444 protein-coding genes, 4 tRNA genes, 2 rRNA genes, 1 other RNA gene, 15 pseudogenes and 1 other annotated feature (2 of these 467 cut by a window edge) are annotated in these 461,373 nt (G+C 44.0%); of the genes and pseudogenes, 355 read left to right on the plus strand and 111 right to left on the minus strand.

The window, feature by feature from the left end; genetic code table 11:
• The 6 genes from MHI21_RS07970 to MHI21_RS07995 form a co-directional block, all read left to right on the plus strand.
• A 23S ribosomal RNA gene (locus MHI21_RS07970) occupies positions 1 to 1,476 on the plus strand; it begins 1,450 nt to the left of the window's first position.
• 145 nt (positions 1,477 to 1,621) lie between these two features.
• A 5S ribosomal RNA gene (gene rrf / locus MHI21_RS07975) occupies positions 1,622 to 1,738 on the plus strand.
• 2,287 nt (positions 1,739 to 4,025) lie between these two features.
• Positions 4,026 to 4,343, plus strand: a complete 318-nt coding sequence (gene trxA, locus MHI21_RS07980) for a thioredoxin (protein ID WP_342419774.1) — start codon at positions 4,026 to 4,028, stop codon at positions 4,341 to 4,343.
• A 244-nt stretch (positions 4,344 to 4,587) separates the two neighbouring features.
• Positions 4,588 to 5,253 (plus strand): metalloregulator ArsR/SmtB family transcription factor, encoded by a 666-nt coding sequence (locus tag MHI21_RS07985; protein WP_342419775.1) that lies wholly within the window; start codon positions 4,588 to 4,590, stop codon positions 5,251 to 5,253.
• 588 nt (positions 5,254 to 5,841) lie between these two features.
• A complete protein-coding gene (locus MHI21_RS07990; protein ID WP_044647494.1) occupies positions 5,842 to 6,171 on the plus strand; it encodes a thioredoxin family protein in 330 nt (109 codons plus the stop codon).
• Positions 6,172 to 6,612: 441 nt separating this feature from the next.
• Positions 6,613 to 7,572 (plus strand): zinc-binding dehydrogenase, encoded by a 960-nt coding sequence (locus tag MHI21_RS07995; RefSeq protein ID WP_134904484.1) that lies wholly within the window; start codon positions 6,613 to 6,615, stop codon positions 7,570 to 7,572.
• 130 nt (positions 7,573 to 7,702) lie between these two features.
• Here MHI21_RS07995 and MHI21_RS08000 read toward each other — a convergent pair whose 3' ends face one another.
• On the minus strand, positions 7,703 to 8,671 hold the full coding sequence (locus tag MHI21_RS08000; RefSeq protein ID WP_342419776.1) for a LacI family DNA-binding transcriptional regulator: 969 nt from the start codon (positions 8,669 to 8,671) through the stop codon (positions 7,703 to 7,705).
• Positions 8,672 to 8,820: 149 nt separating this feature from the next.
• Positions 8,821 to 9,489: a metalloregulator ArsR/SmtB family transcription factor gene (locus MHI21_RS08005; RefSeq protein ID WP_023988726.1), complete on the minus strand. Its 669-nt coding sequence runs from the start codon at positions 9,487 to 9,489 to the stop codon at positions 8,821 to 8,823.
• Positions 9,490 to 10,052: 563 nt separating this feature from the next.
• Between MHI21_RS08005 and trxB the strand changes: the two genes are divergently transcribed.
• The 8 genes from trxB (at position 10,053) to MHI21_RS08045 (ending at position 16,527) form a co-directional block, all read left to right on the plus strand.
• Positions 10,053 to 10,982 carry a thioredoxin-disulfide reductase gene (trxB, locus tag MHI21_RS08010; RefSeq protein ID WP_023988727.1) on the plus strand — a complete coding sequence of 310 codons (930 nt, stop codon included), beginning with the start codon at positions 10,053 to 10,055 and terminating at the stop codon, positions 10,980 to 10,982.
• Positions 10,983 to 11,080: 98 nt separating this feature from the next.
• Complete coding sequence (locus tag MHI21_RS08015) at positions 11,081 to 11,569, plus strand: OsmC family protein (RefSeq protein ID WP_076265023.1); 489 nt, start codon at positions 11,081 to 11,083, stop codon at positions 11,567 to 11,569.
• Positions 11,570 to 11,597: 28 nt separating this feature from the next.
• The gene (locus MHI21_RS08020; protein WP_023988729.1) at positions 11,598 to 11,939 is read left to right on the plus strand and encodes a thioredoxin family protein; all 342 of its coding nucleotides are present in this window, start codon (positions 11,598 to 11,600) and stop codon (positions 11,937 to 11,939) included.
• A gap of 71 nt (positions 11,940 to 12,010) precedes the next feature.
• Complete coding sequence (locus MHI21_RS08025; RefSeq protein WP_342419777.1) at positions 12,011 to 12,754, plus strand: NADPH-dependent oxidoreductase; 744 nt, start codon at positions 12,011 to 12,013, stop codon at positions 12,752 to 12,754.
• 297 nt (positions 12,755 to 13,051) lie between these two features.
• Positions 13,052 to 14,113, plus strand: a complete 1,062-nt coding sequence (locus tag MHI21_RS08030; protein ID WP_342419778.1) for an NADH:flavin oxidoreductase — start codon at positions 13,052 to 13,054, stop codon at positions 14,111 to 14,113.
• Positions 14,114 to 14,536: 423 nt separating this feature from the next.
• A complete protein-coding gene (locus tag MHI21_RS08035) occupies positions 14,537 to 15,193 on the plus strand; it encodes a carboxymuconolactone decarboxylase family protein (protein ID WP_254349315.1) in 657 nt (218 codons plus the stop codon).
• A 24-nt stretch (positions 15,194 to 15,217) separates the two neighbouring features.
• Entirely contained in the window at positions 15,218 to 15,949 is a 732-nt protein-coding gene (locus MHI21_RS08040; RefSeq protein WP_342419779.1) for a DsbA family oxidoreductase, read from the plus strand.
• Between the two features lie 62 nt (positions 15,950 to 16,011).
• The gene (locus tag MHI21_RS08045) at positions 16,012 to 16,527 is read left to right on the plus strand and encodes an OsmC family protein (protein ID WP_342419780.1); all 516 of its coding nucleotides are present in this window, start codon (positions 16,012 to 16,014) and stop codon (positions 16,525 to 16,527) included.
• A gap of 168 nt (positions 16,528 to 16,695) precedes the next feature.
• On the opposite strand, the pseudogene MHI21_RS08050 reads toward MHI21_RS08045, so the two are convergent.
• A pseudogene (locus MHI21_RS08050) lies at positions 16,696 to 17,743 on the minus strand (GerAB/ArcD/ProY family transporter).
• A gap of 1,101 nt (positions 17,744 to 18,844) precedes the next feature.
• Between MHI21_RS08050 and MHI21_RS08055 the strand changes: the two are divergent.
• The 6 genes from MHI21_RS08055 to MHI21_RS08080 all read left to right on the plus strand — a co-directional run bounded on the left by MHI21_RS08055 (position 18,845) and on the right by MHI21_RS08080 (position 26,611).
• Entirely contained in the window at positions 18,845 to 19,285 is a 441-nt protein-coding gene (locus tag MHI21_RS08055; protein ID WP_342419781.1) for an OsmC family protein, read from the plus strand.
• Positions 19,286 to 19,344: 59 nt separating this feature from the next.
• Positions 19,345 to 21,030 (plus strand): dihydrolipoyl dehydrogenase, encoded by a 1,686-nt coding sequence (gene lpdA, locus MHI21_RS08060; RefSeq protein WP_342419782.1) that lies wholly within the window; start codon positions 19,345 to 19,347, stop codon positions 21,028 to 21,030.
• Positions 21,031 to 21,069: 39 nt separating this feature from the next.
• Positions 21,070 to 21,567, plus strand: coding sequence for a MarR family transcriptional regulator (locus MHI21_RS08065; protein ID WP_342419783.1), 498 nt, complete (start codon positions 21,070 to 21,072; stop codon positions 21,565 to 21,567).
• 629 nt (positions 21,568 to 22,196) lie between these two features.
• Positions 22,197 to 23,273, plus strand: a complete 1,077-nt coding sequence (locus tag MHI21_RS08070) for a dsDNA nuclease domain-containing protein (protein WP_342419784.1) — start codon at positions 22,197 to 22,199, stop codon at positions 23,271 to 23,273.
• Complete coding sequence (locus MHI21_RS08075; RefSeq protein ID WP_342419785.1) at positions 23,254 to 24,933, plus strand: hypothetical protein; 1,680 nt, start codon at positions 23,254 to 23,256, stop codon at positions 24,931 to 24,933. Before MHI21_RS08070 ends, MHI21_RS08075 begins: the two co-directional genes overlap by 20 nt.
• Positions 24,934 to 25,642: 709 nt before the next feature.
• Positions 25,643 to 26,611 (plus strand): LacI family DNA-binding transcriptional regulator, encoded by a 969-nt coding sequence (locus MHI21_RS08080; RefSeq protein WP_341161890.1) that lies wholly within the window; start codon positions 25,643 to 25,645, stop codon positions 26,609 to 26,611.
• A 216-nt stretch (positions 26,612 to 26,827) separates the two neighbouring features.
• On the opposite strand, the gene rpoN is transcribed toward MHI21_RS08080, so the two are convergent.
• Positions 26,828 to 28,210: an RNA polymerase factor sigma-54 gene (gene rpoN, locus MHI21_RS08085; RefSeq protein WP_342419786.1), complete on the minus strand. Its 1,383-nt coding sequence runs from the start codon at positions 28,208 to 28,210 to the stop codon at positions 26,828 to 26,830.
• Between the two features lie 274 nt (positions 28,211 to 28,484).
• Between rpoN and MHI21_RS08090 the strand changes: the two genes are divergently transcribed.
• The 13 genes and pseudogenes from MHI21_RS08090 to MHI21_RS08150 all read left to right on the plus strand — a co-directional run bounded on the left by MHI21_RS08090 (position 28,485) and on the right by MHI21_RS08150 (position 43,213).
• A complete protein-coding gene (locus MHI21_RS08090) occupies positions 28,485 to 29,306 on the plus strand; it encodes a Cof-type HAD-IIB family hydrolase (protein WP_342419787.1) in 822 nt (273 codons plus the stop codon).
• A gap of 49 nt (positions 29,307 to 29,355) precedes the next feature.
• Positions 29,356 to 32,136, plus strand: coding sequence for a sigma 54-interacting transcriptional regulator (locus tag MHI21_RS08095; protein ID WP_341161887.1), 2,781 nt, complete (start codon positions 29,356 to 29,358; stop codon positions 32,134 to 32,136).
• Between the two features lie 200 nt (positions 32,137 to 32,336).
• Positions 32,337 to 32,756 carry a mannose/fructose/sorbose PTS transporter subunit IIA gene (locus MHI21_RS08100; protein WP_013309476.1) on the plus strand — a complete coding sequence of 140 codons (420 nt, stop codon included), beginning with the start codon at positions 32,337 to 32,339 and terminating at the stop codon, positions 32,754 to 32,756.
• Position 32,757: 1 nt separating this feature from the next.
• The gene (locus MHI21_RS08105) at positions 32,758 to 33,240 is read left to right on the plus strand and encodes a mannose/fructose/sorbose PTS transporter subunit IIB (RefSeq protein ID WP_160790381.1); all 483 of its coding nucleotides are present in this window, start codon (positions 32,758 to 32,760) and stop codon (positions 33,238 to 33,240) included.
• A gap of 39 nt (positions 33,241 to 33,279) precedes the next feature.
• On the plus strand, positions 33,280 to 34,050 hold the full coding sequence (locus MHI21_RS08110; RefSeq protein WP_023988666.1) for a PTS mannose/fructose/sorbose transporter subunit IIC: 771 nt from the start codon (positions 33,280 to 33,282) through the stop codon (positions 34,048 to 34,050).
• A gap of 28 nt (positions 34,051 to 34,078) precedes the next feature.
• Positions 34,079 to 34,903: a PTS mannose transporter subunit IID gene (gene manZ, locus MHI21_RS08115; RefSeq protein ID WP_209942266.1), complete on the plus strand. Its 825-nt coding sequence runs from the start codon at positions 34,079 to 34,081 to the stop codon at positions 34,901 to 34,903.
• A gap of 272 nt (positions 34,904 to 35,175) precedes the next feature.
• Positions 35,176 to 35,704 (plus strand): annotated as a pseudogene (locus MHI21_RS08120) (PTS sugar transporter subunit IIC); the annotation flags it as partial.
• Positions 35,705 to 35,830: 126 nt separating this feature from the next.
• Positions 35,831 to 35,956: pseudogene (locus MHI21_RS08125) on the plus strand (PTS system mannose/fructose/sorbose family transporter subunit IID); the annotation flags it as partial.
• Positions 35,957 to 36,081: 125 nt separating this feature from the next.
• Positions 36,082 to 37,128: pseudogene (locus MHI21_RS08130) on the plus strand (glycoside hydrolase family 32 protein); the annotation flags it as partial.
• A 762-nt stretch (positions 37,129 to 37,890) separates the two neighbouring features.
• Positions 37,891 to 40,986, plus strand: coding sequence for a GH32 C-terminal domain-containing protein (locus MHI21_RS08135; protein WP_342420192.1), 3,096 nt, complete (start codon positions 37,891 to 37,893; stop codon positions 40,984 to 40,986).
• 342 nt (positions 40,987 to 41,328) lie between these two features.
• A complete protein-coding gene (locus tag MHI21_RS08140) occupies positions 41,329 to 41,925 on the plus strand; it encodes a DeoR/GlpR family DNA-binding transcription regulator (RefSeq protein ID WP_235307908.1) in 597 nt (198 codons plus the stop codon).
• A gap of 27 nt (positions 41,926 to 41,952) precedes the next feature.
• Positions 41,953 to 42,756, plus strand: coding sequence for a Cof-type HAD-IIB family hydrolase (locus MHI21_RS08145; RefSeq protein ID WP_165176075.1), 804 nt, complete (start codon positions 41,953 to 41,955; stop codon positions 42,754 to 42,756).
• Between the two features lie 181 nt (positions 42,757 to 42,937).
• The gene (locus MHI21_RS08150; RefSeq protein WP_342419788.1) at positions 42,938 to 43,213 is read left to right on the plus strand and encodes a hypothetical protein; all 276 of its coding nucleotides are present in this window, start codon (positions 42,938 to 42,940) and stop codon (positions 43,211 to 43,213) included.
• A 433-nt stretch (positions 43,214 to 43,646) separates the two neighbouring features.
• Here MHI21_RS08150 and MHI21_RS08155 read toward each other — a convergent pair whose 3' ends face one another.
• Together MHI21_RS08155 and MHI21_RS08160 are read right to left on the minus strand one after the other, a co-directional pair.
• A complete protein-coding gene (locus MHI21_RS08155; RefSeq protein ID WP_342419789.1) occupies positions 43,647 to 44,621 on the minus strand; it encodes a carbohydrate kinase in 975 nt (324 codons plus the stop codon).
• Between the two features lie 22 nt (positions 44,622 to 44,643).
• Complete coding sequence (locus MHI21_RS08160; RefSeq protein WP_272640283.1) at positions 44,644 to 45,678, minus strand: LacI family DNA-binding transcriptional regulator; 1,035 nt, start codon at positions 45,676 to 45,678, stop codon at positions 44,644 to 44,646.
• Positions 45,679 to 46,184: 506 nt separating this feature from the next.
• On the opposite strand from MHI21_RS08160, the gene MHI21_RS08165 reads away from it, so the two are divergent.
• The 6 genes from MHI21_RS08165 to MHI21_RS08190 all read left to right on the plus strand — a co-directional run bounded on the left by MHI21_RS08165 (position 46,185) and on the right by MHI21_RS08190 (position 52,680).
• On the plus strand, positions 46,185 to 47,069 hold the full coding sequence (locus tag MHI21_RS08165; protein ID WP_230584986.1) for an ABC transporter permease subunit: 885 nt from the start codon (positions 46,185 to 46,187) through the stop codon (positions 47,067 to 47,069).
• 14 nt (positions 47,070 to 47,083) lie between these two features.
• Positions 47,084 to 47,965 carry a carbohydrate ABC transporter permease gene (locus MHI21_RS08170; protein WP_013309484.1) on the plus strand — a complete coding sequence of 294 codons (882 nt, stop codon included), beginning with the start codon at positions 47,084 to 47,086 and terminating at the stop codon, positions 47,963 to 47,965.
• 18 nt (positions 47,966 to 47,983) lie between these two features.
• Positions 47,984 to 49,603 carry an ABC transporter substrate-binding protein gene (locus MHI21_RS08175; protein ID WP_342419790.1) on the plus strand — a complete coding sequence of 540 codons (1,620 nt, stop codon included), beginning with the start codon at positions 47,984 to 47,986 and terminating at the stop codon, positions 49,601 to 49,603.
• A 98-nt stretch (positions 49,604 to 49,701) separates the two neighbouring features.
• Positions 49,702 to 51,273: a glycoside hydrolase family 32 protein gene (locus MHI21_RS08180; protein WP_341161883.1), complete on the plus strand. Its 1,572-nt coding sequence runs from the start codon at positions 49,702 to 49,704 to the stop codon at positions 51,271 to 51,273.
• 242 nt (positions 51,274 to 51,515) lie between these two features.
• Positions 51,516 to 52,064, plus strand: a complete 549-nt coding sequence (locus tag MHI21_RS08185; RefSeq protein WP_039269838.1) for a helix-turn-helix domain-containing protein — start codon at positions 51,516 to 51,518, stop codon at positions 52,062 to 52,064.
• 100 nt (positions 52,065 to 52,164) lie between these two features.
• Positions 52,165 to 52,680, plus strand: a complete 516-nt coding sequence (locus tag MHI21_RS08190) for an acyl-CoA thioesterase (protein WP_165176065.1) — start codon at positions 52,165 to 52,167, stop codon at positions 52,678 to 52,680.
• Positions 52,681 to 52,789: 109 nt separating this feature from the next.
• On the opposite strand, the gene MHI21_RS08195 is transcribed toward MHI21_RS08190, so the two are convergent.
• Positions 52,790 to 54,256: an RICIN domain-containing protein gene (locus MHI21_RS08195; protein ID WP_165176063.1), complete on the minus strand. Its 1,467-nt coding sequence runs from the start codon at positions 54,254 to 54,256 to the stop codon at positions 52,790 to 52,792.
• A 227-nt stretch (positions 54,257 to 54,483) separates the two neighbouring features.
• Here MHI21_RS08195 and MHI21_RS08200 point away from each other — a divergent pair, with 227 nt between their 5' ends.
• On the plus strand, positions 54,484 to 55,176 hold the full coding sequence (locus MHI21_RS08200) for a 4'-phosphopantetheinyl transferase superfamily protein (protein WP_342419791.1): 693 nt from the start codon (positions 54,484 to 54,486) through the stop codon (positions 55,174 to 55,176).
• 50 nt (positions 55,177 to 55,226) lie between these two features.
• Positions 55,227 to 56,816, plus strand: coding sequence for an amidohydrolase (locus MHI21_RS08205; RefSeq protein ID WP_342419792.1), 1,590 nt, complete (start codon positions 55,227 to 55,229; stop codon positions 56,814 to 56,816).
• Positions 56,817 to 56,884: 68 nt separating this feature from the next.
• On the opposite strand, the gene MHI21_RS08210 is transcribed toward MHI21_RS08205, so the two are convergent.
• From MHI21_RS08210 to MHI21_RS08220, 3 genes are all read right to left on the minus strand, one after another.
• Complete coding sequence (locus MHI21_RS08210; protein WP_342419793.1) at positions 56,885 to 58,510, minus strand: S-layer homology domain-containing protein; 1,626 nt, start codon at positions 58,508 to 58,510, stop codon at positions 56,885 to 56,887.
• Between the two features lie 157 nt (positions 58,511 to 58,667).
• A complete protein-coding gene (locus tag MHI21_RS08215; RefSeq protein WP_069291558.1) occupies positions 58,668 to 59,519 on the minus strand; it encodes a DegV family protein in 852 nt (283 codons plus the stop codon).
• A gap of 32 nt (positions 59,520 to 59,551) precedes the next feature.
• Positions 59,552 to 60,025 carry a hypothetical protein gene (locus MHI21_RS08220; protein WP_069291559.1) on the minus strand — a complete coding sequence of 158 codons (474 nt, stop codon included), beginning with the start codon at positions 60,023 to 60,025 and terminating at the stop codon, positions 59,552 to 59,554.
• Positions 60,026 to 60,244: 219 nt separating this feature from the next.
• Here MHI21_RS08220 and MHI21_RS08225 point away from each other — a divergent pair, with 219 nt between their 5' ends.
• Complete coding sequence (locus MHI21_RS08225) at positions 60,245 to 60,628, plus strand: DUF423 domain-containing protein (protein WP_025723972.1); 384 nt, start codon at positions 60,245 to 60,247, stop codon at positions 60,626 to 60,628.
• A 108-nt stretch (positions 60,629 to 60,736) separates the two neighbouring features.
• Here MHI21_RS08225 and MHI21_RS08230 read toward each other — a convergent pair whose 3' ends face one another.
• The 3 genes and pseudogenes from MHI21_RS08230 to infC all read right to left on the minus strand — a co-directional run bounded on the left by MHI21_RS08230 (position 60,737) and on the right by infC (position 62,677).
• Complete coding sequence (locus MHI21_RS08230; RefSeq protein WP_342419794.1) at positions 60,737 to 61,285, minus strand: hypothetical protein; 549 nt, start codon at positions 61,283 to 61,285, stop codon at positions 60,737 to 60,739.
• A gap of 366 nt (positions 61,286 to 61,651) precedes the next feature.
• Positions 61,652 to 62,101: pseudogene (locus tag MHI21_RS08235) on the minus strand (kanamycin nucleotidyltransferase C-terminal domain-containing protein); the annotation flags it as partial.
• A 60-nt stretch (positions 62,102 to 62,161) separates the two neighbouring features.
• Positions 62,162 to 62,677 (minus strand): translation initiation factor IF-3, encoded by a 516-nt coding sequence (gene infC / locus MHI21_RS08240; protein WP_342419795.1) that lies wholly within the window; start codon positions 62,675 to 62,677, stop codon positions 62,162 to 62,164.
• 168 nt (positions 62,678 to 62,845) lie between these two features.
• Between infC and MHI21_RS08245 the strand changes: the two genes are divergently transcribed.
• From MHI21_RS08245 to MHI21_RS08335, 19 genes and pseudogenes are all read left to right on the plus strand, one after another.
• Entirely contained in the window at positions 62,846 to 63,841 is a 996-nt protein-coding gene (locus MHI21_RS08245) for an iron-siderophore ABC transporter substrate-binding protein (RefSeq protein ID WP_342419796.1), read from the plus strand.
• Positions 63,838 to 65,886, plus strand: a complete 2,049-nt coding sequence (locus MHI21_RS08250; protein ID WP_342419797.1) for an iron ABC transporter permease — start codon at positions 63,838 to 63,840, stop codon at positions 65,884 to 65,886. Before MHI21_RS08245 ends, MHI21_RS08250 begins: the two co-directional genes overlap by 4 nt.
• Before the next feature lie 130 nt (positions 65,887 to 66,016).
• Positions 66,017 to 66,328 (plus strand): helix-turn-helix transcriptional regulator, encoded by a 312-nt coding sequence (locus tag MHI21_RS08255; RefSeq protein ID WP_061831898.1) that lies wholly within the window; start codon positions 66,017 to 66,019, stop codon positions 66,326 to 66,328.
• A 76-nt stretch (positions 66,329 to 66,404) separates the two neighbouring features.
• The gene (locus tag MHI21_RS08260) at positions 66,405 to 67,580 is read left to right on the plus strand and encodes an MFS transporter (RefSeq protein WP_342419798.1); all 1,176 of its coding nucleotides are present in this window, start codon (positions 66,405 to 66,407) and stop codon (positions 67,578 to 67,580) included.
• Positions 67,581 to 67,817: 237 nt separating this feature from the next.
• On the plus strand, positions 67,818 to 68,342 hold the full coding sequence (locus MHI21_RS08265) for a hypothetical protein (RefSeq protein ID WP_342419799.1): 525 nt from the start codon (positions 67,818 to 67,820) through the stop codon (positions 68,340 to 68,342).
• Positions 68,343 to 68,437: 95 nt separating this feature from the next.
• The gene (locus tag MHI21_RS08270) at positions 68,438 to 69,112 is read left to right on the plus strand and encodes a VOC family protein (protein WP_342419800.1); all 675 of its coding nucleotides are present in this window, start codon (positions 68,438 to 68,440) and stop codon (positions 69,110 to 69,112) included.
• A gap of 159 nt (positions 69,113 to 69,271) precedes the next feature.
• The gene (locus MHI21_RS08275; protein ID WP_342419801.1) at positions 69,272 to 69,727 is read left to right on the plus strand and encodes a GNAT family N-acetyltransferase; all 456 of its coding nucleotides are present in this window, start codon (positions 69,272 to 69,274) and stop codon (positions 69,725 to 69,727) included.
• Positions 69,728 to 69,949: 222 nt separating this feature from the next.
• On the plus strand, positions 69,950 to 71,275 hold the full coding sequence (locus tag MHI21_RS08280; RefSeq protein WP_342420193.1) for a helix-turn-helix transcriptional regulator: 1,326 nt from the start codon (positions 69,950 to 69,952) through the stop codon (positions 71,273 to 71,275).
• A 430-nt stretch (positions 71,276 to 71,705) separates the two neighbouring features.
• A complete protein-coding gene (locus MHI21_RS08285; protein ID WP_342419802.1) occupies positions 71,706 to 73,079 on the plus strand; it encodes a helix-turn-helix transcriptional regulator in 1,374 nt (457 codons plus the stop codon).
• A gap of 366 nt (positions 73,080 to 73,445) precedes the next feature.
• Complete coding sequence (locus MHI21_RS08290; protein WP_342419803.1) at positions 73,446 to 73,991, plus strand: hypothetical protein; 546 nt, start codon at positions 73,446 to 73,448, stop codon at positions 73,989 to 73,991.
• Positions 73,992 to 74,167: 176 nt separating this feature from the next.
• Positions 74,168 to 74,368 (plus strand): hypothetical protein, encoded by a 201-nt coding sequence (locus MHI21_RS08295; protein ID WP_028542918.1) that lies wholly within the window; start codon positions 74,168 to 74,170, stop codon positions 74,366 to 74,368.
• A 33-nt stretch (positions 74,369 to 74,401) separates the two neighbouring features.
• Positions 74,402 to 75,004: an RNA 2'-phosphotransferase gene (locus MHI21_RS08300; RefSeq protein ID WP_342420194.1), complete on the plus strand. Its 603-nt coding sequence runs from the start codon at positions 74,402 to 74,404 to the stop codon at positions 75,002 to 75,004.
• Between the two features lie 126 nt (positions 75,005 to 75,130).
• Complete coding sequence (locus MHI21_RS08305; protein WP_342419804.1) at positions 75,131 to 76,474, plus strand: WXG100 family type VII secretion target; 1,344 nt, start codon at positions 75,131 to 75,133, stop codon at positions 76,472 to 76,474.
• The gene (locus MHI21_RS08310; RefSeq protein ID WP_250267935.1) at positions 76,474 to 76,962 is read left to right on the plus strand and encodes a hypothetical protein; all 489 of its coding nucleotides are present in this window, start codon (positions 76,474 to 76,476) and stop codon (positions 76,960 to 76,962) included. Before MHI21_RS08305 ends, MHI21_RS08310 begins: the two co-directional genes overlap by 1 nt.
• A 714-nt stretch (positions 76,963 to 77,676) precedes the next feature.
• Positions 77,677 to 78,456, plus strand: coding sequence for a hypothetical protein (locus tag MHI21_RS08315; RefSeq protein ID WP_342419805.1), 780 nt, complete (start codon positions 77,677 to 77,679; stop codon positions 78,454 to 78,456).
• Between the two features lie 100 nt (positions 78,457 to 78,556).
• Complete coding sequence (locus MHI21_RS08320) at positions 78,557 to 78,748, plus strand: hypothetical protein (protein WP_155729773.1); 192 nt, start codon at positions 78,557 to 78,559, stop codon at positions 78,746 to 78,748.
• Between the two features lie 631 nt (positions 78,749 to 79,379).
• A pseudogene (locus tag MHI21_RS08325) lies at positions 79,380 to 79,927 on the plus strand (RNA 2'-phosphotransferase).
• A 193-nt stretch (positions 79,928 to 80,120) separates the two neighbouring features.
• Positions 80,121 to 80,240 (plus strand): annotated as a pseudogene (locus tag MHI21_RS08330) (DUF1805 domain-containing protein); the annotation flags it as partial.
• Between the two features lie 708 nt (positions 80,241 to 80,948).
• Positions 80,949 to 81,263, plus strand: coding sequence for a hypothetical protein (locus tag MHI21_RS08335; RefSeq protein ID WP_080561176.1), 315 nt, complete (start codon positions 80,949 to 80,951; stop codon positions 81,261 to 81,263).
• 438 nt (positions 81,264 to 81,701) lie between these two features.
• Here MHI21_RS08335 and MHI21_RS08340 read toward each other — a convergent pair.
• Positions 81,702 to 82,509 (minus strand): annotated as a pseudogene (locus MHI21_RS08340) (methyltransferase domain-containing protein).
• A gap of 225 nt (positions 82,510 to 82,734) precedes the next feature.
• On the opposite strand from MHI21_RS08340, the gene MHI21_RS08345 reads away from it, so the two are divergent.
• The 6 genes from MHI21_RS08345 to MHI21_RS08370 all read left to right on the plus strand — a co-directional run bounded on the left by MHI21_RS08345 (position 82,735) and on the right by MHI21_RS08370 (position 87,767).
• Positions 82,735 to 83,382 carry a hypothetical protein gene (locus MHI21_RS08345; RefSeq protein ID WP_342419806.1) on the plus strand — a complete coding sequence of 216 codons (648 nt, stop codon included), beginning with the start codon at positions 82,735 to 82,737 and terminating at the stop codon, positions 83,380 to 83,382.
• Positions 83,383 to 83,964: 582 nt separating this feature from the next.
• A complete protein-coding gene (locus MHI21_RS08350) occupies positions 83,965 to 84,648 on the plus strand; it encodes a zinc ribbon domain-containing protein (protein ID WP_342419807.1) in 684 nt (227 codons plus the stop codon).
• A gap of 245 nt (positions 84,649 to 84,893) precedes the next feature.
• Positions 84,894 to 85,508 carry a copper amine oxidase N-terminal domain-containing protein gene (locus MHI21_RS08355; protein ID WP_254349184.1) on the plus strand — a complete coding sequence of 205 codons (615 nt, stop codon included), beginning with the start codon at positions 84,894 to 84,896 and terminating at the stop codon, positions 85,506 to 85,508.
• A gap of 185 nt (positions 85,509 to 85,693) precedes the next feature.
• Complete coding sequence (locus MHI21_RS08360) at positions 85,694 to 86,212, plus strand: hypothetical protein (protein ID WP_342419808.1); 519 nt, start codon at positions 85,694 to 85,696, stop codon at positions 86,210 to 86,212.
• A 22-nt stretch (positions 86,213 to 86,234) separates the two neighbouring features.
• Entirely contained in the window at positions 86,235 to 86,711 is a 477-nt protein-coding gene (locus MHI21_RS08365; protein WP_342419809.1) for a hypothetical protein, read from the plus strand.
• A 78-nt stretch (positions 86,712 to 86,789) separates the two neighbouring features.
• Positions 86,790 to 87,767: a PIN domain-containing protein gene (locus MHI21_RS08370; protein WP_342419810.1), complete on the plus strand. Its 978-nt coding sequence runs from the start codon at positions 86,790 to 86,792 to the stop codon at positions 87,765 to 87,767.
• Between the two features lie 656 nt (positions 87,768 to 88,423).
• On the opposite strand, the gene MHI21_RS08375 is transcribed toward MHI21_RS08370, so the two are convergent.
• Positions 88,424 to 88,903, minus strand: a complete 480-nt coding sequence (locus MHI21_RS08375; protein WP_342419811.1) for a hypothetical protein — start codon at positions 88,901 to 88,903, stop codon at positions 88,424 to 88,426.
• A gap of 281 nt (positions 88,904 to 89,184) precedes the next feature.
• Here MHI21_RS08375 and MHI21_RS08380 point away from each other — a divergent pair, with 281 nt between their 5' ends.
• Both MHI21_RS08380 and MHI21_RS08385 read left to right on the plus strand, forming a co-directional pair.
• Positions 89,185 to 89,787: a recombinase family protein gene (locus MHI21_RS08380; protein ID WP_342419812.1), complete on the plus strand. Its 603-nt coding sequence runs from the start codon at positions 89,185 to 89,187 to the stop codon at positions 89,785 to 89,787.
• 291 nt (positions 89,788 to 90,078) lie between these two features.
• A complete protein-coding gene (locus MHI21_RS08385) occupies positions 90,079 to 90,981 on the plus strand; it encodes a hypothetical protein (protein ID WP_342419813.1) in 903 nt (300 codons plus the stop codon).
• A gap of 98 nt (positions 90,982 to 91,079) precedes the next feature.
• On the opposite strand, the gene MHI21_RS08390 is transcribed toward MHI21_RS08385, so the two are convergent.
• On the minus strand, positions 91,080 to 91,457 hold the full coding sequence (locus tag MHI21_RS08390; RefSeq protein WP_342419814.1) for a hypothetical protein: 378 nt from the start codon (positions 91,455 to 91,457) through the stop codon (positions 91,080 to 91,082).
• A gap of 510 nt (positions 91,458 to 91,967) precedes the next feature.
• On the opposite strand from MHI21_RS08390, the pseudogene MHI21_RS08395 reads away from it, so the two are divergent.
• From MHI21_RS08395 to MHI21_RS08435, 9 genes and pseudogenes are all read left to right on the plus strand, one after another.
• Positions 91,968 to 93,379 (plus strand): annotated as a pseudogene (locus MHI21_RS08395) (transcriptional regulator).
• Positions 93,380 to 94,526: 1,147 nt separating this feature from the next.
• Positions 94,527 to 95,870: a WXG100 family type VII secretion target gene (locus MHI21_RS08400; protein WP_238791160.1), complete on the plus strand. Its 1,344-nt coding sequence runs from the start codon at positions 94,527 to 94,529 to the stop codon at positions 95,868 to 95,870.
• A gap of 3 nt (positions 95,871 to 95,873) precedes the next feature.
• Positions 95,874 to 96,281 carry a hypothetical protein gene (locus MHI21_RS08405; protein WP_039272832.1) on the plus strand — a complete coding sequence of 136 codons (408 nt, stop codon included), beginning with the start codon at positions 95,874 to 95,876 and terminating at the stop codon, positions 96,279 to 96,281.
• Between the two features lie 234 nt (positions 96,282 to 96,515).
• A complete protein-coding gene (locus MHI21_RS08410; protein WP_071558872.1) occupies positions 96,516 to 96,719 on the plus strand; it encodes a hypothetical protein in 204 nt (67 codons plus the stop codon).
• Between the two features lie 358 nt (positions 96,720 to 97,077).
• Positions 97,078 to 97,524: a hypothetical protein gene (locus MHI21_RS08415; protein ID WP_039272836.1), complete on the plus strand. Its 447-nt coding sequence runs from the start codon at positions 97,078 to 97,080 to the stop codon at positions 97,522 to 97,524.
• Positions 97,525 to 97,627: 103 nt separating this feature from the next.
• Positions 97,628 to 98,620 (plus strand): ABC transporter permease, encoded by a 993-nt coding sequence (locus MHI21_RS08420; RefSeq protein ID WP_342419815.1) that lies wholly within the window; start codon positions 97,628 to 97,630, stop codon positions 98,618 to 98,620.
• 6 nt (positions 98,621 to 98,626) lie between these two features.
• Positions 98,627 to 99,844, plus strand: a complete 1,218-nt coding sequence (locus MHI21_RS08425) for an ABC transporter permease (RefSeq protein WP_342419816.1) — start codon at positions 98,627 to 98,629, stop codon at positions 99,842 to 99,844.
• On the plus strand, positions 99,844 to 100,503 hold the full coding sequence (locus MHI21_RS08430) for an ABC transporter ATP-binding protein (RefSeq protein ID WP_342419817.1): 660 nt from the start codon (positions 99,844 to 99,846) through the stop codon (positions 100,501 to 100,503). The genes MHI21_RS08425 and MHI21_RS08430 overlap by 1 nt, the downstream gene beginning before the upstream one ends.
• 282 nt (positions 100,504 to 100,785) lie before the next feature.
• Positions 100,786 to 101,070 (plus strand): contact-dependent growth inhibition system immunity protein, encoded by a 285-nt coding sequence (locus MHI21_RS08435; protein ID WP_071558868.1) that lies wholly within the window; start codon positions 100,786 to 100,788, stop codon positions 101,068 to 101,070.
• A gap of 157 nt (positions 101,071 to 101,227) precedes the next feature.
• Here the strand turns inward: MHI21_RS08435 and MHI21_RS08440 are convergent, their stop codons facing one another.
• Both MHI21_RS08440 and MHI21_RS08445 read right to left on the minus strand, forming a co-directional pair.
• Positions 101,228 to 101,494, minus strand: coding sequence for a hypothetical protein (locus tag MHI21_RS08440; RefSeq protein WP_274485040.1), 267 nt, complete (start codon positions 101,492 to 101,494; stop codon positions 101,228 to 101,230).
• Between the two features lie 133 nt (positions 101,495 to 101,627).
• Positions 101,628 to 101,981, minus strand: a complete 354-nt coding sequence (locus tag MHI21_RS08445) for a hypothetical protein (protein ID WP_165145249.1) — start codon at positions 101,979 to 101,981, stop codon at positions 101,628 to 101,630.
• Positions 101,982 to 102,116: 135 nt separating this feature from the next.
• Between MHI21_RS08445 and MHI21_RS08450 the strand changes: the two genes are divergently transcribed.
• The 5 genes and pseudogenes from MHI21_RS08450 to MHI21_RS08470 all read left to right on the plus strand — a co-directional run.
• The gene (locus MHI21_RS08450; RefSeq protein WP_165181704.1) at positions 102,117 to 102,848 is read left to right on the plus strand and encodes a hypothetical protein; all 732 of its coding nucleotides are present in this window, start codon (positions 102,117 to 102,119) and stop codon (positions 102,846 to 102,848) included.
• Between the two features lie 899 nt (positions 102,849 to 103,747).
• Positions 103,748 to 106,093 carry a hypothetical protein gene (locus tag MHI21_RS08455; protein WP_342419818.1) on the plus strand — a complete coding sequence of 782 codons (2,346 nt, stop codon included), beginning with the start codon at positions 103,748 to 103,750 and terminating at the stop codon, positions 106,091 to 106,093.
• Between the two features lie 821 nt (positions 106,094 to 106,914).
• Complete coding sequence (locus tag MHI21_RS08460) at positions 106,915 to 107,100, plus strand: helix-turn-helix domain-containing protein (RefSeq protein WP_263561034.1); 186 nt, start codon at positions 106,915 to 106,917, stop codon at positions 107,098 to 107,100.
• 99 nt (positions 107,101 to 107,199) lie between these two features.
• Entirely contained in the window at positions 107,200 to 108,327 is a 1,128-nt protein-coding gene (locus MHI21_RS08465; RefSeq protein ID WP_165084684.1) for a site-specific integrase, read from the plus strand.
• Positions 108,328 to 108,402: 75 nt separating this feature from the next.
• Positions 108,403 to 108,603 (plus strand): annotated as a pseudogene (locus MHI21_RS08470) (YunC family protein); the annotation flags it as partial.
• 151 nt (positions 108,604 to 108,754) lie between these two features.
• On the opposite strand, the gene mtnA reads toward MHI21_RS08470, so the two are convergent.
• The gene (gene mtnA, locus MHI21_RS08475; protein ID WP_342419819.1) at positions 108,755 to 109,864 is read right to left on the minus strand and encodes an S-methyl-5-thioribose-1-phosphate isomerase; all 1,110 of its coding nucleotides are present in this window, start codon (positions 109,862 to 109,864) and stop codon (positions 108,755 to 108,757) included.
• Positions 109,865 to 109,869: 5 nt separating this feature from the next.
• On the minus strand, positions 109,870 to 111,093 hold the full coding sequence (mtnK, locus tag MHI21_RS08480) for an S-methyl-5-thioribose kinase (protein ID WP_342419820.1): 1,224 nt from the start codon (positions 111,091 to 111,093) through the stop codon (positions 109,870 to 109,872).
• A 314-nt stretch (positions 111,094 to 111,407) separates the two neighbouring features.
• On the opposite strand from mtnK, the gene MHI21_RS08485 reads away from it, so the two are divergent.
• The 7 genes from MHI21_RS08485 (at position 111,408) to MHI21_RS08515 (ending at position 118,135) form a co-directional block, all read left to right on the plus strand.
• On the plus strand, positions 111,408 to 111,878 hold the full coding sequence (locus MHI21_RS08485) for a Dps family protein (protein ID WP_069291579.1): 471 nt from the start codon (positions 111,408 to 111,410) through the stop codon (positions 111,876 to 111,878).
• 446 nt (positions 111,879 to 112,324) lie between these two features.
• Positions 112,325 to 113,107 carry a Fe-S cluster assembly ATPase SufC gene (sufC, locus tag MHI21_RS08490; protein WP_013309552.1) on the plus strand — a complete coding sequence of 261 codons (783 nt, stop codon included), beginning with the start codon at positions 112,325 to 112,327 and terminating at the stop codon, positions 113,105 to 113,107.
• 23 nt (positions 113,108 to 113,130) lie between these two features.
• Positions 113,131 to 114,435: a Fe-S cluster assembly protein SufD gene (gene sufD, locus MHI21_RS08495; RefSeq protein WP_165176025.1), complete on the plus strand. Its 1,305-nt coding sequence runs from the start codon at positions 113,131 to 113,133 to the stop codon at positions 114,433 to 114,435.
• A complete protein-coding gene (locus tag MHI21_RS08500; protein ID WP_322157978.1) occupies positions 114,432 to 115,655 on the plus strand; it encodes a cysteine desulfurase in 1,224 nt (407 codons plus the stop codon). Before sufD ends, MHI21_RS08500 begins: the two co-directional genes overlap by 4 nt.
• Positions 115,645 to 116,067 (plus strand): Fe-S cluster assembly sulfur transfer protein SufU, encoded by a 423-nt coding sequence (gene sufU, locus MHI21_RS08505; RefSeq protein WP_235307950.1) that lies wholly within the window; start codon positions 115,645 to 115,647, stop codon positions 116,065 to 116,067. The genes MHI21_RS08500 and sufU overlap by 11 nt, the downstream gene beginning before the upstream one ends.
• Positions 116,068 to 116,097: 30 nt before the next feature.
• Positions 116,098 to 117,495, plus strand: coding sequence for a Fe-S cluster assembly protein SufB (gene sufB, locus MHI21_RS08510; protein ID WP_013309556.1), 1,398 nt, complete (start codon positions 116,098 to 116,100; stop codon positions 117,493 to 117,495).
• Between the two features lie 277 nt (positions 117,496 to 117,772).
• A complete protein-coding gene (locus MHI21_RS08515) occupies positions 117,773 to 118,135 on the plus strand; it encodes a YmaF family protein (protein ID WP_134903410.1) in 363 nt (120 codons plus the stop codon).
• Positions 118,136 to 118,460: 325 nt separating this feature from the next.
• On the opposite strand, the gene MHI21_RS08520 is transcribed toward MHI21_RS08515, so the two are convergent.
• Entirely contained in the window at positions 118,461 to 119,300 is an 840-nt protein-coding gene (locus tag MHI21_RS08520; RefSeq protein WP_341161863.1) for a manganese catalase family protein, read from the minus strand.
• A gap of 164 nt (positions 119,301 to 119,464) precedes the next feature.
• On the opposite strand from MHI21_RS08520, the pseudogene MHI21_RS08525 reads away from it, so the two are divergent.
• Positions 119,465 to 120,282: pseudogene (locus MHI21_RS08525) on the plus strand (manganese catalase family protein).
• Between the two features lie 172 nt (positions 120,283 to 120,454).
• Here MHI21_RS08525 and MHI21_RS08530 read toward each other — a convergent pair.
• Positions 120,455 to 121,519 carry an HD-GYP domain-containing protein gene (locus MHI21_RS08530; protein WP_254325998.1) on the minus strand — a complete coding sequence of 355 codons (1,065 nt, stop codon included), beginning with the start codon at positions 121,517 to 121,519 and terminating at the stop codon, positions 120,455 to 120,457.
• Between the two features lie 319 nt (positions 121,520 to 121,838).
• Here MHI21_RS08530 and MHI21_RS08535 point away from each other — a divergent pair, with 319 nt between their 5' ends.
• The 7 genes from MHI21_RS08535 (at position 121,839) to MHI21_RS08565 (ending at position 128,519) form a co-directional block, all read left to right on the plus strand.
• Positions 121,839 to 123,293 (plus strand): bifunctional UDP-sugar hydrolase/5'-nucleotidase, encoded by a 1,455-nt coding sequence (locus MHI21_RS08535; RefSeq protein WP_342419821.1) that lies wholly within the window; start codon positions 121,839 to 121,841, stop codon positions 123,291 to 123,293.
• Positions 123,247 to 124,407: an HD-GYP domain-containing protein gene (locus MHI21_RS08540; protein WP_165176013.1), complete on the plus strand. Its 1,161-nt coding sequence runs from the start codon at positions 123,247 to 123,249 to the stop codon at positions 124,405 to 124,407. The genes MHI21_RS08535 and MHI21_RS08540 overlap by 47 nt, the downstream gene beginning before the upstream one ends.
• A gap of 97 nt (positions 124,408 to 124,504) precedes the next feature.
• A complete protein-coding gene (gene yfkAB / locus MHI21_RS08545; protein WP_023987890.1) occupies positions 124,505 to 125,635 on the plus strand; it encodes a radical SAM/CxCxxxxC motif protein YfkAB in 1,131 nt (376 codons plus the stop codon).
• A gap of 16 nt (positions 125,636 to 125,651) precedes the next feature.
• Positions 125,652 to 127,001, plus strand: a complete 1,350-nt coding sequence (locus MHI21_RS08550; RefSeq protein ID WP_023987891.1) for a hemolysin family protein — start codon at positions 125,652 to 125,654, stop codon at positions 126,999 to 127,001.
• A gap of 239 nt (positions 127,002 to 127,240) precedes the next feature.
• Positions 127,241 to 127,465, plus strand: a complete 225-nt coding sequence (locus tag MHI21_RS08555) for a spore coat associated protein CotJA (protein WP_165176009.1) — start codon at positions 127,241 to 127,243, stop codon at positions 127,463 to 127,465.
• Between the two features lies 1 nt (position 127,466).
• Entirely contained in the window at positions 127,467 to 127,916 is a 450-nt protein-coding gene (locus MHI21_RS08560; protein ID WP_342419822.1) for a spore coat protein CotJB, read from the plus strand.
• A 33-nt stretch (positions 127,917 to 127,949) separates the two neighbouring features.
• The gene (locus MHI21_RS08565) at positions 127,950 to 128,519 is read left to right on the plus strand and encodes a manganese catalase family protein (protein WP_061831696.1); all 570 of its coding nucleotides are present in this window, start codon (positions 127,950 to 127,952) and stop codon (positions 128,517 to 128,519) included.
• Between the two features lie 270 nt (positions 128,520 to 128,789).
• Here MHI21_RS08565 and MHI21_RS08570 read toward each other — a convergent pair whose 3' ends face one another.
• Positions 128,790 to 129,863, minus strand: coding sequence for a glycosyltransferase (locus MHI21_RS08570; RefSeq protein WP_235307956.1), 1,074 nt, complete (start codon positions 129,861 to 129,863; stop codon positions 128,790 to 128,792).
• Positions 129,864 to 130,288: 425 nt separating this feature from the next.
• Between MHI21_RS08570 and MHI21_RS08575 the strand changes: the two genes are divergently transcribed.
• The 3 genes from MHI21_RS08575 to MHI21_RS08585 all read left to right on the plus strand — a co-directional run bounded on the left by MHI21_RS08575 (position 130,289) and on the right by MHI21_RS08585 (position 134,570).
• Complete coding sequence (locus MHI21_RS08575) at positions 130,289 to 133,096, plus strand: bifunctional glycosyltransferase/class I SAM-dependent methyltransferase (RefSeq protein ID WP_342419823.1); 2,808 nt, start codon at positions 130,289 to 130,291, stop codon at positions 133,094 to 133,096.
• A gap of 25 nt (positions 133,097 to 133,121) precedes the next feature.
• The gene (locus MHI21_RS08580) at positions 133,122 to 133,784 is read left to right on the plus strand and encodes a class I SAM-dependent methyltransferase (RefSeq protein WP_341161859.1); all 663 of its coding nucleotides are present in this window, start codon (positions 133,122 to 133,124) and stop codon (positions 133,782 to 133,784) included.
• Between the two features lie 84 nt (positions 133,785 to 133,868).
• Complete coding sequence (locus MHI21_RS08585; protein ID WP_081112510.1) at positions 133,869 to 134,570, plus strand: HAD hydrolase-like protein; 702 nt, start codon at positions 133,869 to 133,871, stop codon at positions 134,568 to 134,570.
• A 102-nt stretch (positions 134,571 to 134,672) separates the two neighbouring features.
• Here MHI21_RS08585 and MHI21_RS08590 read toward each other — a convergent pair whose 3' ends face one another.
• The 6 genes from MHI21_RS08590 to MHI21_RS08615 are packed head-to-tail and all read right to left on the minus strand — an operon-like array spanning position 134,673 to position 141,434.
• Entirely contained in the window at positions 134,673 to 135,863 is a 1,191-nt protein-coding gene (locus MHI21_RS08590; protein WP_341161858.1) for a YheC/YheD family protein, read from the minus strand.
• Positions 135,845 to 136,360 (minus strand): GNAT family N-acetyltransferase, encoded by a 516-nt coding sequence (locus tag MHI21_RS08595; protein WP_061831701.1) that lies wholly within the window; start codon positions 136,358 to 136,360, stop codon positions 135,845 to 135,847. The genes MHI21_RS08590 and MHI21_RS08595 overlap by 19 nt, the downstream gene beginning before the upstream one ends.
• Before the next feature lie 16 nt (positions 136,361 to 136,376).
• A complete protein-coding gene (locus tag MHI21_RS08600; protein ID WP_165175997.1) occupies positions 136,377 to 137,486 on the minus strand; it encodes a YheC/YheD family protein in 1,110 nt (369 codons plus the stop codon).
• Positions 137,483 to 138,853, minus strand: a complete 1,371-nt coding sequence (locus MHI21_RS08605; protein ID WP_250244345.1) for a YheC/YheD family protein — start codon at positions 138,851 to 138,853, stop codon at positions 137,483 to 137,485. The genes MHI21_RS08600 and MHI21_RS08605 overlap by 4 nt, the downstream gene beginning before the upstream one ends.
• 12 nt (positions 138,854 to 138,865) lie before the next feature.
• Complete coding sequence (locus MHI21_RS08610) at positions 138,866 to 140,020, minus strand: YheC/YheD family protein (protein WP_342419824.1); 1,155 nt, start codon at positions 140,018 to 140,020, stop codon at positions 138,866 to 138,868.
• Positions 140,021 to 140,063: 43 nt separating this feature from the next.
• A complete protein-coding gene (locus MHI21_RS08615; RefSeq protein WP_341161856.1) occupies positions 140,064 to 141,434 on the minus strand; it encodes a YheC/YheD family protein in 1,371 nt (456 codons plus the stop codon).
• A gap of 162 nt (positions 141,435 to 141,596) precedes the next feature.
• On the opposite strand from MHI21_RS08615, the gene MHI21_RS08620 reads away from it, so the two are divergent.
• The 3 genes from MHI21_RS08620 to MHI21_RS08630 all read left to right on the plus strand — a co-directional run bounded on the left by MHI21_RS08620 (position 141,597) and on the right by MHI21_RS08630 (position 143,833).
• Positions 141,597 to 141,941, plus strand: a complete 345-nt coding sequence (locus MHI21_RS08620; protein ID WP_025685398.1) for a YlbF family regulator — start codon at positions 141,597 to 141,599, stop codon at positions 141,939 to 141,941.
• 72 nt (positions 141,942 to 142,013) lie between these two features.
• Positions 142,014 to 142,295, plus strand: coding sequence for a hypothetical protein (locus MHI21_RS08625; RefSeq protein ID WP_069291592.1), 282 nt, complete (start codon positions 142,014 to 142,016; stop codon positions 142,293 to 142,295).
• Between the two features lie 203 nt (positions 142,296 to 142,498).
• The gene (locus tag MHI21_RS08630) at positions 142,499 to 143,833 is read left to right on the plus strand and encodes a DRTGG domain-containing protein (protein WP_061831707.1); all 1,335 of its coding nucleotides are present in this window, start codon (positions 142,499 to 142,501) and stop codon (positions 143,831 to 143,833) included.
• A 44-nt stretch (positions 143,834 to 143,877) separates the two neighbouring features.
• Here the strand turns inward: MHI21_RS08630 and MHI21_RS08635 are convergent, their stop codons facing one another.
• Positions 143,878 to 144,375, minus strand: a complete 498-nt coding sequence (locus MHI21_RS08635) for a hypothetical protein (protein ID WP_061831708.1) — start codon at positions 144,373 to 144,375, stop codon at positions 143,878 to 143,880.
• Positions 144,376 to 144,387: 12 nt separating this feature from the next.
• Positions 144,388 to 144,717, minus strand: coding sequence for a YtrH family sporulation protein (locus MHI21_RS08640; protein WP_013309582.1), 330 nt, complete (start codon positions 144,715 to 144,717; stop codon positions 144,388 to 144,390).
• Between the two features lie 137 nt (positions 144,718 to 144,854).
• On the opposite strand from MHI21_RS08640, the gene MHI21_RS08645 reads away from it, so the two are divergent.
• The 6 genes from MHI21_RS08645 to pyk all read left to right on the plus strand — a co-directional run bounded on the left by MHI21_RS08645 (position 144,855) and on the right by pyk (position 153,149).
• Positions 144,855 to 148,529 carry a DNA polymerase III subunit alpha gene (locus MHI21_RS08645; RefSeq protein ID WP_342419825.1) on the plus strand — a complete coding sequence of 1,225 codons (3,675 nt, stop codon included), beginning with the start codon at positions 144,855 to 144,857 and terminating at the stop codon, positions 148,527 to 148,529.
• 166 nt (positions 148,530 to 148,695) lie between these two features.
• Positions 148,696 to 149,193: a phosphatidylglycerophosphatase A gene (locus MHI21_RS08650; protein ID WP_023987905.1), complete on the plus strand. Its 498-nt coding sequence runs from the start codon at positions 148,696 to 148,698 to the stop codon at positions 149,191 to 149,193.
• A gap of 153 nt (positions 149,194 to 149,346) precedes the next feature.
• Positions 149,347 to 149,535 carry a hypothetical protein gene (locus MHI21_RS08655; protein WP_013309585.1) on the plus strand — a complete coding sequence of 63 codons (189 nt, stop codon included), beginning with the start codon at positions 149,347 to 149,349 and terminating at the stop codon, positions 149,533 to 149,535.
• 180 nt (positions 149,536 to 149,715) lie between these two features.
• Positions 149,716 to 150,609 (plus strand): acetyl-CoA carboxylase, carboxyltransferase subunit beta, encoded by an 894-nt coding sequence (accD, locus tag MHI21_RS08660; protein ID WP_013309586.1) that lies wholly within the window; start codon positions 149,716 to 149,718, stop codon positions 150,607 to 150,609.
• Positions 150,610 to 151,593, plus strand: a complete 984-nt coding sequence (locus MHI21_RS08665; RefSeq protein ID WP_061828687.1) for an acetyl-CoA carboxylase carboxyltransferase subunit alpha — start codon at positions 150,610 to 150,612, stop codon at positions 151,591 to 151,593. It abuts the gene before it with no gap.
• 125 nt (positions 151,594 to 151,718) lie between these two features.
• Positions 151,719 to 153,149, plus strand: coding sequence for a pyruvate kinase (gene pyk / locus MHI21_RS08670; RefSeq protein ID WP_023987907.1), 1,431 nt, complete (start codon positions 151,719 to 151,721; stop codon positions 153,147 to 153,149).
• Between the two features lie 96 nt (positions 153,150 to 153,245).
• Here the strand turns inward: pyk and MHI21_RS08675 are convergent, their stop codons facing one another.
• A complete protein-coding gene (locus MHI21_RS08675; protein WP_342419826.1) occupies positions 153,246 to 154,142 on the minus strand; it encodes a LysR family transcriptional regulator in 897 nt (298 codons plus the stop codon).
• A gap of 207 nt (positions 154,143 to 154,349) precedes the next feature.
• Here MHI21_RS08675 and MHI21_RS08680 point away from each other — a divergent pair, with 207 nt between their 5' ends.
• From MHI21_RS08680 to MHI21_RS08710, 7 genes are all read left to right on the plus strand, one after another.
• Complete coding sequence (locus MHI21_RS08680; RefSeq protein ID WP_069291597.1) at positions 154,350 to 155,273, plus strand: phosphate ABC transporter substrate-binding protein; 924 nt, start codon at positions 154,350 to 154,352, stop codon at positions 155,271 to 155,273.
• Between the two features lie 106 nt (positions 155,274 to 155,379).
• Positions 155,380 to 156,312, plus strand: coding sequence for a phosphate ABC transporter permease subunit PstC (gene pstC, locus MHI21_RS08685; protein WP_013370343.1), 933 nt, complete (start codon positions 155,380 to 155,382; stop codon positions 156,310 to 156,312).
• Positions 156,312 to 157,208, plus strand: a complete 897-nt coding sequence (pstA, locus tag MHI21_RS08690; protein WP_023987910.1) for a phosphate ABC transporter permease PstA — start codon at positions 156,312 to 156,314, stop codon at positions 157,206 to 157,208. Before pstC ends, pstA begins: the two co-directional genes overlap by 1 nt.
• Before the next feature lie 17 nt (positions 157,209 to 157,225).
• Complete coding sequence (gene pstB / locus MHI21_RS08695; protein ID WP_023987911.1) at positions 157,226 to 158,068, plus strand: phosphate ABC transporter ATP-binding protein PstB; 843 nt, start codon at positions 157,226 to 157,228, stop codon at positions 158,066 to 158,068.
• 288 nt (positions 158,069 to 158,356) lie between these two features.
• Positions 158,357 to 159,646 carry a pectate lyase gene (gene pelA / locus MHI21_RS08700; protein WP_342419827.1) on the plus strand — a complete coding sequence of 430 codons (1,290 nt, stop codon included), beginning with the start codon at positions 158,357 to 158,359 and terminating at the stop codon, positions 159,644 to 159,646.
• Positions 159,647 to 159,780: 134 nt separating this feature from the next.
• Positions 159,781 to 160,299 carry a thioesterase family protein gene (locus MHI21_RS08705; protein WP_103048099.1) on the plus strand — a complete coding sequence of 173 codons (519 nt, stop codon included), beginning with the start codon at positions 159,781 to 159,783 and terminating at the stop codon, positions 160,297 to 160,299.
• On the plus strand, positions 160,296 to 160,694 hold the full coding sequence (locus tag MHI21_RS08710; RefSeq protein WP_013309596.1) for an FxsA family protein: 399 nt from the start codon (positions 160,296 to 160,298) through the stop codon (positions 160,692 to 160,694). Before MHI21_RS08705 ends, MHI21_RS08710 begins: the two co-directional genes overlap by 4 nt.
• A 29-nt stretch (positions 160,695 to 160,723) precedes the next feature.
• Here MHI21_RS08710 and ytvI read toward each other — a convergent pair whose 3' ends face one another.
• From ytvI to MHI21_RS08725, 3 genes are all read right to left on the minus strand, one after another.
• A complete protein-coding gene (gene ytvI / locus MHI21_RS08715; RefSeq protein WP_342419828.1) occupies positions 160,724 to 161,842 on the minus strand; it encodes a sporulation integral membrane protein YtvI in 1,119 nt (372 codons plus the stop codon).
• A 225-nt stretch (positions 161,843 to 162,067) separates the two neighbouring features.
• Complete coding sequence (locus MHI21_RS08720; protein WP_342419829.1) at positions 162,068 to 163,252, minus strand: site-specific integrase; 1,185 nt, start codon at positions 163,250 to 163,252, stop codon at positions 162,068 to 162,070.
• 11 nt (positions 163,253 to 163,263) lie between these two features.
• Positions 163,264 to 163,617 (minus strand): helix-turn-helix transcriptional regulator, encoded by a 354-nt coding sequence (locus tag MHI21_RS08725; RefSeq protein WP_342419830.1) that lies wholly within the window; start codon positions 163,615 to 163,617, stop codon positions 163,264 to 163,266.
• Between the two features lie 153 nt (positions 163,618 to 163,770).
• On the opposite strand from MHI21_RS08725, the gene MHI21_RS08730 reads away from it, so the two are divergent.
• The 54 genes from MHI21_RS08730 (at position 163,771) to MHI21_RS08995 (ending at position 197,481) form a co-directional block, all read left to right on the plus strand.
• Entirely contained in the window at positions 163,771 to 164,010 is a 240-nt protein-coding gene (locus MHI21_RS08730; RefSeq protein WP_342419831.1) for a helix-turn-helix transcriptional regulator, read from the plus strand.
• 18 nt (positions 164,011 to 164,028) lie between these two features.
• Positions 164,029 to 164,232, plus strand: coding sequence for a helix-turn-helix domain-containing protein (locus MHI21_RS08735; RefSeq protein ID WP_342419832.1), 204 nt, complete (start codon positions 164,029 to 164,031; stop codon positions 164,230 to 164,232).
• Positions 164,229 to 164,984 carry a Rha family transcriptional regulator gene (locus MHI21_RS08740; protein ID WP_342419833.1) on the plus strand — a complete coding sequence of 252 codons (756 nt, stop codon included), beginning with the start codon at positions 164,229 to 164,231 and terminating at the stop codon, positions 164,982 to 164,984. The genes MHI21_RS08735 and MHI21_RS08740 overlap by 4 nt, the downstream gene beginning before the upstream one ends.
• Positions 164,985 to 165,001: 17 nt before the next feature.
• Entirely contained in the window at positions 165,002 to 165,157 is a 156-nt protein-coding gene (locus MHI21_RS08745; protein WP_342419834.1) for a hypothetical protein, read from the plus strand.
• Between the two features lie 15 nt (positions 165,158 to 165,172).
• A complete protein-coding gene (locus MHI21_RS08750; RefSeq protein ID WP_053324967.1) occupies positions 165,173 to 165,514 on the plus strand; it encodes a hypothetical protein in 342 nt (113 codons plus the stop codon).
• 98 nt (positions 165,515 to 165,612) lie between these two features.
• Positions 165,613 to 166,032 carry a hypothetical protein gene (locus tag MHI21_RS08755; protein WP_053324968.1) on the plus strand — a complete coding sequence of 140 codons (420 nt, stop codon included), beginning with the start codon at positions 165,613 to 165,615 and terminating at the stop codon, positions 166,030 to 166,032.
• Entirely contained in the window at positions 166,029 to 166,442 is a 414-nt protein-coding gene (locus MHI21_RS08760; RefSeq protein ID WP_053324969.1) for a hypothetical protein, read from the plus strand. The genes MHI21_RS08755 and MHI21_RS08760 overlap by 4 nt, the downstream gene beginning before the upstream one ends.
• Before the next feature lie 33 nt (positions 166,443 to 166,475).
• Positions 166,476 to 167,468, plus strand: coding sequence for a hypothetical protein (locus tag MHI21_RS08765; protein ID WP_342419835.1), 993 nt, complete (start codon positions 166,476 to 166,478; stop codon positions 167,466 to 167,468).
• 132 nt (positions 167,469 to 167,600) lie between these two features.
• Positions 167,601 to 167,846, plus strand: a complete 246-nt coding sequence (locus MHI21_RS08770) for a hypothetical protein (RefSeq protein ID WP_103047673.1) — start codon at positions 167,601 to 167,603, stop codon at positions 167,844 to 167,846.
• Positions 167,843 to 168,364 (plus strand): Holliday junction resolvase RecU, encoded by a 522-nt coding sequence (locus MHI21_RS08775; protein ID WP_342419836.1) that lies wholly within the window; start codon positions 167,843 to 167,845, stop codon positions 168,362 to 168,364. Before MHI21_RS08770 ends, MHI21_RS08775 begins: the two co-directional genes overlap by 4 nt.
• 86 nt (positions 168,365 to 168,450) lie before the next feature.
• Positions 168,451 to 168,858, plus strand: a complete 408-nt coding sequence (locus tag MHI21_RS08780) for a replication terminator protein (protein ID WP_342419837.1) — start codon at positions 168,451 to 168,453, stop codon at positions 168,856 to 168,858.
• A 30-nt stretch (positions 168,859 to 168,888) separates the two neighbouring features.
• Positions 168,889 to 169,596 (plus strand): hypothetical protein, encoded by a 708-nt coding sequence (locus tag MHI21_RS08785; protein WP_342419838.1) that lies wholly within the window; start codon positions 168,889 to 168,891, stop codon positions 169,594 to 169,596.
• A gap of 51 nt (positions 169,597 to 169,647) precedes the next feature.
• On the plus strand, positions 169,648 to 169,932 hold the full coding sequence (locus MHI21_RS08790; protein WP_342419839.1) for a hypothetical protein: 285 nt from the start codon (positions 169,648 to 169,650) through the stop codon (positions 169,930 to 169,932).
• The gene (locus MHI21_RS08795) at positions 169,929 to 170,150 is read left to right on the plus strand and encodes a hypothetical protein (protein ID WP_023990539.1); all 222 of its coding nucleotides are present in this window, start codon (positions 169,929 to 169,931) and stop codon (positions 170,148 to 170,150) included. The genes MHI21_RS08790 and MHI21_RS08795 overlap by 4 nt, the downstream gene beginning before the upstream one ends.
• A 54-nt stretch (positions 170,151 to 170,204) precedes the next feature.
• Positions 170,205 to 172,085: a DNA cytosine methyltransferase gene (locus tag MHI21_RS08800; RefSeq protein WP_342419840.1), complete on the plus strand. Its 1,881-nt coding sequence runs from the start codon at positions 170,205 to 170,207 to the stop codon at positions 172,083 to 172,085.
• A gap of 58 nt (positions 172,086 to 172,143) precedes the next feature.
• Positions 172,144 to 172,344, plus strand: coding sequence for a hypothetical protein (locus MHI21_RS08805; protein ID WP_342419841.1), 201 nt, complete (start codon positions 172,144 to 172,146; stop codon positions 172,342 to 172,344).
• Between the two features lie 44 nt (positions 172,345 to 172,388).
• Entirely contained in the window at positions 172,389 to 172,607 is a 219-nt protein-coding gene (locus tag MHI21_RS08810; RefSeq protein WP_342419842.1) for a hypothetical protein, read from the plus strand.
• Between the two features lie 6 nt (positions 172,608 to 172,613).
• Positions 172,614 to 172,961, plus strand: a complete 348-nt coding sequence (locus MHI21_RS08815; protein ID WP_341162995.1) for an ASCH domain-containing protein — start codon at positions 172,614 to 172,616, stop codon at positions 172,959 to 172,961.
• Positions 172,954 to 173,400 carry a hypothetical protein gene (locus MHI21_RS08820; protein WP_342419843.1) on the plus strand — a complete coding sequence of 149 codons (447 nt, stop codon included), beginning with the start codon at positions 172,954 to 172,956 and terminating at the stop codon, positions 173,398 to 173,400. The genes MHI21_RS08815 and MHI21_RS08820 overlap by 8 nt, the downstream gene beginning before the upstream one ends.
• 29 nt (positions 173,401 to 173,429) lie before the next feature.
• Entirely contained in the window at positions 173,430 to 173,819 is a 390-nt protein-coding gene (locus tag MHI21_RS08825; RefSeq protein WP_342419844.1) for a hypothetical protein, read from the plus strand.
• Between the two features lie 84 nt (positions 173,820 to 173,903).
• The gene (locus MHI21_RS08830) at positions 173,904 to 174,038 is read left to right on the plus strand and encodes a hypothetical protein (RefSeq protein ID WP_340981416.1); all 135 of its coding nucleotides are present in this window, start codon (positions 173,904 to 173,906) and stop codon (positions 174,036 to 174,038) included.
• 16 nt (positions 174,039 to 174,054) lie between these two features.
• Positions 174,055 to 174,333 (plus strand): hypothetical protein, encoded by a 279-nt coding sequence (locus MHI21_RS08835; RefSeq protein ID WP_342419845.1) that lies wholly within the window; start codon positions 174,055 to 174,057, stop codon positions 174,331 to 174,333.
• 95 nt (positions 174,334 to 174,428) lie between these two features.
• Entirely contained in the window at positions 174,429 to 174,905 is a 477-nt protein-coding gene (locus MHI21_RS08840; protein ID WP_342419846.1) for an ArpU family phage packaging/lysis transcriptional regulator, read from the plus strand.
• A gap of 152 nt (positions 174,906 to 175,057) precedes the next feature.
• Positions 175,058 to 175,315 carry a hypothetical protein gene (locus MHI21_RS08845; RefSeq protein ID WP_342419847.1) on the plus strand — a complete coding sequence of 86 codons (258 nt, stop codon included), beginning with the start codon at positions 175,058 to 175,060 and terminating at the stop codon, positions 175,313 to 175,315.
• Between the two features lie 238 nt (positions 175,316 to 175,553).
• Positions 175,554 to 175,823: a hypothetical protein gene (locus MHI21_RS08850; protein WP_342419848.1), complete on the plus strand. Its 270-nt coding sequence runs from the start codon at positions 175,554 to 175,556 to the stop codon at positions 175,821 to 175,823.
• Between the two features lies 1 nt (position 175,824).
• Positions 175,825 to 176,187: an HNH endonuclease gene (locus MHI21_RS08855; RefSeq protein ID WP_342419849.1), complete on the plus strand. Its 363-nt coding sequence runs from the start codon at positions 175,825 to 175,827 to the stop codon at positions 176,185 to 176,187.
• Between the two features lie 120 nt (positions 176,188 to 176,307).
• Positions 176,308 to 176,574 carry a hypothetical protein gene (locus MHI21_RS08860; RefSeq protein WP_342419850.1) on the plus strand — a complete coding sequence of 89 codons (267 nt, stop codon included), beginning with the start codon at positions 176,308 to 176,310 and terminating at the stop codon, positions 176,572 to 176,574.
• Between the two features lie 117 nt (positions 176,575 to 176,691).
• Positions 176,692 to 177,180, plus strand: a complete 489-nt coding sequence (locus MHI21_RS08865) for a phage terminase small subunit P27 family (protein ID WP_342419851.1) — start codon at positions 176,692 to 176,694, stop codon at positions 177,178 to 177,180.
• The gene (locus tag MHI21_RS08870; protein WP_342419852.1) at positions 177,177 to 178,886 is read left to right on the plus strand and encodes a terminase TerL endonuclease subunit; all 1,710 of its coding nucleotides are present in this window, start codon (positions 177,177 to 177,179) and stop codon (positions 178,884 to 178,886) included. The genes MHI21_RS08865 and MHI21_RS08870 overlap by 4 nt, the downstream gene beginning before the upstream one ends.
• A 15-nt stretch (positions 178,887 to 178,901) precedes the next feature.
• Entirely contained in the window at positions 178,902 to 180,236 is a 1,335-nt protein-coding gene (locus tag MHI21_RS08875) for a phage portal protein (protein WP_342419853.1), read from the plus strand.
• A complete protein-coding gene (locus tag MHI21_RS08880; RefSeq protein WP_342419854.1) occupies positions 180,154 to 180,774 on the plus strand; it encodes an HK97 family phage prohead protease in 621 nt (206 codons plus the stop codon). Before MHI21_RS08875 ends, MHI21_RS08880 begins: the two co-directional genes overlap by 83 nt.
• A gap of 42 nt (positions 180,775 to 180,816) precedes the next feature.
• Positions 180,817 to 182,025 carry a phage major capsid protein gene (locus MHI21_RS08885; protein ID WP_342419855.1) on the plus strand — a complete coding sequence of 403 codons (1,209 nt, stop codon included), beginning with the start codon at positions 180,817 to 180,819 and terminating at the stop codon, positions 182,023 to 182,025.
• A gap of 38 nt (positions 182,026 to 182,063) precedes the next feature.
• Positions 182,064 to 182,402, plus strand: coding sequence for a hypothetical protein (locus MHI21_RS08890; protein WP_342419856.1), 339 nt, complete (start codon positions 182,064 to 182,066; stop codon positions 182,400 to 182,402).
• Positions 182,402 to 182,956, plus strand: a complete 555-nt coding sequence (locus MHI21_RS08895; RefSeq protein WP_342419857.1) for a phage head-tail connector protein — start codon at positions 182,402 to 182,404, stop codon at positions 182,954 to 182,956. The genes MHI21_RS08890 and MHI21_RS08895 overlap by 1 nt, the downstream gene beginning before the upstream one ends.
• Positions 182,956 to 183,426 carry a hypothetical protein gene (locus MHI21_RS08900; RefSeq protein WP_342419858.1) on the plus strand — a complete coding sequence of 157 codons (471 nt, stop codon included), beginning with the start codon at positions 182,956 to 182,958 and terminating at the stop codon, positions 183,424 to 183,426. The genes MHI21_RS08895 and MHI21_RS08900 overlap by 1 nt, the downstream gene beginning before the upstream one ends.
• A 10-nt stretch (positions 183,427 to 183,436) precedes the next feature.
• Complete coding sequence (locus MHI21_RS08905; RefSeq protein ID WP_342419859.1) at positions 183,437 to 183,811, plus strand: hypothetical protein; 375 nt, start codon at positions 183,437 to 183,439, stop codon at positions 183,809 to 183,811.
• Positions 183,771 to 184,247, plus strand: coding sequence for a hypothetical protein (locus MHI21_RS08910; protein ID WP_342419860.1), 477 nt, complete (start codon positions 183,771 to 183,773; stop codon positions 184,245 to 184,247). The genes MHI21_RS08905 and MHI21_RS08910 overlap by 41 nt, the downstream gene beginning before the upstream one ends.
• 5 nt (positions 184,248 to 184,252) lie before the next feature.
• A complete protein-coding gene (locus tag MHI21_RS08915; RefSeq protein ID WP_053324997.1) occupies positions 184,253 to 185,254 on the plus strand; it encodes a DUF3383 family protein in 1,002 nt (333 codons plus the stop codon).
• Positions 185,255 to 185,267: 13 nt separating this feature from the next.
• Positions 185,268 to 185,666: a phage protein gene (locus MHI21_RS08920; RefSeq protein ID WP_235307670.1), complete on the plus strand. Its 399-nt coding sequence runs from the start codon at positions 185,268 to 185,270 to the stop codon at positions 185,664 to 185,666.
• A 32-nt stretch (positions 185,667 to 185,698) separates the two neighbouring features.
• The gene (locus MHI21_RS08925; RefSeq protein ID WP_103047698.1) at positions 185,699 to 186,004 is read left to right on the plus strand and encodes a hypothetical protein; all 306 of its coding nucleotides are present in this window, start codon (positions 185,699 to 185,701) and stop codon (positions 186,002 to 186,004) included.
• A gap of 190 nt (positions 186,005 to 186,194) precedes the next feature.
• The gene (locus tag MHI21_RS08930) at positions 186,195 to 186,953 is read left to right on the plus strand and encodes a phage tail tape measure protein (protein ID WP_342419861.1); all 759 of its coding nucleotides are present in this window, start codon (positions 186,195 to 186,197) and stop codon (positions 186,951 to 186,953) included.
• 138 nt (positions 186,954 to 187,091) lie between these two features.
• A complete protein-coding gene (locus tag MHI21_RS08935; RefSeq protein WP_342419862.1) occupies positions 187,092 to 188,876 on the plus strand; it encodes a hypothetical protein in 1,785 nt (594 codons plus the stop codon).
• Positions 188,876 to 189,415: a phage baseplate protein gene (locus MHI21_RS08940; protein ID WP_342419863.1), complete on the plus strand. Its 540-nt coding sequence runs from the start codon at positions 188,876 to 188,878 to the stop codon at positions 189,413 to 189,415. The genes MHI21_RS08935 and MHI21_RS08940 overlap by 1 nt, the downstream gene beginning before the upstream one ends.
• Before the next feature lie 15 nt (positions 189,416 to 189,430).
• Entirely contained in the window at positions 189,431 to 189,763 is a 333-nt protein-coding gene (locus MHI21_RS08945; RefSeq protein WP_053325002.1) for a hypothetical protein, read from the plus strand.
• The gene (locus MHI21_RS08950) at positions 189,756 to 190,544 is read left to right on the plus strand and encodes a hypothetical protein (protein ID WP_053325003.1); all 789 of its coding nucleotides are present in this window, start codon (positions 189,756 to 189,758) and stop codon (positions 190,542 to 190,544) included. Before MHI21_RS08945 ends, MHI21_RS08950 begins: the two co-directional genes overlap by 8 nt.
• Positions 190,541 to 190,939 (plus strand): Gp138 family membrane-puncturing spike protein, encoded by a 399-nt coding sequence (locus MHI21_RS08955; RefSeq protein ID WP_053325004.1) that lies wholly within the window; start codon positions 190,541 to 190,543, stop codon positions 190,937 to 190,939. Before MHI21_RS08950 ends, MHI21_RS08955 begins: the two co-directional genes overlap by 4 nt.
• Before the next feature lie 15 nt (positions 190,940 to 190,954).
• Positions 190,955 to 191,323, plus strand: coding sequence for a DUF2634 domain-containing protein (locus MHI21_RS08960; protein WP_053325005.1), 369 nt, complete (start codon positions 190,955 to 190,957; stop codon positions 191,321 to 191,323).
• Positions 191,313 to 192,500 (plus strand): baseplate J/gp47 family protein, encoded by a 1,188-nt coding sequence (locus MHI21_RS08965; protein WP_053325006.1) that lies wholly within the window; start codon positions 191,313 to 191,315, stop codon positions 192,498 to 192,500. Before MHI21_RS08960 ends, MHI21_RS08965 begins: the two co-directional genes overlap by 11 nt.
• Positions 192,484 to 193,125 carry a hypothetical protein gene (locus tag MHI21_RS08970; RefSeq protein WP_053325007.1) on the plus strand — a complete coding sequence of 214 codons (642 nt, stop codon included), beginning with the start codon at positions 192,484 to 192,486 and terminating at the stop codon, positions 193,123 to 193,125. Before MHI21_RS08965 ends, MHI21_RS08970 begins: the two co-directional genes overlap by 17 nt.
• A 15-nt stretch (positions 193,126 to 193,140) precedes the next feature.
• Positions 193,141 to 195,696, plus strand: coding sequence for a hypothetical protein (locus tag MHI21_RS08975; protein ID WP_342419864.1), 2,556 nt, complete (start codon positions 193,141 to 193,143; stop codon positions 195,694 to 195,696).
• A gap of 10 nt (positions 195,697 to 195,706) precedes the next feature.
• A complete protein-coding gene (locus MHI21_RS08980; protein WP_342419865.1) occupies positions 195,707 to 196,210 on the plus strand; it encodes a hypothetical protein in 504 nt (167 codons plus the stop codon).
• Positions 196,207 to 196,347 carry a hypothetical protein gene (locus MHI21_RS08985; protein ID WP_342419866.1) on the plus strand — a complete coding sequence of 47 codons (141 nt, stop codon included), beginning with the start codon at positions 196,207 to 196,209 and terminating at the stop codon, positions 196,345 to 196,347. Before MHI21_RS08980 ends, MHI21_RS08985 begins: the two co-directional genes overlap by 4 nt.
• Before the next feature lie 94 nt (positions 196,348 to 196,441).
• Complete coding sequence (locus MHI21_RS08990) at positions 196,442 to 196,861, plus strand: phage holin family protein (protein ID WP_342419867.1); 420 nt, start codon at positions 196,442 to 196,444, stop codon at positions 196,859 to 196,861.
• Complete coding sequence (locus MHI21_RS08995; RefSeq protein ID WP_342419868.1) at positions 196,861 to 197,481, plus strand: glycoside hydrolase family protein; 621 nt, start codon at positions 196,861 to 196,863, stop codon at positions 197,479 to 197,481. The genes MHI21_RS08990 and MHI21_RS08995 overlap by 1 nt, the downstream gene beginning before the upstream one ends.
• Positions 197,482 to 197,522: 41 nt before the next feature.
• Here MHI21_RS08995 and MHI21_RS09000 read toward each other — a convergent pair whose 3' ends face one another.
• The 3 genes from MHI21_RS09000 to MHI21_RS09010 all read right to left on the minus strand — a co-directional run bounded on the left by MHI21_RS09000 (position 197,523) and on the right by MHI21_RS09010 (position 198,900).
• Positions 197,523 to 197,888, minus strand: coding sequence for a type II toxin-antitoxin system HicB family antitoxin (locus MHI21_RS09000; RefSeq protein WP_342419869.1), 366 nt, complete (start codon positions 197,886 to 197,888; stop codon positions 197,523 to 197,525).
• Positions 197,889 to 197,933: 45 nt separating this feature from the next.
• Positions 197,934 to 198,158 carry a type II toxin-antitoxin system HicA family toxin gene (locus MHI21_RS09005; RefSeq protein WP_342419870.1) on the minus strand — a complete coding sequence of 75 codons (225 nt, stop codon included), beginning with the start codon at positions 198,156 to 198,158 and terminating at the stop codon, positions 197,934 to 197,936.
• A 106-nt stretch (positions 198,159 to 198,264) separates the two neighbouring features.
• Positions 198,265 to 198,900, minus strand: a complete 636-nt coding sequence (locus MHI21_RS09010) for a hypothetical protein (RefSeq protein WP_342419871.1) — start codon at positions 198,898 to 198,900, stop codon at positions 198,265 to 198,267.
• Between the two features lie 167 nt (positions 198,901 to 199,067).
• On the opposite strand from MHI21_RS09010, the gene MHI21_RS09015 reads away from it, so the two are divergent.
• The 20 genes from MHI21_RS09015 (at position 199,068) to MHI21_RS09110 (ending at position 219,191) form a co-directional block, all read left to right on the plus strand.
• Positions 199,068 to 199,403, plus strand: coding sequence for a YolD-like family protein (locus MHI21_RS09015; protein WP_342419872.1), 336 nt, complete (start codon positions 199,068 to 199,070; stop codon positions 199,401 to 199,403).
• Positions 199,404 to 199,468: 65 nt separating this feature from the next.
• Complete coding sequence (locus tag MHI21_RS09020; protein ID WP_342419873.1) at positions 199,469 to 200,182, plus strand: hypothetical protein; 714 nt, start codon at positions 199,469 to 199,471, stop codon at positions 200,180 to 200,182.
• On the plus strand, positions 200,133 to 200,657 hold the full coding sequence (locus MHI21_RS09025) for an accessory gene regulator B family protein (RefSeq protein ID WP_342419874.1): 525 nt from the start codon (positions 200,133 to 200,135) through the stop codon (positions 200,655 to 200,657). Before MHI21_RS09020 ends, MHI21_RS09025 begins: the two co-directional genes overlap by 50 nt.
• Positions 200,658 to 200,781: 124 nt before the next feature.
• Positions 200,782 to 201,504, plus strand: a complete 723-nt coding sequence (locus tag MHI21_RS09030) for a LytTR family transcriptional regulator DNA-binding domain-containing protein (RefSeq protein ID WP_342419875.1) — start codon at positions 200,782 to 200,784, stop codon at positions 201,502 to 201,504.
• A gap of 342 nt (positions 201,505 to 201,846) precedes the next feature.
• Positions 201,847 to 202,050 (plus strand): helix-turn-helix transcriptional regulator, encoded by a 204-nt coding sequence (locus MHI21_RS09035; RefSeq protein ID WP_342419876.1) that lies wholly within the window; start codon positions 201,847 to 201,849, stop codon positions 202,048 to 202,050.
• A gap of 364 nt (positions 202,051 to 202,414) precedes the next feature.
• Positions 202,415 to 203,527 carry a citrate synthase gene (gene citZ, locus MHI21_RS09040; protein ID WP_028542893.1) on the plus strand — a complete coding sequence of 371 codons (1,113 nt, stop codon included), beginning with the start codon at positions 202,415 to 202,417 and terminating at the stop codon, positions 203,525 to 203,527.
• Between the two features lie 151 nt (positions 203,528 to 203,678).
• Positions 203,679 to 204,974 (plus strand): NADP-dependent isocitrate dehydrogenase, encoded by a 1,296-nt coding sequence (gene icd, locus MHI21_RS09045; protein ID WP_023987916.1) that lies wholly within the window; start codon positions 203,679 to 203,681, stop codon positions 204,972 to 204,974.
• A 16-nt stretch (positions 204,975 to 204,990) separates the two neighbouring features.
• The gene (gene mdh / locus MHI21_RS09050; protein ID WP_342419877.1) at positions 204,991 to 205,932 is read left to right on the plus strand and encodes a malate dehydrogenase; all 942 of its coding nucleotides are present in this window, start codon (positions 204,991 to 204,993) and stop codon (positions 205,930 to 205,932) included.
• 302 nt (positions 205,933 to 206,234) lie between these two features.
• Positions 206,235 to 206,651 carry a hypothetical protein gene (locus tag MHI21_RS09055; RefSeq protein WP_023987918.1) on the plus strand — a complete coding sequence of 139 codons (417 nt, stop codon included), beginning with the start codon at positions 206,235 to 206,237 and terminating at the stop codon, positions 206,649 to 206,651.
• Between the two features lie 215 nt (positions 206,652 to 206,866).
• Complete coding sequence (locus tag MHI21_RS09060; RefSeq protein ID WP_013309602.1) at positions 206,867 to 207,736, plus strand: SDR family oxidoreductase; 870 nt, start codon at positions 206,867 to 206,869, stop codon at positions 207,734 to 207,736.
• Positions 207,737 to 207,855: 119 nt separating this feature from the next.
• Positions 207,856 to 209,658: an ATP-binding protein gene (locus MHI21_RS09065; protein ID WP_342419878.1), complete on the plus strand. Its 1,803-nt coding sequence runs from the start codon at positions 207,856 to 207,858 to the stop codon at positions 209,656 to 209,658.
• Positions 209,659 to 209,786: 128 nt separating this feature from the next.
• Positions 209,787 to 210,518, plus strand: a complete 732-nt coding sequence (locus tag MHI21_RS09070; RefSeq protein ID WP_013309604.1) for a response regulator transcription factor — start codon at positions 209,787 to 209,789, stop codon at positions 210,516 to 210,518.
• A 159-nt stretch (positions 210,519 to 210,677) separates the two neighbouring features.
• On the plus strand, positions 210,678 to 211,802 hold the full coding sequence (locus MHI21_RS09075) for a methyl-accepting chemotaxis protein (RefSeq protein ID WP_342419879.1): 1,125 nt from the start codon (positions 210,678 to 210,680) through the stop codon (positions 211,800 to 211,802).
• 127 nt (positions 211,803 to 211,929) lie between these two features.
• Complete coding sequence (gene pstB / locus MHI21_RS09080; protein ID WP_013309606.1) at positions 211,930 to 212,688, plus strand: phosphate ABC transporter ATP-binding protein PstB; 759 nt, start codon at positions 211,930 to 211,932, stop codon at positions 212,686 to 212,688.
• Positions 212,689 to 212,726: 38 nt separating this feature from the next.
• Entirely contained in the window at positions 212,727 to 213,386 is a 660-nt protein-coding gene (gene phoU, locus MHI21_RS09085; protein WP_025721993.1) for a phosphate signaling complex protein PhoU, read from the plus strand.
• A 177-nt stretch (positions 213,387 to 213,563) separates the two neighbouring features.
• A complete protein-coding gene (gene polA / locus MHI21_RS09090; RefSeq protein ID WP_328802250.1) occupies positions 213,564 to 216,218 on the plus strand; it encodes a DNA polymerase I in 2,655 nt (884 codons plus the stop codon).
• A gap of 71 nt (positions 216,219 to 216,289) precedes the next feature.
• Entirely contained in the window at positions 216,290 to 217,120 is an 831-nt protein-coding gene (gene mutM / locus MHI21_RS09095) for a DNA-formamidopyrimidine glycosylase (protein ID WP_341161845.1), read from the plus strand.
• A 111-nt stretch (positions 217,121 to 217,231) separates the two neighbouring features.
• Positions 217,232 to 218,023 (plus strand): MntP/YtaF family protein, encoded by a 792-nt coding sequence (locus MHI21_RS09100; RefSeq protein ID WP_341161844.1) that lies wholly within the window; start codon positions 217,232 to 217,234, stop codon positions 218,021 to 218,023.
• Between the two features lie 11 nt (positions 218,024 to 218,034).
• Positions 218,035 to 218,631, plus strand: a complete 597-nt coding sequence (gene coaE / locus MHI21_RS09105) for a dephospho-CoA kinase (protein WP_061828670.1) — start codon at positions 218,035 to 218,037, stop codon at positions 218,629 to 218,631.
• Complete coding sequence (locus tag MHI21_RS09110) at positions 218,628 to 219,191, plus strand: lytic transglycosylase domain-containing protein (protein WP_023987928.1); 564 nt, start codon at positions 218,628 to 218,630, stop codon at positions 219,189 to 219,191. Before coaE ends, MHI21_RS09110 begins: the two co-directional genes overlap by 4 nt.
• Before the next feature lie 118 nt (positions 219,192 to 219,309).
• Here the strand turns inward: MHI21_RS09110 and MHI21_RS09115 are convergent, their stop codons facing one another.
• Entirely contained in the window at positions 219,310 to 219,534 is a 225-nt protein-coding gene (locus MHI21_RS09115; RefSeq protein ID WP_013309613.1) for an alpha/beta-type small acid-soluble spore protein, read from the minus strand.
• Positions 219,535 to 219,639: 105 nt separating this feature from the next.
• Here MHI21_RS09115 and nrdR point away from each other — a divergent pair, with 105 nt between their 5' ends.
• The 3 genes from nrdR (at position 219,640) to MHI21_RS09130 (ending at position 220,397) form a co-directional block, all read left to right on the plus strand.
• Entirely contained in the window at positions 219,640 to 220,107 is a 468-nt protein-coding gene (gene nrdR / locus MHI21_RS09120) for a transcriptional regulator NrdR (protein ID WP_013309614.1), read from the plus strand.
• Positions 220,108 to 220,236: 129 nt separating this feature from the next.
• A tRNA-Ala gene (locus MHI21_RS09125) sits at positions 220,237 to 220,312 on the plus strand.
• A gap of 12 nt (positions 220,313 to 220,324) precedes the next feature.
• Positions 220,325 to 220,397 (plus strand) — tRNA-Lys (locus MHI21_RS09130).
• 129 nt (positions 220,398 to 220,526) lie between these two features.
• Here the strand turns inward: MHI21_RS09130 and MHI21_RS09135 are convergent.
• Genes MHI21_RS09135 through MHI21_RS09145 form a run of 3 tightly spaced genes read right to left on the minus strand, consistent with a single transcriptional unit; the run spans position 220,527 to position 222,951 of the window.
• Positions 220,527 to 221,531 carry a CocE/NonD family hydrolase gene (locus MHI21_RS09135; RefSeq protein WP_342419880.1) on the minus strand — a complete coding sequence of 335 codons (1,005 nt, stop codon included), beginning with the start codon at positions 221,529 to 221,531 and terminating at the stop codon, positions 220,527 to 220,529.
• Complete coding sequence (locus MHI21_RS09140; protein ID WP_341161841.1) at positions 221,528 to 222,178, minus strand: N-acetyltransferase; 651 nt, start codon at positions 222,176 to 222,178, stop codon at positions 221,528 to 221,530. Before MHI21_RS09140 ends, MHI21_RS09135 begins: the two co-directional genes overlap by 4 nt.
• A 17-nt stretch (positions 222,179 to 222,195) precedes the next feature.
• Positions 222,196 to 222,951, minus strand: a complete 756-nt coding sequence (locus MHI21_RS09145) for a MerR family transcriptional regulator (protein WP_342419881.1) — start codon at positions 222,949 to 222,951, stop codon at positions 222,196 to 222,198.
• A gap of 228 nt (positions 222,952 to 223,179) precedes the next feature.
• Between MHI21_RS09145 and MHI21_RS09150 the strand changes: the two genes are divergently transcribed.
• The 4 genes from MHI21_RS09150 (at position 223,180) to MHI21_RS09165 (ending at position 227,864) form a co-directional block, all read left to right on the plus strand.
• The gene (locus MHI21_RS09150) at positions 223,180 to 224,058 is read left to right on the plus strand and encodes a radical SAM/SPASM domain-containing protein (protein WP_061828666.1); all 879 of its coding nucleotides are present in this window, start codon (positions 223,180 to 223,182) and stop codon (positions 224,056 to 224,058) included.
• A 325-nt stretch (positions 224,059 to 224,383) separates the two neighbouring features.
• Positions 224,384 to 224,818, plus strand: coding sequence for a helix-turn-helix domain-containing protein (locus tag MHI21_RS09155; protein ID WP_341161838.1), 435 nt, complete (start codon positions 224,384 to 224,386; stop codon positions 224,816 to 224,818).
• A complete protein-coding gene (locus MHI21_RS09160; RefSeq protein ID WP_342419882.1) occupies positions 224,797 to 225,822 on the plus strand; it encodes an ABC transporter substrate-binding protein in 1,026 nt (341 codons plus the stop codon). Before MHI21_RS09155 ends, MHI21_RS09160 begins: the two co-directional genes overlap by 22 nt.
• Before the next feature lie 347 nt (positions 225,823 to 226,169).
• Positions 226,170 to 227,864 (plus strand): methyl-accepting chemotaxis protein, encoded by a 1,695-nt coding sequence (locus MHI21_RS09165; protein WP_342419883.1) that lies wholly within the window; start codon positions 226,170 to 226,172, stop codon positions 227,862 to 227,864.
• On the opposite strand, the gene MHI21_RS09170 is transcribed toward MHI21_RS09165, so the two are convergent.
• Complete coding sequence (locus MHI21_RS09170) at positions 227,854 to 228,363, minus strand: DUF4183 domain-containing protein (RefSeq protein ID WP_341161835.1); 510 nt, start codon at positions 228,361 to 228,363, stop codon at positions 227,854 to 227,856. The two genes, MHI21_RS09165 and MHI21_RS09170, sit on opposite strands and share 11 nt — an antisense overlap.
• 289 nt (positions 228,364 to 228,652) lie before the next feature.
• Between MHI21_RS09170 and MHI21_RS09175 the strand changes: the two genes are divergently transcribed.
• A complete protein-coding gene (locus MHI21_RS09175) occupies positions 228,653 to 229,735 on the plus strand; it encodes an ankyrin repeat domain-containing protein (protein ID WP_341161834.1) in 1,083 nt (360 codons plus the stop codon).
• Between the two features lie 89 nt (positions 229,736 to 229,824).
• On the opposite strand, the gene MHI21_RS09180 is transcribed toward MHI21_RS09175, so the two are convergent.
• Positions 229,825 to 230,712: a LysR family transcriptional regulator gene (locus tag MHI21_RS09180; RefSeq protein WP_341161833.1), complete on the minus strand. Its 888-nt coding sequence runs from the start codon at positions 230,710 to 230,712 to the stop codon at positions 229,825 to 229,827.
• 126 nt (positions 230,713 to 230,838) lie between these two features.
• Here MHI21_RS09180 and MHI21_RS09185 point away from each other — a divergent pair, with 126 nt between their 5' ends.
• The 4 genes from MHI21_RS09185 to MHI21_RS09200 all read left to right on the plus strand — a co-directional run bounded on the left by MHI21_RS09185 (position 230,839) and on the right by MHI21_RS09200 (position 235,520).
• Complete coding sequence (locus MHI21_RS09185; RefSeq protein WP_328802266.1) at positions 230,839 to 231,510, plus strand: O-methyltransferase; 672 nt, start codon at positions 230,839 to 230,841, stop codon at positions 231,508 to 231,510.
• A 353-nt stretch (positions 231,511 to 231,863) separates the two neighbouring features.
• Positions 231,864 to 232,610, plus strand: a complete 747-nt coding sequence (locus MHI21_RS09190; protein WP_023987941.1) for a DeoR/GlpR family DNA-binding transcription regulator — start codon at positions 231,864 to 231,866, stop codon at positions 232,608 to 232,610.
• A gap of 2 nt (positions 232,611 to 232,612) precedes the next feature.
• Positions 232,613 to 233,524: a 1-phosphofructokinase gene (gene pfkB, locus MHI21_RS09195; RefSeq protein ID WP_254349388.1), complete on the plus strand. Its 912-nt coding sequence runs from the start codon at positions 232,613 to 232,615 to the stop codon at positions 233,522 to 233,524.
• A gap of 67 nt (positions 233,525 to 233,591) precedes the next feature.
• Complete coding sequence (locus MHI21_RS09200; protein WP_165175946.1) at positions 233,592 to 235,520, plus strand: fructose-specific PTS transporter subunit EIIC; 1,929 nt, start codon at positions 233,592 to 233,594, stop codon at positions 235,518 to 235,520.
• Between the two features lie 166 nt (positions 235,521 to 235,686).
• On the opposite strand, the gene MHI21_RS09205 is transcribed toward MHI21_RS09200, so the two are convergent.
• Positions 235,687 to 236,562 carry a LysR family transcriptional regulator gene (locus tag MHI21_RS09205; protein ID WP_341161832.1) on the minus strand — a complete coding sequence of 292 codons (876 nt, stop codon included), beginning with the start codon at positions 236,560 to 236,562 and terminating at the stop codon, positions 235,687 to 235,689.
• Between the two features lie 111 nt (positions 236,563 to 236,673).
• On the opposite strand from MHI21_RS09205, the gene MHI21_RS09210 reads away from it, so the two are divergent.
• The 7 genes from MHI21_RS09210 (at position 236,674) to MHI21_RS09240 (ending at position 244,385) form a co-directional block, all read left to right on the plus strand.
• On the plus strand, positions 236,674 to 237,060 hold the full coding sequence (locus MHI21_RS09210; protein ID WP_341161831.1) for a tautomerase family protein: 387 nt from the start codon (positions 236,674 to 236,676) through the stop codon (positions 237,058 to 237,060).
• Entirely contained in the window at positions 237,057 to 237,392 is a 336-nt protein-coding gene (locus MHI21_RS09215) for a carboxymuconolactone decarboxylase family protein (RefSeq protein WP_209941581.1), read from the plus strand. The genes MHI21_RS09210 and MHI21_RS09215 overlap by 4 nt, the downstream gene beginning before the upstream one ends.
• Positions 237,393 to 237,636: 244 nt before the next feature.
• Positions 237,637 to 238,494 (plus strand): PRD domain-containing protein, encoded by an 858-nt coding sequence (locus tag MHI21_RS09220; RefSeq protein ID WP_341161830.1) that lies wholly within the window; start codon positions 237,637 to 237,639, stop codon positions 238,492 to 238,494.
• A 183-nt stretch (positions 238,495 to 238,677) separates the two neighbouring features.
• Positions 238,678 to 240,555, plus strand: a complete 1,878-nt coding sequence (locus MHI21_RS09225) for a beta-glucoside-specific PTS transporter subunit IIABC (RefSeq protein ID WP_342419884.1) — start codon at positions 238,678 to 238,680, stop codon at positions 240,553 to 240,555.
• Positions 240,556 to 240,630: 75 nt separating this feature from the next.
• Positions 240,631 to 242,040, plus strand: coding sequence for a glycoside hydrolase family 1 protein (locus tag MHI21_RS09230; RefSeq protein WP_165175934.1), 1,410 nt, complete (start codon positions 240,631 to 240,633; stop codon positions 242,038 to 242,040).
• A 179-nt stretch (positions 242,041 to 242,219) separates the two neighbouring features.
• Positions 242,220 to 243,122, plus strand: coding sequence for a LysR family transcriptional regulator (locus tag MHI21_RS09235; protein WP_023987954.1), 903 nt, complete (start codon positions 242,220 to 242,222; stop codon positions 243,120 to 243,122).
• Between the two features lie 123 nt (positions 243,123 to 243,245).
• On the plus strand, positions 243,246 to 244,385 hold the full coding sequence (locus MHI21_RS09240) for a 5-methyltetrahydropteroyltriglutamate--homocysteine S-methyltransferase (protein ID WP_341161828.1): 1,140 nt from the start codon (positions 243,246 to 243,248) through the stop codon (positions 244,383 to 244,385).
• Between the two features lie 992 nt (positions 244,386 to 245,377).
• Here the strand turns inward: MHI21_RS09240 and MHI21_RS09245 are convergent.
• Entirely contained in the window at positions 245,378 to 245,716 is a 339-nt protein-coding gene (locus MHI21_RS09245) for a helix-turn-helix transcriptional regulator (protein ID WP_029516656.1), read from the minus strand.
• 391 nt (positions 245,717 to 246,107) lie between these two features.
• On the opposite strand from MHI21_RS09245, the gene MHI21_RS09250 reads away from it, so the two are divergent.
• From MHI21_RS09250 to MHI21_RS09260, 3 genes are all read left to right on the plus strand, one after another.
• Positions 246,108 to 246,335 carry a hypothetical protein gene (locus MHI21_RS09250; protein WP_238807658.1) on the plus strand — a complete coding sequence of 76 codons (228 nt, stop codon included), beginning with the start codon at positions 246,108 to 246,110 and terminating at the stop codon, positions 246,333 to 246,335.
• A 100-nt stretch (positions 246,336 to 246,435) separates the two neighbouring features.
• Positions 246,436 to 246,534 carry a hypothetical protein gene (locus MHI21_RS09255; RefSeq protein WP_014599622.1) on the plus strand — a complete coding sequence of 33 codons (99 nt, stop codon included), beginning with the start codon at positions 246,436 to 246,438 and terminating at the stop codon, positions 246,532 to 246,534.
• Positions 246,535 to 246,754: 220 nt separating this feature from the next.
• Positions 246,755 to 247,204, plus strand: coding sequence for a DUF6386 family protein (locus tag MHI21_RS09260; protein ID WP_322172086.1), 450 nt, complete (start codon positions 246,755 to 246,757; stop codon positions 247,202 to 247,204).
• Between the two features lie 130 nt (positions 247,205 to 247,334).
• Here MHI21_RS09260 and MHI21_RS09265 read toward each other — a convergent pair whose 3' ends face one another.
• A complete protein-coding gene (locus MHI21_RS09265; protein WP_342419885.1) occupies positions 247,335 to 248,468 on the minus strand; it encodes a phosphodiester glycosidase family protein in 1,134 nt (377 codons plus the stop codon).
• A gap of 132 nt (positions 248,469 to 248,600) precedes the next feature.
• On the opposite strand from MHI21_RS09265, the gene MHI21_RS09270 reads away from it, so the two are divergent.
• The 7 genes from MHI21_RS09270 to nspC all read left to right on the plus strand — a co-directional run bounded on the left by MHI21_RS09270 (position 248,601) and on the right by nspC (position 256,359).
• On the plus strand, positions 248,601 to 249,074 hold the full coding sequence (locus MHI21_RS09270) for a hypothetical protein (protein WP_165175922.1): 474 nt from the start codon (positions 248,601 to 248,603) through the stop codon (positions 249,072 to 249,074).
• A 51-nt stretch (positions 249,075 to 249,125) separates the two neighbouring features.
• Entirely contained in the window at positions 249,126 to 250,439 is a 1,314-nt protein-coding gene (locus tag MHI21_RS09275) for a hypothetical protein (RefSeq protein ID WP_341161824.1), read from the plus strand.
• A gap of 155 nt (positions 250,440 to 250,594) precedes the next feature.
• On the plus strand, positions 250,595 to 251,218 hold the full coding sequence (locus tag MHI21_RS09280; RefSeq protein ID WP_341161823.1) for an SMI1/KNR4 family protein: 624 nt from the start codon (positions 250,595 to 250,597) through the stop codon (positions 251,216 to 251,218).
• Between the two features lie 180 nt (positions 251,219 to 251,398).
• On the plus strand, positions 251,399 to 253,279 hold the full coding sequence (htpG, locus tag MHI21_RS09285; protein ID WP_328802282.1) for a molecular chaperone HtpG: 1,881 nt from the start codon (positions 251,399 to 251,401) through the stop codon (positions 253,277 to 253,279).
• Between the two features lie 156 nt (positions 253,280 to 253,435).
• On the plus strand, positions 253,436 to 253,696 hold the full coding sequence (locus MHI21_RS09290; protein WP_342419886.1) for a bacteriocin immunity protein: 261 nt from the start codon (positions 253,436 to 253,438) through the stop codon (positions 253,694 to 253,696).
• 315 nt (positions 253,697 to 254,011) lie between these two features.
• Complete coding sequence (locus MHI21_RS09295; RefSeq protein WP_013309649.1) at positions 254,012 to 255,211, plus strand: saccharopine dehydrogenase family protein; 1,200 nt, start codon at positions 254,012 to 254,014, stop codon at positions 255,209 to 255,211.
• 8 nt (positions 255,212 to 255,219) lie between these two features.
• Complete coding sequence (gene nspC, locus MHI21_RS09300; RefSeq protein ID WP_069079886.1) at positions 255,220 to 256,359, plus strand: carboxynorspermidine decarboxylase; 1,140 nt, start codon at positions 255,220 to 255,222, stop codon at positions 256,357 to 256,359.
• A 142-nt stretch (positions 256,360 to 256,501) separates the two neighbouring features.
• On the opposite strand, the gene MHI21_RS09305 is transcribed toward nspC, so the two are convergent.
• Together MHI21_RS09305 and MHI21_RS09310 are read right to left on the minus strand one after the other, a co-directional pair.
• A complete protein-coding gene (locus MHI21_RS09305; RefSeq protein WP_342419887.1) occupies positions 256,502 to 257,002 on the minus strand; it encodes a hypothetical protein in 501 nt (166 codons plus the stop codon).
• Positions 257,003 to 257,278: 276 nt separating this feature from the next.
• On the minus strand, positions 257,279 to 257,797 hold the full coding sequence (locus tag MHI21_RS09310) for a hypothetical protein (protein ID WP_342419888.1): 519 nt from the start codon (positions 257,795 to 257,797) through the stop codon (positions 257,279 to 257,281).
• A 301-nt stretch (positions 257,798 to 258,098) separates the two neighbouring features.
• Here MHI21_RS09310 and MHI21_RS09315 point away from each other — a divergent pair, with 301 nt between their 5' ends.
• The gene (locus MHI21_RS09315) at positions 258,099 to 258,614 is read left to right on the plus strand and encodes a hypothetical protein (RefSeq protein WP_342420195.1); all 516 of its coding nucleotides are present in this window, start codon (positions 258,099 to 258,101) and stop codon (positions 258,612 to 258,614) included.
• A 70-nt stretch (positions 258,615 to 258,684) separates the two neighbouring features.
• Entirely contained in the window at positions 258,685 to 259,206 is a 522-nt protein-coding gene (locus MHI21_RS09320) for a GNAT family N-acetyltransferase (RefSeq protein WP_342419889.1), read from the plus strand.
• Positions 259,207 to 259,299: 93 nt separating this feature from the next.
• Here MHI21_RS09320 and MHI21_RS09325 read toward each other — a convergent pair whose 3' ends face one another.
• On the minus strand, positions 259,300 to 259,740 hold the full coding sequence (locus MHI21_RS09325; RefSeq protein WP_165175904.1) for an N-acetyltransferase: 441 nt from the start codon (positions 259,738 to 259,740) through the stop codon (positions 259,300 to 259,302).
• Positions 259,741 to 260,117: 377 nt separating this feature from the next.
• Here MHI21_RS09325 and MHI21_RS09330 point away from each other — a divergent pair.
• Positions 260,118 to 260,202: transfer RNA gene (locus tag MHI21_RS09330), tRNA-Leu, on the plus strand.
• Between the two features lie 93 nt (positions 260,203 to 260,295).
• Here MHI21_RS09330 and MHI21_RS09335 read toward each other — a convergent pair.
• Positions 260,296 to 260,826, minus strand: a complete 531-nt coding sequence (locus tag MHI21_RS09335; RefSeq protein ID WP_342420196.1) for an NAD(P)H-dependent oxidoreductase — start codon at positions 260,824 to 260,826, stop codon at positions 260,296 to 260,298.
• 196 nt (positions 260,827 to 261,022) lie between these two features.
• On the opposite strand from MHI21_RS09335, the gene MHI21_RS09340 reads away from it, so the two are divergent.
• Together MHI21_RS09340 and fabV are read left to right on the plus strand one after the other, a co-directional pair.
• Complete coding sequence (locus tag MHI21_RS09340) at positions 261,023 to 261,391, plus strand: helix-turn-helix domain-containing protein (RefSeq protein ID WP_342419890.1); 369 nt, start codon at positions 261,023 to 261,025, stop codon at positions 261,389 to 261,391.
• A gap of 156 nt (positions 261,392 to 261,547) precedes the next feature.
• Positions 261,548 to 262,711 (plus strand): enoyl-ACP reductase FabV, encoded by a 1,164-nt coding sequence (gene fabV / locus MHI21_RS09345; protein ID WP_342419891.1) that lies wholly within the window; start codon positions 261,548 to 261,550, stop codon positions 262,709 to 262,711.
• Between the two features lie 130 nt (positions 262,712 to 262,841).
• On the opposite strand, the gene MHI21_RS09350 is transcribed toward fabV, so the two are convergent.
• Positions 262,842 to 263,045 (minus strand): hypothetical protein, encoded by a 204-nt coding sequence (locus tag MHI21_RS09350; RefSeq protein ID WP_023987976.1) that lies wholly within the window; start codon positions 263,043 to 263,045, stop codon positions 262,842 to 262,844.
• Between the two features lie 168 nt (positions 263,046 to 263,213).
• Here MHI21_RS09350 and MHI21_RS09355 point away from each other — a divergent pair, with 168 nt between their 5' ends.
• The 4 genes and pseudogenes from MHI21_RS09355 (at position 263,214) to MHI21_RS09370 (ending at position 268,010) form a co-directional block, all read left to right on the plus strand.
• A complete protein-coding gene (locus MHI21_RS09355) occupies positions 263,214 to 264,365 on the plus strand; it encodes a sn-glycerol-1-phosphate dehydrogenase (protein WP_165175899.1) in 1,152 nt (383 codons plus the stop codon).
• 198 nt (positions 264,366 to 264,563) lie between these two features.
• Complete coding sequence (locus MHI21_RS09360) at positions 264,564 to 265,670, plus strand: GntR family transcriptional regulator (RefSeq protein WP_342419892.1); 1,107 nt, start codon at positions 264,564 to 264,566, stop codon at positions 265,668 to 265,670.
• Between the two features lie 349 nt (positions 265,671 to 266,019).
• Positions 266,020 to 266,200 (plus strand): annotated as a pseudogene (locus MHI21_RS09365) (class II aldolase/adducin family protein); the annotation flags it as partial.
• A gap of 112 nt (positions 266,201 to 266,312) precedes the next feature.
• Positions 266,313 to 268,010 (plus strand): annotated as a pseudogene (locus MHI21_RS09370) (ribulokinase).
• A gap of 207 nt (positions 268,011 to 268,217) precedes the next feature.
• Here the strand turns inward: MHI21_RS09370 and MHI21_RS09375 are convergent.
• Positions 268,218 to 268,802, minus strand: coding sequence for a helix-turn-helix transcriptional regulator (locus MHI21_RS09375; protein WP_013370447.1), 585 nt, complete (start codon positions 268,800 to 268,802; stop codon positions 268,218 to 268,220).
• A 503-nt stretch (positions 268,803 to 269,305) separates the two neighbouring features.
• Here MHI21_RS09375 and MHI21_RS09380 point away from each other — a divergent pair.
• From MHI21_RS09380 to MHI21_RS09450, 15 genes are all read left to right on the plus strand, one after another.
• Positions 269,306 to 269,899 carry a hypothetical protein gene (locus MHI21_RS09380; RefSeq protein WP_342419893.1) on the plus strand — a complete coding sequence of 198 codons (594 nt, stop codon included), beginning with the start codon at positions 269,306 to 269,308 and terminating at the stop codon, positions 269,897 to 269,899.
• A 981-nt stretch (positions 269,900 to 270,880) separates the two neighbouring features.
• A complete protein-coding gene (locus tag MHI21_RS09385) occupies positions 270,881 to 271,153 on the plus strand; it encodes a hypothetical protein (protein WP_028542847.1) in 273 nt (90 codons plus the stop codon).
• 325 nt (positions 271,154 to 271,478) lie between these two features.
• On the plus strand, positions 271,479 to 271,997 hold the full coding sequence (locus MHI21_RS09390; protein ID WP_342420197.1) for a hypothetical protein: 519 nt from the start codon (positions 271,479 to 271,481) through the stop codon (positions 271,995 to 271,997).
• 511 nt (positions 271,998 to 272,508) lie between these two features.
• Positions 272,509 to 273,645 (plus strand): polysaccharide deacetylase family protein, encoded by a 1,137-nt coding sequence (locus MHI21_RS09395; protein WP_342419894.1) that lies wholly within the window; start codon positions 272,509 to 272,511, stop codon positions 273,643 to 273,645.
• 207 nt (positions 273,646 to 273,852) lie between these two features.
• Positions 273,853 to 274,278 (plus strand): phage holin family protein, encoded by a 426-nt coding sequence (locus tag MHI21_RS09400; protein WP_341161812.1) that lies wholly within the window; start codon positions 273,853 to 273,855, stop codon positions 274,276 to 274,278.
• Positions 274,279 to 274,359: 81 nt separating this feature from the next.
• Positions 274,360 to 274,647: a Dabb family protein gene (locus tag MHI21_RS09405; RefSeq protein WP_013309679.1), complete on the plus strand. Its 288-nt coding sequence runs from the start codon at positions 274,360 to 274,362 to the stop codon at positions 274,645 to 274,647.
• Positions 274,648 to 274,671: 24 nt separating this feature from the next.
• On the plus strand, positions 274,672 to 275,112 hold the full coding sequence (locus tag MHI21_RS09410; protein ID WP_342419895.1) for a HepT-like ribonuclease domain-containing protein: 441 nt from the start codon (positions 274,672 to 274,674) through the stop codon (positions 275,110 to 275,112).
• An 8-nt stretch (positions 275,113 to 275,120) separates the two neighbouring features.
• A complete protein-coding gene (locus tag MHI21_RS09415) occupies positions 275,121 to 275,768 on the plus strand; it encodes a metalloregulator ArsR/SmtB family transcription factor (protein ID WP_023987987.1) in 648 nt (215 codons plus the stop codon).
• Positions 275,769 to 275,864: 96 nt separating this feature from the next.
• Positions 275,865 to 276,188, plus strand: coding sequence for a YtxH domain-containing protein (locus tag MHI21_RS09420; RefSeq protein WP_061828623.1), 324 nt, complete (start codon positions 275,865 to 275,867; stop codon positions 276,186 to 276,188).
• Positions 276,189 to 276,397: 209 nt separating this feature from the next.
• Positions 276,398 to 277,207, plus strand: coding sequence for a glutamate racemase (racE, locus tag MHI21_RS09425; RefSeq protein ID WP_023987989.1), 810 nt, complete (start codon positions 276,398 to 276,400; stop codon positions 277,205 to 277,207).
• Between the two features lie 120 nt (positions 277,208 to 277,327).
• Positions 277,328 to 278,548 (plus strand): M14 family zinc carboxypeptidase, encoded by a 1,221-nt coding sequence (locus MHI21_RS09430; protein ID WP_342419896.1) that lies wholly within the window; start codon positions 277,328 to 277,330, stop codon positions 278,546 to 278,548.
• A 136-nt stretch (positions 278,549 to 278,684) separates the two neighbouring features.
• The gene (locus MHI21_RS09435) at positions 278,685 to 278,951 is read left to right on the plus strand and encodes a hypothetical protein (protein ID WP_023987991.1); all 267 of its coding nucleotides are present in this window, start codon (positions 278,685 to 278,687) and stop codon (positions 278,949 to 278,951) included.
• A 261-nt stretch (positions 278,952 to 279,212) separates the two neighbouring features.
• Positions 279,213 to 279,515 (plus strand): heme biosynthesis protein HemY, encoded by a 303-nt coding sequence (locus tag MHI21_RS09440; protein WP_013309686.1) that lies wholly within the window; start codon positions 279,213 to 279,215, stop codon positions 279,513 to 279,515.
• 23 nt (positions 279,516 to 279,538) lie between these two features.
• Positions 279,539 to 279,760, plus strand: a complete 222-nt coding sequence (locus MHI21_RS09445; protein ID WP_007429791.1) for a DUF1450 domain-containing protein — start codon at positions 279,539 to 279,541, stop codon at positions 279,758 to 279,760.
• Between the two features lie 94 nt (positions 279,761 to 279,854).
• A complete protein-coding gene (locus tag MHI21_RS09450; protein WP_061828621.1) occupies positions 279,855 to 280,124 on the plus strand; it encodes a hypothetical protein in 270 nt (89 codons plus the stop codon).
• 200 nt (positions 280,125 to 280,324) lie between these two features.
• Here the strand turns inward: MHI21_RS09450 and MHI21_RS09455 are convergent, their stop codons facing one another.
• Entirely contained in the window at positions 280,325 to 282,307 is a 1,983-nt protein-coding gene (locus tag MHI21_RS09455; RefSeq protein WP_342419897.1) for an LTA synthase family protein, read from the minus strand.
• 187 nt (positions 282,308 to 282,494) lie between these two features.
• A complete protein-coding gene (locus MHI21_RS09460) occupies positions 282,495 to 283,655 on the minus strand; it encodes a class I SAM-dependent RNA methyltransferase (protein WP_023987994.1) in 1,161 nt (386 codons plus the stop codon).
• Positions 283,656 to 283,812: 157 nt separating this feature from the next.
• Here MHI21_RS09460 and MHI21_RS09465 point away from each other — a divergent pair, with 157 nt between their 5' ends.
• Positions 283,813 to 284,457: an O-methyltransferase gene (locus MHI21_RS09465; RefSeq protein WP_342419898.1), complete on the plus strand. Its 645-nt coding sequence runs from the start codon at positions 283,813 to 283,815 to the stop codon at positions 284,455 to 284,457.
• 109 nt (positions 284,458 to 284,566) lie between these two features.
• Here the strand turns inward: MHI21_RS09465 and MHI21_RS09470 are convergent, their stop codons facing one another.
• On the minus strand, positions 284,567 to 285,787 hold the full coding sequence (locus MHI21_RS09470; protein WP_025722314.1) for an MFS transporter: 1,221 nt from the start codon (positions 285,785 to 285,787) through the stop codon (positions 284,567 to 284,569).
• Positions 285,788 to 286,020: 233 nt separating this feature from the next.
• Between MHI21_RS09470 and hemE the strand changes: the two genes are divergently transcribed.
• The 10 genes from hemE to MHI21_RS09520 all read left to right on the plus strand — a co-directional run bounded on the left by hemE (position 286,021) and on the right by MHI21_RS09520 (position 297,522).
• Positions 286,021 to 287,067, plus strand: a complete 1,047-nt coding sequence (gene hemE, locus MHI21_RS09475; RefSeq protein WP_061828618.1) for a uroporphyrinogen decarboxylase — start codon at positions 286,021 to 286,023, stop codon at positions 287,065 to 287,067.
• 31 nt (positions 287,068 to 287,098) lie between these two features.
• Complete coding sequence (gene hemH / locus MHI21_RS09480; RefSeq protein WP_025722312.1) at positions 287,099 to 288,040, plus strand: ferrochelatase; 942 nt, start codon at positions 287,099 to 287,101, stop codon at positions 288,038 to 288,040.
• Between the two features lie 7 nt (positions 288,041 to 288,047).
• Entirely contained in the window at positions 288,048 to 289,493 is a 1,446-nt protein-coding gene (hemY, locus tag MHI21_RS09485) for a protoporphyrinogen oxidase (RefSeq protein WP_341161806.1), read from the plus strand.
• A 136-nt stretch (positions 289,494 to 289,629) separates the two neighbouring features.
• The gene (locus MHI21_RS09490; RefSeq protein ID WP_342419899.1) at positions 289,630 to 291,108 is read left to right on the plus strand and encodes a CapA family protein; all 1,479 of its coding nucleotides are present in this window, start codon (positions 289,630 to 289,632) and stop codon (positions 291,106 to 291,108) included.
• Between the two features lie 83 nt (positions 291,109 to 291,191).
• Entirely contained in the window at positions 291,192 to 291,962 is a 771-nt protein-coding gene (locus MHI21_RS09495; RefSeq protein ID WP_342419900.1) for a glycerophosphodiester phosphodiesterase family protein, read from the plus strand.
• 39 nt (positions 291,963 to 292,001) lie between these two features.
• A complete protein-coding gene (locus MHI21_RS09500) occupies positions 292,002 to 292,625 on the plus strand; it encodes a fumarylacetoacetate hydrolase family protein (protein ID WP_342420198.1) in 624 nt (207 codons plus the stop codon).
• A gap of 213 nt (positions 292,626 to 292,838) precedes the next feature.
• Positions 292,839 to 293,645, plus strand: coding sequence for a DUF92 domain-containing protein (locus MHI21_RS09505; RefSeq protein ID WP_342419901.1), 807 nt, complete (start codon positions 292,839 to 292,841; stop codon positions 293,643 to 293,645).
• An 82-nt stretch (positions 293,646 to 293,727) separates the two neighbouring features.
• Complete coding sequence (locus MHI21_RS09510; protein ID WP_342419902.1) at positions 293,728 to 294,306, plus strand: TetR/AcrR family transcriptional regulator; 579 nt, start codon at positions 293,728 to 293,730, stop codon at positions 294,304 to 294,306.
• A 123-nt stretch (positions 294,307 to 294,429) separates the two neighbouring features.
• Complete coding sequence (locus tag MHI21_RS09515; protein WP_342419903.1) at positions 294,430 to 296,379, plus strand: ABC-F family ATP-binding cassette domain-containing protein; 1,950 nt, start codon at positions 294,430 to 294,432, stop codon at positions 296,377 to 296,379.
• A gap of 153 nt (positions 296,380 to 296,532) precedes the next feature.
• On the plus strand, positions 296,533 to 297,522 hold the full coding sequence (locus MHI21_RS09520) for an aldo/keto reductase family protein (protein WP_342419904.1): 990 nt from the start codon (positions 296,533 to 296,535) through the stop codon (positions 297,520 to 297,522).
• Positions 297,523 to 297,541: 19 nt separating this feature from the next.
• On the opposite strand, the gene MHI21_RS09525 is transcribed toward MHI21_RS09520, so the two are convergent.
• From MHI21_RS09525 to MHI21_RS09550, 6 genes are all read right to left on the minus strand, one after another.
• Positions 297,542 to 298,441, minus strand: coding sequence for a LysR substrate-binding domain-containing protein (locus MHI21_RS09525; RefSeq protein WP_342419905.1), 900 nt, complete (start codon positions 298,439 to 298,441; stop codon positions 297,542 to 297,544).
• A 73-nt stretch (positions 298,442 to 298,514) separates the two neighbouring features.
• Positions 298,515 to 299,552, minus strand: a complete 1,038-nt coding sequence (locus MHI21_RS09530; protein WP_342419906.1) for a M42 family metallopeptidase — start codon at positions 299,550 to 299,552, stop codon at positions 298,515 to 298,517.
• Between the two features lie 13 nt (positions 299,553 to 299,565).
• Positions 299,566 to 299,988, minus strand: coding sequence for a lipopolysaccharide assembly protein LapA domain-containing protein (locus MHI21_RS09535; RefSeq protein WP_069291631.1), 423 nt, complete (start codon positions 299,986 to 299,988; stop codon positions 299,566 to 299,568).
• Between the two features lie 56 nt (positions 299,989 to 300,044).
• Positions 300,045 to 301,841, minus strand: coding sequence for an oligoendopeptidase F (pepF, locus tag MHI21_RS09540; RefSeq protein WP_068940260.1), 1,797 nt, complete (start codon positions 301,839 to 301,841; stop codon positions 300,045 to 300,047).
• Between the two features lie 199 nt (positions 301,842 to 302,040).
• Complete coding sequence (locus MHI21_RS09545) at positions 302,041 to 302,229, minus strand: hypothetical protein (RefSeq protein ID WP_025715827.1); 189 nt, start codon at positions 302,227 to 302,229, stop codon at positions 302,041 to 302,043.
• Between the two features lie 7 nt (positions 302,230 to 302,236).
• The gene (locus MHI21_RS09550; RefSeq protein ID WP_013309704.1) at positions 302,237 to 302,470 is read right to left on the minus strand and encodes a hypothetical protein; all 234 of its coding nucleotides are present in this window, start codon (positions 302,468 to 302,470) and stop codon (positions 302,237 to 302,239) included.
• Between the two features lie 173 nt (positions 302,471 to 302,643).
• On the opposite strand from MHI21_RS09550, the gene MHI21_RS09555 reads away from it, so the two are divergent.
• From MHI21_RS09555 to MHI21_RS09575, 5 genes are all read left to right on the plus strand, one after another.
• The gene (locus tag MHI21_RS09555) at positions 302,644 to 302,841 is read left to right on the plus strand and encodes a cold shock domain-containing protein (protein WP_341161796.1); all 198 of its coding nucleotides are present in this window, start codon (positions 302,644 to 302,646) and stop codon (positions 302,839 to 302,841) included.
• 208 nt (positions 302,842 to 303,049) lie between these two features.
• Positions 303,050 to 304,465: an MATE family efflux transporter gene (locus tag MHI21_RS09560; protein WP_341161795.1), complete on the plus strand. Its 1,416-nt coding sequence runs from the start codon at positions 303,050 to 303,052 to the stop codon at positions 304,463 to 304,465.
• A 237-nt stretch (positions 304,466 to 304,702) separates the two neighbouring features.
• The gene (locus MHI21_RS09565; RefSeq protein WP_061828604.1) at positions 304,703 to 305,782 is read left to right on the plus strand and encodes a tetraprenyl-beta-curcumene synthase family protein; all 1,080 of its coding nucleotides are present in this window, start codon (positions 304,703 to 304,705) and stop codon (positions 305,780 to 305,782) included.
• A 23-nt stretch (positions 305,783 to 305,805) separates the two neighbouring features.
• The gene (pfkA, locus tag MHI21_RS09570) at positions 305,806 to 306,777 is read left to right on the plus strand and encodes a 6-phosphofructokinase (protein ID WP_061828603.1); all 972 of its coding nucleotides are present in this window, start codon (positions 305,806 to 305,808) and stop codon (positions 306,775 to 306,777) included.
• A gap of 117 nt (positions 306,778 to 306,894) precedes the next feature.
• Positions 306,895 to 307,104, plus strand: a complete 210-nt coding sequence (locus tag MHI21_RS09575) for a DUF3906 family protein (RefSeq protein ID WP_341161794.1) — start codon at positions 306,895 to 306,897, stop codon at positions 307,102 to 307,104.
• Here the strand turns inward: MHI21_RS09575 and MHI21_RS09580 are convergent.
• The 4 genes from MHI21_RS09580 to MHI21_RS09595 all read right to left on the minus strand — a co-directional run bounded on the left by MHI21_RS09580 (position 307,101) and on the right by MHI21_RS09595 (position 311,245).
• Positions 307,101 to 308,471, minus strand: coding sequence for an MATE family efflux transporter (locus tag MHI21_RS09580; RefSeq protein WP_341161793.1), 1,371 nt, complete (start codon positions 308,469 to 308,471; stop codon positions 307,101 to 307,103). The two genes, MHI21_RS09575 and MHI21_RS09580, sit on opposite strands and share 4 nt — an antisense overlap.
• Before the next feature lie 196 nt (positions 308,472 to 308,667).
• Positions 308,668 to 309,846 carry a putative glycoside hydrolase gene (locus tag MHI21_RS09585; protein WP_342419907.1) on the minus strand — a complete coding sequence of 393 codons (1,179 nt, stop codon included), beginning with the start codon at positions 309,844 to 309,846 and terminating at the stop codon, positions 308,668 to 308,670.
• Positions 309,847 to 310,062: 216 nt separating this feature from the next.
• Positions 310,063 to 310,251: a hypothetical protein gene (locus MHI21_RS09590; RefSeq protein ID WP_080683009.1), complete on the minus strand. Its 189-nt coding sequence runs from the start codon at positions 310,249 to 310,251 to the stop codon at positions 310,063 to 310,065.
• Positions 310,252 to 310,423: 172 nt separating this feature from the next.
• Complete coding sequence (locus tag MHI21_RS09595) at positions 310,424 to 311,245, minus strand: YitT family protein (protein ID WP_165175841.1); 822 nt, start codon at positions 311,243 to 311,245, stop codon at positions 310,424 to 310,426.
• Between the two features lie 325 nt (positions 311,246 to 311,570).
• Here MHI21_RS09595 and MHI21_RS09600 point away from each other — a divergent pair, with 325 nt between their 5' ends.
• The 4 genes from MHI21_RS09600 (at position 311,571) to MHI21_RS09615 (ending at position 315,001) form a co-directional block, all read left to right on the plus strand.
• Entirely contained in the window at positions 311,571 to 313,160 is a 1,590-nt protein-coding gene (locus tag MHI21_RS09600; RefSeq protein WP_342419908.1) for a DEAD/DEAH box helicase, read from the plus strand.
• A 223-nt stretch (positions 313,161 to 313,383) separates the two neighbouring features.
• A complete protein-coding gene (locus MHI21_RS09605) occupies positions 313,384 to 314,145 on the plus strand; it encodes a DUF624 domain-containing protein (RefSeq protein ID WP_342419909.1) in 762 nt (253 codons plus the stop codon).
• A gap of 58 nt (positions 314,146 to 314,203) precedes the next feature.
• Positions 314,204 to 314,398: non-coding RNA, 6S RNA (ssrS, locus tag MHI21_RS09610), on the plus strand.
• Positions 314,399 to 314,608: 210 nt separating this feature from the next.
• Positions 314,609 to 315,001: a DUF1499 domain-containing protein gene (locus MHI21_RS09615; protein ID WP_013309718.1), complete on the plus strand. Its 393-nt coding sequence runs from the start codon at positions 314,609 to 314,611 to the stop codon at positions 314,999 to 315,001.
• 92 nt (positions 315,002 to 315,093) lie between these two features.
• On the opposite strand, the gene tpx is transcribed toward MHI21_RS09615, so the two are convergent.
• Positions 315,094 to 315,612, minus strand: a complete 519-nt coding sequence (gene tpx / locus MHI21_RS09620) for a thiol peroxidase (protein ID WP_023988020.1) — start codon at positions 315,610 to 315,612, stop codon at positions 315,094 to 315,096.
• A 119-nt stretch (positions 315,613 to 315,731) separates the two neighbouring features.
• On the opposite strand from tpx, the gene MHI21_RS09625 reads away from it, so the two are divergent.
• Entirely contained in the window at positions 315,732 to 316,355 is a 624-nt protein-coding gene (locus MHI21_RS09625) for a rhomboid family intramembrane serine protease (RefSeq protein WP_061828599.1), read from the plus strand.
• A gap of 98 nt (positions 316,356 to 316,453) precedes the next feature.
• A complete protein-coding gene (locus MHI21_RS09630; RefSeq protein ID WP_039270004.1) occupies positions 316,454 to 317,392 on the plus strand; it encodes a LysR family transcriptional regulator in 939 nt (312 codons plus the stop codon).
• A 90-nt stretch (positions 317,393 to 317,482) separates the two neighbouring features.
• On the opposite strand, the gene MHI21_RS09635 is transcribed toward MHI21_RS09630, so the two are convergent.
• Together MHI21_RS09635 and MHI21_RS09640 are read right to left on the minus strand one after the other, a co-directional pair.
• Positions 317,483 to 318,154, minus strand: coding sequence for a zinc metallopeptidase (locus MHI21_RS09635; RefSeq protein WP_023988023.1), 672 nt, complete (start codon positions 318,152 to 318,154; stop codon positions 317,483 to 317,485).
• Positions 318,155 to 318,193: 39 nt separating this feature from the next.
• Positions 318,194 to 318,625, minus strand: coding sequence for a MerR family transcriptional regulator (locus MHI21_RS09640; protein ID WP_023988024.1), 432 nt, complete (start codon positions 318,623 to 318,625; stop codon positions 318,194 to 318,196).
• 294 nt (positions 318,626 to 318,919) lie between these two features.
• Here MHI21_RS09640 and MHI21_RS09645 point away from each other — a divergent pair, with 294 nt between their 5' ends.
• The 4 genes from MHI21_RS09645 to MHI21_RS09660 all read left to right on the plus strand — a co-directional run bounded on the left by MHI21_RS09645 (position 318,920) and on the right by MHI21_RS09660 (position 323,035).
• Positions 318,920 to 320,323, plus strand: coding sequence for an ammonium transporter (locus MHI21_RS09645; protein WP_039270006.1), 1,404 nt, complete (start codon positions 318,920 to 318,922; stop codon positions 320,321 to 320,323).
• A gap of 48 nt (positions 320,324 to 320,371) precedes the next feature.
• The gene (locus MHI21_RS09650; RefSeq protein ID WP_342419910.1) at positions 320,372 to 321,454 is read left to right on the plus strand and encodes a DUF294 nucleotidyltransferase-like domain-containing protein; all 1,083 of its coding nucleotides are present in this window, start codon (positions 320,372 to 320,374) and stop codon (positions 321,452 to 321,454) included.
• Complete coding sequence (locus MHI21_RS09655) at positions 321,451 to 322,188, plus strand: exonuclease domain-containing protein (protein WP_341161790.1); 738 nt, start codon at positions 321,451 to 321,453, stop codon at positions 322,186 to 322,188. Before MHI21_RS09650 ends, MHI21_RS09655 begins: the two co-directional genes overlap by 4 nt.
• Before the next feature lie 160 nt (positions 322,189 to 322,348).
• The gene (locus MHI21_RS09660; RefSeq protein WP_342419911.1) at positions 322,349 to 323,035 is read left to right on the plus strand and encodes a TlpA disulfide reductase family protein; all 687 of its coding nucleotides are present in this window, start codon (positions 322,349 to 322,351) and stop codon (positions 323,033 to 323,035) included.
• Here the strand turns inward: MHI21_RS09660 and cimA are convergent.
• Positions 323,032 to 324,648 (minus strand): citramalate synthase, encoded by a 1,617-nt coding sequence (gene cimA, locus MHI21_RS09665; protein ID WP_342419912.1) that lies wholly within the window; start codon positions 324,646 to 324,648, stop codon positions 323,032 to 323,034. The genes MHI21_RS09660 and cimA overlap by 4 nt on opposite strands.
• 293 nt (positions 324,649 to 324,941) lie before the next feature.
• Between cimA and MHI21_RS09670 the strand changes: the two genes are divergently transcribed.
• From MHI21_RS09670 to MHI21_RS09680, 3 genes are all read left to right on the plus strand, one after another.
• The gene (locus MHI21_RS09670) at positions 324,942 to 326,222 is read left to right on the plus strand and encodes a DNA polymerase IV (protein WP_209947956.1); all 1,281 of its coding nucleotides are present in this window, start codon (positions 324,942 to 324,944) and stop codon (positions 326,220 to 326,222) included.
• A 161-nt stretch (positions 326,223 to 326,383) separates the two neighbouring features.
• Positions 326,384 to 326,626, plus strand: coding sequence for a ferredoxin (locus MHI21_RS09675; RefSeq protein WP_013309730.1), 243 nt, complete (start codon positions 326,384 to 326,386; stop codon positions 326,624 to 326,626).
• Between the two features lie 266 nt (positions 326,627 to 326,892).
• Positions 326,893 to 328,317, plus strand: coding sequence for a L,D-transpeptidase (locus MHI21_RS09680; RefSeq protein WP_342419913.1), 1,425 nt, complete (start codon positions 326,893 to 326,895; stop codon positions 328,315 to 328,317).
• Positions 328,318 to 328,344: 27 nt separating this feature from the next.
• Here MHI21_RS09680 and MHI21_RS09685 read toward each other — a convergent pair whose 3' ends face one another.
• Positions 328,345 to 328,491: a hypothetical protein gene (locus tag MHI21_RS09685; RefSeq protein WP_023988033.1), complete on the minus strand. Its 147-nt coding sequence runs from the start codon at positions 328,489 to 328,491 to the stop codon at positions 328,345 to 328,347.
• 218 nt (positions 328,492 to 328,709) lie between these two features.
• Here MHI21_RS09685 and MHI21_RS09690 point away from each other — a divergent pair, with 218 nt between their 5' ends.
• Genes MHI21_RS09690 through MHI21_RS09700 form a run of 3 tightly spaced genes read left to right on the plus strand, consistent with a single transcriptional unit; the run spans position 328,710 to position 331,221 of the window.
• Positions 328,710 to 329,804, plus strand: coding sequence for a quinone-dependent dihydroorotate dehydrogenase (locus MHI21_RS09690; RefSeq protein ID WP_342419914.1), 1,095 nt, complete (start codon positions 328,710 to 328,712; stop codon positions 329,802 to 329,804).
• Between the two features lie 34 nt (positions 329,805 to 329,838).
• Positions 329,839 to 330,651 (plus strand): GTP pyrophosphokinase family protein, encoded by an 813-nt coding sequence (locus MHI21_RS09695; RefSeq protein ID WP_023988035.1) that lies wholly within the window; start codon positions 329,839 to 329,841, stop codon positions 330,649 to 330,651.
• Positions 330,652 to 331,221 carry a DUF309 domain-containing protein gene (locus MHI21_RS09700; RefSeq protein ID WP_342419915.1) on the plus strand — a complete coding sequence of 190 codons (570 nt, stop codon included), beginning with the start codon at positions 330,652 to 330,654 and terminating at the stop codon, positions 331,219 to 331,221.
• A gap of 84 nt (positions 331,222 to 331,305) precedes the next feature.
• Here the strand turns inward: MHI21_RS09700 and MHI21_RS09705 are convergent, their stop codons facing one another.
• A complete protein-coding gene (locus MHI21_RS09705; RefSeq protein ID WP_013309735.1) occupies positions 331,306 to 331,833 on the minus strand; it encodes a thioredoxin family protein in 528 nt (175 codons plus the stop codon).
• A gap of 163 nt (positions 331,834 to 331,996) precedes the next feature.
• On the opposite strand from MHI21_RS09705, the gene MHI21_RS09710 reads away from it, so the two are divergent.
• Both MHI21_RS09710 and MHI21_RS09715 read left to right on the plus strand, forming a co-directional pair.
• Positions 331,997 to 333,661, plus strand: coding sequence for an RsmB/NOP family class I SAM-dependent RNA methyltransferase (locus tag MHI21_RS09710; RefSeq protein WP_341161785.1), 1,665 nt, complete (start codon positions 331,997 to 331,999; stop codon positions 333,659 to 333,661).
• Positions 333,658 to 334,440, plus strand: coding sequence for a pseudouridine synthase (locus MHI21_RS09715; RefSeq protein ID WP_209947963.1), 783 nt, complete (start codon positions 333,658 to 333,660; stop codon positions 334,438 to 334,440). Before MHI21_RS09710 ends, MHI21_RS09715 begins: the two co-directional genes overlap by 4 nt.
• Before the next feature lie 125 nt (positions 334,441 to 334,565).
• Here MHI21_RS09715 and MHI21_RS09720 read toward each other — a convergent pair whose 3' ends face one another.
• The gene (locus MHI21_RS09720; RefSeq protein WP_209947965.1) at positions 334,566 to 335,747 is read right to left on the minus strand and encodes a GGDEF domain-containing protein; all 1,182 of its coding nucleotides are present in this window, start codon (positions 335,745 to 335,747) and stop codon (positions 334,566 to 334,568) included.
• 206 nt (positions 335,748 to 335,953) lie between these two features.
• On the opposite strand from MHI21_RS09720, the gene MHI21_RS09725 reads away from it, so the two are divergent.
• Entirely contained in the window at positions 335,954 to 337,078 is a 1,125-nt protein-coding gene (locus MHI21_RS09725) for a glycosyltransferase family 4 protein (RefSeq protein ID WP_209947967.1), read from the plus strand.
• Here MHI21_RS09725 and MHI21_RS09730 read toward each other — a convergent pair.
• Positions 337,075 to 338,181 (minus strand): membrane protein, encoded by a 1,107-nt coding sequence (locus MHI21_RS09730; protein ID WP_028542811.1) that lies wholly within the window; start codon positions 338,179 to 338,181, stop codon positions 337,075 to 337,077. The two genes, MHI21_RS09725 and MHI21_RS09730, sit on opposite strands and share 4 nt — an antisense overlap.
• Before the next feature lie 140 nt (positions 338,182 to 338,321).
• Here MHI21_RS09730 and MHI21_RS09735 point away from each other — a divergent pair, with 140 nt between their 5' ends.
• The 5 genes from MHI21_RS09735 to MHI21_RS09755 all read left to right on the plus strand — a co-directional run bounded on the left by MHI21_RS09735 (position 338,322) and on the right by MHI21_RS09755 (position 340,840).
• Complete coding sequence (locus MHI21_RS09735) at positions 338,322 to 338,927, plus strand: DedA family protein (protein ID WP_235308041.1); 606 nt, start codon at positions 338,322 to 338,324, stop codon at positions 338,925 to 338,927.
• Between the two features lie 84 nt (positions 338,928 to 339,011).
• A complete protein-coding gene (locus MHI21_RS09740; RefSeq protein ID WP_013309742.1) occupies positions 339,012 to 339,584 on the plus strand; it encodes a xanthine phosphoribosyltransferase in 573 nt (190 codons plus the stop codon).
• 101 nt (positions 339,585 to 339,685) lie between these two features.
• Positions 339,686 to 340,030 (plus strand): hypothetical protein, encoded by a 345-nt coding sequence (locus MHI21_RS09745; protein WP_007429850.1) that lies wholly within the window; start codon positions 339,686 to 339,688, stop codon positions 340,028 to 340,030.
• Positions 340,031 to 340,170: 140 nt separating this feature from the next.
• A complete protein-coding gene (locus tag MHI21_RS09750) occupies positions 340,171 to 340,392 on the plus strand; it encodes a hypothetical protein (protein WP_061828588.1) in 222 nt (73 codons plus the stop codon).
• Between the two features lie 118 nt (positions 340,393 to 340,510).
• On the plus strand, positions 340,511 to 340,840 hold the full coding sequence (locus MHI21_RS09755; protein ID WP_013309744.1) for a carboxymuconolactone decarboxylase family protein: 330 nt from the start codon (positions 340,511 to 340,513) through the stop codon (positions 340,838 to 340,840).
• Positions 340,841 to 340,980: 140 nt separating this feature from the next.
• Here the strand turns inward: MHI21_RS09755 and MHI21_RS09760 are convergent, their stop codons facing one another.
• Entirely contained in the window at positions 340,981 to 341,517 is a 537-nt protein-coding gene (locus MHI21_RS09760) for a hypothetical protein (protein WP_342419916.1), read from the minus strand.
• Positions 341,518 to 341,739: 222 nt separating this feature from the next.
• On the opposite strand from MHI21_RS09760, the gene MHI21_RS09765 reads away from it, so the two are divergent.
• The 3 genes from MHI21_RS09765 (at position 341,740) to MHI21_RS09775 (ending at position 343,575) form a co-directional block, all read left to right on the plus strand.
• A tRNA-Leu gene (locus MHI21_RS09765) sits at positions 341,740 to 341,824 on the plus strand.
• Between the two features lie 177 nt (positions 341,825 to 342,001).
• Entirely contained in the window at positions 342,002 to 342,514 is a 513-nt protein-coding gene (gene msrA / locus MHI21_RS09770; RefSeq protein WP_342419917.1) for a peptide-methionine (S)-S-oxide reductase MsrA, read from the plus strand.
• A 125-nt stretch (positions 342,515 to 342,639) separates the two neighbouring features.
• Positions 342,640 to 343,575 (plus strand): divergent polysaccharide deacetylase family protein, encoded by a 936-nt coding sequence (locus tag MHI21_RS09775; protein WP_341161781.1) that lies wholly within the window; start codon positions 342,640 to 342,642, stop codon positions 343,573 to 343,575.
• On the opposite strand, the gene MHI21_RS09780 is transcribed toward MHI21_RS09775, so the two are convergent.
• A complete protein-coding gene (locus MHI21_RS09780; protein WP_342419918.1) occupies positions 343,550 to 344,311 on the minus strand; it encodes an N-acetylmuramoyl-L-alanine amidase in 762 nt (253 codons plus the stop codon). The genes MHI21_RS09775 and MHI21_RS09780 overlap by 26 nt on opposite strands.
• Positions 344,312 to 344,600: 289 nt before the next feature.
• On the opposite strand from MHI21_RS09780, the gene MHI21_RS09785 reads away from it, so the two are divergent.
• A complete protein-coding gene (locus tag MHI21_RS09785) occupies positions 344,601 to 344,792 on the plus strand; it encodes a YqzE family protein (RefSeq protein WP_029516735.1) in 192 nt (63 codons plus the stop codon).
• A gap of 96 nt (positions 344,793 to 344,888) precedes the next feature.
• On the opposite strand, the gene MHI21_RS09790 is transcribed toward MHI21_RS09785, so the two are convergent.
• The 4 genes from MHI21_RS09790 to MHI21_RS09805 all read right to left on the minus strand — a co-directional run bounded on the left by MHI21_RS09790 (position 344,889) and on the right by MHI21_RS09805 (position 349,945).
• On the minus strand, positions 344,889 to 345,944 hold the full coding sequence (locus MHI21_RS09790; RefSeq protein ID WP_342419919.1) for a hypothetical protein: 1,056 nt from the start codon (positions 345,942 to 345,944) through the stop codon (positions 344,889 to 344,891).
• Between the two features lie 258 nt (positions 345,945 to 346,202).
• Positions 346,203 to 347,153 carry a YqhG family protein gene (locus MHI21_RS09795; RefSeq protein WP_328802330.1) on the minus strand — a complete coding sequence of 317 codons (951 nt, stop codon included), beginning with the start codon at positions 347,151 to 347,153 and terminating at the stop codon, positions 346,203 to 346,205.
• Position 347,154: 1 nt separating this feature from the next.
• A complete protein-coding gene (locus tag MHI21_RS09800) occupies positions 347,155 to 348,969 on the minus strand; it encodes an SNF2-related protein (protein WP_342419920.1) in 1,815 nt (604 codons plus the stop codon).
• Between the two features lie 136 nt (positions 348,970 to 349,105).
• Complete coding sequence (locus MHI21_RS09805) at positions 349,106 to 349,945, minus strand: helix-turn-helix transcriptional regulator (protein ID WP_103047982.1); 840 nt, start codon at positions 349,943 to 349,945, stop codon at positions 349,106 to 349,108.
• Positions 349,946 to 350,108: 163 nt separating this feature from the next.
• Here MHI21_RS09805 and fabF point away from each other — a divergent pair, with 163 nt between their 5' ends.
• From fabF to MHI21_RS09825, 4 genes are all read left to right on the plus strand, one after another.
• On the plus strand, positions 350,109 to 351,347 hold the full coding sequence (gene fabF / locus MHI21_RS09810) for a beta-ketoacyl-ACP synthase II (RefSeq protein ID WP_341161777.1): 1,239 nt from the start codon (positions 350,109 to 350,111) through the stop codon (positions 351,345 to 351,347).
• A 141-nt stretch (positions 351,348 to 351,488) separates the two neighbouring features.
• On the plus strand, positions 351,489 to 351,995 hold the full coding sequence (locus tag MHI21_RS09815; protein WP_342419921.1) for a GNAT family N-acetyltransferase: 507 nt from the start codon (positions 351,489 to 351,491) through the stop codon (positions 351,993 to 351,995).
• 20 nt (positions 351,996 to 352,015) lie between these two features.
• Complete coding sequence (locus MHI21_RS09820) at positions 352,016 to 352,969, plus strand: YafY family protein (RefSeq protein ID WP_061828692.1); 954 nt, start codon at positions 352,016 to 352,018, stop codon at positions 352,967 to 352,969.
• Between the two features lie 106 nt (positions 352,970 to 353,075).
• Complete coding sequence (locus MHI21_RS09825; RefSeq protein ID WP_342419922.1) at positions 353,076 to 353,816, plus strand: zinc ribbon domain-containing protein; 741 nt, start codon at positions 353,076 to 353,078, stop codon at positions 353,814 to 353,816.
• Positions 353,817 to 353,900: 84 nt separating this feature from the next.
• Here MHI21_RS09825 and MHI21_RS09830 read toward each other — a convergent pair whose 3' ends face one another.
• Positions 353,901 to 355,136, minus strand: coding sequence for an MFS transporter (locus MHI21_RS09830; protein WP_342419923.1), 1,236 nt, complete (start codon positions 355,134 to 355,136; stop codon positions 353,901 to 353,903).
• Between the two features lie 195 nt (positions 355,137 to 355,331).
• Here MHI21_RS09830 and MHI21_RS09835 point away from each other — a divergent pair, with 195 nt between their 5' ends.
• From MHI21_RS09835 to MHI21_RS09850, 4 genes are all read left to right on the plus strand, one after another.
• Positions 355,332 to 355,913: a TetR/AcrR family transcriptional regulator gene (locus MHI21_RS09835; protein WP_069291646.1), complete on the plus strand. Its 582-nt coding sequence runs from the start codon at positions 355,332 to 355,334 to the stop codon at positions 355,911 to 355,913.
• An 80-nt stretch (positions 355,914 to 355,993) separates the two neighbouring features.
• Entirely contained in the window at positions 355,994 to 356,725 is a 732-nt protein-coding gene (locus tag MHI21_RS09840; protein WP_342419924.1) for an SDR family oxidoreductase, read from the plus strand.
• 53 nt (positions 356,726 to 356,778) lie between these two features.
• The gene (locus MHI21_RS09845) at positions 356,779 to 357,108 is read left to right on the plus strand and encodes a macro domain-containing protein (RefSeq protein WP_342419925.1); all 330 of its coding nucleotides are present in this window, start codon (positions 356,779 to 356,781) and stop codon (positions 357,106 to 357,108) included.
• Positions 357,109 to 357,144: 36 nt separating this feature from the next.
• Positions 357,145 to 357,705, plus strand: a complete 561-nt coding sequence (locus tag MHI21_RS09850) for a GrpB family protein (RefSeq protein ID WP_254325893.1) — start codon at positions 357,145 to 357,147, stop codon at positions 357,703 to 357,705.
• 176 nt (positions 357,706 to 357,881) lie between these two features.
• Here MHI21_RS09850 and MHI21_RS09855 read toward each other — a convergent pair whose 3' ends face one another.
• The gene (locus MHI21_RS09855) at positions 357,882 to 359,066 is read right to left on the minus strand and encodes an aminotransferase class I/II-fold pyridoxal phosphate-dependent enzyme (RefSeq protein WP_061828572.1); all 1,185 of its coding nucleotides are present in this window, start codon (positions 359,064 to 359,066) and stop codon (positions 357,882 to 357,884) included.
• A 42-nt stretch (positions 359,067 to 359,108) separates the two neighbouring features.
• Positions 359,109 to 359,347, minus strand: a binding site (T-box leader).
• Between the two features lie 189 nt (positions 359,348 to 359,536).
• Between MHI21_RS09855 and MHI21_RS09860 the strand changes: the two genes are divergently transcribed.
• Both MHI21_RS09860 and MHI21_RS09865 read left to right on the plus strand, forming a co-directional pair.
• The gene (locus tag MHI21_RS09860) at positions 359,537 to 360,145 is read left to right on the plus strand and encodes a DUF1349 domain-containing protein (protein ID WP_342419926.1); all 609 of its coding nucleotides are present in this window, start codon (positions 359,537 to 359,539) and stop codon (positions 360,143 to 360,145) included.
• A 93-nt stretch (positions 360,146 to 360,238) separates the two neighbouring features.
• Positions 360,239 to 360,949 carry a DUF1361 domain-containing protein gene (locus MHI21_RS09865; RefSeq protein WP_069291650.1) on the plus strand — a complete coding sequence of 237 codons (711 nt, stop codon included), beginning with the start codon at positions 360,239 to 360,241 and terminating at the stop codon, positions 360,947 to 360,949.
• A gap of 56 nt (positions 360,950 to 361,005) precedes the next feature.
• Here the strand turns inward: MHI21_RS09865 and MHI21_RS09870 are convergent, their stop codons facing one another.
• On the minus strand, positions 361,006 to 361,935 hold the full coding sequence (locus tag MHI21_RS09870; RefSeq protein ID WP_061828569.1) for an ArsR family transcriptional regulator: 930 nt from the start codon (positions 361,933 to 361,935) through the stop codon (positions 361,006 to 361,008).
• A 508-nt stretch (positions 361,936 to 362,443) separates the two neighbouring features.
• On the opposite strand from MHI21_RS09870, the gene MHI21_RS09875 reads away from it, so the two are divergent.
• The 11 genes from MHI21_RS09875 (at position 362,444) to MHI21_RS09925 (ending at position 374,522) form a co-directional block, all read left to right on the plus strand.
• Positions 362,444 to 363,787 (plus strand): sugar ABC transporter substrate-binding protein, encoded by a 1,344-nt coding sequence (locus MHI21_RS09875; protein ID WP_250244585.1) that lies wholly within the window; start codon positions 362,444 to 362,446, stop codon positions 363,785 to 363,787.
• A gap of 93 nt (positions 363,788 to 363,880) precedes the next feature.
• Positions 363,881 to 364,771 (plus strand): sugar ABC transporter permease, encoded by an 891-nt coding sequence (locus MHI21_RS09880; RefSeq protein WP_013309768.1) that lies wholly within the window; start codon positions 363,881 to 363,883, stop codon positions 364,769 to 364,771.
• 27 nt (positions 364,772 to 364,798) lie between these two features.
• Entirely contained in the window at positions 364,799 to 365,641 is an 843-nt protein-coding gene (locus MHI21_RS09885; RefSeq protein ID WP_025723511.1) for a carbohydrate ABC transporter permease, read from the plus strand.
• Positions 365,642 to 365,721: 80 nt separating this feature from the next.
• Positions 365,722 to 367,107 carry an arabinan endo-1,5-alpha-L-arabinosidase gene (locus MHI21_RS09890; RefSeq protein WP_342420199.1) on the plus strand — a complete coding sequence of 462 codons (1,386 nt, stop codon included), beginning with the start codon at positions 365,722 to 365,724 and terminating at the stop codon, positions 367,105 to 367,107.
• A gap of 40 nt (positions 367,108 to 367,147) precedes the next feature.
• The gene (locus MHI21_RS09895) at positions 367,148 to 368,119 is read left to right on the plus strand and encodes a family 43 glycosylhydrolase (RefSeq protein ID WP_341161771.1); all 972 of its coding nucleotides are present in this window, start codon (positions 367,148 to 367,150) and stop codon (positions 368,117 to 368,119) included.
• A gap of 357 nt (positions 368,120 to 368,476) precedes the next feature.
• The gene (locus MHI21_RS09900; RefSeq protein WP_342419927.1) at positions 368,477 to 370,585 is read left to right on the plus strand and encodes a class I SAM-dependent methyltransferase; all 2,109 of its coding nucleotides are present in this window, start codon (positions 368,477 to 368,479) and stop codon (positions 370,583 to 370,585) included.
• Positions 370,586 to 370,674: 89 nt separating this feature from the next.
• Entirely contained in the window at positions 370,675 to 371,214 is a 540-nt protein-coding gene (locus MHI21_RS09905) for a GrpB family protein (RefSeq protein ID WP_342419928.1), read from the plus strand.
• 22 nt (positions 371,215 to 371,236) lie between these two features.
• Positions 371,237 to 371,884 carry a hypothetical protein gene (locus MHI21_RS09910; RefSeq protein ID WP_341161768.1) on the plus strand — a complete coding sequence of 216 codons (648 nt, stop codon included), beginning with the start codon at positions 371,237 to 371,239 and terminating at the stop codon, positions 371,882 to 371,884.
• A 97-nt stretch (positions 371,885 to 371,981) separates the two neighbouring features.
• Complete coding sequence (locus tag MHI21_RS09915; RefSeq protein WP_235308060.1) at positions 371,982 to 372,407, plus strand: VOC family protein; 426 nt, start codon at positions 371,982 to 371,984, stop codon at positions 372,405 to 372,407.
• A gap of 232 nt (positions 372,408 to 372,639) precedes the next feature.
• Positions 372,640 to 373,113, plus strand: a complete 474-nt coding sequence (locus MHI21_RS09920; RefSeq protein WP_322159274.1) for a MarR family transcriptional regulator — start codon at positions 372,640 to 372,642, stop codon at positions 373,111 to 373,113.
• A gap of 155 nt (positions 373,114 to 373,268) precedes the next feature.
• The gene (locus MHI21_RS09925) at positions 373,269 to 374,522 is read left to right on the plus strand and encodes an MFS transporter (RefSeq protein WP_342419929.1); all 1,254 of its coding nucleotides are present in this window, start codon (positions 373,269 to 373,271) and stop codon (positions 374,520 to 374,522) included.
• A gap of 193 nt (positions 374,523 to 374,715) precedes the next feature.
• Here the strand turns inward: MHI21_RS09925 and nrdF are convergent, their stop codons facing one another.
• From nrdF to nrdI, 3 genes are all read right to left on the minus strand, one after another.
• Entirely contained in the window at positions 374,716 to 375,681 is a 966-nt protein-coding gene (gene nrdF, locus MHI21_RS09930) for a class 1b ribonucleoside-diphosphate reductase subunit beta (RefSeq protein ID WP_013370558.1), read from the minus strand.
• Positions 375,682 to 375,897: 216 nt separating this feature from the next.
• Positions 375,898 to 377,982 carry a class 1b ribonucleoside-diphosphate reductase subunit alpha gene (gene nrdE / locus MHI21_RS09935; RefSeq protein ID WP_341161765.1) on the minus strand — a complete coding sequence of 695 codons (2,085 nt, stop codon included), beginning with the start codon at positions 377,980 to 377,982 and terminating at the stop codon, positions 375,898 to 375,900.
• The gene (gene nrdI / locus MHI21_RS09940; protein WP_016819181.1) at positions 377,969 to 378,328 is read right to left on the minus strand and encodes a class Ib ribonucleoside-diphosphate reductase assembly flavoprotein NrdI; all 360 of its coding nucleotides are present in this window, start codon (positions 378,326 to 378,328) and stop codon (positions 377,969 to 377,971) included. The genes nrdE and nrdI overlap by 14 nt, the downstream gene beginning before the upstream one ends.
• 405 nt (positions 378,329 to 378,733) lie before the next feature.
• Here nrdI and MHI21_RS09945 point away from each other — a divergent pair, with 405 nt between their 5' ends.
• From MHI21_RS09945 to MHI21_RS09955, 3 genes are read left to right on the plus strand one after another with little or no spacing between them, the layout of a single operon-like run.
• Positions 378,734 to 379,096 carry a DUF2500 domain-containing protein gene (locus MHI21_RS09945; RefSeq protein ID WP_342419930.1) on the plus strand — a complete coding sequence of 121 codons (363 nt, stop codon included), beginning with the start codon at positions 378,734 to 378,736 and terminating at the stop codon, positions 379,094 to 379,096.
• Positions 379,097 to 379,156: 60 nt separating this feature from the next.
• Positions 379,157 to 379,717, plus strand: a complete 561-nt coding sequence (locus tag MHI21_RS09950) for a GNAT family protein (protein ID WP_342419931.1) — start codon at positions 379,157 to 379,159, stop codon at positions 379,715 to 379,717.
• A gap of 2 nt (positions 379,718 to 379,719) precedes the next feature.
• Positions 379,720 to 380,943 carry an MFS transporter gene (locus MHI21_RS09955; RefSeq protein ID WP_342419932.1) on the plus strand — a complete coding sequence of 408 codons (1,224 nt, stop codon included), beginning with the start codon at positions 379,720 to 379,722 and terminating at the stop codon, positions 380,941 to 380,943.
• Between the two features lie 76 nt (positions 380,944 to 381,019).
• Here the strand turns inward: MHI21_RS09955 and MHI21_RS09960 are convergent, their stop codons facing one another.
• Positions 381,020 to 382,711, minus strand: a complete 1,692-nt coding sequence (locus tag MHI21_RS09960; RefSeq protein ID WP_160789687.1) for an ABC transporter substrate-binding protein — start codon at positions 382,709 to 382,711, stop codon at positions 381,020 to 381,022.
• A gap of 280 nt (positions 382,712 to 382,991) precedes the next feature.
• Here MHI21_RS09960 and MHI21_RS09965 point away from each other — a divergent pair, with 280 nt between their 5' ends.
• The 6 genes and pseudogenes from MHI21_RS09965 (at position 382,992) to MHI21_RS09990 (ending at position 389,296) form a co-directional block, all read left to right on the plus strand.
• Positions 382,992 to 384,059: a LacI family DNA-binding transcriptional regulator gene (locus tag MHI21_RS09965; protein ID WP_342419933.1), complete on the plus strand. Its 1,068-nt coding sequence runs from the start codon at positions 382,992 to 382,994 to the stop codon at positions 384,057 to 384,059.
• Between the two features lie 205 nt (positions 384,060 to 384,264).
• Positions 384,265 to 386,817, plus strand: a complete 2,553-nt coding sequence (locus MHI21_RS09970) for a glycoside hydrolase family 2 protein (RefSeq protein WP_342419934.1) — start codon at positions 384,265 to 384,267, stop codon at positions 386,815 to 386,817.
• A 143-nt stretch (positions 386,818 to 386,960) separates the two neighbouring features.
• Positions 386,961 to 387,317, plus strand: a pseudogene (locus MHI21_RS09975) (sugar phosphate isomerase/epimerase); the annotation flags it as partial.
• Positions 387,318 to 387,631: 314 nt separating this feature from the next.
• Positions 387,632 to 388,372, plus strand: a complete 741-nt coding sequence (locus MHI21_RS09980; RefSeq protein ID WP_342419935.1) for a DUF1361 domain-containing protein — start codon at positions 387,632 to 387,634, stop codon at positions 388,370 to 388,372.
• Positions 388,373 to 388,435: 63 nt separating this feature from the next.
• Positions 388,436 to 388,639, plus strand: coding sequence for a YwbE family protein (locus MHI21_RS09985; protein ID WP_039270088.1), 204 nt, complete (start codon positions 388,436 to 388,438; stop codon positions 388,637 to 388,639).
• Between the two features lie 24 nt (positions 388,640 to 388,663).
• Positions 388,664 to 389,296 (plus strand): DUF2238 domain-containing protein, encoded by a 633-nt coding sequence (locus MHI21_RS09990; protein ID WP_039270090.1) that lies wholly within the window; start codon positions 388,664 to 388,666, stop codon positions 389,294 to 389,296.
• Positions 389,297 to 389,353: 57 nt separating this feature from the next.
• Here MHI21_RS09990 and MHI21_RS09995 read toward each other — a convergent pair whose 3' ends face one another.
• Both MHI21_RS09995 and MHI21_RS10000 read right to left on the minus strand, forming a co-directional pair.
• The gene (locus MHI21_RS09995; protein ID WP_341161758.1) at positions 389,354 to 390,523 is read right to left on the minus strand and encodes a glycosyltransferase family 1 protein; all 1,170 of its coding nucleotides are present in this window, start codon (positions 390,521 to 390,523) and stop codon (positions 389,354 to 389,356) included.
• A 92-nt stretch (positions 390,524 to 390,615) separates the two neighbouring features.
• Positions 390,616 to 391,920: an MFS transporter gene (locus tag MHI21_RS10000; protein WP_160790375.1), complete on the minus strand. Its 1,305-nt coding sequence runs from the start codon at positions 391,918 to 391,920 to the stop codon at positions 390,616 to 390,618.
• A gap of 205 nt (positions 391,921 to 392,125) precedes the next feature.
• Here MHI21_RS10000 and MHI21_RS10005 point away from each other — a divergent pair, with 205 nt between their 5' ends.
• The 5 genes from MHI21_RS10005 (at position 392,126) to MHI21_RS10025 (ending at position 399,017) form a co-directional block, all read left to right on the plus strand.
• Positions 392,126 to 393,157, plus strand: coding sequence for an aromatic acid exporter family protein (locus tag MHI21_RS10005; RefSeq protein ID WP_175405266.1), 1,032 nt, complete (start codon positions 392,126 to 392,128; stop codon positions 393,155 to 393,157).
• 355 nt (positions 393,158 to 393,512) lie between these two features.
• Entirely contained in the window at positions 393,513 to 395,891 is a 2,379-nt protein-coding gene (helD, locus tag MHI21_RS10010; RefSeq protein WP_342419936.1) for an RNA polymerase recycling motor HelD, read from the plus strand.
• A 153-nt stretch (positions 395,892 to 396,044) separates the two neighbouring features.
• The gene (locus MHI21_RS10015) at positions 396,045 to 397,886 is read left to right on the plus strand and encodes an adenine deaminase C-terminal domain-containing protein (protein ID WP_342419937.1); all 1,842 of its coding nucleotides are present in this window, start codon (positions 396,045 to 396,047) and stop codon (positions 397,884 to 397,886) included.
• A 125-nt stretch (positions 397,887 to 398,011) separates the two neighbouring features.
• A complete protein-coding gene (locus tag MHI21_RS10020) occupies positions 398,012 to 398,593 on the plus strand; it encodes a Crp/Fnr family transcriptional regulator (protein WP_342419938.1) in 582 nt (193 codons plus the stop codon).
• An 82-nt stretch (positions 398,594 to 398,675) separates the two neighbouring features.
• Entirely contained in the window at positions 398,676 to 399,017 is a 342-nt protein-coding gene (locus MHI21_RS10025) for a darcynin family protein (RefSeq protein WP_342419939.1), read from the plus strand.
• A gap of 138 nt (positions 399,018 to 399,155) precedes the next feature.
• Here MHI21_RS10025 and MHI21_RS10030 read toward each other — a convergent pair whose 3' ends face one another.
• A complete protein-coding gene (locus MHI21_RS10030) occupies positions 399,156 to 400,004 on the minus strand; it encodes a copper amine oxidase N-terminal domain-containing protein (RefSeq protein ID WP_342419940.1) in 849 nt (282 codons plus the stop codon).
• A 245-nt stretch (positions 400,005 to 400,249) separates the two neighbouring features.
• Here MHI21_RS10030 and MHI21_RS10035 point away from each other — a divergent pair, with 245 nt between their 5' ends.
• On the plus strand, positions 400,250 to 401,524 hold the full coding sequence (locus MHI21_RS10035) for an ABC transporter substrate-binding protein (protein WP_342419941.1): 1,275 nt from the start codon (positions 400,250 to 400,252) through the stop codon (positions 401,522 to 401,524).
• Positions 401,525 to 401,557: 33 nt separating this feature from the next.
• Positions 401,558 to 403,261: a methyl-accepting chemotaxis protein gene (locus MHI21_RS10040; RefSeq protein WP_342419942.1), complete on the plus strand. Its 1,704-nt coding sequence runs from the start codon at positions 401,558 to 401,560 to the stop codon at positions 403,259 to 403,261.
• Positions 403,262 to 403,356: 95 nt separating this feature from the next.
• Here the strand turns inward: MHI21_RS10040 and MHI21_RS10045 are convergent, their stop codons facing one another.
• Entirely contained in the window at positions 403,357 to 404,631 is a 1,275-nt protein-coding gene (locus MHI21_RS10045; protein WP_342419943.1) for an oligosaccharide MFS transporter, read from the minus strand.
• A 482-nt stretch (positions 404,632 to 405,113) separates the two neighbouring features.
• On the opposite strand from MHI21_RS10045, the gene brnQ reads away from it, so the two are divergent.
• A complete protein-coding gene (gene brnQ, locus MHI21_RS10050; protein ID WP_342419944.1) occupies positions 405,114 to 406,472 on the plus strand; it encodes a branched-chain amino acid transport system II carrier protein in 1,359 nt (452 codons plus the stop codon).
• A gap of 15 nt (positions 406,473 to 406,487) precedes the next feature.
• Here the strand turns inward: brnQ and MHI21_RS10055 are convergent, their stop codons facing one another.
• On the minus strand, positions 406,488 to 407,408 hold the full coding sequence (locus MHI21_RS10055) for an AraC family transcriptional regulator (protein WP_341161750.1): 921 nt from the start codon (positions 407,406 to 407,408) through the stop codon (positions 406,488 to 406,490).
• Positions 407,409 to 407,589: 181 nt separating this feature from the next.
• Here MHI21_RS10055 and yicI point away from each other — a divergent pair, with 181 nt between their 5' ends.
• Positions 407,590 to 409,914 (plus strand): alpha-xylosidase, encoded by a 2,325-nt coding sequence (yicI, locus tag MHI21_RS10060; protein WP_342419945.1) that lies wholly within the window; start codon positions 407,590 to 407,592, stop codon positions 409,912 to 409,914.
• Between the two features lie 143 nt (positions 409,915 to 410,057).
• Here yicI and MHI21_RS10065 read toward each other — a convergent pair whose 3' ends face one another.
• Complete coding sequence (locus MHI21_RS10065) at positions 410,058 to 411,011, minus strand: serine hydrolase (protein ID WP_342419946.1); 954 nt, start codon at positions 411,009 to 411,011, stop codon at positions 410,058 to 410,060.
• A gap of 270 nt (positions 411,012 to 411,281) precedes the next feature.
• Here MHI21_RS10065 and MHI21_RS10070 point away from each other — a divergent pair, with 270 nt between their 5' ends.
• Together MHI21_RS10070 and MHI21_RS10075 are read left to right on the plus strand one after the other, a co-directional pair.
• Entirely contained in the window at positions 411,282 to 413,000 is a 1,719-nt protein-coding gene (locus tag MHI21_RS10070) for a HAMP domain-containing methyl-accepting chemotaxis protein (protein WP_342419947.1), read from the plus strand.
• Between the two features lie 90 nt (positions 413,001 to 413,090).
• Positions 413,091 to 414,401: an MFS transporter gene (locus tag MHI21_RS10075; protein WP_342419948.1), complete on the plus strand. Its 1,311-nt coding sequence runs from the start codon at positions 413,091 to 413,093 to the stop codon at positions 414,399 to 414,401.
• Between the two features lie 80 nt (positions 414,402 to 414,481).
• On the opposite strand, the gene MHI21_RS10080 is transcribed toward MHI21_RS10075, so the two are convergent.
• From MHI21_RS10080 to fsa, 3 genes are all read right to left on the minus strand, one after another.
• Complete coding sequence (locus MHI21_RS10080; protein WP_341161747.1) at positions 414,482 to 415,681, minus strand: MFS transporter; 1,200 nt, start codon at positions 415,679 to 415,681, stop codon at positions 414,482 to 414,484.
• A gap of 1 nt (position 415,682) precedes the next feature.
• Positions 415,683 to 416,138 carry a MarR family transcriptional regulator gene (locus tag MHI21_RS10085; protein ID WP_342419949.1) on the minus strand — a complete coding sequence of 152 codons (456 nt, stop codon included), beginning with the start codon at positions 416,136 to 416,138 and terminating at the stop codon, positions 415,683 to 415,685.
• A gap of 202 nt (positions 416,139 to 416,340) precedes the next feature.
• Positions 416,341 to 416,988 (minus strand): fructose-6-phosphate aldolase, encoded by a 648-nt coding sequence (gene fsa, locus MHI21_RS10090; protein ID WP_013309811.1) that lies wholly within the window; start codon positions 416,986 to 416,988, stop codon positions 416,341 to 416,343.
• Between the two features lie 185 nt (positions 416,989 to 417,173).
• Here fsa and MHI21_RS10095 point away from each other — a divergent pair, with 185 nt between their 5' ends.
• Positions 417,174 to 417,884 (plus strand): CBS domain-containing protein, encoded by a 711-nt coding sequence (locus MHI21_RS10095; protein ID WP_165175733.1) that lies wholly within the window; start codon positions 417,174 to 417,176, stop codon positions 417,882 to 417,884.
• A 23-nt stretch (positions 417,885 to 417,907) separates the two neighbouring features.
• On the plus strand, positions 417,908 to 418,528 hold the full coding sequence (locus tag MHI21_RS10100) for a TraX family protein (protein WP_341161745.1): 621 nt from the start codon (positions 417,908 to 417,910) through the stop codon (positions 418,526 to 418,528).
• Between the two features lie 91 nt (positions 418,529 to 418,619).
• Here MHI21_RS10100 and MHI21_RS10105 read toward each other — a convergent pair whose 3' ends face one another.
• The 3 genes from MHI21_RS10105 to MHI21_RS10115 all read right to left on the minus strand — a co-directional run bounded on the left by MHI21_RS10105 (position 418,620) and on the right by MHI21_RS10115 (position 425,342).
• Positions 418,620 to 419,618 (minus strand): polysaccharide deacetylase family protein, encoded by a 999-nt coding sequence (locus tag MHI21_RS10105; protein ID WP_103047942.1) that lies wholly within the window; start codon positions 419,616 to 419,618, stop codon positions 418,620 to 418,622.
• A 119-nt stretch (positions 419,619 to 419,737) separates the two neighbouring features.
• Entirely contained in the window at positions 419,738 to 423,433 is a 3,696-nt protein-coding gene (locus MHI21_RS10110) for a non-ribosomal peptide synthetase (RefSeq protein WP_165175729.1), read from the minus strand.
• Between the two features lie 139 nt (positions 423,434 to 423,572).
• Positions 423,573 to 425,342 (minus strand): methyl-accepting chemotaxis protein, encoded by a 1,770-nt coding sequence (locus MHI21_RS10115; protein WP_061831317.1) that lies wholly within the window; start codon positions 425,340 to 425,342, stop codon positions 423,573 to 423,575.
• Between the two features lie 467 nt (positions 425,343 to 425,809).
• On the opposite strand from MHI21_RS10115, the gene MHI21_RS10120 reads away from it, so the two are divergent.
• The 10 genes from MHI21_RS10120 (at position 425,810) to MHI21_RS10165 (ending at position 434,199) form a co-directional block, all read left to right on the plus strand.
• Positions 425,810 to 426,280, plus strand: coding sequence for a GNAT family N-acetyltransferase (locus tag MHI21_RS10120; protein ID WP_165175727.1), 471 nt, complete (start codon positions 425,810 to 425,812; stop codon positions 426,278 to 426,280).
• A gap of 60 nt (positions 426,281 to 426,340) precedes the next feature.
• A complete protein-coding gene (rpiA, locus tag MHI21_RS10125; RefSeq protein ID WP_165175725.1) occupies positions 426,341 to 427,009 on the plus strand; it encodes a ribose-5-phosphate isomerase RpiA in 669 nt (222 codons plus the stop codon).
• Positions 427,009 to 427,458: a VanZ family protein gene (locus MHI21_RS10130; protein ID WP_254325861.1), complete on the plus strand. Its 450-nt coding sequence runs from the start codon at positions 427,009 to 427,011 to the stop codon at positions 427,456 to 427,458. The genes rpiA and MHI21_RS10130 overlap by 1 nt, the downstream gene beginning before the upstream one ends.
• Positions 427,459 to 427,657: 199 nt before the next feature.
• Positions 427,658 to 428,119, plus strand: a complete 462-nt coding sequence (locus tag MHI21_RS10135; protein WP_013309820.1) for a MarR family transcriptional regulator — start codon at positions 427,658 to 427,660, stop codon at positions 428,117 to 428,119.
• A gap of 193 nt (positions 428,120 to 428,312) precedes the next feature.
• A complete protein-coding gene (locus MHI21_RS10140; RefSeq protein ID WP_341161743.1) occupies positions 428,313 to 429,377 on the plus strand; it encodes a cobalamin-dependent protein in 1,065 nt (354 codons plus the stop codon).
• A 49-nt stretch (positions 429,378 to 429,426) separates the two neighbouring features.
• Complete coding sequence (locus MHI21_RS10145; RefSeq protein WP_341161742.1) at positions 429,427 to 431,142, plus strand: ATP-binding protein; 1,716 nt, start codon at positions 429,427 to 429,429, stop codon at positions 431,140 to 431,142.
• A gap of 54 nt (positions 431,143 to 431,196) precedes the next feature.
• The gene (locus MHI21_RS10150; RefSeq protein WP_342419950.1) at positions 431,197 to 432,450 is read left to right on the plus strand and encodes an MFS transporter; all 1,254 of its coding nucleotides are present in this window, start codon (positions 431,197 to 431,199) and stop codon (positions 432,448 to 432,450) included.
• A 19-nt stretch (positions 432,451 to 432,469) separates the two neighbouring features.
• Complete coding sequence (locus MHI21_RS10155; protein ID WP_342419951.1) at positions 432,470 to 433,024, plus strand: nucleotidyltransferase family protein; 555 nt, start codon at positions 432,470 to 432,472, stop codon at positions 433,022 to 433,024.
• A 42-nt stretch (positions 433,025 to 433,066) separates the two neighbouring features.
• A complete protein-coding gene (locus tag MHI21_RS10160; RefSeq protein WP_023988130.1) occupies positions 433,067 to 433,489 on the plus strand; it encodes a GNAT family N-acetyltransferase in 423 nt (140 codons plus the stop codon).
• Between the two features lie 71 nt (positions 433,490 to 433,560).
• Complete coding sequence (locus tag MHI21_RS10165) at positions 433,561 to 434,199, plus strand: GDSL-type esterase/lipase family protein (RefSeq protein WP_342419952.1); 639 nt, start codon at positions 433,561 to 433,563, stop codon at positions 434,197 to 434,199.
• A gap of 104 nt (positions 434,200 to 434,303) precedes the next feature.
• On the opposite strand, the gene MHI21_RS10170 is transcribed toward MHI21_RS10165, so the two are convergent.
• From MHI21_RS10170 to MHI21_RS10200, 7 genes are all read right to left on the minus strand, one after another.
• On the minus strand, positions 434,304 to 435,185 hold the full coding sequence (locus tag MHI21_RS10170; protein WP_023988132.1) for a TetR/AcrR family transcriptional regulator: 882 nt from the start codon (positions 435,183 to 435,185) through the stop codon (positions 434,304 to 434,306).
• Positions 435,182 to 438,262: an efflux RND transporter permease subunit gene (locus MHI21_RS10175; RefSeq protein ID WP_342419953.1), complete on the minus strand. Its 3,081-nt coding sequence runs from the start codon at positions 438,260 to 438,262 to the stop codon at positions 435,182 to 435,184. The genes MHI21_RS10170 and MHI21_RS10175 overlap by 4 nt, the downstream gene beginning before the upstream one ends.
• On the minus strand, positions 438,259 to 439,662 hold the full coding sequence (locus MHI21_RS10180) for an efflux RND transporter periplasmic adaptor subunit (RefSeq protein ID WP_237449000.1): 1,404 nt from the start codon (positions 439,660 to 439,662) through the stop codon (positions 438,259 to 438,261). The genes MHI21_RS10175 and MHI21_RS10180 overlap by 4 nt, the downstream gene beginning before the upstream one ends.
• A 235-nt stretch (positions 439,663 to 439,897) precedes the next feature.
• A complete protein-coding gene (locus MHI21_RS10185) occupies positions 439,898 to 440,575 on the minus strand; it encodes a tetratricopeptide repeat protein (RefSeq protein ID WP_160789433.1) in 678 nt (225 codons plus the stop codon).
• A 171-nt stretch (positions 440,576 to 440,746) separates the two neighbouring features.
• The gene (locus MHI21_RS10190) at positions 440,747 to 441,118 is read right to left on the minus strand and encodes an iron chaperone (protein ID WP_165175703.1); all 372 of its coding nucleotides are present in this window, start codon (positions 441,116 to 441,118) and stop codon (positions 440,747 to 440,749) included.
• 203 nt (positions 441,119 to 441,321) lie between these two features.
• The gene (locus MHI21_RS10195; protein WP_341161735.1) at positions 441,322 to 441,852 is read right to left on the minus strand and encodes a GNAT family protein; all 531 of its coding nucleotides are present in this window, start codon (positions 441,850 to 441,852) and stop codon (positions 441,322 to 441,324) included.
• A gap of 234 nt (positions 441,853 to 442,086) precedes the next feature.
• Complete coding sequence (locus tag MHI21_RS10200; RefSeq protein WP_342419954.1) at positions 442,087 to 443,121, minus strand: stalk domain-containing protein; 1,035 nt, start codon at positions 443,119 to 443,121, stop codon at positions 442,087 to 442,089.
• Positions 443,122 to 443,374: 253 nt separating this feature from the next.
• On the opposite strand from MHI21_RS10200, the pseudogene MHI21_RS10205 reads away from it, so the two are divergent.
• A pseudogene (locus MHI21_RS10205) lies at positions 443,375 to 444,525 on the plus strand (iron-containing alcohol dehydrogenase).
• Between the two features lie 95 nt (positions 444,526 to 444,620).
• On the opposite strand, the gene MHI21_RS10210 reads toward MHI21_RS10205, so the two are convergent.
• The gene (locus MHI21_RS10210; RefSeq protein WP_250268070.1) at positions 444,621 to 445,217 is read right to left on the minus strand and encodes a TetR family transcriptional regulator; all 597 of its coding nucleotides are present in this window, start codon (positions 445,215 to 445,217) and stop codon (positions 444,621 to 444,623) included.
• Positions 445,218 to 445,464: 247 nt separating this feature from the next.
• Here MHI21_RS10210 and MHI21_RS10215 point away from each other — a divergent pair, with 247 nt between their 5' ends.
• The 5 genes from MHI21_RS10215 to MHI21_RS10235 all read left to right on the plus strand — a co-directional run bounded on the left by MHI21_RS10215 (position 445,465) and on the right by MHI21_RS10235 (position 449,726).
• Entirely contained in the window at positions 445,465 to 446,586 is a 1,122-nt protein-coding gene (locus MHI21_RS10215) for an NADH:flavin oxidoreductase (RefSeq protein WP_341161732.1), read from the plus strand.
• 346 nt (positions 446,587 to 446,932) lie between these two features.
• Positions 446,933 to 447,355: a MarR family transcriptional regulator gene (locus MHI21_RS10220; RefSeq protein WP_341161731.1), complete on the plus strand. Its 423-nt coding sequence runs from the start codon at positions 446,933 to 446,935 to the stop codon at positions 447,353 to 447,355.
• A 72-nt stretch (positions 447,356 to 447,427) separates the two neighbouring features.
• The gene (locus tag MHI21_RS10225) at positions 447,428 to 448,009 is read left to right on the plus strand and encodes an NAD(P)H-dependent oxidoreductase (RefSeq protein WP_341161730.1); all 582 of its coding nucleotides are present in this window, start codon (positions 447,428 to 447,430) and stop codon (positions 448,007 to 448,009) included.
• Positions 448,010 to 448,436: 427 nt separating this feature from the next.
• On the plus strand, positions 448,437 to 448,874 hold the full coding sequence (locus tag MHI21_RS10230) for a MarR family transcriptional regulator (RefSeq protein ID WP_165175690.1): 438 nt from the start codon (positions 448,437 to 448,439) through the stop codon (positions 448,872 to 448,874).
• A 21-nt stretch (positions 448,875 to 448,895) separates the two neighbouring features.
• Positions 448,896 to 449,726: a DegV family protein gene (locus tag MHI21_RS10235; RefSeq protein ID WP_025718529.1), complete on the plus strand. Its 831-nt coding sequence runs from the start codon at positions 448,896 to 448,898 to the stop codon at positions 449,724 to 449,726.
• A 73-nt stretch (positions 449,727 to 449,799) separates the two neighbouring features.
• Here the strand turns inward: MHI21_RS10235 and MHI21_RS10240 are convergent, their stop codons facing one another.
• From MHI21_RS10240 to MHI21_RS10250, 3 genes are all read right to left on the minus strand, one after another.
• Positions 449,800 to 450,435, minus strand: coding sequence for a hypothetical protein (locus MHI21_RS10240; RefSeq protein ID WP_061831340.1), 636 nt, complete (start codon positions 450,433 to 450,435; stop codon positions 449,800 to 449,802).
• A 210-nt stretch (positions 450,436 to 450,645) separates the two neighbouring features.
• Entirely contained in the window at positions 450,646 to 451,872 is a 1,227-nt protein-coding gene (locus MHI21_RS10245) for an MFS transporter (RefSeq protein ID WP_342419955.1), read from the minus strand.
• A 69-nt stretch (positions 451,873 to 451,941) separates the two neighbouring features.
• Positions 451,942 to 453,969 carry a beta-galactosidase gene (locus MHI21_RS10250; RefSeq protein ID WP_342419956.1) on the minus strand — a complete coding sequence of 676 codons (2,028 nt, stop codon included), beginning with the start codon at positions 453,967 to 453,969 and terminating at the stop codon, positions 451,942 to 451,944.
• 138 nt (positions 453,970 to 454,107) lie between these two features.
• On the opposite strand from MHI21_RS10250, the gene MHI21_RS10255 reads away from it, so the two are divergent.
• The 8 genes from MHI21_RS10255 (at position 454,108) to coaD (ending at position 461,157) form a co-directional block, all read left to right on the plus strand.
• On the plus strand, positions 454,108 to 454,944 hold the full coding sequence (locus MHI21_RS10255) for a helix-turn-helix transcriptional regulator (RefSeq protein WP_342419957.1): 837 nt from the start codon (positions 454,108 to 454,110) through the stop codon (positions 454,942 to 454,944).
• Between the two features lie 193 nt (positions 454,945 to 455,137).
• Entirely contained in the window at positions 455,138 to 456,955 is a 1,818-nt protein-coding gene (locus MHI21_RS10260; RefSeq protein WP_023988151.1) for an APC family permease, read from the plus strand.
• 179 nt (positions 456,956 to 457,134) lie between these two features.
• The gene (locus MHI21_RS10265) at positions 457,135 to 458,253 is read left to right on the plus strand and encodes an acyltransferase (protein ID WP_342419958.1); all 1,119 of its coding nucleotides are present in this window, start codon (positions 457,135 to 457,137) and stop codon (positions 458,251 to 458,253) included.
• 171 nt (positions 458,254 to 458,424) lie between these two features.
• Positions 458,425 to 459,057 (plus strand): hypothetical protein, encoded by a 633-nt coding sequence (locus MHI21_RS10270; RefSeq protein WP_061831346.1) that lies wholly within the window; start codon positions 458,425 to 458,427, stop codon positions 459,055 to 459,057.
• On the plus strand, positions 459,050 to 459,565 hold the full coding sequence (locus MHI21_RS10275) for an accessory gene regulator B family protein (RefSeq protein ID WP_165176697.1): 516 nt from the start codon (positions 459,050 to 459,052) through the stop codon (positions 459,563 to 459,565). Before MHI21_RS10270 ends, MHI21_RS10275 begins: the two co-directional genes overlap by 8 nt.
• Positions 459,566 to 459,570: 5 nt before the next feature.
• A complete protein-coding gene (locus tag MHI21_RS10280) occupies positions 459,571 to 459,693 on the plus strand; it encodes a cyclic lactone autoinducer peptide (RefSeq protein WP_023988155.1) in 123 nt (40 codons plus the stop codon).
• 308 nt (positions 459,694 to 460,001) lie between these two features.
• Positions 460,002 to 460,643 (plus strand): 16S rRNA (guanine(966)-N(2))-methyltransferase RsmD, encoded by a 642-nt coding sequence (rsmD, locus tag MHI21_RS10285; RefSeq protein ID WP_028542741.1) that lies wholly within the window; start codon positions 460,002 to 460,004, stop codon positions 460,641 to 460,643.
• Complete coding sequence (gene coaD / locus MHI21_RS10290; RefSeq protein WP_250261723.1) at positions 460,636 to 461,157, plus strand: pantetheine-phosphate adenylyltransferase; 522 nt, start codon at positions 460,636 to 460,638, stop codon at positions 461,155 to 461,157. The genes rsmD and coaD overlap by 8 nt, the downstream gene beginning before the upstream one ends.
• On the opposite strand, the gene MHI21_RS10295 is transcribed toward coaD, so the two are convergent.
• A protein-coding gene (locus MHI21_RS10295) for a nucleoside recognition protein (protein ID WP_342419959.1) crosses the window boundary here: on the minus strand, positions 461,120 to 461,373 show its 3' portion. 1,030 nt of this gene lie beyond the right edge of the window; only the last 254 of its 1,284 coding nucleotides appear in the window; its start codon lies beyond the right edge, outside the window; the stop codon is at positions 461,120 to 461,122. The genes coaD and MHI21_RS10295 overlap by 38 nt on opposite strands.

Below are 461,373 nucleotides of genomic sequence, written 5' to 3' on the forward strand. Positions count from 1 at the left end.
CGTAATCCGTTATGAGCAATGGGGTGACGCAGTAGGGTAGTGACGCGGACTGATGGATGTCCGTCTAAGCAGTGAGGCTGATGTGTAGGCAAATCCGCACATCGTTAAGGCTGGGCTGTGATGGGGAGCGAAAATTGTAGTAGCGAAGGTCATGATCTCAGACTGCCAAGAAAAGCCTCTAGCCAGGAGAAGGTGCCCGTACCGCAAACCGACACAGGTAGGCGAGAAGAGAATTCTAAGGCGCGCGGAAGAACTCTCGTTAAGGAACTCGGCAAAATGACCCCGTAACTTCGGGAGAAGGGGTGCCTCGGTAGGGTGAATAGCCCGAGGGGGCCGCAGTGAAAAGGCCCAAGCGACTGTTTAGCAAAAACACAGGTCTGTGCGAAGCCGCAAGGCGAAGTATACGGGCTGACGCCTGCCCGGTGCTGGAAGGTTAAGGGGAGTGGTAAGCCTTCGGGCGAAGCTATGAACCGAAGCCCCAGTAAACGGCGGCCGTAACTATAACGGTCCTAAGGTAGCGAAATTCCTTGTCAGGTAAATTCTGACCCGCACGAATGGCGTAACGACTTGGGCGCTGTCTCAACGAGAGATCCGGTGAAATTTTAATACCTGTGAAGATGCAGGTTACCCGCGACAAGACGGAAAGACCCCATGGAGCTTTACTGCAGCTTGATATTGAATTTGGGTACGATCTGTACAGGATAGGTGGGAGCCGTAGAATCTTGAGCGCCAGCTTGAGAGGAGGCATCCTTGGGATACCACCCTGATCGTATCTAGGTTCTAACTTGGTACCGTGATCCGGTGCGAGGACAGTGTCAGGTGGGCAGTTTGACTGGGGCGGTCGCCTCCTAAAGAGTAACGGAGGCGCCCCAAGGTTCCCTCAGAATGGTTGGAAATCATTCGAAGAGTGCAAAGGCAGAAGGGAGCTTGACTGCGAGACCTACAAGTCGAGCAGGGACGAAAGTCGGGCTTAGTGATCCGGTGGTACCGCATGGAAGGGCCATCGCTCAACGGATAAAAGCTACCCTGGGGATAACAGGCTTATCTCCCCCAAGAGTCCACATCGACGGGGAGGTTTGGCACCTCGATGTCGGCTCATCGCATCCTGGGGCTGAAGTAGGTCCCAAGGGTTGGGCTGTTCGCCCATTAAAGCGGTACGCGAGCTGGGTTCAGAACGTCGTGAGACAGTTCGGTCCCTATCTGTCGTGGGCGTAGGAAATTTGAGAGGAGCTGTCCTTAGTACGAGAGGACCGGGATGGACGTACCGCTGGTGTACCAGTTGTTCCGCCAGGAGCACCGCTGGGTAGCTATGTACGGAAGGGATAAGCGCTGAAAGCATCTAAGCGTGAAGCCCCCCTCAAGATGAGATTTCCCAGTATGTAAGACCCCTTGAAGACGACGAGGTAGATAGGTTGGGGGTGGAAGTGCAGTAATGCATGGAGCTGACCAATACTAATCGGTCGAGGGCTTATCCTAAGAATAAAACGCAATGAGTTTCGGATCTAGTTTTCAGGGTGTAAGTTTTGTATTGTATAAGCTCAAGTAGCTTATATGAAACAAGCGAACACACAGCATTTGGCGATGCTGATTCCTGTTAAAGAATTTACAATGTAAATTCATGTTTGGTGGCGATAGCGGAGGGGTTCCACACGTACCCATCCCGAACACGACCGTTAAGCCCTCCAGCGCCGATGGTACTTGGACCGCAGGGTCCTGGGAGAGTAGGACGTTGCCAAGCGCAATAAAAGAGCACAGCCTTACTGGCAGTGCTCTTTTTGTCTTTTTCGGAACCGAGTCGATATTAGAAAATGAAATTTAAGTTTAGTACTTTCTAAATATACAGTTATCTTAGCACCACTACTTCTGTATAGCATCCCAATGTCAATTAACTTCTAAGAGCCAACTGTTTATGTTTCGTTAGGAGAAATCGTTGGAGCAGGTGGTTCGAATTGGGGACTCTGGATTCTGATCAGAAGTGATAAAAAGATCGTTAGAGCGTTCCTCTTTGGAATTTTCATTTATTTGCAATAAAATCATAGATTACACTTCCAAGAAATACAGATATTAATGTTACCACCAACGTTAACGTTAGTATTATGTTTACCGCTATTGGAGTGGCTTACCTGCCAAATAGGATAGCTTCTTGTAACTTGGCCAATCCTAATTCTGTCACTGTAATAATCCTAGTTCTTGAATCAATTGTACTTTGTACGACGTCAACGAAACTGCTTTTTTTAAGATGTTCACATTCCGAGTAACCGTAGTTTGATTAAGAAGCATGTCTTCTCCTAATTCACTTATTGTAATGTCTTTTATTATTGAGGATGTTAACTGGCATAGAATATTGTGTGATTTTTAAGCAAGTACAAGACAGTAACTTATCATATACTGAATAACCACCCTTGTCGTTTTTCTAAGATTTGAACAAAAGCATGATTGCAGTAAAAGATATAGACGAGACAAATGGCCACTTAATTAAAGCATTTGATATTTTATAGTCGCAGCTGATAATGACGTTGTTTATTTCATTGTCCCTTTTAGAAAGCATTACTTTGTTTCTTTGTTTTGATAAAATCTCAATTTGTTGTATAGAAACAGTGGGTTTATCCTAGCTCATGTTTTAATTTTCTCAAAATTCATGATATAAAAACAGCCTATTTTAGGCTGTTTTTGTCTCAATTGAAGTTATAACTCACAAGACTATTTATATCATCTAAATGAGACAGGCAATATCCCCGAAAACCCAGTGAAATCGGGAATTAAGGCTAAGTAAACACAAAATTATCTGTTAATGATTAATCTAAGTGTTCTTAGTTTATGGTGAAAAGGATAGCCTATTTTTTATAACAAGAAGTGAGACAAACATTATTTGAAGGAAAAATCACCTTTGCTCGGCTAAAATTTTGTTATAACATTTTTAGCTACAGGACAATCAAATATCTAACCTAAATAGTCCCGTTAAAAAAGGGCTTTTTTACTTTATGTATAGCAGGTGAAATGACCGTTTCAAGAAAAAGGTTGCACTCATTCAAATCTCATCATTGCTATTTGGAGAATGCATCTTTGGTACTTAGGCTTTAATTTACCCGAGGTATTTAGATAATTAGCAGACCTGTTTATACATTGTAATTTTTAAGTTGGGACGAAACGATCTCATCAGTTTTTTTATTTTGTTGATTAATTTCTAAGAAATAATAGATTGAAATCATATGTCTATTTCCTTGTCTAAATGGGAATACTGATTCTAAAATAGAACGGAGGAGATTAAGATTAATTATAAAGATATATATAATTTACATATTCAGCTTCTTGATGTATATGAGAGGAATCAAACGTATCGCCATCCTTATCAAAAGGATATTAATTTTTATAAACGACAGCTTAACTTTTTTTGTGAAAATATCGTACAAAAGATTTTCGTTTTAAACCAACTAATAAAGATTTATGAGAAGAATAGAGAGCCTCAAATTAATTGGTGCTCAGAGACTTATTATTCAAAACAACATGGAGATATTAAAAAAACAAATTGAGAGATGAAAAGACCAGCGAGTGGTTTCAGTTCATCGTAATTGAAACATAGATCTGCATTAAATAAACAGACAAGCCAAAGCTAAAATATTCGAGAAAAGCAAAACACAGATGAGTTCCAAGTTTGGGATTCGACTCTGTGATTTTTCTCTTATTTCACGAGCAAAATAATGTTTGAATGAGAAGAAGGATTTTATTTAATCTTGGCAGTTATATGGAGTGGATTACTTGAGTTTAAAGGCGCACTCCCTAGTTAATCAAAATCTTAAATAAGTTGAATCTTTAGCCGGTGATCTAATTCAAAAGATCTTCGGTTTTTTTGTTTAAAAGCAAATTAGACGTAGTTCAAACGGGGCAAATAATACAAGAAAAATACTGGTGCCGTATAAATGAACTTAACTTCATAGATATTAAAAAGTTGACTTAATTCGATTTCAAAAGTATAATTCAATTAATCGATTGAATAATTGATAAATTAATTAAGGGGGATTCTATTTATGGGAGCAGTATCTTTAACAAAACAGAATTTTGATTCTAACATTAACAGCGGAGTGACACTAGTCGATTTTTGGGCACCATGGTGTCCACCTTGTCAAGTGCAACTTCCGATCGTAAATGAGCTAGCTGATGATCTGGCTGAACAAGCAACAGTAGCCAAAGTCAACGTTGATGAAGAAATCGAATTGGCTCAACAATTTGGAGTTAGAAGTATTCCTACGCTACTCTTATTTAAAGATGGTAAATTGGCTGAGACAATGGTGGGGATTGAGCAAAAGCAGGCTCTTAGAGAAAAAATTCTAGGATTGCTTAATTAACAGAGTATTCAACAAATCCATTTTTGTAATAATCATTGAAATACATGTGAAGAGAACGACGGATTTGGATTTTTCTGAACCGTCGTTTTTTTCAATTTATTAAGTGAATTCTTAAAGCTAGAACCAAAATGAACGGAAAGTAAATGTTGGATTGCTATTTTATATTTGGACATACTAGTGAGTAATTCGCATGCAGGAAGGCATACCCGAAAATCTAAGGTATTGCAACAAAGAGGAGGTTCCAATGGAAAGTAGATGTCCTGAATCGGATATTAAAGAACGTTTATATCAGCAATTTGCTCGAATTGGGAAATGTTTATCCAGTGACAAAAGACTTGAGATTATGGATCTCTTATCAAACGGACCAAAATCTGTTGAAAGTTTGGCTACACAAACTGGTATGAGTGTTGCGAATGTATCCCGTCACTTACAAATTTTGCTGGAAGCAAAATTGGTTAGATTTCAAAAAAAAGGTACTTTCGTTATATATAATATTAGTGATTTATCTGTAACTCATTTTTTGTCCTCTTTATGGAATTTGTGTGAGGACAGACTCTCTGACATAAAACAGATTAAAGATGAGTTGAAAAGGCAATATGTAGGTGTTCAAAGTATCACAAAAAGAGAACTATTGGCAAAAATGAAGCAGGATAACATGGTTCTCATAGATCTCCGACCAGTTGAGGAGTATAAAACATCTCATATCCCAGGTGCTATATCTGTACCTTTAGAGCAGTTGGAAGAATACCTAAAAACATTAAATAAAGCTGATGTAGAACTTGCTGCATACTGTCGGGGCCCTTATTGTTCTCTTGCATCTCAAGCTGTTGATTTTATTCAAAAACAGGGCTTCACAGCGTATCGAATAGAAGAAGGAGCCCGAGAGTGGAATGCTTACGATGGAGAATGAGGAATGAAATTTAAATAAAAGATGCAAGTGAAAAATATAGTGCTTTTAACATTTAAAGTTGGATTTAGAGAGTTGATAAAACTGAAATTTAATCATTAAATTCAACTGTTCTATTGATTTTAATGATTCGACTTAATATGACAGAACGGAATAGATATAGGATAATTTACTGGCTAACTCAACATTTTCGCTTCCTTGCGGTGTAAGATGTTATCTTTATAATCAAACAAAATCAGGTGCCTGTTTATATTAAATGGATTGACATTAAGAGATAGTTCCGATTTTGAAAAATAGCATTTCAGGAATTCACAATGTCTTCCTAGGGCGATTGCCGTTTGTTTGGGGAAAAGATTTGTCTCCAAAAGATAGCGTAATTATATTGACCGATTAATATTTTAAAGGAAAAAAAAGCGGCACGTATTTTACCAAAACAGGGATTTCATGATTTGTATTTATTAGTTATTAGTAGATCCAGTTTCTCAATTAATTGAATGGAGTCAGAAAAGTAAATTAGAACAAAACTGCATTGAATAATATTGGATCTGGAGCCATTCAGTTCCGAATAACATACAGTAAGGCGGGAGATTAATGATAAATGTCCAAGAAATAACTTCAGTGAATGAAATAGATACGTTTATCCAAAATAACCGATTAAGTATGCTATATGTATCTCAAGAGGATTGTAATGTATGTCATGCAATTTATCCCAAACTAAAAGAATTACTCAACAATTATCCAGAAATAAAACTTGCGCATATAGATGCTAGTCAGGTAGAGGCGGTTGCAGGCAAATTATTGATTTTTACAGTTCCCACGATCATCTTATTTTTTGATCAAAAGGAATATCTTCGTGAAGGACGGTTTGTTCAGTTTGAACAATTAGAAGCACGATTAGAACAGTTGTACAATGCGGTATAAATTCTAAGGTAATATCAACATGAAAATAAAACTATTTAATACGATGGAGAAAAGAATGAAGAACCCCGTGATTATTATTGGTGCTGGCTTAAGTGACCTGCGAGCACTGCTATATCCGAAGATCGTATTCCACTTCAAAATTTTCCGCATTACGGACCTATACCTGCATCTGGGGAATGGAAAAATAAATTGCCTTTGCTGGAACAGAAGCAAGTGCAGAATTTGGTGACATCTTGAAGGTGCACTTCAGTCAGCTGAACTAGTAGTCTCAAAAATCATCAATCAGATAACAAAAATACAAAACTTACAAGAAGTTGCAACGAATCTATTCATTCGTAATGAAAATAATCAATTCGAATATACAATTAATTAATTGAATATTTGACCTGTTTAAACTATACTAATGGAGTACCACTATTTTAAAACTAAGGAGGTTTATTCATGAAGAAAATGAAAGCCATGCAAATTCCAGCTGCAGGAGAAAAAATGCAGTTAGTTGAGGTACCGGTTCCGCAGCCGGCAGAAGGGCAAGTATTGCTCCGCGTTGAAGCTTGCGGCGTATGTAATGGAGATTCAATGGCCATGGGCGGTGCGGCGTCAGCATATCCCCGCATTCCTGGACATGAAGTGATAGGAATCGTTGATGAGCTTGGATCAGGCTCGTCAAAATGGAAAATTGGAGAACGTGTCGGCATTGGATGGCATGGGGGACATAGCCATGTGACCGGATTAACAATGGACGGTGGATATGCTGAATACATGGTTGCTTATGAGGATAGTTTGTCCAGTATTCCAAATGAAATTTCGGCAATGGAAGCTGCTCCACTAATGTGTGCTGGAGAAACGACCTTTAGTGCCATCAAAAATAGTAAAGCTCGCCCTGGTGATCTAGTAGCGATTCAGGGGATTGGTGGACTGGGACATCTTGCCGTTCAGTTTGCAAGCAAAGCCGGATATCGCACCGTGGCTATTTCACGAGGAAATGATAAAGAAGCTCTCGTACGTGAACTTGGAGCCCATCACTACATTGATTCGGCCAAAGAAGATCCGGCTGAGGCATTACAAGCATTAGGCGGTGCTAAAGTCATCCTGGCAACTGCACCTAACGCGAAGGCCGTTTCCTCTCTGATCAACGGGTTGGGTCAAGACAGCGAGCTCATCATTGTGGCAACTTCCACTGATCCACTAGAATTGTCAGCGATGGACTTTTTGAAAGGATCTAACACGGTCAAAGGTACGTTAACAGGCGGAGCGGAAGAAATCCAAGCGACGATCAATTTCAGTGTGCTGACGGATATTCGCCCCATGATTGAGTCATATCCATTAGATCGTGCTAGCGAAGCATACGATAAAATGATGTCAGCATCGACTCGATTCCGTGCTGTCCTGAATATTTCTTAGTGATGATATAATTACATGGGTGGGTAGCCTACGACTCACGGGTTAATAGAACCACTTGTTCAATTTGGACAAGTGTTTTTTTAATGTACTGTAGGATTTACCATATGCCAGTAATACTAAAGATACTGCGTTATGTCGAACTTCGCTCAACTAACTTGTATGTTAAAGTGTTTAGCCTGTTTTTGGTGTTATTCAACTTATTTTGCAAAATAAGAAATGCATTCTCAGCTTGCTGGTCGATAGGATAGTCAATCGTTGTCAAATCGAGCAAGTGAGCCACCTCTGTATTATCGAAGCCCATAATCCCCAAATCTCCCGGAATGGAAAATCCCAATCGACGCAGGGATGTCATAAGACCAGCTGCCACTTCATCATTGGCACAAAAAATAGCATCAGGTCGGTCTTCCTGCGATACCCACCATTTAGCAAGCTCCTCCCCATCACGAACTAAAGTTTTATCTTCGAAATGAGGAAATGGATACGCCATGAGATTGTGTTTCTTAACGAATTCTGTATGGGCACGAATGCGTTCCTTTGTATTCAGTCCTTTGGACATCGGATATATGCTAAGTATTTTTCGGTAACCTTTGGAATGAAGATATTCAAGACCTGTCGAATAGGCATGAAATTGATCCATAAAGACAGAAGGAAGATTCTCGTTTTGAAGACGTTGCCATATAACAATGGGGCCATACCGGGCATAGGATTCAATGACATCCCATTCATTGGACCGTATCAAACACACGATAGCATCTAATTGCTTCCGTTTTAGCATTTCCAGGGCAATAAGCTCCTTTTCAGGTTCTCCATTCGTGATAAAAAGAGTGACGATAAATCCGTTTTTCTCAGCAAAAAGAGTGAATGCACGAACAAAATTAATAATAATAGGACTAAAGGAGACCGTCATTATTCCAATCTGACGAGTTTTACCTTTTTTTAGAGAGATCGCATTAGCATTGGGGACATAATCAAGCTCCTCGATAATTTCTAAAACTTTTTGTCTGGTTAAATCACTTACGTAGCCGTGTTTATTAATTACTCGTGATACAGTTGCTGTGGATACTCCCGCTAAGCGAGCAATTTCTTGAATATTCGCCACTTCTAACCACCTCTTAAGAGAAATCATATCATGTTTCCTAAGTTTGTCTTAACTAAAAAGGACTTCAGAGCCTAATAATATTGGCCTTGAAGTCTTTTAGTTAAGAATTGGAGAAATTAATTGTTATTCGTCTGTTCTTAGAAGTCAGCTTAATGTAACTGAAAATGTTCTTGCCACTCATTCAAGCCCTCTTCCATGCGAAAAGCCGTAAAGCCTTCAGATTGTAATTTCTGCGTCGCCAGAGCTGAGTAGACACACAGTGGACCTCTACAATATGCGATGATTTCTGTGTTTTTCGGTATCTCTCTTATTAGTGCATCTAATTCTTCCATCGGCACTGAAATTGCTCCCGCAATATGATCCATGTCATACTCTTCTTTAGGACGTAAATCCACCAAAATTATTGAATCATTATTAATCTTCTCCCTAACCTCATCCATCGTAAGCGTTTGAACGTCATCAAGATTGTTTAGGAAATCGTCTTTCATTCTACTAATGTCAGGAAGTTGTTTTTCACTGATTCGCCATAAAGAGGAAAGAAATTCGATGATTTCTGGATCAGCCAAAGAATAGATCACATATACTCCTTTTTTTGTGAATTTAACCAGTTTTGCATCGAGCAGAACTTGAAGGTGGCGAGATACATTCGCAATATTCATGTCTGTGCAGGTAGCTATTTTTTCTACGGTTCTAGAACCATTGGATAGCACATTTAAGATCTCAAGACGCTTATCACTGGATAAACATTTTCCGATTCTAGCCAATTGTTTATAGAGATCTTCCTTAAAGATTTTCGCAGAGTTCAGCATATCTTCCATTATTCTCAACCTCTATTCTTGTCGTATTATAAAACGGGAATCCCCAATTCCAATCATGCATAGGAGAAGCCTTAGAATACACCTTAAACTATAATCCATAACTGAAGAATCATAATGAGGAAATTATATACTCAAAAATTGACTTTACTCATGAAATCGGCTCTTGTTCATTCAATTGAATATTAAAATTTTAACATGAACAACCCGAGTGGAGTCAAGTCAAAAGGATATAACTTGATAAAATTTATAAGAATACCCTATTTAGAAAGTTAAAAAGAAAGCCTTAAATTCTGGTTTACTCCAACATACAACGCATATGAAACATAAACTCTCACAAAAAAGTTGACACTGCCATTGCGCTCTGTCAGCTTTTTTCATTATGCAAAGATTAGTCAAACATCCGCCCCTAAATACATTTCTACAATGTGTGTCTCATTCGTAGTCATTTTCTATCCTTGTATTGACGAGCAGATTTCCTAATGCTATAATTCAATTAATCAATTGAATATTAAAAAATATGGTTATAAACAACTGTAAAAAATATCGAATTTGGAGGGATGAATATGTATAAATCTGTAATTGTCGGAACTGGTCCAGCAGGACTGACCGCAGCGATCTACCTGGCTCGTGCTAATATGAATCCGCTCGTCATTGAAGGACTTGAACCAGGAGGACAGCTTACAACAACAACTGAAATTGAGAATTATCCTGGATTTCCAGAAGGCATCATGGGCCCGGAATTAATGGATAATATGCGTAAACAAGCGGAACGCTTCGGGGCTACATTTCTTAATGGTTGGGTAAAGACGGTAGATTTGGAAAAACGGCCGTTTAAACTGGAAGTGGAGGGCAAAGGTGAAATCATTACTGAGACTCTGATCATTTCAACCGGTGCCAGTGCGAAATATTTAGGAATACCAGGCGAAACAGAAAATGTAGGCCGGGGAGTTAGTACTTGTGCCACTTGTGATGGTTTTTTCTTTCGAAATAAGGAACTCATTGTAGTGGGTGGAGGCGATACTGCATTGGAAGAAGCAAACTTTCTAACACGATTCGCTTCCAAAGTTACTGTGGTGCATCGTCGAGAAGAACTGAGAGCCTCAAAAATTATGCAAGATCGCGCTCGTTCAAACCCAAAAATTGAGTGGGCTTTAAGCAGGACCCCACTTGAAGTTGTTGCGGAAGAGCGTGGAGTGACAGGATTGAAAGTCCGGAACCATATCTCAGGCGAAGAGGAAATCCTACATGCACATGGTGTATTTGTAGCCATCGGCCATCATCCGAATACGGACTTTTTAAATGGTCAAATTGAAACGGATAAGAACGGCTACATCGTTACAGTACCCGGCACATCGATGACAAATATTTCAGGTGTGTTTGCTTGTGGAGATGTACAGGATACTCGCTATCGTCAAGCTATTACTGCAGCAGGGACTGGAGCCATGGCGGCCATGGACAGTGAAAAGTTTATCGATTCTTTGGAAAATAATTAAAACGTCGTTAACCGAATAGAACGTTTTGAAGTTTCTCGGAGTCTAAGGATTTTAGTGACAAGTACAAGTAATGAAAATATGGAAAGGAGCATATTAAAATGCCGGATCAAAAAGTGAATATGAATACGGTTTGGTTCAAAGACGCGAAAGGTTTTGGTCGAATGAAAGGCGACAATTTACAAACACAAATTGCTATCCCTGTTCTTAAAGGGGGAAGTGGGGAAGGTGCTAATCCACAACAACTCCTGATGTCCTCTGCTATTGCTTGTTATTCTCTGACACTAGCGTACATGCTCGATCACAAGAAAGTACCCGTTGCCGGGTTCTTTATGGACACAGAAGGGAACATAGCTAGAGGGAACCAACTGAGCATTACACATCGTCCGCATGTTGTTTTATCCTCGGGTGCATCGAAAGAAGATATCACTGTGGTCGAAGCATTATTCCTACAAGCAGAAGAAAAATGCCACATTGGTCAGCTGCTTGTCAAAGCAGGTGTGCCGGTAGGTACCGAAGGTAAGGTATCGATTGATGCTGGAGATGATCTGACAAGTAACTATATTGAACAACATCAATTGGAATGGTAAACCATCCATTAAAAAAGGAGAAATTAAAATGAAAAAAGTTACCTCTAAATCAGAATTTGATACAGCTATTCGTTCCCCCAAAATTACAGTTGCTGTTTTTAAAGCAGACTGGTGCCCAGACTGCAAATTTATTGATCCATTCATGCCTGAAGTTGAAGAAAAATTTGCGAATGATCTGGATCTCATTGAGGTGGATGTAGATCATGTAGGTACTGTGAGTGAAGAACAAAATATTATGGGTATTCCAAGCTTTGTAGCCTATGTCGAAGGTAAAGAGCTTACTCGTTATGTCAACAAGCTTCGTAAATCACGCGAAGAGATAGAACATTTTCTGCAAAGTGCTGTTGAGGTATATAACAAACGTTCATAAGGATTTTCGCGCTATTGCGTATCTATATAGAAACTAATTACATTGGATGAACCAAAGAAAGGTAAGAAACAATGAATAAGAATGAACTATACGAAATCTTAATGAATCACCGATCTATCCGTAGTTACACGGATCAGCCAGTCAGCGAGCAAGAACTGACACTAATCATGAATTCTGTGCAAGCAGCTCCATCCTCTATTAATGGGCAGCAAGTGTCTGTCATAAGTATTGAGGATCGACAAACCAAAGAAAAAATCGCTGAGCTGACTGGGAACCAGCCGTGGGTAGCACAAGCTCCAGTGTTCCTATTATTTTGTGCTGATTTTTTTAGAGCGAAACTTGCGGCAGAATTGAACGGAGAACACTTGGTTATTACCGAAAGTATGGAGTCCATCTTAGTAGGAGCGACTGATGTTGGACTGGCAATGGGCAACGCAATTGCTGTAGCTGAATCATTAGAACTAGGTATTGTGCCGATTGGAGGAGTGAGAAACCAGCCGATTGAATTAATTGAATTACTTGAGATTCCTGAATATGTATTTCCTGTAAGTGGACTAGTTATTGGACATCCGGCTGATCTCTCTGCGAAGAAGCCACGTTTACCTCAAAAAGCAATCTGGCATAAAGAACGCTACGACACCAACTTAGAAGGCCTCATTAAAGAATATGATCAAACGATCTCTAACTACATGGATAAACGTACAAATGGAAAAGAAACAAGAGGTTGGAGTCAAGAAATATCCTCCTTCTATAACCACATTTATTATTCTGAAGTGAGAAGAATGTTGGAGCAGCAAGGATTTGATTTCAAGTAATTTCATTGATGGAAGAGTGTTTTCCCAAATTACATGAAAATCAATGTCTTAGGTAAAACAAGCCCTAAGCCGAAGATGGAGCCAATTTGGATATTTGCTTTAATGGAGGAAAGCTGCCCTATTTAACAGGCTTCTGTGGTGGTGCAGCCATAACTTGGTTCTCAGTTCATTTTATAAACGTTAGAATGAGAGTCTTTTTATATGCATTGTTAGGGATTAGATAAGTTGATTTAATTGTTGCTAATATACGAACGTCTACGTTATAAAATGACAATAATAAAACTTGGAGGTTTTTTTGTGAATAATTTTCAATCTGTTGAAGCTCTTTTTAAACCATTCGAAATGGGAAATCTCAAACTATCTAATCGTATTATAATGGCACCTATGACTCGAAATTTTTCTCCAAATGGAGTGCCAGGGGGGGATGTCGCTGCGTATTATCGTCGTAGAGCTGAAAATGGTGTTGGACTTATTCTGACAGAGGGTACATTTATCAACCATCCTGATGTTGCATCCGAGGTGCCAGCATGGCAGGAGGACGTACCACACTTATACGGAGAAGAGGCGCTAAATGGATGGTCAGAAGTAGTTAATGGTGTCCACGAAGTCGGTGGAAAAATTTTCTCGCAAATATGGCACATGGGTGCACGTGGTAACGTCAATGATTACTCTAAACAAGAAATTTCGGAATTAGTTGAAGCCTTCGTGCAGGCAGCAGTCAATGCTAAAAAAGTTGGGTTTGATGGCATCGAGATTATGGCGGCACATGGATTTTTAATTGATCAATTCTTTTGGGAAAAAACAAACTCGCGTAACGATGAATACGGTGGCGACATGGTCAATCGTACGCGCTTTGCTAGTGAGGTTATCGCAGCTTGCCGAGTTGCTGTTGGACCAGAATTTCCAATTGTGTTGCGAATCTCACAGTGGAAATATGATGCGTATACAGCAAAATTAGTAGAAACTCCAGAACAACTAGAACACTTCTTAACACCATTAGTTGATGCAGGCGTTGACATCTTTCATGCTTCTATTCGTCGTTTTTGGGAACCGGCTTTTGAAGGATCTGACTTGAATCTTTCAGGATGGATAAAAAAACTGACAGGGAAACCAACAATTACAGTTGGATCTGTCGGTCTTGACGCTGATTTTTTGGATTTCTTTGATAACGGAGAAAATGCGAATGGAAAAACAACCCAAATAGAGGGGCTAATCGAGAGATTAGAACGTGGAGAATTCGATTTGATCGCAGTCGGGCGCGCATTATTGGCTGACCCTGACTGGGTAAACAAAATCCGCGATGGACGAACAGAGGAATTACTTCCGTTTACGCGTGAGGCACTAAACACATTATATTAAACGGAGTTTGAAAAATAACGAAGAACCTATATCGATTTGAAATGCACCCACTAGAATACATTAGATAAACCCTGGGTTTAACCAATGTATTCTAAGGGTTCATTTTTTTTATGGGCTATTTTCATCCCTATTTTAGAAGGCTGAATTTATATAAATGATTCATAAATATCTGGTTATTCATGGTTTCCAAGGTGTTCCACTCTTCACATAAAAAGTACTTGACTTAAATGCCTACACATTCTATAATTCAATTAATCAATTGAATAATGTTTTCTTGTTACGACTAAAAGGAAGCATTTAAAGAGAGAAACTTTTTGATTCAATCGTAGGATCTATGAAAAACGTAAGTAAGGAAAAAATTCTGAGCGTGATGAATTAAAGCTCAGAGTACACTAAAATTTCTAATGAATAGAGGGGTTTTCTATGAGTCATCAAGACAGTTTATTTAAAAAATCGAATTTTAAACGTATTGGAGAATTTAACTCGGTTTCTCCAGAGATTTTCAAGGCGTTTGTAGCCTTTGAAAAGTTAGCATTGGCTGAAGGGAAACTTACAGCAAAATACAAGGAACTAATTGCAATTGCTATAGCCCACACCACGGGATGCCCTTATTGTATTGAGGTTCATGTAAAACAAGCTAAGAAACATGGTGTATCAAAAGAGGAAATGGCAGAAGCTATAATGGTTGCCACCGCGCTCAAAGCCGGTTCGGCGATGGCTCATGGCGTTAATGCTTTAAATGCGTATGATGGTACCGATGACGACGAGTTATACCGTGCATCTTATATTAATAGACTACGGGAGTTTACCCAATTAAGTGATTCGTTCAAATCCTTTGCTTCTTTTGATCAGCAAGCGTTGAAAGCCAGCATACTCAGTACCAAGGAAAAAGAATTGATTGCGGTTGCGGTTGCCCATACCACTGGGTGTCCATATTGCATTGATATTCATACCAAAGCAGCCAAAAAAGCCGGAGCAACCAAAGAAGAACTGGCTGAGTCGATTATGGTAGCTACTGCTTTAAAAGCTGGTTCCGCTCTTGCTCATGGAGTAAATGCACTGGTTGCATTTGACGAATAACTAAAACTGAGAAGGGGTAGAAACATGAAAATTGAAATCTGGTCTGACATTGCATGTCCATTCTGCTATATTGGTAAACAAAATCTGGAGCGAGCCTTAGATGGATTACCGCATAAAGATGAAATAATTATTGAATACAAAAGCTTTGAGCTTGATCCGGGAGCTTCTTCGTATGATGGAACAAGTTTTGTGGAAAAATTAACCCCTAAATTTGGAGGAAGAGAACAAGCAAAAGAATTTCTTAGCCACTTAACTCAACAAGCCAAGAACGTGGGATTATCCTTTCAATTAGATAGTCTTAAACCCACCAATACACTGGATGCTCATCGTTTATTAAAATGGGCAAAAACGAATGGCAAAGAAACAACGTTGAATGAAAAATTACTTATTGCACATTTCACTGAATCAAGGGATGTAGGAGATTATGATACACTGGCCGATATTGCAGAAGCAGTTGGATTAAACAGAAAAGAAGCCCTCGGAGTATTAAAAAATAAGGATCTTCTTTATAAAGATCAAGTACGAAAAGATCAAGATGAAGCTCGTAGAGTTGGGATTAGCGGGGTACCGTTCTTTATATTCAACCAAAAATATGCAGTTTCAGGGGCACAGCCGACAGAATCTTTTTCTCAAGTGTTGGAGAAAGTTTGGGAAGAAGAGCATCCGGCAGCTAAGTTTGAAATTCTTTCTGATGAAACCTCTAGTGAAGGACTATGTACTGATGAAGGGTGTGCGATCCCGCCTAAAAAGTCATAAAGGACAAGCGAGGATTCAATTAAATTGGTCTATGAAAAATATAAAATAGAGGAGTCCAAAATATGAGTAAAATGAACGGTGTAGATGGGAATATGCTCGGAAGCTTGGCAGAAAAATATAAGGAAAATCCTGAAGATGCGATTACAAGTTTTGCTTCTACAGTAAAATGGAAAGATGGGTTTTACTCGGAGGCCGAGGTTGGGGACTATAAGCCGGTACCCATTGATGAACCAGAGTGGCTATCCGGAACTGGAAAAGGGCCTAATCCCGTTGAGCTTTTGTTAAGTGCACTTGGCGCTTGTGTAGGTGTTGGATTCATTGCAACAGCTAGTGGTATGGGGATTAAAGTAAATTCATTGGACGTTGATGTTACTGGAGAAATAGATCTGAACGTTTTCTTTGGCTTAAAAGAGGGGAATTCTGGCTTTGATGAAATAAATGTTCGTTTCAATGTGGACAGTGACGCCGATGAAGCGCAGGTTGAAAAGTTGATTGCAAAAGCCATTGAAATATCACCTGTGAGAAACACCATTGAAAGAAATGTTAAAGTGACTTCGATGTATACACTTCACAGTTAATACCATGAATACTTGATTGTTTTGCTAGAAAAGTAGACATTATGCGAGGAACACATAGCATAATGTCTACTTTTTTTTATAATATTAGGATCAGGGTGCTTTCGTTTTCCCTTGTGGTTAAGGACATGTGTGCTCCCTTTTGCCAAAAGCCCTACATACGTTCAGTAGTTAGTATTTCTTGAAGTAAATGATTCCCATGTATTCGACCGCACCGCTAAGGCTAAACACGTCCATCATACGAACAGGAGTCATTGTGGAGATAAAGATAATCGGAATTAAGCCAAAAATCGCATAACGATATTTAAGACCGAATACCTGTGAGATCCCTAAGGATGCATTGAAGAAAAAACTGCAAAAATTACAAAACATTTGCATCATCCAGATCACCAGCAGCGGAAACTCCAGACGTTCAAAAAGAAATCCGGGGATTTCAAAAGTGCGTATTAAATTAATGGTGGGCCAAGTACTTGTCACAGTGGAGTCCATCGATAACCCGCCGATCACCATAACTACGGTCAAAAAGTACAAAACCCAAGGGATACTGATCCCCACTACCATGGCCTTAAATGCTTTTTCAGGGTGCTGCAGAAAAGCGGCTAGTGTCATGACGACTTCGCATCCAGCGAAAACAAGAACAGTCGATTTTAGTCCCTTGATGACAGGTAAAATCCCGTCACTCAATACAGGACGAAGATGATCAATTTCAAAAATTCTTAGGCTAAATACAAAACAGAGCAGCAGAAAGATGAGACTGATCGGAAGTACAATTTGGTATAACCGTGCGATGGGATTAATACCTCCAAAAACTAAATAACTCCCTACCTAAATAAATGGAATCACAATCGCCCAGATCGGAGTGCCTTCCAGCAGATAAAACATCGTCACTTCAGCAAAAAAACCGAATCTCAAGGCCAGCGATGATTAAAAAATATATAATCAATAATACACTTAAAAATCCTCCCAGGATGATGCCCACGATTTTTCTGGAGTATTGATACACGGTGTCTCCGGGAAACTGTTGACTTAATTTCACCATGAGCCAAACGACTAATATGACAATACATCCACCGATGAGGACAGAAAGCCATCCATCAGGAGTCTGTACCTTTTCAGTTACATTTCTCGGCAGTGTCAAAATACCTGCCCCCAATACGGTATTGGTCAGGAATACAGCGGCCTGCTTAGTTGTGATCTTATCATCAGAGCGTGTAAACACCATAGCTCCTCCTTCGTCTTGGCATCATGATCTTTGCTTGCTTTGCTGCGTTTTCATCATAACAGGTCTTCTTTTCATCAGAGATATAGGAGCCTAGAAATACAAAAATTCCAGTTACTTTACTTTCCTGTTGTTCCTGTTAGGGTTGCTGACCTTTAAACATCAAAAATCTGCAATACCTGCTTGTTCATAATCTCTCTATCCTGCATACCTTCTATGAAGACTAACACGGACCGTGCATCTCTTCACCACAAACTCACGAAAATGCACATCACTATTTTCACCTATAGCCTCACGAATTGCCTTTAAGTCGGAATCATAATTCCCTGTAATCTAAAGGGATAATCAACGCGAAAGCGGCCTGAAATAATGTAACCCACCTCGGAATATAAGGAATTATTTTAGACCACATGATGATCACCTCTAAACGTTTCAATTCATTTCCCAATAAGAACCAAGTTGTTCATAAAGTATTCCTAATAAAGGTTGAATTTACACATGAGTCGGAAAAATCCGTTCAATAAATAGAGCGTGTGATTTCATGAACTACATTATTTCCAAATCAAATTATTGTAGCAGATATCAGACAAGACACTTCTATTCTTGTTTTATAACTATCTTGCACTGAGAATGGGGTATGCATTTTATATTTATGAAGTTTCATTGAGGGCTAAGGCTCTCCTTTTTTATTACGATATGCCAAGCCAAGCATACTTTTCGTTTCGCTGTTGAAAGTCTGATCGGAGCAAAAGAGGTTCCGAAGCGCTTCTCTGGTTGTGGAAGTGAGTCGGGTAGACGAAGTAGTGACCAGCCTCTAGATTTTCCCGAATCATTGTCTAGGATGAAAAGAATTAGGAAGGTGAAAAATCAGAGAAGACTTTTTTGCAGCATGCAGTTCGATGATCGGAGTCTACACATTATTGAAATTATCATCCTTTCGTGGAAACGATCGAAAATCGATTGAAGTGTATCTCCTGCTTTCCACAAGCTATGTTTATTTCAACAAATTACTTAGCTAACTATTGACTTTGGGTAAAAAGATTGTTATTCTTTTCACAAGCTTAAGTTACTTTTTTCACAAAAAAAAGGGAGGCCATATCTATGTTAACTACGTTCAAAGCTACTGCCACAAAATTTCCAGAAGGGTTGCAGGTTGAGGCTCAATCCAGAGGTTTTAAAATCTTGATGGATGAACCCCAAGATTTAGGTGGAACAGATAAAGGAATGAATCCGGTCGAAGCGCTTCTGTGTGCGCTGGGAGCATGTCAGTCCATCGTTGCTGCTGCTTTTGCGGATGCGTATAACTTTTCGTATGAAGAGTTGTATGTTGAGCTTGAAGGGGATTTGGACCCGGATGGGTTCATGGGGCTGGCAGATGTAAGAAGTGGGTTCCAAGAAATTCGTTTTGTAATGCACTTCAAAACGACCGAAAGTCAAGAAAAAGCAGAAGCTTTTGCGGCATTCATTGAGAAGACCTGCCCGGTTGGAGACTGCTTAGCGAACGGGGTTAAACTGGTGCAATCCGGTGTAGTCAGACACTAAACTATTCGCTAAAAGCGGCGCGGCTTAGCCTTTTTTAGTAGTGAAGGAGCTTGAACATCATGGAAATTAAAATGTCAATGATTGCTGGGGGAAAAAAGGGGAAAGCAGGAACAATCAATGTGCAGCTAGGGGAGAAGGTTTCTTTTGGAGACTTACTCGTCGAGGTTGAAACGGGAAAAGGCAATCGAGAAATTACAGCGACCGCAGAGGGTACCATCAGCCATATTTTCTTTGAAGAAGGTGGAGAAATTTCTTCTAACCAAGTTTTGTTCACGTTGGAAACCGCTGTAGAAGACACGGTTGTATTATCTGAGCCGCAGGCTGCTACAATGGAACAGCCAGTCATGGCTAAGAAAGTTGAACTATTGATTATTGGGGCAGGACCAGGTGGGTATGTGTCCGCGATTTATGCAGCCAAAAAGGGGATTAAGGTTACATTAGTTGAAAAGGAAGAATTAGGCGGTACCTGTTTAAATGTAGGTTGTATTCCAACCAAATCACTGGTTAAATCTGCTGAAGTTTGTCACCATGTCAAACAGTCGTCTTTGTTTGGCATTCACACGGGAACGGACCTTCAAGTCGATATGAAGCAGATTATTCGTCGTAAAGATGAAATCAAGGGAAAATTAATTTCCGGGATTGACTACTTGATGGAAAAGAATGATATTGAAGTTATCCACGGGCAAGCTTCTTTCTTATCCGCACATGAAGTGAGTGTAAAAGGACAGAACCAGTACCATATTTCAGCGAACGACATCATCGTAGCGACAGGCTCCAAAATTGCCAAGGTGAATATCCCTGGCATCGATCTTCCTTTTGTGATGAACAGCACTGATGCGCTTGCATGCACCGAACTGCCGAAGAGCATCACGATCATCGGCGGGGGTGTCATTGGTATGGAGTTTGCTTTTATCTATCGTTATTTGGGCGCTGAAGTGCATGTAGTTGAATTTATGAGCCGACTGTTGACGATGATCGACAGTGATATTTCCGAAGAAATCAAACATTCTGCGGAGCAAGCAGGGATTCATATCCATACGGACTCGAAGGTAGCCAAAATCCAGCGTGCTGACGATGGACAAGCGATCGTAAATTATGAGGATTCCCAAGGTGAGCACCTCCTCGTTAGTGAAAAAGTGTTGGTGGCCGTTGGACGTGAGCCTAACTTGGAGGGTTTGGAGGTTGAACGAGCCGGAATTCAGCTTAATGAACGTGGGCGAGGCATTGCCGTGAACGAACACATGCGTACAAACGTCGAACATATCTATGCGATAGGCGATGTTACGAATATTATGCAGCTTGCACATGTCGCCTCGCATCAAGGCATTACAGCCATCGATGGGATAGTAGGCGAATCGGGAGGCATGCACTATACGGCAATCCCGAACGTGATTTTCACTTCACCAGAGATAGCCAGTGTAGGTCTATTAGAGGATGAATGTAAACAGCAGGGGATGGATTACAGCGTGAGTAAGGTTTCCTTTGCCAGCAATGGTAAGGCGTTAACAATGAATGAACCGGAAGGTTTTATTAAATTGATAAAGGATAATCGCTCACAAAGAATAGTTGGAGGGTCGATTATTGGTCCCGATGCGTCTTCTCTGATCAGTAGCTTAACGCTTGCAATTGCCAATGAGCTGACGGAGCAACAAATCACGCACACCGTGTTTGCTCACCCGACTACGGGAGAAGTGATTCATGAAGCTGCATTCGGCTTTAGCATTGGGGCGCTCCATCAAGCGTGAAACATGCTGATGTAGCCATACCATTTCACAAAAAGTGAAATGTTTGCTATCATACTAAGAATAGAGGATAAATACACGGGGATAAACTGTTGGGATTGGTTGGTGTGTCTATTGTTTAATATAGAGGATTGCCTTGCTTTTGTTACAAACCGTAGTGGGAAAGTCTTTGCAGAAGCGTTGGAGAAAGAATTTCGACCCTACCACATCACCAGGAGTCAATGGATCGCTATGTATTACATCTATATTCATGAATCCATTACCCAGCGGGAACTAGCAGAAAAAATGTCGATTAAAGAACCGAGCGTAGTCCGTTTGCTTCAAAAACTGGAATTCGATGGGTTTTTATATCGCTCCGCTACTAATGCAGATAAACGAGTCAAGCAGTTAGAACTGTCCGATAAGGGCGTAAAGGTATGTCTTGATTTAATGCCAATTGCCGAGAAGTTCAAAAATGATACAATCGCAGGTATCTCCAAGGACGATCTTGAGACATTCAAACATGTGTTGAGTATTATGGTTGAAAATACAATAAAATAGCGAAAATGATCTGACTTCGTTTTTGTAATAATAAAGTTAAAACAAATCCTTACATGTCGAAGGAAAAGAAAATGGTCGCTTAAAAAGTCGCTATATTGGTATTATTCTTTCAAGTTAGAGAACGTAAAAAAAGACATCTGTTAAGACGATCTGAAACGTGGGACTGATCCTATAGCATAAGACAAATTAAAACACCTTCAAGAAAATGCTCCCATGTCGTAAGATGTGGTGGACAACTTTGGAGGTGTTTTTGCGTTGGCAACAGGAGTGAGCTATCCCTTGAAAGTAAGGATGAAAGCCATCGAAGTGAGACTGGCAGGTACACCGGTATGAGAGCTCATGAAGAAGCTCTGCATCCGAAATAAAACGCAATTAAAAACTTAGATTGTTCATTTCGCGGAACATCAGTTACCCAAGTACTAAATTGAGGAATTTTTTCATGATTTACTTCAAGGGCAACATAATAATGAGAAGAACAATCTTATAATAACTAGATTAATATTAAATTGATGAAATATTAGGAATGATTGTAGAATGATAAATTTATTATTTATTCCAAATATAATTGTTATTTGAAAATTTGTTGGTATAGTAGTGGTAGAAGTGATTTCCAAGTAGGAGGAATTTAATTGTCTATTATAGAAAGCTATATGAATTCGCCTTATGATTTATCTGGTTCAATGTCTAAAAATAGATTTAGAAATGAAATACTCTGGGGCCTAAAAAGGATATTAGAGTTATATAAACTCGATAAAAAATTTACAGTAGTTTTTGATTATAAATGCGATGTTGAAGTCCATTTAGAGGATGGCTTTGAGTTCTACCAATTAAAGACTCAAAATGATAATGGGTCATATACTGTAAGGAAACTTATAGGCAAAAACAAAAATGGAGATTCTGTGTTAGGCAAATTATATATCCTAAAATTCAATGAAAAAGGTGAAGAGCAAGATGAGATAAAGGTGGCTGTAGTTTCTAATGCTCCACTATCAGCTGGAAAAAAAGTACATACCGATAGTGAAGCTCTTGCATTAGGTAGTATCGATAGTGATGTTTTAAATGATATTAGAATAAATTTGACAAAGGAGTTGACAGCCTCCGAAGAAGTTAAACTTTTGAATACATACTTCATTAGAACTAGTATAGATTTGATTAATCCAGAGAAAACATTGATTGGTGAGTTAGCACTTTTTTTCGAAGAAACTTTTGGTACTGAACCTAAGAAGATCAATTCACTATACAGAGTTCTATCTTCTGAAATATTTAATAAAGCTTGTTATGAGTTGACACTTGAAACGTATGAGGAAATATTAAGTAAAAAAGGCATTGAAAAATCAGAACTTTCAAATGTTTTGAATCAGTATGTTGACAAAACAGATATGGCTTTAACCAAAGCTACAGTTTATATAGAAGAAAATTACAAAGATAACTTTAAAAGTAGATTTAAAATGAAAAGAGCGCTCAATAGTGTACTTATTAATTTAACAAGAGATAAGATTTTGAGGGGGATAGAGCTTGAAATCGTAAAATTCTTGACAATTAATTTGGACAATTTATCTGATAATGATTTGGAATTAATTGATAAAATCGGTGTCTCTTTAGAATATCTTAAACCAATTGAAACTAGCGACGAAGAATTTAGAGTTCTCATTTTATTAACTTTGAAACGGTATGAGGAGGGCGTTTATGAAAGATCTAACTATTAATAGTCTATTCATATTCGAATACAAAAACAAACTTGCCAAAAGAGTTGATTTTAAACGTGGCATTAATGTTGTTACCTCCAGTAAAGAGAATGGTAATGATGTGGGGAAGTCGGTTTTACTTAAAAGTATTTATCATACTTTAGGAGCGGATAGTTTTTTTGATGGCATGTGGAAAGAAAACGATAAATCTTTTCTAGTCAAAATTACTGTAGTTAATTATGAATATTATATTTATAGAAAAGCAAATATGTTCAAAATTTTTGACGGTAATTTAGTGAATTTATATAATACTATAAATAGAATAGAATTAGCGGAATTTTTAGGGGAATTATATGGCTTTGTTATTAAGCTACCCAATAGAAAAGAGGAAGAGTTAGAAATAACGCCTCCCGTATTCAGTTATATACTAAACTATGTGGATCAAGACCATATGAATGGGACTAAGTTTTCATCATTCAAAGGTTTAGCTCAATATCCGGATTTTAAGGAAAATATAATTTATAACCATTTAGGGATTTTTAATGATGAATATTTTACTGTTGTAAAAGAAAATGAACGATTGAAGAAGGAAGCTAAGTTACTAAAAGATGAAAAACTGGTAATTGAAAATATGCTAATTAGAGTAAAAATATATTTAGAAGGAATGGATGCTCCAACTGATCTAAAAGCTCTAACCATAGAATTGAATAGAAAGAAAAGTGAATATAACAATATTGTTTCAAAATTAAAAAAAGTGAAAAATAGTCTTGTTAAGATAAGAAACGAACAACTTGATATACAAATAAGTATGGAGGAACTTCTAGATAAAAGTAGTGAAGATCAAAAATTATTTAAAAAAATTCATAATAATGAATGTCCCGTTTGTAATCAGGAAATTAGCAGTACAGAATTGAAAATTACCACCAGTAGTCGTTTGGAAGATTTTTATATAATGAGAGATGAACTGGAATCATTAATGCTTGAAGTAAATAGAAAATTAAGTATTAAAGAAAATGAATACAGAGATCTTTTAAATGTTCTCAAGCATTATGAAAATCAATTAAATATTAATGATTCCGAAGTTTCTGATTCGATAAAGCATATGGGGTACATTGAAACACAAGACAACTTAATTTTAGAATTAGGAGGAATTGAGGATAAAATTAATTGGAATGAATTTGAATTAAATGAAAATAATAAAAAACTTAAACGTTATAATGACAAGAAGAAAAAGGCTAATTTATTATATGAGCAATATATGACTGAGTCTAAACAGAAATACGGACTAGAAGAAATCAACGAGGAAAAATTAAAGAATATTCGGTTGAATTATGAGGCCCGTGGGAGTAATAAAGCAATCTCAACAATAATATGGTATTTAAACTTATTGAAAATAAAAAGTGAACTCAATGAAAATGTTTTGAGATTTCCCCTCATTCTTGATAGTCCTAACAATGTTGAGTCTGACGACAGCAAAGAAGAGGCTTTATTTGAATTTATATTTAATAATAGACCTGAAAATTCGCAATTGATACTATCAACATTAGGATTTAACCAAGGAAATTATACGGATTTCGTAGTAGACAATGTAATTGAACTTTCAAATGAGAAATATTGTTTACTAAATCATAAAGATTACTTTGATAACGAGCAAATCATAAGGGAAATTCATGACCTATAAAAAAAGTGTCAAATTGTTTTTTCAATTTGACACTTTTTTATATTGGATAGGATAATGAGTCGTGTATCCTAAATTGCAAAAGATCTGTAAAGACTTATGTGTAGGTTCATTTTCGAATGGAACTCCTCCGAATAATATTATTTATTTTTAGTGTAGTGATTGCCAACTAGTTTTGGGCATGGAGATGGCGAATTGAGATAAGCATTTCCCCTCAATTTTAGACGTGTAAGTTTCGAATTAAGGCGCAACAGATAAATGACATTTTACAATACATTCTATATAAGAAGTGACAAATGATAATACAGAAAGTGTCATTTTCATAGTACAGAAAGTGGCGTTTATAGGCTGTATTAATGACAAAACTAATTACAGCCGACAGGGAGAATGTTTATTTTATTGCTTTTTAGAACTTGACCCTATGATCTCTATAGTAAAAAGAAACTTGCAGTCTATTATGCACTACAAGCATCCACGATCTGATTTATGAAGAATTATTCAAACTACCGATGTTATTATGGAAGGACATTTCAGTACAAGGATCGTGCAGTAGAGGACAAGGACGTATACCTAATGGAATCCGCGCTGGTGCTTCAGCCCGGTAAGGAAGATAAAGAGCTTCAGCGAAAAAAGAGCATCAACAAAATTGAAACGTTTCCATCTTAGTGTTATTATAATTTTCATAAAGAGAGATAGGGGGAGGGAGATGCCGATGCCAAGTATTAAAGATGTAGCTAGCTTAGCTGGCGTAGCTGTAGGAACTGTATCCCGAGTTATTAACAACTCGGGCTCTGTAAAACCAGATACACGCAGAAAAGTGGAGGAAGCTATACAAGAACTGAATTATTTTCCTAATGAAGTCGCTCGAAATTTCAAGATGAGGAAATCCAAGATGGTAGCCTTGCTGCTTCCAAGTATCTGGCATCCTTTTTTTTCTGAACTGGCTTATTACATTGAGGATGAGTTGGATCGGGAAGGCTTTAAGCTCATGTTGTGTAATAGCGGCGGCAAGCCCGAAAAAGAACTGTATTATCTGGATATGCTACGGCAAAACAAAGTGGCTGGTATTGTCGGCATTACTTACAATGATATAGAAAATAGCGTAAGCAACGACATTCCGATTGTAAGTATTGATAGGCACTTCAACAAAAAAATTACTTGTGTGACCTCCGATAATTATGAGGGAGGGCGTCTGGCTTTGAGGGAGCTTGTTAAAGTGGGAGCCCAGAAGCCGGCTTTTATGGGAAGTGTCACTTCCGTTTTCAGTGAAACCATGAATCGGAGAAAAGGTTTCATTCATGAGGCGCAAACATTGGGAGTCGATTATGTAATCTACGAGAAGCCCGACCCTATAGTGGACGACGATGCCTATTTTAACGAGTTCCTAAATGAGCATCGCGATGTGGACGGCATTTTTGCTATTACCGATATGTTAGCCGCCAACTATATAGAAAGAGCACGCAGGGAGGGCATTCGCGTTCCAGAGGATGTAAAGGTTATCGGCTACGACGGGATTCAGGACCATCCTTATTTTCATCCGATATTGTCTACAATCAGGCAGCCAGTGGAGGAGATGGCACGTATGACAATCAGACTGCTTTATAAGAAAATCGAAGGTGAAACTTTAGATCAGCAAGTGTATCATCTCCCCGTTGTCTTCAAGCAAGGCGAAACTACATGATTTTATTGTAAAAATATTAGCTCATTCGGTCGATTCATAGTATGGATCTACTAACTGATGTTTTTCTCACAGCAAATTGGAAGCGTTTCAAAAGTGAAAACATCCTAGTTCAAGTAAGGGGGTGGAATGGTGAATTCAAGAACTAGCGAGTCGGATCAAGATCAAGCCAAATCGAAAAATATGGAACCGGATCAAACGCGACTATTCCTTAAACATTTAAACTTCAAACTTTTTTCTTTTGGCAGAAGAAAGATATCTCAGTTCTTCCCGATATTTCGCCACAGTTCTGCGTGATAGATGCAAACCTTCCTTTCCCAGCAGGGTAGTAATAGCCTGATCCGATAACGGTTTTTGCTTGTCCTCATCATCTATCAAATTTTTGATACGCTTTTTTGCACTCTCCGATGAAGCAGCATCTCCGTCCGCTGACGTCAAGGAGGAAGTAAAGAAGAATTTGAGCTCGAACAATCCACGAGGCGTCTGTATAAATTTATTACTGACCGCCCTGCTGACCGTGGATTCGTGTAAGCCCGTCTTATCGGCAATCTCCTTTTGGGTAATTGGTTTGAGGAAATACACGCCATGCTCAAAAAAATCCTGCTGCTTTTCCACAATGGCCTTGGCAACCCGTAGAAGGGTCAGCCGACGTTGTTTCAGGCTATTGATCAGCCATTTTGCCGTATTCATCTTCTCATGGATAAAACGTTTGGTTTCACTATTCGGTAGATCCTGCATCATTTGCCGGTAAAAAGGGTTGATTTCAACCCGCGGCGCACTAATGTCATTTATCAGGACAAGATATTCCCCGTTGGCTTTTTCGACCGTGATATCTGCTATGATGTATTGCTGCTCTTTATGAGCAAATGCTGCGCCCGGGCATGGATTTAGCTTGCGAATTCGATCGGCCATCTGTATAACCTCTTGCCTATCGATTTCAAGAGCATCCGCAATTTTTTGTATCCGATTGTTCGCCAGATCGGCCAGATGGTTGCTTACCATTCTGACTATGCATTCATCATCCATGCCAGCAAGCTGGAGCTGGAGAAGAAGACATTCTTCCAAGCTGTAAGAGGCGATCCCCGGTGGATCAAAACTCTGTATCACCAAGAGCATATCCTCAATTTCGGCTATGGGAACGTCCAATAGTGAGGCGACCGTTGGAACATCAAGTTCTAAATATCCCATTTCGTTCAAATTGCCAATGAGGTACCGTGCCACCATACGCTGTGAATTTGTAAGCCCACATACCAGTCCAAGCTGCCTGTTCAGATGTTCAAACAGGGTATCATTCGGATTGGGGACAAAATCCAGAAATGTAACGGGGTTTGCTCGCTGGACCGACGGATATTTTTCTCCGCCACGATAATGTTCAAGCAGATCTCCTTGATCTTTCTGTGAAAACCGCTCTGTTTCTTCTTTGATACTGCCTATGGACATATTAAACTCCGGCAAATCAATGACTGGATTATTGTTCGCCTGTTCATGCAGAAAGGATATTAAATCAGCCGAAGAATATTGCAAGATCGTGATTGCTTGTCGCAATTCGGGCGTCATAACCAGCTTGAATCCTTGTTCCTGTTGTAATCCATATCGTATCATTGACTTATTCAAACTCCTTTTCCATGCATTTCCGGTACAAATTCACAGTCAGTCATTTATGAAAGATCTACTTCTCTAAGCCTATGCAATTCTCCTGCCTAGATATTAACGTTACCGAGTAATTTTATCTGATAGAAACGATTCATAAACAAGCCAAAGCTTGTCGTAATAAGTAACAGTTATTATGTGTGTTGTATTTTTGGTTATATACGCTATCTTTCTTGTATACTCATTCATTGAATAACAAAATACACTGGAGCTGGAGGAATCATTTATGGAAACTTATAAAATTGTCTGCATCGATATTGACGGGACGCTGCTTAACTCGGCGCATCAAATCACGGAAGCAACCAAAGAAACCATTCTCCAGGTTATAAATGATAAGCAGATTCCAGTGGTTCTTGTCTCTGCGCGAATGCCAAAAGCAATTATTCCATTGCAGAATCATCTTGGTATTTCTGAGCCTCTCATATGCTACAGTGGGGCACTTGTTATAGATAAACACGGGAACAAGCTGAACACCCGTTATATAGATAAGAAAATGACACAGCGTTTGCTTGACAGCCTGGCTGCCTATGATCTTCACGTAAGCCTGTATAAGGATGATGAGTGGTATATTGAGCAATTGGATGCATGGGCGCTTCAAGAACGTGACATCACCAATATCGAGCCTCGCATTTATAGTTTTTCTAAGCTTACCAATGGTTGGAGGGAAGAGACTGATGGAACCAGTAAAATTTTGTGCATGGGTGATCCCGAAGAGATCAAACGCGTCCTTCAAGTATTGCGACCCGTATACGGCGAAGAAGTAAATCTCTACTTATCCAAGCCTACTTATCTGAAAATCATGTCAAAAAAGGCTTCCAAAACGGCAGCCATTCAAATTCTGCTAAAAGAGTACCAACTGAAACAAAGCGATTGTCTGGCTATGGGTGACAACTACAATGATATCGACATGTTGGCCTTTGCGGGACTTGGCATTGCCATGGAAAATGCTCCCCTTGAGGTCAAAGCTGCTGCCAACACCGTTACTCTCTCGAATGACGAGGATGGAGTAGCTCATGCGCTGAAAAACCATATTCTGTTCCCTAAATAAGCAGGTTGAAATCAATTTCCAATGACTGATTCAGGCTGGAGGAATACAGGTGAAAAGAATAGATAAGATTTTAGAGTATATTGCCGAAAGCACCAAGAAAATTTCCAAAGAGGCTTTATTTGCGGGGGAAGGGATTACGGCTGCGGAAATTGCTGATGATCAAAAGATGTTGAGAAACAATGTGAGCAAAGAGTTGAATAATCTGCTACGTGACGATCTAATCCTTAAAATCAAAGGAAGACCGGTCAGATTTCTGCATAAGCAGATTATCGAGGACACCTTTCGGGTTCGGCTGAAAGAGAAACAAATTGAGGTCAAAAGCATCAAAGAGGTATTGCTGCCTGACGAACAGGTCGATCCGTTCCATGCCTTGATCGGTTTCAGGGGCAGCATGCGTAACCAGGTTGAGCAGGGGAAGGCAGCGATTCTGTATCCTCCTAGAGGTCTGCATACCCTGATAGTCGGGCAGACGGGTGTTGGAAAAACTATGTTTGCCAGGTTGATGTACCATTATGGCAAGTATATGAAGCGGTTTTCAGAGGATGCGCCATTTATCGTTTTTAACTGCGCTGATTATTTCAATAATCCCCACTTGCTACTTTCCCACATCTTTGGTCACGTTAAAGGGGCGTTTACAGGCGCTGATCATGAAAAAGCAGGGCTGGTGGAGAAAGCTGACGGAGGCATCCTGTTTTTGGATGAGATTCACCGTTTACCCCCGGAAGGCCAGGAAATGATTTTCTATTTCATGGATACTCATACCTATAACAAATTGGGCGAAACGGATCGAAAAAGAGACGCGAGTGTGTTATTGATTGGAGCTACGACGGAGGATCCCGGATCATCCATGCTGAAAACCTTCATTAGGCGCATACCCATCACAATCAATATCCCTTCCCTTCAGGAACGTGCTATTGAGGAGCAATTGCTGATTTTGAAGCATTTGTTTGCTAACGAGGCCAATAGGGTAAACAAGCCGATCAGGATTGAACCAGAGGTAGTAAGAGCACTGATCGGCAGCGTCACCTACGGCAATATCGGCCAGTTAAAGTCGAACATCCAGCTGGTATGCGCTAAAGGGTTTTTAAACAGCATACATGAAAACAAAGAAGAAATAGGACTTGATTTTAAAAACCTGCCGGGAAATATCCGAGATGGTTTGTTTAATATTGATAAAACGCAATATAAGATGAAGGAAATCGGATGTATTTCCTCGTGCCTATACATTACTCCAGAAGGAAGAAAAGCTTTGGATGAAGAGGTTGTTTCCGAGCTGCCGTTTAACCTTTACAAACTAATTGAAGACAAGATTGGCATGCTGAAGGAAGAAGGGCTCGACGACGCCTACATCCACAGATTTATTGCTACGGATGTCAATATCCATATTAAAAGCTTTTATAACCGTTTTTATAAAACCAAGGGGAGCAGGGAACGAATTCTGAAAATTGTGGACAAAGACATCCTTGAATTCTCCGAGCAGATTAAGGAAATGGCCAAAAAGGTACTAAACCGAATTTACAGCGAGAGATTCGTGTATGCTTTCAGTCTTCATTTAAGCGCCTTTTTCAAGCGCACCAGAGAGAAAAAATACGGTCATGCACGAATCTATGAACCGATGAATGAACATGATGAAGAGTACAGACTGGCCCAGACTATCAAAAGTTTGATCGAGTCTAAGTTTGGTGTACATGTACCGGAGGCCGAAATAACTTATATGGCGATTCTTCTGAAATCTGTTGAGGAAGAACGACAGGGTAGTGTGGGAATTATAGTGGCAGCACACGGTACCAGTACAGCGAGCAGCATCGTCGGCGTCGTAGACAGCTTGCTGGGCAGTTCTAATCTTTGTGCTGTTGATATGCCCCTCGATGTCAGTCCTAGGGAAATTTTGGAGCTTATTATCGATAAAGTAAAGAGCATTGACCGTGGTAGAGGCGTGTTGCTGCTGGTTGATATGGGCTCTTTGCTCAATCTTGAAGAAACTATTATGGAACGTGTTGGAATCAATGTAAAGACTATTGATATGGTTTCAACTCCGCTCACGCTGGAGGCTGTCCGAAAGGCCAGTGTTTTTGACATGGGGATAGAGGAGATATACCAATCGCTAAAGGATTTCAGGGGATATAACAATAGCAGCGCCGCAGTGAAAGTAGTTCATAAGGCAATTGTGACGGTTTGCTCCTCCGGCAAAGGTGCAGCGGTCAAATTGAAAGAGTTTGTAGAGAAAGTTGTCTGCGATTTGACGGATGAGGAGATACTGGTTGTCCCGGCAAACGTAAGAGAGTTGGATAAAGTGGTCCAGGATATGCGGTCTAAGCGAACAATTCTTGCCGTGATTGGAGTAAAACGGCCAAGCGAGCCGGAAATCCCGTTTATTCCCTTGGAAAAGCTGATTGAAGCGAGCGGTGAGCAGACATTGAGAGAGCTACTGCTGAATAACAAGCAGATCCCTGCTGTGGATCAAAGTGTAGTCGTCAGGGAGTTATGCGAGGAAAGTCTGAAAGAATTTATGACGTATTTGAATCCCCACAAAATTCTGGGAATGGTGATGAGATTTGTGCAAGAGCTGGAACTTGGATTAGAAGTCAAATTTGATTATGCAACAAAAGTCCAAATTTCTACTCACACAGCTTATGCGCTGGAACGTATGGTTATTCGCGATGGACTTGTTTATCAGGGGGAAGTGAAACAGCTCGACCAGCACATATTCGAGGTGGTAAACCGTTCATGCAGCATATTTGTTTCTGGTATGAATCTTATACTTTCTGAAGACGAAAAATATTATATTTGCGAAATGTTGAGCGAAGTATATAACTTTATTCCACAGTAATGGTCAAAGAGTATAAAACGCTTTCATATGTGTATGAAAGCAGTGGAGATTGATAAATAATGATCTGTTCAGACTGGAAAAAAACCTCCGACGCAACGGGGGTTTTTTTGTTGTTTACAAAATTTCCTCTGATCTATACAGAAGTTTGGCACAGAACTTGCATCATAGATATGTGGAGAGAAACAAAGGGGGTGAGACAGATGATCGGTGTAATTGTTGGGACACACGGGAAATTTTCTGAAGAAATACTGAGGTCAACAGAAATGGTTTTCGGCCAATTGGATAATGTGGCAGGTGTTACGTTTGAACCAGGTGAAAGTGTCAGCGGACTTGTAGAGAAATATAAGGCTGCGTTGGCATCGCTGGATTGGACGGACGGTGTTATCTTCCTTGTTGATCTATTCGGCGGCAGTCCTTATAATGCTGCCAGCCGAATTGCAGTTAACCATGAAAAAATGGATATTGTGACAGGAGTAAACCTGCCAATGATCGTTGACCTTCTTGCAAACAGAGGAATTGAACAAGTGGAGAATTTGGTAAATTTAGCGATCCATGCAGGGCACGATTCCATGATGTCTTTTCGTGCCATTCGAAACAGTCAATTAGAGGAGGAATTATAGAATGGAAATTGCATTAGTTCGTATTGATGACCGTCTGATTCACGGTCAGGTGGCGACCGTTTGGGTGAAAGAAGCGAAGTGCAATAAGATTATCGCCGTTAGCGATGAAGTCGCAGCGGATACATTACGCAAAACCTTATTGCTTCAGGTGTCGCCGCCTGGAATTAAGGCGTATGTCGTAACGATTAACAAAGCGATAGAGGCTTATAATAACCCCAAATACAGTGATTTTAAAACATTGTTTCTCTTTACCAACCCTACGGATGTACTGCGGGTTGTGGAAGGGGGAGTACCCATCCGCTCGGTGAATGTTGGAGGAATGTGTTTTAAGGAAGGAAAGACACAGATTACTGGGGCGGTATCCGTAAACCAACAGGATGTAGATGCATTTCGTAAGCTGCATGAAAAAGGCATTGAGCTGGAAATCAGAAAAGTAGCCAGTGATCCGAAAATCAACTTGATTACCAAACTGCAGGATATGTGATCGTAAATACCAGGCGGCAACTAGAGAGGAGTTATAGAAATGACTGTTTTTCAAATTGTGATGGTAACACTGGTAGCGGCCATATGTGGCATGGGTAGCGTCCTAGATGAAGGGCAAACCCATCGTCCTCTGATTGCGTGTACGTTGATTGGCCTTGTCCTTGGCGATCTCAAAACTGGCATTATACTTGGCGGTACTCTGGAATTAATGGCTTTGGGATGGATGAATGTAGGAGCATCCATGGCACCAGACGCTGCTCTAGCCAGCGTGGTTTCAACCATTTTGGTCATCGTCGGCCATCAATCGATCGGCGCCGGAATTGCCGTTGCGATTCCAATTGCAGCCGCCGGACAAGTGCTTACCATTTTTGTCAGGACGATTACTGTCTTCTTCCAGCATTTAGCTGATAAGTATGCGGAATCTGCAAATTTCAAAGGAATTGAGCTATGTCACTTTATTGCCTTACTTTTGCAAGGTCTGCGCGTTGCTTTGCCCGCTGTTTTGGTGGCAGTTGCCGCAGAAACGGGCCTGGTGACTGCTATGCTTAACGCAATTCCGGAGGTTATCACCAGAGGACTACAAATTGCGGGCGGCTTTATCGTAGTCGTAGGGTATGCGATGGTCATTAATATGATGGCAGCCAAATACCTGATGCCATTCTTCTTTCTGGGCTTTGTCATTGCAGCTTTTACCAGCATTAATCTGGTTGGTTTTGGGGTCATTGGCGCGGTTCTGGCTCTGCTTTACATCCAGTTGAGCCCAAAATACAACCAGCGTAATGAGAAGATGGAAGAAATTGAAGAGTTATAGTAACTACCTGAAGGGAGAGGAGAGCACTATGAAAGAAAAGAAGCTGACTAAAAGTGATTTAAATAAGATGTTTGTCCGTTCATGCTTCCTGTTAGGCTCGTTCAATTTTGAGCGAATGCAGTCGATCGGTTTCTGTGTCACCTTGATCCCTGCGATTAAGCGGCTGTACAGCAAGAAAGAAGATCAAAAAGAGGCATTGAAAAGACATCTGGAATTTTTCAACACTCAACCGTTTATCTCGGCGCCTATTATGGGTGTAACGGCTGCGATGGAAGAGCAGAAAGCGAGCGGCCAGCCGATTGACAATGCCACCATAAGTGGAGTCAAAGTCGGTTTAATGGGACCTCTTGCGGGAGTGGGTGACCCCATTTACTGGGGGACTTTACGCCCGGTTCTGGCTGCACTCGGAGCCTCAATCGCCTTATCCGGCAGCCTTGTCGGACCGATTCTTTTCTTCCTTCTCTTTAACACTGCACGCTTGGCAACGAAATGGTACGGTCTGAAATACGGTTATCACAAAGGTACGGAGATTGTTTCCGATATGTCGGGAAACCGGTTGCAAAAACTCACGGAGTCAGCCTCCATACTGGGGCTTTTCGTTATGGGTGCACTTGTTTCCAAATGGACTACCCTGAATGTGCCGCTGGTGGTATCAAGATATGTGGGAACGGATGGGAAAGAGGTTATTACGACCGTTCAGATGATTTTGGATCAATTGATGCCCGGACTTTTACCACTATTATTGACATTTTTATGTATGAGGCTACTGAAAAAGAAAGTGAACGCAATCGCTCTGATTTTTGCTTTATTCGCAGTAGGCATTATTGGGTACGCATTTGGTGTTTTGGCTTAAAACGTGCCGGTCAGGGAGTCATCCTTGGCCGGACTTCGTCGGATTTTTGTGACCAAAACAGCGTAAATATAAACGCTTTGTCAAGAACATTACTTGGAGTTCAAAATATTAAAAGAGGATGTGAAAGATGGTGAAGAGGAAGTTAAGTATGCTGCTTATTTGCAGTGGGCTATACCATCTAATGAGACAGACAATATCCCCGAAAACACAGTGAAATCAGGAATAAAGGCTAAGTGAATACAAAATTATCAGTTCATAATTAATCTACGTGTGGTACGCTGGAATTGATGGCTTTAGGTTGGATGAATGTGGGGGCGTCAATGGCTCTGGATGCTGCTTTGGCAAGTGTTAACGATTTTTGTAAGAACGATTACCGTATTCTTTCAACATTAGGCGGATAAATATGCCGAGTCAGCAAATTTTAAAGGCATTGAATTATGTCACTTTATAGCTCTCCTTCTTCAGGGGTTACGCGTTGCTCTTCCTGCCGTATTGGTAGCAATTGCGGCAGAAACTGGCTTGGTTACAGAACTGCTTAATGCAATTCCTGAAGTCGTTACAAGAGGGCTGCAAATTGCAGGCGGATTCATCGTCGTTGTAGGGTATACGATGGTGATAAACATGATGTCGGCCAAATATCTTATGCCCTTCTTCTTCCGGGGATTTGTCATTGCCGCTTTCACGAACATCAATCTAGTTGGTTTTGGGATCGTAGGAACTGTGCTGGCTCTGCTATACATCCAGCTCAGTTCGAAATACAATCTGCGGAACGATAAAACGGCGGAAATTGAAGAGCTATAAGAAAATATTTTATGAAAGAAGGAGAGTACATATGGAAGAAAAGAAGATGACCAAAAACGACTTAAACAAAATATTTGTACGTTCTTGGTTCCTTAATTCCGACGATTAAGCGGCTGTACAGTAAGGTTACTACCGTTCTTACTGACCTTCCTTTGCATGAGACTGCTTAAAAAGAAAGTGAACGCCATGGCTCTCATTTTTGCGCTATTCGCAATTGGTATTATTGGATACGCTCTCGGTGTCTTGGCTTGAATAATTCTTAAAACTATTTGGTCAAGGAGTTATCCATCACCGGGGATAGGCTTTCATTATGAGGCGTTTTGAACTGATTTATAAAATTAGTTATAAAGGGAGTGAACAAGATGAGGAGTAGAAATATGAATCGGATTTGTTCTTTAGCACTTAGTATCATCTTATTATTATCTTTAACTTCATTCACGAAAGCGTTTGCATCAGATCCAGGATATTATCAGGAAACGTACCGCAATCAATTTCATTTTTCTCCCGAGGCCAACTGGTTGAACGATCCCAATGGAATGGTTTATTACAAGGGTGAATATCATTTATTTTACCAAAATTATCCATATGGAACGACATGGGGACCGATGCATTGGGGGCATGCAGTGAGTAGAGACCTTGTTCATTGGGAACATCTACCTGTTGCACTTTCTCCTGATATCCACGGACAGATTTTTTCCGGAAGCACTGTAATCGACTGGGGAAATACAGCCGGCTTTGGAAAGGAAGCAATGGTAGCCATCTTTACCCATGCAGGTGATAAGGGTCAGGTTCAAAGCATTGCTTACAGCTTGGATAAAGGGAGAACATGGAAAAAGTATGAAGGGAATCCGGTAATGCCTGAACCTCCCGCCGCCGATTGGCGCGATCCCAAAGTATTTTGGCATGAACAATCCAATCAGTGGGTGATGTCGTTAGTTGCTAACAATAAGGTGATGTTCTATACTTCTCCCAATTTAAAAAATTGGACTTATGCCAGTGAATTTGGTCCAGATGGTGGAATACAGGCCAATAGTCTGGATTCCACTTCTTACGCGATTTCCTCACAAGAAGGTGGATCATTCAACTATGAGGGCGACATTACCCTTAATGCAAAAAATGGCCGGGAAGGATCAGGAGGACTGGTTTTTCGTTCTGATAAGCGTGCGGCCAACGGCTATGTAGTCAATCTAGATGCCAAAAATGATCGCGTAACTTTAACCAAAAATAGGAATGGAGAAAGCATTGAACTTGGGGCCAGTTCTTTGCGCTTGGATACTTCATCTACCTATCATTTACAAATTGTAACGGATAGACATCACATTCAGGTTTTTGTAAACAACCAATCGGTTATCGAACAAACGGATGATGAATTTGTATACGGCTACTATGGGTTAACCGCATGGAATTCAACAGCCTCTTTTCGAAATGTGAAATTCAATAATACATCAAACTTTGTGACCAATTTGTCAAAATGGACTGCTGTAAGCGGTTCCTGGGAAGACACCGTGAAAGGAATGACCGGGACTTCCGCGGTGAATTCATATGTAATGAGCGGGCAAGCCGGGGAAAACTTTCGATATCAGGCGAACATTGAATTATCGGATGGCGGAGATGAAATCGGCTCACTTGTTTTTCGGGCAGATGCCGAGGTGAGAAATGGATATATGGCGAGCCTCGACGCTCACAACGATAAAATAAAATTGATGAAGCTTGAGGACGGGAAGCAATCAGTCCTAGCCGAGGCCACTGTATCTCTCGCTACGTATACGAATTACCCTTTAGAGGTGAGGACCTATGGAGAGAATATAAAAGTATATTTAGATGGTAAACTTACTCAGGATGTAAATGATTCTACCTTTTCCTCCGGCGTTTTCGGCTTGCATTTGGCGAATTCCTCTGTGCTCTTCCAGAATGTTCAGTTGGGCAAAAATATCATCACAGAGGAGAATGAAATACTTAACCATGATTTTGAAACAGGGGATCTGACTGGGTGGACCAGTGTACAAGGGGAAGCATTTACTAATGACCATGTAACAGATCGAAAGGATTGGTGGGGTGGAACTTTCGACCAGCAAGGCAAGTATCATCTATGGGGGTTTTCTGATAGTCACAAGGGGGATGATGCTACTGGAGAACTGCATTCATCCTATTTCAAACTGGGTGGCTCTGGAGAGATTAACCTGATGATGGGCGGAGGCAAAGACGTCAGCAACCGTTATTTATCGTTAGTCAGAGCTTCTGACGATCAGGAGTTGCTTCGTCAAGCAAATACGAAATCCGAAAAGGAAACGTATAGCAGATACGTATGGGATGCTTCCAATTATATTGGTGAAGTGCTATATATCAAAGCTGTAGACAATGCAACGGGAAGTTGGGGGCATATCAACCTGGATGATATCAATGTTTATAATGACAGACCAATTCCGGAAGACGTTGACCAGGTTGCACAAGAGCCGGAAAAAGGCAATTTGCCACAAAGTGGCCTCATAACGGATTGGTCTGCCGTCTCAGGTTCGTGGATACCTTCTACAAACGGAAGTATAGGCGGCGTATGGGAATGTCCTGCATTAATTGAATTGCCTATTGATGGCGACCCTTCAAAAAAGAAATGGGTTTTGCAGGTAAGTATAAATCCGGGAGGACCTGCAGGCGGATCCGGAATGCAATATTTTGTAGGAAGCTTTGATGGGAAAACCTTCACCAATGAGAATTCTTCCGACCAAATATTATGGTCCGATTATGGAGCTGATTATTATGCCGCTGTGGAGTGGAGCGGAATTGAAGGGGAGAAGGGCGAGAAATACTGGCTTGGCTGGATGAGTAACTGGACTTATGCTCAAGATACACCTACTTCAACATGGAGAAGTTCCATGTCACTGCCGCGAATGATGGAACTGACCCAGACAGGGGAAGGATTACGGTTAAAACAAACACCAATTTCTCTGGCCGGCATTCGTGCTGAAACAAAGGGAAGTTCATATATAAATGAAAAGATTAAGGGAGAAAGCGACCTCCTATCCAACTTTTCTGACGATACATTTGAAATGATTGCAGAGTTTGATCTTCCCAACACCGAAGCAACTGAGTTTGGTTTTAAGGTTCGTAAAGGAACTGAGGAATATACAACGGTCGGGTATGATGTCTACAATGAAAAGCTGTTCGTTGACCGTACGAATTCCGGGAATTATGATTTCGGACCTGATATCACAAATAAACATGAGGGCCCGCTGAAGGCTTTAAACGGTACGGTGAAAATGCATATTTTTGTTGACCGGTCGGCGCTGGAGGTGTTCGGGAATAATGGAGAAACAGTGATAACTGACCAAATATTCCCTCATCCTTCGAGTAAAGGAATGCAAATCTACAGTAAGGGCGGGGATGTGGAATTAAAGTCTTTGAAAATATTTCCGTTAAAAAGTGTCTGGAAAGCGCCCCCATCTAGTGTCTCCGTACTGTCAGATTGGACGACGATCAGCGGCAAATGGGCGGATACTATCAATGGAAAACAGGGGCAGGGCGTAGGGGATGCGTTTATTCTGGCAAGTAATTTCGGTGAGAACTTTATATATGAAGCGGACATTAAAGTGCCGGATACAGATTCGCATCCCGATGATCCTGAAAAAGATAACATAGAAAACCCCATCGGCGCAGGTGCCTTGGTCTTTCGTTCAGACCCTACGGCAAAAAATGCGTATGCAATTAATCTGGATGTAAGGAATAATGTAGTTAAGTTGATGAAATTTGTTAAAGGGACCGGTAGTGATCTTGCCATCTACAATAATGACGCGAAGCTGAAACTACGGACAAATCAGGATTATCACCTCAAAATTGTAGCTGTCGGGGATACCATAAAGGCTTATTTGGACGGACAACTGGTGATTGATACCAAAGACCAAAGTTACACACGAGGATACTTTGGGTTAAATGTAAGGGATACAACAGCATTCTTTAATAGTGTTCGAATATCAAGTTACAATTCCGGCCATTCCGGTGACAATTCTCAGAACAACAAGGGCAGCGACAGCCAGGCGGTAAAGCTGCCAGTCAAGGCATCTATTCCGGCTTCCGCCACTTCAGGAATATTGGAGTATGCTCCGGGTATTACACAAAAGGCTGATGGCAGGAAAGAAGCCGCAGTGGTCGTGGATGATCTTACTTTGCTTAAAGCTTTGCCGGTAAGAAAAGGTTCTGCACTAACTTTGCATGTGAAAGCTGCTGGGGCTGACGTGGTTATCGTTGAGCTGACCAGCATGACCAATAAGCTTTGGAGCGAGCATCGAACTCTGGATCTTCAGTTAATTACAGAACTGGGGACGTACACCCTTCCAGCCAGCAGGGTGAATAGAAATACCTCACCTTCCAATAGCGTGCCAGGGCTGCGAATTACGTTATCCAAGGCAACAATGCAGCAAAATGCGGCTATTCAAGAAGCGGCTGTAAAAGCGGGCGCAACCGTGGAAACGACTCCTATAGACTTCAAGGCTGAAGCAGTAACAGGCAGTACAACAACCGCTCTTGATTTCGGTGATACCTATGTGAGCCGGACACTTCCGCTTTCATCAGCGATGGACCCAAATCGTTCCACCGCAGTTTGCTACGACGAAGCCAGAAGGAAACTTATCTTTGTACCGAGCATTTTTCGGGCTGGGGATGATGGAGCCTCCGTTGAAATAAAGCATAATTCCAATGGTGTATATACCGTTGTCAACAGCAGCCCAACCTTCGGTGATTTACCAGCTGGGTACTGGGGCAAAGCCGACATAGAGCTGCTTGCCGCAAAAGGAATTGTTGTCGGTTCGATAAAAGGAATATTTGAGCCATCCAGGCCTGTTACCCGCGCCGAATTTGCCGCTATGCTTGTTCATGCACTTGGGCTTAAAGAACGGGCGACTCCAGCCTTTAGGGATGTAGTCAAGGGTTCATGGTACAGCGGATATCTCAGCGAAGCCTATTCAGCTGGGCTGGTCAAAGGTTATGAAGACGGTGCTTTTCGTCCTGAATCGGGAATTAGCCGCCAGGAGATGGCTCTACTTGTCCATCAAGCATTACAATATACCGGGTATGTCTCAGTCAACAGCAAAAACGGGCAATCGCTAGATGGATATGCCGACCGCTCGTCTATCGCGGTTTGGGCGCAAAATGCAGTAGCCGCTGTTACAGCTCAGGGCATCGCACAAGGTATGGACACTGGACACTATGAGCCACATGCAACAACTACCCGCGCCGAGGCGGCAGTTATGATAAAACGTTTGCTTCAAAAGATTGAATTTATCAATAAATAGGCAAAATGAATAAAGTCCCCGGACTCTTAATGCAATATGCATGCGGACCGGGGACTTGCTATGTGAAATACACAATATAAGCAATTTGCTTATCTTTATAAAAATACTTAAAAACACTTAACAAAAAGCGTCTAATCGCTTATAGTGAATATAGGGATAGGGGGGCTTTATATTTACCAAGAGGAACGACTTTTAAAAATTTTGGAGTATCTCCAAAGCCGTAACCAATTATCAAATTCGGAAATTTGTAATTTATTGAACATCTCGAGAGATACGGCAAGAAGGGATATTATTAAGCTTGTTCACGAAGGGGGGGTTATCAGAACCCATGGAGGTATTGCCTTGCCCTTATTAAAAGAAGAAATAAGAGCCTACAAGGAACGTGTAACTTCAGCAACAAAGCAAAAGATGCTCATTGCAAAAGCAGCTTCCGCGCACATCGCTGACGGAGATGTTTGTTTCATGGATGTATCGACTACCATTCAACTGCTCTGTGGGCAATTGGACAAGAATCTCACGGTTTATACACACTCGTTGGATAATGCAGAAGCTTTATCAGCAAAAAGTGAAATTAACATAAACTTGCTCGGGGGCAAATTTAATCATGAAAACCGTTTTTTTTATGACCACTACACGGCTATGCAGTTGAACGATGTTTTTTTTGACAAAGCTTTTTTAGGAGCTGCCGCCATCATGGAAGACGGAGTGTATTTTGCAAACCGTGATGATGCTTTAGTTAAAAAGCTGGTATCGGGACGTGCCAGAGAAGTATTTTTACTTGCTGATTACAAAAAATTTAATTTAACAAGCCCGTTTAAAGGCCTGAATTTTTCCGAAATTGATATTCTAATTACAAATCAGGATGCACCGGAGCACTCATTGCTGATGTTGCAGGATAGCGGAGTAGAAATTATCAAGGCGCTTGAGGAAGAATCGTGATAAATAATCGCAAGGGAGCCATCGGCCATGATACAAGCAATCTTTAGCGATATTGACGGGACGTTGTTAAATTCAAAACATCAAATTACGTCCGACACCAAAAATACAATCCAAAAAGTTGTGGGAAGAAATATCCCTTTTGTACTTGTTTCAGCGAGAATGCCAAGCGGCATTTTTCCTCTTCAGCAAGAGCTCAATATTCACGCTCCCGTCATTTGTTATAGCGGTGCTTTAATATTGGGCGGCAACAGGGAAATCCTTCATAGCATCTGTTTATCGAAAAAGAGCATTAAACGAATATACGATATTGTAATGGATCATTATCCTTCTATCAGTTTTAACTTGTATGGACATGACCAGTGGATCGTTGGCAACATTCAAAATCCTTGGGTAATTCAGGAAGCGGAAATTATTAATGGCTCCCCCATACAGAGGTTACTCCCCTCATATATAGAAGAAGATCATGATATTCACAAAATTTTATGCATGGGAGATCCCGAAGACATTGAGCGGCTTGTACAACAAATCAATAAAGAAGTTACTGGTATCAGTGTTTATAAATCCAAGGGAACTTATCTGGAAATTATGGATGAGATGGTGTCCAAATCGTATGCCATTCAGGAGCTCGAGGGGATATTTAATATTACTTATCGTGAATCGATGGCCATTGGAGACAACTATAATGACATGGATATGATTTTGTACGCAGGCCTTGGGATTGCAATGGGAAATGCGCCGGAGGAAGTTAAGAAAATTGCCGACAGGGTTACATCGAGCAATGATGAAGACGGTTTGAAAATAGGCTTGGAGGAATACATTTTGTCCGTTTGAAATGATCCAGTGACATTGGATATCCAAACACCAAAAGACGGTAGGCATTGGAAATAGAAGAGAGGGGGTAACTAGTTACTTATTTCGAATAGCAGGAGGCAACCTGACAACAGAGTATTGTTTCTTGGATTTGATGCCCCAAAATCAAGCAGATATATGTCTATTAGGAAACTTATTAGGCATGAGTGAGGATGAAAACCTTTTTCATACTTATTATTCTGCTGTAGAATCAGTTATAGAAAAAGCTAGCGTTCAGATCCTAGCGTCTTATTTAACTTCAGATACAAAATGGGGCTTGTTTAATGGATTTTGTTTTAGACCTATGATGCCTATCGCAGCTAAAATGCTATTTTCCAAAGAAGTGCTAAAAGAGGATGCACGCCTCATCCAACAACTAAAAGTATCGAAGGATGATATCAGGATACTAAAACTCTATAATATGATGGCAGTAACTTAACAATGTTTTGTTTTAATTAGGTTAATTAGGCAAGAGCTTTCTCGTTCTGTCCACTGTCATTGTTTACAATGCCTGAATAGTTGGTCGAATTATCATTTTACTCATAGATGTATCATCAGGATCATTTATTGCATTAGCAATAGCATTGCAATCCGATCAGGATAAATGCTAAGTCTGCAATATGAATTATAATGGTTTATGAGAATATCTGAGTTAATTAAAGATGAAAAGTTTTTGGCAATCGAAAAAAATTCTGGCCTGCCTTATATAAAAGAAAACGACTACGTAGGATAAGTACTCGTTTTCTTTTGATTAAACTCCCTCGATATGTTTTAGTTTCTCACTTCATCTTCCAAAGAGTGACTAAAAAGGTATCCAGCGACCTTAGAGATCGTCGGACACCTTTTGCTGTTCTTACGCTTCATTCCTTGATTCAACCTTGCGCTACGAAACGATTAACTTCTTCCAACGACGGCAAGGCTGCAATCGCTCCAACTTTAGTGCACACGATGGCGCCGACTTGATTGGCAAGTGTCACAAATTCCTGCTGCTGCTTCGCGTTGGAGGTAAATGCCTTAGGCTGACTCAGCTGGCTGATTTGATACAGCATTGCTCCGACGAAGGCATCTCCGGCACCAGTAGAGTCGATCGATTTGACAGCGATACTGCCGATTAACGAACGGGAGGCACCACTTGAGATGAGGGTTCCTTCTTTCCCTAAGGTAACTGCCACCGTCTTGGCTCCCAACCCATGCAAAAGATCCAATGAAGCATCGCGGTCAGCCAGCCCTGTAATGATGTTTAATTCCTCTTCGCTTACTTTTACCAAATCCGCATTGTGTATTCCTCTTCTGGACAGTGTGATAAATTCCTCCTGCCTGTCTTTCCAGAGGTCCCCCCGGTAATTGGGATCAAAGGAGGTGAATTGCCCGTTGGCCTTCGCTCCATCCAATAAAGACAAATACGCTTCTCGGAAAGGATCGGCGAGCAAGGCCGTTGCCGAGCCAAAATGCAGAATGGCTGCCTGCCGGGTCCATTCTCTATCAATGTCCTGCAGAGACAGTTGACGGTCAGCTCCGCGGTTGAACACGAAATCCCGTTCGCCGTTAGAGGCAAGGGAAACAAAGGCCAGTGTAGTCGGCGTTGACGGATCAAATAGGAGCATGGACGTATCCACATGCTGCTCATCCAACGTTTGCTTCAGGTACATGCCAAAGGGATCAGCCCCGACTTTCCCCAAGAATGACGCTTTTCCTCCGAGCTTGGCTACGGCTGCGCTTACATTTGCCGGAGCGCCGCCGGCCTGCTTGGAGAAATGCTGACCCTTGGCAAGATTAACATCAATATCCGTGCAGAAAAAATCAATGAGCAACTCGCCCACACAAAGAACTGTTCTGTCATTTTTCACTTTGATTCACCTCTTGGTAGATTTAGTTTAGAACAGGGGTCGAGTCTCGGTATACGATATCCGTTGCAACATGAGTCACTCGGTATGGCATGGTATTGTCTTTGATTCTGGACAATAACATTTCGGCTGAAATAATACCCATCTGACTACTATAAATATGCACGGTTGTAAGATGAGGCTCGACAACCCGGGATTCCGAAGCATCATCGAACCCGCAAACAGCAACATCTTCCGGGACTTTAATCCCTTTGTTTTTCAAAGATTTGATCACGCTGATGGCAATGAAATCATTGGCGCAAATAAAGACGGAGGGACACTCCCTCAGGGCATCCAACTGCTGTTCCATCCAGTTCTCCTCTATAAAGAAGTTGCGGTCAGGCGCTACAATGCTAAGGGCAGGATCTACGGCGATTCCTGCTTCTGCTAATGCCTTATTAAATCCGGTCCAGCGTTCATTGAAGCTTTTGCAATGATTGTAATCGCCTACAAAACCGAAGCTTTCATAGCCATGATCGATCAATTTCCGGGTAACACAGTATGTGCTGTGTTCATTTTCCATTAATACTAGATCCGCCTTCAATTCTGGATACATCATATCCGCAGCGCAATCAATAAAAATGGTTGGGATGCAAAGATCTGTGATCAGCTTGCTGTATTCCTTGCTGAACATTTCGATGCAGAAGATGCCAGCCACATTCGAAGGTTCAAAATTGCCGGGTAGGGTCATTGAATTGATATCATTCTCACGAACAAAATAAATAGATAAAGTATAGCCCTGTTTGCTGATTTCCTTCTCCAGTCCGCTGATCAACAAAGATCCAAAGTGTGAGCTATTAGGAAGATTACAGGTCAAAAGTGCGATATTGCCTTGTTTTTCAGAAGCTGTTTCCATATAAGAAAATTGTTTGTATTTAAGCTCCATTGCTTTTTTGACCACCTTGTCCCTAGTAACGGCGGGAATACTCTCCACTCCATTAAGCGCCTTGGAGGCAGTGTTTCTGGAAATCCCCAAGGCATCAGCGATATCTTGTATCGTAACCTTTGACTTTCTCGTCATATTGTTCACCTTATTCTCCGAATTAAGATTCTTCATATTTCTAAATATATAGTATTTTCATGTTTTTAACAATGTATTTATTCAAATGAACAATAAAAGTTTACGTTTGTTTATTTATATTGTGTATTTTTGATGGATTTTTGCTAAAAACATTATAATTATCTTGAAATAAGCTTTTTGAATGAATTTTTCACCCGAAATATATTGACTAATTAAATGTACATCTGCTAAATTGTAAGAGTAAAATATGTTCAAATGTAAATTGTAAGCCCATTCATTTTGGGAATGTGTAAAATTCTCGTTCTGTTGGAGGTGTGGATATTACAAGCAAGTATTTGAAAAACATCTTGGTTAATTATGTCAGAGGGATGACATAACATGGCTTATATTTTGTGTCGTATAACAAGCCGTGAACAGTAGGAGGGAAAAAATTGGCAAATTCGATCGTTCAAAAAAGGGGACTAAAGGCTTCAGAAACAAAAAAAAGAAACCATTGGTTAAGCTATATGCTTCGAAATTATATATTGTATTTGTTTTTGCTTCCGTCCATAATTCTTACCGTCATTTTCAAGTATGTTCCCATGTACGGCTCGATCATTGCGTTTAAAAATTTCAGCCCAAGAAAAGGCATCCTCGGCAGCGAATGGGTTGGATTTGAACATTTTCAGCGTTTTCTTTCATCACCAAATTTTTATGACATTTTAATGAATACGCTTAAATTAAGCGCTTACGGTCTTATTCTCGGCTTCCCAGTACCAATCATTCTGGCCTTAATGCTAAATCTGGTCAGAGGAGCGAAGTTCAAGAAGAATATTCAGCTTATTGTATACGCACCTAACTTCATCTCGGTTGTTGTTGTTGCCGGTATGCTGTTTGTTTTTCTATCGCCAGCTGGAATAGTGAACGCTTTGGTAACAACCTTCACCGGCAAGCCGATTGCTTTTATGACTGATCCTGCCTATTTCCGAACGGTATATATTTTGTCCGGTATATGGCAAACAGCGGGCTGGTCCTCTATCATTTATGTGGCCACCTTAGCCAATGTGGACCCGCAGTTGCATGACGCTGCAACAATTGATGGCGCTTCATTGATGAAGAGAATCTTCCACATTGATCTGCCAGCTCTTAAACCCGTCATGGCCGTCCTGTTCATTCTCGCTGCAGGAGGTATTATGTCGATCGGCTATGAAAAGGCTTACCTAATGCAGACGGCTCTGAACACACCTACCTCGGAAATCATCGCGACTTACGTATACAAGGTGGGGTTGCAATCCGGCGATTATGCTTATTCTACGGCAATCGGGTTGTTCAATTCCGTAATTAATGTATTCCTGTTGATTTTCGTAAATACCGTCGTCAAGAAGCTGAACGAAGGAGAAGGGCTGTATTAAAGAAGGAGGTATTTATGGATATTCATTACACCGGGAAGGACCGGATTCTGCTCATCATCAATTATATTCTACTTGGTTTGTTTGTTCTCGCTATTCTGTTACCGCTGGTTTATGTGGTGCTTTCGTCCTTTTTAACTCCAAATACCCTGATTACCAAAGGGTTTGCCATTACATCATCAGACTGGACACTCACGGGATATGCCAAAATCCTAAGCAACAGTGCCATGATCCGCGGTTTTTTTAATGCTATTTTTTATTCAGCAGCCTTTGCGTTCGCAACCGTATTATTTTCCGTCTTCGCGGCTTATCCGCTTGCGATTGAAGAGTTGGTAGGGAAACGGTCCATTATGATCTTTTTCCTGATAACGATGTTTTTCGGTGGCGGTCTGATTCCTACTTATCTGGTGATTAAGGATTTAGGCATGTTGAATACGGTCTGGGCCATTATTCTGCCCGGCTCGATCAGCGTATTCAATATTATTCTGGCAAAGACTTATTTCCAGGGACTTCCGAAAGAACTGTTCCAGGCGGCGAGTATAGACGGAGCTTCCGAGCTCAGTATTTTCTTTAAAATCGTCCTGCCGCTTTCCAAGCCTATTATTTTTGTTCTAGCTTTATACGCTTTTGTCGGACAGTGGAATTCTTATTTCGACGCCATGATTTATCTGGATGATCCGAAGCTGTTTCCGCTTCAACTAGTACTGCGCTCCATTTTGATACAGAATCAGGTTCAGCCCGGCATGATTGCCGATGCGATGGCACAAGCGGAGCTTAAGAAATTGTCTGAAATGATTAAGTACTCTGCCATTGTCATATCAAGTTTGCCTTTGATTGTCATGTATCCATTCTTCCAGAAGTATTTCGAAAAGGGTGTCATGGTAGGTTCGATCAAATAACAAATCGGGGGAATAGAGATGAAAAAAACATTACTAACCTTGTCTGTGTTGGCACTTTCTACTTCACTGCTTGCCGGATGTGGCGGTTCAGGCAATAATTCTGCGGCATCCGAAGATTACAAGCTGGAAAATGTTACTCTGCCGCTTAAAGAGAAAGTTACTTTGCATTTTATGACTCAAAGCTCGCCGCTGGCACCTTCCGATCCAAATGAAAAGTTGATTTATAAAAGACTGGAAGAAAAAACAGGGGTGCATATCGATTTTACCAACTTCACCTCCGATTCCTTCATTGAAAAAAGAAACCTTGCTGTTGCCAGTGGAGATCTTCCAGATGCCATACTGGATGCCGGATATTCCGATTACGATTTGTTGAATCTCGGAAAGGATGGAACTATTATCCCTTTGGAGGATTTGATTCAAAAATATATGCCGAATCTGCAGAAGGTATTGAAGGAAGCACCTGAGTACAGATCCATGATAACCGCACAGGACGGGCACATTTATGCCTTTCCTTGGATTGAAGAACTGGGTTCTGAGAAGGAGAGCATTCATTCTGTAAACGACATGCCATGGATCAATGTGGAGTGGCTGAAAAAGCTGGGACTTAAAATGCCAAAAACCACCGAGGATTTAAAAAAAGTTCTGCTCGCATTTAAAAATGGCGACCCTAACGGAAATGGCCAAGCGGATGAAATCCCGCTGTCCTTTATGCTCAATAACGGCAATGAGGACCTGAATTTTCTGTTCGGATCATTCGGTCTTGGGGACAACGGCGATCATACGGTAGTGACCAATGAGGGGAAAGTGGTCTTCACTGCCGATCAGGATGGTTATAAAGAGGGGATTAAATATCTTAATGAGCTGTATAAGCTGAACTTGATCGACGAAGAGTCATTCGAGCAGGATTACAATACGTATCTGGCCAAAGGCCAGAATGAAAAATATGGTCTCTACTTTCAATGGGATAAGGCGAACATCTCAGGAGATAACGATAAATATGAATTGATGAATCCGCTCGCCGGGCCAAGCGGTGAAGTCAATGTGACCCGCACGAACAATCTCGGCTTTGACCGGGGGAGAATGGTGATCACCAGTGACAACAAAAATCTTGAGCTTACGGCAAAATGGATTGACCAACTGTATGATCCTATCCAGTCCGTACAGGACAACTGGGGCACCTACGGCGACAAAACTCAGCAGAACATTTTTGAATACGATGAAGCGAGTCATATGCTGAAGCATCTTCCGCTTAAGGGAACGGCCCCTGTCGAGCTGCGACAAAAAACGAATATCGGCGGTCCATTGGCAATTCTTGACGAGTATTACGGAAAAGTAACGACCAAGCCCGATGATGCAGTGGGACGGCTTAAGCTCATAAAGGAAAGACTCGTTCCTTATATGAAGGCTGACCATAATTTCCCGAAAGTCTTCTTCTCGCTGGAGGATCAGAAGCAGATCTCCACATTGGAAACCGATTTGTTTGCTTACGTTAACCGCAAGCGGGCGGAATGGATCAAGACGGGTAAAGTGGAAGAAGAATGGGCCGAATATAAAGCCGAGCTGTCCAGACTGGGGCTAGATAAATGGCTGGAAATCAAACAAAAAGGCTATGATAGATATCTTAAAGATCAAGGCTGAGACATTTAAATGGTAGTATCTCAAATTCATTTGCAAACGAGCAAGCTCAAATTATTATGTTAAATACCTTATCAACAATCAAGAGGAGAGCGGATACTATGAAAGAATTAAACCTAACGGACGACTATAGCGGCAGAAAGAGAAAAAGTAACTATAGTGAGACGTACAGGCCTCAATTTCATTATTCACCGGAGAAAAATTGGATGAACGATCCCAACGGCATGGTTTACTTTGAAGGAGAGTACCACCTGTTCTACCAGCATACCCCCCATGATACGCAACCTGATTTTGGCAACATGCATTGGGGGCATGCGGTAAGCAAGGATCTAGTGCATTGGACTGAGCTTCCACCGGCAATTCCACCTGGGGAGGACGGAGCGATCTTCTCGGGGAGTGCGGTGGTGGATAAGAACAATACCAGCGGATTTTTTGACGAGGAAGGATCAGGATTGGTTGCCATTTATACGAATGAGGGCAACAAGGCTCAGCCTGGAAAGCCGCAGGTGCAAAGCATTGCTTACAGCAAGGATAAGGGTCGAACCTGGACAAAATATGAAGGTAACCCGGTTTTATTTCCAACGGACACGCTAGACTTTCGTGATCCGAAGGTGATTTGGCATGATGAATCATCAATGTGGATCATGGTTCTTGCCGTAAGGGACCGTGTAGAATTTTACACATCTCCAAACCTGAAAGAATGGTCTTTTGCAAGCGAATTCGGTTCCGACATTCCGCATATCCACCGAGGGATATTTGAATGTCCTGATATATTTCGAATCCAAGTGGATGAGGATTCTAATACCACGAAGTGGATTCTGATGCTAAGCGTCGGGGATAGAAATGGTGTGAATCCAGACGATCCGGAACCACCGGCAGGCGGTTCTGGCATGATGTATTTCGTAGGCAGCTTTGACGGTAAGTCGTTCACGCCAGATGAAGCGTTGGAATCTATCGATACTATCAAATGGGTAGACTATGGATCAGACTTTTACGCGGCCGTGTCCTGGAATGGCATTTCGAACGAAGACGGACGGAAAATTTGGATCGGCTGGATGAATAATTGGCGTTATGCTACCACGCTTCCTTCAAAGGAATGGCGTGGCAAGACATCAATTCCCCGGGAGCTACAGCTAAGGACTTACCCGGAAGGACTTCGCCTAATTCAAACACCCATAAATGAATTAAGTCAGCTAAGAAAACCGATTTTGTCTCTGCAAGATTTGACGATTAAGCCAGGTATGAACGTGTTGTCTGATATTTCCGCAGCCAAGGCAGAAATTATTGCAGAATTTGAAATCGGTACTGCCGTGGAATTCGGGTTTAAAGTACGGAAGTCCGCCAATCAAGAGACGATCATCGGATATAATATCTCGAATGAGGAATTGTTCGTCGATCGGACGAAGTCGAGCGCCACTGATTTTCATTCCGATTTCACAGCAATACACAAGGCCACTATGAAGCCAGAGCATGAGAGGATACAGTTGAGCATTTATCTGGATTGGTCAAGTGTCGAAGTCTTCGGAAATCATGGAAAAGCAATCATTTCAGACATGATTTTCCCGGACTTCGAAAGTAAGGGTCTAGAACTCTACGCCATTGGTGGAGAACTAAGGGTCGTGTCGCTTCAGATCAATGATCTGGTAAGCATTTGGGGAAATGAGAATGTTTAGACGTTAACTATTGATATCATTCAAATTTTAATTATCTCACGAAGGAACTCATTGAGTAGCGAGTGTCAAATTGATTTTTCAATTTGACACTTTTTTATATTGGATAAGATAATGAGTTTGTGTAAGCTAGATAGCAATAAGTCTGTTAAGACTTAGTTGTAGATTCATGTTCGAATGAACCTCTCTCGATTAAATTGTGTATTCTTCTTATATAGACTTTTGGATACAAGGAGGCAACATCCGTGGATTCAATGCAGCATATTATTGGCTCTAATTTGGCCCAAATCAGGAAGACTAGAGGATTAAGTTTGGATAAGGTGGCTGAACTGACAGGGGTCAGCAAAGGGATGCTGGCTCAGATTGAGAAGGGGAAATCCAATCCTACGGTAACAACCCTTTGGAAAATTGCGAACGGTTTGCATGTATCCTTCTCCACCTTTCTCAAAGAAGACCCGCCGCAAATCACGAAGATTCGGAGGGAAGACCTGCATCCGGTTATTGATGAAGACGGTAACTATTTTGTCTACCCTGTATTCCCGTATCACGCTGAAAAGAAGTTTGAGGTGTTCACGGTAAGCCTGAAGCCAGGCTTTACACACCAGGCAGAGAAGCATCTGGGAGAGGAAACGATTCTCATGATCCGTGGGGAAATGTACTTTGAAATGCAGGGGCAACAGCTCAAGCTGAGTGCAGGGGATGCCGTGCAATTTCAAGTATCTGACATACATACCTACCGCAATGATTCGGAAGAGGATGCCGATTTTTATGTATTGATTTATTATGCGGATTAGTGGGATGATTAGCATAGTCTAAAACAGGCTTCCACATCAGGATTTTGCAAAATCCTGAGATATAAAAAGAGAGCAACGAGGAAAAGAGAGGAAAGAACCCATGGAAAGCAAGTACATCCGAGAAACCTACTGCTTCAAGACGTCCCGAGTATTTCCCAACGATATCAACAATCATAACACGCTCTTCGGCGGCCGATTGATGTCGTATATCGACGATATCGCATCTATTGCAGCTGCTAAGCTGTGTCGTACGAACACAGTTACAGCCTCTACGGATTCGGTGGATTTTTTGCTACCTATCCATCCGAGTGATTCTGTCACGCTGGAAGCGTTCGTAACTTGGACAGGCCGTAGCTCGATGGAGGTGTTCGTAAAGGTAATTCGTGAAGGACTGATGACTGGCGACCGAAAAATCGCAGCCACCGCCTTCCTGACCTTTGTGGCATTGGACGAGAACAACCGTAAAGTGACCGTGCCGCAGGTGATTCCAGAAACAGAAGAGCAGTTACAATTGCACCAGACGGCTCCATCACGCGCAGCCATACGGCGTCAGCGGAGGGAAGAAAGCAAGCAGCTGGCTAATTTTCTGACAACAGATTATCCGTGGGAACTGTAACGTACTAGAGATTATCAATTTCATCGTTTTACGTAAAAGGAGCCGTCTTTTCCGTTAGCAGTCGACCATGATCTGCTTGGAATACGGCTCCTTTTGAAAATAATTTGAGCTATTCTACTTTAACTACACGGAAATGCTGATTTGTCCCACCGTTATCGCCCCATTGAATGGCTTTAGCTCCATCGGCGGTGGCGCCTTCAGAAATATCGATCAGTTTGCCGGTTGCCCGATTTTTCAGCTTGTAATAACCACCGGTTACGGATACTAATTGCCAATGCTGACTGGACCAGCCTCCGTCGCTCCACTGCTCAATAACTGTACCGTCTGCTGTCGTACCGCTTTCAACACCAATTAGCTTTCCGCTGTTGCGGTTCATAATTTTATAATATCCGCTGCCTGCATCCTTGAGCTGCCATTGCTGGTTTGCTGCCTCGGAATTTGCACGCTGCTCCAGATCTGCGCCGTCCGTCGTTGCATTGCCAATAATGCTTAGTGGCTTATTGCTCTTGCGATTCACTAGCTGATAATAGTCATCCGGATCAATGGCAATTGGCGTCGTTATCCCCTCGACCACACCACTGGCGGTGTCAATATTAATGCTGTCGAACCAATCCATGGCTAATGAAGTCGCTGTTGGAAAACGCAGTGGCAACCATACATATTGAGAATCCTGCACAGGACCGCTCCACGCACCCGCCCAACGGTCGCCCAAATACAGGTATGAAGTTGTCTGGGCACCTTCAACAGGGATCACGTAAGCCGACTGTGAACCATATGTCGTACCATCCCCGAAGTTTATCGTATTACTCCAGGTTCCTTCAATGCTGGATGCAGTAGCATACTTGGCCTGATTGGGATTCCAGCCCGTTGCCCCGGATGTAATCAGGAAGTAGACGTCTCCTTTTTTGAACATCGCCGGAGCTTCACGATATTGTCCAGGCCAAAGTGTAGTCACCAGCGATTCAACTTGCAGAAAATCCGGTGTCAGACGATAAATGTTCAGATCTGCGTTTACCCGGGTAGCCGAAATGAGGTAAGCTGTACCGTTATCGTTGTATACGGTCATATCGCGCGAATCGTAATCCAGAGGACGGAAGCTGCCCTGATACGTGTAATCGCCGTCCACCGTATCGGAAGAGGCGACAGCCACTCGGGCCTCGTTGTAATTAACCCCATTCTCCTTGTGCATCCATAATACGTATTTACGTGTTTTTTCATTATAAATCACTTTCGGACGTTCAATATTCGAAACATTCAGCTCTACGGCGGAGCTACTGGTCAGTACGTTTTTACGAAACTCCCAGTTTTTTAAATCAGAGGAACGGTAGGCGGATACCGCCTTGAACGTGCCGTTGGGATTACGATTTTCACCAAACCAATAATAGTAACCGTCTACTTTAATCATACCACCCCCATGGGCATGGACCACGTTTCCATCTGTATCTTTAAACTGAATGCCATTCACAACATTCGCTGAAGCGGCTGAAGCGATCTTAGGTGAAAACATCTGAAAAATGCTCAACGTCAGCAAAATAGAGAGCATAATACACAGCAAGCGGGCAAAATCATATTTCATTGTTTCGTCCTCCTCTGTATGTGCTATTTTAAAGCGCTTTCATTAATGGACTCTATGAAGTAGTTTTAATAGAGCTACTTATCCCAATTGTATCCATATTGAATTGAAAGTGCTAGAGTAGTATATTGACCATGTACACGGCACACGTCATCCATATCTAACAGACTTCCATCGAACGGTGAGTGTTACAAACTGGCTGATATTCATTAGGTATACAGGAGGCAACCATGAAAATATACGCGATTGATACGAGCAAGCCGGAGGCTGAGGAGCATTACGAATCACTGGTAAATCAGGTTTCGCTGGAAAAGCAGCACAAGTTAGATCGTTTTTTACATCGGGAAGATACTTTGAGGGGCTTATATGCCGATGTGCTGCTAAGATGGTTGGCCTGCCGGCAATTGAAGGTATCTAATGCCAGTCTTCAATTTACATACAATGCATTCGGTAAGCCTTCCTTGATCAATGCACCCACATTCCATTTTAATGTTTCTCACTCGGGAAAATGGGTGGTATGCGCTATTGATGATCACCCGCTTGGAATCGACATTGAACAGCTCCGTCCTATTGATTTTGAGGTAGGTAGAGTGTGCTTTTCAGACACAGAGTATAATGCGTTAATGCGTCAGGACGCAGACAGCCGCTTATCGTATTTTTACGATCTATGGACGCTTAAGGAAAGCTTTGTCAAGGCCGAGGGGCAGGGACTAACCCTACCGTTGAAGTCTTTTTCATTTGAGCTAAAGGCACAACCATTCATAGGCTTCACGACAGAGGGCTTTACCACCGAGTATTGTCATTTTAAGCAGTATGAGCTGGATCAGGATTATAAAATGGCTGTCTGTGCAGCTCATGACCAATTTGCCCAGCAGGTGCAGCAGATAGATATAAATACACTACACTTGGAAGTGGCAACATAGGCGTAATATGAAGTGGATTGCGTATAGTTGAAAAAAGGAGATGAGTGGCGTTGACATTCGTTTTGTTCAAGCACGGCCGGTTGTATGGGGAGTGGGCTTCCAAAGGAGACTCCATCGTTGTACAGCATGGACGGATACAGGCTATCGGGTATGCTCGGGAGCTTGAATTACAGTTGTCCGGTAAGGAATATGAAACTGTGGATTGGGAAGACGCCTATGTACTGCCAGGCTTAACCGATTCACATATGCATTTGTCTATGCATGGTATGAAGCTGGCTATGCTGGATTTAACATCAGCTACCTCCAAGGAAGAGATGCTGGCTATGCTGCGCAAACGGGTCGCTGTAACACCGCCGGGAGAATGGATTTTAGGACTCAACTGGAATGAAAATGCGTTTATTCCTGTTGAAATACCGGATATAGCCGAGCTGGATGCCATTACAGATCAGCATCCGGTATATCTCACTCGTACGTGCTTTCATACGTTCTTGGCCAATTCAGAGGCATTTCGACGTGCGGGTATTAACGAGGACACCCCTGATCCGGCTTCGGGAGCCTATGGGCGAGATGCAGATGGACGGTTGAACGGATTGATTTATGAGGAAGCATCCTTTGCCTTTACTAGCGTGCAGCCAGAGCCGGATTACTCGGTTAAGAAGGATACGATTCGGCGGGCTTGTATGGATGCGCTAAGGCTTGGTTTGACTGCTGCGCACACAGAGGATTTACGTTTTTTGGGCAGCGTGGAGACGATGCAGCGAATTTACAGGGAGCTGAGGGAAGAAGGTCTTCCTTTTCGCACACACCAGCTCATCTATCATCCATTTTTGGAAGAAGTGAAAGTGCAAGGGCTGCGTGCAGGTACCGGAAATGAGTGGTTTAAAATCGGTGCGATAAAAATGTTTGCCGATGGCGCTATTGGTGGAAGAACGGCTTTATTATCCGAACCTTATAGTGATGCTCCACATACCTGTGGAATGGCGATCCAACCGCAGCCGGAGCTGAATCAGATGGTGGCTGCTGTCAGAGCCGCAGGCTATCCCGTGGCTGTGCATGCCATAGGAGATGGGGCGACGCACATGATTTTGACAGCGATGGAGGCCCATGCGCTCACGGAGGAAAGCGGTTTGCCAGACCGTCTGATCCACGGACAGGTGCTTAGGGGTGATTTGGTCAAGAGAATGGCGAAGCTGCCGCTGATCGCGGACATCCAGCCCCGTTTTGTCGCAAGTGACTTCCCTTGGGTACTGGATCGGGTGGGGAAAGAACGGACTGAATATTTATATGCCTGGAAAAAGCTACTGGAAGCAGGCATTCCATGTGCTGGAGGTAGTGACGCGCCGATTGAGCCGTTAAACCCTTTTCTTGGTATTCATGCGGCCGTGACTCGCGCCAAGCCGGAAGAAATGCATGAGGGCTATCTTCCCGCTGAAAAGCTGGATGTACATGAAGCCATTCGTTTGTTTACCACGGGAAGCGCAGTAGCAGCCGGCGAGGCTGATGAAAGAGGGACGATAGCTGAAGGGAAGGCCGCTGACTTTACAGTCATTGACCGTGATGTATCGGAAAGTCCGCAAGCTTTACTTGATGTTAAGGTACGAATGACAATTGTAAACGGGAAAGTTGCATATCGGTCATAGGCTGGGGATAAGTATTATGCCAAAAGCCTTCAACTTCACTTTTCATGTGAGGTTGAAGGCTTTGTATTTTATAAACCACGCTGTATAAATCGGTCTGCGTTTTTTACACTGGACCACAGATCAGAGCTTGCTCCACCCGGATACCAGTAGGCGAAGCCAGCAAACCCAGCATCCTGCCCCAAGCGATACTTACGAGTGAAGGATCGTCCTTCCTCAAGCCACAGCTTATGAAGCTGTGTGTCTTTGTAAGACACGGTATACTGCTGAATATCCTCATTCCAAATAGGTTTGGAGACGGAACGGGATACGAGCTGGTTTTGCTGATCTAGTGATATATCAGAGGAAGCGATTGAATGTCCGCTAGCGTTAAGCGTCCAGTTCCGTGTAAATAATGGCAACGCCAAGATCGCTTTCTCCGGATCGGTGGTTTGTACAAAACGCCGCACGCTTTCACGGAGCCATGGCAGCGAGGACACAGAGCCGGGGATCGAGCTACCTCCCCAATGCTCGTCATATCCCATCAGGATCAGATAGTCTGCCGCAGCGCCAAGCTGTTTATAATCAAACGCGGCAGTCCAGTCCGTTCCGTAATCAGGGGATACACAAATCGCCAGTACCGTATTCTGACTCTTCAACTTAGCTTTTAATTGTTGGACGAACAATGTTAAATTGGCGCGATCCTGACCATCTACATTTTCAAAATCAATGACAAGCCCGTTCAAACCGTATACAGATACGGCATTAGCAAGCTGAGTTATGGTTGTATTTCGTAGAACCTCACTGGACAGAATTTGGTGTGTCAGTGCCAAATTGGAACGGTTGCCTACCATCGCCCAGATATTTTTATGATGCTGTTTGGACCAGGCAAGAAGCGACGAATTGGTATAATCGCTGATAATACCTGTTTCATTTAGAAAAAACCAACGTGGTGACAGGGTGTTGATGTTGGATTGAAGCACCGTATTTTCAAACTGCTGAACGGTTTGATCATATTGCCAGCCTATTCGGATGGAAGAAGCGGTGGAAGCAGTTTGGTTAGCATGCTTTGTTGAATACGCTAGCAGTCGCTCCAACAATACTGCTGTTTCTTCACGGGTCAGAGAGGATGCAGGATGAAAATAGTTACTTTCACCTTTCATAAAGCCGTAACTATTTACGGTGGTTACCGCATCAAGAGCCCAATCTGCAATTTCGTCAGTATCTGTGAAGGAGGAAGTAGCATCTCCTGATCGACCCGAAGAGCGGATGAGACGTGCGATCATCAAGGCCGCTTCTTGACGGGTTATAGGACTATTAGGTTGAAATGTCGCAGACGTTCCCCCCTGAACGATATTGAGTTGAGAAGCTGCTTCAATCCATCCATAGTACCACGTCTTTTTGGCAACATCTCGGTAGGAGGTAACGGCCGCTTGTACAGGCTCCAGACCGAGTGTACGGTCCAGTGCGGTAACCCATTCGGCTCTGGTAACAGCCTTTTTAGGAGAGAAGTAACCAGGTTGTGTACCGTTCAAAATTCCTTTAGCGTGCAGGGAAATAATAGACTGATAGGCATAGCTGTGTGCAATATCTTGGAACGTAGCACCGGATGCTGCTGCTGGAGCAGCTAAGTATGAAGTGAATGTTGTGAATATTGTGATGGCTGCAGTTGCTGAAAGGGTGAGCCTGGTTAACCAACGTGATCGTTTGGAACTCATACCAAATAACCTTCTTTTTTATGATAGATTGTAGACTCATATATCGTTACTCGACGAATAATACTATCAAAAAGAGGAAGGTTATTCATTGCTAAATTGCTGGAAAAACACCAAAAAACCCGCCACCTACGCGGCAACGGGTTTGATATTGGATAGACTATGCTTTTTTGGCATACATAATACCGATGGTCTGTGGACCACAATGACTGGAAATGACACAGCCTGCTGTCGTTAGCAGTACCTCTTGTGCGTTCGTTTCTTCTTTCAAACGAGCTTGCAGCATCAGCGCATCTTCCTCGGCCAAAGCGTGCACGACAATAATGATATCGTTATCCATCTGATCTCGTTGATTCAGTGCATTTTGCAGCATCTGATCCAAAGCTTTTTCACGTTTGCCGCGGACTTTGTAGGCAGGCGTCATTTTTCCGTCAATCACTTTGATCACCGGACGAATTTTGAGCAGACTGCCGATCAGGTTTTGCATGCCTGAACATCTTCCGCCTTTATACAGGTATTCAAGTGTATCAATGACAAATTCCGTGTCTATTAGCGGCCTGGTTTTCGTCAACATGTCTACAATCTGCTCTATCGTATTGCCGTTGGTTGCCGCACGAGCAGCTTTCATCACAAGCAGGCCAAAGCCGCACGATAAATTCAAGGAATCAAAAACCGTAACGCGGCCTTCCGGAAATTCAGAGGCAGCGAGTAGCGCATTCTGGTACGTCGATGATAGCTCGGAAGACAGACTGATATATAAAATGTCGTCCCCTTGTTCTATGTAGGGCGCAAAGGCTTGAATAAAATCCGACGGAGAAGGTGCGGCGGTACGCGGTAAATGTCCCTCGCGGCTTACACGTTGAAATAATTGTTCCGGGTGAATGTTCACCCCATCCTGCAATGCCTCATCACCAAATACTGTATACAATGGCACAATGCTAATCTCGTACTGTTGACGCCAGTGAGCAGGAACATCACTGGTACTGTCGGCAAAAATTTTAATTTTGTTCATACATTGAATCCTCTCTGTGTGATACAGAAAAATTATAAAGATTGCACGGAGGAAGGATAGATATCCGCTGTGCTATTCGGAACGGAAAGACCGATGGCCAGAAGAGCAATAAAGCCCACAATAATAAGTGCATTAATGATTAAGCCTGTAATAGCAAAGGTTTTCTTACGGTTTTTTAACGCAATTCCAATGATACCGACCACAAGTCCGCTACAATTCAGCAACAGGCTACCTAAAAAAATAAAAGGAAGCAATACCGTTCCGGTTTGCTGTAGAGCGACTTCCGGGTTCAACGTTTGGTATTGGCTGAAATGAGCCAGCAGATTAATGACCATAATAGCCAGAATAATATATCCGATCAGGCTGACAAGCGACATAATAAAAGAAGCAATTCCGGGACCGGAATGTTTGAGCTTGACCGGAGGCTGAAACACAGGAGCTTCTGAAAAAACAGGGTGCTCCTCAGACGCAGCAGGTTTTTGCAAATTAGGATCTTGGTAACTCATTTTTTCCACTCCTTGAACATAGTCCGAACAGGTACTAATTTTCCACAAAATAAACAAAAAAGCAAGCCATCCTACACATTACCCTTCAAAAGGCAGGGTCTAATCATCCGATTCTGTATGCGGTCTGTTCACACACGCTGGCTGGTAAACTTCATACGGTTTCGATAAAATAAGAAGAACATTCGGCTAAAAGGACGAGATGAAAAGGAGTACACAAACATGCAACGAAAATGGATATTTGTGGGATCTATAATGATGATGTTGGCGGTAGCCATTGGAGCGTTCGGGGCACATATTGTGAAAGCCCGGATCGACGCGGATGCTTTGGCCGTGTATGAAACAGGTGTGAAATATCATATGATTCACGCTGTCGGTTTGCTGATCATTGCGTTGGCTGCCGGACAGTGGGGTCCTTCCAACCGTTTAAGATGGGCAGCACGTCTGTTATTGACGGGTATCATTTTGTTTTCTGGCAGCTTGTATGTGCTAAGTTTGACCGGAATCCGTGTGCTGGGGGCTATTACCCCTCTAGGAGGCGTGTGTTTTATTGCAGGATGGATATTGCTGGCATGGGCTGCCATGGGTCTGAAGAAAGAGGATTAGAGTTCTTTTCGGATAAAGCAAAAAAAAGAGAATGGACAAGAAAGACGTCATGCTTTTCCTGCCCGTTCTCTTTTTTCATGCTTCGTTTTTTTTGTGAAGTATTTACATTTACGATGTGATTTCATCGATCTCATTCATTTTAAAGGAATACACTTGCTTCTCATCTACATGATACACACTCAGCAGGCTATTATCATGATCCAGGTTGAGGATGCGGCAAGGAATGCTGCGCTGTCCGCCATAGCGGTTCACAATTAACCGTACAAGCGTATTATCATGTATATAGCGTTTGATCCATTCATACGTACTAAGGTCTTGTTGAATTGCAGGCTTTGGCTGTACGTGGGATTGTTTGATCTCTTGAACGACTGGTGGCTTGTTCGTAATTGCGGCTGATTTCTTTTTAGAGAATTTTTCCGCGAGCGTAGCGGCTGCATTAGATGGGTTATTCACGGCCGACTGTTTTTTTAGGTACAGTGCAGCTTCAATTAAATTGCCAAGTTCGATACCGGATTGAATCCGGCTATCCGCAATTTGTTCATTTTGGCTCAAGAGATTAAGCAGGAACTGAAGGGCCTCTACGTTCGAACGACCTTTAACTAATACATCTACATTAAATAAATAACTGGTTTCGTCTTGATTTGATTCCTTTTGCATACATCCTCCAGCCCAAGCCATGGGTAATTAGTCTTTTATAGTACCTATCAATATATCATTAAAACGTAATCTATCATAGTGCCTAAGGCCCTGTTGTTGGATATTAACAAAAATAAAATCTATATAAAGCCCTATGCGTAAAATTTTCTCAGATAAGCAAGCCAGAGCTACATATACAGAGAATAAAGGAGGGAGGGGGTGAAATCAAGTAATTTAAATTTTAAATATATTACAATGGGAAAATATAACGAAGCAGTATCATACATCCAGAAGAAAAGTAAAATCCCCCTTATTGAAAGGGGGATTGGCATATCAAAAACATGATATATTATAGTAAGCGCAATTAAAGCAATTTTATTTTCGATTAAACTCATACATTTCACCTACAAGCACTTCGTTGATGGCATGCCTGAAATCTTCCTTTGTTGGGGATTCGGCCGCTTCCTTTAATATAGAAAAAAAGTTTTTAGGATCATACAGACGAAGTGGGGAAAAGAAGGGTCCATGTGTCAACGGCCAATCGCCCTCAACAGTAGAGGCAATTTTAAGAAGAATGTCTGAACTACAGACGTTCACCTCAGCTTTTCAGGGCCCTGCCGACCATTCATGGCTAAATTCTACGGGGCCGTTTGGTTCACTCAGTACGCAAAACATTTCAATGTCCGAAAAAGGGCCGTCAGTACCTTTGACAACAGATCCATAGATCCCTATAGCCAGAATTTTGTCTCTGTATACTTCATGTAACCTCGCAGCTATTTCGTGGCAAGTCTGAAGTCTCTCACTTCGAGAAATGTTGACAGGTCCATTCATGTCCATTAGTGATCTCCCTCTGCTTCCTACGGTCTTAGTGATTTGTCCAATTTACTGATTCGCCATTCAGCGAGGGTTTAATTTCACTTGTGAGCCCTTGCCGCCCGTCTGGATTCCAGTATCCTTGACTCCAGCTTCCTTCAAATCGACTAGTAGCCGCTCTAGTACCGCTTTGGCGACAGGTGCTTCTTTTGCACCAGACGCTTTAACGACCAACTGCACCGGTTTGCCGGAACGCAGATGTTTGTCTGCCTGACGCAGCTTCGTGTCGTAATCATGCTCCTCAATATGAGCAGTGAAGCGAAGCTCCTTGACCTTTTCTTTGCCGCTGTTTCTTGCGGCTCGACCGACATTCGTTTTGCTTGCTGCGGCTTCTTTTTGCGCCAGCGCTTTTCCTTTGCCCTTTGCGACCAAGCTACAGGGCGGTGGACTGCTCATGAGTGAGGTGCAGACCAGGTCCACCCCTTGGGATCGGGCCATAGCCAAGGCTTCTGACTTGGAGACAACGCCGAGCTTCTCTCCCGCGAGTCCAGTGAGTACCACTTCGTCAGCTTTAATTTGCTCGTTGATTAATACTGCCACGTAAATGTAGCCTCCCTTAAACAATGATAAAGCTATCATATACGGAACCTGTTTGCGATTCAATTTTAGATTTATCCGTATTGACAAAAGTCACTAAGCCCTATACTCTTTTACTGATAATGATTATCATTTTCCGATGCAATATACATACAGGGGTGATTGAGAGAAATGAGAAAGATGTTGAATAGCCTATTATTATTTGTAGTTTTTACTATTGTATTGGCGGGCTGCGGTGCGGCTGGGGATAGCTCGAAGACGGAAGGTACTGCTGGGTCTGAGCAGACATCCACAACGGCTGGTCCGGTTACGGTTAAGGACGACCACGGGGAAGTCAAGCTGGACAAGCCAGCGGAACGTGTGGTTGTACTCGAATGGACGTTTACCGAGGACCTCATTGCACTTGGCGTACAGCCTGTCGGCAATGCGGACAATGAAAACTACAAGCTGTGGGTAACACCGGAGGCAAAGCTGGCTGATACCGTAACTGATATCGGCACACGGGGCGAACCGAATCTAGAAGCGATTGCGGCGCTCAAGCCGGATCTTATTATCTCTAACGCCGATAACAATGCAGCGATCTATGCACAGCTTAAGGGGATTGCACCAACGATAGAATTCGATCCTTACAAGGGGAACGGCTATGATTACGACCGTATGGTCGAAATTTTCAAGCAAGTGGCTGTAGCTACCGGTAAAACGGAACAGGCTGATAAGGTCCTAAGCGAACTTGACCAGCACTATGTAGATGCAAAGGCTACATTGGAGAAGGCGGGCAAAGCAGACTTTCACTATGCGCTGACACAGGCCTTTACAGCTCAAAATGCTGCCAGTCTACGAATGTTCAAAGAAAATTCGGTTGTAGTGGGAACGCTTGCGAAAATCGGCATGGTGAACGACTGGAAGTCGGACAAGACCGAGAAATACGGATTTAGTACCGTTGGCATTGAAGCTCTTCCAGCTGTACAGGACAGTAATTTTATCTATATTACACAAAAGACGGACGATGTATTTGGAGCCGCGATGAAGAACAACTCGGTATGGAACGGACTAAACTTTGTCAAAGAAAAACGGACCTACCCACTGGATGGTACAACATGGACGTTCGGCGGCCCAATCTCATCCAAAGTACTGGTTGATCAAGTAGTCGGAGCTCTGACGAAATGACCCGAACAGGCACAACGGGTTTATCGAAGACTTGGCGTGTAGGAAGCATCTTTGGGGGCGGATTGATCGTCCTCATCGTGCTTTTTTTTGTAAGCTTGTGTTATGGAGAGGCTTCAATCCCGCTGCATACAGTAATTGAGGCGTTGACCCAGCGTCAAGATACTCTTGAACATAATATGGTGTGGGATCTCCGAATGCCGCGTACGGTCATCGGAATCCTGGCTGGTGGTGCGCTGGCCATCGCTGGTGCTCTGCTCCAGGCCATCACCAAAAATCCGCTGGCGGCTTCTGATACACTAGGAATTAACGCTGGTGCCTACTTTGTGGTCGTCCTTGGCGCGGTGATGTTTCCCGGATTGCTGCACCAGGCGCCGTTTCTATTTGCCGCTGTCGGCGGCCTGCTTGCAGCGGTACTCGCTTACTTCATGGGCGGGGGACGAGCTGGAAGTCCAATTCGGTTGGCGCTTGCTGGCTTGATTGTATCCATGGTTCTCGGTTCGTTTACCGGAGCTTTGCATATCTTTTATTCATTTGAAACGCAGGGACTGTTTCTCTGGGGTTCTGGCTCGCTTGTGCAAAACGACTGGAGCGGGACGACTTACGCCTGGCCCTGGGTCGTAGGACTCTCGGTCATTGCTGTTCTGCTGTCAAGGCAGTTTGATGTTCTGGATCTGGATGAGTCCACATCCACGTCACTCGGACAAAAGGTTAGCTTGACCCGGGCGGTGGGAATTGTATTGGCTGTCCTGCTGTCGACCATTACAGTCAGCGTCATTGGACCTATTGGTTTTGTGGGTTTGGTAGCTCCGCATTTGGTGCGCTTAAGCGGTCTAAAAATGCATCGCTGGGTGCTGCCTGGTTCCTTCCTGTGGGGGGCATTACTGTTGACCGGCGCTGACGTGCTGGCGAAAATGGTCCACCAATCAAGCATGGATCTGCCGACCGGAGCAATGATGGCCTTGATCGGTGCTCCTTGGTTAATTTGGCTGATTCTGTGGAAAATGAAGCTGCCTTCTGGTATTAGCGGGCAGTCTTCAATGAACATAGGTGTGCGCTCTCGGAAATTACCATATGGCAGGCTTGTCATGTTGCTTGGGGGCGGTGCCGTGCTGTTGACTGTATTCAGCCTGATGTTTGGAGGAATGCGAATTCCGGTCGGCGATTTGTTGTCCGGCCTGTTCGGCGGTGAGAGCGCAAATTCGGCCTTACTGCAGTTTAGAATTCCGCGCACGCTGGTGGCAGCCGGGGCTGGTATCGCGCTTGCGGTCAGCGGTGTCTTGATCCAACTAGCCGTTCGTAATCCCTTGGCGGATGCCTCGATCATCGGAGTTTCTTCAGGGGCTGGTTTCGGCGCGCTAGCAGTAATTATCGTTTGGCCTGGGCTACCTATTTATGTGCTGCCCATCGCGGCGATTGCCGGAGCGACTGTTTCGGCGGCAGTGATCTTCTTTTTATCATGGAACAAGCACCTAAACCCGTCTGTGGTCATCCTACTTGGGATTGCCGTATCAGCGATCGGAGCAGCTGGCATTCAGATACTGATTATCCAAGGTTCGCTTTGGGGCAGCACAGGCTATATTTGGCTGACGGGTAGTACCTACGCTCGAAACTGGGGGCAGGTGATGACGATTCTGGCCTTTCTGCTCGTGTTGTTGCCAATAGCCTGGTGGCTAGCTCGCCGCTTCGATCTTTTGGTATTTGACGATAGCAGCGCGATGGGACTGGGACTTCCGGTGCGCCGCACCCGGCTGCTGGCCATGGCAGTGGGTGTGCTGCTGGCGGGCGGAGCGGTGGCCTGTGTAGGTACAGTTGGCTTCATCGGGCTGATTGCTCCGCATATCGTGCGTACGTTGATTGGGCACCATGTACGCCGCTCCATTGTTCTGTCGAGCATCTTGGGAGCAGTAATGCTGGTGCTGGCTGATACGATTGGCCGGACAGTGCTTGCGCCGACCGAAATTCCTTCCGGATTGCTGATCGCACTGATTGGTGCACCGTATTTCCTGTACTTGATGTATCGCTCCAATAAGAGTAAGTCAGTGTAGTTGAATATGTACACAAACAGGCTGTTTCCCAGCGGATTTTCTGTGGGGAAGCAGCCTTTATTATTAATTCTTCTACGTAGTCATTGGGCTTTATATTTACAAATCTAATAAAATAGATATAATGTTTTATATGGAACCGTCATTGATTTATAAAGCATTGTCAAATGAAACTCGTCGTCTAATTATGCTGTGGTTAAAAAAACCAGAAGAGTTTTTTGATGAACAGGCTTATCTAAAGCAAGGACTTAATTTTCAAATTGGTGTATGTGTGGGAGATATTCAGGCTAAATCGGGACTTGCGCAGTCTGTGATTTCAAGTTATTTATTAACGATGCAAAAATCCGGTTTGTTAGAGTCTGAGCGTATTGGGAAGTGGACGTACTATCGTCGGAATGAAAAAACAATCCGGGAATTTGCCGAGTACGTTCAAAAGGAACTATAAACTGAAAGGAGGTTTTTTTTCACATAACATATCTACAAATCTATATATATAATTAAATTGGAGGCTTATACTTAAAATGAAAAAGGTTAACCCGTTACTTATTATCATTCTGGCTTTAGGCGTATTCGGCATTATTACAACGGAAATGGGGATTATAGGTGTTCTCCCTCAAGTAACCCAAAAATTCCATGTATCAGCTGCCCAGGCTGGTTGGCTCGTCAGTATTTTTTCTTTAGTTGTTGCCATTTCAGGTCCGTTCTTGACCTTACTCGTTTCCGGCATGAATCGTAAAGTCATTCTATTAACCGCTGTATTCAGTTTTGTCATTTCTAATATTGTCTATGCCTATACCACTCATTTTGAGGTCATGCTCATTTTTCGTGTTCTTCCTGCTATTTTTCATCCTGTCTTTTTTTCGGTCGCTCTCGTGACTGCATCGCATCTTGTCCCCCCTGAAAAGAGTAGTAAAGCCGTCACCAAGGTTTTCGCTGGAATTACAGTAGGATTTGCGTTTGGCGTGCCTTTGACTTCCTATCTTGCTGAAAAGATATCGTTAGAAGCTGCTTTCTTGTTTGGAGCTGTCGTAAGCATGATTGCATTTGTGGGAATACTCGTATGGCTTCCTCCCCTGCCCGTTCAGGAAAAGATGTCTTATGGCAAACAGCTTGGTATATTACGTAAACCTCAATTGTGGTTCAACATTGTGACTGTTATTTTTATCTTTGCAGCTATGTTTTCGGTGTATAGCTACTTTGCCGAATATCTTGGAGAAGTAACTCTTATGAACGGGTCATGGATCAGTATGATGTTGATGGTCTTTGGAATCGTCATGATTTTTGGAAACTTTTTATTTGGAGGATTATTACATAAAAATCTGACAAAGACCGTTATCATGTTCCCATTGTTATATATGGTCATTTACGTATTCACTTATGCTCTGGGAGCTTCTTTCCTACCGATGGTTGTGGTTGTACTCATTTGGGGGGCCGTGCATTCCGGGGGGCTTATTATTAGTCAAACATGGTTAACCACTGAAGCGAAAGAAGCTCCAGAGTTTGGTAACAGTCTGTTTGTCTCATTTTCTAATCTAGGTATTACGATGGGAGCTGCTATAGGCGGCTGGTTTATCTCTCACTTGGGAATACACCAGCTCATCTGGAGCGGAATGATGTTTGCACTGCTAGCGTTTTTATCTATGATTATAAAAATAAAATTGTTCAATTCGAATGCAGCGGAAGTCAACGTGCGTTAAAATATGGAGAGATATTAAAAGAGTACTCTAGAAGATGATGACCATAAAATGATGCATGGGGTGATGTTGATTGAATTTCGTATGGACTTCGATCTTAATGACATTCGTAATCGTTATCGGGATCTTGGCGTTGCTCATCTGGGGAGTGATATCCTTAATTAAGCGTTTTCGCTAATCGCAATGAAGGGGTAGGCATCTCTATGTGTTGAATTTATATTATCTAACTGGGAGGAATAGATGAATATTCGAATGTATCACGATCTGGAGGCTCAATTGGAAGAGGAAATTTGGGCTCTTGGTGAGGAAGCAGCTCATATACTCCCATTAGATAGCAACTTGGCCGAGGAAAAAGCACAGAAGGCTTGGGATCTAATACCCGAGCCTAAGCATACATGGGGCATCACAGGGGTAACCTTGCATCAATACGTTCAAATTCTCAATTATAACGGACATACTCAGCGATCAGTAGAGCTTTTAAATGAGGAGATTTTAGATTTGGAAGGTGCAGGGTACCGGATTATACATGCTGAACCTTATATCCAGATGGCGGAAACACTTCTTCATCAGAGCAAGCCTGTATTAGCTCATGAATATCTCCAGAAGGCATACTCGATTGGGAGTGCAAGAGCATTTCGGGACCAGCCCAAGCTTTATCAAGAAATGGCGAAAAGTAAATCTCTGGATGAACAGGATATACTACTTCAATTTGCGGCGTTAGATGTGAATGCCAAACTTCTAAACGATTTAAAGGATAATCAATAACCAATGTAATGGTCCTATACAGTCCTAGACAAAATGCCGATTTGGATACGTACAGACAATGGGCTTATCAATTGTTTATGAGGAGGACGATTGCATTGAAATTAAAAGAAGTGCTCTTAGGCACACACAGTTTCGAAGCGATGAAAGCTTTTTACGGCTCTCTCCTGGATTTGCAGGTTGTAGAGGAGGGGGCTTCGCGGTTGTCGTTTCAAGTAGGGGAATCGGTTCTTGCTTTTCAGGAATCCTCCCACATGAAAAATGAGTTTTACCATATTGCTGTTACGATTCCAACGAATAAATTCATAGAAGCAAAACAGTGGATAATCGACCGTGGGATTTCATTGATTTCAAGACCCCAAGAAGATGAGTTTTTTTTCGAAAACTGGAATGCAACAGCGCTTTACTTCTATGATCCGGATCATAACCTTGTCGAGTTCATCGCTCACCATACACTCAACAACGCAGTCACTGAAGCTTTCGGGCCCAACTCTATACTTCGTATAAGCGAGATTGGTCTTCCGGTCGATGATGTTCCAGAGGTATCTAGAATAATTACCGAAACGTTCCAACTTAATTCATGGGGAGGGGCTGGACAGAAATTCGCGCCGCTAGGGGATGTAGAAGGATCATTTATAGTCATAGACAAGCAACGGCCTTGGTTTCCTGATGATAGGCTTCCGACCGTGTTCAGCATCAGTGTCTTGTTTGAAGGTCCATACTCTGCCAGTCTTTCACTGCATAATGGTCTGTATAAGTTGAGATCAAACTGAGTTAGGGCTTCGTAATATATATAAGCTGAACTTAAAAGTTTTATATAGTCCTGCTGCGCAGACGGATAGTGCATCCCATCTCCACCACCCCCGGATTTCTGGAATAAAGCTTACGATAAGGGGAAATCCGGGGATCATAATACATACAGGAGAGAATATATGAAAATTAGACTACTTCATTCAAATGAAAAATATCCAATAGAGCTCTTGTTACTAGCTGATCCATCGCACCAACTTGTTGAGGAATATTTAAAAAGAGGGGAGTGTTATGTAGCAGAGATTGACCATCATATTGTTGGGGTCTATGTTCTTTTACCTACAAGACCTGAAACAGTTGAGTTAGTGAATATAGCAGTATCAGAAGGTATGCATGGTAAAGGAATAGGCAGACAATTAGTAACACATGCAATTGAAACAGCCAGGGCACAAGGTTATAAAACGATGGAAATGGGCACAGGAAACTCTAGCATTGGGCAGTTAGCTCTCTACCAAAAATGTGGGTTCAGAATTGTTGGTGTAGATCTAGATTTCTTTGTCAGACATAACTATCTAGAAGAAATTTATGAGAATGGCATACAGTGTAGAGATATGATTCGTATGTCTCAGGATTTATAGAGCTTAATTTCTTTGCAAACCCTTCAAAGGTATCTTAAGTAAGGTTCTGAAAGGTATATGATATTGTGCCAAAAGATGGTACAATAAATTGCGGAAAGGCTATACAATCATTGGATTGCAATAGTCCTTTTTTAATAAGTTGATATCCTACTAAGTTCCTGATAAGGGGTGGTTACTTTGTACAACACAACAACCACGATACTCACAGAGATAACAAAATATATGAAAGATAATGATTTAATACTAAGTGATTTAGCTAGAGAAGCCGAAATGAATCCGGGCACCATGAGCAGTATTATTAATGGGAACCGCACTCTTTCAGTGGATCAGCTAGACCGAATTACAAAAGCGATGGGGCATCCCGTCGGCTATTACTACGAACGGTATGTGGCTGAGTATTTAACAGAGGCTAATCCGAATTGGCGTCGAATGAGTCCTTTTATACATAATTGTGCGAAATTAAACAAGCTGGACTGCATTCATGATGTGGTCAATCTTTTGATGGATAAGTTGGGCTATTCAGAATCCTTATTTGAGCTTGCTGAAGAGCTGTTTAAAGAAGAATGTTATGAAGCGGCAACTATTCTGTACGAGAATGTAGCTATGAGTGAGAAAAAACAGTATTCGGAACGTTTAGCAATTTGCCAATATCGACTGTTCCAAACGAGGCAAGGAGATAATCAAGAAAAAAATTATGATGCGGTTGTTCAATTTGAGGCTTACGTGGAACGTTTGGATGAAGCGGACCAGTTAGATGCGTTAAGAGATTTAGTAAATACTTGTCGTTCATTGCGAAAGTGGGATAAGGCAAGTAACTTTGCTACGGCTTTGGGCAATAAAGCTGAAATACAATATAAAATTGACCAGCAGCATACAAAGAGTGAGCAAACAAAGAAGCCTTTTTATCCTCCATTTGTTTATTGGGCATTTTCGCATTTAATTCGTGCTGAAATTTGTGATGCTAATAAAGATTATGAGACAGCGCTTCAGCATATTCAAAAGTATGCCGATTTAAGCTGGGTAGAAGAAAAAGATGATACAACTTTAAAATGGAAAAATCAATTTAAAGAATGGGCCGACGCCAATACTTATGTGAATAGGCTTATGTCTGGCGATGTAAGCGTACTCTCTGATTATGTTGCTTATTTTTCTTCGAAGGAAGATGAAATACTTCCCGCAATAGATAACATAATCGAGGCGGCTAATCGATACAATATAAATGTAGATCATATACTTGCATTGTTTGAAGTAGAAATTCAATCTTTTTTGAATGAACAAAATCGAGTAGGCGTATATACTCAACAAATTATTTTAGAACGTTTTACTCATTTCTCCAATGAATTAGCAAAATACTATTTGAATAAAGGGATATATCCAGAAGGGTTTCGTTTTTTGTTGAGTTGTTTGGAAAAATCTACAGCTATTAATAATAAATCATATATAATCAAATGTGTAAGACTCTATGAGTCCTATCAAGAGTATGCATCACCTGAAACAAAGACAGCTTATAGAAATTTGATTAAAGAGGTGGAGGAAGATGAAGCATAAAATTGTTCTAACCATATTGGTGACTAGCTTTCTATTAATGACGATAGTGGTTGCTCCTTTCCAATATCAAGAGTTTGGGTCTAGATACGAACCAACAGGGCACCACGGGGGAATCTAAGAATAAAAAGTCTCCAGTATAAGGCACAGTAGAACCTAAAAAATTACTATTATTAAGTGGTTAGATGGAATGATCCGTCTAGCCTTTTTATTGCGTGTTTTGCTGTATATAAGCAATATGAGGAAATCTTCTTTTGAGAAATATATGTAAAAAGTGCAAAAATGTTATGTGTGCTGTTGTAAACAACTGAAGGGTATATGACTTTGTTCCAAAAGACAATGATGGACTAAAGTAATTCTTACTAACTGTTTCTCATTACATGGTTTAATTATGTATCATATGCCGAGTCTACGTTGAAAGGGTGGTTTATCTATGGAGATCACACCTACGATTAGAGCAGAAGTTCAAACCTATCTGATAAGAAAAAGCTTAACCATGACCGAGTTTGGTCACATTATTGATTTGAATGTAGGAACAGTTAGTGGCATTGTGACGGGCAACCGACCTATTTCTGTTCACCAGCTAGATCGTATCACTATGGGTATGAATTTGCCACCGGATTATTTTTATGAACGTTATATTGATGAATGTATTGAAGAAGAACCGCTCAACTGGCGAAGAATCAGCCCTTTTTTGTACCGATGCGTGGTGTTAGGACGACTTGATTGCTTGCGAAGAGTTGTAGGTATGTTGCTAGATAATCCTGTTTATCTTCCTTCACTTTTTGAAGTAGCCGAGGATTCTTTTAAAAAGGGTAATACTGGAGCAGCGGCGTTCCTTTATGAAAACGTGTCAGAAGGGGAAAAGTATCAGTATTCAGAACGATTGGCGGTTTGCCAGTATCGATTGTTTACGATTCGTATTGGAGACGATCAAGAGAAAAACTATGATGCAGCCATTCAATTTGAGCCTTACGTTGATCGATTAGATGAGGTAGATCAGTTAGATGCCTTAAAAGACTTGGCGAATACATACCGCTCGTTACGAAAATGGGATAAAGTAGAACTATTCGCTAAAGCAATGGGAGACAAGGCAAAAATTCAATACAAACTGCAACAACAGCGGCATCATGTACACAAAGACAATTCGAAGAAACCTAATTTTCCTTTGTTTGCGTATTGGGCATTCTCGCATTTACTTCGTTCACAAGCATGTGGTGAGAGGAAAGACTATGAAAAGGGACTTCAACACATTAAAAAATACGCTGATTTAAGTTGGGTTACTGATACAGATGAAGAAGCTTTGAAATGGAGAAAAAAGTACGAAGACTGGGCAGTAGTAAACACGTATGTTAATAAGCTTCTTTCTGGCGATAAGAGCGTTCTTTCTGATTATGTAGCTTATATTTCTTCAAGAAAAGATGAGATTCTTCCCGCACTTGATATTATGATTGAGGCAGCTAACCGATACCATTTTGATGTAGATAATATTTTAAAGCAATTCGAAGAAGAAATCATCTCCTTTCTGGAGCAGAAAAAAGTTGAAGGATTGTATACTCAACGATTCACAACGGAGCGATACACTCATTTCGCAAGGGAATTGGCGATCTATCTTTTGCGCAAGGGGAGGTTTTCAGAAGGCTTTACATTTTTGTGTAGCTGTTTGGAAAAGTCTGCTGAAGCTAATAATAGAATACAAGCAATCAGATGTATGAGGTTGTTTACACATTTTAAAGAACATGCATCTGCTCACACGAAGGAAGTCTACGGAAATCTAATTAAAGTGGTTAATGAAGATGAAGAGTAGGTTGATTCCACCCTCCTAGTATCCAGTTTTATGTCAGTAGCATTAGTAATTATGATCCAACTGGACAATATAGAGGAATGTTGGAATAAAATAGTCTCAAGTTTAAGATCACAATAGACCTAGAAAATTAACTATGATCAAGAGGTTAGATGGAATTATCCGTCTAGCCTTTTTTAAATGGCCTGTTTTGCTATGCATTAATAAGCTTCCACAAGTGACTTAGCTTAGACTTTTATCTGTCAAATGCTTATTCGATCATTGAAAGAATATACAATGTAGAAAGTAGTATTTTAATAACAAGGCATATTGCCTATTCCCTTCATTTCCCTTATGATAATTGCACTACTACCAAAGAAGGAGATACATATGAAGAAAGCTATTCTACTATTATTAATGTTTGTTATTTTAATTCCATCACAAGTATTGGCAGCAACATCTACAAAAGCAATGTCAACAAGTGAAATCGAAAAAATATACTTTGAGAATTACAAAGATCGTGTGAAGGAAATTAAAATTGCACAAAAAAAACTTAATGCTGTTCTGGGGGCAGAAGTTCGTGAGCTAACTCAGAGATTAAACCAAGCATCTGCGCGCTATAAAAACGAAGTGAAAAATAAATCTAGTAAAGTGGTAATAGCTCAAGCCAAGGCTGATTGTGATAAATTAAAGAAGCAGCTCGGCGTGGCTAAGGTGGAACTAAATAAAACAGTTAAAAATTATAAAAAAGAAAGCGAACAAGCATTAAAGGATATTGCAAATCAGAAAGCAGAGCTTATAAAATTCATTAAGAATCACACAGCAGGAAAAGATAAACTTACAGAGTCTCAATTTAGCAAGCAAGTTAATGGAGGTATTATGTCGATTGACGGCTCATTTACTGGCATTTTAAAAATGTTGACGGAAGCTGAATAATGGTGAGTAAAGGCAGCAGGTATCACCTGTTGTCTTTTTAATTTAGGCTTAGAATGGAAGTCCTTGTTGGAGACTTTGGATTGCTGTGAAATGGGGACAAGAGGATATATGGATATGGATGAAATAAATTTGTTCATTTTTATATAATGAAGTACGATTAGCGAGGAGAAAAATGTATGAATCGTAAGTTTTTTATCATGGCTTTGATAAGAGGTATTTTCGGGTATTTCCCTTGTGGGCTGGGAGTTGCAGTATTATTGGAGGCTTATAGCAGATATAGTCTAAGAGGTTTTTTAATTGGAGCTACATTTTTCCTTATCGGGGGATTAGTGCTTTACTTCACAAGACGCTATGAATCATCAGATTGGTTACTTTAGATAAAGCAAATATTACATTAGAAGGAGTATATGATGTTATCACCAAAACAAGAAGAGAGCCTTAGTAAATTTATGAGTAAAATTCTTAGGCATACACCAGAACAGTTTGGAATTAAGTTGGATCATGAAGGTTATTGCCACGTGCAAGACTTAATTTCAGCCATTAAATCAGAGAATAGATGGTCGGATATAGGAGAAGCAGGAATTGATCAAGTCGTAACTAATTGTCCAAAGAAGCGATACCACATGGTAAATGGATACATACGAGCGAACTACGGGCACAGTACAGGAAGATTAGATTACAAAGAATCCATTCCACCAACTGCTCTTTATCACGGAACAAATAGCAAAGTAGTTGATAAAATTATTACCGAGGGCATTAAACCAATGGGGAGAAAGTATGTTCATCTATCTGAGACACTTGAATTTGCAACATTGGCAGGTAAGAGACGTGGTGAATTAGTCATTCTTGAAGTCGATACAGTAAAATCGCTGGCTAATAATGTAAAGTTCTATATCGCTAATAATGGTGTTTGGCTTGCCGATTTTGTGCCCCCACAATATTTGGAAAAAAATTTAATACTGATATTTTCGTTTATATTAAAAAGAGGCATTTATACAATACTTTTGACATAGTAAATCCGTTTATATCAGTCCATTTGTCACATAATATAAAAGGAAATTTCAGGTAACAGGTGGATATCCCTAAACATCTCCTTCTGATAAGATTATTTCCATCTAAATTAAAATGGACGTGATCAATTGGGGAGAATATTGGTTCCACCTGATAAGCTAATGGAAGTGGCTGACCAGTTCTTGCATGGTAAACACGAAATGGAACGTATGTTGAATTTACTGAATGGAAGAATTGATTTTGTCCAACAAGGTTGGTCTGGTGCTACCCGAGAGAGGTTTTTCCAAGATTTTCAGGTCTCTAGACAATCCATGGGCGTGACGCTTGAACGACTTTCTACGGTTGCACAAGAACTCATTTTTATTTCAAAAAACTTCACACAGGTAGATGGAGAAAAAGTCGTACTGGATGTGCCGGGGAATGGTGTGCCTGTTAAAACGGCATCAAGCGGTGAAGGTTGGTTACATAAAATTTTTGAACAGATCGGAAAAGCGGAGATCACCAAGGCTGAAGCCCAGATGGAAGCTAGCAAGCTTCAAGGAGAAATTCTGTGGGATACTGCTCAGGGAGCAAAAGGAGCTATTCAGGAAGATTTAACCTTGGGAATGCTGCCCGACAAAGACCGTGACTATGATCATCCTATGGCTGCTAAAGTAGGTGAAATTCTCGGTCACGTAGCTACGACATTGCAGGGAGCTGGTGAGGTAATCGTTGGAACAGGTGGAGAAGGATTATCAGTTGCTGTTTCATCTACTGGAGTTGGTAGTATAATCGGAATACCTGGATTGATTGGCTCAGCAGCTTTAGCGGCACATGGAGGTACAACCGCAGTTAAAGGCGCAAGCGGAATAGGGAAGAGCTCAGCGGAATTGTGGCAGATGGCGAAAGGAGAAGGTGGAGGTTCATCTAATTCTACTCCATCTTCGGGAGCTAAGGCAGAAAAGGCTCCACATGTAATCGAGGGAACTCACAATAATAATATAGGGAGTATAATTAAGGAAGGAAATAAGACGAAATATACAAACCCTGCTGGCAATGAATTGACATGGGTTGATCAACATCCCAAAAATATTAACCGGGATATTGAGAACTTTATGAATAGCTCAGATGTAGGAAAGGCAACTGAAGCAAAAGTAGCTGGCTTTTTAAAAGAAGAACGGGAAGTCACTGGTTTTGGACAAAAAATTTTAAAGAAAGATGGTCAATTTGCAGGTGATTTAGATGTAGTTACAAAAAATGAATTAATTGAGGTTAAGGCTTCAATCAAAGCAGTTAAAGAAGGACAACTTGAGAAAATGACAATTGCGACTGATAAGCTTTATTTTAATCCAGAACAGAAGAAAGTTATACTTTATATCGATAAGCCTTTGGGCAATCTATCTCAAAGTAATATAGAAAAATTAGATAATATCAAGAAGCTAGGAGTAACTGTTGTAAATTCCTTAGAGGAATTAAGAAAGGTGGTTAAGTGATGGGAAGTTCGGCTTTTATTTTAATAGAACGAGAAAAATATACACCTGAGAAATTACTGGGAGATGCAATCGTAGCTGCCTTTCATGCAGATGCTGGATTATATTTTGACAATGATAAAAAATATAAGAACGAACAGTTTTTTTCAACAACTCTAAATATATCTTATAACCCACTGGGTGCTGAAAATAACCAGCAGTTTATATTCTATATTGACGGAATTGATAATTACGAAATTAATTATGAGCATGATGAAGATATTAGTGGATTAGATTCAAGCTTATCCTTGTATCAAGTAGGATGTATTGAAGATGTTTATGGTGTTGAAGAGCTGATTTTTCGATTTATATATGAATATCTCAAGCTAAATCCTACTGACTATTTTTGGATTCCTGATTACGATTGGGTCTACAGTTGGGAAGATATGCAGAAGTTCAGATCTCTGCCCTATGATCCAAACTGGTGCTATAAAAATCCTAAATCAATATAATTCACAACGATTAATGAATATCTATAAGCTTGCTCCTTTAACAGTAAAATGGGAGCAAGCTTTTTTCATAGTAATTTATCTGATAAAGAAGATAATTTGCATGCACCTAAGAATTAAGAGGCGGGTTTAAACAGGAGAGTCTTCAATCAGGCTACTAACTTAGCGATATGGGTAAAGTATACGGAAGGTGCGTGAATGTTATGAAGTATGATACATTCTTAAAATTATGGGAAGAACAAAATAGTCTAATGAGACTATTGTTCTGTGAAAATAAAGTGTTAGACTGAAAAACAAAGCATTAGACCGTGAAAAATAAAGTTGTAGAATGGCAGCCGGCATTAGCCAACGGGCAGGATAACGCAACCATTAGATGGACTTATGGTTCTCATATGATACAATTTATCCCAGAAGTATCTTCGCGGGTTCATGAAAAGCAGCGATGATGAACTAATAGGAGACCAACACAAAAAAGTGGTAGTTTTATGGATATGCAATAGTTTACTATAGGGTCTTATTCCTCGGTTCGTCTAACCGATTGTAACGGAGACTTCATGAAGTGCCTGGAGAGATGGAAATAAAAGTGTTGCCTGACAATGGACATAGCGGGACTGGAAGAGCGGAAGTGACAAAGCCCATAAGCGTAGGTCACAGCTCATAATACGAACGGAGAACTATTGCTTAACCAAGAAATTACTGGAAAGTGCGGAGGATAATTTGGATCGCAATTCGCTGGAATCGAGTGGAGATTCACTTCGCAGACAACTGGTGGCACTACGCGCCGAATGGAACTTGGTACTAAAAGGAGGGGCAGGACATATGCAAGAAGAACAGGAAATATTCGCGGGCGACGGATATAACAGGTCGTACGCAATGGCTACGGGTATGCCGATTTTGAATCTTAGGGGTAGCATACCGCGTGAAAGTAACGGCCAACTACCGTTTCCGTGGGTGACAACGGGCATCAGGATTGATAAAGAACAGATGTTGGAAACCGTTATGAAGCAAAAGACACTCGAGTATTTGTTTAATATGCAATTCAGTAAGGAGGAAATGACCGACCGCAATTTGGTTGTAGGCTGTTATGAATACAGGAATCCAAATGACAAGGAACAAATAATGCTATATGCGCTGGTTTCGTTGAAGGAATTTCTCGCGAGATACGGCGATGAACGGACATTGGAGATTCTGATGCGAGTTGGCTGCACATACGAGAAGATTATGGAGGAATGTGATGAAGCCATTAAAGAACACTTTGCAGTGTTGCGCCGGTCACTTCATTTAAAGAATTTGAGGGACAAATATGATGTCGTTTACGAGTGGAGTGAAGAGGAAGGGGTAAAGACGTACATAAACAGATACACCAAATCGAGTTATAAGAAGATTAAAGCTAAATCATTCGAAGAGTTGACCAAACTCTATGATGAGCAACGGAAGAAGGATGCGAAGAAGACGTTCGCGACTCTGGAACCGTTAGAAGCATTTATGCAAGCATAAGAAAACCGCCCCTTTACGGGGCGGTTATTCAACATTTCCTCGAACGAAGATTCGAGGAATATCCAGCGATAGAGAGGATTCTCGACAGTCGCATCAGAAAGTGCTGACCCGTACGCCAGATATGGTCGAATGGGGACTGATGGAAGACGTTGATCCAGCCGATTATTTCGGCAAAACCATAGAGGTAGAACGATTTAAGGCGATTGGAAGCCTAGCGATTCAGGGAGAATTTATCGCCTCGGTGTGTTTCTTACTGACGGCAATCCGATCGGCAGCACCGAAACGGTTGTAGATATCAACGGGGATGGCATGTTCTCGCTCCCCAGTGGCAAGCCGCTGCAGAGTATAAGTGGCAAGTCCTTCGAGGCGTGGCAGCGCGACTGGCTGGATCGGTACGGCGGATGACAAGAACCTCATCTTGTATCAAATAAACTTTATCAAAACAGCCAGTCTTATCGCATGAAATAATTTTGCACCACTTGTTACGCTAACAGAGAACGTTAGTTCAATAAACCAGCGGCAGTCTAGGACTTTATTTTCAGGTCCTTGACTGCCGCTAGTTTTATATTTGGGTCAGTCTAAAACTTATTATTCCAAGTCTGACGATTTAGCAATTCAGAATCAGCTTAGGACCAACAAATCCAGTCTAAATCTTTATTTTCATCGGACAACTATTAGAGAGGAGGGATTTAAGAATCAGAAATTTTTTATCATGGATTTGATAAGAGGTATTTTCGGTTATTTTCATTGTGGGCTGGGACTTGCAAAAATATTGGAGGCTTATAACAGATACAGTCTAAGAGGTTTTTTTAATTGGAGCTACATCTTTCCTTATCGAGGTTTGGGGCTTTACTTCACAAGGCGCTATGAATCATCGGATAGGTTATTATAGATAGACAAATATTTTATTAAAGGAGTATACAATATTAACACCAAAACAAGAAGAGAGCCTCAGTAAGTTTATGAGTAAGATTCTGAGATATACACCAGAACAGTTTGGTTTGAGCTAGACCATGAGGGTTATTGTTACATTCAAGACCTGATTCAAGGGATAAGATCAGAGAATAGATGGGCCGATGTTAGTGAGTTGGGTATCAAGCAAGTAGTAAACTATTGTTCAAAGCAAAGATATGAGATTGTTAATGGGTACATAAGAGCTAATTATGGTCACAGTACAGACAGGTTAGATTATAAGGTGGCTACTCCACCAACCATTCTCTATCATGGTACAAACACAAAGGTAATCCATAATATTTTCAATGAAGGAATTAAGCCAATGGGTAGAAAGTATGTACATCTGTCGGAATCCCTTGAGTTTGCAATTTTAGCAGGCAAAAGACGTGGGGAACTAGTGATCCTCGAAGTAGACACAGAAAAGGCATTAGCCAATCAAGTAAAGTTTTATAAAGCCAATCATGGTGTTTGGCTTGCCGACCTTATATCCCCACAGTACTTAAAGAAGCTTGAATAAAGTGTAAACCTAGAACATTAACGATGATAAAGGGACTAGATGGAATGATTCGTCTAGTCTTTTTGATATAGCATGTTTTGCTATACATAAATAATCCTCCTATATTTTGAACGTATCCACGAGCGTCCACACTTACCCGCAAATGCCGCATAAAATATTCCGGGTAAACAAAGAGGAGGTGCATGTAATAACCATGATACACATGGAACCCGTACAAGTGGGTGAGCATACATTTATCGGAGTCGAGGTCAAACTGCCTAAAACAACGCTACTGACTATCTCCAACTCCCGTGGTTACATCATGTGTGGTGCGTCTAAGATGCGGCTATTTTAGGGGATACAAAATTTTCTTTATTTAAGCCTTGAAGTCAAGCAGGACAAGCTTTCATAGCTTTTTTCAATTTACTGATCTGTACTGATACATTCTATTAAAATCTTATAAATGACTGAATTTTGTGACCGCATTTGTGACCTTTTGAAGGGGAGCAAGCATGTGACTGTGCATTTTACTCCTGTGAGGTCTGCTAAAATGGTTGTTTGAGTTGAGCCATAAAAAAATCTATTAAAAAGAAGATATTTGTATATGGACAAAATGATCGTACGATATAGCATCCTTTGGAACAGTGGTTTTGGAAAATTTATTCTAAAGAAAAAAACTGCAACTATGAATTATGAATTGATCTCAAAAGATTATAAATATCAGCAGGATAGCATAGTAAACAAGATAAGCTCAAAGAAAGCGTTAAGCCAACACAGATTAAAGTTACGGGGATTTTGAGACTTCCCTGTTTATAATGTGAATAACAGCCTTAAAACGAATGTGAGAGCTTACAAAGGACAATATATGTTTAATTCATTACAAGTTCATGTGAAGTATCAATTTTACACACGATATAATTTAAATTTAATATGTTGTTCATATTATATTCACTATCGTTACATTTATTTCAAACTATTGTTTACTTATGGTAATTTTTTCTCTATGATAGATCTGTATCCCAAATAAGAGAGGATGATTGAGATGAAAAAGAAACTTTTAGTTGGCTTGTTGACTGTTGTTGCGTGTTTCACTCTTGGATCAACATCTTTTGCTGCAAGCACTGAAACAGCAAACCCCAACAATGTATCAACGGCAAGTGTTGTAACTCCTTCTGCGACAAAATATATCACTTGGCAAATTGTTTTACCAAAATCTCAGTTCCCTACCCTTGGAGATATTCCAACAACTACTAGTTATAACGTAGATCCATATCGTGGAACATTAACGCTGAGTTCAGTCGATGGACAAACTGGTTACACTTGGACAGTCACTTATGCTGGATGGGTTACTTATTAATATTTAAAAATGTATAAGACCTCCTTGAGTATTTTTATATATTTGAGGAGGTTTTAACCTCGCATATTTGTTGAAGTTGCATTTTATTAAAATCTTTATTTTGTCTTGATTCTTTCTTCTTCAAATAAAAGTGAATTATCTTTATTATCTCTAGTACTCCATATAAAACACCAATTTTACCATCCAGTTGCCCCATATTGACGGTGACTGGATTGATGTCGTGCGATTTGAGCAGTTTGGAAATCATACGACATCGCACGGTTCAAAGCCAACTCAACAAAACTATACCTCGGTAAACAAATCACCCATAAGAAAATGAAGTATACAAATACCTCAAGCACTTTTCAACAAATTACATACGGACAAGGAAAGAACCGCAGACTAACCATTATTGGAAATAGCCCTACGGTTCTTATATCTCAGTCATTGAATAAAGGGTTATGGTTTTCTTGCTTTGATGACAAATGTTACAGGAAGCATCTTTGCCTTTTTTGCAAAATCGCTGTTCCGTGATTGTATAATTTCGTCATCAGACTCTTCAATCATTTGCTCAATTACAAACCCCGCTTTTGATAACGCATTCACATAAGTTGATAGTTTACGATCCGATAATGTTAGCTCATTTTCATCAAGAGATACCGAATACCAAGATTCATCGAAATAACTCTTTTTAAAAGCAAGCATATTATTTTCTGCAACAACACATTTGTGTATAGGGTGAGACCAACTGAAAATAAATACGCCATCTTTTTTTAGGTAAGAAGCGATCCTGCAAAAAGTACCATCGAGGTCAGTGGTCCACCCTATGGCGTAGACCGAATATACAAAGTCAAAATAATCCTCAGGTATTCCGCATTTTTCCTCCATGGGAGAACAAACTAAATTTGCTGAAAGACCAGACGCTGTCAAAAGTTGCCTTGTCTTTTCGATTTGGTTTTCTGATATATCCATACCCCACAGTTCAGATGCTTTTCGTTCCCCCATATATTGCAAAGATTGACCACTTCCACAGCCTATCTCCAGCATTTTTTTTCCCCGAGACATCGCCAAAGAGTTGGCATTTTTCTTCTGAGACAAATGCTCCATATAAAGGTAGTGAGATTGCCAGCAAAACATCATTTCCTTTTGTATCCCAAAATAAGCTGTTTGTCTTATGAATAACATTCTTATCCATGTCGATCGAGGTGGCGACACCAATTTCTCCAGCACCAATAACGTTTGTTCTATAAACAGAATTTTTGTTCATGCAGACATCCTTTCAACCTATCTTTTTGATCCTAATAAAAAGGTAAGTATGGAGAACGTACGTTCCTTTTTTGTGATAGTACCATACATTTCCATATATTTCAATGCGTTAGTGTAATCTCCGTTCGGCTTTGTTCATTCTAGTAATCATGAGATAAATAAAAATTCCAAATTCTTTGGCACTTTCATCACCATTTTACCAATATCTCAAGGAGGAAGATACCTAATGACGAAAAAAGCAAACAAGCAATCCATCATCGACATTATACGAATGAAGCCAGTTTGGGATTCAAAAGAAGTTGCTGGAAAAGATTTGGACTATTACCACGTAACCGATGCTCTAAATCGAAAATGGCAGACTATTGGCCTTTACGTGTCAGACGCTATCCAAGTGTTTGAGTATGGTAATGACGACACATGGACTCGCATTATTGAGCCAGCACCGTACAATCCTGACCTGTCCACCCATGGTCTAATCAACATGCTCAATATTTCCCCTGAAGCTTGGCGTATTCGCAATGACATGCACATCATATTGAACACAGTTGAACGCCGCAATGAGTATGTAAATCGTATCGTCAACGTTAATCGTGAAAGTAGATTTCTTTTACTACACCAAATGAAAGATGAATATTTACAGCACGATCAACTTACAGATGAACACTTTATGTATTTGTACGCTGTGAACCCTGTGGAAGCCTTGTCCATATATTTCTTGCAGCCTATTGATATTATCGCTTATTGGGAATGGGAAGCTGCTGGAGGCACATGTGAGCAGGCTATACAAAACAAACGTGAGGAACCTTTATTACCGTTTATTCAGGCTATCGAACGTGCTGAGGATGAAGCGAGAGGGATTGTTTCAGGCTTCTAATGTGTCACATGACACAACTATATACCGAATGGAGAAATACATATATGACAATCGCACTGAACAACCAAGAGGTAGTTAATTTGACCGCTACGGAAATTCCGTATCACACTGACCTGACAATTGAAAAAGCTCTGTTACTTTCTCGATATCTCACCTAAAGCAACTATCATCATCGACTCAATGAAGTTTATGCTCAATACGGTCGAGCAACTCAACGAATTTCTTGAACGTAAAACATCTAATATGAGTGAACTGTCCCTTCTCACTTAATGAGGAAAGAACGTATTGATTCGCAAGGAGACACCGATAAAGCAACATTTACTTATGACTATTATCGAGACAAGCAAGCAGCGTTGGAGAAATTGTTCCAAGAGCCTATGCAGCCTTTCAAACTCAAACGTTTCAAAACGGATGATCCTGAACTTATTTATGACACATATGTATCATGGGGTAAATATTCAACATCGCTAGAGGTTGCTTTGTTTATTTAGTCCCACTTCTCATCTCTCTCATAATACTATAGACCCATTACCCAAGACATGGTAAACTATTGGTATTATTTGAGAGGTGGGACTGTTTTAAATGAACTCGTGTATTAATTGCAATAATCCACTAGAAGATGAAAGTTTATTTTGCAACAAATGCGGAGCTAAACAAAAAGATGATCGGCAGTTTAACGATAATCATGTTGATTCAGTCGATAATTCAGTTATTAAAAATAAACGGAAATTATCTAAAAAAATTCTATTTATCACTGCGGCTATCTGTGTATTGTTTATTGTGTCAGTTGTTATCTATTTAAATACTCCTGAACAAAAGGCTAGAGCAACAGTGGACAATTACTTAAATGCCATACAACATGGTGAGTCTGTAAGTAAATTTAAAAATGAATATTTTACTGATTATGTAAATGTGTTGGATTTCAAATATATTAACACTAGAGAACATTTAAGTTATGACGGTAAGCAAACTCTCACCCTTGATGAAGATTGGTACAACAAATATGAGAAACAAAAATTTTCTAGCTTTATGGGTTTTTTGATAGTTAAGGAAGCTGAATATAGAGAAAATACAGATTACACTATTCTAGAGAGTAATAGTGAAAAATTAGTTGTCAGAGACAATAAAGTTGGACATTCATTTTCCTTCTTATACGATATGCAAGTAACAAACACCTCAGGTACTCCTATCTATAAAAGGGTTGTATTTGATGTCGACAACTTCTCTGGTAAATATAAAATCTCTGATATCATAGAAAAGTACTAGTACGATACACTATAATTACTCTTGCGATCTTATATTAACTGATGCGGGTAGTTGCTTTTCCGTTTGTTTATACTATTTATAGAAAATGAAATCGATTTCGAAAATATTAAGATGGATGAATAAGTAAAAGCGCCTGTAATGGGCGTTTTTTTGGATTTATTTAAATATGAAACAAAATTCTTCCTTATTATTGGTACATTGTGCTAATATACTAGGTATATAATACCAAAAGGGGTTGTGGAAGAGTGAAAAATAAAGTATTAGCTAGTTCATTCGCCTTAGTATTGATTCTTTCCAGCGCTACAGCATATGCTCATCCGGGTAGAACTGATTCGAATGGTGGGCATTATTGTCGTACTAACTGTGCTAAGTGGGGGCTTCAAGACGGGGAATATCATTATCATAATGGCGGAGGATCTTCTTCAAGTAGTTCCTCATCTTCGAGTTCGAGTAAATCGACTCCTAAAAAGAGCACTGCAAAGCCTAAAGCAGCGAAGCCAGCTTATAAAGAATCTGGATTAAGAGTTTACGTGAACGGAAATAAATTAAGCTTTAGTAGCGAGCCATTGATTTATCAGAATACAAACTTGGTTCCTCTTCGTGAGATTGCTGAAGGCTTGGGTGCTACCCTGAACTATGATAATACTAGTGGTACAATTGGCGTAACTAAAGGAAATAGCAAAATGACACTTACCATTGGAAGCAAAATAGTGTTTTACAATGGATCATCTGAAACGGTGAGCGCAGCACCTAAAGTAATAAAGGGAGTTACATATGTTCCTGCTCAGGTATTTGCTAGGGGATTAGGTGCAGGAATTGAATTAGACAGCATTAATAACTCTCTGAAAATAACATATTAGAGCCATGTAAATGAGCTAGAGAATCTATTTTAATTCCTCTATATACACCAAAAAAAGTATCACAGGTTTAGAAAGTTACATAAAATCTGTGATACTTTTTTTGCTCGTGTGTTTATAACTGTGTTGTAAGTAAAACCATGATTTTATTAGAATGCATAAGAAAGAAATCTAGTGGAGGATTAAGCGTGGAAATTATAACTAAATATTTGCCTTTAGTCGGAACTGGATCTGTAGTCGCATTAGCCATATTAATTTTCAAAGCTATTGCGTTAATTAACTCAACTCCTCTTGAAAAGCTATTGTACAAGAGTAATAAGAAATATATGGTAACACCACTGTCAATTGCTCTAACGGCTGCTTCTACTGCTGCATTAATTGTCATCATGGGTTTTTTTACAGGTGATATCAAAACTATAAAAGACTTCAAGGGAATAATATTAGGAGCTTCAATTCTTAGCTTTTTATTATGCTTAATTATTTATGTGACTTTATATTTTGTAGCAAAGAGGATAGGAAGAGTATACTATTTTACAGATAATATAAACGGCACAGATATTGAGCTTTACTTATTAAAAACTACTGATGAGGGTTATATTTTATTGTCTGATAAACCAGACATTTATTCTAGGGATGGATTTAAGATATTAAAGAAACAAGAAGACATACTCAATAAGAAGATTTATTCAAAGACAATCAATTCATAGTATTGGAGATGTTGATCTAAAAATGAATCTAAACCAGTATTATACTATGACCTACACACTAAACAGTGGAATCAAAGGAAGCGTAAACCTATCCAGCAAACAAATACAGGATTGGATAGAATCTTATCGTGTAGGCAGTAAATATGTAACCACAGTTGGTAAAGAGTACTTCGGATTGAATCCTGAGCTTGTAGCAGACTTTAAAGTACATAATGAGTTCAGTGAGCAAAGGGAATATGTAGCAGCAATACAGCAACCAGCGGTTGCGAGTAAGGCTAAAGACCAATTAGCAGACGCATACAATCAGCATAAGGTTTTGATTCAGGTAGAGTGTAAATGTGGAGCTTCATATGTAGAGGAATCAGCGTACAAGAGGAACAAATGGGGCTGTAAAGAGTGTGGTGATATTGTTTTCCTGGATAGTAAAAAGGGTATGGTGGAAACAGTAAAGGGTAAGGCTTGGTATATGACTAATAGGTATTTTGTTGAGAGAGGCTGAGGATTTAACACTGCATTAGACTCAGTGGTGTCAGGGAGGATTATATACAAACCTAAATCATTAAGAGGGGACTATTTAATGAAATTATGCATAGATACTAATTATTTTTTGGATTTTTATCGTCAAGGAAAGGAAAGCTTGAAGATTTTAAATGATATAGAAGGGATTTTAGAGAATATTGTTTTTCCAGAACAAGTTTATAAAGAGTTTCAACGTAACGTAACTAAGGTTCAACAAGATGAAATTAAAAAATTTAAGTCAAGCATTACTTCGTATTCCCCATCACGACAAATTCGGGAGCTTAAAGAGTACAAAGAATATGAGAGAATCAAAAAGGATTTTGAGGCTAAAACGAAAGAAATTATCAATGTTCTTAAAGAAATTTCGGAAGATCGAAGTAAGGATGAAATATACAATTATATCCAAGAAATTTATAACAACAAAGAAGTTGTTCAACTGAAAAATAACTTGACTTTAATTGAAAAAGGGCGAAATAGACAACTACTTGGGAATCCACCGGGAACAAGTGATGTGACTATAGGAGATGAGGTGATTTGGGAAGCGTTATTAGAAAACGTTAAAGATGATTTAATTATTATTACAAATGATAGGTCATTTAAAGATAACAAAATTTATTTGCAGGACGAATTTAAGGAAGAAACAGGGCATCAATTGTTTATCTTAGAAAAGTTATCAGATGCGATTAAGAAATTAGGTGAAATTCCTTCTGATGCACTTATAAAATATGAAAGTGAAACATTATTAGACCCTTATATGGATGAAATAAGTAAACTGCCTGAATTTAAAGACTTCTCTAATGCTGTTTATGCTGCTGGATCAGGAATAGCCATGTATATCGAAGGAATTGAACGAATAAAAGGTGTGGAATTTATAAGATTGTATGTTGGAGAGAGTAACGAAGAGTATAATGTACGTTGGAATACCTTCTTTCATAGTAAACAAGGTAACAAAATACTAGTTTATGATGTCATAGATAATAAAGCTATTTCACTCTCAGAATGGAGAGAAAAATATAAAAATAAACCGTTCATATAATCAATATCGTGGAGAGTTTATCACGCAGGGACACACTGTCCCATCGACTGGTGAGAAGAAAACTGTGGAAGAGATGACTGTTAAAGAAATAAGATTTGAGTTTCTTCTATTATATATAATTGTAATCTTCTGTCTTTGGGACATCTTGTCCTAGAGATGGCATACATATATGAATTGAGCAAGCATATTAGAGTGAAATATGAAAAAACATGAAAATATGTCATCCACTCCGCGATTCTTGTTACGATTGACGATTCGTTTTTGCTGTCTTGAAAAGTATAGAGAAATAAAAGGTTTTTTACAAAATTAAGATTTTCACAATTTTATTTGTAAAAACTTAAATATCCCTTGATGCATCAAGCTTTTTTACACATTATTCCTCGATACCTACGATTGAAACCACGATGTAAAGCAATTCTTCATAAATCCCTTTGTTTATCTACATTTTAGCTATTTTTACGATACGGTAACGATGTAAATATATTATGGTACAATTTTGAACCATAACGGCTCAAAAAGCTATATGGAATAAGTGTTTTATGCACATATGGTCTAATTTACGATTGAGCTTCGATACATGTTACGAAATGGAATTCAGAACGTCAGAATGTAGAAAAAAAGAGGCTGTCTCACAAAGGAGACGAACCTCTTGTACCTTAGTATTGTCTAGCACTTATGTTAAGGTCATAGAGAGAGCCATCATTGTTGTATATATATACTTCATAGTTACCTGATAAGCCAGTACCAACTAATTGTTCGAAATTTCTAGTTTTTTGTCCACCAGCAGGAATAGTTGTTTCTCCGAAGTCCTGACCATTGACTTTTACACTAAGATAAACTGTTGACGAACCATTATTTTTAACGTAAATATTCAATTTTTTACCGTTCTGAGGAGAAAGTGTGAAGGAATCTCTGAAAGCTCCTTTTCCTGTATGATGAACAGCAGGTATGGTTACAACATCCATAGGTGTAATTACACGGGTATCCTTAACTTCGTTTTCAACGACTTTACCTTGATCTTGAGTTGCAGATACTGATTGCTCCGCATTTGCTATGTAACCGTTATCTGCAAAAGATGCAGCTGACAAAGATAACATTAATGCGGCAGACAATGATACTGTTAAGATTTTCTTCATAAGATTAATTCCTCCTAAAATATTTTTTGCAAATACTAAGTCAAATACAAAACATTTAGTATTTGAAATGATTATAGAATAAAATCTATATTTTGTAAATATTTTTTCCTATAAAATCCTTTTTTATAAAGGGGTCAACACTATGTCATAAAGTATGCTTTTAGACATATTAAAAAGATACCTGTTTAAGTGTGTCAAAAAGTGGTATAATGAATTTAGTCGCATGACATGAATTGTATATACTTTTTGACACAACATTGGAATAAGGGAGGGTACATGTATTGAAACTAGCTTATGGTAGAGTATCTGCTAAGGATCAAAATCCAGAGCGACAACTAGTAAAGTTTCGAGAATTGAAAATTGATGAAAGATATATTTTTGTGGACAAGTTAAGTGGGAAGAATTTTAACCGACCTCGCTATCAGGCAATGCGGTTAATGATTCGTGAGGGTGATTTAATTTACATAGATGCACTGGACAGACTAGGTCGAGATTATGATGGTATTATAGATGAATGGAAATACATTACGCGGGAAGTTGGAGCAGACATTATATGTCTGGATAATGAAACTTTATTTGATAGTCGCAAATTCAAAACAATGGGTGATTTAGGAAAACTTTTAGAGGATCAATTCTTAAGTATGCTTGCATACGTAGCTGCACAGGAAAGGTTAAAAAATAAGCAAAGACAGAGTGAAGGGATAGAGGTAGCCAAAGCAGCAGGGGTGAAATTTGGCCGTCCTAAGCAGGAGATCACAGCTGAATTTGCTCGTGTATATGACAAATGGAAATCTGGAGCAATCAAGGCAGTGGAGGCAATGAAAGAACTAGGTATGAAAAACAGAACGTTTTATCGTAGAGTTAAAGAATATGAGCAACAGTAACAACAATTAGGATAAGATATTGTTCATGTGTATGAAGCCTAGTTGATTATGTCTAGGTTTCTTTGTCATGTTCATTCTGCTCAATATTCGGAGGTCAAATATTACATAATGGGGGGTGTTTTACATCCAGAACACACCTGGAATTTACAAACAATTGCCTAGCACATCCACTTCCACACTGAAGTTATTTTTTTGACTCTATATGATTGTGTAATACAATTTTGTAACTAGGTTTTTTTCGTTTTATATGTAATATTTATACTATTACAATTATAAAATGGAGGTAGTCTAATGATAGCACCTTTTAACTTTGAGCTCATATTGGATTTTCATGCTGATTGGATTAAGTTTATAAAACTCCAGTTAGAACAATTACCAACTCTTCAGAAGGAAGATTACATAGATATTCCTGAAAAAAAACTGGCTTATTATTATTTCAACTGGCTTAATCGTGCAATTCGTCCGAAGCCAAGAAAGGTACACATTTCAAAAGAGCTAAATTGCCCAGCTTCTCTAAGGGGAGGTATGGATTTAATTATTGGAAAGATTGAAAAAGGGGAAGAACTTATTCCTCATCTTAGTAGAAAAATAAAGGATATTAATTATAGTGATCAGTTACTTAATGATTGGGGAGTACACCATCTTCATCTTGGTACTTTAATTGAAAAAGATGGTTTTGTTCAAAGAAATCCTAGAGTTTCTCAATTATATAATTTTCTTCTTTACGCACGTTTTGATGAAGAAAATGCTTATCTAATCGATGTGATGGATCACAAATCTTTTAGTAATCAGAAGTTAGTACAGATAATGCATTATAATTGGCCTGAAACCATAAAACATTTTAAAGTTGATGAAGCTTTTACACTTGATGATCCCATTTCAGACGAATTTGTTAAAGAGCTTCGAAATATGGGGGGAACATACTTTTTTGAAGCCGAAAAAGGTTCAGTGTATGGACCAATTGGTGGGGGGTATTCAGTAGGTGGAACAAGTGTAAGAGCACTTACAGATGGTGATTATTACCATAACAAAGTAATGCATCTTGAGAAGCATGTTAAGGAGAATATGGGGTTTTTTCTCGGAGCAATTAGAGAAAAGATTGGGAGAGATCCAAAACAGATTCATTTCAAGCTCTTTATTGAGAACGACAATTTTTATATATATGAAGCATACTCAGAAATTTTATTTAAATAGATTAAAGTATAGCGAAAAAGAGATTTAACAAATTGGAGAGTCGATAAATATTTAGTTTATAAAAAGAGCAACCGTTGAGGTTGCTCACAGATATTAAGCTAATTGATTTTCATTACACGTTTGAAATTCAGTATATTTAGCAAGTTTCGGTTTCTGTAGCGAAGACTTCTAGATGGCTCGTAAGCAAAAGCGAGAATTGAATTCTTTATTTTTTCCTTGATTTTAGGATGTGTAAAAAGTTCTTCTAATCGCCTTTGTAAATTGTCAGAGGTTCCTACATAATCCACATCAATCTTTTTATCTTGATCCATTGAGAAGAAAACGAGGTTTCCTGGAAACTCGCCAATTTTGGAAGTATCGAAACTTAAAGATATTGATTTGATAGTTAAAGCGACATAATCGATTGTTTCGTAATCAGTCTTTGTTAAAGGTAACTTCTCGATGGCAAAATTATAACGATAATATTTTTGTGTCATTAGTTCCACCTCAGTATTTTTATAAATATTATAGTTCATAAATTTAGATTGGACGACGTTCAAATTTAAGACCAATCGTTATTTTAATGGATTATGAAACAAAGGAAACTGCAATGAAAAATATTTCGATTTATGTAATTGAAAAGGTGTGTATTCAATTTTACAGAAGGTTGTTGGTCTGCTTCACACATCAATTCTAAGCCGACTATACCGATAGATTACAATAAAATATAAACACAGCTACACAATCTGGTAACTTTGTATTGGATGAGTTGTATTATGATTTTTCCAATAAACTATACATCAATATGAGGACGATACTTTTAATCATAAAGTCATCGCAAACTATCCCAAAAGGTATCTTAAGCACATATATGAAAGGTATATGATTTTATTCCAAAAGATGGTACAATCAAGATCGATAAAACATTTTACTACTTGTTTCACAACTACATAATAATTTTAACTATGCATCGTATTGTGAGTTCACGCTGAAAGGGTGGTTTATCAATGAACATTACACCCACGATTAGAGCAGAATTGGAACAATTTCTACAACAAGAAGGCTTAACATTATCGCAATTTGGACAAATCGCAGGGATGAATAGGGGAATGGTAAGTGCTATTGTGACGGGTAATAAATCTATGTCTGTTAATCAGCTTGACCTAATTACCGAGGCTATGGGTTTACCAGAAGGCTACTTTTACGACCTATTTATAGAAAACTTCATCATCGACCATCCCCCGAATATGAGGCGAATCGAACCATTTTTATATCGTTGTGCGGAATTGGACAAGCTGGATGCGATCCGTCGAGTGGTGGGAGCTATCATGGACAATCTACTCTATTCGCCCAAACTATTTGAGATTGCAGAAACGTTATTGGCACAGGGACGAAATGCGGCTGCATTGCTGCTCTATGAGGGTGTAGCAGAAGCGGAGAAGTACCAACATTCTGACGTTTAGCCATCTGTCAATATCGCATATTCACGATTCAGATTGGTGATGATCAAAGCCAAAATCTCAGTGCAGCTACGATATTTGAAGTCTTTGTTGAGCGACTAGACGAAATAGACCAGCTTGATGCATTGAAGGATTTGGCTAACGTGTATCGTTCATTGCGTAAATGGGATAAGGTTGATGAAATGGCGAGTAAAATGAGAGATAAAGCGGAAATCCAATATTCCATTAAACATCAACAAAATAACCACAGGGAACAAGAAAAGAAAACAAGAAGTCCATTGTTTGGATACATTGCTTATGCTGACCTGTTGCGTGCCAGTGTCTGTGAAGCCCAAGGTGATTATCAACAAGCTCTAGAATATACACACGCCTACGCTAATTTAGATTGGGTCAAAGAGACGGACGAAGAAACCCGACATTGGATTAGCTTGTTCAAAAGTTGGGCAGAAGGTAATACTTACGTATATAAGCTTTTATCTGGAGATGTAAGTGTGCTAAACGATTATGTTCAATACATTATTGCATCAAGTGATAAAGTCAATAATGAAATGGTAACCAAGTTACTGAATGTAATGTATGCTGCTAACCGATATCAGTTAGATGTGAGACACATACTTAAACGTTTTGAAATGGAGATTGATTCCTTCTCTAAACAGCCTCTATCCAGTGATATGTATACTCAGCAGGTGATACCAGAGCAATGTGCACGATTCAGTTATGAATTGGCTTATTATTATTTACATCAAGGCATGTATAGTGATGGTTTTAAATATTTGATGTATTCTTTGGAAAGTTATCATACATTAAATAATGAGACTTATTATTTAAACTGTGTAGGAATGTTTGAGCATTTCCGCACCCATGCAATTCCCGAAACAAAGGGGAATTATTCAAAATTCATTGAAAAGGTGTGGTTAGATAATGTTGAAAAAAATGGCTCTTCTGATTATCGCAGCTAGCTTTTTGTTTATTGTCACTGTGCCTGTTTCAAATAGTCATCAGGTTATTCAACTTAATGATACTATTGGGGGATTTTAAACGTAATTAAAAACGGATTGAAAAGGAGTTAAAATAAGCACTCCTTAAATGGTTCAACGGAAAACAAGACAAAGCACTAAATAATATAACATTTAAGTGAAGGTTAGATGGGAGTTGTCCTGTCTAGCCTTTTTAGTATGTATGATTGAAACCTATTTATGTTTTTCTCAAAATAGTCTACAAAAATAAAGCCCTCCTTTACAAGGAAGGCTCTTGTCATTTAGAAAGCTGTGATACAGCATTCACAACAATTCAATTGTATAGAATAGAGTGCATAGTCAAGGTCTTACGTTACTGATAAATTGATAATATCCCACAATAGCAAAAAAAACATAAAATAAAACAATCGCTAAGACAGAAAAGCCAGCTATCTTCCAAGCCTTCTTCTTATTCATGTTACCTCCTTGATTATTGAATTATTGGGAAGGCACATGCAGATTATTGACCGCCCACAGGTTAAAAAGGAAAAAGACGATAAAAATTGCTAACACAACTCCAATTATGATGAAAATAGTTTTCTTTTTCATTGGTTTAAGTTGATTACCCAGCCATCAAGTTGAGCCTTGCTATTACCATAGGTAAAAGGCAATTTACCAGTAAGAATAAATACTGTTTTTTTCAACTTCAATAAAAACACATCCTTTTCCATATTTTTTAATCACCATCTAACCGTAACATAAAAAAGGAACTATTTGTATGTTTTTATAAATAAAATTGGTTGCCATGATAAGAGGCAAACCAAAATAATTTTGGTCACCAAAAAACACAAACCAATATTGCTCAAGATTTAAACATAACAACTCAGCAACTTTGAAACTATAAAAAACTCCTAACGTTTATCCCTGAGTTGCAGGATATGGTTGAGGGACGAAGTTTAGGGCTAAAAAAACTACGTTGATCCATGTAACTTATAACAAGGGATTATAATACTTTTTACATAGTAACCTGTTTATTTCAGTCCATTGGTCACATAATATAAAAAGGAAATAACAGGATAATAGGTGGATACCCCTAAACATCTCCTTCTGATAAAATGATTTCCATCTAAATTAAAATGGACGTGATCAAATGGGGAGAATATTGGTTCCACCTGACAAGCTGATGGAAGTGGCTGACCAGTTCTTGCATGGTAAACACGAAATGGAACGTATGTTGAATTTACTGAATGGAAGAATTGATTTTGTCCAACAAGGTTGGTCTGGTGCTACCCGAGAGAGGTTTTTCCAAGATTTTCAGGTCTCTAGACAATCCATGGGCGTGACGCTTGAACGACTTTCTACGGTTGCACAAGAACTCATTTTTATTTCAAAAAACTTCACACAGGTAGATGGAGAAAAAGTCGTACTGGATGTGCCGGGGAATGGTGTGCTTGTTAAAACGGCATCAAGCGGTGAAGATTGGTTACATAAAATCTTTGAACAGATTGGACAAGCTGAGATCACCAAGTCTGAAGCTCAATTGGAAGCCAGCAAACTTGAAAGAGAAATCCTTTGGGATACTACACAGGGAGCAAAAGGAGCTATTCAGGGAAATTTGACATTGGGGATATGGCCTGATAAAGAACGAGATTATGATCATCCAATGGCAGCTAAAGTAGGAGAACTCCTCGGGAATGTAGCTACAACATTGCAGGGAGCTGGTGAGGTAGTAGCTGGATTAGGTGGAGAAGGATTGTCAGTTGCTATATCATCTACAGGTGTAGGGAGTATCATTGGGGTACCCGGATTAATTGGATCGGCAGCTTTGGCGGCGCATGGAGCTACAACTGCGGTTAAGAGTGCAAAAGGAGTAGGAGAAAGCTCAGCAGAATTGTGGCAGATGGGGAAAGGAGAGGGTGGCGGCTCAGCTAAATCTACTCCTTCTTCGGGAGCTAAGGCTGAAAGTGCCACTCCTACTGAAAGTAAGGGGAGAAATCAGGAAGAACTAAAGCAAAGATTGTCGCATGAACGTGAATTGAAAGCAGACAAGAAACCCGAAAATCGTATGGAAACATTAACTCAAGCAGAAAAGAAAATTGCTGAACATAAAATGCAGATGGAAAAACTAATCGACAGTGATGGGAACTTTAATCTTAGTAATGGACTAATAGAAAATGGAAAAATAAGCGAACACCAACTACAATCTTGGGTTCCATCAGGAGCAAGTAATACTTTTAGACCTGATCCTGGTATTATTGAGAGTGGTTATAAGTATAATTTTAATTATAATGGGACAAAGGTTGAAATAAAATGGCATTCACCACAGCTTAACCTGAGCAGCAAGCTTTCTCCATCTGAGCTTGCTACAAGCAATTCCTATAACGGATGGAGCGCACAAATTAAAATAGGAAGAAAGTATTTGGGTACTGACGGGAATTTGTATAGAAATAATCAGCAAAATATTACCCATATACCAGTTGATCTTGGGAGGTAAACAATGAATTTGAATGAAATTAAACAGTTGCCTGATATTATGTCAAAAGAACAGTTAGAGTCCTATATTATTCAATATTTAGACTCCATTGAAAATTTAGAGAAGATGAATGTTTTTGAAACGTTGGAATGTTTTTCGGAATTTGCCGACAGGAAGACTTATACTTACGAATTGCTAAGTGATTCGTTGAGAAAAAGATTAGACAGCTTTGTCCAGAAATTATGGGATGATACATCTTCAGAGTTAGTAGATATATATTCTTCAGTTGTTGTCAATCTGAACTTAAAAAGTAGCTATAACTTGATGAAAGAATCTTTAAACAAAGATTTGGATGAAGATGTAAGGGAAATCATCGAGGAAACTGTAAATGAAATTGGTGAAGATATAGAGGTTCCATTTAAAATGAACTAATATATGAGTTCAGAGCTAGATATACATGGCCTCAGACGACGTTAATTTGCCTCCAAGCTTGCTCCTTAAATATAGGGAGTGAGCTTTTTTATAATTGTCCAATCTCAATATAGGGGGATGGTATTTGCATACACCTTGATTCAAAACAAGTGCGTCAACTTTAACTTGTCTTGCTCCAATATCAATCTGAATTTGGTTAGTAATTATATCAAGGAAGAATGAAGAGGAATATTTATGAGAAAAATAACATACTTTTTATTGTCTTTTTCTTTGTTTTTTGTTTTTGGAGCAAGCATACAAGCAGCAGGTGTTAGTAATTCAATAGCTAAAAAAGCAGACCACACGTACAACTCAAACCTTAAAAACACTGCTTTAACAATCTCATATAAGCAAATGGGTCTAATTGCGAACCCTACAGGTTACCGCAGAGGATTTTAATCATTCCTAAAACGAGTCAATGGGAAGCAAGGAAGATCAATAAATCATAAAAAATTTTTGTGAAGGTTAGATGGGATTGTCAGTCTAGCCTTTTTTGTATTGCTGAAAACTTGCTAAGTCATTGCTGAGTTGGAGAGGAGATAACTTATGAGATAGGGGAAATCAGCATTCACGAAAAGATACAAAGTCAAATAATTTGACTTTGGCAAAACACAGGAGGATATTGCTAATGAATCACTACCTTTTCAAAAGAACCACACACATGGATTGACAATCCTACTTTACAAGAAAATGGACTAGAAGTATAATGTTTCATGGGTATCAAGGTGAATTTAGTAGAAAGGGAGTTTATTTATTCATGAAGAAAAAAATTATGGGCCTTGCATTGAGTTCGTGTCTTTTATTAGCGAGTGTTCCCGCATATGCTGCCGACAGTGCGGCAGAACCTAACCAAGCAGTTGATCCGAACTTGGTAATCTCAACCAAGGAAGAGTTGCATATCCCTAGTAACGTAACTGTTAATTCAATTACTCCATTAGACAATGCTTCTATAACATACGATCACAATCACGGAATTGATTGGGATGGAAACAACAGACAGGTTTGGGGAAACACTCAGGCCCAGCAAGGGAAGACAAAGCTAGACAGTTATACGAGAGCACGTTTTGAACAATTGACTGGATCAGTGTATGGAGATTCTGGACGAGTATGGAGCGCCAACCAAGGAAGATCCTATGCTCGTTCTGATTGGGAAAACTATAACGCACTCAGATCCGGTGTAGCCAAAACATACTACGGTATCTAATTTTTCAACGATTTATTTCTGATATGAATCTCTGTTTTTAGTAATTCTATAATAAAAAATTCACCAAACAATTCACCTTGTTACCTACCTTGGAGGATACATTATGAACAATATTCGTATAACTCGTGTCAAAGTTTTAGATGTGCTTTTATTCATCGCTATTACCCTGTTCAGTTTCTCTTGCTTATTTACATTGTTTTATAATGAAAACGTAAATCTCGTAAAAAAACTAAGCAATAACTTTTATGATGATAATGCCTTGTTTTTCAAAACATCAAAAACTGAACTTGACTTTACTTCTTTATATGAGGCATTACCAAATGATACTGTATTATTCGGAAGGTTTTACGGGCAAGGAGAGGATATTCGAGGTGTTATATATAAGGGAGACTATGTTCCACCCAATTTAATAAGTGGAAGGTTCTTTTCTGAATCTGATTTCATATCTAATTCGCATGTTGCAGTTATTGGTAATGATGTTCCTATAAATAAAACCATAAATGGAAAAAAATATGTTGAATATAATCATATGGATTACGAGGTCATAGGGATTATTGGTTACAATATACCTACTAGAATAGATCGGACAATTTTACTGAACTTGAGTGCCGATAATATCACTTCCAGTGTTGAATATATTGTTAGCAGTTCAACCATACAAAATGGTTTAAATTTTATTGGCAACGAAAAAATGTTTGGGCAAGTTTCTGTATACGATAAGGAAAATGTTAATATTTTGCATCTAATTGATAGAGGTAATAATCAATTAATTACATCCATAATTTTTATTTTCGTACTCTTTGTAAATAGCTTATCGGTAATGATCTTTTGGAACGAAAAAAAGAATACTGAAATGAAGATCAAATGGAGCAACGGGTACACTAAAAAGAAAATATTAATAGATGTGTGGAAAGATTTTTTTCCAATACTATTGTTGAGCTTAATATCGGCTCTTGGCTCTTCTTGGTTTTTCGGAAAATATATGCATGATGTCGAGCTAAGCCTTCAACCGGCTATGTTAGGGGCGACGATCCTGCTTTTATTGTTTTCATTTTTAGTGATCGGTATTTCCTATAGAAAGATGAAACAAAGGTGATCTGTGATGCTCAATTTGCTTATTGATTCATTAAAACAACATAAACGAAAAACCATACTTTCCATCTTACAATGTACTGCTTCGTACATTTTGGTTATTTTGACATTAAGCTTGGCTACACATACACATGAACTTGCATCAAATGTTCAAAATGCTACATCCTCTTTATACAAGGTAAATGACAATTTTTTCAATGATGAGGAAAAGAACTTTCTTGCTCAATCGGATAACCTCAAGGTCTTAAATGAGCTGTACGAGTGGGAAAAAACGAATCCAAGTTTTAAGTACATTATTGCAAGCAGACAAAATCTTTTTCTAGATGTGCAAGGCTTGCCTGCAAAGTTTCAATATGGATATGAAGCTGGACACGAAACCCCAGACGCATATGAAAGTATTCAAGTGAATCAACAGTTTATTGACCATTTTGCTATCCAGACTTCTGAAGGTAGATTATTTCAAGCTGGAGATTATAACGTGAAAAATGACGTTATTCCTATAATTTTGGGTCATGAATATAAAGATTATTTTAAGTTGAAACAAATCATACACGTGGGATATATGGGAGTAAATTTAAAGTGTAAAGTAATTGGCTTTTTGGGGCAGCATAGCTTTTATAATAATGGATACGCTTTGAAATACTTGGATAGACTTGTTGTATTCCCATCGTTGGAAGTAGACAATATTCATGCACAAGATAGAAGTTTTATGTTAAAACTATTTCTGGATAAAACAAGTGGCTACATCCAATCTTCTCTTTCGGCACAAAAAATCCAAGAGATGTTCACGCAAAAAAGTTTGCAACTTGATATCGAGCCATATGTTGTAGAAGGAGTCTCAAATTTTTATCTTACGATGTGGGGGCTAGAAGGAGAGCAATTACAAAAAGTTCTATTTATTTTTTCATTTGTCATTACTTTTGTTGCGCTATTCAGCATTTCAACAAATCTCATAGCTAAAATCACTCTACGTAAATACACATATGGAATCATGATTGCAAACGGTACAAGAAGAGCAGTAATAAATCTTTCAATTCTTTTTGAGATATTTTTTATCAATTTGGTATCATTATGTATTGCAGCTTTGTTTTCATTTATGATTTCTCAAAATATAAATATTCCTATTCTACTTATTTTCAGCTTCACACTTTCACTACTATCTTTTATTCCTCCATGGATTTCTGTGAATAGATTAAAGTTGTCGAAAACAATACGAGGTGGGAACTAATGAGTGTAATTGCATTAAAGAATATAAATAAATCTTACGGTTCAAGAATGATACTTTCCGACGCCTCTTTCAATGTAGATCATGGAGATTTAGTAGGAATCATAGGCAGAAGCGGGTCAGGTAAAACTACCTTGTTAAATATTTTAGGGTTTATAGATATTGCAGATAGCGGGGAGTATTTTTTTGATAGTCAACTAATTAAGCCCAAAGATGAGAAACGAATGACTGTGTTAAGAAGAGATGAAATCGGATTTATTGTACAAGATTATGGTTTAATTAAAGAAAGAAGTGTTTTTTATAATATTGCCTTGCCTTTATTGAGTCAGAACACACCTAAAAAGGAAATTAAGCACCGTGTTGACTCTATTGCGGAGCAACTTAAAATTTCTGACTTAATTAATGAATACCCCCATGAAATTTCTGGAGGCGAAGCTCAAAGAGTCGCAATAGCAAGGGCGCTTATCAGAAAACCGAAAATAATTTTGGCAGATGAGCCAACAGGTGCTTTAGACGAGTCAGCAGAATCAGACATATTGGAAATACTTCATGCTCTTAATAGATCGGGTGTCACAATTGCAATGGTAACTCATAATCAAGTAGTTGCAAATATATGCAAGAAATTATATTCAATAGTAGATGGAAAAATTGTTCCTGTGTAGCGAAAATACTACAAATGCTTTAGTGTAAAGTTACAACCCAAATAGTATGCCACATCCCTGTTAATTGGATGTGGTATTTTTATGTCAATTTGCTGCTGATTCTCATGTTTTCATCAAAACGGCGAGGTGTAGACGTAAAGAAGGGAGGAAACTCATCTTCAAAGCATGTAACAAATGACTTATCAAAGTCCCAATTGTATTTAGTAAAAGACTCCTCTATGCCTATCGGTTATAGAATTATTACGGGTTATCCTGTATTTAAATAAAAGAGGAGAGTAATATATGAAACAAGAAGTGAGTTATGAAAATTTGAAGTATTTTATAGAGAGTTACTTTAATTGGAGTATGGATTTCGCTGATTTAGAGAACTTAATTGAGGAGTTCAAAAGTAGGGAGTTACCTGCTTATGTTGAAGGTCTGACTCAGGAGATCGAAGAAATAAATGAACTAAAGACTTGGGATAGTGTACAAGAATTTGTTTATTTATATGGACAAAGAAATTTGAACATTAAAAAGATTGAGCGCATGATTGAGTTGTTACTGACAAAATTACACGGAGATAAATAAAAATTATCTTGTAGAGCGATAGAATAAATACGACAAAAAGGTCTAATTACGAACTAACAGGTCACCACGGAGGAATTTAAAGCACCATCATGAGTGTTCCTCAAAGCAAAAGGACTCCAGCCATGTATTATGTTGGCAGAGTCCTTTTGTGTTCATCTTACAGTTTATTCTCATTTACTAGTTTTAAAATAGGGATTAGGAACTCTTGGGTGTAAAAGAAACCGCCCTTTGAAGGAGCAGTCACTCGACTGTGGTCAAATACTTTAAAATCGTCAATGTTTGTTATCTCATGTGTTTCACTGTCATATACTAATTCAACTAAATCTTTATAGTCTTGGTTTGATCTAGGGAAGCACAGTACATCGTGAATTGTATCATGGGAATCCAAGACATAAACATGAGTGTCAGTAACTCTATAATTCATAATATCTCTCCTTATAAAGGTATAAAGATATAATAGTACAACTTATACTTCTTTTTGTAGAGTCTGTTTTAGAAGATCAGACGTTCCGTATTTTAAGTATACTTTTGTAACCCCGAAGCAAACGTTGATGGCATTATTTTTTTTGCGTGATGAAATCCAACCATTTATTTAAGTTATCTTTTTGAAATACTATATGTCCATCTAGATCAGCGTAAGGAATAAATTGATAAGTGTCATAAACCGATAGTTTCTTTTTTTGTTCTGTGTCTCTTTTTATAATATTGTCTAGTTGTGTCACGGGAATCTTTAGATATGCTGCTGCTTCTTCTTTGTTTAAAACGCTATCGCTTAAAGAAGATTGCGATATCTGAGGGGTAAGAATTTTTTCGTTGGAACTAAAATGTGCATTAATATAGCTTCCAATTATAAAAGAACCACCAAGTATTATTGAGGATATTACTATTTTGAAATCTTTATCTTTATTCATTTGCACCACTCCTTGGTAATGATATTTATACTATAGCATTTTTTTCTAAATTTATGCTACAAAAAGAAGGAAATAGAATTTTTATGCAGAATAAATACATTGTATTACAAAAATTAGAAAAAAGGATGATGATTTTTGAAGAAACTTACCGCAGTAATTTTATCCCTATCAACTGCTCTAGCTGTCTTTGCTCCAGTGTCTTTTGCTGAAGAAAATTCAGACAATGCCATTCAAAACACAACCGCTGAAATTACAGAGTCCAGTATTCAAGATGTTCCATCATCTGCAATTACCAGATTTGAACAACAAGGGAATCCGAACGCGCGTGTTGAATTTGTTGATCCAAAGCTCGTTGAGAAAAATTCTGTGATAACACCTCAAGCTGGGGATCACCGCGTTTATGTGAAGTCAGAGTATGCACTTGGTAGTAACAAAATTACTGGATATTCTGTTGGGCCAATTCAAAAACAAACACTTATTGTTAGTGTAGCCAAAGGACGAACTGCAACACGTAGTTCTAGCCTTACAGTAAGTGGAACAGTTTCAATTACAGCAACGGTTGATGCAAATATTGCATATATAGTTAAGGAAAGTCTGACAGGAAATGTAAGTGGTACAGTGTCTAAAACTTACAATACTACAGATGTATACTCTGGCCCTCCTGAAAGCTCACCGTACAAAACAAGAAACTATTACGCAGCTATCAACTACGATCAGTATAATACAACTGTTGTTCGATATGATTATTATGATTATTATCTTGGTAATGTTTACCAAGGAAGACAAGCGGAAAATGCTGGGTACACTTATGTTAATGGAACAAAAAAACCTATTAACATTGAGTATCCAATAGATGTAAATTACTAATCTGAATTGTAATGTACTATCTCATATAATGTAGGAAAAAGTATTTTCAGGTTAGAAAGATTAATGAGATGGCAATATGAAAGTTCACTCCAGGAAAATGGGGTGAACTTTTTTATAGTAATTTAATCTGAATAAAGGGGAATAGTATTTGCATTCACCTTGCTCCAATATTCCACGCGAGAAAATTGTTGTATTTGGTGGTCGACAGAGCGCCCGACCTTTGGACGGTGGTCTATAAAGGATGTCGCCAATACTATTGGAGAGACCCAAAGTATCATCTAAAAGATGTTGCTGAAAGCATTGGAGAAAATGAATAGAGTGGGTTCAATTAGAGCCAATTAATAGCGACTCAAATTTTTTCTTTATTATATACATTTCTGATATTCACATGCCGATGCACACGCACAACTTCAGATTGTAAAAAAATTGGATTATTTCAATCTTCTGTTGACAGATATATTCCCATGATATACTATGGATATATCAACCAAAGCGTGACAGGCTTCAGTTGGAATCACAAAGAAAAGGAGAAACAAAGTGGGGCGAAGGTGAAACGGAATCAAAGAGAATGAAAGTTAAGTAGTTGACAATACATATTGCTTTACCACGGTTACAATTAAAAAGTAGATTTTAAAATACAGCAAGTAGATAGAATGCCTACTAGATTGGATAGATGGAATTAAAATAGTTTTAATATTGGTAAACTTAATATTGTTTTTATTTGTTCTATCTGAAATGGCTCGTTAAGTTTATTTGTTGTGCGATCTTTGAAAATTTTATTATAAAGAAATAGGATAGCTCTATAATAAAAGTGGAGTGACTCATGATTTTGCTTTCTTTATTTATCTTTAGTCAAAGATATTTTTTAGTATAAAAATTGAAGGGAGAAGTATATAGTTTTGGCTTATGAACAGACACGAGATTTTATCCAAGTTACAGCTAACAACGGAAAAACAAATTTTTCATACATATTTGAAGGTAATGAAGAAGAACGCTTGCTTAAAAGTAAGGTTTATAAAAGTAAAATGAAATACTACAGCAAAGAAGCAAACGAAGAATTTGAGGAATGGAATAAAAACGGTTACGGTATTTACTTTTTGCCTAATGGTGGCGGTTACAAAAATGATAACATAACTGAATTTCGTGCTTGTTTTATCGATATGGATATCAAAGATGAGATTGAGTATGCATTTGTTGCTGCTGGGACTGGAAGCCCTAATGAATTACAGGAGAAGGTAAAATCCAAATTTTATTCGCTTAATAAAACCGAGAAACTCAACTATAAGCAGATATTCAGGTGTCGTGTTTCTGAATTAAAACAACGTGGGATTCCTCCAAGCGCAATTGTGGAAACGAAAAATGGGTTTCATGTATATTATTTGCTCAATAAAGATACACAGAGACACCAATTTGAAACACTAGAAGGGCTTTTAATTTACATATATAACGGGGATATGGCTGTAAAGAATACAGCTCGATTGCTGAGAGTACCTGACACTTTACATCTTAAAGATTCAAATGATCCATTTACAATAAAGCTTGAGGAATGGAATAGAAGTGTCAGGTATGATGCAGAAGATTTGATTATTCGTCTTAGGAAAGTTGTTGAGAAGGTACATGTTCAAACAGACACTTTGTTATGTGTTAATTCACGTAAAGCACCCACATATAATACTAAGCTCCTATCAAAAAAGAAAGGTCTTCCATCCAGAGTAGGGATAGATTATTCTTCAATGAATATCGGTAACATCCCTATAATCAGCAAAGGGTTTGAAGGAATTCCAGAACTAAAGAAAAGGCTAGGATTAGATAACCAAGATGATCTGTGCTATATAGACCGGGATGATATCAGGCAATTCTTGAAGAAGCAAAATTTAAAGCACCTACTTGGGATAGATTCTGATAGGTTGTATTGTATTTTTCACAATAGCAGCAATCCAACCAGCGGAAACATATACTCCTATGACGATAAGTGGTTTTATAAATGCCACAGTTCTCGATGTGGAGTCCATTATAATATTGTTCAGATTATAGAGAGAATAACAAGGCTTCCTATACATAAAGCATTCGACTATTTAAAAGAATTGTACAATATTGCCGAGGTTAAAACAGAATGGCAATTAGATCAAGAGAGACTTATTGAATTTAACATTGAGTTTCTGGAACGATTCAAGTACGACATAGATTTACAAGAGAACTATCCATACCTAACGAAGTTTCTGAAAACTAAAGGTACATTGGGGCTGCTGATCCAGATCCATGAGATAGCAAGGAGAAAACTTCCCCAACTTTCTAAAATGAGGAATATGGATTCAAGTAACGCTATTGTGTTCGCACCAATGAGGAAGGTCATAGAGGAGTTATTAAGCGAGAATTCAGATTTACACAGCATTAATAAGGCCAATACCAAAGTAGTAATCATGATATTTATGTATCTGCTCAATTGTGTTGGGGTTGACCAATTACCCGATGAAATGCAAAGAAGAATTGAACAGTATCAAAAGGAATCTCGTAAGAATAGTAATCTCCATTATAATAATATAGCGAGATATTATGAGATAGTTAGCATGGATACTGAACGGCTTATACTAGCTGAAGAGATGAGCCAACTCTTTTATCAGAATCATTTAACAATTTCAAACTTTAATCGTGAACAATTGATCAGCCTGTGTGGAGTAGAAGAGGGAAATCGTGTTTTCCCTGACCGATCAGAAGAGGAGATACCCGGTCTAAATCAATCCATTTCACAGGAAATTAAGCGAATTGTAAATGAGTTAATTCAGGTCAAGGGATGGACATATGACAATGAGATTATTGAGCATATAGATATCTCAGATTTCAATATGAAGCAACGATACAAAGACAGCTTCAAGTACATACCTAAAAAGAAGTCGGATGAATTAGATTCATTAGCTGTACTAGATAATGATGTTGGATTTCAGAAGTGGCGTTATGGGTTTCTAGCTAAAAAACTATCTGTGAATGTACCAGCAATTATTTCTAATCAGGAGTATCGTAGGGCAAGAGTAAATAAGCTGTTGAGAAAGCAGTTTGACATTCCTATACATATAAAAGGTTTCGTTTATCATCAAGAAATATCAGAACAAGGTAAACAATTAGAAGACAAAGCTTCACATATCCTACGATTAAAGCAACATGATTTAAGTCTATCTAATGCTCAGATAGCTTCATTAGTTGGATGTTCGAGACAATATGTATCTAATGTTCTTAAATGCAGAGATTAAACTTTATATTGATAATCTGATTATAGAAGTGTCAACTAAATTGCTGTTCCTAAGCACCTCATATCATTAGACTAAAGAGTAGTAACATTATGAGGTGCTTTAATAGGCACATTTAGTTGACAGGTAGATAACAGAATAAGCAAAGTATTAGTCAAAAATAAATAGATGTTTGACTTGTCTTTAGTGATCTTTTTTTTCTGATTAGTCTATAAGAAATCAAGATGCTTCGTTTTGGGATGGGTATTTGTATAGGGAAGAACAACACCTGTTTATTCATAGATGAATCTATAGGGTTATAGAGCGTTAAAATTAATTTGGGGACTCATCTTTACGTTTCCCATGCAAGCAGCATAGACTTACCATAGAGGCGGTTTGTAGATTAGATGAAATGAAGTAGCTGACTTCTTTTACCCGTTTTATATTCTTTAATGAGGTGGTTGCTATGGAAGGTAAAAAATTTGTTCTTATACTCTTACTTTTTTGCTTGTTCGGTATTATAGGACTAATCGCTTTAATGTATGGATTCCTCTGGCTAGTATTCAACGGCTAGTTTATAAAATTGGCATTTTACAATCAGTTGTTGTATTAAGAAGTGAGCATATACATACAAGTTGCTTCACACAGATGAAAACGTTGGTTTAAGGGCAATATGATTTAGATTAGTCCGAAGGGAAGGGCAATAAATTTAGAAGCTAAGAAGACAAGCTAGACTTTATACATAGGAAGTTGAGAAATAGCGCGGCAAGATTTATGAAGCAGTTAAACAAGGAATGGAATAGGACAAATTAAAACATACATAGGAGTATTTTGAGGTGAGCGTGATGGCTAAAACGATGGAAAGCGGAAGAGTTATGATTGGTGTGACGGATATTATGCGTAAGATGGGAATCGGACGAGATAAGGCATATGAGTTAATTAAATCCAAGCAGTTTTACACCATAAAATTAGGAACCAGATATCTGGTGCATGAAGATGTGTTTGAAGACTGGATGAAAGGTCGGTTATAGCTGATTACAAGTAGGTTATAGGGAGGCTTTCATGTGGTATGATTACTTTTAGTCACATGCTTGACCTCCTTTCTTATTGTCACAAGAAGGGAGTTTTAAATGGCAGAACCTTTTGTTAATGAGAAGACAAAAAAATGGGATTTTGTTTTTGGTTATTACGATGAAACGGGGAAGAGGCGGCAAATCCGCAGAAAAGGCTTTAAGACAAAACGTGAAGCAAATGATAAGATGATTGAGCTTCAGAATGATGTGAAGAATAAAGAATATATCAGGAAAGATAACACTACACTCAATGAGTTTATGGTTTACTGGCTGGATAACATCCGGGTTCATGAATGTGGAGAAACAACGCTTTACAATAACAAGTTGTATTTCAAAAATCATATTAAGCCTAAATTCGGAAAAATAAAGTTGCAAAATTTTGATTTAATGAAATGTCAAAATTTCGTGAATGAGTTGCACAAGAAGAATTTTGCGAGGAATACGATAGATCGCATTACAACGATGGTCAAAAAAGTATTTGATAAGGCGATTGAATATGGCTTCATCAAAGAAAATCCCATGCGAAAAGTGACACTTCCCAAGCGAATAAAAAAAGAAATGTCTATTTGGACGCTGGAACAAGTGAATCATTTTCTCCAATGTACCAAAGAAGATCGTTATCATTGTGTTTATGGACTCGCTTTATTAGCAGGAATGCGGCAAGGGGAGATTTTAGGATTAAGATGGAAGGATATTGATTTTGAATCAAAGACAATTATCATTAAACAAACGCTTGCTCATTATGGAACTCGGATCAAATCTGGAGCTAAAACTACCGCCGGGGAACGTAAAATATCTATACCTAATCAACTGATTGCGATTCTTGAAGAACAGCGTAGACTACATGAAGTTTACAAAGTAAAGTGGAAAAGAGAGTTTGGAGACACTTTTATCGATATGGATATTGTTATATTCAACTTAAAAAATGGTAAAACAGTGTTCCCTGCTAATTTGTCCAAGGCTTATAAAAGAGATGTTTTAAGTGCCAAGCTTCCGCATATCCGTTTCCATGATATGAGGCATACCCATGCGACGATGCTGTTGGAAAAGAAAATGAATGTCAAAGTGATTTCAGAGAGATTAGGTCACAGTAAGATATCTGTCACGCTGGATACGTACAGTCATGTACTTCCTAGTATGCAACAAGAGGTAGCCGATGAGCTTGAGCAGATGATCATGTTGTGATTTTTGTGACCTTTTTGTGACCTCAAATGGGTTGTTGCCTAAAAACTGTTGATATAAAAGGCTTTTTTGATGGTTCATATCATGTGTGGTGCACTGGATGTTGGACTGCTCAATGAGCGGCTGGCGGATCGGAAAATTCTTGCCGCACGAGCTGTGGGGGTAAAAACGCTGAAAGAATTGTTGGAAGCGCCGATGGAATCGGTGACGACAGAAGCGGAGCAACTGGGGATTAAGCCAGGTATGCCAGGATACGAAGCATTATTGAAACTGGTGTAATGAAGCCTATGTGCACATGTTGTATAAAAGTAGAGGAACAAGAAACGAAAAAAACCGGACTTTTTGGCTCCGGTTTTTTTCTATAAAAAGTTCTATTCTATCGAGTAGAATCATTTGACTTATATACGAACTATATAACCTGCAAGAGCAATTATTCGGCAAACAAATGGGTCAGGCTCTCGCTAAAGGGTGCTTGTACAATTCCTTTTTCGGTAATGATGGCGGTAATGTACTCATGAGGTGTAACATCGAAAGCTGGGTTGTAGACTTTGATGCCCTGCGGGGCGGTCCTTTTACCAAAGCTTTCGGTAACTTCCTCCGCAGAACGCTCCTCGATCGGAATATCTGCGCCTGTTGCGGTCTGCAAATCAATGGTAGATAGTGGAGAAGCTACATAAAAAGGAATGCCATGCGCCTTCGCTAGCACAGCTAGACTGTATGTGCCGATTTTGTTGGCGACATCTCCATTAGCGGCGACTCTATCTGTGCCGACAATGACGGCCTGTACCCATCCTTTGGACATCACCATGCCCGCCATATTGTCGCAGAGCAGGGTGACATCAATGCCTGCCTGCTGAAGCTCGAAAGCGGTCAGCCGCGCACCTTGCAGCACAGGGCGGGTTTCGTCGGCAAATACTTTGAGGTGGATGCCGTTCTCCTGCGCAAGGTACATCGGCGCGAGCGCTGTTCCGTATTTGGCTGTCGCCAATCCGCCTGCATTGCAGTGAGTGAGTACGCCCATCCCGTCCTCGAACAGAGGTAAAGCATGGATGCCGATCTGGCGACATACTTCTTCATCCTCTGCCTGAATGGCTATGGCTTCACGCTCCAGCCCGGCATTCCAGTCTTCGACCTGGCCTCCGCCAGCTTCAACGATGAGTTCCCCGGCCCGCTTCTTCATGCGGTCCAGAGCCCAGAACAGGTTCACTGCAGTCGGCCGTGAAGTAGCCAAATGTCCGCACACGGCGTCTACATGCTGCAGCCACTCAGCAGCGTCGGTGCCGTCGTAGGCGGTAGCTCCTAGCACAACGCCGTAGGCCGCAGCCATCCCGATAGCGGGCGCACCGCGTACCTTCATGGCATGGATGCCGTCCCACACTTCCTCGGCCGTGAATAAATCCAGCATGACAATCGTTTCGGGCAGCAGACGTTGATCCAACATGGACAAATGGTTGCCTTTCCACACCAGCGAAGATAGAGCCTGACTGGACACTGCAGCTTTCCCAGAGGTTACGGGTGCCGAATCTTTCTTTTCACTCATATTCATTAAGCTCCTTTAGTTTGGGCAGCTGTTGCTGTCCGAACAATGTCTCCCAGTTCCCGAATCGAATGAAGCTTGCGATTGCGAAGAACCAAGGATTTACCGATAGATAACGCCAGACGTTCCGCAGCTTCCTTGATAGCAGGATCGGCAATGGTGTCGATATCTGCCACATGCGACAGGCTGATGATACGGCGAATCACTTTGCACCCTGCAAAACCAATCGTATCTTGCAGTACTTTCTGGAGATACAAGTCCTGATATCCAGCTGTACGTGCCATATGGTCGGTGACATGCTCGTCCCACAGTTTACGGAACCTAAGCTCAAACTGCTCCCATACCTGAATGGCGGTCTCCAGAACCCAGTCACGTCTTTTCTTTAGAGCTTTCTCGCCAGAGGTCCATCCGGGTTGTGCTGCGTAGTTCAACAGCAGATTGGCGATCACCGCTCCGATATCAAAGCCCATAGGGCCGTAGTAGGCAAATTCAGGGTCAATGACTTTAGTCGATTCGGTCGTTACGAAAATGCTGCCAGTATGAAGGTCACCGTGCAGAAGCGCTTCGGTTCGTGTCAAAAACTTTTCTCGCAGCAAAGCCACTTCCAAGTGAAGCACTTGATCTGTACGTAGTGCCTCTGCTTCGTCTTCGATGTAGGCACCATAGTTGTTATTATCTGAGAACCGATACGGTTCATCCAGAATCAGATCTTCAGTTATTTTGCAGAGATCTGGGTTGATAAAGCGTTTAACCAAATCTTTTTTATCCTGCTGATTCATGCCCAAATCTGAGGTGAAGAAGAGCGTGCGTGCCAGAAACTCCCCAATATGATTAGCGAAATATGGATAGGTGTTTCCTTCTATTAGTCCCTTGCGCATGATGGTGTGTGATCTAAGATCCTCCATCACGGTCAACGCAAGCTCATCGTCATACGCCAGTACCGCAGGAACCAATTCGGGGCAAATGTGGTGTTCCTGCTGAAGTGCCTCACGTTCAATACGGGCACGATCCAGTGAAAGCGGCCAGGATTCACCCACAATTTTTACATAGGGAAGTGCCTGCTTGGCAATGATACTCTTGTTAGATTCAGAATCTGTAATATGAAAAACCAGATTTAAGTTACCATCACCGATTTCTCGGCATTCCAGACGGGCTTCCTGACTAAAAAATCCGGGGATGTTCTTCACGAATTCGATTGCTTCTTCAGTCGTTAAAGGATGATATTGGGACAACGAAGTCACCTCCATAAAATGTGCGCATGTAAATAGTTTGAAAAATATCACAATATTAAACCAAGTATTTTGATAGGATAGAGAAAGTATAACGAAAAACATTGAAGTTTTGTACATTTTTTTTATGGGGATTGAAAGAGGATGAAAGGAGTACTCTTCTTTTTGTTTCGACTCCGTATAGTAAGGGTAAATATGAAACAGACGTCCGGCAGGTGATATTAGGATGCCCGCTGGCGTCTTACCGTCAGCAATGACGGTGATGGATACGTAAACGTTCCTGAAAATCAATTTGATGAAAAAGGAAGGGATTTATGATGGCTAAAACAACAAGTAACTCGAAAAATACGCAAACCAAATCGGTGGAGGAACTTTTAAACCGTCAAGTTGCTAACCTCAATGTGTTATATGTAAAAATTCATAACTATCACTGGTATGTGAAAGGCTCCAGTTTTTACACACTCCATGTTAAATTTGAAGAGTTATACAATGAAGTGACATTGAAAATGGATGAGATCGCCGAGCGTTTGCTCGCGTTGAAAGGTTCTCCTTCCGCAACGTTGAAGGAATACCTGGAGCTGTCGTCGATTCAGGAAGCAAACGGCAACGAAGATGCTCCCAAGATGGTACAAACCTTGATCGAGGATTTTGCAACTGTATGCGAGGAGTTTCAGGAAGGTATCGAACTGGCGGAAAGTAATTCCGACCAGCCAACTGCAGATTTGCTGATTGGTTATAAAGCGGATCTGGAGAAACATATGTGGATGCTTCGCTCTTATTTGGGCTAATTGGCCGAATTTCGCTCCATCACTCAATGCCTAGTTCGGTGAATTTAATTCCACTGTCATGGTGATGGGGTTACGCTCTGAAATAAACTCTCTACATGTAAAACGCTACTGACGTCATGCTGTCAGTAGCGTTTTTATGGCTAAAAAGAGATCATTCACCTCATGTTTTTAGTACAAATTTATAATAATATGGCCATTCGTAGGATATATTTTGCCATTTGTGTGCCTGGTAGGATGAACATTTTATGAAGAAAGTTGGATAACGTGTGTCTGTTGGTTGCACCCTCCAAGATATTTATTATAAAATAACTTGAGAATCATTGAGAATCAGTTTAGAATGATTATAAATAAATTTTTAAATATTACTTGAAATCAGGGGGCTCCCCTGTTTAAATATACTTTCTGATTTCGACACCACACTACATTTTTTGGAGGGTATTGCGAATATGGCTACAAACTTTAAGATTGAAGGTCTCAAGGCGACCATTGAAGGCAAGGAAATTTTGAAAGGTATTAACCTCGAAATGAAGGGCGGAGAAATCCATGCCATCATGGGTCCTAACGGTACAGGTAAAAGTACACTCGCGTCTGCTTTGATGGGTCATCCTAAATATGAAGTCACAGATGGCAAAGTAACTTTGGATGGAGAAGACGTGCTGGATATGGAAGTGGATGAGCGTGCACGTGCAGGATTGTTCTTGGCGATGCAGTATCCGAGTGAAATTGCAGGGGTAACGAACTCCGACTTTTTGCGTAGTGCGATCAACGCACGCCGTGAAGAAGGACAAGAAATCTCCCTGATTAAGTTTATCCGTCAAATGGAAAGCAAAATGAAAGAGCTCGAAATGAATCCTGAGTTTGCACACCGTTACCTGAACGAAGGCTTCTCTGGTGGTGAGAAAAAACGGAATGAAATTTTGCAAATGATGATGATTGATCCGAAAATTGTCATTCTTGATGAAATCGACTCCGGTCTGGATATCGATGCTTTGAGAATCGTGGCTAGCGGTGTCAACGCTATGCGTTCCGAGGAGCGTGGCTTCCTTATCATTACTCACTATCAACGTCTGTTAAACTACGTTAAACCAGATTATGTACATGTGATGATGCAAGGACGTATCGTTAAATCCGGTGGTCCTGAGCTTGCTGAGCGTCTGGAAGCAGACGGTTACGACTGGATCAAGGAAGAGCTTGGTATCGTTGATGAAACTGTAGGACAAGAGGCGTAAGCCGGAAGCGAGGAGGAAAACTAATGACTACACAAACAATCCTTCCGGTAGATTCCGAGCAACTGCGTGTTCTGTCCGAACGTAACGGCGAACCATCTTGGCTGGCCGAAGACAGACAAAAAGCACTTGAGCTTGCAGGCAAACTGGAGCTTCCGGTATTTGAAAAAACAAAAATCGAACGTTGGAAATTAAACGATTACGGTCAACATAAACAGAGCGAGGTCATTGCATCGATAGGGCAGGTTCCTGCAGCCATTGCTGATCTGGTCAAAGAGCAACAGGAGGGCGGTCTGATTATTCAGCGCAACTCCGGCGCGGTATATGTGAAGCTGAGCGAGGAATTGGCGGCGCAAGGCGTCATTTTCACGGATTTACAAACAGCGGTTAAAGAGCATGCTGATTTGGTTAAAGCTCATCTGAACACAGTTATTAAGGCTGAAGAAAATTCATTGTCTGCATTGCATGCAGCACTCTGGAACGGTGGAGTATTTGCTTATGTGCCTAAAAATGTAGAGTTGAACGTTCCGCTTCAAGCTGTATTCCTGACGGACGATGCGACTGCAACATTTGCACCGCATGTGCTGCTCATTGTTGAAAGCCACAGTTCCGTGACTTACGTAGACAACTATGTATCTGCGGATTTGGCGGCACCTGTTCTTCATAACGGTGCGGTAGAAGTTGTTGCAAATGCAGGAGCTAAAGTACGTTATGCGACAGTTCATCAGTTTGGGGAGCAAGTAACGGATATTTCGATTCGTCGTGCCACGTTGGGAAATGACGCAGCTATCGAATGGATTGTGGGCGAAATGAACAACGGTAATACAGCAAGCAATACCATGTCCGTGCTCAAAGGCAATGGCTCCAATTCGGATGCCAAGATCATTGCTGTAGGTTCTGGCTCACAAAAGCTGAACTATACGACACAAGCACAGCATTTTGGTAAAAATTCCGCCAGTCAGATGATTACGCGCGCAGTAATGCGTGAAGAAGCCTCTTCCATCATTAACGGAATTACAAAAATTGAAAAAGGTGCTACCAAAGCAGACGGTCAGCAAACAGAACGTGTTCTGATGCTCAGCCCGAAAGCGCGTGGTGACGCTAACCCGATCCTGCTGATTGATGAAGATGATGTAACGGCAGGTCACGCAGCATCGGTTGGTCAGGTAAACCGTGAACAAGTGTATTACTTGATGTCCCGCGGGATTAGCCGTGCAGAAGCTGAACGTCTGATTATTTATGGCTTCTTGGCACCTGTCGTATCTGAAATTCCGCTTGAAGGACTTCAACATCAGCTGCAAAGCCTTGTTGAAAGGAAGTTAGGCCAATGAATACTGCATTGATCCGTGAACAGTTCCCGATTTTACATCAGGAGATTAACGGTCATCCGCTGGTTTATTTGGATAATGCGGCCACTTCGCAAAAACCGCTGGCGGTCATCGAGGCGATCAAGCACTACTACGAATATGATAATTCAAATGTTCACCGTGGTGTGCATACCTTGGGTAGCCGCGCAACGGATGCTTATGAAGGTGCGCGGGAGAAGGTAGCCCGCTTTCTGAATGCAAAGCGCAGTCAGGAAATTATTTTTACAAGAGGAACAACAACGGCGCTGAATCTGGTCGCTTCTTCCTATGGCAGGGCTAATTGCCAGGCAGGTGATGAAATTGTCATCACACAAATGGAGCATCACAGTAACCTGATTCCGTGGCAACAGGTAGCCAAAGCCACAGGCGCGACTTTGAAATATATTCCACTTCAAGAGGATGGTAGCGTTGATCTTGCTGATGTGGAAAATACCATTACAGAGAACACTAAAATTGTAGCGATTGCGCATGTCTCCAATGTGCTTGGTGTTGTGAACCCTGTCAAAGAGATTGCAGCTATTGCGCATCGCAAAGGCGCAGTCATCGTTATAGACGGTGCACAAAGCACACCACATATGAAAGTAGACGTGCAAGACATCGACGCTGACTTTTATGCCTTTTCGGGTCACAAAATGTGTGCTCCTACTGGGATCGGAGCACTGTACGGCAAGAAGGCGCTGTTGGAAAACATGGAGCCGATTGAGTTCGGCGGTGAAATGATCGACGATGTGGGATTGTATGAATCCACATGGAAGGAGCTGCCTTGGAAATTCGAAGGTGGAACCCCGATTATTGCCGGAGCGGTTGGCTTGGGAGCTGCCATTGATTTTCTGGAAAGCATCGGACTGGATGCCATTGCGCAGCATGAAAGCCGTCTGGTAGACTATGCTCTCAAACGTCTCCGTGAAGTGGAGGGGTTGACGATATACGGACCGGCTGAACGTCATGTCGGGCTCGTAACATTCAACCTGGATGATGTGCATCCGCATGATGTAGCTACTGTACTGGATAGCAAAGGGGTGGCTGTACGTGCAGGCCATCATTGCTGCCAGCCATTGATGCGCTGGTTGAAAGCCAGTGCGACTGCACGTGCCAGCTTTTACCTCTATAACACGGAAGAGGAAGTCGACGCTTTGGTCAGCGCCTTAATCCAAACAAAGGAGTATTTTGGCGATGCAACTTGATGACTTGTACCGACGCGTGATTATGGATCATTATAAAAATCCGCGCAATCGTGGACGTTTTGAGGAAGATGCCGTTACGGTGGATTTGAATAATCCTACGTGTGGTGACCGGATTTCTCTTCAACTCAAAACGAAAGACGGCGTGGTCGAAGATGCCCGTTTTACTGGCGAAGGCTGCTCGATTAGTATGTCCTCAGCTTCGATGATGACAGAAGCGGTCAAAGGAAAAACGATTGATCAGGCACTGGATATGGCGAGCCGCTTCTCTTCTTTAATGAAGGGAGAAGCCGTCGAATTCGATGATTATGAAGAATTGGAAGCTTTGTCAGGCGTTAATAAGTTCCCGGCCCGCATCAAATGTGCAACACTGGCTTGGAACGCGCTGCGCAAAGGGATTGATGAAGATAAATAATTTAAATAGAACAGAGGAGGTTTGAGAAACATGGCCAAGAAAGCACCGGAAATGGAAGAGTATAAATATGGCTTTCGTGACGAGCACAAGTCCATTTTCCAAACAGGTAAGGGTCTCACTCCGGAAATTGTAAAGGAAATCTCCAAAATTAAGGATGAGCCAGAATGGATGCTGGAGTTCCGTCTGAAAGCACTGAAACAGTTTGAAAAAATGCCAATGCCAAACTGGGGCGGAGATATGGATGAACTGGATTTCAACGATATCCAGTACTATGTAAGACCTTCCGAGAAACAAGGGAAGACATGGGAAGAAGTTCCGACGGAAATTAAAGAAACCTTTGATAAATTGGGTATTCCTGAGGCGGAGCAAAAGTTTTTGGCTGGTGTATCCGCACAGTATGAATCGGAAGTTGTCTACCACAGTATGCAAAAGGAACTGGAAGATCAGGGCGTTATTTTCATGGATACCGATACGGCGTTGCGTGAGCATCCTGAGATTCTGAAAGAGTATTTTGCAACAGTTGTACCTCCTGCGGACAATAAGTTTGCAGCACTGAATAGTGCGGTATGGTCAGGCGGAAGCTTCATCTATGTACCAAAAGGTGTGAAATGTGAAGTTCCATTGCAGGCTTACTTCCGTATCAACTCGGAAAACATGGGTCAATTCGAGCGTACGCTCATTATTGCTGACGAAGACAGCTTTGTTCATTATGTAGAAGGCTGTACGGCTCCAATTTACAGCACGAACTCGCTGCATAGTGCGGTGGTGGAAATTATTTGTAAGAAGAACGCACGTGTTCGTTATACAACGATCCAGAACTGGGCACCAAACATCTATAACCTGGTAACCAAACGTGCGGTTGCTGAAGAGAATGCAACGATGGAATGGGTCGATGGTAACATCGGTTCCAAGTTGACGATGAAGTATCCAGCCGTTGTATTGAAAGGCCGTGGAGCGAAAGGTATGGTCTTGTCCATCGCTGTTGCAGGCAAAGGCCAGCATCAGGATGCAGGTGCGAAAATGATTCACTTGGCACCAGACACCACCTCCACAATTGTATCCAAGTCGATCAGTAAGCACGGCGGTAAAGTAACGTATCGCGGATTAGCTTCATTCGGTCGTCAGGCTCAAGGTGCAAAATCAAATATCAAGTGTGATACGTTGATTTTGGATAATCAATCAACTTCAGATACTATTCCTTATAATGAAATTATGAATGACGACATCACGCTTGAGCACGAAGCAACAGTTTCCAAGGTATCGGAAGATCAGCTGTTCTATCTGATGAGCCGTGGTTTGACTGAAGCAGAGGCAACGCAAATGATCGTTATGGGCTTTATTGAGCCGTTCACCAAAGAACTGCCGATGGAATATGCGGTAGAGATGAATCGTTTGATCAAGTTTGAAATGGAAGGTTCCATCGGTTAAAACGCAGTAATCCTTGGCGTGACAAGGTACTTGAGGTAATTAAAGCTGTTAGATCGGAGTCGTGCCGATTTATGCTGACTCGGATTTTCTCTAGTATAGAAGGCGAACTTTTTAAGTTCGTCTTCTTTTATTTTTTCTGTGATGCCTAAGTCCATAAGCCTTCTTTCTACTACATAAAAAAATTATGCTCAGGACTGCGGATAGTTGCCTAGCACTTATGTATGTTTGCTTAATAGGATGTTATGAGTGACATAAACATAAGGAGGCATACCAACAGATGCAGAAGAATAAAACTGGAGTGGAGAAGAAAACCCTCTCTTCTAAACAGACACAGAGGCATGTACATGAATTTGAAGGTAGTACCAAACTGGCTGAAGAAGGCGCAGACCGACATAACCACCGCTTTGCAGGTGTTACTGGGCAAGCGATTCGAGTTGGAAGAAGTCATGTCCATGAAATCGATCTTACAAAAACTGATTTCGTGAACCACTTTCATAATCTGAAAAAAATTAGAACAGGACCAGCTATTCCAGTCGGAAATGGAAAACACGTACATTTTGTTACGGGCCAAACTACATTAAATGATGGTCATGTACACCAGTTTAATTTTGCAACATTAATTCAGGCACCTCTTATTTAATGAACGGTGGTTTGACCGAAGCTGAGGTAACACAAATGATTGTTATAGACAGCTGCTCATAAAGAATGAGAGCATCGTCTTCGATTTTTCGGTGATGTGTAAATTACTCGAAATAAATCAAAAAGCTCTGCTAACCATAAATGGTCGGCAGGGCTTTTTAGTCTTACATTGATTCTGTACTTCTTGATTAATGACCGGCTATGATTTTATGCCTTATGATAAGCCGCCTTATTCGAATTTTAAGTATATATTTTTTGTTTCATTTTTATGGTCAGTGTCACCAATTAGCAATCTTTAATATTGGGACAGCTCGTCTGTTACTTGTTTATTTATCTGAAGTTTTATGGTCTAAGTCATGATGTAATTCGGTTGCTGGTATTTTGGCACTATAGATTTGTCCTTTAGCAACAGGCTTAGAGATGTATACATAGCTCCCGCTTCCATCCGGCGCACTTCCTGTTGCCCACAAACCTTCACTAGATTCTTCGCCTTCAGACAAATTCCAAAACTCATAAGCTTCAGGCTGAGACTCTTGCTCTGCTTCAGGAGGAAAAGAAGCCGGGACCACAACACCGTTTTTTTCTTCCAATTCTTGGATTGCCGCCATCCATTGATACTGGTGATAGCGGTCACGTGCTAGCATTTTCCGTAGTGTAGCTCTGACGCTTTCATCTTGTGTCATATGATATAGCCTTGCTACCTGCAATCGACCCTGACTCTCTGCGTGCAAATTGGACCGCATATCCGCTAAAAGGTTGCCACTTGCGACGATATAAGAGCCGTTCCATGGAACTCCATTTGAATTACTAGGTAATCCGCCAAGACCGCTGACCAGCAAGTGCTGCGGGTTAATTCCCCCCATAATGGCAGCTGTAACAGGGTCTTTTGCAGCTTGTTCTTGATCTTCTGGTTTAGCTCCATCAAGTAGTTGACTAATTAAAGCACACAGCATCTCTACATGCCCTACTTCTTCAGTTCCAATGTCCATTAGCATATCTTTATATTTTTCCTCACCGCGACAGTTAAACCCTTGAAACAAATATTGCATCATCACGGTCATTTCTCCAAATTGCCCCCCCAAAACTTCTTGTACCTGCCGGGCAAAAAGAGCATCAGGACGCTCAACTTTCACTTCAAACTGCAACTCTTTTTGATGTCTAAACATAACTACTCCTCCTATAGTTAAAGCAGCTTAGTGAATTCTAACTGTATTTAACCTTTTCAAGATGTAATAAAACGAGGATCAGCATAACAACAATCTGATGGGAGTCTTTACATTTAACTATCTGTTTGTTTGGTTTGTATAAAAATTATTAAAGAGGGAAGCATATGTTTGATAAGCCCGACCCTGCTGCTGCTAAAGTGATTCAAGAAGTATTAGGTGGTCGATTCGGAGAAATGCGTACCATGATGCAGTTTTTCTTTCAAAGTAATAAATTTCGTGGTAATGCTGTGCAGTATAGGGATTTGATACGGGGAGTTTTTCTAGAGGAGCTTAGTCATGTTGAACTGGTCCAACATACTATAAATCAACTTCTGACTGGCTCAGGCGCAGACCGAGCCGGCGATGCTGGAATTGATCATGCTCCTTTAGATGAGGCGATAAAACACGCAAATCCTCATCATTTTATTATGGGAGCTCAAAGTTCCTTACCTGTTGATGCAAGTGGAAATCCTTAGCTAGGTAGTTATGTTTATTCCCACGGCAATCTAATTAGTGATTTGCTTGATAATCTCGTACTCGCATCTACAGTGGTTCTGCAAAAATCCCGAATTTACGAAATGAGCTCGAACAAAACATTCCGGGAAACGTTGGCTTTTTTGATTGTGCGGGATAATGCTCATCAAAATGCGTTTGCTAAAGCTTTAGAGACACTTGGAGTTGATTGGGGAAAATTGTTCCCGGTTCCAAACTACGTATTAACAAGTATCCAGAATGCCGGAAGTATGTTGAATTGGGCTTTCACAATGCACAGTTTAATTTTCGATTGGATTCTACCCGTATTGGAGAAATATTCAATGGGCAAACTCCAAGCAGAAACGGTGGGGATTTGAGTGTAATGGATCCTCCAGAAGGTTTTCCTCTTCCGTATATGCCTGAATTGCCTAATGAACATAGCTCAGGTCTGCATGATCTTAACACTTAGGTTTAAACAAATAAGTAAGGATAGTAACTAGGTTAATGTCCGTAACATAAAAAGAGGCTGTCCTTCGTAAAGAACCTACGAATCAAGGACAGTCTCTTTTTATTCGCGTAGCCTGTGCTTCGGCAAAACATTTCGTTCTACCGAAGTAACGCCGGGAGGCAGTAGTAGCGGATCAGGATTCCAAATAAATTTCATCAATGGATACATGGCGTTCTCTAGACAAATCTACATATTCATCATCGTTAATTCTCACTAAGGGTCTGAAGTAATCAGCAGGATTGTTGAGAATAATCGTTCCTGTCTGACCTGTAGTCAGCAGAACCTGCTTATTAATGAAATTAGGAAGCATGTGTCTGATGAACACTTGGGTAGCTTCTGGGTTTAGATGTCCAAAACTCATGCTGTGCAGCTCACGTAATACGGTGAGCAACTCCTGCTTCGTCTGGTACACACGATTGGAAATCATCGCGCTATACACGTCGGCAATAGCTGTTATGCTGGCAAAAGGATGAATATCTTCCTTGAACAGTCCATGGGGATATCCACTTCCATCTTCACGCTCGTGATGCTGCAAGGCGACAATTGCAGAAATCTCATCGCTGGTTGAATTGCGAATAATATCATAGCCATATAGCGAATGTTTTTTCATCTCATGGAATTCTTCGGGTGTCAGTTTATCCGGTTTGTTCAAAATTTCATCCGGTATCATGGACTTGCCTATATCATGTAAATATCCAGCTTTACCGGCGGCATATGCTTCTTCTTCCGTATATCCAAGCCATGTGGCAATGTAATATGACAGTACGCCTACTTGGAGAGAATGATTATAGGTATAGTGATCTCCCCGTTCCATAATTAATAGCAGAGATACGACATCTTTTTGACGAGCCAGCTCTGAAACGAGAGGGCCGAACAGCTCATCCACTCGATATTCATCAAATTTTCCAGTTGAGGAGGCTTCGAGAAACATGCTTTCAAAGCCACTGATCGTCTGCTCCATGAGAGGAACGGCACGTTTGAGGGACTCGGGGGAAGCTGGGACATCGGGGGCAAAGTCAACCGGAATGCTCGCTGAACCGGCATCAATGTCGATATAATCGACACCGTGCATAATGAGTTTGGAAATATCGTCATGCTGTAGCTCGGTGCCCTGAATCATGACAGGTACACCGTGCCCATTGTATGTATCGGATTTGAGGCGATCTCCCGGCTTGGCATCGGTAACGTGTACTCTCATGCGCTAACCTCCTTATTGTCGTAAATTTGTCGAAAATACGAAACAAACTTAATATATCAAGAATTAAATGGGATGACAACGACTAATTTACTATTATTCCAAGCTGTAAAATAGGTCTCAGGAACCCGTTTCCTATCTGATACCTACAGTAGATAACGTCAATACTTTTCACTATGTTTATGATATGAGATTGCCCAGAGACTACAGCGAAGCTTAAGGACTATGTCCACTCACATGTACCATATTGCTAAATATCATGATATGCTTAAACATTAGAAGCTCCAAAGTCGATATATATAAAGTATAGAGGAGGGCGGTTATGGAGATGACGACTCGGCAAACGTTGACCATTTTGCATACCAATGATATCCATAGTCATTTTGGCAGTATGCCTTCGATAGCCGCGATGATCGATGAACGAAGAGCCGCATCACGGGATGCGCTGCTTGTGCTCGACATAGGAGACCACATGGACCGGATGGCCCCCGAAACGGAAGGAACGCTCGGTGGGGCAAATGTGGATGTGATTAATCTAACAGGATACGATGCAATTACAATCGGTAACAATGAGGGACTGACTTTTACCTCGGATATGATTGAACAGGCATATGCGGGGATTCATTGTCCGGTCGTATGCGGCAATCTGACAGAGCGTGCCACGGGGATGAGCCCTTCATGGATGAAGGAATCCCTTATCGTAGACAAAGCAGGAATCAAGGTCGGTTTACTTGGTGTGACGGCTCCTTTTGTAGAATTTTATCAATTGCTGGGTTGGGATGTGCTCAATCCGTTTGATGTGCTGGGGAAGCAGATCGCGGCACTGAGAGAGCAGGTTGATGTTTTGGTTGTGATGTCGCACCTGGGTCTACCTTCCGATAAAAAATTAGCGTCGCAGTTTCCTGAAATTGACGTTATCCTTGGAGGTCACACCCATCATGTGCTGGAAGAACCGCTTTGGATCGGAAAAACAGCTTTATGTGGGGCGGGTAAGTTCGGAACGCTGCTGGGTGAAGTGACACTAAGTCGTAACGATAGCCTCGAACCGTTTCGAGTCACGTCAGGCGGCGTAGTTCCTGTGGATCAGACACTACTGGACGAAAAAGTGGCATCGGCCATTGTGATGCATCGCAGACAAGCAGAGCGCGCCATGGAGAACACCGTTGCGGTGACGGATCGGAAACTGGAGATCGCATATGATCAGGAATCCCCTTTCGGGAATATGCTGGCACAAGCGGTGTCCCATTTTACAGGAACAGAAATTGCCCTCGTCAATGCGGGACAACTGCTCGGCCCATTACCTCAAGGGGATATCAGCAAAGGAATACTACATTCCTTATGCCCTTCGCCGATTAATGCCTGTGTTATGAAGTTGCGGGGAAGAGATATTCGGTTGGCGCTGGAGCAGTCCTTGCTGCCTGAATTTACAGACAAGCCCATGACGGGTTTTGGCTTCAGAGGCAAAGTGCTTGGCACGATGTGTGTGGAAGGCTTGGCCATTCAGTATGACCCTGGCCGTGCTCCTTATGAAAAAGTGACGGACATTCGTGTAGCGGGTCAACCTTTGGAAGAGCATGAGGAATACACAGTGGGCACGTTGGATATGTTCACTTTCAAAGCAGGTTATGAGGTGCTTGCGAACGGAACAGATCTCCGATTTATGCTTCCAGAATTTTTACGGGATATGATTGAAATGGAGTTGAAGCGTCCGGGCGCGATGGAAGAATGTTTTGCAGCTAGGTGGCTTCAGGTATCAAAACAATCGGGAGAGGATTAAGCTGCGACTGGTACCTGTTACATTATTGAGAGCCGGCATGAAGCTTGGCAAAAAAATTTACAATGAAAACGGAATGGTGCTGCTCTCGGAAGGTGTTGAGCTTACTTCGCGATTGATTGAACGTCTAGGCCAAGTCGGTATTGGATATGTATACATTGAGGATGCTGTGACTGAAGATATCGTCATTCCTGAGATGATCCATGAACAGACAAGGGCCGCGGCGCTACAGGAAATCAAAAAGCAGTTTCAAGGGTTGTCATCCTACTCCGTAGATCATAAGCACAAATATTTTGGCAAGTCATTTTATAAGGTGATGGAATCCATTCTGGACGATATTGGAGGCCGTCAGGACGCCGTCATTATGTTGATGGATATCGGGGCCGCGGATCAGGATTTGTATCATCATTCTTTGAACGTATGTTTGTATTCACTAGTACTTGGAATTTCCAATGGCTACGATAATAACCAGCTCATGGAGCTGGGGATAGGTTCACTACTGCACGATATCGGTAAAATGAAAATTTCACCTCAAGTACTCTATAAGCCAGGTAAATTGACGGATGAGGAATATGAGCATATGAAAACACACACGGTGATCGGCTACAAGCTGCTCAAAGACGAACCTGGTATTCCCTTATTGTCGGCTCATTGTGCATTACAGCACCATGAGCGTATCGACGGCAGTGGATACCCACACGGTTGGAAAAAGGACCAGATCCACGAATATGCGAAATGGATCGGTCTGGCCGACTCGTACGACGCAATGACAGCAAGTCGGATATACAAACAGGCTTTGTTGCCCTATGAAGCGATGGAAGTGCTGTACGCGGGGGCAGGAACGTTATATGAGCAGCGAATGCTGGAAGCCTTTCGTGACTGTGTAGCTATTTACCCCCTGGGACTCTCTGTGATGCTCAACACGGGGGAAGAGGGGGTCGTAGTGCGTATACATCCCAAAATCCCGCAAAGACCCGTCATTCGCATTGTAAGGGACCGGGATGGGCAGGAAGTGAAGGCACCTTATGATGTGGATTTGTCCGTATCCCTCTCGGTTATGATTACAAACACATTGGGTGCTACTGTCGCCCCTTTCGGAGGAGTACACGTAGATTAGCAGATGATGTGGAAGAAAGTATGCAGACACTTTACACATCATGATATGATAATTATACGTCTTTTGAGGTTAATAACAGAAATAAGGTGAAAACATAATGACAGTTCTACAAAATAACACGCTACCCCAAATATCGCCAACCTATGATCCGTGGGACCCGATTGTCTCACTGCGTACACATGGTCGTCATTTGCTTACGAGTGTGGAGATGACCGTAACGCATCTATGTAATATGCGCTGTGAGCATTGCGCTGTTGGCGATATGCTGGTTATGAAGGAGGCCCCTTTCCTTCCGCTAGACCTAATGCTGAAGCGCTTGGATGAAGTCGAGCATCTGGAGACGATCAGTATTACAGGCGGGGAACCTGCCTTACTCGATAAAACAGTGGATGAAGTGATCGTTCCACTGTTGAAATATGCCAAGGAGCGCGGTATTCGCTCGCAAATCAACTCCAATCTGACGTTAGATATTCGCAGATATGAGAAGATGCTTCCTTATCTGGATGTGATGCATATTTCATTTAACTATTTGAATGCGGACGATTTTTATGAAGTGGGTTTTGCAAATACCGGCCGACCGACTCCACGTGCGGGTGCTGTTCGCCTGTATGAAAAAATGATGGAAAATGCCCGCAGATTGAGTGAAATGGGGATGTTCATTTCAGCTGAATCCATGATTAACTATCGGACACACACGAAGCTGGAGGGCATTCATCAATTAATCAACGAAATGGGATGCCGACGGCATGAGGTTCATCCAATGTACGCGTCGAATTTTGCCTCTGCTTTGCCTGTGCTTTCACTCGACGACATGCGGAACTCTATCCATAAGCTGCTGGATGTACGTAATCAGGACATGTGGATGTTGTTTGGCACATTACCGTTCTTTGCTTGTTCGGATCGGGAAGAAGACCGCAAACTGCTTCGACGCTTGCGTCAGGAACCGAATATTACGGTGCGTAATGATCCGGACGGAAGAAACCGTGTGAATGTGAATATGTTCACGGGTAGCGTGTATGTGACAGATTTTGCAGACATACCGGCTTTCGGAAATATTCAGGAAGATAGTCTGGACGATATTTTTGGTGAATGGCTGAATGAGCATCCGCTGAATCAGACTGTAAACTGTCATTGTGATGCCGCTGCCTGTTGTGGACCAAATCTGCTCGTGGCGGATATGTATTACAAAGGAATAGACTTTAAATCAAGAAAAGCATTACAACTATAGAAATGGGGAGTTCGTATTGGATGGTCATACCGAGTTTCATTGGGGATTGCTAGCTGTGAATCTCCTCTTGGTACTGCTGCTTGTCTTTCTAAATGGTGTATTTGTGGCCGCAGAATTTTCGCTGGTCAAAATGCGCCAATCCCGATTGACGCAGCTCCAAAGCGAGGGTCATCGCCTGGCAGGCTATGCGCTGAAGGTGAACCAAAAGTTGGATGCTTATCTGTCCGCCACCCAATTGGGCATTACGCTGGCTTCATTGGGCTTGGGTTGGATTGGAGAGCCAGCAATATCCGGCTACCTGATAGAGCCACTCATGCACAAACTCGGTGTAACTGACGGTACACTGATTACAACGGTATCTGTTATCGTCGGATTTTGTGTAATTACCTTTTTGCATATCGTATTAGGGGAACTGGCGCCAAAGTCCTTAGCGATTCAGAAGACCGAAGGTGTGGCGTTGTTTTTATCGGCGCCATTGCTGCTTTTTTATAAGGTCTTTCTGCCTGTGATCTGGGTATTGAATGCTGCGGCAAACTTACTGTTGCGTGCATTCGGCATTCAGCCGGCGAGTGAAGCCGAGGCGGCTCATTCGGAGGAAGAGATTCGTATATTGATGAATCAGAGCGCCAAAAGCGGTGTGATTGATAAGGACGAAATTAAGCTGATGGATAATATTTTTGATTTTTCCGACTTGCTTGCCCGAGAAATCATGCTGCCGCGTACAGATATGGATTGTTTGTACACGAATTTGTCGTTTAAGGAAAATCTCAAGATCATCAGCGAGACCAAGCATTCCCGTTACCCGGTAGCGGTTGAGGATAAAGACCAGATTATCGGTTTTGTCCATATTACGGATCTTCTGCTAGCTGAGCAGGGAGAGCAACTGGATCTGGCTTCGGTGGTACGTCCTATTTTGAATGTGCCTGAGTCCATGGAAGTGAGTCACGTGCTACGCCTTATGCAGAAAAAACATTCCCAAATGACTCTCGTGGTAGATGAGTACGGCGGAACGGCCGGGCTGCTGACAGCGGAGGAAATTTTGGAGGAAATCGTCGGGGATCTCTATGATGAATTTGAGGATGAACGCCCGAGTGTTGAAATGAAGGAGAACTTCATCTCTGTGGACGGTCGTATGCTCATTGAGGATGTCAATGATTTGACTGGAGTGAACATTGAAGACGACGAGGTGGATTCCATCGGGGGATGGCTGTTCAAGGAATTGGAGGGCATTCCGGTGAAAGGGAAGAAAATTGAGTTTTATAACCTTACCTTTGAGGTGGAGGAAGCAACAAGGCTTCGCATAATGAGAGTGAAGATTCACCGCAAGCCTGAGCCTGTGATTGAAGATGAGCTTTCTACCGATTGATTCCTAATCCACAGATATAGGTAAGATCAGTTCAGGTATGTAAGTTATTATAGAGTGCTGAAGAAAGAGCTTTTAGATCCACATACCGTGGTTTTAAAGGCTCTTTTTTGATTAGAAATAGTTCTATGGTTATTTTCTTGAACAATTATTTTTATCTGTGATTTTTTGTTCGAGACTTGGGCGATGCGGCATATGTTGAATAGTAAAACAGATGGATCAATCAAAGGAGGTCCCGGCCCGTGAAATTTCCACAGCAAGGTGAGTATGTCCCGTTTGTCGGCCCGTTCGATCCGTGTCCGCCCGTTCTGTGTAAGACTTATGTGCTTCCGCCAAACTTGTTTATACAATTTCAGCCCCCTGGTCTACCACAATTCAGTCCAGATGAGGCGCTGACGAAGGGAACGCTATGGCCTTTGCTTTACAGCCCTTATGAGCCTAGGAGAAACCAGGGGGGAGGCGAATAGAATGGAGAATCCAAATCAGGGTAAGTCCCCATTCCAGTTCCAGCAGCAAAATCAGCATGAGAGCGGACAGCAACAGCCGAATCCATATCAAAGCCCTTATTCAAATCCGTATCCATACCAGAACCAGTATCAGAACCAAACTCAGGGCTATAGTCAAGCCGGAAACCCGGCCCAAGGTTGCACGCCCCAAACCAAGCCAGTTGATGCCCAGTTTTATGCGTTGCTGGAGAAGCTCCAAGCGGTGGATTTTGTGTTGGTGGAGCTGAATTTGTATCTGGATACGCACCCAGATGATTTACAGGCTATCGAACAGTTCAATAAGCTGACGCAGGAAAGAACGGCGATTGCTAACGAGTATCAGATGCTATATGGGCCTTTACAAAATTTTGGCCGTGCCTATTCCAAGTATCCTTGGGAGTGGAGTCAATCCCCTTGGCCGTGGCAGGTCTAGGTAGGTATAACCTTTTATAAAGGAGGAACATGAATGTGGGTATATGAGAAAAAACTGCAATATCCCGTACGTGTCAGCAAATGTGATCCTCATATGGCCAAACTGCTTATGGAGCAGTATGGTGGAGCGGATGGCGAACTGGCAGCGGCATTGCGCTATCTGAATCAGCGCTATACGATTCCCGATAAGGTAATTGGCGTACTGAACGACATAGGCACGGAGGAATTTGCGCACCTTGAAATGATTGCGACTATGATTTATAAGCTGACCAAGGACGCGAGTGTGGAGCAAATGAAGGCAGCTGGGCTAGGGGAATATTACGCGGCGCACGATCATGCGCTATATTATCAAAACGCAGGCGGGGTTCCTTTTACAGCGGCCTATATTCAAGCCAAAGGCGACCCGATTGCCGATCTATATGAGGACATAGCGGCAGAGGAAAAGGCTCGAGCTACATATCAGTGGCTGATTGATCTGACAGACGATGTGGATTTGCAGGATAGTCTGAAGTTTTTGCGTGAACGTGAAGTGATTCATTCGCTGCGTTTTCGTGAATCAGTGGAAATTTTGAAGGGGGAAAGAGACCGGAAGAAGGTGTTCTGAGAAAGTTTTATACCATCAACGGTTTAAATTGTTAGCTTGTTCTATATATTATTACAAATAGGAAAGGCCATCTGCAAGCCTCAAGTGCAGGTGGCCCTTTTTTATTTTTTTACATTCACCTATCCCCTAATATTAATTACTTGGAACGATGGATTTTTTGGCCGTCTGGACTAGAAACTGTGCTTTAATACAAAGCAGAGGATAGCCTTCCTCAATATTTAAATAAGCAGCCCATCAAAGGAGAAAATTCCATAACCACCGATAGAAAACTTATTTTTGTTCTAGCTGTGCAAAATACTGCTCGTTGTATAAGACGCTTGGATGAGTAGGATGGTGCAACTGAGCTATGCGATGATGCGATTTTGCCTTTTCAATGTCGCCGATTCGGTCGTAACACAGGCATAATTGCAAGTGTGGAAACCAGGTATAGTACGACGAATTGGTTAAGGCCATTACATCTTGTGGGGGCTCTATCAGCGTCGCCTGACGAAACCAGTAAATGGCTTGAGTATACTGCTCATCTTCAATGAACAAATTGCCAAAGGCACAGCAGAACTGGGCGCGTGGTACATCGAGGTTGAGTGTGCGAAGCAGTGCCATACGCTGTTCCTGTTTTTGACCCTGGTGAGCGTAGCAATCTGCCAGCTTAAAGCAAGCAGCAATCCGATCCTCAATCCATCCTTGATCGAGCCCCAGATAGTGTTCGTACTGCTGAATGGCTTCTAGTATGCGTCCGTTATCATATAGTTCATTAGCGAAGTAGTAGTGATCTCGCTCAGAAAATGCAGTGCCTTTCTCCCGGTGCTGGAGATAAATATGTAAATTACGGTCAGTGTAGGCACGTGTCTTTTTATGAGTCACTGCCATATTGCTGTGAAAGGTGCTGCCAGTCACATTCAGGAATTCGTGCACAAAGCCGATCCATCTGAATCTACGATCACGCCGTACCATTCGGTTTCTTTTGAGCTTATGCAACGGCTGCCCCTGTTCATCTACAGATAGTACATAATCCATCGTAATGCTGTCATAGGAGACGGTGGCTTGTTTTTTCCAGTCTAGAAATGCCAGTCGATCTTGCTCCTCTAGGATGTCATCAGCATCCAGCCAAAATTGATATTCCTGTGTTGCCTGATCAAACGCATAATTGCGGGCTGCGGAGAAATCATCGCACCATTCAAAATTGTATACCCGAGCATTGAACGATGCAGCGACCTCTTGGGTACTGTCTGTGGAACCAGTATCAACGATAATGATTTCATCTACTAGGTCATGGACTGATTTCAGACAGGTATGAAGGGCTTCTTCTTCATTTTTGACAATCATACATAAGCTGACAGTTACCATGCTCTTTGTCCCCCCAAAAACTTGGTATAATCTCCATTTTATTAGGATAGCTTGCTCATTATGTAGTAATTCCTATGGATCGTTTAGAGGATGTGTGATGATCATAAATTCAATCTTGCTCTAATAAATTAGAAAATCAAAGTCTGATATGAAGAGGAGGAGATTGTGCAAAATTCGATATTATCAAGTGCGACCGGGAAATAAATTTGATGGCTAAATGTAGTTAGAAAACCGGTAACAGAAAAAAAGGCAGAACTGGATGGTAAGATTGTATTTTTGTATTGATGTCGTTTTCATTGATATTTCCAGGTGTAAGTCCATTCATACTACGCTCACTCCCATATCGCTTGGTCGCAATTATGGTATGTCTTAGGACATGGAGGAGAACGGTTTATGAGGCTTCTACCTGATGGAGGCGTTGGATCATGCGTATACTAATTGGTAGCCCGGTGCACCAGAAACCGGAAATATTGTCTTTGTTTCTTCAAGCTTTGGAGCGACTGGAGGCACCTGACGTGCTGCCGGATTATTTATTTGTCGATGATAATGACAATCCGACTTCAAGCCAATGGCTTGCCGATTTTTCCAATCGGCTGCCGGGCAGGGTTTTACCCTTGTTGACAGGCTCACAGCAAGTAGAGAACCGAAGTGATGAGCACACTCATTATTGGCCGCCTGCCCTCGTCTGGAAAGTGGCTGGCTTTAAAAATCGTCTTATTGATTATGCACTTCAACATAATTATGACGCGCTGTTTTTGGTCGATTCTGACCTGATTCTCCATTCCCGTACCTTATGTAAGCTGGTGGAGGCGGAGAAGGACATTGTATCTGAGATTTTCTGGACACGCTGGCAGCCGGAGGGACCTCTATTGCCTCAGGTGTGGGTTAGTGATGAATATAATTTGTTCCATCGTGAAGAAGGCGAAGTGTTGTCGGCAGAGGAGAGAGCACAACGCGAGTTGCATTTCATACACCAATTGCATGTTCCTGGTTTGTACGAGGTGGGTGGTCTAGGCGCTTGCACCCTAATCCGCAGACGTGCACTGGAAGCAGGGATTCACTTTGGTAAAATCAAAAACGTTTCCTATTGGGGAGAAGATCGACATTTTTGTATTCGAGCAGCTGCATATGGATTTCCACTTTTTGTGGATACACATTATCCGGCGATGCATCTGTACCGGGAAGCGGACCGAATGAAGGCAGAGCAGCTATTATTCGCCCTAAAGTATTTTACAACGAGTGCTGTTCATACGGACCATTCAGAACATTTAGCATATCTGGATCACTCCGATACTCCTACTAACTCTCCTGCCTTCAATCGTTCTGCATCATCAAGCCCCTCTAAGTTCCCTGAACCTCCTGTTATACCGTATGATCTCCGTGAGTCAGCTGTCTTTGCCAAGTACACTGCAGATTCTTTTGTTGTACCACAAACATTCTCTGGTCCACGACAAAGTGAACTTCATACGCCGCCTGTCACCAAACCCAAATTGACACTGACTATGACGGTATACAATGAGGCAGATCGCAAGCTCATTGACGTGCTGCGGAGTCATCGGGAATATATTGATGAAGCGGTCATTATTGATGATGGCAGTCAGGATGATAGCGGAGAGTTGTGCCGTGAGATCCTAAAGGGAATCCCACTGCGTTTAATACGCAATGAAACAGCTTCTTTTACCAATGAATTAGAGCTGCGTAAGCAGCAGTGGAGAGAGACGTTGGCTTCCTCTCCCGAATGGATATTAAATATGGACGCTGACGAAATGTTCGAATCCCGTTTTGCTCAAGGGGTACATTCGTTGTTAGCGGGAACGAAAGCCGATACGATTTGTTTCAGGTTGTTTGATATGTGGTCTTCCACGCATTACCGCGATGATGATTATTGGCAGGCTCATCGGTATTACCGTCCTTTTTTGATTCGATATAAGGAAGGGTTCTCTTATAAATGGAAGGAGCAGTCCTTGCACTGTGGGAGATTTCCCGAAAATGTGCTTGACCTTCCCAGTGAAATCAGCAACTACCGCATCCAGCATTGGGGATGGTATACACCTGCTATTCGCATGGTCAAATTTCAGCGGTACCAGTTGCTTGATCCAAGCGCTCGTTATGGCTGGAAAGAGCAATATGAATCTATTTTGGACCCGAACCCCCGACTCACGCTTTGGGTGGATCAGGACAACATAAATGTAGAAAAAGAAACTGCACTAGAATATGAAGCTGCCCACCAGGTGAACGACATGGATGTTGCCGAGATTTCGAGTGTCCAGGTTATTGATAATTCCGATCTGCAAATAAAAAGTGAAACCAAGGACTTACTTTATAGTAAATGCAAACTGTGTGGCTCATCTGACACGGCAGTATTTCATAGCTATGAACGCTTTACCTTGATGGGATGCGGTTCCTGCGGATTGGTTTTTCGTAATGATGTGGATCATATACGCCCAGAAGATATGATTGCAGAGATTTATAATACCAAATGGGTTGCTATGCGGGATAGTGCAGCAGCGTCAACTTATGGAGATCATGCCCTTTTTGGACTCATGCTGCTGGATATGTTCAGTACCGGTAAAGGAAAATTGCTTGAGATTGGATCAGGTACCGGAGAATTTATCCATGCTGCCCTTCAAGCCGGCTGGGATGCAGTGGGCATTGAACCTTCCATAGACTCGCGTGCTTACGCCAAATACAAATATGACGTGGATTTATTGCCGGGTTACTGGGGCGATGAAGCCGAAGAAGATACTCAAACCCAAGAAGCACATGAAATACAGGAATTGAATGAAGTAGAAGAAGCCGAAGAAGATACTGATTTACCACTGGATCACAAATACGAGGCCGTAGCATGCTGGCATGTGCTGGAGCATATTGCGGACCCAGTTGCATTTTTGACAGATTTACGCGAACAGCTTCAACCTGACGGGACGATCTATATTACGGTGCCCAACAAAAATTCGTTCACCAATGAGGCTTATGGCGTTTACTCGCCTTTATTTACGGAGGAAGATCATTTGTATCATTATTCTGAGCATACGCTTGCGCTCTTACTGGCAAAGTCCGGCTTGCGCCCGGTGGCTTTGTTCACCCGCCAGCTTCCCTCTGGTTTAGATGCCTTGCTGCAAGCCCATCCTTTGTACGGTGAGCTTACCCTTACGGAGCAAATGGGATTGTTGGCCAAACTTCAAGGCGAGAAACGGGGTCATGAACTGTGCTGTGTCGCAAGGGTAATTTAGTCATCCCCAAAAGGAGGCAGTATCCATGAACATGTCTGATCCGTATCTGTCTCGCTTTTTTGTATATTCTGACCCCAACTCCTCCAACATGATTTACAGACTCCCCCAAAGCTGGTGGAGTCGCCCCTATGAGTATGAGTGGTGTCTCCAATTTATGTCTGGGCAAGATACAGTACTGGACGCAGCATGTGGAATCCCTCATCCATTCAAATTTGAGTTGGCCCGCCGTTGCGCTCAGGTCTATGCCTGCGATCTGGATATACGGATCGTTTCCGTGGATGCCATTTTGGCCGAGGTGCGGCGGGATATCGGAGAGGAGGCTGCCGAGCGCATTCAGGAGATTTTACCAGTTCGTCTCCACTCCGCACATGCCAATCTGACGGCTCTCCCCTATGAGGATGCCAGTTTTGACAAAATTGTATGTATCTCGGTACTGGAGCATTTAACGCCTGATGAATCTTTGGCAGCCTTACGTGAATTTCACCGGACTTTACGGGATGATGGAATGCTTCTGCTGACGTTTGATTATCCTACAGTGGACTTATCAGCGATGGAGCAATGGATAGAGCAAGCGGGATTTTCGTATTGGAATGGTGTGGATCTCAAGCTTCCACGGAGTGCTTTACACACGGATATGTGGGGCGGTCTGCATTGTTTTAGGACTGTTTTAAAAAAATATAAGAGTTAGCGGTATGCGCAATGAGGTTTACACGGACCTCTCTTATTGCTTATCATGAGAGGGGTTAGAGTTGTAAACCTACATAGGAAAGGAATGACTGATAACTACATGAACAATGCACCTGTGTTGAAGAAACCTGAGGCTATGGTATTTGATATGGACGGTACACTTTTTCAGACGGAGACGCTATTGCTTCCTGCGTACCACAAGCTGTTTGATACGCTGCGCGCTGAAGGGCTTTATGAAGGAGAGACTCCTCCCGAGGAGCTTATTTTGAATAGTTTGGGTATGTTGCTGGATGAAATCTGGAGAAGAGTGATGCCGGAAGCCAGCGAAGCGGCCCACAGAAGAGCGGACGAGCTGCTGCTTCAGCTGGAGCTGGAGGGATTGAAGAGCGGAAGTCATGCCCTGTATCCACATGTAAAAGAAACACTCCAGTCCCTTCATGAGCAAGGTGTCCGATTGTTCGTAGCCAGTAACGGCCTGGAGGATTATGTAAAGGGGATCGCTGCTGCGTATGAAATGGTTCCCATTTTTGAAGGACTGTACAGCGCTGGGGAGTACAGCACGCTTTCCAAAGTGAATTTGCTGGAAATTCTGTTGAGCAAGCACGATATTTCGAATGTATGGATGGTAGGAGATCGCTCCTCAGATGTGGAAGCAGGCAAAAAGAACGGACAGACGGTGATCGGTTGTGCTTATGCTGGATTTGGCGTGAACGATGAGTTGAAGGGGTCTGATGCGATTATTACGGACTTTACGCAACTGCTTACACTTTATAAAAACGCCGAGTAACTGTGAAACACAGGTTAATGGTTATAAATAGGCTTGACGTACCATATAAATAAAACATGCTAGCACTGTCGGACAGACGAAAAAGAAAGGAAGGCAGCCACTTTACGCGGAGCCTTCCTTTGTCTTATTCTCAGTCTTACTCTCTGCTTTATCTTCTGTTTTATCTTCTGCTTTGTAGTCCGTCTGAGGCTTTGGATTAATTTGTGTGTGGTAGACCCACAAGGCATATTCCATGGGCTTGGCGATGGAACGGCGATAGGTATCTTTTTCTCCAATACGTGAAAATACCTCGCGGGCTGGTTTCGGGTTGACTTCCAGCACGTATATATGACCGTCCTTATTAATTGCCAAATCGAGCGCAAGCTCGCACAATGCCCCGTAGCTTTCTTCCAGATACGCAGCGATGTCCAGTCCGAGTTTTTCCCCCTGCTTGATGATTTTCTCTCTATGGCCCTCATCACGAATCCATTGCGTCAGCAATTGGTTCATCGGTACCGCCTTGCCTCCACCATGCAGGTTGGAAGTGACACTCCGATGTGCCCCGATTCGCCCGGCGCATCCGGTTAGCTCCCATACTCCTTGGCTATTTTTCTGTACCAGCATACGGTAATCATGGACCCTGCCATTTGGCAACTGCACAGGAATGCCTTCCTGAACAATGTAGTTATCCATGTTCCAGCTGCTCAGACGCGGCTCCAGACGGTCTAGACGTACCCGCTGCTGGGGAATAATATGGCGTTTGCGATTGCGGCCTTCAATCAGATACAGGCCCCCTTGCTTGTTAACAGGTTCAATACGTAAAATGCCGCGTCCTCCCGTACCGTTAATCGGCTTGAGGTACACTAGTGAATTCTGTTTGAGCATCCGTTTTACACTATGAAATCCATTGAACAGCTCTGTTGCAGGCAAATGGGGGCGAAAGGCAGACCTTCTCGCAAGCTGCTGATGAATGACCCACTTGTTACTCAGCGGTCGGTTTAAATATACAAGGTCTGTATACTGCAATCGAAACTGCTTCAACTGACGATATCGCTCACTGCGCTGTACCCGGCAACGGTCGAAAATCATATCTGGGAACTCTCGCCACTTTCGGCTCCATTTTCCGCTGTGTGGATCATAGATTTGGGCAAGGAGCAGCCTTCGATCCTTATGGACATCTGCAGGAGTGAATACATACATATCCAGTCCCAGTCTTTTCCCTTCTGCAATCATGCGCTCATATATGTCGCGTTCCTCCAATTGCTTCTTGTTGTTCAAATACAAGGTCATGATGCCTAGGACAGGTTTTGGCACAGCATTCCACCTTCCTCTGCCGTCTGCTTATCTTGGGATAACTCCCCGTGAAATATCAGCGTGGGTTTCCCGGTCGGTCCAGTCGTCATTTCATGCGCAACCAGTCCAGCGCGGAAACAGGTTTTGAGACTGGCCATATTGTCGGCGGCTACGCTGCACGTCAGACGGCGCAGCTGTTTGAGCTGGGCGGACAGCAGTCTAGCGCCCAGTCTGCGGCCCCGGTAAAGCGGACGAACAATTACGATGCAAGCATCCTTCCCGTAATTTAGAGCGAGGGAAAATCCTGCAATCCGCAGCCCCTTCTCCGTGCGCACATATGCGCACAGGAGGGAGGAACCAGGGGTGTTCAATTGCTCGGGCGTCAAAACAGCCAGCTGCCGCAGAGCATTACGAGTAATGCGCATGCCCCCTGAGCTGCGGGCCAAAAACAGTAACTGTCGTCGTCTCAGCAGCCAGCTCCGGGCAGGCAAATGTTGAACATCGCTAATTTGCGGCATGATTCCACTTCCTTGATCATGATTTCATTCGTCCGGCCAAAAAGGAGCTGTACTGGAATATGCGTCTAAGCGACTTTTGGCGGATTTCCGGCTCGTCAAATTTCATCGGTTTGGCATTGGCCTCAAAAAACCAGAGGGTTCCGAGCGTATCCACGCCCAAATCCATGGACATTTCGCCATGAGAAAGACCGGATGCGCGTTCAATTTGACGTGCAATCTGTATGGCCGTACTTTTAACTTTGTTCAGTAGATCCGTGCTGTCCTCAGGCCCAAACAGTGAGGACAGTAGCTTGAACGGGTCCTCTACACTCCCGCCACGCGGGACATGTGTGGTAATGCTCCCTTTACCCGCCAGTCTGGCACCGACCCCGGTTATACTCCAGGAGCCACGGATATTTTTTTGTACCAGGATACGCAGGTCGAAGGGTTTTTTCTGATAGGTTGCCAGATCGATACCCTGTTGAATGATATAAGGCGAGTTGCCCGCTTCCCGGCGGATACGTCCCCACAGCCGGGATAGCGATACAGATCTGTAGGTTACACTTTTTTTGTCATGCTGAATGGTCAGTCTGTAAGCCATTAGATGTTCTGGGCGGAATTTAAGAATCATAATCCCTTTTCCGGCCTTACCGTTTTCCGGTTTGAGATACAGGTATGGATACGCAGACAGCATTTTTCCTAAGGAAGACAGGTTGCTTAACCGTTTGGTTGCCGGAACAAGCTGACGAGTGGTTTCCGAGGTACGCAACCACTTGAACAGTTCCCATTTGTTAAAAAAGCCTGGATTGTACAGTTCAATGCCTGAAGCATGTGAAATTTCATCCAACTTTGTGCGAACAGAGGTTTTAAGTTCATAATTACGATTGGGGATGCGATTATAAATGACCTGTGGAGGTGGAAAATTCTGTTCCTCCCACGTCTGTAAGCTCTTGTTGAAAACGTAGCCCTTAACCGTTTCGTCTGCCAGTTTCAGGTCTCTTACGGTAACAATGTACACCTGATAGCCCATCCGTGTTCCCGTTTCAAGAATATCCCTGAAATTGCGCTGATTGCCCTTGAAGAATTGTTCTTCGTCGTGCACTGTCAATACAGCAACGACTGGCTTATGCTCCGCCCGGGTATTCATAGTTCCTCTTTTCTGCGGAATTTACTGAGGTAAAGACAGTGGTCCAAAATATGCTCCACGGATGCTTTACCCTCCGCACGCAACGATGGATGCTGAAAAATGGATCGGCCTGGCTTGGAGTTGGCTTCAAACATCCATACCTTTTCATCCTGATCAATACCCAGATCAAAGCCGATTTCACCCAGTAGATGCTGGTGATGGTGTTCAATGGCTTCTGCGAGCGTAACTGCTACGTTTTTGGCACGTTGAAGCACTTCACCCGCCCGGTCTCCGAATACCCGGTTCAACGCCTGTTCAGGTGTCATAAGGGAGCCGCCGTTTTTGATGTGGGTCGTGACACTGCCACGTCCGGCTTTTTTGGCTCCAATGCCGACGACGACCCACTGGTTATTTCCATTTTTATGCATGTGAAACCGGAAATCAATCGGGCAATTGTCAATCTCGATCAGCTGGATACCCTGTTGAATGACGTAACCCTTTAACATCTGTCCCTGATTGGAGTGAAGCATCCTGAGCATGGAGTTAAAAGAGGTGAATTTTAGCAATACATTGCTATTTTTCTTACGGTACCTCACAAAATAGCCTTGCTTGGGAACATGGGACAGACGGTAGATTCCTTTACCGAGGCTGCCTCCACTTGGCTTGTAATAAGCAAATTGATGTCGCTCCAACATACCTCGGATACGTTCAGAGCTGGGATTCATATATGATTCAGGGACATAGCGGTTAACATCTGGGTTATTCTCCAGCAGATTATAAATATCGGACTTATTGAAAAAGCTCCAGTTAAAAAAGGGAATTCGTCTGCGGGAAAAGCGTTCGCGTAGTTGATTGATCGCTGGGGAAAAATCAGAGCGTCGGCTCGGCAAACGATTATAAATTACGTCCGGCAGAGGTACAAGTTTACGTGTGAATTCCCCGCTGGAAGACAGAAAATAGCCGTTAATCGTATCATTTTGCCAGTTAATATCCCGAGGGGTGAAGGCGAAAATATAAGATTTTTTGCTGCCTTCCTTCAGCAGTTGCTTAATAAAGCCTGTGCGTGATCCGAAAGGGCGGGTGGTGGAGTTGGTACCGTCAGACAGCACGCCAATCAACGGTCCTAGCTGTATATCCCCATCCAGATTTCGCAAATAGATGGACCCGCTTTTGGGAACACGGATTGCATTACGTAAGCCCGAGGTCAAGTATAGATGGCGTCCCGCCTTCTGAATTGGTTTTACTGTAGCGGGAATCTGATCCTTACCGAGCCGCAGACGAACGGACTTGGCTCCGGATAATTTAAGGCTTTTCAACAAGGAAGTGGATATATACGCCACCTTGTCGGGCTGCTGTGAGAAATGCACATTGCAATGCGTTAAACTCATCTGTTTATCCTCCTATACCGTATGTTCAAGGGAGGCGCCCGCGCCCTTTGGCCCTGTCGCTTTGGAATGGGTCATTAAATATCGAGCATATTCGAGCGGGCGGTTGACCGACTGGAAAGCGCACTCTGGCTGACGGATCTGAAAAAAGGAGGCCCGGCCAGGTCGGGAATTAACCTCCAATAGCCAGATGTTCCCGCTCCGGTCAATACCGTAATCAATTCCCAACTCGCCAAGGCGGCCATAACGTTCCTCCAGCGCCCTGGTAATGGTCAAGGACAGCGCCATCATCTGCCCGATGATGAGACGCGTGGTGTCCGCGCCAAATTGTTCACGAAGGTAAGGCTCAGCTGGATGGGCTTCGCCCCCACCGTGAAGATTAGAAGTCAGAGTTCCTTGTCTGCCTTCTCTTACGGCAAAGCCCGTCAGGCGCCAATAGCCGTTGCCATCCTTTTGCATGAGTGCGCGAACATCAAAGGGATGATTGCTTTGGCTTGTTAATTTCAAATAAGGCTGCACGATATAAGCGCGTTTGTGTGCAATTCCGTGGATCCATGACAATCCTGCATCCAATTTGGAAAACAAGCGCCGGAACGGGCGGTTACTGGAGTCTCTACCCTGTACAAGTAGTCCTTGGCCTCCTTCTGCCAGCCGGAGATACAGTGTGCTCTTGCCATGTGTTCCGGTCTGTGGCTTCATAAACAGCTCCGAATGGCGTCGTAGCCATTCCACAAGCTGGATCGTGTCCCGGTATGGCGCCGTAGGCGGCACAATGGGACGCACTTTATCTACCGCATGCAAAGCGCGATACACCTGCCATTTGCCAGGTAAGTTACGCGACCAATAGATGAGCTTGCGCGATTTTTGCTCCGCCATATCTTCCAGTGTGCGCCTGACATTCTGGCTCTCGTGAACATGGAGACAGCGGTTATACACAATGTCCGGCAACGGAAAGCGGCCGGATGTCCATACTCCGTTAAGGTAAACATAACCTCGTATGGAGTGATCTTCAGGTGATACTCCTTCGGCGGTAAACGCCATTACGCTAAGACTAGAGCGCCTGCCCAACAAACTTAGCCTGCGGCAAAAATCGGCTTCGGTAATAGGGGGAGTAGCGGCCTGATTCCGGCTAACAAGCACGCCCAGCGTGCCTGGCACAACAAGAGACACTGACAACAGCTCCTTTGGCAGCCAGACTCTGGAAGAGATGAATTCATTTGAAGCCGGCTGAATAACGGCAGTATTCAATCATTTTTTTTACGGACGGGCGAGTTTTCTGATCATTTAACGGCGTGTTGTCATTCTTCGATGGCTTCGAATTGACCTCCAGCAACCAGATGCGCCCCGTGCTGTCTATTGCCAGATCTATACCGAATTCTGCGAAATGGGCGGGAATCGCTTTTTCCACTCCGCTTGCGATATCCAGTGCTGCTGTTTTGAGAGAGGTATGCCCATTCGATTTAACGGTTGCGGGCAGCGTGGTTTTGGCAAGTGCTTCCTTGACTGTACTCAGCGTGCCGCCTCTTGCCAGATTGGACACAAAGTGGCTGCCTCCGGCGATCCGGGCGACAATGGATGTTACGGTCCAGGTTCCGGACGAATTTTTCTGTACAAGCGCACGAAAGTCGACCGGACGCTTACCGTGATCAATCAAGGTAAGTCCCTGTTGGAGTTGAAAGCGTGTTGTTTTCATTTTTCCCGCTAAGCTTTTGTACAGCTTATCGACGTTGGCATACATTTGCTTGCGGGGCGTGCCCGCTGTTGTGGATAGCACCGAAAAGGTACCATCCGTTTGTTTGTTAATGCGCATTATGCCTTTACCTAGGCTTCCGCGCACTGGCTTGAGAAAAACAGCGGGATACTGGTTGCACATTTTTTTGAAAACAGCAAAGGTTTGCAGCAAGTGGGACTCGGGTAAATACTTGCGCAGGGAAGAATTGGATTTAAGCGCATCAAATACTTCATTCTTATCCAGAAACTTTTCGTTAAAAATGGTCGTGCCGTACTGCGATTTTACTTCTTTCATGAAATGCTGTACGCTAGTTCTGTTCTCGAGTTTACGGGAGGTAAGACGATTATTGACGACATCGCCGGCAGGCATGACCGTCTTTTTCCAGCCTCCGTCATACACCCATCCCTGAACTCGCCCGGGCTGACTTCCGATATGCTCCGGGGTGAAAAAATACACATATGCTCCTTGTCTGCGGCATTCCCCGACTAGTTCACGGCAGAACAGGGTGATCGACCCGAAAGGCTTGTCGGGCTGTTCGGGATAGTCCCGACTGACCAGCACGCTAATAAGTGGGCCCACTCGAAGTGTCCGGCGACCTCGGCTGTAGGTTACTCGCAGATTACAATTGGCATGAAGCCCCATTTTTCGGGCTAGCACGCTTCCCACACGTAGGCCGCTGTAGCGGGGCACCGATATGACGGTAACCTCTTGGCGGAACGAACCGAAGGCGAGCTGAACGGGGTGGCCAGCGGATATTTTCCATTTGCGAAGCAGGGACTCGCCGACCATGAGTACGTCATCCTGCAAGATGCCCGATCCGATGATTTGAATCGTTGTTTTTTTGATGGACATCGTGGATCTCCTTCCGGGCAGCAACTTGATGTCTTGAAAGTAACGGGAAACGTGAATGGGCTGTAATAGCACTGATTCATCATATGAGGACATATATCCCTTGGTGATTGACGGACAATGTGAAATGTTGACACTAAACTTGTATTGGAGGAATAAACAATCATGAACATCTATGACAAAGCCCATGATTTAGCGAAAGCATTGAAGGAAAGCAAAGAGGTAGAGGAAATTACGTCAGCGATGAAGCTGATCGAAACCGATCCAGAAGCCAAGAAAATGCTCGACGATTTCCGTGAACGCCAAATGGAAGTACAGCAACGCATGATGAGCGGCGATATGCCAGCACAGGAAGAGATGGAAAAGATGGAGAAGCTGTTTGAGGTACTTAGCTTGAACCTCAACATCCGTCGCCTGTTCGACGCTGAACGTCGCCTGAGCGTGATTATTGAGGACGTTAACAAAATTATTGCAGACAGCCTTCAACATTTATACGGTTCATCTCTGTAAGTTTGTCTCATATTCCTTCCTGTCCTCTCATAGACTAGATACATAGAGTCACAGGGAGAGGAAGGGATACGATTGGGTTCTTTCAAAAAATGGAAACACGGTTTGTACACACTCATTGCATTGGCTATGGTTTTGGTCGCGTTACCACGCATCTCGCTTGCAGGCGGTTTGAACTGGGTCAACGGCTTTGGAATGGTATGGGTACTTTTTGCGTTGCTAGTCATCGGAGCAAATATGCATTTTTTGCTGGGTGTGGATGAGGAAAAGCGCAAAACGCTGGAGCGTGTGCGGCGGGCCAAAATGCAGCAGTGGCAGATGAAATGGGATAAAAAAGCTGACAAAGGCAGCATGTAGTGAGTTTTTTCAGCTTGTCCTGGGCTTGCCTCCCAGATGGCAAATCAATCATAGTAAGAAGCGATTCCTTGTAAAAGAGGGGATCGCTTTTTTTACTATTTGCGAAGCGGAGAACTCAAAATGAACAAGGGTCTAAAATATAGGGATATTGTGCTATAATAGATACAGAATGATACAGATTGAACGTTGGGGGTGTAACAGAGTTGGACGGGCTAGATGAAACAGTTACGAAGCATGAGCAGCTATTGCGACATATCGAGCAGTTGAAAATAGGCTCCAAAATTTCTGTGCGCAGGTTGGCTAAAGAAATGAGTGTCAGCGAAGGAACGGCCTATCGGGCCGTGAAGGAAGCCGAGAACCTGGGAATTGTCATTACCAAGGAACGGATCGGAACAGTACGAGTGGAGAAGCGACCGCGTGGCTTGTCCGAGCAGCTGACCTTTGCAGATGTCGTAAATATTGTAGAGGGACATGTGCTGGGCGGAAGTGAGGGGTTGGAGAAGCCCTTGCACAAGTATGTGATCGGAGCGATGCGCGAGGAAGCTATGGCCCGTTATATTGACGCAGGTAGTTTGCTAATCGTAGGTAACCGTGAGGATGCGCATTCACTTGCATTGGAGCAGGGGGCAGGTGTGCTGATTACAGGGGGCTTCGGTACGAGCCGAGAGGTTAAGCAGCTCGCAGATCAGATTAGTCTGCCGATCATTTCCTCACGCCATGATACTTTTACAGTGGCATCTATGATTAATAGAGCCATATTTGACCGCTTGATCAAAAAGAAAATTATGCTGATTGAAGACATTGCGGCAGGCAAACCGAAAACGTTGACCTTGAAAATCAACAGCACGCTTACCGAGTTTGAAGAACTTTCGGTGACGACCGGACATCATCATTTTGCAATAGTGGATGAATGGAATCGTTTAATTGGTATCGTCAGCCGCAAAGATGTGGAGGGGCTTCTACCTGAGCATACGATGGATAAATGTCTGATCCGCAATCCGATAACGGTCACCTACCAGACCTCGCTGGCTTCCGCTGCGCAAATGATGGCGTGGGAAGGTGTAGATTATTTGCCGGTCGTGGACCGTAACCGCAAGCTGCTTGGGTCCGTTACACGGCGTGAGGTGCTGGAGGCGCTGCGTAACGCCCAAAAGCAGCCACAACTTGGCGAGACGTTCGACCAGTTGATCTGGAACGGGTTTGCTGAAGAGCGTAATGAGGACGGATCGTTATTTTTTCGCGGTTTTATTATTCCGCAGATGGCGACCAATTTAGGTACGATCTCGGAAGGCGTACTGGTCAACGTGATGACACAAGCGGGCTACCGGGCAGCTAGAGACATGACCGGCAAGGATTATGTGCTGGACAATTTGACGACTTATTTTATTAGACCCGTACAGATAGAGGATGCTGTCGTTCTTCGTCCGTTGCTGCTCGAGCTGAGTCGCCGCACCTGCAAGCTAGAAATTGCAATTTCACGGGAAAACCATTTGGTATGCAAAGCAGTGATGACACTTCAATCCATTGAACATGGTTAGTCTACCTATGGATCAGAGCAGGGTGTGAAGTCGAATAGACCGACTTAGTGGCTTTCAGGCAGTCTTTCTTTTGCTTCCAGCCAAATTTGCAGCACCCCTTCCATTACAAGCATCGTTTTGACCTGGATCGTATACTCCTTGTCACGAACGGTGTATTTTTTTTGGTGCAGCAACATACGTACCAGCTTGCTGTCAGAGTCAATCTCGAACATATCTCTGCCGCGCAGCACCTCCAGATCACGACTGACACGGCGAAGAAGTTCCTTCAGGTTGATAGAATCAATTTTTTCGGCCGAAGCTTCCTCCGCGATCAGCTTGATTTCTTTGACAACCGTCTGGCGCTTGCTGTATTTGCGCAATGTTTTGTTGTCTTCCTCGGCTTGCTGGAGCTGGAATTGAAGATCCTGGTTGTTCGTCCACAGCTGATTGAAGCTGGCATGCCAGATGGCATTGTAGATCATTCCTCCCGTTATCATACCGAGTACAAAGACAGAGGATAATTGCATAAAAGGGCGCAGGCGCTCAAAAGGGGGGACTCTCATAGTCGTTTCACCTCACGGTCGTCCGTTGCCGCATACCCACTTGACCAGCTCTGCACCCATATGAGCGCCTAAAAAGGCGAAAATCAAATACAATATCTGCTTAATGGCAGGTGACAAATTACCATCCAACATATTGCTTTCAATGACCCGGATCGGGTCCATCGTTCCCCCCACAGCGGCGGCAAGCGCCCATATTTTAATTCTTCCGGCAACCTCCAGCATCGTCTGGGTTGGCGGCTGAAGCGATACGACAGCTCCCATTCCGCCGAGCATGGCTCCCCCGAGCACGATGCCGAAGGCAATGAAGAAGTCGAGAATCGCTTTGGATATAAAAGTGCTCATGCTCTTTTCCTCCTTAGGTATACGAATCAGGACCGCGCTTGTCCGCCGAGGTCTGTACTTTTATTCTATGGGCGCTACTAACGCGGATATGATAAAATAGTTTGAAGAAAATCAAGCGGTGAAAGGAAGAGAAGCGCATGAGTTCATTTGTGCATTTGCATGTTCATAGCGAGTACAGCCTGCTGGACGGCGCGGCTCGTACCGCGGAGTTGGTCAAACAGGCATCAGCTTACGGAATGAAGGCGCTGGCCCTTACAGACCACGGGGTTATGTATGGTGCCATTCCTTTTTATAGAGCGTGTGTAGAGAACGGCATTAAGCCGATTATCGGGTGTGAGGCCTATATGACGGCAGGATCGCGTAAGGAGCGTGGCAGCCGGAAGGATCAGCCCATATATCATTTGATTTTGCTCGCCAAAAATAAAACAGGCTATCAAAATCTGATGAAGTTGTGCTCCATCGGCCATTTGGAGGGCTTTCACTACAAGCCGCGCATCGACATGGAGGCTTTGGCTGCCCATCATGAAGGCATCATATGCCTGAGCGCTTGTTTGGGCGGTGAAGTGCCGCAGCATTTACTGCATGGTCGGGAAGCCGAAGCACGACGAGCAGCGGAACGGTATCGTAACATTTTTGGCGATGATTTTTATCTGGAACTCCAGGACCATGGTCTTTCGGAGCAAAAACGTGTAAATCCTCTCTTGATCGCACTGGCGAAGGAACTGAATATTCCACTGGTGGCGACGAATGACGTGCATTACTTGACTGAGCCAGATGCGGACGTGCAAGACGTTCTGATCTGTATCGGGACAGGGAAGACAGTTGACGATGAGGAACGCTTGCGTATACCAACACGTCAGTTGTATCTGAAAAGTCAGGAGGATATGGCTCGTTTATTCCCGCATGTGGCAGAAGCCATCGCCAACACGGTGCGTATTGCTGAAAAATGCGAACTAGAGCTGGAATTCGGTCAATCCATTTTGCCTGAATATCGCCCGCTGCCGGAAGGAATGACCTCTTCGTCCTATTTACGCAATCTGTGCGTGCAAGGGCTGGAGCGTCGCTATGGAAGCGATCCCGGATGGGAGCAACCGGAGGAACGGGAAAGGCTGAACCAACGGCTAAACTATGAGTTGAATACCATTGACAGTATGGGTTTCAGCGATTATTTCCTGATTGTATGGGATTTTATTGCCTTTGCACATAAGCATAAGATTGCAACGGGACCGGGGCGGGGTTCCTCAGCAGGCAGTTTGGTTGCCTATGTGCTTAACATCACGAATGTCGATCCGATGAAATACAACCTGCTCTTTGAACGGTTTCTGAATCCAGAACGAATTAGTATGCCGGATATAGATATTGATTTTAGTGATGAACGGCGTGACGAGGTTATCGACTATGTAGTACAGAAATACGGAAATGAGCATGTAGCGCAAATTATTACCTTTGGAACGCTGGCGGCAAGAGCCGCTGTCCGTGACGTCGGCCGTGTATTGAACGTGCCGTATGGCGAGGTGGACAAGGCAGCCAAGCTGATTCCGGCGCAGCTAGGCATTAATATCCGTCATGCGCTGGAAATCACCCCGGAGCTGAAAACGCTATATGAAACGAAGCCCAAGACACGTGAACTGCTGGATATGGCGATCAAGGTTGAAGGAATGCCTCGTCATGCTTCGACACATGCAGCAGGTGTTGTCATTTCGCGGACTCCATTGACCGATGCAGTTCCGCTTCAAGAGGGGAGCGAAGGGGTACCTTTGACGCAGTACTCGATGGAAAATCTAGAGCGCATTGGTTTGCTTAAAATGGATTTCCTTGGGCTGCGTACGCTCTCCATTATTGAACGGTGCATACACTGGATTGCGGAAGAGCATGGAGAAACGCCTGATTTTAATCGTATTCCCGATAACGATCCGCATACCTATGACTTGCTGGGCAAAGGAGATACAGGAGGCGTATTCCAGCTGGAGTCGGCCGGTGTACGCCGGGTACTCAAGGATTTGAAGCCGAGTGTATTCGAGGATATCATTTCTGTCCTGGCTTTGTATCGTCCGGGCCCGATGGGCTTTATTCCTAACTTTATACAGGCCAAGCATGGTCAGATTGAGATTTCTTATCCGCATCCTGACCTGGAACCGATCTTAAAGGATACGTACGGTATTATTGTGTATCAGGAGCAAATCATGCAGATTGCTTCACGCATGGCGGGCTTTTCCCTGGGAGAAGCCGATCTGTTGCGCCGGGCTGTGTCCAAGAAAAAGCGCGAAGTGTTGGATCTGGAGCGCGGGCATTTTGTCGAAGGCAGTATCAAGCAGGGATACACGGAGGAGGAGGCCGGAAGGGTTTACGATATGATTGTCCGTTTTGCTGACTACGGCTTCCCGCGTGCCCATGCAGCTGCTTATGGTGTGCTAGCATTTCAAACGGCTTATCTAAAGGCCCATTATCCGGTACAATTTATGGCTTCAATGCTGACAGCGGTGATGGGAAGTCATCGGAAAGTGGCTGAATATGTCGTCGAATGCCGTCGTATGGATATCGCAGTGTTGCCGCCTGATGTGAATGAGAGCGGGGTGTTGTTTACTCCGTTACAGCAGGGAGGCATCCGCTTCGGCCTAGCAGCGATTAAAAATGTCGGCACACAGGCGATGGAGAGTATTCTCGCTGTTCGCAAGGAACGGCCTTTCGACAGCCTGCTCGATTTTTGTCGACGTGTCGATTTGCGGGTATGTAATAAGAGAGTAATTGAATCGCTTATTCAGGCAGGAGCCTTTGATTCATTGACGGGTCATCGGGCACAATTGCTTGCCATGCTGGATGAAACGGTGGATGCAGCCGTCAAGTGGCGCAAGGAACGAGATGACTTGCAAATTGATATGTTTGGTTTTGTGGAAATGCCCAATTGGGATATCGAATATCCCAATGTACCCAAATTCAGTGCCAGCCAACAGTTAGAGCTGGAACGTGAACTACTGGGACTGTATTTATCCGGGCACCCGTTGGATGATTTTGAGTCGCTGTTGGAAAGCAGCGAGGCGGATCGTTTGATGGAGCTGGGCGATGTGCCAGATGAAACGGTTGTTGTGACTGCAGGTATGGTAGTGTCACTCAAAACGATTACGACCAAGCAGGGTAAGGCTATGGCCTTTATTGAGCTGGAGGATCAGATTGAGCGCTGTGAGGTTGTACTGTTTCCTGAGGTATGGAAGCGAAGCCAGCAGTGGATTGAAAAGGGAGCTTTGCTTACGCTTCGAGCCAAGATGCAGCAGCAGGACGAGCACTTCAAGCTCCTTGCGGATGAGACCGCCCCGCTGGCGGAAGACTCGCTGGCACGGCTCCTCCAGCGCCGACGTGCCAGTACGCGCTCGTCCGCCGCTGGAACATCCGTGCCAGCTGCTGGCTCTGCTGCTGGCGGCCCGGGCGGGAGAGCGTCGCGCGTGTCGCCCCCGCCTTCGCCAGCCACTGCATCTGCTTCGCCTCAACCGAAGGCGGCTCGTCCCGTGCTGGCTGCTTCACCGCACGGAGCCGAAGCGGCTCGCGGTGAGCAGGTGCCGCTCCCGCGCAGCTCGGAGTCGACCGCCCGTCAGCGGGTGTTTGTCAAAATCACCCGCCAGGCTGAGGAGGACGCAAGCTTGCTGGTCAGTCTCAAGGCACTGCTACAGGAGCATCCCGGTGCTATGCCTACCGTACTTTTTTATGAGAGCAACCAGCGTCTGCTGGCCTTGAGCGATGCTTACAGCATTAAGCCCTCTCCTCAGCTTTTTGATCAAATGGAGTCGATGTTGGGTGAAGGTACGGTGAAAGTCAAATGATAGGCACACAGCAAACCGCCCTTATTGTAACGGTTTAATGAACATTTTCCTTCCTTCCCGCATACACTTGGAAAACTGGCGGAACAGGAGATTCAACACGTACCCTGCACCATAAGGTCCCGTACGGTGAAAGAATAGACTGCACGGTGAAAGCGGGAGGGAAATTATGTCCTATGAATATGCAGAAACTTTGTTAAATCGCAGAGGCATTCGTATCGAGTCCATTGCGGACATTGTTTTTCAGCTTCAGCTAAAATATTATCCTCATTTGACGATGGAAGAATGTATAGACAGTGTCAAAGCGGTTTTACAAAAGCGTGAGGTTCAATATACGTTGCTCACAGGTATTGCGCTCGATGAGCTGGCCGAAAAAAAACTTCTCCCCCAGCCATTGCAAGCCATTATGGAGGCTGACGAACCGCTGTACGGAGTGGACGAGACACTGGCTCTTGGAATTACGAGTGTGTACGGCATGATCGGCTTAACCAGTTTTGGTTATCTGGATAAGGAAAAGACGGGGATTATTGAACAACTGAACCAAAAAGGCAGTGGTATTCATGTGTTTTTAGACGATCTTGTCGCCGGACTAGCTGCCGCTGCTTCTTCGCGCATTGCACATCGGAGCCTCCATGCCAAGCATTATCCTGCATCATTGGACGCTTAATTGACCTGTGTAGACAGAGTTGATGATTTTCTAGGCCCTCCGACGGAACTTGAATGATCAGGAGGGCTTTTGTTGCGGGAAAAAAGTAAGGTATGTTATCATGAGTCTATTATATGGGCTCAAAACTTGAGGCTTAGGGGGTAGAAACAAGGCATGTGGACGGTGATTTATATTGCACCGACGGCCAGACTGGCTGACATGATTAAGCTCAAACTGTCTGAAGAAGGTTTTATGGTGCAGGCCCGGGCCATCAGCGCGTCCAAGCAACAGTTTGAGATACTTGTGCCTTCGGGTGAAGTCGAAGAAATTCAGGAAGTGCTTAATTCGATTTTGCGCCCTTGAGTCCGGAACGGCGGAAGTGATACAGCAGCATGAGTGGAACAAAGGATGCACGATCGGCGGTAAAGTTTTAGTAACAGGCGTTGACGTGTGTATGAACATAATGCTTAAAGGTGCCGCATAGACGGCAGAGGACCTTGTATCGGTTACGGCTGACAAATAAACGGCTGGAGAGGTGTAGTTGTGTTTAAAGATTTATTCCAAAAGAAGCGTAAATACGCGACCATCCCTTCGGAACGGGCGCTGAGCGGCGATCAAGCGGACATGCCGGATCGTCCCAAACGGGAAATTCCCGAAGGTCTTATGACCAAATGTGGCAAGTGTGGAAGTATTCAATACAGCAAAGAACTAGAGAAAAATTTGAAAGTGTGTCCGGTGTGCGGATACCATATGCGTTTGAATGCAATGGATCGCATTCGCATGGTGCTCGACGAAGACACGTTTACGGAATATGATGCCGATATGATTTCGGTTGACCCGCTGGACTTTCCGGGATATGCGAGCAAGCTGGAGCAACAGACCTTGAAATCTGGCTTGCGAGAGGCTGTCGTTACGGGCGACGGCCTTATTTATGGACATCCTGTTGTCGTTGCTGTGATGAGCTTTGACTTTTTTACTGGCAGTATGGGTTCGGTCGTAGGAGAGAAAATTACCCGCGCCATTGAGCAAGCAATAGACAAGCGTCTGCCGCTAATTATTTTCTCAACTTCCGGCGGGGCACGTATGCAGGAAAGTATTTTAAGCTTGATGCAGATGGCCAAAACAAGTGCTGCTCTTGCTCGTCTGGATGAGCAGGGCTTGCTGTATATTTCTGTTATCACCGACCCGACTACAGGTGGAGTGTCCGCCAGCTTTGCTACGCTTGGAGATATTAATATCGCGGAGCCAGGAGCTGTATTCGGCTTTGCAGGGCGTATTGTAATTGAACAGACAATCAGACAGAAGTTGCCGGATGATTTTCAAACATCCGAATTTAATTTGCAGCATGGACAATTGGATATGGTTGTACACCGCAAGGAACTGCGTGATACCCTCGGGCAACTGCTTGATCTGCACAGTGTGAAAGGGGTGGAATAGATGGCTGGTGAATTGCCTTATGAAAAGCCCCTGGTCGAGATGCGACAGAAGATCGAAGAACTCAAGCAATTCGGACAGGATAAGCAAATTGATTTTACAGATGAAATCAACCGTCTCGAGGAACGTTATCTCGAGATGGAAGAAGAAATATATTCGAACATTACAGCACCACAAAAAATGCATTTGGCCCGTCATCATCAAAGACCAACGTCTCTTGATCTGATTGAGCAGGTGTTTACAGACTTTATTGAATTGCACGGCGACCGCTTGTTTGGAGACGATCTGGCGGTTGTGGGCGGAATTGCCAAGCTAAATGGTATTCCGGTGACCGTCATTGGTCAACAGCGTGGTAAGGATACGAAAGATAACATTGCACGTTTCTTTGGTAGTGCTCATCCGGAAGGATTTCGTAAAGGCTTGCGTCTTATGCAGCAGGCTGATAAATTCAAACGCCCTGTTATTACATTTATTGATACGAAGGGCGCTTATCCGGGTAATACAGCAGAGGAGAGAGGTCAATCGGAAGCGATTGCCCGCAACTTGCGGGAGATGGCAAAGCTTTCGGTGCCTGTTATTTGTGTGGTCATCGGCGAGGGTGGAAGCGGCGGTGCGCTTGCGTTTGCAGTCGGTAACCGTGTGCTGATGCTGGAACATGCCATTTATTCGGCCATTTCTCCAAACGGTGCAGCTTCGATTCTATGGAAAGATGCTTCCAAGGCCGATCAGGCAGCTGAAGCCATGAAGATTACGGCTAATGACCTCCTGCGCATGGAAATTATCGAGGATATTGTGCCGGAGCCGAAAGGGGGCGCGCATCGTAACTATGAAGTGACTGCTGCCGCAATCAAGGAGCTATTGGAACGTCATTTGGCAGACCTTACGAATATGAGCTGCGATGAATTGAGGGAAGATCGGTATCAAAAATTCCGAAAAATAGGTCAATACACCTTCTTGAAGCCTTCGGAATCTGAGCCTATGTTGTAATACGTTGTAAACGGGTAACAATAAATATGACGAACTTCCTATACAAATAGGAAAAAGTGTAGTAGATTTAATTGTTGGAAAAAGATATAAAGAGTAGCACCTTTGAAAACGGAGGAAAAACCCAAATGCGCAAAACTAAGATTGTATGTACCATCGGTCCTTCCAGTGAGTCATTGGAAAATGTGAAGAAACTGATTTTGGCTGGTATGAACGTAGCCCGCCTGAATTTCTCTCACGGTGATTTCGAGGAGCATGGCAACCGGATTAAAAACATCCGTCAAGCTTGTAAGGAGCTTAACAAAAACGTTGCTATTTTGCTCGATACGAAGGGGCCGGAAATCCGGACAGGAAAGCTCGAAGTTGAACCTATTGAGCTTGTTCAGGACGAGTTCATTACGCTGACAACGGAAGAAATTCTCGGTACGCAAGATCGTATTTCCATTACGTACAAAGATCTTCCCTCGGACGTGGAGCCCGGCTCCACCATTCTGATCGACGATGGTCTGATCGGACTCACCGTTATTGAAGTATCAGGCACTGAAATCAAATGCCGCATTGTTAATGGCGGAACGATCAAAAGCAAGAAGGGCGTTAACGTTCCAGGCGTTGCTATTTCTTTGCCTGGTATTACCGAAAAAGATGCTAATGATATCATTTTCGGTATTGAGCAGGACATTGATTTCATCGCGGCTTCTTTTGTTCGTAAAGCAAGTGACGTTCTGGAAATCCGTGAATTGCTGGCGAAACACAACGCAAGTCATATCCAAATCATTTCCAAAATAGAAAATCAGCAAGGTGTTGACAACCTGGATGAAATTTTGGAAGCTTCGGATGGCCTGATGGTTGCTCGTGGTGACCTCGGTGTGGAAATTCCTGCTGAAGAAGTGCCTCTGGCGCAAAAATTGATGATTAACAAATGTAATGTAGCTGGCAAGCCTGTTATTACGGCAACTCAAATGCTGGATTCCATGCAACGTAACCCGCGTCCGACTCGTGCAGAAGCAAGTGACGTGGCGAATGCTATTTTTGACGGAACAGACGCAATTATGCTGTCCGGCGAAACAGCTGCGGGTAAATATCCGGTAGAATCCGTATTGACGATGTCACGTATTGCAGAAAAAGCTGAGTCCTCTCTGAACTACCGTGATTTGTTCAAGAAACAAAGAACGGCTCAAGAAATTAGTATTACAGAAGCAATCAGTCAATCTGTTTCTATTTCTGCACTTGACCTGCATGCCAAAGCGATCCTGACGTCCACACAAAGCGGAACAACGGCGCGTATGATTTCTAAATACCGTCCTGAAGCTCCGATTGTTGCTGTGACAACACAGGAAAGAACAGTTCGCCGTTTGGCTCTGATCTGGGGCGTACATGCAGTACAAGGCAGACCAGTCGTTGACACAACAGATAGTCTGTTTGACAACGCACTGGAAGGTGGTCGCAAATCTGGCCTCGTTAAAGAGGGCGATTTGGTTGTAATTACTGCGGGCGTACCTCTTGGTGATTCCGGTTCTACGAACCTGATCAAAATTAGCTGCGTTCCAGCACAAGCGTAATTAAAGTCTCCATGACATAATACCGAGGCTGTATCGTTACAACAAGCAAAAGAGCATTCAAGTCAATAAGACTTGGATGCTCTTTTTTTATGTTCTCTAGCTTTTCATTTCCAGTCCTTCTCGTCGTATGAAATCAAGAAATGCCTGTTGCATCAAGTTCATGTGTGTATCTTGTTGATACACGATGTTTATTTGATAATGGCTCCTTTGGTTATCAGCCTCGGGATAAGGGAGCCATTCCACCGAGGGAGCAGCATTTTCATTATTATCCACTCCGCTCGCAGGAAAGAAGGCAAGCGCTTCTCCGCCGCTTACGACTTGCTTTACCGCTTCCCAAGAGTTGATTTCCAGATGAGGCTTAACTAGCGAAGAATACTGATCTACAACTGATGAACCGCTATATTTTACCCATGTGTGCTTGTCCAGCACATCGGGTCCATCGACCTCCTCTAATTTGAATGCAGGTGCAAGTGTAGATGCAGAACGGATAACTCCTACTTGATCAGAAGCCACTGGCTCTGCCACCGTATACTCTGGAAGAGAATCTCTATCGTCGAGAAAAGCAAAATCAATTTCCCCCTGTTTCAGTAGCTGCTTAATTGCATCCGGGGATTGAATATCCAACTGAATACGACAATCTGGATACCGCTCAGCAAACTTAGCCATCAAAGTGGGGAGGAGATACGTACCTGATATCGACTCTGCACTCAGATGTAATTGACCCTGTGACTCTTCTGTCAGTTCATCTACAGCTTGTCTAGCTTCTTGTTCCAGAGAGATGATCTGCTTTGCGTAAGGTAATAATTTTTTTCCAGCTTCCGTTAGCATAATCCTGCCTTGTTGAAGAGAGAATAGGGAAACACCCATTTCCTTTTCCAAGCTTTTCATATGAAAGCTGACGGTAGGTTGTTTGACTTGCAAAGCTTCGGCCACATCCGTCGCCTTATGGAATTTGTCGATCAGCATCAAAATACGCAATTTTAGAATATTCATGGAATCCAACAGCTCTCCTTATATGTCATTCATATGTGAATTTCAAACTATAGATTAATTATATACCGAAAAATAATTTATCTATCAATATTTTATATTTGTTTTACAAAACCACGTCGTTCGTCTAACATTCCAGGCCTACAATGTAAAAGTGTTGATGGTCATAAATAAAAAACCGTCACTTAACTAAGGGGAGGACAATAAAAAATGTTGAAAAAATGGCCGTTCATTCTGATGACTCTCACCATGGTATTTGCACTTGCAGCTTGCGGATCAGGTAACAATGCTGCACCACAAGGAGAAGCTGCTACAGGAACAGACAATAAAGCAGCTGCTGAACTGACAGGGAACATTCTGGCTGTTGGCTCCACTGCACTTCAACCATTGGTAGAGCAAGCGGGACAAAAATTTATGGCTGTCGATAAATATAAAGGCATTGCAGTTCAAGTACAGGGCGGCGGTAGCGGTACTGGCTTGACTCAGGTTTCCGGCGGACAAGCGGATATCGGTAACTCCGACGTGTTTGCAAAAGAAAAACTGGAGAGCGGCGCAGATGAGCTGGTCGATCACCAAGTAGCTGTTGTAGCCATGTCAGCGGTAGCGAATCCTAAAGTAGGCGTTACAGACCTGAAAAAAGATCAATTGGTACAAATCTTTACAGGTAAAATCACGAACTGGAAAGAAATTGGCGGTGCGGATCAAAAAATTGTTATCGTGAACCGTCCAAGCAGCTCCGGTACTCGTGCAACATTTGAAAAATACGCATTGGGACAAAAAACGGAAGATCTGCCGGGCTCCATTCAAGAAGATTCCTCCGGTACTGTGAAAAAGCTGATTGCTGAAACACCGGGTGCGATTGGTTATCTGGCTCTGTCCTACATCGACAACACAGTAACTGCTTTGAAATACGATGGCGTTGAAGCTAACGTTGAAAATGTAGAACAAGGTAAATATCCAGTGTGGGCTTACGAGCATATGTACACTAAAGGTGAGCCAAAAGAGCATGTGAAAGCATTCCTGGACTACATTCTGTCAGATGAAATCCAAAAAACGGATGTCGTAGACTTGGGATACATTCCAGTAGCAGGTATGCAAGTGAAACGTGATGCTGACGGTAATATCACGAAATAAGGAGAGTTACATCTCCTGTTCGATGAACGCAGCTAACGCGAGTATATTCACGAAGAAGAGGCGGACTAGCGTCCGGCCTCTATTCTTCGGTTAAAGGAGTTACAGTATGGAACCAATTGAAGGGAAGGCATACATGGAACAGAATAAACGATCCCGAGTTATGAAAGAAAGACATTACTGGGAGGAATGGACCGGCCGCATATATACGTCGGTTTGTGTCGTTTTTTTAGTTGCAGTCATTGTCTCCATCGTATATTTTGTTGCCTCCAAAGGTGTAGCTACATTTGCGGTGAATGGAGTCAGTCTGCGAGAGTTTTTCTTTGGAACCAAATGGAGCCCGGATGGCGAACCTAAGTCCTTCGGCGCGCTTCCGTTTATTACGGGTTCTTTTGCAGTAACCATACTGGCGGCTTTAATTGCCAGTCCGCTCAGCTTATGTGCGGCTTTATTTATGACGGAAATCGTGCCGAAATCGGGTAAACGTATCCTTCAACCTGCGATTGAATTATTATCCGGTATTCCGTCTGTTGTATATGGCTTTGTCGGCTTGACCGTGATCGTCCCGCTACTTCGGAACGTGTTTGGAGGACAAGGCATCGGCATTCTGGCAGGCTGCCTAGTGTTGTCAGTCATGATTTTGCCGACGATTACGAGTATTATGGCGGATGCGTTGTCTTCCTTGCCGGGGGGGCTGCGTGAATCCTCTTATGCTTTGGGTGCTACCCGCTGGCAGACAATTGCCCGTGTTATTATTCCAACGCTGTTGCCTGCTCTTTTAACAGGAATTATCCTCGGTATGGCTCGTGCCTTCGGAGAAGCGTTGGCTGTACAGATGGTAATCGGGAATGCTCCGCATATACCGCATTCCTTGCTGGAATCCGCTTCGACGTTGACCAGCGTCATTACACTAAGCATGGGGAATACAGCGATGGGCTCCGTTCATAACAATGCTCTCTGGAGCATGGCGCTTGTTCTTCTGCTCATGACATTCATTTTCGTGCTGCTGGTAAGGCTGCTTGAAAGGAGAAACCGGGTTTGATGAAAGCTAAAACGACCGACAAGATCGCTACATTTGTAATCTGTTTCTTCGCCTTGTTTATTGTTGCACTTTTGGTTGGATTACTGGGCTTCATTTTGGCCCGCGGAGTCAGTCATATTTCTTTTGACTTTTTAACCAGTGCTCCCCAAACATTACGTGCAGGCGGTGGTATTGGCCCACAACTATTTAATTCCGTATTTTTGTTAATCCTAACTTTGATTATCACCATTCCGATTGGCTGGGGCGCAGGTATTTACATGGCGCAATATGCAAAGCCGGGGAAAATTACGGACTTTATACGACTTGTCGTCGAAGTATTGTCCTCCTTCCCGTCTATCGTCATCGGATTGTTTGGACTACTACTTATCGTAAATACGTTTGATTTTGGCTTTTCCCTCTTATCAGGAGCCTTGGCTTTGGCCGTATTTAACCTGCCGCTGATGGTTCGCACAACTGAGCAGGCTTTCCGAGCTGTGCCGAAGGAGCAAAAGGAAGCTGGACTTGCGCTTGGATTGTCCAAGTGGAAAATCATCACTTCCATTTTGTTGCCAGCTGCGCTGCCAAGCTTGATTACGGGTACCATTTTGGCCGCAGGCCGTATTTTCGGGGAAGCCGCCGCATTGCTGTTTACGGCAGGGATGAGTACGCCGCCGCTTGATTTTACCGATTGGAATCCATTGCATGCTAGATCGCCTATTAACCCGATGCGACCTGCTGAGACATTGGCTGTTCATATTTGGAAGGTCAACAGTGAGGGGATTGCTCCCGACTCCAAAGATATTGCTGCAGGCGCTTCTGCCGTACTGGTGCTGCTTGTGCTTGCATTCAACTTGAGTGCAAGATGGTTCGGAAGAGTTGTATACCGCCGTCTGACAGCTGCCAAACGTATGGATTAGAAAGGGGATGGAGAACAATGGAACATGTGATTACGCGAACGGCAAAAACCGCCGCACCAGCAACATCCGTTCAGTCTACGCGTTCGGAACAGCTTGCGGGGCAACCGCCGCATCCGTTCAGTACTGAGGATTTGAGTATTTATTATGGCAGCTTTGAGGCTGTTAAAAAAGTGAATCTGGCCTTTCCCGAACAGACAGTGACTGCGCTGATCGGGCCTTCCGGCTGCGGTAAATCGACCTTTTTGCGCTCCCTTAATCGGATGAATGATGAGATTGCGTCTTCCTCTACAACGGGGCACATCTGGATGGATGGACAGGATTTGACGGCACCGGAAACGGACGTGATCAAGCTGCGTCAGCAAATTGGCATGGTGTGGCAACGTCCCAACCCTTTTTACAAATCCATTTACAATAATATCGCCTTCGGTCCTAAATACCGTGGGGTGCGCAAAAAGAAACAGCTTGATGAAATCGTCGAAAGCAGCCTGCGTAAAGCAGCATTATGGGATGAGGTCAAGGATCGCCTTCACGACTCCGCTCTGGCGCTGTCTGGCGGGCAACAGCAGCGGCTTTGCATTGCACGTGCACTATCCGTTCAGCCGAAAATTCTATTGCTTGACGAGCCAGCTTCCGCGCTGGACCCTGTGTCTACAGGCAAGGTAGAAGAGCTCATCACCGAATTAAAAAAAGAACTGCGCATCGTTATTGTGACGCACAATATGCAGCAGGCTGCGCGAATTTCCGATTATACTGCTTATTTTTATATTGGAAGTCTGGTTGAACATGGGAAAACGAACGATATTTTCACGAATCCTGAAAATGAGCTTACTCAGGAGTACATCATGGGTCGATTTGGTTAAGCGATGTTGCTCATCGACCTACTATATATTAGCTGCACGTAAAATCCTCTTACTAATCCAGCATTAGTAAGAGGATTTTTATTGTGTTCAACGTTTTGTAACTTTTTTAATCTATTAGTAAATTAAAATATATTGATCGTTTGGGTATATTTTCATATAATACAACTAACTATTTATCATGCATAAATAGTGGTTTAGTTCCCCTCGCTATCAAAAAGAATCTTCAGCAAGAGTAAATAGGGTTAAACTGAACACAATTACCCAAATCAAAATAAGGGAGAGGTTCAAATGAAAAAGAAGATGTGTCCAACCGTAAAGATGATAGCGCTTTCAAGTTTGGCGATTACAGTAACGTCAGGACTCCTAAGTCCCTCATGGGCTGCGGCACAGGAGATGGTGCCGACTACATATGATTCAGGACGTGAATCGGCGACTGCTTCTTATGAACTTACCACAGATTCAGCTGTGGGACGGGACGTTTATGGTGGTGATGTAAATTCAGGTGTTTTGGATCGTGAGCAATTATTTGGGCTGTCGGCTGTGGCGAAGCCAACCGCTGTTGTGAATACAGACAGCCTCCTGAACAAAATGCGCGACTTTAGCAAGTTTTCTACGGGGAATATATCCAAGGATACGACGCTTGCCTTAAATATTGTATCCTGGCAATTGCCGCATGGCGGATTCTTCAAAGCTATGGAAAAGAATTATAAATCCAAATGGGATGGCAAAGCTGCACGCTCCACATGGAAAAGCAAGGATGGTGTTGAACTCGGAACGTTTGATAACGAGGCCACGACAACCGAGATTCGTTTTTTAGCGGATGTATACAAAAAAACCAAAAATAAAGATATTAAGAACAGTGTACAAAAAGCAGTCGACTTCGTACTAACCTCTCAATATTCCTCAGGTGGCTGGCCTCAGGTATACCCTAAACGTGGTAATTATTCCGATGCTGTAACTTATAATGATGATGCAATGGTCAGAGTTATGGTTTTGGCTGACGATATTGTGAACAAGAAGCAGCCGTTTGATAGCGATATTCTGGATAACTCTTACCGCTCCAGACTTCAGCAAGCGCTAAACAAAGGTATCCAGTACACAATTAAATCTCAAATTGTAAATAATGGTACACCAACAATCTGGGGTGCACAGCACGATCCAGCTACTTATGCATCTGTTGAAGCCCGGGCATTTGAGTTACCTTCCAAAACAACTACGGAATCAGTAGGCATTACTGCTTTTCTCATGTCCCAGCCGCAAACCGCTGAAGTGAAAAAAGCGGCTCAGAGTGCTTTGAAATGGTTTGACGCGAACCGAATCGACGGTATCAAATACAATCGTCAAGGTCCGGAGTTTTTCCAAAAGGACGCATCGAGCGTAATGTGGTATCGGTTCTATAATGTGGAAGACAATAAATATTTCTTTTCAGACCGCGATGGCAAAAAGTATACCGACATCATGAAAATTAGTGAGGAAAGACGACTTGGTTACGCCTGGGCGGGAAGCCAGGCTAAGAGCTTGCTCAAGCTGGCTTCGGATAGCGGATATTATAAACTGTCCAAGCCGTTGCCACAATAATAAAGGCATTATTATATATGATTGGAGAGGGCGGACCGTTCGGTCTGCCCTCTTTTTGTTCCCGGGCTGTAAATATGGTTTAATGGAGAGAGGGCAAAATAGAGATAAAGATGCACAAAGATAGGAGAGCTTGTATGACTCAAGAGGAGAAACAAACGGAATTACGCTGGTATGGCGCACCGCTACGCGTCCGTTATCAGGAAAGCGACCAGATGGGGGTCGTATATCATGCGAATTATTTGAACTGGTTTGAGATCGGGCGCACCGAAATGATCCGACAGGCGGGTTTTAACTATCGGAGTATGGAGGAACGAGGAGTCTTGCTGCCAGTTATTGAAATCAATGCGAAATATGCGAGTCCTGCTCGATATGATGATTTAATTACCATTTATACCGCAATTACGGACTTCTCCAGATTACGTCTAAACTATATCTATGAGGTTCGACGGGTAACGGAAGATGAGCATCAAAGGTATCTGGGAAAGGTATGGACCCAGGCAGACACGCTGCCGGGAGAGCTGCTTGTCACAGGGATGACACGTCACGTATGGTTGAACACCGAATGGAAGCCTGTTCGACTAGATCAGGCGCTACCTGAGCTGTACACTGCATTAAGGTTTGCTTTTACAGGCGGGGAGGGGCAGAAGTCATGATGATGCGTAAACGTCTATGGCTGTTGCTGCTGCTCATTCCTTTGGCGGAGCTGTACGGGTTTATATGGGTAAGTCATTGGATTGGAGCGGGCAAAACGATTTTACTCATCATTCTGACGACCCTAATCGGGGCTGCCATGATGCAATTTGAAGGTCGTAAGGTGATTGCCGATGCGAAAAACGAAATGAACCGGGGACAAATGCCCGGCCGTAAAATGCTGGATGGATTATGTGTCTTTTTCGGTGGGAGCTTGCTGCTTATCCCCGGATTTTTAACAGATATTATTGGTTTTACGTTGGTATTCCCTTTAACACGAGCGTTGTACCGACGCTTTTTATTGAAGTGGCTGGAGAAAAAAATGAAAAACGGCAGTATTACGTTTCGGCGGTTTTGACGTGAGCTGCCGTTTTTCCTATCCATGATCTAGCGGACTCTTCCAGCGAGAATATAGTTGCGCAAGTCCTGAATGACATTCGCACGATTCAGTGCATCAACGACAATGAGTGATACAGGTCCGATAATTAATCCTAAAACGCCAAATAGCTTGAGCCCGATGAACATACCGATGAGGGTGGGAAGCGGGTTCAAGCCCACGCTGCTGGCCAGCACCTTAGGCTCCACGATCTGTCGTCCAATCAACAGGATGATATAAAGGATCGACAATCCTACCCCTAGTGCCAAATTACCAGACATATACGCATACAGTATCCACGGAATCATCACAATGCCAACCCCCAAATAAGGTAGCAAGTCCACTAGCCCGATCATCAAACCGATGGTAAAGGCGGATTCCACACGCAATATGAACAGCCCAACAATGACCGTTAATGCCGTAATGGAGATGATAATAAACTGTGCACGCAAATAGCCGTACAGTGCTTTACGCAGATCGTGCCATATATCCGACAATGGTTTGCGAATCGTATCAGGAACCGTATTTGAGAGCATCCGACTATGTCGGTCCCAGTCCTTACTAATAAAAAAGGCTGCTAATACAATAACCATTAGAACTGCTCCCATATTAGGCAGAGAGGTTAGCAAGTTCAAAACTCCATTAAAAAATTGAGCGACTAGCGTAGTGACAGCCGAACTGACAGTTTGAGTTGTCTTATCAATATTACTGTTAATGGTATGTTGGTAATCCGGATTATCCCGGATAAAATGGTTAATTTCAATTATTACATTTTGAATCAAATCGCTTTGTGTCCAATCGATAAACAGACTTTTAAAACGCTCAATATGTCCGTCGAAAGTCATGGCCAACTTAATAACTTCTCGGACCATGCGGGTGATTGCCGCAGACAGGATAATTGCAATTCCACCTAAATATACAAATAATGAGACCGTGACAGCCGTCCAACGTGGCATACGGACTTTGTTACGCAGAAAACCAACCAGTGGATTCATGGCATAAGCCACAAGCCAGGCGAATAGGAAAGGATAGATGAGAGGGAAAAGCGCATATATGCCCAGTAACAGAGCTACAATCACGATTGCCACCCATAGAGCACGAAATATGCGATTCAGGATTAATCGGCTCAAGCTCTCACGGCTCCTTTCTTTTGCGATAGTTTTTCATAAAATAAATGCTCTACTATACATATGCGGGAAAGGGGGGAGACAAGACCTGTGTAAAAAAGTGCAAATGAATCAATAATTTTTGTAAGGGGTTTCAAAAAATTCTTTATGGAAGCGATAAATAAAAAACACCATCGAACGTTGATATAAAAGGGGTTTTGGTTTTTTCTTCCCACAAAAACCCCACGGTCAAATTATTCCGTCCATTAAACTGTCGAGTTTTTCAACTGCTGCTCGACGTCTTTGCTTGGTTACATGTAAATAAACAGCCTTAGTTGTGTGATCGCTACTGTGCCCTAAAAGTTTTTGGATAGCCTCTAATTCCACACCTGCCTCTGCCATTAATGATGTATACGTGTGTCTGAGAGAGTGGGGGGTTAGTGGGTAGTTTATTCCAGCTGCTTTAAGCGCTGCGGACATGTAATTGTTAGCCTCGTATAAGCGCAACGGATAACCCATAAAACGGCCTTCGGTAAAAAATATAAAATCTGATTCATCATTGAACCATCTTCTATATTCCATTCTAAATTTATTTTTCCAAGCGATTTGTTCTTTTATAATTGATATAACTCGTGAGCTTACGTCTATTTTTCGAATGGACGATTTGTTTTTCGGAGTATTCAGCTTATAATCTTTCAAAGAACCTGGAACGTATAGTGTTTTTGTGATTGATATTTTTTTGTTCACTTCGTCTACATCTTTTATTTTCAAAGCACATAATTCACCTATTCGCATACCAGTGTATGCAAGCACAAATAGTAACCTAAACGCTTGAGGACTTTCGAGTTCTTTGGACTTTTGAAGTAGGATAGCCAGTTCTTCCTTCTCTAAATACTTAGGGATATCATCTTTAACTTCTAATTCTTCAACAGTTTCAGAGAAAGAAGGAAGTATTGCATATTGAGTTATATCTTTCTTGATAAGCTCTAATTCCAAAGCTTTTTGGAAAATCATTCTCATTACTGCATGGAAATTCGTAATAGTACTCTTTGATTTATTTTCAATATTTTTTAAAGTGAGTAATTCTTTTTCGTATCTTGCAGTAGTTAGCTCTTGTAATTTCAAACCTCCAAACTTTTCCTTTATTTTTTTTACAACACTTTTTCGAAGATCCACTGTTATTCCTTTGACGTTAGTCGCTTTATAAAACTCAATCCATTGATCTGCAAATTTACCTATTAGTATTTTTTTGTTTTCAATATAAGTTCCGTTAATTATTTCTGCTTCAATTATTTTGCCAGCTTCTGAAGCTTCTTTAGCGCTGGCGAATCCGGGTGTTTCTTTTTGGATTCTGTTACCATTTGCATCTTTTATACTGTAGCGATAATGAAATTTTCCTTTTCTCTCACGTACATTCTGATATTTTTTGGCCATAGTTCCCCACCCTAGTCTTTTTTGATAGAACGTTCCATGAGTAGATTGAACATTTTGACTTCTTCATCTGGAAGTGAAAGTATCAATTCAATTGCTTTACGCTTATCCTCGCTCAATTCCTCGGTGTCAATGTTTAGTTTGTTTTCGATTTCTTTGTATGTATTCTCAAATAGGAGGTCGTCGATAGTTACGTCTAATATCTGTGCGATGTGATCTACTTTACCCATCCTCGGTTCATTACGCCCGCTTTCCCAGTAACCAACAGTTACGCCTGATACTCCAATGCGTGCGCCAAGTTCTTCTTTGGATAATCCTTTGTTTTCCCTATACTTTTTTAGATTTTCCGCAAAATTTAGTTTGTTCACAATAACTCTCCTCATAATTAATTTGACTTAATAGTACCACTAATAAAACACTATTTCCACATTTTTTCTAACTTATACTTAAAAAAAACGGTTTTTCCGTTGACATTTAACTTTAAGTTAGATATAGTGAAAACACGCAAGGGGGGTGAGCATATGCCATACCGTCGCAGAACACTAAGGGAGTGGAGAGCTTATAGAAAGCTATCTAAAACTGCTGTAGCTGAAAAATTAGACATCCATACAAGTACTTATACGCGTATGGAAGAACGTCCTGAGACTATAACAATGTTGGAGTCAATGGAACTAGCTAAGGTGTTTGGATGTGTCGTTGGGGAAATCATTTTTTTTGAAGAAAATCCTAACATTATGTTAGATGTATCGATTGGTTCCTAACAAAAGGAGGGGAAAAGAATGGAACATCTGCCTTCAATTCTTACTGTAGAAGATGTCATGGAGTATTTTAGAGTAAGCAGACCAACAGTGGCTAGAGCAATTAAGGCACGGAAACTTAAAAGCTATAAGTTAGGTGGTCAAAGACGAATAAAGTTGGAGTGGCTAAAAGAATACGAAGATTCACTTATAGCCTCTTCTGCTGAGGGAGGTGAAACAGTATGACTCAATTAGTATTTATCGAAAACGGACGAGCCGTAACTGACAGCTTGATAGTAGCTGAAGAATTTTATAAAGAACATCGCAACGTTCTTGCTGATATTGAAAACCAATTAAAAAAGTTGGATGAAGCTGGTTTGGAGGAATGGGGGGTGCTGAACTTTCAGCAGACCCAATATCAACATCCTCAGAATAAACAATGGTACCCAAAGTTCGATATGACAGAAGATGCTTTTGCTATTGTGGCAATGTCATATACGACTCCAGAAGCCATGAAGATGAAGGTTAAGTTTCTGGAAGAATTTAAGCGTATGCGCCAGCAGCTACAGACCGCAGTCGTAGACACCTCCCAACTAAGTCCTATTCTCCAGCTTCTTATTCAACAGGAGCAGCAACAGAAGGCAATCATTGAACGTCAGGATGCGACAGACAAACGTGTTTCTGTAATTCAGGAAACAATTTTGCAGCGTGACGACGATTGGAGAGACAAGCTAAACGGGATGCTTAATGGAGCTGCTAGACGGTCAGGCGGAGTATTTCGGGATTTGCGGACGCGTAGTTATGAAATGCTGGAGAGTCGAGCTAAATGCGACCTTAACCGCCGACTTCGTAACCTCCATGATAGGTTGCGCGAGTCAGGTGCAACCAAGACCAAGATATCTGAAACGAACCGTCTTGATGTGATCGAGGCAGACCCGAAGTTAAAAGAGATTTACACCACAATTATTAAGGAATTGTCCATTGGGACACTTTCCTAAAAGGAGTGTGAATGTGAATGTTCTTCGTACAACAACGGTTAAACGAACTTGAAAATATGTACGATACATTGGCAAATAATCCAAGTTGGGTGCATCCCGAAGTATCGCAAGCATCTTTTGGATGGATGCTTAAAGAGATTTTAGACTTACGCGCCGTGCTAGGTATCGTCTGAGGGAGGGTGTACACATTGGAAACACGCTTAATACCAGTTTTGGACGCTTCCGGCTTGCGAAGCTATCTGGAAGTACCAGGAAGCACATATTTCGAGGCCGCATACAACGTAAACAGTCTGCTTAGTGGGGCAGTTACGTTAGACATGGATTTGCTTGAATTGACTGAACAGGAGATTGATGTACTGCATAAGCAAAACGAGTGCAAGCTCATTCGGGAACAGCTACATGATGTAAGTTATAAAAAACTTGATGCTCTCGCCAACAATCGCAATCCTCGTAAATTTTTGAAGGAACAAAACGAACTTAGTTTCCGGCTGTTTCGACTGGAGAGAGAAATAAAAAAAGCCTGTCCATAATGGACAGACCCATAATCGTGCTACCAACACGATTGCTTTAGAAAACAATTACCGGAATTATAACACACATTTAAATTTTTGGAAACAGGAGTCCCTTCATGGACCATAAGGAGCTTGAAAAAATTAAGGAGATTAAGTTGTACATCCGAGAGATTCAGAAATACCGGGATACAGCAGAAGGCATCCCTACGGATTCACCGGGCGCGTTAATTCAGAAGGTGGAACTGCTTACCAAGGCACATACCCTCATGGGTCGCGTAGCGGCGTATATGGACGGACGGTACCGCCAGACCTATAGCCATCGAAAGCGGGTGTACGCGGAAACTCTCCGTGATACAACCAAGAGAAACAAGCAGAATGCCGCAGAATTGGCGGTACTGAATATTCGTGATCAGGAGGCAAAAGACCAGGAACGTATGGTCCTCTGGAGAAACGAATTTAGGTCTATTGCAGAGCAGTTGTATGAATTGCGTCTACGGCTTCGGGTGGACATGCACATAGGAGGCGGTCAGGAATGATTTACGGGTACAATCCTGCCCCTAAGCCTGCGCATAAGCGAGGCAGAAAGAAGCGGGGGAACCACACGGCTATAACTGCCGCTGTGCGAGACGAAGTGGATCGTCGGGCGTCCGAGCATACCGGATATGTGATATGTGAGCGCTGCGGAGTTTCCCGCCCCGCGTTGTGGTTTGAGAAAGCGCATTTGGTGAATGCCAGCCAGTACGGTAGCGGGTCGGAGCCTTGGAACATTGCTAACCTGTGCGGCCCCCGTTCTGAGACAGGAACCTGTCACCAGTGGTCAGACGATACAGCAGCAGGCCGGGAATGGAAGCTTCATAAGAGGGACGAACTTATTGAGTATTATTTCCGTGGACATGGGAAAGACGTCTGGAAGACGTCCACCGGATATCCTACGGACGTCCAATAAATAACCGCGCTGTCGGGAGGGAGGTCGCCAAAATTGGCATGGATAGAGAGCCATCAGGGCACAGACAGACACCCCAAAACCCGCAAATTGTGCCGTAAGCTGGGAATCTCAACCCCGGCAGCGGTCGGACACTTGCACATGTTTTGGTGGTGGGCAATGGACTTTGCCCAGGATGGTGACATAAGCAGATATGGTCCCGATGATATTGCAGATGCAATAGAGTGGGAAGGCGATTCAGAGCAACTTTACAGTGCTTTGGTCGAGGCAGGTTTTATTGATGAAACCGAGACGGGGCACGAGATACACGACTGGTATGCTTATGCTGGTCGGCTGATAGAAACACGGAAAAAAGATGCAGACAGGAAGCGGAGGGACCGCGAAAAGAGGAAGGCTGCTGCTGACTTATCCGCAGGATGTCCGCCGGACATACCCCGGACGGATGAAGGACAGCGGTCGGAGTCCACCCGTGACCTTAACCCTAACCCTAACCATAACCAATATAAAGATAAAGATTATTGTCCCGAACCGCCTCCGGCTGGTCAGGACGATCCGCCTCCTTCGGGAAAGGGGAAGAAGCCTGATAAATACGGTCCAGACAACACGTATTACAAAATGGCTGTGTACTTTAAAGACCGGGTAGATGAAATGGCGAAGGGTGAGGGGTTGGAACACCTTACTGCTAGAACCAACATTCAAAAATGGGCAGACGACTTCCGGAAGCTGGTCGAATTGGACAAGCACCATGATAAGGAACTTATTGCTAGGGTAATGGATTGGGTCGTCAAGGATGATTTTTGGTGTAGGAATGTATTGAGTGCTGAGGCATTCAGAAATCAGTTCGGCAAGCTGGTCCTAGCTATGCGTAAACCAAACCGCCAGTCCCGTCCTGCTGGAAGGAACGATAAGCAATCTATAGATATCGTTAAACCGCAGGAAGATGTAGAAGGCGTTTCACAGGCCGAGTTGGACGAGCTCATGCGGCTTGCTGAACGTATGCAAGCAGGCAAAGGAGGCCACCAGAATTGACACCAACTGCATATATGGAAAAGCAATCGAATGAGCTCCTTCATACAATTGCAAAGGGTGAGCTCCTTGATTATGACATTCGGATTCATGCGGAATTGGAGCTATTAAGACGGGTCGGAGGTGAAAGAGCTCATGGGCAGAACGAGGCCAGAAAATAATTTGTATGTGGCTTGTGAAGAAATGGATTTCATATGGCCTATGGATGATCTTGCGGAGTTTCGCGATATGTGGCGCAAAGGATGCGGAATAGAGGAAATTCGTGAGCACTTTGGGCGTCAGAGCTGGCAAGAAGTAATTATTATTGCATTGGATCAGGTGCGTTGTGGATATATCAAGCCGCGTCCTGACGTGCTGACAGTGAAGGGAGTAAAGGCATGAGCATATACGGGAACAAGGGAATGGGTTTTGAAAACCTGATTGAGTTTTCCAATGAACGGTACGAGCATCTTAATGTGGCGGTGATTAATAAACGTCCTACACCAGTCAAGGTAACGAAGACCAGCGGACACAGGGTTAAGGACGGATATTTTGAAAAATCCTCCACTGTGGATTATGACGGGGCGTACAGAGGTCGGGCAGTGGCGTTTGAAGCAAAGTCTATTAAAACCTTGTCACGCTTCCCGCTGGGCATGCTGGAGCAACATCAATATGATTACTTGGAAAAGCAACACCGAATAGGTAAGGGGATAAGTTTCCTGCTTATAGAATTTACCGCTTTTCGAGAAACGTACTTGCTGCCTTTTCAGTCGTTGGCGTTTTTCTGGAGGGAATACAATGGGTCAGGACCAAAGTCGATAAGCAAAGACGACTTAAATATTTACGGTTACCTGGTCCCTACTGGACGCGTGCCAGTCGATTACCTTAAAGCAGTAGACAAAGTATGGTTTGTTGATTAGGCCCCGGTATGGACAGAGGCCGCAGCCCTCCACAGCCGTTAAACCAAACATATGTACTTATTTATTAATAATTTGGAGGTATTTACATGATTAATCGTGTTGAATTAAGCAAGCTGGTACAGGGTGGTTTACAAGAAAAATTTAATAAAGAGTGGGATCGTGTCATGAAAAATATTGATGATCCTAATACATCCGCAACGGCTGCACGCAGCATCACAATAACGGTGAATCTTAAACCGGACGCAAAACGGAAAACCATTAATTCCACTGTTGCCACCAAGTCAACCATAGCGCCAGATAACCCATTGGATACCACCTTTATCATGGGTACTGACAACGCTGGGAATGTGGTAGCAAAGGAATTGATTTTTGGCGAAGAAGATCAGGCGTTTTTTGATAATGAAGGCACTGTTCGTACTGGTACCGGGGAAGAGGTTGACAAGGTTACCGGGGAAATCAAGCCCGATTCTGGCAATGTAGTCAACTTTAAATAATAAACCAAATAAAAATTAGGAGGAATTTACATGTTAAAAGAATTTGCACAGTACATCGTCGGTCTGGGGAACAAAGAAATTAAAGAAGTTGGTGGACAAATGTTTTCTACTGGTCCATTAAACACGATTGAAGAACCAACAACTACGACGCTGAAAGTTAACACTCTTTCCGCAATGGTCACGTATCTGAAAGAAAACTATGACAAGGTAGACCCCGTGTTGGTCCATGTACTTAGTGAAACTGACGTGCGAGTTATCAGCACCTTCAACCGAGACAAACGCCGCAACGTGTTGGTAAATGCATCCGCTGTGCTTCCAGATATTAATTTTGAACGCTTCATGGATGTAGAGAACTTCAACATCCAATTGCAAGCCTGCTTTGTAAAAAACGATGACCGGGACGCTGTATTGAAGCTAGTAGGAAACGTCAAGGAAGAAACAGGAAATACTTACGCAGATGATGGGGTAACGCAACAGGTAACAGCCAAAAGCGGGGTCGCCAGTCTTGAAAAGGTAACGGTTCCTAATCCCGTTAAATTGAAACCGTACAGAACGTTTATTGATATCCCACAACCAGAATGTAGCTTTGTGTTCCGTTTGCAAAATGGTCCGAAAGCAGCCCTGTTTGAGGCGGACGGTGGAGCATGGAAGCTACAGGCCATGGCAAGTATTAAGGAGTTTCTAGAAAAAGAACTGAAAAATGAAATTGAATCCGGTTTTGTAACCATTATTGCTTAATACATCCTTGGGGCGGCTACGGCTGCCCCTCTACCAAGGGAGATATCACATATGCCGAATGCAAACGGTTGGCTTTCGAGAGACGAGGTAAAACAAATAAATGTCCCCGTGCTGGTACCGGACAAGGACGCACAGCGGGGCAAATGGCACAATGGACTGCCTCCAGCTGGAGGGGTATTGCTTACCCGGACGAGCTGCGTAACCATGAATTGCCCAGTAGCTGAAAACGAAACACCTGTAGCATACATGTACAATCCAAAACACCGATCTGAATACCGATATGCCCCCTTCTACTTCCGTACTAAAGAGCAGTTGAACGGCTTGGAGACGGTATGACGCAACTGGAATTTAACTTCTATTCTGCTGAGGTTGTACAGGAAACACCGGATTTGCGAAGAGGGATGGATGGGCAGCTATTGAACGGATGTTTTTACGAGCGAAGCACTGGAGATTTTGTATCTTATGTGCAGGGGCGGCGGCATCACGTTTTTGATACGGAAATTTTACAAAATGATTGGATGGAGCGGACGAAACGGGACCGCTGGATAGAGTAGCATAGCCCCCAAGGGCAGAGAGGACAGGCCCAGGGGATAAGAAGGAGGGACAGCATGCAGGAAATCATAGTAGACAACTTTGCAGGTGGCGGCGGTGCATCTACAGGAATAGAGTTGGCGACCGGACGAAGCGTGGACATAGCCATCAACCACGACCCTGCAGCTATCGCCATGCATCGGGCCAATCATCCTGATACTGAGCATTTTTGCGAATCAGTTTGGGATGTGGACCCGAGAGAGGTTGCAGCGGGTCGCCCGGTTGGGCTGGCGTGGCTATCACCGGATTGTAAGCATTTCAGTAAGGCTAAGGGCGGGAAGCCCGTGGAAAAAGGCATACGCGGACTGGCTTGGGTTGCTGTTCGTTGGGCAGCTACCGTAAAGCCCCGGGTGATCATGTTGGAGAATGTGGAGGAATTCAAGACCTGGGGGCCGTTGCTTCAAGATGGATATCCAGACCCTGACCAGAAGGGCCGCACATTTAATAGCTTCGTGAATGCCCTCAAGCGGCAGGGATACCGCGTCGAGTGGAAGGAGCTGCGGGCGTGTGACTACGGAGCGCCGACGATTCGCAAGCGGCTGTTTCTTATAGCTCGCCGGGATGGTTGCCCAATTGTCTGGCCCGAGCCGACACACGGAGCGCCGGACAGCCCGGAGGTTAAAGCAGGTAAGCGGAAGCCGTGGAGGACAGCGGCGGAGATTATAGACTGGTCCCGGCCTTGCCCGAGTATCTTCGAGCGGAAAAAGCCATTAGCAGAAAACACATTGCGCCGGATAGCCCGAGGCATTCAGCGATTCGTTATAAACAACCCGCAGCCGTTTGTGATGCGCGTCAATTTTGCCGGAAGCAATCACCATTATTGCGATTCCATAGATGATCCACTTAAAACCATCACTGCTAAAAATGGTTGGGGAGTAGTCACCCCGTATATTGCCCGGATCGGACAAACCGGATTTGGGGCTGACCGGCTGCAATACCAGGTAACTGATCCGCTCACAACGGTTACGACAAAGGCGGAGCACTTACTCGTAACACCTGTACTTGGCGTCAATACGACGGGCCACCCCGGTAATTCGCCTACGGAACCCCTACGTACTGTCACAACAGGCGGTCACCATATGTTGGTGAGTCCAACTCTTATACAGATGGGTTATGGAGATCCGGAGGGACGGCGTGTGCTGGATTTGGAAAAGCCAGTTGGTACGGTCACGGCTGGGGGAAATAAATTTGCTGTTGCTGCTGCATGCCTCATTAAGCATTACGGCGGCGGATACACCGGAGCGGGGAACGGAGTGGAAGACCCGCTCTCTACAGTAACCACCGTGGATCATAATGCCTTGGTAACTGCGCATATCGCCCGGCATTTTGGCGAATCGGTTGGCAGCTCAATGCATGAGCCTATCGGAACCGTTACAGCGGGGGGCGGGGGTAAGAGCGCTCTTGTGACTAGCCACCTTGTAAAGATGAAGGGAACGAACATTGAGCAACCGGTAGAGGAACCGATTCAAACTATTACAGCCGGCGGGAATCACTTTGGAGAGGTCAGGGCTTTCTTACTCAAATACTACGGCAGTGCTGACAACGGGCAAACGATGGAAGGGCCATTGCACACTATCACCACCAAAGACAGGTTCGGATTGGTTACAATTCACGGGGTTGATTACCAAATTGTCGATATAGGCATGCGGATGCTTGAGCCACATGAACTCTTTGCAGCTCAGGGCTTCCCGGACAACTACGTAATAGACGTAGACGCGGCCGGAAAGAAATATTCCAAGTCGGCCCAGGTAGCACGCTGCGGTAACTCCGTACCGCCTCCATTTGCTGAGGCGCTTGTCCGGGCCAATCTACCAGAGCTTTGTACAGGATCAGGTAATAGATTGGTACTTGAGAGATATGCAGAGCGAGAGCAAGGGCAGCTTGCTTTCAGTATTTAGGAGGCTTAGCCCTCCAGGGGGATACACCCCCTACTACCTATACCAAAGGAGAGATAACATGGCAAAGAAGCGGATAACTCAGCGAGAGATAGGATTCATCCAAGGGATAGTTTACGCTGCCGGATTACAAGCTGATTGGGGCGCCGATGCTTACGATATTGTCCGGGAATCCAATTTTAAAGTTGAAGATATTCGAAAATATGCTGAGGATTGTGATCTTCAAAAGCTAGAAGATGTCTTGGAACGAATTGAGGCATAACAGCCTCTTACCCTACCCAATCAAATTAAAAGGAGAGTGATTGTATGCCGTTCGTGATATTGGTAAGAGATCTATGGAGCATGAGCACAGATGTTTATGCGGGGAAGACATATATTCATCAAGGGCAATATTTCCCTTGCTTGGTCGATAGCGAGAATCCGGCTAAGAAGTATTCCAATCGGAAGATAGCCGAGCGTGCAGCTTCTAGGCTAAAAGATAAAACAGGTCAGACATGCGAAGTCATGGAGGTAGAAGGAGAGTGAACTAATTTGGACGGACTCGTTATTAAGCCTAAATGGGCAGATATGATCCTATCGGGAGTCAAAACGTGGGAGATTCGTGGCAGCAAGACTCATAAGCGCGGCACCATCGGCATTATCAAGAGTGGCAGCGGACTTGTATATGGCACAGTGGAGCTTATGAGTTGCGTTCCACTGACTATGTACAACTGGGAGATAAACAAGGATAAGCATCATGTTTCATATGCAGATATAGATTACAAAACACCCTATGCATGGGTAATGGGAAATCCAATCATTTACCCGGAGCCTATACCTTATAAGCATCCACAAGGGGCAGTGATATGGGTTAAATTAGGAGGCGGTAAAGGTGAGTGAACGGACAATTAATTTGCCAGATGGTCTGGAACCTATGTCAGAAGAAGATTTGAAAACTATTTGGAATAAAGCCGACGATGCTCGAGGTGACCAGGCTCACCTAAGTGATGATGTATTTGATTTAGTAAACGCTCTTGATGCAGCTTATGCACAAATAGACTCACTCCAGCAGCAGGCAGCAGGCTTAAACGAGGAAAGCCTAGCTAACTTCCGAACGGCTGCTGAGAGGGGAAAGCAGATGGCAGAGAGGGACCGGACAATAGACCGACTCCGCAAGTCACTAGAAGCGACCGTGATACCGTTTAAATTTTACGCTGATCCGAACACGTATGATCCTGTTCATTTGGACAAGCTTGGATACATCATTATAGATGAAGATGGCGGAGCGTCAGCCAAAGCTGCGTTGGCAGCGGTGTTGAAGGCATTAGGTAGGGAGTAACCACCAAAAGCATTGGAAGGATGATAGATATGTTGGATATGACAGACCAGCAGATTAATAGGGCGCTGGCTGAGCTGATGGGATACAGGGTTGTTAATTTGAACCCGGAGTGGTGGAGAAATAAAGCCTACTGGGTACTGAATGAACCGTTAGAGGAACGCCAGCATATTGGAAAAGGAACCGAGGATGAAGCGTGGTGCGAAGCCCCAGACTACTGTAATGATGCTGCTGCCTCTCTGGAGGTACAGGCAGCAGCATGTGAGGTTCATCCAAACACATATATCCGTTACTTGGAAAAAATTAAATGGGGGCAATCGACCGGATGGAAGGTGAGCAACCGCGTGGTAGCGCAATTGTGCAATGCTAGCCCACGAGAACGCGCAGAGGCTGCTTATATGACATTATCAAGCAGGGTGTAGGTAACACCTGCACCCACTAAGGGAGGATATATAGATATGGCAAGACCAATTATAGTCCATAGATTTTATGCAGGAGATAAGTGCGTGTTAATCTCTGAATGGTATGAGCCAATGTCTGTAGATCAGCTCAAGGAAAGAGCACAGCAAGCAGTTGAATGGGGTTATGGTGATCCAGACATTGTTACAGACTCCACTGGTCGTCTTGTAAGGCTCAAGTAAAAAGGGAGGATTAATATTGCCTAAATTCAAGCGGAAAGTTAGATTACCCAATCCCCCAGCATTGAATATAAACCGGATACGTCTTGAACTTAAATTAGGCGGTAATTCATATTGGCAAGAAGTAGCGGGGCAACTGGTGGATGAAATAGACCGGATGAAAAGTATCATGAAAGAATCTTCTTCTGCTTTATCTGAAACAATCAGGCTGTCGGACGAGCTGATAGAGGATCATAAGCAGATAGCACGTATGTGGCATGATAAATATTTGGAGTTGCAAAGAAAATATGAAGGATGAACACAACAAAGCCCCCGCAACCTTGGCAGGGAGCACGGGGGCATATGTTTCAACACATCACCTATAAATTATAACATAGGTGAGGGGAAGTATATATGAAGCAAAGAGCCACACAATTAACACTAGGGTTGCCAGTTATGGACAGTGAACAAACCCGCCGCCAAGTGGAGGAGCATTTGGAAACTGTCCGTATATATCGGCAAATGGGATTGATCCGGCGCGAGGTAAGCAATACACCTAGTTATGAACCAAGATTCCATGGAAGCACGAACGCTATTAGTAAACCAGCGGAATCTGCTGCTGTGTGGAACGTAGATAAGGAAGCGGAACTGGAACAAAAGTCTCTCTTACTTGATAAAGCCATGTTACGGCTAAGTCGAAAGGAAAGCGAGTTACTACGTAGGCGCTATCTCGAAGATGAAGACGTATATGATTATAACGTATGTAGTGACATGCACATGGGAGAACGAACATTCCGCCGTATAAAGGCTCGTGCTTTGTATAAACTGGCATTCGGCTTGAGGTTGGAAGTGCTGGTTGATCCGCCATCTGAAAAAGTGGCCGCTAAGTGAAACATTTTTGGCCTATTAATGGCACGCCGTTTTGAAACAGGCATGATATATTTGTAACGTGAAAATGAAGGGAACAGATGAAGGGCTGGCAAATGCGCCAGTCCTTTTTTGTTGTCTTTTTTTCTAACTTAAATATCAGGAGGAAGTTATTTATGTCTGTAAAACCACGTTTCGCATTTCTTAGCTCTGACGGTATCCTTCACTTGCACGATGAGGAGCACGCAGCACAGCACGGCAAGCATGTACAAACTTCGCTGACTGACGATGAAAGCGGCTTTCCGATCGTAGAAGGTCAGGGTGTTGTCTATTATGCCAAAGAAGATAAAGCCTACATCAACGGCAACGAGTCAGACGGTAAACTTATTTCCACACCACCAGTGCTCAAGCAACTTGCAGAAGAGTTATTGTAATACCTTACCCGGCTTATGCCGGGCTTGTGGTGCATACAGGACTATGGGCGGTTCGATTCCGCTGTGTGCCATTCATTATTATCCAGGGGAACAGACATGATTAAATCAACCAAGCGCCCACCGCCTGTGCCTGCTATGTCGCCTCTACAGCCTGCCAAGTGTCAAGGATGCGTATGGGGTAACTGGACAGGGAGTAAGCAGACATGCATGTGGGTGAATTGTAGAAAGGGATGATGTTATGAACGAATTGACCAAAGAGCAGCAAGAAACAATTGAGGACGCTATCCGCAATCTGCATGAAGCTGCTTCCGCTATGTGGAATAGCATCAAAGAATCATTTGCCCCTCTGATTGAAGCGTTTAGAAAATTTAAAGACGATCTGAAATGGCTATATGAATACAGCCCATACATTTCGCCTGCATTCATGAAGCTTAATCATCAGCAAATGCTACGGCCTCAGGTAATAGATCGTCGGCCTGTACGCATTGTAGCAAGAACGAGGTGCTAACATGCCAAGTAGACCTAAACGCCAATGCGCCCGTCCAGGCTGTCGAGAGCTTACCACAGAGTCTTATTGCGAGAAGCATAAGGTACAGCATGTCCGACAGGTAGAACAGCAGAGAGGGACAGCAGCGCAGCGAGGATATGACCACAAGTGGAGGAAGACGCGCATAGGATTCCTACGCAAGCATCCACTATGTGTACGTTGTCTTGCCGTTGATAAGCTGACACCCGCAACTGTGGTTGACCACATAATCCCCCATAAGGGAAACAAGGAACTTTTCTGGCAGCGGGACAACTGGCAAGCGCTATGCAAGGCATGTCACGATGTGAAGACAGCCACAGAGGACGGTGGATTCGGCAATGGCTAAGAAGATAGGAGAGTTCATAGGCTGCCTACTGATGGCGTGTGCTTTGGTGGTCATACTGTCAGGTACATACAGGCTGGTAGCGTGGCTATTGTTCTCTTAAATAGATTGGAGGGATAACACATGATCATTAGAATGGGAGACTGCGAGACAGAAGGTACACCGCAGGAGTTAGTAGAGCATGAACGCCTTAATGATGAGTACGAGGAAGCGAAGCGGTTAGCCGAAGCTACTAAGGGTGTGACAGTGAATGCACAGCTACACGGTAGACACCACATGCGAGTGGAGATAGACATTGAGCAGACGTGTACAACACAGGACATTCAAGAGTTGGTTAGGCAGATGCTGAATGATTTATTTAAAAAAAATAAATTTAAATCTATTTCTTAGAAAAAGGGGAAGGGGGGTCAAATTTCTAAAAAAAATTTTGGAATAGACCGCGTCCCCATTAAGTGTAAAAAAAGTTCCTGAAATCAAATTTAGGGTACGTTAGGGGAGGTGGTGACATTGGCAAGGAGTCCGAAACCCCTAAAGTTGGTGGAAGGGCATTTAACGAAAAAGCAACGGACCGAACGTGAAGAAAAAGAACAGGAAATCAACAGTCGTCTGAATAGAGACAAGATCAAACCGCCTCCATGGTTAGCAACTAAAGGGAAGACGATGTTCCGTGAGCTGGTGAAGCAGATGGAAAATACAGAACTGTTAACCAATCTGGATGTGAATGGCCTTGCCCAGTATTGCGATTTGCATTTACGCATGCTTGGTCTTCGGGAAGAGGTTGCGGCAAAAGGGTATACACTTGAAAATAAAAACTCTCGTGGCGGCACAACCTTTGTCACCAACCCGGCACTAACTGCCCTAAATCAAACCATCAAACTCATGCAGGCGTATGAAAGTAAATTCGGACTCACAGTGTATGACAGGACCAAGATTGCACTGAAAGACGAGAAGCCGAAGGAACAAGATAATATAGGCAAGCGATTTGGTGACATATGATTTTTGATGAGTTGGTCCTTTATTCGGAAATGGTCCTAAACGGCGACATTGTAGCGTGTATCAAACACAAGCAAGCGTGTGCCCGTTTCCTGAATGACGTGGATCGGCAAGGTACTGATGAATTTCCCTATGTCTTCGTTGAGGAATATGCTGAACGGTTCTTGGATTGGATGCGATTGTTCAAACACCGGAAAGGAGCGCTGGCCGGGCAACATATTGAACCACATATCATTCAAAAATTCGTGTTCGGAAACATCTACGGATGGGTTCACATGGAAACAGGATTGCGAAGGTTCAATAAGGCGTACTGGCAAGTAGCACGGAAGAATGCCAAGTCTCAGTCACTGGCTTGTGTGGGATCATATGAAACTATAGCCTTCGGTGAATACTCTGCCGAGGTTTATTGTGCTGCCACGAAAAAGAAGCAGTCCAAGATTGTTTGGAACGAAGCAGCTGCCATGTTGAAAAGTTGCGCCGATTTGATCAAGCGCGGGACAATCAAGATTGCAAACGGTCTGATCCAGCATTTGAAATCTGAATCCTTCATGGAGGCATTGTCCAAAGAAGACGGCAAAGAGGGGGACGGAACGAACGTTCAATGTGGGATAGTTGATGAATATCATTTGCACAAGACAACAGAATTTTATGACGTTCTGGTATCAGGGATGATTGCGCGGGAAGAACCACTTTTGATGATCATCACCACAGCGGGTCGTAATTTGAATTATCCGTGCTATCGGGTTGAATACAATTACGTTTCGAAGTTGCTTGATCCGAATATCGACCTGGAAAACGATGAATATTTTGCAATGGTGAATGAGTTGGACCCAGATGACGACATCAAGGATGAACGGAACTGGCCCAAAGCAAACCCTATCGTTACCACGTATGCTGCCGGTATCAAAATGCTGCGCAGTGAGTTGAAAATGGCACTGGCTGATCCGGAAAAAATGGTGAATTTCCAGATAAAAAATATGAATATCTGGGTGGATGCCAAACAAAGTGGTTATATGGACATGGCGAAATGGAAGGCATGCGGTGCATCCGATAAGAATCCAATGCCTGATACAACAGGTTTAGAAGTAATCACGGGTATTGACTTATCCAGAACAATAGACTTGACGAGTTGTTCCTTTGAAATCCAGTTGCCAGATGGAAGGTTAGCCGTGTTCAGCCATTCATTCATGCCAGAGGACACATTGAAGGCGCGGAAGCAGACGGATAAGATGCCATATGATTTATGGGTCGATAAGGGATGGATTACCGTCACACCTGGTTCTGTCGTGGATTACGACTTTATTATGCAATATATCCCTACAAAAGCGGAACAAAACGGGTGGAAAATCAAAGAAATTTGCTACGATCCGTACAATGCAACACAGTTTTCTAATGCCATGCAGGCTGAGGGGTATGAAATGGTTGAGATACGCCAAGGTATTAAAACGCTGAACTATCCTTCAAAAAACTTCAGAGACGAAGTGTATAAACAGAATGTGATCCACGAAAACGACCCGGTTCTTGGTTGGGCAATGTCGAATGCAATTACCAAAGAAGATGCACAAGGCAATATCATGCTGGACAAAGCTAAGAGCGTAGAACGGATTGACCCGGCTGCCGCTTTAATCAATGCCCATGTTCGTATCGCAGTGCCGGAAACCAAAGATGATTTAAATGAACGTATAATGAGTGACGACTTTTCGTTGTAGATCGGGGGTGATACTTTGGCAAAACGTAGAATGAAATGGTGGTCACGGCGTTCAAATACCGAACCATCGGACCTTAAAAATCCGGCAGGATGGTTCATGAATTGGCTGTTTGGTGACAAAACGGCCAGCGGGAAAAGGGTGAGTAATGGGGATTCCATTATAAATTCAAATATTTATACGGTTTGTTCTGTGTTAGGTGGAGATATCGGAAAACTACCCGTTCAAGTGTTCCGTAAGCGTGGAGGGAAAATATCTAAGGATACGGATCATCCAGTATCATACTTGCTTGGAACCCGTTCTAATCCACTTATGAGCGCCTATACATTCAAGGAATTATCTATGGTTCATCTTGCGACATGGGGGAATTTTTATGCCAACATCGAATGGGATGAAATGGGATTACCAAAAGCTTTATGGCCTCTCAATCCTGCACAGACTGACGTTAAGATTGATTGGACCAGTAATGAAATTTGGTATATAACAACTCTTCCGAATGGCGTACAGCGTAAATTACACATGTCCGATGTACTCCACCTAAAATTGATCAGCACAACCGGATTAAAGGGCATGAGTCCAATTGCTGCATTGCGTGAAAAGCTTGGTTCTCAGAACGCAATGGAAAAATTCACATCGTCTTTTTATGAAAACGGCACGTCAATAGGCGGGATACTCAAGACAGAACAGAAGATTGACAAACCAGCAAAAGAGCGTACCCGTGAAGAATGGAATAGATTGCATACCGGATTAAACAATGCACATCGTATTGCTGTGCTGGATGCCGGACTGGATTATAAAAGTATTGGTATGCCTCTTAAAGATGCTGAATTTATAGAAACTCAAAAATTCGGTATAAGTGAAGTCGCCAAGCTGTACAAAATTCCGCCTCATAAACTTGGACTTTTGGACAAGGCGACATTTTCCAATATAGAACATCAATCCATTGAGTATGTCAAAAACACGCTCCAACCTCATATTACCAATTGGGAACAAGAGGCTAATTTCAAGTTATTTACTCAAAACGGAGCGCGAGACAAAGGGAGATACGCCAGATTTAATGTTACCAGTGAGCTGCGCGGAGACAGCCAAAGCCGGGCCGCGTATTACAAAGAAATGATCCAAATGGGTGTCTATTCTATTAACGAAGTTCGGGAACTGGAGGAACGTGACAATATCGGGGAAATGGGCGATAAACACCTTATTCCGTTGAACTTCACAACTTTGGATAAATTGGAGCAAGTACAAACCGGAGTCGATCCGGCGAAGGGAGGTGAAGGAACTGAGCCAGACAAAGACGAAGGATTGGGACAGACGTCTACTGACCAACAAAGTGGAAGTGCGGACGGAGGGTGAAAATAATTCGCAGCGTATTGTGGGTTACGGGTTAAGGTTTAATGTGTGGTCGCAGGATCTGGGTGGATTCATTGAACAGATTGACCCCGGTTCCCTGGATGAAGCAGACATGACCGATGTTCGTTGTCTGATTGACCACGAAACTGGGAAAATATTAGGTCGAACCACATCGGGTACGCTGGCTTTAACAGTGGATGAATTTGGTCTGCGTTATGACGTTGACCCACCTGACACAAGTTATGCTGATGACCTAATAAAAGTGATGAAACGCGGTGACATTAACCAATCCAGTTTCGGATTCCGAGTAGACTATGAGAACGATGGTGACGAATGGGTATACGATTCTAACACCGGAATTTACAAACGTACGATTCGGAAGATTAAACGGATTTTTGATGTTAGCGTTGTGACCTACCCAGCTTATACACAGGCTGAATCTCTTGTATCTAACCGTAGCCAGGAAAGCTATGAACATGAATTACGACTGATGAAAGAAACTGAAATATTAAAAATCAAACTTGACCTTTTAGGATTGTAAGGTCATTTTTTTATGCCCAAAATACGAAAGCGAGGAATTTAAATGGACCCGAAAGAAAGAGAATTGCGCCAACAATTGGCGGCAAAAAAAGAAGCAGCTCGCAAGCTGGTGGAAGAAGGAAAGATTGATGAAGCCCGTTCTTTGATTACAGAAGCAGAAACTATTTCTGCCAAGATTGAAGCTTACCGCAGTTTGGAAGGTATCGAAACGCCTCCCGTTGATCCTGATCCTGTAATAGAACCGGGTGATGAAGAACGCAAAGCCGATACATCCAAAGAGTACCGTAGTGCCTATGAAAAATACCTTAAATTCGGCCGCAATGCTGAATTGAGTGACGAAGAAAGACAGGCTTTCAAGGAAAAACAGGCCCAATTGCGGTCTATGACCGAAGGTGATAAAGCAGGCGGTGGAATTTTGGTTCCTGAGGACGATAGCAAGGAGATTATTCTTCAGAAGAAGTCTAAAACCTCTATTCGTAATCTGGTTGGAGTAAAGCCAGTAGGAACATTGTCAGGTAGTCGTCCGAAACGTCGTGGAACGGATTTGAAAATGAAGAATTACGACGAAAAAACCAAAATTGACAAAATGGATACACCTCAATACGAGGATATCAAATACAAGGTCCATAAATACGGTGGGATTTTCGAAGCTACTAATGAATTGATTGCCGACAGTGAAGTGGATATTAGCGCGGAGTTGCTTGACTGGTACACCGAAATTTCTCTTAATACAGAGAATGACGAGGTGTTTCATGGCATCGGCGGAGAAAATGCCGCAGTGGGTATTTTCACTACTGATAAATACCGGACATTGCCCACACCAGCAGCAGGCGTTGATATCAAAGTCCTGCGTAAGCTGAAAAATATGGTTGATGCAGGGTACAGACGCGGAGCCAAATGGGTCATGAACACTGCTGCTACTGAAGCACTGGCCGACATGAAATATGCTGACGGTAAAAGTGTTTTGGTTCCCGATCCAACCCAAGCAGACGTATTTTCTTTGTTTAGTTATCCCGTTGAAGTATTTGACGATATCAAAACGGAAACTGGTAAGACAAAAATCGCTTTCGGGAACTTTCAAGTTGGATATTACTTCTTTGACCGTAAATCCTTAGAAGCTAAAACGACGGATGAAGGCGGGGACGCGTTCGAGAATGATACTACACTTACTCGTATCATTCAGCGTTTTGATGGAAAGCCAGCTAATGAGGATGCCATTGTTATTCTGACTGGTGTTCCAGTAGAAGCCTAACACTTAGGGGCTTAGGCCCCTGAAAGGAGGAAACAGCATTGAGTTATTTGACAAAAAACCACGCAACGCCAGATAAGTTAACAATCGGCGGGGAAATAGCCATTGTAGGTGACGGAAAAATCACTAAGGATGGTGTGGCCGTTAACTTGGGCGGATCTGCACAAGTTACAGATGGGTCTATTACCGCTGCAAAATTGGCAAACGGTGCTGTGACAGTAGCCAAGCTGGATACAAGTTTAACAAGTACACTTAATGGCAAGCTAACAGCCACAAAAGCAGCAGCAGTACCGGACACAGCAGCAACGGACGCGGCTGGTGTGCTTGCCGAACTGCGTGATTTAAAAACTAAACTTCGTGCAGCAGGAATCTTAGCGTAATGCTTACCACGATTGCAAAAGTAAAGGGCCAGCTTGGTATCCCGATCGAGGACACTAGCGAGGATAACAACCTTAACATGTACATTCTGGCAGCGTCCCAAGCTATAGAAAGTTTCTGCCGAAGGTCTTTCAAAAAACAAACATATACGGAATTGCTGGAAGGTTCTGGATCGTCCTTTTTGGTGTTGCGTAATTTTCCGGTATTCACTGGTGTTGCGACTATGGATAAGGATGAATTTGTTGTCGAGGCCAACGAGGATGGTATTTTATTTTTGCCCAAAGGATGGAATACAGGACAGCGCAATATAACGGTTCGGTATGAAGCGGGGTATGTGCTTCCGGGCGATGATTCAGCCGATAATCCGCGCACCTTACCGGAGGCGGTTGAAGTGGCCTGTATATTTGTTGTGCAAGGAATGCTGCAAAATCCCACAGCAATTGGGGTGAAGTCTGAACGTGTCGGGGATATATCTGTTACCTATGGGGATACAGACGCATTGTTTTCTTCAACCGTTCAGGCGCTTCTTTCTCCTTATGTGGGGAGGTGGGTGTAATGGCTGGAGCAAGACGAACCCGAACCCGCCGGGCTAATGTGGAGCTGGACGAAACGAGTTTTCTCCCGGCTATCCTCGCCAATCTAAACAAGCTGCGTAAAAAAGAGGTTCATATAGGTATGCAAGGTGATGCTGATCTGGCGATGATTGCGGGTGTCCATGAGTATGGATCTGCCAAGATGAAAATCCCAGCCCGTAGTTTTATCGGTACCGGAAAAAAGAAGTCTGCTGCTGGTATCTCCAAATGGGTGCGAACAAACATAACCCCTGTTGCGATGGGGAACATGGATGTTATGGCTTTTTTGGAGGAGATAGGCGCAATCGGGGAAACCAAGACGCTTGCTAATTTTAACCGGATTAAGCAGCCTCCACTTTCTCCACTCTATGCCCGGCGTAAACAGGGCAAAAAAATCCTCATTGCCGATGCGGACCTGCGGGATAGCATTACCCATGTGATCGTGGACAAGTAGGAGGTAAGTTATGCGTAAGTTTGCTTTCGGGGGGATCATGCGGAAATATAACGTGCCTTACGTATTTGTCCGGTCTGCTTCGGGCTACTGGGACGAGGATGGGGTCTGGGTTCCTGCGAAGGAAGAACGTGTTTCGTTACAGGGGCATTTTCAGCCTGTCTCCGCCAAGCTTCAGCAGGAGGAAGGTGGCAAATACACGGAGGAAGATAGGACGCTGTACACGGCTTCTGTACACTCTAACGGCGACCGGATAGAGTACCAGGGAAATCATTACACAGTGGATACCGCTGAGGTACGAGAGTACAGCGATATTAATAAATACATGTTGAAAAAGGTGGTCAGAAATGATTCCATTCAAGGCGATCCGGTCAGCGATAGTCCGTAATCTGTCGTCCCATTTAGGTATCAAGGTGGTGGAGCTGAATGGCGGGGGAGACATGCCGAAAGGTGCGTTCCTGACCTACTCATTCACAGATGGTCCGGCAGAAGGGCGGGGTTTCCCGGTAGTAACACAGGAAAACGGAAAATTAGTGCAGCGGGAGACGGTGGAATTTACCGTCTCTTTTTTGTCCTATGCTTCGGATAGCGCGGACAGCATTACAAACGCGCTTAGGGCGCAGGACTGGCTTAAAACCATTGGCCGGGATGTTCTCAAGGATTTGGACGTGGTTGTTTTCAATATCGGCAGCGTGGACAACCGGGACATTCTCATTGCAGACGAGTGGGAACGGCGCTATGGGTTTGATGTAGACTTTAACACCACTGCCGTTGCTGATCAGGATTTGCAATGGATTGAAAAAGCTAATATTCAAAGGGGGTAATTCTTTTGGCGGTACGCAGTGACGTGCAAGTAATCATTAATATTCTGCGGCCTACTCCTAAAACGGGGTTAGGCAGGCCATTAATCATTGGAGCGGCAGCAGCAGCAAGCGACTTCAAAGTGTACTATGATCTTGACGCTGTGCTTGCGGATTTTGCAAACACAACACAAATTTATAAGGCTGCTTATGCAATGTTTAATCAAGGAGACAACTCTCCCGAGTCCATTGCTGTAATGCAATACAAGACAGGGGACCCATTGACGGACTTCCTTCCAAAGATTTTCAGCAAAGATTGGTATTATCTCATTTCTACCAGTCGCACATTGGCAGATGTTACGGCCATTGCTGATGCGGTTGATTTGGATAATTCAAGATTGTTTGTTGTAGCGAGCAGCAGCAAAACGGATTTAGCCACAATAAAATCCAAAAAATATAACAATACCATCGCTTTCTACCATATAGACACATCAAATTATCCAGACGCGGGATTGGTCGGTGCTGTTGGTTCAAAAGATGCAGGCAGCGCCACTTGGAAAAACCAAACGATTAAAGGCATTGAACCGTTGGATATTACAACCACGGAATTAATGGCGATTCATGATCTTGGAGCAATTACGTATGTAACCAAAGCCGGGGACAATGTGACCAGCGAAGGCAAAACGGTAAGTGGTGAGTACATCGACATTATTCAGTCTAAACACTGGCTGATTATGAACGTAGAACTGGGAGTACAGAAATTATTCAATCGGGCTGATAAGGTCACATTTGATAATCGCGGTATTTCACAGATTGAAGCAGTGGTTAAAACCAACCTGCTCCGCGCTGATCAGCAAGGAATGATTGCACATGATGACGATGGGTTGCCGCTATATAGTACAACCTTTAAAACACGTTCTCAGGTAGATCCAGCAGACCGAGAGCAGCGAGTATACAATGGTGGTAAATTCGAATTTGAATTGGCCGGAGCGATTCACCAAACTAAAATCATAGGCTATATCAGCCTATAAGGAGTTGATTTAATTGGCTACTACAACCACATATGATCCGTCTGACGTCGCCTCGACTATCGGTGGCGTTTTTCTTACTGGATTTTCCGAAGATTTAATAGAGTTTGAGAAAGATGAGGATTCCAACACTTTTAAAGTAGGTGCGCAGGGGGATGTTTTGGTTAGCAAAGTGAACAACCGACTTGCTACTCTAAAGGTGACTTTACTCGCCACAAGCCCTCAAAACGCATACCTTGATAAGCTTGCTGAGACAGGTCAAGTGGTTCCGGTGAGTGTGATTTATAACGGCACACCAAAGGAAACAATAACCAGTACAGCAGGAGTGGTTATTAAACCAGCAGCGCGAAAGTATGGAAATGAGGCTGACGATAGAGAGTATGAAATCAAGTTAACGAATTACGAAATTCTTTAATCCAATAATCCAATCCAAGGAGACGATAAACCATGTCAAATTTCAAACAAAAAAAGTTCACTTCTACGTCAGGTAAAGAATATTTGTTCCAATTCCCAGGTATCCGTGCCGTTGCTCAAATTTCTGACCGGGTTAAAAATAAATTTGGTATTGCATCGGATGAAAAATCAGCGGATGAAGTGCTGAAGCATGTTGTAGTTGAACCAAAAATGAAAATTGAAGACTTCGGCACGGATGTTAAGGAGTTTAACGAAGTTATTTTTGCTGCAATGCAGTTCATGAACGGAGTGGATGAAGATGATAAGTCAGAAGGAAGCGGAGCAACGAGCGAGGGCTAATTGGCTTACTTGGCGGCTACTCCTATCAGACATGAACATAAATTATTCGGATCTGAATGAAATGGATCATGACGATATAGCGGAGGCTAACGCCGCTTTGGATATCTATTTGAAACAGCAGGACAGAGCAGCAAATAAAAAATGATTGGAGCGCCTATATTGGGCGCTCTTTTTGTTGTGAGGTGATCGAATGGCTGGCGGCGTAATTGGTAACTTAATGTTCGCCGTAGGTTTTAAGATTGCAGAGGGTCCATTGCGCCGGGCTGAGGACCAACTTAGTAGCTTACGCGGCGGGGTATTTGCTTTCGGAGCTGCTGCAACAGCAGCTATGGGGGCTTTTGCCATAGCATCTGTAAAGGCTGCATCTGACTTTGAAAAGAATATGTCTCAGGTGCAAATGGCCACTGGGCAAACGGATCAACAAATGTTGGCAACGAAAGAAATAGCCAAGAATTTGTATTCCCAAAACTTCGGGGAAAACTGGCAGGACTTGAGCGGTGCTATTAGCACCACGGCGCAGATAACCGGACAGACCGGAGCGGCGCTGGAGGGTACAACCAAAAATGCAATGCTTTTGGGTAGGGCCTTTAATTTTGAGGTTGGGGAATCTGTAAGGACGACCGATACCATGATGCGACAGTTTGGCATAACGTCCGAGCAGTCCATGACGTTGTTGGCACAAGGGGCGCAAAAGGGGCTTGATAAAACGGGCGAGCTGCTTGACACAGCTAACGAGTATTCCGTTTCCTTTAAGTCCCTGGGGTTCGGCGCTGACGATATGTTTAATACTTTGGCTGCTGGATCACAAAACGGAGCTTTCAACCTTGATAAAGTCGGTAAAAAAGCGTTGCCGACTATAAATCGCGGAATTAAGCGGGGAGGCTGCAATGCTAATCCGAACCGAAGTCGCGCAAGGGCGCTAACCATAACAAGGATGGTGACGGCTTAGCCGGACAGGGGCAACGCATAGGTCTTGAAATAATAGACCCACGAGGCCGCGACACCTTCGGGTGAAAAGATATGCTGAACTGCTGGGAAAGGAAACTGGCAGAACTGTTGGATAAAAAGCCAATAGGATAACACCTTAATGGACGCGGTTAAGGAATTTAACATTAGGGCCAAAGATGGCAGCAAGACCAGTATACAAGCCTTTGAAATGCTGGGGCTTAATGCGGATAAAATGATGCATACATTTGCCGCAGGCGGTCCAGAAGCTAAAAAGAGCTTTCAGCAGATTATGCAGATGATTGGCGATATCGAGGACCCGGTGCAGCGTAACACTATCGGCGTGGCCCTGATGGGTTCGCAGTTCGAGGACCTTGAGGCGAAGACAATAACTGCTATGGGTTCGGTCAAGTCGCAGTTTAATTCTGCTGCTAATACGCTTAATGATATTAACAAGGTCAGGTTTAACAGTCCCGGTGAAGCACTGGCGATGTTTGGTAGGCAAATAGAAACCGGGATATTGATACCTGTCGGACAAAAGCTACTTCCATATCTTAATCGCTTTGGACAGTGGGTGTCCGACCACAAGCCCCAAATAGAGGCGTTTGGTGCTGCTATAGGGGATAAGGTAGGAAAGGGCATAGAATGGCTCACAGCCAAAGCGAAAGAGCTATGGCCCACACTACAAAGTGTTGGCAGTACAATTTCGGGGGTCGTGCAGAAAATGGCGAGCTTCGAGGGGGTCGCACCTAAAATAGCAGGCATTGCAGCCGCGTTAGTAACCTATAAAGCTGTAGTAACTACAATTTCCGTTGCTACACGAATATGGACGGCTTTTCAACTGGCTTTAAACGTGGCAATGACCCTCAATCCTATTGGGCTGGTGGTTGCTCTAATCGCCGGATTGGTTGTGGCCTTTGTGGTCGCATATAAAAAATCTGAGAAATTTAGAAATATCATTAACGGGGCATGGGCAGGAATCAAAATTGCGTTTGCAGCAACCATGAACTTTTTCACCACGACAGTTCCAAATGTTTTTAATGCCATTGTTAATTTCATTGTTCAATGGGGGCCGACTTTCCTAATTTCTTTAACTGGACCGATTGGGTGGGCCGTGGCTGCTGTCGTAAAGTATTGGGATGAGATAAAAGCTTTTACTGTTCTAACCTTCATAACCATTCAGATGTGGCTAGTTACTGTCTGGACTGGGATCAAAGGAAGCATTAGCGGGGCCGTATCGTCAATATGGAGCCGGATAACAGGGGCATGGAACAACGTAAAGACCACCACGTCCAATATATTCAATGGCGTAAAGTCTTTCCTTTCCAATGTGTGGAATAGTATTCTGTCCACCATTTCAACAACAGTCACCAACATTTGGAACAAGATAACTGGTATCTGGAATCAAATTATCAGTTACCTTCAAGGGATCAACCTATTTGAAGTAGGTAAGAACATAATCGAAGGCATGATTAACGGGATTATGTCTATGGCCAATGCCGTAGTGGACAAGGTTAAGGGTATCGGTGACAGTATACAAAACAGTATCAAAAGCGCACTTGATATTCATTCCCCTTCCCGCGTAATGATGGAGCTTGGTTTCTTTACAGGCGAAGGCTTGGCGAGAGGGATTGAGGGAACTCAGGATCGCGTGGCGGCTGCTGCAACTGGCATGACGGACGAGATTATACCATCCACGAATAGCCCAACAAGTGCACCAGCCCGCAAATTAGCCCCTGCCCGTGTTAGTGGTGGCGGAAACGCTGGCGGTGCATTTAATTTTAATGTAAACATCGACCTTCGGGCAGACGCTTCCAGTGCTTCAGTTGCTGGGGATGTAGCCGCCGAGGTTCGCCGCCAAGTTCAAAAGATTCTAGAAGAAACATTCCGGCGTGAGGGATTTGTTTCACCGGAGGTGAATATGTAATGGCAATGATCGACAGCCATTATATTTGGATCGAAAAAGAGTCTCCTACCTATGATGTGGAGATTACTTCGCAACCAGTTGAAAAAGGAATAGATATGGTGGACCATGTGCAGCGTAAAGCCCGGACAATGCCCCTTAGTGGGGTTATATCCGGGCCGGATGCGGCGCGTGTGCTTACATATCTAAAAAAGGCATCTGACACTGGACAGATTGTAAAATATGTTGGTCGGACAGCTTTCACCGGGATTATATCCGGCCTAGCGACTGACCATGATTATACAAACGCTGACGGTTACGCCGTTTCATTTACTCTTACTGAGGTTATTGTCGCTCAATCTTCATATGTGGGCAAACTGCCGCTTCCTGTTAAATCTCAGGCCGCTAAGATCGTTAATAGTGGCGTGAAGCAGAAGAAGGACAAGAAGAAATCAGGCAAAAAGGACAAGACCAAGAAAGGTAAAAAAGGTAAGGGCAAGGGCAAAAAGGAAAAAGAAAAGGTCCAGAAGGTCAAATTTAAGAAGGGCAGCCCGTGGGCTTAATAGGGGTGAACGTGGATGGACTATGAATATATAGAAATTGAAAAGGAAAACATTCCTTACCGTTTCGATATTGAGCTGGCTGAACAAATGTACACCTTTGAGGTTCATTACAACTCTGATTACGACTATTTCACAGTTGACCTGGAGTTGGATGGGGAAGTGCTAGTTTACGGGGAAAAGATCGTATACGGCATACCGTTGTTCTACGATGTACAGGATGATCGTTTTCCCAAGGTCCCTATTGTTCCTTACGATGAGTCCGAAAACAGTACAGCAGTAACATGGGACACGCTCGGTGTGAGCGTGTTTCTTTACGTGATCGAGGAAGAGGATGAAGACGATGCGTAATTTTGGACGTGTAATCGAGGTAATGACAGCCGGGATGAAATTTTCCTCCGACAAGTACAATATCGAGGGCAAGGTCCCGTTTGACAATGATACTCTTCCCAACGAATCTGAAATTAAAATTTGGAATCTGGCGGAAACGACTATAAACAATATCAAGCGTAACGGTGTGCTTATGCTCAATGCTGGATACAAGGGTGATGTTGGGCTGCTGCTCCACGGCTACATATCCAACGTAGATACCGTTTGGGAGGGCGTGGACAAAATCACCACTATCCATGTACTGGACAGTGAAGACCTGGACAAACGCGAGGTAAAAGAAATTGCCTTTGCTGAAAACACACTCGCCAGCAAGATTATTAAACAGATGGCAAGCTATATTGGTCTACCTATTGCTCAATTTAATCTAAATCAGGATTACCGCTATCAGGACGGATATACCGCAAAAGGCAAAGTAACGGAGATAATCGCAAAGGTCGCTAAAGACTGTGGAACATCGGTGTACATCAATAAGAACAAACTGTACGTCCGCAATTTACGGAGCGGCGGCGACAATGTGTTTGCTATTAATACCAAAACTGGCTTGATCGGAACGCCGGGAAGGTTTGAAAAGGATGGAGCCAAGGGTTTTAACATAAAGATGCAGCTCCAGCACAGGATAACGACTGCTAGTGTTCTCAACCTGTCCTATTCAAGATTTACTGGGAAGGCACATGTCCGTAGTGGTTCCCATACCTTCACCCGGACGGGTGATTTTGTAACGGAAGTAGAGGCGATTTTATGAATAAGGTTGATCCTGCCGCCGCTATGTCTGCTCTGCTTGATGGCTTGTTGGCAAAGCTGTACACGGATTTTAATGTGGCCTTTCCGTGCGAGGTGCTTTCATTTGATGAAGGTAAAATGACCGCTAGTGTAAGGCCATTAATCCGAACAGGTACGGACGATCCGGCCATGATTCAGGCTGTGCCGGGGCTGGGGTTTCGGCTAAAGCCAAAGGCTGGGGGCGAGGCCATGGAGTATGTGCCTGAGTATAAAAAGGGCGACGTGGTTTATGTGGTTGTTGCGGACAGGGAAATACGGAACGGGCTTGCTGGTGCGGTGGCTGCGCCGGACACGGCAAGGCAACATGATAGCAATGACGCGGTTATAGTCGGGATCTTCCCGGCTTCTTTTAGTTAGGGGAGGGGTGACGGTGTGCAGTCTTTCAAATTGACAGCAGACGGAGATCTGGAGTTCGACAGCCGGGGAGACCTGGTAATGGTAGAGGGCGATGAAGAATTGGCACAATGCTGCCGGGTTGCCCTTGGTACTAATGAGGGGGAATGGTTTCTGAATCCAGATATCGGCCTTGCTTTTCGTTTGTTCCTTGGAAAGCTCGCCAGTGAGGAAGAAATAAGAAATGAGCTTACTCGTGCATTGTTGCAGGAAGAACGAATTGAGAGCGTGGACGATGTTACTTTTAAAGTGGATCGTGCGGCCCGGCTGCTGACAGTAACGTTTAAAGCAACCGGGACCAGCGGCGAGATAATCCAGCAGGAGGGAGTGACAATAAGTGCTGGATGAAAAGGGGTTTAAACGTAAACGGTTCGATGACCTAATTGATGAAATGGAAGACAAGGCTAAAGAGGTTTATGGCGACAAAATCAATACGTCTGCCCTCTCTCCGCTGGGGATTATCTTACGGATATTCGCCTGGTTTCTCGCTACTGTTTGGGGGCTTGCGGAAAAAGTATATTACAGCGCCTATGTTAACACCGCAGAGGGGGCCAGCTTGGACCGTCTTGGCCCACATGTCGGGGTATCACGTATCCTTTCGCAATATGCAACTGGCAGCGTAACCCTTACAGGTACGTCCGGCTATACAGTGCCATCGGGTTTTTTGGTGTCAACCGATACGGATATTCAGTATGAAACCACAGCTGAATCAACTTTCCCAGCTTCCGGCAGTATGACGGTTCCCGTGGAGGCGATGGAGGCAGGTTTGTCCGGTAATGTGCCGGAAGGGATGGTTACAATCATCGTTAATCCAGTACCAGAAGTGACAGCGGTAAACAACTCTGCGGCTATTCTTGGTGGACGTGATAAGGAGACTGACCCGGAATTTAGGGATAAGTTCAGTCTGTCGGTAGCTGGCGGCGGATCAGCGACAGGCGATGCTATACGGGGGGCGGTGCTGCGGGTAACTGGGGTACGTGCGGCGGCGGTGATTATAAACAATAAAATCACTCCTGATGCTGCTGGTCGTCCTGAAAAATCATATCAGGTGTACGCTCTTGGCGGATCAGACACCGACATCGCCAATGCGATTTTATCCGTTGGAGCTGCTGGTATTGAATCTTATGGTGATATTTCCATGCAAGTTAAGGACCTAAGCGGAAACCTTCAGCCGATTAAATTCAGCCGTGCTGAGGTCGTGCCTGTACACATCAAAATTCAGGTATATAAAAGCACGGCCTATCCTGCTGACGGAGACGATCAGGTTATATCCAAACTGGTCCGGTTTATCGGTGGTACGGATTTGGATGGTACGGTGTATGCTGGTTTGAGCATGGGCGAGGATGTGGTCATGATGCGTCTTGCTGCCGCTGCCTATTCCATTACAGGCGTGGAAGATGTGATTATACAACTGTCCACGAACGGAACGAGTTACGGGCCGCATAATTTGGTTGTGGACGTGCAACAAGTGGCTCAAACTGCTGCGGAGTGGATCGAGGTGACGCGGCATGATTTCAGCGGTTGACCTTATCAAGAAATTGACTGATGTGTTTGCCAAAAATCCGAACGGTAACATAGGAAAGCTATTTTTAATTTTGGCTGGACCTCTGAATGATTTACAAACCACGTTTAAAACAATCGAAGAATGGCGAGATATCGACACTGCAAAAGGAACGACGCTGGACCTTATCGGCGGCAATGTGGGGCAGCTTCGTGGAGCCGCTTCCGATGAAATTTACCGAATAATGATAAAAAGCAAGATAGCCCGTAACCTGTCCAAAGGGGACGTAAACACGATTATACGGGTTATTGCCCTTGCAGTTGGTGCAGATTACAGCGAAATTAAGATTCAACAGAAATTTAGTGATCCGCTGGACCCGGAACCAGCAGCTTTGTCTCTTATGCGCTTGCCGCTTGAAAAGCTGGACGAATCTGGCATAGAGTTGTCGCAATTCGTGCAGATAATCCAAAAGACAGTTGCTGCTGGCGTAAGTGTCCAGAGTATTGAACTGGCTGGAACCTTTGAGTTCGGTAGCCTGCCAGAAGAAGCGGACCCAGAGCGCGGCTGGGGTAGTTTGGACGATCCAGTTATTGGCGGTAAGCTCGGCGCGGTTTACGAGCCGGGTAAAAGTACAGATTTACCTATTTAAGAAAGGAGTAATTATATGCCGTTTACAGAGAAATTACCGGAATGGTTTGCTGCTGGCACAGAACCTACTATTACACAGAAAACAGCGGGTTACACACCGGGTTTAAAACCTCCGGCACAGTGGTTTAATTGGCATTTGAACACATCATATCTTGCTCTTAAAGAGCTACAAGAGAACGCGGTTCATAAAGAGGAAATAGACTCTCGTTTTAACACAATAAATACCAAAACGGTTACGCTGAATGAAGGTGTGCAGATTCTTAACGCTGTGAAGGCAGCTCCGTTTTCATTGTCCGGCGTAACCGGGAGAATGCTTGTGAATTTGCTTGGCAGGATGGGCAATTGCGAAAGCGTGGGTTTGTGGTCGTCCAACACGACTATTGCGACGGATGCCACCAATAAAACCAGCGGGACCAGCTCATTTAAGCTTACGCTCGGTTCTGTACCCGCTACAGCATCCGCGACCTTCCTTACTACGCCGGGCAAAAAGTATGTAGCCATAGCAGATGTGAAAAACGGCAATACCAGCAAGGTGGCTATTTCCATAAATGGCATTGCTGGGGCAACGGGTAACGATGTAGCGGCAGCTTCGGCTTTTGCGCCGTCTGTTGTCCGGTTTGCAGCTACTGATTTTTTCCACATCTTGACCATTACAGGCACGGGCAACAGCGGCAATACGTTTAACATGGACAGCGTGCGGGTGTACGAGATCAGCGAGGCCGACTATGCAGCAGCGGCAACCCTTACGCCAGCTCAAGTTGCGGCAAAGTGGCCTTACGTAGACAGTGTAATGCCTGTACGTAATCCGTATGCGATACGTTACGGGGAGAATTTGATTCCTCCATTCTACGAGTGGACGCGCGGTGATAGGGCTAAGGTAATAAATCCGTATAAGCTGGAAACGGTAGCTACTGTATCTGTGGATCAATCTAATGTGTACGTGCCTGTAAGTCCAGGGGTAACCTACACTTTTACCGTTAAAGTTAACGGGCGTGTAACCGTGGTTGAAGTAGATGCTTCAGGAGTTGAATCCAATGTGTACAACACCACCGATAACGAAAATAGGGAAGTCACAGTAACGTTCACGACCAAGACGACGACTAAGAGAATGCGGATTTACGCCACAAACACAGGAGCAGGAACGTTCACGCTTGAAAATCCTATGCTTAACATCGGCAGCACAGCCAAGCCGTTCAAACCACGCGAAGACTCAATGTTAGCGTTACAAACAGACCTGTACGCCGATCCAGTTACAGGAGCTAATGCGGATACAGTGTTTGAGCGTGACGGACAATACTTCAAGTCTAAGAAGTGGCAAGGGTTGACGCTGGACGGCAATCAATCTTGGGTGTACAAGGATACCAAGGCAGGCAATAAACAGGTAACTTTACCTTTGTTCAACCCAAAGACGGACAGCGAAAGAGTTGTAAAATATGACGGTAAATTAATCGCACATGCCTACCCGTGGACGGATGCGGATCAATCGTTTTTAGCCGCTGACGGGTTATATCTATCAATACCCGTTGCAGATAGTGGATGGGCAGATGGATACCAGCCTTCGCAGGATGATATCAAAGCGTACTTTTTTGGCTACAAAGCCTATGACGCTAATACCATTACGCCAGCACAGGCACAGGCGGCAACGACGGCGACATGGGCAGGTACGGGTACTAAGTATTGGGTGCAAAGAGTTGGCGCGGCTAATTTTACACAATCCGCACCGCAAACATCATATGCAGGGTACACGCCGTACCAACTTGTATACCAACTCACAACGCCTACTGTTGAGTCAATTGTATCCGAGGGACAACTAACCTTTACCGAGGGAGACAATCAGGTTGAAGTAGGTACGGGGATTGTATTACGGGAAGCAACTAAACCTACAAGTTTTCCAGTTGGTGATCCATACGTACAAATTAACCGTATCGACTACGGTACCGCTGTTAAATATCGGGTGAGCAAATTCTTGGCGGTGTATGTGGGAAATCGTAAGGATAGTGGATGGGAAACTTTATTTGCGCAAGATGGGCAAAGCTATGGGCTTGAGAGACTACGTAAGTCAAGTAGCCAGGTAACGACAGAGCTGTACAGCGTAACATACCTGATGTTGGAAACCTCGCCAGTCGTACCGTTTACAGGCTCCTACGCAGCCAACGAAAAAACGCTTTTAGCCGACTTGGTGGACAGTGTACAGCAGAATACGGCGCGGGTGTCGGTACTGGAGAACAAGAAGGCTGACAAAGACAATCCCGCAGTTCTTACGCCTACTTTGCTTAATGGTGTAACTTTGGAGTACCCAACTTCACCTGTAGAGTATCGTAAATCATCGGATGGTCTTGTAACAATTCAAGGTTCAGTTAAGCCATCTTCCACTGGGGATGTTGTAGCTTTTATGCTACCTGTTGGATATAGGCCTAAACAAACTGTAGCCGTAGCACTCGCAGGGAATACAGGGACATCCGACATTATGGTAAGGGGAGTAGTGTTGTCTGGCGGACAGGTGCAAATAGGAAATTCAGTGCCTGTCATATGGGTGAGATTAGATGGCATTCAGTTCATCGCAGAAAGGTAGGAGTTGACACATGAAAGTAGTACCTAAAGTAAATACAAACGGCCTCTATCTGGAGGACGAGCTAGTGGACGATGCCTTTTCGGGTGTCGTCCCTTTTTATGCCCAACCGGATAACGATCAGGACGAGGAAACCGAACTCAAAAAGCCGGAGCTTATAGGCTACACGGTTGGCATACCGATTACAATATTAGGCCTGTACAAGCCTAAATTTGATCTTGCCGCATGGAAGGCTTATGAGAGTGCCGTATACGAGGCGCAGGAGAAGTATATAGCGGCGTTAAACGACTGGCAGGCTAATGGGAGGGCGGCGGGTGAACAGCCTGTATATGTTGCTCCTAAGCAGCCGGATAACCTTTGGACAGAAGGACTTACACCGGAGCAAATAGCAGAGTTGACCAAGCCAACAGAACAGTTATCGGAGTTGGATCAGTTGCGAGCCAGTAACGAGGCTATGCAATTAGCAATCGCTGAGTTGACTATGATGTTTGCTTCGAGGGGAGGTGAGACAACATGACATTTACAAAGGATTCCGGTCTAGTGAAAGTGTGGGTTGGTCTGGTTTTGACTGATGTATACAAAGCCGATCAAGTTCCAGCTATATTCAATCTCAAGTCAGTCGTAACAGAGGTAATTAACGGTATAGCACAATAGGCGCCCATTGAGGCGTATTTTTTATGCCCTCGGAGTGGTCGGGGGCTTTTATATTAAGGCCAGGACAATTTTCCTGAGCAGATGGGGGAACATAATGGATAGAATGGATTTGGTATTTAAATGGTTTACTGCTGCTGGGAGTGGCGCAGCAGCTTATTTTTTCGGTGGGTGGTCTGGCGTACTAGGTGTGTTACTGGTGTTCGTAATTTTGGACTATATAACTGGATGTGCGGCGGCAGGCGCAACAGTCGGATTGAAAAGTAAAGTAGGCATGATTGGTATTGCGCGTAAGGTATTTATTTTCGCCATGGTTGCTGTGGGGCATCTTGTTGATGGGGTTTTGGGCGATAGTCATTTGTTCAGGGACACAGTGGCCTACTTCTACATGGCGAATGAATTGCTGTCAATCATCGAAAATGGGGGTAGGCTGGGCGCACCAATTCCTCCAGTTATTCGGCAGGCCGTGGAAGTTCTCAAGGGCAAGGGTGGGATTGATAAAGGAGCTGATAAGTGATGGCACGTAAAATATCAAAAGCGGGAATCGCGTTAATTAAAAATTTCGAGGGCTGCCGCCTCACAGCGTACAAGCCAGTGACCACAGAACAGTATTGGACCATAGGTTGGGGCCATTACGGATCGGATGTTAAGGCAGGCATGACCATAACACAGGCCCAAGCGGACGCAATGTTGGTCGCTGACCTTGCCAAATACGAAGCGTATGTAAACAACCCATCATATGTCCCAGTAACGGACAAACTCACACAAAACCAGTTCGACGCACTCACAAGTTTCTGTTACAACTGCGGCGCGGGTAGTCTCAAGACACTCTGTAAAGATCGCACAGTGACGCAGATTGCCGCCAGTATCACCAAATACAACAAGGCTGGCGGTAAGGTGTTGACTGGTCTGACACGGCGCAGAGCGGCGGAACTGGCCTTGTATAATAAACAGGATGCGGCAAAGGGGGACGATGAAAAGATGGAAAAAGTAAATGTAATTGTAAATGGCAAGCCCATTACTGACGTTAAGATGATTAACGGTACGACGTATGTTCCACTGCGGGCTGTGGGCGAGGCTTGGGGCGCTCAAGTAGACTGGAACAGTAAGACCAATACGACTATAGTAAGCAAGTAATTTAAAGCCCAGCTAACCTTAATTGGTCGGCTGGGCTTTTTTTATTTGCTAAGTTTGTATAGGCAATACTGGTTCAGGGAAACATTTTCAGCGGCTGCTCTTTCTGACAGTTGGCGGTGTAGACTCTTGGGAACACGAATGTTGAACTTGCCGCTAAATTGGTCTTCTCCTACTGGTTCAGGGATAGGATCGCCAAATTCAAGCTTAACAGATAGGTGACCCTCCATAGCCTCGCGGACGCTTTCATATGCCTCAGAATACGTTTGACCGCTACTTTGGCATCCGTCCAGTTCTGCCACTGATGCATAGAAATATTGGCCGCTTTCGTCATTCATAAATCGAATCTGTATCGTATACGGAAGCGCCATATAATACGCTAAATCTTTACTCTGATTATTATTTGCCATTATATATCGGCTAGGATATTATGTGGAATAAGGAAAGGGGAGGTGCTACTCCCCGATCCGGCCCAGTACGTCTTTGACGTATGCCGCCTTTAGTGGTTGTTCCTTTTTGATGGTTATCAAGTCTCCAGCATCGTTTCGGAAATGGAAGTGCGAGCCGTTACTTCTCACTAATCCGTACCCGTGGTGCCGGAGTACCTTGGCGACTTCATCATATTGGATTCCACTTGGGCGGTCTTTCATTTTCTGGACCAATTTTTCTACCCTAGCCATGTCTCACCTCCTGTATATATAGTACCATATATAGTACCAATATGCAAGGGGTTTTATGTATTAAGTTAATTAAATATTAAAACCCCGGATTGCTCCGGGGCCTTTTTTATTTAAGCTCAAGTTTAACTGAGTATTCTTTTTTATCTTGAGTAGCTTCCATACCGTTGCCCTCAATGACATACCATTTCATTTTAATCCACTTGATATCTGCTGCATGACCGCGTTTTAAGAACCAAATAATATTACCGTCTTTAATAACGCCTTCTTCGATTTCTCCACCAATGTGATCAGAGGTCACCATGTCCGCCTGAACCTGTTCTCCAGTAGAAGTAATTAATTCCGCTTGGTCTGGGTATGTCGTATACAGTTTTTTTGTAGTGTTTTCCACTTTGAATTTTACGCCAACGGCAGAAGCAGTAAGATCGTTTGTATTCCCATCTTTAGGGGCACGGTCAGTAACTACTACTTTCTCAATGGAAGAGGTTACCCCGTTCCACGTGTCTGTCCATTTTGCATCGTTGTAGTACGTCCAAATGTCGTCATCCTTTTTCTCTGTTTCAACAGGCGCAGCACCTTCTTTAGTAGTCGCTGGTTCAGCCTTAGAAGTTTCTTTAGCTGGCTGGCTTTCAACTTTTGCCTGTGTAGGAGTTTCGTCCTTAATTGCGGTTTTGTCAGCCCCGCATCCAGCAAGTAAGACAACTGCTGCAATAGCTGCAACTGTGAGGCTTAATGTTCTTTTCAACTTACTTCCCCCTATTAATCAATAATATATGGATATAGTCTATCAGACCTAGGAAGAATTTTCTATATGGTTGGGTCAATTAGTCTATGTTTTTCCAATATAATTAGCTTGTGCAGAACATTTGTTCGTAATATAATCGGTACATAACACATCAGGAGGCTACATACATGTCTAAAAAATTAGAGGAAAATGGGTTGTGGGAAAGCAGCCGCATTATCATACCAGAGCATAAAGAGGCTTATTTGCGTCTCATGAAGGATCGACAACGGCGGGGCAAACCGGAGTTGGACGACCAAGAGGTACAGCTAATTGAGCAGGCTCTAATAGACTCCTACAATTCACGCCAGCCTGTCAGCGTGACGGTATTTAGCCCGTTTGACGATGAGGTCATGACTGGTGTGATAACAGTAATCAACACGGCTAGACGCGAAGTAAAGCTGTCTCGTGGGCAAGATGATTTTAGCTGGATTAAGCTGGAGGATATTATATCGACAAATTTTTAAAATCTCTTGCTTACGTCATGCGCCCCTATATAATTAAGGTAGATTAATTGAATGGGCGGTGTGAGGTGTTAAATAATGTTCTTTATATATTACTCGGTATTTTGGATGCAATAGCCGTTATGGTGTTCTCCTTGAAAATATATATGTTGCCAGTTGCATCATATAAAAAAAGGATTATTGGGTTTGGGATATTCATAGCCGTAATTTCATTTTTTATGCGTGTGGTTTTTGACATTCCAAAATGGGATCTACCTTTACAATATATACTCTTTATATTGTTTTTCCGTTATGGAATGGCGATTAAAACGCATTTAGCCGCATTTATCTTAGGAGCTGGTATTAGTGCATATGCAATTTTGCAGGTCGGTGTTTATTACCTGTATAACTTGTTGGGTATTTTGCAGACCGGTGTACTACAGCAAAACACAACCTATCAGGTCTTTGTCCTCCAAATAACATATATACTTATCAGCTTTGCTATATCTTTTGCCCTCAGGATTTATTATGTTGGATTTTCATTTATTGTCACGCCACCACACGATTTTTTGTGGCGTGAAAATTATTTATCCGAAGAAAATAGGAGAGTATCAATTAGCGCTCTTTTATCCTCTGTAACCATCTGCATAGCAGGGGTACTTTTATACCAGCTTAGTCCGTTTATTTTGTTGCTTATGTCTATATTCACATTTGGTCTCTCTTATTTCTTTTCACGCAAGGAGGACAGGGAAGATGCTAGAAAGGCTATCGAGGCGTATCGCTCTAGGAATAAAAAGAGCTGATCCAGATGGACCCGGCAGCGCCGACGTACTAACATATATAATTGCGATTAAGCTTAATTGGTATTCTGGCCTAATACTTACACTATTGTTCGGATGGGTACTAAGTGATGTTTTAAATGCCCTATTAGCCTTTTTCTCTTTTGTGGTGCTTAGAAAGTATTCTGGAGGATTGCATTTCAAATCTTTAACGGTTTGTGCTGTATTTTCGGCTGCACTCTTTGCCGGCATTCCCTTAATACCTTTGGGGCATGATGGCACACTACTGCTTACATCCATAACGGCATTAGTGGTTCTATGCGTGGCCCCGAACAACTTTGAAGATATTAACCCTTCTAAAATAGACCCATATCTAAAATGGGTTTCCCTAGTAATTGTACTCACTAATTTTATTATTCAATCTCCTGTAATTGCTCTTTCTTTCGCGGCCCAGGCTATTCTACTTCTACCGTTACCGAAGGGAGGTGAACGAGCATGAAAAAAAGTATCGCACGTCTTGTGTCCAAACACTTATCTAAAGATGCTAACAAAGCTGCTATAAGCCGCAAAACCATCATCGGAGCTTTACCGCTGCCGAAAGAACTACGGAAATGATTTGACCTATGGACAACGACAACAGAGAGATTTTTGCACCGGAAGTTTTGCCAGATGGGCAATATGGAGAACGGTATTCATTTTTCGAGAGCGACCTAATAGCCATTGAAAATTGGAAACCAAAATCCAACTATGAAGTACCGTTTTTTTTCACAACCAACGGTAATTATACAGTTCCAACTACACTCGGGGAATTCTCAGATGGATTTCCCGATTTTATTAGCCTGGATTCGGGTAATCTAGTGAATTTAAAAAATGTTTCCACACACGAAACAGCTGACTATGGCGGCAAAGTTTTTTTTGGTGGTTCCCAAGCGCATACTAGCGTTAATAAGACTAATTCTGTATTTTTGAGTGACCTTATTGATGCTGCTAAAAGGCGCCCCGATGATCGGCGGTTTATCTTAGGTGAAACTAAGACTTCGGTTGGCCTTTACCCTGCGAAAGATGTTTGCTTTTTTGATATGTGGGACCCCAAAAAAAATTATCATGTTCCTCGTTTTCATAACCAAAATGAATACATCGCAATCATTTTGACCTTCAAGAAATGCAAGAAGGCTTTTCCTTATCTATTTCCTGCTACTCCAAGTCAGTTAATAAATCTATCAAAAGTAGCTGGATATGATGAGCAGAGTTATGGAACGAAAATTATATTTAAGGATACAGATTATACTTGCTCTATAAGCAAAAGCAAACTTGAGATGCTAAAAAAAATACTAGAATTTAACTAAGCCCGCCTTTGGTTGGGCTTTTATCATACATATAAGAAAAAGTCAAGAAAAATTCACCCTAGGATGGCCCAATCCAGTTCGACATCATACGACATTTTTCCCCTTTACGTCATGATGTGAATGTTGGTATAAAAAGGTTAAGAGATTCAAGAACTCAAAATAACAGGAACGAAAGTCCCTGTTACGAGAGGGGATGTGAAAAAAACGCCTCCCAAAGAGAGGCGCTTAAATGTGGGTTGGCATCCCTGCCAGGATAGCCGAGTTAGATCCCACTAATAAGAATTCACTGAGAGTATAAAGGTAATTAGAATTTATATCAATCACATCAGGGGAGAGAAATAGATGGAAAAAACAAAAAAAGTAGGTATAGGCACTGTAAGGCATGAACTTGGATACAGTATCGAAGAAGCTGCAACCTATGCAAACATTACACCCGATGAATTGACGAGTTATGAAGCTGACCATAGCACAACTCCGATTATAGTAGCCGTTAAGTTGTTAGAATTTTATGGTGTTCCCTTCGAAAAAATCGCCTTTAGAAATTGAAAATCCACCCCACATTTTTCCCACAATTCGCGTGAATCACGTTGAAATACGTTGATTCACGTTGAATATTTTTTGTGTAGAAAAGTGCAAATAACTTTTACGCTACCGCACAAGCTGATATCCAGTGATACACGTTGAAACAAATTATTGAAAGCGGTTCTTTATGGAAGCGATAAAACATTTGAATGTGTTGGAATAGCCCTTAATGTTCACATAAACGACAAAATCCAGTATAGTGAAAGAAGGTTTAAATATTGACATATGGCGTTAACATTACTCAGCTATTTAAAAGACATATCTTACTTTTGAAAATGTTTACATTGCAAGTCCGTTCACAATGTTTTTACAAAGGAGAGATGTAACGATGACAGCGACTAAAGGTCTGGAAGGGATCGTAGCGACCACTTCCTCCATAAGCTCTATCGTAGATGGCGTTCTCACGTACCGGGGTTATAACATTGATGATTTGGCTGTTAACGCCGATTTTGAAGAGGTAGCTTATTTGTTGTGGTTTGGAAAATTACCTGATAAAGAGCAATTGCAGGAGCTTCGTAACCAGTTAAGCGAATACGCTGCTATTCCGGATGAAATTGTTACTCAATTAAAGTTATATCCGAAAAATTTGAGTACAATGGCTGCCTTGAGGTCAGCCGTATCGTCTCTCGCTTTGTATGACCCAGAGGCGGATGATATGTCGAGAGAGTCTAATGTGACCAAAACCGTCAAGCTTCAGGCGCAATTGCCTACCATTGTGGCAGCTATAGCACGTATACGCGAGGGCTTGGAGCCGATTGCGCCTAAAAAAGGTATTTCCATCGCTGAAAACTTTTTGTATCAGCTGACTGGCAAGGACCCGGAGGAGACGGCTATTAAAGCGTTCAATCAGGCTCTCGTATTGCACGCCGATCATGAATTAAATGCGTCTACCTTTGCTGCGCGTGTAACGGTAGCCACATTGTCGGATATTTATTCCGGAATCACGTCTGCAATTGGAGCTTTAAAAGGACCACTGCATGGTGGGGCCAATGAGGCTGTGGCCAAAACGCTGGAGGAGATTGGTGGCTTGGATCAGGTGGACTCCTATATTCAGGCGAAACTGGATAACCGCGAAAAAATTATGGGCTTTGGACACCGAGTCTATAAAAACGGTGATCCGCGTGCCAAGCATTTGCACAAAATGTCCCGCGAGCTGGGGGAAATGAACGGCGACACAACGTTGTTTGATATGTCAGTTCGAATTGAGGGAATTGTAACAGGGCAAAAAGGCTTGAAGCCCAATGTGGATTTTTATTCTGCCTCTGTGTATACCCAGTTGGGTATCAAGAGAGACCTGTTTACACCTATTTTTGCTGTGAGTCGTGTATCCGGATGGACCGCACACATTTTAGAGCAGTATGAAAATAACCGCCTGATTCGTCCTCGCGCCGAATATACAGGTCCAATGGATCAAAAATATGTATCACCAGAGTTGCGCTAACCCTTTATCGAAGGAAGATTGAGGTTGTATACCCTGAATTTAAAAAATAAGGTACAATAGAGGGGACGACGAGAGATGTACGTTTTTGTCTGTGATAAAGATCATGTCTTTCGTCCTGTACCCATTCATATCTGAGGAGGAAAAGGAACTTATGGCGAAATTTGAAAAGTTTGAGCTCCCAACTGAAGGCGAAAAAATTACGATTGATAACGGTCAACTACAGGTTCCGAACCATCCGGTAATTCCGTTTATCGAAGGTGACGGCACGGGTCGCGACATCTGGAAAGCTTCCAAACGCGTACTGGACGCAGCTGTAGAAAAAGCATATAACGGCAGCAAAAAGATTGCCTGGTATGAAGTATTCGCTGGTGAGAAAGCTTTCAATACATACGGCGAATGGCTCCCTAACGATACTTTGGAAGCCATCCGTGAGTATATTGTAGCCATCAAAGGACCACTTACGACACCTATTGGCGGTGGTATCCGTTCGTTGAATGTGGCATTGCGTCAGGAACTGGATTTATACGTATGTCTGCGTCCTGTTCGTTATTTTAACGGTGTTCCTTCTCCAGTGAAACGTCCTGAATTGGTAGACATGGTTATTTTCCGTGAGAACACAGAAGATATTTACGCGGGGATCGAGTATGCTGAAGGGTCCGAAGACGTGAAAAAGGTTATTCAGTTCCTCCAGCAAGAGCTGGGTGTGAACAAAATCCGTTTCCCTGAAACCTCTGGTATTGGCATTAAGCCAGTTTCTTCCGAGGGTTCAAAGCGTCTGGTACGGGCAGCCATTCAGTATGCTGTTGACCACGGACGCAAGAGTGTAACGCTCGTACACAAAGGTAACATTATGAAATTTACCGAGGGTGCCTTCAAAAACTGGGGTTATGAAGTGGCTGAGGAAGAATTTGCAGATAAAGTATTTACTTGGGCCCAATATGATGTAATCAAGGAAAAAGACGGTGAGGATGCGGCGAATGCAGCTCAAAAAGCAGCTGAAGATGCAGGCAAAATCATTATCAAGGATGCAATTGCTGATATTGCACTTCAGCAAGTACTGACTCGTCCTTCTGAATTTGATGTGATTGCTACGCTCAACCTGAACGGGGACTATCTGTCCGATGCTCTTGCTGCCCAAGTTGGTGGAATTGGTATTGCGCCAGGTGCAAACATTAACTATGTAACAGGGCATGCTATCTTTGAAGCTACACATGGTACAGCTCCAAAATACGCCGACAAAGACGTAGTGAACCCTGGTTCCGTAATTCTGTCGGGCGTAATGTTGCTTGAACACTTGGGTTGGCAAGAAGCGGCTGACCTGATTTACAAAGGGCTGGAGACGTCCATTAATAAGAAGATTGTAACTTATGACTTTGCTCGTCTGATGGATGGTGCTACACAAGTGAAATGCTCCGAGTTCGCAGATACCATTATTAGTAACCTGTAAGGAAGGGGAATACCACTTGTCCATTCAACGTAAAAAAATATCCATTGTTGGCGCCGGTTTTACCGGTGCCACTACCGCATTGCTGCTGGCTCAAAAGGAGCTAGGTGATATCGTACTGATCGATATTCCGCAACTAGAGAATCCGACCAAAGGCAAGGCGCTTGATATTTTGGAGGCCGGTCCGGTGCAGGGATTTGACAGCCAGATCACGGGCACTTCCAGTTACGAGGATGCAGCTAACTCGGATATCGTCATTATTACAGCCGGGATTGCACGCAAGCCGGGTATGAGCCGTGATGATTTGGTAAATACGAACGCAGGAATTGTAAAATCCGTTTGTGAGAACGTGAAGAAGTATGCGCCGGATTCTATCGTCATTATTCTGAGTAATCCGGTAGATGCTATGACCTATACTGCCTACCAAACGCTTGGGTTCCCGAAAAATCGGGTTATTGGCCAATCAGGTGTGCTGGATACAGCACGATATTTTACCTTTATTGCACAAGAACTGAACGTTTCCGTCGAAGACGTACGCGGCTTCGTTATGGGTGGTCACGGTGATGATATGGTGCCCCTGGTACGCTATTCCAGCGTTGGAGGTATACCTATCGAAACCCTGATTTCGCAGGAACGTATCGAAGCGATCGTACAACGGACACGCGGTGGTGGCGGTGAGATCGTCAATCTGTTGGGTAATGGTAGCGCATATTATGCACCGGCAGCTTCGCTTGCACAGATGACAGAAGCGATTGTAAAAGATAAAAAACGGATTATCCCGGTCATCGCCTATCTGGAGGGAGAGTACGGCTATCAGGATTTATTCCTTGGTGTACCGACACTTCTTGGCGGTAATGGTATCGAAAAAGTGTTCGAGTTGGAATTGACAGCCGAAGAAAAAGCAGCGCTCGATCAATCCGCCGAATCGGTCCGCAGTGTGATTAAAATAGTTACCGTATAGATTCAATTTTCTACTAAAACGGTGTACTTTTACTTGAAGAGGTGTCCCAAGCCATAGTTATGGCCGCCGGACACCTCTTTACTTTTAAGTGATCTATTCGTTTTCTTCCTTATTCCTTTGCTTTGGACCACTTCCCCGGTATAATAGAGTTCATATGCATTGATAGTTACATGAGGATTTTGCAAAATCCTGACATAGAAAAGCATGTCCCAAAACACTGAAAAGATGGTAGTCATTCGTTGGAATATGATCGTTCTATGGAAAAAGTTTGTAATAAAACAAAGAAATGGAGGTTGTAAAGAATGTTTTTTATTCACATTATTGGATCATTGGCGATGGGTTTTTATTTATTGCTCCCCTTCGTTGTGGGCAAAATCGACAAATTGGCTCCTAGCGTGCAGGAAGGAACGATATCGGCTGTTCAGCTATTGAACCGTTTGGCTCAATTTGCACTGATCCTTGTGCTTGTTAGCGGTATCTATATGATTTTTCCCTGGGGTTCTTATTCGGTAGCATGGATCGTTGTCGTTTTGCTGTTGTTTCTCGCCATTTCTGGTATCGCGGGAGCCATGGGTAAGCCGTTACGGCTGTCGCTAGAAGCGATTCGTAGCCAACAGCCTATTACGCAATACGCTGGCAAAATGCGAATGTTCAGTACGCTGCTTGCCGTATTCCTGATTTTAATTACGTTTTTAATGGTATACAGCCATATTATTTAATTATGCATTTGGTGAGAGCCTATAATCGAATGATAACAAATGCTAAATTGAAAAAAACGGTCTGTGCTGAATAAGCATAGGCCGTTTTTTGTGCGCTCAAATAACTGCATTTTTCTTTTTTCGTTTAACGAATAACTTTGTGTGGTAAATCAGGAGTAGAGTGGATGCAAATGTTGCATCCTATAAAATATCTGATCTTGAAGGGAGAATGTACAATGCCTAAAAGTAATCAACCTCAGCAAACTTTGCCCCCACAGCATCAGGACCAGCAACCGGGGATTGAGTCCAAAATGTCGCCTGCACCTCAGTTTGAAAAACCAACTTACAAAGCCGCTGGCAAGCTAACAGGTAAAGTTGCACTTATTACTGGTGGAGACAGTGGAATTGGACGGGCTGTAGCTGTCACGTACGCCAAAGAAGGTGCGGACGTAGCTATCATCTACTTGAATGAGCATAAGGATGCGGAAGAAACAAAACGTCAGGTAGAGCAGGAGGGACGCAAATGCGTGTTGATTCCTGGCGATATCGGAGATGACCAATTTGCCAAAAAAGCAGTTCAACAGACGGTTAACGAGTTGGGCAAGCTCGACATTGTCGTGAACAATGCGGCAGAGCAGCATCCACAACAAAAGCTGGAGGATATTACCAAGGAACAGTTGGAGCGCACGTTCCGTACGAATATTTTCGGTATGTTCTTCCTGACGCAAGCAGCATTGCCGCATTTGAAGAAAGGGAGCACAATTGTCAATACAACATCGATTACCGCGTACGCTGGGAACAAGACACTCATTGACTATTCATCGACCAAAGGGGCGATCACATCCTTTACTCGTTCCCTTTCACTCAATTTGGCGGATCAAGGTATTCGGGTGAACGCTGTAGCACCAGGGCCAATCTGGACGCCGTTAATCCCGTCTACATTTGATGCCAAGACGGTCAGCGAGTTTGGAGGAGCACAGCCAATGAAGCGTCCGGGCCAGCCGGAAGAATTGGCGCCAGCCTATGTGTACCTTGCTTCTGATGATTCTTCATATGTAAGCGGGCAGGTTATTCATATCAATGGCGGTGAAGTTATAAACGGATAAGAGGACAAAGGAAAGGCTGGGGCCGTGTTATGCTCTGGCCTTTTTTCTTTTCACAGTGGAACATAATGAAGGTAGCCTGTAGAATGAGACTTAACTTACATAAAGGATGGGCATATTTTATGAAATCGTTTCGTTTCAGGCTTACCCTGATCATGCTGATTTTGATTGGCGTATCTGTCCTTGCTGCTGGAATCACGATGGGACAAATTTTTAAAAATTCGAATATGAAGGTGCTAGAGGAGAACATGGGACGGGAGATCGACCTGCTTCGCGCTACATTCCCTTTTGTTAATGCAGATGCCCTGTCCAGTACGGATTATGTCTCTTATTATTCTCAAAAGGCGAAGGAAATTGCCCGTCTGACGGAATCGCGGGTGACCTTCATTCGCAAGGACGGGACGGTGGTTGGCGATTCGTTAAGCGATCCGCGTAAGATGGAAAACCACGCATCTCGTGAAGAAATTCAGCAAGCCTCCACAGAGAGAATCGGACGCACGATTCGTTACAGCGAAACCTTGCAGCGGAACATGCTATACGTTGCAGAGCCTGTTGTATCGGACAAGGGCTTTGACGGATATATCCGTTTGTCCATGAGTCTGAAAGCGGTGGAGGAGGGAGTACGCCGCGGCTGGACGGCTATCGGGATTGGACTCGTGTTGCTATTTCTTGCTGCTGGATTGGTGAGCTATCGTATTGCCCGCAGTCTGACCTCGCCTATTGAGCATATTACAGGGGTAGCCAACCGCATTTCAGGACTGGATTATGACGCAAGGGTTGGTGTGCAGCGCCGGGACGAAGTAGGGCAACTGGGTGAAGCCATTAATCGTATGGCTGACAGTCTCCAAAACCAAATGAAAACGATACGTGACAATGAGGATCTACTCCAGAGCGTTATGAGTAATATGACAGGCGGGATTCTAATGATTGATGCAAGTGAGTGTATTGCGCTTGTAAACCGTGAGTCTGAGCGAATGCTCGGTGTCGTGGGCAAACGGGTGACGGACAAGCCGTATCATGAGCTGAAGAAGCACTATGAGCTCACAAAGCTAATTGAGGGCAGCATACAAAGCCGAGAAAGGCTGCATGGTGAGGTTCATTTGTACAATCCCGAGGAAAGACTCGTGTTGCTGGATGGTGTTCCGATGTATGAGGATGAAGGCGGATACCGGGGGATGCTGTTCCTTTTACAGGATATTACGGCTATTCGACGGTTGGAAAATATGCGGAGCGAATTTGTGGCAAACGTTTCTCATGAGCTAAAAACACCAATTGCCGCAGTCAAGGGTTTCGCCGAGACGTTACTCGGTGGCGGGGTTAAAGATGAGGAGACGGCCCGTTCATTTTTGCAAATTATATATGATGAAAGCGAACGATTGAATCGGCTGATCGGTGACATTCTGGAGCTATCCAAAATTGAATCCAAGCGTTCTCCGCTGGATTGCTCGCCAGTGCACGTTTCGTCGTTCATAGAATCATTGCTGGAAAAACTGAACAATGTAGCTGCAAAAAAAAGAATTACGCTGCATATGGATATCCCGGATGAGCTGTTTATGGAGGCAGATGAAGATAAGCTTCAGCAGATTTTCCTGAACCTTTTGTCTAATGGCATCAACTATACACTTGATGGTGGCAAGGTAAAGATTAAGGTTTTAACGATCCAGCGGGAGAATGACACGGAAAAGGTCGTATTTACAGTCAGTGATACAGGTATTGGAATTCCAAAGAAGGACCTGCCACGTATCTTTGAACGCTTTTACCGGGTGGACAAAGGACGCTCGCGCAACTCTGGAGGAACGGGACTGGGATTGTCGATCGTCAAACACTTGGTCGATTTGCATCATGGCACCCTTTCGGTAGAAAGTGAGCTTGGATTGGGTACCACATTTACAGTTGAATTACCGCTATTGCAACAGGAAGAATGAACTATAACCTTTTTTACATTCTGTTAACAATGCCGTGATAAAATAAACGGGTGTCGCATGAGTGTAGAAAAGGTTTCAGGATTTTGACCAATGCGCCTTTAACAGGTAAACAGGAGATGAAGTTATTTATGGGACAACGCTTGCTGGTTATTGAGGATGAACCAACGCTTGCCAGATTGCTATCCTACAATTTGATACAAGAAGGCTTCGAAGTGGACACGGAGGATCATGGCAGTGCCGGGTTTGAAAAAGCCTCCAGAGAGTCCTACGATTTGATCCTGCTGGATTTGATGCTGCCGGGAATGAACGGACTGGACATTCTGAGCAGACTTCGCCATCAGGGGCTGACAACGCCTATCATTATTTTAACGGCCAAAAACGGCGAGGCCGAAGTTGTCCAAGGGCTGAAGTCAGGTGCAGATGATTACATCACGAAGCCTTTTGGCGTTTCTGAACTGTTGGCCCGTGTAACGGCTGTGCTGCGAAGAACTTCCGGCGGGGATGAAGGAGTGCTGTCTGATCAGAAAGATAGCTCTAAAATTCAATTGGGCGAGCTGGAAATTTACCCTGAAAAATATGAAGTCATTCTTGGAGGTCAGTCCATCAGCCTCAGACCAAAGGAATTTGAGGTACTTCTTTATTTGTCCCGCAAGCCGGGTGTGGTATTGACTCGGGATGATCTGATGAATGCTGTTTGGGGTTTTGACTACATTGGCGGTCAACGGACCGTGGATGTGCACGTCAGCTCCTTACGTAAAAAGCTGGAGTTGGATCCCGACTCGGTTCATATCGATTCGATCCGTGGAGTGGGGTACAAGCTGGTTGTAAATAAAAAAAGAAGCGCTTCTCATTTGTTATAAATGAGGAGCGTTTTTCTTTGTCCTAAGCAGTGTACGGAGACTTTTGTGTCCATTTCGTGATTTTACATTTCATTTACAAAAATAGACGTTAGAATCAACAAATGACCGATATGATGTTCCCGTCACTCCAAGTAGTTAAAAAAAGGGGACTTCAGAACGATGATAACGGAACCAAAGACCCAGCCGAGTTCCACTGCCGTGATTGAACGTGAAGCATACAAGCCGATTACTACCTATGTGCCATGCCGGGAGGTTCCGATCATTGGTACGGACATGTCTTGTAAAGAACTGTTAGCACTTATGAAAACACAGGAAGATATACCTTGTGTCATTGTTGTGGATAAAAATGATCTTCCATTGGGCATTATTATGAGAGATGCGTACAATCGCCACTTTACGGGGAGATTTGCTGCGGCGTTGTTCTATGATAAGCCTGCGGCCATATTTGCCGACCCCGATACATTAATTGTGGATTTAAAAAGCCGGGCATCGGACATTGTGGAATTGGCGATGTTGCGTGAAGAACAGCGTTTTTACGATTGTGTGTTGATTAAGGAAGGCACACGATTACTCGGCGTACTCACGATTCGTGATATCCTGTCCGTCGTGCAGCGAATGCAAAGAGAAGCGGACGAAGAGCGGGGCGATGTGATTCGGCATAGCTATGACGGAGTCCAGCGTATTCAGCTGACTGTGCTGGATGCAGCTAAAGAGGCCGATGACAGTGTGCGGCTAACCCGCTCAATGAGTGAATTATCCCGCCGTGGCAAAGTAGAATTGGAGGATGTTTTGCTCTCCTATCGTGCAGTCACGGAGCAAATGAAGCGCCAGCATGAGCAGATGTCGGCGTTGACCCAATCGCTGAATGACATTGCGCGCATGGCCTCATCCATTCGTGCACTGGCAGATCATAGCGGACTGCTGGCGATCAACGCGTCCATTGAAGCGGCGCATGCTGGCGAACACGGACGAGGCTTCCAGATTGTGTCTCAGGAAGTGCGGAATATGTCACTCCAGACGAAAGCCTTTTCCACGCAGATTACAGGCTTACTCACCCATATCGAGCAGATGCTGCGTGACACTGCTGAACTGACGGATACAAGTATGCAGCAGATTCATACAGGCTCTCAATATATTTCTGCTGGAACACAAACTTTTGCCAAACTATTGCAGGCTGTCGATGAAATTGAAGCCAAAAACAGCGAAGTGTCCCGTTCCGCAGAGGAAGCGGCTTTGAATGCAGCCGAAATTGCGCAGGAGCTTGAGCTCATGCTAAGTTCTTGATCATTTTACATACCGTTAACAAATCCACCACACTAAATTTACACACAGCTTATATAATCTTCATATTGTGCAAATCAGGTGCAATGCTTGAGGATCATAACTGCAACACGAAGGAGATCATAAATCCATGAATGATTCCGTAATCCGGATTGATAAGCTGAATTTATATTATGAGAAATTTCACGCGCTGAAACATATAAACCTCGATATTCCTGAAAAAACGGTAACTGCCTTCATCGGCCCGTCCGGCTGCGGCAAATCAACCCTGCTGCGTACGCTGAACCGGATGAATGACATGATACCGGGAACGCGTATTGAAGGCACTGTGAGTATCGCAGGTCAGGATATATACGGCGATACTATGGAAGTAGAAACTCTGCGTAAGCAGGTGGGAATGGTTTTTCAACAGCCTAACCCATTTCCCAAATCGATTTATGATAACGTGGCCTACGGCCCGCGTCTGCATGGAATTCGGCAAAAGGACAAGTTGGACGAATTGGTTGAGCAAAGCCTGCGGCAGGCGGCACTCTGGGAAGAGGTTAAGGATTTTCTGAAGCGTTCTGCTCTGAGTTTATCCGGTGGACAACAGCAACGGTTGTGCATTGCCCGGGCGCTTGCTGTACAGCCAGATATTTTGCTTATGGACGAGGCGACATCTGCGCTGGATCCGATCTCCACGATGAAAATTGAAGAACTGGTTCAGGAATTGCGAGACACGTATACCATTGTCATGGTGACGCATAACATGCATCAGGCAGCGCGTGTGTCCGGTCGAACTGCGTTCTTTTTGAATGGTGTTGTGGTGGAAGCGGCGGATACAGAGACGATGTTTTCCACGCCGCAAGATTCGCGTACGGAAGATTATATTTCAGGGCGATTTGGCTAAAGCCTACAGATGAATATGCCAGAAGGGGTGACTTCGAAATGATACGTAGAAAAGGTTTTGATGAAGGGTTAGATGAACTGAGAGCCGTACTGCGCGAAATGGGAGCACACGTTTCGAAGGCGCTCGATCAGGCCATTGAATGTTTGCAGACCAAAAATACAGAATTGGCTCAGCAGGTGGTCAAAAATGATGCATCCCTTAATACGCTGGAAGAGAATATTCTCGATATGGGCTCCAAGCTCATTATTACCCAGCAGCCGGTAGCGAAGGATTTGCGCCGGATCATTGTTGCATTTAAAATTTCCAGTGATCTGGAACGAATGGGCGATTTGGCGCTTGATATTGCCAAGGTGACACTTCGCTTGGAAGGGCAGCAGATCATTAAGCCGCTGGTGGATATTCCGCACATGGCTTCCATTGTTAAAGAAATGATAGATGATGCGATCAAATCCTATTTGGATGAAAATACAGATCTGGCCTATAAAATGGCCAAAGAGGATGATCGAGTAGATTCCATGTATAGCCACATGATCAGCGATCTGTACGCCTTTATGGTAGAAAAGCCGGCAGAGGCTTCACAAGCCATGCTGCAACTGCTTGTAGGACGATACATTGAACGAATTGGTGACCATGCTACGAATATCGGCGAAAGCACTGTATATCTCGTGACAGGGGAGAGACCAGATTTGAACCAGTAGAGCTTTCAGGTATATAGCGGTTGTTTCTGACCCAGACTTGTCTTTGAGCAAAAGGCAAATTTGGTTAGGAAGCAGCCGTTTTTTTCTGAAAAAGGAGTCTTGTATGTTAAGATAGGAAGAGGAATGCGTAAAACGTAAGAACGTTACGAATGCATTGATGAACTTGCGAGGTGCTAAATGGATAAACTCATGCTTATAGATGGCAACAGTATCATTTACCGGGCGTTTTTTGCTATGCCACCGTTAACAAATTCGAGTGGGCAGCAGACGAACGCGGTGTATGGATTTACGACGATGTTATTGCGGCTCTTGGAGGAGCACAAACCAACACATATTCTGGTTGCCTTCGATGCTGGTAAAATAACGTTTCGCCATAAAGGATACGAGGATTACAAAGGTGGACGGGAGAAAACACCGCCAGAGCTGTCCCAGCAATTTCCGTTGCTGAAAGAGCTATTGACCGCTTTCGGCATTGCTCAGTTTGAACTGGATGGCTATGAGGCGGACGATATTATAGGCACCCTCTCCAAGACAGCGGACGAAGCCGGTTTCAATGTGCTGGTCGTGACCGGGGACAAGGATATGCTTCAATTGGCTTCAGATCATGTCACAGTCGGCTTGACCCGCAAAGGGGTTACTGAGGTGGAGACGTATGGACCTGAGCAAATTCAGGAACGATATGGCCTGAAGCCGCTGCAAATTATTGATCTTAAGGGTCTGATGGGCGATACGTCGGACAATATTCCTGGTATTCCCGGCGTGGGTGAAAAAACAGCGCTCAAGCTGCTGCATCAATACGGTTCAGTCGAAGAAGTGCTGGCGCACACGAATGAGCTGAAGGGCAAAATGAAAGAACGCGTAGAGACACATGCTGACGATGCGCGAATGAGCAAAGATTTGGCGACCATTTATCGGGATGTAACGTTGGACAAGCAGCTGGAAGATGTGGCCTTTGGCGGGCTGCAAGCAGAAACGGCCGGGCCAGCTCTGGCGAAGCTGGAGTTCAAGTCCTTGCTGGAGCGTTTATCCTTTTCAGGTGAGGTTGGCAGTACTGGGGTAGACGTAGAGGAAGCCGCGGCTGACGTAACAGTGCTGGATGAGCAGCGGATTAGCGAATTGGTAGAAGTGTTGGATCATGTGGATGTGCTGCATGTTGAGACGCATGGTGATAATCCGCATCATGCTGACATCGTAGGTCTGATATTTGCCGCAACGGGGCAGCAGTTTTTTATGACACTGGATGTATTGCAAAGTGATGCAGCTACACCTATTCGCGAATGGCTTGCTGACCCTGGACGCAAAAAACGTGGTCATGATCTGCATCGTACGGATTTGGCTTTACACTGGCATGGAATTGAGTTTGCAGGTGCCGAGTTTGATGTGCAACTGGCGGGATACTTGCTGGACCCGACCGATGCAAACCAGACATTGAGCGGATTGGCAGCCAAATATGGTTTGTCTTCGATCCGTCCAGACGAAGAAGTGTTCGGTAAAGGAGCTAAATATAAAGTCCCTGACGTGGATGTACTGTCCGATCATGTGGCGCGTAAGGCAGCGGTGATTGAAGCTTTGGTGCCTGTACAGCAGGCGGAACTGGAAAAAACGGAAATGCACAAGCTGTTTCATGAGCTGGAGATGCCGTTGTCCCGCATTTTGGCGGATATGGAGAAGCAGGGCATTTTGGTGAACGTAGAAGAACTGCGCGCTTTGGGGAAAGAATTTGAAGCTCAGATTGCAACGTTGGTGGGTGAAATCTACAGCATTGCCGGTGTAGAGTTCAATCTGAATTCGCCCAAGCAGTTGGGTGAGATTTTGTTTGATAAACTGGGTTTACCTGTCATTAAAAAGACGAAAACGGGTTACTCGACTGATGCGGAGGTATTGGAAAAGCTGGCTCCCTATCATGATATTGTGCAAAATATTTTGCAGTACCGCACCATTGCCAAACTCCAATCGACGTATGTCGAAGGATTGCTGAAAGAAATTTCGGAGAAAACGGGTAAGGTGCATACGTATTTCCGGCAGACGGTTGCAGCAACTGGACGCTTGAGTAGTCAATTTCCCAATTTGCAAAACATTCCGATTCGTCTCGAAGAGGGGCGCAAAATCCGCAAAGTATTTGTTCCGTCCGAACCGGGCTGGTCTATTTTGGCGGCAGACTACTCACAGATCGAGCTGCGGGTGCTGGCTGATATTTCGGATGATGAACGTTTGAAGGAGGCCTTTGTCCACGATATGGACATCCATACCAAGACCGCATCCGATGTGTTTGGGGTAGCAGCGGAAGATGTGGACTCCAATATGCGGCGTTCTGCGAAGGCAGTCAACTTTGGGATTGTCTATGGGATCAGTGATTATGGTCTGTCACAAAATTTGAATATTACGCGGAAGGAAGCGGCTCGTTTTATCGACCAGTATTTTGATGTGTTCCAAGGCGTTCGCCGTTACATGGATGATATTGTGAAGGATGCGAAGCGGGACGGATACGTAAAAACGCTGTTGGAACGCAGACGCTATTTGCCGGAGATTAACGCCAGCAATTTCAACCTGCGTTCATTCGCTGAGCGTACAGCGATGAATACGCCGATTCAAGGTACCGCAGCCGATATTATCAAGTTGGCGATGGTACAGATGGATGAGGCCTTACGTGAACGTAAACTTCGCAGCAGAATGCTGCTCCAAGTACATGATGAGCTTGTGTTCGAGGTTCCGCCTGAGGAAATGGAAACGATGAAAGAGCTTGTCCCGGCTACCATGGAAGCTGCATTAAAGCTGGCTGTGCCGCTCAAAGCCGAAGTAAGCTATGGCAGCAATTGGTATGAGGCCAAGTAAGATATTTCAATGAGTAGATAGTCCCAATTTGACGCTGCTTCCGTTATAATATAGGGTGAGGTGAAGACATCATGCCGGAATTACCGGAAGTAGAAACAATTAAACGAACGCTAAACGAGCTTATCGTTGATAAACATATAGATCATGTCACCGTTAATTTGCCGCGGATCATTCAACGGCCCGATGATATCCACGCTTTTGCGATGGAATTGGCCGATCACCGGATTACAGGGGTGGAGAGACGCGGAAAGTTTCTGCGGATTTTGCTGGATGGGCTGGTGCTGGTTTCCCATCTTCGAATGGAAGGGCGATATGGATTATATTCGCAACATGATCCTGTGGAAAAGCATACCCATGTCATCTTTCATTTTAAAGATGGTACGGAGCTGCGTTATCAGGATGTGCGCCAGTTTGGCACGATGCACTTATTTCCGGCAGGACAGGATTTGCTGGAAAAACCGCTGAACAAGCTTGGTTTGGAGCCGATGGACGAGGCCTTTACACCGGAAATGCTGCGTGCTGCTGTTGGAACTCGTTCGACTTCGATCAAGGCAGCGCTGCTAAACCAGTCATATGTGGTGGGCATCGGGAATATTTATGTAGATGAATCGTTGTTTAAGGCGGGGATTCATCCAGCACAGCCAGCCAAAAGCCTAACGGATAGCCAATTTCATGTCTTGCATGAAGCTATTGTCTCCACGCTGGGTGCGTCGATTCAGGTTGGAGGCTCGTCCATTAAATCGTTCGTTAATGGACAGGGTAAAACGGGCGACTTCCAGCATCAATTGCAAATCTATGGACGTAACGCGAAGCCTTGCGTTAACTGTGGCACATTGATCGAAAAATCTGTCGTAGCCGGACGTGGCACACATCATTGTCCGGTCTGCCAGCCTTTGCGCTAAACAGGCACAGTCACCCCAAGCCCATCCCTCTCATATATTGTTCCAAGTACCAATACTGCGGAGGGTTTCGGTTGTTATAAGGCCTTGCCTTCGCAATGGGAGGGAATTGGAGTGGCTAATCATTGGGGAGCCCTGCTGTTACTGGCATTTGCGCTAAGTTTGGATAGTTTCGGAGTCGGTGTTACATATGGACTGCGCAAAATGAAAATTCCACTGTTGTCGATTGCTATCATCTCCATATGTTCAGGTTTGGTGATCGGCATATCCATGCAATTGGGCGCATTACTATCTCATGTTCTGTCTCCTGTATATACGACCGTTTTCGGCGCTGTCATCCTGATCTGTATCGGCTGTTACTCTTTGATTCAAGCTCTGCACCGCAAAGAGGATTCGCCAGAGGATTCAGCGGAAGCCTCTCGGCGGCTGCTTCTTACAGAACAGACTGATCCAGTGAGCAGATCTGTTCTTGGAGAGAAGAAGTGTATAGAGGGTGATGATACAGAGTCTTTCCTTAGCTCAAGAAAAGATCTGTCGGCAGAAGCTTCTGTGGAGCAGCAGGAGCGAACGCTATTTTCTCTGGAGTTCCGCAAATGGGGACTTGTTATTCGGATTCTTCGAAGTCCGTCTGCTGCGGATATGGACCGTTCCGGCAGTATATCTGCTACCGAAGCGGTTTGGCTGGGCATTGCATTATCGGTCGATGCGTTCGGAGCGGGACTCGGGGCAGCTATGCTTGGTTTTCAGCCACTGTCTACTGCGCTGGCTATTACGTTATTCAGTGGAACATTTTTGATTGCAGGGATGAAGGCAGGCTTCTTTCTATCAGCATTTCGATTTATGAAGGCGCTGGGTGTATTGCCGGCATTATTACTGATTATGATGGGCATATTGAAGCTGTTATGAGGTGAAAGAGCATGAATATCGGATTAACCGGAGGTATTGCTACCGGAAAAAGCACCGTGTCGGCTCTTTTGGTCGCCAAAGGTGCGCTGCTGATCGACGCAGATGCCATTGCCCGGGAAGTCATGCTTCCGGGGCATCCGGTGCTGGCGGCGGTCATACAGCATTTTGGACAAGCTATAGTGAACAATGACGGAACCCTGCACCGCAAAAAACTGGGTGAGATTGTATTCGGAGACCCTGCCCAGCGGCAGGCACTTAACGATATTACACATCCTGCTATTCGTGAGGAAATGCGTATGCGCATGGAAGCATATGAACGGGAACAGCCGGACAAGCTTGTTTTGGCAGATATCCCGTTACTGTACGAGTCCGGGCTGGAGAGCTTGTACGAGGAAATTATGGTTGTGTACGTACCACGTGATATTCAGCTCCAGCGTCTGATGCTCAGAGACGGTCTGACGGAGGAGCAAGCTGGACTTAGGCTGTCCGCACAAATGGATATTGAACAAAAGAAAAGCTTGGCCGATATCGTTATCGATAATAGCGGAACACAGACTGAGACGAAACGACAAATTGATCAATTTTGGCAGCGGAAGGGACTTGCATGAATATTTTGCGAAAGAAAAGAGTCCTGCTCACTTTGTTTGTCGGGTTTGTCCTGATTCTGTTCCTTAATTCAAATTGGATGTCCTGGTTCTATCCAATTCAATATAAGGATGAGATTCGGCAGTATTCACAAACGTATGAAGTGGACCCATTTTTGGTGGCGTCTATTATCCGTGTAGAAACCAATTTTAAAACCAGCAAGCAGTCGCATAAGGGTGCACTGGGCCTGATGCAGATTATGCCGAATACGGCAAATTGGATTATGGACAGCGCCCAGATTCAAAAGGTTCCGCTGGACAGTGTCAAGCACGAGCCTGGCACCAATATTGAGCTGGGAACCTGGTATTTGCATAACCTATCCATGAAGTTTCAGGATAATCCTGTAGCAATCGTAGCTGCTTACAATGCAGGGCCGGGTAAAGTTCAGGAGTGGCTGGATAAGGGAGTGTGGGATGGAAAAGAAGAGTCCATTAAGCAAATCCCTTTTGGTGAGACACGACATTATGTACAGCGGGTCATTTATTACTACAGGCAATACACGAAAATTTATAATGATTTTTAAATGGCAAGTTAATGACATGATGAGCCTTTTCGCTTTAAAATGAAAAAAGCGCAGGACAGGCTGTTTTTAGCAGCCCATCCATACACTTTATCTTGTTATTTCTACATTATTACCGCGATTATTGGTATTGACCTGCCAATTGTTGTTCGGCGATCGTTACGAGGCGTTTTGTGATGTAGCCCCCGATCGAACCATTCTCATAGGAAGTCATGTTACCTTGGTATCCATCTTGAGGAATGCTGATACCCAGCTCTTGAGCGATTTCATATTTCATTTGCTCCAGAGCGCCGGAGGATCTGCTGACTACCAGATTGTTGGAGTTGCCATTGTTTCCTTGTGCCATTGTTGTTCACCTCCTCGCGATGTGGTAAACATATTATGATCCGTTTCGACAAAATTATTACTAAAAATCTTCGGGAATTTATTGGAAAAAGAAAGCGGTGAGATTATGAAGTGTCCGTATTGTGCCTACAATGGCACGAAAGTGTTGGATTCGCGACCTGCGAATGATAATAAGTCCATCCGTCGCCGCCGTGAATGTGAACAGTGTGCCAGGCGTTTTACCACCTTTGAAATGGTGGAGGAAACCCCGCTCATGGTCATCAAAAAAGACGGCAGCCGTGAAGAGTTTAGTCGTGATAAAATGCTGCGCGGTCTCATTCGGGCCTGCGAGAAGCGCCCAGTATCCGTCGAGCAACTGGATATGATCGTATCCCAGGTAGAGAACGCTATCCGCAACACAGCAGCCACAGAAGTGGATAGCCAGCAGATCGGTGAGCTGGTCATGGAACAGCTTTACCCAGTGGATGAAGTCGCCTACGTACGTTTTGCGTCCGTCTATCGTCAGTTTAAAGACATCAATATGTTTATGAAGGAACTGAAAACACTATTATCTAAAGATACAGCCAGCGACTGATCGCTGACTGTATCTTTCTTGGGACAAAGTGGGAAGATGATTATATTTTTTTATAAAAGTATTGACACAGGAATGAAAATTTTATATGATATAGAAGTCGCTTGAAACGTTGATTAACTTACTTACGATGGGGCCTTAGCTCAGCTGGGAGAGCGCATCGCTGGCAGCGATGAGGTCAGGGGTTCGATCCCCCTAGGCTCCACCAAACTTTTATTATGGACTCTTAGCTCAGTTGGTAGAGCAGTTGACTCTTAATCAATTGGTCCAGGGTTCGAGTCCCTGAGAGTCCATTCTTTAGAAAAAACGGCAGAGATGCCGTTTTTTGTTGTTTATAGATCTATTCCCAGTCTAACCGAGAACAGTTAAGGGGTTTTCATTAGCATATTCAAAAGAAGTATGGAAAAAAAGAACATCCTTGTTTAGTACTGATTGACATAATCGGCAAGGATTTTGAGATACTCGTCATTCACCAATTTTCTTGGGGCGAATACGGCTGTTAAAAAAGTTAGAGATTTTGAACGCGCGATTTTTTCATCCATCATGGAATGGTCGGCTTCAGGTAAATGAATCACGGACAGTAGCTCTGCGGGTATTTTCTGGCGGTAGACTCGCTCGGTATCCTGTACATCAACATTAATATCTTTGCCAGCCAGAACCAAGAGTACAGGAGAATGGAAGTGACTTAATTCTTCGGTGGAATCAGACCGAAAATTTTTGCCTATAAAGCTCCATCTTTCTTTGGAGATCATATCCTCAGGATCGGCTATGCTTAGGTATTCTTCATAAGAAGCATGTTTTTTCAGTAACTGTAGAATCTCTTGATCGTAGTTCAATGTCTTTTGAATTTCTTGAGGAGTAGCTCCTTCTTGCTCCATTTCTTTTCTGGTATTAAATTGTCCTTGGGAAATCCAGTTCACGGCAGGCGATACAAGGATGCTGAATGCAATATCATGTTCCTCTTTAACGATCTTCGGAATGACCCATCCTGCTTGACTGGCTCCCCATAGGCCGATTTTTTGCGTATCAATCATCGGCAAGGTTCTCGCCCAGTCTATTGCATATCGGATCTCCTGTGCGCGGTCCTCCATGCTTTGATCCAGCCAATTGCCAGGGGCACTATTAATACCGGGCTTATTCAATGACAGGGAGGCATACCCCTTGGAGGCGAACTTTTCCCACAGTGGTTTGTATCCATCATCATATGTGTCATTAATAGGACCATCCCCATGGACAAAAACAACCAATCCAACTTTTTCCGAGTAGTTCTTAGGCAAAGCTAATGTACCTGTTAACAGCCCTTTAGGTGTCGTGATTTGTATTTTTTCTTCTGTCATCTTGTAGGAATTTTGATATAGAACAATGAGTATCAAGGCAACAGCTAGAGCTGCCGCAATACCCAAAGTAAGCTTGAATGTTTTTTTCAATAGTGTTCTCTCCTCGAATGCAGGTTCTCTTTCCAACTCATCAGATGCCATACAGGCTCCTTGAACCAAAAATGCCGTAACCCATTATACTTGGATTGTTCTACTTCAAACGCCAGTTTGTGATACAAACGGATAGCCCCTTGGTTCTTATGCGCTACATGGAGCGTCAATGCATGAAAACCAGATTCAACCGTAAATTGCTGTGCGAAAGCTAGAAGACGGCGTCCTATTCCCTGGTTACGATGACTTGAACGAATTGCCAGATGATCAATGTAACACTCATCTGCAGCGGGGGGATACTCCAGCGCATGCATACCTGTCAAAAATTTAAATATATTAAAGCAACCAAACTGTTTTATGAGCGGAGCCAAAGAAATGGGGTTTGTTTCAGGAAGTGAAGAGGAGGGGGCCTTCCATTTGAGGGAAAGAACACCAACAACCTCTTCGTTCTCTTTGGCTACAAATTGTTTCATAGATGTAGAATAAGGATTTTGAACCCAAACCTTCATTAACAACTGCTGTATAGCTTGATCCTCCAGTGTAACAAGAGATTGAAATTTTGCTTTAAACGATTCAACTAAAAGACTGCAAACAGCTTCATGGTCTTGTTTCTGGTATGCAACAATGTCAAAGGATTTTGCACTCATGTAACGCCCTCCAAGATTTATTCTACTTTTACCTGAATTTCGTATTGCAGCTTGTTGTTGCCGAACATCGAAAGATAAGATTTTTCTACTAGGACAATCTTGCTTTGGCAGTTATATTGGTGATGAGCTACATATCGTTCCATTTGTTTGATTTCATAATCAATCTCAGATTCTTCAATGACGGAAAGATGCTTATAAAGATAGTTGCCTTCTTCCAGAATATAGTCAGCCACATTCACCGTTTCATAACAAAGCTTCACCTGTCCGGCATCAGACAAGTAATGCAGGTCATTTTCAAATAATCGAGGTGGGGCAGGGTGGTGTTCAAATAAGTTTCCGGCAGTGAGCTCTTGTCCATTCTCCAATGCAAACCATAGCTTTAAATGACGGGGACCTAATCGTTTGACCTGATATTCATCATTTCGCTGAGTCAGGCTATCATGTTCTTCTAGCACTTTGTGAATAAACTGTTCATGCATTTTCAAGTTAGCTATTTCAGCTTGTACCTTCTGCAACGATTGCTCTAAAAGCTGGTTATAATCATCAGCAGCATAGGAAGTCATACATTCTTGAATCTGACCGACAGGGACATTTAATTTGCGTAACAATAAAATTTGCGAAAGCTGATAAATCTCATGAAGCCCGTACATCCGATATTGATTTTCTTCTGTATGTGATGGATACAGGATTCCCTTTTCTTCAAAATATCGCAGTTGATGTACAGATACATTCATGAGCTGAGCAAGCTGACTGATCGTAATGTGTTCTTTCAATGACAGGACTCCTTACTGATAGTTGAATAACTCCACTATAAACCTTAGGTCAGACCTAGGGTCAATAGAAAATATCAAATCAAATCTTAGATAGGCGTATGTTCGAGCATTTGATGCCCACACCAAGGGGGAGACTGGAGAGTTTACCTGTCGGTGATAACCCGTTATAATCATAAGATTAGTGAGCATAAACAAGATGCTCCGGATGAAGGTTAGAATGGGGAAATCATGTTGAAAACTTTTAAAAAGGTATACATTGAGATAACGAGCATTTGCAATCTCGCATGCAGTTTTTGTCCTCAAACACAGCGTGTCAAGAAATTTATTGATCCGGAAGTCTTTCGAAATGTGCTTGATCAGGTCAAACCACACACGGATTACATCTATTTGCATGTAAAAGGAGAGCCGTTGCTCCATCCGAAAATTGATCTTTTGCTGGAAAGTGCTCATGAGAAAGGCTTGAAGGTCAATATAACCACCAATGGTACCTTGCTGCCGAAGACCGGACATAAGCTGCTTGGGCAACCAGCGCTGCGTCAGATGAACTTCTCTCTCCACAGTTTTGACGGGCATGAAGGCTCCGTGGATCGAGAAGGATATTTGGGTAATATTTTCACGTTTGTAAGAGAAGCGGTGAAACACAATGTCATTATTTCGTTCCGTCTCTGGAACCTGACTCAGGATAATCTGACTAATGTGCAGCGTCAGCGCAACCGGGAAACGCTTGAACGACTGGAGCAAGAGTTTGGACTGGACTATCGGATTGAGGAAAAGGTGATACCAGGCAGTGGGGTCAAAATCGCACCAAATGTTTATTTGAATCAGGACCACGAATTTGAATGGCCGAGCCTCAGTGCCCCGGAAGATGACGGAAAAGGTTTTTGCCATGCACTCCGTAGCCAGGCGGCGGTATTGGTGGATGGAACGGTGGTCCCTTGCTGTCTGGATGGAGAAGGTGTCATTAATTTAGGTAACGTGCATGAACAATCTTTTTCCGACATTGTGGAAGGGGAGCGTGCCAACCGTCTGTACTTCGGTTTCTCCAAGAGAGAAGCGGTAGAAGAGTTATGCCGAAAATGCGGGTACCGCAAACGATTTGGAACATAATCATACAGGTGAGCTCTAATCAACAGTAGAATGAATCGCAAGAAAGATAGCCCTTTTGCAGGGCTTTTTTACTTATATTTTGATATATACATACAGCTGGAAAAGGCAAATCCCTTTCAGAATCAGTATGCTTTCGCACTCATTACCCGCCCCCCCTGTACGATCAAGTGAAGCTGTTGGAGCAAGAATGGCGTGAAGCTTCTGGACTTGGCAAACTGCATGTTAAAGCCTTATTTCATCAATTTGTATATGAGTTGTTGCAGCAGTTGTAGGGTAGGGCATCGAACCTCTTAAGCCCGACCGTGTATCTCAGGCTGTAGCCTATATGCGTGAGCATTTTAGTCGGCCTATGACACTTGAGTCCATTGCGGAGGAGCTAGAATGCAGTACTGGACATTTATCAAGGTTGTTCAAAAGTAAAATACATACCAGTCCGATTCATTACTTGGGCCAAGTAAGAGCAGATCGAGCGGCAGAACTGCTAATACAGACGGACGCCACTTTGCAGGAGATCGCAGAGCGTGTGGGATATCCAGATGCCCATTCGTTAAGTTGCAGCTTCAAGAAATATAAGGGACTATCTCCCGTACGATTCAAAAAGGAGCGGGAGCATCCTGCCCAGAAGCAAGATCAGGATATGCCCCAAACGATGCTTAAATCTGCCCTTCAGCGGACATCTTTCACACGTTATACTGATATTGATTATCAATATCGGTATCTGCGGAAGGGGATTTATTCATGCACGGAAGAGTCAAAATAACGGCCATGATGATTATGCTGTGTTTATCTTTGATGCTGGGAGCTTGCTCGGCACCGACGAATACAATTGGAAGATCGCAAACGAAGACTAATCATACAGCGACATCATCCAACAGCGATGGACAAGCGGCAGTGCAAGCACAGACAAGAACGGTTAAGACATTAAAAGGCGATGTGGAAGTACCTGCAAACCCGAAACGAGTGGCATCGGATCAGTATATGGGGCATCTTTTGAAGCTGGGGATTATTCCGGTGGGGGTTAGAAGCTATATGCTGAATGAGGCTTGGATTGATCGATCGGGATATCCCAAAGAGAAGTTGGCCGGAATCAAGGATCTCGGTGATTTTCCTATGGATTTAGAGGAACTGACCGTTCTGCAACCGGATTTAATTATCGGTTCAATCGAAAAGAACATCGACAGCTACCAAAAGGTAGGAACGACCGTGTTCCTGCCGTATTGGGAGGGCGAATCTACAGCGGGACCGCTGGATAGATTCCGTAGAATCAGTGAAATCTTTGGCAAGCAGAAAGAAGCCGAGCAGTGGATTACTGAATACGAGAAGAAAGCTGCAGAGGCCAGAACGAAAATTCAAGGTATCGTTAAGGACGGAGAGACGGTTTCAATTGTACAAGTCGCCAATAAATCGATATATGTTTTGGCAGCGAAAGGCGGCAATTACGGAAGTCCGACCATTTATCAGATGCTAAAGCTGCCACCTACCAAGAAGGCATTGAACATGAAAGAAGGTTTTGAAAATATTTCACTTGAGGTTTTACCCGAGTATATGGGAGATCACATCTTTGTAAACGGTTCAGAAGATGAAGGGGCTAATCAGATTCTGCATAGTGAGCTATGGAAAGGACTTCCGGCTGTAAAAAAAGGACAGGTTTATATGTACGGTTCATTCAGCGATAAAGAGGATGAGTTTGTGATGGAAGAGCCTTATTCATTGGAACTTCAATTGGATACGATAGTTAATCTCTTATTAGCCCACAAAAAATAAAGCTGAATACAGCTATAAAAATCAAAATACGTTACCGATGAAACACATGATATAGAAAAATAAACTGCTAAAAACGAGGGTGAACCTCTGTGTTTTAGCAGTTTTTTTGTCGTAATTCAACAGAGGCACTCTCACCTCAGTCGCTTATGGTAGTCGTCACCGCGCCATTAATGGCGGCCGTTCGCTGCAACGTCCCCGTTTACAAAAAACAGTGACTATTCTCACAAAAAACGACATATTCCGACACTGGAATGCCATATTATAGTAAGTGTTGATAGGCTATAATCGTAGCAGTGAAAACGGATGGTCACAAAAATTTATTAGAGTCAGGATTGGTGGTTCAAATAATGAAGCTGGCAACAAAATTAACCTGGATGATGCTCATCATACTGCTTCTCGTAGGCTCCTCCATTGGATACTTCGGATATCGTACCGCTTATCATCAAGTGGATGAAGCTGCTGGGATCGAGCTGGTGGGTTGCGCCAATATTACGACTGGCCTTATAGATCCTGCGGATATATCGGCTCTGGTCAGTGGAGATAACAGCAAACTTGCTGCCATTGAAGACCGGATCGGCTGGATTGTAGCACATAAGCCTATTTTTAAAGAGGCTTTCATTATCTCCTTGGATGGAAAAATTCTGGCCGCCGATGCCAACTTCAAGCAAAGAGGCTATCAAGCTGGCGATTCCTTCTACTTCACAGACGAAGACAAAGAAATGATAACTACCATGAAGCATTCAGCATATTCCAAGGTTTATACATATGAAGGAACCTCGCTCAAAACCGGATACGGCCCCATTTATCAGGACCATGATCCCACCAAGCCCATTGTTGCACTGATGGCCATCAATTTTGACGGTTCGTTAATTCAGGAACGGACGTTGGATATTATTGTTCAACCCTTTATTATTGGCGGTTCCATTTTCATCGTGGCTATCCTTATTGTTTACCTGTTGATTCGCCATATGGTAAATCCGCTTACCAAGCTGTCAGCCTCTGTGAATACCATTACCAAAGGCGACCTTACTCATGAACCGCTTCTTTTCAAAAGCAAGGATGAAATCGGGACGCTGGCCCGCGACTTCAACGATATGACAATGAACCTGCGCAACCTGATTACTCAGGTCAATGACACCTCTATGCTGGTCGCTTCTTCGTCTCAAGAGCTGTCTGCCAGCGCACAGGCAACGAACCGTGCTGGAGAGCATAGCGTGAATGTTACGATTGAGTTAGCCGATGGAGCGCATACCCAACTGGAGAATCTGGAAGGAAGCTATAAAGCTGTTCAGGATATGTCACGCTTTATCAGCGATATTGCCGGCAATGCGGACATCGCAATGAACAAGGCCGCGGATAATGTCCAGAAAGCACGTCTTGGCCGGGAATCGATGGATTCCACCACCTCCCAAATGGGAGTTGTCAGCGAAAGCATCGGCGATCTCTCAAGCATTATTCATACGCTTGGCAGCCACTCCAAGGAGATTGAGAACATTGTCGGCACCATCGCCAGCATCGCCGAGGAGACCAACTTGCTGTCTTTGAATGCAGCGATAGAAGCTGCGCGCGCCGGAGAAGAAGGTCAGGGCTTCGCCGTTGTCGCTGGCTCTGTCCGCAAGCTGGCCGAACGTTCTGCCAATTCTGCCACACAAATCAGCGAGTTGATCAGTCTGATTATCGCCCAAATGGACAAGGCAGGAGAAACTATGAAGCGTTCCACGGACGAAATGATGCAGGGCAAAGAGTTGATCATATCGGCCGGACGCTCCTTCTCCGAGATCGAAGTCTCCATCTCCGATATGTCTTCCCAAAGCGAGCAAATATCAGCCACAGTTCGGGATCTGGCGCTGATCTCTGAAGGGCTCGTTGAAGCCATTCAGAATACCGTAATGGTCTCTAACCATACGGCTGAAGGGGCGAAATCCCTGTCCGCCTCTTCGGAGCAACAGCTTGCTGCCATGCAAGAAGTGGAATCCTCCGCAGCGCTTCTCTCATCACTTGCCGAGAAGCTTCAGGTGCTTGTGGAGAACTTCAAGATTTAAATATTCGAGGTTCAAAGAGAAATAAACCGCTAAAGACGAGGGTAAACCCTGTGTTTGGCGGTTTCTTTATAGTGATTTTACGAAGGCATTCACTCAGTCGCTTATGGTAGTCGTTACTGTAACATTGTTGACAGAGGTTGACACTAGAGTTGAAATTAATAACCTCAACGACTACTGTTGCACCAACAATCAGGCCTGTATTTATAATTAGGTTTGTAGCAGAAAGCGTTGTTATGCCGCCTCGCTGCAACGTCCCATTTACAAATACATTGTAGTATCCGCTACTGGTCGGAACCACAAGACTGTTTGCCGCGACTGAAGTACCACTATCATTCGTGAAATTTTGTGCTGGGATAGTGGTCACTCCACCTAATATATTACCAAGCACGACAATAGCTGTGTAACGATTAACCACTGGAGTGACATTGATACTTGTTGTGATAGCAATGTTTCCAGATACGATACTGTCTGCTTCCAGATAGATTCGAATAATAGACATAGGAATTCCTCCATTCCTAATATTCCAGATAAATATTATAGTTTATGTGAATATTCTAGATATGGATTGGATGGGACGGAGCCCGGGAGCCCCTTTTCGTGGCACAGGATATACAGAATCATAATACAATTATAGCTTCTATAAGGTATTTTGACCTCTATTACTCACTTGTTTGCGCTAGAGTGAATAATGAATTTTGGGGAATCTGTTGGATTTATGTAAAGGAGAGGTTGGTATAAAATAGATATACATAATTAATAGTAGATACATAAAGAGTGAGGGAATAACGATGATTAAATTAAAAGATGTAGGCAATTTCGAGGTTCTTCCTGAGATAGCGATGCATATCGTTCAAGGCAATATATCCGCTTTACGCCAAGCGCTGACCGAAGGCTGGGATATAGAACAAGGAATCGTACTCAGCAAATATACGACATTAAGTCCATTAGATATTACACTCATCACTGAGCAAATGGAAGTCTTGAAGCTACTGGTCGATGAGGGGGTCCAACTTAATGTGAAGGATAATCCCGCATTCCTGAAGGCTGTTCGCTATGGTACCGAAGAGATTGTCCGTTATGTGGTCGCCCATGGCGCCAAGCTGGACGGTAAAAATCATGTCAAATCCGGTGCTTATGAGCAAGCCTACTACGGTAACAAAAGTAATATGCTGCTTATCCATGAGCTGGGCCTCGATATGAAGCAGCATGCTGGAGCAACACTCCGCAGCGCAGTTAGTAAGCATGACCTAAAAACAGTAGCATTACTATTGGAACATGGCGTAGATATTAATTTCAATGCCCCTAATATGGTATATCCTTATAAAGCCACGTCTTTGACAGTGGCGGCACGCAACAACGATTTTGCGATGGTGAAATATTTGGTTCAGCAAGGCGCTGATGTGACGCTGGCAGAAAAAGATGGAGAACGGGCATATACAATTGCACTAAGTAATAAAAACGTAGAAATGGCTGAGTATTTAAAGTCTGTAGAGCCTCCGGCATTTCATAATCTGGAAAATAAACGACATGCTTTGAAAAGCTACAAGCTTCCGAAGGATTTAATAGCCTTTCTGACGGGGGATCAGCTCCGTGTGAACCTGCCAGAAAATGATCTTGATATTCAATTTGTTGAGTTCTTCTCATTCATAGATACGGTTGAGATGAAGGTAGGTCGGCAAAAGCTGTTGCGTCTGTCTCTAAACGTAGACAATTACTCGGATATCATATTGGTGTGGAATCCGAAGCAAAAGTGTCTGGGTTATTATGACGAGGAGCATCAGGAATATGCGGATATGTGCAGCTTTGCCGAGTTTCTTGCACAGCCGGAAGATTATCTGGAGAAGATTATTGAGGGTGAATATTTATCATAACAAGGTGAGCCATGAATGCGGTACGCACGCAGTCATGGCTCTTGTTATTTTAAAATACAGCGCTAGTGTACACAGGTGCCTAATGCTCATCAGGAATGGTTACGCATGAGCTGAATGAGATTTAGAGTAGCGGTAGATAGGGGTTCGTTCTTACGGGTACAGATGGCGATTGAATTGAGAAGCTGGATGTCTTCTACATATACCCGGCACAGTTCGCCACGTTCTACATATTCACGCACGACCAGTGAGGACACAAAGTTGGCACCATATCCGGCAATAACTGCGGTAATCGCCTCATGCAGCCCTGTGAAGTTTAGGGTGACCTGGGGGGTGGGGGCATTATAGGTTCGACATAAGGAAAATAATCTCTCCCGTGTCGAGCTCCCCTTTTCACGCATAACAAAGGGTTCATGCATCATTTCCAATAAAGAAACCTGCTGATTTGCATACCGATGATCTGGAGCTACCACGAACCACAATTCATCACGAAATAATTCTTCAGTCTGAATCGTATCGGGATACTGCTCAGGCAGTCCTCCGTAGATAGCCAAATCCACTTCTATATTTAATAGCTGCTGCAAAGCATCGTTGGAATTTGTAGTGTTAATCGTCATTTCAACATGTTCATATTGTTGTTTGAATTTTGCAATCCAGGCCGGAATGAGAAAATGAGCCGGTAAATAAGTAGCCGCTAGCCGGATATGACCATGGGCTCCATCACGATAATCTTGTGAAAATTGTTCGATTTGCTGTTCGACAGCAAAGAGCCGTCTGGCGAGTACAGCAAGTTTTTCACCAGCATCCGTTAAGGCAATCCCTCTTCCTAGCGGCATGAGCAGTGTGAGAGATATTTCTTTTTCAAATTTTTTAATCTGGGCGGTAATCGCAGGTTGGCTAATATTTAAAAGTTCAGAGGCACGTGTCACACTCCCTGTAGAGGCGACCACGTGAAATAAGCGTAATGCATGCAGGTTCAAGACCATTCTCCCTTTCCGACAGATTCATATATGTAGATTATGAATAGAGCAAAAACATATATTATTTTTATAATAATAATTCATTTACAATCAAATTGTAAGTTAATCCAAAGGAGAGTGGAGCGAATGAATCAAACGAACACGTGGGATCAAGTAGACCAGTATATCTCGGAGTGTCTCATTCCGCATGATGCTGTCTTGGAACAAGTATTGGCCGCTAATCAAAAGGCGGGACTACCTCCGCATGATGTATCCCCTAATCAGGGAAAGCTATTAAATATCCTTGCTCAAATGCAGGGAGCGCGACGTGTGCTGGAGATCGGTACTTTGGGAGGCTACAGTACAATCTGGTTGGGAAGGGCGTTGCCGGAGGATGGAGAAATAGTTACGCTGGAAGCCAATCCGATCCATGCTAAAATTGCCCGGTCGAATATATCGTTGGCTCAGTTGGATGGAATAGTGGAACTTCGGGAGGGAGACGCTTTAGAGCAGTTAGCACAGATGAAAGAGGAGAGAGTTGACCCCTTTGATCTTATTTTTATCGATGCGGATAAACCCAATAATCCATTTTATCTGGATTGGGCACTTCGCTTCTCACATCCTGGCACCGTTATTATCGGTGATAATGTTATCCGTGAAGGAGAAGTGGTTCAAGCTTATAGCACAGACCCTCGTGTGCAGGGAGTAAGAAAGTTTTATGAGATGCTAGCTGAGGAATCAAGAATTACAGCTACAGCTGTCCAAACCGTGGGGAGCAAGGGGTATGACGGTTTCGTCATTGGAATCGTTAAGGGCTGAACGCTGAGCATCTCGATTGGCTAAACACAAAGGGGAGCAATCTTCGTGTTTAGCCTTTTTCTGAGTAGTAGAGAAGGTGGGGACGAATTGTGCGCATAATGGTAAAATAGTACTGATGGAAGCTTTAGAACGTTTTTGAACGTTTACTGCTGAATTCCTATGTAAGAAGAATGAATTTACATAAAAGTAGATGTATTTTCTTTAAAATGTAAACGCAATCATGATGATTGGAGCAGGAATTCACCATTTTGTAAAAAAATGAATTAGAAATGAATTTTTTTGAATCTTTTTGGAGAAAAGTGATTGTTTTTTGTCAAGTTTGTGGTACGATATGAACAGTTGGGGGAATGATGATGCTGACGGAAGAAAGATACAAGTTAATAATACAGCGCTTACAAGAATGTGGTGTTGTAAAGTTGCAAGAATTGGCTGATCTGTTGGGAGCTTCTGAGTCAACGATTCGGCGTGATTTGATAGATCTTGAGGGCCGTCAGTTGCTCAAGCGGATTCATGGCGGGGCAACCTTGCTGAATCAGAAAAGTCAGGAACCTGGCATGGAAGAAAAAACATTCAAAAACGTTCAAGAAAAAAATGCGGTGGCCCGTATAGCAGCCAAAGAAATTTTGGATGGCGAATGTATTTATCTGGATGCGGGAACAACAACGATGGCGATGATTCCTTACATTGAAGCTAAAGACGTGACGGTCGTGACGAATGGACTATCCCACGTAGAAGCACTGGTAAGCAAAAGAATCAGAAGCTATCTACTGGGAGGGATGATGAAAATTCATACCAAAGCCGTAATCGGGAGTATTGCCCTACAAAATTTGGACAATTTTCGATTCGACAAGTGCTTTCTAGGAACGAACGGGGTGGATATGGAAATGGGGTATACAACTCCTGATCCCGAAGAGGCGCTGATCAAGCGACGTGCTCACCAGCTGTCTGGCAAAACGTATGTGTTAGCCGATTCCAGCAAAATTGGAGAAGTAACCTTCGCCAAACTGTTCGAGCTCAAGGAAGCTATACTTATTACTGAATCGATGCCAGAACGGTCACGCCGATCCATCGCTCAGAAAACTAAGATAATCGAGGGATAACAATGATATATACAGTAACGCTGAACCCTTCCATTGATTATATCGTGGAAGTTGATGATTTGAAGCTTGGTGATTTGAACCGGATGAAACGTGATTTAAAACTGCCAGGTGGTAAGGGGATTAATGTATCACGTGTACTGAACCAGTTGGGAGCAGATAGCACGGCGATTGGTTTTCTCGGAGGATTCACAGGCAGGTTTATCGACGATACATTGCGGGAAGAATCCATTAAAACTGATTTTGTAATGATCGAAGATGACACACGGATTAACATTAAGCTCAAGCATGGCGATGAAACGGAAATTAATGGTTTGGGACCTGCGATTCGTGAGCAAGAGGCCGATGCGTTGGTGCAAAAGCTGGCGGGACTCCAGAAAAATGACATTGTCGTCTTGTCGGGAAGTATTCCACCGTCACTTGGAGGAGACTTCTATGATCGGCTGATTAGCGTATGCCAGCAAACTGGAGCTGAATTCGTCATCGACACCACAGGTGAGGCGCTGATGAAGGCACTGGTTCATAAACCGCTGCTCATCAAGCCGAATCACCACGAGCTGGCTGAGTTGTTTGGCGTAACGATTCATTCAAAGGAGGAGATCGTCACTTACGGTCGTAAGCTGCTGGAAGCAGGCGCAAAAAATGTACTGATTTCCATGGCAGGAGAAGGGGCTTTGTTCATTACGGCAGATGAAGTGTATCACGCAAATGTACCAGCAGGTACGGTGAAAAATTCTGTAGGCGCAGGTGATTCAATGATTGCTGGATTCGTGGGTACGCTGGCTCTTCATGGCGATCCGATCGAAGCATTCCGTGCAGGAGTGGCATCCGGAAGCGCAACTGCGTTTTCCGATGATCTGGCTACTAAAGAGAAGATTGAACAATTACGGCCGCAAGTCACGATTTCAAAACGGTAATCCATCTGCATCATGAGCTTATTATGCGTGTGTCAACACGCTGATCGAACTTAGGAGAGTGTGAAAAATGAGAATAACAGACCTGATGATTAAAGAAACGATGATCATGGACCTGCAGGCGACGACAAAAGACGAGGCGATTGAGGAGCTTATCGCTAGTCTCGAAGCAAGTGGACGTATTAATGACCGTGCCTTGTTTAAAGAAATGATTTACAAACGTGAAGCAGAGTCTAGCACTGGAATCGGCGGCGGCATTGCGATGCCGCATGCCAAGACCAAAGCCGTAAATGAAGCGACTGTCGTTTTCGCCAAAAGCAGTAAAGGCGTAGAATTCGAATCGTTGGACGGTGAGCCGGCAAAAGTGTTCTTTATGATTGCCGCTCCAGAGGGAGCAGCAAATACGCATCTTCGCACACTAGCAGCGCTTTCCCGGCTTTTAATTGATACCGATTTCATCGACAAACTGATGAATACGCAAACACCGGATGAAGTATCCGAGCTGTTTGATACCAAGCAGGCGGAAGAAGAAGCAGCCAAGAAAGCAAAAGAAGCAAAGAAAGAGGCTGCCAAAGCACAGAAAACGCCGGATGTTATCGTTGGTAACCCGAATTCAGACGAGTTTGTGGTTGCGGTGACTGCCTGCCCTACAGGCATTGCGCATACGTTTATGGCTGAAGACGCTCTCATTAAGAAAGCGACAGAAATGGGTGTTAACATCCGGGTAGAAACGAATGGCTCGGAAGGTGCGCAAAACGTACTGACAGCGGATGAAATTCGCCGTGCCAAAGGTGTAATCGTTGCTGCTGACAAAAAGGTTGAAATGGCCAGATTTGACGGTAAACCTGTATTGCAAAGACCGGTAAGCGACGGTATCCGTAAATCTGAGGAACTGATCCGCAAAGCGCTGAACGGCGATGCCCCAATTTATCGTAGTGAAGGTAAAAGCAGCGCTGAAGAGTCGAAAGCGGAGAAGAGCAGCGTGGGCAGTAAAATCTATAAGGATTTAATGAACGGTATTTCTCATATGCTGCCATTCGTTGTAGGCGGGGGGATTTTGTTAGCAATTTCCTTCTTGATTGAGCAAGTGGCAGGAGAAGACAATGCATTGTTCCAACTGTTGCAGACAATTGGCGGTGGAACAGGTGCGTTCCACTTCCTGATTCCGATACTGGCCGGATTTATCGCGATGAGCATTGGAGACCGCCCGGCATTGATGCCAGGTATGGTTGGGGGTCTGATGGCTGTAAACTCTAATGCAGGCTTCCTTGGCGGTCTGGCAGCTGGTTTCATGGCTGGTTATGTGGTGATCTTCCTGCGTAAAGCTTTTGCAGGTCTGCCAAAAGCACTGGATGGTTTAAAACCAATCTTGTTATACCCTGTATTTGGACTTCTAATTTCAGGCGCGATTATGTTCTACCTGTTCGATCCAATTTTCGGTGGTATTAATACGTGGCTTGTTAATGTTCTGAACAATTTGGGAACAGGTAATGCAGTTATTTTGGGTCTGATCCTGGGCGGAATGATGTCGATCGACATGGGTGGACCTTTTAACAAAGCAGCTTACGCATTTTCGATCGGTGTCTTTACTTCCAGCGGTAACACGAACGGTGCTATGATGGCGGCTGTTATGGCGGGTGGTATGGTACCTCCGCTGGCGATCGCATTAGCTTCGACGTTCTTCAAAAATAAGTTTACTGAGCAAGAGCGCAAGTCTGGCTTGACGAACTATGTACTTGGATTGTCTTTCATTACGGAAGGAGCCATTCCATTCGCAGCTGCCGATCCTCTGCGTGTCCTGACCTCTTGTATTGTAGGTTCAGCGATTGCTGGTGGTCTGACGCAGTTCTGGCAAATCAATCTTCCAGCTCCACATGGCGGGATTTTTGTAGCAGCTCTTGCCAATCATGCTTTGCTGTTCTTGCTTGCAGTCGTGATTGGCTCCGTGATTTCCGCGCTCATTCTGGGACTGTGGAAAAAACCGCTCGAAGCGAAATAACGGGTATGTCAAGAGTATAAAAATTAAAAGAGGGCCATATTTCCTTAGGCCATCAAAATATAGTAAAGCCGCTAAACATCAGGTTTCTGAGTGTTTGGCGGCTTTTTCTTTATGCAAAGGTGTCGGCTTTGCCTATATAGCTTAATTAGTAGTTATTGCATTGGAGCTATAACCTAAAAAGCTCCTTAACCAGCTGTATAAATAGCTTTCGGGCCGAAGACATATACTGCTGGTGATGGTTGTTTTGTAGCAGTCCAATAGGAATATTCGGGTCTGTTAACTGGAGGGGGACGGTGACCAGTTCCTCCGGCAAAGGCATTGACGATACAACCACTCCAACTGATGGAATCGTTTTTACAAATGTGGCGATCGACGAGATTTGACTGACAGTATAAAAAAACGGCATCGACGGAAAGCGTGAAAGCTCTTTCTCCAGTCGTATATGGTACAAGCAGTTCTTACCTCCGACGATAAGCGGGTACTCGTACAGATCTTCGAGATAAAGCTCAGTTTTTACCGCAAAAGGGTGATTACGGGACACAATAAAGGCAATGTGTTCGTGATATATGGGTTCAAAGTGTAAGGAAGGAATCGAGTGAGGTTCCCCGGAGATTGCAAAATCCAGCTTACCGTCCACCAAAGCATTTGCGAGTGCATCCGTGTTTCCAACTGTAAAATGGCACGTAATATTCGGTTTATGCTCTCGAAACTGCTGCAGAACCAAGGGCAGTACGGTAGCCGCCACCGTTTCAATCACACCGATATGGAGCGTGCCAATCTCCTCCTTTTTTAGAGACTTCGCCTGGTCCATTACAAAATTCCAATGCTGAATAAGCCCGTTTATCTCCTCGGCATATAGTTTGCCTGGGGACGTTAACTCTGCATCCCAACCCCTTTTAAAAAGCTGAAATCCCAGCTCTTTCTCTAGCCTCTGGATTTGGTTCGTGACTGTAGACTGAGCGTAGTTTAATTTGGCAGCAGCTTTTGAAAACGTTCCTTCTTCGATTATGGTACGAAATGTAGTTAATTCTTTCAGATCCACGCATGTTCATCTCCATCGGTAAAATTGAATATATTTATGATTATTTTCAATTATACAGATGAAAATAAGAGGAGTACAATCATCTTATCCCAGCGAATAGGAGAGATGAACATGCCATTTGTACGAATTGGCTACATGGAGCAGCAATACACAGAGCAAGAGTTGCCTTGGATTAGTCGCTGTATCATGAATGCTTTGATCGAACATTTTCAGGTTCCGGAAAAAGATTACTTTCAGGTTTTTCATGCTCATAAGCTAAGCGAGTTTTATTATAGTCCCGATTATTTGAATGTATCCAGAACAGACAAGCTGCTGTACATCCAAATTACAATGGGATCGGGTAGAACTACGGAACAAAAAAAGAGTTTCTACCAAAAGTTAGCGGAACTCTTATCTATTGAATGTAAGGTTAGACCGGAGGATGTATTTGTGACACTGGTAGAGACTGAATTAGAGGATTGGTCCTTTGGCAACGGACTTGCCCAGATGATTGTATGAAGCATAAATTGATCAGATCGAGTGTTCGGGAAACCATCGGTGATTTTGCTCCCGCTTTTGTAGGTTATACGGAGGATGTTCTTTTTGGAGATGTATGGAGAAGAAGTGAGCTATCTCTCAGAGAACGGAGTCTCATTACAGTTGCCGCTCTGGTAGCGTGTGAGCATGTAAATCAACTTCCTTATCATCTGAAACTGGCCAAGGAGAACGGAATTTCGGAGGAAGAACTGGTTGAGGTCATTACACAGCTTGCCTTTTATGTAGGATGGCCCCGGGCAGCCTCAGCTATTCAGGTTGCCAAAGAGGTGTTTTGCAAAGGGAAAGAGAGTTAAGCGTGAACCTAAAAACTGCTAAGCGCAAGGAATTCCGAGTGTTTAGCGGTTTTTTGGCATGATTGTGTTGTTATTCTGCCTTGAAAGCGGTATAGTAAGAGTAATTGAATGAGGGGTGAAGTGCCCTTCGGGATTGTTACTGGTAAGCAGGCGATACCCAAATAATGACTAATTGATTTAGTCGTTATTTGGTTTTTTTTGTTATTACAAACTTTGTCATTACATCAATGAGGTGAGCAGATAAATGATCATCCGGCAAATTTTTAACAACAATGTCATCCGAGCCGAAAATCAGGTGGGTCATGAATTTGTTGTCATCGGGAATGGTCTGGGCTTTAAAAAGAAAAATGGCCAGAGGGTCGATGAGGAAAAAATAGAAAAAACCTTTGTATTAAAGTCCGATAAAATTCCACAAAAATTAATAGATCTTATTGGGGAAACATCCGTAGAGTATTTAAAGGTGGCGGATGAAATTGTAGGCAGCGCAAAAAAGGAAATGGGAGATATTTTTAGTGACAATATCTATATTTCTCTGATTGACCATATTCAATTTGCCATCTCTCGATACAGAAAATCCGTGGGACTTAAAAATTCACTGTTATGGCAAATTAAAAAATTTTACAAAAAAGAATTTATGATCGGAATGAATGCATTGGACATCATCCATGCTCAATTTGGCATCCAAATGGATGAGCATGAGGCCAGCTTTATTGCTATGCATTTTGTAAATGCAAGACAAGACGGCCAGGGTATGAAACAAACGGTTGAGATTACCGAGGTGATTGATGACATTTTCAACATTGTAACCGATTACTATCAGATTACACTGGATGAAACTTCGTTCAATTATTCCCGGTTTATTACTCATTTGCAGTACTTTGCCCAAAGATTGCTGAGCAATGAACAAGAACAACTAGCTTCAGGGGATAATTTCTTGTATGACCAAGTCAAAGATAAATACGAGAGGGCTTTTCAATGCACCCAATTGATCAATCAATATTTGGAATTAAAGCATGAAAGTGCTATGTCGATTGACGAAAAAGTGTATTTGACGATTCATATACAGCGTGTAACCTCCAGAAACGATATGGCTACTTCTTAGAAAAAAAGCTTGCAAACGATTTCTAAGTGATTTATAGTAGGCTCACAACTTAAATATAAGGATTGTTACTGGTTAAGCAGGCGATACCTAAATGAATGGCAGTGATCATTTTCTTTGATCATATAGGCCTTTCGTTTAGGTATTTTTTTGTTTTCAGGCAATCTGCCCAAGAGGAGAATGAACATGGACCATAAGAAAATGGGCGAGGACATCGTACGTCTCGTTGGAGGAGAAGAAAATATCAATGGGCTTGTCCACTGTGCTACACGACTCCGATTTGACCTGAAGGATTCACGAAAAGCCGAAAGAGAAGCGCTTGAGAAGCACGAGGGGATCATTACAGTTGTTGAAAGCGGCGGACAATTTCAAGTTGTTATTGGCAGCCATGTTGCCTATGTATATGCGGAGATTATGAAAAACAGGGATTTTGGATCGAATTCCCCTGCCAGTGAATCCAGTGGTAAAAAAACATCGGTCATATCCACAATCTTTGAAGTCATTTCGGGCAGTTTCTCCCCGTTGATTCCGGCGATGGCGGGCTCGGGAATGATAAAAGCACTCCTAACGGTTTTGACCTTGCTGGGATGGATGTCTGCAACAAGTGATACCTATCTGATTCTGTCTGCTGCAGGGAATGCTGTGTTTTACTTCTTGCCTATTTTGCTGGGGATTACGCTTGGTATAAAGCTGAAGGCGAATCCTTATGTAGCTGGTGTGATCGGTGCGGCTCTCATGGAACCCAACTTTACGGGGCTGATGGACAAAGGCGCTGATGTATCGTTTTTAGGAATACCGGTGGTCATGATGAACTACTCCGCCAGTGTTTTCCCGATTTTCATATCCATTAGCATCTATGCGTTGGTGGACAAGTTTTTGAAGAAGATCATTCTTAAGGATTTACAATTGTTTTTAGTTCCGATGCTGGCTTTAATGATTATGGTTCCGCTATCTGCGATGGCTTTTGGACCTTTCGGTACAGGGGTAGGAGATTGGATTTCTTCAGGTGTGACATGGTTAATCGGTGTAAGTGGCATTTTGTCAGGGATTGTTCTTGGCGGTTTTATGACCTTTATGGTCGTCTTCGGACTTCACTGGGGTTTTACACCTATTACGATTCAAAATATCGGTGTTGGTGGTGATCCGATTGAGGCGATGGCTGCAGCAGCTGTATTTGCTCAAATTGGTGTCGCATTTGGTATCTTCCTGAAGGCGAGAAAAGATAAAACACTTAGAACTCTTGCCGGTTCCACGAGTATTACAGGATTGCTGGCTGGTGTGACAGAGCCGATTGTGTATGGTCTGGTGCTTCGTTATAAACGTGTCATTCCGATTGTCATTATCGCAGGCGCTCTTGGCGGAGCTATCAATGGACATTTTGGGGTGAAAATGACGGCTTATGTGTTTCACAACATTTTTGCGATTCCAGTATATACGCCAACCTTGGTTTACGTGATTGCCATTGCCTGCTCATTCGCGGCAGCAACCGTACTAACCCTTATTTTTGGGTATGAAAGCAAGGTGAAGGGGGAGGCCCCAGAAACAGTTGAATCCGTGAAAACAGCAGAACCAGAGCCTGTTGTTACAGCAACCAAGGTCGTTGATATCAAGAAAGAAACGATATACAGCCCGATCACAGGCAGGATCACACCATTGAGTCAAGTGAATGATTCTGCATTTTCTACAGGGGCTATGGGAAAAGGGTTAGCTATTGAACCGTCTGTGGGTGAGGTTGTAGCGCCAATAGATGGAGTCGTAACCTCGCTGTTCCCCACAGGACATGCCATAGGATTGACTTCCAATGCGGGTACAGAGATATTAATTCATATCGGAATTAACACCGTTGCGCTGAAAGGGAAGCATTTTAATCCAGTGGTTAAAGAAGGCGACAGCGTGAAACAGGGCGATTTGCTAATCCAGTTTGACAGGGAACAGATCATAGAAGCAGGATACGAAATCGTAACGCCTGTCATCGTCACACTCACGAAACATAAAGTGGATGTATTTGAGACAAATCAGGAGCAGATTCAAAAAAATGAAGTATTGTTAACCTTGGTTGTGTGATACTGGCAAGCATCATCATTACACACATAAATTGCGAACATCAGAAGGATATAACTATACTGGAGGGACTAGATCATGAAACATAATCAATTGAAGGCATTTCCTGAAAATTTTTTCTGGGGAGGTTCCACTTCTGCTTATCAAGTAGAGGGTGCATGGGACGAAGATGGAAAAGGACCCTCTGTCATTGACATGGCTAATCACGTCGAAGGGGTCACTGATTTTAAGGTAACCAGTGATCATTACCATATGTTCAAAGAAGACGTAGCTCTGATGGCTGAAATGGGCTTTAAAGCATATCGTTTCTCTATTGCTTGGACACGTATTTATCCCCAGGGCGCAGGTGAAGTTAATCAGAAGGGAATCGCGTTTTACAGCTCATTAATTGACGAACTAATCAAATACGGGATTGAACCGATTGTTACTATGTATCATTTTGATCTGCCTTATGCTCTTGAACAACAAGGCGGTTGGTCGAAGAGGGAGACGATTGATGCCTTCGAACAGTATGCCAAAACATTGTTTGAGAACTTTGGAGACAGGGTGAAATATTGGTTAACCATTAATGAGCAGAACATGCTGATTCTCCATCCCGGTTCTATTGGCACATTAGATACAAGTCTGGAAAATCCGCAAAAGGTACTGTACCAACAAAATCATCATATGTTAGTCGCGCAGGCGAAAGCGATGGTATTGTGCCATGAAATGCTACCTGACGCGAAAATTGGACCAGCGCCGAATATCGGGGTTATCTATCCAGCCAGTTCCAAGCCGGAAGATACACTGGCGGCTGATAACTATGCAGCGATTCGTAACTGGCTCTATCTGGATATGGCTGTATTTGGCCGTTACAATCACATTGCGTGGAGCTATTTGGTCGAGAAAGGCTATGAGCCTGTCATTGAAGAAGGGGATATGGACATTTTAGCGAAGGGAAACCCGGACTTTATCGCATTTAATTATTATACCTCTCAAACCGTAGGAGAAAGTTTAGATGACGGAAATGATTTTTCACATACAGGTGATCAGCATGAAATTGTGGGTGAACCTGGAGCATATCGAGGTTCCGTCAACCCCAACCTGCAAACGACGGAGTTTGGTTGGGAGATTGATCCGGTCGGTTTTAGAACCACATTACGACAAATTTATTCTCGCTACCACTTGCCTTTAATCGTAACAGAGAACGGCCTGGGCGCTTTTGACAAGCTTGAAGAAGGGGATGTAGTGAATGATCCTTATCGTATTGACTTTTTCAAGAAACATATCGAGCAGATTCAACTGGCTATTACAGACGGTGTAGAAGTATTCGGCTTCTGTCCGTGGTCTGCGATTGACCTTGTTAGTACCCATCAGGGCTCCAGCAAACGTTACGGGTTTATCTATGTGGATCGTGAGGAGTTTGATCTCAAGGATCTGCGTCGTATTCGTAAACAAAGCTTCTATTGGTATCAAAAGCTGATCTCCACAAACGGTGAAATTCGTTAATTAAAGTATCATAACTAGAGCACCTCCCTGAATGGAAGATTTTCATTTAGGGAGGTGTTTATATTTTTTAAACCTTAGGGGGAGAGGTTGATTTCATTTAAGCAACAACTATCCCTTTTCCAGAAGTGTGATTATGTATTATATAATAGAAGAAACACAAACGGAAAGGACATCATGCATTGACCTTACAACAATTAAAATATGTCATTGAGGTTGCCAATCGTGGCTCCATGAATGAGGCTGCGAAGCGGTTGTTCATTTCCCAGCCCAGTCTGTCGAACGCGATTCGCGATTTGGAGGAAGAAATTCATATCACCATTTTTGAGCGTACCAATAAGGGAATTTCTTTGTCCAAGGAAGGCGTGGAATTCCTCGGTTATGCACGTCAGGTCGTTGAGCAGGCGGAGCTGCTGGAAAGTCGCTATCTGGATGCCAAGCCTTCACCACAGCATTTTGCTGTGTCCACGCAGCATTACGCTTTTGCTGTAAATGCATTTGTGAATCTGGTGAATCAATATGGTCAAGAAGAGTATGAACTGGCTTTACGAGAGACCAAAACCCATGAAATCATACAGGATGTCAAAAGCCTGCGCAGTGAGATTGGAATCCTGTATCTGAACGAATTTAACGCCAAGGTCATTAACAAGCTGCTAAAAGATGCGAATCTGCAATTCAATAGCCTGTTTACGGCCAAGCCACACATTTTTATCAGTGCCAATAATCCGCTATCCCGACAGTCCATCGTGACCATTGATCAGCTTCATCCCTATCCGTATCTGTCCTTTGAGCAAGGGGAGTACAATTCCTTTCACTTTTCCGAGGAGATTCTCAGTACGTTGTCACATCCCAAAAGCATTCGTGTCCATGACCGGGCGACCCTTTTTAATTTGCTCATTGGCTTGAACGGCTATACGATTTCTACCGGGGTGATCAGTGCGGATCTGAACGGTAACGACATTATTTCCGTCCCTCTGGAATGTGATGAGTCTATTAATGTGGGATGGATTTGCCATAAAAACGCTGCGCTCTCCAAGCTGGCTACCGTCTATGTAGAAGCGTTGCATGAGGCGATAGGGGAATAAAAGGTTGGGTATAGCCTTAGGCTATAACTAGCTATAGTTTATTGGAGTTACCTTATAACTGAAAATGTATGTTATCTTTCTTACAAGAACTTCACTATAGAAGCGAAAAAGGAGATAACCCTAATGAGCAGCATCCTTGACAATGCATCCCAACGTAAAGTCACCCCTTTTAGACATGATATGGTCGGCAGCTTTTTGCGCCCGCAAGCGATTAAAGACGCCAGAATTCAATTTCAAAATAATGAAATCTCTGCGGACGAGCTGAGAAAGATTGAAGATAACGAAATTATCAAGCTAGTGGAAAAGCAAAAATCCGTAGGACTTCAAGCCGTGACAGACGGTGAATTCAGACGCTCCTGGTGGCATCTTGATTTTATGTGGGGTCTGGACGGTGTGGAAAAGGTACAGCTTTCGAACGGCTACCAATTCCAAGGTGTGGAAACAAGAGCGGAAACCGCACGCTTGTCCGGTAAAATCGGACATTCCCGTCATCCTTTCATTGAAGATTTCAAATTCCTGAAGCAAGTAGCAGGTGAGGATGCCATCGCGCGCCAAACGATCCCGGCACCTGCACAGTTCCTAGCCGAGCTGTTGCGCGGAGAGAATAAAGAAACAACCGATACGTATTACAGCAATCTGGATGAACTGGTGACGGATATCGCCAAAGCCTACAAATCCGTGATTCAAGCGTTGTACAATGAGGGCTGCCGCAGCTTGCAACTGGATGATTGCACATGGGGGATGCTCTGTGATAAAAACTATTGGGAAGCTAGACAGCATGCAGGTGAAGATGTGGAAGATACCAAAAAGCTGTTTGCCCGTGTGAATCAGGAAACGGTGAAGGATCTCCCAGCCGATTTGGTCGTAACGACCCACGTATGCCGTGGTAACTACCATTCCACCTGGGCATCTTCTGGCGGCTATGAGCCTGTAGCCGAAACCCTGTTCGGCATCGACAACATCGACGGCTACTATCTCGAATTCGACACCGACCGTGCAGGTGATTTCACACCGCTTAAGCATCTGAAAGATCAAAAGCAGGTCGTACTGGGCCTCGTTTCCTCCAAAACGGGTGAACTGGAAGACAAGCAGACGGTCATTAACCGCATTAAGGAAGCGACTCAATTCGTCGACATCAACCACATCTGCCTCAGCCCACAGTGCGGCTTCGCTTCAACAGAAGAAGGCAATATTCTGACAGAAGAGCAGCAGTGGAAAAAGCTTGCCTTCATTAAAGAGATTGCGGACGAGATTTGGAAGTAAGGTTTGGTTTAGGATATTTAAAAGGTTCTATTAGTTAAGGATATTTTATTGAAAAACACGTCATATATGGACGTGTTTTTTGATCTTTACAAGATTAGGTGGGGGTTTTCTTTTGATTGAATTCTATAACATAAACAACATGGTCATATGGTTTCGCTAAACTGATGGCGGGAAACTCTAAAAAAGCATAACCTCTGAGTATCCTAAAAAAGGCTAAGACTCTTTTATGTTTGTCCACTTCCTATTTACAACTCTTGCATACAATGGATTGTAGAATGGTATTAAGAGGGAGTGACAAAAAAATGAGTCTTTATTTTCGAAACAGCACCAATTCTACCGTACAGGTAGCCATTTTCTATCACGCGAGTAGGTGTGGGTTTGTCTTTGTGGGACAAACGGGTATATTGTCTACCTGGTACCGTCTGGCGCCTGGTCAAACGAGGGAAGTTGTTACTGGCAATGTAGGGGATAGAACAATATATTATTACGCTGAGAGCGTATCAAGAAATCTTGTGTGGTCAGGTAGTTTTCCCATACATGTTCCTAATTATAACTTCAGTGGATGTTGGATCTGGAATATTAATGGTAATCTATGCAATAATTGCAGAAGAGTTGGTTTTAAAACACTTAACATCCAACGCGGTTTCGTGAACTTTACAGTTAACCTTATTACAAATAGTGCTCAAAGAAAAACGAAGCTAAAAAATGTTCGTATGGTATTGCCCACAAAAAGGGTAAAAAGAAAATCTAAATTGAATGACCGCAAGAAACTACCTAGAAGCCAATAATTTCATAATGGCGGGAAATCCTTTGCAATTTCGTATTCGATTCGGTTCGCGCTTTTATATAAGAAACTTGAAATTAAGTTAATACTGGATATATATATGTTATTTTAATGTTCGATAGGGTATTGAACTTACGTAAAACAATAGTGCAATAGGAACTGCCTTGTTAACTAAAGGTGGCTCCTTTATTTTTGCTAAAAAATCCTTTTATTTTGTAATCTCCCGTATCACATTCCTCGCCAAGCGTACTTTCTCTGGACTCGATTTTTGGAGTATTTTTACGATTTCTTGTATATCAGTTTCATGTTTTGTAACCTTAATATCCTCATTTACATAAGCAAAAAGCTGAATCAAATTAACATCCAGTGCATTAGCAATTTTAGCTATATTTATTAAAGATACGTTTTTTTCTCCACGCTCAATCTGCCCTATGTATGAAAAATGGAATCCACCTTTTTCCCCAAGCGACTCCTGAGACAATCCTTTTTCTTTTCGCAAAGCACGTATTCTGGCACCCACTAATTTAAGAACTTCTTTATCTTCCATCGTCTACACCTCACTATTCTAAAAGTGTAGACAAGATATCCAAATGAAAACATTGAATAATGAATATAATAAATAATAATAATATCTATAAGTATTATTTTAGAGTATAATAAGACTATTCTTTAAATTCTCTGGAGGAATAGATATGAAAGAAGCTCCTTCTACCTTTATTCCAAGTCCCACTCAACCGTCCAGACCCTCACAACACCTACATCATTCAATAACGGATTTTCACACTCTATCCCAATACCACATGAAACTAGCCCAAATCCTGTACAAGCACAATCAAGTCCAATGCTGCATTATCCTATGTGACTGGGCTTTGACCTCCATGTTAAAAGCACTATATATGAAAGAAAACAACAGCCGTTTCCCTCCCGGATTCCTCTCTATGACTGATCTGCTGCACTTATTACATACCGAAACCAACCCGGGATTGGATGTTGTCGTATTTATAGGCACCACTCAATTTCTTTCATCTCAGCTAGAAAGCTCTCTCCTTCAAAAGATGAAGCACAAGGATGTGAGCAGGCTGCTGCGAAGAACGGACGACATTCTCTGCCAGTTGTCATCCAGAGTCATTAGCGATCTATCTCAAACGTATCAGTCCATTTTCTGAGTAGTCCTTTCATGGCAAATAAACTTGCCGATTCGCCCTGTCGTTATCCGCTTTTCTTCATACGATAAGAGTAAGCTTTAACGCAAGGAGGGATTCAGACATGGGTGAAGTAGGTTACGGTGGAGCATGGACATCCACAGGAGCGATTTTGGTATTGTTCATTTTGTTGGTAATTATCACTAAGTCTTTTCTGATCTAACAGCAGGTTAGCATCGCTTAAATCCACAAATCGGCCTTCTTTCACGACATCGTGAGGGAGGGCTTTTTATGCAGAATAGGTGTTAGCCCAACATGTTGTCTGGCCCTGCAAGCATTGTTATACTTTACATACAGGGAGATTTTCCCTCAAATATATGGCAATACGGATAGCGTAAGACGTGGAAAAACAGAAATTCGCTGACCAAAATCAGGAGGATCGGATGATGAATATGGCAAGCAGTCCATTTCAATTTACGACAGACACGGCGACTCTTTGCTTATTTGATACGCAAGCTCTTAAGCATCGTTTGGACGATGATCCGGATTGGTGGTCCATCGAAGAGGACGAGCTGGGCGAGTTGAACAAAGGAAATGTAGCTTTTTTGAATCTGGGAGCCGACGGGACCTATGAGGTTGTGATGACAGATCATATTGACAAGCCTACTGTGCGGCTGTTTTTGAAGGTTCCCTCAGGCAACCTATTTATTGGAGCAGGGGAGGAAGCCACAAGTGGTGGACTGGAGCCTGAATGCGTATGGGGAGGGACGTTCCTTTCTGTGCAACCGGGATTTTATGAATGCTTGGCGAGCAGAGAAGACAATCGTATTTATCTTTCTTTAAAAAAAGGAAGCGAAGGCAGCAATAGCTTTACAGGTCTGATTCGATTGTAGGTTGTAGGCAACCCGTAACGGCCCATACAAGCCGCCTGAACAGGTGGAAGCAGGAACAACCGAAACCAGGAAAATGGATAAAAGGCTATCCCCACGGCTTACACATCCGTGAAGACAGCCCTTTATCAGTCTATTGATACTTTACAATAATGGCATTGCTGATTTGGCGGCCGGGTGTGGTGAGGTAGGAGCCGTTGTAATACAGCCCGCTGGAAGCACCGCCGTCCAGATTCATGGCCTGATAAGCGCCAGCCTGCTTCATCATTTGGGCGAGCTGCGGTATAGTCGCTCCACTTGTGGTCAGGAGGATCAGCTTATGATCCCGACTTATCCCGAGTGCGCTGCGGGCGCCGCCGCCTGTTAATATTTTAGGGTCCTTGAAGCCTTCGGCTTTGACATTTAGGGAAACCTGACCGTTCGTGACCAGACGAGGCCCGGCTTGAAGGGCACCTTCGACACTGCCTTGGCTTAAGCGTTGTTCAAAGGCAGAACCCGACATTAGCTCGGATAAATGGTTGGCATCGTAGGTGAAGACCGTCCGTTGGTCGCCGGAGCTTTTTTTCAACATCTTTCCATGGCTGACCAGATAGCCGTAAGGCGTTTTGTAGGAACTTTTGGTATAGGCGTCAAAGAATGTACCATTGATGGCTACAACCGCTTGGTTACGTTTGGCGAGACTACTTAAGTCTTCCACTTTACCAATGGAATCGCCTGCCAGTGCCACGTCCAGGCTTACCTTGGGATGGAGCATAGAGATGGTGACCACCTTAGCGGAAAATGTACGAGACCCGACCTTGAAGCTTTTATGAGCCGTCGTAATGGGTGTAGTATTTCCGGGTAGTAGCTTGCCAGTAAGTACCGGAAGCGTGACGGACGTTGTACCCTGCTTAATGCGTACAGCTGAGGTTTCCTTTTGCCATGAGACTTGCAGGTTTAGATATTGGCTGATGAACTGCAAGGGTACATAGGTCGAACCATTATCGGTAAAAGGAGCATTTTGCAAACGGACCGTTTGATCGTTCACTTTGGCAGTAGATTTCCCGGCAAATAGGGTGATCCGAGTATTGCCTTGCGCAATTTCTATTTTTTTGTCCGCTGCCGTCATGTTGAGTGTGATCCCTTCATAGCTGTTCAGAAGACGAAGCGGGATGAAGGAGTGGTTACTCTGGTCCACATAGACCAGCATAGGTGCTGGGGCAGCAGCGTAGATCGGGGATACCAGTAATAGCAAAGACAGGATAACAAGTGCGGTGATTCTTTTCATGAATAGATCAATCTCCTTATGTAGTCTTGACACTTTACGAGGTGCTTGTAATTATATCGGGTTTTATAAGTTGTAAATGTATGTTATGCGAATTTTGAGTGTTTAGCTGGTATAGGAAGCGGGAGGTTGAAGATGAGCAGGTATGAGACAAGACTTGAGGATTACCGTCGCAGAGAGCGCCCGTCTTATCGTGTATTTGAAGGATTGCAGGAATTGGTGCGTAGCGTGGGGCAACTGCATAATAACTGGTTATATGTGAATGTGGATCAATGGGATCAAGACCCTGTTCACACACCAATTTATTATTGGGATGAGCATTGGCTAGAGGAATGTGCAGAGGAGGGTACAGTCGTAACCAACGAACAGGACGAGTATATTCCCAAGTGGGTGCCGGATCGTCAGGTTCAAACCTGGTTTGAGTTGGCGACCTTCGAAAGTATTGTGGAAGTCCTTAAGGCTGCTGGACAGCCAGTGACGCTTCAGATGGTGATTATAGCGGTAAAATACTATGACAAACGAGATGCCTTTCTGGACTATGAAGAGGTGAAGGCAGTGACAGACCTGTGGTCTGTGCTGACAAAGGTGAGAAACCACCTAACAGAATGAACAAAGCCTGTAGAACAAACAGGGCATACATACACTGGATGGGGGAAGCAAATGAGTTGGTTGAATCATGAAATGGCAGCAAAGTGGCGACAGGAAGGAAAAAGGTATGCCGCAGATGTGAATGAATTTGTCAGAGTCGGCATGGAAAGTGAATGGCAGCAGGAGCAATCAGAGCCAAACCAGGACGAACGCCCCAAGATGGCCAAAGATATTTTTCGTATGATTCAGGAGGCGAATCAGGCTGGTGAAATGGAGCAGTTACGTCGAGAGATTCCAGCCGCGTCTTGGCCGCTTACACCAGCGTTCGAGGAGGCTTTGCAAGCCGTTAGGCCGATAGCTTTTGTGAATGGAGGCAATGAAGTCATTCTACATGCGGGCAATCCTCGGGAACGTGGGACGATCTATGTGACGGGAAAAGATAGAATCTTGCAAATCCCCGGACTGCATCGAGTAGGCTGTTCGCCGGACAGGACTTATTTTGCGTTGGTGGATGGACAGGGGATTCGGATTGTTCGTCAACCGGACTTAAATCTGCAAGGAGAAGAGACAGCACATTTTCAGTGGGAGGATATACAAGGCCGCTTAAAAGCATCCATTCCTGATCTGGAGTGCTTGGGAGATGAGGAGCATCCTGAAGATATATTAGATGAAGTGATTCCGTTTGGCGATGGACAGCGACTTCTGCTGCTTTGCGGTTACGGCGTTTATTTGCTGGCTGGTGATCAGGTGGATTTGATCCATCCCGAGGCGTCTGAACGAAGAAAACTAGAGTTGGAAGACACGATTGTGGATATGGCCCATGGAGCTGTGTCGAGGGATGGACGTTGGATTGCTTACGGTAGCCAGATGAGTGAGCATATGCTTATGGATCTGTCTGATAAGACGGTGCATACATTGGAGCCAAGTTCTAGTTATCCGCATTATGCTCTATTTTCCAATGATGATCTGGACGTCTGGTACAATGCCTGTCATTTCTACAACGGTGCCACCATTCAAGTGTCGATTGCTGAGGTGGAGCAGGGTCTTGCTCAGAATAAGGAAGAATGGCCGATGATGAATGAAGAAATGCGAGTATACGCTGCAACAGCGCTGACACAAGGATCTATTTTGGGTGATGCCTACGGTTATCTCCGTCTGATTGACAGGGAGGGCCGTGAACTTTGGCGCTATTTTGTCGGCAGTACGATATCCGGGCTGGCAGTTACACCTGATGAAAGTATGTTGGCGGTTGGAACGTATGGCGGTATGCTTCATTTGATTGATTTGCAGAGCGGCACGAAGGACGAATATAGCATTGGCACCGCGCCAATTCACGAGACAGCGCGTTGGGTGATCTGGCGGAACTATGAGCCCTTGCGCTGGTAATACTAATATTCCGCAAATGGTGATAAAAGCAAGTTCTGATAAGCTGAACTTAAAAAGTGTAGCAGCACATGATTACAATGCTATTTTCAGATAGAGGGCATTTGGCATTAACCCATGATGCAAAATGTGAATAGAGAGGAAAGAGGTGTGAAGACATGGACAAGAAAGCGGATATTCGTACATCCATGAAGGAACTATTTGCTCAGATGGATGAAGCCTTTTTTATGGATGTGGAAGAAAATGTACCGATGGAAATGCGTGATGGGAATGTTGACGAGGAGGGATGGATCAAGTGGAAGCCTCTCCTTTCACAGATTACTGAACAGGAAGTTCGGGAGATGGAGGAAAAATACCATTTTGAGCTGCCGCCCCTGCTGAGGAGTTTTATCACGTCCTACCATTATGTATCTTTACAATTCGATAATGAGTCCATCCCGGGAGTATACTGGAGCGATTGTACGTTTGTTGAGTTCCCACGTCTGCCTGTAGGTCAAGGCTTAAAGGCATTTTATGATTTGCTTGATCAATGGTCACCTCTTCTGTCAGCAGGCTACATTCCTTTTGCAATAGCAGAGGACGACCAGGGTCCCGTTTGTTTAAATGCAGGCAGCAGACATAAGGACGGCGATTATCCTATTGTTTGGTTCTTTCATGAGGACCTACAGCATTTGAATGAGGATGAGCTTCGGATCAGGAGTAATCTGCTTCCCCATGTACAGGGACTGTTTCCATCTTCTGTCGAAATGTTTAACGTGATGTTTAAGCACATTAGACACTAGCGATTTCCTAAAATGTAATTTTAATGTTCAGTCGACCGAGATATTGACATAAAAAATGAGGAATGATATAAAAAAGGTAGGCTAGCACTCGAATGATGGGAGTGCTAACAAAGTTGAAACGTTTGCATAGCTCATATCCGCTGGCCTTACATAGGTTCATATTTGAAAGGAGATATCCGAATGGAGAAAAAACAGTTTCAGGCTGAGTCCAAGCGTCTGCTCGAAATGATGATTAACTCGATTTACACGCAAAAGGAAATTTTCCTAAGAGAGCTGATCTCCAATGCAAGTGATGCGATTGACAAAATTTATTACAAAGCATTGACGGATGATCAACTGGTCTTTGACAAAGAAAATTATTATATCAAAGTAACTGCCGATAAGGATAACAGAACGCTAACCCTGCGTGATACCGGGATTGGTATGACCAAGGAAGAACTAGAAAATAACCTGGGTGTTATTGCTAAAAGTGGTTCACTGGCATTCAAAAATGAAAATGAATCCAAGGATGGTCATGACATCATCGGTCAATTCGGCGTCGGCTTCTATTCAGCTTTCATGGTAGCCGATGTGGTTACAGTGACTACCAAGGCTTTGGGAAGCGATACTGCATATAAATGGGAATCCACAGGTGCAGACGGGTATACCATTGAGGCAGCTGAGAAGGACGAGGTCGGAACCGAGATTGTTCTAAAAATCAAAGCAAACACCGAAGATGAGTCCTACGACGAATATTTGGACGAGTATCGTTTAAAAGCACTGATTAAAAAATACTCCGACTTTATTCGCTATCCGATTAAAATGGATATTACAGGCAAGCGTCTGAAAGAGGGAAGCGACAACGAGTTCGAGGATTATGAAGAAGAACAGCGCATCAACAGCATGGTTCCGATCTGGAGAAAAAACAAAAGCGAGCTGACCGACGAGGATTATCAAAATTTCTATGCGGAAAAACGCTATGGCTACGACAAGCCGCTCCAGCATATCCACGTCAGCGCGGACGGCGCGGTAGTGTACCAAGCTATTCTCTTTATTCCTGAAAATATTCCGTTTGATTTCTACTCCAAGGAATATGAAAAAGGGCTGGAGTTGTATGCTAACGGTGTGCTAATTATGGAAAAATCTCCTGACCTGCTGCCGGATTATTTTAGCTTTGTCAAAGGTATGGTTGACTCCGAAAGCCTGTCGCTCAACATTTCCAGAGAAATGCTGCAGCATGACCGTCAGCTGAAACTGATTGCCAAAAATATCGAAAGCAAAATCAAAGGCCAATTGCTAACCTTGCTCAAAAATGACCGGGAGAAATATGATCAGTTCTACAAATCATTTGGCAGACAATTGAAATTTGGTGTCTACAACGATTACGGCAGACATAAAGAAACTCTCCAGGATCTGCTCATGTTCTACTCTTCTACAGAGAAAAAGCAAGTTACTTTGGACGAATACGTATCGCGTATGCCAGAGGATCAGAAGTATATTTATTATGCTTCCGGGGAGTCCAATGAGCGTATTGAAAAACTGCCGCAAACCGAAATGGTGGCTGACAAAGGCTACGAAATTCTGTACTTCACCGATGATATTGATGAGTTCGCTATTAAAATGCTCTTAAGCTACAAAGAGAAAGAATTCAAATCTGTTTCGAGCGGCGATCTGGGCATTGAGCCTGACGAGAATGAGAAGGAAACAGAAGCAGAACAAAACGACAACAAAGAGCTGTTCGAGTACATGAAGGGCTTGCTGGAAGGCAAGGTATCCAGTGTTAAAGCCTCCAAGCGCTTGAAGACACATCCGGTATGTCTGTCCGCAGACGGCGAAGTGACGATTGAGATGGAGAAAATCTTAAACGCTATGCCTAATAACGCCGATGTCAAAGCGAATAAAGTGCTGGAAATCAACGTAAACCATGCGGTGTTCAACTCTTTGAAAGAAGCTTTTGCCGAGGATAAGGAGAAAGTAAACCTCTATACGGCATTACTGTATAATCAGGCTTTGCTGATCGAAGGCTTGCCACTGCAAGATCCGGTTGAATTCACGAACGATATTTGCAAAATCATGGTTTAACAAGCTTTATTATTGTATAGAGCCGTTCCCATACTGGGGGCGGCTTTATTTATCATAAACACTTCTTAAATCTCCATAATAGGTCATATATCGCTTACAAAAGAAGGGATGGGCCCACACAATGCCGATCATACTCAATTAAAGGAGGGCAATTATATGAGTCTGGATCAAGCCAACCAGGAACTCCAAAATTTAGACCGAAATGAGCTTATAGAGTTAGTGGAAAAAATCATCAGAGGTGAGGGAACAGAAGAGGAAATCGACAGTATGCTGACCATAGTGATGCAAAATACGCTCCATCCGGGGATCAGTAATTTGATCTACTGGGATGACCGTGACTTGAGTGCAGCTGAGATCGTAGATGAGGCATTACGCTATCAGCCCATTATTTTACCACCCCATGAATCTTCTTCATAGGATGCGGAGGGGTGGTCTTTTGTTTAGAAATAAGATAGTATTAACTCTTTAGGACTATGAGCATTAGATTCAAAAAAACTTCCGTTAAATACGTGCTGACTTCCCTGGAGTGTATGAGGTAATGTTTGTTTTCTGCACACTTTACGGAGTTTTTATGCCTAATTTTGAGATTTGTAAAGTTTTTGTGACATGTTCCTGTGAATTTTGATACAGCAAATTGTCGTTTTTCTTGATTATTTGGTGGGATGTCTTTATAATCATTTTGTTTGCAAGAATGATTAGCGATTAGCGTATGGAATAAGGAGGTTATTTATTTTGGGAAAAGCATTGATTATTGGCGCCGGTGGCGTGGCCAGCGTTGTGGTGCATAAATGTTGCCAAAACCCAGATGTATTTGAAGAAATTTGTATCGCAAGCAGAACTGTTGAGAAATGCGATGCGCTTAAAGAGAAGCTGGGTGGAGGTCGTACGAAGATCCAAACGGCTCAGCTTGATGCTGACAACACCGACATGGTCATTGACTTGATTCGAAGCTTTCAACCGGATGTAGTTATCAATGTGGCTCTCCCTTATCAGGATTTGACGATAATGGATGCTTGCCTTGAGACAGGTGTTCATTACGTTGATACGGCGAACTATGAACCGCCGGATACGCCGAAGTTTGAATACAGCTGGCAATGGGCCTACAAAGAAAGATTCGAAAAAGCAGGAATTACAGCTCTGCTGGGCAGCGGTTTTGATCCAGGCGTAACTGGAGTATTTACGGCTTATGCTCAAAAGCACTACTTTGATGAAATTCATACGATTGATATTGTGGATGCGAATGCAGGGGACCACGGATATCCTTTTGCAACTAATTTTAATCCGGAAATCAATATTCGTGAAATTACGGCGAAGGGCCGTTACTTTGAAAACGGAGAATGGATTGAAACTGAGCCACTTTCTGAGAAAAAGGTATACGACCTTCCTGAAATTGGACCGAAAAATATATATCTTTTGTACCATGAAGAACTGGAATCTCTTGCAGTGAATATTAAAGGCGTGAAAAAAATCCGCTTCTGGATGACGTTCTCGGACAATTATCTGAATCATTTGAATGTACTTCAAAACGTAGGCATGACTTCGATCGAGCCTATTGATTACGAAGGACAACAAATCATTCCACTGCAATTCCTGAAAGCTATTTTGCCAGACCCGGCTTCTCTGGGACCAAGAACAAAAGGCAAAACGAACATTGGTTGCATCATCCAAGGTGTGAAAGATGGAAAACCAAAAACGTATTATGTTTACAATGTTTGTGATCATGAGGAATGTTATGCTGAAGTTGGCTCCCAAGCCATTTCTTACACAACTGGTGTTCCTGCTATGATCGGCGCAATGCTTATTATCAAAGGTATCTGGAAAAAACCAGGCGTTTACAACGTTGAGGAATTTGATCCAGATCCATTCATGGAAGCACTAAATAAACACGGATTGCCATGGCAAGAGAACTTTACGCCAACGTTGCTTGATTGAGGCCTGCGATGAATATTGATATTACAGGACTTCCATCACCTTGTTATCTTGTTGACGAAAGACTTCTTGTCAAAAATCTTGAGGTTTTAAATTCCGTTCAAGAGCGGACAGGCTGCAGTATTTTGCTTGCTCTTAAGGGATTTTCGATGTTTTCGACCTTTCCTCTGGTTGGCAAATATTTAAAAGGCGTAACCTCCAGTTCGTTGTTCGAGGCCAGACTCGGTCGCGAAAAAATGGACAAGGAAGTTCACGTATACGCACCTGCTTATGTAGACAGTGAATTTGATGAGCTATTGGAATATGTTGACCATATTGTTTTCAACTCCTTTGATCAACTGAAACGCTACAAAAGCAGAGTGCAAGGCGTAACTTCCAAAAAAATCGACATCGGCATTCGAGTTAATCCGGAATATTCGGAAATCGAAACGCCGTTGTATGATCCTTGCTACAACAACTCCAGAATGGGTGTGACCCTGGCTAACTTTAGACCTGAGGATCTGGATGGCGTGGATGGTATTCATTTTCATACGATGTGTGAACAGAATTCAGATACGCTAGAGCGCACCATTAAAGTCGTGGATGAGAAATTCGGGCCATACATTAAGAACATGAAATGGCTCAATTTCGGCGGCGGTCACCATATTACCAGAGAAGACTATGATCTGGACACGCTGGTACGCTGTATTCAATATTTTCAGGATAAATATGGTGTGCAGGTTTATCTGGAGCCAGGCGAAGCTATTGCTTTGAATACTGGATATCTGGTGGCTACCGTATTGGATACGATGAAAAACGGAATGGATATTGCCATTCTGGATACTTCGGCTGAATGTCATATGCCTGACGTGCTGGCTATGCCATATCGCCCGAATATCATCGATGCAGGCCAGCCTGGCGAGTATGCACATACTTACAGACTTGGTGGGCTTACGTGCTTGGCTGGAGATGTGATTGGAGACTATTCCTTTAAAGAGCCATTGAAGCCGGGAGACAAGCTTGTATTCTGCGACATGGCCCATTACACGATGGTCAAAAACCACATGTTCAACGGAGTCAACCTGCCAGCCATCGCCAGCTACAACGACGAAGAAGGCATCAAGGTAATCCGTCAGTTCTCCTACGAGGACTTTAGCTCGCGTTTGTCGTAAGACTTACACAGGGGTAAAAGAACTGAGTGCACCAAATGGAATGACTGAACTACAAAAGCCTCGCCCCTTGAGAAAGGGGTGAGGCTTTTTGGCGTAGTTATGTTTTATTGATTTTTTAAACTACTAAGTAAGTTACATAATTTTAAATAGCTTCAGAAGAAACTTTATAAAAGAATGTATTTCCTGTGTAAGGTTGAAGTCCTGGCGCATCGACGACTAGGTAGTATTCCTTACCTTTTTCAAGTTCTACATCTAAAAAATAGTTACCGTCTCTTGAACGTTTAATTTTATGACCAGTACTATCGTAAACAGTCATTTCCAACCAGGAATCAGAATATCTGTCTCCCTGAATTGTAAAATGAACTTTTTGAGCTTCAAAAGCTTTAAATTTAAATACGTCAATGGCTTCCCAGACTCCGGGCACCCCCTCTTTACCAAGGGTTCCAATGACAGCATCACCAATAAAATAATAGTTAGCTTGCTCAAACCAATCATTTGGCTCCTGTTCATTATATTCAAGTGCAGAGGCAAGTGTTGATTCCTTTGCTACGGGTATAGAATTTGCTTCTTCGGCTAAAGCGACACTGGCAGTAGTACTCAGCATAAGTGTAAGACCTAATGAAGCTAACAACGTTTTTTTCATGAAATAAAACACCTCTCTTTTTAGGGGTTATATTCTTATATGAATATATGAGTAATTTTTTCTGAATTATTTATATATATCATTCAATAGAAAAAGGATATACACAAAATAAGTAGAAGGTACAAACGAGCCATAAGACGAAGAAGATATGAACGTAAAATCGTCAGTTCTTCTACGACGATATAGCTATATTTGCCGTAAGATAATAGGGGTTCAAAGATGTGAAAACGTGGACCCAGTAAAAAGGATCGCGTTTTTTGTTATGCTTCAACTTTACTAATTGATTTGTTTAATTGTGGAAGAAACTCTATAGTCGAACAATTGACCAACATCGGCATCAGTTGCTTCTACTAACAAGTAGTAAGTCTCTCCAGCTTTAAGATTTAAACCTAAACGGTATTGACGTTCTTCTGCACTTCTTTTGACGCTTCCTTTACTATCAGCCACACTAAGCCTCATCCATGCTTTGGGATATATTTCTCCTTGAATATTAAATTCGTAGAATCCAGACTGAGAAGCTGTAAACTTATAATAATCGACAAAGTCATAATAGCCTGCATATCCTCCAGGAATTTTTCTTCCTAAGCTCCCATAGATATCGATTCCATCCCCTACTGTTATTTCACTGGTAATTTCATCAAACCAGTTATTAGGCTCTGTGTCGGCGTACCATGAATTAGAAGGCTGGATAGATTCCTTTTGTAATGCGGGTGCTGCTTCTTGAGCAGATGCAACGGCGGTGGATGTGCTTAATAGAAGTGCAAGACCTAGTGTGGAAAAAACTAATTTTTTCATTTAATAATCTCTTCCCTTCTTTTATTTTGGGATTTATATGAATATGTATAACCAATCCCATCCAGTATTATATAGTATATTCCAATACATTGGAACGTAAAAAGGATAATAATCAAAAAAATATATTTTTTTGTCACAATTATGTGTTTTTACAAATTTATTCACTAAACTTCGACATAAGAATTGACCAATTTACTTTATACTATAAAGTTCCATCTTAATATGATTTCGTGAAAAGTGGCATCCTATTTTAGGAGTAACAGAAGCTATGTTATACTCCATAATTGGAGGTGAAAAATATATGTTCGACCCGACGGTTTTTGATAATTTAAAAGTGGCCATGGAAAATACAGTATACGATCTGGATAATTTGGATTCACGTATTGACATTACACAGCGAATCGACAGATTGGAAATGTCTGTGATGTCACGTGAATTTGCTATCCAATTCAGACTGAGAGAACACCCGAGTGTGACAGCAGAGATTCAACTGAAGGCGGATTTAAACAACTTGGCTGCGGAAATTTTGGAAATCAAAGATCAAACTCCGGGATGTGTCTTGTTGCTAAGTTTTTACATGGAAATTCGTGAGATTGAGTCACAATGTAGCCGGATTGAAAATATACTGACCGAAATTTGGAAGCCCGATCTTGGACCGGTACAAACGCTTAGTCAGATTTACGGAGAGAAGACATCTACATACCAAAATAGGATTGAACTCCGATTTTCCAGACAAATTAACGAAGATCAGATGGAAGACATTCCAGAGCTGTTGGAACACATATTGCTGACGCTTATGGAATTAAACAAGGTCTAAAGGGTTAGAGCCCTAATGCAAATGACATTAGTAGACCAACAAGTTAACGTTAGAGGAGTTGAAAGTATAAATGAATGAACTTGAATTCTCTCAAGTATATGCGATTATGGAGGCTTCTTTTCCTGAAACGGAATGCAGGACATTCGAGTCACAGAGGGCTCTGCTTCATCATCCATGTTATCGTTTACTTACCCAAAAGGACGAACAAGGGCAAACAATTGCTTTTTTGGCGGGATGGGAGTTTACAGATTTTCGGTTTGTAGAGCATATTGCCGTAGATTCGGCTATACGAGGTGGCGGGTTAGGTAAAGAGCTTATGAGCAAGTTTATTTCACAGTCCGGTAAACCGGTAGTACTGGAGGTTGAGCCACCAGTGGATGAATGGACTCGGAGAAGAATTGGTTTTTATGAACGTTTGGGGTTTCATCTGAACCATTTTGACTATGTACAGCCTCCTTTAAGAGAAGGACAGGCTGATCTGCGGCTTCAAATAATGAGCTATCCAGGTGCGCTGGCTGAACAGGATTTTGCTCCGTTTAAAGAGATTCTATATGCCGAGGTTTATGGCTTAAATAGGAGACTAGACACTTAGTTGTAATAGATAAAAGTAAAAGGCTCTGCTTACGCCGTATTTCTACGGGAGCAGAGCCTTTGTACTACTAGGCTAAAGGTGCTAGGTGCTTCATTATCGTTCATGTTTTGTCCATACCATTACAAATTCTTTCTCGTCAGTTTCGGCATCAACAGATTCCGCTTGAATGGTAAATCCATTTTTAGTATAGAAGTTAAATGCTTTCGTGTTCGACTGGTATACCTTTAATTGAATCTCATCATGTTGCTTCTTGATCCAATCTAGTAGTAACTTGCCATAGCCTTTTCTTTGAGAATCAACACGTATAAACAGAGCCGCCAAGTATCCATCCAACATGGAGACGAAGCCGCCAATGCTATGATCATCTTGTATGATAACGTAGTTTTGAGCGAGAGGAAGGTACCTGTTTTCCATCTCGGTAACTTGTGATGCCCAATACTGCGGAGCAATAAAATGATGGGCTTCTATGGAAGCATCTAGCCAGATGGCTGCCAACTCGTTGAGCTCTTCCACATTTGCGGGTCTAATCGACATCGTATCTCCTCTTTCACAGTGCAGTATGTAATCTTATAGATGATGCTGAAATAAAAAAGACCGTCCGAGGACGGTCTTTCTACCCGTGGCGCTTATTTAAAGCTTTGATCCGTATCCCGCGCCTCCGTCAACTCTGTAAATTAGAGAATAACGGACCGGGTAAGGGATACGCTCAACATGTGATTATTGATGTTGACGCACCTCCTTTCCTGATGGACCCATTTTACCATATCTGGTTTGTGATATCCAGTGATTTTCTTATATTTACGGAAATGATTCATAGAAAATATAATATAAAAATAGCTTGATTTTATGTTCTATGGAAGATATAATCTAAATTACCGTGATTGAAAAACATCGGTGTGAATACATAATATGCGGTCGTGGCGGAATTGGCAGACGCGCACGGTTCAGGTCCGTGTGGGCTAACCCCCCGTGGAGGTTCGAGTCCTCTCGACCGCATCATAGCCTAACATTTACAGGTTCTTGGATTGGCTGGATGCCACCAAGAGCCTGTTTTTATATGGTTAAGCTGCGCGTACCATTATAACTATTTTATTTATACTGAAATATATATTTAATATAGTCTTTTGCACTCTGATCAATGTCTTCGTCGCTTGCTTGAAACGAGGCTCCGAAGACAGCGAAATAGGGTAATGTTATGGCGCCAACATGCACTGCGCTTGCCTTAAAAGGTGCTATAACTTCATCTACAGTAAAAGAAACGGAACCAGTAGGTAAGTAATTTTCTTTTTTATCGCCAATGGACATGGCTATCCCTAGCTTCTTTCCTTTTAACTTATCACCCTTTGAACCATAAGCCCATCCATGGGTAAAAACATCATCGAACCACTTTTTTAATAAAGGAGGGTAACTATACCAATACAAAGGGAATTGAAATATGACATTATCGTATGCTTCAAGTAGCTGTTGTTCTTTCAAAACATCAATGCTCCAGTTTGGATACTCTTTATAAATCTCATGAATTGTAATTTCATTGGTATATTGAAGTAATTCTTGTTTCCATCTTTGATTTACTCTAGAATCTTCAATATTGGGATGAGCTAAAATCACAAGAGTTTTCATCATAAATCACCTTTCTTACGTAACATATTTGCCTTTGTAGATGCTCTATTATTATTCTGTATGCTTCAAAAAAGTAAATACACACAATAAAGTAAGATAGTTACTTGAAAGTATGCATTAGACTTAAAGTGAAGATATGCGATTATAGAATTAATTAGATAAACTTTGTTATTTTTAGCGTTGAAGAGGTGGTACTATGAAACAATATAATTTAGGCATAGAAGCAACACTTGAGATCATCGGAGGTAAATGGAAATCATTAATCATATGTTTATTAATGTCTGGTAGAAAAAGGACAAGTGAATTACAGCGTAGTATTTCAGGCATTTCTCAAAAGGTTCTTATACAGCAACTTCGCGAACTTGAAAAGGATGGTATCATAGGTAGACATGTGTATAATCAAATGCCTCCAAAAGTGGAGTATTATATAACGGAATATGGAATTACAGCAAATGAAATTATTGACTTAATGTGTTCTTGGGGAAGGGCTAATATCCAAATAAGACAACAGCAAGGAGAAGATGTGATGTTGTTAGAAAATGATTCAAAATCAATAGTGGAGTAAAAAAGCGTTGCAGACTATGATGTTTACGGTAGTTTTCTTCGGCTGTCTTCAAGTGTTATGTTATGTGTTGAGCCGCAAGCTGATTTGCTATATAGTTATGACTGGACAACCATTACATCCATATTAAATGAATGCTAAAGTAGGGGGACCCTTGCAATGATTATTAAACCGAAAATCCGTGGTTTTATATGTACGACTGCACATCCTGCAGGATGCGCGGCTCATGTTAACCGTCAGATCAACTACATCAAAGAAAGCACATCAATACAAGGAGCTAAAAAGGTGCTTGTGATCGGAGCATCTACTGGATACGGGCTGGCTTCTCGTATTGCTGCGAGCTTCGGTCTGGGAGCGGACACCATAGGGGTATCCTATGAACGTCCTGCATCAGAGGGGCGCACGGCTTCAGCAGGCTGGTATAATACGGTAGCCTTTGAAAGAGCGGCCAGAGCAGCTGGCTACATAGCAGAAAGCATTAATGGAGATGCTTTTTCTCATGAAATTAAGCAGGAGACGTTGAAGCTGGTAAAGGAAAAGCTGGGCAAGGTAGACCTGATTGTATATAGTGTCGCTTCACCGCGACGGACACATCCCGAAACGGGTGAGACCTTTAATTCCGTTCTCAAGCCTATCGGACAGTCTTTTTCTAATAAAACAGTGAATACGAATACAGGTGTCGTATCAGAAATTACGCTAGAACCGGCTACGCAGGAGGAAATTGAGAACACCATTACGGTAATGGGTGGCGAAGATTGGTCCTTGTGGCTGAAAGCGTTGGAAGAAGCTGATCTGCTGGCTGAAGGGGTAACCACACTGGCTTACTCGTATATTGGTCCCGAAATTACGGAGGCTATCTATCGTAAAGGAACCATTGGCCAAGCTAAAAATGATTTGGAAGCTACAGCACATACTTTAACAAGGCAATTGGAGCGTTATCATGGAAAAGCTTACGTTTCTGTGAATAAAGCTTTGGTTACACAATCCAGTTCGGCTATTCCAGTCGTACCTTTGTATATTTCTTTGCTGTTTAAGGTCATGAAGGAAAAGGGACTGCACGAGGGATGTATTGAGCAGGCACAACGTCTGTTCGAGACGCTATACAGTGGGTCCACTGTGGAAACGGATGAAGAAGGACGCATCCGTCTGGATAACTGGGAAATGAGAGACGATGTGCAGCAGGCTGTCAAAGCGGCTTGGTCCGAAATCACTACAGAAAATGTATCTGAATTGGGTGATCTCGAACAATACCGTCTGGATTTCCTCCAATTATTTGGATTCGGGTTTGATGAAATTGATTATGAATTAGACGTTAATCCATAGGTTGATACACTTTCATAAGTGATATTTGTAAAACAAAAACGGGTACTCTCAAGCGATGCAATTGCTTAAGAGACCCGTTTTTTATGTATATTGGCAAAAAACAAGTTGCACTCGTTTTCACTAACGGCATTTATCGAGAATTAGATGTGGAAAGTGACTTACGGTGCAGTAAGCGAAAAACGGCAATGGTAATGACAATCCCCGCAACGCCAAAGACTGCAACAGAAGTCAGAGCTCGATAGGCTTGCCAGCCGAACAAAAATGCAATACCACTGCCAAACGTTGTACCTGCCAGTAAACCAAGTGCGCAGGCAATATCCGTTCCAAATTTCATAAACATGTTCCTTTCGAATGTATAAATTAAAAAGCAACTTGTACTTTTTCGCTGGACTTGGACATACACTTGTGCGTACAATTAAATAGTAATCGTTTTCAAACGGAATCTATTAATCATTATGGATCATTCTTGTGCAAATTATTCCTTTTTCAGGAGGTAGATGAAATGAATATGAATGAGCAGATCAAGCTGTGGAACGAAGAGGCGCAGGCTAGTAACGCTGATCATCCTCATCGAAAGGTTGAATTGTTTATTGAGGTACGGGATGGAGCACTGGAGTCTGTTGTTCCTTATCTGAACCAACAGGATTATCGTCATGTAACTCTGATAGAAGATGAGCATACTTCGGCGGCGGCTGGAACAAAAGTGGCTGAGCTGATTCGTGAGGCAGGTTTGACAGTTGATGTCGTCCGCTTACCTCCGAATGCTGTAGGGGATGTTATTGCTGATGAAACCTACATTATGAAGGTGCTGCTGGGTGTGGCGGATAAGAGTCAGGCTGTACTTGCTGTAGGCTCCGGCACGATTCATGATCTGGTTCGCTTCGTATGTTATAAAATGAATCGTCCGTTCTTGTCAGTACCGACGGCTGCTTCGGTGGATGGTTTTACCTCCGCAGGCGCACCACTAATTGTGGATGGCAGCAAGCAGACATTCCAAGCAGTTCCGCCAGAGGCGATCTTTGCTGATTTGTCCGTGCTGGCAAATGCGCCACAGACAATGACTGCGGCCGGTTTTGGCGATATGCTTGGTAAGTTCACCTCACTAGCGGACTGGCATGTTTCCAGAGATTTGGGAAACGAGCCATTTTCACCTGTGGCTAATCGCATTACTGAGGAGGCTCTGCGTGACTGTGTAGAACATGTCGATGAGATTGCGGCAGGTAGCAAGGCTGGGGTCGAGGTATTGATGAATGCGCTGATTGCATCCGGTATTTCGATGCTGATGATAGATCATTCTCGTCCAGCGTCAGGGGGAGAGCACCATATTTCCCACCGAATTGAAATGGATTTTATCGCAGAGGGACGCAAGCAAGTTTTGCATGGTGCCAAAGTGGGCGTAGCATCCGCATTGCTGTCTGACCTGTACAGGGATTTAGCAGCCAGTCAGGATGAAGAGGCATTTAAGGTGTATCGGGAATTGCCTACGTCGGAGCAGATGCGCGCATGGCTGGCTCAGGTCGGAGGCCCATCTACCATTGCCGAGCTCGGGGTTACGGAGGAACAGCTCGCTCGTGCATTGCGCACGGCTCATACCTTGCGTGATCGCTATACTGGACTCAAGTATATGAATGAACATCAATTGCTTCGTTCGTAATGTGTAACATCTACACAAATTGTCCTTAGATATTCGGCCAGTTAATGTGTGGCAAGGAAGGGATAAGCGAATGGGTTTACACCTCCGGCAGCAATACGACGATATCCTGTTCCTGTAACATTTGTATGTACAAATGAACGGTATGCTATAATCGTGGAATATGAACAGGTACACGATATTGCAAGTACGGAGGAAATTATGGCGCCCAAATATATACAAGTTAAACAGGAAATTTTGTCATGGATTCATTCATCTAAACTGGAACCACAAAGCCAGCTTCCATCTGAGCATGAAATGTCTGAACAATTTGCCGTTAGTCGGCAAACGGTGCGTCAGGCGCTGGGTGAGCTGGTGCAGGAAGGCTGGCTGTTTCGGATGCAGGGCAAGGGAACCTTTGTCGCGACACGGGACAGCAAGCAGCCCGAAGATCCAAAGACGATTGGAGTCATTACAACCTATATATCGGATTATATTTTCCCATCCATTGTACAGGGAATTGAATCTAAATTGAGTCGTCAGGGCTATAAGATGCTGCTGTCAAGCACAGGTAATGACCCTGAGCAAGAAAGTCAGTGCCTGGAAATGCTATTGAGTCAACCGCTGAGCGGAATTATTATCGAACCGACCAAAAGTGGAGAACGTAACCCCAATCTGAACTATTATTTAACCGTGGAAAATCGCCAAATTCCTTATTTGATGATCAATGCGCGTTATGAGGAAATGGATGCGCCATGTCTGCGGGTAGATGATGAAAAGGGTGGTTTTTTGGCGGCCGAGCATCTGATTAAGCTGGGACATCGACGCTTGGCTGGGTTTTTCAAAACCGATGATATGCAGGGGATTCTTCGTATGAAGGGATTTTTGGCCGCTCACCGCAAATATGGAGTGACATTACACCCGAACGCAGTAACGACTTACCGGACAGAAGAAAAAAATGAGATTCCGCTACAACGTGCGTCTAGGCTGCTGGCGATGGAGGCGGGTGAGCGTCCTACTGGCTGGGTGACCTATAATGATGAGTTGGCTGTTCGACTCCTGGATATTGTACGTTCGGTGGGCCTGAACATTCCCAATGATCTATCGTTGGTTGGGTTTGATGATTCATTTTTGGCGACAGCAACGGAAATCAAGCTAACGACAATTCGGCATCCAAAGGAAGAGTTGGGGTTACGTGCTGCCGATACCATGCTGTCGATGATTGAAGAGAAGGGGTACCATGAAGAAGATCGTCAGTTAATTCTACCTCCTGAGCTCATCGTTCGTGAATCTACGGGGCCTGTCCAGGTCATGCCTGGAGAACACTAGGCTGGAAGATCAGTCGGTTTTATTTCTTAACATGTAAGGACAAGTTAGTAAGTATACAGCTTTAACGCTTAATATTTGATGGCATGTTTCTCGTCATACCGAACAGTCTGTTTTCTGGATTGCAGAAATAGGCTGTTTTTGTTATATTTTTTCTGAAAATGAGTACATAAATCTATCGAGAAAATACATAAAAAAAGACTAGCTAAGTTGTACGTACAATCATATAATGAAAGCGGAACCAAGGATAAAGGGTCGTTAAGACCTTCCTGTAATTTTCCATTTGAAGTTAGTTTCAGTCACCTCCTCCATTGCAGATTTCAGAAATGATAGTAAAAGGTGTGTCTTATACATATTAGAACAATTGAAAAAGGAAGTATGGAAGGCCAATTTGGCTCTTCCAAGGCGTGGCCTATGAAGAACTGAAAGCGGAGCAACTGGTTGTACTGATTCTACAAGACGATATTGTTGAGGTTGACCTTCGGCCTTCGTCAGATACGCCTACACATCATCTGGCATTGTACCGTTCTTTCGTTCGGAATCCAGAATTCACCTTAGTGGATCTGGCGCTGCTGGGTAAGCATTTTCTGCACAAGCATGGGCGAATGCTTATTATGGTCAAACGAAAAAGGAGGAGGCACACAAATGAGCAAGTATACAATTGGTGTCGATTATGGAACGGAGTCCGGCCGTGCGGTTATTGTTGACCTGTCTGACGGAGCTGAAATTGCTACACATGTAACACCTTACCGTCATGGAGTTATGGATGAAGTGCTGCCTGGTAGCGGACGCAAATTGGAAATGGATTGGGCGCTGGAACATCCGGCTGATTATATTGAAGTGCTGACTATTTCTATACCTGCCGTTATGAAGGAGACTGGCATTTCTCCAGACGATATCATCGGGATCGGAATTGATTTTACAGCATGCACGATGCTGCCGATTGACGCGCAGGGACAACCGTTGTGCTTTGACGAGAACCTGAAAGATAACCCGCATAGTTGGGTGAAACTGTGGAAGCATCATGCAGCACAGGATGAAGCGGACCGTTTAAATGCCATTGCCTCGCAGCGAGGAGAGGTGTTTCTGCCCCGCTATGGAGGGAAAATTTCTTCCGAATGGATGATCGCAAAAATTTGGCAAACTCTGAACGAGGCACCGGACATTTATAATCAAACAGACCTCTTTGTAGAAGCGACCGACTGGGTAATTTCCCAGCTTAGCGGGGAACTGAAACGGAATCAGTGTACAGCTGGGTACAAGTCTATTTACCATCATCGCTAGGGTTATCCGGATCGTGAATTTTTCAAAGCGCTCGATCCGCGTTTAGAAAATTTAACGGATACAAAGCTGCGCGGTGAGATTTATGATTTGGGTGCCCGTGCGGGTGGATTAACAGAGGATATGGCTGCAAAACTCGGACTGAATCCGGGAACGGCAGTAGCGGTAGGCAATGTGGATGCACATGCGGCTGTTCCGGCAGTAGGCGTCGTCACACCAGGCAAGCTGGTGATGGCGATGGGAACTTCCATTTGCCATATGCTCCTCGGTAAGGAAGAAAAAGAAGTAGAGGGTATGTGTGGCGTTGTAGAGAACGGAATTATTCCGGGCTATTACGGGTATGAGGCTGGACAATCGGCGGTAGGAGACATTTTCGCATGGTTTGTGGATCATGCTGTTCCGGGCGAAGTGAAGGAGCAGGCAGCTACGGAAGGTGTGAACGTCCATGTATGGCTGGAGCGTAAAGCGGCTGAATATAAACCGGGCGAAACCGGATTGCTGGCCCTGGATTGGTGGAACGGTAACCGTTCTCTGTTGGTCGACACCAACCTGACGGGGCTGATTGTCGGGTATACGTTGCTGACGAAGCCAGAGGAAGTGTATCGTACATTGCTGGAAGCAACTGCGTTCGGAACACGTAAAATTATCGATGCGTTCCATCATAACGGCGTGCCAGTAGACGTATTGTATGCGTGCGGTGGATTGCCGCAGAAAAATCGTCTTTTGATGCAAATTTATGCGGATGTAACCGGACGTGAGATTAAGGTGGCGGCTTCCACCCAAACTCCTGCATTGGGTGCGGCCATGTTCGCAGCAGTGGCTGCGGGAGTTGAAGCTGGAGGGTACAACGATATCGTCGAAGCAGCGCTTCATATGGCTCGTGTACGGGACGAGAGCTTCAAGCCGATCCCTGAGAACGCGGCCGTGTATGATAAGCTGTACGAGGAATACAGCCGTCTTCACGACTACTTTGGACGTGGAGGCAACCCGGTGATGAAAAAGCTAAAGACCATCAAGGAAGAAGCCAGATGTTCAACTGAAACGGCAAGCATTTATTTTTAAGAAGCTGACAAAATATAAGCAAGAAGTATTTAAAACTCTGTTATCTAAAAAGCACAGTACACCGAGGAATCGGCAGACTGTGCTTTTTTTTGCATTTTATATTCTGTGAATTACATGATGTGAAAGTCTCAGTGGATGAAAGATGGTAATGCGTTCCTTTCAAAGACTTTCATGAAAATTACAATCGTTTCGTTTTTACGGACATTTTTACTTTTTCAGCATGGCATCAGCAAACAAAATGGATTTTGGAATACGGAAAAACTGTTCCGCCTGATCCTGGAAGGTTTGCGAAGGAACGGTACCCTGATGCAACCATTTCCGAAATGTACCGGGGTGAACGCCAATCCAATGACTCACATCGGTCACCGAAATATCATGTACCATGCATAGACCCGCCAAGATCCGATTTTTAACCGGAGAACGAGTCACAGTCCGTTTCATAAAACGGGACGGCGATGGTTGACAGATGAGTGGTGAACGCCGGACAACCTCTTCATTAAATAGAATATGGTGCGGATAACCAAGTGTATTACACGTCTTTTCCAGATTAGTGTTGCCGGGAATGCGTCCTTCATATACCCACGCACTGACACTACGGGAGGAAATGGAAAGCTCCTCGGCAAGTTGGGACAGTTTAATGTCATTAGCCATCAAAACGGCAAGCAAAACGCGATTGCGCACTTGACAGCGTGTTGGTTTACGAAAACGTTTGACACGCACGCCTTTTCCCAAATATTTGCGATTGATCAGAGACCACGCCTGAATGGAATGTTTATCTTGTTGTTTAGGCATATACCCTCCGATTTTTTTTAACCACATACTACTATACCCGAAGGGGGCTTTGCAAGTGACTCCTCTCCTGATTTTCTTTTAATCCCATGGGCTTAACCGGTTTATGGAAAATAAGGTCCATTTGGCCTATAAAAATGGAAGTTTAAGGTGTCGATATATTAAATTGTGACATTTTTTATGGAAATGAAGGTAATATGTTCTTCTCTTATGATTGTAAGGATTATAGTGACTAATAAAAATGTCATTACAATTAATCCTGCAGTACCTTCACTAGGTAAATATGGTTTAAGTGATAGGAACTATACTGCAAGAGCAACGAATTATGTAGTTACGGACGAAATTTTGAACAAGACTTTGGGTGAAGTAGGCACTGGAAAAACGGTTTACTTACCTACGCAGTATAAAATTAAGTGGTGGCACTCTAAAGCATATAAGGCTTGGTAAATGGTCAGAAACCATAAAATGGACTCCGTAATAAATGCTTTGAAGGAGAAGAGGTATAAATGAAAGTGAAAAAAACATTGTTATATCTAAGTATTCCGTTGTTGTTGATATTTGCAATCATATTGTTCATTGCTTTACCTTGGCTTCTAATATTCATAGGGAATCAATTAGAACCTAATCCTTCACACCCTGAAATCACATATGGGAAATTTCCATTTCGTTTGGAATATGAAATTAACGGGCAACGAAAGGTTATTCAAGATACGTTAATATGCGAATATGATGGCATTGGTTCAAATGAAGCTAGCGGCAAATATCGTAAGTGGAAGGAAAGATTAGCCGGTGGAGATAGATTACTACCGGTGCTAGAAGTCAATAGCAGAATAGAAATATCCTATTATCCAGGGATTGCAGAGTACTATATGGGTGATTTGGATAGCACTGACGAGTATCAGCAAACCGTTGCTGACTCTATATTTATTGAACAAGAAGGCATTATCATTAAAAAAGATGGAAGGGTTTTTGAAAATGATGGAAGGACTATTAACACTCAATTTTCCAATTCAAATGAATTACTTGATAAGTACCGTATTAAACTGATAAGCTGGGACTCTACTCCACCAATCAAGGATAATTTTCCTGAGGCCAAATAATAAGGAAGATGAAAAATTCCTTTTTTCGAGAAGGGGCTTTATTAGACCACAAATGAGACTAATTCTCGCTTGTTTTGCAATAACCAGTTTTCAACGCGTGTATATTATGTCATTATCAAAGCTGCAAAGGACGACTATACAAGTAACTTAAAACTAAATTATAAAGCACTTGAAATTCCTTATAGTGATTTCAGGTGCTTTTTTTTGCGTCTCCGTATAATTCTATAAATCTAGTAACCTAACTATGACATTTGGCGAGATAAAACATCTTAGCTGGAGAAGGTATCCAATCCATATCATTACTCGGTTGAGCTATGGGGCAGCACCACAGAACTTCAATATTTGCGAGCCATGTACTAAAATCAATAAATTTATTATATTTTTTTATTGAAACATTACTGGTAAAATCTATTCGATTAATTTGGTGATACTAATACAAGACTCAAATCAACTGACTAATGGAGATTATTCTACTATATGGTTTCCTATTGTAATTTTTATTCTTTTTATAAATAATTTTTGAATAGGTTGTTGGCATAGTAGTTGCTTTACATTGTTAATAGCAGAATTGAATTGTACAGTTTGATTTTATTCAGGGAGAAAGAGTGGATATGAATATCGTATTGACTTAATCAATCCTTTTCAGAGGAACAGTCGGGAACAATTGCATTTGAAAAATGTGTCAACCGGTGGAGGTAGCGAAGGCTGGGATTGGAGATTTTAAAACCGACAAAAGTACCGAATAATATGAGTTGTCTACATTGGATGAAAATAACAACAGTAAGTATGGTATGATTCCTAGAGTTTTTTTAATAGATGTAGAGGCTGGAAGTGCACAAGTATTGAAGTAGAATTTTGGATTATTTAACCACATGGGGAGTCTTTATAAACTTAACTTTGGAAGTAGTGACCAAAATGCTGGTTACAATTATTTCATGAGGATTACAACAGCCAATCAATAAAGAGTATGAGGGTGTCATTATGAGTAAATATATTTGTGCAGTCTGTGGTTATAATGAGTTGAATTATCCTCAATGGGATAAACATGGTTTTCCAACTCACGAAATATGTAATTGTTGTGGATTTGAGTCTGGATTTGATGATGATGCAAAGGACATTCCAGAGTCAATCGAAGAATATAGGATTAGGTGGCTAAGTGAGGGGGCTAACTGGTTTAGCTCATCAAAGACCAAACCTTTGAATTGGAACTTGGCGATACAGCTAAAAAGAATCAATGTGGATATTTCTAAATAGTATAATTTGACTTAGAACCCACTGTAGTTTACGGCCTTGAGAGGAGTAAATCCCCTCAAGGTCTTTCTTTTACCGACACCCGGTGCCAAATGAATGGGGCGGCTAAGTCCAAACGAACTTAACCCTCTTTGCTCCCGTATGATATTCCTCTAGTATGCCTGTACACAATACCAGATAGTTTCGTGTTGTGGTCTTTGCTATTAAAACTTCTTGACTGATAATAAATCTATGATCCTGATCAATATGTTCCAATGCATTTTTAATACATTGACCCGATGACAGGTAGAACCACATTGGATTACTATTATTTCGAATGAATAGGATGATGAATTTGAAAATAAATTTTAAACAGCCTTATGGTGTGATTAAGCATAATATGTCAACAGAGAACATTGCTGACTTGATAAGCTTATTTATTGAAAATGATTCAATTGTATTATTTTCCTTTTACGAAAGGAATATGGATTTATTTGATGTAAATACACAGGAATTCATCTTAGAGAGGTGTGTTTTTGTGAATTCTGAGTGGGTATTGCCATGGGGAGAACCTATACCTCATTGGGATGAACCGAATCAGACACCGCCGAAAATAATGTGGTTTTCGGCGGTGAAAAAAGAAGAAATTATTAAAGCAATTGAAATTGATAATTTATTTAGATGTATTGTCATTAAGAAGGGTTCAGATTTTAAACAACATTTCAATGTTTTATTCCATCAGGAATATTATTCGTCTATTGATGAGGAAGACTACGAATATTATTTAGGATTTACAAATAAGGATTTGTTTCTTGCTAATTATCTGGATGAAGTTAAAAAGAGGTTCGAGGTATCATTAATAGAATAGGCAAATGGAAGACCTTGGGGCCTGCAATCCTCAAGGTCTTTCTTTATATGAACACCTAATACCAAGTAAATGGGTTGAATGATACTCCTTTATGACAATCCCATAGTCTATTAGAAACCCAAAATCTTCAGATAACACTGTATCTTGCTCCAAGTACCTTACCTCCATTTTTTTTCGGTAGTTTCTAATTCCATTAAAAGAATCTACTACCCACTTGTACTTCTAAACACAGTCGATTTATTCACAACTTTGTAACCTTCTCTGGCAGGGGGGTTGCGAGATTGTTTTCAAATTGTTTTACTATATTTACCTACTATAGTCTGGTAATCTATTAGTATATATAGGGGGAACGAAAAGACGTCCGGTTCAGTCGGTTGAGATGCGTTTATGTTCTATATGTTGAGTGAATGTCTATATTGCCATGTCTATATCGTCATGTCTGTATAACTTCATAGACAAGCTAGAGATAGCTCCCGCACATTATAAAATACAGCACAGGATGGTGTAATGAATGAAGCTTTTAAATGCAAAATGGATGGCTGTATGCTTGATGGCAATCTGTTGTTTGGGTTTGCTAGGTATACATACGAATACGGCGAGTGCACAAGCGAAGGCTCCTTTGCTGGGGGTCAATGATGTGTTGCTAGATTCGAATACCATTCAGCCCGTAATGAAAAATGATAAGTTGTATGTTCCTATCGTTACATTAGGGCAAAAGATGGGGATTTCTACTTCGGCCAGCGGCAACACATTGGTACTGACTGGACATAATCGCAGCTTTACGCTGGATTTGAACAAGGGGGATGTGTTCGAGCGTGGAGATCGTACAATGGTGCCCATTCGCACTTTGACCGATGCGTTTGGCTTCACTATTACGCTTCCAACAAGTAATCTGTATCGAATTCAGAACGCAAATGCTAGTTTGTCTGATGCTCAGTTTTTGAATACATTCGCAACAGAAATTAAACAGTATGCAGCTGTCAAACCGGACAAAGCCAGCAATACTGGCAACAAGGGAACTGCCTCATCATCCAGTCGTACAATCTATTTGAGCTTTGACGATGGTCCAACGGCGCACACGTCGCAGCTGCTGGATATTCTGGACAAATATAATGCCAAGGCTACGTTTTTCATGCTGGGACCTGAAATTCGTCAACATAGCGCGGTGATGAAGAGAATGGTAGACGCAGGGCATGGTTTGGGTCTGCATGGGATGACACACCAGGTGAAAAAGATTTATGCATCCCCTGCAGCAGCATTGGCAGAGATGAATCAGGATAACGAAATTTTATTTATGGCTACAGGAAAACGCACTTCTTTGATTCGTACACCTTATGGCAGCAAACCCTATTTGAAGAAAGCATACCGCGATCAACTGACGGGCGCAGGCTATCATATTTGGGACTGGAACATTGATTCCAATGATTGGCGTTATACTAAAAATCCAGAGCATTTTGTACAGACTGTCCTAAGTGATATTAAGAGATTGAAAAAGCAAGGCAGAACACCAGTCGTTCTTATGCATGATAAGCCATCTACGATCAAGGTGCTTCCACAAATCATGGCTGCTTTGCAGAAAGAAGGCTATTCGTTCGAGCCGTTGAATGATAACATGACTCCGCTTAATTTTTGGAATGATCATCGTTAATTGAATAGCATGAAAGAAAAGACACCTTTTCAACCATTTATATAGTGGTTGAAAAGGTGTCTTTTTGTTGTATTTGCTTGGAGTTGTGAAGTTTGCAGCACGCTTTATATGAATCTATGAATTCATGTCTATGCACAGGTCATATGACTTTACGGGTTACCATGTCGCTGCATATATTACAGTAACCGCCCCGAGAGGAGGAGAGGTATGAATATTAATCCGAATATGTTTAGTATGATTTGCGCTACCGCAGGAGCCCTTATTACGTTTGCCTTTGGCGGCTGGAATCAGCTAATGGTGCTATTCACGGTTGCAATGGCTGTTGATTATGTGACTGGAGTCGCCGCAGCAATTAAGACTGGGCAAGGTTTGAGCAGTAAAGCCGGCTTTTGGGGGCTGGCGAGAAAGGCTTTAATGCTAATGGTGATTTCTTTGGCGCATCACGTGGATCTCCTGATGGGTACCGAAATCATGAAAGGGGCGACGACGTATTTTTATTTATCCAATGAATTAATCTCTATTACGGAAAACTGTTCACGAATGGGTCTGCCGCTCCCACCGAAGCTCAAGAATTTTTTTGCCCTATTAAAGGACAAGGAGTCTGATGGTAAAAATGGTGGAAAAGATCGCTAGAATTACAAAGTTTCTTTCCGTATGTGGGGCGTTATGATAAAATTTTCAAGAGAACATTTTTAAGATAAGGAGCCTATACGCATGATTAAACATATTGTTTTGTTCAAATTGAAAGACCGCTCCCCTGAAAGCATTGAGCACACAGCATCCATTTTGCGCAGTATGAACGGCAAAATCAAAGAGCTGCTGTCACTCGAAGTAGGTACGGATGTGATTCGTTCGGAACGTTCTTATGATATTTCCCTTACCGCTGTTGTCGAAACACTGGAGGATTTGCAAACGTATCAGGTACACCCTGTGCATCAGGAAATTATTGTACACATGAATGAAGTGAAGGATGTATCTATCGCAGTTGATTATGAAATCTAAAGCGATTACTGGAGGTGCAGGACCTTGTATTATGTCAACCGGGAACAAATTGAGCTTCGACTAGGGGCTGTTCCCGACATTGTCGCCGGACTTCGCCAGACTTCTGCTGCCTGGAACGGCGATCTGTTGCAGGGACTAGTGCAGGAGCGCTGCCTTCATCTGGCGATTGAGACGGTAACGGACGTAGGAAGCTATATCATCGACGGATTTATTATGCGTGACGCCAGTAGCTATGAGGATATTATCGGTATCATTCATGAGGAAGGTGTACTGGATGATACCGTATTTCATTCGCTAGTAGAGCTGGTAGGCTTACGTAAACCCCTAGTACAGGAGTACTTTCATTGGGACCGGACAAGCCTTCACCCGCTTACACCAAAGCTGCCTGGGTTGCTGGAGCTTTTTTCATCTAACGTGCATGATTATTTAAATAAGGAATTGGGTCCCCAGCCCGAGGGAGTGTAAAGGCAAAAGTGACGGATAAGTATATCGTACCCGAAATGCCCACTAGGCGCATGATCATGACATTATTGAAAACCCAGGGACCTGTGGGAGTCGGAAGCTTGGCAGCTCAATTGGGCATTACCGAAATGGGAGTGCGCAGGCATCTCAAATTGATGGAGCAGGATGGTCTGATCGTGGCTACGATCGTGAGACAGGCGATGGGACGCCCGACGTTTTTATACAGTCTGAGCGAGCAGGGAAGCGAGCAGTTTCCTCGTAATTATGATCATCTGTTACTGGAACTGTTAGAGGAGCTGGATGAAGAACAGGGAATGGAAGCTGTTTACTCGCTGTTTGATGGTAGAAAACGTAAAATGATGAAGCGCTACGCCCCTCACATGGAGGGGGAGACTACACTGGCTTCACGTGTGGAAAAGCTTTCGGGCATCCAAAATGCTTCCGGATATATGGCAGAGTGGCGCGAGGAAGAGGATGGTAGCTACTCAATTGTGGAATACAATTGTCCTATCTCTCAAATTGCAGGCCGTTACCGCAAGGCTTGTGAATGCGAGCAGCAAATGTTTGAGGAGCTGCTTGATGCCGAGGTTGTTCGTGAGGATTGTTTAGCGGATGGGGGCCGCTGTTGCCTGTATCGTATCCGCTCTAAAAAAAAGTAAAACTTTTCAGGCTTGTTTTCTGTATCATGACAAGCTCTCCATGCTTATAATGCACTAACAGATGGGCATTCGCCCGGGCACAAGGGAGAGATGATGATGAAGGAGAACTGCAAAAGTTTTATCCGAGGCGCGTTGGCAGGCAGCATTGTTGGTTCGGTTGCTGCTTTGTTATTTGCCCCTAAGTCAGGTCGTGAGCTGCGTCAGAATATTACAGATCAGGCGCGCAACGTAAGTGATAAGGGACAGGAGCTAGCGGGGAAAATTTCAGACACCTCAATTGAGTATACTGACAAAATTAAGGAGACAGCCTCAGCCGTCATTCATGAAATCGGGCAATGGCGTAAAAAGGGTGAAATTGTTCCTGAGGTTAGTATTTCATCAGCGACTGTTCAAGAAGATACGGAAAAAGATGCTCTGTAACGGTCTGTAAAAACGTAGGTGAAACACTGAATACAGTTTGAATTCGTGGCTTCTCCCGTTGGGGTGGAGCCTTTTTATTGATCACTTCCTCGTTTTAGGGTAATCTTTTGGGGTACCTTTTACACGAATACGACATAAGGTATGTAGCAACGGATAGCTTTCCGAGATGAAACAACTCATATTTGAACAAAAAAGGAAGCGGTGTGTACGTGCAGCAAGCGATTGCAATATTGGATTCCGGTGTAGGAGGTTTGACGGTTGTAAAAGAAGTCATGCGTCAGCTTCCGCGGGAAAAAATCATTTATTTTGGAGACACTGCGCGCACTCCGTATGGCCCCCGACCATCGGAAGAGGTTAAAAAATTTACAGAGCAAATGGTTGATTTTCTGATCCAATTTGATCCGAAAGTCATTATTATTGCTTGTAACACGGCTACTGCCGCGGCATTGGACTATATAAGCCAAAAGGTATCCATTCCGGTGATCGGAGTCATTCACCCCGGGGCTCGTGCTGCGATCAGCGCGACTGCTACCGGGCATGTCGGGGTGATTGGGACTGTCGGTACGATTCGAAGCGGAGCGTATACAGCTGCGCTCAAGCAATTGTCTCCTTATGTAGACGTGGTGAGCCATGCTTGTCCTGCGCTTGTTCCATTAGTGGAACAAGGGTTATTCCGCTCCAAGACGACATCGCAGGTTGTGGAGGAGACATTGAGACCTATTCAAACGTATCCGATTGATTGTCTGATTCTTGGTTGTACGCATTATCCTTTTTTGAAGGAAACGATTCAAGAAGTCATGGGACCTGCAGTAAAGCTCATAAGCTCGGCAGATGAAACGGCGCGTGAGACGAGCACCATTTTGTATAACAAAGGCAAGTTGGAAGCTGGGGACGAGACGCCGGTACATCAGCTTTTTTGTTCCGGCGATCCTGAATTGTTCCAGCGCATTGCCGCACAGTGGCTCGGGGAGCAAATTCGCCAAACGCCTGTCGTCTGGCAAGTCACCAATTTGGATTAACGAGACAACCGACTTTTTTTGTCATTGGACAAATGAAGTCGGTTGTTTTGCTTTTCGCTACATCAAGACACGCCGCGTCTGCATAACATGCAGTAAGGCAGATGGAAGGGGCGTAGTAAGATGAGGGAATATATCGTTCAAAAAGGAGATACATTGCACCGGGTCGCCTCGGCTTTTAAACTATCGGCGGATACTTTAATCGTAGATAATCCGTGGGCCGCCACGCAACCCTATCTGATTAGTGGTCAAGTGTTATATATTCGTCCGTCTACGGATCGTAAATACGTTATTCAGCCTGGTGAGTATGCAAGACAGATTGCCAAGCAGTTTGGTGTGGAGCTTGATGAGTTACGGCTAGCCAATCCAGAACTTGCGGAGCATGATTTTACGGAAGGAAAAACAATTGTTATTCCTGAAAACCATCAGGATCAGATTGTACGATTACGTGGAGAGTATGGATATGAAGATTTAAAGGAAGACCTAGCGGCCTTGGCCCACAGATATCCATTTATTGAAGTTGGCAGCATTGGCACCAGTGTCATGGGGAAGGATATTCCTTATGTACGTATTGGGCAGGGAACGCGTAAAATTCATGCCAATGCTTCTGTTCATGCTAATGAATGGCTGACGACGCCTTGTTTGCTGCGTTTTATAGAGCAATATGCACAAGGGATCGATGGGACTAGAGAACATACAGGGACCTCTCAATGGGTGTATGGAGGTTCTCCGCGGGATCTGCTGGAGCATACATCCTTATGGGTGGTCCCGATGGTCAACCCGGATGGGGTAGAGCTGGTGCAACAAGGTGTACTCCCAACTCATCCGTTGTATCATGACCTCGAAAAGTGGAATGAAGGACGTGCTGATTATCGCGGTTGGAAGGCCAATATTCGTGGTGTTGACCTCAACGATCAATTTCCGGCATATTGGGAAGAAGAGGTACGCAGACGCGGTAAAACAGGTCCGTCTCGACGAGACTATGCAGGACCTGCACCTTTGTCTGAACCAGAGTCCAAGGCGCTTGCCGATCTGACGGAGCGCGAACAGTTCGACATGGTGTTATCCATACACAGTCAGGGACAGGAGATCTATTGGAATTACCGGGATCTAGAGCCTAAGGAGAGCCGAGATTGGGCCTTACGGCTAGCTGCCGCAACAGGGTACCGGGCAGTAAAACTGGGTGGTAGCGATGCAGGGTACAAGGATTGGTTTATACAGCGATTTGGTAAACCAGGGTTTACCGTTGAAGTCGGTCTAGGTGTAAATCCGCTGCCCATGCGTGATTACGATGATATTGCAGCAGAAGTGGGCATGTTAATGGCAACAGTGCTGTCATGGTAAAAAATTCGGCCTACTGAAACGTATCGAATCATTTGCGCGTATTAGGAGGAACACGTTTTTTATAAGTGTTCCTCTTTACATGTCCCTTCAATGGGGTATATATACTTAGGAGCATTGGAAATGGAGTGAACAACCTATGAAGTGGAAAAGACTACTATCTCTCCGTCAATGGTCACATGTATTTCGTCGTATGCCCCGATTTATTACTTCATCAAGGATTCCGCTGGGAGAAAAATTACTCTTTGCGGTGCCTGTGTTGCTCTATTGGGTATTACCTGATGTCATGCCGTTTATGCCCATCGACGATATTGGTGTGACGCTATTGCTTATGAATTGGTTTGTCACCCGTGCCGAACGAAAATATCCAGATGTGCTTGAAAAACAGCATGTACGTGTTCGGTAGATAAGCTTATGAATTTCGTGATTGCGATTTTTCACGATTTTCTTTACAATAGGAATATTGCCTTTTGCTATGCTGAACATGATTGTGATCTATTGGCTCATGATGATGCTTCAGGCGCAGCTGTGCCGCCGTAGTACCTCTTTCCCTCTGGGATAGAGGCTAATTATTTGAGTTGTTGATTTTACCCGCTAGGTTGTGTGGTGTGGATATGTATCCACTGAACCACATTTCATTTAATGAATATGAAGGAGATGAAGTTTGATGAACTGCAAAATTACTCGTAACGCAGCTAAAGTATTGAAACTTGAACTGGATAAGGAAGAGAACCAAGGGAAGAGCCTGCGCGTTGTTATTACTCATGCTCATGGAGATCATGCTCATTACGGGCTGGATTTGGACACGCCTAAAGAAACAGATACTGTCGTATCTACAGATAAAGGCATTGACGTCATTTTGGAAAACGGCCAGCCGCTGCTGGATGGTGTAAAAATTGATTACTTGTACTTCCCCGAAGAAGGATTTGTCATTACTAACCCTTCCCAAGGTAATCACGGCGACCACTAAGCCGGAGCTCGGAGGGATGACAGATGGCCAATGATATTCGCGTATGTGATGAATGCAATCATATCCGCTTGAAAACGATCTTGCCCAAGTTGCAAAAGATGGCACCAGATGCCGAGATCAAAATCGGCTGCAAATCGTATTGCGGTCCTTGTGGGAAACGGGCGTTTGTGTATGTGAACGGACGTTATGTGAGTGCGGCCACAGAGGATGAAGTATTGGAGAAAGCTGCGCGCTTTATCAAATAGTTCCAGTACGCAGCATTTGCAATTTTTGAATAGTTCCCCTTCTTCTGATCCATGCTAATGGATGTAGAACACTGCCCAGAAGGAGGTGTGACTCATGGCCCAATATGATTCCAATCTCGACAATCACAGCGTTGAGGCTCAAACACAAAACTCGGTGGACAGGCTGCACAATGCCGTCTCTCAAGCATTGTCACATCCGGCTGAGCAACTGATTGAACAGGCGGAGCAATCTCGCACTCATGCTGAACATGCCATACAGCAGGCGAAGGATAGCCTTGGTGACGATGCAGTAGAAGTTGCGGAGGACATGCTTGGTGAAGAGGTACAACGGCTTGAACAGGCTAAAAAAACGTTGCGTTCCTAAGCATTTGTGAATGGTAACGAGCGCAGTCGAGTGACAATCCATATAAAAAAGCACGATCCACAGCACTTACAAGCTGATGGATCGTGCTTTTTTGATATATACAGGGCGGTTATGCGATCGGCATCCTTAAAAGAGTTCGGGGAGGATGCTATGTCAGCAACCTCCCACAGAAGGTCTATTAGATCCAGAAGGAGTCGTTGTTACTTCTTTGTTTGTGGTTCCCATTCGCGAATAAGATCGTATGTGATGACCTGATCGGATATGTTCAACCGATTAAGAGCTTCGGTATAGCCCGGCCCGCAGGCATTGACATCTGTAGGCTGGCCTGTATTCAGGTTGTAACAGGTCCCTTTGGAGAATGTACCGTCCTCAGATGGAATGTAGTACACTCGGCCATCCGTGAAAGCACCACTACGCAGCACGACCATACGAGGCTTCCCGCTAAACAGATCGTTTCCCATAAAATGATATGGTTTTGTAGAAATCCCAAGCAGGTGCATTACGGAAGGCGTCAAATCCAACTGGCCTGCCGGTTCCGTATACGTTCCCGCCTGACTTCCGTCAGGAAGATGCACAAGTAATGGCACCTGATTCATGATTTTCTGCATGTCCAGATCTGTGAGTGGCTTGCCTAAAAACTTTTCATACAGTGCTTTGTCTTTAATAGAATTGTCATGATCCCCATAAAACATCAGGATCGTATTATCCCACAGTCCGTCTTTCTTCATCTGATCTACCAATTCGCCCAGAGCTTCATCCACATAATGGACGGATTTCAGATAATCTCCGAACATCGTACCTTCAAACTCGCCAACGTCCAAATCTACCGCGTCAGGTGACAGGTTGTACGGATGATGGCTCGAAATGCCGACCATATAAGCGTAGAACGGCTGCTTAACTTCGTTAGTGAGATCATTGAGCGTCTGACGGAAAAAAGATTTGTCTCCCAGTGACCAGCCCAGTGGCTCATCTATTTTAAAATCTTTTTTACTATAGAACTTGTCATAGTTCATCGCCTTATACATGGTGTAACGGTTCCAGAAGCTGCTGTCGTACACGTGAAACGCATTGGGACTATACCCAGTATCCTTCAAAATAGAAGGCAACGTATCGAATTTGTGGTCCGCATAACGGATAAATACCGAGCCTGTAGGGAGCGGATGCAGCGAAGCATGTGTAGAGAAGTCCGCGTCCGAAGTACGGCCCTGCGCAGTCTGGTGAAAATAATTATTAAAATACATGCTTTCTTTCGTCAGTTTGTCAAAGTTAGGCGTAATCGCTTGACCGTTGATCTGTTTGCCGATAAAAAAGTTCATGAACGCTTCAGCTTGAATGACCATCACGTTTTTGCCCTTATACTTGCCAGATAGATCATTTTTAACCTGAAGCAACTTCTGGTGCTGATTAAACCATTCCTTATCCTTATCGGATTCCGCTTGAGCCAATGTTGGCTGAGGCCCAAGATGATCCTGACCATAGCGGTAGATGTCATATCCATGAAATCCGATTAATCCGGTTACGTTGTACAAGGCCATCGACCACCAGTTGCCGACAAATATGCCTGTTGCCCACGTGGAGGTATAATATTTGATCGGCCCAAATGTCAATATATAGCCAATCAGGAAGGCCAATGCCCCTTTGGAGAAGCGAAGCAGAAACCTCTTATTGAACGAGCTTCGGGATGCTTCTAAGTAAGTATCATTCGTTGTAAACTGACGCCGTAAGGAAGCCACGAATATTACATACGGAATGAATAGAATCCAGTCTGCAAAAAAGAAAATGTCCTTCCAGTACATAAGGGATGCGATACTTCCGCCCAGAGAATCAACTTGTCCGGCTTGAAGTAAGACAGGAATCGTAATAAAATCCTGAAAATACCGATAATAAACCATGTCGGAATAAATGAGCGCGGTGAGCAACATATCGAGCACCACAAGAGCAATCAAACGTCCGCGACGTGGCAGCCACAAGGTCCAGAAGCTCACAAGTAATAGCGAACCAATAGCGATGACATAATCCAGCGGATTCATGTCAATATTTTGGGCATGCAGGTTATAGTGAATCAGTACGAGCTTGCCAATCATAAGTACAAAAAACAGACCTAATCCGAAATATCGAGACAGCAGCATTCTGCTGAACATGTTACCAGTGCGACTTGCACTGGCCGTGCGAATAACCAACACTTTACCCCCTCTGGCAGAAATGTTCGGCTAGTATAAACTACATATTAACGTAATGTTAAACCGAAATGCCTTTAATTATTATAGCGCTCATCCCGCACATTTCAATGATTACGTAAAGAAAGTACAGCACAAATCAGGCCAGAACAACGAACAGAGGGTTCGTTTCCTGGCCTAGGCTTCATCATATTTAAGGCTGCAACGGCGAAGTATCTTTGCGGCGCGGAGGCAGAGGGCCTAGATACTGATAGTATTGGCATTCGATCCGGCCGTTAAACAACTTCCGGCGTTTGTCTGCTTTACGGCCCCAATAATGCTCAAATTGCTTGGTGGAGCTGATGGCAAAGAAGGACCAAGTCTTCATTTCGGCTGCCGTGCGTGCGAGTGAACGGATCAGTTTTTCCACTTCGGATTGCTCGCTCAGTCTCTCGCCATAAGGTGGGTTTGTAATCATCACACCATATTGTCCTTCGAGTCTGACTTTAGTTACAGGCATCACCTTAAGAGGGATGTCTTTAGCAAAGCCTGCTGCTTTTACAGCTGCCTCAGCAACTTGTATGGCATTTGGGTCGATATCGCTACCTGCAATTTCAAAAGGAATGTCATCGCGGGTCAAATCCATCGCCTCGTCGCGAGCCTGATCCCATAATTCTCTGCCAATGACAGGCCAGTCTTCCGAGTTAAAGGTACGTCTCAGGCCTGGCGCAATGTTCCAGGCTTGCATGGCAGCTTCGACCAACAAAGTACCGGAACCGCAGCATGGGTCATAGAATGGTCGGTCAGGGCTCCAGCGACTAAGCTGAATAAGAGCAGAAGCCATCGTTTCTTTGAGAGGCGCTTCTGTAACGAGCTTACGGTAGCCACGTTTGTGCAGTCCTGGACCGGTCGTATCAAGTGTCAGCAACGCACGATCATTCAATAGAATGACCTCAATGACGTAACGAGGGCCATCTTCAGCAAACCAATCTGTGTGGTAGGTTTCCTTGAGCTTCTCTACAATCGCCTTCTTGACGATTCCCTGACTGGCTGGTACGCTACTAAGCTGTGATTTGTGCGAACGTCCCTCAACGGGAAATTCACCATCTACAGGAATCCAATCCTGCCAAGGCAATGCTTTGGTACCCTCGAACAGCTCGTCGAAGGTAGTTGCAGCAAATTCACCCATTTTTATAAGCACGCGGTCTGATGTGCGAAGCCACAGGTTACACCGGCATATATCCATATAATCTCCGGTAAAAACGACGCGGCCATTTTCAACGGTCAGATCTTCGTACCCGAGTTCTCTGAGTTCCCGGGCCACGACGGCTTCAAGTCCCATTGGCGCAGTTGCAATTAGTTGCAGTTGAGTCATTAAACGTATTCACTCCGTCCCCATAATCATGTAAGCTTGGTTCAATCCCTATAGTATAGGTCATTGTACTCGAAGAGACAAATCATTAAGGTGAAAAATTTACGAAGGACACCACGTCCAACCTACGTTATGATTAAGCAAGAAGGAGAGATGAACCGTGGAAATTACACCAAATATGACGCCCGAACAATATGTAGACCAGCTGGTACAAGAGGATGAAGCACTGCGCAGTATCAGGGAGGCTATCGTTAAAGAAGGTATGCCGGAAGTATCCGTTGCCCATCCTTACGGAAAACTGTTGACCTTTCTAATTGAAGTATCTGGCGCACAGCATGTACTGGAAATCGGCGCATTAGGCGGCTATAGTGGATTATGTCTGGCCCGTGGGCTGGGAGAAAAGGGCCATATTGTGTCACTCGAGTTGAAAGAAGCGTACGCAGCGCTGGCACATCGACATATGGAAAACAACGGCTACGGTGACCGTGTCGAATACCGTATCGGACCCGCAGCAGACAGCTTGAAGGAACTTCAGGAAGAGGGAAGAACTTTCGATTTTTTCTTCATAGATGCAGATAAGGAAAATTACCCGGTGTATCTGGAATATGCGATTGCTCTGGCGAATCCGGGTGCCATTATTGCGGGAGACAACTGTTTCCTTCGCGGACGGACGCTGAATACGGATAAGAACGGCCCTGCCGTTCAGGCCGTGAGACGTTTTAATGAAACGATAGCAACGCATCCGCGGCTGGTCAGCACGGTTTTACCAGCTTACGATGGACTGGCGCTAGCTCGAGTTAAATAGCGTTCATTTCCTATGTATAGCTATATAAAAAAGAACCTCCTTGTCCACAGTAACGTGGACAAGGAGGTTCTTGTCTGTTAAGGCAAGCTTGTCTTACCTGAAGGTTATCTTACCTGAAATCAGGCGTAGCCTTACGATCAAAGAGCTTCATGCGTACCCAGAATATGTTGACGATTAACAGTACACCTGACATGATAAACAGTCCTTCAATGCCGATAAACCCGGATAGCACCCCGCCAATGACAGCACCCAGCATATTCCCGAGCGCCAGCGAGCTGGTATTGAAGCCGAAAGAACGGCTTTCCATTCCTTCCGGTGTATACGTGCGAATCAGCGCATTTACGCTTGGTAGCAGACCGCCCATAAATACACCCATGAAAAAACGGATAATGACAAGTTGCCATACTTCATTGACAAAAGCCTGCGGAATGAGCATAACCGCCGTTCCGAGCAGTGCAATGGTTAAGATCTTGTGCGCTCCTATCTTGTCACTCAATCTTCCAAGGAGTGGTGCAGCAACCATATTGGATACACCTGTAATAGCCGTAACAAACCCGGCAATCAGCGCGATTCCTTCTGCCGATCCATACAGCTTTTGCACATACAACGGCAGAAGAGACACCGTACTGATCATGGCAAACTGGAGCAAAAACGTTACGGTGAACAAAGCCGGAAGCTGGGGCGTATGGCTTAACTCCTTTAATCCGGCAAGAACCGAAATTTGTGGTATGCGTGCAGCTTCCGTTTTGCTGAAATTTTCTTTAACCAGAAACATTGCGATAAGCGAGGCTATAAAAATTAGAGTGCCTGTAATATAAAAGATCGGTCTGAATCCGACCCAGTCAGCCAAAAATCCGCCTAGCAGAGGGCCGAGAATCGTGCCAGCCATCTGACCGGATTGCATAATTCCCATAGCGAATCCGGTTCGCTCTTTGGGAGTGGTACCCGACACTAAGGAAATCGATGCCGGATTGAAACCCGAAATCGTACCGTTCAGCAGGCGAAGCGCCAGCAGTTGCCACGGGTGAGTGACCAAACCCATACATCCGATGACCAAAGCCATACCAAAGCCTGAGCGAAGCAGCATGACTTTACGTCCATATCGGTCAGCCAGCTTGCCCCACAAAGGCTGGAACATAAATGAGGTCAAAAAGTTAGCGGCAAAAATAACTCCGGCCCATAGACCAATATCGTGCTCTCCCTTCACATGAAGGTCCTGAGCCAGATACAGGGCGAGGAACGGAGTAATCATCGTAATACCCGCATTGACCAGAAACTGACCGAACCAAAGCACAATGAGATTGATTTTCCATGTCTCCCACGTTTTCAATGTGCTTTCACTTCCTTTCTGCCCATTCTCATCCTGTTGTAAATCCTACTTATCAAAGCATAACTTCTCACGAGCTTTAAAAAAGCCATTTCTCTAGTATAGCACACTTCATTGAAACTTTATCCAAATGTCATGGGTTTGTCATGGTTTGTTCGAGAGCTGCGGTTGTTACGACTCTTGAAAAAGGGCATAATAAAATATAGTATTTATGATTCGAACTGGAGGCTGAAGTCATGACCTACAATGATACTTTTATCCGCGCTTGCCGCAAGCAAGCTGTGGATCATATTCCCGTATGGTACATGCGGCAGGCCGGAAGGTATGACCCTGAGTATCGCAAAATTAAAGAAAAATACACGTTGCTTGAAATATGCCGCCAGCCCGAGCTGGCCGCAGAAGTGACTTTGATGCCCGTGCGCAAGCTTGGGGTAGACGCTGCAATTTTATATTCTGATATTATGAATCCGGTAGCCTCGCTAGGGGTTGATTTTGATATTGTCAAAAATATTGGTCCGGTTATTGATAATCCGATTCGGTCAGCTGCAGACGTAGACAAGTTGCGTCCGATTGATGTGGAACGCGATTTGGGTCATATTTTGGAAACGATTCGTATTTTGGACCGTGAACTGAACGTGCCATTGATTACGTTCGCTGGAGCGCCTTTTACCATTGCAAGCTATTTAATAGAAGGTAGACCCTCTAAAGGATATATTCGCACCAAAGCGATGATGTATGGAGAGCCTGAGTTGTGGCATCGCCTGATGGATAAGCTAGGGGACATGGTTATTACATACGTGCGAGCTCATATCGCTAATGGCGGTAAGGCTTTTCAATTGTTTGATAGCTGGGTAGGTGCGCTCTCGCCTTATGATTTTCAAACTTTTGTGCTGCCGACTATCACACGTATTTTCCATGAATTATCTGATCTGGATGTACCTAAAATTTATTTCCCGGGCGTAAGCTCTGGTGAATTGCTTCCACACTTGAATGGGTTAAAAGCCGATGTGATTGGACTGGACTGGCGGGTAAGTATACCTGAAGGACGTCGTCGCTTGGGCAACGGTTTTGGTGTACAGGGAAATCTGGATCCTTATGTGCTTACTGCGCCAATCGATGTTATCAAGCAGTATGCGAAAACCATTGTAGATGAAGGCATATTGGAGCCGGGTTACATTTTCAATCTCGGTCACGGCTTATTTCCCGAGGCCTCGCTAGATAAGCTAAGAGAGCTTACTAATTATGTGCATGAGTACTCCCGTTCGGTTTTGTCAAAAAATTAATACATTAGAAATGTTAAGAGGTGGTCTACTAATGAAAACCAAAGTGGGTGTACTGGTCATGTCCTACGGGACGCCGGAGAGTCTGGATCAGGTGGAAGCCTATTATACACATATTCGTCGCGGTAATGCTCCTTCGCCGGAGCAATTAAAGGAATTAAAGGATCGTTATGAAGCTATTGTGGGCGGTGTGTTTCCGCTGCGTCAGAATACGGATCGGCAGGTTCAAAACCTGCAGGAAACCTTAAATCGGGAAAATCGCAACCCGGACATTGAATTTGTCTGTTATCAGGGACTCAAACATGCCAAACCGTTTATTGAGGACGGTGTGGAAGCCATGGTGCAAGATGGCATCCGTGCAGCGGTAGGTGTCGTGCTGGCTCCGCATTATTCCGTTATGAGTGTAGGCACTTATATTAAGCGCGCACAGGCTAAGGCACAGGAACTGGATCTGGCCATATCATTTGTGGAGAGCTATTATCTTCATCCTAAGCTGATTAAGACGCTAACTGAGCGTGTGAACGCCAAACTGGCGCTTTTTGAAGAAGCTGGAGCCAAGCGGGATGAGGTTCGTGTTCTGTTTAGTGCGCACAGCTTGCCTGAACGGATTTTGGCTATGGGTGATCCCTATGTGGAGCAATTAATGGCTACTTCGCAGGCTGTTGCGGACAAGGCGGGAATTACCAACTGGCAGTTTACGTGGCAAAGTGCCGGTCGTACAGCGGAACCATGGCTGGGGCCAGACATTTTGGATACCATGCACAGTCTTAAGGAAGAGCAAGTGGAGTATGTGCTGGCTGCGCCAGTTGGCTTTGTTTCTGATCACTTAGAGGTGTTATACGATCTGGATATTGAAGCACAGGCGTTGGCGAAGGAATTGGATATGCGTTTTCAGCGTATTGATTCACTCAACAGTGATCCACTGTATATGGAGACGCTTAGTGATGTCATCATAGACCAATGGAAAAAGGGATGAGGGCATAATGGAGCAAAAGTTACGTAATATTGTAATTGTAGGCGGAGGCTTGACCGGGCTTAGCACTGCTTTTTATACACGAAAAATGTACAAAGAAGCTGGCTACACGCCTCGAATTACGCTGGTGGAGAAAGCTTCCGTGCTGGGCGGGAAAATTGAAACCTTGCATAAAGATGGTTTTGTAATTGAAAAGGGGCCAGATTCCTTTCTGGCCCGTAAAACGGCCATGATAGACCTGGCAAAAGAGCTGGAGCTGGATCATGAGCTAGTGAGCACAAATCCTGAGGCTAAAAAGACATACATTTTGCATGAAGGACAGCTTCATCCGATGCCTCCTGGGCTGGTGCTGGGGATTCCAACAGAGCTGAAACCCTTTTTGCGTAGCGGCTTGATCTCTTTAGGCGGGAAAATGCGGGCTATGATGGATTTTGTCATTCCACCTCGCCGTGTACCGGGAGATGAGGCGTTGGGTGATTTTATTGAACGCCGACTGGGCAAAGAAGTACTAGAGAATGTAACCGAGCCACTGTTGGCGGGGATTTATGCTGCCAACATGAAGACGCTAAGTTTGCAGGCGACCTTCCCACAATTTGCTGAGGTAGAGCAGCAATACGGAAGTCTCATTCACGGGATGATGACAGGTCGAAAACCAGCTGAAACACATACGGGTACGAAAAAAAGCGTCTTTCTGACCTTCCGTCAAGGCTTGCAAAGTTTGGTGCATGCGTTGCTGAATGATTTGTATGACTGTGATTTACGCACCGGAATTGCTGTTACAGAATTCACAAAGACAACGGAAAGTGAAGACAGCCCATATCGAGTTATGCTGGACAATGGAGAGACGCTGGAGGCAGATGATATTTTTGTAACGACTCCCAACTTTGCTGCTGCGCCGCTATTGCGAGATCATGTCAATGTGGCTGCACTGGAAGCCGTTAATTACGTCTCCGTAGCAAACGTGGTCATGGCCTTCGATAAAACAGATATTGAGAATGTCTTTGACGGTTCTGGTTTTCTGGTACCTCGCAAAGAAGGACGCAGCGTGACCGCTTGTACATGGACGTCTGCCAAGTGGCTACATACTAGCCCGGATGATAAGGTGTTGTTGCGCTGTTATGTAGGGCGAGCAGGGGCTGAAGACACTGTAGAGTTACCGGATGATGAGCTGATTGCACTGGTACGTAAGGATTTGAAAGAGATGATGGGAGTTACAGCAACTCCGCTATTCACGGAAATTACACGTCTTCGCAATTCCATGCCGCAATATCCGGTAGGGCACCCGCAGGCTATAGCTGATTTGCGGGAAGAGTTACGCACTGCCATGCCGGGAGTGTATGTGTTGGGTGCTGGCTATGATGCGATTGGTTTGCCGGATTGCATCCGTCAGGCTAAGGAATGGGCCTCCCATGCCGTCCAAACGACACAGCAGGAAGCGGTCAAGGTACAGGTGTAAATGTTCAATGATGAACCCTTCGCGATCCAGGCGAGGGGTTCTATTTATATTGAAATTTGATATATAATGGAGAAGGTGTAAATTCGCCAGCTAATAAAGAAGTTATGCAAATGCAATAGCATAGAAGGAGTGAAGAATGTACCCTCCCAGATCACAGCGAAATGAAGGTCGCAAGAAAGCAAGAAAACCAAAAATAGGCAAGGCTTGGATCATTACGAATCTGGTCCTACTGCTTATGATCGTAGGTCTTTTCGGTTATTATTACATATTTGAACACGACAACAGTGGCTCTCTTGCGGAAAATGGCGGGTATTCGCAAACGGAGAAGAAAATCCAAACGGGATCTGCTAGTGAAGAGAGGTCTACTCCCTCGGTCAGTGAAAATGATACAGCCTTGTCAAATAAACAGCTGGACGAAGACCCCCATGCAGATAAGCAATTTGCTGACAATGAAACGAAGCAATCTGCTGCTTCAGACACAAGCCATCGTCCCGCGACAACGTCTGACACAAATGCTCCCGAAGGCAGCTCTTCAGGAGCAAAATTATCCTCGGGGAAAGACGGGCAGGCAGGGAACGATATGTCCAAGGATGTATACGACGGTAATCCATCCGCCGATAAGGGAGGAACGGAGGATGTGAAAAAATCAAAAAAAGACGATGCAGGTTCTCCGACAGTCACGCTTCACTTTGTAGGGGATGTGCAATTTTCTGGTAAAGTTGAGCAGCGATTGGAGCAGAATGGGTTTGATTTTCCGTATCAATATCTCGGAAACTTGTTTCATAAAGACGATCTGACGATGGCCAATCTGGAAACGCCCGTGACAACGAATGGTGTGGGTGCGTTAAATAAAACGTATGTGTATAAATCTTCGCCCAAGGCGTTAACTGGGTTGGCTGCGGCAGGGATAGACGCTGTCAATTTGGCCAACAATCACATTTTGGATCAGGGCACAGGCGGATTACTGGATACACTGAAATATCTGGATGAAAAAGGTATTGCCCATGCTGGAGCCGGACGTAATGCAAAAGAAGCGTATGCGCCGCATTATTTTGAACGTAAAGGGATCAAAATTGCGTTGTTGGGGACTACACGTGTCATGCCTGAAGCCAACTGGAATGCGGGCGCCAAACTGCCTGGTGTAGCAGGAGCCTATGATTCGACCGCTATCGTAAAGTCCATCCGTGAGGCACGAATGCAGGCTGATCTGGTTATTGTCATTGCCCATTGGGGGAAGGAGCGCGCTACTGCACTTGAGCCTCATCAAACCGAGTTATCGCACGCTTTTATTGATGCTGGAGCTGATCTTGTCATTGGCGGTCATCCACATGTGCTTCAAGGGATGGAACAATATAAAGGTAAATGGATTGCATACAGCACAGGCAATTTTATTTTTTCTAAATCAACGGTGCCAGCCACTTGGGATACAGCGATATTTCAGGCAACCTGTACCCGAAAAGGGGCTTGCGAAATGAAGCTGACCCCTTACCGGGCGGAGCTAGGTCAACCAATCCCATTGAAGGACACGGAGGCCAGCAATATTTTGCAGAGAGTGGCGGCACTGTCACCGGGAAATGTCTCGATAGGGACGGATGGTACAGTAAGCGCTCAATAGAAGTTCGAAAAGAAATTTTTTTATATGGGAATTGACGGAACGATCGTATGAGGGACTCCTTTGTGGATGGAGGTCATAACAAGATGAATCATTTGTGCGTGGCTCACCGCGGTTTTTCGGGGATTGCTCCCGAGAACACGATGGCAGCCTTTCAGCTTGCGTTGGAGCAACCATTTGTACACTGGATTGAGCTGGATGTACAGCTGTCAAAGGACGGTGTTCCGGTGGTAATTCATGATTTTACGCTGGAGCGAACGACGAATGGTACAGGGAGAGTAAAGGATTCGGACTGGAAAGCATTGCAACAACTTGATGCTGGTAGCTGGAAAAGTGCAGAATACCGTGGAGAAATGATCCCTTCCCTCGCACAAGTACTGGATTTATGTCGTGGCCGCGTATCGCTCAATATTGAGCTTAAAACCGCTGGTGACATGTATCCAGGATTGGAGAAAGCCGTACTCCGTGAAATTGTGATGAGAGGGATGGAGGGAGAGGTGGTATTAACCTCTTTTGAGCGTGCCGCATTACGCCGGGCTAAGGAGCTGTCTCCTGAGATCCGTACCGGATTGATTATCGACGCGCGTCCAGATGATTTGGCAACGCAACTGGAGCAGCTACAATGCACTTTTTTATCCATAGGCTATCCGCGTTTGGATCGAAACCTGATGAAAGATCTCACTGGCCGCGGTATTACTGTCATGGCGTGGACGGTGGATGACCGCCGTATAATGCGGAAATTGTCCTCATTGCATCCTGAATTGATGATTTGCACTAATTGGCCGGATCGCTGGGAGCAGGTTTTTTTGCTTTCCAAGCACCGGATGTGGCACTATATACGTAAACTTATTCGTTAATCAATTGAACTACATACGCGGGAAGGGTGACGGATCGTGATGAACGTGGATATTCGTAATGTTTACTGTGTCGGACGCAATTATAAGCTGCATGCGGAGGAGCTGGGTAATGAGGTTCCCGCAGAACCGATGATTTTTTTGAAGCCGTCTCATGCAGTCGTGCCGCTGGATGGCGCCACGCTGGAGCTTCCTCAGGGGCAAGGAGATATTCATTTTGAGACTGAGCTGGTTGTGGCTGTCGGACGTAAATACGAACCAGGCATGTCCGCAGATACATGTCTGAACGCATTTGCATTCGGGATTGATTTTACCCTGCGTGATGTACAAAGTGTTCTCAAGAAAAAAGGCCACCCATGGACCGCCGCCAAAGGCTTTAAATCGTCTGCACCCGTGACACCATTCCTGCCTTTAGAAAAATTGGACATGCTGGAGCAGCAGGAGTTTTCCTTGCTCAAAAATGGACAGGAAGTGCAGCGTGGACATGTTAAGGATATGATTTTTTCTATCCAGCATATCGTTGAATATATAGCGACTCATTATGGACTGGGCGAGGGAGATATTATTTTCACAGGTACTCCAGCAGGAGTAGGGCCTACAGCAAGTGGGGATCGCTTTGAGCTTTTCTGGGGAAGTGATCGTCAGGGAAGCTTCACCATCGCATAAATTTGGGAATGGCATCCATGAAGAGTATTGAAAAAAAGGGAATGTTCTTGGTGGTTGGGAAGTAAAGAGTGATTCCCGTAGATAAGCATTGTGAAGGCCGTGTCCTGTGCCAAAGCATGGGACACGGCTTTTATATAAGCGTAGAGCGTTGTACAATAATATACAGAACGAAAAAAGAAAAACGGAGATTCATTTCAAAAGCGGAGGTATATCATGGACTGGATCATCGGATTGCTTTGTGCTGCTGTGGTGGCCGGAGCTGCATTTTATAAAAAATCCTTAACCTTATCTGGCTTTGCCGCGTCTGTACTGATGGGAACCGTATACTATGGGGCGGGTAACCTGTTCTGGTTCGGCACATTGCTCTTGTTCTTTATCACGTCGACCCTCCTGTCGAGGTTCAAAAAGGAGCGCAAGGCTGAGCTGGAAAAATCGTATGCCAAAACCGGAAACCGGGATGCAGGCCAAGTATGGGCCAATGGGGGATTAGGTATGTTGTTATGCCTGGGTTATGCGATATGGCCCCATGTTACGTGGCAGCTGGCTTTTGTCGGTGTCATGGCTACGGTCACATCCGATACGTGGGCAACGGAATTTGGCAGCCTGAGTCGTAGGCCACCCCGTTCGGTGCTTAACGGGAAGGTGCTCGCACCCGGAACCTCAGGAGGAGTATCTGCATTGGGAACGGCTGCGGCCTTGGCTGGGGGTGTACTGATCGGCATAGGTGCATGGGGCTTTGGACACGCCATAGGAACGCCGAGCTTGCCGTTATGGCTGTGGGCACTGGTTGGAGGTATATCCGGTAGCGCAGGGGCCTTTGCTGATTCCTATCTAGGTGCTACGGTGCAAATGATGCGTTCCTGCACGGTTTGCGGACGGGAAGTAGAAGTAGACTCACATTGTGGACAAACGACGGTCTATGTACGAGGCTGGCGTTGGATGAGCAATGATCGGGTGAATAGCATTAGTTCTATTTTCGGAGGATTGGTCGCTCTTGCAGGTATTTTTTTAATACTCTGAACACAGGGCTGGAGATCGTTAAAAGGAAAAAATTATCATAAGAATTGACCGTGTCTCAATCCTTGTATAAGGAGGTGCTAAGATGGGCGATATACACGGAGATAAATATGAAGCTATTTTGGACGCCGCTTACACCGTCTTTGGCACCAAAGGCTTTTATGAAAGCAAAATTTCCGAGATTGCAGAACAAGCGGGAGTTGCCAAAGGCACAGTATACTTGTACTTTAAAAGCAAAGAGCAGCTATTTACAGCAGTCACAAGTAGAGATTGCGAGCAATACCTAGCCGAAATGCAAGGCGCATTAATCAATCGTACTTTGGGAGAAGGACTGCTGCGGATGGCAAATTTGCATCTGCACTACTATTTCAAGCGCAAGCAGCATACTAAATTATTTTTTATGACCCCCAACAGTGACCCCGATCTAATGGAGTTTATGTGGGGATTTATTCAGGACTATACTGATTTGGTCAAAAATAAACTGGCGTCAGAGGGTGTACAGCAGTCCGAGTTTCATGCGAAGGCATTCATTGGTATGTTGGAACGCCTAAAAATGGATATTTTATTGAATCAAGATTTCCGCGAATGTGACGTGGATCAGACGGCTGAATTAGTGGCGAACTTATTTATGCATGGCTGTAAAGCCGGAATACAAAAATCCTGACACATCTTGTTGCTAAAAAACCGTACTGACTTCGTTCAGGTAACGGTTTTTTTAATCATTGGCTATGTCTGTGTTAAAATAAACAGGATGCATCACAAAATTGGGGAAGAGTAGGGAATCCGTATGAATATTATGACCGTTGAACATATAACGAAAAGCTATGGCGAGAAAATGTTGTTTGAGGATGCTTCCTTTGGTATGGATGAACGTGACAAAATAGGAGTCGTCGGTGTAAATGGCACCGGTAAATCAACGTTTTTACGGGTAATTTCCGGATTAGAGCCGCCAGATGATGGCAATATTGCAGTGAACAACGATGTGCGAATTCAGTATCTAGCACAAAATCCGGAGTTTGATCCCGAAATGAAGGTACTCCAGCATATTTTTCATGGCAACCAGCCTGAGATGAAAGCGGTCCGTGAATATACGGAAACCATGGAGTTGTTGGAATTAAATCCAGGTAGCGAGGAGCTTCAAAACCGTCTATTGCGAGCAAGTCAGCAAATGGATACGTTCCAGGCATGGCAGCTGGAGAGTGAGGCCAAAAATATACTTACCCGACTGGGGATCACCCAGTTTGAGTCTCGTATGGGCGTTCTATCCGGCGGGCAGCGTAAGCGGGTGGCTTTGGCAGCGGCTTTGATCCAACCCTGCGAGTTGCTCATTCTGGACGAGCCTACAAACCATATTGATAATGAGTCGGTTGAATGGATGGAGCAATATTTGCAAAAAAGACGTGGTGCGTTGTTAATGATCACGCATGATCGCTATTTTCTGGATAGAGTTGCAAATGTCATGCTGGAGCTGGATCATGGCCGCCTTTTCCGTTATGAGGCTAACTATACCCGTTTTCTGGAGCTGAAGGCAGAACGTGAGGAGCGGGAAGCGTCTACGGAACAAAAAAGGAAGAACTTGCTGCGTAATGAGCTGGCCTGGATTCGCCGTGGAGCAAAGGCTCGTTCCACCAAGCAGAAAGCGCGTATTGACCGATATGAGCAGCTTAGGGATCAGCAACCGGAAGCTCGTTCTGGATCTGTAGATATGTCCGTCGCCTCCACACGTCTGGGTAAAAAGATCTTGGAGATCGAGCATCTGTCCAAATCGGTAGATTCTCGTAAGCTGATACAGGATTTGAGCTACATTGCGGTTCCTGGTGATCGTGTTGGTATCCTAGGTCCTAACGGTAGTGGGAAATCCACTCTGCTCCAAATGATTGCCCAGCATATAGAACCGGATTCCGGCAACGTTGTGCTGGGACCGACGGTGAAGCTTGGCTATTTTACTCAGGAACATCAGGAAATGAACGAATCATTACGTGTCATTGAATATATTAAGGAAGAAGCCGAAGTGATTCGTACAGCAGACGGTTCGACGATTACAGCTGCACAAATGCTGGAACGTTTCCTGTTCGCACCAAGCGCGCAATGGACGGTTATTTCGAGGCTGTCTGGAGGCGAAAAACGGCGCTTGTATCTGCTTCGTGTTCTGATGTCGGCACCGAATGTGCTATTGCTGGATGAACCAACAAATGATCTGGATATTCAGACCCTTTCCGTTTTGGAAGATTATCTGGATGAATTCCCAGGCGTGGTTTTTATTGTTTCTCATGATCGCTATTTCCTGGATCGGACAGTGGACAAAATACTGGCGTTTGAAGGGGATGGACAGGTACGAGTACATGTAGGGGACTATAGCGAGTATGCAGAATGGATCAGTAAAAATGCTCAATCTTCTGTGAATACGTCTGTCTCGACGAGTACGGCTTCCTCGAATCGCTCTTCCGCGCCTAAGTCTGCGGGTCCTTCTGATTCAGTCAAGGAGACAAGTAAAACCAAGCTCAAATTCACCTTTAAGGAACAGCGGGAATATGAGCAAATTGATGAAATGATTGAACAAGCCGAACAGAAGTTGGCCGACATTCAGCGACAGATGGAAGAGTCTTTCAGTGATTCAGCACGACTACAGGAGCTCATGGCTGAGCAAGTGAAGGCCGAACAGCATCTGGAGCATCAAATGGAACGCTGGACCTACCTGAATGAGCTGGCCGAGCAGATTGAACAAAGTAAATCTTAAAAATACAGAAGCAAGTCACCATTCAGAGTGGAGGCTTGCTTTTTTTATCGAATTATTAATATGTTTTTCATATTAAAAGTGCGTGAATTATATATTTCTAATATTAAATTACGGTGGGTATAATGGATTGCATATGGGAGGGAGGAATTGAAAATGGAATATCGTAAACTTGGAAAAAGTGGATTAATGGTAAGTGAGATCGCATTGGGAAACTGGATCACCCACGGTGCTCAAGTGGATGATACTATAGCGCAAGCCTGTGTAAACGCTGCACTAGACTCAGGGATTACCACGTTTGATACTGCTGATGTGTATTCGGATACCATGGCGGAAACGGTTTTAGGTCATTCTTTAAAGGGAATACGCCGTGAAAGTATTGAATTATGTACTAAGGTTTTTCATCCCACAGGTACCGGACAGAATGATAAAGGGCTGTCTCGCAAACATATCATGGAGGCCTGCCATGCTTCTCTTCGACGCCTGCAAACGGATTATATTGATGTATATTATGCACACCGTTTTGATCCAACCGTATCGCTTGAAGAAACTTTTTTGGCCTTATCCGACTTGGTGCGGCAAGGGAAGGTTTTGTATGTAGGAGTAAGCGAGTGGACAGCAGAGCAGATAAAGCAAGGAGCCGCTCTGGCTAAGGAATTAAAGGTCCCTTTCGTGGCAAGTCAGCCCCAATATTCCATGCTGTGGCGTGTCATTGAAGCTGAAGTGATTTCCGCTTGTGAGCAGGAAGGGATTGGGCAGGTGGTTTGGTCACCTCTGGCACAAGGTATTCTTTCTGGTAAATATGCAGCAGACAAGCCGTTACCCGAGGGATCAAGAGCTTCTACGACAGCAGGGTCACCATTTTTCGAACGTTTGGCTGGACAATGGTTACGTAAAGAAGTCCTTTTGGCAGTAAAGAAAATTCAGCCGATTGCAGAAGAATGCGGACTGACGCTACCCCAGCTTGCAGTCGCATGGGTTTTACAAAACCCGCAAGTGTCCTCAGCTATTATCGGTGCTTCCAAGCCCGAGCAAGTTAAAGAGAACGTAAAAGCCGCGGGTGTCCTTCTAGATGAGCAGGTCATGAGGCAATTGGATAGCATTTTAAATGGTGTTGTTGAACGTGATCCGAGAAAAACAGGTTAAGATATACGATCAAGGAGATTTACATGTCTAACTCTTCGTTACAAGCTGTTTCTTCAACCACTTCCAGAAAATGAGTCAGAACAGTTTCGTGTGTACCTGTTTTCCATGCAGCATAAAGTGGGATGGACGGAGACTCTTCTTGAAAGGAACGAAATACGACATCACTGCGTTGAAAGACAGAAACGGAAGAGGGGACAATGGAGATACCTATCCCGGCCGCTACCAAGTTAACGATCGTATACATTTGAACGGCTTCCTGTACGATTTGAGGCTGAAATCCGTGTTGTCCGCAAAAGTCCAGTATGAGATTATGAAAAGAAGCTCCCATATGAGGCGGAGACAGGATAAAAGATTCGTCCGCTAATGAACGTAAAGACAAGGTTGAATGGTGGTCTAACGGATGTGTTTGAGGAAGAACGGCCATGAGTGATTCATTGGTGTAAAGACGAGAAGTGATATGTATAGATGGATCTGCACAGCGCAGGAAGCCCACATGAACTTTGCCATCGTGTATAGCTTTCAGTTGTTGGACAGATGTCATTTCAAATAACGTAAGCTTCACATCTGGAAAACGCTCTCGGAATTTCTTCAAGGCATTAACCATCAGACTGCCAGAGGCTGAATCTACAAAAGCGATGGATAATTGTCCGAATTTCCCCTGACTTGCAAGCTGTGTGATCTTGATGGATCTTTCCAATTGTGCAACCATGTTTCTGGATTCTTCTAAAAATATCGCTCCTGCTGACGTAAGTCGAACTTGTCTCTTGGTTCGTTCTAAAAGCTTCACGCCAAGCTCTTCTTCAAGGCTTTGAATTTGTTGGCTCAAGGGAGGTTGGGTGATATTCAGTTTTTTGGCAGCACGGTTAAAATGCAGTTCTTCCGCTACTGCGATAAAGTAACGTAGTTTTTTTAGATCCATAGCTGTGATTTCCTTTCACTAAGCCTTCACCGACCTATTCTCCAGTGGAACAGGTCGGTTTTTATCGTTCGAATTAAACCATCACATAAGCTGCAAGCAGACGTGCAGTGTTCACCACGGCCTGCTTGTGCGTGCGCTCCATGGCATGGGAGGCGTGTACGCCAGGGCCGATCAACGCAGCACGGATGTTATTACCGGCTCTTAGTGCAGCCGAAGCGTCTGAACCGTAGTGCGGATAAATATCTACCGCATACGGAATATTCAGCTCTTTGGCAAGCTCAATCAGACGGGTCGTCATAGTATAGTCATAAGGTCCGGAGGAATCCTTGGCACAGATAGAAACATCCGTTTCCTTGCAGCTCAGATCTTCACCCATACAGCCCATGTCGACAGCTATCATCTCACTGATTCCTTCGGGTATGTAAGCCGCTCCGTGCCCCACTTCCTCATAGTTAGAAATGAGCAATTTAACGGTATGTCGAGGCTTCCAGTTTCCATGTACAGCAGATTCCAGTAAACCAAACAGTGCAGCTACACTAGCTTTATCATCCAGATGGCGTGACTTGATAAATCCACTGGGTGTTACGACTGGACGCGCATCGAACGAAATAAAATCGCCCACCGCAATACCGAGCTGAAGCACGTCTTCTTTTGACCCGACAAGCTCGTCAATCCGTACCTCCATATGGCTCTCTTTGCGCTCAAAGCTCCGTGCATCATCATAGACGTGCACGGATGGATGGCTGGACAGAATAGTGCCTGTATACGTTTGTCCGCTTCGGGTATGAATAAGGCAGTATTCGTTCTCAATGCTGTTCATCATGAAGCCGCCGACGGATGTCAGACGTAGGGTGCCTTGTGCTGTAATGGAACGCACCATTGCGCCCAATGTATCCACATGTGCGCTCAGCGCCATCGTATGGTCCTTTTCCTGACCTTTCAGAGTCAAGATGGCACCGCCTTTTGCGTTCCATTCGATTTGTACCCCGAGGCTTTCCGCTTCTTTACGAATCAGCTCCATCACATGGTGTGTATACCCACTGGGACTAGGTGTGTTCAGTAGCTGATTTAAAAAGTTCATCATATAATCTTCATTTAATTGAATCGTCATTTGTTGCTCCTCCTCATTTGGACAACCGATCAGGGTTAGAGGACGGTTGCTCTATATCTTGGTCGAATGTAGACCCTGTGCTGGAAGAACCCGTCGCGTTATAGGTCACATCCGCGTTTGCTTCCACCGTGGATGTGTGCTCTTCTTGTAGTGTATGAAGCTGAGTAGTCAGACGTTTAATCTCTCTCTGAAGCCTATATTGGCGGAAAATACCGAAAGAACCGACAATAAGTCCACCTAGAAGAGTGCAACCAAGAATAAGCAAAATCAAAGGAATGCTAACCATACTGAATAGAAGGTTCACTTGAACCGAATTCACATTAATAACAGCAAATACAGCTGTTAACAAAGCAATAACAAGAGCTGCGATCAAAGACCATTGTGTTTTCAAAATGCCACCTCCTCCCGTTACATTATAAAATCCCTTGCCCGCCATGGACAAGGGATTTATCCGTGCATCATTTCAATGCTGGATTTTAAGTGCGCACGGTTTTACTTTCCTTCAGTTAGCTTTTCCATTTCTGTAATGACTTCTTCGAATACGCTCATCGCTTCGCGGATCGGCTGCGGAGAGGACATGTCAACGCCAGCTTTTTTCAAAATATTGATTGAATAATCACTGCCACCACTCTTCAAGAAGCCCAAGTAACGGTCAACGGCTGGTTGGCCTTCTTCCAGAATCTGTTTCGAGAAACTAGTTGCTGCCGAGAAGCCAGTAGCATATTTGTAGACATAAAAACTGTTATAAAAATGAGGGATACGTGCCCATTCCATTTCAATGTCTTTGTCTACCTTCATACCAGGCCCGTGATATTTCACATTCAGATCATAGTAAATCTCTGATAAAAGCTGCGGTGTAAGGGATTCCCCCTGTTCAGCGCGTTCATGTACAATTTTCTCAAATTCCGCAAACATGGTTTGACGGAATACCGTTGTGCGGAATTGATCTGCATAGTAGGTGAGAAGGTACATTTTCTCTTTCGGATCGGTTGATTTGTTCAGCAGGTAGTCCATTAGCAATGCTTCATTGGTTGTGGATGCCACTTCAGCCAGGAAAATGGTGTACTGTGCATCTCTATACTTCAATGCGTTGTCTGAATAGTACGAATGCAACGCATGCCCCATTTCATGAGCAAGTGTGAACATGCTGTTCAGGTTATCTTTATGGTTCAGCAGCACATATGGGTGGGTACCATAAGCTCCCCAACTGTATGCACCAGTACGTTTGTTTTCGTTTTCGTATACATCAATCCAGCGCTCATCATAGCCTTTTTGCAACGAAGCCAGATAGTCCGCGCCCAGTGGCTTAAGGCCTTCCTTTGTTTGCTTTTTGGCGTCTTCATACGTAATGTCCATCTTGTATTCGTCCACAAGTGGAGCGAACAAATCATACATATGGAGCTCATCCACACCTAACAACTTTTTACGCAGCTTGATGTAGCGATGGAGCAGGGGCAAGCTTTCATGAATGGTATCAATGAGATTCGTATACACTTCCTTCGGAATATTGTCACCGTACAGTGACATTTCCAGTACAGAAGGGTATTTGCGAACACGAGAATAAAAAATATTTTTGTTTACATTGGCACTTAGTGTAGAAGCAATTGTATTTTTATTTTTGGCATATGTGTCATATACCGCTTTAAAAGCACGTTCGCGAACTTCGCGGTGCGGACTTTCAAGGAATTGAATGTAGCTGCCATGAGTCAGCTCAACCTCTTTGCCGTTTTCATCCTTAATTTTTGGAAACTTCAGATCGGCATTGTTGAGCATGCCAAAAATCGTTTGCGGGGCTTGAGCCAGATTGCCAACCTGAGCGAGCAACGCTTCTTCTGTCTTGCCCAGAATATGTGCTTTTTCCCGCTTCATTTCTTGAAGTGTAAACCGATAATCTGCAAGCTTCGGATCTTCAATGAAGGCATCGAGCTGATGATCCGGCAATGCCAAAATTTCAGGCGTCACGAAAGAAAGAGACTCACTAACCTCAACGCCTAATTTTTTGGCTTTTTGCGAAAGACCCTGGTATGTAGGTTCAGCTGTATCCTCATCATGATGCAGATGTGCGTACACATATACACGCTCGGTTTTAAGCGACAATTCATCTTCCAATTTAAAGCAGCTGCCAATCGACTCTGCTGAATTGAGCTTACCTTGGAATTGTTCAGCCTTTTTGGCTAGTTGTTTGACTTCTTCGTATTCTTGATCCCATGCTTTGCGGTTGGGAAACAAATCTTCCAGTTTCCATGTATTTTCCACTGGCGCATCAGCGCGTTTTACAATTTCACTCATGGAGAGCCTCCTCTGATCGAACGTAATGTGGGGTAGAGCTGCGGCAGTAAGGGACGGATGCCAAAACGAAGAAACCGCCACGCTTACCGTAAGCAGCAGGGCAAGAGGTTTTACAGGATGCATGTAACGGCAGATCCTCCTTATACCATGGCTTGTTATGCCATAGTATGACCTCTTACGCCCGAAAGTATAATTTTCCTTACTGTGGGTTGGAACCTATATTTAATAAGCTGTATACAATGAGATAAAAGGCAAGGCAAACCATGATTACAGCAGTGAGGGCCATCCACTTTTTGAGAGGAGTCGGTATCGTATCACGCTTCATGATCAGCACTCCGCCCAGCGTGAAGGCCAGAATAATGAAGATGAGATAGCTGTTGGACACCATGAATAGGCTAGACCTGTTTGAAAGCGTTCATGATCCGCTGCCACTCTTCCTCATTATCTTGAAAGGACTGCTTGGGAAACCGATTTTGAGCCCAATGCATTAGCGCCGGACGGCTTAAAAACGTGTGGGCTTCCTCGCCCCAATCATCGGATATTTCCCGTAGAACGATGTAACGGCCCTGCACCTCGACAGTCATCATGTTCCAATTGTCTTTTTTGTATATTTCGTGTTTTTTCATCATATGCATGTCTCCGATTTTATAGATGTTTTGGTTCATGATACCGCAGTTTCCGCCGCAAAAGCAAATCATTCCAGCCCGAAAAACCCGGAAAAACATCAATTGCATTGTGAAAAAGCATGAAGTATAATATGGATATTCGCCATAGATGGCGGTATTTCTAGGAGGTTGTTCACTTGAAAGGTACAGTTAAATGGTTTAACGCAGAAAAAGGTTATGGCTTCATTCAAATGGATGGTGGCGAGGACGTATTCGTACATTTCTCTGCAATCCAAGGCGACGGCTTTAAAACTTTGGACGAAGGTCAAGCGGTTGAATTCGAAATTACTGAAGGTAACCGTGGACCCCAAGCAGCTAACGTAATCAAACTGTAAGTGTAACTGAATTGTAAGAATGGTTCCGTTTCTACGGATGTCTTATATATTACGGTTAAACTATGAATTGAGAGCGCAGTTCCTTTAATTTAAGGGACTGCGCTTTTTTGCGTAAATACGTTTATGATATGAGAAGATTGAGCAGGAATAGGGTATTATACGTAATAAAACTAGGCAGAAGACATTTCAAATTGAAGGAGTTGAGAAAATGAGTGCAGCAGAGGCTAGTCGTAAGCCTTCCCTGATTGAAGGTCCTATTGCCAAAACGCTGTTTATGTTCTCTTTGCCGATGCTGTTCGGAAACATTCTGCAATCCCTGAATGGAACGATCAATTCGATCTGGGTGGGGAAGTTTCTGGGAGAAGCCGCATTGACTGCCGCTTCCAACGGAAATATTATAATGTTTTTTCTTATCAGTTCGATTTTTGGCGTTACCATGGCTGCCACTATTATGATCGGACAAAATATCGGAGCAGGAGACGTAGCTGAAACCAAGCGTATAGTAGGTACAAGTGCAGTCTTTTTTCTGGTGCTCGCTTTTGCTATAGGTATTATCGGATTTTTGAGTGCGCCTTGGATTCTTCATGTACTCAATACACCTGCCGAATCAGTGGATATGGCGATCACGTATACGCGTATTATTTTCGCAGGCATGCCCTTTTTGTACGGCTATAACTACATAATGACTGTAATGAGAGGGGCTGGAGATTCCAAAACACCATTTTATTTTCTGATCGTTTCCGTCGTACTGGATGTACTACTCAACCCGCTGTTAATATTCGGATGGGGACCGATTCCCGCTATGGGCATTGGAGGTTCCGCTACTGCTACCCTGATCGCTCAAGGGATCAGCTTTGTTTTGATCCTCATTTACCTATATCGAGTAAAATATTTTTTGCGCATTACATCTTCAGAGCTTCATTTACTCAGATTTGATTGGAAGATTATTTGGACCCTAATCCGTAAGGGAGTGCCGATGGGGTTGCAAATGATTGCTGTCTCCACCAGCGCGATTGCTTTAATGAATCTGATTAACGGCTACGGGACAGTGGCAGCAGCAGCTTATACAGCAGCCAATAATTTGTCGAGCTATGTGCAGATGCCAGCAATGGCGTTAGGTGCAGCTGTATCTTCCTTTGCCGCTCAAAATATCGGAGCCGGACGTTGGGATCGAGTGCGCATGACAACCTGGATTGGGATTGTGTATAATTTTGTGTTGACAGGTGGAGCTGTGGTATTAATTTACGTGTTTAACCGTCAGGCCTTGCTCATGTTCCTTCCATCTACGGGGGGTGCATTGGAATTGGGAATGCGGATTAATATGATCACCTTGTGGTCTTTTGTTATATTCGGTGTTACCAATGTCATTACAGGTGTTGTTCGATCAACGGGTTCCGTCATGATACCGCTTTTAATTACCATTATTTCATTATGGGGTATTCGTATACCTTTGGCCTATGTATTTGTCAATGAGTATGGTCTAGATGCTGTATGGTGGAGCTTCCCTGTTGGTTTTGCTATTTCTGCCGTAGCAGTCATTTACTATTATGCTTTCGGGAAATGGAAGCAGGCAAGCATGGGAGAGGGAATCCAAGCCATGAAGCCCGCAGAGGACAAGGGATAGGTAGGCCATTTATACTATTTGCGATTAAAGTCTTATAAGGATAGATTTTGTGTAACTCCTATTTTTGACTAATAAAACATTACAGGTATAAAATTCTTTTTGTAAGAATAGCTCATTTTCTTGAATTTTAAAGAAAAAAGTGAGGTTGTTCATTTGTGCTAAAAGGACGATCATATTATAATGGATATGGTTTGGATAGGTATAATTACGTAGACAACAATGTGGAGGCACCGTCATTTGAGTTATGTTGAGCAAGGACGTTATCAAGTACCGAGAGGCCCCATAGGTCTAATGAGCCGAATGTACAAGCACATTCTCCCTGAAACGAAACTAGAATTGAGTAACTGGAAGAGCAAGGCCGAACAAATTCCGGACCCTGAGCTGCGAAGCCAGGCGCTTGCGAGCATAGCGGATAAGACATTTCACTGCGTGGGTGGAGCGGTTTATGCCGCTGCCAATATGTCTGCCCGGCAGACGCTAATTCCGCTGATCGTAGCGTATCAGACCATTAGTGATTATCTGGACAACCTGTGTGATCGCAGTACGTCCATGGACCCGGATGATTTCAGGCTACTGCATCAGGCTATGCTGGATGCGGTTAATCCGACGGCTAGGCCAGTGAATTATTATGAGTTGCGTCGTGAGCAGGAGGATGGCGGTTATTTGACCAGGCTGGTGACAACCTGTCAGTCTTGTGTAAGCAGGCTTCCGGGCTATGAGGCGGCCATGCCTTACGTTCAGGATTTGGCGCGATTATACACGGATTTGCAAGTATACAAGCATATTAAACCCGAGCTGCGGGAACAAGCGCTTTTGGATTGGTGGTCGCTTCATAAAGACCGTACACCAGAGTTGCGCTGGAATGAGTTTGCTGCGGCTACCGGTTCAACTCTGGGGGTCTTTATGCTGTTTCTTGCTGCCAGCGACCAGCATCTGACAGATGCAGGGGCTGCCTCAATACATGCATCGTATTTTCCACATGTGTGCAGTCTTCATATTTTGCTGGATTATCTAATCGATCAAGACGAAGACCGGAAGGGCGGAGATCTTAACTTTTGCAATTATTATGAAGATACCGACATGGTGCTAGACCGGATCGCCTACGTTGTGAATCGGGCGCGGGCTGATATTGCAGATGTCCCTGCCAGCTCCTTTCACCGGATGATTATCGAGGGATTGCTGGCTTTATATTTATCCGACCCTAAAGTTAGCGAGCAGCAGGACGTTCGCGCTGTTTCGAGACGTTTAATGAAAAATAGTCCGCTCATGCGTTTGTTTTTCTTATTAAACAGTCGATGGATAAGAAGGCTTATATGATTATTTTGAGGAGGTCATAAATCATGACAGCAGTTAAGAAAATTGCAGTATTAACAAGTGGTGGAGATTCACAAGGGATGAACGCGGCAGTTCGCGCCGTCGTACGTAGCGGATTGTATTTTGGACTGGAAGTATTCGGGATTCAACGTGGTTATCAAGGCCTTTTGAACGACGATATTTTTCCAATGGATCTGAGAAGCGTCGGAGATATCATCCAACGTGGGGGAACTGTACTTCAATCTGCAAGATGCCTGGAATTTACGACTGAAGAAGGGCAGAAAAAAGGCGCTCAAATTTTGCGTAACCGTGGAATTGACGGCGTAGTCGTGATTGGTGGCGACGGTTCCTACCAAGGAGCTAACAAACTGACCAAGCAAGGCATTAAAACGATGTGTCTTCCGGGTACGATTGACAATGACATTTCCTTCACGGACTACACTATTGGTTTTGATACGGCGGTTAGTATCGTAGTGGACGCAATCAACAAGCTGCGTGATACGATGTCATCCCATGAACGTTCTTCTATCGTGGAAGTTATGGGACGTCATTGTGGTGATATTGCTCTGCATGCAGGTCTGGCTTCTGGCGCAGAAACGATTTTGGTGCCTGAGGTAGAATTTGACCTGAACGAAGTATCCGACCGGATGAAACAAAACTTTAAGCATGGTAAACGCCACAGTATCATTATCGTTGCTGAGGGTGTAGGCAAAGGCGAAACAGTAGCACAAGTTATCCAAGAAAACTGTCCGGATTATGAGCCTCGTGTTACAGTGCTTGGACACATCCAACGTGGAGGCACACCAACAGCGTTTGACCGCAACCTGGCGAGCCGTTTGGGTGACTTTGCTGTTCGCCAATTGATCGAGGGCATATCTGACAAGGCTTGCGGAATGATCGACGGTAAGCTGGTAGCTACAGATATTGACAAGGTTGTAAATACCAAAAAAGATTTCAATATGGAGCTTTATGAGCTGGCCTTGCGTTTGTCCCAATAATAAGAGCCTTTATGTAAAATAGATCGGCTCTGATATTGGAAATGATCAAAATTATGCGGATGACCCGAGTCATCCGCTATTTTTTTAGCTTTGAGTCCTATCAGGAGGTAGTCATATATGTACCTATTCAAAATCGAAGTGGACAGTTCGGAAGGAGCGCTGACCGTCATTATCGCTGCTGAAAATGAAGAACAGGCATTTGAAGAGATTGAACAACATGTGGAGAGACACTTTCTATATCCTCCCAAGCTGAACGAAGTGGCTATTGTGGAGAAAAAACGAATAACTTTAGGCGCAGCATATGTAATCGAGACACGCAAAGGCTAAATAGCCTCTGCGTGTTGTTTTTTTTCGGCGAAACGACGTTGTACTCTCACCAGACGCCAGAGAAGTAAAATAGCGCCTACAGCCAACCCTGTTATCAAACCGATCCAGTAGCCGTAGGGCCCCAATGAAGTCCAGCGTGCCAGTATATATCCTACAGGAAGCCCAATGACCCAATAGGAGAGGAATGTGAGTAAAAAGGCTGGATTGACGTCTTTATACCCGCGTAGCGCACCTTGTGTAGGTGTAGCGACAGCATCAGATATCTGAAAGAAAATCGCATAGATTAGAAAATGCTGTGCCAATTGAATGACCTGCGGATCGGTGGAGTAAAGTCGAGCGACCTGTTCACCCCAGATAAGCAGTACAATAGCTGTAATCAGTGATAGACCTACTGCGCTGCTAATCCCCATTACACTATAAGCTTTGGCATCCCGCGGACGAGCAGCCCCTGTTTCATAGCCAACTAGAATCGTAAGTGCCATGCAAATGCTGAGTGGAATCATGTACAGCGTAGATGCAAAGTTCATGGCGGCCTGATGTGCGGCTATGGTAGCTGTATTATAGCTACTCATGAAGAGAGTGACGGCTGAAAAGACGGCAGTCTCAAAAAATATAGCAAATCCAATCGGTACGCCAATCTTGATGAGCTCTTTCAAAGCACCAGCGGCAATCCCGTATATTTTGCTGAAGATTCGATATTCGGTAAATATTTTTCCACGATGCGTAGTGATACCGGCGACCAGCATGATGATCCAGTAGGTGGTTGCCGTTGCCACCCCGGAGCCTACACCCCCCAGACGCGGAAAACCCCAGTTTCCATAAATAAGTAGATAGTTCAACAATACATTAATGGGTAACGACATGAGCGTGATGAACATCGTAAAGCGGGTTTGTCCCAATGCATCCATAAAGCTTCGGAGCACAGTGTAGGCAAATAGAGGAACAATCCCGAAAGCCATCGCACAAAGATAGTACAGGGCCACATTATGAACTCTCAATTCCAAATTCATACCGTTCAAAATAGGCTTGACCAAAATGATGCCAGCAATCAAAACGACCATAGACAGGGCGAGAGAGAGCCAAAGTGCTTGAATGACATAGTAGGAGACTTTATCTTTGCGCTGTGCTCCTACCAATTGAGATACAATGGGCGTGATAGCCATAAGTATTCCGTTAAGGCCTGTTTGTACAGGAACCCATAGGCTTACTCCAATGGCTACTCCAGCCAGATCGGCAGGGGAAAAGTGTCCCGACATATTCGTATCAAAAAAAGTCATGGCAGATAGTGCAAGCTGGGTAATCAGGATAGGGAACAAAATGTAGAAAAGTTGCTTCCATTTCTGTCCCGTTGTTAGAGTCAATTGCATTTTTGTTTTCCTCATTTACTAGGGATTGATTATTCGTATGTATCATAACATGTAAGTATTTATTGTAAGGGATACCGCTACATTTGAACAGTAATAAAAAAGACTGCACCCGTTCGCAAAACAACGGGACAGCCTTCGAAATGATTATATAATTTCTAGATTTTATATAAAATAATAAAAAGTCCGGAGAGATAAATTATTTGTATGTTACTCCGCTAGTATAGCGGTTTGTGGCATTCCAAAGTAGATATTCATCCACTTTCATTTCCTTAAGCGCTCGAATTTGGTCCTCTACTTGAGTTTTTCCATACTTAGCATAATGTCCGCTCCCCAACCAACTTGCGGTAAAATCCTGGATCCAAGGACGAATAATTGGCTTTAGCTTGCCCGTCGGATCGAGCTTTTTGTGTGTATCGGCCATGGAGCCTTTAATCGTCTGGTATGGATTCTTATCGGGGTCTTTTACACCGAACCAGCCTGTGGTGTAGTGACTTGGATAAACCATGGGCGAAATGACATCCACATTTTCGGAGATTTTAGTGAAATCCTGTCCGATCCCCTCCGCAGCAGGAACGGATGCGGCATATCCGAAAATATCTACCGATACTCGTACACCTAATGGAGCAAGCTCTTTACGGGCATATTGTACGAATTCAGCGACTGCATCCGAGCGAGATTGATCTGATTTGGTATATTTCAGCTTGTCTGCTCTTTTCTCAAAGCCTTCGGGGAAACGTACATAGTCAAATTGAATTTCCTTAAAACCAAGTTTGGCTGCTTCCCTAGCGATGGCGATATTATAATCCCATACTTCTTTATTATAGGGATTGACGAACCCGTCTCCTTTGCCGTTTTTCCAGACAGAGCCGTCAGGGTTACGGAAAGACATCTCGGGATTTTTGTTGGCCAGTACCGTATCTTTAAATACGACAATACGAGCAATCGGGTAAACATTATGCTTTTTCAATCGGTCCATCAAACCGGAAATATCCCGAATGAATTTTTGCGGCTTGCCCAATTTGAGCAGCTCGGGATTGGTCGTTGGATAAGTGATGTAACCTGCATCGTCTTTAATATCAATAACCATGGAATTGAGCTCTGTCTTGTCAAGCAGTTCAAGCAGCTGAGTCATACGCGAACCGCCTGCGCTATAAGCCGTGACATAGATACCCTTGATAGCAGGAGTCGTCGGTTGTGGGTCAATTTTAACTGGAGGATTGGAGGCATCCACCTTCATATTATTGTGCTGAGCCTGGATCATGGCGCTACTAATTGTTGTTGCCACCGTATCTTTTACATTTGGAGCGTTGGCTGACTGATCGCCGTTTCCGCCTATCCCCATCGCCAATAGCATAATTGCCCAAATCATATTCATTTCCTAACTCTCTCCCTTATGTATGTCGCTTACCTGATTATACGTAAAGTTATGTATCGAAAAACAACACGCTTGTAACCAATACTGGAATCATCAGGCACAGTCTTACATGATTAACCCAACCCGTGTTCATTGAATCCATAAAAATGCATAAATAATGCCGCTCTCTTCGCGGTTGTAGATGTAACCGGAAGAAGCGGCACTTGGTAAAGAAATTTATTGAAGATAATTATTGTCTTGATGCTCGCAAATACTGTACTGAATAATTTCTAGCGCATCCGTTGGCTTGAGTATGGCCATCCCGTCCCGAAGCACAATCATCGAGTTCAGCTCATCCTTTTTGAGAGAAGGGAGCATTTCCGGGTACCATCTTAAGACAATGTCGGACAGTTTTACCGTTTCCATTTCCACAAAAATCACCCTTTCCTGCTCGGAATCATTCCAAAAGAATCATTCAATACGATTCGGAAAAGCAAAGTGCCTGTGAAATAGCAGGTAAAGCTGGTCTTTATATACTATGGGAACAGCGCACATATAGTGTACCACAGAAACTGTATTTTGACACTTGGGTTTGTGCTTATCTTCGGCGAAATGAACCCATCACCCCAACCGTTTCCACAATATTGACAAAAGCTGAAGGGTCCACTTCTTTAATGATCCGTTTTAATTCAACTAGCTCGTAGCGTGTCGTGACAGTCATCAGCATGTCCTTTTCGGTATGTGAAAATGCGCCTTCAATTTTTATTTTGCTAACACCGCGTGGTGTGGTCAACATCCGCTCCAGTAGCTTGTCGGTGTGTTCTGTAATAATGTAGACGGTAATCTTCGTGTGACTGACATAGATTTGATCCAATACCTTGCCAGTCACAAAAATAGATAGCATGGACGCAAGTGCAATATTCCAATCATCGTTCAAATATCCTGCTGCAAGAATGACCAGTCCATTCATGCCAACAAGTACAGTTCCTACGGGGAAGTCACGATAACGAGTGACGATGGAACCGATAATGTCAAAACCGCCCGTTGAACCCCCTACCCGAAAGGAAATTCCTGCTCCAACGCCGATCATCACCCCACCAAAAACGGAGGCTAGCAGGGGGTCCGACACGACAGATTGCACCGGCACCCAGGCCAAAATCCACGTTGTAACGACAACGGATAAAATGCTCAGGCTAATAAAACGCTTGCCTAAAATAAACCAGCCTGCAATAAGCATCGGAATATTGATAATAAAATACATCGCGCTGATATCAAATTTTGTGAAGTAGCCGATTAACATGGAAAGACCGGCTACTCCCCCGCTCAGCAAGTGGTGTGGCACGAGAAACAGATTAAAACCGCATGCAATGGCAGCGGCTCCAAGAATGACAATTAAGCAGTTTAACACTATTTTTAACAACTTATTTTCACCTCATTTAAATTATACGGGAAGCAACTTGCTGGTATTCATGAATTGTTCTGTGCTATAATGCGATGTGGATATTCTTGAGTAGGGACCTATGTCCAGAGAAACACTTAAAATTTAAACTGTTTTAAAAAGGATAAATTCGTTTAAGATGTATCGGATAGGTTCCCCAAATTCATTACAGAAAGATACAGTTATAGGTCTAAATAAACTGTCACTGTATTGGGGAAAACTTATACAATAATATCGCTACTTAAGAATACAGACAACATTGTGGATTGTCCACCACATCCACCATTATGAAGGAGTTTGAATAAATTTGACGACATTTGCAGAATTTGATCTTGAACCGAAAGTAATTCAGGCGATTACAGAACTGGGCTTTGAAGAAGCAACACCAATTCAATCCCAATCCATCCCGATTGCACTGCAAGGCAGAGACATGATTGGCCAAGCCCAAACAGGTACTGGTAAAACCGCTGCGTTTGGTATTCCGCTGATTAACAAAATTTCTAGAAGCGACGAAAAAATCAGAGCCCTGATCATGGCACCAACACGTGAGCTTGCTATCCAGGTAGCTGAAGAAATCGAAAAACTTTCCCGTTTCAAAGGTCTTCGTACTTTGCCAATCTATGGTGGACAAGATATCGTACGCCAGATTCGTGCTTTGAAAAAGAAACCTCAAATTATTATTGGTACGCCAGGACGCTTGCTTGACCATATTAATCGCAAAACCATCAAGCTGGAAGATGTAAACACAGTTGTTTTGGATGAAGCAGATGAAATGTTGGATATGGGCTTCATGGAAGATATTCAATCCATTCTGAAGCAAGTTCCAGACGAGCGTCAAACGATGCTTTTCTCGGCTACAATGCCTCCTAATATTAAAAGATTGGCTGAGCAATTCCTCAAAAATCCTGAGCATGTTTCAGTTATTCCTAAACAAGTTAGTGCTCCACTGATTGATCAGGCCTATATCGAAGTTCCTGAGCGTCAAAAATTCGAAGCATTGAGCCGTTTGATCGACATGGAATCCCCAGAACTTGCTATCGTATTTGGTCGTACAAAGCGTCGGGTAGACGAGCTGGCTGAAGCTCTGCAAAAACGCGGATATTCTGCAGACGGTTTACACGGTGACTTGTCTCAAAACCAACGTGATGCTGTAATGCGTAAATTCCGTGACGGAAGCATCGACGTGCTCGTAGCGACTGACGTAGCTGCCCGTGGTTTGGACGTTTCCGGCGTAACTCACGTTGTGAACTTTGACCTTCCGCAAGATCCAGAAAGCTATGTTCACCGTATTGGACGTACTGGACGTGCAGGTAAAGAAGGGGAAGCTTGGTCTTTCGTAACGCCTCGTGAAATTGACCATTTGCACTTTATCGAACGTGTAACTCGTCACCGCATTCCACGCAAGCCGCTTCCAACGTTGGCTGAAGCTCTGGAAGGTAAACAACGTATCATTGCTGAACGTCTCCTAGAAGCTGTAGAAAGCGGTGAGCTGAACGAATATAAAGGTTTGGCTATTCAAATGCTGGAGCAATATGATTCTGTACAACTTCTCTCTGCAGCTCTGAAGCTGATGACTGGTGAGAAGAGAGAAGCATCGATTGAACTGACTCCAGAAGATCCAATCCGTGCAAAACGTCGTAAACCAGACGTGCGTTCTGGCGGTCGCAAGCCTTCTAACTATAGCGGTCGCAGCAACGGTGGTTACAATTCCAGCCGTTCTGGCGGTAGCGGCGGTAGTGGAAGCAAAGGTGGATATGGCGGTTACAACCGTGGCAAAGAAGGCGGTGGCTACAACCGTGATTCCGGAAGCCGCTACAGTGGAGATCGCAAACCACGCCCGAGCAGCAATGGAGAAACTCGTCGTCCTGCAAGACGTGAAGATTCCTCTTCCGAATAAGAAATGAAATAATGAAAAGTCGAAGCAGATGAAGCTTCGGCTTTTTTGTTATGATTGAATCAGTATGTATGAACCTTTTAGCAATCTGCTTTAATGAGGCACTTATTGATTTCACTGGCGCATTAGGGCTGAAATACGGTATGATATAGCCAAGAGCCGGAATTTATAGGTATAGCAACATGAGTCTTGGAACTGCCAAGGCTTGCGGAGGGAGAGACTGACATTGGAGTTTAAAGGAGCTATGGGTGGTATTTACCGCCTGACCGAGTGGATTACCCGACTGGCGGCTACAAATTTGTTATGGGTGTTATGTTCGTCGCCTTTTGTGTTCTGCCTCATACTGAAACTACTTGTAATGAATCAGAATTTGGCTAATGAATCTTTACAAATGAATTGGGCGATGGCTGTTTTGGCACCGCTTACTTTGTTTCCAGCCACATCGGCTATGTTCACAGTGGTTCGCAAATGGGTAATGGGGGATACCGATACAGGCGTGTTTCGTACCTTTTTTAAAGGGTACAAAGAGAACTATAAGCAGAGTCTGATCGGGGGTATCTTTTACACGTTACTGTTTGTCATCATGTATGTGGATTATACCGTATATATGACACAACTCAGCAACTTGCAAATTGTCGGCGTAATTATGCTTATTCTTATCATTATTTTGCTTGTGTCTATGTTTAACTTCTTTTCGATGGTGGCTCATTATCATATGTCTACCGGACAAATTATTAAAAATGCGGTGTTACTGACGCTGATTCGACCATTTCGTGTATTTTCTACCCTGCTCGGCAGCGCTGTTGTTATATTTATCGGAGTCAAATATCCTGTGCTTTTCCTATTCTTCATCGGCAGCGTAGTTGCCTGGTTCGCTTTCTTTAATTTTTATGGAACATTCCTTAAAATGCAGGATCAAATGGAAAAGATGAAGCAGAAAGATGAAGATACGGTAAGCATTGAAGACAAGAAAAGTGATAACCTCTAAAAATAAAACATATTTCTCCTAGCATTTACTTTCTGAGTGAGAAGCGCTATAATAAGGTCACATCCTGCGATGCACGTTACGGTCATTTGTTGTTTTGAACCAATGACAATGTCTAGGGAGATCTATACGGATGAATAGCTGAAAAGCCCTGTCAATTCCTGACAAGGGGACTTCAAAAGTTTATTCTGCGGTCACCCACCTGCTAAAGCAGGTTCAGAAGACGCTATGGTCGGACGGCATCGGCGGGTACTCCAAAGATAATGAATACACTCTGTTCATGCTTCGTGCAGAAACAGGGTGTTTTTTGTATGCAACAATGTTAAACTAAGACATGAGGTACTAAGGTCGCATACCACAGGTATGGTCGGTTAATTTTTTGTTGTTTAACGTTTTTATAAAGCGCTTGCAGCAAAAAACCGATGTGCTGCATTATGGCAACGATTATCGTGAAGGAGGAAATGTCTTGTCGTTGAAGAGGACTCTGGTAGGGATTGTGCGCAGCCAAGAAGGTACAAGCGACCGGGTCAAGGACCCCCAAATGAAGACACGCTATTATAACTTATCGAGAGACAAGGCTTGGGAAGAAGTATCATCTATTTTGAAAAAAATTCCTGGCTACAAGGTACTCCATGAGGTAGCATCCGTAGGTGAGATTACGTTAGAGAAGCGAACGGCGTTCGGTAGAACCGTCGACATTACCGTTTCCATATTGTCCGTCTCGCCAGTTCGGAGTGCGGTGGATATTTATTCTGCTTCACGCGGATCGCTAGGGGACTTGGGCGCGAATTACCGCATCATTTTGCAACTGTTCGCTGTGATTGACAAGAAGCTGTCCGCTCATAAGGTCGTGCAGTAATTGTAGATGCGTGAGCAGTGATGTGGCAGACAAACGTCAAAAAAAAGCGAGGAAGGCAACCCTTCACTCGCTTTTTTAATATTCAGTCTGATTTAGACGAGTTTTTTCACTGCTGCAATCGCTTGGTCATAGTCAGGATGTTCGGACATTTCGCTCAAGTATTCTACGTAAGCGATTTTGTCATTTTGATCAATTACAAAAATAGCTCTATGATCCAAATGGAATTCCTTGATGAACACACCATAAGCTTCGCCGAAGGAATGATCCTTATAGTCGGACAGTGTCAATACGCGGTCGATACCGGCAGCACCGCACCAACGAGCTTGAGCGAAAGGCAGATCGACGCTGACAGTTAGCACCACGACTTGATCCCCAAGGGAATCAGCTTCTTGGTTAAAACGTCGAGTCTGTGCGTCACACACGCCTGTATCCAAAGAAGGAACAACACTGATCAATTTGACTTTGCCCGCAAAGTCTTGGAGCGTAGCTGCTTCTAGCAGGTTTTTCTGTAATTTGAAATCAGGTGCCTGGTCTCCAACCTTCAGTTCAGGTCCTAAGAGTGTCAAAGGATTGCCTTTAAAAGTAGCAGCTCCTGTACGTTCTTGTGCCATATGTAATAGCCTCCTTGGTTTTTAGCATTGGTTATCGTTGCCGAAATCTATTATAATCTTTTATAAAAGACATTGTCCAATTTGAATAAGGTGGAGACACCCATGAAGGAAGGATTGCCTTGATTTTTTTACGTTATGAGAACTGGAAAAGTTATTTGCGGTTTTACCCAGTGACCTGTCTGATTTTGCTCATTAATATTGTGATGTTTATTGTACTCACCGTACAGGGTGGATCGGAAAATAGTTTGACGCTGATCCGATATGGAGCTTTGATTAATGAAGCGCCATTCACTGATCAGCTGTGGCGATATGTATCAGCCATGTTTTTACATGCAGGGTTTGATCATCTTCTGTTCAATTCCTTCGCCATACTAGTATTCGCTCCTCCGCTAGAGCGTTTGCTGGGGTCCTTCCGATATGTGTTATTGTATCTGGTCACGGGCATTGTAGGGAACATACTGTCCATCGCGCATTACAACATGATGGCGGAAACGACAGTCTCTGTAGGAGCCTCAGGAGCGATTTATGGCATCTATGGAGCATTCCTATACGTTGCCCTGTTCCAGCGGTCACTGATGGATGACGCCTCGCGCAAAACGCTGTACACGCTGCTTGGGTTTGGTATCCTGTTTTCTTTCGCTGTAGCGAACATTAACTGGACGGCTCACTTCGGGGGATTACTCAGTGGGTTTTTCCTTTATGGATTAATGATCAGATTGACTGGCCAACGCAAACGTCACTAAAGACAGTTTTACCGTAAGTTAGCAGGGTAAGAAAGAGGATGATGTTCGATTGACGTCTTCTTCCGGATGTTGAAAAACAGATTGGAGCGAATATCGGAGTGGAATTACGACAGTTGCAATACTTCATGAAGGTAGCGCAAAAAGAACATGTCACTCAGGCAGCCGAGGAGCTACATGTGGCGCAATCTGCGGTAAGTCGGCAAATTCATCAGCTTGAAGAGGAGCTGGGAGTTAATCTTTTTATGCAAAAGGGTCGCAATTTGCAGCTAACGCCAGTGGGACAGCTATTTTGCAAACGGGTTGAGACGATTATAAAAGATCTAGAGCGAGCTGTTTTGGAGGTTCATGAGTTTTTGGACCCTGAGGGGGGCGAAATCCGCATCGGTTTTCCGCACAGTTTGGGGATTCATCTTATTCCTACGGTGGTGGCTGAATTCCGAAAGCGGTATCCCAATGTTAAATTCAGATTTAAACAGGGGATGTACCCGAGTTTAATTCGTGATGTGTTAGCGGGTGAGGTGGATTTGGCTTTTGTATCTCCTTTTCCGGATCGTCATGATCATGTAGAGGGGGATGTGGTGCTGACCGAGGAGTTGTTTGCTGTTCTCCCGCCCAATCATCCTTTAGCCACGGCCAAACACATCACGCTGAGTCAGCTTAAAGGAGAAAAATTCATCCTGTTCAGAGATGGATATTCGTTACGCCCGATTGTCTGGCAGGCTTGTCTGGAGGCAGGATTTACGCCAGATATTGCTTTTGAAGGTGAAGAGACAGATACGATTCGCGGATTAGTTGCGGCTGGTATGGGAGTCAGTCTTTTGCCTGAAATGGCGTTGTTTCAGACCAACCCGCTTCAACCTGCAAGAGTGTCAATTGTTGATCCAGAGGTCACGCGAACTATAGGCTTGATTCATCGCAAAGATGACAAGCTACCATTAGTTGCAAAGTCATTCCGGACTTTTTTGTTGCAATATTTTGGTCTTAAAGGTAGTGTTGCTACTCCGAATGGAAGTGCAAAAGCGGATTTAGGGCAGTGAGTATAGCTGGTTGGTTTTAGATAAAGAAAAAAAGGTTGTTCCTCTACCGTTAACTTGGTGGAGGAACAACCTTTTTTGCAACACAAGCAATTAATCCCGGCTGTTAAAGATACCGATTAAGCGAATTAGTTCCAGCAAGGAAACGAGAGCTGCAGCCACATAAGTTAATGCAGCAGCATTTAATACTTTGGCGATACCCCGTTCTTCATCACTACGGATAAACCCTTCGGAAACCATGATTTCCCGGGCGCGGTTGGAAGCATTAAATTCAACCGGTAATGTAATTAATTGAAAAGCAACAGTAGCCGAGAAAAAGATAATACCCAAGCCAATCAGGTTCGTGTAGCTGAATAAAAAACCGGCAATCAGCAGAAATGGTGCAATCCCGGAAGCGAAGTTTACGATCGGAAAGATCCGATGACGGAGTGCTAGCATGGGATAATGCTCTTTATGCTGAATGGCATGACCGACCTCGTGACAAGCTACGGCAACTGCGGAAATGGATTTTTCATAATAAACGGGCTCGGACAGCCGTACGACTCTTTGCATCGGATCATAATGGTCAGATAACGCACCAGGTACTGGTTCAATAGGTACATCATGCAAACCATTGCGATCCAGCATATGCCGAGCTGCATCATAACCGGTCAACCCATTTTCATTTGGGACATCAGACCATTTATTAAAAGTACCTTTTACACGGAATTGCGCCCATAAGGATAATCCGAACGCAAGAATAATCAATATATACATACCCATCATAAAGCAACCCTCCATTATTGTTCATCATAGCCCGGGCGTCTACATCATAGAACTATGCTCCAGCAGATACTTCAGAGCTTCGATACAAGCGGCGCTTTGTGGTAGTAGACCAGTAAGCAACTTGCGCGCTTGAACGGGCTTGAGCTGCCCCAAAAGAGGCTGTAGTTCATTGACTTCACGTTCTAGACGCTGCATGTGCATCTCTAGACTCGTTAGTTTGTCAGTGACGTGCTCTTCCCCCGCGACCGAGTTCCATTTAATCAGTGTCTGTCTGATTTCCTCAAGGCTATACTTCTCTTGTTTCATTTGGTTAATACGTTCAAGCCTGTTTAAGGTTTCATCATTATAAAGCCGATAATTTTTCAATGATCGTTCTTCAGGTGTGATCAAACCAAGCTTTGTGTAATAATCAATAGTTCGTTCACTGACACCAGCCGCCTTGGCTAGCTCACCAATTCGATACAGCTTCATATCCCCATCTGTCTTCACCTCGCGCTCTTCGTTCGACCTTCAATATTAGCATTTGCAAACGGAGTGTATATAAAGAATATTTTACATGATTCCCAACCATACAGTCAAACGTCATGCTTTTTTTGGACTGAAACAAGCTACTTTTATAGTTAGTAAATGTGACATGAAGTGTTTGGGACCATATTTTTTTAACATAATAAAAAAAATCTTGTCAACTTTCATGTATTCTGATTATAATGACAATAAGAATTTCACGAAATGTAAAGAAACTTAACATTCGAGGGAGTGGGCTTCATGAGAAAAAAGTGGTTAGTTGTATTATTGGCCATGCTGACAGTATTAGCTTTTCCGGTAGGTGCGTTTGCTGCTGACGGTCCGACAAATATTCAACTTCAAGCCGGGCTAAACACGGCCTTTACGTTCTTGGCATTTATACTTGTATTTTTTATGCAAGCGGGATTTGCATTGCTGGAGGCAGGCTCGACACGAATGAAGAATGCGGGCCATGTCGCTGGTAAAACGATTCTCACCACAGGTGTTGCGGCTTTGTCCTTCTGGGCACTTGGATTTGGATTCGGATTTGGTAATGATGGCGGCAACGGATTTATGGGACTGACGGGTTTCTTCATGAGTGGTACGAATGCTGCTGCATCGTTTGATGCTCTTTCAGGTCTGGATGTTCCGATTACAATTATGTTTTTGTTCCACTTTGCTTTCGCTGCGGTATCACTTTCTATCGCATGTGGGGGAATGGCAGAGCGTGCAAAATTAAGTGTATACATTATCTTCGGAATTTTGTTCTCTATCGTGATCTATCCGGTTGTAGCTCACTGGGTGTGGGGCGGCGGATGGCTTGGTAAGTTAGGCATGCAGGATTATGCCGGTTCGACGGTAGTCCATTTGACAGGCGCTACGGCGGCACTCGTCGCTACACTGCTGCTCAAACCGCGTCTGGGCAAGTTCAATAAAGATGGCAAGCCGAACATTATCCCTGGTCATAATCAGGTGTACTCTATCTTGGGTGTTATTATTCTCTGGTTTGGTTGGTTTGGGTTTAACCCAGGTAGTGCTGTATCGGCTATGAACGACGGATTTTTTGGATATGTGGCTTTGACTACCAATATTGCTGCTGCGGCAGGTGGAGTTTTCGCTTTGCTCGTATCCTGGATGGTATATGGAAAAGCAGATATTCCTGCTATGCTAAACGGTGTGCTGGCGGCTTTGGTTGCTATTACTGGTTCTTGTGCCTTTGTAGCCCCTTGGGCGGCACTGGTCATTGGTGCAGTTGCAGGGATCGTCACTTTCTTCACAGCGCAATGGTTCGAGCGTGCAAGAGTAGATGACCCGGTATATGCTTTCTCCGTGCATGGTGTTGCAGGGATGTGGGGCGCAGTGTCCACAGGGTTCTTCGCTACTCCTGAGCTTGTAAAAATAACAGGTGTAGGTCAAGCGGGTCTGTTCTATGGTGGTGGATTTACCCAATTAGGAGTACAGCTGCTTGGACTGATTGGCACCTTGGCTTTCGTGTTCGTCATTTCCTTCATTATTCTGGGTGCGATGAAAGCGATTATGGGTATCCGCGTTACGGAAGAGGAAGAAACGATGGGACTGGATATCAGTGAACACGGTACGTACGGCTATCCTGAGCAAATGAAGTTGGTTGCCGAGGCTGAAAAGCGTTCTGGAATTGTGAACTAATATGTAAAATATAAAGAACCAGTATGGATGAGCGGAGGAGATGGAAGTATGGAACTGCAAAATATGGCCTCTTGGGTGAGTTCCGCTGAAGCGATGGATCAAGCAGATACGCCTGAATCGCTAAGGCAGGCCAGGGTCGACTCTCAAAAATGGCTGCTGGCTTCCCAAGCCTCCGCTCCGTTATCAGACTGGTTACGAACGGCGAATGAAATGCATGACCGCATCGCGGCCAGAGCTGTACAAATGTGTGAAAAAGGGATGGTTGAGGATGGCTTCGGCCCTCCTCCCGTCCCTTATGCATTTATAGCCTTCGGAAGCATGGGGCGCTCGGAATCGACGCTGTGGAGTGACCAGGATAACGGTATGATTATCAGTGACACAATATCTGCTGATAAAGAATTGTATTTTAGAGAGTTTGGTCACAGAGTGTCTGCGATGTTAGAGTATTTGGGATATCCCAAATGTGAGGGGAAAGTAATGTGCTCGGAGCCGTTGTGGCGCCAAACATTGTCTGGATGGCAAGAACAGCTAACGAAATGGTCGGACGATTTTGCTTGGGAGCCGATCCGTTATCTGATTATCTCGTCTGATATGAGGCATATCGCTGGAGATGAGCAATTATCTGCAAACTGGAAACGAAGTTTTTATGAGATGTTCCGAAAACATCCTGATTTACCCTCGGCGGTACTTCGGAACACAGTGAGGCATAAAGCGACACTTAATATTTTAGGTCAGATTGTTACCGAGCGCTTCGGTGAGCATGCGGGCGATTTTGATGTGAAATACGGGTTGTACATTCCGCTGGTGAACGCAGTCCGTTTTTTGGCGTTGCAACATGGTGTAGAGGAAACCTCCACCCTCAAAAGGCTCAGTCGTCTCGCATCATTGGAAGCGGCGCCGTTGCCTTTACTCGACGCTTGCGAGCGTGCCTTTCGGATTGCGCTTCAGCTACGAATGGCTACGCCAGTGAAGGAGAATGATGGATTGCTGGTCAGCAATGGCTACCTGGCTGTAAAGCCGCTCAAACAAAGTAAAGGCTGGCATGAGTTGCGCGAGGCGCTTTCGACAGTACGACGGCTGCATCGTGCGTTGCAAAGGCAGTTGCGATTTATGGAAGGGAGAAGGTCATGAAGGAACCAGCGCAGGGAAGTGGCTTCTGGAGCGCTCTCCGCAGAGGAGGAGTGCCGTCTGCGATCGCATCTGTAATGGGGGCTCCTACGGCTCAGCAGATGGCGTTTATTCGCTCCTTAACCCGGGAGCAACGGCGCTCTGAAGTATTGCGGACCCCGCTGGATCGTTTGGAGACGGTAGTTTTTGATCTGGAGACAACGGGATTTTCAGCACAGCATGGAGATGAGATTTTATCGTTCGGGGCGATTCGGGTTGTCGGGGACATGATTATGGAAAAAGAGCAGTTTTATACGCTTGTTAATCCACGGACTGTGATTCCTGAGCATATTACCGAGCTAACTGGGATTACCCGGGAAATGACGGATGATGCTCCACCGCTTATGAACGGACTGCACGACTTTATGTCCTTTGTAGGTGGGCGAGTACTTGTGGCACATGCTAGCGCTCATGACAAGGCCTTTTTGAATGCTGCGTTATGGAAAACATCTAAAGTTCAATTGACTCACCGTGTTCTGGATACGATGATGCTTGCCAAATGGCTTGAGCCACAGCAACATCAAACCTACAGTTTGGATGAATTGTTGACCCATCAATCCATTCCGATTGAAGGACGGCACCATGCGTTAGAGGATGCGAAAATGACGGCTAAGCTGTGGGTTGCTTATGTTCAGGAAATGTTGAAGCGTAATGTGACCAATTTGGCAGATGTCTACGCGCATTTAAGTCATGCCTGATTCAGTACAAGGCATAGCATAAAACAGCAAGTTCGCGATTTCGTGGGTTTGCTGTTTTTTTTTGCGTCCTGTTCAGATTTAGAAGGTTAGAGGTGGGAACAGTATGGGCATCCTATGGAGAAGGTAAGGGTTATTTAGACGAAAGACAGGTGATAAGACTGTGAAAAGATTTCTTTTCATCAGAGCGATGGTTATGCTGGTTGTGGTTGGGGCTTCGTGGGGAGTTATTGAAAACACAACTTATGCAGCAAACCTGTCCATGGAAAATGCACCATTAAAAGAGGAATACGGTAGAGAAGGACTTGAAGCTGAGAAAGAGGTAGAGGCTGAAACACATGCGGTAGAGGTAATGAAAAAGATAAAGCCTGGTCAACGGCTTCCTTCTATGATTTTAAAGGGGTTAAACGGCAAGACCTACGATGTAGGGGCCACGCGCAATAAAGCTCTGGTCATTAGCTTTTGGGCTTCGTGGTGCGACCCGTGCCGATTAGAAGCGCCTATGCTGAATGAGTTGTATAGTAAGTACAAAGATGATGTGGATGTGTATGGTATCAATGTAACTCGCTATGATCGATTGGAGGATGTACAGAAGTTTTCCCGCTCTTTAGAACTCCGATTTCCCATTTTACTTGATGAGCAAGGAGCATTGTTTGAACGGTTTGGAGGAGTGGCTTTTCCAACTCATGTAATGGTTGATCATCATGGACAGGTCCGCGAAATCATAATCGGCATGCTCAGTGAGCAGGAGTTGGAACGCAAAATAGAAACTCTTGAAAAAAAGAAGGTGTCTTTGGGAGCCGAGTTGACCCCAAAGACACCTTCTAAGCTCATGCGAGCACCTGATTAGTGATTAACTAATCCATGATGAGTAAGCTCTGTCTGATCGTTTTTCGGAGTCGGTGCTTCCAATAATGCGTAACGGAAGCTGTCCAAGAGAGCTTCCCAGCTGGCTTCAATTACATTTTCGGATACGCCTACGTTACTCCAGACGTCCTCGTAATTTTTAGACTCAATGAGCACACGTACCTTGGCGGCAGTGGCATCCTTTTCGTCAAGCACACGTACCTTGTAGTCAGCCAAATGCATGTCCCGCAAGGCAGGGAAATATTGAGAAAGAGCCTTGCGGAGTGCGTTATCGAGCGCGTTGACAGGACCGTTGCCTTCAGCTGCGGTATAGACACTCGTCCCTGCGACATTCAGTTTCAAAAATGCCTCGGATACGACCGGGCGGCCGGCAGTTTTCTCTACCAGCACTTTGAAGGATTCAAAAGAGAACATTTCCTTCACTTCACCACCTGCTTCACGAATGAGCAGTTCCAACGAAGCATCCGCGCCTTCAAACTGGTACCCCTGATGCTCCAGTTCCTTGATGCGGCTAATTACGCCACGTGCCTCATCACTAGATGGGTCAAGGGTGATGCCCAGCTCTTGCGCTTTGGATACCACGTTGCTTTGCCCGGCCAGTTCGGAGACCAAGACCCGTTGCTTGTTCCCTACGAGTTCAGGAGCGATGTGCTCATAAGTTCGCGAGTCGCGCAGAATGGCTGACACGTGGATGCCCCCCTTATGGGCAAAAGCTGCATTGCCTACATAAGGCTGGTTCACAGGCATATTGACGTTGGCGACTTCGCTCACAAAGCGAGCTGTATTGTGGAGTTGATTTAACTTCTCAGTATCTAGACAGTCGTAGCCCAGTTTGAGCTGCAAATTAGGAATGACGGAGCACAGGTTAGCGTTACCACACCGTTCACCGTAGCCGTTGATGGTACCCTGAACCTGCCTTGCGCCTGCTTGTACAGCACTTAGAGAGTTCGCTACTGCCAATTCGCAGTCATTGTGTGTATGAATACCCAACTGCGACCTCGTTATCTGGCTTTGCAGCATAGTGACAATTTCCTGAATCTCATGCGGTAGGGTACCGCCGTTTGTATCGCACATCACGAGCCAATCCGCGCCTGCTTCTTCTGCTTTTTTCATAACGGCCATTGCATACTCGGGATTGTTTTTATATCCGTCAAAAAAATGTTCGGCATCAAAAATAACCTCCATGCCCCCTTGCTTTAAAAAGGCGATGGAGTCGTAAATCATAGACAGATTTTCCTCCAGTGTCGTCTGTAGGGCGGTGTGTACATGGAAATCCCATGATTTACCCACAAGTGTAGCAGCCTGAGCGCCGGATTCCAGAATTCGTCGTAGATTGACATCCTGTGCTGCGATGCTATCTTTGCGGCGCGTGCTGCCGAAGGCGACAATCTTTGCCTGAAGGCCTAGCTCTTGTACCCGTTTGAAAAATTCGATATCCTTGCTGTTGCTTCCGGGAATCCCGCCTTCAATATAATGAACACCGAGATCATCGAGTTTTTTGGCGATTTTCAATTTGTCATCAGCAGACAAGCTAATTCCTTCTCCTTGAGTGCCGTCTCGCAGCGTTGTGTCAAAGATAGAAATAGCGGTGGACATGAGGGACTCCTCCTTTGCGGATTGCTCAGATTGGTGATGCTCTGCTTTTTTAAGCACATTAATTTAGTTGTTTAACGCTTAAAAACAGGAAAGCGTTAGTTTGTCGTGTTCGTATGTTAGTCGATTATATCAACTTATGACTTCAATTGTAATATATAATTATCATTTTTAGCCGCAAAACCTTTATTTTTTATGTAAAATAGAAATAGCATTTAAGGGTATTTCAAGTATAAAATCAAAACACATATTCCCGCGATGACGGGTGAATTTACAGTTAAAAAGAAGGGTTGAGCATGAAAGATGTCAGTGCTTATTATCCGGCTGGTGGACGAGTTATTCTGCATGTGGATATGAATGCATTTTATTGTTCCGTTCATGCAGCGGAGGAGCCGGAGAAATATAAGGGACTGCCTACCGCGGTGGCAGGCAGTAGTGAGCTGCGCAAAGGTGTAATTGTAACCTGCTCTTATGAAGCTCGACGATTGGGCATTTCAACAGGGATGGTCGTTCAGCAGGCTCGTCGGATCTGTCCGCAGCTCATCGTAATACAGCCTGATTTTCACTTGTATCGTCGTTATTCCAAGGCATTTATGAGTATTGCCTATTCATATACGCCTATGCTGGAAGCAACTTCAATTGATGAGTGCTATCTGGATATTTCTGGCTCCAAACAGTTTGGAACACCTATGGAAATTGCTGAGGAAATCCAGCGCAGAGTAGAGGACGAACTGGGTCTGCCCTGTTCAATTGGAGTTGCTCCCAACAAGTTGCTGGCCAAAATGGCCTCTGATCTGAAAAAACCACGCGGGATATCTATTCTACGTTTGCGTGATGTACCCAACATTTTGTGGAACCTTCCTTGTGGTCAATTGTTTGGTGTGGGCCGCAAAACGGCAGATAAGCTTCTACAAATGAACATTCGCACCATTGGACAACTAGCTAAGGCTGATGAGCATATGCTGGTTGGCGTATTTGGTGTGACGGGTTCGTGGTTAAAATTGGCCGCTAATGGGATTAACCATTCTCCAGTCAGCACTGAACGGGAGCCAAACAAGTCCATTGGTCACACGACTACCCTGCCTATGGATGTGGTAAAGCTGGCAGAAGCCCAACGGGTACTTCTTAACATTAGTGATCAGGTAGCCCGGCGGCTTCGACGACACGGTATGCTGGCAGGAGGTATACAATTGACGATTCGGACGCCGGATATGAAGACCTTTACGCGTTCTCAAGTCAGGAGCACTCCTACGGAAAGTGCAGAGGACATATATAAGGAAGCTTGTGCGTTGTATCGTCGCCATTGGGGAGAAGATAAGCCTGTGCGCTTGCTGGGGATTACGCTACAGCAGCTCATTCCAAAGGAGGAAGCGGCCGTTCAAATGGATCTATTTGAATACCAGGATCAGCCTAAGAAGGAAAGCTTATTGAAGACGATGGATGCACTGCGCGATAAGTTTGGTGAAAATGCAATTTTGACCGCTGGGATGCTGGGAGATGATCCTTCAGTACTTCTTCGCAACTCCAAGTTGCGCGGAACTTCGCTGCAAAAAGACAATCTACCAACTCCGGAGTGAAACTTTTGGGTAGATTATTGCAAGCATCACAAGCTACGTTATAAGTGTTTTTTGCATGAAGGATAAAGGAAAATAATTTGTAATAATATTGGGTTTGTATTAATATGTGAATAGAATGCAAAAGCTGGTTTGTTTGACTGTATAGGAGGAAGAGAAAAGTTATGGCTAAATACACTTGGGTAGAAAAAGATACATGCATTGCTTGCGGAGCGTGTGGCGCTACAGCACCAGACATTTATGATTATGATGATGAAGGTTTGGCAGAAGTGATCTTTGAAGGGGATGCAAACCAAGGCATCAAGGCGATCTCAGAAGATTTGTTTGATGATATGCAGGATGCTTGTGACGGTTGCCCTACAGATTCCATCAAAGTAGCAGACGAGCCGTTCAATAAAGAAGGTTAAGCGTAGGCTTCTTCGATAGGCACAGCACTGACAGCTCTCTTCGCCGTATAACGGTGAAAGTAAGCTGTTGGTGCTGTTTTTTTAGATTATAGAATGGTTCAGCGGAGCTGAGCCATTTTATAATCGCAAGAAAAACTTCTGCCAAGCGCGGTCTGGCTTCCGTGAGAGTACGTCGATAGACGTTTTTTTATGTGCTGTCCATCGAGTCTATTTTTGCCGATATACATAATAGGAAGTATGCAAGATTACACGATCAGGAGGATCCGATGAACCATTCGCCTCATCTTAAATCGTATGTAAAAAAACACCCTGATAATAAAATGGCCTGGTATTTACTCGGCAAAGAGTATGAGAGCAGCGGTCAGGAGGGCAAAGCAAATTATTGCTTTAATCGTGCAGGAGAAGTGTTCGAAGCCTTCGAGCATAAACAGATTCCGGCAGACGTATGGATGGAATATCAGGATAAACTGGTTCAAATGTCCAAGGAGAAGGAGCGAAGAACGGCTCGAACACGCCACCTGTTAACTGCGTTAATGGTACTACTGCTCATATGGGTTCCTTCAGCCAATTCACCGAGACCTTCAAATGAAAATGCATCTGTTCCATCTGGAACTGAGCAGGCAGCAATTGATAATATTGAAGTTACTAAAGTGGCCACTGCTGATCCGAAGGAGATGGTCCAGATCGGTGTGGTTGGTGGTGTGTTTACGGCTCAAGCTCGAAAAGGGAGTGGAGCTGGAACGGGGCTTACTGATTTGTTGGCTAAGACTAGCCGACTGCCGTCCAAGACTACGGTGTTGGGTATGGAGCAAGGGGGCTCATGGCTGCTCTGGAGAGAGGGTATGAAGCCCTTACTTAGTGTACAGAACAAAGGAAACGGTGGATTAGCTGTTCAGTCTTACGACGCCGCTGCGTGTGCTTGCAAGCCGTCAGACAGTGAAAATCTTCGCAAAGCAGGTCTAAAATGGGCTGCTGGACAGGAGGAATTAGCTGTGTTGAATAGCTCCATGCGTGCTTTTCGCTCACAGCATCAACGTCTTCCCCAGAGTCTTGATGAACTGACTCGAGACTTTCCCGCTAACACGATGTACGGTACGACAGACGAGATGAAGAAGGCTTTTACACCTATGCGTAATTTACTTGCTTCACCAGGACAGGGAACAGGGAAGGCAGTAGATTTAGACGCTGACTCGTCGGCCGAAAGTAGTCCATTACTGGCATCGTCATTGCACGGACGACCTTTTCTGGGGCAAACGCTGCGAATTGTGGTGGACAAATCCAAGCACAGGCTCGCACTGGTGAGTGGGAATGTACTTATTCGAAATTATCCTATCGGTTTGGGCGGAGAGAAAACACCAGAAGGGAAGTTTGTGATTACCGATAAAGTAGTAAATCCGAACGGTAAATCCAACGGTGAGTTTGGTAGTCGTGGAATGCAACTGTCTGCAACGAATTATGCCATTCATGGCACGAACGAGCCGGACAGCATTGGCAAAAATGAGTCGTTGGGTTGCGTCCGAATGGGTAAAGAGGATGTGGAGGAATTGTTTGCACTCGTACCTTCGGGTACGGAGGTGGTCATTGGTAACGGGGGATTGCCTGATCAAGTGCTGGTGCCTGGTTCTCGATTTACAAGTGAGCCGCAGCATGACCAGACGAATCCCCGCAAAACCTATCACTGGTTAAATTAACGTTATGATGCTATTGCTACTTGGTGTTTAACGATTTCCTGCTTGTGCTAAAACAATGACCAGAATAATCACAATGATGAGGAGAACAAAGCTGACGGCGGTCCATACAATCGCTTTCTTGTTCACCTCATCCTTTTTCTTTTGCAGACTGGGCGGCTTGCGCTTGGTCTTCATATCAGCAATCCCTCTTTTCTAACGGGCTAAGGTCTTGTCTTACTATGTCCATTGTAAATGGTTTGATTATACATTTTCAATGACATCTCCATGACAACTGAATTGTTCTGATACTACACCTCGCAAATTACTTTCTTTTTGGTATGGAAAAAGCTAAACTATTTTGTAGAGATGTTTTTTTAGGATTGTGCAAGGGCATAGAACGGAGTGGATGAATCGTGTTGTATCGAAGGATTGCGAAACCTGTTTTTTTTAAAATGAGTCCAGAGACGGCCCATCATGTAGTCATTGACGGCTTAAAACATGCGGGTTCACTCCCTGGTGGAGCAGCGACACTGCGAGGGATGTACGGAGTCAAGGAAACGGAGGATCTTGCCGTTGATCTGTTTGGCATTCATTTTCCCAACCCGATTGGACTGGCTGCAGGACTGGATAAAAATGCAGAAGCGGTTACTGGTTTTTCTTCCATCGGGTTTGGATTTATGGAAGTGGGAACGGTGACACCTGTGGGACAGCCCGGCAATGATCGGCCCCGGTTGTTCCGACTGCCTCCCGATGAGGCGTTAGTCAATCGGATGGGCTTTAACAATCTGGGTGCTGAGAGCATGGCCAAACGTCTGGCTGCACTCAGACATCGACCTGTTCCGGTCGCAGTTAATATCGGCAAAAATAAAATCACGCCCAATGAGGATGCTCATAAGGACTATGAAAAGTGTATTTCCGCACTGTATCCGTATGCGGACTTCTTTGTGGTGAATATTAGCTCGCCGAATACGCCGGATTTACGAAAGCTCCAGCATGGTAATGAACTGAAGTCGCTATTGGAAGCGGTTCGGGCAGAGATGGGAGTTCAGGCGAAAAAGTATGGCAATGCCAAGTCTGTACTGGTTAAAATTGCGCCAGATGTATCGGATGAGGAATTGGAATATATGACAGATGCGATTGCTGCCAGTGGAGTAGACGGCATTATTGCGACCAATACAACAATATCCAGAGCTGGTCTGACGCACCGAAATGCGAGTGAAACAGGAGGGCTGAGTGGTAAGCCGCTGCGTGACCGTTCCACAGAGGTCATCGGACGGGTGTACCGCCAGACGGAAGGTAAGCTGCCTATTATCGGATCAGGCGGCATCTTCACGAGTCGTGATGCCTATGACAAAATTAAAGCAGGCGCAAGCCTGATTGAAATTTATACAGCATTGATCTACGAAGGGCCGGAAGTAAATAGGGCTATACATGCTGGCCTGCGTGAGCTGCTTCGAAAGGATGGCTTTAGACACATTACCGAGGCTGTTGGTGCAGATCACAGATAAAAAAGTGTTGTCGGAAGAGACAGGAGGTACGGGGATGGACGGAAGAGACTGGGGAACATTTTTACTGCCATACGATCAGGCGGTGGAAGAGCTTAAGGTCAAGTTCAAAACAATGCGTGCGGAGCTGAAAAAGCGCGAGGAATACGCTCCTATCGAATTCGTAACCGGACGGGTTAAAAAAATATCAAGCATCCTCGATAAGGCAAAGAGATTACAGGTTCCTTCTGATCAACTGGAGACGGGAATCGAGGATATTGCAGGCATTCGCATTATGTGTCAATTTGTAGAGGATATTCGGCGGGTGGCCGAATATATCAGAAGACGTAAGGATTTGACCGTACTGTATGAAAAGGACTATATCACCAATTATAAAGACAGCGGCTATCGCAGCTTTCATATGATTGTGGAGTATCCAGTTCAAACAGCAGTGGGGCTGAAAATTGTGCTGGCAGAAATTCAAATCCGTACTTTGGCTATGAATTTTTGGGCAACCATAGAGCATTCTCTTAGCTATAAGTATCGTGAAAGCTTGCCTGATAATATGCGCACACGATTGAAAAAGGCAGCTGAGGCAGCCTTTGTATTGGATAATGAGATGTCTTCTATGCGTCTTGAAATATTGGAAGCGCAGAAAAAGTTCGAGGATGAAGCCAATATTGTTTCTAAAGTGCTAACAGGTATGCACCGGCTGTATTTCTACCATAAGATCAGTGAAACGATTGATGCGCAGCGCAGATTTAATGAACTGTGGGAACGGCACGACATGGAAGGAATCAAGCTGCTTCACGATGAGGTCAAAGAGATGTTAGAAGCCTCTACCAAGGAAGAAGACAGGGATGAGTATTAAATGGCAAACCTTTCCTACGAACCGCTGTACGTGACTTATTTGGTATACTTCAATCGGGATCGGGATTACTTTGAATGTCATGAGGTACTGGAAGAGCTGTGGCTTAAGCTGGACCGTGACCCTGTATATAAAGGTTTGCTGCAAGTTGCTGTAGGACTGTATCATTTCCGGAATGGTAACTATCGTGGTGGACATATGATGCTGAATAGTGCGGTCCACAGGCTGGAGCATGCTCCTTCGCAGGCGCTGGGCATTAATATGGCGAAGCTGGTGGACGAGGCGCGCGTTTGCGCCCGTCAGCTTGCTGAAGCAGTTATGACCGGTACGGAAGAGCTTCAGCACCAACCGCCGGTTTATCGGGATTTGACGATAGAAATCGTCGAGCCCGGGCTGCGCAGGGCCGTGGAGAAGGCATCGTCGTCCATTCCAGTCAACATCCCGCAGCAGAGAGGTCCTCGGCGTGGGGAAAAACATGAGCAGCGTCAGCAGGCGCTGGCAGCTTCAATTAGGCGAAGACAGGCAGCTGGCGGCTCAGGCTCTGTCTCGGCGGAAACGAAGGATACGCCTTGAGTTTGAAGCGCATGATAAGCAAGCAGCCCGATCCGTTTCATAAGGATCGGGCTGCTTTATCGTTTCAGGTGTGTGAACGTTTGACTAGGAGGTTACGTTCTTTTTATATTTCTCAAAGAAGGCTTTGAAATCGTCGAGTGTGTACCCATTGTCCGAAGGACTTTCCTTCAACCCGCCTACCATACGTTCCTTTTCCACGCCTTTTTCGTAATAAATGAGCGTAGGGGTATACTCAATCTTATACTTGTCCCAGCCATCCTCATACTCACGCAGGTTAAATTCGTGCATCGTAATGTTCTCCTGCTTGCTCAAAGGCAAGAGCTTAGGGGTAGTGGCGCGGCAATGCACACAGTCGGACGCGAAATGATAGACGAAGAAGTTTTCCTTTTTGTCAATTTTACTCTGTAGATCTTCCGGCTTAATAATTTGCTGATAGTTCGGGTCATTTAACAGCTCTTGAGTAGCAGGATTTAACGAGGCTGTGGAAACGCCATACAGCTTGTTTTTAGTGCCTGAATTTAAAGCGAGCAGCACTCCAAGCAAAATGACCAGCACAACAAAAAAGCCGATGACAGGTATAAGCTTTTTTTTGTTGGATTTTTGTGCGTTCAATGCAATCTCTCCTATCAAAATTCAAAATATGTAGCTATGAATCTCATTATTATACAACATTACAGATTGTAGTGAAAGTTCGTAAATCACACCGATATTGCAGGATAACAGGTTGAATATGGTACAATAAAATTTATTTTAAAAGGACAGGATGATTACGATTATGGGTGTACAGCTCCCCACAGCATTTGTAAAGCGCATGGAGCAACTGCTCGGCGACGAATTTGAAGCATTTATGACCGCCTACGACCACACGCCCCATGCCGGGATTCGCGTCAATACGTTAAAAATTTCGGTGGAGGACTTTAAGGAACGTTCTCCGTTCGAACTGCGGCCAATTCCATGGTGTGCCACGGGTTTTTACATTCCGCACGGTACGAAGCCGGGGTTACATCCTTACTACCATGCGGGACTGTACTATATACAGGAACCGAGTGCAATGTCTCCGGTTGAACTGCTCAATGTAGCTCAAGATGAAGCTGTATTGGACTTGTGCGCTGCACCGGGCGGGAAATCGACCCAAATAGCGGCCAAACTACAAGGAAGCGGCGTATTGGTGACTAATGATATTAGCGCGGACCGAACCAAAGTGTTGGCTAAAAATGTGGAATTGTACGGTGTGCGTAATGCCGTGGTACTGAATGAAAGCCCGGATCGAATCGCCGATGCCTTTCCTCATTTTTTTGACAAGATACTAATTGACGCACCTTGCTCGGGAGAAGGTATGTTCCGCAAAGATGAGGATATGGCAAAACAATGGGAAACGCATTCGGTGGATAAATGTGTAGTCATGCAACGGGACATTTTGCGTGTAGCGGCCTCGATGCTGAGCACAGGAGGGAGAATTGTCTATTCGACCTGCACCTTTGCGCCAGAAGAAAATGAAGGAATGATCGCAGAATTTCTGGAGGCTCATCCCGATTTTGACGTAGTCCCTGTTCCGTCGGAGGCAGGTTTTGCACCAGGCCACCCGGAATGGATGAGTGAAGAGGTCGCGGCATCACATCCCGAACTGCGGGGAACAGCACGCCTTTGGCCGCATCTCGTAGAGGGAGAAGGCCATTTTATCGCTGTGTTGCAACACCAAGGTGGTCGTGTCACTGGAACTGAAGATCACACTGAATCCGGGGATTTGACTCCATTTGAGGGCAAGAATGACAGGGCATTGAACATAGATGCAGCGTATCCACGGAAAAAGCAGTTTTTGTCCGTCAAGGAAGCACTGACGCCAAGCGGTCAAGGAAGACATGCGACTGGTGAGCCTAAACGAAGTGGAAAAGGAATGGACGGGAAGTCCGGTAAAGGAAAGTCCGCGCGCGGCTTGGGTGGCAATAAGTCTCGTTCTGGCAAAGAGAATGTAAAATCCGCTGCACGCTCCCCACAAGATGTACTGGAGTCCTATCACCAATTTGTGAAGGATCAGCTGGAGGTGTCCTTTACAGGCTATACGGTGGTCTATGGAGATCGTATTTATCAGTCGCCATTGGCATCCCATCGTTTGGACGGCCTTAAGGTGGTGCGACCAGGCTGGTTTATGGGTACCGACAAGAATGGTCGCTTTGTGCCTTCACACCCGTTGGCGGTGGCATTACGCCCTTCAGAAACGGCTAGAAGCATCAATCTCTCCAGTTCAGATGCTGAGGCCATCCGGTATTTAAAAGGGGAGACCTTGTCCATCCCCGTTGAGAGAATGGCACTGCGGAACGAAGTCCAGCCCAAAGGCTATACTCTCGTGTGCATTGATGGTTATTCGGCTGGGTGGGGCAAATGGCAGGACGGCATGCTCAAAAATGAATACCCTACAGGTTGGAGGTGGACATCGGTATGAGTGGAAAAGGGAGACAAACGCAACGTTTGGATAAAGTTTTAACCCATATGGGATATGGTTCCCGTAGTGATATCAAGCGACAGGTGAAGCAAGGGATGATCACAGTAAACGGGAGGATCACCAAGGATAACGGCTTACAGGTTCATCCATACCAGGATCAGATTGAAGTGAACGGGGAACGTGTTGTTTTTCGGGAGTATATTTACATCATGCTGCACAAGCCACCGGGCGTTATATCTGCAACTGAAGATACGAGGGAGCGGACGGTGCTGGATTTGCTGAGCGCGGAGGAACGACACTTTGAGCCTTTTCCAGTAGGACGCTTAGACAAAGATACAGAAGGGCTATTGTTGTTGACCAACGATGGTAAGCTAGCGCACGAACTACTTTCTCCACGGCGGCATGTCCCTAAAACATATGAGGCTACCGTATCGGGGCATGTCACGGAGGAGGACATTCATCAATTTACAGCAGGAGTGGAACTGGATGATGGGTATGTTACACTTCCCGCGCAGTTGACCATTCTTCGCCACGAACATCCGCACCAGGCAGATGGAGAAGTCATTTCCTATATTTCGCTTGTAATCCATGAGGGAAAGTTTCATCAAGTGAAGCGTATGTTCGAAGCGGTTGGTAAAAAGGTGACCTATTTAAAAAGAATAGCTATGGGGCCATTAAAGCTGGATGAACAGCTTCCACTGGGCAGCTATCGAGAGCTGACTAGTGAAGAACTGGCATGGATCGGCCGGGATATAGCATCTGCAACGTCAGAAGTTTGATGGGCAGATTAAATATAAATGACGCACAGGCTCTTGTGAAATTCCTGTGCGTCATTTTATGATATAGACAACCAGACAGAGAATTATTCAAACTCAACGTTCAACACTGGATCGCAGTTTACGAATTATTGTGCGCGTGCTGCCCGACTCTTTTTCACTTCAGCTGCTGTATAAGCTGTAACCTTGTTTTTACCTGTCGTTTTGGATATGTACATCGCTTGATCGGCCTGCTTGACCAGTTCATCCGGGTTCATTTCCTTCTTCACTGTACTGTGTCCGACACTGATGGTGACAATGCTTTCTTCCGCGACCCGCTCGCGGATACGTTCTGCGACATGTCCAACCTTGGCACGTCGATCTACAACCATTGCGACCAGTTCCTCGCCACCGTATCGTCCGGTCAGTCCGATTTCATCCAGTTCATCCTCCATAATCTGTGCCACCTGTTTGAGTACTTCATCCGCACGAGCATGGCCTTGCGTATCATTCAGCTTTTTGAAATTGTCAATATCGCAAAAAATGACCGACACGCGGATTCCTTGATCCATATATCGCCGTAGTCGTCCCGAAAAATATTTACGGTTATATAGCCCTGTCAGGCCATCGGTGATGGAAGAACGGTAAATCCTTTGGAGCAGCTCCACAATCCGTTCAAACAGGATGAGGAATAACGTAGTGTAGTACAGCAATGGTAAAAATGACATATATAGGACTGTGTTTGATCTTCCAGCTTCTTCAGGGATGTCATTTCGCAGCCACAAATAGCCGAGCCAGAGCAAATACATGGATAAGCCCGCTACATACTTCTTTGGCTGTCCGATTCGTGGGGTGATGAACACAAGGCTCAGTATAAGTACCAGTACTCGATAAAACAGAGTGAACCCAACTAGTTTCGCTGCGCTGATCCAAGCGGGCAACAAACCTGCAGTCCAGGCAATAACCGGCAATATCAATAACGCACCCAGCAGCAGCAAGGTCCATGTCTGCGCACGTTTCAGCTTCCGGTAGAGTTGAAATACGGCGGCATTGATGAGCACGAAGGCAGACGCCTCCAGCACATTTTTCCACACGATTCCTTGGAGTTGCATCTTGCCTCCACCTGCTGAATAGAGATTCATGGCTTCATATGTCATAATAATAATAGCGGCAACCGAAAAAAGGATATAGGCTTTTTTTCGTTGTCTGCTATATATGATCACGCACATCAGTGCCATCATGAGTATAATATACAAACCGCAGGCTGCACTTACGGCCCCGGCCAGAGATGGGAAACCCAAGGTTCCCGATAAGGACAACAACGTCAACATCACCGACTCCATTTGCAAAAATAGTCAATCTATTGAACGGTTGATATCGTTCCGATACAATAGACAGGATTTATCCTATTTAAAATGTTATAATTTTCTTTTGTGACTAACATTTATTCTCAATATATCATCTTTCAGAAAATCCGGAAACCTATACATACAATCTGTGATCCGGGCAGTTTAATGCTTGAAAGGGGAAGCACGTCATGAAATTGCTACAGGCTCTCTTTTTCCCACCCGAGCAACCGGGAGGCGTTTCATCCATGATTCCATATCTGCAAGAGCGATTTACATCCCCCCGTTGGGAAATGGAGCTATTTTCAATCCCTAAACGGATTCGTAACAAGGGTAGGGACGAAGTAACTTTTGACACCTTTGACTGGACGAGATATGAACAATATCCAATCGTTCAAAAATATATTCAGACGTACCGTGACTATTTATGGTGGACACGGCTTCGTATTCAGAAGCCCTATGACCTCATTCATGCTCATCATCCGATTGCGGGAATCGCCATGAAAACTGTTTTTCCTGACATTCCGCTCGTACAGACGATTCACTCTTCCTATGAGAAGGAGTTAATTCTAAACGGGAAAATAGAGGAGAACGGGCCTGAACACCAATTCTTGGTGTCACTGTATGGGGAAATGGAGCAGAAGGCGGATCGTCTGATAGCGGTATCTCATTCTTTTCAGCATTACTTAACTCCTTACGTTCAGAATCCGCAAGACATTGCAGTCATTCCGAATGGATATGATGAGAAGCGCTTCAAACCCATTCCACACGAAAATGAAGTGACACAGCTCATAACCGTTTGTCGCCTTGTTCCGGCGAAAGGACTGGATATTTTATTGGGAGCCTGTGCTGAACTTAAAAAAAGAAATCTGGATTTTGTGCTTCATATTATTGGAGACGGCCCGGTTCGCCCTGAGCTGGAAGAGATGGCGCGACAGCTCGATATATACCATGAGACGATTTTTTATGGATATACCCTTCATCCAGAAGAGTTTATGCCTTTCTTTGATGTATTTGTCTTGCCTTCTCGGGCGGAGGCCTTTGGTTCGGTATTTGCGGAAGCAGCGTTAAGTTGCCTGGCATTGGTAGGTACAGAAGTGGGAGGAATACCGGAGCAGATTGAAGATGGGGTAAATGGTCTGCTCGTGCCACCCGACAATCCGAGGGCACTGGCAGACGCATTAGAAAAGGTCATTGCTGACCCTGCCTATCGTTATGAGCTGGCTAGATCTGCCTGCGATAAAGCTAAATCAAGCTATTCTTTAAGTCGGGCGGTTAACGAGTTGAAGAAAATGTATTTGAAATTTCCACATTAACCATGACGAGTACCACCTGGTTTGGAATCGGAATGCCGAAAGCTGGAGCGAGGACGTGAGGAACGGAAAGGTCTCCTGCGTCCTGCTATGATCAGTTTGCTAACCCACATCAGACTGAGCATTCCGAAAATAGGATAAAGGACAGATAACAGTGAACTGAAGCCGAACTGACTGATTAAAAAACAGGTGAGCATAATGAATAGTGTGATGAGCTTGGGCGAAATTTGGACATGCTGACGAATTTGCAGACTGACTCCATAAATGTCGGCTACAAAGGTACTGAAGATTTCCATGAAAATGAGTAGAATGTATATGATTTCGACAAAGGCACCCAGACGGTAAGCAATGCTTCCCATAGGGATTTCAAATTGCTGAATACCTGGCATATGTGCTGACATGGCAAAGTGTGCAGCCATTAGCATAAACCCGACACCAACTCCGCCCAAAACTCCTCCCCAGCGGATGGTTCTTCGGGAAAAGGTTTGGCTGCCAAGTGGTACAAGCACGGCTTGGGCCATAGTTAGGTTAAAGGACGTGTACAGCAGTGGAGAGAGCAAGGTTCGAAATGTACTGTGATCTGTCGTGTTCGTAATAAAACTCTGAGGATTGGGCATGGAGAGCGTGCTGTGAACGAGCAGAAGAGACATGATGATCATCAGAGGGACAACCACGGTGTTCATGTGCAAGATGGCCTTAATGCCTTTACTTAGCAGCAAATAAGTACCAATCAGTGTAATAAGCAGTCCGGTTTGGTAATGCAGGTGAAGGTGCTCTACAAAAACAGAGCCGGCTCCTGCCAGCATGACGCTGTTTACGCCAATCAACACGATGAGTGTGAACCAGCTAATCCATTTCCCGGCATTGGCACCAAAAAGATGTTTGTTCAGGTCCTCGTAGGATTTGGCTGAAATATCATGAGCGATCAGCATCATTTTCGTACCCAACCATACAAATATGATTGTGGATAGCATAATAGTGAGTGTAGCCCAACGACCATACTGCGTAAAAAATTGCAGAATTTCTTGTCCGGTAGCAAATCCGGCACCGACGATTGTACCGATGTATGTAAAAGCAATTTGAAAAACATGAATATTACGTTTCATCTCCAGTCCCTCCTTGCCTGCTTGAATAACGCTGCAGCGAGCATATAATACAAACTATGTTCAACTGAAATAGGACATGACTGGATGAGACTGAAAATAATTAAAGTGAATTAATGAATAGCTTGACGGGAGCGTAATTTATGGGTCAAATCCTTGCATGGATACTGGAATACGGATATTTGGCAATGTTCGGCTTGCTTGCACTTGGAGTAGCGGGTATGCCGATACCCGACGAAGTGCTAATGATCGCCTTCGGCGGGCTCGTGTCTCAAGGGCACTACAACTTCATTGCTGCACTGGCAGTCACATTTTTCGGTAGTATGACGGGTATGATGCTTAGCTACACATTGGGGCGTCTGCTGGGCAAACCACTTTTGCATCGATACGGAAAATGGGTGAGGCTTACGCCTTCTAGGATTGCCTCTTCTGAAAATTGGTTTGGGCGCTATGGTACCTGGGGAATCCTGTTCGGATATTTTGTCCCCGGCTTGAGACATGTATCCTCATATCTGGCAGGTACAACCCGTTTAGGCGTTTTCCGCTATATCAGTTATGCATCAGCAGGAGCTTTGCTGTGGTGCGGTACATTTTTGGGGATTGGACATGCGGTGGGCATGCATTGGGAGCAGGTGGCGAAGCTAATGGAGAAGGTGACGCATCAGGTAGGGCTGGTCGTTATTCTTTTAATCGTTGCGGGAGGAATCACCGCATGGTTCTGGAACAAGCGTAAAAAAAATGTCACATGACCGCATGGAAAGCAGCTATAGCTTGAAAGCGGCGGGTGAAGTATGGTACTTTTACCGCATAGGATTGCCGTGGGAGGTCATGTAATGGAAGTATTAAAGAAACGAATTTTAAATGAAGGCGTGATTGCATCAGATCAGGTGCTGAAGCTGGATGGTTTGCTTAATCACCAGGTTGATCCAGAACTGACAATGGCAATGGGACGAGAGTTCGCAGCCCGTTTCCGAGAAGAGAAGATTACCAGAGTAGTGACCGTGGAGTCCTCAGGCATTGCCATCGGGTTTGCGACAGCATTGGAATTGGGTGTACCGTTGGTATTTGCTCGTCGTAAAAAGACCCTATTAGCTGATCCAGACGCGCTGTGTGAACGCGTACCTTCGTTTACAAAAGGTATTGTTACGGATATTATGCTGTCTCGTCAATTTATTCACGAAGATGACCGTGTTCTGTTCATTGATGATATTATTGCTAATGGTGATGCGGCGCGAGGTATGGTTAAAATCATTCAACGCTCTGGAGCGGAGTTGGTTGGATTTGGTGTCGCGGTGGAAAAAAGCTTTCAGGCCGGAGCGAGAACCATCCGTGAGCAGGGTATTCGTGTAGAGTCATTGGTCAAAATTTCGTCGTTAGCTGACGGCAAGATTGAGTTTGCTGAATAGTAACAATTCAAAACTCCTGATCCTTATTTCTAATAATAACCTTTGCATGAGCTTCAATTTCGCTTATAATATAGATAAGGTTTTGGAGAGGAGGCAGCAACATGGGGAAAGAACAATTGACCGAACAGTTTTTTCTGGAAAAACTGGCAGCGGCTAAAGTACACTTTGAGCGTGCCTTGGATTGTAAGCATACGGAATTCGACGATTTGTATCCCTATATGATTGAACATCCTCAGTTTTTTTGGTATAAACGCTATGTGGCCTGGTCTGAGTTGTTGACGTTGGTTAACCTATGCGAAGAATTGTCCTTCTCTTGGAAAGAAGAATTTACTGCTCACCAAGTGGAGTATGTAGATCAGCGAGTGTTGTCTGCACAAGTGCTGGACTTCTGGTATGAGAAGAACGATACAAAAGAACATGATCACAGTGTGAATCAGTCGGGATAATTTGTCGCTCTGTTGGCAATCCATATAAGTAGTAAGAGAGAAGAGACCTAAATGATTCGTTTAGGTCTCTTTTTAAACTTTTTTCATGTATATAGAACCATGATCGTTATGTTAAAAAAGTGAATAAGGAGGGGACAAGGATGATTATGGACGAAGAATTGGATGCTTATCGACTCTCCGGTGAAAAGGTGCGTGTCGTACGCGATGGATTGGAGTCCAACGATGTTGTGGGCATTGTACTGGCATGGGATGAGGAACAGGTGCTTATTCGTCGCCAGAATCGACGTGTGGTCAAATTGGATCGCAGCTATACATACCAGTCGTTCAGCGAGCCGCGTCACAATCCGATAGATCTGGATTAGGAATGGGTTCTCAAATGGGTGTTGGATAAAAATAACTGGGTGATTCATTAGGCATACAGAAACTCTAAATCGGACACAGTAATGAAGGAAAATCCAACAGAGAGGACGTGCTGTGTCAATGACGGTTATGGACGAAAAAGTACATGCATACAAGGATCAAATCAGCCATTTGGAAGATCAGTTGCCCGAGGTAGTTCATGCATATCATCGTTTTACCGGAGAGTGCTTTCAAGCCGGCAGCTTAGATGAGAAAACCAAGCAACTGATTGCGCTAGGCATTGGCTTATTTGCCAACAATGAGGTATGCACGTTTTATCACGTGGACGAGGCGCGGTCCAAAGGAGCCAGTGATCAGGAAATTATGGAGACCATTGCTGTAGCCGCAGCAGTAGGTGGAGGACATGCTCTAAGCCAAGGGGTAACGCGTGTACAGAAGGCGTTGCAATAAGGCGAATCATTAATTGATGTGCTTATACTTCGTCATAGCGGTTATAGATCGATTTGGATATATGATGAATATGGAAAGGAGCTTCCGCGCACACTTGGTGTCTGCGGAAGCTTTTCTTTTGCGTGTTGGTTGTGCGGGGATTATGCTCTTCTGCTTGCGGCAAAAGCAGCAGGGCGAGACATTTTACGCTTATAAGCCAAAGAGGATGTAACCAAACTTCGTTCAACGATGCGTAGAGGTTTGGATGTTGTATTGTTTGGTAATTCGGGGCGATGTTTCTCTAGTAAAGGAAGGGCAGCTGTATGGGGCATAGAGGTTGAGAGCCCGAGATATGCTCGCATCCGCTCATACATTTCTTTGCGGAATGCTGGCATTGCCATACTGAACTGCTCTTTATTGCCTTTACTTATATAGGTGGCGTGAACGCCGGAGTGGTTTTGTTGTATGTCCAGAACATGAATGTGATATTTATTAAATTCATGTTTTATTTCAGACAGCAGGATCCCGGTACGATCTACACCTGCGTTAACCATTTCGACATAAAGACCAGGGGTTTTCAGCATACCGCTTTCTTCAAGAATTAGGCTGTCCCGCTCAAATACTTTTTGAATAAAGGTAAGGAGTAGATAACTTTTCACAAGAGACCATTCATGCTGAGTAGTATCTGAAGAGATCATAACCATTCACCGCCTTAGGAAAATGTGATGATAATTCATAACCGAATGAAGAAAAGGAACCTTCGTTTATGAGAACTTATGTTCTTATTTTAGTTTATTATTCCTTTTTTATCAAGAGGAAAATAACAAATATAAAAGGTTTGACATCTTGATATGAGCATGGTATGATCTATCTTGTCGCTAAGAAAGATTAATCTTTCGAGGATAAACGACAACTTATATGCGGTCGTGGCGGAATTGGCAGACGCGCACGGTTCAGGTCCGTGTGGGCTAACCCCCCGTGGAGGTTCGAGTCCTCTCGACCGCATCTATCAGAAAAGGTCTATAGAATTGCTCTCGTAGCAGTTTTAGAGACCTTTTTCTTATATTTCCAGGGATTTGCTCATAGTTTAAGCTGAACACGTTTCTTGTCTTCCCGCAAACTATGGATTTCCAGATATGATAGAAAATTTTAAGATGAAGTTATTGAAAGGTTGGATGTAAGATGGAGAAAGCGACTTTTGCAGGTGGATGCTTCTGGTGTATGGTGACTCCGTTTGAAGAACAGCCGGGCATTCATGGCATTGTGTCAGGATACACTGGAGGAACGATCGCCGATCCGACCTACGAGCAGGTTAAAACAGGAACTACAGGTCACTACGAGGTGGTGCAGATTACTTTTGAGCCTGAGCTGTTTCCTTATGAAAAGCTGCTCGAATTATATTGGCCGCAAACAGATCCTACCGACGGGGAAGGTCAATTTCAGGACCGGGGTACACAGTATAAACCCGCAATTTTTTATCATACAGAGCAGCAACGTGAGCTTGCACAACAGTCCAAGGAGCAGTTGGCACAAAGTGGACGCTTTGATAAGCCAATTGTAACGGAGATTCTTCCTGCTTCGATTTTTTATCCTGCAGAGGATTATCATCAGGATTACCACAAGAAAAACGTGAAGCACTATAAGGAAGATCGGGTCCAATCAGGTCGTGATGAATTTATTGATAAGAACTGGTAAGCGGCTTTAACATACGTTTCTACGCACGATAAGGCAGATCAGGGATTATTCCATGGATCTGCCTTATACATATTTAGACGACGTTACTCACACAATGAAGGGACAGAGAAGGAGGCTGACCTGCAATGAGTACACGACGGAAGCTGCACATGAGAAATATAATAAAAAAGGCTTTAAAGGAATCTCGCGCTCGGAAAGAGCCAGCTTATGTACCTGTATTCCATTCAAGCTCCAAAATGCGAAGAACCGTAGTACTCTGTATTTCGGTATGCATGTTATTCATGGTCTGTAGTACTGGTGTTGCAGAAGCAATAGACAAACAGGACGAGCCGCAAAAGATGGTTGCTGTCATTATTGACGATCTGGGAAACAATATGAAAGGAACTGAGCAAATTTTAAATTTACCCGTTAAGATTACCGTTGCTGTGATGCCCTTCCTGCCTACAACCAAGCAGGACGCTATGGAAGCGCATAAGCGCGGTCATGATGTCATCGTCCATCTTCCAATGGAGCCAAAGCAGGGGAAGCCCGAATGGCTTGGGCCTGGAGCAATTAAGGCTAATATGACGGATGAAGAAGTACGTGCGAAGGTGACAGCAGCCATTAAGGATGTTCCTTATGCGATAGGGATGAACAACCACATGGGTTCAAAGGTCACTTCGGATAAGCGCATTATGTCCATTGTTCTTGATGTTTGTAAGGAGCATGGACTATTTTTTGTCGATAGCCGTACTAATTATTGGTCAGTGGTCCCTGAGCTTGCCGCTAAAAAGGGAATGCCACCAGTACGAAATGATGTTTTTCTGGATGATGTCCATAACCTCGCCCATGTGAATCGGCAACTTACAAAAGTGGTTGAATGGCTGGATGAGCACAACACCTGCGTAACGATTGGGCACGTCGGCGTGTCTGGTATGTACACATCCTCCGCTCTTCATTCGTCGGTTCCCAAGCTAAAGGAGCACGCCAAATTTGTGGGTATTAGCGATTTGGTACGAGCTGTATGGGGATGGACGGGAGACCCAGCCACCAACACTACCATGCCGTCAGATGCGCAATAATGCCTTCGGCAATAGCTTCGGCAATGCTTTTTTGACCACGATCCTCGGAAAGTATAGCTCTGTCCTGTTCGTTACTGATAAATCCAGTTTCTACAATTACAGCAGGATGCTGAATTTTATTCAAAAGATAAAAGGGCTTTCCGTACATTGTTTTTCTATTCATGCAAAATAAGCGGTTTAATGAATGCTGAATCCGTTCAGCTAACAGATAGCTGCTGCCTTCATCCTGATACAGTACAATGGGTCCCCGTTTTTCGGCACGTTTGTTCCAATTGACATGCAGGCTTACAACCAAAGCGGTGGGCAATTGTTCTGTTAAGCTTTTCCGTTGGGCGAGGTCTTTAAGGTGCCGGGATTTGGACTGCAGCCAACGGTTGTCGTCACTCAGTGCGTAGTCCTTGTCCCGATTCAGGACAGCAGGATATCCCTGGGAGCGTAAAATCAAGTACAGCTTTTGAGCAATGGCAAGATTGATATCTTTTTCCAAAATTCCTTTGTGACTTGTTCCACCATCCACACCGCCATGGCCTACATCAATCAGGACAACGGGCTTGGCAAAAGCGTGATAGGACGAATGTACGTTGGATGGACTATCTATATACTTGTTCGGTTCGTTACTTTTCTCGTCGGGCTGAGCAGCTATATAGGTAAATGGGGCGAATACAGCACTGCAAAGGATGCATAGACTGAACCCCAAGCATGTCAGCCATATTTTGTTTAACTTTTTTTTTCTCACATTCTATTCCTCCAGTGGACGAATTGATTATTTACTGAAAAACCATGCATAACAGGTATCAAACCTAAAGCAGCGTAGCTGCCTTCAATATGACAATTAGCCTTGGGGTAACTGTTATATTGAAGATAGTATGTTCCATTTAAGGGAAACCATGCATAGTTATTTCCACAGGGGTTAGACCTTTTGGAAAATGAGCAAGCTAGTTTTATCTGCACCTAACGTGTGAATCCGATATTTCCAAGCAATGTAAATGGAAATAATAGGCGCAGATTGGAGGAGGTTATGGAGGATGGCGAAAAGTGACGAACTGGTGACGTATATTACGCAGCGGATTGTTCGCTATATGGAAACGCCGCGTGATGTTCGGCGCAGTCAAAAACAAGCCAGAGAGCCGTGGGGGAGCAAATGGTTTGGCATGTTGCCTCTCGCTCTGAAAATGTGGATGAAATCCACACGCAGAGGGCGAAGGGAGCGACATTAAACTCGCCAAAGAGACCACAAGAGGCATAGGGTATGCCATTTGAGGTCTCTTTTTATGTTGTAGGGATCATTCCGATCTTTTCGTGTTTCTTAATAACTAGGAGTCCAAACGATAAAATTCGCCAGCTGACAATAACTGTTTTAATGGTACAAATCGGGAAAGTCCATGATGGTAGGTTAACGCATATAAATTGGGCTGGGACGGATGATCTGGGGATATCCAGGACTGATACCCACTGATGGATAAGGGACCTCCAAAGGCAAAATTGATACCTGTGGCAGAAAATATAATACGCGGTGAAATACTCAGTGTATCCATAAATTGGGCTGTGTTACGGACAAAAAGTTTTTGCTTGGGTTGAAGCCAACCCAGATCGTCATAGGGATCGAAAGGAGCAGACGAGACCGTAACTGCTTGCGCCTGTGTTTTCAAAAAGGGTACAGATGAAGAGAACACGTTGTTTTGGAGCTTATGTTTCCAACTCCCATCTGCCACTTCTTCAGGTAACGGATCGCCAGTTACAGCATCAATACATATTTCGCTGCCTGTAGAGGAACGCACCAGCCAGTAGGCTAGTAGCGGTTCCTCATACATAGGTGTGATTTGCAGCTTGTCGATAGATGAAAGATCGGTTTCTGTGAGCGACACCAGAGATTGGCGAAGTATATCCATACTATAAGGTCCACCCGGACCATTCCCATATTCGTTGAGTTGATATGCGCCATTTGAGTCTGATCCGATAATCAGGTAGCCGATGTATTCTCCCGCACGGTTTACTTGAACAAGCCAACTATGGGTTCCAGGTCCGAGCGGATGATAGCTAAGCTCAGCATCTTTCCACGAGGCAAAAGGGGGCTGCGACGATAGGGATTGTACCATGTTGTCTACAGTCTGTTTTACGTCTGCGGGCACGCCTTGCACCTCAGTAGGAAAACTTGCTGAAACGTCACCCGGGGAAGGAGTAGCAGGACTCGTGGAGTTCAATGGAGGAACCCGGGAGCTTTTGTTGTAGAGAGACACCAAGTTTAAATTGTTGCCTTGAGCGATTGAGGGAGCCGCATGAATGGAAGCGAACGGACAGACTGCGGACAGGCCGATCAGAACAGCTGCGATCATACCTATGCTATAGTGCCCGGAATGATTCTTCTTCAATGAAATCCACCTTTCTGTCGGCTTGATTGCCCGACGGAGGCATTCTTTTTATACAGCATACAGCCTGTCCGATAAAAAGACTGCTGCACCTTGTCGGCGCAAATGTCGTATCCAGGTTCGCTTTTTGCTGTCGATACATAGGAGACATGTTTAACCAAACTTGTGGTTACAGCAGCGGAAACTGATGTAGGCTGAAGCAAGATGTTACAAGCTGACGATACCTCTGCAACTCTCCTGCGAAGGAGCAAGAGATATCGGTTACCGCAGATGAAATATCCCGCAGTTAATGGCGGATACGAGTACCTTGGGCTCATATTGCCATACCATCTCTTTACGGCGGGCTTGATGCTGCTCTGATATGGCTTCTTTTTTATCCTCTTCCTCTTTCTGCTCCTTGATTAGATCATCATAGTAGTGGTCAATAACCTCCAATTCCTCGCGCAATCGTTCCTTCGCCTGCTCAGCCCAATCATAATCTTGCTGACGGAGCTGTTCGGTGAGGTAGCTTTCAAGCGAGCTAGAAGCTTCAGGGACAGATAACTCGGCAGGCTGCACATGCATATTACCCGCCAGCAGCGGGCTGAGCTGTCGAGTTTCGAGCATGGCGCCAAAATCGGTTACAATGGTGCCGCTTTTGAGCGAAATACCTAGCCACTGAAGTTCTTCACGCTTCAAATCGCAGGCGAATTCAATCTTATAGCAGATGCTGAGCCAAGCTTCATAGACTACGGGAGAGCGGGCAGACAGCTGACGGGCATCAGGCTGCTCAAACAAATAAACATATTTTCCTCCATCTCGTGCGGCTTCAAAAATTTGATGTAGCCGACGGCTTCCATATCGAAGCTCCTCCTGCAGAATACGTCCAGGTCCCAATTGTGGTAATGTCGGTACATGACCGAAGTAACGCCCCATGACCTGATCTTGTGCTGCGTTGCCTGATGCTGGAGTTGGGGGCGTATGATCTGCTAAACGTTCCTGTTCTGTGCGATAGGCTTCCCCATCAAAGATGAAAGTGAAGGACATCGTCTGCGCTGGAACGCCAGTACGCTCTACGTATCCCCAATAGTAGGGCCGGTTTGTTAAGGCTTTATCCGCTTCTGGAGAAAGCTTGACGGTTACATGGTGGGGCGACCTCTCAATGACACTGCATCCGGTAGCTTCCAGATAGGTGTGGACAAAACGCTGGACTTGCTGGGCATCCATGGTCAAACTAGCGACCTCCCTTCACACTGCGTCGAGCTTTGCCCGGTGGAACCGTGTTGTCTGCTAGGCCTAATAAATCCTCGGTGTTTGGCTGGTCTGTGCGCAGTTGTTCTATTTCCTGCTTGATGGAATCCAGCGAGTGGCCCAGCTTTTGCATTTTTTTGCGAATTTCATCATCGCTACTGGATTCAAGCATGATCTTATACAGACTTTTTTCAATGGATTCTTTTTTCTCAAACTTCTCAAGAATAACGTCCAATCCGCCAATGACCATCTCAAACATATTTATCTTTTCATGCAGCAGATGCAGGATATGCTCCTCTATCGTTCCGGTTGTGGACAAGTTGAAAATATTAACATCATGCGTCTGTCCAAGCCGATGCACCCGTCCGATCCGCTGCTCCACACGCATGGGATTCCACGGTAAATCGAAGTTAATCATATGGTGACAAAATTGCAGGTTAATGCCTTCACCACCCGCTTCGGTGGCAATCATGACCTGAATGCGCCCACGGAACAGATCCATCATCCAATCCTTGCGTCCACGGTTCATACCGCCTCGATAAGGAACAGCAGATAGGCCACGGTCACGGAAATAGTTCAGCAAATACTCCTGTGTGGCCCGGTATTCTGTAAAAATGATCACTTTTTCGTTCATCTGACGGATAAGCTCGAGCGCTTTTTCTGCTTTGGAATTGGCCTTGATCGCTTTAATATGTGCAACCAAATCCCAGACACGATCGCGTAGGGGAGAGTCTGGGGCCATCTTTTTAGACAAATTGACCAGCGTCACGAACACAGCGTCCCGGCTGCTGCAGACTTCCCGTTGAAGGGTGACGAGAGACAGCATGCTACTTAGATTTCCGCCATTCGCCTGGTATTGCTCTTTGACAAAAGAGGTCACCCCATCGTACAGTGCTTGCTCTTCCGGCGAAAGTTCCAAGTGAATATTGGAAACATTTCGTTTGGTGAATTGAACCGGGCCTTCTCCGCGACGATTGCGGATCATGACTTTAGATAGCTCATCCTTGAGCTGATCTTCATTTTTGGGCAGACGTTTATCTACAACAAAGTTGGCTGAAAAATCGCCATGTCTCCCCAATTGACCGGGCTTGAGCAGTGTAATCAGGTTAAACAGCTCAGACAGATCGTTTTGTACAGGTGTTGCTGTCAGAAGCAAACAATATTTTTTACGCAGCTTCATAATGAACTGGTAGTTGGATGTCTTTTTATTTTTCAGCTTATGAGCCTCGTCTATAATGAGCAGGTCATAATCGGTATCTAGTAGGATGTTACTATGGGGCTCCCGCTTGGCGGTATCCATAGAGGCCACGACGACCTCGGAAGACCAAGAATACGCTTTTTTCTGGGCGACAGCGGGAATACCGAATTTGCTGTTCAGCTCACGCACCCATTGTAGAACCAGAGATGCGGGTACAAGAATAAGCACTTTGGAAGCCAGCCCGCGAACCAGATATTCCTTTAGGATCATTCCAGCTTCGATTGTTTTGCCTAGGCCGACTTCATCGGCAAGAATGGCACGTCCGGACATTTGAAACAGTACCTTTCGAGCGGTATCCAGCTGATGGGGTAGTGGAGTGAGGTCTTGCAAATGCTGTAGACATTGAAGCTCATCAAAGCTTGGCACCAGTTTGACTTTTTCAGCCTCAATGGCCAGCTGATACAGATTCCAATCTCCCCAAGGGCCACCTTTGCGTAGCCGCTGGTCCAGCTCATCCTGCCAGCTTCGATCAAATTGCACCGGAACAGGCAGTGGCGCTTGATTGGGTATGTGCGGGGAACTTGTCGATTTGGCTTTCATGATGATTTCCCTCCCTCCTGGTAGTAGCACAGTTGAAACTCTTGGTTCTGTCACATATGTGGCATCTATTTAGCACAGATCGTAGATGTAGTATGGACGGAAAAAGATATCTTCATAACAGGAGGGATGAAATCCTTTAGCTGCCTTCCATTAACTTTTGGAGTTTACTTTCCGTAGAGGTCTGCGCATTAGGGGTGTAGATGCTGCAACGGAGATCAACACTGCCTTGTACCTGAAGAGAAGTCAGGTCAAATAGCATTTTGCCAGCCTTGGCATGACGAAATTCAATGAGCACCTCCGGCGCGGAGCTTACTTCACTCTGATTCCAAAGCTCGTTAAACTCTGGGTAGGTCTGACTCATATTTTGTATAAATTGTGCATACCAGGGGTCTGTTACGTATTGTCCGTAATAAGCGCGGAAAATTGCAAGGAACCCCTTTACAAAGTGTTCCCAATTCACGGCTAGACTTTTAAACTCCTTTTTGGTGAATAGCAGTTCAATCATATTGCGCTGCTCATGTGGTAGCTCGGCAAAATCCATAAAAACATGAGCAGCAGCGGCGTTCCAACCGACAATATGACAACGCCGATCTGAAATAATAGCAGGGCAGTAGTGTAGCTCTTGTACGATCTTTTGCAGAGAGGGGGAAATGACGGCCTGCTCTGCAGGAACAGGAAGGCTGTGAGACCCGGCCTCGATCGCCAAATCATACAAATATTTGCGCTCGTCTGTGTTCAACTGCAATGCGGCAGCAATAGCATCCAACACAGAGGCGGACACCTTAATATCTCGTCCTTGCTCCAGCCAGGTATACCAGGTCGTACTGACACCTGCCAGCTGAGCGACTTCTTCTCTGCGCAAGCCTGGTGTTCTGCGACGTGATCCTTGGGGGAGACCGACCATATGTGGGTGTAGGCGGGCCCTTTTTGTTTTTAGAAAAACAGATAGTGCTTCCAGACGTGCTTCCGTTTTCATAGGTATTTTCTCTCCATTCAATGGGTATATCCGAAGTGAGCAAATAAGGCGTTTACTATAGTAGTGTTCATTATACCAGGATAAACAAACACTTGTAATAGGATAAGACAAGGGTAAAATGAGGATTATAAGTAAGTCACCGAGCAGGAGGAATGAATAGCTTATGCAAAGAGTAGTGATAACAGGTATGGGTGTCGTTTCCCCACTAGGTAATGAAGTGGACACGTTGTGGAAGAATTTGCTGGAAGGCAATTCAGGTATACGTAAAATTGATACATTCGATGTGTCCGATTTGAAAGCACAAATTGCTGGACTGGTACAGGATTTTGATGCAGAAAAGCAATGGGGACGTAAAGATGCTAGACGAATGGATCGGTTTACTCAGTTTGCATTATATGCGGCAGAACGAGCGCTTAAGGATTCCGGTCTGGAACTGGATCACACCGATTTGGAGCGTGTAGGTGTCTATGTGGGATCGGGAGTCGGCGGTTTGGATACGTTGGTGAACAATGTAGATGTTCTGCTACATCGTGGACCGGGTAGAGTTAGCCCGACGCTGGTACCCATGATGATTTCGAATATGGCAGCTGCTCAAATTAGTATCGCGTTTGGAGCGATGGGACCTACGCTTTCACCCGTGACGGCTTGCTCTATTGGGAATACAGCAATTGGAGAGGCGTTTCGGACGATTCGCACAGGAGATGCGGATGTCATTTTTGCTGGTGGAACTGAAGCGGCGGTGACTAGATTGGCCTTGGCAAGCTTTGCTAATGCGACTGCCTTGTCCACACGTAACGAGGAGCCTTCTATAGCAAGTCGACCTTTTGATCAGGATCGAGACGGCTTTGTCATGAGCGAAGGTGCAGGTATTCTAGTACTGGAGTCACTGGAACACGCTATCCGCCGTGGTGCGGAAATCTATGGTGAGGTCATCGGTTATGGAGCCAGTTCGGATGCTTATCACATGGTTGCACCGCATCCCGAAGGAACCGGAGCTTACTTGGCTATGAAAGCAGCCCTTCATTCGGCCCGCATCTCCCCTGAAGAAGTGGATGTGATTAGCGCCCACGCAACGAGTACGTCTGTCGGGGATGCCGCTGAGACCCTTGCAATCCATAAGCTGTTTGGTGATTATGCCTATCAGATTCCGGTTACTGCGAATAAGTCCATGCTGGGTCATATGCTGGGAGCTGCGGGCGGGGTCGAAGCGATTGCGCTTGTGCAAAGCCTACGGGAGGGCATCATTCCACCAACGATGCATCTGGACAATCCGGACCCGGTTTGCGATCTGGATTATGTGCCTCACGAAGCGCGCAAGGCTCCACTAAATATTGGGCTATCTAATTCTTTCGGCTTCGGTGGTCATAATGCGGTCATTGTGCTGAAGCGCTACGAGTCATAATTTGTAAGGAGTTATTGAAACCTCAGGCATTCTATCCGGCTGGATAGAGCACCTGAGGTTATTTTAATCGAAGAATAACAGATTCATTTTAGATAAGAGATAGAGTAAGATGAAGGAAAACATTCGGAGGGACGGGAAGCCATGGTTTTAATCAGGAACATACAACCAGCAGATGCTGAGGCTTATTGGAATTTGAGACTGGAAGCCCTACAAATGAACCCCGAGGCTTTTGGAACCTCCTATGAGGAAGCCGTACTAGTTCCGCTATCTGATGTGGTGAAGCAGATACAAAATAAACGAGATCATTACATACTTGGTGCATTTACAAAGGATCATCAGCTGGTTGGCATGACCGGGTTTAGAAGAGAGCAGAAAATAAAGACGCAGCATAAGGGAGCAATTTGGGGAGTTTATGTACCATCGACCTATCGAGGCCAGGGGATCGCTAAAAAACTTTTATTGGAAGTTATCACCCAAGGTAGAAAAGTGGAAGGTTTGAAGCAAATCAACCTGAGTGTGGTGACTACCAATCAAGCTGCTGTTGAGCTGTATAGGAAGTTGGGATTTGAAACCTATGGTATAGAAAAGAATGCTTTGGAATATCACGGTCAGGGATATGATGAGGAGTTCATGGTTTATTTTTATTAATGATGAAAGGTTTTGAAAAAATGAAAATTGACCGATTGCTTTCTATCGTCATTTTGCTGCTAAAGAAAAATAGAATACAAGCGAAGGAACTGGCTGATTTATATGAGGTTTCGATCCGGACGATCTATAGAGATATTGAAGCGATTAGTATGGCAGGTATTCCGGTGGTCACTTATCAGGGAGCCAATGGGGGAATCGGTCTGATGGAAGGATACCGCCTGGATCGCAGTATGCTGACGGATCATGATATAAAGGATATCGTGATGGGTTTGCAGAGTTTGTCCTCGTCGTTGGGCGGCCCGAATGTGTCGCGGTTACTTCATAAATTTGAAAGTATTATACCGGAATCTGGGAAAGAACAATTTAGTGTCCATACCACACAGTTTATCGTCGATCATTCGGGATGGGGAAATCGGGCTGCGCAGGAAGGCAAATTGATAAAGGTAAAAGAAGCAATGAGCCAAGCGCGCACTGTCGCCTTTACCTATCGAAATGCGGGGGGAGCCATAACGGAACGGAATGTTGAACCGCATACGCTCGTTCTGAAAGGACAACAATGGTTTGTATATGCATATTGTCCCGATAGGGAGCAGTTTCGTCTATTCAAACTCTCGCGCATGAGTGACCCTGTGGTTACAGAGACAGTTTTTGCTCGCAGGGATCTTTCTTATGAAGTGTTGCCGTGGAATGAGGGGCGGATGGAGGTATCCAGAGCCGTACAACCATTTACGCTACAATTTAACCGTGACTCAAGGCATCTGGCGGAGGACTGGTTTGGCGTAGAAGCATTGACCGAGCAGGAGGAAGGGATCTATACGGTTTCGGTCCCGTTTCCTGAGGATGCATGGGCGTACGGATTTATTTTAAGCCTGGGACCGGATGTGGTTGTCAAAGAACCAGCCCATTTGCGTGACAAGATTCATAAGATGGCGCTGCGTATTGCGTCTAATTATGAAGAAGTTCAGGAATCATAAAGGAAATCTTAGTTAAAGTAAAACAAACCTGACCCATAGTTGTCAGGTTTGTTTCGTTATACTGGTGGCATACCTGATATCAGTTAGCGAAAGGGGATTTACGAGGATGGATAAAGCTTGTCAAAGTTGCGGGATGCCGCTAGAGCATGAGGACCAATATGGAACGGATGCACAACATCAAAAAACGGATGAGTATTGCAAGTATTGTTACAAGGAAGGCGAATTTGTACAGCCTGACTTGACTATGGAGGGAATGATTCAGCAGTGTGTGCCTATCCTGGTAGAGGAGGGGATGCAGGAAGAAGAAGCGACTTCGATGCTGCGCAATTACCTGCCGTATTTAAAACGATGGCGGTCCTCAGAGGATACGGGGCTTACACTGGATGGACCCATTCGAAAGGAATATCGAGGTGATATCCGTTTGATTGGACTGAAAGCACGTACAAGTAATCAGAATGAACAAACATCTCACGGGATCATTCCAAACATGTGGGAACGTTTTTGGAGTGAGGATGTGCCTGGTCGGATAAAGGAAAAAGCAGGACATGCTTCTGTCTATGGTTGCTATACTGACTATGAAAACGGAGCTTTGGGCGAGTATACGTTTTTTATCGGGAAGGAAGCGGCCGTAGATTTCCAAACTCCTGATGACCTTGAAGAACTTGTCATCCCGGCTGCACGCTACGCCATTTTTCAGGCAACTCAGGAACCCTCTTCTGTCTTCCGTGTATGGCAGACGATCTGGGAGTGGGCTGCCACGGGACAAGGGGAGCGGACATACACAGGTGATTTTGAAGTGTATGGCAGTCCTGATGGACCTGTTTTGATTTATATTGCAATCAAGTGATGATTTTGTTGTGACAGAAGAGAACCGCCGGTCATTGTCGTGGACCCGGCGGTTTTTCTGATTCAATCAATAGTAGTCTCCCCTTCAAGTTGAACGTCGAGTTAAAGCCCAAAAGATGAGAGCCAGAGCACTGACACCAGCTCCTAATAGACACACCCCGTTCCATCCGGCATAGATGTACATATGAGTGGAAGCAATGGCCCCGGTGGCGCTACCAATGGAATAAAATATCATGTAGCCTGCAGTAAGTCGGCTCCGTGCCTCAGGGCGCACATTGAAAATCAAGCTTTGGTTGGTGACATGTACAGCCTGTACCGCCAAGTCCAAAAGAATGACGCCAAGAACTAAAGCGAACAGAGAATGCTCGGTGTAGCGGATAGGTAACCAGGACAGCAGCAACACAACTAGTGCGATACCCGTCGTCCGTTGTCCCAAGCCCTGATCGGCAAGACGCCCTGCTCGTGCTGCTGCTAATGCCCCGGCGACTCCAGCCAGACCAAAGGCCCCGATAGCAGTATGTGAAAGAGACAATGGGGGTGCACTGAGAGGTAACACAAGCGAAGTCCACAATATGCTGAACGCCGTAAAAATGAGCAATGCAAGGACAGCACGAATACGCAGAATTCGTTCTTGCAAGAATAGTACGATAACCGATCGGAGCAGTTGCGGATAGGAAAGTGTCGCACTTGTGGGTTCGTTCTTTGGCAACACCCGCAACAGAGCTCCAGCCATAAACAGCGTAAGTATAGCAGAAACAAGGTAAACTGAACGCCAGCCTGCCAGATCAGTTAATACACCGGCCACGGTTCGTGCCAGCAGAATGCCGATAACGACTCCACTGGTCACCAGACCTACGATACGCCCACGTTCAGTTGGATTAGCCAAGCTAGAGGCGAAAGCCACGAGTGTTTGAGTGACTACAGCCAGCAGACCAACCATTGCCATTCCCATAAGCAGTATTGTACGGGTAGGAGCAAAGATAACCACGATTAGTGCCAGCACGGATAGCAGCATTTGCCCTGTAATCAGTCGCCGTCGGTTCAAAAGATCGCCAAGCGGGACGAGCAGCAATAATCCCAACGCATAACAAATTTGCGTGATAGTAATGACCATGCCTACCGATGAGTGCGTAATGCCAAATTCGTTTGCCAGCGCATCCAGCAATGGCTGTGCATAGTAAATATTAGCGACAGCCAGCCCGCAGGCTATGGCAAACAAGAGTGCCACAGATCGGGACAGGGAGGGAATGGGGGCTGTTTCGGCAGCATTTGCTACCGTTTGATGAGGGAGGAGTACCGCTTTTTCTTCTGACGTCTTCATTTTCACATACCACGTCGCTTTCTGTAATTTACATACCGTTGAGTATAATATACCGATTGGTATGTAATGATTTTAGGTCAATATAACTCGTGTATATATGAAATGTCAAGAGTTCATCATGTACATATTTGACAGTTTCTTATCGTGATCATACAATCTTAATATAACGAACGATATGAAAAGAAGGAGCTGCTTATGGTTCGACCACGGGAATTTGATGAAGATCAAGCGTTGGATGCAGCGATGCGAATTTTTTGGGAAAAGGGATTCGAGGCTACATCTTTAAGTGATTTAACCTCCAAAATGGGAATTCAGCGCCCTAGCATTTACGCTGCCTTTGGAGACAAGAAGCAATTATTCGAAGCTGCGCTGCGCAAATATACGCAATCCCACGCTGCTTATGTACGCTCTAGACTACAAAGCAATTCTTCTGTAAAAGAAGCGTTTTACAATTTTTTTGGAGGAGTCGTGGCAGAAGAGTACGAGGATGGGCCTAATAGAGGATGCTTTTGTATTAATACGATGGTAGAATTAGCCCCTCATGATGAGAAATTTGAGATTTTAACCAGAGAACATCAGATGTATCTTTCTGCCGTCTTTCAGGAAACCCTCGAGCGTGGTATAAGATCAGGAGAGCTGGAGGCTAGCATGGACGCACGAGCTCTGGCCCATACGATGGTCTCTTTGTTAATTGGGATTACCGTGATGATGAAGTCGCGCCCAGAGCGTTCTTTTGTGGATCATTCGGTTGCGACTGCACTTATGTTACTGAAGTAAGTTTCTTTCATATAGCTGATAGTACTTGAGAGAGGTATTTTGAGTAAAACTATATACCGAACGAGAGAGGGGTTTCTTCATTGCTTAATAAAATGAAAGTTATTATAACAGGAGCTGCTTCCGGCATTGGAAAGGAAATTACTCAGCAATGTCTAAAGGAAGGCGCAAGTGTTATTGCGTGTGATATGAATAAACGTTCTTTAAACGAACTTGAGGCTGAACTGAATTCACCAAGTTTGTACACCTATCTGATAGATATAAGTAACTATACGGAAGTAACTGATTTTTTTACATACATTAAGGGAGAACACCCGGACATAACAGCTTTAGTCAATAATGCAGGTGTTTATAGAGGAAAGAATATACTCGACTATGGTATGGAAGAAATAGAGAAGGTGCTGGACATAAATATTAAGGGATGTGTATATTTCTCGCAATTTTTTGGAAAGTTCATGATTGAGAAGAAGCATCAGGGAATTATCGTAAATATGTCTTCTGTTTCTGGAATGGAAGGAAGCTCAGATGCGATCTATGGATTATCAAAAGCTGCAATATTGGGCTTTACTAAAAGCTGTGCCATGAATTTTTCACCTTATATAAGAGTTAATGCTGTGGCACCAACGATGGTAAGTACTCCAATGATGGATCATATTCCTGATTGGAGAAAGGAGGAATATACAAATCATCAGCTAATTCCTGAGCCTTTAAAAGCAGAAGATGTTGCTTATACTGTCCTGTTTCTGCTATCGAAAAGATCCAGGCATTATACGGGAGCGACCTTTGATATTAATAATGGGTGTTATCTAAGATGATTTTTTACGAGAGGAGGAGGATTAATGAATACCCAAATTGAACTTAGATAAACGTGAATGTTATTCATACCGTCGGCCCTGTGTGGAATGGTGGCGACCATCGGGAAGAGGAGCTATTGGCGAAATGCTACCATAATGCACTCCAATTAGCTTTAAAACTGAATGCACGAAGCATTGCCTTTCCGAATATCAGCACAGGCATCTACCGTTTCCCGAAAGAAAAGGCGGCGGATATTGCTATACAGGAAGTGACACGTTTTGTACGTGAACATGCGGTTTTGAATGAGATTATTTTTGTTTGTTTTGATGCGGAAAATGCTCAGTTATACACCCGTAAGTTACAAGATGGTGTTAAGGATATTAAAAAAGATACAGTTGAATAAAAGAATACATGAGTAGAAATTAGGGGGGGATCATGAATGCATGAGGAGCAAAACCAGGAACATTGGCCAGTGTGGGCTACGGAGCCTGTAAAAATAGTGAATCCTGATCCTGCCTGGTCAGAGCAGGGCTTAAAGATCATTTACCAGTTGCGGGAGTTATTACTGCCGTTTAAGGTGACGGAAATCGAACATATAGGAAGCACGGCAATTCCCAATCTTTCCGCTAAGCCCATTATTGACATAATGGCAAAATTAGAATCATGGGATCAACTGGAACAGATCGTGTCTGCTTTACAACCAGCAGGCTGGAACTATGTTCCGCCTGAATTGGACGGTCGGGAATGGAGAAGATTTTTGGTTAAAGTGGAACAGGATCAAAGAAAGGGACATCTGCATCTCATACTGAAATCTGATGAGCATTGGGATCGGCAGCTGTTGTTTCGGAACCGACTTCGTGAACAGCCTGAGCTGATTCAGCAATATGATGTATTAAAAAGGCGGCTGGCGATGGAAAATCAGCATGATCGTGAAGCGTACACGGAGGCCAAGACTGATTTTGTGCAAAACGTTCTGAATACCGGACATCCTAAAGATTAGGATGTCCGGACTCCCGGGTGCTTTCCGACCAAGCGCCGAAATCTCCAACATTTGTTATTGCCGTGTAGGGGAATGGCCAGAAGGCTTGCCAGCACACCAGAAAAAGCTTATTCAGAAGCTGCTACGGTAGTGTTTATCCAGTGTTCATATTCATTTTATGATAGGAAAAATCGCATTTATAGACGTTTCAAGAATGCGCTAATGCGTTCCAAAGCCATTTCCAACTGTTCTCGCGATGACGCATATGAGCAGCGGATAAAGCCCTCGCCGCCTGGGCCAAATGCGGAACCGGGTACAGTAATGACTCCTTCTTCTTCCAGCAACCGCTTGGCAAACTGCTCTGAGCTTAACCCTGTGTGCATAATGGAGGGAAAAGCATAGAAGGCACCATTTGGTTCGTGACATGGCAGTCCTGTCTGACATAGGCCTTCAACGAACCATTTTCTACGCAGATTGTAAGATTCCATCATACGATCTTTTTCCTCCAGCCCGTTACGCAGGGATTCAATAGCGGCAATTTGCCCAATAATAGGAGCGCACATGGCGGTATATTGATGAATCTTCAGCATAGCTGAAATCAACTCTCTTGGGCCACACACATAGCCGACCCTCCAGCCTGTCATCGCAAATGCTTTGGAAAAGCCGCTGATGAGCAGGGTACGCTCTTTCATTCCCGGCAGAGAAGCGAAGCTTACATGCTTCTGTCCATAGGTCAGTTCAGCATATATTTCGTCTGATATAACGACAAGATTATGCTCCTCAACCAGGCGGGCAATCGGCAACCAATCCTCATAGGTCATCACCCCACCCGTCGGATTATTCGGATAACAGAGAATAAGCACTTTGGATCGTGGAGTCAGCTTGGCTTGGAGTGCCTCAGCTGTTAGCTTGAACTGCTGATCCGCAGAGGTTTCAACCGTTACGGTATGTCCTCCGTTCAGAAATGTGATGGGCGAATACGAAATATAACATGGAGCCGGAATGAGTATTTCATCGTGTGCGGTGATCAGAGCGCGTAGTGCCAAATCCAGTGCTTCACTGCTCCCAATGGTAACCATGATTTCATCTGTCGGGTTGTAGGATGTGCTAAAGCTGCTCTCCAGATACCCGGCAATCTCCTCACGAAGCTCAGGAAGTCCAGCATTCGGTGTGTATGATGTTTTACCATTTTCCAGTGCTGTGATACAGGCCTTTCTGACATGTTGAGGGGTTACAAAGTCAGGTTCACCGACACCAAGCGATACAATATCTTTTCTGCCTGTACTATATTCAAAAAACTTACGGATGCCTGAAGGTGGCATTTCCCGTACAGCTGGAGTCAAAAAATCGGTTATAGATACTGCTGTCGATACATTTGTCATGATGATTTCCTCCTTTTTGAAAAACAAAAAAACCCGCCCCTGTAAAGGGACGAGTTTATACCCGTGTTACCACCCTAGTTTCATTCCATACGAAATGACACTCTGTTCACGTATCCATCAATACGTGTTCCGGTTAACGCTGGAAAGGCGGCAGAGCTTACTTCAGGTTCAGCCCGCTTCTCAGAGATGGCGTTCGGCTACCCTCGGAATGTTGGCTTTCACCTGCCCCAACTCTCTGCAAATCCGCTGTATAGCTTACTCGTTCTCGTCATTGAAATTTGTTACTGTATCAAGTTAGGTGTAATTATAAGCACAACATTTCAGGATAGCAAGTCTTTTTTTTATAAACATTAAAGACAGATCATCATTATTGACGACTGGAAAATAACGTATATAGTGGTATCAAGGGGATTGTGCCCCAGATTTCAATGTGTTATATGACTATATTGCCAGAGAGGAATGGTGTCCATATGAACGTATTTGAACGCTTTAGCGGTAAAGTAATGCCGGCGGATTGGAGTTGGATCAATGAGCCGGCTGAATGGAGATTCGATGATTCCAAGTCTTTGCAAATTTCTGCACCTTCACAGGCAGATTTCTTTAGGGATCCGTCTGGCGCAGCGGTAAAATCGTCCGCACCCTTTTTGCATACAACGCTTCAAGGTGATTTTACAATATGGACGAGGGTTCGTGTTGATATGAAGCAGCCTTATGATTCAGGATGCTTGATGATGATGGCGGATGATACCCACTGGGCTAAGCTGTGTTTTGAATATTTTGAAAGCACTCCATCTATTCTTAGTGTGGTCACTCGGGATACATCCGATGATTGTGTCTCTGGGGCGATGGACGTGTCCAATCCGTATTTACGAGTGGCACGAGCTGGAAATTGCTTTGCATTTCATTATTCATCAGACGGTCAGCATTGGAAGCTGGCGAGATATTTTGGTATGAATGTTCCTAACCAGCTCAAAGTCGGAGTTGTTGCTCAATCTCCGGTGGGGGAGGGCTGTGCTGTTACCTTTGATGCCTTGACGATAACAACCCATGTATCCGAGGACATACGAAACGTGGAGTAAATAGACAAAGGCCCTCTCTAAATATGAAAGCGCTATAAAGTAGGGCTTAAAAAGACGTATATACGCATGATCAGGCAGGAGGTAGATGGAAACTTGCTGTTAAGAAGAAAGGGTTACAAGCTGCCCAGTTTGTTGGGAGTGCTGCTTGTAGCTACGTTGGGCTGTTTCGGACTCATCATGTATTTACAGTCCACAAGTGGAACGAGGATGTATCAATTTCTGTATTGGGATATATTCCTGGCCTGGGTTCCGGTCTTTATCACTCTGGGAATGATGGCTTTATCCCGACTGCGAAGTACAAAAGTGAGAAGTATTCTTTTATTTTTCTCCTCAATTGTATGGTTGTTTTTTCTGCCGAATGCTCTTTATTTGGTGACTGAGTTACTTCATGCTTTTCGTTTTTACGATGTGAATCCTGATACACGTTTTTGGTTGAACACACAATTTTGGTTAATCTTATTTACGTCTTTTTCAGCAGCAGGGCTTGGCCTTTTTCTTACATCCCTTTGTGTATTGGTGATCCACCATATGCTGAGGAGGATTTGTTCAGGTGGGCTCGCATGGGCTGTAGTTTTTGTGTTGTTGTGGCTGGCCAGTATAGGCGTATATATAGGCAGATTTGCTCGCTGGAATAGCTGGGACATATTATTGCAGCCACTGGTGCTCCTTACGGATATTTGGAGATGGGGAGTACATGCAGTACCAAGGCTTCATTTACTGTCCTTTTGCTGGTTGGTGTTTGGGATAGCAGTCATTTTTTATTTATTGATCTATATCTCTTTAAGTGAGGATCAGGATATTTAGGCCGAGGACATGTATTCAATGAATACAGGCTTCGGCCTATTTTTACATGTGGCGTGTCAGGAGTTGGCGTTGTCCTCCCCGTGCACATCATAAAGCACACGCACAAGCAGATCCTGACTGAAATTCCCAAATCTTTTGCCGAAAATAGTGAGCCCACCTTTGTTTTCCGATTGATCGGTTACGGATAAGCGGAGTGTAATGTCGCTTTTATAGTTAAGGTTAATATCGTCTATTGTGACTTCGGAAATGCGGCACCCGTCAATGAAGCTGCCTTGCTGATTGATGCGAATTAATTTGAGCATACCATATTGATTTAAATGCGGTGGCCACCAATCTGGATTGAGAACCCCCGGCACTTCTCCAAAATCTCCGGCGCTGGTCCAGTGCCCAATAGGGATACCGTTAATGTGAAAACAAATGTCGGAGGGATATTCCTCACAATAGCAGGGTGCTTCTGAGCCTAGTTCTGCGGAGAATTGAATTTCTTTAAAGGATTGATTCGCTTTCAGATAGTTGGGGATGCGGTATTCCAAAAAGCCTTCGGCCATCCAGATCATTTCCGACTCCAGCCGCCCGGGATCTGCAAAATAGCGTGGATCATCAAAATCGCCGATAATGCTGTCTCGGGTCACCAATCCACAAGTGGGGGACGCTTGATAGTTACTATAATGACCTACGCGAATCTCAACCTCATACACATTTTTTTGTTCTCTGCTGCGCAAATCTACCATCAGCTTATCCTTGTTCAAATAACACATTTTTCGGGTACCGTGCTTGCCGCTCACCGTATTGATCTCCACAAGACCGCATTCTTCCAATTTTCGAATATGCATTGTAATGGTACCGTTACTCAAATTAAGTTTGTTGGCAATGTCATTCATACTTTGTCCCTGGTAAGCAAGTAACTCGAGAATTTGAATGCGGATTTCTGAACCCAGTGCTTTAAAAATATCTAACCCTGACATTAAGTCCTTAATATAAATCATAGCTATAGACCATCCTTATCTATAAAAATTGTAATGTAAGCGCTTATATATTTACTTTGATTTATGTTAAAATAAAATCAAAAAGAAGTAAACTTCTTTTTTGTAAATTTTTTTTACTAAACCAAGAGGGGAGCGAATTGAACTCCAAATTAGGGATTACTTCATAAACAAATCGCATTTAAGATTTATTTCTAGTTTTTTTGATATAAATAAACTTAAATACGATTTAATTTTGCTTTCCATGTTACTCTAACCTATGTTTTATAACTATTTAAAAAGATTGAAAAATACATTGACGAACTGAGGAAAGGCATGCTATATTTTGTTTGTAAACGAATTCATTATTGATAAAGAAAAATGTTAATTATACGGTACATGAGAGGGATGATAATCACAGCGGCAATCAACAACGGGTTGTGTACCGCACAGTTAAAGATTAGGCCGAGTGGTATGAAGTTATTTTAGCACCGATTGTATGCGGTTTCATTTAAATTTAGGAGGGGTCGCGTTGATAAAGAAAAAAGGTTTTGCAATAACAATGGTCGTTCTGTTGTTAATGGTGGCTGCACTGGCTGGTTGTAGTGGGGGAAGTTCCAGTAGTGATGGAAGTAAGGAACTGACATTCATGTTCCGTGGTGGAACAGATGAACAAAAGGCTTATAAGGAAGTAATCAAGAAATTTGAAGCGGAACATCCTGGCGTAAAGGTTAAAATGGTCGTGACGGCAGCAGATCAATATGCTACAAAGCTTAGAGCTGCGATTACAGGAAACAACCTCCCAGATATCTTTTATTTTGCCCCTGGAGATGTGAAAGCTTATGTAAACAGTGGGGTGTTGAAGAATCTCACTCCTTACATTGAGAAGAACAAGGATATTAAACTGGATAACATTTGGAAATACGGTGTGGATTTGTATCGCTATGACGGTAAAATGGCCGGCCAAGGAGATATTTACGGTATGCCGAAGGACTTAGGTCCATTCGCACTCGGCTACAACAAAACGATGTTCGAAAAAGCGGGCGTTCCCTTGCCTGACAAAGACAAACCGTATACATGGGATGAATTTATCAAGGTTAGCCAAGAGTTGACCAAGGATACCAATGGTGACGGCAAGCCAGATCAATACGGTACAGGCTTTAACGTTCAGTGGGCATTGCAAGCCTTTGTATGGAGTAATGGGGCTGATTGGCTGGATGAGAGCAAAACTAAAGTAACGATTGATGATCCGAAATTTGCGGAAGCGCTTCAGTACTTTGCTGATATGCAAAACAAATATAAAATCACACCTGGTATTGAACAATCACAAACATTGGACACATACCAACGTTGGATGAAGGGCGAAATGGCATTCTTCCCGGTAGGTCCTTGGGATATGAGTACATTTGAAAAACTGCCATTTGAATATGATTTGCTGCCGTTCCCAGCCGGATCGACTGGCAAATCGGCAACATGGATTGGTTCTCTGGGTATCGGCGTTTCCTCTAAAACAAAATACCCGGATGAAGCTGTTGAACTGGTTAACTATCTGACAACTTCTAAAGAAGGAATGAAGCAGCTCGTAGATGCCAAGGTACAAATTCCGAATCTGTTGGACATGGCTGATGAATGGTCCAAAGATACGAAAACCAAGCCTAACAATAAACAAGAGTTTATTGATATCGTGAATGACTATGGACGCTCATTACCAGGCAACTATACGTATAATGCAGAATGGTACGATATTTTCTTCACAGATATTCAACCTGTACTGGATGGTAAAATTACGGCGGCAGATTATGTGAAACAAGAACAACCGAAGATGCAGAAACTGCTGGATAAAGCGGTGGAGCAAGAGAAAAAATCACAGAAATAATGCGTAAATAGAGGAAAAAAGGATGATGTTAGTGGCTAAATATCATGCTGCTAACATCATCTTCATTCCAAATTAGAAACAGAGGTGAGCCCTGTGATAACCAAATCTAATCTCTACCGCAAAGAGAAGGTATATGGATACTTATTTATTCTTCCACCTATTCTCGGTCTGCTAATCTTTACGTTATTCCCGTTTGTCTATTCGTTATACGGCTCTTTTACAGACTGGGACGGATTGGGACAAATGAACTTTATTGGCCTCGACAATTTTAAAGATTTATTTAGCGATGAGCTCTTTTATAAATCGATGTACAATACTCTTTTCTTAATGCTGGGTATTCCAATCGGTCTTGTACTAGCTTTACTGCTGGCACTAGGTTTGAATCGCAAGATTCCAGGTACGACAACATTTCGTGTGATTTACTATATCCCGGTTATTTCTTCATTGGCTGCCGTTTCTATTATGTGGAACTGGGCGTACAACGGAGATTACGGTTTGGTGAACCAATTCCTCGAAATATTCGGTATTAAGGGTCCTAACTGGCTGATGGATAAGGATACGGTCAAACCAGCCTTGATTCTCATGACCGTCTGGAAGGGTCTCGGATATACGATGTTGCTATATTTGGCAGCCCTGCAAAGCGTGTCTCGCTCTTATTATGAAGCAGCAGAGCTAGATGGAGCGAGCGGATTCCAGATGTTCCGCAATATTACATGGCCAATGGTGAAACCAGTAACCTTCTTCCTAGTCGTAACTAATATCATTGGTGGTTCGCAAATCTTTACTGAAATGAACATTATGACACCTACAGGGGGTCCGGAATACTCATCCGCCTCAATCGTCTTTTATATTTGGGATAAGGCATTTAAAAACCTGCAAATGGGATATGCCTCCGCGATGGCTATGATTCTCGGCATCTTCATTTTTATCGTAACTTTGATTCAATTTAAAATGAATGAAAAATCGTCCTTTGATGGGGATTGATTTTCGCGGAAAGGAGTGAGTCTGATTATGTCCCATAGTCAAAAAACGAAAGTTACCAATATCATTATCTTTATTGTACTAGCGATTGGAGCGATTGTGATGATCGCGCCGCTGCTTTGGATGCTGTCCACTTCGGTGAAAGAAAAGCAGGATGTCTTTGCTCTTCCACCAGTATGGATACCAGAGGTGTTCCAGTTTGGGAAATATAAAGAAATTTGGGAAGCAGGACCTTTGTTAAGCGGGATCAAGAACAGCGTGATTGTGGCTGTAAGTGTTACCGTTGTAGGTACCTTCACATCCAGTGTGGCCGCTTTTGCATTTGCAAAGCTGAGATTCCCTCATAAAAACAAACTGTTTTTGGCACTCATCGCATCTATGATGATTCCATACCCAACGGTTATGATTCCACAGTTTATGATGTTTTCCAAACTTGGCTGGGTCGATACACTTTTGCCTCTGATCGTTCCAGGTTTGTTCGGAAATGTAGTTATGATCTTTTTCCTGCGGCAGTACTTGCTTAGCGTACCGGATGCCATTATCGAAGCTGCGAAAATTGACGGAAGTTCTTATTTCCGACTCTATTCGTCGATTACATTCCCGCTCATTAAGCCGGCAGTTGCGGCACAGCTTATTTTATGGTTCATGGGGATTTGGAACGATTATTTGGCACCGATTATTTACTTGAACTCACCAGAAACGCAGACACTGCAACTGGTTATCGCGAATTTTAATGCGACTTACGCCATTCAGACGGACTATCCGCTTATAATGGCAGCATCCATTATAGCTTTGTTACCTGTACTGATTATATTCTTGATCTTCCAGAAACAAATTATTGAATCGGTTGCCATTTCGGGTGTCAAAGGTTAATTGACACTTGGAGGGTACGGATGAACGATGTAAGGCAGTCACAATATGTAATGGGTAAAGGAAGGAGGAGAATAACAGTTATGGTTATGCTGCTCATGCTGGGTCTATCCGGCTGTGGGGATAACACTCCGGACCCTGTGTATCCGCAGGCTCCGCCTCCCGATCAATTGTATGATCAAAGTACGATTAACGATGAACAGCGCTGGACCATTAACAATGCACATGACCCGGCGATTATCAAAACAGATCAAGGCTATTATGTCTACTCAACGGATGTAAAGACAGGTGGAGAATTGAGACCTGGTGTCATGGTACGCAAATCGACTGATCTGATTCATTGGAACTGGGTTCAGTATGCACTCCCCGGCATTCCAAAGGAAGCAGAGGCGTGGTCATCGGCAACCAATCTGTGGGCACCGGACATTATCAAGATGGGTGATACCTATCGCATGTATTACTCCGCTTCTACCTTTGGCAGCACACGGTCTGCGATCGGTTTGCAGACATCCAGCTCCCCGGAAGGCCCTTGGAAGGATGAGGGACTGGTCGTTAAAACGGAAGAACATGACAAGCTGAATGCGATTGATGCCAATCCGGTGCTGGATGCAGAGGGAAATCTATGGATGGTATACGGCTCTTTTTTCGGCGGTATCTATATTACACCGCTTGATCCCCAGACTGGAAAGCTCAAAGAATCTGGCTATGGTAGAAATATCGCTGCCAGAGATCGGGCAACTGAGGACGGTGCTGTAGAAGGGCCTTACATTGTGTACAATCCAATGTTCCGTAAATACTACTTGTTCGTCTCGTATGATTCTTTGTTCGAGGACTACAATGTTCGCGTTGCTCGCTCAGATTCTATCACAGGCCCTTATGTGGATATGAATGGACATGATATGGCAGATACCAGCTATTTGCCTCAATACGAGATCGGAAACAAGGTATTGGGCGGTTATCGGTTCAGCGAAGGAGAAGGCTGGGTTGCGCCAGGTCACAATTCTATCCTGAAGGACGGTGCGGATTATTATATTGTACATCATGCGCGGGGAGAAACGGACAAGAGCTGGCCGTACCTGCATGTACGCAAAATATTATGGACGGCAGAGGGCTGGCCGGTCGTCTCTCCGGAGCGCTATGCGGGGGAAAAGGAGCAGGATATACCCAAAAGGCTATTATCCGGCAACTGGGAGCGCATCGTGATAAGGCAGGAAGTAGATGGTCAGGTGGAAGCTGAACCGCTCCGTTTGGAAGATGGAGGGCGGGCAACCAGTGGTTCTCTTGAAGGTCACTGGAGATTTGATGGCAAGCGTACTCTAACAATGGATTGGAGCAATACATCCGAAGGAACAAAGGAAGAACTGTTATTGCTTCCTTCATGGGACTGGGAGCTCGGTCGCTATACTCTAATTTTCACAGGTATGAATGAAAAGGGAATTTCCATCTGGGGAAAACGTATCAGCGATTAATTGTATGAACTACATACTACACATAGAGGAGAGAAAAACCATGAATCAATCTGTACCCTTTAATAATCCGGTCATTGAGCAACGGGCAGACCCTTGGATTTACAAGCATAGTGACGGATACTATTATTTCACCGGATCTGTGCCAGAGTATGACCGCATTGAGGTTCGACGAGCAAGTACTATTCAAGGCTTGAGTACAGCAGTGCCTGTCGCAGTGTGGCACAAATATGAAACGGGCCCGTTAAGTGCGAACATTTGGGCACCGGAAATTCATTATATTAACGACAAATGGTACATTTATTTTGCAGCAGCTCGTACAACGGAAACGAAGGAAGGCCTGTTCGACCACCGGATGTTCGTGCTGGAAAATGATTCAGCTAATCCTCTGGAAGGGGAATGGGTGGAGAAAGGACAGATCAAAACCCGTTGGGAGACGTTCGCTCTCGATGCGACAACCTTCCAGCATAATGGAGTTCTGTATTATGTGTGGGCTCAGAAGGACCCTGACATCGTCGGTAATTCCAATCTGTATATTTCTGAAATGAGCAATCCATGGACACTGCGCGGTGAGCAGGTCATGATCTCCACTCCTGAATATGATTGGGAAATCATCGGTTTTAAGGTGAATGAGGGAGCAGCAGTTCTAAAACGGAATGGGCGGATCTTTATCAGTTATTCAGCTAGTGCCACTGACCACAATTATTGCATGGGCCTGTTGACAGCAGATGAGAATGCGGATTTACTTGATCCGAAATCATGGACGAAATCACCTGAGCCGGTATTCTGCACCAATGAGGAAACAGGACAATTCGGGCCAGGTCATAACAGTTTTACGGTTGCTGCTGACGGTAGCGATGTAATCGTATATCACGCCCGGAATTACAAGGAAATTACAGGCGACCCGCTGTATGACCCGAATCGTCATACACGTGTTCAGCCGTTCAACTGGAAGGAAGATGGAACACCTGATTTTGGTATTCCAGTACCAGATGGCGTCTCCGTTAATAACTAAGCAGAATATATGCTATACGATTGACGTGTCACATAGCGACGCTATAACTTTATAAAACATCGCAGAGAAATGATTTTGCTGCGTCTAACAATATCAATGAGATATCTTCGGCCTTAGGCTGGAAGGTATCTTTTTGCTTTTGGGAGGGAGAGACGTCTCGGAAACTATGGGAACTTTAAATCAGGTTATGTGAAGCCTAGAATATGTCAAGCGATTAATTGATACAAATGTTTAATATTTTCCACGAGATGGAAGCTACAAATGTATGGTAAAGTGTACTATATACAAGGTTTAATCCAAATGTCTTATCCAAAGTCTCCTGTGCATACCGAATCCGAATCACACGAGGTGAGAAAAATGCTGCAATCGTTAAAAGCCATTGCTAATTACAGGAAAGAAAATGATCTGGCCTGGGATACACCGACTTGGTTAAAGCTGCTTGTTTCGGCTGAGGAGCGTATTGTAAATTTGGAACGCATTCGATCCATAGGTGAGTTAAAGGATGCCAATCCTGTACTGGATTACGTGGAGCGTACGTTGCTTATTTTGGACGGACTTCCATTGTCATTCTGGGTTAAAGAGCTACTGGAGGATGTTTTGGTATGGTCTGAGACAGCCAAAGGAGGCACAGTCCGCGAACGGCTACGTTGGCAGCATGAGGGCATTAATTTATTTGTACATAATATCGGCTCCTCTCAACTGTATGTCAGACAGGCCCAAGCGGAGTCCCCTGCTTACCCGCGCAATAGCATGACCCGAATTCTGATTGAGACGCATGGATTGATTGGGCAATATATACGGGGAGAAATTCCTTTTGCGGAAAATCGACTGCTGCTTGAAATTACTCGTAAGGGCTGGCTGAGCCCTGAGGAACTGGAGCTTGTTTTACGGGCTCTGAATGAGTGTATTATCGCCGGGGTAGAACCTGCATTATGGGACCAAGTACGCAGTGAAGTGGAGCAGCTGATCGGCTGGATTGCATGGGATAACGCACCTGTAGTCTGGAGTGTAAAGGAGCGACTGGAGAGATTACGGTCGGTTTCCATTCATGAAGGGGAGCCGTTCGAGCAGGCTTACGCAGAACTAGAGCGGGAGTTGAATGTAGAGAAGGCGCTGGCTCCCTTGGAGAATCGGACACTTTGGTATGTAGAATCAGCTTTGCAGGATTTTTCACTTCAAGAACTGGTAAAGGTATTTTTACTCACATTGAGGGATGGCACAGGGCAGGAACAGCCTGCAACCGTTCGCCATATCAGTTTCGAATCGCTCATGAATACGATGTATTATGACTATCGTGGTGTCAAGAAAATTAACGTATATAAAAAACGAATGATAGAAAAATATTTAAGTGCACTGTCTTGGCAGGACATCTCAAAAGGAAAACGGAAGCATAATCCTCACTTAAGTGTGATCGTGGAGCATAAAGAGGAGCTGCCGAGTACTGTATTTTTTAATTTTGTATTTTCATCTGCGGCTGAGAAACTAATCGATTTTTGTATTGAAGCAGAAAAAACGCCTCTGTATGACAAAGCAGTCCTGCTGCTGTTCGATCTGTTCGGATTACGGCGTGATGCTTATGATCGCTTTCACAATGAGGAAACGTATCTTACAGATATGAACCAGACCGTAGATTACAAAAGGGTCATTTTGGATTATGTGACTGGAACCCGTATACTGGATATTGGACCCGGCGGGGGCGTGCTGCTGGATCTGATCGAACAGGAAAGACCAGATGCGAAGCCATTAGGTCTTGATATTTCTGTGAATGTCATTGAGGCACTTAAACGTAAAAAGCAATTGGAGCGCCATCGTTGGGATGTCATCAAAGGAGATGCGCTTCGGTTGGAGGAATATGTGGAAACGGGGAGTATGGACACGGTTATATTCTCTTCGATTCTTCACGAGCTCTATTCCTACATCGAACGAGATGGAATTCGGTTCAATCCGCAAACGGTGGAGGCTGCTTTGCAGAGTGCCTATTGTGTGCTTGCACCCGGCGGGCGTATCATCATTCGTGACGGTATTATGACCGAACCAGTAGAGCAGCGCAGACGAATTCGATTCTTGGAGCCGGATGGAATGGAATGGCTGATGCGGTATGCGCAAGATTTTGCGGGCCGCCACATTGAAATAGAGCGTGTGGGGGAGCATGAGGCTGTTTTGCCAGTAAACGATGCGATGGAATTTCTATATACCTATACATGGGGGGCGGAAGCCTATGTGCATGAAGTGCAGGAGCAGTTTGGTTATTTTACCCCGTCACAGTATGAAGAGTGTATTCGTAACACACTTGGACCTCAAGCGATTATCCGGGTGAGCCGCCACTATTTACAGGAGGGCTACGCCGAGGCGCTGACCAGCCGTGTTGAATTCATGGATGAGCAGGGCCAGCGGGTTCCTTTGCCAGACAGCACCTGTCTGATCGTGATTGAGAAGCCGAATGATAAGGCCGGAGTTGCTGAATGATTTTTAATTTGAACAAGAGAATGCCTTCTGATTTGTGCCAAGCACGATTAGAAGGCATTTTTTAGAAAGCTAGCGGAGGTGTGTTCAGTATGTCCTCACAGGTGGAAATATCCAAGTATGACCCGCAGTGGGCTGAAGAGTATACGCGAGAGCAAGGGAAAATTGTAGAGGCTCTCAGAGATGTATGTGTTGGCATAGAGCATATCGGTAGTACGTCCGTTCCTAATCTGGGAGCCAAGCCTATTATTGATATTATGGTTGGGGTGGAAGAGTTGGCAAGTCTTCAATCCGAACATCGAGAGCGTCTACAAGGGTTTCAATATGAATATGTACATAAGCCTGATTTTCCAGAGAGGGCTTTTTTTCGCCGTGGAGAATGGGGAGCTGGGACTCATCACTTGCATATTTACAAGTATAAAGGAGAACATTGGGAAAACCATTTATTGTTCAGAGATTACTTGAAAGCGCATCCTGAGAGCCTGCGAGCGTATGAGACTTTAAAAAAAGATTTGGCGCATCAATTCAAACATGACCGTGCAGCGTATACCGAAGCCAAGGGACCTTTCATTCGGCAGATAGTTGAGCAAGCAAAGCTTGAAAGACAAAAGCAGAGACAAATGGAATTTTAGTACGCATGGACAAGGTGGAGGTATGATGAAGAATATGATGCTTGATGCACAGGTAACGCCGAATGGCTTAAAAGACAGAATGCTGCTGCTGTCAGCGCTGGACATTATATTGTCTCCAGAAGATTGGTTACGCACGTATCGTATGCAGTCTGAATGGTCTGGTGATGTGTGCCTAGGTGAGGTGAACAACGGCGCTGGAGATACGATTCATATGCTATGGACGTGTGGAGGTGTGCTGTTAAAGGGTTTTGACCACGAATCCCCTGTAAGTCCTCATGCGAGAGACGAATATGAGGTCTGGCCGGGCATGTACGACGGTGTGCCTGATGATATGATGGAGCTTTTGGAAGATGAAGCACTGGAGAAGGAGGACGTTACCTTTTGTATGTGGAGGGAAGCGGGAGATAAGGAGTGGAGTATGGGCAACACGAACTTTCCTGAGGGATATGACGATGGCTCATCCTTTTTGCTGGGGAAAATTATAGTTACACCGGAGGAATATCAGGATTGGGCTGAAAGTTACTATGAGTTGCCGATTTCTCTAGGAGTGGTAAGCCAGATTTTCAACGGCGTTCCGATCACTGCACAGATGATCTCTGCGCTTCATCCACAGCGTAACGTTACGGAAGCGATAAAGGAGCTAAAGCAGCTTGGCGTTCAAGTGCATTAAAGCTAAGCATACAGATTTGTTTTTCTTGACAAGTTTTGTATATAATACAGGAGAAATGCTGGGTTAATCACCTCGAATTAAAGGAGCTGTGTTGAAGATGTCCAAACGTTTGATTCCTTACATCACGATGGATGGAAATGCAAAAGAAGCAATCGAATTTTATAAAGAGGCATTGGATGCTCAACTGCTTTTTATTCAAACCTTTGGGGAAATGCCGGAAAACCCCGATTTTCCCATTCCCGCAGAGGTCAAGGAACGTGTGGGACATGCTACCCTTAAAGTGGGTGAGACAGAGCTCATGTTTTCTGATACCTTTCCCGGATCACCGTTTAGCAGTGGGAATCAGGTGAGCATCTGTATTACAACCGATAGTGTGGAGCAAGCTCAAAAAATGTTTGATGCTCTACAGCAAGGAGGACAGGTGGGAATGCCTTTGCAGGAAACCCATTTTAGTCCAGCTTATGGGAATGTAACAGACAAGTTTGGTGTCACCTTTCAAATGTTCACAGAGGCTCGGTCTTAAGAAATGGAAAACGGCTCGATTCCGCTACTTTAGCGATCTGGCCGTTTTTTTGCGTGTATGTCCTCGTCTGAAGAATAAATATACATACAGCATGGGGAGTGATATCTTTTTTTACCCTGCTTGCCGTTTAGTAGATTAGGTTTATTTACTGAATGCTTAGACGCTTGTTGAAATAGAAACGAAAATATATTATATTATGTTGTTAATGCACCAACGGGTGGGAGGACAGGCCATGAGCAAAGAAGAACAGGTCATAATGGGTTTCAGGGACTTATATAACAAGATGGTTTGGCTTAATAAGGATAAGATGGAAGACAGTCTTAAGGGTTATAAGTCTTCTGAAGTCCATTGCATCGAATACATTGAAAGAAATATAGATTCCAACGTGACAAAACTTGCGGAGTCCCTTTATATGACTAGCGGTGCCATAAGTAAAATAACTAAGAAGCTCATAAAAAAAGGCATTATCGAAAGCTACCAGAAGCCGGATAACAAGAAAGAAATCTATTTTCGGCTTACGGAGCAAGGGAAAGTAATCTATAAAATCCATGAGGACCTGCATAAAGAGTTTCAAGAGCGAGATAAAGCCGTATTTGAACAGGTAACCGAGGAACAATTTGATAGTATGCTTAGCTTCGTGGAAAAGTATAATAGGCATTTGGATGCGGAAATAAAGAAACAGGGTATAGATATTAAGTCGGAATAAATCTGAATAATGAAAATCAAATCACAGGCAGCCGGGCTCTATTGAGAACAGGCTGCCTTTTTTTTGTTATTATTTTGTTGCCGAGGAAGCAAAATTGTGATACGATGTTTTTGCTTCCAAGGAAATAAAAACATAGCTTTTGAGGGGAGGATTTAATGTTCAAATTTAGATCACACAATGAACAGAACACAGAACAAACCGTAGATAAACACGCTTTAATATTCGGTCTTATCTCTGTGTTTCTTTGCGGAATAGGCTTCAGTATCATAGCACCTGTTGTCCCTTTCTTAGTACAGCCTTATATAAGCAATCCGGGAGAACAAGCTATCGTTGTCACGCTGCTGACTTCTGTTTATGCCTTCTGCGTGTTTTTTGCGGCCCCCGTGCTTGGAGCTCTGAGTGACAAATATGGCCGTCGTCCATTGCTCTTAGTATGCCTTTTGGGTTCCGCATTCGGGTACTTGGTTTTTGGCATAGGAGGAGCTCTATGGGTACTATTTGCGGGACGCATAATAGAGGGTATAACAGGTGGGAGCATAAGCACGATCTTCGCCTATTTTGCAGACATCATTCCTACAGAACAGAGAACTAAATACTTTGGATGGGTGAGTGCGGTTGTAGGTGCAGGCACTGTCATTGGCCCAACTGTAGGCGGATTACTCGCCAAGTTTGATTATTCTGTACCCATGTATTTTGGAGCAATCATAACTTTAGTGAATGTTATATATGGGTTCTTTTTTATGCCTGAGAGCCTTGACAAGAAACATAGACTGAAAGAAATTACTTTTGTAAGACTTAATCCGTTCATACAGCTTGCAAACCTGCTTTCCATGAAAAACTTAAACAGGCTACTTATCTCAGCGTTCTTACTTTGGATACCCAACGGATCTTTACAGGCCGTTTTTTCACAATTTACAATGGATACTTTTAGTTGGAAGCCTACACTAATCGGACTTATGTTCTCAATTATGGGTGTCCAAGACATTATCTCACAAGGTTTCATCATGCCAAAGCTTTTGAGAAAACTTAGTGATAAACAGATAGCCATTCTTGGAATGGTTTCGGAGATTATAGGCTATAGTCTTATTGCAGCATCGGCTTTGTTCTCATTCTATCCTCTTTTTATCGTTGGAATGTTTATATTTGGTTTTGGTGATTCGGTCTTTGGGCCTTCATTCAATGGGATGCTCTCCAAGTCTGTTGATTCTAGTGAACAAGGAAGGATTCAAGGAGGTAGTCAATCTATTCAGGCTTTAGCAAGAATGATGGGGCCTATCATTGGAGGTCAAATCTATGTATCACTTGGTCATGCCGCACCCGCTTTTATGGGTATAATCCTTATAGCAGCGGCAATACCAGTTTTATATAAGCGAACGCAAGTAAATAAGGATTTTGCAAAAATCCCATAAGCGACTTCCAATGAACAAGATATAGATCGAAATGGTTTAGTTCGTCTATATCTTGCACTTCGGAGCGACTGGAATCGAATTTTGCAAAATCCTAAAATATGTAAACTATCTACTTTGTTTACAGTCTGAGCCATCCGCATGCGGACGGCTCTTCATAGTATCACCTTGCTAAATTAATTTCACGTATTTGTACTTAGACGCCAAAATTAAAATCATCATCTGTCAGCGGCTCTACATTCATCGCCCGCACATAGCCGTTTCCTTTTTTAGAAAAGAAATCGTGCTGCTTGGTGTGGGTGCTGATGCCGTTGAATACAATGGGATTGACTTCTTCTTCTTCAAAAAGTGGATCAAAGCCCAGGTTCATCATGGCCTTGTTGGCGTTGTAGCGCAAAAAGACTTTCACATCGTCTACAAGTCCAATAGGGGCATAAATTTGCTCGGTATACTGTTCTTCATTATTATGCAAGTAGCGCAGCAAGCCTACCAGCGTCTGGTAGAGATCGCGTTGTTCTTCCTCATCCAATTCTGCATATATCTCCTGTGCCAGTACACCTACGTACACACCGTGAATACTTTCGTCCCGTAGGATCAAATCGATAATTTCTCCACTGCATGTCAACTTACCCTGGCCCGCCAGATAAAGAGGGTAGAAGAAGCCGCTATAAAATAAATAGCTTTCTAACAGCACCGACGCTGCCATCGCGAGATACAGGTCTTTCGGTGTATGGATATTCATATAATACTGACGAATGGTTTCTGCCTTGGTTTGGAGATGTGGATTTTCTTCCACCCAGCGGAATACACCGTCAATTTCTTCCGTGGAAGCTAGCGTTGTAAAGATGCTACTGTACGACTTGGCATGAATTTGTTCCATCATCGCCATAAAGCTTAGTACGGCTTTGCGTTGCAGTCCGTCCACATGCTCCATAATTTGCGGCATACCCACGCCGCCTTGAATGGTATCCAGTAGCGTCAATCCGCCCAGCACCTTCATGTAGGCTTCTTTTTCGATATCACTGAGGGTTACCCAGGACATTTTATCGTCAGACAACGGGATTTCATCATCCGTCCAAAATTGCATAATGTTCTGGTTCCAGAACATCAGTGTAAAATCATCGTCCGAGCGATTCCAGTTTACAGCTTGTATACCTGTCATTGTTAGCATTCTCCCTTCAGCTTGCGAGATTCCCTGGAAACACACATTGAAATAGTGCAGGCGAATCATCGTATGCTTGACATACGGAAGCTGTATCCGCGAGGGTCTGTCCAGTCCCGTAAAGGTCTGAACCACACGCTGGATACAGCTTCTAATGCAAAGCATCTATATCTATTCAAAATCTAATTTTTATACTACAGCTTGTTACCTTATACTTTAGATGGAGCAGGTGAGGCACTCTTCCACAGACAGCTTTTTGGTGCGTGTGTAGTATAACGATTTAAGTCCTTTGTGTGCAGCGTACAGATAGCAACGTGCTAACTGACGCGTAGTCACGTCACTGTTCACATGAAGCACGGTCGAAATTCCTTGGTCCACGTGTGGCTGGATTTCTGCAATCAGATCAAGCACTTTGAACTGGTCCATTTGATAAGCAGATTTATAGAAGAACACGTTATCCTTTTGCAAATAAGGCATTGGATAGTAGGTCGTCGAATTGGCATAGGTACGGGTTTCAATCTGCTCAACAATCGGCATGACGCTGGATGTTGCATTTTGAATGTACGAAATGCTAGCAGTCGGCGCAATCGCCATCCGATAGGCGTGGTACAGACCATTTTTCATCACATCTGCTTTTAATTTGTCCCAGTCCGCTGAAGTCGGAACATAGATGTCTTTGAACAACTCTTGTACACGTGCAGTTGTTGGACGATAATCTGTGTTCAGGTATCGGTCAAAATATACGCCTGTCGCATAATCCGATTCCTCAAATCCATAAAAGCTTTGTCCAGCTGCTTTCGCGATTTCCATACTTTTTTCGATGGAATGATAGTTCATCGTCATGAAGAAGGTACGGACAAAGTCCTTCGCTTCATTGCTTTCATACGCAATTTTGTTCTTGGCAAGATAGCCGTGCAGGTTCATAACACCCAGTCCGACGGAGTGCATTTCACGGTTTGCTTTCGCAACACCCGGTGCATTAGCTACTTGGGTCATATCGCTGACCGAGGTGAGAGCAATCATACCCTCGTGAACGGATTCGCGGATTTTTCCATGTTCCATCACATTTACAATGTTCAGAGAAGCTAGATTACAGCTCACGTCCCGGCGGATGGTATCCTGTTGGCCGTAATCTGTAATTTCGGAAGTTTCCTGCAACTGGAAGATTTCCGTGCATAGGTTCGACATCTTGACTTGACCCACGTTTTTAAGAGCATGTGCCTGGTTCGCGTTACTTTTGTTCATGATATATGGATAACCAGACTCCAACTGAATCATGGCAATTTTCGTCAGCATGTCACGTGCGCTCATCGCTATTTTTTTCTTCACCCGATCGTCAGCGAGCAGCGTGTCGTACATTTCATCCAAATCCATGTCGTCCAGATGCGTTCCATAGGCTTTGAACACACTGTAAGGAGCAAATACATGCAGCGGTTCATTATCTTGAGCCAGCTTGTAAAAGCGGTTTGGCACCAGCAATCCAATAGAAAGGGTCTTGAGACGTACTCTTTCGTCAGCATTGATCTTTTTGCTATCCAGGAACTCAAGCACGTCCCATCCGAAAATGTTGTAATAGGCTGCCCCAGAGCCTTTACGTTGCCCCATTTGATCCGCATAGGAGAAACCGTCTTCCATCAGCTTCAGCACAGGCATAATGCCTTTTGCTGCGCCTTCTACGCCTTTAATCGCTTCGCCGCGTGCCCGCAGTTTCGACAGGTTGACCGCAACACCGCCCCCGATTTTGGACAACTGCATGCAGGTGTTCAGCACATAGTTAATTGAGTTCAGGGAGTCGTCCATTTCGAGCAGGAAGCAGGATACCAATTCCCCACGGCGGCTTTTGCCTGCATTCAGGAAGGTTGGTGTTGCTGGCTGGAGGCGTTGCTCCATCATCGAGCGGGACAACAGGCGTGCCTTATCGGCGTTACCGCGTCCTAAATGCAGCGCGACAGCAGCAACCCGGTCAGGGTAATGTTCCAGATAGACTTTCCGGTCGTTACTCTTCATTGCATAGTCGGTGTAAAACTTGGATGCTGCCATATAGGAAGGAAATTTAAAATTATAGCTATGAGTGATATGGAAAATATCATTAATTTCGTCAGCCGTGTAGCTGTTATAGAAATTTTCGTAATAATCATTCTCAATCATATACAGCACTTGAGCGGCTGTGTCAGCAAACTTCAAACTCCGTTCCTGAACTTCCTTCATAAACTCTGCTACAGCCTCTTGGTCTTTTTCCAATTGGAAAAAGCCGTCTGTATCGCGTTTCATCAACATGTTGTTCAATTCAATATGCCGCAACTCGGCTCACCTCCTGTTTAAAACGCTCTACATCTCCGAACGTTCCAGATAATTCAAATTTACTAATCACGGGGACATTATAATGATCGGCAATCAAATCCGCACTTTTGGCAAATTTCTCACCCCAGTTACGGTTGCCGCTTGCAGCTACACCAACAAGGTTTTGAGCATTCTTTTTTAAAAAGGAAGACACCCTCTCAGGTATCTGCCCAAACCCAGTTGTATATGTAATAAGTACGTAAGGTTCTTCTATAGTCATTTGCTCCTCGATCTGAACCGCTGGAAGCTTGAGCTTGTTTATAAATCTTTTTACATTGCCGGTCTTCGAATCATATGCAATCAGCATGGTATGCAACCTCCTTAAACAATTAACGAAAAAAGAAAACGCATTGCCTAGGATCTATTATAGATGGAATCCCTTGCTGGCTGCGCCATTTAAGATTTTGACTCTATATTTACATGTATTTTCATACCTGTATCTTCAAGATATCGGGCATAAATACGTTTTTTACACTATATTTAGAGTACATTCTCTATTTTATATCTATATATAGTTTTGTCAATCGGTCTAGAAGGGATCAGAGGACCCAGATCGGGTATAAGTCCAAGCGGGGTGCGGAAAAGAGCGAAAGAACTTTTTTTTCGTAAGTATGTTAAAAAAGTATTGGAGTTTTTGAGGGTGAAGATGTACGATTTGTCAATGGGCAATAGAATGGAAAATTTACATTTTACTGTAGAAAGGATGAAGCAAATGGGAAGTGATTTTATGGAATTTCAATCGTTTGATACAATCTTTTTTATCGTATTTGGACTTATTGTTTTTGTAATCATTATGGGAATTGTCAAAACGATAGGAGCGGGCCTGTCCAATCAAGCAGCCGAACGGGTAAAACGTTCATGTAAGGTTGTGGATAAACGGACGAGAGTGCGCGGGGGATCAGGCGATTTTTCAGCTTCGACATATTATTATATCACCTTTGAGTTTGACGGGGGTGAGCGTATGGAGCTGGAGGTGAAGGATACGGATTTTGGTATGATTGTGATCGGAGATCGTGGGGAGCTTCATTATAAAGGTACACGTTTTCTGGAGTTTGTAAGAGTAATGGAAGCATAAAGGTTGACCGGAAAACTAGAGTACTACCCGAACAAAATACATACTGAGAGGAAAATGACGATGCCACATATCATTGGAAAACAAATTGTATTGAGAGAATACCGTCAAGAAGATATACCGAATATCCGAAAATGGGTCAATGACCCGGAAATCACACACGGGTTAAGCGACGTGTTTGTCTATCCGCATTCACAGACTAATAGTGAGTCTTTTGTACAAATGATGATTGACGGCAACTCCGAGATCAAAGGTTTTGTCATTGCGCATAAAGACACACTGGACTATATCGGACAACTGGATTTATTTAAAATCAACTGGGTGAATCGGCACGCTACCCTTGGTATTGTGATCGGGCGTGACGGTGACCTGGGCAAAGGTTATGGACGGGAAGCGATCCGACTGTTACAAAAATTTGCATTTCATTCACTGAACCTGCATCGGCTGGAGCTGGAGGTCTATGCGTTCAATGAACGTGCACACCGTTGCTATCTGGCCTGCGGCTTCAAGGAAGAAGGGCGGCTACGGGAAAAGCTATTCAGGGAAGGGCAATACTATGACATTATTCAGATGGGGATTTTGCGAAGTGAATATGAGGCTGCAGAGCAAGCGACGGAATCCTGAGAGTGCAACCTCATAAGCTATTTTACTCCGTCAGCTTTCTTCAATTTTTTATGAGTGAAATCACTGGGACTACGCTCATCCTTTTTCTATTAGCTAAAGGACTTTCTTTGCAGAGTGCAAACTTCTTACTAGTTGTATTCTTTGTAAGTATTTTTTTGTTTGAGATACCCACAGGGGCGATTGCAGATAAGTATGGAAGAAAAATTTCTGTTATTTTGGGACTTTGTTGTTTTCTAGTCTATAGTGTGTTGTTCGTTTGGACAGATCATATCGGGGTGCTTGTGTTTGCGCAAGTTTTTGGGGGTCTGGCTATATGTTTACAGTCAGGTTCGTTGGAATCATGGGTTGTGGAAAATAGTGATAAGCCCATGGAAGTTCTTTTTACAACCTCTAACAGTATACAGTACATTTCGGGATTTATTTGTGGTCTGTTGGGGGCCTTTCTCGCAACCTATAACTATTCACTTCCATGGGCGGTCAGTATTTTATCTATTATTGTATGCATTTTTCTATGCTCCTTTTATATGGATGAGGAGAATGTTGCTCATCGAAAGACGTCTACTACTCGCATTAAAACGATTATCGGAGAAAGTGTGCGTATTGGTTTTGAAAATAAGTCTATCTGGATTGTGTTTATGATTGGTTTATTTATCAGCTTTTCGAACTCAGCGGGGAATACATTTCAACAGCCACGTCTGGTTGGCCTTTCCGAACAAGGAATTTGGATTATGGGGTTTATCAAGGCAGGCTATTCACTATGTATGACTTTGGGAAGTTATCTAGTTCGAAAGCTAGGCGCCAGATACAGTGATGTACATATACTCATGTATGCTTGCGGGATGATTGGGATATGGCTCATTTTAGCCGGTGTGTTCAACACATTTTATCCTGTATTGCTTACCTTTTTAATCTATGAGATTGGGCGCGGGATGTACCCGGTTGCCAAACAAATTTTTCTCAACAAAAGAATCACGAATGAGTATCGTTCCACATTACTATCTCTGGATTCTGCGATTTCACAATTAGGCATGTGCGTAGGTTTAATCGTGACAGGGATCATCAGTCGTAATTTTACGGATTTGTCTTCCGATCAAACACCTATTCAAATATCTTGGGTGATGTGTGGCGGGATTGCGTTGATTCCAATCATTTTATTGTTTTACGTCCATCGTGTTTCAGGAAAAAGTAATTATTGGAAAGAAAAAGAAACCAAACAAAATATTTAATGTAAAAGTTAATGTAGAAGGGCTGAACAGCATGGTCTGTCAGCCCTATAATATTTCATTAAAAAGCAAGCAAACCTTATTTTTCACCGTACCACAGTTTCAGCCGATTTTGGATTAGGCCAGTATAGATTTCTTCAGCCTTTGGAACACCTGCCTGGTCCAGCTCTTGGAGCATGCGGTCATACACAGCGTCGAACTGATCTGGCTTGGCGAGTACAGCCTCAGGAATCCGTTTGCGTACAATGTCCTGCGACTTTTGATAAATAACATTGTAATTCGTATCGGTCGGAACAGGCATGTTGTAGGCAGCACCCCACTCTTTTACCGGAAAATCCTTTTCGTTCGGAAACAGGTCTTTCCACGTCTGGGCTTTGTATGCCTGAAGGGACTCTTTTTCGGCTTGACTATAATTTTCGGTAATCATCTCCGGATAATTGGTTGTGTAATAGTTGCCAGAAGGGTCCTTCACGCTATCGCCATAATGTGGCCCCCATATCCAGTACAAACCGATTCCTGACTCTCTGCTAAAAGAAGCGTTATCAGTGTTTTTACGTTGTTGCACATCCGCCGGAATGACTCGTTTGCCGTTCTCTACGTTGTAATGCTGGCCTTCAATTCCCCAATTGCGTAAAATTTGTCCTTCGTCGGAGGCCAGAAAATCCAGAAACTTGATAGCTCGCACCGGATTTTCGCATGAGGTTGTAATTCCGATCCCGGATGCAGTATCGAAGCCGATAGGCTGAAGGGAATGGTCCTCGTATTTCTCATTTAAAGTGACTGGAAAATGGGCGTAAGTGAATTCATCCTTACCGGCTGCCTTGAGCGCATTTTCGGCATCTTGATAGTTCCATTCCTGATCAATGAGTCCGATGACACGGCCTGCGGCGATTTTGGACTTGTACTGATCACTTTTTTGTACAAAAGTATCCTTATCCAACAGTCCTTCATTGTACATATGGTTCAACCAACGGAAATATTCGCGTTCTTCTGGGCGCTTGTAGTGAAGAATGGCTTTGTGTGTTTTAGGATCAATATAATATTCGCCATCGTCGGGTCCACCTGTAGCAGTAACAGCCGGGTTTGTCACTGTAATTTGAATTTTCCAGTCTTCGGCATCAAGTGATAGGGGGATGGTAGGCTGGCCATTGGTGGTAGGGTATTTGGCGACATAATCTTTAAGTGCTTTTTCAAAATCTTGAACGGTGCGGATTTTAGGGTATCCAAGCTTCTTAAGTGCCTGATGCTGGATTTCGAAGCCAGCTTGTGCATCAAACGCGATGTGATCCACACCCAAATTGGTCGGGATCGTGTAAATGGCTGGATCTTCACTACTATATTTAATACGATTAAAATAGTCTCCATACACTTTCTTAATGTTAGGGCCGTATTTATCAATGAGATCTGTTAAGTCAATGAGTGCTCCGGCATCGACCAACTTGCCAATGTCTGATTTGGGGTACACGAGATCTGGATACTCTCCGCTCGCTGCCATTAAAGCAAACTTTTCCTCGCCTCGACCATTGACAGCATGTTCGGCATTTAGCGTAACGCCCGTTTTCTTGATAATTTCCTGCCCGACAGCATCCTTCATGTTGTTCCAGTTAGAGCTGGAATCACCGCCAAAGAAAGTAAGTGTAATGGGACTGGTGTCATTAGGATCTTCCTTTTCTGCCTTACCGTCTGTTCCATTCGCGCAGCCCGTTGTAACGAGCAGCAGCAAAGACAGGAGTAGAATGGAGCTCTGTCGTACCAACCTGTTCTTGAACATTTGCAAATCCCCCTTAATAAGTATGATTTACACAATGTAAGTGCTTTCAATAGTAAATTGTAGGAAATAAAGAACCTCACGTCAAGTAATTTATAATTGCTTGTTATGCGGTTTGTTTTTTTATTAAGCAAACATATTTTGGTGGAGGGTGTGGATTTGTACAGATCTATCATTTGATGATCTAAAACAAAGTATGCTACGATGGTACCAGTTTATAGGTACACCCGTGTATTAGAAAGGTTAAGATAGAAAAAGACTCCGAATAGGGTTGGGTGAGAAGATGCGTGGAAAAGTAACGTTGCAAGAAATTGCGGATGCGGCGGGCGTTTCAAAGTTCGCTGTTTCGCGTGCACTATCAGGCAAACCCGGTGTAAGTGAAGAGACAAGGGCGGTTCTGGTCAAGCTTGCCGCCCAGATGGGCTATTTTCGCAGTCACCCCAAAATGACAGGGGTAGAGCCTCGGGACACAGATACCAGAGAATGGTCAGGTACCGTGCTAGTGTTATTTCCGAATATTAGGTACCAGAACAGGGAATCCAGATACTGGGGGCCTGTATTTGAAGGGATTTCCGAGCGTCTGAACCGTAAGGGTATGGATATGATCACGTTAACGGAACCCTCGACTGAAGACATGTTTTCTTTACTGAATCCAGAGTCGATTAAAGGGATTATCACAGTAGGGACGATTTCAACTTCGTTGTTGCTGAACATTTATCGGATGGGTATTCCGGTCGTCATGGTAGATCATTGGGATTCTGCATTTTTAAGTGATACGGTGTTTACAGATAATCGCACATGCATGAGTGAATTAATGAAGGACTTGCTGTGCAGGGGCTATACCCGCTTTCAGTTTGTAGGTCATATTGATGACGCTCACAGTTTCTACGAACGCTGGGAAGCATGTCGTTCCACACTGGAAATGAGCGGAGTAGAATTGCGGCAGATTAAAGTTCTTCTTCACAGGGGAGCGCAAGCGCTTGCTGAGGAAATGGAAAAGTTGTCCGAGGACGAACTGCCTGAGGTTTTTGTATGTGCTAATGATGTGACTGCTGCGCAAGTCGTGGATGTGCTGAAAGAAAAGGGGATTGACGTTCCGAGGCGTTGCGGAGTGACCGGGTTTGACGATACGAATGAACAAATGCCGATTTATGCCACGGTGAGAGTGGATAAGGAATTGCTGGGAATGCGTGCAGTGGACCAGTTGTTATGGCGCATAACGAACCCGAACTCGCCTGTCGAGAAAAAGTTGCTACATGCTGAGCTATTCGTACGGGAAGTTCATGCACCCCGGATCAGTCGGGAAAATGATGACCGTGAGCGTCCCATCAGCACAATCACATATAGTTAATGTCCAGATACGTGTTATGACACCATACACCGTGAAGACGAAGGAGGTCGCTTTTAGCCTGTTTAGGGGCAGAGGGCGACTTTTATTTTGTATTTTGCCATTTGTTCTAAAAAACAATTGACTATTTTGTTAGCTTAATGTTATTTTTGTTATGTTACTGACGAATCCAGATGTTCCCAATCATGCTTATAGGAGGCTTGTGACGATGGTTAATGTGATAGGGTTGGATGGCTGGAGGTTTAGGGAAGCGCAAAGTGATGAGTGGCTCAGCGCGAAAGTGCCGGGTTGTGTGCATACTGATCTTTTACGACATGGCAAAATTCCTGATCCGTTTATCGGTATGAACGAGATGGAGGTACAGTGGATTGATAAGCAGGATTGGATATATGAAGCCCATTTTGAGATAAATGCAGATCAGCTTCAATGTCAATGTGTAGAGTTGGTGTTGGAAGGTTTGGACACATACGCGGATGTAAAAGTGAATGGTCAATCTGTCTTGTCAGCCAATAATATGTTTCGGGTATGGAGACAGGATGTGAAGGCATTTGTTCAGCAAGGGGAAAATCGGCTAGAAATCAGTTTTCGTTCTCCGATCGCTGAAGATGTACCCAAGCTTGAAAGCTTGGGTTATGGACTCCCTGCACCCAATGATCAGTCTGAGATCGGTGGTTTGTCCGACAAAAAGGTAAGCGTTTTCGCACGTAAGGCTCCCTACCACTACGGTTGGGACTGGGGACCGAGGCTGGTGACGAGCGGTATCTGGAGGGAGGTCCGGATCGAGGCGTGGTCCGGTCTGATCGTGAGAAACTTGTTTATTCGACAGGACGAGGTGAATTCGGTAGGGGCTAAACTCATGGCAGTGGTAGAGATCGAAAATGCAGATGAGATTAGAGATGCCGAGTTGCGTATTTCCGCTGACGGGAAGGTGTGGTCCAAGCCGGTACGGCTGCTGAAGGGGAAGCAGACGGTCGAGCTGGAGCTGGAGATGAAGAAGCCGAAGCTGTGGTGGTGCCGTGGACTGGGGGAGCCGCATTTATATACGTTTGTGGCCGAATTGGTGGAGCAAGGACAAGGAGCTGTAACCGCGGAAAAATCAGTAAAAACGGGACTGCGTTCCATCCGTCTTGTACGTGAACGGGATGCAGCAGGAGAGAGCTTTTATTTTGAGCTGAACGGAATTCCTGTGTTTGCAAAAGGGGCTAACCATATTCCGAATGACAGCTTTGTCACTGAAGTTACGATGGAACGATATCGGTATGAAATTGCCAGTGCAGCCGCCTCGAATATGAATATGCTGCGGGTGTGGGGTGGCGGTATTTATGAACAAGACATATTTTATGAGCTTTGTGATGAATACGGTTTGCTCGTGTGGCAAGATTTTATGTTCGCCTGCAGTATGTACCCGGGGGATGAGGATTTTATGGACAATGTGGCACAGGAAGCCGAGGACAATATTAAGCGGCTGCGTCATCATCCCTGCATTGCCTTATGGTGCGGCAATAATGAGATCGATTCTGCATGGGCGCATTATGAAGAGAATGGAGGCTGGGGCTGGAAAAAGGACTACACACCTGAGCAACGGGAACGCCTATGGAATGATTATGAAATACTCTTTCATCGGATTCTACCGGAGGCGGTACACACCTGGTCTGCCCAGACAGCCTATTGGCCCTCCTCCCCGCTGATTGACCTGACCAGAGATCGGAACCAGCATGCCCATCGGTCTTCAACTGCAGGTGATATTCATTATTGGGGTGTATGGCACGCGTCTGAGCCGTTTGAGAATTATCATGTACATGTGGGTCGTTTTATGAGTGAATATGGTTTTCAGTCCTTTCCTGAATACAAGTCTGTTCGTACTTATGCGGAAGAGAAGGATTTGGAGCTGGAATCTGAGGTGATGCTGGCACATCAGAAGAACGATGCGGGCAATCGTCTGATTAAAGAATATATGGAGCGATACATGCGAGAGCCAAAGGATTTTACATGTTTTCTTCCCATGAGCCAAATTTTACAGGCAGAAGCAATGAAAGCAGCTATAGAGGCGCATCGTCGTCACAAGCCCTATTGCATGGGAACATTATACTGGCAAATGAATGACTGCTGGCCCGTTGCCTCCTGGTCGAGTATGGACTATTTTGGTCGTTGGAAGGCGCTCCAATATACGGCTAAGCGCAGCTTTGCTGATGTGCTGTTGAGTGCAACCGATACAGAACAGGGGAATAAGGCCCTGCATCTAGTCAACGATACACTAGAGCCGATATCAGGTACGCTGCGGCTGACTCTTTTGCATATCCGTAGCAGCCAGGCAGTTCATGAAGAGAACGTTAAGGTAAAGCAACCAGCAGGCGGTGCAGGAATTGTACATATACTGCCTATCGACAAATGGCTGAGTGGCCTGAACCGTGCGGAGCATATGCTGGTCGCGTGTCTGACGCAGAATGGTGAACAGGTCGCCTCTGGTGAAATTTATTTTGCAGACACGAAAGAGATGGATTTACCGCAGGCAAAAATTGAAGTGACAGAGATTCAGGGAAGTGGGGGCAGCAGATTCATGCTGTGTTCGGATGTACTTGCTAGACACGTGTGGCTATCGGCAGAGCTGGAAGGCATTTTCAGCGACAACCATCTGGATCTGGCTCCCGGTATTCCAAAAACAGTGGAATTTTTGGCTTTGCACAACGGTTCATCAGCATTTGTGGCAGCTGCGCCGGGTACATTGGCAGTACATTCATTAGTCAATTGGATACAAGGTTAGACAACAGTAAAAGCTTATCCGTCTTTAAGTAGATGATGGATAGGCTTTTTTTGTAATATAAATTTATTTTTTGTGATATGTGGAGCGCTTTCATAATGTTAATATACATAACAAAAGAAGGCTTGGGAGTTAAGTGGTAACAGATCATTTGTAAGAAATCTGTCTATTTAGCAACTAACTATTGGAATATAAAAAAGCATACGGTTGGTCGAGAACTTGTAAAGGAAATCCGTCAGTTGGGCTTTAGCAGGGTGGAGCTGAACTATAACATTACCCGGGAAATGCTAACGACGATTGAGCCTATGATTGAGCGGGGAGAAATCGGCATATCGAGTGTGCATAATACATTTCCTCATACACCAGATCCGGATTACGGCACGAATTCCGTTCTGCTCGGGTTTGACGTTGAAACCAAGCGACAACGTGCGATAGAGCTGCTGGTGCAATCTGTGGAATATGCGCATCATTATGGAGCAAAAGCGGTAATTGTGCATCCCGGACGCCGGATGGCGAATGGACGGGATTAGTGACGAAAATTTATAATGCCGTTAGCGATATTACGCTAATTCATGCTGCCCGAATATTAAAACTACCGGAGCTACGCCTTTACCTGTGAGTGAAGTCTAAAACACAGTAAGCATCTATTTTTCGGGGATGAAGTCCATTCCCGGAGAACGGATGTTTTTTTGTGTTCATTGATGTAGAGGTAGAGCGCTTCCATTGAGCTTGAAGCCATTGTGGTGTACACTGTCCAGAACAGGTGTAAATTGGAACGTCAGGAAGGCAGGACGGTTACAAGGAGGGAAAGACACATATGTATGCCCGTTTAAGATCGTTAAATTATCCACTAAAACTCTATGTTTTTTTAGCACTGGCCTTATGCTCCGTAATCAGTACATTGTGGATCATTAACGTGCGACTGCCCTCAGGGGGCCGCCCTTATCTTTTTATTTGGTGGAATATGATGTTGGCCTGGATTCCTATGCTGTTGACGCTACTGCTTGATGTAATGTACAGCTCGTGGAGGCGGGGAACGAGGACATTTTTACTCTGGGCTATGGGGGCGGCATGGCTTTTCTTTTATCCCAATACACCCTATTTGATCACAGATTTGCTGCATGTATTCGCCAGATATCCATTTCTCGGGGAGCAACGTTTCTGGGGCAATCCGTACTTTTGGAATCATGTACTGGGGATGCTGCTGGTAGCCGTACTTGGCCTGACAATGGGTTTTGTATCGCTCGAATCCGTACGACAGTTGGTACAACGTGCACGTGGTGGGCTTGTTAGTTGGCTGTTTATGCTGGCGGTACTCTTGTTGAGCAGCCTGGGTATTTACATTGGCCGTTTCTTTCGAGGGAACACATGGGATATTGTTTCTGCGCCCTCTCAACTGTATGCACAGGTATCTTCCATATGGGCAGACTCCTTGCAACGTACTCATTTTGTGGAGTTTAGTGGGATGCTATTCGTCATTTTGCTCGTCAGCTATGTATCCACGATGTGCGTAGTCTGGATAGGGAACAACCGCCAGGACGAATGGCGTCGCTGGTGATTTGATTGCAGCTGAGTGGCTGAATATTATCAAAAAATGTAAATCAAAGGAGGAATAGCTACAATGAACGGACAGAATCGATCCGATATCCGCGCTGGTCTTCAGGTGGATATTGTGCTTAAAAAGGATCAGTCTACCGGTAAGTTGACGCGAGGAACGGTGAAAGATATTTTGACCAATTCCCCGCGTCATCCGCATGGAATCAAAGTGCGTTTGGCAGACGGACAGGTTGGGCGTGTCAAACATATCGTAACGAACGAAGGCTAGAGCTTTGGGTGAGGAGGAATGAAGATGAATCAGGCAACGGCATGGTCTAAAAATGATCGCTACCCGCTTGTTTTACTTGTATTGCTGGCGCTTGCCCTCATTTGGTCTTTAATTCGCCCGGCGGATCATTTTACATGGGTACTGGAAGTTCTCCCGGCAGTTTTGGGAGCTGTGCTGCTGGCGGCTTTGTACCGTAGATTTCGGTTTACCAATCTGGTATACACCCTAATCTGGCTGCACGCATTGATCCTGATTGTCGGTGGACATTATACCTATGCCGAAATGCCACTGTTCAACTGGATTCGGGATACGTTCGGACTGGAGCGCAATTATTATGATCGACTTGGGCATTTTGTACAAGGTTTTGTACCTGCACTCATTGTCAGGGAAGTGCTGTTGCGTAAAACGGCCTTGGGAAGCGGGAGCTGGCTTACTTTCCTCACGGTTAGTGTGTGTCTTGCGATCAGCGCTGTGTACGAGCTGATTGAGTTTGCTGTAGCCAAGGCAACCGGAACGGCAGCAGAAGCCTTTTTGGGCACACAGGGAGATGTATGGGATACCCAGTGGGATATGCTTCTTGCGTTCATCGGCGCCTTGACCGCAGTGATTTTGTTGAGTGGGGTACATAACAAGCTGCTGAAGCAATTAAGGTATTAGCAGAATTTATTTAACCCGCCATTATCATGCTATTTGAAATTTCGCTGTTTTTGAAGGCTACATTCGCGTCATGGGACGGCTGTCGAGGTGTAGGGTTGCTGCGTCCATGTAGCTGTCCAGTAGCCGTTCAAAAATACGGTCCCATGTCTGCTCCAGGCTGTAGGCTCTACCAGCTCTGGACATAGCATCACGAAGTGAGGCATCCTCGTACAACAGCTGTACAGCTTTGGCAAAGGCAGCGGAGTCCCCAGCAGGACACAATAGCCCTGTATTTCCATGGATTAGATTATCTTTTACCCCGCCTTCATTGGCACCGACCACAGGTGTACCGCTCGCCATAGCCTCCAGTACAACATTGCCGAAGGTTTCCGTGGTGGAAGGGAAGAGAAATACGTCGGCTGCGGCGTAGAGTTCAGCTAATTCCGGCCCTTTCACAAAACCAAGCCAGTGGACTGCATGCTCCGGCACCCCTAGATCCGCTGCAGTTTTGACCTTATACAATGGACCATCTCCTGCAATGACCAGCACAGAGGCTGCGCGGACGTCATCGGGTAACTGGAGATAGGAATCCAGTAACGTGTCTATCCCCTTTTCCGGTGCAAGCCTGCCTACATACAAAATAACAAATGCATCTGCATGAACGCCCCATTTCTTCCATACTGCATTACGGTCCACCTTTGGTTGGAATCGGTCAGTATCAATGCCTCTACTCCAGATTTCGAGCTGCCCCATTCCTTTATTGTGCAACAATTCCATGGTTGATTGAGAAGGGACATATACCCTTTCGCAATGTCTGTGAAACCAGAGCATGTATTTCCATAACGCAGGTTCAAGCCAGCGAAGCTTGTAATATTCGAGGTATTTATCAAAGTGGGTGTGATATGAGGCGACGAGTGGAATATGGTGTTTGGCTGCGTAGCTTGTTCCATACAGGCCAAGGTTAAATGGAGTAGCGACATGAATCAGATGCGGGGAAAAGGCTGACAGACGCTCGTTGATCTGTTTGGCGTTGGGGATCGCAAGTCTGCATTCCCGGTACAATAAAAAGGGAATACTCCGAAATCGCTCTACACCCGGCCCAGAGGGCAGATGATGGTCTGCCTCCGGTGCGAAGACGAGCGTAGATACTCCATGTGTCTCCAGATAGCCAATCCATCGTTCCAGGGTCAGAGCAGCGCCATTCACGTCAGGCGTATACGTGTCCGTAAATAATGCAACTCGAAGCATGCCTTCATTCCTCCTCGCCATTCTCATTTATCCTATGACGTTCCAGGGGAGTCCGCTTGGAGGCTCCGGCTTTTATTGTGTCATGATTTTGTTTACGGGCTTGCTGGGTTTTGTAAAAGCTGGCCCGCGGACGGGCGCTTTTCTCGGAACATTCTGTAATAGACGAGGGAGGACAAAATATAGAAAACACCTGTCATGCTAAATGTGATGGCATAGCCCCAGTAGTTGCCATATGTTGTAACCAAATAGGCTTGTACAGGTCCCATACCTGCGGTGCCTAGCATCCAGGTCGTCTGGAGAATGGAGTTGGCAATGCCGCGATTTTTATCTGACACACGTTCGACGAGAATGGCGGTTTGCAGCGGATTGGCTGCATTCATTAGCGCTTGCCTGAATAGAAAGCTGATGGAAGCGATCCATAGCACGTTCGTAAAGCCGGTAATGAGAAGGAAGGGTAGCGAAAGCAGTTGGAAGCCAACTACAGCTCTGACCAGTCCAATCCGGCTGCCGAGGGTAGGCCCGATCAACATGGAGAGGATGGTCATGAGCTGGCCGAGTGCAATCAGTAAACTCATTGCGCTGAGCGATACGGAGAAGCGGTTCGTAAAATACAAATTAAGATACGGGATGACCAGACCTGAACCTAACCCAAGAAAAAACTGGGCCAGAACAAATTGTCCAATAACCCGGCGATCAGAAGCAGCAGTAGGCGTCTCTGAGGCAGGGATATCGGGTGCACTGTGCGGTGTATGTACTTGTTCTGTTTGAGGTGAAGATTCAGCAGGAGCTGGTGCTTCTACGGTTGCTGTAGTTTTTGTGATGAACAATAGAGGAATAAAGGCGGTCAATGTTGCCATTCCTCCAAGGAACAGAGCGACCCGCAGACTGGATAGCGGTGTGATTCCCCACGTCTGCAGCCCATCTGCGAGTACGCCACCCCCGAAGCTACCCAGAACCTGGGCTGCCAGTACAAGAGCTGAGTAATAGCTGAATATTTTTAAGCGTTGAGCTTTACTTATGCTTTCCGCTAAAAAAGGCACAGCCAGCACCTGAATAAAGGCGGCGAATACACCTGAGATTACGGCAAATACCAACATGCTTCCGCTGGTATCTGTAAAGGTACGGGCGAGAAAGGCCAGGCCGCTGAATAATGCGCCGATGACCAGCATATTTTCGCGGCTCGTCCGATCCCCCAAAAATCCGACCGGAATGAACAGCAACGCCGTCGCCAGCGCCTGCATGCTGACCACCCGGCCGTTCATATCATCATCAAAGCCAAGCCCTTGGATATACAGGTTATACAGTACAGAAAACATTCCCGTGCCCATCTGGTACAGCAGATTGGCCATAAAAAACAATCGGATATTACGCGGCCACTTTCGGGGCTCTTCTAACATTTTGCTAATCCATGACACGATGAGTTCCTCCTGTGACGTTGTTGCAAATAAGTTAATTCTGTTGATATGTATTCTATCAGGAACTGTACATTTCATAAATATTCCTGATCTCCGATTGTTTTGGGTAATAATAAAGCATGGACTTTACATTGAATTTTCATTATAGTAATTCGGTATGAATAAATTTGAAAGGTAAGCAGGAGGGATGGCTTTGGCTTTTGGAGCACGGGTGTTAAAAACGGGAATCGCAGTGACGCTCGCCCTTTTTCTGAGCACGCTTTTGAACACCCATTCGCCTGTGGGGGCAGCGATAGCCGCTATTTTTGCCATGCAACCGTCGATATATAGGTCGTGGCGTTATTTTCTGGATCAACTCCAAACAAGCACACTCGGTGCAATCATGGCGTTGCTGGGCGGAATGGTATTTTCGAATGAGCCGATTGCAGTTGGACTGGTATGTGTATTGGTACTTATGATATGTCTGAAAATAAATATGGCTGATACGGTTGGATTGACACTCGTGACCGTTGTTTCTGTAATGGAAGCCTCAGGGGACTGGAAATTTGCGGTGACCCGCTTTGCGCTCACTTTGATTGGGATTGTGTCTGCTTTTGTCATCAATGTTAGTGTTTTTCCCCCGAAACCGAAAAGGCAGTTTATTAATCAGATTCAAAATGTATTTAACAGCATGTCCTTGCTGCTGCGTACTGCCATTTCCGATGAGATTAAGGAGTCTGTCTTTAAAGAGGAAAAAGGAAATCTGGAGGGAGCCATTAAATCGCTGTCGGACAAATATCATTTGTTCGAGGAAGAGCAGAAGAAGCTCAAGCGCTCCAAGTTTAGTCAAACGAGACAAATGGTAGTATACAAACAAATGCTCGGAAGTTTACACAAAGGATATGAGGTACTGGATGCGGTGGAAAGACACTACTTCCAGTCTTTACGGCCAAAAGGAACGGATGCTTTTTTTGACAGTCATCTGGAGCTGCTGATTCGTTTTCACGAGCATGCTCTACTGAAATTCGAAAATAAGCTAAAACCGAATGAGGACGAAAGTGAATTGTTTCAGCAAGCCAACGGCGAATTTATGAAGCATGCGATCACACGTTTTGACCATTGTCAGGAAGGAATGCTGCGGCTGTCCATTGTGGCTGCGGCGATGTACGACTATGGTCATCAGCTGGAGAGGTTGAGCAGACTGGCCGATCATATTCATCCTGTAGAAGAGAGCAGATAGGCGAATTTCCTAAAGAAAAGCGACCGCATTCATCAATCAGATGGACGGTCGCTTTTTTATGTAATGAATTCAAGTATGTAAGAACAGGTTAATAGATGGTTGCCAGAACGCACAAAAAAAGCCCGCTGGTTGCGAACAGGGACTGAACTTGCTACAATAGAGGATGCTCTGTTTTATTGTGAAACCATATGCATAAGTTGTGAATTACACTTCTTGTTACATTATAGCATGCTTCAAAGGATTAGTCAATTTTCCCGGATCAGGGGGATGCCGCGAGTATGCCCGGGTCCATAATAGAGCATAGTTTGTACGCAAGGGAGCCCTGCATGGAGCAGGAGGAAACGGAACAGGAGCGATGCCAGTGACTACTGAACAGCAATGGAATGAAGAACAACGAAGAGTAGAAGATGTGACCGCAGTGATTAGCGGGCGTATTCGGAAGCTAGAGACAGAGGTTGGTTCTGTGCGCGGAGATGTCGTCGATATGCGTAAAGACTTCTGGGATGAGGTAACGATCAATTTCAGTGAGGCAGATGATGTGGGTGAGACGTCCACCAGTTTGCGTCAGCAGTCTGAGATTTTGTCTGAGCGGGAACGAAGACACAAGCATTCTACAGAGGCGTTAGGTCGTTTGAAAAAGTTGCTTGATTCACCGTATTTTGCACGCATTGATTTTGCTGAGAAAGGGCAGACTGCGGAACGTGTTTATCTGGGGATTGCCTCCCTGCTGGATAATCAAGATGAGGAGTTTCTGATCTACGACTGGCGCGCGCCTATTTCCAATCTTTATTACGATAACATGCCGGGCCCCGCTTCATATAAGAGCCCGGCAGGGGAGATGGAAGGGGAACTCACGCTTAAGCGCCAATTCTCGATCCGTGATGGACAGATCCGTTTTATGTTCGATACAGGGGTGACGATTGGAGACGAACTTCTTCAAGCTGTATTGAGCCGCAGCTCGGATGCTCAAATGAAAAGTATTGTCGCTACCATCCAAAGGGAGCAGAATCGCATCATTCGTGATGATCGAAGCCGGATGCTCATTGTTCAGGGGGCGGCAGGAAGTGGCAAAACCTCTGCTGCGCTTCAGAGAGTAGCGTATTTGTTGTATAAGTACCGGGATCGCTTACGAGCAGATCAGGTCGTGTTATTTTCGCCTAACCCGATGTTCAACAGTTATGTATCGACAGTATTGCCTGAATTGGGTGAGGAAAATATGCTTCAGGCCACGTTTCAGGAATATTTGGAGCGGCGTTTGGGCCGGGAGTTTCAGTTAGAAGATCCATTTGAACAGCTGGAATATGTGCTTTCAGCTTCGTTACAGCCTGGGTATGAAGCCAGGATGGAGGGTATCCGCTTTAAGTCGTCCAAGACATTCTTACATGTGATTACAAGCTACAAGACGTATTTGGAACAGGAGGGAATGCGTTTTAAACCTATCCGCTTTCAGGGACGTGAGGTAGTTTCAGTAGAGCAAATGGCACGCAAGTTTTATGAATTCGACTCTACGGTGCGGCTGGCGAACCGATTGGAATTGCTGCGGGATTGGATGCTCAAAGAGCTGGCCCGCTTTGGTAAGGAAGAATGCTCCGCCCCATGGGTGGATCAACAGATGGATCTGATGGAGCCGGAGGATTATCAGCGTGCCTATAACCGCATGCGCCGTAAATCCAAGAATAAGGGCGATACCTTCGACGATTTTACGCGTGAAAGAGAAATATTGGCGCGTATGGTGGTCAGTGACCGCTTAAAGCCCCTGCGCAAATGGATTAAGGCGCTTCGCTTCGTAGATACGACCCGGCTCTACAGCGAGCTGTTTATGAATGAGGCATTGTTGAGCCAACTGGCGAATCATGCAGAGCTGCCCGTCAGCTGGGGTGAAATTAGTCGACAAACTCTGGAACGAATTCAGGCTGGGGAGTTAGCGTATGAGGATGTGACACCCTTTTTATATTTGCGTGAGCTGATGCTGGGCTTTCGTTCCAATAGCAACATCCGTCACGTGTTTATTGATGAGGCACAGGACTATTCCCCATTCCAGCTGGCGTTCTTCAAGCGTTTATTTCCACAGGCTAAAATGACGGCACTGGGTGATTTTAATCAGGCCATCTATGCCCATGCCTCGGTGCTTCAGGATGCAGAGCCATTGTATGAGTTGTATGGTGCAGATCAGACCGAGATGATTTCCCTGACACGCAGCTATCGCTCAACACAGGAGATTGTGGAATTTACCCGGGGGATGGTCCCTGGGGGAGAGCACATTGTACCGTTTAACCGTAAGGGTGAGAAACCTCTTGTAACCGAGGTGCGTTCGCTTGAAAAGTTGCATCAATTGATAGTTGGGAATGTCACAGAATTGTTGGCAGAAGGCTATGAATCCATCGCGGTGATCTGTAAAAATGCTGACGAAAGCGCGGCAGCCTACGAAGCGCTGGAAGGACAGCTGTCAGTGAAGCCAAAATTAATTAAGAAAACAACTCCTGCTTTTGAAAAGGGGATTCATATTATTCCGGCCTACCTGGCAAAAGGCGTGGAATTCGATGCAGTCCTGATTTATGACGGATCAGCGAAACAATACCAGCGTGAGAGTGAGCGTAAGTTGTTCTACACCGCCTGTACGCGAGCGATGCATCTGCTGCATATTTATAGCATAGGGGAGATTACGCCATTCGTGAGTTTACGGGATTCGGATACGTATACCCTCAAAATGGAAGAAAGTGATCGTGTTCTATAGAGAGGACATTGGCAATCAGCTGGGGACAAATGCCTTAGAAACCCATGCGATGCTTGAATAGATGTAGAGTTGGCTGGCATTATGGAGCGTATTCCAGTAACATAAGCAAATAAGCAAAACAGGTAAGAAGCATAAACGGAGGTTACAAACGTAATGGACATGAAGAGTGTATTTCAACGCCCGCCGCTGGCGGACTGTGTACCCGAGTTGGTAGCTACAGCTAGAGGAGAGCGCAAGGCATCGCTGGTGATCCGCGGAGGAACACTGGTCAATGTGGTATCGGGCGAGTTGCTGCCGGGCATGTCTATTGCTGTGCAAGGTTCTCGTATCGCTTACGTCAATAGGGACGTCAGTCATACGATTGGAGAAGACACCATAATCATTGAAGCGGAAGGCCGCTATATGGCACCGGGGTTACTAGACGGACATTGTCACATCGAAAGCACACAGCTGACCGTAACGGAGTTCGCTAAGGCTGTACTGCCGCTGGGAGTGACGGGTGGTTTTTTTGACCCGCATGAAATTTCCAATGTACTGGGTCTAAAAGGGCTTCGTCTGATGCTGGACGAAGCACGTACGACACCGCTGGCTGCTTACATGCAGGTGGCTTCTTGCGTCCCGTCCACAGGTCCGGAGCTGGAAACGACGGGTGCCTCCTTCGGCCCGGCGGAAGTCGCAGAGGCGTTAAGCTGGGGCCCGGATATGATCGGGCTGGGCGAAGTCATGAATTTCCCTGGTGTCGTCTATGGAGACGATGTGATGATCGGGGAAATTCAGGCCACGCTGCGCGCGGGCAAGGTGGCGGATGGCCATTTTACATGGGCCTCCGATGATTGGCGTCTGCCGGTCTATGCAGCCGCGGGAATTACGGGCGACCACGAGTGTGTCACGCCCGAGGATGTAGCCGAGCGTATCCGGCTCGGCATGTATGCCAAGATGCGGCAAGGCTCCGCATGGCATGATGTGGCCGAGACGATCCGAGCCAGCACGGAAATGGGTCTCGACACGCGCCGCATGATGCTGGTAACGGATGACCGTAGCGCAGAATCCCTGCTCCATGAAGGGCAGATGGACTTCGTCGTGCGTCATGCCATTGCACAGGGCGTCAAGCCCGTAACCGCGTTTCAGATGGCCACGCTGAATACGGCAGAGCGCTTCGGCGTGGCAAGGGATATCGGAGCGATCATTCCGGGTGCGATTGCCGACATTATTTTGCTTGATGGCCGATTGGCCGAAGTGAATGTGACGGCTACCATCGCAGCGGGCCAGCTGGTGGCCGAGCACGGTCAAATGGTCGCCGATTGGGACGGCTTCGTTTATCCTGCGGAAGTGATGGACACGGTCCACCTGGGACGAGAGCTGAGTGCTGCAGATTTTCGCATTGCGGCTCCAGTACAGGAGGGGAATGTACCTGTACGGGTGATTCGTGTTACGGAAAACCACGTGGACACGAAGGAAGTGCGAATGACCGTTCCGGTCCGTAATGGAGAAGTCACGGCAGATCCTGCACAGGATTTGTGCAAAATAGCCGTTTTCGAGCGCCATCATGCCAGTGGCACTCACGCGGTGGCACTTGTGACAGGTGTCGGCTTCATCGAGCCGGCTGCGATTGCCATGACCGTCGCGCATGATAGCCACAACCTGCTCGTCATTGGTAATGATGACGAGCTCATGACCCAGGCGGCGAAGCAGGCTGTTGCCCTGCGTGGTGGCGTGGTGGTCGTATCCGCCTCGGGTGAGACGCGCTTCCCGCTGCCTATCGCCGGGCTGATGTCCCCAGCTCCGTTTGCGGAGGTAGCTGCGCAGTCCGAAAGTATCAGCCGGGCGCTTCAGCAATCCGGCTGCATGCTGAACAACGCGCTGATGACACTGTCACTGCTCGCACTGGTCGTTATCCCTGAAATCCGTCTGTCGGATCAGGGGCTTGTCGTGATCGGAGCGGATGGCATCCGCAAGGTATCTCTTTTTGTGGAAGAGGATGCTGCGGAAGTCTGATAGAACACGTCGCTGGGGGTTGTCCTGCAGGTCTGCTTAGACCTGAGGGATAACCCCTGTTTTTCATATACGAAGTCAAAAAAATATCTTCGATTCCTTTATAAAAGTCAAGGAGCGGTGAGCAGATGCATCCCTATTATCGTTCATTAGAAAAAATGGCTCATCATGCCTCGATTATAGAGCAGGATTGGAACAGGTTTGTAGAGCAAACCTGTGTGAAGCATATTCAGCAGGGAACGGTTCTCATTGAAACGGGTGAGCCTGTGAAACATGCCTATTTTTGTTCAGAGGGATTATTCCGTTTATTTTATACATTGGCAGATGGCAGAGAATATAATGTTGGTTTTTCGCCAGAAGATGATTACGTAACCTCTTATGGGGCTATGATCCAAGGAGAACCATCCACTTTTTCGATTGAGGCCATGGAAGATTCGGTCGTCATTGAAATTCCATATCACGTATTAAAGGAGCTTATGGATACAAGCCATATGTGGGAAAGATTCGTCCGTAAAAGTGTAGAAAGACTTTATATTCGAAAAGAAGAACGGGAGCGCGAATTATTGTATCTTTCCGCTAAGGAGCGTTATCATGCTTTTCTTCTCAAATACCCCGGATTGGACAAACGAGTTGCCCAATATCATATAGCTTCGTACATAGGCGTCTCTCCTGTATCACTTAGTCGTTTGCTGCGTAGTGATCCGCATTAACCTATGTTAATGAGACTTTGTAGACGAGCAGCGTACAATAATGATAAATCATTCAAGCTTCACCAAAAAAGGAGATAGGCATATGCGTTATATGATGATTGTATTGTTGGAATTCTACCCTTCCTGGTTGGCTTTGCCTCGAGAAGAACGTCGAAAACATGCGAGGGCCTTGCAGGCTACCATTCAAAAATATAGCGAACATGTTCAGGTTCGTTTTTTTGATGCAGAAGCACTGCCTGGAAAGGACTACACCGATTTCGTCGTATGCGAAACGGAGGACATGAAGCAATATCACTATATGTGGGAAGAAATTCGCGATTCGGAGCCGTATACCAAAGGATACATGAAGATTAAAGATGTAGTGATAGGTATGGAAAATGCTTTTCAGTCCTATGAGTCAGAAATGCTACAGATGGAAAAATAACGTCATTCCGCTTCTATGTAAAATGAAGAGTTCATCTATATACGGTTAAAAAAGGCGAATTCCTGTGCTGCTTATGTTCAGCTGGGAATTCGCCTTTTATCTTTTGGAGACAAAAAAGTGTAATAAGAAAAAATCACATTATACAACTGTGTTACTTATAATCTTCAGAAAACCGTTTTTCCCAGCGGTATCCATTAACTGATTAATGGATTTTCTTGCGGTATCGTTAAACAAATACCACTCATCTTTCGATACGTCATGAATCAAAATCTCTGGATATTCTGTTGAAAGTTCAGATGGAACAGGACTAATTAAAGAATAAATATCAAAACGAACTAAACTTTTCCCTTTTTGGCCTAAAAAATCGTATTGTGCATTTTTATAATAAGATCCAGGTGTGTCAAGAGTTAAGCTCCAAGAATAGTTTTCAGGTGCTTCGACCTTTTTACCTATGTTTTTTGCGAAAATATTATAAATGGTTTCATTATATGCATTGCCATGAACTTGCTGAACTACGCCGCCCATAAACATATGGTATTCCTGTTGAAGTGCTTTTACTTGTACACGGTTTATGAACAATGGTTTAGTATCAACAGTCACTGCAAAGTTGCTGTAATTAACATTGCAGCCAAACGCCTCTGCAATAAAACGAAGTGGAACATATATGCGATTATTTTTCGTATATGGTTTTACATCAAGCAGCATCTTTTTACCATTTTTCTCCGCTATGCTTCTGTTTACTGCTAATTTTACTTTCATCTCGCTTTTAGCGAGAATAACCTCGGAATCGGACCATTCGACACTAGCCCCCAAACTTTCGCTCATAACACGTAGAGGTACCATAGCGCGTTTATTCTTCATTTCGGGCTTCACATCGGATGTAATAGCCACACCGTCAACTTTGATCTGATTTTGTGCTGCATAAGTAGTGGACGATGAAATAAATAAAAAAATTGCAAGAAAAGCCGCAAAGAATGCTTTTTTCATAAATGATTGCTCCTTTTTTGGTTAAATTTGTTGCGCAGTAACTTTCCCCCATATTAAGACGCAACTGGATAAAAAAACGTTGCGCTGTCCTGTCCGTTAACTTAACGTAACAACCAGTTTGTACTATTTAATTACCTTCCGATATTTACCAACTAAAAATTGCTAATCTTCCTGGAGAATTATGTCGATAACATTGAATATTATTCATAAAATTTATAAAAGTAAATCCTTAGGGGGGAAAGTTAATGAGAAAACAGCTAAAAGTTGCGATTTCTCTAGTATGTTTAATGATGTTTATAGGTTGTTCAGCTTCACCAGTATCACAGCAGACGACCAAGATTACACTTTTGAATTCCAAATCAGAAATAAAAACCCAATTAGAAGAAGTAGCAAAACAATACAATCAAGAGCACCCTGAAGTATCTTTGGAGATTATAACCGCTCCTGAGGGGACGTCTGCATATCAAAAGCTGATGTCGATGTACGGCTCAGGAAGTCCCGCTACCATGTCGATGCTGGATCCTGGGGATGCTCAGCAATTTCTGGATAAAGCCGTTGATTTAAGCAAAGAAAAGTGGGTAGCTGATACGATAGAAAATGGACTTGGCGCCGTTAAGAAAAGTGATGCTGTGCTGGGGTTTCCATTTGCAGTGGAAGGCTACGGATTAATTTACAATAAGAAAGTGCTGGACAAAGCAACAGGTGGGGCTTTTGATGCTTCCTCGGTAAAAAGTAGAAGCAACCTGAACTCATTAATGGCTAAGATTCAGAAGACGGGAGTAGCACCGGTCATGCTATCACCAATGGACTGGTCTCTCGGCTCACATCTTTTAGCTCTGTCTTATTCTGTTCAGCCTGGGGGTTTTCCAGAATTTGTTAAGGGTATGCAGAACAACTCCATCGATATGTCCCAAAACAGTGTAATGACTGGATGGGTACAAACTTTAGATCTGCTCAAGGATAACAGCATCAATAAGAATTCGCCTTTGGACAGCACGTATGACGATGGAGCCAAAGCATTAGGAGAGGGAAAAGTGGGGCTTTGGTTTATGGGCAACTGGGCTTGGGCTGGGATTAAGAGCAATGATACAGCAAATGAGGAATACGGTTTTTTGCCCCTTCCGTTAAGCGATAATACGGATGACCCTAACAATGCTAAGATTACAGTCGGTGTAACAAAGTATATTTTCATTGACTCCACAGCTACCACACCTCAGGAGCAAGAGGAAGCAAAGAAGTTTCTGAACTGGCTGGTATACGACAAGTCCGGACAAGAATTTCTGGTAAACAAGGCTAATACGGTACCTGCGTTCAAAAATATTGATTTAGAGCCTGCCGATCCTTTGGGACGATCAATCAAGTCGTATATCTCGACCGGAAAGACACTACCGTTTATGGCAACCCTTCCACCTGATCATGGGGGCATCACAGGAGCATCTATCCAAAGCTACATCAGTGGAAAGATAGATAAGGCTGAGCTGTTGCGCCAAATACGCATATACTGGAAAGCTCAGCAGTGATGATACGAGACCAGTTACGGGAGGAAGATAAAGATGTTTAAATTAACGTTAAAGAAAAAAATAATTAGTGCAGCGCTCATACTGGTTATCGTACTGTCCCTTTCAAGTGTTATAGGCGTCATTAAGATGTCAGAAATGGGTGAGGCTTCTGACAAGGTAAATAACAGGTCTTTACCCGCGGTTATTCTTCTTCAGGGTATGGATAAGCAGATTACAGAAATCGATAGACTCACCGTTCGATTGATACTTGAAGAGGATGCGGCTGTTCGCAGTACTTATCAAGAAGAACTAACCAAAGCTACAGCTTCAATGGCTAAGAGTGTAAATGAATATCAAAGTTTAGCCTCTACGGCAGAGGAAAAAGAACTGTTCACCAACTTTTATGGTCAGTGGGCAATGTATCTTCGCCATCTAAAGGTGGTTTCCGCTGCCATGGAAGAAAACGACAAAGTGATGGCCTACATGATCATTCATGGAAATTCTTCTATTTATAAGGCAGCATTAGAAGATGTAAATAAACTGAAGCTACTTAATGAGCAATACGCAACTGATGCCGCTAATCAATCGAGTCAATCTTACCATTCAGGTAGAATTTTGATGATTTCTCTAACTATCATATGTACGATCCTTGGAATCATCGGTTCTTTTTTACTGGCTCAATCGTTCACTAAGCCCATATTAAAGATAGCGGAACAGATAAAGCTGGTAACGAGGGGGGACCTGCAAGTGGAGCCCCTTAGAGTCCAGTCAAAAGATGAGGTCGGGGAACTGGCATCCGATTTTAATGAAATGTGCGATTCACTGCGCAACCTTTTAAAGGAAGTTGTGGATAATTCCTTACTGGTTGCCTCTACGGCTGAACAGTTAACGGCCAGTGCGGAACAGACAAGCATCGCTACCGAGCAGATAGCTATAAGTGCCACTCAAGTCGCAGAGGGATCTCAGACACAGCTTGCAGATATAGCTGAAACGCTGAATTACACGGTAGACGTTTCTAAAAGTGTAGACAACATAACCAATCGCTTTGTTCATGTGGCTAATCTCACAACCCAAGCACAAGAAAAAGCAAACAACGGGAAAACCCAAATGTCTTCGACTGTCTCCCAAATAAGAGATGTGCATACCAAGGTAACTCAATCCGCTGAAGTGGTAAATATTCTAGGAGAAAAGTCTGCGGAGATCAGACAGATCACAGCTATGATCCGTGATATAGCAGCCCGAACCAACTTGCTTTCAATAAATGCGAGTATAGAAGCTGCGAGGGCGGGAGAGCAGGGAAAAGGGTTTGCGGTTGTCGCTTATGAAGTACGCAATCTGTCGGCACAAGCAAGTGAAGCAACAGGCAAGATCTCTTCGCTCGTCAACGAAATTACCTTAAGAACAGATGAAGTTGTGATTTCAATGAATGAAGGTGTTCAATCTCTGAATGAAGGTATGATGCTTGTCGAAGGTGTAGGTAACGTTTTTTCTGAGATTGTAGGTGCCGTTGAAGAAGTGAGCGGTGAGGTGGACACGGCGGCTTTAGAAGCAAGATCCGTAAATGAAGGAACCGTTTCTATGGTTGAATCGATGAAGAAAATTGCTGAAATCTCCGAACGTGCTGCAGATTCTACTCAAACAGTCGCAAGCGTAGTCGAGGAAACTACCGCATCCATGCAGGAAGTGTCAGCAGGTGCTAACATGCTTGCCAAGAGAGCGGAAGAGATGAATCAAACGGTGTCGGTATTCAAGATTTAAAATAAGCTTCAAATCAACTGGAGTTAAGAGCGGCAGCCGTGGACGAGAAAAAAAGTCCTAGACTGCCGCTGTTTTGTTAAGCTCAAACCATTAGATTACGAATGAACGGCTTCAGCTTTTTTGGCTGCTCTTTTCAGATCCTGTTTACGACGTTCCTCCAGAAACCGCTCCCCATTCTTCTTGTCTGCTGTCAGTGTAAAGCAGGATATGATGGTGAACAGGCCTGCAATGGAACCCAGAATTACATAAGTTATCGGGAAATTTAATACTTCATACATATGCCCCACAATGGGCGAGAAAATGGAAACCACCAGGGAGCCCATAAACAAATACAGCAGGTACATGGTGGAGGACAAGCGCTGGTCGAAGTTAACGGTAATGTATTTGAAGATGGCTACCAGAATAAGCGGTTTCTCCAGGGAGTGAATCATCTTCATTGCAGCTACCCATATGGAACCGAATGGCAACGAAGAGCCGATAATACGCAAAGACATGATCGACCCGGCAATAATTAATGCCCATTTGGCGGTCGTTTTGTTCACAAACCAAGGGGTAACGAAAAGGAACACAAATTCCAGGAAAACCTGCACAGCGCTCAAATCGCCAAGGAATTGATTTCCTTCCGCTTTGGAACTGAACTGTGATACGAAGTATGTGGCAAATTGTTGGTCATATACCTCATAGATTTGGGTCACGCCAACCATGAATAGCATAAGAAACCAGAACTTTTTGGTACGCACGAGATGCAGCACATCAATTAGCTTCAACGATTCTGTTTTCTGCTGCTCCTGTCCGGAAATTTCGACTTTGGTCAGGAAGATGCAGATCATGGCAACAACGGCAGATACCGAGGCAATCCAGAAGGTCAGATTTACATTGATATTGATGACCCGTCCTGCAACAAAAGTAGCCGCCGCCCACCCAAGCGAACCCCACATACGAACCCGTCCGTATTCAAAGCCGTATTTACGCGAAACTTTGTCCATATACGAATCGACGACACCGTTACCTGCATTAAATACCAAGCCGATAAATAGCGCACCAACAATGGCACCAATGACGAACTGCGTTTGTAGTAATGGACCGTACACATAAATAAAAAAGGGTCCGACGAGCAAAAGAATCGTAAAGAGTATGTACAGCAGATGTTTTCTCAAGCCCAGCTTGTCGGATAAGTAACCGAACAGGGGCTGCATGATCAAGGCCACGATTGAGTTAGCCGCATATAGAAATCCCGTGTAGGTTTCTGAAATTCCCAGGCTTTGTCCCAGCCAAATGACAAAAAAAGACATGGCGGCAGACCATGTAAACAGATAAGCGAAGTTAAAAATACTCATAGACCAATAGTTGCGTTTTGCCAAATTCATCATGTTTAGCACCCCTTCAAATTGTAGCCGCTCAATGTGTTGTCAACGTCAATATGTATTGTCAATACTATTAATTGTAAGGATTTTTCATTCGCTTCCATAGGGCATTTTCCCAAGATTTCCTGTGCTTATTTCAATCAGTTGAGGATTTGAATAAAACAGCAGATCCTGATATGGATTAAATTGGGCTCAAACTTTTTTAAATATGTTGAAGAGGAATAGTACTATATCTACATCTTGTAAGAAATAAGTCCTAAGTGTAAAATTCTCTTATAGTTCATTAAGCTCACTAAGTTCATTCTGCAAGTACAAAGTTACTTGAAATACTGATCGTATATAGAGTATTGTGTAACGATGAGTTAAGACGAAACCCACTCATCCTAAAGGCACGGGTTATCACTAGGCTCTATTAACATATATTATACAAATTAAAAAGAAAACGAATAAAAACAAAATGTTGTGAGTTCGTAGTTGGAGGATTTATTATGTCGAAAAGTGTTTCTTCGTCCTTTATTATCATTATAGGCTCAATGCTATTTGCCTTATTTTTTGGTGCAGGGAATCTAATCTTTCCACCTATGCTTGGGCAAATGGCTGGAAAGAATGTATGGATAGCCAATGCGGGTTTCTTGGTTACTGGAGTTGGCTTACCATTACTAGCCGTCACAGCCTTTGTTTTTTCGGGCAAAAGCAATTTGCAAACTTTAGCGAGTCGTGTACATCCTGTCTTCGGCCTTGTCTTTACAACAATCCTTTATCTAGCCATCGGGCCTTTATATGCAATTCCTAGAACCGGTAGTGTGTCATTTGAAATTGGAGTAAAACCTTTTTTTTCAAACAATGCAGATCATCCTGTCGCACTTTTTGTATTTACTATCCTTTTTTTTGCAGTTGCATGTTTGTTATCACTTAATCCTACAAAAATTATTGATGTAATCGGAAAGTTCCTAACACCCATTAAATTGACATTCATTGGATTACTTGTGATTGTAGCTATTATTCACCCAATAGGAAAATTCCAAGAACCTGCGGAAGGTTATACATCGAATGTCTTTTTCAAAGGCTTTCAAGAGGGTTATTTAACATTGGACGCTCTTGTAGCCTTTATTTTTGGAATTATCATTGTGAATGCAATTAAGGATAGAGGGGTTACTACAAAAAAAGAGTTGATGATCATTTGTGCCAAAGCGATAGCAATTGCGGTTATACTCTTAGCTTTTATCTATACGTCTCTTTCATACATGGGAGCTTCTAGCGTTGAAAAATTGGGTGTTTTAGGAAATGGCGCTGAGGTGTTAGCTAAGGTTTCCTCCTATTATTTTGGATCTTACGGTTCTATTCTATTAGGCTTAATGATTACAGTAGCGTGTTTAACGACAAGTGTGGGGCTTATCACTTCCTGCTCTTCCTTTTTTCATGGATTATTTCCAAAAATCTCTTATAAAAGAGTTGCTCTCATGTTATCTATATTTAGTACCCTTGTAGCCAACATAGGTTTAACACAGCTCATTAAGGTTTCAACGCCAGTATTAATGGCAATATATCCTATTGCTATTTCTCTTATATTTTTAACTTTTTTACATCCCGTATTTAAAGGGAAATCAGAAGTATATCAGGGCAGTTTGATATTAACCTTTATCATTAGTTTATTTGATGGCTTGAATGCTGCTGGAATAAAAATCAATGTAATTAATGATTTTTTCACTCATCTTCTTCCATTATATAATGTAGGGTTAGGGTGGTTAGTTCCTTCTGTTTTGGGAGGCGTAGCTGGCTACATATTTACTAAGTTAAGAGGAAGAAAAATAATTTTAGTACTTATGAAGCCCAAAAAAAATAAATGATTTATCCTATGCATATTAGTCTGTTATATAAGGGACAGCAAGCGCCTGATCTGCTTCGTGCTGCTTACGGTACTGCGAAGGGGTCAGGCCGTTCCATTTTTTAAAGGTCGCAATAAAATAGCTTAGATTGTCAAAACCAACATCCAGCGCAATATCTACTACTTTACGATCACTTTGCTCCAGCAGCCTGCAAGCCTTTTGAATCCGATGATAGTTGATGTATTCTACCGGACTTTTCTGAACCATCTGCTTAAAAAAACGGCAAAAATGCCCCTCACTCATTCCAATCTCATCTGCGATCTCCCGTAAACGTATAGGTTCATGAGCATGACTGTTGATATACGCCAGCGCTTTTTTGATCCGTTCAACTTTGTTGCGTTGACCCGCCATAATCACATCCTCTCCGTTAGCAGGGGTCATGTGTGGGTACAGACAGGCGATCATGCTATAGAGCTGCGCCTTGGTCGCCAATTCACGGGCAGGCGCATTCTGCTCATGGCTGGTGATAATGTGTCGCAATGCAGCCAGCACCTCTTGCTCCCAGGGCTGCACGCCGCGAATGTGAGGGGGAGGGACAAGCTTTTTACTGATAAATGGGTCAATAAACTGCGTTTGCACCGTATCCTGCGTGCGGCTGTGCAGCATGTCGGGGTGAAACACCACCGCAGAAAATACGCAACGAGCGCTTTTTTGTAAATAACCTGCATGAAGCTCGCCGCTGTTGACAAAAAGAGCTTCACCTTCGTTCACCTCCGTATAGACCATATCCGTCTGAAATATGGCGCTCCCCTGTTCCACTACGATAAACTCCATCTCCTCATGCCAATGGGACTCCAGTACACTATTTCCATTTAGCTGCTCTACGCTCGGATATACGCTGACCGGATACATGGGATTGCCGTGAATTCGATTTTCCCGCAACATTTCTCTTTGCATTTCTATGACTCCTTTTCCGCAAACTGATTTATATATAAAACATCAAAATATTGATACAATACGTCAAAATAAAAGAAGTAAACCCTTACATAAATCAATATTATTATAGTAAGGATTTCGAAAAAATCCAATAAGCGATTTGGGATTAAGAAAATAAAGATTGAAGCGGAGGAAGAAACAGATGAAATTTACTGATGGCTATTGGATGGTTCGCAAGGGCTATGAAATACAAAATCCTGCTGAAATCCGTGATATTGTGACGGACGATGCTTCCATGACGGTATATGCAGCCACCCACCGGATCGAGCATAAAGGAGATACGCTGAACGGAGCGTTGCTGAAAGCGACCTACAGCTCGCCTATGCCGAATGTCATTCAGGTGCGTCTGAACCACCATAAGGGACGGGTGCATCAGGGACCGAATTTTGAAATTCACACCTTGCCAACAGAGGTAGACATTACGGTGGATGAGGACGTAGCGGTACTGAAAAGCGGCGATCTGAGTGTGCGAGTCGGCCGTGGGAAGAGCTGGGATGTAGGCTTTTATGTCGAGGATCGCAAAGTCACAGGCAGCGGACATCGGGGACCAGGCTATATTACAGACCCGCAGGATCAGCCTTTTTTCCGGGAACAGCTGGAGTTGGGCATCGGTGAGTACGTATACGGACTTGGAGAGCGTTTCACTCCATTCGTAAAAAATGGCCAGGTGGTTGATATCTGGAATGAAGATGGCGGGACTAGCAGTGAGCAGGCATATAAAAACATTCCATTCTATCTATCTAATAAAGGGTATGGTGTGTTCGTCAACCATCCAGAAAAGGTATCCTATGAGATTGCATCGGAAAATGTATCAAAGGTTCAGTTTAGCGTCTCCGGCGAATCGTTAGAGTATTTTATTATTGGTGGAGCTAACCCTAAAGAAGTACTGGACAATTACACCAAGCTGACGGGTAAGCCTGCATTACCACCAGCCTGGACCTTTGGTTTGTGGCTGACCACTTCGTTCACAACAGATTATGATGAAGCGACAGTGAACCATTTTGTCGACGGGATGGCTGAGCGGGATCTGCCACTCTCGGTATTCCATTTTGACTGCTTCTGGATGAAGGAATACCAATGGTGCGATTTCCAGTGGGATCAAGACATGTTCCCAGATCCGGAAGGCATGCTGCAGAGATTGAAGGCAAAGGGTCTCAAAATTTGTGCATGGATCAATCCGTATATTGCGGAAAAATCCATTTTGTTCGATGAAGGTATGGAGAATGGTTATCTGGTCAAAACCGCCGATGGCAGCGTGTGGCAATGGGATATGTGGCAGGCGGGGATGGGGCTGGTTGACTTCACGAATCCGGCTGCAGTCGCCTGGTACCAGGATAAGCTCAAGGTGTTGGTAGATCAGGGGGTGGATTGCTTTAAAACTGATTTTGGCGAGCGCATCCCTACCCATGTGGTATATCATGACGGCTCTGATCCAATGAAGATGCATAATTATTATACGCATTTGTACAACAAGGCTGTATTTGATGTGCTGGAGGAAAAGCTGGGTAAAAATGAAGCCGCGTTATTTGCGCGTTCCGCTACAGCCGGGGGGCAACAGTTCCCGGTTCACTGGGGCGGAGACTGCTCGTCGACGTATGAGTCGATGGCGGAATCCTTGCGAGGCGGTTTGTCGCTTGGTTTGAGCGGCTTCGGCTTCTGGAGCCATGATATTAGCGGCTTTGAGTTAACGGCTGCGCCGGACGTGTACAAACGGTGGGTACAATTCGGGCTTCTGTCCTCTCATAGCCGTCTGCACGGAAACGAATCCTATCGCGTGCCCTGGCTGTTTGATGAAGAATCAGTCGACGTGGTGCGCAGTTTTACAAAACTCAAATGCTCGCTAATGCCATACCTGTATCCTTCTGCTGTGGAATCCTCAGAAAAGGGACTGCCGATGATGCGGGCTATGGTATTGGAATTCCCGCAGGACCCAACCTGTGCAACGCTGGATCTGCAATACATGCTGGGGGATTCCATTTTGGTAGCCCCGATCTTTAATAAAGAAGGCAATGTGCAGTATTATGTACCAGAGGGTCAGTGGACAAATTTACTTACGAATGAGAGCGTGTTAGGTGGTCGTTGGGTTAACGAGCATCATGATTTTACAACTTTGCCTGTGCTCGTGAAGCCGAACACACTGTTGGCAATCGGTCATGAGAACAGTCGTCCGGATTATGATTATGCTGATCAAGTGGCGCTTCATTTGTTTGAACTTGGTGAGGGGCAACAGGCTCGAACGATTATCGTGAATACGTCAGGTGAAGAAGAGCTAACGGTTACTGCTAGCCGCAAGAATTCTGTCATTACGGTGAAGGCAGAAGGTGCTGTTAAACCATGGTCGATAGTCCTGCGCGGTATCCACGAGGCTGTTCAAGTGGAGGAAGGCAGCAGCCAGTCGGGAGAACAGGGTGTAATCATTACACCAGCTTCCAGCGGACAGCAAGAGCTTACGATTCACTTGGGCTAGGTAAGGCGCTAGAAAGTGGATGAAGTATGTCATAATGTAGCGATTATATGCAAAAAAAGGCTTGCCTGATCCAATAGGCAAGCCTTTTTTGATGCAGATTTTTGATAGAGACCAGTTGCAACTTTTAGCTTTGGTATTTATTTCTATTTATTCTGCTGGAGTAGCAGCGGTACAATATACTGCCGGAAAATATCTACAGGAGTCCTTTTCTTTTTAAATCTATCAGCGGTAACGACAACAACCATGTCATACGACGGGACGACAACAATATATTGCCCACCAAAGCCGAGAGCGTAAAAATAGTCCGTTTCAGTTCCTATCTCTGTTTCATCTGAAAAGGAAGAAGTCCACCAGTGCCAGCCGTAAAATGCCTTTTGTGGTTTGGCAGCAGGAAGAAACGGACGGGTTGAATATCGGACTGTCTCTGTTTGGATGATGTGCCGTCCTTCCCAGCCTCCTTCGTTCAGATAAAGCCGCCCGAATTTTAGCATGTCCATCGGCCTGAGATGCAGTCCGAATCCACCCGTATGAGTACCCTGAGGATCGGTTTCCCAATGATAGCTTTCGATACTGAGCGGTTGGAATAATTGCTGCTCGGCAAATTCAGCAACTGTTTGTCCAGAAACATTACGTAGTATGGTGGCCAAAAGTTGAGAACAGCCAGAACTGTATTCCATTCGCGTACCTGGCACATCCGATAATGGCTGTGAAAGCACAAATTGCACCCAGTCTGACGTTTTGCTCATGGTAGGAAAAGAATTTTGTCCGCCAAATTCCGTCCAGTTAAAGCCTGCGGACATCGTCAGCAGATGTTCAATCGTAATATCACGCTTTCGAGAATCACTATCTTTGGCCAACTGGGGAAAGAATTCGAGGATTGGCGTCTCCGGTTTCGGTCCTCGTTGCTGGTCCATAGCGATACAAACTAATGCAGAAATCACGCTTTTGGTACAGGAATTTATTTTATAGAGTTCGTTAGCAATTTGAGGTTCACGATAATAATTCATGATCATGTTACCCTGCTGCTCAATAAGGCAGCTGCGGGTTTCCAATTCGTTAAGCACGTGAATAAGCGGTTTTAGTTCCAGACTTTTCATGCAGATCCTCCTTGAGGCTTATGGCATAGCAATACATAGTATATCATTTTAATAGTCCGAAATTCGAAGAGTACAAACTGAAAACAGTTCATTTACTAATTTTGAATTTTTTTGTTCTTTGATATTAAAAAAGATATATATGTTCACTGAATAGACACAAGTATATTTAAAAATCTATACACTTTTTCTGTTTCATTCAAAAAAACAATCGAATAAAACGATATATAGTAAGTTGGACATTTTATTCAGAAATAACTGGGGGACCGATTCATGAATTTAACAATTAAGGCCAAAATGATTCTTAGCGCGATACTGATTCCGAGTGTGATTGCAGCTATGCTGCTGACCAATTACATTTTAAGCGTACATAGTGAGAATGAGTACAAGGATATTATGAGTCGTGAAGAGGCTATTGCGTATAACTCGAAGTCTCTTCAATTTTTGTTAAACGGCATATCTAATGATGAGCGGGCATATTTGCTAACTCGTGATGAACAGTACGGGCGAGAGATCGGAAACAAGCAAAGTGAAGTTGCAAAGTTGCTACAGGAGACAGAAGCTCTGCTTAATACAGGTAATGAGGATTCTAAGAAAAAAATGACTGATCTCAAGACGGGGATTAATACTTACATGAATCAAGTTCATCGTTTACTGACTACAGCGGGGTATCAGAGTACAAGAGACGATGCTTTCCCGCCATTTTCTGATTTGCTCGATGATTTTGAAAACGAACGGGTGTTGCGTAAGCAACTTGATACCAAGGTAGTAGCCTTTGTCAAAGCTCAAGAAGATATGGTAACGGTGAAAGTACAGCAAGCGCACCAAACGATGACGAATACATCCTTGATTACGAGTATTGTAGGACTTCTAGTTATCATTTACAGTATTGTTCAATCCATCGTTTTGATTCGTTCCATTCGTCCATTACACCATATGAATGAGCAGCTGTTGGAAATGTCTGAAGGTGGGGGAGATTTGCGTAGCCGACTGGATATTACGACCAAAGACGAAATCGGTATGATTGCAAGCTCCTACAACAAGCTTATTGAGGGGTTCCGCAGTATTATAGTGGATGCTCAGGATACGGCGCGTACATTAACCGTAACCGCAGAGCGGGTTAGCGTAAGTACAGAGGAAATGAATCAGGCCAATCGTCATACTTCCGGTGTAATGGAAGAGCTAGCGGCTGGTATGGAGCATCAGGTCGATGATATTACACAAACTACAGATACCGTGAAAGAGCTAGCCCACGAACTGGAGCATATTGCAGCTACAAGCCAGCAGGTGTACGAGTTATCTGATACAGCCGCTAAAGATGCAGAAGCAGGAGAACAATCTATAGGTCAGGCTATGCGTCAGATGGAGAAGGTAAGCGAAAGTGTAGACAGCTCTGCACGTGCTGTGCGTTCACTTAGTGAACAGGCCGAACAGATTGGCATGATTGGAGCTGTCATTACCGGAATAGCCAAACAGACAGGAATGCTAGCGCTCAACGCGTCGATTGAAGCGGCAAGAGCCGGAGAGCAGGGGAAAGGATTTGCTGTTGTAGCCTCTGAGGTAAGAAGATTAGCCGAGCAGGTATCAGTTTCAGCAGCAGAAATCACACAATTTGTGCAAAATATTCAGGAGCATGTTGGAAATGTTGCTTCCAGTATGCAGACAGGGACGGTTGAAGTGCAGTCTGGCGTAAAGGTCATGCAATCCGCAGAAACCGCATTTCGTCAGATTGGAAGTTCCATTCAACAGGTCAGCGAACAGATTCACAGTGTAAATCGGTCCGTAGAACAGATGTCCGGCGGATCCGAGCGAATGGTGGAAGCAGTAGAACGTATTCGTGAAGTAGCAGAGCAGTCGGCAGGGGGAACCCAGAGTGTCAGTGCGGCGGCTGAAGAGCAACTGGCTTCCATGGAGGAAATTGCGTCTTCCATTCATACACTGGCGGATATGTCGCAACTTCTGAATGCAAGGGTCGGTGGATTTAAAGTGTAGCCGCATAAATTCCCACCAATGTAAACACAATAACATCTGTTGAACGAATCAGAACAGCTGTGTTATTACTTTTGCAAAGGTGGTAACGGGATGCAACAAAATAAAGGGAATCTGCTTGCGTTAGGTTCCATCCCGCTGATGATGACGCTGGGTAATTCCATGCTGATTCCAGTTTTACCGGAAATCGGACGTAAGCTACATGTAAGCTCTTTTCGGATTAGTATGTTGATTACAGTATATGCGGTGGTGGCCATTTTACTGATACCGATTGCGGGCTATCTTTCCGACCGATTTGGCCGTAAGGCGGTGATTGTTCCCTGTCTGATTCTGACTGTGATTGGAGGGGGGATTTCTGCGGTGGGGGCATGGCTGCTTCACGACTTGGCAGCTTACTGGACCATTATTGCAGGCCGTCTACTCCAGGGTGCGGGAGCGGCAGGGGCTTTTCCTATAGTCATTCCGCTTGTGGGCGATCTGTACGAAAATGAGGATGAGGCCAGCAAAAACCTAGGGGTAGTTGAGACCTACAACACATTTGGTAAAGTCCTAAGTCCGATACTCGGTGCTGCGTTGGGAGCTGTTCTATGGTTTTTGCCATTGGCGGTGATTCCGGGCCTCTGTCTGATTTCGCTCATTTTAGTGCTTTGGCTGATTCATGTGCCCAAGCGTAAGAACCAACCGATTATGTTTCGAGAATTTGTGGGAAATGTGAAGCAAGTGCTTGCCGAAAAAGGACGCTGGCTCTATGCTATTTTCGCCATGGGCGGTATTTGTATGTTTGTCATTTTTGGCGTCCTGTTCTACTTATCCGACATACTAGAAAGTCGTTACAACCTTCATGGAGTGTGGAAAGGTTTTGTGTTAGCCATTCCGCTGATTTCCCTCTGTCTGTGCTCATATGTAGGAGGCAAGATCATCGGCAAGCACAAAAAGCGCATGAAGTGGATCGGTTTCAGTGGTTTGGCCTTATTGACGATCAGCTTTGCCATTCTCGGATTTTTCCAAAATATTTATGCGGTGATCGGATTGTTTACGTTAGGGGGCGGCGGGATTGGGCTCGCACTGCCTTGTTTGGATTCCCTCATTACGAAGGGAATTGAAAAAGAGGAGCGCGGAACCATTACTTCGTTGTATAGCAGCATGCGCTTTGTCGGGGTATCGTTAGGCCCTCCGGTTGTTTCATTGCTGCTGAGTCGCAGTGGACATGGTCTGCTTTTTGGCGTGATGGCCGCAGTGGGAGGCATTGCAGCTATGCTGATGCTGTTTGCGGTCAGACCCAAGCAGGATGAACCCACAGATGACAAATCCACTGACCCTATGAATGTGGATAAGGGGCTAACAGATGTGTCCCGAGAAAAGCCTCTTTCTCCCAAGCTAAGACGCAAAGCTCCTGTTAAATAAGAAATAAACACCCGTTGTCCATGAAATCATGGCAACGGGTGTTTTTGAAAACTGAGCAAGTATAAACTAAATCTATAGTCTTACCCTCCTAGAGGGACATGCGTCTTAGGCTTACGGCTCGCGACGATTTGTATGACATAGATCAGTAAGAACAGTACAATAAACAGCGAGGAAAGACGGTACATCCACGCATAATCACTTGCTTTGGCGATAATGCCAAGTATAAGCGCTCCGGCTGCAACACCGAAATCGAGGGAATTGAGAAACATTCCGTTTGCCATACCCCTCTGTTTAGGAGACACGACCTGAATCATCCAGGTTTGCAGGGTCGGCTGCATGACACCAAACCCGATACCGTAGCAAAGAGCAGACATATACATGAAGACATCACTGTGCGCGTAGGAAAGCAGGATCAGACCGCCAATTAAAAACAGAGAGCCGGGGATGAGCAGTGCTTTTGCCCCCTTTTTGTCATAAATACGGCCCGAGAAGGGACGCACGATCAGCACGGATACCGCATTAAACAGAAAAAAGTAGGCCGGGTGCGCCAGATTTGCTTCATCCCCGTAAAGCGCCATAAAGCCGAGTAGCCCACCATATGTGATAGACATCAGCATGTTCAACAAGGCGGGAATCCACAATTTACGGTTAAATGCCGGTTTTCGCCCTTCTTCCAAAGGAACCATAGGTGGTTCGATGTGCCCCTTAGGTAGTGTACGAATCAGCCAGTAAGCCAACGGGAATATCACAACAATTACAGCTGCTGTCGTATAGGCAAGCAGGTTGAAACTCCCGTATTGCAGCATCGAAATGCCGATGGTTGGCCCAATCGACATCGCTAGACTGGTGGACAGACTAAAGAAACCCATTCCTTCACCGAGACGTTTGGGCGGGATGACATCAGAGGCCATCGTTGGAAAGGCCGTACTACTCATACCGAAGCCGATCCCAAATAACATCCGCATGAGCAGAAGCACTGTAATCGTCGGCGAAACACTGTACCCCAGCGTTCCTGCCAATGCAAATAGCAGGCCCACGAAGATCAGGGTACTGCGGTGTCCTTTTTCCAGCATACGGGCTGAAAAGAGTCGTGCTGCAATCGCACTTAAAGCGAATAAAGTGGTAACGAGACTGACCTGAACGGAACTGGCGTGGAATGTATTTTTCACATAAGAAGGAATAGAAGATAGGATCATCTGTAATTCCAGAAATAAAAATAAATTGGAAACCGTAAGAACGATAAATTCCTTGGTCCAAAGAGGTTGCTTGCCTTGTTGCATATTAATCGTTCTCTCCTTGTTTTTCTGATTCAGTCATGTTGGCGTGAATTTGTAAAAGAGTCCGGCGGAATTGCTTCAGATCGGCCGAGGAAATTCCTTTTACAAAATCGTGATTGGCATCACGTTCGACAGGAAGAGTCTTCTCCACAATCTGTCGGCCTGCTTCAGTTAAATGAAGCAGATAGGCCCGACGATCCTGCGGACTATTCACACGCCGTACCCAGCCCTTCTTGTCCAACAAATCAATAATTCGAGTTGTGGTAGGCTGGTCCTTCACGGCCTTAGCTGCAATTTCTTTCTGATTTAAACCCTCAGCCTGATAGATTTGGTACAGAACAGACCATTGCTCTGGGGAAATATCATAAGGTTTGAGGCGCTGCAAGAGCTGCTGACTCATTTTGCGGTGAGTAATCCCGAGCAACATCCCAATGGAACAATCGGGAGGCAAGTTATTCATAGGTACTCCTTTCCGTTTCCCGTACATAAATTACTTCGAAATTAATTAGTTGTTATAACAATTATATGAACAACAAGTTATTTTGTCAAAAAAAGTTGTTCAGCGTTTTGGGTTCTGCCATCGCTAAAGCCAAAATAAAAAACAGCCCGTAAAATACAGGCTGTTTGGGTTGATATAGTATCGTTTTGCCATGACTGGCGAATTAAGCTTTAGGTACAGTTTCCCAGTCCTTTAGGAAGCGTTCGATACCGCTATCTGTCAGCGGGTGTTTCCACAGAGAAGGGAGCAAGGAACCTGGAATGGTGGCAATATGTGCACCAGACAGAGCAGCATCTTCTACATGCTTAATATTACGGATGGATGCGGCGATGATTTCGGATTTCAGACCATGAATGTCCAAAATTTGTCTCAGCTCACGAATCAGCTTCATACCATCAACAGCAATATCATCTAGACGTCCTACGAACGGGCTGATAAAAGTAGCGCCAGCTTTGGCTGCCATCAAACCTTGAGCCGCGGAGAAAATCAGTGTTACATTCGTTTTGATTCCGTTCTTGGTCAGCTCGTTACAAGCGTACAAGCCGTCTTCGGTCATAGGAAGCTTGATAACCACGTTCGGTGCCCACTTGGCGATATCATAAGCTTCTTTGAGCATATCCTCAGCCTTTAGACCAATAACCTCAGCACTTACAGGACCTTCAACGATACTGCAAATCTCCTGAATGACTTCCTTGAACACTCGACCTTCTTTAGCGATCAGTGAAGGGTTCGTTGTTACACCATCAACCAGACCCAAACGTTCAATACGTTTGATTTCTTCAATGTTACCAGTATCCAAGAAAAATTTCATTTGATTTCCTCCTCAGGTTTATATAATACATAATACATATTACATGCGATGTACAATAGTTCATTTAAATGTAGCATATTGCACACGTTAAACTTATAATTAGTATGTATTACATTCTTAATTGTGACACATTTTAAATTTGAAAACAAGCTGTGTATGATTAAAATTTGATGAATTGTCGGAAGATGCTGAAATTTATCGATCTATGCTCGTCTATAATGTATACTACCCCACTCCATAAGGAGGTAATCATTATTCAACTGTCTGAAAGACAGCGGGAAATTGTTGATATTGTCCGGCGTCTGGCACCTGTTACGGGGGATAAAATTGCTGAAACACTGGGACTGACGCGTCCGACTCTCCGTTCTGACCTTGCTCTGCTCGTTATGCTCGGGCTGGTGGATGCCAAGCCGAAGGTAGGCTACCTGCCAGGACGTTACCCCAAATATGATAGTCATATCGGCAACATGCTCAAAAAGCTGACTGTGGCAGATATACTTAGCGATCCGATTTTGATTTCCGGTGACACGACCGCCTATGATGCGGTGCTGATGCTGTTTCAGCAAAATACAGGCGCGCTGATGGTCACAGGGGAGGAGCAGGAGTTCATTGGGATTGTTACCCGCAAGGATTTGCTGAAGGTCATGCTGGGGCATACCGATCTTCACACCGTCCCGGTGACCATGGCAATGACGCGCCGGGCCCAAATGACGACGCTTGCTCCAGAAGACACTTTACTGGAAGCGATATCGAGACTGATTCGGCATCAGGTCAATTGTCTTCCAGTTTTGGACGAGCAATGTAGCTCCTCAACTTCAATTCGGGGGTTGGTAGGACGGGTTACGAAAACGGATATCATGAACGCCATTCTGAGCTTGACAGAAGAAAAAACGTAAAACATTGAATAAGGGGGCCTTGTATGTACTGGTTGGCCATGCTGACGATGCTGATTGACCATGTCGGGCTTGTGTTTTTTCCGACGGATCCGGCTTGGAGAATTGCCGGCAGGCTTGCTTTTCCAATCTACGCGTACGCGCTGTATTTGGGATATACTCATACCCGAGACATACGGAGCTATATGCTCCGTCTACTCGGACTGGCTCTGATTTCTCAAGTTCCCTATATGCTAGCGTTTGATGTGCTTAGACCGAATGTAATCTGGACGCTATTGGCCTCATTGCTCGCGCTGGCTGCTGCATCCCGCTTGAAGCATTGGACAGCTGTAACGGTTCTGTACGTCCTTTCAGCTCTGGTTATGGAGCTCAGCCAGATGGATTACGGAGCCTATGGACTGCTGTTGGTTCTCATTTATCGATACACCCGTTCATATATGATGATTGCAGCCCATTTTATTTTGAACGTAGTGTATGATATGGTGCATCACGCGAATCTCCAACACTTTAGTCTGCTGTCCAGCATTCTGATCGCATGTTTTGCAACTGGAGAAAGCGGATTTTATAATAGGGTACCGCGCTGGTTGTGGCGCAGCTTTTACCCGGTACATCTGGCTGTTATCGCTGCAATTCGTATCTGGCCCTAATCTAACATCTTATACAGCAAAAGAACCTTTAAAACCAGGACATAAATGGTTTTAAAGGTTCTTTTGTTTTCTTTATTAAGCTAGCCAATGTTTAGGATACCTTGTTGGGACCTTGGGCAAAAGGAAGTGGGCGAAGGGGAGCACCTTCCTTCATGTATTGCACCAATACTTCTGGAATATTGTGTATTCCACCTGCATTGACGCGATAGCCGTTCGTTTGCCCTGGCGAGTTAATCCCCCGCTTCACCGTGAACGTAACGTCAATTCCCAAGGAACGGCAAATTTCCAGCGTCTCCTTGGTATACCCACCATAAGGGAAGGCAAGTACATTCTGATCATTGTGTAGATGCTTGAACAGCTTCTTGTCAGCCATGCCCAAGTCGGTATAAATCCGCTGTTTGAACTCATTCTCGGTTTCCATTCGCCCCAGCTTTTTCGAATACACCGGACCCATCAGAAGTGGCTTTTGTTGGGTGCGCGCTGTGTTGGAGTATCCGTAAGCATGCTGGTCATTGGTATGGTTGTAAAAATCAATACCCTCGGCATGCATCTGATGAATTTGATCCCATGTCAGCTTAGGAATTCCAATATGTTTGGGATTGCTGATCGTGGACGTGATGAGAAAATTGGTTGCCGGTACCTGGTACTTTTTCAACACAGGAAAAGTGTCCGTATAAAAGGACTCATAGCCGTCGTCGAATGTCATAAGTACTGCATTATCAGGAACCTTGGCTTTATGTAAAATAAAGTCCGTATACTCTTTCATCGTGATCCAGTGGAAGCCGTTAGCTTTCATTTCGTCCAACTGCCTCGTTAAATTACTAAGCTTGAGAGCGCCGGGATCAGGTGGAGTCTTGGTCACCTCATGATACATCAGGACAATTACTTTGTTTTGGTAATATACTTTATCTGGTGTAGGCGTCAGTGAGAATAAATGGCGTACCAGTCGATCTGCATGAGCTGTACGTGTACGATGAGTCCCTTTAACTGTAGGGGTGTGGTATATGCTACGTGCTTCATACACCAAAATCCCTAAAATAGCCAACAAACTTATGATTAGCAACGTTCTTTTAAAAAAAGTGTGTTTCATTGAATGACATCCCCCGCATGCAAAAAAATTCTGAAAGTATAGAGGTTTATACTAAATATGAAACTAGCAAAATCTAGTCTATCATACCGAAAACATGCGGGGGAAATATCACAACTTTGTTACCTCTGTGTTGCTTTTACAGATACCGATGGAGAGGTCGGGAAGTAACCGATCTCGACGGCATGCTGGATCATGTTCCGAATAAAGTTAAGGTCGGTTGCCGGGCATTGAACGCCAGCTTGTTCCAGCAGAGCTGCGGTTACAGAGCATCCGTAACGGTAAGCTGAATCCTTGGCTCCGTCACCTTCCAGTTGTCCCATAGCAAGGTGAAGGGCATCCTCCTGAATGCCGGAAGACGGATTCAGCAGCCAAGCGCTGTAATCGTCAAAAGGCAGAGTTTCTACTGCGTAACCGAGTTGGTTTACCATAGCGATCAATTCATCATATGGCAGTGGGTTCGGATTGCAGATATGGAAAATGCGGTTTGCGCTTTTTTGATGAACGGACAGCTCTACGATAGCACGGCTGGCGTAATCAATCGGTGTGAAGTCCGTATGCCAATCGGCTTGTGGCGCTTTGCCCAGCAGCAGCATCGCCTTCATCATACGATAATAAGCATTGCTGTCGATATTTCGCTGGAAGCGTCCGTTGGCCGAATGGGCTGTCAAATTGCCCGCGCGATAGATCGAGACAGGCGTACCCGCTTGAGCTGCTTGGAACAACAGCTTCTCCGCCGCGAGTTTACTGTTCGTGTACAGGTTGTCCACGTTCAATTCGTCTGGGAAGGCAGAAAGCTCCAATGCAGACTCCCATTTTCCTTCGTTAGCAAGATCCTCCGGTATTCCCATAGTAGAGACATGATGGAAGGATACTCCTGGCTTGGCTTGAGCGATTTTCAGCAGTTCCAGTGTTCCGGTCACATTCGTGCGATCGAAGGCTGCCGAATCACCAAAATGGCGAACGTCAGCGGCGCTGTGAATGATGCCGTCGATTTGGTGCTCCAGCATATGGCGGTCGACGGAAGAGAGACCAAGATCAGCTTGCTCCAGATCCCCATAGACAGCTTTTACCCGTCCTTCAATCAAGCTGGAGATATCTTGTCCAAAATATCCCGTCAATACGGACTGAATACGCTCGATACCGGATGGACCGTCTTGAGAAGGGCGTACCATCGCGTATACTTTGGCTTCTGTCCGTTGAAGTAGGTCATACAGAATGTGCGAGCCCAGATAGCCTGTAGCACCGGTTAACAAAATCACGCGCAAGTCGCGGACTTCAGCTAAGTCAGAAGCACCAGACAACTCAATAGGATGCTCATTCAAGTCCATTTTTTCTTGAGAAATCGCGAGTGGCTTGCGTTGCGGCGTTTGTTCCGTACCTAATTGTTCCACATATTCAGCAAGCTCACGAACGGTTTTGTAGCGGAAAAAATCTCCGATGCGCAGCGCGCCATAACGCGGCTTTAGAATAGCCAGCACATGAATGACACGAAGCGAATCGCCCCCGATCAGGAAGAAATCATCGGTAGCGCCAATGTTATTTTTACCAAGCACTTGAGTCCATGCTTCGGCAATGAGTGTTTCGGTTCCTTCTCGGAGAGGTTCTCCGCCAAATGAAAGATCAGACGCTTCGGGAAGTGGTCGCAGGGCCAGCTTTTTGCGATCGATCTTGCCAGTTGGTGAAATTGGCATGGCTTCCAGATGAACGACATGGCTTGGTACAAAATAAGAAGGCAGCTTGCCCCCAATATAAGACTGAATAACGTCTTGTGGAATGGATTGTCCATCCGAAGTGGTAAAATAGCCAACTAACATGTTCTGATCTGTGTGATCTTTGACGGCTACTACAGCGACGTCCTGAACACCTGGATGTTTGGAAAAATGGTCTTCAATTTCTCCAATTTCAATCCGATTCCCCCGAATTTTGAGCTGTGAATCCTTGCGACTTACGTATTCAATCGTACCGTCTGGCAGCAGCTTGGCGATATCACCCGAGCGGTACATTTTTTCACCCGGAACAAAAGGGTTGTCCACAAACGATTGAGCTGTACGTTCTGGCTGATGGAGATAGCCATGGGCCAACGCAGGCGTAGCAATACATACTTCACCCGGAATATTGACAGGGCAAAGCTTGTTATCATCGTTAACGATATACACTTTATAATTGTAAATCGGCTTGCCGATCGGAATATTGACGACATGCTCAGGCACGGCACCACGAACCCGGTGGGTCGTTGTCGCCACGGTGCATTCGGTCGGTCCGTATACGTTTACGATGTCGGTATCTGTACCGAATTTACTTTGGAACGCTCGAACTTGTGAGCCGTACAGCGCTTCGCCTGCCACGGTAACGATCCGTACCTTAGCGAGTTTGCGATAGCCTTCGTCTGACAAGTACGTAGATAGCTGATTAAAGAATACGGTCGGCAAAATGGTAATAATCGTCGTGCCTGTACGTGCAATGGCTTCAGCGAATTCTTCAACAGATACACGTTCTTCGGAAGACAGCAAGTACAATTTTGCACCGTAAAACAAGGCTCCAATTGTATCCCAAACGGATGCATCGAAGCTGTAGGTTGCAAATTGGGTCAATACATCCTGAGGTGTAATGTCGCAATCGCGTTGCACGACAGCTCCTAGGTTAACGACACCGCGGTGAGCGATCAGGGCCCCTTTCGGTTTGCCTGTAGAGCCGGATGTATAGATGACATAAGCTAGATCATCTGGACTTACATTAACGTTTGGATTGCTTGCAGCATAGCCTGCCAGTGGTCCGTTAATTGCTAAAATTTCTTTTACCGTCTCAATGGAACCGCACAGTTCAGTCGCTTGCTCCATGAGTGCGGAAGTTGTTAAGACAAAAGGAGAACGCGTGTCTTCGACAATGTAGCTGCTCCGGTCGGCGGGGTGGGCGGGATCAACAGGCACATACACGCCCCCGGCTTTCAGGATACCCAGAAGGGAAATAACGGTCTCCAAGCTTCGTTCCATGAAGATAGTCACGAATTCACCTTTGGTAAGACCTTTAGATAACAAGACACGTGCGACTTGGTTAGCACGTTCGTTCAACTCACGGTACGTGTACTCTCCAGTGTGGGAAGCAATAGCCGGACGATCAGGGTATTGTGAAGCAGCCTCCTCAAACATTCCATGAATAGTTTGATGCTCAGGATATTTCACGACTGTATTATTTAAAGCTTCGTGAGCAGCTCGATCTGCATCTGATAATATATCAATGGAGTTCACAAGTGCATGGCTGTTGGTTAGCGCGCCGCGCAAAAGGGTTTCAAAGTATTCTGCGTATCGGACAACCGTTGTTTCCAGCAAGAGTGATTGATCATATCGGATCTGTATTTGATAAGTGCCATTGTGTTCACTAACAGCCCAGTCCATAATACGGGATTCTACTCCGCTGTCCGTAGGCAGATTTGCCGAAAATGAAGTATCGGCTTGTGGTTCCGCTAGGTATGCATTAGGCTCACGGAGCATCTCCTGAAATAAGTCTGCTAGTTCATGAAAAGTCGTTTCCTTTTCGACTGTCAGCGAAGCTGTAAGCAGACCGGTTTGTGGCACAAATGTAGAAAAAGAAACTTCTTCTTCTGCGGATAGGCGATATACCCATGCAGTATATGCTGATAAAAGCAACGCTTGTTTGTCATCCGCAGTTTGTTGCTGATTTAATTGTTCCGAGATGGACGCTTCTAACTCTACTTGATAAGTAGAGGATGTATGCTTGCGTTGTATACGTGCACAATCCAAGGGAACTAGGAATGGGGATGGGGTTGTCTGTGTGCTGTTTTGTAGTAATGAAGCCATTACGCTAACCTCCTGAATGTATGATGTCTTAATATAAATGGTAAACTCAGTAAATGCCTCCGATCCCTTCAAATGCATGAACAGGAGGGAGGCATTACCGAATGATTTACTTATAAATTTTGGAGCCGATAAATGGTTATTATGATTTGGTACGGTTGGTGTCTGCAATTTTGAAATAAGATGTAATTTCTTGAAGCTCTTCAGACATGGACGTCAATTTATGGGATGAATCAATGATCGAATCCAAAGAAGCTTTTTGCTCCTCCACCGTTTGCACAATGTGAACACTGTTATTGGCTGTTTTGGTTACAGTGGAAGAAAGATCGTCTGCTGTCGCGGTCATTTCCTGTGTACCCGCAGATATTTGCTCAGTAGCGCTGGAAACTTCTTGGATTTGCCATGCTACATTTTTAGTTGCTTGAAGAATATCATTGAACAGCACGCCTGCTTGTCCGGCAACGACGATTCCGTTTTGAACTTCAACGTTTCCTTGCTCCATCGACTTCACAGCTTGTCCGATTTCACTTTGAATTTCTTCGATCAGGGACGTGATTTGTTTGGTTGCATCCGCAGATTGTTCTGCCAGCTTACGTACTTCACTGGCAACAACGGCAAAGCCTTTACCTTCTTCACCAACGCGCGCAGCTTCAATAGAAGCGTTCAAAGCGAGCAGGTTGGTTTGACTGGAGATGCCTGAAATGGTACTGATGATATTGCCAATTTCCTGCGAACGACTGTCCAGCAACTTGATGATACGGGAAGTATTGGTGACTGTATCGGTAATCAAGTGCATTTGGGATGATACCTTGCTTACAATCTCGTTGCCTTCGTTAGAACGTTTCTCTACCGAATTGGCTTCTTCCGCAACATTGGAAGAACTCGTGGCAATATTTTGAATTACCGAAGCCATTTCAGCCATGGCACGTGCACTATCGCCTGTTGCTTTTTCCTGCGAACGGATATTCTCCGTGATTTCACTGATGTTTTGATTGATGATGTTGGAGTTGATTCCGTTTTGTTCGCAGATTGCGAGTAGTTCCTTGGCAGATTCATTGACTTCATCAGTTGTCTGCTTCACTTTGGTCATAATGCTGTTAATATGACTTACCATATCGTTGAAATTCTGATTTACGAGCCCCAAATCATCATGACCTGCATGAATTTGAACATCCAGATTTCCTCTGCTTACTTCACTGATACCGTACATCAGTTGCTTAATCGGTGACAGCGTGCGCTTCACAACCCAATATTGAAGCGCCAGGCAGATCAGTAGGAAAATCACTAAAATGGTAGCGCCGCTAATGAGCAGCTTGGTTAAGCCGGCAGGTACGGCGCCAGCATCTGCATCGACTGCAAAATATGCAAAGATTTTGCCACTTGAATCTTTAATCGGAGTCATCAAAGTCGTCCATGTACCAAAAGAATCATCGTAGAAGCTAGTAAATGTTGGTTTGCCACTGTCCAGCATACCGGTTACGCCGACTGCCACGACATTGGGTTGCTCGTACATAGAGCCAACGAGCAGCTTATCTTTTTCAAATGCTTCTCTGAGATCCGTTGGCATCGCCACAATAGAAGTTAGATTGCCGTTTTCGAGCTCCGTCCCGAATATATAGGCATGAGAGATATTCGGATTGGTCGCCATGATGTTATCTAGGTACGTGCGGAGTTTGGTTTGAACGGGTCCATCATAATTTTTCTCTTGAACCGCTTGGGTTACTTCATCGGAATTAATGCCCTGGGCCCACTTCAATGTGATTTTTTCCACTTGCCCATGCAATTGGTCTATCAAAATCGTACGTTGGATCAAATAACTGGACACAATAAGGACTAGTCCAATCAATACGATGTTGAAGAAGGATAATAATAAGTTTTTGGTGAAGAATGATAAGCTACTCCACTTTTTCAAAATGTTCCACTCCCTGGTTGTATTTTTGTATATGGTGTTGAACCGCTTATCGAATGAGATAATCAAGTCCCCCTTACAAACATAATAATAGAGATAATAGACCCTTGAATTTTATGTAATAGGTCTTAAGTCCTTTTATAGACAAGTATGATATCCCTATATATATGTCGTACGAAAAGCCCTTGAAATGAATACCTTACACAATAAAAAATTAATTTTTAATAGGTAAACGCTGTCTGTGTTTCAGTATATTCCAATTTATACTTCAACTTGAAATTCGAATTCATTACAGTCCATAAGCAACTATTCAACAGAAACCATCATACTTTATAATAGAGTCAAATGCACTTATCAATTTGGGACATTTTTCATATTTAACGTTGGAAATGCTTGATTTATCGCGGTTTTTGTGAATTGTTTGCGAAATGAGTCCTTATATCCATGCAAAGAGAAGAGGGATAAGAAGAATGTCCAAGCTTACGATTTTAAAGGTTGAGAGTCATCACGAGGATCTGCATGAGTTGATTCAAAGGCTGGATGAGGACTTGCTGGAAAGGTATCCTGCCGACGAAATTTACTTGGTTGATTTTTCCAATCCAAAAGTTAAAGAAATGATTTTCGCTGTTGTGTATGTGGACGAAAAACCGGTGGCTTGTGGAGGGCTTAGGCCTATAGATGCGGAAGAAATGGAGCTCAAAAGATTTTATGTCGATTCCTCTTATCGCAGACAAGGAATTGCGGTGAGCCTATTATCTTTTTTGGAAGAGGAAGCCAGCAAACGGGGAGTTGTAAGGATTAAACTGGAGACCGGAGCAGCTCAACCTGAAGCGATTGCTCTCTATACCAAGCGGGGATACGAACCTATTGAACGGTTTGGGGAGTATGAACACGATGAAAACAGCCTTTGTTATGGTAAAAAGCTGTCTCTGTTATTATAAAGCGTTCTCTTATAAAATGGATGATGATCAATACTAGCCTATATAGCGGGAGAGATGATAATGAATTTGAAGCAAAAAGCAGCCGAAAAAGCAGTTGAGGCGATTGAGGACGGCATGAAGGTAGGACTTGGTACAGGCTCGACAGCCTTTTGGGCTATTCAAAAAATTGGTGAGCGTGTAGCGCAAGGATTACATATACAGGCTGTAGCTACATCCCAAGCTTCGGAGGATCAGGCCAGGGAGCTGGGAATTCCCATCATTCCGTTTGATCAGATTGGAAGGCTTGACGTTACCATCGACGGTGCAGACGAGGTGAACGAGCAGCTGGTGCTGGTGAAAGGTGGAGGCGGAGCCCTGCTGAGAGAGAAAATTGTGGAAAGCAATAGCGACCGATTAATTATTATTGTCGATGAGTCCAAGGATGTGAAGGTACTGGGTGCATTTCCTTTACCCGTTGAGGTCGTACCCTTTGCCAGTGAATGGACGTTGGAGGCTTTACGGCAGACAGGCTGTAGGGCGGAGTGGCGTATGAAAGACGGCGAGCGCTTCCTTACGGATAACGGTAATTATATTGCCGATTGTCGCTATGGTACGATTGAGAATCCGCAGGAGTTGGAAATCCGCTTGAATCAAATTCCGGGTGTAGTCGATAACGGACTGTTCATTAATATGGCGGACCAGGTTATTATCGCACGGGCCAACGGACAGATCGACGTTCGTAACAAGTAATGTTTAGGACCCGCCTGCTTCATCATGTGGCGTTGATGTTATTGATTTTATATACAGGACTTCTATTATATTGGATGTTTCTCGGTTTTGGTCGTACATTACGGCCAGGACCCCCGTATTCGTATAATATTGTTCCGTTTGATACGATCAGGCAATACTGGCGGGCAATGGAGTCGTTTCCTTTTCGGGTATGGGGTGTTAATTTGCTCGGCAATATTGGCGTATTCATTCCCTTCGGTATTCTTGTGCCTATCATTTGGGTGTCCATGCGAAGTATAGGCAGTCTGTTGTTAACGATAGTGATCGCACTGGTCATTCTTGAGGTGTCCCAAATGCTGCTGGGCGCAGGTACAATGGATGTAGATGACATCATATTGAACGTTCTGGGAGTATTATGCGGCCGTGTTGCCTACGTATTTTTACGTAAGAAGTTAGGGGTTACAACATAATCGTCCTGCTCTCTGGATCAGTGCATTAAGACTGACTGAGAGCGGGCTTTTTTTACATAATGAACTGTAACCTTCACATAATAGACGGTAATTCCTCCATTTATAGGCCGTATGAGCAGGGGAAGGAACGCTTAAACTTGACAAAAGCGCACAATTAAGATATCTTGGAATAAAGATATGAGTAACGGAGGCTGTTAATATGTCTGTAAAACCAGATGATCAGGACTTAGCGCTTAATTTGTTCGTGGTTCTGGCTCGTGCTTATAATTCGGTCACGTCCCGTACGAATCGGGACATTCATAGTCATGGATTAAATACAACAGAATTTGGAGTGCTTGATCTGCTGTATTATCGGGGACCACAGCCTTTACAGAAAATTGGAGAAAAGGTACTAATCTCTAGTGGGAATATTACGTACGTGGTAGATAAACTTCAGAAAAAAAACTTGCTTACCCGTCGTGCATCACAAGATGATCGGCGTGTGATTTATGCAGAATTGACTGATGATGGACGTCATTTCTTTGAGCAAATATTCCCGCAGCATCATCGTGTCATTATGGAGACCGTAGATGGCTTATCTGTGGAAGAGAAAGAGCAGGCTATTCATCTGTTAAAAAAGCTTGGACTAACGGCTGAGGGGCAGAAGAGTAACGGATCATAAATTGTGCGTATGCAGGTTAAAACTGCTTTTAGATAAAATACCGACTTCTCGGTATTTTATTTTTTTGTCGTATTTTGGGGAGTAGGGTTAATGTAGAGACGCAAATCAGGTATAATTGTCTAATAGTCACGTCTGGAACAAATCCCCAGTATCTGTTTCGAATACAAATACCTTGTCGGGGAAGGAGCTGTACATGAGTATACAGCAATATACCGCAGGTGAATCGCTATTGATGCAAGCAGGAGCTTTGGCTGAATTAGTTACCCATAAGCAATACGAATTACAGCCCGATCTTTTGCAGCGTTTTGGGGATAACGGTAAAATAAAGACAAAACAGGATTCTATATATAGTTTGAACTATTTAGCTGAAAGTGTAATCATGAACAGCCCTATTTTATTTACACAGTATGTTTCTTGGTTAAAAAAGCTTCTGGAGGGTTTCGGCATAACCCAAGAAGATTTGAGCATCAATTTCCGATTAATCCAGGAGACGTTGGTAGAGCATTTCGATCATACAGATAAAGCTATGATGCTGGAGCATCTGGATTTGGGGATACAGCAAATAGGGAAGAAAGAGGAGTATGCCTCTTTTATTACAGATGATAATCCCTATGCTGCTGACGTGGCTCAATATTTGGAATATTTACTCTCAGGTAATCGCAGACAGGCTTTGGATTGGATCGTCCGTTTGCTGAATGAGGGTATCTCTATTCAACATACGTATAAATATATTTTTCGAATTTCGCAATATGAAATAGGTCGTCTATGGTATGAAGGCAAAATCACCGTCGGTCAAGAGCATTTTTGCACTGCTGTGACTCAATTTATTATTTCCAGCCTGTACCCCCAATGGATGGGGAATGGAAATAAGGAACGCTGCCTCGTGGCGGCGTGTGTAGGCAGCGAGCAGCATGAAATTGGTCTGCGTATGCTGGCTGATATATTTGAAATGGATGGTTGGGATACGTATTATTTAGGTGCCAATGTACCTAACCGTAGTCTGCTTCAGGCCATTGTGAGTTACAAGGCGGATGTGGTGGCTATCTCAGCTACCATGGCTTACCATGTCCATCTAGTGAAAGAGTTGATTGCTCTCATTCGGCAAGACCCAACGACTAGCCATGTGAAAATTATGGTTGGGGGCTTGCCTTTTAATCTCGATACCCACTTGTGGCAGGAAGTAGGGGCGGACGGATATGCACCAGGTGCGGAGGAAGCGATGGAGGTTGCAGGGGACTTACTTTCGCTCAGGAGATAAGGTTAGTTTTGTGAACCTGTTAGTCATTTTGTAAAGGGGGCCTTTTAATATGAAGGAACCGACAGCAGAAATGGCTGTCCTGCGGAAAACGGTCGAACAATTAACGGATGAGATTGTGAAAAGCAAGGCTGAGGAAGAAAAGTTGCTGAATGAATTTTCATCAATGAACAACGAGCTGGTCAATCTGCAGCGTCAGCTTGCCAAAAGCAATGCGGAATTAACACGGACGAAGGAAGAAGCGGTACGGGCTAATGACCTCAAGAGCACTTTTCTGGCTGTGGTTAGTCATGAATTCAGAACGCCAATGAATGGAATACTTGGAATGATTGAAATGTTAGGTTCATCCAAACTTTCCCCAGATCAACGGCAGGCCATCGGTGTCATACGTGAGTCAGCTTCTCTGTTGTTGAACATGATTAATAATCTGCTCGATATATCTAAAGTGGAAGCAGGACAGATGGAACTGGAGATCGGAAACGTCAGAGTTCAGGCGATTATGAGCCACGTTGCTCAGTTGTTGGAGCCACAAATCTATCAGATGGGTAACCGTTTGCGTATAGAGACCGATTCCGGTGTGGCAGAGCATCTGGAGGGAGATTCGGCAAGGATCATGCAGATCTTGCTCAATCTGTTGAACAATGCGAATAAATTTACCAGTGAAGGATTGCTCATCATTCGAACAAAATTAGTGGAGGAAACAAAAGATTCCCAACGTGTTCGGTTTGAGGTGCAGGATTCAGGTATTGGGATTTCACCGGAGGATCAGAATAAGCTGTTTCAGCCTTATGTACAGGCCGGTGAAGGCAGCGCCTCCCAATATGGAGGAACGGGTCTGGGGCTATGGATATGCAGTTCATTTGTGGAACTCATGCAGGGAGAAATTGGGGTCGTCAGTAAAGAAGGCCAAGGCTCTACGTTCTGGTTTGAAATTCCCCTCATGAAAGGATCGGAGCAGGCAGACGAAATGGAGAAGCATGAAAATGGTGATTTGAAGGCATTTAGCGAGTTGCTGCGTGAGCATAGTCATTCTCAAACTATTTTGGTGGCTGAGGATAATCGGGTGAATCGGCAGGTGGTGCAATTACAGCTTAACCACTTGGGATTCCAGCATATTGATTTTGCTGAGGATGGACAAGCTGCTGTAAGAGCGGCCTCCGAACGATCCTACGCTTGTATTCTAATGGATCATCATATGCCTCTGCTGAATGGTCATGATGCGGCGAAAGCGATCCGACAGTGGGAAGCAGAAAACCAGCAACCCCCTGTACCGATCATTTCTTTGACCGGAAATGTGTCCGAGGAGGATCAGGCACGGAGCCAGGAGGTTGGAGTGAACGATTACTTGATGAAGCCAGTAACGATTGAAAAGCTCTCTGAAAAGCTTGTCAAATGGCTTCCAAAGGCGGAAACCGAGCCGATTTTGGATGAGGAAGTTATACGTGAAATTATGCTGCTGGACGAGGACGGCAGCACGGGACTACTGGAGTCATTGGTCGAAATGTATACAAGTGATACACCTGCCAAAATCAATAAGTTAAATGAACTGGCTGCTGCGGGCGAAGCCACAAAAGTAGTAGAGGCTGCTCATGAGTTGAAATCAGGCAGCGTGAGTCTGGGTGTCGGACGTTTGTCCTCGTTGCTGTCCGATATTGAACAGCTTGCACGGGAGAACCGACTCGAGAATGCGAAAGCGAAGTTGTCTGCGCTCCAATCTGTCTATCAAGCAACGTGTTCAGAACTGGAACGTTATATTCACCAGTGCTAGACAGGTTTCTCCCTTATTAGACTTGCATACGGAAGGAGGACGTAAGAGACATATATGAAAGAACAGTTGCGTTCTATTCACCCGCTGGCCTGGACGATTATTGTCGGTACTATTTTTGGGCGGATGGCGACATCCATGAGTATCCCGTTTTTGTCTATTTATCTTACCACCCGTTTAGGGGTGTCGCCCTTTCATACAGGGGTGATCGTATCGGTCAGCTCGTTGGTCGGCATTTTTGCCAGCTTTTACGGTGGATATATTTCAGATCGAATCGGACGGCGTAAGGTGATGCTGGTGTCCATTGCGAGCTGGGCGCTTGTATTCGTTGCTTTTGCGTTGGCGGATGCGGCCTGGGCCTTTTTTGTCATTAATGCACTGAATGGACTGTGCAGATCCTTGTTCGAGCCAACCTCACGGGCGCTGTTATCAGATGTAACTCCGAAGGAGAAAAGACTGCTTATCTACAATATGAGATATGCGGCCATTAATGTTGGGGTGGTGGCAGGGCCGTTGCTTGGTTTAATGTTAGGATCTGCGTCCACGGGTACGCCGTTTATGGTAGCTGCTGGTGTGTACGCATTATACGGGGTACTGTTGTTGATCCAATTTGCCCGGTATGCATCGGATCTGCATATAGGTACAACGGCGGGAGAGGCTCCACTGCGAATGGGCGAGGCATTCCGTACAGCCAGCCGTGATCCGGTGTTTATGCCAATTTTGCTGGGAACGGTATTTTGTGTGATGGGCTATGCGCATTCCAATTCCACAATGCCTCAATTCTTGTCCTTATCCTTCGCAGAAGGAACCCGATGGTTTACATACATGCTGACGGTCAACGCGGTTTGTGTATTGGCATTTCAATATCCGCTGGTGCGACTGGCAAGCCGATTTTCCCCGGTAAATTCCTTGATTGCAGGGAATATATGTATTGCGGTCAGCCTGTTGCTGTGCGGTATGCTAAATTCAGGCTGGATGTTTATACTGGATATGGTGCTGTTTACGGTTGGTGAAGTGTTATTGTTCACGATGCTGGACGTATTGATTGACCAAATTGCAGATGCTCAATATAAAGGGACCTACTTCGGTACAATCGGCTTTAATAATTTGGGAAGCGTGCTGGCTCCTTTATTTGGTGGCTGGTTGCTGGATATCTATGGTCAAACGGCACCGCTTGCCGTTTTTGTTCCGGTTGCCCTGTCGGTTGTGATTGGCATTCCGTTCCTTCTGGTCGCACGCCGCCGTCTGGTGCAGCGTACAGCACGGATCGCGGCTCAAGGAGGAGAAGCGGTGCAGCAACTGTCATCATAAAAAGGGAGTTGAGTGCAGGATGAAGTCGGAAGAAAATGTGCTACGAATCATACAATATATGAATGATCCGCAGGTACTGCAAGACTTGCGCTATGTGCGAGAGCTGAAGTTGCCGCAAGGATGTATTGCCGCAGGCTATGTACGTAACCGGGTTTGGGACAAGCTCCATGGCTATACAACTGCTACACCTTTAAACGATATTGATGTTATTTATTTTGACCCGAAAAATACGCTAGAGGAACGAGATGAGTATCTAGAATTGTCCTTGAACCGTAAGCAGGCCGGACGTAACTGGTCTGTCAAAAATCAGGCTCGGATGCATATTCGCAACGGGGAGGCTCCTTATTCCTCGATAGAGGATGCGCTGAGCCGCTGGCCAGAGACGGCAACGGCTGTGGCGGTTAGATTGAATGACAAGGATCAAATAGAGGTCATTTGTCCGCATGGATTGGAAGATCTGCTGGATATGCGGGTACGGCAAAGCCCTTTGTTTCGTCACACAACGGCTTTTCGTCAGCGTGTATTTGAGAAGCAGTGGCTTGATAACTGGCCGTTGCTTATTATGGAGAATTAGAGGTAATCCTAATTTCAGGATATTAAGGAGAGACGACAAACAATGTTTAAAAATATAAAAACAGATTCAGATCGTGAGGAGGTTCTGGAGCTGTTAACCTACGCTGTGCTGGATCATCCTGAACGCGGAGAAGCAGCTTTACGTACCTATCAAGCCTCGGATGACTGGAAGCTGTTCGGTGTAGAAGATGAAGGACTTATTGTAGGTATTGTTGGCTTTGAGGAGCAGGAGGATGGAACAACCGTAATTCGCCATCTGGCCGTGTTGCCTGAAAACCGTCATAGAGGATATGCCAGAGGTATGCTGCTTACGCTTATTCAGGAGCGTAATCCGAAACGGCTTACTGTGGACACGGATGCGGAGGGGGCAGATTTCTTCCGCAATGTGGGCTTTGCCGTATATGGATCAGAGGATTTGCCGGATGGTGGGCAATTCCATTGTGTATATGAAATAGACGAAGAATAAGCGAATCTCCGGGTCCCGCGTTCCTCTTTCTACATAAGATATGTTATGTAGAAAGAGGGAGGTGGGTTTCATTGGCGTACCACTATACAGCGATTGGAGATTCTTTAACAACAGGTGCGGGGACGTTGCTGAGCGGCGGATTTGTACCTATCTATCGGCGAATGGCAGAAAGACATCTCCGTACGCCAGTCAGTTACGAGAATCTGGGAATCAACGGGCTGACATCGCAGGAGTTGCTGTCAATGGTCCGCAACAATCCGCTTTTTCGGTCGGCGCTCAGCCGGGCTGAACTTATAACGGTAACGATCGGCGGGAATGATCTGCGCCCATACATCAGCGCCCTTGCTGGAGGTTCCGGCTTGTCGGGTTCTTCCATTCCGCAAGCGTTGAATCACACAAAAGAACATGTGCGCCAAATTGTACATGCCCTGTATCAGATAAAGTCCGGTCAGCGTGAGCCATTTATCATCCGAATGGTGGGATTATATAATCCTTTTCCAGGGGTGAGGGAGGCGGGAGTATATGTGCGCCAGTATAACTCGTTTCTCTATACATTGGGCGGACCAAATTACCGGGTAGCGAACATTTATCCCGCATTTGAGGGCTATGAACGGGCACTGCTTTCGTTAGATCGGGTGCATCCGAACAGTCGTGGTTATCGCGTGATTGCGGAAGAGCTGAATCGGCTTGGTTTTGCGCCGTTACGGTGAGCGTGAGAGGATGCTTTGGATCGGACAAAGTATATTAAAGAAAGAGGTTCATGATGGCAGTAGAAACTGACTATCATGAACCTCTTTTTATGCATTTCGGCGTGCTAAATCTCCAATACAGCCTTCAGCTTGGTACAGTCTTCCAGCAACTCGGGCAGCTGTCCCAAAAATAGAAGGAGGGCTTTCACGTGAGCTATTTCCACGTTTTCTTCCGAGAGCTCACGCTGTAATCTGCTTAGGATTTGCACATATTCATTCCGTGTAGCTTCATTTAATTTAGTTTGTTTCAGAACCGTATCTATACGTTGCAGTGCATAGGAGATTTGTTTTCCTTTGGTCCAGATTTGATCAGAATCTTCATAGAATACGGAATCGCGGCCCCACATGATTTGATGTTGAACATCAGGGCTCAACATTCCTTGTGCCAGTATATCCGTAATGCTGACAATAAATTCAGCCAGTGTTTGATGCTCCGTCGAGGACAGTTCTGAATCGCTCATTCGGAAGGAATTAATAATGATACTTTTGATGACAAAATTGATATCGTGCGCATAGTCACGTATAGATTGTCCATAAGCATCAATTAAGAAATCAACCATCACGTTAGACAAATAATGTTCAACACGATCAATGGCTTGTGCGATTTTTTCTTCCTTAGAACCGATTAAAGGGACGGAGTATACCAGCAAATGAACTTTATTCTTATAAATCCGGCCCAGCGCAATCAAATACAGTTGTCTCAACTTTTCACGGGAAGGTAGCTGGTGCTTCAAATAAAGTTCTTTAATATCTGCATCAAGAAGTTTTTCAATCAGGACGATTGTCCCCAGCAGCAACTCTTCTTTACTTTGAAAGTATTTATAAAAGGAAGCCTTGACCATCCCGCTTTTGCGGGCAATTTCATCCACCGAGGTGGCATCGTACCCTTTTTCAGAAAACAGGGAAAGGGCGGCATAGATAATATCTTCACTCGTTATTTTTTTCATTGTACCCCCAATTTTTTGCTCTGTCTCTTTAATTTCCAGCGGGCAATAACCATATACAGGGACGGAACCACAAACATCGTAAGAATGGTCGAGTACATCAATCCAAACATAATGGTATACGCCAGCGGTCTAAACATAAGCTCTCCAATAAGCGCAATCGGAATCAGACCGACAATGGCTGTCAGTGAAGTAAGCAATATGGGACGGAAACGCGCTTTGGTCGCTGCAATAACCGCCTCCTTCAGTTCGATCCCTTCACGTCTTGCATCCTCAATAAACTCAATCAGCACAATGCCGTTACGTACGACAATACCTGCCAAGGTCATTAAGCCCAACACGCCCATAAAACTAACCGGCGTATTTAGAATGAACAAGCCAAGAAATCCGCCTGCTGCTGCCATATACACGGTAGTCAATATGATGAGTGGAGTCGAGAAAGAATAAAATTGCAAAAAGATCAGCATGAAGATTAATAGTATGACGACAACATATAACCATCCTATTTCTGATAAAATGTCATCTTGTCCTGAAATCTCGCCCCCAATTTCCCAAGTGTAGCCTGGAGGAAATTTAATATCCTGCAATTTAAGCTTGACATCCTTCATGACTTCGGAAGCTGTACGCCCGTGAACTTCAGCTTCAACAGTAATCGAACGTTTTAAATTATAATGGTTAATTTTTTGTGTTGCAAAGGATGGTTTCAACTCAGCCAATTGAGATAAAGGGATTTGAATACCATTGGCATTGGTCACATTCAATTGCTGAAACAAAATTTCAGGATTTTGATCGGTTTGGCTTAGCTTCAGCTTAATATTGATCAAATCTTTCCCCGTATCAAATCGGCTAAAGCTCACGCCATTACCCATTAACAAGAGTGTACGTGTCAGATCATTATTGCTTACCTGATATTGATCCATCGCTTGTTTGTTGATTTGGAAATCCAACGTATATCCTTCATTTTCCATATTATCTTGTATGTCCTGTGTTCCTCTGGTAGCCATAATGCCTTCTTTTAACTGCTGTGACAACGAACGCAACTGATCTACATCATTGCCTAAAATCCGAATGGAGATCGGCTTACCGAGAGGCACCCCCACTTTAGCTATTTTCAAGGAAATGGATTGACCCGGATAACGATCCTTTAAGATGGAGGGCCATTTGTCTGCCATTTCATCGGGATCAAATGCACCTTCTTCCCCAATAATAGCAATTTGACCCACGGTTGTGCCTGTTTTGGCGTCAGCGGTCATATCTTGAAACAACCGGGGAGCGTCGCCGCCAGCCGCATAACTGATCGTTTCCACATGAGGTTGCTGCTTCACCCATTTGGCAATATCCTCGGTGACCCGCATGGTTTCTTCTATAGAAGTACCTGTAGGCATACGCACATTAATGCTTAATTCCGGATCGTTGGTTCTGGGGAACAGGTCGATCGGAATCAGAGCAAGCATGCCGTACAGCGTGGTACTGATCAATAATCCTAATGCAGCATATAATCCAGGTTGCTTAATGACTCTCGGAATCAGCTTGCTGGTATATACGTTACGAAGAGCATCAATTTGTTTTCCCAGCAGTCCCGACGGCTTCATGGTGGAGTTGGGCGTTTTTTGATTTCGTTGTCCATACCATTCTCTAAAGATTGGGATGACGGTAAAGGACATGAGCATGGAAGCCAATAACGTAAAGATAACAGCAAACGGTAATGGTTTGATAAGGGAGCCTGCATCGCCTGATAAAAAGAACAGCGGGGCAAAGGAGGCTACAGTTGCCAGGGTTGCGGTCAAAATGGAAATGGAAACTTCTTTCGTTCCATTTAATGCTGCTATCTTGGGACTCTCGCCCAAGGTCATCATTCTGCGTTCAATATTATCATTAACCACCACAGCATCATCGACTAGAATCCCCATTACAATAATTAAGCCAATGACCGTAACCTGATTCAATGTTATTCCGAGCATAGGGAGAATAATGAGACCTATGGCGATTGAAATAGGAATAGCCAGTGCCACAAAAGAGGATGTAATCAGGTTCAAGCCCAATGTACATACGATCACAACCGCCGCAATGGCAAACAGCAATTCACGGGTCAAGCCATGAAAAATATGATCAATCCGCTCGGTCTGTGAAAATAACGTATTCAGTTGAAACGTATTAGGCAGATCTGGTTTTAACAACTGCATTTCTTTATTTACTTTGCTATAAATCGTGTCTACGTCAGAGCCGGTATTACCGTTAATCGTCAGCGTAATAGCTGGTTTACCGTTAAAAAAGGCCATATAGCTGCTGGTGTTATGTGTAAGCAATACGGTGCCCACATCACTGAGATACACAGGAGCGCCACTTTCAGTTTTGGAAATAATGACCTTACTCAAATCCTGAGCATTCTTGGACTGCGTCACATTCATTCGGTAGGTACGTTCATTGTAATCCAGATTGCCTATCGGATATTGCTCATTTTCCTTCTGCACTGCACTCATGAGCTGTTCCCAACTGATATGGTACTGCTGGAGCTTTTGAGCATCAATCTGAATCTGAACCTCTTGATCCGGTAATCCCTTGATTGTTACTTCCGATACACCGGGAATGGTTTTTAATTGATCCTTCCATGATATCACCATATCATTTAGTTGATACAATTGCTCCACAGAGTCCCCCGTGATGGCGTAGGAATGGATAAATACTTTATTCAAATCATCGTTAACGACAGGCTTTTGAGCATCTGTGGGCAGAAAAAATTGGGCATCGTTCATTTTTTTGCGTAATGTATCCCAGACTTCTGCGGCATTGGCGTTGCCTTCTGTCTCAATGATAATCGTCGAAAGTCCATTTTCGGATGTAGAAGAAATCTTTTTAATATGATTGATTTCTTTCATTTTTTGTTCCAGAGGCTTCGTGACCGTTTGTTCTACCTTTTGGGGTGTAGCTCCAGGGTAGAGGGTCGTGACCACAGCGGTTTTCTTGATAATATCCGGCGTTTCCTGCCGGGGAAGTTGAGAGACACTATATAGCCCGGCAACAATCGCCATGATAAAAATAAAGAGGGTCAGTTTTTTCTTTTTGATAAAATATGCAATCATTTGCTCGTTCCCCCCATGATCTGAACGAGCAGCCCATCGTAGATCAGGTTTACTCCGGTGGTAACGATACGATCCCCGACATTCAGTCCCTTGGTAATTTCGAGCTTATTGTTGGACATCTGACCGACATTCACGACCGTCTTGACCGCTTTGTTGTTCACCACTTTATAGACAAAAGTATCTGTACCGTTATTAATGACAGCTTTGGCTGGGAGCAAAATTTGCTCACTCTGAGTCAGTTGGCGGCCTGCCTTTATGACTTGTCCCGGGGCCCAATCATGCTGGGGGTTAGGAACAATCACTTCTACGTTGATACTGCCCGTATTGGTGTTGGTGGCCGGATAAATTTTGCTGACCGTTCCTTCTCTGTTCTCATCGTACAGTTGAAGTTGGACTGTCTGACCTTGCTTCCAGTTCGTGATTTCATGATCGGGAACAGGGAGCAGCACCTTGAGCTTGTCGATTTGTCCGATACGATATATCGGCTGTCCAGTGCTCGCCAATTGTCCCACCGTTGCCTTTTTCTCCAGAATAACGCCGGAAATGGGGGCTTTTAAAGCTGTCTTGGAGAGGGAAAGTTCGGCTTGCTTTTTGGCAATGACCGCCTGTTGATATGCCGCAGTTGAGTTATCTCGGGAGGCTTCTGCCTGTTCCTTCGCAGCGATAGCAGCTTCTTTCCCGGCTTGGGCTTGCTGTAGGCTGGATTCTGCCGATTGCCGATCTTCCAATGTTGCTCCCTCCTGGATTAAGGAGAGGGCTTCTTGTGTATCCTCCAGGTCCTTGGTGGCATTGGTCAAAGCGAGCTGCGCATTTTCATAATCGTTTTTGGTTGCAGCTCCCTGATCATATAAAAGCTTGGTGCGTTCAGCGGTAGCCTGTGCTTTAGTCAAAGCGGACTGTGCTCTTTGCACTTTGGTACGGACCTGTGCCCTTTCCTGCTCACGGGCACCCTTGTTCACTTTGTTAACTCCAGCTTGAGCTGCTGCCTTTTGCGCGTCGGCGGATTGAATGGAGGCATCTGCACTTGAAATGGCAGCTGTAGCATTTTTGATACCTGCCTGTGCTTCAAGAATAGCTGTACTAGCCTGCTCCAGTTGTAGCTGGTAGCTGGATGAATCAAGCATCGTCAAGATCTGCCCCTGGGATACGGAGTCTCCCACATTGACTACTGTGTCGCGAATCAGTCCGGATAACTCAAAAGATACGGAGGTATCCTCATAGGGCTGTAGTGTGCCTGAAAGGTCAAAAGAAGCAGACAGCGGTTCTTTTTTAACAACCATCGCTTCCACCTTTTGCTTTTGTTGTTCTGCTGCTTCATTATTACTCGATCCTGTAGATGAGCAAGCTGAGGTGAACAGAAGAATGAATATAGCAGATATGTAGAGACTGGGTTTTAACAAGATGATCATCCTTTCTGTTTTTTTGTACTTTAAAGTTTATGTATAAACTTATCAGTTCATAAACGGATTATATGACCTGATTTGTGGCATGTCAACGACTGATTACAAAAAAATGCCTCAAATTCAGGATGCGAAAGGGAGCCGATTCAGGTCCGTGGAAGTACATGGTAGACAAACGTAAAAACGACCTTTCTCAAAAGAAGAGAAAGGTCGTTAAGAAAATAAATATAGCTGTTTAGCCGATTAATTTACGGAATAAGCTACGTACAGCCCACTTGCGCTCACTTCGTTTACGGTATTTGGGCAGAGAGCGATAGACGGCAATGGACTGGTTAAAGGCTACAATGGCCTCATCCTTGCGTCCCAGCATACGGTACATCAAGCCTGTCAGATAATAGCCCTCACTGGAAGAAGACTGAATCTCCTGAAACTGCTGCAGATAATGAAGCGACTTATTGACGTCACGTTCCTTGAAAGCAGCGGCTAAATGCAAATAAGGCTCACCGTATTGCACCCGCGGGTTAATATCCAGTGCTTTCAATAAATGCTGTTCTCCAACCTCCAGATGGTTTGTGTGTACTTCAGCCGTTCCCCGTGCGTTCCAATAGTCTGCTGATTCTTCATAACGGGATTGAATTTCCAATAACAGCTCCAAAGCCTGAGGATATTTCTTGCTTTCGATCCAGATACGAGCCAAATCGAACTTGGCAGCCACATCGTTGGCGTTTAGCGTAATCTGTTGGCGCAATCTAGCGGCATTGCGTCTTCTTTTCCATGGTCTGCTGATGCTGGGCAATACACCGACAAAGCTGCGATCCAATATATAGATCACGATTAGGAGTACGAGCATTGCCAAAAACGGGTTGCCGAGCAAACTCCATAGTAGAGAGAAAATTAAAAATTTCCCAATCATTTTGCTCCAATCCTCCTGTGCATGTAACAATCCACACTTTCCACATTATAGCATAGTGTTACTTTAAGGGTCATTAGCATGATGAGATTTGGAAGGATGGTAGAGGGGCGAGAAGAAACATACTTATTTGTGATGCTCGATGTATAGTTTTACGAGAAAAGGAACCTTTTTTTATCCCCGCCAAAAGGTTGAACAGTCTGCCTTATCCAAAATATTAAACTCGATCATTTTCTCAAGTAATGAGAAATCAACGGGACTATCCCACTGGATACGTACCAACTGCTTGGTGTGATCATAGCCAGCCTGCATAATTAACTCAGAAAAATGATTAATCCCTGCCTTTTCAGGGGCAACGGCCAAATGATGTTTGGCTACGCTAAAGCCAATAATAAATGTGCCGTGATCCGTAAACATAGGCTGACTCCACGCAATTTTTGCCATTAAATTTGGAAACTTCTTGGTTACCCAAGCCAAAACCTCTTGCGTTCGAGCCCGATGTTGGGGGTTATCAATATGCGCTAAATATTCTGCAAAAGCTTCCATGTTGTTCCCTCCTTAATTAAAAATTATATCGTTCAGAAAAGTTCCTCAAATCTATTTGTCGTTAAAACTCCTCACAGAATGGCTCAGACACATTCTTAACAACACCTATTTCCAACTATATATATTTTCAAACTAGATAGTCAAAATGGTTTAACTATCATTTTATCGCAGCAACATGTTTCTCAAGATATAAACAATACCTTTTATGCTCTGTTATATTCCTCAGCAAGAATAGAGTACAAATATGAATCATGAAACTCGCCTTTGTAGTACCAGTGTTCACGCATCAAACCTTCACGTTGCATTCCAATCTGTTGCATAACCTTCTCAGAAGCTTTGTTTTCTGGACGACATGTTGCATAAATACGGTGGACAGCAAGTGTGCTAAATCCAAAGTCTAGTAACGCTCGTGCTGCCTCTGCTGCATAACCCTTCCCTTGATAATCGGGATTCAAAACATAACCCATTTCTGCATTAGTATCTTTGACATGAATACCAACACCGCCGATCAGGGTTCCATTGTTTTTCAGACAAACGGCTAGTTCATAGTCTTGTCGTGGCTGTTCCTGCTGTGAAGCTAGAACTTGTTCTATATATGCCTTTGTATCTTCTTCTGTATTCGGTCCCCAGGCCGTATATCTAGTAACTTCAGGCAATGACGTGTAGGTATGTATACTTTCCCAATCGGATCTGCCAATATCACGAATGATGAGCCGATTTGTCTCAAATTGCATAACGATTCCTCCTGTCTATAATCAACAGACTCTACTTAGTATTTTAAAACGATTAACATCTCAATCCAATCTTTTATGCGTTCGTAGCCTTTAAACGTTGGACCTCCATTTAACAATGAACCCAGACCTTTTGCCGCCTGAACGCAAACCGCAAGGGAGGCGTCCGGCAAAAGGCAATCAGAAGATAATGAGTGTGGTGCTGGAATCCTCCTGTTATTGGCTATCTGGTTCGTCCTAAAACAGCCTGCGCGCTGTTACGAAACGTTTCTGCCATTTATCATCAAGCGTGTCAAAATGAACGCCGCGTTCTTTGGAGAAGGTATGCAGCAACTTGTTGTTCCCTGCATAGATAGCCACATGGCCGATCTCCAGGCCGCGTGCGCTGAAGAACAGCAGATCGCCTTTGCGCAGCTCGTTCAGCCCGACTTTCCGGCCTTCTTTAGCCTGATCGTAAGAGACACGGGGGAGGTCGATGGAGAGCGTATGTCGGAACACTTCCCCCACAAAAGAAGAACAATCAAAGGTCGATGTCTGACCGCTTGCTGCGCCGAATTCATAAGGAGTTCCAAGGAATTTCTCTCCGTAGGCGATCAGTTCATCTCCCTGTCGTTCCACCAGGGATGGGCTGGTATAATCGCTGTATTTTGGTTTAGCCGATATGTATCCGGTCAGGTTGTCTTTAGTGCGCACTTCCAGCCAGAGAGCATTGACCTCGCGAATGACATGAACCTTTTCGTCGGCTGGAATAAGCCGCAGGGAAGGGGAAGCTCCCGCTGAATCTGGTTCGTTGCGTAGGTTGACCCTGGAAAGAACTGTTGTGAAAAAATCGTCCCTGGAGGCAATCCGGATTGTACGGGTAAGGGCATCCCACTTCACTGTGCTCCCAAGTGCTTCGCTCACAAAACGCAGTGGAATCATCGTGTTGCCCTCAACGATCTGTCCCGGAACATTCAGGGACATCGTTTTGCCGTTTAGGGTGGCAGCGAGTTCCCCAATGTGGTAGGTCAGCACCGTGTCGGTTTTGGTTGCTGTTACGGTTTTGCTGAATCCGTTCCAGGAAAGCACAGCTCCTTGCGCCTCAAACAACTGACGCATGGGGACGAGCGTTGTCCCGTCTAGCAGCAGCGGCTGGACGGCAAGCTGAAGCGGGCGGTCATCTACATAAACGGTTGTCACCGGAGTCGTCCGTACCGACTTTGCATACGACGGGTTTGCCTGGAGCAGTGATACCGCTAGCAGAGCTAGCAATGCTTTCTTGTTGATTGTCATGCTGTTATCACCTCATTGTGAATATGTTCATCTAAGTTGTACGAGACTGCATCCGATTAGTTGTGTACTAAATATTGGGTTCATTTAATAAAACAAAACAAACAAACATAAAACAAAATAATATCTGTGTTTTATTATTGACATCAAAATAAAATAAAGATAAAATTATAAATGTGAAACATTTCACTTTTAAGAGATATCCCTATATTTAGCGAGGCAATAAGAAGTGAATCCTTTAGGAGGCCGATTTTTTATGAGCGCACATGTATTTTTTGTACCATCTATCAATCTTATGGGAACAGGCTGTTTACAAGAAGTTGGGCCGTATATAAAAGAACTGAATTTAAACAAAGCTCTAGTCGTTACGGATAAATTTTTGATGAAGAGTGGCATTGCAGGCAAGGTTACATCTTTGCTGGATGATATTGGGTTGAACTATGCGGTATACGATGAAGTAAAACCAAATCCGACCTGTAAAAATGTACATGATGGTGTTCAGTTTCTGCAAGAAAACGGATGTGACTTTTTAATTTCGATTGGCGGAGGATCACCACAGGATACGGCTAAGGGAATCGGCATTATTGCTACCAATGGGGGACATATAACCGAGTATGAGGGCGTTCATAAATCGACGCATAAATCGCTTCCTATTGTGGCTATTAATACCACAGCAGGAACATCGGCTGAAATCACGATTAATTATGTCATTACGGACGAAGAGCGCAAGGTCAAGATGGTTATGGTTGATAAGAATAGTGTTGCTACGATTTCGGTCAACGACCCTGAACTGATGGTAGATAAACCCGCCGCGTTAACGGCAGCTACAGGGCTAGATGCTTTGACCCACGCTATTGAAGCTTTGGTTACGCCAGACTCCTATCCTGTAACGGATGCGACTCGTTGGCAGCAGTAGAGATTATTTTTAATTATTTGACCCGTACGGTGAGCAACGGTCATGATATAGAAGCACGTGAGCAAATGGTATACGCTATTTTCTTGGGAGGACTTGCATTTAATAATGCCGGATTGGGTTACGTTCATGCGATGGCGCATCAGCTTGGCGGCGTATACGATTTGCCTCATGGTGTTTGCAATGCCATGCTGCTGCCGATTGTGGAGGAGGAGAACGCCAAGCATGTACCAGAGAAATTTCCTGCCATCGCTAAGGTCATCGGTTTTGAAGATAAGGGGAAAACGGATAAGGAATGCGCAGACTATGTAATCCAAAGAATCAAAGACCTGTCGAAGGAAGTTGGGATTCCTTCCAAACTTTCTGAACTGGGTGTAAATGAAGTGGATTTGGATCTGCTTGCCGAGAACTCAATGAAGGATGCTTGCGCTCCGGGCAATCCGTTCATACCTAGCAAAGAACAAGTTATCGAGATGTTTAAGAAAATTCTTTAAATAAAAGATGCAATTATTTTACTAAATACTATAAGGGCTGTCCCAGGAAATGATCGAAGAATACTGGGAACGGCCCTTTTTATTTGCATTTTCTACTAAGAAATTTGTGAAACTAGAGATAAGACAACCCCATTGAATATTAATGGCACAGCTCTCTCGGCTAAATCTGTAGGGGACTCTTTTTTTCCTTCCACATTCCAGCGAAAGGTTACACCATAAATGGACCAGCTTAAAATAGTCGCGGCAAGTTCTAACGTTCTTGGGTCTGTATTACTGGTTCCTCTTGTTATGAGTTGAAGTATGAATTGCTCTAATTGATTCTTAATATGTTCTTCCAGGATGGGTGCGACTGAATTATATTTATGGACGCATTGGTTACTAGTGTCATGATAGTCGCATAACGAAAGAATAAGTTTCTGAATGGTCCCCTCCGACAAACGCGCCTCAGCATCAATCCTCTTAATAACATGCTCCAAAAATGCTTCTGACAAAAGGGTTTCAAGCAGTGCATATTTATCTTGAAAATGTGCATAGAACGTAGCACGGTTAACGGTGGCTTTTTGGGTAATGTCATTGATCGTAATCGTGTAGAAGTCTTTCTTATTTAATTGGTCAGTGAATGCGTCGAGAATTAGTCTACGTGTTCGAATGACGCGCGGATCGTTTGGGTTGGGTGAGGTTACACCAGGCATCCTCAAGACACTCCTTTCAGGTAAATTAAATGATTCCCCCATTATAAACATGTGTTGTTTTGTCAACAAGTGAGTTTAGTTATACAACAATTTTATAACCCTTTTGGTTAAGCAACAGAATGAACATTTTGTCGGTTGAATGATAAATTAAACATTGCTAACATTTCACTTGCACCCCGTTTGATGGTGCACGAGTCTTTTATAAAATCGCTAAAAAGCGATAAAAGAAAATGAGGAGGTACAATCCTTGAGTAATCAACCGCAAAATGTCCATTCAACAGAATATTTATTTCAACCTTATACCATTCATAATCTGACCCTACAGACTCGTATTGTAATGCCGGCAATGGGCCGCGCTTTTTCACCAAATGGTGTGCCAGGACCGGATGTAGCCGCTTATTATCGCCGTCGCGCAGAGAATGATGTAGGCCTTATTATTACTGAAGGCGCAGTGATTGACCATCCGGCTGGAACAAGTGAGCCGAGGATACCTAATTTTTATGGGGAAGCGGCTTTAAACGGTTGGGCTGAAGTGGTCAGACAGGTTCATGAAGCTGGTAGTAAAATTTTCCCACAGCTTTGGCATATGGGGATGGCTCGTCCTTTGGGATCTCAGCCGAATCCCGAAGCGCTATCGATTGGTCCATCGGGGCTGGATCTGGAAGGCAATAAAGTGACCGAGCCGATGACAGAAGAAGAAATCGCCAAGGTCATTGGCGCCTATGTCGATGCAGCTGCGAATGCAAAACGACTGGGCTTTGACGGCGTTGAAATTCACGGAGCACACGGCTATCTGGTTGATCAATTCTTTTGGGAGAGAACGAACCAACGTACGGATCGCTATGGTGGTGATATCATAAAACGTGCTCAATTCGCCATTGAGCTTGTGGAAGCTATTCGTGCTGAGGTTGGCCCTGATTACCCTATTGCCATGCGCCTATCCCAATGGAAAATGAATGATTACAACGCAAAGCCGTTCGATACACCGGATAAACTGGGGCAGCTCCTGAATGTGTTAGTACAAGCGGGCGTGGACATCTTCCATTGCTCGACACGTCGCTTTTGGGTACCTGAATTTGAAGGCTCCGATTTGAGCTTTGCCGGATGGGTGAAGAAACTGACTGGAAAAACCACGATTACGGTTGGCTCTGTAGGTCTGGATGAGGATTTTGTAAGTTATATGGAAGGGAAAGGGGCAGGACACCAAGATATTAATGAACTTCTGGAACGGCTGGACAACAATGAATTTGATTTGGTAGCTGTTGGGCGTGCGCTTCTGGGCGATCCTGCATGGGCTACGAAAATACGTGAAGGTCGAATTCATGATCTTCAAACTTTCACACCTGAGGTACTTCAAACGCTCAACTAAAACATATCATACTTTGAACACCTCTTCATTTCATAAATAAACACTGTAAGCCAAAATACTCAAAGTCAGATAAGGAACTTTGGTATTTTGGCTTTTTTATGCGTCTGCGATAGTAGTCCACCATGAACCATTTTAGATTAAGTCATATTTGCTCTAAAGTTGTCTTTTCTTGGGTACTCAAGTATTGAATTTTTTTAAAAAGCTGCTCCATTTAAAAAGCTACTATCTATTTTAGATTTCATTATATCAAACTTAATCGTAGTTCTTTGAATCATTCATATACTAAAACCCGATCAGACTGACACCAACACTTGATATATATAGATGTCTATGTAATAATGCTTGTATGTTAAAAAATAATGCAGCTGCACTGATAGGAACCATTAGAGACTCGATCAATAAATTGATTGTGTCTGAGCTCGAATCGAATGGAATTGAAGGGATTGTTCCTACTCATGGCGGAATCCTAATGTTCCTTTATCAAAAGGACGGGCTCTCCATTAAGGAATTGACGCAAAAAATTTCTCGTCAGCAACCCACGGTCACTGTTTTGATCGACAAGCTAGTGAAGTTGGGATATGTCGAAAGAAAAAAAGAAAGGGAGGATAGCCGAGTTACCCTGATATTTCTGACCGATAAGGGAAGAGAGATAGAGCCTGTATTTGAGATGATCTCCAATAGATTACAAGAAACCGTCTATGGTGGTCTTAAAGATGAAGAAAAAGAACAGCTGGAATATTTGCTAGAGCATGTAAAAAACAGATTATAAATTTTTTTAAGTAAATGTATAGATATCTATATTAATATCAAAATAATAATAAAACATCTGGAGGTTATTAAAATGAAACATCTTATTATCTATGCTCACTCTAACGCAGAAAGCTTCAATCACGCGATACTCGAAACGGTTGTAAATACTCTGAAAGAAAAAGGTGATGAAGTCGTTGTACGCGATCTATATGCCCTTGATTTTCAACCTGTATTAAAACCTGAGGATACTGCCGCTATGAGAGCAGGGCAAACTCCGGCTGATATCAAAATGGAGCAGGAGTACATTTCACAGTCCGATACGATCACGTTTATTTCTCCCATTTGGTGGACAGGTCTTCCGGCTATCCTGAAAGGTTATGTAGATCGTGTATTTGCATACGGCTTTGCATATACGGCTGGTCCGGAAGGGATTAATAAGCTGCTTACAGGTAAAAAAGGGTTTATCGTGAATACACATGGTACTCCTAACGCAATCTATGATGAAATCGGTATGACCGCAGGATTGAAGCTCACATCCGATACGGGAATTTTTGATTTCGTTGGAATTGAATCCGTCGGTCACTTACTGCTTGGAAGTATCGGCTACCTTGATGATGATGGCTATAAAGGGCTGCTACAGCAAGTACAAGACACAGTTAAAACGGTGCTGTAAAGTCAGTTTATGTTCTCTTAGAAACGTAAGACATTCTTTAAATGATGAGGTCAACCCGTATTTAGTGGTTGGCCTTTTCTTGTAAATGCTTATATTTCTCCAACATCCCGGTCCATAGATCTTTTGAATTTGTAATAGCATCTTGGGGCAGATGTAACTGGACATTCAAGGGTGGACGTCTGGCTGAGCTTCCTTGAAAAACAATTGTGGGATTGGCGAAGAGTAAACCGTTTCATCTTATGTAACAACTCCTTTACTATAAACTGGCAAGAGGTGATCAAGCTTATTTTTTCTTATTCGACGCTGAGCTCATTAACCCTTGTATTAAAATTCACAAATATTTCATTGTTATTATCGTGGGCAATTCATTATAGTACATAGTATTAATAGTTAACTGTATGTATTATGTGTGTTGCGGAGGTTCACTATGAAATATTATGAACTAAGGGACGAATTGAGAGAATCCGTTAACCGGATTTATGACATGGAATTATTCAGTAGCCTGACGGAGCTTGTTCAGGGGGAAAACCATGTGCTTCAATATTTAGTTCAGCATCGGGATGATGAAATTAATCCTTCCTTGCTCAGCGATCATCTGCATGTATCCAGATCAAGAATTACGGCAGCGCTTACGGGATTAAGGAAAAAAGGCTATGTGACTATGGAAATGTCTGAGCATGACAGACGACGAATGTGTGTAAGGCTCACAGTAGATGGTGAATCCTTGATCAAACAGAAGCAAGAGAGAATTGAAGGTTATTTTGAAGCGCTTGTAGTAGGTTTGGGTGAGAAGAATGTGAAGGAATTTATACGGTTAATTGAGCTTTCTTTGAGTATTATGAATGCGCGTTCTATTGAAAAATAACATAATGTGAGGGTGTACCGGGTGAGATATAAAATAATAGCGGATAGCTGCTGTGATTTAACGAGAGAGCTTAGAGAAGAGATGCAAGTTACTACGATTCCGTTGAATATGACGCTGGGAGATAAATGCTTTGTAGATGATGACACATTAGACTTGCCTCAGTTTATGGAAGAAATGAAAGCCTGTACAACCAAAATTGGATCCGCATCACCGTCACCTATGCTGTATAAGGAAGCCTTTCAAGGTGCGCATACTTCTTTTGCCATTACATTATCCAGCAACCTGTCCAGTTCGTATTCCAGTGCATTGGTAGGAAAAGATATGGCGGAAGAAGAAGGGGCGGATGTTCATGTATTTGATTCGAAAAGCGCTTCGGCTGGACAGCTCTTGTTAGCTCTAAAACTACGCAAGTTGATTGACGAGGGATATCATAAAAGCGAAATTATTTCTTCCTTGGAGAGCTTTATTAGCAAGATGAAAACCTACTTTGTTTTAGAAAATCTGGATAATTTGGTTAAGAACGGACGAATGAACAAAATCACTGGAAAGATACTTTCACTCTTGCATATCAGGCCTATTTTAGGCTCGGATGGTGACGGGAATATCGCATTTTTTACTCAAGCACGCGGTCAGAATCAAATTATCGAAAAGCTGGCAGATACTATTGAAAAAAGTGGTCGGGCTACCGAAGGAGAAAGCATCGTCATTACTCACTGCAATAATCCTGGGCTGGCGGAAAAATTAATGAATGCGCTGAAGAAACGCTATCAATTTAAAGATATTCATATTGTGTCCACCAGAGGGATTAGTTCAATGTACGCTAATGACAAAGGGATCATTATGGCCTTTTAAAAATATTCAGGGTTTATCCTCGCTGTATGGATAAACCCTTTTTAGTACACTGAGACTTTGCGGGAGTTCAAGCCTATCTCAATTTTCTAATGAGGACAGAAGCGTTTATGCTGGCTTGAGTTCCTCCGGCTTGTGTTTGCAGGGTAACAGCAGTAGTAGAGCTATGGTTTCGCAAAGTAAGGACGTCACCGCATGCCAGAGCGAGGATGGCTTGCCCTGTGTTCTGTTGTGTCCCGGCTCCTGAGCCGTATACAGTTCCCTCAGCCAGTGCGCCATTAATAAAGAGGGCGAATTGGTTAGGTTCCACACCGGACACCGAAAAGTGAACTTCATATTTTCCAGCATCGGATACAGCAATCTGTGTAGTTCCTGGAACATGAGCAATTCCAGGTGTAAGTATACCGTTTGTATCCAAAATGACATCCCCTTCAATCGGAACAACTTGGGGCTTCACATTATAAATATAACCGAACTGCGCTAAATCACCTATGGTTCCAGAATCCCCTTCAGGCCCTAAAGCGCCATGATTAATATTCACACTTACAAGTTGCTTTTTGACGATGATGTCTTTCCCGAACCCTTTCCGTTTCGAGCGGCCTTTTCTCTTTGGGGGCTTTTCCTCAAACTTTTTTTCTAACTTATCAAACCAGGCACGAACAAAAACATTTTTTTTACGGCCTTTTTTTCGTTTTAATTCAGGATGACCCAATACAAACACCTCCATATGGTTTGTTGTATACTACTCCATTCATCTAGAGGAGGCATGGATATCTGTCCTGTGATCCATAGGAAACGATCTATTTTGACTGAAAACAGGCTGCTGTACAAGGTACATTCGTCTAGTATGTAAAAAAGCACCTTTGAATGTGCACTTGGATGATAACCAAGGAACAGACAAAGGCGCCAGTAGAGACGTGTATCATGATGAAGCGGTTTGAAGCCGCTTTTTGCGCACATATAGGGCGTACAAGATGCCGCCAAGCAGACACAGGATGCAGGCGAAGCCTGCCAGCAACCACGCCGATGAGACTGCTCCACCACGATCCATGCTATTTCCGAGCCATAAAGGCAGCAGAGCTCCTCCAACTCCACCTGCGCCTATAAGCAGGCTGGTGGTGGATTCTTCGGTGCCTGGCATCATTTTGCTGGCAAAAACAAGTGCGATGGAGAAGATCCCGGACATGCCCAGCCCCAGCAGTACAATAAGGATAAAGGCGCCGGCAGTGCCTTTGATCAGCGGGAACACGCATAGCAGCAAGGTCGCTGCCAGCGAGCTCAGGGCGACAAAGACACCGTAGCCGTATCGATCGGCAATGTAGCCTGTGAATAACCGGCCGGTAGCCATTGCTAACCAGAAGCAGGTGACACTAAGTGCTGCTTCGGCTTGCGTGAGACCCAAACGTTCGATGAACATGGAGGGCAGGAAATTAGCCAGGCTCATCTCTGTTCCTACATAGATAAAGAAAAAGACGATAAATAGTGCAAGTAGCTTCCAATTGCCTATAGGGCTACCTTTAGAAGCCTCCACCGTGGGGGATTTGGATGAGTTAGTGGAACGCGCATGGTTGTCACCTCGGTGTTCCTGTTGGTCTAATACAGCGTCCAGCGTGCCGAAGGACCCACGCAGCCAAGCTATGACGGTCATGGCTGCAAACATGGAAATGATGGGAAAGGCCAATCGCCACCAACCGAGAGAAATGAGCTGGCTGGCGATAGCGGGCATAGCCAACGCGCCGATCCCAAAAAAGACTTCCAGACGGCTCATCGCCGCGCCCGTTCCTTGAGTAATACCGCTGATAATAATAGTGCCAATGAGTGTTTCTACCATGCCGAAGCCAAACCCGGCTGCTGCCCCGACGGCATATAGCCAACCCCAAGGCGGCAGCAATGAGTACAGCACTTCAGCCGCGCACAGCAGGAGCAGGGCGAATATTAGACTTCGGCGTTTGCCGAAACGCCGGGCAAGCCACGGCGACAGCAGGACTCCAGCCAGAAAACCGGAAAATTGAGCGAAGATTAGGCTTCCGCCGTCCGTATAGTTTCTACCGTAATGCTCTAACAACACAGGCAGTAGGGAGCCTACAACCACGTGTGCCAGTCCGATTAAAAAATAAGACAAGCTGCCGATCCATAGCAGTCGTTTCATGATGAACTCCTTTGATACCTAGATTTGACTCATGCAGCAAGCTGAACTGCATGAGTCAAATCTGAGTGATTATGATAGCTCCAGTACATGAAAGCCGTAGCCTTCAATAGAAATTTCTCCTTCCAGGTATTTACCGCTGATCAGCTCGTTCCCTTTCTGATCATCCAGATGATATTGCTGCGTCTGGGCGTTATGATTCAGAACGAATAGATATGATTTTCCATCTTTGGTCCGGACAGTGGCTTCTACACCCGCAGGAGCGCGCAGCAGGGATGGAATCCCTTTTTGCTCACAAATGTAGCCCAGTAGGCCATCAAGGAAAGTCTCTTCAGGATCTGAAGCAACGTACCATGCCTCACCTTGACCGAAACCATTGCGTGTCAGCACTGGCATGCCCTGATAGAAATCATCGCCGTATTCGGCCAGCACCTCGGCGCCTTCGCTATGCAACAAGTCGCAGAGCAGACCGCATTTATATTCACCTTGTAATACGCCCACCTTTTCTTTCAATACAATGCGATTGTGTGATTCCGGCAGAAGCGCGTCTATTTCTTCCACCCAGATCCCAAGCAAGTTACGCAGTTTACCAGGATATCCTCCGGTTGTGACCAGATCATTTTCATTTACAATGCCACTGAAAAAGGTCGTTACGAAGGTGCCACCATGCTCTGTGAATTGTTCCAGCTTCTCGGCGGTACCCGGCTTGACCATGTAGAGTACAGGCGCGATAATGAGATCATAATTCTGGAAATCTGCATCAACAGAAACCAGATCTACCTGTACATTCCGCCGGAAGAGGGGAGCATAATACTTGTGCACCTGATCCACATATTTCAAGGCGACAGAAGGGCCGCTTGATTTTTCTAAAGCCCACCAATTGTCCCAATCGAATAAAATGGCTACTTTGGCATTAACGGTCGCGTCAAGTAGCGTGTTGCCTAATGCGCCAAGCTCACTGCCAAGCTGTGCCACCTCGCGAAATACACGTGTGTTCTCATGCCCGGCATGTTCAATGACGGCCCCGTGGAATTTCTCACAAGCGCCGATCGAGCGGCGAAGCTGGAAGAACATGACCGTGTCCGCGCCATGCGCGACTGCCTGATAACTCCATAATCGCATAACGCCAGGCCGTTTAAGCGAATTATACGCCTGCCAGTTCTGCTGGCTCGGTGTTTGCTCCATCAGCATAAAGGGTTGCCCATCCTTCAAGCCGCGCATCAGATCGTGCGCCATCGCCGTATAGCTTATCGGAGTATTGGCCCCGGGATAGCTGTCCCAAGATACAATATCCATGTGCTTAGCCCATTTAAAATAGTCCAGTTGTTTAAAAAAGCCCATCAGATTGGTCGTTATCACGGCATCGGGAACATGTTTTTTAATCGCGTTATACTCCAGCAGATAACAATCAAGCATACTGTCTGAATTAAAGCGTGCATAATCGAGGGATATGCCCTGAAAGGTCGAGTGATTTTCTCCCCAATGCTCGCTCAGATTATTTGGTGGTACAATTTCATCCCAATCATAGAAGGTGTGACCCCAGAAGGAAGTATTCCACACCCGGTTTAGTTCTTCCAGTGATCCGTATTTTTGCTTGAGCCACACCCGAAATGCGGCCGCACAGTTATCACAATAGCAATCCCCGCCGTACTCATTGGACACGTGCCACACGAGGATCGCAGGATGGTTTTTGTATCGTTCTGCAAGTCGGTCAGCCATCTGCTCCGCATATCTTCGGTAAGTTGGGCTATTCGGACAAGAGTTGTGGCGTCCGCCGAATTTCCGCTTACGCCCGTCAGCATCGACCCGCAGAATGTCGGGATAACGCGTAGCCATCCAGGCTGGATGCGCTGCCGTGCTAGTAGCTAAACAAACGAAGATATCGCTTTCATAAAGACTGTCAATCAATTGATCCAGCCATTCAAAATGATATGTGATTTCGTCGGATTGAATTTTGGCCCATGAGAATACGTTGACCGTGGCGATATCAATCCCTGCCTGCCTGAACATCCGTAAATCTTCCTGATGTGTGGCCTCATCCCATTGCTCAGGATTATAATCTCCACCGTAAAATACTTTAGGAAGTTTGCTGCTTATCATGCCAATCACCTCTGTATATAAGAATAATCCTATCTTATAATACAAATAACTGCTTTTAAATATAATAAAATGAACGTGTATATAACAATATGGATCTACATGTGAAATACATACCCGCATACGCCGGAGGTGCTTTTTATGATTTTAACTCCCCATCATTTAAGATTTTTCCTGACTACGCGTGAGCATTCTTTACCCCTTTTTATTGAAAGTATCGGATTTAACAGCAGGCAGGAAGATGTGTCCCGTCCAGAGGGTTATCCGTGCTTTCACTGGATTCAGACGGTGTCTGGTGAAGGGATATTTACATTTAAAGGGGGGAGCTTCCGTTTGGGAGAGCAGTCCGGGGTTCTGCTGCTGCCCGGGGAATCCCATGCATACAGACGGGCGACCAAGGTATGGCGAACGTTATACATTACATTTGACGGCCCCATCGCCGCTGCTGTATTGACTGCACTGGGATTGAAGCATACTCGTGGATATCATTGGGACCCGGATAGCGAGCTACACAGCTTTGGGGAAACGATGCTCCATTCCATGGTTAGTGAACGTGATTTGTCTGGATTAGATGCTTCGGCCAATATGTATCGTTTTCTGACTCTACTGCGTAAACATGGACAACATAGCTCAATGCCTTCCCTCTCCCATAATGTGGAACGTTTAACCCCTGTACTGGCCTTTATGGAGCAAAATTATGCCAGTCCAGATGTGGGCCTAGGTGATATGGCAGTTATGATAAATGTCAGCTCCCGCCATTTAAATACATTATTTAAGCAAGCGTTTGGTGTGACTTCTTATGCTTATCTGATTGTAATTCGGCTGCGGAAGGCCAAGGAAATGATGACGGAATATCCGCAATTAACAGTAAAGGAGATTTCGGAGCGTGTAGGATTCCGAGATGCCAGTCATTTTGTGGCAACTTTTCGCCGAGCTGAAGGAATTACGCCTGAAAGGTTCAAATTACTGTATACATAAGGGTATTTTATCGAAATACTCTTTCTTACTCGGGAATGCTCATTTTAGGGAGCATTCCTTATTGTTTTTTTCAGGATGAGGGAGTATAAAATAATAGTTCATTTGTTTCATCAATCTGATGTTCAGGTGACATAATAAACATAAGATCCATAGTTCTTTTGCAAAACCCTCATCCAAAGAAGGAGTCAACGAAATGCTGAGTAAAGTCAAAAGATTATTAATCGGTCGTCCGCGAAAGTCGACGGCCCTTGAAGATGAGAAACTGAATAAGCTCAAGGCACTGGCCATTCTGTCCTCAGATGCCTTGTCCTCTGTAGCTTACGGAACGGAGCAAATTCTGCTGGTTTTAATTACAGCCGGCTTCGCTGCCCTATGGTATTCCATTCCTATATCCATTGCGGTATTGGGATTGCTGATCATTCTGATCCTGTCCTATAGACAGACCATATTTTCCTATCCTGGTGGCGGAGGAGCGTACATTGTTGCACAGGACAATTTGGGAAAGAGTCCGAGTCTGATTGCAGGTGGTTCTTTGCTGGTCGATTATATTCTGACGGTAGCAGTTAGCTCATCAGCAGGTACAGATGCCATTACATCGGCTTTCCCGTCGTTACATGATCATCGGATCGCCATTGCTCTGATTATGATTATCTTTTTGACTATTATGAACTTGCGCGGGGTGACAGAATCTGCCTCGGTGCTGGCTGTACCGATTTACTTATTTGTTGTTGCGATTTTTGTTTTGATTATTAGCGGTATCATTCATTACGTGGCAGGGGGAGCTCATGCTGCAGCACCGCAATTTGGAGCTACGGTATCCAACGTCAGTCTGTTCCTATTACTGAAGGCGTTCAGCTCGGGTTGCTCGGCATTAACTGGGGTAGAAGCTGTCTCGAATGCCATTCCGAACTTCCGCAAGCCTGCTGCCAAAAATGCAGCAACTACACTAATGATGATGGGTTTGATTCTCGGGTGTATGTTTATCGGAATTAGTTTGCTGGCTTATTGGTACGGTGTTCGTCCTAATCCGCATGAAACGGTCATCTCGCAAATTGCGAACGCCACTTTCGGGCGCGGTGTGATGTATTACATCATTCAGGGCGTAACGGCGCTCATCTTGTTTTTGGCGGCAAATACAGCCTATTCGGCCTTTCCGTTGCTTGCTTTTATGCTGGCGAAGGACAAATACATGCCGCATATGTTCATGGTTCGTGGAGATCGGCTTGGATACTCTAATGGTATCCTGTTTCTGAGTATCTTCTCGGCATTGCTGGTCATCGTATTTGGCGGCAACACAGAAAATCTGATCCCGCTTTATGCCGTAGGGGTATTTATTCCGTTCACGCTCTCGCAACTTGGCATGATGATTCGCTGGATCAAGCTCAAACCGCCAGGCTGGATCGTCAAACTTGCTATTAATACGGTTGGGATGCTGACCACGCTGTCGATTACGCTCATCTTTATTTTCACCAAATTTAGCCAGGTGTGGGTAATCTTTATCTTTCTGCCTTTGGTTCTGTATTTCTTTATGAAGATCAACAGGCATTACAAAAATACGGCTGAACAACTGCGCATTGATATTACCAAGGATAAACCTATGGTGAAAGGCAATACGATTATTATTCCGGTTGCAGGTATTACGCGAGTCGTTATGAATACGATCAGCTATGCCAAAACCTTGTCGGATAATGTGGTTGCCGTATATGTGGGAGTGGATGATGAGGCGATTCAAAAAATGGAACAGAAGTGGGAAGAGTGGGACGTGGGCATACGTTTAGTAGTGCTGAGATCCCGTTATCGCAGCATCATTAATCCGCTCCGCAAGTTCATCGATACAGTAGAGTGGAAAAAAGCAGACGAGGACCATATCACTGTTCTCATTCCACAATTCATCACCAAGCACTGGTGGGAAAATATTCTACACAATCAGACCAGCTTACTGATGAGAGCTTATTTGATTAATTATAAAGACGTGATCGTAACGACCGTTCCTTTTCATTTAAACAAATAAAGTCACTGCCAATTGTAGGGTACAGCTGAATATAGCATGACCAAAATGAACACCTTTTGGCCGCATTTCTTTGCGGTCGGAGGGTGTTTTTTTGCATAACGGAGATATTTACTTTGGTGATACATTTTGTGTATTATAGATACGAAATGTATCATTCAAGACTGTTATGGAGGGATACGATGCCCGAAGCCACGGGGAAAATGGAAGATGACAAGCTGCAATTTGTAGATACGCTGAGGGCGCTGGCTATTATTGGAGTTTTACTTGTGCATGTCAGCCAGCATGTAGACGGATTAAACGGATGGTTGCAAAAAGGTTTGAGTATAGGAGCTAAAGGAGTCGCTTTATTTTACATGGCCAGCGCTTTTACGCTATTTCTGTCCTTGAGCAGACGTTCGGGTGACAAGAGGGAAAGAATTTCAGCTTACCTGTTGCGTCGTTTTTTTCGGATTGCTCCTTTGTATTACGTGATGTTAGGAATCTATTTGGTTGTGAACGGGACAGGTCCAAGATTTTGGCTTGGAGATCAGGAGGGAGTCACTGTCGCCAATATCACTGCTCATGTCCTGTTTTTGAATGGTCTGAATCCGTACTGGATCAACAGCATTATTGGTGTGGAATGGTCCATTGCGGTGGAATGTATGTTTTATCTGTTTATCCCCCTATTATTTAAGCTGATCCGATCAGTCCGCCATGCGACCTGGTTTGTTGTGATGGCGCTTGTGGTAAGCTTCGGGCTAAATACGGTATTTGCTCAATATCCATGGATTAGTGATCACTCTTTATGGGGTCACTATCTGTATTTATGGTTTCCGAATCAATTGCCTGTCTTTGGGCTAGGTATATTGTTGTTTTTCATTTGGAAAGACGAGCGGCATTGGAAAAGTATAGACCGAGTCAGTGGAGGTTTGCTGCTTGTTTCTGTGCTATTTGCATTTTTTGGAGGCATGACCGATTATCTCCTAGGTTTCGGGTTGCTACTGGGAGCGTATGCTTTGTATCACTGGCAGCCGATATGGCTGCTTAATCGGGTATGGTCATGGATCGGCCACCTTAGCTACAGCATGTATTTGACGCATATGCTGGCTCTGGGACTAATCGTACAGGTTAAAATACCTTTTGCTCCCCTAGTCAGCCTCACACTTATGTTTATCATGACGTTGCTAGTCACCATCGGACTATCTTGGTTTACCTACTCGTGGATTGAACACCCCGGCATCCGTTGGGGGAAAAAGCTTATATCACGTATGAAGCCTGTGCGCAAGCAGGGAGATTCGGTCAAAGAAAGTGTTGCCTAAGCTACAACTTGAAGCAGCATCCGATAACATTTGGTTGAAGTGCTTGAATAAATCTATGAAATAATTGAAAAGACCTCTTGAAAAGTAGCTCCCAGCCCTTTATATTCGATGTACATCCAAGTTTTTGAATACACCGATGAGGTTGGTTGGAATTGTAAAGGAGATGCGCGCATGCTTTTGAAGCCAATCGGCTTTTTGCTTTTCTCCACGCTTGAGGGAGTAGCTGTTTTTGCGCTGATTTTGAGTATTTTTAAAGTTAAAATGACCCCTTATCTTTGGCAGGCCATTTTTGTTAACCTGATTATGAATATGCAAAGTTATATGCTCCGAGAGGAGTTTTCCCTTTCGTATTTGGTGCCTGTCGTAAATATGCTGCTTTTTATTTTTTTACTCGCTACGGTCGTGAAGATTCCGATTGTGTGGTCCGGTATTATGACGGTTACAGGTTATTTTGCATATGCCGTTGTTCAGTCGGTATTCTTAAAAGTCATGTTCGGCAACCTTCCGGTTTCTGAGCTGCAGGATGGGTCCTTGAAGGGCTATCTGCTACAAGTGGTAAGTGCGGCAGTAGGACTGCTTATTTCATTGATGTTGTATCGAAAAGGGATTGGCTTTTCCCCTAATTTCAAGAAGCTTAAGTTCAAAGAGGAATATGGCATTGTCATCACGCTGATTATCCTGTCCCTCATTTCAACTTCTATTGTGCTCTACTATAACGAGGTATGGTTAAGTATGATATTTTTTGCACTGGTTTCGGGATTTTTCATCTATTATGCAATCGGAAAGGAATACCGGGATGATTGAAGCGATGGCTTTCAAACTTGCTAACCAGATCAAACGTACTGTGCCTGATCATCCAGCCTCTGTCGCGGTACTTAAATACGCACTTGCTCTCATTCTGAATGCGTCCATGATCATCGTGTTAACACTATTCGCCTCAATCTTCACGGGACGGATGGTAGAAGCTGTAACGATTCTCATCGCTTTCGCCCTACTGCGCCAAATATCAGGAGGCATTCATTTGAAAACGGGCATGGCATGTGTGTTGGTGACTTCAGCAGCTTTTACTTACATATCCTGCATTGCCTTAAATAGTTGGTGGACAAACCTGTTTACCGGAATAGCTCTCATTCTCGTTTTATGTTTTGCCCCATCCAGAATTGAAAAGCAGTCGCGCATTCCAGTACGTTTTTATCCCCTCTTGCGACTGTTATCCTCCTTGCTTGTATGTACTAATTTTGTAATCGGTTCCTCTGTAGTGGCTGTTGCTTTTTTGGTCCAAAGTCTAACATTGATCCGGGGAAGGAGGTGAGTGGAATGATGAGGAAAATGGTATATGGATTAGCCACATCGTTGTCTATGTTTGCAACATTTGCTGTCTCAGTGGCGAGTTATGTGTATGTTTATCAAGGGGATACACCCGAGGAACTGCTTAAATAAACAAAAATAGAAAAATGATACATAGAGCTGCTATTAAGCAGCTTCTTTTTATGTAAAAAAAATCAGGCGCTCCATTAAAGAGCGCCCGAATGGGAGAGGAGAAACCGGACGAAGAGCTTATGGGGAAACGTAAGTCTTCTCCGCGGTTGTCTACGACATTGGTTGAATGCCGATATCCTAAGGATGCCCAGGGAATGGTTTTTTATACCTGCCTCATCCTAAGTTTTTCAAACGGCGGTGCATGTGGTACGATAGCGTCATAATCTTATATGGTTATGAACACATATAGAAAATAGGTGAGTTTCAGCGTGAGAGTGGTATCGGGTAGTGCCAAAGGAAGGCCGTTAAAGGCAGTTCCCGGCACAGGGACGCGGCCGACCACGGATAAGGTCAAGGAAGCGCTATTTAGCATGATAGGTCCTTATTTTGATGGGGGAGTCGCACTTGATCTGTTTGCTGGCAGTGGTGGCCTGGGTATAGAGGCGCTTAGCCGGGGAATGGACAAGGCTGTTTTTATTGATATGGAATCCAAAAGCATTGATGTCATTAAAGAAAATTTGCGAAAAACTGGATTGGAAGGACAGGCTGAAGTGTTCCGCAATGATGCCGGACGAGCGCTCAAGGTGCTGGCAAAACGTGGAGCTCTTTTTGATGCTGTTTTTCTGGACCCACCCTATCGTCTCAAACACGGAGATGAATTAATGAGCCGTATGGCTGAGTTGAACTTGCTTCGTTCAGATGCAATCATCGTGCTGGAGTATGAATCGGGACATGAATATCCGGAAAGCTTCGGGCCGTTCGAACAGGTCAGAAAAGCAGTTTATGGTGAAACGGCGTTATCTATTTATCATTTTGCAGCCGATGTTTTGTCGGATGTCGTAGAACATACAGAAGCCGGAGGGGTCAAATTCGGCATCAGCGAATCAGACGGGGAGGACCATCATGATTGAGCACAAACCACGTATTGCTGTATATCCGGGAACTTTTGATCCCGTGACGATGGGGCATCAGGATATTATTCAAAGAGCAGCCAGACAGTTTGATCTATTGATTGTCGCGGTTCTTAACAATATTAGTAAAAATCCGCTGTTTTCACTTGAGGAACGAATGGAGTTACTGCGAACGGTAACTCGCGATATCCCGAACGTTGAAGTGGACAGCTTCCGTGATCTGACAGCTAATTATGTACGTCAAAAAGGGGCCCAGGTTATTGTCAGAGGAATCCGGTCGGTGACTGATTTTGAATATGAGCTGCAATTAGCCTCTACAAATCATAAGCTGAACCCGGATGCGGAAACGATCTTTATGATGACCAATCCGACTTATTCATATCTGAGTTCCAGTATGGTGAAGGAAATTGCGCATTTTGATGGCAAGGTTGTAGATCTGGTGGCACCCGAGGTGGAAGACGCGCTGCGTGCGAAGGTCAACGCGAATCGTGGCGGCTCCACCATGAAGTCATAAAGGAAAAGGCCAGCAGGGTAACTATAATTGTACCTAGCAGTGCAATGGACAGTACGGTTAGTTGCCAAGGGTACATAGATGTTCCTTCTATTTGTGTTAGTAAGCCGCTGGCTCCGGCCATGACAGGATGCGTGGCGGATTCATTTACGCTTTCCACAAAAGAAGACACAGAACTGCGACTGACGTAAGCGGGAGTTGTATTGCTGACGATGCGGT

It is taken from the genome of Paenibacillus sp. FSL H8-0168 (assembly GCF_038592955.1).
In the GTDB taxonomy this organism is placed as follows: Bacteria; Bacillota; Bacilli; order Paenibacillales; family Paenibacillaceae; genus Paenibacillus; species Paenibacillus polymyxa_B.

What these genes read in the sequence shown, in the direction of transcription:
- trxA (WP_342419774.1), top strand. Translation starts at nt 4,026, where the DNA reads ATGGGAGCAGTATCTTTAACAAAACAGAATTTTGATTCTAACATTAAC.
- MHI21_RS07985 (WP_342419775.1), top strand. Translation starts at nt 4,588, where the DNA reads ATGGAAAGTAGATGTCCTGAATCGGATATTAAAGAACGTTTATATCAG.
- MHI21_RS07990 (WP_044647494.1), top strand. Translation starts at nt 5,842, where the DNA reads ATGATAAATGTCCAAGAAATAACTTCAGTGAATGAAATAGATACGTTT.
- MHI21_RS07995 (WP_134904484.1), top strand. Translation starts at nt 6,613, where the DNA reads ATGAAGAAAATGAAAGCCATGCAAATTCCAGCTGCAGGAGAAAAAATG.
- MHI21_RS08005 (WP_023988726.1), bottom strand. Translation starts at nt 9,489, where the DNA reads ATGGAAGATATGCTGAACTCTGCGAAAATCTTTAAGGAAGATCTCTAT.
- trxB (WP_023988727.1), top strand. Translation starts at nt 10,053, where the DNA reads ATGTATAAATCTGTAATTGTCGGAACTGGTCCAGCAGGACTGACCGCA.
- MHI21_RS08015 (WP_076265023.1), top strand. Translation starts at nt 11,081, where the DNA reads ATGCCGGATCAAAAAGTGAATATGAATACGGTTTGGTTCAAAGACGCG.
- MHI21_RS08020 (WP_023988729.1), top strand. Translation starts at nt 11,598, where the DNA reads ATGAAAAAAGTTACCTCTAAATCAGAATTTGATACAGCTATTCGTTCC.
- MHI21_RS08025 (WP_342419777.1), top strand. Translation starts at nt 12,011, where the DNA reads ATGAATAAGAATGAACTATACGAAATCTTAATGAATCACCGATCTATC.
- MHI21_RS08035 (WP_254349315.1), top strand. Translation starts at nt 14,537, where the DNA reads ATGAGTCATCAAGACAGTTTATTTAAAAAATCGAATTTTAAACGTATT.
- MHI21_RS08040 (WP_342419779.1), top strand. Translation starts at nt 15,218, where the DNA reads ATGAAAATTGAAATCTGGTCTGACATTGCATGTCCATTCTGCTATATT.
- MHI21_RS08045 (WP_342419780.1), top strand. Translation starts at nt 16,012, where the DNA reads ATGAGTAAAATGAACGGTGTAGATGGGAATATGCTCGGAAGCTTGGCA.
- MHI21_RS08055 (WP_342419781.1), top strand. Translation starts at nt 18,845, where the DNA reads ATGTTAACTACGTTCAAAGCTACTGCCACAAAATTTCCAGAAGGGTTG.
- lpdA (WP_342419782.1), top strand. Translation starts at nt 19,345, where the DNA reads ATGGAAATTAAAATGTCAATGATTGCTGGGGGAAAAAAGGGGAAAGCA.
- MHI21_RS08065 (WP_342419783.1), top strand. Translation starts at nt 21,070, where the DNA reads ATGTTTGCTATCATACTAAGAATAGAGGATAAATACACGGGGATAAAC.
- MHI21_RS08075 (WP_342419785.1), top strand. Translation starts at nt 23,254, where the DNA reads ATGAAAGATCTAACTATTAATAGTCTATTCATATTCGAATACAAAAAC.
- MHI21_RS08080 (WP_341161890.1), top strand. Translation starts at nt 25,643, where the DNA reads ATGCCAAGTATTAAAGATGTAGCTAGCTTAGCTGGCGTAGCTGTAGGA.
- rpoN (WP_342419786.1), bottom strand. Translation starts at nt 28,210, where the DNA reads ATGATACGATATGGATTACAACAGGAACAAGGATTCAAGCTGGTTATG.
- MHI21_RS08090 (WP_342419787.1), top strand. Translation starts at nt 28,485, where the DNA reads ATGGAAACTTATAAAATTGTCTGCATCGATATTGACGGGACGCTGCTT.
- MHI21_RS08100 (WP_013309476.1), top strand. Translation starts at nt 32,337, where the DNA reads ATGATCGGTGTAATTGTTGGGACACACGGGAAATTTTCTGAAGAAATA.
- MHI21_RS08105 (WP_160790381.1), top strand. Translation starts at nt 32,758, where the DNA reads ATGGAAATTGCATTAGTTCGTATTGATGACCGTCTGATTCACGGTCAG.
- MHI21_RS08110 (WP_023988666.1), top strand. Translation starts at nt 33,280, where the DNA reads ATGACTGTTTTTCAAATTGTGATGGTAACACTGGTAGCGGCCATATGT.
- manZ (WP_209942266.1), top strand. Translation starts at nt 34,079, where the DNA reads ATGAAAGAAAAGAAGCTGACTAAAAGTGATTTAAATAAGATGTTTGTC.
- MHI21_RS08135 (WP_342420192.1), top strand. Translation starts at nt 37,891, where the DNA reads ATGGGCGGAGGCAAAGACGTCAGCAACCGTTATTTATCGTTAGTCAGA.
- MHI21_RS08145 (WP_165176075.1), top strand. Translation starts at nt 41,953, where the DNA reads ATGATACAAGCAATCTTTAGCGATATTGACGGGACGTTGTTAAATTCA.
- MHI21_RS08150 (WP_342419788.1), top strand. Translation starts at nt 42,938, where the DNA reads ATGAGTGAGGATGAAAACCTTTTTCATACTTATTATTCTGCTGTAGAA.
- MHI21_RS08160 (WP_272640283.1), bottom strand. Translation starts at nt 45,678, where the DNA reads ATGACGAGAAAGTCAAAGGTTACGATACAAGATATCGCTGATGCCTTG.
- MHI21_RS08165 (WP_230584986.1), top strand. Translation starts at nt 46,185, where the DNA reads ATGCTTCGAAATTATATATTGTATTTGTTTTTGCTTCCGTCCATAATT.
- MHI21_RS08170 (WP_013309484.1), top strand. Translation starts at nt 47,084, where the DNA reads ATGGATATTCATTACACCGGGAAGGACCGGATTCTGCTCATCATCAAT.
- MHI21_RS08175 (WP_342419790.1), top strand. Translation starts at nt 47,984, where the DNA reads ATGAAAAAAACATTACTAACCTTGTCTGTGTTGGCACTTTCTACTTCA.
- MHI21_RS08180 (WP_341161883.1), top strand. Translation starts at nt 49,702, where the DNA reads ATGAAAGAATTAAACCTAACGGACGACTATAGCGGCAGAAAGAGAAAA.
- MHI21_RS08190 (WP_165176065.1), top strand. Translation starts at nt 52,165, where the DNA reads ATGGAAAGCAAGTACATCCGAGAAACCTACTGCTTCAAGACGTCCCGA.
- MHI21_RS08195 (WP_165176063.1), bottom strand. Translation starts at nt 54,256, where the DNA reads ATGAAATATGATTTTGCCCGCTTGCTGTGTATTATGCTCTCTATTTTG.
- MHI21_RS08200 (WP_342419791.1), top strand. Translation starts at nt 54,484, where the DNA reads ATGAAAATATACGCGATTGATACGAGCAAGCCGGAGGCTGAGGAGCAT.
- MHI21_RS08210 (WP_342419793.1), bottom strand. Translation starts at nt 58,510, where the DNA reads ATGAGTTCCAAACGATCACGTTGGTTAACCAGGCTCACCCTTTCAGCA.
- MHI21_RS08215 (WP_069291558.1), bottom strand. Translation starts at nt 59,519, where the DNA reads ATGAACAAAATTAAAATTTTTGCCGACAGTACCAGTGATGTTCCTGCT.
- MHI21_RS08220 (WP_069291559.1), bottom strand. Translation starts at nt 60,025, where the DNA reads ATGAGTTACCAAGATCCTAATTTGCAAAAACCTGCTGCGTCTGAGGAG.
- MHI21_RS08225 (WP_025723972.1), top strand. Translation starts at nt 60,245, where the DNA reads ATGCAACGAAAATGGATATTTGTGGGATCTATAATGATGATGTTGGCG.
- MHI21_RS08230 (WP_342419794.1), bottom strand. Translation starts at nt 61,285, where the DNA reads ATGCAAAAGGAATCAAATCAAGACGAAACCAGTTATTTATTTAATGTA.
- MHI21_RS08245 (WP_342419796.1), top strand. Translation starts at nt 62,846, where the DNA reads ATGAGAAAGATGTTGAATAGCCTATTATTATTTGTAGTTTTTACTATT.
- MHI21_RS08250 (WP_342419797.1), top strand. Translation starts at nt 63,838, where the DNA reads ATGACCCGAACAGGCACAACGGGTTTATCGAAGACTTGGCGTGTAGGA.
- MHI21_RS08255 (WP_061831898.1), top strand. Translation starts at nt 66,017, where the DNA reads ATGGAACCGTCATTGATTTATAAAGCATTGTCAAATGAAACTCGTCGT.
- MHI21_RS08260 (WP_342419798.1), top strand. Translation starts at nt 66,405, where the DNA reads ATGAAAAAGGTTAACCCGTTACTTATTATCATTCTGGCTTTAGGCGTA.
- MHI21_RS08265 (WP_342419799.1), top strand. Translation starts at nt 67,818, where the DNA reads ATGAATATTCGAATGTATCACGATCTGGAGGCTCAATTGGAAGAGGAA.
- MHI21_RS08275 (WP_342419801.1), top strand. Translation starts at nt 69,272, where the DNA reads ATGAAAATTAGACTACTTCATTCAAATGAAAAATATCCAATAGAGCTC.
- MHI21_RS08280 (WP_342420193.1), top strand. Translation starts at nt 69,950, where the DNA reads ATGAAAGATAATGATTTAATACTAAGTGATTTAGCTAGAGAAGCCGAA.
- MHI21_RS08285 (WP_342419802.1), top strand. Translation starts at nt 71,706, where the DNA reads ATGGAGATCACACCTACGATTAGAGCAGAAGTTCAAACCTATCTGATA.
- MHI21_RS08290 (WP_342419803.1), top strand. Translation starts at nt 73,446, where the DNA reads ATGAAGAAAGCTATTCTACTATTATTAATGTTTGTTATTTTAATTCCA.
- MHI21_RS08295 (WP_028542918.1), top strand. Translation starts at nt 74,168, where the DNA reads ATGAATCGTAAGTTTTTTATCATGGCTTTGATAAGAGGTATTTTCGGG.
- MHI21_RS08300 (WP_342420194.1), top strand. Translation starts at nt 74,402, where the DNA reads ATGTTATCACCAAAACAAGAAGAGAGCCTTAGTAAATTTATGAGTAAA.
- MHI21_RS08310 (WP_250267935.1), top strand. Translation starts at nt 76,474, where the DNA reads ATGGGAAGTTCGGCTTTTATTTTAATAGAACGAGAAAAATATACACCT.
- MHI21_RS08335 (WP_080561176.1), top strand. Translation starts at nt 80,949, where the DNA reads ATGAAAAAGAAACTTTTAGTTGGCTTGTTGACTGTTGTTGCGTGTTTC.
- MHI21_RS08345 (WP_342419806.1), top strand. Translation starts at nt 82,735, where the DNA reads ATGACGAAAAAAGCAAACAAGCAATCCATCATCGACATTATACGAATG.
- MHI21_RS08350 (WP_342419807.1), top strand. Translation starts at nt 83,965, where the DNA reads ATGAACTCGTGTATTAATTGCAATAATCCACTAGAAGATGAAAGTTTA.
- MHI21_RS08365 (WP_342419809.1), top strand. Translation starts at nt 86,235, where the DNA reads ATGAATCTAAACCAGTATTATACTATGACCTACACACTAAACAGTGGA.
- MHI21_RS08370 (WP_342419810.1), top strand. Translation starts at nt 86,790, where the DNA reads ATGAAATTATGCATAGATACTAATTATTTTTTGGATTTTTATCGTCAA.
- MHI21_RS08375 (WP_342419811.1), bottom strand. Translation starts at nt 88,903, where the DNA reads ATGAAGAAAATCTTAACAGTATCATTGTCTGCCGCATTAATGTTATCT.
- MHI21_RS08385 (WP_342419813.1), top strand. Translation starts at nt 90,079, where the DNA reads ATGATAGCACCTTTTAACTTTGAGCTCATATTGGATTTTCATGCTGAT.
- MHI21_RS08390 (WP_342419814.1), bottom strand. Translation starts at nt 91,457, where the DNA reads ATGACACAAAAATATTATCGTTATAATTTTGCCATCGAGAAGTTACCT.
- MHI21_RS08400 (WP_238791160.1), top strand. Translation starts at nt 94,527, where the DNA reads ATGGGGAGAATATTGGTTCCACCTGACAAGCTGATGGAAGTGGCTGAC.
- MHI21_RS08405 (WP_039272832.1), top strand. Translation starts at nt 95,874, where the DNA reads ATGAATTTGAATGAAATTAAACAGTTGCCTGATATTATGTCAAAAGAA.
- MHI21_RS08410 (WP_071558872.1), top strand. Translation starts at nt 96,516, where the DNA reads ATGAGAAAAATAACATACTTTTTATTGTCTTTTTCTTTGTTTTTTGTT.
- MHI21_RS08415 (WP_039272836.1), top strand. Translation starts at nt 97,078, where the DNA reads ATGAAGAAAAAAATTATGGGCCTTGCATTGAGTTCGTGTCTTTTATTA.
- MHI21_RS08420 (WP_342419815.1), top strand. Translation starts at nt 97,628, where the DNA reads ATGAACAATATTCGTATAACTCGTGTCAAAGTTTTAGATGTGCTTTTA.
- MHI21_RS08425 (WP_342419816.1), top strand. Translation starts at nt 98,627, where the DNA reads ATGCTCAATTTGCTTATTGATTCATTAAAACAACATAAACGAAAAACC.
- MHI21_RS08430 (WP_342419817.1), top strand. Translation starts at nt 99,844, where the DNA reads ATGAGTGTAATTGCATTAAAGAATATAAATAAATCTTACGGTTCAAGA.
- MHI21_RS08435 (WP_071558868.1), top strand. Translation starts at nt 100,786, where the DNA reads ATGAAACAAGAAGTGAGTTATGAAAATTTGAAGTATTTTATAGAGAGT.
- MHI21_RS08440 (WP_274485040.1), bottom strand. Translation starts at nt 101,494, where the DNA reads ATGAATTATAGAGTTACTGACACTCATGTTTATGTCTTGGATTCCCAT.
- MHI21_RS08445 (WP_165145249.1), bottom strand. Translation starts at nt 101,981, where the DNA reads ATGAATAAAGATAAAGATTTCAAAATAGTAATATCCTCAATAATACTT.
- MHI21_RS08460 (WP_263561034.1), top strand. Translation starts at nt 106,915, where the DNA reads ATGGCTAAAACGATGGAAAGCGGAAGAGTTATGATTGGTGTGACGGAT.
- MHI21_RS08465 (WP_165084684.1), top strand. Translation starts at nt 107,200, where the DNA reads ATGGCAGAACCTTTTGTTAATGAGAAGACAAAAAAATGGGATTTTGTT.
- mtnA (WP_342419819.1), bottom strand. Translation starts at nt 109,864, where the DNA reads ATGAGTGAAAAGAAAGATTCGGCACCCGTAACCTCTGGGAAAGCTGCA.
- MHI21_RS08485 (WP_069291579.1), top strand. Translation starts at nt 111,408, where the DNA reads ATGGCTAAAACAACAAGTAACTCGAAAAATACGCAAACCAAATCGGTG.
- sufC (WP_013309552.1), top strand. Translation starts at nt 112,325, where the DNA reads ATGGCTACAAACTTTAAGATTGAAGGTCTCAAGGCGACCATTGAAGGC.
- sufD (WP_165176025.1), top strand. Translation starts at nt 113,131, where the DNA reads ATGACTACACAAACAATCCTTCCGGTAGATTCCGAGCAACTGCGTGTT.
- MHI21_RS08500 (WP_322157978.1), top strand. Translation starts at nt 114,432, where the DNA reads ATGAATACTGCATTGATCCGTGAACAGTTCCCGATTTTACATCAGGAG.
- sufU (WP_235307950.1), top strand. Translation starts at nt 115,645, where the DNA reads ATGCAACTTGATGACTTGTACCGACGCGTGATTATGGATCATTATAAA.
- sufB (WP_013309556.1), top strand. Translation starts at nt 116,098, where the DNA reads ATGGCCAAGAAAGCACCGGAAATGGAAGAGTATAAATATGGCTTTCGT.
- MHI21_RS08515 (WP_134903410.1), top strand. Translation starts at nt 117,773, where the DNA reads ATGCAGAAGAATAAAACTGGAGTGGAGAAGAAAACCCTCTCTTCTAAA.
- MHI21_RS08520 (WP_341161863.1), bottom strand. Translation starts at nt 119,300, where the DNA reads ATGTTTAGACATCAAAAAGAGTTGCAGTTTGAAGTGAAAGTTGAGCGT.
- MHI21_RS08530 (WP_254325998.1), bottom strand. Translation starts at nt 121,519, where the DNA reads ATGAGAGTACACGTTACCGATGCCAAGCCGGGAGATCGCCTCAAATCC.
- MHI21_RS08535 (WP_342419821.1), top strand. Translation starts at nt 121,839, where the DNA reads ATGGAGATGACGACTCGGCAAACGTTGACCATTTTGCATACCAATGAT.
- yfkAB (WP_023987890.1), top strand. Translation starts at nt 124,505, where the DNA reads ATGACAGTTCTACAAAATAACACGCTACCCCAAATATCGCCAACCTAT.
- MHI21_RS08560 (WP_342419822.1), top strand. Translation starts at nt 127,467, where the DNA reads ATGGAGAATCCAAATCAGGGTAAGTCCCCATTCCAGTTCCAGCAGCAA.
- MHI21_RS08565 (WP_061831696.1), top strand. Translation starts at nt 127,950, where the DNA reads ATGTGGGTATATGAGAAAAAACTGCAATATCCCGTACGTGTCAGCAAA.
- MHI21_RS08570 (WP_235307956.1), bottom strand. Translation starts at nt 129,863, where the DNA reads ATGGTAACTGTCAGCTTATGTATGATTGTCAAAAATGAAGAAGAAGCC.
- MHI21_RS08575 (WP_342419823.1), top strand. Translation starts at nt 130,289, where the DNA reads ATGCGTATACTAATTGGTAGCCCGGTGCACCAGAAACCGGAAATATTG.
- MHI21_RS08580 (WP_341161859.1), top strand. Translation starts at nt 133,122, where the DNA reads ATGAACATGTCTGATCCGTATCTGTCTCGCTTTTTTGTATATTCTGAC.
- MHI21_RS08585 (WP_081112510.1), top strand. Translation starts at nt 133,869, where the DNA reads ATGACTGATAACTACATGAACAATGCACCTGTGTTGAAGAAACCTGAG.
- MHI21_RS08595 (WP_061831701.1), bottom strand. Translation starts at nt 136,360, where the DNA reads ATGCCGCAAATTAGCGATGTTCAACATTTGCCTGCCCGGAGCTGGCTG.
- MHI21_RS08600 (WP_165175997.1), bottom strand. Translation starts at nt 137,486, where the DNA reads ATGAATACCCGGGCGGAGCATAAGCCAGTCGTTGCTGTATTGACAGTG.
- MHI21_RS08605 (WP_250244345.1), bottom strand. Translation starts at nt 138,853, where the DNA reads ATGAGTTTAACGCATTGCAATGTGCATTTCTCACAGCAGCCCGACAAG.
- MHI21_RS08615 (WP_341161856.1), bottom strand. Translation starts at nt 141,434, where the DNA reads ATGTCCATCAAAAAAACAACGATTCAAATCATCGGATCGGGCATCTTG.
- MHI21_RS08620 (WP_025685398.1), top strand. Translation starts at nt 141,597, where the DNA reads ATGAACATCTATGACAAAGCCCATGATTTAGCGAAAGCATTGAAGGAA.
- MHI21_RS08635 (WP_061831708.1), bottom strand. Translation starts at nt 144,375, where the DNA reads ATGAGAGTCCCCCCTTTTGAGCGCCTGCGCCCTTTTATGCAATTATCC.
- MHI21_RS08640 (WP_013309582.1), bottom strand. Translation starts at nt 144,717, where the DNA reads ATGAGCACTTTTATATCCAAAGCGATTCTCGACTTCTTCATTGCCTTC.
- MHI21_RS08645 (WP_342419825.1), top strand. Translation starts at nt 144,855, where the DNA reads ATGAGTTCATTTGTGCATTTGCATGTTCATAGCGAGTACAGCCTGCTG.
- MHI21_RS08650 (WP_023987905.1), top strand. Translation starts at nt 148,696, where the DNA reads ATGTCCTATGAATATGCAGAAACTTTGTTAAATCGCAGAGGCATTCGT.
- MHI21_RS08655 (WP_013309585.1), top strand. Translation starts at nt 149,347, where the DNA reads ATGTGGACGGTGATTTATATTGCACCGACGGCCAGACTGGCTGACATG.
- MHI21_RS08665 (WP_061828687.1), top strand. Translation starts at nt 150,610, where the DNA reads ATGGCTGGTGAATTGCCTTATGAAAAGCCCCTGGTCGAGATGCGACAG.
- pyk (WP_023987907.1), top strand. Translation starts at nt 151,719, where the DNA reads ATGCGCAAAACTAAGATTGTATGTACCATCGGTCCTTCCAGTGAGTCA.
- MHI21_RS08675 (WP_342419826.1), bottom strand. Translation starts at nt 154,142, where the DNA reads ATGAATATTCTAAAATTGCGTATTTTGATGCTGATCGACAAATTCCAT.
- MHI21_RS08680 (WP_069291597.1), top strand. Translation starts at nt 154,350, where the DNA reads ATGTTGAAAAAATGGCCGTTCATTCTGATGACTCTCACCATGGTATTT.
- pstC (WP_013370343.1), top strand. Translation starts at nt 155,380, where the DNA reads ATGGAACCAATTGAAGGGAAGGCATACATGGAACAGAATAAACGATCC.
- pstA (WP_023987910.1), top strand. Translation starts at nt 156,312, where the DNA reads ATGAAAGCTAAAACGACCGACAAGATCGCTACATTTGTAATCTGTTTC.
- pstB (WP_023987911.1), top strand. Translation starts at nt 157,226, where the DNA reads ATGGAACATGTGATTACGCGAACGGCAAAAACCGCCGCACCAGCAACA.
- pelA (WP_342419827.1), top strand. Translation starts at nt 158,357, where the DNA reads ATGAAAAAGAAGATGTGTCCAACCGTAAAGATGATAGCGCTTTCAAGT.
- MHI21_RS08705 (WP_103048099.1), top strand. Translation starts at nt 159,781, where the DNA reads ATGACTCAAGAGGAGAAACAAACGGAATTACGCTGGTATGGCGCACCG.
- MHI21_RS08710 (WP_013309596.1), top strand. Translation starts at nt 160,296, where the DNA reads ATGATGATGCGTAAACGTCTATGGCTGTTGCTGCTGCTCATTCCTTTG.
- MHI21_RS08720 (WP_342419829.1), bottom strand. Translation starts at nt 163,252, where the DNA reads ATGGCCAAAAAATATCAGAATGTACGTGAGAGAAAAGGAAAATTTCAT.
- MHI21_RS08730 (WP_342419831.1), top strand. Translation starts at nt 163,771, where the DNA reads ATGCCATACCGTCGCAGAACACTAAGGGAGTGGAGAGCTTATAGAAAG.
- MHI21_RS08735 (WP_342419832.1), top strand. Translation starts at nt 164,029, where the DNA reads ATGGAACATCTGCCTTCAATTCTTACTGTAGAAGATGTCATGGAGTAT.
- MHI21_RS08740 (WP_342419833.1), top strand. Translation starts at nt 164,229, where the DNA reads ATGACTCAATTAGTATTTATCGAAAACGGACGAGCCGTAACTGACAGC.
- MHI21_RS08745 (WP_342419834.1), top strand. Translation starts at nt 165,002, where the DNA reads ATGTTCTTCGTACAACAACGGTTAAACGAACTTGAAAATATGTACGAT.
- MHI21_RS08755 (WP_053324968.1), top strand. Translation starts at nt 165,613, where the DNA reads ATGGACCATAAGGAGCTTGAAAAAATTAAGGAGATTAAGTTGTACATC.
- MHI21_RS08760 (WP_053324969.1), top strand. Translation starts at nt 166,029, where the DNA reads ATGATTTACGGGTACAATCCTGCCCCTAAGCCTGCGCATAAGCGAGGC.
- MHI21_RS08770 (WP_103047673.1), top strand. Translation starts at nt 167,601, where the DNA reads ATGGGCAGAACGAGGCCAGAAAATAATTTGTATGTGGCTTGTGAAGAA.
- MHI21_RS08775 (WP_342419836.1), top strand. Translation starts at nt 167,843, where the DNA reads ATGAGCATATACGGGAACAAGGGAATGGGTTTTGAAAACCTGATTGAG.
- MHI21_RS08780 (WP_342419837.1), top strand. Translation starts at nt 168,451, where the DNA reads ATGATTAATCGTGTTGAATTAAGCAAGCTGGTACAGGGTGGTTTACAA.
- MHI21_RS08785 (WP_342419838.1), top strand. Translation starts at nt 168,889, where the DNA reads ATGTTAAAAGAATTTGCACAGTACATCGTCGGTCTGGGGAACAAAGAA.
- MHI21_RS08790 (WP_342419839.1), top strand. Translation starts at nt 169,648, where the DNA reads ATGCCGAATGCAAACGGTTGGCTTTCGAGAGACGAGGTAAAACAAATA.
- MHI21_RS08795 (WP_023990539.1), top strand. Translation starts at nt 169,929, where the DNA reads ATGACGCAACTGGAATTTAACTTCTATTCTGCTGAGGTTGTACAGGAA.
- MHI21_RS08800 (WP_342419840.1), top strand. Translation starts at nt 170,205, where the DNA reads ATGCAGGAAATCATAGTAGACAACTTTGCAGGTGGCGGCGGTGCATCT.
- MHI21_RS08805 (WP_342419841.1), top strand. Translation starts at nt 172,144, where the DNA reads ATGGCAAAGAAGCGGATAACTCAGCGAGAGATAGGATTCATCCAAGGG.
- MHI21_RS08810 (WP_342419842.1), top strand. Translation starts at nt 172,389, where the DNA reads ATGCCGTTCGTGATATTGGTAAGAGATCTATGGAGCATGAGCACAGAT.
- MHI21_RS08825 (WP_342419844.1), top strand. Translation starts at nt 173,430, where the DNA reads ATGTTGGATATGACAGACCAGCAGATTAATAGGGCGCTGGCTGAGCTG.
- MHI21_RS08840 (WP_342419846.1), top strand. Translation starts at nt 174,429, where the DNA reads ATGAAGCAAAGAGCCACACAATTAACACTAGGGTTGCCAGTTATGGAC.
- MHI21_RS08845 (WP_342419847.1), top strand. Translation starts at nt 175,058, where the DNA reads ATGTCTGTAAAACCACGTTTCGCATTTCTTAGCTCTGACGGTATCCTT.
- MHI21_RS08850 (WP_342419848.1), top strand. Translation starts at nt 175,554, where the DNA reads ATGAACGAATTGACCAAAGAGCAGCAAGAAACAATTGAGGACGCTATC.
- MHI21_RS08855 (WP_342419849.1), top strand. Translation starts at nt 175,825, where the DNA reads ATGCCAAGTAGACCTAAACGCCAATGCGCCCGTCCAGGCTGTCGAGAG.
- MHI21_RS08860 (WP_342419850.1), top strand. Translation starts at nt 176,308, where the DNA reads ATGATCATTAGAATGGGAGACTGCGAGACAGAAGGTACACCGCAGGAG.
- MHI21_RS08870 (WP_342419852.1), top strand. Translation starts at nt 177,177, where the DNA reads ATGATTTTTGATGAGTTGGTCCTTTATTCGGAAATGGTCCTAAACGGC.
- MHI21_RS08885 (WP_342419855.1), top strand. Translation starts at nt 180,817, where the DNA reads ATGGACCCGAAAGAAAGAGAATTGCGCCAACAATTGGCGGCAAAAAAA.
- MHI21_RS08895 (WP_342419857.1), top strand. Translation starts at nt 182,402, where the DNA reads ATGCTTACCACGATTGCAAAAGTAAAGGGCCAGCTTGGTATCCCGATC.
- MHI21_RS08900 (WP_342419858.1), top strand. Translation starts at nt 182,956, where the DNA reads ATGGCTGGAGCAAGACGAACCCGAACCCGCCGGGCTAATGTGGAGCTG.
- MHI21_RS08905 (WP_342419859.1), top strand. Translation starts at nt 183,437, where the DNA reads ATGCGTAAGTTTGCTTTCGGGGGGATCATGCGGAAATATAACGTGCCT.
- MHI21_RS08910 (WP_342419860.1), top strand. Translation starts at nt 183,771, where the DNA reads ATGATTCCATTCAAGGCGATCCGGTCAGCGATAGTCCGTAATCTGTCG.
- MHI21_RS08925 (WP_103047698.1), top strand. Translation starts at nt 185,699, where the DNA reads ATGTCAAATTTCAAACAAAAAAAGTTCACTTCTACGTCAGGTAAAGAA.
- MHI21_RS08930 (WP_342419861.1), top strand. Translation starts at nt 186,195, where the DNA reads ATGGCTGGCGGCGTAATTGGTAACTTAATGTTCGCCGTAGGTTTTAAG.
- MHI21_RS08935 (WP_342419862.1), top strand. Translation starts at nt 187,092, where the DNA reads ATGGACGCGGTTAAGGAATTTAACATTAGGGCCAAAGATGGCAGCAAG.
- MHI21_RS08940 (WP_342419863.1), top strand. Translation starts at nt 188,876, where the DNA reads ATGGCAATGATCGACAGCCATTATATTTGGATCGAAAAAGAGTCTCCT.
- MHI21_RS08945 (WP_053325002.1), top strand. Translation starts at nt 189,431, where the DNA reads ATGGACTATGAATATATAGAAATTGAAAAGGAAAACATTCCTTACCGT.
- MHI21_RS08950 (WP_053325003.1), top strand. Translation starts at nt 189,756, where the DNA reads ATGCGTAATTTTGGACGTGTAATCGAGGTAATGACAGCCGGGATGAAA.
- MHI21_RS08955 (WP_053325004.1), top strand. Translation starts at nt 190,541, where the DNA reads ATGAATAAGGTTGATCCTGCCGCCGCTATGTCTGCTCTGCTTGATGGC.
- MHI21_RS08970 (WP_053325007.1), top strand. Translation starts at nt 192,484, where the DNA reads ATGATTTCAGCGGTTGACCTTATCAAGAAATTGACTGATGTGTTTGCC.
- MHI21_RS08975 (WP_342419864.1), top strand. Translation starts at nt 193,141, where the DNA reads ATGCCGTTTACAGAGAAATTACCGGAATGGTTTGCTGCTGGCACAGAA.
- MHI21_RS08980 (WP_342419865.1), top strand. Translation starts at nt 195,707, where the DNA reads ATGAAAGTAGTACCTAAAGTAAATACAAACGGCCTCTATCTGGAGGAC.
- MHI21_RS08985 (WP_342419866.1), top strand. Translation starts at nt 196,207, where the DNA reads ATGACATTTACAAAGGATTCCGGTCTAGTGAAAGTGTGGGTTGGTCTG.
- MHI21_RS08990 (WP_342419867.1), top strand. Translation starts at nt 196,442, where the DNA reads ATGGATAGAATGGATTTGGTATTTAAATGGTTTACTGCTGCTGGGAGT.
- MHI21_RS08995 (WP_342419868.1), top strand. Translation starts at nt 196,861, where the DNA reads ATGGCACGTAAAATATCAAAAGCGGGAATCGCGTTAATTAAAAATTTC.
- MHI21_RS09000 (WP_342419869.1), bottom strand. Translation starts at nt 197,888, where the DNA reads ATGGCAAATAATAATCAGAGTAAAGATTTAGCGTATTATATGGCGCTT.
- MHI21_RS09005 (WP_342419870.1), bottom strand. Translation starts at nt 198,158, where the DNA reads ATGGCTAGGGTAGAAAAATTGGTCCAGAAAATGAAAGACCGCCCAAGT.
- MHI21_RS09015 (WP_342419872.1), top strand. Translation starts at nt 199,068, where the DNA reads ATGTCTAAAAAATTAGAGGAAAATGGGTTGTGGGAAAGCAGCCGCATT.
- MHI21_RS09025 (WP_342419874.1), top strand. Translation starts at nt 200,133, where the DNA reads ATGCTAGAAAGGCTATCGAGGCGTATCGCTCTAGGAATAAAAAGAGCT.
- MHI21_RS09030 (WP_342419875.1), top strand. Translation starts at nt 200,782, where the DNA reads ATGGACAACGACAACAGAGAGATTTTTGCACCGGAAGTTTTGCCAGAT.
- MHI21_RS09035 (WP_342419876.1), top strand. Translation starts at nt 201,847, where the DNA reads ATGGAAAAAACAAAAAAAGTAGGTATAGGCACTGTAAGGCATGAACTT.
- citZ (WP_028542893.1), top strand. Translation starts at nt 202,415, where the DNA reads ATGACAGCGACTAAAGGTCTGGAAGGGATCGTAGCGACCACTTCCTCC.
- icd (WP_023987916.1), top strand. Translation starts at nt 203,679, where the DNA reads ATGGCGAAATTTGAAAAGTTTGAGCTCCCAACTGAAGGCGAAAAAATT.
- MHI21_RS09055 (WP_023987918.1), top strand. Translation starts at nt 206,235, where the DNA reads ATGTTTTTTATTCACATTATTGGATCATTGGCGATGGGTTTTTATTTA.
- MHI21_RS09060 (WP_013309602.1), top strand. Translation starts at nt 206,867, where the DNA reads ATGCCTAAAAGTAATCAACCTCAGCAAACTTTGCCCCCACAGCATCAG.
- MHI21_RS09065 (WP_342419878.1), top strand. Translation starts at nt 207,856, where the DNA reads ATGAAATCGTTTCGTTTCAGGCTTACCCTGATCATGCTGATTTTGATT.
- MHI21_RS09070 (WP_013309604.1), top strand. Translation starts at nt 209,787, where the DNA reads ATGGGACAACGCTTGCTGGTTATTGAGGATGAACCAACGCTTGCCAGA.
- MHI21_RS09075 (WP_342419879.1), top strand. Translation starts at nt 210,678, where the DNA reads ATGATAACGGAACCAAAGACCCAGCCGAGTTCCACTGCCGTGATTGAA.
- pstB (WP_013309606.1), top strand. Translation starts at nt 211,930, where the DNA reads ATGAATGATTCCGTAATCCGGATTGATAAGCTGAATTTATATTATGAG.
- phoU (WP_025721993.1), top strand. Translation starts at nt 212,727, where the DNA reads ATGATACGTAGAAAAGGTTTTGATGAAGGGTTAGATGAACTGAGAGCC.
- polA (WP_328802250.1), top strand. Translation starts at nt 213,564, where the DNA reads ATGGATAAACTCATGCTTATAGATGGCAACAGTATCATTTACCGGGCG.
- mutM (WP_341161845.1), top strand. Translation starts at nt 216,290, where the DNA reads ATGCCGGAATTACCGGAAGTAGAAACAATTAAACGAACGCTAAACGAG.
- coaE (WP_061828670.1), top strand. Translation starts at nt 218,035, where the DNA reads ATGAATATCGGATTAACCGGAGGTATTGCTACCGGAAAAAGCACCGTG.
- MHI21_RS09110 (WP_023987928.1), top strand. Translation starts at nt 218,628, where the DNA reads ATGAATATTTTGCGAAAGAAAAGAGTCCTGCTCACTTTGTTTGTCGGG.
- MHI21_RS09115 (WP_013309613.1), bottom strand. Translation starts at nt 219,534, where the DNA reads ATGGCACAAGGAAACAATGGCAACTCCAACAATCTGGTAGTCAGCAGA.
- nrdR (WP_013309614.1), top strand. Translation starts at nt 219,640, where the DNA reads ATGAAGTGTCCGTATTGTGCCTACAATGGCACGAAAGTGTTGGATTCG.
- MHI21_RS09140 (WP_341161841.1), bottom strand. Translation starts at nt 222,178, where the DNA reads ATGAGTGCAAAATCCTTTGACATTGTTGCATACCAGAAACAAGACCAT.
- MHI21_RS09150 (WP_061828666.1), top strand. Translation starts at nt 223,180, where the DNA reads ATGTTGAAAACTTTTAAAAAGGTATACATTGAGATAACGAGCATTTGC.
- MHI21_RS09155 (WP_341161838.1), top strand. Translation starts at nt 224,384, where the DNA reads ATGCGTGAGCATTTTAGTCGGCCTATGACACTTGAGTCCATTGCGGAG.
- MHI21_RS09160 (WP_342419882.1), top strand. Translation starts at nt 224,797, where the DNA reads ATGCACGGAAGAGTCAAAATAACGGCCATGATGATTATGCTGTGTTTA.
- MHI21_RS09165 (WP_342419883.1), top strand. Translation starts at nt 226,170, where the DNA reads ATGAAGCTGGCAACAAAATTAACCTGGATGATGCTCATCATACTGCTT.
- MHI21_RS09170 (WP_341161835.1), bottom strand. Translation starts at nt 228,363, where the DNA reads ATGTCTATTATTCGAATCTATCTGGAAGCAGACAGTATCGTATCTGGA.
- MHI21_RS09175 (WP_341161834.1), top strand. Translation starts at nt 228,653, where the DNA reads ATGATTAAATTAAAAGATGTAGGCAATTTCGAGGTTCTTCCTGAGATA.
- MHI21_RS09185 (WP_328802266.1), top strand. Translation starts at nt 230,839, where the DNA reads ATGAATCAAACGAACACGTGGGATCAAGTAGACCAGTATATCTCGGAG.
- MHI21_RS09190 (WP_023987941.1), top strand. Translation starts at nt 231,864, where the DNA reads ATGCTGACGGAAGAAAGATACAAGTTAATAATACAGCGCTTACAAGAA.
- pfkB (WP_254349388.1), top strand. Translation starts at nt 232,613, where the DNA reads ATGATATATACAGTAACGCTGAACCCTTCCATTGATTATATCGTGGAA.
- MHI21_RS09200 (WP_165175946.1), top strand. Translation starts at nt 233,592, where the DNA reads ATGAGAATAACAGACCTGATGATTAAAGAAACGATGATCATGGACCTG.
- MHI21_RS09210 (WP_341161831.1), top strand. Translation starts at nt 236,674, where the DNA reads ATGCCATTTGTACGAATTGGCTACATGGAGCAGCAATACACAGAGCAA.
- MHI21_RS09215 (WP_209941581.1), top strand. Translation starts at nt 237,057, where the DNA reads ATGAAGCATAAATTGATCAGATCGAGTGTTCGGGAAACCATCGGTGAT.
- MHI21_RS09220 (WP_341161830.1), top strand. Translation starts at nt 237,637, where the DNA reads ATGATCATCCGGCAAATTTTTAACAACAATGTCATCCGAGCCGAAAAT.
- MHI21_RS09225 (WP_342419884.1), top strand. Translation starts at nt 238,678, where the DNA reads ATGGACCATAAGAAAATGGGCGAGGACATCGTACGTCTCGTTGGAGGA.
- MHI21_RS09230 (WP_165175934.1), top strand. Translation starts at nt 240,631, where the DNA reads ATGAAACATAATCAATTGAAGGCATTTCCTGAAAATTTTTTCTGGGGA.
- MHI21_RS09240 (WP_341161828.1), top strand. Translation starts at nt 243,246, where the DNA reads ATGAGCAGCATCCTTGACAATGCATCCCAACGTAAAGTCACCCCTTTT.
- MHI21_RS09245 (WP_029516656.1), bottom strand. Translation starts at nt 245,716, where the DNA reads ATGGAAGATAAAGAAGTTCTTAAATTAGTGGGTGCCAGAATACGTGCT.
- MHI21_RS09250 (WP_238807658.1), top strand. Translation starts at nt 246,108, where the DNA reads ATGACTGATCTGCTGCACTTATTACATACCGAAACCAACCCGGGATTG.
- MHI21_RS09255 (WP_014599622.1), top strand. Translation starts at nt 246,436, where the DNA reads ATGGGTGAAGTAGGTTACGGTGGAGCATGGACATCCACAGGAGCGATT.
- MHI21_RS09260 (WP_322172086.1), top strand. Translation starts at nt 246,755, where the DNA reads ATGATGAATATGGCAAGCAGTCCATTTCAATTTACGACAGACACGGCG.
- MHI21_RS09265 (WP_342419885.1), bottom strand. Translation starts at nt 248,468, where the DNA reads ATGAAAAGAATCACCGCACTTGTTATCCTGTCTTTGCTATTACTGGTA.
- MHI21_RS09270 (WP_165175922.1), top strand. Translation starts at nt 248,601, where the DNA reads ATGAGCAGGTATGAGACAAGACTTGAGGATTACCGTCGCAGAGAGCGC.
- MHI21_RS09275 (WP_341161824.1), top strand. Translation starts at nt 249,126, where the DNA reads ATGAGTTGGTTGAATCATGAAATGGCAGCAAAGTGGCGACAGGAAGGA.
- MHI21_RS09280 (WP_341161823.1), top strand. Translation starts at nt 250,595, where the DNA reads ATGGACAAGAAAGCGGATATTCGTACATCCATGAAGGAACTATTTGCT.
- htpG (WP_328802282.1), top strand. Translation starts at nt 251,399, where the DNA reads ATGGAGAAAAAACAGTTTCAGGCTGAGTCCAAGCGTCTGCTCGAAATG.
- MHI21_RS09290 (WP_342419886.1), top strand. Translation starts at nt 253,436, where the DNA reads ATGAGTCTGGATCAAGCCAACCAGGAACTCCAAAATTTAGACCGAAAT.
- nspC (WP_069079886.1), top strand. Translation starts at nt 255,220, where the DNA reads ATGAATATTGATATTACAGGACTTCCATCACCTTGTTATCTTGTTGAC.
- MHI21_RS09305 (WP_342419887.1), bottom strand. Translation starts at nt 257,002, where the DNA reads ATGAAAAAAACGTTGTTAGCTTCATTAGGTCTTACACTTATGCTGAGT.
- MHI21_RS09310 (WP_342419888.1), bottom strand. Translation starts at nt 257,797, where the DNA reads ATGAAAAAATTAGTTTTTTCCACACTAGGTCTTGCACTTCTATTAAGC.
- MHI21_RS09315 (WP_342420195.1), top strand. Translation starts at nt 258,099, where the DNA reads ATGTTCGACCCGACGGTTTTTGATAATTTAAAAGTGGCCATGGAAAAT.
- MHI21_RS09320 (WP_342419889.1), top strand. Translation starts at nt 258,685, where the DNA reads ATGAATGAACTTGAATTCTCTCAAGTATATGCGATTATGGAGGCTTCT.
- MHI21_RS09325 (WP_165175904.1), bottom strand. Translation starts at nt 259,740, where the DNA reads ATGTCGATTAGACCCGCAAATGTGGAAGAGCTCAACGAGTTGGCAGCC.
- MHI21_RS09335 (WP_342420196.1), bottom strand. Translation starts at nt 260,826, where the DNA reads ATGAAAACTCTTGTGATTTTAGCTCATCCCAATATTGAAGATTCTAGA.
- MHI21_RS09340 (WP_342419890.1), top strand. Translation starts at nt 261,023, where the DNA reads ATGAAACAATATAATTTAGGCATAGAAGCAACACTTGAGATCATCGGA.
- fabV (WP_342419891.1), top strand. Translation starts at nt 261,548, where the DNA reads ATGATTATTAAACCGAAAATCCGTGGTTTTATATGTACGACTGCACAT.
- MHI21_RS09350 (WP_023987976.1), bottom strand. Translation starts at nt 263,045, where the DNA reads ATGAAATTTGGAACGGATATTGCCTGCGCACTTGGTTTACTGGCAGGT.
- MHI21_RS09355 (WP_165175899.1), top strand. Translation starts at nt 263,214, where the DNA reads ATGAATATGAATGAGCAGATCAAGCTGTGGAACGAAGAGGCGCAGGCT.
- MHI21_RS09360 (WP_342419892.1), top strand. Translation starts at nt 264,564, where the DNA reads ATGGCGCCCAAATATATACAAGTTAAACAGGAAATTTTGTCATGGATT.
- MHI21_RS09375 (WP_013370447.1), bottom strand. Translation starts at nt 268,802, where the DNA reads ATGCCTAAACAACAAGATAAACATTCCATTCAGGCGTGGTCTCTGATC.
- MHI21_RS09380 (WP_342419893.1), top strand. Translation starts at nt 269,306, where the DNA reads ATGAAAGTGAAAAAAACATTGTTATATCTAAGTATTCCGTTGTTGTTG.
- MHI21_RS09385 (WP_028542847.1), top strand. Translation starts at nt 270,881, where the DNA reads ATGAGTAAATATATTTGTGCAGTCTGTGGTTATAATGAGTTGAATTAT.
- MHI21_RS09390 (WP_342420197.1), top strand. Translation starts at nt 271,479, where the DNA reads ATGAATTTGAAAATAAATTTTAAACAGCCTTATGGTGTGATTAAGCAT.
- MHI21_RS09395 (WP_342419894.1), top strand. Translation starts at nt 272,509, where the DNA reads ATGAAGCTTTTAAATGCAAAATGGATGGCTGTATGCTTGATGGCAATC.
- MHI21_RS09400 (WP_341161812.1), top strand. Translation starts at nt 273,853, where the DNA reads ATGAATATTAATCCGAATATGTTTAGTATGATTTGCGCTACCGCAGGA.
- MHI21_RS09405 (WP_013309679.1), top strand. Translation starts at nt 274,360, where the DNA reads ATGATTAAACATATTGTTTTGTTCAAATTGAAAGACCGCTCCCCTGAA.
- MHI21_RS09420 (WP_061828623.1), top strand. Translation starts at nt 275,865, where the DNA reads ATGAAGGAGAACTGCAAAAGTTTTATCCGAGGCGCGTTGGCAGGCAGC.
- MHI21_RS09430 (WP_342419896.1), top strand. Translation starts at nt 277,328, where the DNA reads ATGAGGGAATATATCGTTCAAAAAGGAGATACATTGCACCGGGTCGCC.
- MHI21_RS09435 (WP_023987991.1), top strand. Translation starts at nt 278,685, where the DNA reads ATGAAGTGGAAAAGACTACTATCTCTCCGTCAATGGTCACATGTATTT.
- MHI21_RS09440 (WP_013309686.1), top strand. Translation starts at nt 279,213, where the DNA reads ATGAACTGCAAAATTACTCGTAACGCAGCTAAAGTATTGAAACTTGAA.
- MHI21_RS09445 (WP_007429791.1), top strand. Translation starts at nt 279,539, where the DNA reads ATGGCCAATGATATTCGCGTATGTGATGAATGCAATCATATCCGCTTG.
- MHI21_RS09450 (WP_061828621.1), top strand. Translation starts at nt 279,855, where the DNA reads ATGGCCCAATATGATTCCAATCTCGACAATCACAGCGTTGAGGCTCAA.
- MHI21_RS09460 (WP_023987994.1), bottom strand. Translation starts at nt 283,655, where the DNA reads ATGACTCAACTGCAACTAATTGCAACTGCGCCAATGGGACTTGAAGCC.
- hemE (WP_061828618.1), top strand. Translation starts at nt 286,021, where the DNA reads ATGACCTACAATGATACTTTTATCCGCGCTTGCCGCAAGCAAGCTGTG.
- hemH (WP_025722312.1), top strand. Translation starts at nt 287,099, where the DNA reads ATGAAAACCAAAGTGGGTGTACTGGTCATGTCCTACGGGACGCCGGAG.
- hemY (WP_341161806.1), top strand. Translation starts at nt 288,048, where the DNA reads ATGGAGCAAAAGTTACGTAATATTGTAATTGTAGGCGGAGGCTTGACC.
- MHI21_RS09490 (WP_342419899.1), top strand. Translation starts at nt 289,630, where the DNA reads ATGTACCCTCCCAGATCACAGCGAAATGAAGGTCGCAAGAAAGCAAGA.
- MHI21_RS09495 (WP_342419900.1), top strand. Translation starts at nt 291,192, where the DNA reads ATGAATCATTTGTGCGTGGCTCACCGCGGTTTTTCGGGGATTGCTCCC.
- MHI21_RS09500 (WP_342420198.1), top strand. Translation starts at nt 292,002, where the DNA reads ATGAACGTGGATATTCGTAATGTTTACTGTGTCGGACGCAATTATAAG.
- MHI21_RS09505 (WP_342419901.1), top strand. Translation starts at nt 292,839, where the DNA reads ATGGACTGGATCATCGGATTGCTTTGTGCTGCTGTGGTGGCCGGAGCT.
- MHI21_RS09510 (WP_342419902.1), top strand. Translation starts at nt 293,728, where the DNA reads ATGGGCGATATACACGGAGATAAATATGAAGCTATTTTGGACGCCGCT.
- MHI21_RS09515 (WP_342419903.1), top strand. Translation starts at nt 294,430, where the DNA reads ATGAATATTATGACCGTTGAACATATAACGAAAAGCTATGGCGAGAAA.
- MHI21_RS09520 (WP_342419904.1), top strand. Translation starts at nt 296,533, where the DNA reads ATGGAATATCGTAAACTTGGAAAAAGTGGATTAATGGTAAGTGAGATC.
- MHI21_RS09525 (WP_342419905.1), bottom strand. Translation starts at nt 298,441, where the DNA reads ATGGATCTAAAAAAACTACGTTACTTTATCGCAGTAGCGGAAGAACTG.
- MHI21_RS09530 (WP_342419906.1), bottom strand. Translation starts at nt 299,552, where the DNA reads ATGACGATTCAATTAAATGAAGATTATATGATGAACTTTTTAAATCAG.
- MHI21_RS09535 (WP_069291631.1), bottom strand. Translation starts at nt 299,988, where the DNA reads ATGGCGGGCAAGGGATTTTATAATGTAACGGGAGGAGGTGGCATTTTG.
- pepF (WP_068940260.1), bottom strand. Translation starts at nt 301,841, where the DNA reads ATGAGTGAAATTGTAAAACGCGCTGATGCGCCAGTGGAAAATACATGG.
- MHI21_RS09545 (WP_025715827.1), bottom strand. Translation starts at nt 302,229, where the DNA reads ATGGTGTCCAACAGCTATCTCATCTTCATTATTCTGGCCTTCACGCTG.
- MHI21_RS09550 (WP_013309704.1), bottom strand. Translation starts at nt 302,470, where the DNA reads ATGATGAAAAAACACGAAATATACAAAAAAGACAATTGGAACATGATG.
- MHI21_RS09560 (WP_341161795.1), top strand. Translation starts at nt 303,050, where the DNA reads ATGAGTGCAGCAGAGGCTAGTCGTAAGCCTTCCCTGATTGAAGGTCCT.
- pfkA (WP_061828603.1), top strand. Translation starts at nt 305,806, where the DNA reads ATGACAGCAGTTAAGAAAATTGCAGTATTAACAAGTGGTGGAGATTCA.
- MHI21_RS09575 (WP_341161794.1), top strand. Translation starts at nt 306,895, where the DNA reads ATGTACCTATTCAAAATCGAAGTGGACAGTTCGGAAGGAGCGCTGACC.
- MHI21_RS09580 (WP_341161793.1), bottom strand. Translation starts at nt 308,471, where the DNA reads ATGCAATTGACTCTAACAACGGGACAGAAATGGAAGCAACTTTTCTAC.
- MHI21_RS09585 (WP_342419907.1), bottom strand. Translation starts at nt 309,846, where the DNA reads ATGAATATGATTTGGGCAATTATGCTATTGGCGATGGGGATAGGCGGA.
- MHI21_RS09590 (WP_080683009.1), bottom strand. Translation starts at nt 310,251, where the DNA reads ATGGAAACGGTAAAACTGTCCGACATTGTCTTAAGATGGTACCCGGAA.
- tpx (WP_023988020.1), bottom strand. Translation starts at nt 315,612, where the DNA reads ATGGCACAAGAACGTACAGGAGCTGCTACTTTTAAAGGCAATCCTTTG.
- MHI21_RS09635 (WP_023988023.1), bottom strand. Translation starts at nt 318,154, where the DNA reads ATGATGGGTATGTATATATTGATTATTCTTGCGTTCGGATTATCCTTA.
- MHI21_RS09640 (WP_023988024.1), bottom strand. Translation starts at nt 318,625, where the DNA reads ATGAAGCTGTATCGAATTGGTGAGCTAGCCAAGGCGGCTGGTGTCAGT.
- MHI21_RS09645 (WP_039270006.1), top strand. Translation starts at nt 318,920, where the DNA reads ATGAGAAAAAAGTGGTTAGTTGTATTATTGGCCATGCTGACAGTATTA.
- MHI21_RS09650 (WP_342419910.1), top strand. Translation starts at nt 320,372, where the DNA reads ATGGAACTGCAAAATATGGCCTCTTGGGTGAGTTCCGCTGAAGCGATG.
- MHI21_RS09655 (WP_341161790.1), top strand. Translation starts at nt 321,451, where the DNA reads ATGAAGGAACCAGCGCAGGGAAGTGGCTTCTGGAGCGCTCTCCGCAGA.
- cimA (WP_342419912.1), bottom strand. Translation starts at nt 324,648, where the DNA reads ATGTCCACCGCTATTTCTATCTTTGACACAACGCTGCGAGACGGCACT.
- MHI21_RS09670 (WP_209947956.1), top strand. Translation starts at nt 324,942, where the DNA reads ATGAAAGATGTCAGTGCTTATTATCCGGCTGGTGGACGAGTTATTCTG.
- MHI21_RS09675 (WP_013309730.1), top strand. Translation starts at nt 326,384, where the DNA reads ATGGCTAAATACACTTGGGTAGAAAAAGATACATGCATTGCTTGCGGA.
- MHI21_RS09680 (WP_342419913.1), top strand. Translation starts at nt 326,893, where the DNA reads ATGAACCATTCGCCTCATCTTAAATCGTATGTAAAAAAACACCCTGAT.
- MHI21_RS09685 (WP_023988033.1), bottom strand. Translation starts at nt 328,491, where the DNA reads ATGAAGACCAAGCGCAAGCCGCCCAGTCTGCAAAAGAAAAAGGATGAG.
- MHI21_RS09695 (WP_023988035.1), top strand. Translation starts at nt 329,839, where the DNA reads ATGGACGGAAGAGACTGGGGAACATTTTTACTGCCATACGATCAGGCG.
- MHI21_RS09700 (WP_342419915.1), top strand. Translation starts at nt 330,652, where the DNA reads ATGGCAAACCTTTCCTACGAACCGCTGTACGTGACTTATTTGGTATAC.
- MHI21_RS09710 (WP_341161785.1), top strand. Translation starts at nt 331,997, where the DNA reads ATGGGTGTACAGCTCCCCACAGCATTTGTAAAGCGCATGGAGCAACTG.
- MHI21_RS09715 (WP_209947963.1), top strand. Translation starts at nt 333,658, where the DNA reads ATGAGTGGAAAAGGGAGACAAACGCAACGTTTGGATAAAGTTTTAACC.
- MHI21_RS09720 (WP_209947965.1), bottom strand. Translation starts at nt 335,747, where the DNA reads ATGTTGACGTTGTTGTCCTTATCGGGAACCTTGGGTTTCCCATCTCTG.
- MHI21_RS09725 (WP_209947967.1), top strand. Translation starts at nt 335,954, where the DNA reads ATGAAATTGCTACAGGCTCTCTTTTTCCCACCCGAGCAACCGGGAGGC.
- MHI21_RS09730 (WP_028542811.1), bottom strand. Translation starts at nt 338,181, where the DNA reads ATGAAACGTAATATTCATGTTTTTCAAATTGCTTTTACATACATCGGT.
- MHI21_RS09735 (WP_235308041.1), top strand. Translation starts at nt 338,322, where the DNA reads ATGGGTCAAATCCTTGCATGGATACTGGAATACGGATATTTGGCAATG.
- MHI21_RS09740 (WP_013309742.1), top strand. Translation starts at nt 339,012, where the DNA reads ATGGAAGTATTAAAGAAACGAATTTTAAATGAAGGCGTGATTGCATCA.
- MHI21_RS09745 (WP_007429850.1), top strand. Translation starts at nt 339,686, where the DNA reads ATGGGGAAAGAACAATTGACCGAACAGTTTTTTCTGGAAAAACTGGCA.
- MHI21_RS09750 (WP_061828588.1), top strand. Translation starts at nt 340,171, where the DNA reads ATGATTATGGACGAAGAATTGGATGCTTATCGACTCTCCGGTGAAAAG.
- MHI21_RS09755 (WP_013309744.1), top strand. Translation starts at nt 340,511, where the DNA reads ATGACGGTTATGGACGAAAAAGTACATGCATACAAGGATCAAATCAGC.
- MHI21_RS09760 (WP_342419916.1), bottom strand. Translation starts at nt 341,517, where the DNA reads ATGATCTCTTCAGATACTACTCAGCATGAATGGTCTCTTGTGAAAAGT.
- msrA (WP_342419917.1), top strand. Translation starts at nt 342,002, where the DNA reads ATGGAGAAAGCGACTTTTGCAGGTGGATGCTTCTGGTGTATGGTGACT.
- MHI21_RS09775 (WP_341161781.1), top strand. Translation starts at nt 342,640, where the DNA reads ATGAGTACACGACGGAAGCTGCACATGAGAAATATAATAAAAAAGGCT.
- MHI21_RS09785 (WP_029516735.1), top strand. Translation starts at nt 344,601, where the DNA reads ATGGCGAAAAGTGACGAACTGGTGACGTATATTACGCAGCGGATTGTT.
- MHI21_RS09800 (WP_342419920.1), bottom strand. Translation starts at nt 348,969, where the DNA reads ATGAAAGCCAAATCGACAAGTTCCCCGCACATACCCAATCAAGCGCCA.
- MHI21_RS09805 (WP_103047982.1), bottom strand. Translation starts at nt 349,945, where the DNA reads ATGAAAACGGAAGCACGTCTGGAAGCACTATCTGTTTTTCTAAAAACA.
- fabF (WP_341161777.1), top strand. Translation starts at nt 350,109, where the DNA reads ATGCAAAGAGTAGTGATAACAGGTATGGGTGTCGTTTCCCCACTAGGT.
- MHI21_RS09815 (WP_342419921.1), top strand. Translation starts at nt 351,489, where the DNA reads ATGGTTTTAATCAGGAACATACAACCAGCAGATGCTGAGGCTTATTGG.
- MHI21_RS09820 (WP_061828692.1), top strand. Translation starts at nt 352,016, where the DNA reads ATGAAAATTGACCGATTGCTTTCTATCGTCATTTTGCTGCTAAAGAAA.
- MHI21_RS09825 (WP_342419922.1), top strand. Translation starts at nt 353,076, where the DNA reads ATGGATAAAGCTTGTCAAAGTTGCGGGATGCCGCTAGAGCATGAGGAC.
- MHI21_RS09830 (WP_342419923.1), bottom strand. Translation starts at nt 355,136, where the DNA reads ATGAAGACGTCAGAAGAAAAAGCGGTACTCCTCCCTCATCAAACGGTA.
- MHI21_RS09835 (WP_069291646.1), top strand. Translation starts at nt 355,332, where the DNA reads ATGGTTCGACCACGGGAATTTGATGAAGATCAAGCGTTGGATGCAGCG.
- MHI21_RS09850 (WP_254325893.1), top strand. Translation starts at nt 357,145, where the DNA reads ATGCATGAGGAGCAAAACCAGGAACATTGGCCAGTGTGGGCTACGGAG.
- MHI21_RS09855 (WP_061828572.1), bottom strand. Translation starts at nt 359,066, where the DNA reads ATGACAAATGTATCGACAGCAGTATCTATAACCGATTTTTTGACTCCA.
- MHI21_RS09860 (WP_342419926.1), top strand. Translation starts at nt 359,537, where the DNA reads ATGAACGTATTTGAACGCTTTAGCGGTAAAGTAATGCCGGCGGATTGG.
- MHI21_RS09870 (WP_061828569.1), bottom strand. Translation starts at nt 361,935, where the DNA reads ATGATTTATATTAAGGACTTAATGTCAGGGTTAGATATTTTTAAAGCA.
- MHI21_RS09885 (WP_025723511.1), top strand. Translation starts at nt 364,799, where the DNA reads ATGTCCCATAGTCAAAAAACGAAAGTTACCAATATCATTATCTTTATT.
- MHI21_RS09890 (WP_342420199.1), top strand. Translation starts at nt 365,722, where the DNA reads ATGGTTATGCTGCTCATGCTGGGTCTATCCGGCTGTGGGGATAACACT.
- MHI21_RS09895 (WP_341161771.1), top strand. Translation starts at nt 367,148, where the DNA reads ATGAATCAATCTGTACCCTTTAATAATCCGGTCATTGAGCAACGGGCA.
- MHI21_RS09900 (WP_342419927.1), top strand. Translation starts at nt 368,477, where the DNA reads ATGCTGCAATCGTTAAAAGCCATTGCTAATTACAGGAAAGAAAATGAT.
- MHI21_RS09905 (WP_342419928.1), top strand. Translation starts at nt 370,675, where the DNA reads ATGTCCTCACAGGTGGAAATATCCAAGTATGACCCGCAGTGGGCTGAA.
- MHI21_RS09910 (WP_341161768.1), top strand. Translation starts at nt 371,237, where the DNA reads ATGATGAAGAATATGATGCTTGATGCACAGGTAACGCCGAATGGCTTA.
- MHI21_RS09915 (WP_235308060.1), top strand. Translation starts at nt 371,982, where the DNA reads ATGTCCAAACGTTTGATTCCTTACATCACGATGGATGGAAATGCAAAA.
- MHI21_RS09920 (WP_322159274.1), top strand. Translation starts at nt 372,640, where the DNA reads ATGAGCAAAGAAGAACAGGTCATAATGGGTTTCAGGGACTTATATAAC.
- MHI21_RS09925 (WP_342419929.1), top strand. Translation starts at nt 373,269, where the DNA reads ATGTTCAAATTTAGATCACACAATGAACAGAACACAGAACAAACCGTA.
- nrdF (WP_013370558.1), bottom strand. Translation starts at nt 375,681, where the DNA reads ATGACAGGTATACAAGCTGTAAACTGGAATCGCTCGGACGATGATTTT.
- nrdI (WP_016819181.1), bottom strand. Translation starts at nt 378,328, where the DNA reads ATGCTGATTGCATATGATTCGAAGACCGGCAATGTAAAAAGATTTATA.
- MHI21_RS09945 (WP_342419930.1), top strand. Translation starts at nt 378,734, where the DNA reads ATGGGAAGTGATTTTATGGAATTTCAATCGTTTGATACAATCTTTTTT.
- MHI21_RS09950 (WP_342419931.1), top strand. Translation starts at nt 379,157, where the DNA reads ATGCCACATATCATTGGAAAACAAATTGTATTGAGAGAATACCGTCAA.
- MHI21_RS09960 (WP_160789687.1), bottom strand. Translation starts at nt 382,711, where the DNA reads ATGTTCAAGAACAGGTTGGTACGACAGAGCTCCATTCTACTCCTGTCT.
- MHI21_RS09965 (WP_342419933.1), top strand. Translation starts at nt 382,992, where the DNA reads ATGCGTGGAAAAGTAACGTTGCAAGAAATTGCGGATGCGGCGGGCGTT.
- MHI21_RS09970 (WP_342419934.1), top strand. Translation starts at nt 384,265, where the DNA reads ATGGTTAATGTGATAGGGTTGGATGGCTGGAGGTTTAGGGAAGCGCAA.
- MHI21_RS09980 (WP_342419935.1), top strand. Translation starts at nt 387,632, where the DNA reads ATGTATGCCCGTTTAAGATCGTTAAATTATCCACTAAAACTCTATGTT.
- MHI21_RS09985 (WP_039270088.1), top strand. Translation starts at nt 388,436, where the DNA reads ATGAACGGACAGAATCGATCCGATATCCGCGCTGGTCTTCAGGTGGAT.
- MHI21_RS09990 (WP_039270090.1), top strand. Translation starts at nt 388,664, where the DNA reads ATGAATCAGGCAACGGCATGGTCTAAAAATGATCGCTACCCGCTTGTT.
- MHI21_RS09995 (WP_341161758.1), bottom strand. Translation starts at nt 390,523, where the DNA reads ATGCTTCGAGTTGCATTATTTACGGACACGTATACGCCTGACGTGAAT.
- MHI21_RS10000 (WP_160790375.1), bottom strand. Translation starts at nt 391,920, where the DNA reads ATGTTAGAAGAGCCCCGAAAGTGGCCGCGTAATATCCGATTGTTTTTT.
- MHI21_RS10005 (WP_175405266.1), top strand. Translation starts at nt 392,126, where the DNA reads ATGGCTTTGGCTTTTGGAGCACGGGTGTTAAAAACGGGAATCGCAGTG.
- helD (WP_342419936.1), top strand. Translation starts at nt 393,513, where the DNA reads ATGCCAGTGACTACTGAACAGCAATGGAATGAAGAACAACGAAGAGTA.
- MHI21_RS10015 (WP_342419937.1), top strand. Translation starts at nt 396,045, where the DNA reads ATGGACATGAAGAGTGTATTTCAACGCCCGCCGCTGGCGGACTGTGTA.
- MHI21_RS10020 (WP_342419938.1), top strand. Translation starts at nt 398,012, where the DNA reads ATGCATCCCTATTATCGTTCATTAGAAAAAATGGCTCATCATGCCTCG.
- MHI21_RS10025 (WP_342419939.1), top strand. Translation starts at nt 398,676, where the DNA reads ATGCGTTATATGATGATTGTATTGTTGGAATTCTACCCTTCCTGGTTG.
- MHI21_RS10030 (WP_342419940.1), bottom strand. Translation starts at nt 400,004, where the DNA reads ATGAAAAAAGCATTCTTTGCGGCTTTTCTTGCAATTTTTTTATTTATT.
- MHI21_RS10035 (WP_342419941.1), top strand. Translation starts at nt 400,250, where the DNA reads ATGAGAAAACAGCTAAAAGTTGCGATTTCTCTAGTATGTTTAATGATG.
- MHI21_RS10040 (WP_342419942.1), top strand. Translation starts at nt 401,558, where the DNA reads ATGTTTAAATTAACGTTAAAGAAAAAAATAATTAGTGCAGCGCTCATA.
- MHI21_RS10045 (WP_342419943.1), bottom strand. Translation starts at nt 404,631, where the DNA reads ATGATGAATTTGGCAAAACGCAACTATTGGTCTATGAGTATTTTTAAC.
- brnQ (WP_342419944.1), top strand. Translation starts at nt 405,114, where the DNA reads ATGTCGAAAAGTGTTTCTTCGTCCTTTATTATCATTATAGGCTCAATG.
- MHI21_RS10055 (WP_341161750.1), bottom strand. Translation starts at nt 407,408, where the DNA reads ATGCAAAGAGAAATGTTGCGGGAAAATCGAATTCACGGCAATCCCATG.
- yicI (WP_342419945.1), top strand. Translation starts at nt 407,590, where the DNA reads ATGAAATTTACTGATGGCTATTGGATGGTTCGCAAGGGCTATGAAATA.
- MHI21_RS10065 (WP_342419946.1), bottom strand. Translation starts at nt 411,011, where the DNA reads ATGAAAAGTCTGGAACTAAAACCGCTTATTCACGTGCTTAACGAATTG.
- MHI21_RS10070 (WP_342419947.1), top strand. Translation starts at nt 411,282, where the DNA reads ATGAATTTAACAATTAAGGCCAAAATGATTCTTAGCGCGATACTGATT.
- MHI21_RS10075 (WP_342419948.1), top strand. Translation starts at nt 413,091, where the DNA reads ATGCAACAAAATAAAGGGAATCTGCTTGCGTTAGGTTCCATCCCGCTG.
- MHI21_RS10080 (WP_341161747.1), bottom strand. Translation starts at nt 415,681, where the DNA reads ATGCAACAAGGCAAGCAACCTCTTTGGACCAAGGAATTTATCGTTCTT.
- MHI21_RS10085 (WP_342419949.1), bottom strand. Translation starts at nt 416,138, where the DNA reads ATGAATAACTTGCCTCCCGATTGTTCCATTGGGATGTTGCTCGGGATT.
- fsa (WP_013309811.1), bottom strand. Translation starts at nt 416,988, where the DNA reads ATGAAATTTTTCTTGGATACTGGTAACATTGAAGAAATCAAACGTATT.
- MHI21_RS10095 (WP_165175733.1), top strand. Translation starts at nt 417,174, where the DNA reads ATGCTGAAATTTATCGATCTATGCTCGTCTATAATGTATACTACCCCA.
- MHI21_RS10100 (WP_341161745.1), top strand. Translation starts at nt 417,908, where the DNA reads ATGTACTGGTTGGCCATGCTGACGATGCTGATTGACCATGTCGGGCTT.
- MHI21_RS10105 (WP_103047942.1), bottom strand. Translation starts at nt 419,618, where the DNA reads ATGAAACACACTTTTTTTAAAAGAACGTTGCTAATCATAAGTTTGTTG.
- MHI21_RS10110 (WP_165175729.1), bottom strand. Translation starts at nt 423,433, where the DNA reads ATGGCTTCATTACTACAAAACAGCACACAGACAACCCCATCCCCATTC.
- MHI21_RS10120 (WP_165175727.1), top strand. Translation starts at nt 425,810, where the DNA reads ATGTCCAAGCTTACGATTTTAAAGGTTGAGAGTCATCACGAGGATCTG.
- rpiA (WP_165175725.1), top strand. Translation starts at nt 426,341, where the DNA reads ATGAATTTGAAGCAAAAAGCAGCCGAAAAAGCAGTTGAGGCGATTGAG.
- MHI21_RS10130 (WP_254325861.1), top strand. Translation starts at nt 427,009, where the DNA reads ATGTTTAGGACCCGCCTGCTTCATCATGTGGCGTTGATGTTATTGATT.
- MHI21_RS10135 (WP_013309820.1), top strand. Translation starts at nt 427,658, where the DNA reads ATGTCTGTAAAACCAGATGATCAGGACTTAGCGCTTAATTTGTTCGTG.
- MHI21_RS10140 (WP_341161743.1), top strand. Translation starts at nt 428,313, where the DNA reads ATGAGTATACAGCAATATACCGCAGGTGAATCGCTATTGATGCAAGCA.
- MHI21_RS10145 (WP_341161742.1), top strand. Translation starts at nt 429,427, where the DNA reads ATGAAGGAACCGACAGCAGAAATGGCTGTCCTGCGGAAAACGGTCGAA.
- MHI21_RS10150 (WP_342419950.1), top strand. Translation starts at nt 431,197, where the DNA reads ATGAAAGAACAGTTGCGTTCTATTCACCCGCTGGCCTGGACGATTATT.
- MHI21_RS10155 (WP_342419951.1), top strand. Translation starts at nt 432,470, where the DNA reads ATGAAGTCGGAAGAAAATGTGCTACGAATCATACAATATATGAATGAT.
- MHI21_RS10160 (WP_023988130.1), top strand. Translation starts at nt 433,067, where the DNA reads ATGTTTAAAAATATAAAAACAGATTCAGATCGTGAGGAGGTTCTGGAG.
- MHI21_RS10170 (WP_023988132.1), bottom strand. Translation starts at nt 435,185, where the DNA reads ATGAAAAAAATAACGAGTGAAGATATTATCTATGCCGCCCTTTCCCTG.
- MHI21_RS10175 (WP_342419953.1), bottom strand. Translation starts at nt 438,262, where the DNA reads ATGATTGCATATTTTATCAAAAAGAAAAAACTGACCCTCTTTATTTTT.
- MHI21_RS10185 (WP_160789433.1), bottom strand. Translation starts at nt 440,575, where the DNA reads ATGATTGGGAAATTTTTAATTTTCTCTCTACTATGGAGTTTGCTCGGC.
- MHI21_RS10190 (WP_165175703.1), bottom strand. Translation starts at nt 441,118, where the DNA reads ATGGAAGCTTTTGCAGAATATTTAGCGCATATTGATAACCCCCAACAT.
- MHI21_RS10195 (WP_341161735.1), bottom strand. Translation starts at nt 441,852, where the DNA reads ATGCAATTTGAGACAAATCGGCTCATCATTCGTGATATTGGCAGATCC.
- MHI21_RS10200 (WP_342419954.1), bottom strand. Translation starts at nt 443,121, where the DNA reads ATGACAATCAACAAGAAAGCATTGCTAGCTCTGCTAGCGGTATCACTG.
- MHI21_RS10210 (WP_250268070.1), bottom strand. Translation starts at nt 445,217, where the DNA reads ATGCCTGGTGTAACCTCACCCAACCCAAACGATCCGCGCGTCATTCGA.
- MHI21_RS10220 (WP_341161731.1), top strand. Translation starts at nt 446,933, where the DNA reads ATGTTAAAAAATAATGCAGCTGCACTGATAGGAACCATTAGAGACTCG.
- MHI21_RS10225 (WP_341161730.1), top strand. Translation starts at nt 447,428, where the DNA reads ATGAAACATCTTATTATCTATGCTCACTCTAACGCAGAAAGCTTCAAT.
- MHI21_RS10230 (WP_165175690.1), top strand. Translation starts at nt 448,437, where the DNA reads ATGAAATATTATGAACTAAGGGACGAATTGAGAGAATCCGTTAACCGG.
- MHI21_RS10245 (WP_342419955.1), bottom strand. Translation starts at nt 451,872, where the DNA reads ATGAAACGACTGCTATGGATCGGCAGCTTGTCTTATTTTTTAATCGGA.
- MHI21_RS10250 (WP_342419956.1), bottom strand. Translation starts at nt 453,969, where the DNA reads ATGATAAGCAGCAAACTTCCTAAAGTATTTTACGGTGGAGATTATAAT.
- MHI21_RS10255 (WP_342419957.1), top strand. Translation starts at nt 454,108, where the DNA reads ATGATTTTAACTCCCCATCATTTAAGATTTTTCCTGACTACGCGTGAG.
- MHI21_RS10260 (WP_023988151.1), top strand. Translation starts at nt 455,138, where the DNA reads ATGCTGAGTAAAGTCAAAAGATTATTAATCGGTCGTCCGCGAAAGTCG.
- MHI21_RS10265 (WP_342419958.1), top strand. Translation starts at nt 457,135, where the DNA reads ATGCCCGAAGCCACGGGGAAAATGGAAGATGACAAGCTGCAATTTGTA.
- MHI21_RS10270 (WP_061831346.1), top strand. Translation starts at nt 458,425, where the DNA reads ATGCTTTTGAAGCCAATCGGCTTTTTGCTTTTCTCCACGCTTGAGGGA.
- MHI21_RS10275 (WP_165176697.1), top strand. Translation starts at nt 459,050, where the DNA reads ATGATTGAAGCGATGGCTTTCAAACTTGCTAACCAGATCAAACGTACT.
- MHI21_RS10280 (WP_023988155.1), top strand. Translation starts at nt 459,571, where the DNA reads ATGATGAGGAAAATGGTATATGGATTAGCCACATCGTTGTCTATGTTT.
- coaD (WP_250261723.1), top strand. Translation starts at nt 460,636, where the DNA reads ATGATTGAGCACAAACCACGTATTGCTGTATATCCGGGAACTTTTGAT.